Genomic DNA, 456286 nt, shown 5'->3' with positions numbered 1-456286 from the left:
TGTTCAAGCACGCCGTCGGCATGATCACGGACGTTATCCAGGCTGCCTTCGATGCCACTGGTTCGACCGTGGAGGATCTGGATTGGCTGGTGCCGCATCAGGCCAATCGCCGGATCATTGACGGCTCCGCCAAGAAGCTTGGAATTGCTCCCGAGAAGGTTGTGATCACCGTCGATCTTCATGGCAATACGTCCGCTGCCTCGATCCCCCTGGCGCTTTCGGTTGCTGCCGGAGATGGCCGAATCAAGAAGGGTGATCTGGTGATGCTGGAGGCGATGGGCGGCGGATTCACCTGGGGTGCAGTGCTGCTGCGCTGGTAGCGCGATATCTCCAAAAGCCGTTCCGAACAATAGCTTGACCGTTTGCCGCAAGGGCAATAGTCTCTCACGGCTTGAATAAGATTACCTATCAATATGGGCGGGGAGCTATGACGGGCAAGACAGTGACGCGCGCAGATTTGGCGGAGTCGGTATTCCGGAAAGTCGGCCTCTCGCGGACGGAGTCGGCGGAGCTCGTCGAGACGGTTATCGATGAAATTTGCAACGCCATCGTGCGTGGCGAAACCGTAAAACTCTCTTCATTTGCGACGTTTCAGGTGCGCGATAAAAATGAACGCGTCGGTCGCAATCCGAAGACCGGCGAGGAAGTGCCGATCTCTCCACGCCGTGTCATGACGTTCAAGGCATCGAACGTGTTGAAAACGCGCATTCTGAAGGCTCATGCAAGCCGCAAGGCGAAAGCCAGACCGGCAAATCCAGCCTCCTGATCCATCCGAAAGCTTGGTTTTGTTATGGGCCACATGCCTTGCGCTGTGGCCTTTAGCGTTCGGTTTCTGCGCGGCTTTTCAGCTTGCTTGTGCAGCAGTTGAACAGACCACTTGAATTTCCGCCGCCAAACCGTTGAAATATGGTGAGTCGTATCTTGAAGGATTCGGCATCGATATCCGGTTTTGCGCGATCCGGCCCGAATGGTGCCGCACTCACGCTGTGGGAGTATGATGATGGACAAGAGCCCGGATGCATTTCGCACGATCAGCGAAGTTGCGGAAGACCTTGATCTGCCGCAGCATGTCCTACGGTTCTGGGAGACGCGCTTTCCACAAATCAAGCCGATGAAGCGAGGCGGCGGTCGGCGCTATTACCGGCCTGAAGATGTCGATCTGCTGAATGGCATCCGGCATCTGCTCTATGATCATGGCTACACGATCAAGGGCGTTCAGAAGCTTCTGAAGACCAATGGCAACAAGTTCGTCATCGCCGTCGGTCATGGGGATCTCGCCAGTGTCGAAGCTCTGGCTGCTGCCACACAGGAGCCCGCACCCGTCGAGCCGCGCGTCAACTCGGCCAACCCCGATGAAGATCAGATTGTCGGCCGTGCCAAGGCACCGATAAGCCGCCGTTTCTTCAATTTCGTCAGCGGTGACGATGGTACGCCGGATGTTTCCATCGGCAAGTCCAGTGTCGGCAAGGAAGATCGAGCCCTGCTGCAGGAAACGCTTTATGATCTTTTGGAATGCAAGCGCCTGCTGGATCAAGTGCGATAAGGCGCATCTGTTTCGCGCTGTGGATGTATGCCCAGTGGCGTATGTACAATATGCGAAATACAAATTATGGTGGTTTGCGCGCTGATTAACATCCTAGGGATGCTGGCCGGACGCATATGTATAGGTATCGGCTGCGTTCGGTGACATTTTTGTCACATTGCCACTCTTCTGCGTTGTAGGAAATTAGTTCGGCAGCCTTATTAACTTGCCCGACCCCAACTCTGGGTTCAGTTTGGCGGCGAAGCTTCGTTGCTTCACCCTTCAAAGAAGGGGAACAGCCAGTCAGGCCATGGAGGGGCAAGAAATTGTCTGCCGGGAGACTCCGTCCCTGATGGATAGTCGAATGGAGACACCATGAACATCAAGAGCCTTCTTCTTGGCTCCGCCGCTGCAATCGCCGCAGCGAGCGGTGCGCATGCCGCCGATGCCATCGTTTCAGCAGAACCGGAACCGCTGGAATATGTCCGCATATGTGACGCCTACGGTACCGGCTATTTCTTTATTCCCGGCACTGAAACCTGCCTGAAAGTCGGCGGCAAGGTCCGTACCGAAGGTGAATGGTACGATGCCTATAATCCGCGCAGCAGGGTCGGCACTCTCTGGCATGAGCGCGTGGAGCTCAATGTCGATACTGCGACCGATACCGAATATGGAGCGCTGAAGACCAACACCATCTTCCGTTGGGAATGGAACGACGGAGGCGCGACATCCGCCAAGCTACTGTTCGCCAATATCAGCCTCGGTGGCTTCACGGTCGGTAAGCTCGACTCGCAGTACAACCTTTATGTGGGCTATGCCGGCGACGTCATCAACGACGATGCGATCTATGACGGCCCATACGAACTGAACCAGCTGACCTATAATTACGATGCAGGCAACGGTTTCACGGCCGTGATCTCGCTCGAAGACAGCAACTCCACGTCCGACGGCTCGGCATCTTACGGCGCCGGCTGGTGGACGGACGACAAGTCCGACCATTACGCGCCCGATGTTGTCGCTGGTTTCGGCTACAAGGTGGATAACTGGGGCTTCAAGATCGTCGGCGGTTACGACTCGATCGTCGAAGAGGGTGCCATCAAGGCACGCATCGATGCCAAGTTCGGCGCTGTCGAAGCCTTCCTGATGGGCGGCTGGAACACCGATGGCGACAAGCTCAACAAATATGCCGGCACGAACCAGGATATTTCCGCCTGCACGACGTCGAGCGGCACCGTCAACGCCGGCAAGTGCGGCTGGGGTGACTGGGCAGTCTGGGGCGGCGTTGGCGTTCCGATCAACGACAAGCTGAAGTGGAACCTGCAGCTGGCCTACACCGAGTCGAAGATGTTCGAGGCAACGACGAACCTCAAGATCTATCCCGTCAAGGATTTCCTGGTCGAGCCGGAACTGACCTATATGCACTACGACTTTATCAAGGATGATACTGTCGCCGGCATCCTCCGTTTCGAACGGAATTTCTGATCCGAGCAGGCTACCTGCCGCAGTCCCTAAATGGATCTGCCGGCAAAAGCCAGGCACCACAGGCCCCGCCGAAATGCGGGGCCTTTTCGTTCGCGGCCCCATCGGCTGTTAAGCATGCTACCATCTTTGCGCGCATCTCAAGGCAGTTTTGGCCCGATTCCGTGCATCGCATGATAAGGTTGGCTTGCTAAACATTACCTTTGGCTGTATTCGCTTCTTCGGGGTTGTCTTATAAATTGCCGGAGGGAACATGCGCATACGTGCCACCGTGGCGGCGAGTCTCGTCGCTATAACCACCATTCTATCGAGCTGTCAGACACCGCAGGAATCTGCGATGAATGCCGAAATGACCTGTCAGTCGCAGGGCTTCCGCCCAGGCACACAACGCTACAATCGCTGCGTCGGCGCGACCTATCAGGCAAACCGCGTTCAGGCGCAGCAGGCTGAAAATCAGGCTGCCGGACTTGCCGCTGCCGGCATCATCGGCGGTGTTCTGGTCGGCGCCGCAGTCAGCGACCATCATCACCGCGGCTACTACGGCCGGCCTTACTATCGTCGCTGCTATCGTTGCTGGTAGTCGGCACGCTGGCCCGCATATGAATTTTAAAACTCCGCTGGTTCGCTCCGGCGGAGTTTTTTGTTTTCGTCGCACGACGTTAAAACGGCGTGACAATCTCGCGGTTGACCAGCTTCAAGCTGCGATCCGGTTGCAGGATATAGGTCTCATAGACATCCTCTCCCCATTGATTGGTGAAGCGATGGTCAATGCGGGCTCCGATCGGCGATTGGGTCAGCTTCATGTGCGGCTGGCCGCCATAGGTGATGCTGCCGGGAATGGGTTGCAGCGATTGCGTCGTGTTGCATGCCGCGAGCAGCGGCGCACACAGCATGAGGACTATCAGAGGCTTCATCGCCGTAACTTTCCGTTGACTTCTCGTTTGCCGGAATTCGTCACGCAATTATGACGGAAGGGCATCTATGAGTATGGATCGAAATCACTATATACAGGTAGTATCGGCATGCTCGGCGACAAGGTTTCTCACGCAGATGTGCTTGGGCAGTGCTGCCGGATTTCGAAGGAGTCGCATATGTTTACGATTGCCAGATCGATAACTGCCGCCGGCTTTGGTTTGTTGCTGGCGGCCGGCGCCGCCATGCCAGCAGGCGCAATGACCATGCCAGCGCTATCTGTACCCGCGCCCGAGCAGACCGACGTCATCCAGGTTCGCGATCACGGACATGGCCATTGGCACAATCACAATCGCTGGGGTGGTGGTCATCATTGGCGCCATGGTTCCGATAGCTATTACGACGACGACTCGGACAGTGGCGTGCTCTTCAAATCCTTCGTGACAGGCACACTCTTCAACGGGCAGCGTGCTAGAGGCTATTACGACAGTCATACCCGCGCCTGCGCGAGCCGCTACCAGTCTTATCGGCCTTCGGATAACACCTATCAGCCGAGCAAGGGGCCTAGGCGAGCGTGCCGGTGAGCCGGAACTTTTTCTGAGCGGGCTATTACTTTTCGCTTGCGTCGGGAAACTCTAAACTCTAAACGAAACAAGCCGTTTCGGCAGGTCGGGGCGTAGCGCAGCCCGGTAGCGCACTTGACTGGGGGTCAAGGGGTCGCAGGTTCAAATCCTGTCGCCCCGACCATTTATCTCCTTGAGCTCCCAATCGAATTTTCAGTGAGTTAGCCGCACCAGGAAGGCGCCTGGCCGTTCCAGCGCCGTGCGAGGCCCTCGGAGACGAGCTGGTCGCCGATTGAGCGGCCGGCGCGCATGGCTATGCGCAGCTTGCCGCCATTCTGGTCGTCGCCACGGTTGCTGCCGGAAAGCACGAAGGTCCCATCATTGAGAATGGCCTGCAGGCGCAGTTTTGCGGCCACCGCCTTCTGCCTCTCGCTCGGGCAACGCGCGGCACCGACATCGGGCACATCGACATCGGCCAGCTGGATCCTGACGCCATCCTGCCAGAACGTATTGCCGTCCACCACGCAGTTCGTGCCGGAGCCGCCGCCGCAAAGCACGAACCGGCCGCCGCTTTGAGCCCGCGGAGCGGGGGAGGGTCTTTCGATCGGCGTCTTGCTCACCGGCATGGCCACGGGAATGGCTGCCGGCGGTACCGGCAGGGCGTTTGTCTCACGCGGCTCGGGAGTGATTGCTGCTGTTCTGGCCCTCGGCTTGCTTGCCGGTACCGGCGCTTCCTGTGCCACATGCGGCAGACCGGCAACGGCGCCTGCATGAGCAATCATCGACGGCATTTCCTTGCGATGCTGGTAGGCGTAGATGCCGGCCACGGCCGCCAGGCCGACGACACCCCACAGCCACATCGAACTGCCCGCGCTGGATTGCGGCTTGCGCCGCGTGCGTCGTTTCGCTTTTGCCATGGTAGAATCCCTCAATTGCGAGGGGATTATCGCCGCGATTTCTTACCGATCCGTTGGCTTTTCGTCACCTGGCGCCGAAGGCCGGGGATTCCTATTTCGTTGACGTGGTCGATGGCTTGAGCTTGACGGCCATCGTGACCTGGCCGCTCACCGAAAGTTTCGGCCCACGCCCATCGAAATTATTGATCGACGTATTGCTCGACATCGCGCTGATTTCGCAGCTGTCGGCGATGGTATCGAGCAGGGTGGCGCAGCTGCTTGCCGCGACCTTATAGAAGGATTTCAATGCCTTCTCCTGCTGCTCCTCATTGTCGCCATCGGGTAGCGAGTAGGAAAACGATATCCCGGATTGCACGGAGATATATCCATCCGGCAGTTGCCGAGGGGTACGCAGCGGCAGATTCTGGAGATTTTGCGCCAGGGCCGGCAAGGCCAGACCGGCGAGCAGCAATCCAAGAACAGCGGAAATAAAGGGTCTGGTCGTCGTCATCGTCAGGTCTCCGTTTTGTTCGCTTATCTCAGGTGCAGATGAAGGTCTGGTGATGGCGTAACTTAAAATTGTATCTTTCGCGAAGCTGTCGCATTGTGTGCGAATCAGAAATGCATCACGGCATGCGATTGCACCAAAAGCTTTCTTGCCAAGCCTAAGGCCAGAGCGCATAGTCTAGTCATATTGTCGGGCAAGAAGCGGATACTGGCGATATTGTTGCGTGCTTCCGCCCGAAAGACGAGGCAGCGCAATGTTGGAAACCCCACTACATCCACGGGATTTACCCCTGTTTTCGGACGATCTGGATCGTCTGGAGAAGGTATTGGACAGCGTCTGCCGGGATCGCGGCATGAACCCGCGCAGTCCGGAGGCCGAGCGGGTCGGGGCGTTGATCATCCAGCTTTATCGCCAGGGGGTGAAGGACGACGCTAAGCTCCTCGCGCTCGCCAGGGCTTATTTCTGACACAACTGCGTTTTTTTATGGCCTTGAATCTAATCGATTTAAGCTGATTTCACATAGCAGCAATGATGCATTGTGTCTGTTCGAAGCGACACTGCCATCCTATATATGCTGCATTGCACAAAGAGAATTGATTTCTCAATGTCACTGATTCTCCATTCAGGGACAGTGCGCGGCTGCCGCAGCGGAGGAAACACCGGGAGCGGCGGGCGTGGATAATGTGAAAGGCCCATGATGAATTTTAAAGTTCCGAGCCGGCTTCGCCGTTTGCTCGTCGATTCCGTCGAGCTTCCGCAGCTCAAGTTTCCGATGACACGGCCGCTCGCGCAGCCGTCGCGTCGCCGTATTTCCGCGCGGCCTACGCCGCAGCGTTTGACGGAAATCCTGTGGTTCGGCCGTAATCCAGGCGACCTGCGCATGCTCGAATATGTACCGCCGGGCGTCAAGGGCCCGATGCCGCTCGTCGTCGTCCTGCACGGCTGTCATCAGAATGCCGAGGATTTCGATCGCGCCAGCGGTTGGACCACTCTGGCTCGCCAGCACGGATTTGCGGTGCTTTATGCCGAGCAGAAGCTGTCGAACAATCCCAACCTGTGCTTCAACTGGTTTCGCCCGAGCATGGTGACACGCGACCGCGGCGAACTCGGCTCCATTCGCGAGATGATCGATTTCAGCCGGCGTGTGCATACGATCGACGATAGCAAGATTCTTGTCATGGGCCTGTCTGCCGGCGGCGCCATGGCTGCAGCACTCCTTGCAACCTATCCGGAACTGTTTGCCGCAGGCGCCGTCATCGGCGGCTTGCCTTTCGGCGCCGCCCGCGATGCCATGTCTGCTCTCGATGTGATGAACCGTGGCTCGACGCGCGCAGCTGAAAAATGGGGAGAACTCGTCCGCGAAGTTTCGCCCGATGCCGAGCGTTATCCCGTCGTCTCCATCTGGCATGGCGACGAGGATGAGGTCGTTTCGGTTGCCAATGCCGAAGCATCGATCGCCCAATGGCTGGACGTACGTGATCGTCCGCGGATCAAGGGTCGCCTGCGCCTCTTCGAGGGCGGCGAGCGGCGCGAATGGCGCGACGACTACGGCAACATCATCCTGGAACTTGTGACGTTGAATGGCTTTGGCCACGGTCTGCCGGTTGGTCCGGTCATCGAAGGCTGGGAGCCGGCAAACGATACCGAGCGCTACATCCTGCCTGCGGCCGTTTCCGCGCCGGAGCAGCTGGTCAAGGGCTGGGGATTGGCGGCCTAGATGTCTTTCGGGAGAGATGTAATCTAGCTCTCGGGCTTTGGAATAGATAGGATTGCGGAGCGGTCGTGCTAAGTCGCATGATCGCTCCGGCTATCAATCATCATTGGTGGCGTTCAGATTTTCCGGCCGAATGCCATCATCATCGGCGCTCCGATGTCTGAAGCGGATGCCAGCGCCGCCGGCTCCATCATTGCCGCTTGCAAGAAAAAGCACGCCGCGCGTTTCGAGGACAGATCGTACGGCGGCAAGTGCCTTCCCATCGGCGGAATTCACATCCGTTTCCAGCGCTTCAATGGTCGATACCGGAAGCTTGCTTTCGCCGGCGAGAGCTTCCGCTGTCAGTCCGAGCATGGCGCGCGCGCCGCGTAATTGTGCTGATGTGATCATCGTTTAAGTGTATCGCATAAGCTTGAAAATCGGAACCGTTTTCGGGTGAAAATCACCAGCCGGCTCAGAACGCGGCAATGCTTTTTGTCCGTCCTTCGGCAACGGTGCGCAGCCTGGCGTTTTCCGGTCTTTCCAGCGGGGCAGGGGCGGGATAGCCGAGAAGATCGTAGTAGATTTTCTCCGTGGCGTCGGCCATGCCTGCAAGCGTATAGCCATCCTTGCGACGGCGAGCCTCAGCGGCAAAGCTGGCAAGCAGTTTGGGATCAGCGAAGCGCGCCATCGCGGCGGCCAGCTCGCCTGGATCGTCGCTGTTAGGTACGATGTAGCCGTTCCTGCCGGGCTCCACCACCGTTCGCGCGCCGCCAACATCAGCCAGCAAGAGAGGCTTGCCCGCGGCCGCAGCCTCCAGCATCACATAGGACATCGCTTCGTAGCGGCTCGGCATGACCACGACGTCGAAAGCATCGATGGCGGTGACCCCCGGTATGCCGTCGTCAAGGCGAGCTCGATGCTCGAGGCCGGCCGCCTCGATCATGTCGGTAACGGCAGATGCCAGTTCACCGACGCCGATCATCAGCAAATAAGCCCGCGGCAGTTCCGCGGCTATGCGGGCAAAAGCCTCGACCAGCCGTTCCGGTGCCTTCTGCCGGGTCATGCGGCCAACGAAACCAAAAACCAGGGCGTCCTGAGGTATTCCATAACGCTTGCGGATGGTGCCTCGTTGGCTGCTTGGTGGGGCATTGACGCCGTTGACGACGATGCTGAGGTGCGCATCGGAAATGCCGAGCGACAGCGCGTGATTATATTCATCCCTGGAAACGCAGATCACGCGGTCTGTCAGGCGATTGCCGAGAAGGCGCTCGATGCCGCCATAAATCAGCCGGCCCTTGGAACCCAAAGTCGGATCCATGGTGCGAAAGGCGTGCGGTGTATAGAGCACCGGCGTATGTCTTCCGGGCAAGCGCAAGCGTGTCAATGCGCCGGCTTTCGAGCTGTGACCATGGATCAAATCAAAGGACCCGTGTCCGGCGGCAATCTTGCGGAGATGCCACCAGGCGGTGATATCCCACGGGCCTGGTGCGCGGCGCATGGCAAGCGGGATAACATGGTCGAGGCCGATGCCTTCCAGCTCAGAGACGAAAGCTGCCTCGGCGCGCACCGGCGAATAAACGGCGGTCACCGAATGGCCGCGATGCTGCATCGCCCGGCATAGATCGAGGAAATGCCGGCCGGAGCCGCCGCCGCTCGGTTCGAGAACCTGCAGCAGCGAGAGGCGCTTGATGCTGGTACGAATATTCACGGTGCTGCTTCCCTTCGCGTCAAGCTACGCTGGTACTTTTGCTCGAGGGCGCCGCAGCCCCAGACAATGCCGATCAACATGTAAAGATGGCGCCAGTGGTCGGTATCGATGACGTTGCCGATGCCGACATGGCCGAGGACGACGATCCAGGCGATCATCACGTAGGGCTGCCAGGGCCGCTCCTTCAGGAGATTGCGAAAGCCGATATAGATGGTCCAGCAGATCATGCTGACCCAGCAGAAGAAGCCGAGCCAGCCATAGGTGGTCAGCGTCTTCAGCCAGATATTGTGTTCGTCCTCGCGAAACATGGTGGAGAAGACCAGCGGTCCCAGGCCGAGCGGCCGCTCCATGGAGAGCATGAAACCGATGCGATGGCGCTCGAAGCGGCCAAGATGCCCGCCATCATAGTTCTGCACCAGTTGCGTGCGGGTGGAGAAGAGATCGTTGACCTGCGGAAATTGCAGGGCGACGACGAGCAGCACGACCATGAGGATGATCGCCGCCAGCGACATAACCAGAATACGCAGCCGAAACGTGTTGCTCCGGTGTTTCAGCAGCATGCAGAAGATCAGCATTGCTGCAGCAAAGGCAAACAGCGCCCACGCCGCGCGGGAGAAGGAGAGGAAGATGCCGAAGGCGAGAATAAACAGGCAGACGCCCTTGATCGGTGCCTTTTTCAGATCGCCGATCAGGATGCCGTGCATGAGGTAGATGGTCGGTGTCACCAGGAAGGGACCAAAGACGTTCGGGTCCTGGAAGGCGCCCATGGCGCGGTCGTAGCGGGTAAAGATGTCGAAGCCGGGAACGGCATGGAAATAGCCGAGGATGCCGAGGCTTGCCGTAATCAGCGCGGCGACGACCCAGGTATTGAAGATCAACTTCAGCCGCTTTTCACTGTCTTCGATGATGGCGGCATAGAAGACGGAGCTGAGCGCCAGGAAGGTGGAGACGGCGATATAGACCGGGCCGTCGAGGTGGTCGCTGGCGTTGAGATTGCGCATCTGCGTGATCGACAACATGCCGCCGATGTTGAACGCCAGAAACAGGGCCAGAAGCGGTGCGACGCTGCGGGATATCTTCAATCCGAGGATGAACCAGACGCCGATGAGAAAGGCGAGCCACAGCTCATAGGGCGCGGGTTCGGCGATCACGAAGCCGGACAGGAATACCCCGACGGCAACGCTGGCCGTTCCGATCAGCCGCAACGCGGCGAGCTGCGGCCGCGCGATGCGGGAGGAGGGGAGCTCGATCGTGGTCAATAGGCATTTTCCGTATTGAGCAGACGGAACGGCGTCAGGAACAGGATCTTCAGGTCGAACAGCAGCGACCAGTTCTCGATGTAGTAGAGATCGTAGGCCGTGCGGAACCTGATCTTGTCGTCGCTGTCGATCTCGCCGCGCCAGCCGTTGATCTGTGCCCAGCCGGTCACGCCCGGCTTGACGCGATGGCGGGCGAAATAACCTTCGACGACATCGGAATAGGTCCGGTTGTGGCTGGCGGCGAGCACGGCATGCGGTCGCGGGCCGACGAGCGAGAGACTGCCAAGAAGCACGTTGAAGAGCTGCGGCAGCTCGTCGATCGACGTCTTTCGGATGAAACGTCCGACAGGGGTGACACGCGGGTCGTTCTTGGTCACGGCATTGCGTGCGGTCGGGTCGCTCATTTCAGTAAACATCGAGCGGAACTTGAAGACGTTGATGATCTCGTTGTTGAAGCCGTGACGCTTCTGCATGAAGAGGACTGGCCCCTTCGATGTTGTCTTCACGGCGATCGCTGCTCCGAGCATGATCGGCCAGAGCAGGGCCAGCGCCACCACGCTGAAGAAGACATCGAAGATGCGCTTGGCGACGCCGTCCCAATCACGGATCGGCTTGTTGAAGATATCGAGCATCGGCACGGCGCCGACATGCGAATAGGCGCGGGGCCGGAAGCGCAGCTTGTTGGCATGCGCCGCCAGACGGATGTCGACGGGCAGCACCCAGAGCATCTTCAGTAGCTGCAGGATGCGGTCTTCGGCGCTGATCGGAAGCGCGATGATCAGCATGTCGACGCGCGTCAACCGGGCGAACTCGACCAGCTCGGCGACCGTACCCAGCTTCGGATAGCCGGCGACCATCACCGGCGAGCGCTTTTCGCCGCGGTCGTCGAAGATGCCGCAAATACGGATATCGTTGTCGGGCTGGTGTTCGAGGGCGCGGATCAGCTCCTTGGCCGGTTCGCCGCCGCCGATGATCACGGCGCGTCTTTCCATGATGCCGTTGCGGGCCCAGTTGCGAATGCCATAGGCGAATAGCAGCCGTGCGACGATAAGGAATCCTGCGCCCGTGGCCAGCCAGCCTCCGAGAAGGGGGATCGAATAGATGCTGTTGATGTCGAAGGGGATGAGGGCAATGGTTACTACTGCGAAAGCCGCGACCCACGGGCCGACGATGCGATGAAGGAAACGATGCGGTGAGCGCAGTATCGGTATCTGATAGGCGTCGGCCACCTGCAGGAACATGATGGCAAGGCCGCTGAGCGCAATGGTCACGGCCGCTTTCGACAGGAACGGATGCTCGCCCGGCGCTGTTTCGAAGAAGAAGAGCGCCAGCCCAACCGCGAGCAATGACAGGAATTCGAACAGCCTATATTGCCCGATGATGATCGCCGGCGTCTGGTTGGTTTCGCGAAATTGCTCGGCGATCTGCCGTGCATAGGCATTGATATCGCTGCTTGGACGATCGTCGCGAGGCTCTTCGGCGCCGCGGGTACGGATTTCCGAAACCTGCTTGCGAATGTTGTCCAAGTTAAATTGCTCGGACTTCTCACTAGTGTTCATGGCAATTCATCCGGTCGTTACCGGAAGAGAGCTAGCAGATATCAGCTAAGAAACACTTACAACACCTGCTTGTATTCTAACCTTCTCCACCCAGGCCAAGTATATTTTGATACAGGTGTAAAGTATCGCGGGCCATGACCGAGGCGGAAAAGTTCGCCCGGATCGTATCAATATTGGGCATGTTGCGCTGGCTCCATTCCGGCCCCGTGATGGCTTCGGCCATGACGCGCGACAGGTCGTCGGCATCATCGGGTTTGGCGAGTGCTGCGCTGTCTTCTCCGAGTGCCTCCGGAATGCCGCCGACCCGCGAAGCGATGACTGTCTTTCCAGCGGCCAACGCTTCCAGCACGATGTACGGCATAGCCTCGGCACGCGAGGGAACGACGACATTCTGGGAAACGGCAAAGGCTTCCTGCACGCGCATGGCCGGCAGCATGCCGATGCGGTGACCCAGGCCGCGCTCGATCATCATCCTGTGGTACTTGTCCCTGTCCGGCCCGTCGCCGATCATCAATGCCGAGAGCGGCCTGCCGATCCGTCGCTCTGTTTTCGCGAAGGCGTCGACAAACAGATCGGGGCCTTTGAGGTCTCGCAGCATGCCGATATAGACGAAATGCACGGAGTCCGATCGTGTCGGTATGCTGCGGAAATCGCGCTCGCTGATGCCATTGTAGATCAACACCGAGCGCGTGCGCGGCTTGCCAATCTTCTTCTCATAGGCGCGCCGTTCGAAATCGCAGATGAAGATCAGACCGTCAGTCAAGAATTCCAGTATTCGCTCAAGGCTGTGCACCAGCATGCCCTGGAGCGAGGCGCGCGGGAAATGCAGGCTGCCGCCATGTGCGGTGTAAAGGCGGGCCACGCGATATTTGTTCACCCGCAGGATCGAGCCGAGCACGCGTGCAATCAGGCCGCCCTTGGCGCCGTGCCCATGCAGTACATCCGGCCGTAAGCCTCTGATTTTCTTGCAACTGCTCCAAAGCGTCGAGGCATCGGAGAGGCTGATATGCCGCCGGATCGGCAACCGGATCACGCCGAGAGCGAGAAAGGGCGCAATGTCCTCGAACAGATGATCTTCGTGCTCGCCGCCGGTGAGGCTGTCGCAGAGGATGCCGACTTCATGTCCCGCCTTGCTCTGCTCCTCTGCCAGATCCCGGACGTGGCGGAAGACCCCGCCGACGGGCGATCTGAAACAATGGAGGATCCGGAGGGGTTTTGCCATGGGTGGGCGCGGTTAGAACAACCGCTCTCTGACGTAGATCGTGTCGCCCGCCAACACCGGATCGGAGATGCCGACACGGCCGGTCATGACATGACCGTTGATCTTGCGCGTAACGTCCGCATTGGATTGATTGGCGCGGCTGCTGAAGCCGCCGGCGACCGCGATGGCATTCTGGATCGTCATGCCGGGGACGTAGGAATACTGGCCCGGCTGGCCGACTTCGCCCATGATATAGACTGAACGGTAGCGATCGACATCGATCGAAACGTCGGGGTCGCGAATATAGCCCTGGCGCAGCTTCTGTGCGATCTGGCCGGAGAGCTGCTGCAAGGTTCGGCCGCGAGCGGTGACCTGGCCAATCAACGGAAATGCAATATAGCCGGCCTGATCGACAGTATAGGTATTGCTCAATCCGGGCTGATCGAACACCGTCACACGCAGCCGGTCACCACTATCTAGCGAATAAGGCTGGATCGTCGCCTCGTTGAAGGCCTTCGGCGCGGGCTGATAGGTATTGCAGGCAGCGAGCGCGGCGCTCATGGCTGCCATGCTGAGTGCAAGGGCAATCTTTGGCTTTGCGAAGGGCATTTCGCGCTCACAAGAATGGAGAATAACTGTCGTGGTTATCAGTCCGTTAGGGTTAATGATCGGTAAATAGTCAATAGGATTCCCGCTAAAATTTAGTTGCGTCGAAAATAATGCAAGCGAAATACTATTAACGCTTGAGTTACCATAGTCGTTTACGGTTAATTTCGGCTTTCTATTACGGAGTTCTTGCATATGTCCGGTGTCAACAACACCCAGCAGGATGTGGACATCGATCTCGCTCAGCTCTTTCGCGCCGTATGGCGGCGACGGTTGCGGGTCATCGCCATTACGCTGGCGGGTGCTTTTCTGGCGCTTGTCATCGCCAAGCTCGTTTCGCCCGAATATCGCAGCGAGACCCGTATCCTGATCGAGCAGCGCGCTCCGGCCTTTGCAACGACGACGACCAATAATGATTCCAGTGCCGCGCCGTTGCTGGACGAGCTGAATATTGCCAGCCAGGTTCAAATCCTGCAGTCCGCAGATCTCATCAAGCAGGTCATTACCAATCTCAAGCTTTACGAACATCCGGAATTCGCCGCGGCCAACAACAGCTCCGCGCTTTCCGATCTGCTGGTCAAATTGCACCTGAAGCGTGGCGCCGCCGACAAGGCACCGGAAGAGCGCATGCTGGACGCATTTACTGGCCGGCTGCAGGTCTACCAGATCAACAGTTCGCGTGTGATCGGCATCAGCTTCACGTCCCGCGACCCGGATCTCGCCGCCAGCGTGCCCAATGCCGTAGCGCAGGTCTATCTGTCCATGCAGAGCGGCGCCAAGCTCGATTCCAATAGCGAGGCGACGCGGTGGCTCGAGCCGGAGATCGCCAATCTGCGCGAGAAGGTCAGCGAAGCCGAAAAGAAGGTTGCCGATTATCGTTCGGCCAACGGGCTTCTTCAGACCAGCCAGAACGGCAACTTCGCCACACAGCAGCTTGCCGATATCTCCGGTCAGCTCGCACAGGTGCGCGGCAACAAGGCCAATGCCGAGGCGCGTGCTCAAGCTGTGCGCAACGCTCTGGCCAGCGGCCTCTCCACCGACACGCTTGCCGATGTTGCCGGGTCTCAGGCCATTCAGCGATTGAAGGCGACGGAATCGAGCCTGGAATCGCAGATATCGGATCTGTCGACGACGCTGATGGAAGGCCATCCGCGATTGAAGAGCCTGCGGGCTCAGCTTGCCGATATCCGCCAGCAGATCAACCGCGAGACCCAGCGGATCCTGACCAGCATCGAGAATGAAGCCAAGGTGGCGCAGCTGCGCGAGCAGCAGTTGCTGGGGCAATCAAACACGCTCAAGGCCGATAGCGCCAGGGCAGGGGAGGATGAGGTCGGTCTGAACGCGCTGGAGCGCGAAGCGGCGGCCGAGCGGCAATTGCTGGAAACCTATCTTGCCCGCTACCGTGAGGCAGCCTCCCGCGCCGACAAGAATTCGAGCCCGGCCGATGCACGCATCGTTTCCAAGGCCGTGGAGCCGGCCGATCCCGCCTTCCCGAAGGTGGGTCCCATCGTGGTGGTCGCGGCGGTCGCAAGCTTCCTGCTGACCTCGATTGTCATCATGCTGGCCGAATTGTTCAGCGGACGGGCGTTGCGACCCGTTGGTCCTTCGAGCCGCGAGGAACGGGCTGCGCCTGAAATCTCCTCTCGCCCTCAACCTGATATCCGCACTGAGGCCGCCGCCATCAAGCGTGCCGACGTCCCCGCAAGCATGCTCTCCGTCCCCGCCGACGAAGCTTTGGCGCAGGAAATGGAAGCAGCGGTCGATCCGGTGCATGAGCCGGAGGAGGTGGTTGAGGAAACCGAAGAGGAAGATTTCTCCATTCAGTCGGTTGCCGATTATTTGATAGATAGCGGCTCACGGCTGGCAATCGCCATATCACCGAGCGGTGATGGTGGTTCCACCGCAACGGTCATGCTTGCGCGCACAATCGCAGATGCCGGAAACCGCATCGTGCTGGTCGACATGACCGGAACCGGTTGTCCCTCCAGGCTCATGGCGGAACACGACGAGCTGCCAGGCGTGACGGACCTGCTTTGCGGCGAGACTGCCTTTGCCGACACTATTCATCCGGACCGGCTTTCCGATGCCCATCTTGTGCCGCAAGGCATGAGCGATCTCGGCCGTGCGATGCGGGGCGCCGATCGCCTGTCGCTGATCCTCGATGCGCTCGGCTCGGCCTATGACATCGTTCTGGTGGAATGCGGCGCAGCCGAGGTTTCCGGAGTGGCGCGCCTGACGCGCAGCAAGGAAACGGAAATCATCCTCTCCATGCCCGAGCCCGACGAAAATCAGTTCCTTGTGGCGATGACTGAGTTCCAGAAGGCCGGCTATGAGCACATCATCCTGATGTCCGGCTGGCGCGAGGAGCATGATCCGGACACGCGCCGCGACGCCGCCTGATCAATCTCCATCCCCGCCGCTGCCATCGTCTGCCGATGCAGCGTCGCCGTCACGTCGCGCCCGTATTTTCTGGATGAAGGCATAGAGCCGTCGATTGGACTTGATCGCCACCTTCGTGCGCGTAATGCCGCGTTGTGCCACCGCAGCCAGATGGCCCATCGTCGAAATCGGCAGGAACAGATCATACTGAACCGTTTCCATCGGGCACCATGAGCGTTTGTAGGTCTGGTTGCCGATGCCGAAATCGAAGAGGGCGGCGCCCTCGCGATGCAGCCGCTCGATCATCAGCCAGAACAGCAATTCGCCGGGGCTTGCCTCGGGGACGAGCGTCTCGTCGATGGAGGCAAACTGGCAGATGACATGGTCTCCCTTGCGCGAGAGGGCGGCGATTGCCGGAATATGGCCCTCATGCTCACCCTTCAGTCGCAGCGCGTGGATCTGCAGCGTCGCATCGAGGCCGCTATTTCCATGCCGGTGCAACATCGCACGCAGCGCAGTCTTGATGCGGGTGTCTTTGAAGGCATCCGGCAGGCCGGCGTCCTTGAAGCGGACCGCCTTCTGCCGGAAGAACAGGTCGAGAAGCGCGTCCTGCTGTTCGAAATCGGCAATGACGTGCTCGTAGCCGCCTTTGGCATCCAGGAGCCTGCTCTGATGCTTGAACTTCTTGCGCCGGCGCTTGGCGTTTACCTGCTTCAGGCTTGCCTCGAAACTGCCGAGGAAGGGAAGCTGAAAGGCGCGGTTCTGGTTTTCGATTGATGTCAGCGATGCGAGTGGGCTGCCGCGGCCACGCCATGTGAGGGGAACGTTGCGCAGGACGACGACATCGACCTTGCCACGCAGAGCCGCCGCGATCGCGTTTGCGTGAATGGAAGTCAGTTCGCCATTTGCCAGGAAGCTGGCCGAAAACAGGCCGGTATTGATATTGTTATGGTGACCCCCGATGAACTCGGCCCGTCGTATTCCGCGGCTGCGTATGATCTCGAGCGGCAGGATGAAGGCAATATGCTCGCCGATGGAGCCACGGACGATGGTCAGCGGACGTTGGAAGCTCTCCACCCAGGCCGCGCACCAGTCGTAGCTTTGGTGCAGCGAGCTTAGGTCATCTCGCTCCAGCGCGCGCCATTCCGCTTCGAGCGGCGCCATGCTGTCGAAGATGTCGACGCGCAGATGGGCGCCTGCGGCAGTCTGCGTCGGCACGGATGCTGTCTGCTCATCCGTTGCCTCGGCGGCGGCCATATCGGCGATATCTCGCGTCTGGGTCTGCATCCGATCCTCTCCGCGCTGGCGGCATTCGGGTACAACCCTACGGGGAGCGGTTTATTTTTGGCTTAATAGGGCACGATTTGCCTGAGTATCCCGTGGATCAGGGTTAGCCTTGCGTAAACGCTGCGCCTGCCGCGACTATTGCGGACGTGGCCCTGCCATCCATTTGATAATGCCCATGGCCGGAAGCACCCAGATGATACCGCTGAAAAGGAAGTAGAGGAAATGGACCCAGCCGGGTTGATCTCCGAGCGTACGCACTGCAACTATCATGGCAACGATCGCATAGATTACAACCAAAAGCACAAGCAGGATCATGCCGATGAATTTGCGCAGGCGAAGGGGCACGAGTGGGTTTCTCCTCTTACGACGACTTGCCGCGACGGCATGCCGCAAACTCCCGGGACTTGTTTTGCACGCCCCTATCGGGCAAATCAACAGCCTGATCGAAGGGAGACGACATGGCTGCCACTAATTTCACGTCGGAACAGGCTATAATGAAGGAAGTGGTCCGTCAGGACCGCAATCGCAGAGCCATCCGCCTCTGGCTTGCCTGCGTGCTGCTGGTTCTCTTCGGCCTCGTGCTGGTGGGTGGCGCGACGCGGCTGACCAATTCCGGCCTGTCGATCACCCAGTGGCAGCCGATCCACGGTGTCGTTCCGCCTCTGAACGCGCAGGAATGGCAGGAGGAGTTCGATCTCTACAAGCGCATCCCGCAATTTCAGCTCCTGAACAAGGACATGACGGTCGATGAGTTCAAGGGCATCTTCTGGTGGGAATGGGCGCACCGGCTGCTTGCGCGCGCCATCGGCATCATCTTCGGCGTGCCCTTGCTGTTCTTCGTGCTCACCGGCCGTGTCGAGCGGAAGCTCTGGCTGCCGCTTGCCGGCATCTTCGTGCTCGGCGGGTTGCAGGGCGCGATCGGCTGGTGGATGGTGTCGTCAGGTCTGGAGGCGCGCACGGACGTCAGCCAGTATCGCCTCGCCACTCATCTCGTCACGGCCTGTCTGATCTTTGCCGCCTGCATGTGGTTCATGCGGGCGCTGTCGCCGCACTCCAACGAGGCGCCGCCGACCCGCTATTCGGCGAAGCTGGCGGGCCTTATCGCCATCATGGCGCTGTTTCAGATCTATCTTGGCGCGCTCGTTGCCGGGCTGGATGCCGGCCTGAGTTACAACACATGGCCGCTCATGGATGGCGCCATAGTTCCGAACGGTCTGCTCGTGCAGTCGCCCGGCTGGATCAATTTCTTCGAAAACCCGAAGACGGTGCAATACGTGCATCGACTCGGCGCCTATGCGCTCTTCATCGTCGTGGCCATCAACATGATCATCTCGCTACGTGCGGCGGCGCAAACGACGCATGCGCGCCGTTCGGTCGTCCTGTTCGTGCTGGTTCTGATCCAGGCGATCCTCGGCATTTCGACGCTGCTGCTGCAAGTGCCGCTGCATCTGGCACTGGCGCATCAGGCCGGCGCTTTGATCGTCTTCGGCTTTGCCATTGCCAATTGGCGCGGGTTTTACGGGGAATTGCCGCGCCAGACATCAATTGTCGTGGGAGGTTGAGGCGCCACTGTGCGCCTCATTCTTTTCGCTTTGCAGGTTTCCGGACGGGAAACCTCTATATATTTTCCTTGGAAATGATCTAGCGTGAGGCGACGCTTGCCGCCGACGACATGCGCGATACGACTTTCAGGTGCTTGATTTCACCGCGCTTGAAGGCGGCGAGGAAGCGATTGTAGTCCTTGAAGACCACGCAGCCATTCGACTCTCCACGGCCTCCTCTGAGCATATAGGTATGAGCCAGCAGGCCGTCACGGCCATAGACGCGAGAGCCGCCTGTGGGTGTCAGCCGCAGCGCCTGTACGCCATGGAAGGGGCTTTCCCTGTAAGTCAGCTTATAAGTCTCGGGCGGCGTCGGGCCGGTGTTCTTGCGGTCGACATAACGCGGATTGTCACGCATGTAGCCGAGGCCTGAATGGGCTTCCAGACGCTCGCCGCTCGGCAGATAGACGGTCTTGGCTTCGATATCGTAGATCGCCGTACCTTCGCCCGGGCTGATGGCCGCAAACGGATTGAGCGAGGGCTTGGCCTTGCGCACGGAGCTGTCATCCGGATCCGCATAAGCCATCAGGCGCGCCGGCGGCTGCGCCGTGGCGGTATCCTTGACCGTTGCTCTCGCGATCGCGGCGGTGGCTGGCGTATTGGCACGCTGCACATCCGCGTCGCGGGCAGGGCGGGCCAGCGGCACTACGCTCAGCACAGCCTCGGCCATGGCGATATCGGCATCCTTGGCGGCAGTGGCGTCGCTTCGGCGATGGCCGGCAAGCCTGCGGGTGCTGCCGAGGCGACTGCCAGCGGCTGCAGCGCCGCCTTTGCAGGGCCTGCTGCCGGGATCGAGGCCGCGGCATATTTTACCTGCGCCAGCGATTGCACCGCCGTCGCGAAATTGATGGCGATCACCTTGCGCAGATGGTCGATCGTCTCCGGCGAGGCTGCTGCTATTTCCACGCGGCCGCTCTTGATGCTGGCGGATGCGCTTTGCGCCTGCTTGATATCAGATGCCTGCTGGGCGAGTGCAGTCGCCAGATGAAGGCGCAACGCATCCTTCGATTGAACCATGCCATCCTGGGCAGGCGCATAGGCAGCGCCGCCGACAGGAGCGTTGGCGGGCACGCCGGCGAAGCGGTTCCGGTCGTTCAGCGATGCGACCTGGCTGGAGAGACGCGCAGGGTGCGCCATCTGGCTTTGCGGCACGATGAAAGCCGATGCTCGCGGCGTGAGGAAATCATTGGCGGTGGTGGTCGCGCCCGGAAGGGACAGCACCATCGATTGCGTGGTGATCAGCGTGGCTGCGACCCAGGCGAAAGCCACCACGGCGACGCCGGTGGCCAATGTGCCGGGGCGGATATTGAAGGATTTTTTCCGTCGCGAGGCGTAGCCGGAACGCGAATTGAGGTTACCGAAGCTTTCGGTCACAAACGCCATGATACTCGTTATCCAAACTACACAGACACTATGCCGGCTCACAAATGCACACGTCGCCCTGACGCTGAACCTGCGCCTGACCACCACATTGCCGACTGTCTGGAAGCATGCCGAATTATGGTAACCAATTCCTTTACGCTGCTTCATTCTTGGATATTCATTTAAAAAAGGGATGCCTTTGACGACCAATTCACTCGGGCCCTGAAGCCGATAAAGAATGAATCCGGCCGACAATGGGTCGCGCCGCATCACGGTCGATCAATTTTCCGTGTAGCGCCTGCTAATTTAGCGGGAAGGCAAAATTGTGGCTGCCGACGTTAAAAGAGGCGTCGAACTGCGAGGCGCCAACTCGACACGAAAAAGCCCGGCCAACCGATCGCTCAGAGCGAACAATTGGCCAGGCGAATGGAGTGCCGGCTGGTAGGCTGACTTCGTCGCCTCAGGCGCTCAACATCAGATCCATATTCTGCACGGCTGCGCCCGAAGCACCCTTGCCGAGATTGTCGAGCAGAGCCACCAGATTGACCTGGCCAGTGCCCGGCGTGCCGAACACGAACAGCTTCATCGTATCCTTGCCGGCGAGCTCGACTGCGTTGACACGCGGCAAGGCGCGGCTCTCATCGAGCGAAACGACCTGAACGATATCCTGGCCGGCATAATGAGCCACCAGTGCGGCGTGAATGCTTTCCAGCGTCGCGCCCTCTGCCAGATCACCCAGGTGCAGCGGCACCTGCACGATCATGCCCTGCGCGAAGCGGCCGACGGATGGCGAAAAGATCGGCGCGCGATCGAGCAGGCCATGCGTCGTCATTTCAGGCACGTGCTTATGGGTCAGCGGCAGGCCGTAGAGGAAATGTGGCGCGTCGATCGCATCCGGATGATCCGCATTTTCCATCTGGGCAATCATCTGCTTGCCGCCGCCGGTATAGCCGGAAACGGCATTGACCGTGACGGGATAGTCGGCCGGAAGAATGCCGGCGGCACGCAGCGGCCGGATAAGGCCGATGGCACCCGTCGGGTAGCAGCCCGGGTTGGCGACGAAGCGGGCAGACTTGATCTTGTTGCCTTGATCGTTGTCCATTTCGGCAAAGCCATAGGCCCAGTCCGGATGGATGCGGAAGGCGGTGGATGTGTCGATGATGCGGACATTGTTGTTGGCCGCCACCATCTTCACCGCTTCCTTCGACGCATCGTCGGGCAGGCAGAGAATGGCGATATCGGCGTTGTTCAGCATGTCCTCGCGGATGGCGGCATTGCGCCGCTCGGCTTCCGGAATGGACAGAAGCTCGACATCGCGGCGGTCGGCCATGCGCGTGCGGATCTGCAAGCCCGTGGTTCCGTGTTCGCCATCGATGAAGATCTTCGGTGCCATGTTATATCTCACTTTTTCAACAGGTTGAGAGTATTTCCGGATTCAGTTTGCCATGCAGTTGATTCAAAATGATAACAGCTGGATTTGTCCGATCATGATCTTGTCCGAAAACCGTTTCACACTTTTCGGGATCATGCCTAACGCCCAGCCGCACGCCTTTCAGCGTGGAGACCGAGCATATACATCGCCACCGTTGCCCCTGCAATGGCGGTGATATCGGCATGATCATAGGCTGGTGACACTTCAACGACATCGGCGCCCCGGATATCCAGTTGATGCAGCCTTTGCAGCACCGAAAGGATCTTCGCGCTGGAGGGGCCGCCGGCTACCGGCGTTCCCGTACCCGGTGCATAGGCCGGATCCAGGCAATCGATATCGAAGGTAAGATAGGCGGGCGAGCCCTTGGTGTGGGAGATGATCATCGAGGCAATCTCGGCGGCACTCATTTCCTCGACCTGATGGCCATAGAGAATATGGATGCCGAAATCATCGGGCGCATGGGTGCGGATGCCGATCTGAAGGGAGCGGTCGGGATCGATCAGCCCTTCACGCACGGCGCGGGCGACGAAGGAGCCGTGATCGAGGCGCCGGCCGTCGTCGAACCAGGTGTCCTGATGCGCATCGAATTGCACCAAGGCGAGGGGGCCATGCTTGGCGGCATGCGCCTTCAGCAGTGGCCATGTGATGAAATGGTCGCCGCCGAGCGTCAGCATGAATGCGCCGCCGTCGAGGATCGCGGTTGCCTGTCGCTCGATTGCGGCGGGCGTTTCCTGATGATTGCCGTAATCGAGCAGGCAGTCGCCATAGTCGATGACGGATAGCTCGGCGAAGAGATCGCGATTGAAGGGATATTGCGGATCATTGTCGAAGATCGCCGAGGCGCGGCGGATTGCCTGCGGCCCGAATCTCGTTCCCGGCCGGTTGGAGGTCGCCGCATCGAAGGGGATGCCCCACACCACGGCATCGACGCCCTCAAGCGATTTGGTAAAGCGCCGGCGCATGAAGGAGAGCGCGCCGGCAAAGGTCGGGTCGCTGGCGGCCGAGGTCAGGCTGGTCGCGGTGAAGGCGTGGTCAATCGACGTGCTCGGCAAGGGCCTCTCCTTTGCTCGCATGGAAATCATAGGCCCGTTCTACCTTGGCTATGCGAACCTTATATTGCTCGTACCAGCGCTCACGGCCCAGTTTCTGCGCGCCCAGATGCGACACCACGTTCTTCCAGGCGAGAATGCTCTTCTCGTCCCGCCAGAAGGATATGGTGATGCCGAAGCCATCGGCGCCGCGCGCGCTCTCAAGCCCGAGACAGCCGTCCTGTGCCAGCGCCAGCGTTTCCATGCGTTCGCCCATGGCTCCATAGCCATTGTCTCCCTCGGTGCGGATGGAGGAGAAGGAAACGATGTAGTAGGGCGGCTCGGGTGTGTTTGCAAAATGCGATGATCTGTCTGTGCTCATGGCGTGCCTCTTCGGGCGAACGGGAATCGCGGGTTTGATGTGAATCGTAAGGGAATGGGCCTCGATGGATTATTTGCCCGATCTCGCGGTGCATTGATATTCCTTTTTCACGCAGGCGATCTGCGGCGTGGAGCATTGGGCCAAGCCGTCTGTGACAACACAGTAGGAACAGCTGTCGGTGAAAGCCTGGCAATCCGTGTTCGCCTGCAGAAAGTCCCGCATGCTCTGCATCTCCACCGCCTTCTCCGGAGGCGGTGGCACGGTATCGTCGCAAAGGGCCGGCGACATGCCGGCCATTACAAACAAGATGGGCAAAGCGAATCTGAGCATGTGCATCCCTCACTTAGAAGGCCCGAGCCTGCATCAAAAGCATGACTGTCTTCGACAGATATGCACTTTTGCCGTGCAAGTGTAAAAAGAAAAAGGCCGGGCAAACCCCGGCCTTTCCAAATCCGATCCCGGCTAATGACTTGGTGCCGGTTTTTGGGCGGTTCTAGCTTCTCCTCTGCAGGCGCGAAAGGGCAAACAGCGTCACAAGAGCCATGGCGCAGCAATAGCCGGCTAGCGGCCATGCCGTATCTCCTCGGAGGAAGACGACGAACAAGGTGCCGACAAGACTGACGATCAGGCTTTGCACACAGGAATAGAGCGCCACTGCTGTCCCCGCCGTATTGCCGAAGGCTTGAAGTGCGCCATTTGCCGTGACCGCTGTCGTAAAGACGATGCCGATGGCAATGATCCACATCGGCAGAACGAAGCTGACAAACGACGGAACCAGAAGCAGTTCTCCTGCCGCAAGCAGCAAAGCTCCGGCGAGCAGCAGCATCATCCCCCTGGCAAGACTGCCGGCCAAACCCCACCGTTTGACAAAGCCTCCGGCAAAACGCGCCGTGACGATCATCACCACCGCCGCGGTCGCGAAGGCAAGGCTGAAGGAGAGGCTGGAGAAACCGGCCCGGTCGATCAGCACGCGCGGCGCGGTCGAGAAGAAGACGAAGAAGGCGCCCATGGCCGCGCTGAAGCCGATCGTGTAGGTCCAGAAGGAAATGTCCTTCAGGATCGGGCGAAATGCCGTCCTTTGCTTCGACTCGACGATCGGCCGGGTTTCGGGCCATCGCAGGATGGCATGGAGGATAGCCAGTAGCGTCAGGATGCCGAGAAGCAGGAATATGACACGCCATCCGAAGTGATCCGCGATCAATGCGCCGAGGATCGGGCCGAGAGCCGGCACGAAAGAGAGCATGGCACCCAGCAGGCTGTAGATCACGGCGCTTTCCGGGCGTTCGGCATAGACATCCCGCACCGTTGCAAAGGTTGCAACCAGCGCCGCAGAGGCGCCCAACGCCTGCAGCAGGCGCAAGACGACGAAGAGGCTGGCAGAGGACGTTCCCGCGAGCAGGAAGGATGCAGCAGCAAACAGCAGCGCACCGCCGATGAGCACGGGCCGACGTCCGACAATGTCGGAAAGTGGCCCAAAGACGATCTGGCCCGCGCCGAGCATGAGCATGTAGAGGCTGAGGGTCAGCTGGATGACGGCCGGTGACGTATCGAGCGCACGCGGCATGATCGGAACGGCCGGGAGGTAGATATCCATTGCGAGGGACGCAAGAATATCGAAAGGCGCCATCAGCAGCAGCGCTGCCGGCAGGCGATAGTTCCACGTTTGGATTTTTGAAGGCATGAGTAGACACCCGCTCAAATAACTGGATTTGGCGGCAGCCTGTCTTTCATCATGGTCAGATTGGCTGTGACAGACGCCGCAACAACAAAAAAGCTGCTGCGGCCTATTTGTCTGCGGACTTGGTGCTTCCCATCGTCTGGTCCTGTCTGCGGCTTCGGCTATTGCGAGGCGTTGCGCTTATCTACCAGCAGCGTCCGAATGCGGCAATGCGCAAAAGAAAAAGGCCGGGTTTGCACCCGGCCTTTCCAAAATCCGATCTCGGATAAGCGATTAACGCTTCGAGAACTGGAACGAACGACGTGCCTTCGCACGGCCGTACTTCTTACGCTCGACGACGCGGCTGTCGCGGGTCAGGAAGCCACCCTTCTTCAGGACCGAGCGCAGGCCCGGTTCGAAGTAGGTGAGGGCCTTGGACAGGCCGTGACGAACGGCACCGGCCTGACCGGAAAGACCACCACCGGCAACGGTAGCGACGATATCGAACTGGCCATCACGGGCAGCAGCGAAGATCGGCTGACGCAGGATCATCTGCAGGACCGGACGGGCGAAATAGTCCGTGTAGTCCTTTTCATTGACGATGATCTTGCCGGAGCCGGCCTTGAGCCATACGCGGGCAACAGCATTCTTGCGCTTGCCGGTTGCGTAGGAACGGCCAAGCGAGTCGACCTTGCGGACGTGAACCGGAGCAGCAGCTTCCGATGCCGTGCCGAGATCCTTCAGGGAAGAGAGATCAGCCATTATCAGGCGCTCCTTACATTCTTCTTGTTCAGCTTGGCGACGTCGAGAACGACGGGCTGCTGGGCTTCATGGGGATGGTTCGAGCCGGCGTAGACGCGCAGGTTCTTCATCTGGCGACGGCCGAGCGGGCCGCGCGGAACCATGCGTTCGACAGCCTTTTCGACAACGCGCTCCGGGAAGCGGCCTTCGATGATCTGACGAGCGGTACGCTCCTTGATGCCGCCGGCATAACCGGTGTGCCAGTAGTAAACCTTGTCTTCGTACTTCTTGCCGGTAAGGACGACCTTGTCGGCATTGATGACGATGACATTGTCGCCGTCGTCGACGTGCGGCGTAAAGGTAGCCTTATGCTTGCCACGCAGACGCATTGCGATGATAGAAGCGAGACGACCAACAACGAGCCCTTCGGCGTCGATGAGGATCCACTTCTTCTCCACCTCTGCAGGCTTCTGGGAGAAGGTTGCCATGTTGCATACTCTCTTTATAGGACCCTTGGCCCGAAGGCGCTTGGGCGTTTCTTGTTGCTTGATTTGGCTTGCTTTATGCCGGCCAAAAAGAAAGCGGCCCGGAAAGGCTGCAATCTGCGGCGGCTTATAGAGTGAACCGATATCGGCGTCAATATAGCTGAATTTTGCAATCTCAAAAATTTGTCAATAAAATCAATGTGTTGTTTATATGGTATAATTATACCACACATTTAAACCGTCAACCCAGCCGCAAAACCAGGACGCCAGCGGCGATAATCGCGCCGGCAACGTAGCGCCAAATGCTCGATCGCTCCTTCAAGACGAGGACTGATATGACCAGCGCGAAGAGGATCGACGTCTCACGCAGGGCCGCGACCATGGCGACAGGCGCCTTGGTCATTGCCCATAAGGCCAGCCCGTAGGAGACGATCGAGCCGCCGCCGCCGATAAGCCCACGCCACCAATTATAGCGGATGTGAGCGGCTACGGCATTGATGCCACGCTGCGAGATCGCCCATATGAATAACAGAACCGGCGGCAGGAGCGACATCCACAGCGTATAGGAGATCGAGTTGCCGGATATCCGTGCGCCGATGCCGTCGACATAGGTATAGGTCGCGATGACAATGGCATTGGCAAGCGCCAGCAGGATAGCCCGGCGACTGCCTTTCCGGGCTTCGAAAGCAAGCGTCAAGATACCGGCGCAGATCGTCATCGTGCCGATCAGCGCGCCGCCCGACAGTGATTCCTTGAGGATGAAGCTGCTTGTGGAAACGATGATCAGGGGTGCCACACCGCGCATCAGCGGGTAGACGAGGCCGATGTCGCCCGCACGATAGGCGGCCGCGACGAGCTGGAAATAGGCAAATTGCAGAATGGCCGAGGCGCCGATAAACGGCCAGGCCGCGGAAGCCGGCATGGGCAGGAATGGCAGCAGGGGCAGGGCTGCAACAGCGCCTCCGGCCGAGACCAGTGCGGCATCGAGCGATTTGTCGGTGCCGGCCTTGATGATCGCATTCCATGTCGCATGCAGCAGGGCGCCGAAAAGGACAAGGGCGATGACGTCGAGTGACACGAAAACCTCGGAAATTGGCTAGGAGACACAAAAGCTTGGTAATTTGTGGGAGTTTGGCTTTCATATGCTCCGCAATCCATCAGAAAGCAACGAAATATGCTGTCTTATGAGACTTGTCCTGCAAGGGAATATTTGGGACACGGGCTTGAATGGAGGCGTTCGCTTTAGGTTCCGATCGCGCCTCCTGATATTATGTATTACTAATTTATTGGAGTATGAATCGCGAACAAACATCGCATGTGATGTGAACGCATGGGTAGAATTAACTCATTATGGTGCAGTTGGTACTGCCGTCCGATGCGGCCATAGAATAAAAACGCCTGCGAGAAGTTGTTGAGTTGAAATGATCCTCTATTTTCTCGTTATGATTGATTTTGAGTTAAATACAGTGGAAAATTTTGCAAATAATGTAAACTATTACAGATTACAGATTACCGATTATCGTTACGTCAATGCCGTGCACTAGCTTTTCGGTGACGGTTTTAAGTATAAAACTGAAATACACCTATAAAAATTGGTGTAAAGCGGCCTAAAACCAAAAAATATTCTGTGGGAAATTTGTGACTGTGCACATAAAGCTGCGTTCGCAATCGGTTCTCATTTCAGCCGCCATTTTATTAGTAATAACTAATTGGCATGCGAATGAATGGAGAACAAAGATTGCATTTCACGAGAACGCATTTGAGCCGCATCTGGGAAACCTATGAAAGCGCTTTGACAGCTACCCCGCGCCTAGGTCCACGACAACCTCTGCATGGTCGCTGCGTCGGCAGCGCTCCATGCCCAGAACAATCAGTGGTCGTAAGCGACTGTATGCGCCGCGCCCGAAGTAACACCTAGCGCATCACAATCACCGCCGGAAAATCAAATCATCGTCATCAAGGTCGGTTGTCGGCCGGCATATGTAGACGGGGCAGGAGGCCCGGTCTTTTGTGGGCAGATAATCCTGATCGGCATAATAGCCGATGTCGCACGCGCCGCTGTCTGCGACATAGCGGTCATAGAGTGTCATGTTGGGCGTTCTTTTGGACGGGTAGCGCATGATCACGGCCCGTTCGCGATTGATAGTCGCCTTGGCCTCGGCGCAGGTCATCGACATGGAGTTGTAACGGGAAATCGCCAGAGCCGGCGTCGCGGCTACCGTAATCAGTAGGCCCAGGAGAACGATCTTTTTCATGGGGTTAATCCTCCCTGAAGTTGTTATAATGCAATATATACGTAGAGGCTGCGGCTGCGGTTTCTATGTTTGCGGCAGAAACGCAAGTTCGATCGAGTAGGGAGGCTTCGTGATGAACCACGACACTTATGACGATTCCTATATTGCCGATATCCTTCTTTCAGTCAGGACCATCGCGGTCCTCGGCGCTTCACCCAATCCCGCGCGGCCAAGCAACGGCGTGATGGCCTATCTGCTCAACAAGGGCTATCGCGTCATTCCTGTTAATCCCGGCCAGGCCGGCAAGGAAATCCTCGGGCAATGGGTCTATGCGCATTTGGCCGATATTCCCGAGCCGGTGGATATGGTCGATGTCTTTCGTGCGCCCGAATATCTGCGGTCGGTCGTCGAGGAGACCATCATGGTCGATCCCCGTCCGCCGGTGATCTGGGGTCAGCTCGGCGTGCGTGACGATGCGGCGGCGGCAAGAGCCGAGGCTGCAGGCGTCAGGGTCATCATGGACCGTTGCCCGGCCATCGAATATCCGCGTCTGGTTGCCTGATCCGAGATGGCGCCGGCCGTGGACAATCGGCCGTTTATCGCGCGATCTCTCTGAAATATGGCAAGTTTTTTCCGCGAGCCGAAGAGCACGGCAAAGTTCGCGGTTAACTTTCATGTTCCGACCGCTATGATCTTGCCACGACAAAGACAATCTGGCGGGAGGAAAGATCATGCCGACGAACAACCCTGGTTTCGATACGCTGGCAATCCATGCGGGCGCGCAACCGGATCCCACCACCGGGGCCCGCGCGACGCCGATCTATCAGACGACATCCTTCGTTTTCCAGGATGCGGATCATGCTGCAGCACTCTTCGGACTGCAGCAGTTCGGCAATATCTATACCCGCATCATGAACCCGACCCAGGCTGTGCTTGAGGAGCGGGTGGCGACCCTTGAAGGAGGAACGGCAGCGCTTGCCGTAGCATCTGGTCATGCGGCCCAGCTGCTCGTCTTCCACACCATCATGCGGCCGGGCGATAATTTCGTCGCCGCCAAGCGACTTTATGGCGGCTCCGTCAATCAGTTCGGCCAATCCTTTAAGAACTTCGATTGGCGGGTCCGCTGGGCTGATTCGGCCGATCCGTCGAGCTTCGAAGCGCAGATCGACGATCGCACCCGTGGCATCTTCATCGAGAGCCTCGCCAACCCCGGCGGCACTTTTGTCGATATTGCAGCAATCGCTGCCGTTGCCCACAAGCACGGCCTGCCGCTGATCGTCGACAATACCCTGGCGAGCCCCTATCTGATCCGGCCGCTGGAGCACGGCGCCGATATTGTCGTGCACTCGCTGACGAAATTCCTCGGCGGCCACGGCAATTCCATGGGTGGCATCATCATCGATGGCGGTACATTTGATTGGTCGGCTTCGGGCAACTACCCCATGCTGTCAGAGCCAAGGCCGGAATATAATGGTGTCGTGCTGCACGCGACCTTTGGCAACTTCGCTTTCGCCATCGCCTGCCGCGTTCTCGGCCTGCGCGATCTGGGGCCGGCAATTTCACCGTTTAACGCTTTCCTGATCCTGACCGGCATCGAGACGTTGCCGCTACGCATACAGCGCCATTCCGACAATGCGATCGCCGTGGCGCGCTGGCTGAAGGGGCAAGAGAAAGTGGCGTGGGTCAACTATGCCGGCCTCGAAGATGACCCAAACCACGCATTGCAGCAGCGCTACTCCCCCAAGGGAGCAGGGTCGGTCTTCACCTTCGGGCTGAAAGGCGGCTACGAGGCGGGCAAGGGTCTGGTGGAGGGGCTGGAACTCTTCTCCCATCTCGCCAATATCGGTGACACCAAGTCCCTGGTCATCCATCCCGCATCGACGACGCACAAGCAGCTGACCGACGAGCAGAAGGTCGCTGCCGGTGCCGGGCCCGATGTGGTGCGCCTGTCCGTCGGCATCGAGGACGTCAAGGATATCATCGCCGATCTGGAGCAGGCGCTGGCGAAGGTGTGATGCGGCGGGTGGCAAAGCGTTAAAACCCGCCGCGTGTCGCCAAGTCAGATTGAATTCAGGGAAACTCGCTGCTCGAGTTTGGCGGCGGTTTCCCTTCGCTCGCTGTAGCGATCGGTGAGATATGACGAGGCGTCGCGGGTGATGATGGTGAACTTTACCAGCTCTTCACAGACGTCGACGACCCTATCGTAGAAAGCCGACGGCTTCATACGGCCGTCAGCATCGAATTCCTGATAGGCCTTGGCCACCGAGGACTGATTGGGGATGGTGATCATCCGCATCCAGCGGCCAAGCACACGCATCTGGTTCAGTGCGTTGAAGGACTGGCTGCCGCCCGACACCTCCATGACGGCCAGGGTCTTTCCCTGCGTTGGGCGGACGGAACCGATGGAGAGCGGAATCCAGTCGATCTGCGCTTTCATGATGCCCGTCATGGCTCCATGGCGCTCCGGACTGACCCATACCTGACCTTCGGACCATTCGGAAAGCTCGCGAAGTTCCTTCACCTTCGGATGGCTCGCCGGCGCCTCGTCGGGGAGGGGCAGGCCCTTGGGATCGAACATCCTGACCTCGCACCCAAGGCGTTCCAACAGGCGGCGGGCCTCATGGGCGAGTAGACGGCTATAGGAGACCTCGCGCAAGGAACCATAGAGGATTAGAATTCGCGGTCTATGCGTCGAGAATGCCGGTCGAAGGGCATCGAGATCCGGCTGATGCAGGTGCCGGGCGTCCAGGGCGGGGAATGTCTCAGACAATGCGCTTGCCTTTCTCATCGAGGACCTTCTCGCCGTCTTCCTTGATGAATTCACCCTTATGGGTGTCCGGAAGTATATCGAGTACGAGTTCGGATGGCCGGCTCAACCGTGTTCCGAGTGGACTAACCACGAAAGGGCGGTTGATGAGGATGGGGTCCTTGAGCATGGCATCGATCAATTGCTCGTCCGTCAGGGTCGGGTCGTCGAGGCCAAGTTCAGCATAGGGTGTTCCCTTCTCGCGGATCGTCTGGCGGACGGTAAGGCCTGCGTCGGAGATCAGTTTGGTCAGTTGTTCCCGCGATGGCGGCGTCTTCAGATACTCGATCACTGTGGGTTCGATCCCGGCGTTCCGGATCATCTCCAGTGTGTTTCGGGAGGTCCCGCAGGCGGGATTGTGGTAGATGGTGACGTTCATGATGACGTCCTTTCGCTGACTGTATTTTTGATGACTGCGGGGCTGGCCTCGTACCAGCCTTTGGAACGGTTCACGATCCAGACGACCGAGAGCATCACGGGAACCTCGATGAGGACGCCGACGACGGTCGCAAGCGCTGCGCCCGACTGAAAGCCGAACAAGCTGATCGCTGCCGCCACTGCGAGCTCGAAAAAGTTGCTGGCACCAATCAGGGCCGACGGACCGGCCACGCAGTGCTGCTCTCCGGACATGCGGTTCAGCAAATAGGCGAGCCCTGAATTGAAATAGACCTGGATCAGGATCGGAACGGCCAGTAGCGCGATGATCGTCGGTTGCGCGATAATCTGCTCTCCCTGGAAGCCGAACAGAAGAACGAGAGTTGCCAGCAATGCCAGGAGGGATAGCGGTTGCAGCTTTGCCAGGAGGGCGTCCAGCGCGCGAGTCGCCCCCTCGGTTGTCAGATATCTGCGGATAATCTGCGAGATCGCCACGGGAATGAGAATGTAGAGCGCCACCGAGATCATCAATGTATCCCAGGGAACGGTAATGGCGGATAGCCCAAGCAGCAATCCCACGATCGGCGCAAAGGCCACGATCATGATTGCGTCGTTCAGCGCCACTTGGGAAAGTGTGAAGTGAGGCTCGCCTCTGGTCAGATTGCTCCAGACGAAAACCATGGCCGTACAAGGTGCCGCGGCAAGGATGATCAGCCCCGCGACGTAGGAATCGATCTGATCTGCCGGGAGGAAGGGGTGGAATAGCCAGCCGACGAACAGCCAGCCCAGCAGAGCCATCGAAAACGGCTTGACGGCCCAGTTGATGAACAGCGTAACAGCGATCCCGCGCCAATAGCTTCCGACCTTTGCAAGTGAACCGAAATCGATCTTCAGCAACATCGGAATGACCATCAGCCAGATGAGGATGGCCACGGGAATATTGACCTTGGCAGCTTCGGCTGCGCCGATGGCATGGAATACACCGGGCACTAGGTGGCCAAGAGCGATGCCGGCAACAATGCACAAAAAGACCCAGACGGTCAGATATCTCTCGAAAGTGGACATCAGCCTGCCTTCTCGGATTTGACCGATGCACCTTCAAGGGCGCTGATCTGCCGAAGCTTGTGTTCCTGCGCTATGCGACTGCCGCCCGCCTTGCTCAGCATCGACCCGGCGAGAATAGAGCGTGCGGAATTGCCCGTGCACAAGAAGAGCGCGTTGTAGGTCCTGGCGGTCATGGTCATGTTCCGTGGTTAGGTCGGAGGTCGAATGGTCGCCGGCGGGCAGCATGGCGTGAGATCGGCGATCAAGGGCGCGCACAATTCCGCATTTCCCCCGCAGCAGTCCTTAAGAAGGAACAGCGTCAGTGCCCGAAAGCCTTCGAGATCAGCGCGGTATATAATGGAGCGGCTCCGGCGTTCGCTTCGCACGATGCCGGCTCGAGACAGGGTTCCCAGATGCGCGGACATCGTGTTCTGCGGGACATCAAGCATTCGGGCCAGTTCGCCCGCCGGGATTCCATCCGGCTCTGATTTGACCAGCAGGCGAAAGGTTTCGAGCCTTGTCGTCTGCGCCAGGGCGGCCAGCGCCGCAATTGCATCTGTTGATTCCATATATCCAGAATAATGGATATATAGATCTTGTCAACTGGAGAGCCGTGACTGCCTCCTGCATTTGATTATCTTCAAGACCGAAGCGGCCTGGCCGCGTCGCGGTATTCGTCTGGCTCACCTGTTTCGAGGCGCCGCAATCCGGCAAAGGGCTGAAAAAGCCGATGGGCTATCTTTGACGGCCTGTCGTTTCGTGCTTGTCTCGATCCGGCAGCTACGAGAAAAGCAATGCAGGCGAGCAATGAGGAGGCATTCATGACGACATATCTGCGACTGGATATCGATGGCGTCGAACCGGAAGCGGGAACGCCTGCCGCAGATCGGCTCGTTTCGGGGGCTCCCGCGTTTCGCACTTGGAACCTCGAAGAGGCCGATGGCGGTCTTTATGCAGGCATATGGGAGGCGACGCCGGGCAAATGGAAGATCATCTACGACGAGTGGGAATACTTCCATATCCTCTCGGGCTACTCAATCGTGACGGCAGACGACGGCGAGACTTTTCATCTGCGCACAGGCGACCGTCTCATCTTGAAGCCGGGCTTCAAGGGGACATGGGAAGTCATTGAAACGACTCGCAAGGATTATGTGATCCGACTTTGAAAAGTTTGTTGAATCAAAACATGAAGTTCGATGTTGCGAATTGCCCGAAGCGGCCCATTCCATGGGGTTCCGCATCGGCCGCGATGATTGCCGCAGGTTGTGTCACCGCCGCTTCATTAAACTGTCATCAAACTGAAACAATGCGGCATTAGAGCCATCACTGTCGCTAGGAGATTGAGGTGGGGTTCTTAACCGATGGGATACTCCGTGCTCAGCTCCTGCTTGCCATCCTTTCATCACTCTGGGAAGTGAGTTCAATCATGTTGAATCAGAAATTTCGTTCGCTCTGCCTGACTGCAGGCTTCATCGCGGCTATGTCCGTTTCGGCCTCGGCTGCCGACATCACGGGCGCCGGCTCGAGCTTCATTGCTCCGGTTCTGTCCAAGTGGGCCGAAGGCTACAAGGCTGCGACGAACAATGTCGTCAACTACCAGTCGGTCGGTTCGGGCGCTGGCATCAAGCAGCTCCTCGACAAGACCATCATCTTCGGCGCTTCCGACAAGCCGATGAGCGACGCTGACCTCGAGAAGAACGGCATTGCCCAGTTCCCGATGATCTCCGGCGGTATCGTCGTTTCCTATAACGTTGCTGGCGTAAAGCCGGGCGAACTCGTTCTCGACGGCAAGACGCTGGCTGACATCTTCCTCGGCAAGATCGCCAAGTGGGACGACGCGGCTATCAAGGCTCTCAACCCCGACGTGAAGCTGCCTTCCGCTCCGATCTCGGTCGTTTATCGCGCCGACAGCTCGGGCACGACCTTCAACTTCACCGACTACCTGGCCAAGGTTTCGCCGGAGTGGAAGGAAAAGGTTGGTTCGAACACGGCTGTTGAATGGCCGGTCGGCTTCGGTGCCAAGGGTTCTGAAGGCGTTTCCACCACAGTCAACCAGACGGCTGGTTCGATCTCCTACGTTGAATATTCCTACGTCGTCGCCAACCACATCGGTTTTGCGAAGATGAAGAATGCTGCCGGCAAGGTTATCGAGCCGAGCCTCGACACCTTTAAGGCTGCTGCTTCCAACGCTGATTGGGCCAAGGCCAAGAACTTCAACCTGATCATCACCAATCAGCCGGGCGAAAAGAGCTGGCCGATTGCAGCTTCGACCTGGGTTCTGCTCTACAAGAAGCCGGCTGATCCTGCTCTCAACGAAGAAGCGCTGAAGTTCTTCAAGTGGTCCTATGAGCATGGCCAGAAGGACGCAACCGCCCTGTCGTACCTCGCGATCCCGGAAAGCGTTGCTGCGATCGTCGAGAAGTCCTGGAAGACGGACTTCGGCACGAAGTAATCTGTGCTGAGTTAAAAGTTACGGCGGACAGGGCATGGCCCTGTCCGCCTTCGTGACAGGACAAGGGGAAATCGATGGCTGATGCGACTCAGACGGCTGGCTTCCAGGGACTGGATACCAGCGCCAGCACCAGGAAATTCCGGATACAAGACCGGATTTTCTACTTTATGACGCTTGGCTCGGCTGCTCTTGTCGTGCTTCTGCTGCTGGCAATCATCGTGGTTCTCATCATCGATGCCCTGCCGACCTTCCAGGCCTTCGGGTTTTCGTTTCTATGGGGCACGAAGTGGAGTGCTCCTGCCGATATCTATGGCGCCGTACCTGCCGTTGTCGGCACGCTGGTGAGCTCGCTCATCGCCATGCTGATTGCCGTCCCCTTGGGCATCGGCATCGCCATCTTCCTCACGGAACTTTGCCCTGGCAGCCTACGACGTCCGATCAGCACGGCCATCGAGCTTCTGGCTGGCGTTCCCTCCATTATCTACGGCATCGTCGGCTTGTTCATTCTCGTGCCGCTGATGCAGAACTATATTCTGCCGTTTCTTATCATGACGATCGGCGAAGTGCCGATTATCGGCCTGCTTTTCCAGCCGCCGGCACCGGGTGTCGGCCTGCTGACGGCAAGCCTCGTGTTGGCCGTCATGATCCTGCCGTTCATCACCGCGATCTCCCGTGACGTGTTCGGAACGGTGCCGCCGATGCTGCGTGAATCCGCCTACGGCATGGGCATGACGACATGGGAAGTGGCTCGCTACATCCTGATCCCCTACACACGACGCGGTCTCGTCGGCGGCATCATGCTCGGCCTCGGCCGCGCGCTTGGCGAAACCATGGCCGTCACCTTCGTCATTGGGTCGGTCAGCCGTCTGCAATCGTCGATCATCTCGCCGTCCACCACCATTTCCGCCCAGATCGCGAACAACTTCGGCGATGCCGACGGTCTGCAATTGTCGAGCCTTATTGCGCTCGGCCTGCTCCTGTTCGTCCTCTCCTTCTGCGTGCTTGCGGTGGCGAGATGGATGATCGGCCGCGGCGACGCGCTTTGAGGGAAAAAGCCATGGAAAATGCAATTCGTCAGAACATCGTGTCGCGGCGTTACGGAAAGAACCGGGTGATGATGGCCTTGTGCTTCATCGCGGCCGTCCTCGGCATATTCTTTCTCAGCGTGATCCTTGTCAGCCTGGTTTACCGCGGTGTATCGGCGCTGAGCCTTGACGTGTTCACCATGTCGATCCCGGCACAGGGCTCGCGCGGCCGGCCTGATCAACGCGATCTACGGCACCGTGCTGGTCACGGGCTGCGCCATCCTGATCGCCGCGCCGATCGGCATTCTCGCCGGCACCTATCTGGTCGAATATGCCAACGGCAGCAAGCTTGCCGAGGCCGCCAAGTTCCTCAACGACATCCTGCTGTCCGCGCCTTCGATCATCATCGGCGTGTTTGTCTATGGTGCGGTTGTCGTGCCCATGCGCGGCAACTCTGCCTTCGCCGGCATTCTCGCGCTGGCGCTGATCGCCCTTCCTGTGGTAAACCGTACCACACAGGACATGCTATTACTCGTGCCGAATGCGCTTCGGGAGGCGACTGCCGCGCTCGGCGCGCCGCGCTGGAAATCCATGGTGATGGTGATTTACCGTTCCGCCTGGACGGGCATTCTCACCGGTATCCTGCTGGCCGTCGCCCGCATCAGCGGCGAAACCGCACCGCTTCTCTTCACAGCCGGCTACAGCAAGTTTATGAATGCAGGCTTGACCGGTCCAATTGCCACGCTGCCGGTTGCGATCAATACGCTCGCCGCCGATGCAGGCGAGGATCTGAAACAACTGGCCTGGGCCGGCGCGCTGATCATCACCGTAGCCATCCTCGCCCTCAACATCCTTGCCCGTGTCTTGAGTGGGCGCCGCCAATGACGCAGCCGCCGAACGATAGGAATGAGACCATGAACATGAGCGACAGCAATTTCCAGAGCGTCAATGCACAGCCGGGGAAGGACGCCGCGTCCCAGTCGGATCTCGGTGCGCTCGCGAAACTCGAGGTGAAGAAACTCGATTTCACCTATCAGAACGGCCATCGCGTTCTGAAGGACGTGAATATGAACATCCGCAAAAATGCGGTCACCGCGTTCATCGGCCCTTCGGGTTGCGGCAAGTCCACGCTGCTGCGCACGTTCAACCGGATGTATGATCTTTATCCCGGCCAGACGGTTGCGGGCGAGATCCTGCTGGATGGCCGCAACATTCTCACCAAGGACGTCGATCTCAACGATCTGCGCGCCAAGGTCGGCATGGTGTTCCAGAAGCCCACGCCGTTCCCGATGACGATCTATGAAAACGTTGCCTTCGGCATCCGGCTCTATGAAAAGATCTCAAAGGCGGAGATGGACGTTCGCGTCGAAGCCGCGTTGACGGAAACGGCACTGTGGAGCGAAGTGAAGGAAAAGCTGCACCAGAGCGGACTTGGCCTTTCCGGCGGTCAGCAGCAGCGCCTCTGTATCGCCCGCGCCATTGCCCTTCGCCCGGAAGTCCTCCTGCTCGACGAACCGACCTCGGCTCTCGACCCGATCTCGACCGCCAAGGTCGAGGAACTGGTGTCGCAGTTGAAGGGCGAGTTCACGATCGTCATCGTGACGCACAATATGCAGCAGGCCAGCCGTATCTCCGACAGCACCGCCTTCATGTACCTTGGCGAGCTGATCGAATATGGCGCCACCGAGCAGATCTTCCAGGCACCGAAGGTCAAGCGCACGGAAGACTATATCACCGGTCGTTACGGCTGATACGACCTAGGCATCGCTTTCGTTGATTTGCAATGGCGCGCTGATCAAGCGCGCCATTTTGCATTTTCGCAGCGGGAATTCTGTTTTCCGATCACCGAGCCGCAACTCGTCCGTTAAGGAAGACGCGGCGGTTACATCCCCGCAAGCTTGCCCAGACGCCGTAATGCATGAATCTGGTCTTCGATCGTCGGCACCAGTTCACCGCCATCCGTATCGGGCGGCGTATCTGCCGCCTTTGCGGTTTCCGCTTCGTTGAAGACGATGGTGCAATTGCGCCCTGCGCGCTTGGCGGCGTAAAGCGCGCGGTCGGCCGACGAGACGAGCCGGTCCCAGCTGACGGTGTCGCGCGGCATCATCGCAAGGCCGACGCTAACTGTCGCCGACACCAGCGAAGGACCCGCGAGCAATGGAACACGGCAGAAATCGGCACGAATGGTTTCCGCCAGCGCTTCCGCCTGCGCCTGATCGTCTATCGGCACGAAGGCTACGAACTCCTCGCCGCCCATCCTGCCGAATGCGCCATTGCGCGGAACGAATTGGCGCGCAATACGGGCAAACTCCGTGAGGACCATGTCGCCGGTCTGGTGGCCGTGGCGATCGTTGATCGATTTGAAATGGTCGAGATCGAACAGCAATGCGGCAAGCTTCTGTGGCTGTCGCTGTTTGTCACTGACGAGAATATCGTAGCTCTCCTGAAGGCCGCGCCGGTTCAGGACACCCGTCAGCGTATCGGTGATGGAAATTGCCCGCCAGCGGCGTTCGGAGCGTTCCATCAGCAGCTTGCCGTTCAAGACGATGGCGACAATGACAATGAGTGCATAGCCGAGCGCGGCGTAGCCACGGTAGATCAGGGCCTCTTCCAGGGTTGGCCTCAGCAATGACATCCAAACACCGGAGAGGAAACAGAAGCAGGCAAGCGTCATGAAAACGACGCCGAGCTGTCCGCGCGCCGGCTCCCGGCGCCCTTCGCCCGGATGGACGGCAAAGGCAAGCAAAGTTGCGCCGGCGGCGCCGGCGAGATCGTAAAGAATGACGCGATTGACGAAGTTGTCGCTGACCCACGGCAGGCTGACGCCGACAAGCCAGATGGCTGGCGGCATCAATGCCGACCATTCAAGCCTGCGCTTGTCCATCCAGCGGAAACCGGCGATCCAGGCGCTTTCACCAAGTAGGGCGACGGCATTGCCGATCTGGATCGACCATATGTCAGGAATGATGCCGCGAGCCGCGACCATGGCAAAACCGATAGCGCTGACGCTAAAGCCCAGGGCCCACATCAGATAGGCGGGGGATTGGCGGTCATGGCGCCAGGCAAGCAGGAGCACGGTTGCCAGGGTGATGGCTTCGGAACACCAGATGGTCAGCCCTGTGGTCATGTTAAGCACGATCGGCATTTCTCCCGGCCAGGGTCTTCTCGTCTGCGCGAAAGGCGGGACGGTTCCTGTAATGAGCTTATCCTTACCGAATAAGATGGTAAGTTCCTTAAGTGTCTTGGTAAATTTTACTTGTGGCCGCGCGCTTGCCGCATGGCATGGTCCTTCACGTTTTCTTCATCCTGCTGCCGGGAAAAGCGGTGGGTTGTGCCTGGCGCCGTCCTTAGCCACTTGGCGTTACAAAAACGGCCATTAGAAATGCTTTGTCAACGCTTCCTGGGGCATTAGTGCTTTTTGAGGTTATGCTTTCATGCGTCTTGAAGTGCAGGGCAGGGACACTCTATGTAGGGATAAAGGAATTTTATTCGATTCCCGGTGTTTTTGTCGCCGGGGCAAGCTTGGTAAAGGACGCACATGAGAAATCCAGTTGATACAGCTATGGCTCTGGTGCCGATGGTTGTTGAGCAGACCAACCGTGGGGAACGGTCTTACGACATCTATTCCCGCCTGCTGAAAGAACGTATCATCTTCCTGACCGGCCCGGTCGAAGACCACATGGCAACATTGGTGTGCGCACAGCTTCTCTTCCTCGAGGCAGAAAACCCGAAGAAGGAAATCGCGCTCTACATCAATTCGCCGGGCGGCGTCGTGACCGCCGGCATGGCAATCTACGATACGATGCAATTCATCAAGCCTGCCGTTTCGACGCTCTGCATCGGGCAGGCCGCATCCATGGGCTCGCTGCTGCTTGCAGCCGGCGACAAGGACATGCGTTTCGCAACGCCGAATTCCCGTATTATGGTTCACCAGCCTTCGGGCGGTTTCCAGGGGCAGGCTTCGGATATCGAACGCCACGCGCGCGACATCATCAAGATGAAGCGCCGCCTGAACGAAGTTTACGTCAAGCATTGCGGCCGGACCTACGAAGAGGTCGAGCAGACGCTCGATCGTGACCATTTCATGTCCTCGGATGAGGCCAAGGAATGGGGTCTGATCGACAAGGTATTGACGTCGCGTACCGAAATGGAAGGTGAAACCGCCGCGTGATTATCCACGTGACGGTGCCTTCCATGCCACAGTTCTATCCCATTTGTGAACGAATAGGGGTTTAATGTGGAAGAGAACGCGGTAATAGTAGGCATTCATGCTATGTAGCGTTTTTGTGACATGGCATTCGGCATTCGAAGGGGAATCGTTGCCACGCAGTTCCGGTGAGCCGGGCCTGCGTTCAGTACCCCGAAGGGCGCCGCGATCTGCCAGTAACGAGGGGCAGGTCCGGCGGGCGCATTGAGTGGACCGCGATTTCAGCTTGGAAATTGGCGGCGTGCTGGAAGGAAAGTGATATGAGCAAAGTCAGCGGCAGCAACGGCGGCGACTCGAAGAACACGCTTTATTGTTCGTTCTGCGGTAAGAGCCAGCATGAAGTCCGCAAGTTGATTGCCGGACCGACCGTCTTCATCTGCGATGAGTGCGTTGAGCTATGCATGGACATCATCCGCGAGGAAAACAAATCCTCGATGGTGAAGTCGCGTGACGGGGTTCCGACACCGCAGGACATCATCAAGGTTCTCGACGAATACGTCATCGGCCAGCGCCAGGCGAAGAAGATCCTGTCGGTTGCCGTTCACAACCATTACAAGCGCCTCGCGCATGCGTCGAAGAACGGCGATGTCGAGTTGGCGAAGTCGAACATCATGCTCGTCGGCCCGACCGGCTGCGGCAAGACCTATCTGGCCCAGACGCTCGCCCGCATCATCGACGTGCCCTTCACCATGGCCGATGCCACGACATTGACCGAAGCCGGTTATGTCGGTGAAGACGTCGAAAACATCATCCTCAAGCTGCTGCAGGCTGCCGACTACAACGTCGAGCGCGCCCAGCGCGGCATCGTCTACATCGACGAAGTCGACAAGATTTCCCGCAAGTCGGATAATCCGTCGATCACGCGCGACGTGTCGGGCGAGGGCGTACAGCAAGCTCTGCTGAAGATCATGGAAGGGACCGTCGCTTCGGTTCCCCCGCAGGGCGGCCGCAAGCATCCGCAGCAGGAGTTCCTGCAGGTGGATACGACCAACATCCTCTTCATCTGCGGCGGCGCTTTTGCCGGCCTCGACAAGATCATCTCCGCCCGTGGCGAGAAGACCTCGATTGGCTTCGGCGCCACCGTCAAGGCGCAGGATGATCGTCGCGTCGGGGAAGTGCTGCGCGAACTGGAGCCGGAAGATCTGGTGAAGTTCGGCCTCATCCCGGAATTCATCGGCCGTCTGCCTGTTCTGGCGACGCTGGAAGACCTGGATGCGGATGCGCTGATCCAGATCCTGTCGGAGCCGAAGAACGCTCTCGTCAAGCAGTACCAGCGCCTGTTCGAGATGGAAGATGTCGAACTGACCTTCCACGAAGACGCGCTGCGTGAGATTGCCCGTAGGGCGATCGTCCGCAAGACGGGCGCTCGCGGCCTGCGCTCGATCATGGAAAAGATCCTCCTCGACACCATGTTCGACCTGCCGGCGCTGGAAGGCGTGCGCGAGGTTGTCATCTCCGAGGAAGTCGTCCGTGGCTCCGCTCGTCCGCTCTACATTTATGCCGATCGGCAGGAAGAAAAGGCCAACGCAACGGCCTGATGTCTTCATCGACGATCACGAATCAGGGGCTCGTCATGGACGGGCCCCTTTCTGTTTGAAAAATCGTACAGTTTGCTGATAAAGTCTTGGATAAGCTGATGGGAATGCCATCAAAGCTGGTTGTGAAGAGCGCCTGCTGCGGCCATCATGGCATGATTCTGGAGCATCCGGTGATTTGGGCATCAGCCCGGTATTTTCCTTCGGATTCCGCTTCGCCAGTGATTGTTTGAGTGGCTGGGCTTCGGTGTTTGTTGTTGCGTTCCTCCTCGTAAACAAGCGGGGCTGCCGTGTGACGGTGGCATGTCTCGCGTGACTTGAAATAGGTAATGTGAAGCTCCACTTGTTTATCAAGTGAGAGAGCCGGCTAATCCTCCCCCAGCTGGCAGAGAGCCCGGGAACGGGACGACGGAAAGGAAATAACATGACTAAGAAAACGTCTGCGGCACATGAGAGCATTGCCTATCCGGTATTGCCGTTGCGCGACATCGTGGTTTTTCCACACATGATCGTGCCGCTGTTCGTCGGACGGGAGAAATCCATTCGCGCGCTGGAAGAGGTCATGGGTTCCGACAAGCAGATCATGCTGGTCACCCAGATCAATGCCAGTGACGACGATCCCGCACCGGACGCGATCCACAAGGTGGGCACGGTTGCCAATGTTCTGCAGCTGCTGAAACTGCCCGACGGTACCGTCAAGGTGCTGGTCGAAGGCCGTGCGCGCGCAGAGATCGACGAATATACCAGCCGTGAAGACTTCTACGAAGCTCTCGGGCATACGCTCAACGAGCCGGAAGAGGATCAGGTCGAGCTTGAGGCGCTGAGTCGTTCGGTCGTTTCCGAATTCGAGAGCTACGTGAAGCTCAACAAGAAGATTTCGCCGGAAGTGGTTGGTGCTGCCAGCCAGATCGACGACTATTCGAAGCTGGCCGACACCGTCGCATCGCATCTGTCGATCAAGATCACCGAGAAGCAGGAGATGCTGGAAACCACCAGCGTCAAGGCTCGCCTCGAAAAGGCGCTCGGCTTCATGGAAGGCGAGATTTCGGTTCTGCAGGTCGAGAAGCGCATCCGCTCGCGCGTCAAGCGCCAGATGGAGAAGACCCAGCGCGAATACTACCTGAATGAGCAGATGAAGGCGATCCAGAAGGAGCTCGGCGACGGCGAGGAAGGCCGCGACGAGATGGCCGAACTGGAAGAGCGCATCTCCAAGACGAAGCTGTCGAAGGAAGCCAAGGAAAAGGCCGATGCCGAGCTGAAGAAGCTGCGGCAGATGAGCCCGATGTCGGCTGAAGCAACCGTCGTGCGCAACTATCTCGACTGGCTGCTGGGCATCCCCTGGCACAAGAAGTCGAAGGTGAAGGCTGATCTGAACAATGCCGAGAAGATCCTCGAAGCCGATCACTTCGGTCTCGACAAGGTCAAGGAGCGCATCGTCGAGTATCTGGCCGTCCAGGCGCGTGCGACCAAGATCAAGGGGCCGATCCTGTGCCTCGTCGGACCTCCGGGCGTCGGCAAGACCTCGCTCGCCCAGTCGATCGCCAAGGCGACCGGCCGTGAGTATGTCCGCATGGCGCTTGGCGGCGTTCGTGACGAAGCCGAGATCCGCGGTCACCGCCGCACCTATATCGGCTCGATGCCCGGCAAGGTCATCCAGTCGATGAAGAAGGCCAAGAAGTCCAATCCGCTGTTCTTGCTCGACGAAATCGACAAGCTCGGCCAGGACTATCGCGGCGATCCGTCTTCGGCTCTGCTTGAGGTGCTGGACCCGGCGCAGAACTCGACCTTCATGGATCACTACCTGGAAGTCGAATACGATCTGTCGGACGTGATGTTCATCACGACGGCGAATACTTTGAATATCCCTGCGCCCTTGATGGACCGCATGGAGATCATCCGTATCGCCGGCTACACCGAAGATGAAAAGCGCGAGATCGCCAAGCGGCACCTGCTGCCGAAGGCCATCAAGGAACATGCTTTGCAGCCGAGCGAATTCTCGGTCAGCGACGATGCCCTGATGGTCATCATCCAGCAGTACACCCGCGAAGCCGGCGTCCGTAACCTCGAGCGCGAATTGATGAAGCTCGCCCGCAAGGCGGTCACCGAGATCATCAAGGGCAAGACCAAGTCGGTTGCCGTTACGGGTGAGAACGTTCCGGACTATCTCGGCGTGCCGCGCTTCCGCCATGGCGAAGCCGAACGCGAAGATCAGGTCGGTGTTGTCACCGGTCTCGCATGGACCGAGGTTGGCGGCGAACTGCTGACGATCGAAGGCGTGCTGATGCCGGGCAAGGGTCGCATGACCGTGACCGGCAACCTGAAGGAAGTCATGAAGGAATCGATTTCCGCTGCGGCATCCTATGTCCGCTCGCGCGCCGTCGATTTCGGCATCGAGCCTCCGCGCTTCGACAAGAGCGACATCCACGTGCACGTGCCGGAAGGTGCGACGCCCAAGGATGGTCCGTCGGCCGGTGTTGCCATGGCAACCGCGATCGTCTCGATCATGACCGGCATCCCGGTTTCCAAGGATGTCGCCATGACCGGTGAAATCACGCTGCGCGGCCGCGTGCTGCCGATCGGCGGCCTGAAGGAAAAGCTGCTTGCGGCTCTGCGTGGCGGCATCAAGAAGGTGCTGATCCCGGAAGAAAACGCCAAGGATCTGGCGGAGATTCCGGACAACGTGAAGAACCGGATGGAGATCATTCCCGTGTCGCGCATGGGTGAGGTGATCAAGCATGCGCTTGTTCGCCGGCCCGAGCCGATCGAATGGGATGGCACGGTCGAAACGCCCGTGATTGCAACGGTCGAAGGCGTCGACGATGTAGGTGCGACGATCGCACATTGAGGCTCATCGCCTCAATTCTGTCGAATTGTCATAAATGACGAAAAGACCGGCATTTTTGCCGGTCTTTTTTTGTGAAAAGCGGCTGGTAACGCTTGCTTTTCCTTGATTTGCAGGGCTTTTGGGGTTGCGGCGGGTAAGAGCATTCGTACTTGCACCCCGCTTACCGATAAGTCGTTTCATACCAAAGAAAGGGGTGGAAACATGAACAAGAATGAGCTCGTGTCCGCAGTGGCCGAGAAGGCCGGTATCACGAAGGCTGACGCTGCTTCCGCTGTTGACGCTGTTTTCGAGACCGTCCAGGCTGAACTGAAGAAGGGCGGCGACATTCGCCTCGCTGGTTTCGGCAGCTTCACCGTTTCCCACCGTGCAGCCACGAAGGGCCGTAACCCATCCACCGGCGCTGAGGTCGATATTGCGGCCCGCAACGTGCCGAAGTTCACGCCCGGCAAGGGCCTGAAGGACTCGGTCAACAGCTGATTTCGTTTTCACCCGCTGCGAGGCGTTAGCCTTGCGGGTGAAAAACATTGAGGGTCCGCCTTAGCGGGCCCTTTTTTATTTTGAGATAGGGAACGGCTGGATTTCGTTCAGCAGCCGTGACCATCAAAATAAGGGATGTCCACGGCGTAGACGCTTGGTGCATTCTGTTGCGAAGGAAACGTCATGGGGTATTTTCGAACGCCCGACATTGACGTTTCAGTCAAACGACCATCAGGATGATCAAGAAATGACCGCATCGTCTTCCTTTCTCAGCCTTCCCAATCAAATAGCCGATGGCAGCCTGTGTCGCGCGATCATTTTCGGATCTGGCCACGGCAGCACCTATCCCGACAAAGACAGTAGCGGCTATATGTTGGCCGCCGACGCTATTCGCTCGGCAAGCCAGGCCGATGCTCCTCTGATCGAACATTGGGATTTCGATGTTGGCGGCCCGCTGTTTGACGGCAAGCCCCCGTGCTGCATCGACACCGGCGACATCCTAACGATCATGCACGACAATGCCGGAAACCGTGCTCGGATCGAGGCGAGGACCCGTGAGATACTGGCATCATCAGCCGTACCGATCCTGATCGGCGGCGATTGTTCCGTAACGATCCCTTTCCTCGCCGGGTATGCGGATCAAGGGCCGGTCTGGGTCCTGCAGATCGATGCTCATATCGATTGGCGCGACGAGTTGCACGGCGAGCGCTACGGCTATTCGAGCCCGATGCGTCGGGCGAGCGAGATGCAGCATGTTGCCGGCATGGTTCAGGTCGGTCTTCGTGGCGTCGGCAGCGCAGGTCTCACTGAGGTCGAAGACGCGAGGCGCTATGGCAGTCATTTCGTGACGGCTCGCAAGGTGCATGCCGAGGGCGTCGAAGCCGCTCTGCGGCATATTCCTGAAGGTGCGCGGGTTGTTGTCACCCTCGATTGCGACAGCATCGATCCATCGGTCATGCCTGGGGTAGCCGCGCGCACGCCCGGAGGTTTGACCTATACACAAGTCATCGAACTGATTGCGGGTCTGGGTCGGCGCGCGAAGATTGCTGGCTTCGACCTGGTCGAATTCTATCCACCTACTGACATTGACGGCTTATCGGCCGTCACCGCCGCCCGCATTCTTACCAACGTCATCGGAGCCATTGTCCGGCAAGCGTAAGTCCTGTTGGGATCGGGCTCTATTCCGGAATATTGGGGGAGGCTCTTGCCCGCGGGGGAGTTCAATCGCAAACAGTCATTTCAATGGCGATGAACGACAGCGAATTTGGATGAGATCATGACTGGTTTAAGCCGCCCGGACCTAAGCGACATCCAACTTGGCGATTGGGTGGATCGTCGGCTGCCGCCTTCTTGGCGGCCATATACGCGCCTGGCCCGGCTGGATCGGCCGGTAGGAATATGGCTGACGCTTTTCCCGTGCTGGGCAGCTCTGGTCCAGGCATCACAAGTTTTCCGGACCTTCGAGAGCTGGTTGTTTTCTCTCTCGGCGCCTTGCTGATGAGAAGTGCCGGCTCGACGGTTAACGATATTGCAGATCGGAAGTTTGACGGCCATGTCGAGCGAACCCGCTTTCGACCTTTGGCAAGCGGACAGATCGGCGCGCTGCAGGCTTCTGTCTTTCTGGCCGTCCAGCTTGCACTGGCGGCATCGCTTCTGTTCTTCCTGACACCCTATGCACGCCTTGTCGCCATATGCGTTCTGCCGCTGGTCTTCATCTATCCGCTCTGCAAGCGTTTCACTCATTGGCCCCAGGCTGTACTGGGCGCGGCGTTCAATTGGGGCATGCTGATGGCTTGGGCCGAGGTTGCCGGGCATATCCCGGCGGGCGCGGTCCTCATGTGGGCCGGCGCTATCGCATGGCAGATTGGCTACGACACCGTCTATGCCTATGTCGACGTAAAGGACGACACCCAACTTGGCCTGAAATCGACGGCAATCCTGTTTGGCCGGCACGGCAAGGCCTGTGTCGGTCTGTTCTACGCCCTGACGGTCTTGGCGTGGTCGGTCGGGGGCTGGTTGCTCGGCATGTCGCTGGCCTACGCCATGGGAATGCTTGTCATCGCCGCGCACCTGGGCTGGCAAACCTGGCGAATCGACCTTGACCGTCCCGAGGTGAATTTCCACTTGTTCCTGGCGAATATCCTGACCGGAGCGCTGCTGGCCTGCGCGGCATTCATCGGAACGTGGTGAGCCGCTCAATCAAGCTTTAGAGTATTTCCAGGAAAAGTGCGCAGCGGTTTTCCGTCCGGAGTTACGTAAAACAAAGCGCTCTACGATTTGAAGTTTGCCGCCTGAGCCGCGGTGCCGGCGTGCAGTCTTCTTTAAGTTGGGGCCGGGGTTCGTGCCCGGCCCCTCGTTTCCAGATAAGCTATTACCAGCGATGATGAACGTGCGGAGCGATCAGACGTTCGTAGATATCACGCGTCGCCGCCATGACATCAGCCGATAGCGGTGCAAGATCGGCGGCAGCCGCATTGGCCTTTGCCTGTTCGGCATTGCGCGCACCGGGGATGACGACCGTAACGGCGTCGCTCATCAGGATCCAGCGCAGCGCGAAGGCTGCCATGCTGGAGCCCGCGGGCACCAGCTTGCGCACTTCTTCCACCGCCTGAAGGCCGACTTCGAAGGGAACGCCGGCAAAGGTTTCGCCGACATCGAAAGCCTCGCCATGGCGATTGAAGTTGCGGTGATCGTCGCTGGCAAATTGCCTGTCGCGGGTGATCTTGCCGGAGAGCAGGCCGGAGGCCAGCGGCACGCGGGCGATGACCGCCACGTTCTTGCGCTTGGCTTCCTTGAAGAAGAGGTGGTCAGGCCGTTGGCGGAAGATGTTGTAGATGATCTGGATGCTGAGCACGCCCGGAAATTCGATGGCCTTCAGCGCCTCTTCGACCGTCGCGACACTGACGCCGTATCCCTTGATCTTGCCGGCCTTCTGTAGCTCATCAAGGCCTGCGAACACTTCCGGCCGATAGAGAACTTCGGTCGGCGGGCAGTGCAACTGAACAAGGTCCAGGCTTTCGACGTCGAGGTTCTTCAGGCTACGATCGATGAAGCCTTCGAGATTGGCCTTGGTATAGCCCTCCGCCACATGCGGGCTCAGCCGGCGGCCTGCCTTCGTCGCCACCATCGGGCGCTCGCCGCCCCGAGCCTTCAGCACATCGGCGATGATCTTTTCCGAGCGGCCGTCACCATAGACGTCGGCCGTGTCGATGAAGGTCATGCCGGCATCAAGCGCAGCGTTCAGCGCCGCGCGGCCATCGGCCTCGCTGACATCGCCCCATGCGCCGCCGATCTGCCAGGCGCCGAAGCCGACATCCGTGACGATGAAGGGTGTTCGTCCGAAAGCATGATGTCTCATGAAAGATCTCCTCTTGGTAATGAAATGCCAGCGAAGTAGCAGCCGACCGGACCTGCCGCAAGCGCGCAGGGGGCAATGCAGGATCGCAATCGCGTGACCCAGGAATATGATAGGTCCGACCCGCTTGCGAAACCGTTGGATGAAGCAAGTGGCGCAGTGTTCATTGCCTCTCCGCTTCCTTACAAGGGGAGACCGGATATCTGACGGTGATCGGAGCCAATGCCTTCTTTCAGTTTCATCCATGCCGCCGACCTGCATCTTGGCAGCCCCTTTCAGGGGCTGGCGCTGAAGGACGCCGCTGTCGCCGCCGTCTTCGTGGAAGCGAGCCGCAAGGCGTTCTCGACGCTGGTGGGACTGGCGATAGAACGGCAGGTCGATTTCTTCGTCATCGCCGGCGATGTCTATGACGGCGACTGGAAGGACAACAAGATCGGCCTGTTCTTCAATCGTGAGATGGCGCGGCTCGAGCGGGCCGGCATCCCGGTCTATCTGCTGCGCGGCAACCACGATGCGGCAAGCGTCATCACCAAGACCATCACGCTGCCAAGCAATGTCTACGAGTTCCCGACGAACAAGCCGGGCAGCGTCAAGTTGGACGCGCTACAGGTGGCGCTGCACGGGCAAGGCTTTGCCGAACGCTCGGCCAACGACAATCTGGCGATTTCCTATCCCGCACCGGTCACAGGCTGGTTCAACATCGGCATTCTCCACACATCGCTGACCGGCCGCGAGCCGCATGCGCCCTATGCGCCGTGTTCCATCGATGATCTGCGCTCGCGCGGCTATGATTACTGGGCGCTTGGGCATGTGCATGACTACGAAGTGGTGGCGCGAGATCCGCTTGTCATTTTCCCTGGCAATCTTCAAGGTCGCAACATCCGCGAGCGCGGCGCCAAGGGCGCGGTGCTGGTGACCGTCGAAGACGGTCGCATCGAGCATGAGCGGCTGATTGTTGACGAGGCGCGCTTCGCACAGATCGATATAGACATCGGCCTGGATGACGATCAGACAGCGATCCTGCGTCGCGTCGAACAGGCCGTGCAGCCGCTCGCCGACGATATGGCCGGGCGCATGACGGCGCTGCGCGTCAGGCTTTCGGGCATCACGCCGCTGCACGGCGCCTTTGCCGCCAACCGTCAGCAATGGCGCGATGAGGTCGAGGCCGCGTGCCATCGCGTGCATGAGGATATTTGGCTCGAAAAGCTGGAGTTGCGGCTGGAGCCGCCGCCGGCATCAGTCATCGAGACGGATGGCGCACTCGATCTCCGCCAATTGCTGGCCGAACATGCAGGCGACACCGATATCGTGACTGAGGCGGGCAGGTTGGTCGACGAGATTGCGATACGCCTGCCGGGCGCCTTGGCGCGGCGGCACAGCCGCTGGATGACAGCATGGAGACCCTCATCGAGGAAGCGCGGCAATTGCTGCTCGCGCGCGGGCAGGGGGCTGGCTGATGCGTTTCGACCGCCTCGATATTCTTCGCTATGGAGCACTGACCGACCGCACGCTCGATTTCCGCGCCGGTGCCAAGCTGCATGTCATCTATGGTCCGAACGAAGCGGGCAAGTCTTCGGCTCTAAGCGCGATTTCCGATCTGCTCTTTGGTTTTCCCGCCGCGGCTGAGCAGAGCTTTCTGCATGAGCCAGGCAGCTTGCGGATCGGCGCTTCGATCAGCGGGCGTGACGGCGCGAGGCTCGCTTTCCGCCGCCGCCGCGGACGCAAGAGCACACTTCTTGCCCCCGATGACAAGGAGACACCGCTTGCCGAGGATGCGCTTTCGCCGTTCATCGGCAGTTTGAGCCGCGATGTCTTCGAGCGCGCCTTTGGTCTGGATTCACAGAGGCTGCGGCAGGGAGCGACCGCCATGCTGCGCAGCGGCGGCGAGATCGGCAGCCTGCTGTTTTCGGCCGCCTCCGGACTCACCGGCCTGTCGCGGCTGCGCCAATCGCTGGAGGCGGAAGCCGACGGTATCTACGCGGCCAGACGCTCGAAGGACCGCGGTTTCTATCAGGCCCTCGACCGCTACGAGGATGCCCGGAAAGCCGAACGCGACAACGAACTCAAATCCGGGGATTGGAAGAAGCTACTGGCGGAGGCGGCCGAGCTTGAAGCCGAACTGGAGCGTTTGCAGGCGGAACGCCGCGAGACGCGGCATGCTCTGGACCGGCTCAAGAAGCTGAAGACCTTGCAGCCTCTGCTCGCGGAGATTGACGCCGAAACCATCGCGCTGGAGGGCTTGGCTGATATCGCCGCGATACCCGAAAGCCTGGGCGACAAGCTCGAACAGAGACTGCGGGACAAACAAGCCGCCGAGGAGGAGCTGCTCCGGGGACGGCAGGTGCTTGCTCGTGCCGAAGAAGACCTATCCCGCATCCATGTCGATGACGGGTTGCTGCAGATCTCGGGCGATATCACCCAGCTCTTTGCCGACACCGGCAACTATCGCGCCCAGCGTCACGACCTGCCGGGTGTGGATCGGGAGTTGGCTGACTTCGAAACGGAGCTCACGCAGCTTGCCCGTCGCCTCGGTATTGCCGAGGTCGAGCTGGAGAAGCGTCAACCGAGCGATATCGACCGTACGCGCCTGTCCGAGCTGGCGGAGCAGGGCAGGCAGCTTGTGCGACAAATCCAGTCCCTCGCGGAGCAGGTCGAGAGTGAGCGCGGACAGCTTGCGGCCCTGGAGAAGGATAGTCTTGCGGGGCGATTGATCGATCCGAGACCCTACATCGATCAGCTCGAGGCATTGGGCAACGATCTCTCTGCCCTGGCGCGTCTTGACGGGCTGCAAACGCAGATACGGCGCATCGAGACCGATCTCAAGGACGCTGCCGGGCAATTGCGGCCACCAGTCGGTGACATCGATGCGCTTTTCTCGGTACCCTTGCCGGAGCCGACGGAGATTACCGGGCATCGCGATGCCATCGATGCCGCGCGCACACGGATGCGCGAGGCTGCCGGCAAGCTGCAAAACTATGATGATCAGTTGGCGGAGATAGAGCGCACGCTCGCGGATGCCGAGCGTAACGGGCCGATCGTAACGCGCGAGCAGATCGTCGCTGCGCGTGAAGGTCGCGATGCACAGTGGATCGCGATTCAGCAGAGCCTGGCGGATGGTCCGGCTCCGGGAGCCAAGGTGCTTGCGACGCTGACCCAGAGCCTTGCCGAGGCCGATCGTCTGGCCGATGCGGCGTTGAGCGATGCGGACCGTGTCGCGCGCCATGCCGACTATCGCCTGCGTCAGGCGCGCCTGCTGCAGGAGCGCAAAGAGGCCTCCGAGCGGTTCGGAATCTGTGGGAAAGCCCTGAAGGATGCCCAGGCGACCTTCGCTATGCTTTTCGAGCCTTGCGGCATCGATGCACTCGATCCTTCGGCGATGCTGGAGTGGCGGCGTGGAGTTGAATTGCTGCGACGTGAGCGCAAGGCATTGCGCGATCTGCTTGACGAGCGGGATGAGTACGCTGCGGCTGAAGAACGCGTCTTACCCGCCTTGCAGGACATCGTGGAGGCGACCGGCTACAAGAGCGGCCGGCTGCCGCCGGTCGCAATCGCGGACGGGCTGCGAAAGCATCTGCGCCTGCTGTCAGAACGCTGGAGCGAAAGCCGGACGCGGGAGGGGGAGATTGGCGCGACGCGCGAGCGGCTCGCCCGGTTCGACGGCCAGCAACAGGTATTGGAGCGGCAGCATGCCGACTGGCACGAGGTTTTCGGCAAGGCCGCCGAACATCTCGGTCTGCCATCCGACACGACATTGGACATGGCGTCCGCAGCCCTGAAAGCCTGGGAAGAACTGCCGGATGCCTTGGCGGAGCGCGATAACCGCTTGCGGCGTGTGAGCGGCATGCGGCGCGACATGGCGGATTTCGAGCGCCGGCTCGCAACGCTTGCAGCCAGCGCCGGCTATGAGCTGGATCATCTGCCGCCGGAGGCCGCAGCCGAAGCGCTGCATAGCCGCGCCAATGCCATGCGCAGTGAGTTGAAGAAGCGCGACGGCCTGGAGGAGGATCGTCAGCGCGCGGAAGCGCTGCTTGTCCGTCACCAGGAGGCGCTTACCGCCATCATCGATGATCTCGATCATCTGACTGCGGATCTGCCGGGGTCTAAGGATTTGCCTGCGTTGCTGTCGCGGCTTCGCGAGCGCACGCGCTTGAGTGGCCGCTTGGTCGAAAGCCGCGATCGCTTCCGTCAGCAGGCTGATGGCAAGGCGGAGGAAGAGGTTCGGATCCAGCTTGGCGATTTCGAGCGGGTTGCCGCAGATCTTGAAATAGAGCGGCTGGCCGAAGAGGACCAGCGGCAGTTCACGGCGCATGGTGCACTTTCGGCACGGCTGGCGGAAAATGGCCGTCAGCGGCAGGAGCTTGAGACCGGTGTCAGCGCTGAATACGCGGTGTTCGAAAAGCTATCGGCCGAACAGGAGGCGAAGGATCTGGCGCGGCAATGGGTCGTCCTCAAGCTTGCCGTGCGGATGTTGGCAGGCTCGATGGAATCCTATCGCGAAAAGCAGGCGGATCCGGTCGTCAAGCGGGCAGGCGAGCTGTTTTCACAGCTGACCGGAGGCCGCTTCCTCCGCCTCGTCGAGGCGCATGACGAAAGCGATGCGCTGCAGTTGCTGGCGGAACGCGTGGGCGGTGAGCGTGTGCCATTGGATGGCCTGAGCGAGGGCACGGGTGACCAGCTCTATCTCGCCCTGCGATTGGCTTTCCTGGAGGATTATTCCGCCCGTAACGAGCCGGCACCGCTGATCGTCGACGATATCTTTCAGACCTTTGACGATGAGCGGGCAAGCGCGGGATTGAAAGTGCTTGCGACCACTGCCGAGCGTTTCCAGACGATCCTCTTCACGCATGAGATGAGCGTGGTCGAGATTGCCAAACGCGAGGTGGGTGAAGGCTTGGACTTGATCCAACTTTGAGATGGGGCCGGACGACCCCGTAATCCCTCAAGACATCGATGGAATGAATAGCTGCGTCGGCACCACGATCCGTGGATCCGACTTGTCGCGGCTATAGGCGGGATTGAGCGCCTTGTCTGCAAAGGTCTGTGTCGTGTGCAGCCGGCGCAGGTTGCCCTTCTCCTGCTCGAACCGTCTCTTGCGCTCGCCTGATTTGTCCGATCCCCGTGAAAGAGATTCATGATGGTAGAGACAGGCGAAAGGGGTCCAGACGATGCGAAAGCCCGACTTGTGCGCGCGCAGGCAATAGTCGACGTCATTATAGGCGACCGCGAAATTCTCCTCGTCGAACAGGCCGATCTCCCGAAGGCAATCGCCCGAGATCAGCATGACCGCGCCGGTGACGCAGCTCATGCTGTTGCGGACATGCAGCCGGTTCATCGGCCCGCCGAATTCCCTTGGCTTGTTCAGATACCAATGCCCGGCCAGTCCGCCGAAACCGACGATAACGCCCGCATGCTGCATCTTGTTGTTTGCGAAGAGCAGCTTGGCACCGACGATGCCGGTCCGGTCATAGGCAAGGCAGGACACCATCTCCTTCAGCCAGCCTGGCTCGATGACCTCGACGTCATTGTTGAGGATCAGAAAGTGCTCACCCGTAGCCGCCTTCAGACCGCGATTGACGGAGCGCGAGAAATTGAAGGCTTCGGGTGTGACGGCGGCTGAAAAATTCGGACGCGTTTGGCGATAGCGGTCGTAGAGATCAAGGACAGCCTGGTTGGTGGAACCGTTGTCGACGACCAGCACCTCGAAATTGGGGTAATCCGTCCTTTCGAACAGGTCATTCAGAACTCGGGAGATGAGGTCGAGATTGTCCTTGCTGGGAATGACGATCGAAACCTTCGGCCAGTCGCGAGGCGCTTCGAAGACGACCCGATGCAGCGTCTTGGTCAGCGTTCCCTCAACCTCGATCGCCCGCTGTTGCCGTTCGAATCTCTCGGTTAGCGCTCTGCGCGCATTTACCGTCGCGGCATCCATGAATTTGCGCGAATAGGTCCGGCCATTGCGGCGCCACCAATAGGCGGGGTAGGGCAGGTGCAGGATGCTTTGCTCCGGAACACCCTCCAGATAGCGCAGCAGCAGATCATAATCCTGCGAGCCATCGTAACCGGTTCGAAGGTAGCCGATCTCCCGCAGCCGGCTGTGGCGATAGATGGAGAAGTGGTTGATATAGTTGACGCCCGTCAGCAGCACGGGATCATAGGCAGGCTTCAGCATCACTCCGGTCGGCTTCAGCGTGTCGTCGACCACCAGTTCGTCGGTATAGAGGAAATTGGCGTCCGGATTTTGCTCCAGCGTGTGCCTGATCAGTTTGAAGGCATGCGGAGCGATCACATCGTCATGATCGAGAAAGGCGATCCACCGGCCGCTTGCGTGAGATAGGCCGGAATTGGTGGCCGCCGCGATCCCGCCGTTGCGCTCGTTCAGCACGAGGCGAATGTTATCTTTCGCATGCCGCGCCTCATACCATTGCCGCGTCTCCGGCGATGTCGAGCCGTCGTCGCTCAGAATAAGCTCCGTGCCCTGCTCCCCCTGGGCTTCGAAGGACTCGACGAGATCATCCAGATATCGCACCGGCGCGTTGTAGACGGGGACGACGACGCTCAGCCAGGTGCCAGTTGTTGCCGACGCCGGTGAGGCCACGAGATCGGCTGCAAGTCGGTAGTTTGCCTCGGCATATTGCGCCGTCAGATTGGCGGCCCGTTTGCCGAATTTCAGATTTGGTATCTTGGTCCAATGTTGCGGAAGTTTGCCGAGATCGATGCGCTCGGTCTTTTCCCCCGCCGCGTTCAAGTGTGCAATATAGGTCTCTGCCGACTTCGCTGATGCGAAAGCCTTGACCTCAAAACGAAATATAGTCGGGAAGCTGACCGGATCGGCGCGCAGCGCGCAAATCGTCCCAACCGACCCTATGTCTGCCGTGATGATGAAGCGGCGTGCCTCCGGCAGCGAGGCGGCATCCTTTTCGCGAAATCCGCGGCCGCGATTGATATAGAATTTCGGATCTATCGGTTCGTTGCCCGCGGCGATGTGAATGACGAGCAGCCGCTTTCTGACAGGCGAAAACCTGATTTCAAAAGCTGGATCGTCACCCAGGGATTTCCATAGATCGGAACTGGCGCCCACCGCGATTGCACGTTCCAGATCAGCGTTGGGTATAATTTTCAGTGCCATAAGCCTATTTATGTCCAGAGGCCCGCAACGAGCATTATTCTTAAAAAATCAGCCTTAAGCTGCACCACTGAGCGGTTCAAAATGTATGCCCGGAAATGCCGGTGTCGCGTGCTGTCGCATTTTCTCAATCGAATTTCGCGTGGCATCACGAGCTGTGAGATAACAATCTCGATCACTGATAAGTTGGTCAATTGCTGCCAGCCATTCTTCGGCGGTGTTGCCGATATGCAGTTCTCCGGGGACGGCACATCGCGCGAATGTCGGGCATTGTGAAAAGATCGCTGCAGCCTGCAAACGGCTGATGTCGATACGCTTGGTGTCGGCCCGGCTTGCATTTGTTTTTCCCGACAGCAAAGGGGCCAGCGCTATATCGGCATTGTGCTTCGTCGTCCTGGCAAGATAGGCCGGCCACGATAGCGGTGGGATGATCGTCATCCTGGCAGGATCGATCCCTTGGCGGGCCCAGCGACGGGCAACGGTACCGTTGGCAAAAACTTCGAAATGCAGATGGATATGCTTTTCCATCGCGGCTTTGACAATCGGCATCAGGAATTCATGTTCATGACGGTGAACGCCGGTTGCATGATAGACCATCTTGACGGGCGGTGCGTCGTCGCCTTCGGCGATGGAGGGTGCATCCGAGAGATTTGCCGGCATGGGCGCCAGGATATCGATCTTGTGGCCCGTCGTGGCAAGGGTACCCGCCAGGGCCTCGGTCGAGGTCCAGATATGCGTCAGCAATCGATTGATCCTCGGCAATGGACGAACGGCTAATTTGATCAGCCTGTATTTGTAGGGCAAGCTCGCTTCCTTGCCGGTGACGACGGCACGAATATCGTCATCGACGAAATAGGCTACTCCGGCGAGATCATCCCGTCTTTCTTCAAGCCAGCGCAACTGCGGGTGCTTGATGTAGCGGCAGATGATGACGAAGAGACCTTCGCTGTCGATCGCTTCGAGGGGATCGTCGAGGCCTTTCATGATGACCGGGATATCGCCAAGTGTCTTGGCGCGCTCATCGAGATAGTAGCTGAAGCTGGGGTTGGGATGGCGCGACAGGATTAAGAGCCGCTTTGCCGCACGACGAGAATCTCTCATTGCCGCTCCGAACGGCAGCGGCCTTGGAAGCATGTGATAGAGCATATCGCGCAGAATTTGCATGGGCCATCCGCGCAATTCTAAGCCAACCGATTTCGGATGTTCATCAGGACGGCCAGGGCCACTCCCCAAAGCAGCAGTGTGACAGCGAAAATCGCACCGATCCAGAGCAGCCGCTGTGGATATTCGGCTTCATCCGGCAAATCCGGTGCGAGGAACGTGTCGAGATAGAGAAGCTGCTGCTTGCTGACGAACCGAACCTGCTCCAGCGTTTTCATGCTGGTTGCGAACTGCTGTTCCGCCAAGCCCTGCTCCAGTTCGCGCTGAGACATATCGACTGAAACATCGGCAAGGTTCTGCTCGGATTTATTCTGCCCGGCAATTTGGCTGTTCAGCTGATCCAGTTGCGCTTGTTGGCTTTCGATTTCGCGTTTGAGAACGCGCATTTGCGGGGCGTTGGGTGACACAGCTCCGAGCTGGGCATCATATCGTTGCTGAAGGTCTATCCGCTGCTTCTGCACGGATGAGATCAGGTTGGTGATAACGGTCGACGATCCCTCGACACTGAGAACACCCGTTTGGTTGCGAGCAGCCAGAAGCCGGTCCCGTGCGCCCTGCAACTGGTTCTTGGCATTATCGAGATTTGCCTCTGCCGTCGCGATGACATCGCGCCAGATGCGGTTGTTGACGTCGTTCACCACGGTTTCGGAGGCCGCGACGACCTGCTGCAGCACTTTCTGCGCGTCTGCGGCCGAAAAAGCGCGAGCCTTGACCGTTACGATGCCACTATTAGCGTCGATTTTGACCGAGACCATATTTTCCCAATAATCGAGCAGCTTTTCCGAACTCACATCCGATTTGAGCCTCGCCAGCCGGTCGATGGACTGGTTCCCATAGATCTTCTGGAAGTCGACCTTGCCCTCGAGTGCTGCCACCATATCCTTGCTTTTGATGAAATTGGTGACGATCAACGTATCCTGGACGATTTGCGCAGCGGGCAGACCGGTGACTTTTGCCAGTTGATTTCCTCCAAGCGCCGGCGTGGAAGACCGCACGGTAAAACGGGTCTCCGATTGGTACTGATCGGATGCCATGAAGGTAAAATAGCAGATTGAAGCGATATTCGGGACGACGAGCAGCAGCAAAGTAGACACCAGGATCACCTTGCCGATGATCTGCTGCATCGGACGCGGGCGCAGGCCGACGGCCTTGAACAATTGGCTTCGTCTCGAGGTCGAGAAACGCAGCTTCCGCGCGGTCACGGATAGATTCGTGGCCACGCTGCGGCTATGTTCCGTTGCGCTGAGCTGAATCGTCTTGGGTGCGTTTTCGGTGTCGTGAGCCATATCGGACCTTGCCGGCAATTCCTCGTGTCTTATCGGTTCAGTCTATAATAGGCTTCGATAGCCTGCTCCACCTTATCGAAAACAATAAGCCTGCCGTCGACAAGTACCATGCCCTTGTCGCAATGCGTATTGATCATACTCATGCTATGAGAAACCATAATGATGTCGGAAGTCTTCCGTCTGTTTTCGAACGCGATGCGGCAGCGCTCCTGAAAACGAGCATCGCCAACGGCAAGAACCTCATCCACCAGGTAGCACTCGAATTCTATGGCCATCGAAAGGCCGAACGCCAGGCGAGCGCCCATGCCCGAGGAGTAGGTACGCACCGGAGCGTCTAGATAATCGCCCAGTTCTGCGAACTCCTCGACGAAGCGGGACACGCGCCTCACATCTTCGCCGTAGGCGCGGGCGACGAAATGAACATTGGCTCGTCCTGTCATCAGAGGATTGAAGCCACTGCTCAAACCCAAGGGCCAGGATACCCGTACGTTCTTGGAGATTCTGCCCGAATTGGGCAACATCGTTCCGGCAATCATCCGCACCGTGGTCGATTTGCCGGCGCCATTGACCCCCAGCAAACCGTAGGAATAGCCCGACTGGAACTCGCAACTCACGCGATCGAGGATGACTTTCTTGCCGGCCTGAGTCTTGAAGAACTTGGAGACATTGTTGAATCGGATCATAACACATCCCGTCTCATATCCGGTGATCCTCCACGGATGCCCAGATGAGAGAAAGCGTCGCCCATGTTACAATCAGGGCAAGCAGGATGATAAGGGGTGTGCTGACCCTGCGAGGGAAAATCGATTCCTCCGGCAGCACGGGTTTAACAAAGACAGCAAGATAGAGTGTTTTGCGAAGAGCCTCGGCAAGTACCGCGTCGTAATTCTTCTGCGAGCTCTCATACAGCTTCTCGGCGATCATGCGTTCGGTATCGAGTCTGGAATATTCCAGCAAGGCCTTCGCCAGGCTGGCATTTTCTGGCCCGGTCAATGCCGATTTCATCTTTTCGATCTGCGTGTCCAGACTGTCCTTGGCCAGGGTTAGCTGCTGATAGGTTGGAGAGTTCTCAGCGTTAGATTGCCGCATGACGAAAAGGCGTGTTTCAAATTCCATCTTCTGGGCCAGCAGGCCCGTGAGAAGCGTACCGCTGTCTTTTGCCTGCGTCTGTGGGCTGAGCAGTCCGGAGGCGTTTTGAAATTGATTAAGGGCAATGAGCGTGTCGCCGTAAGCCTTGCCGCTTTTCTCGACATCGGCCTTCATGCTTCGGACGATATCACTGCGTGCCCGCTCGGAGAGCTCGTTGATGAGCTTTTCGCTTTCATCGATGATGGCATCCGCGAGCTTTACGGAATCATCGGGTGCGAAAGTCCGGACCTTCAGCGTGATGATACCGGAGGTGACGTCGATATAAGCGGTGACGTGGTCGTTCCAGTATTTCAGGAATTCCTCGTCAGATTGGGAAGCGCGAAATCGCGTCAGGAAATCCGCATCCTGCTTTGTAAACATCGAGCGGTAGTCGAGTTTCGCGCCAATTCTTTTCAAGATTTCCGTGGAATGGATGAAGCTGGTTACAACATAGGCGTCCTGTGATGCCGAACGCATGTTGAGGGCATTGGTCGCTCCTCCGGCGCGGAGAGAATCGTCGCCGTCGCCGCTGGCTCCCGATACCGCTCGCACGGCAAAACGTGCTTCCGCTACATATTGGTCCGAGGCGATAAAGGCATAATAGAGCGAACTCGCCAAAAACGGCAGGATAACGAGCAGCAGGAAGCCCAGCAGCCTCAACGGCGGCTTGCCACCGGAGCGGGTTTCCGGTTTCGGTCCATCATGGACCGGCGTGTATTCGATTTCTTCAAGGTCGTTGCGCCCGCGTTGACTGGGCATCTTGCGTCGAAACAACGCCGGCAGGATGTACCGGCCGGGCTTAACCTGCGGAGAATCCTGAACTACCGCCTCTTCGATGACTGGTTTTGGCATGTCAGCTTGCAATCGTTTCCGGCAATTCAGACGTGGCTGGCTTCATCGCTTCACGCACGTAGTGATCGAAAATCAAATCTTCTTCAAGCATAAGCTCAGCAATATGCAATGAACGCAGCCGTGTCGCAATGTCTTCAAGTGCACTATGCCTTGGGGGCAAGGGGAAGTCATCGACCGAAATCCCGAGCAATTCGCCGACCGCATGCTGGAAATAAAGACTGTCAGTATCGCGCCCAACGATGGCAAAACGCGACAGCAGATCGATCGCTGTCGCTACATCGGCGCGCGTGACAGCCTGTTCAGGTATGGTCGTGGCAAGTTGACGGGTGACAGGCGAAACTATCACGTTTCTTACGTTTTGCGGTGCTTTCTTGAGAGCCATTTTGAGCGAGGTCTCGCTATCAAGAGTGACATCGGCAAAATGTTCCGCAGCGGGTGCGAGGATGATTTTGTCGCGATCGCCGAAGAAGGAGATTTGAGTTTTTGCCATTCGTTTCAGCAGGAATATTCGCAAGGCCAGTTCATAATATGGGTCCGTGAGCAGGACGATTGCCTTGAATCCCTTATCCAGAAACTCCTCGTAATTGCGCATGAGCAGGCGACCGCTGATGTAGATCGACTGGATGGCATTCAGATGAAAGGCTTGAAGCGTGGTCTCGTGGCCGAAACGCTCCACGGATGCGAGCTCATATTGGAAATGGCGGCCGCAGTGATAGTCGAACTTGACCATCGGCAGCAGCTGCGTTTCAAGCCGCACGACCTTCAGCGGAATTGTCGTCGACACCTGAGGTCGCCTATAGATCAATAGTCCGGATTTGGCGTCGTGGATCATCAGCGAACTACGTTCCACCAGATCGGGAATGATCGTCGTATCGAGCTTGAAACCGACGCGACCGTCTTCATGACGTCCTGAATCGATAACCGCCTGTTTGATCTGATCGCACGGCAGTATCATCAATTCACCGTCGGCATCCGACACCTTGATCTGCGGCTTATCGGAAAAGCCGTCGGGGATCAGGTAACCCTCGATCAAGTGCCCATGATCATATTCGAGGTTAAAGAGCACGGATATCCTCCGATGCCCCCATTCGGCATGGGCTGGGTCCCGATCGACGACCGAAATGCATCAAATTATCCACCGCGCCACTCAATGCATCGAGGCAGCTGTTGGCATCGTCTTTATCGAATTCCGGCATTCAGGCCTCATCACGCGATTTACGGGCCATCAGCGAAAAGCTTGGACCACCGGGATGGCTGAAATCCTCATCCCTGATGATGACGTCATCAAAGCCAAATTGGCGCAAGAGCATCAATATGTCGTCTCTGTGCATCCAAAAATGCCGGTCCTTCATGCCGCCACAGAAGGATGCATTCGCATTGGCATGATGGTAGCTGCGCTCGTAGTAGCGTACCGCAAGGCCTCCAACCATCCTTGTCTCAACCTTACCGCTGAACGGCAGCCAGCGCACGTCACCCTCAGGCATGGCTTCTTCGAGAACGAAATGGGTCCAGATGAAAACCGCTTTGGATCGCTTCGCCAGCAATCGAAGAAATTCGCCAGGATCCGCCATATGGTACAGGACGCCCGATGCTATGGTTAGGTCGTAAACACCATCCCGTTCCGCAAGCCATGACTGAATGTCGCCCAGCATAAACGCGGCATTGTTGATATTCAGAACCTGCCTGGTGACCAGGCAGCGGAGAAAGCAAAGACGATTTGCTTCGATCGCATCGATTTTCGCGGCGCCATGGCAATGCAGCATGTAGGTGTGCATACCCTCCAGAGGCCCAACCTCCAGAACGGTTTTGCCCTCGATCGAACCGAAAGTCTGCAACGCCCACGCAATGCGGTCATCCGCATAGAGAGGCAGATTTCCGGCGTTGAGGTTGAATTCGGGCGGGAAAGCGCAGTTCCAGCCCGGCAAGGCATCGATTGCGTTTTGCAGGCTTGGCATGCCTTGCTCGTATTGATCGAATATCTCCAGGGGGGTCTTCGACGGTTTCTTTTGCGAGCGTTTGGAAAAGCCGAGCATGGACGTAACCTTAATTCTCATCAGCCATTAGCCGATCTGAAGAAACTTGCGGGCCGAATTCAAACGGAAGCGCGGTTGCTTTCATCCGTTTTCAGCCTTGAACATAAATTCCGCAGTAAACTGGTGTATTTTGTGAACGTCCCCGACTCTTTGCCGAATGATCGGCGGCACTTTCCTGCAACAGCAGATCTGTTCCATCGGAGGCCGGGAAAGCTCCGTATACTCTGTTGTTGCCATTAACTGATTATCTCGCGGAAAGTCGATATTCGACAGCTTCTGATCGATGTGACCTGCCATCGCTGGCTAAAGTTCAGTTCGGGACGTGCAACCTTTATAGGCAATGGCGAGACGACGAAAGCCGGTTCGGCACGAATTGACGAAACATAAATTCGTTACTCGTGCAGACCGTTGTTAATGCTGTTATCCAGCGGTCATTTACCATAATTCTTAAAATTTTAATTAAAACCCTCAAGGAATACCCGCGTAAATTGCTTCGTTCGCATTTGATCCTTATACACGGGGAGGGTCGCGCGTTCATCCAACTCCCAAGTGTGTTAAGATGATCGCATGTGACTTTTTTGATTGTATTTGCAGTATTATGGGCTTGTTGTGAGACGTCCATTATGCTTTTCAAAGCATCGTTAGATTTAATATATACGATGTCGGTCCGAACCGTCGGGTAGTGCGGCAGCAAATGGGTTTGAGGTTGTTCAATTGATTCGTATTGGCGCCGTACTTTGTTGCCTTGTTTTGGCGGGGTGCAACTCCGTGTCGAGCGAGGGGCCGCTTGCTGGTGCGATAACCAAGGATGCGGGGCAATCCAGTGCCGAACTTGGCCGGCAGAATGCAGCGGTTTTCGATATTGTCGACATTGACAGCCGCAGCGCGCGGCTGGTTTCGGATTATGTTTCCTCCGCGTTCAATCGCCGGTTCGGCATCGGTGGTGGCGCCGCACCGGTCGTAATCGGCGTTGGCGACGCACTGAAGGTGACGATTTTCGAGGCCGGTGTTGATGGCCTCTTCTCCACGGCGCAATCTAAGCAAGTGTCGCTGGATATCGTCGTGCAGCCCGACGGAACTGCGGCCATCCCCTATGCTGGCTCCGTTCGATTCTCTGGAAAGACGCTCGATCAGGCCCGCAAGGCTATATTGGCGGCTTTGGCGACCAAGGCCGTCGAGCCTGATGTCATCGTGACGAGCATGGGAACGCCGTCGCGAACCGTCACCGTTTCGGGTTCGGTCGGCCGTCCTTCCATGGTTTCGCTGGACCTGACCAAGGAAAAGATTACCGAGGTGATCGCCAAGGCCGGCGGACCTTCGACGCAGCCTTACGAGACCTATGTCACGCTGGTTCGCGGCAACAGGACCGGGACGGCTTTGCTGAAGTCCATTATCGAGCATCCCTCCGAGGATATCTATGTCCAGCCGGGCGATCAGATTTTCCTCGTGCGTGATCCGAGAACCTTCACGCTGCTTGGTTCCGTGCGCGGAGACGGGCGCCTGGAATTTGGGGCTAACGATCTCAACCTTCTTGAGGCCGTTGCCCTGGGGCATGGCGCCATCGATGACTCGAGCAACGCCAAGGGCTTCTTCCTGTTCCGTTACGAGGAGCCGGATGTCGTCAGGAGCCTGCTTGGCCCGGTGCGATTCCAGGGGCTGTTGCGCAAGGGCATGGCGCCAGATTCCAAGGGGCGTTATCCGATCGTCTATCGTTTCGATATGTCCAATCCCGATAGCTTGATCGTTGGGCAGACTTTCCCGGTCAAGAGCCGTGACGTGATCTATGTGTCACGTCATCCCTCGGTTGATATTCGCAAGTTCCTGTCGATTGTCGGTGCGCCATTGGGTATCGCCGCCCAGGGAGCTGCGACAGCAACCATTCTGAGCCAATAATACCAACGGCAGAGGTTCCTTCGCCGGTAAACCTCTGTTTTCACCCGCATCGATGGATAGATGCCGACATCTGTATGGTCGTGACGGATCATGCCTTGTTGTTAAGATCGAATTGATCGCGAATTGATATGCGGGATGAAAGGGGAGCGCGACTTCCGCCTAAGGCGTTGGATATCATGGATTGCATCGGTTGCTGCGTTGCCGCATATTGACTGTACGCCCGGATTTTTTATCTATGACAACCAGAGATAATTATCGCGTGAACAGTTGATAGTGAAACTGGCCAGTTTGATACGACGCATTCTGTAGAAATATTGCCGAGAGATCATGACAGTTGAAATTATCGGACGCGCAAGCGTTGCACCTGGGGCCGGGTCGATCGAAGAGCTTCAGCTCGTCCTCAAGGAGGGGCGTTGTACTGTAAGCCGCATACCTGAGGGGCGCTGGGACTTGGCGCGCTTTTGGCATCCGGCTGTCGGCGTCCAGGGCAAGACCTATAGCTACGCCGCCGGCGTCATCGATAATATATATGGCTTCGATCCGGCGGTTTTCGGCCTTTCGCAGCGCGAAGCCATGCAGATGGATCCGCAGCAGCGGATTCTTCTAAATGTCGTTTGGCGCGCCTGGAAGATGCGAATTTGCCGATCGACGGCTTTGAGGGTCAGAAAGTCGGTGTCTATATCGGTGCTTCCTCTCTGGAGCACGGCAATCTGACACTCGAGGACCCAGCCTCCGGCAGCCCGTATTTTATGACGGGCAATACGCTGTCCATCGTTTCCAACCGTATCTCGCACATATTCGGGCTGCGCGGCCGAGCATGACGATTGATACCGCTTGCTCCTCGTCGCTGGTTGCTTTGGATCAGGCGGTGCGGTCGCTGGAATGTGGTGAGATCGATACGGCCATTGTCGGTGGTATCAACATTCTGCTCCACCCAATGTCCTTTGTCGGCTTTGCACAGGCACGCATGCTATCGCCCGAGGGGCTCTGCCGCGCTTATGACGATAACGGCCGCGGCTATGTCCGCGCGGAAGGCGGCGCGGCGATCGTGCTGCGGCGGACCGATGTCGCCCTGCGTGAAAAGGATCGCAGCTACGCCAGAATTCATGCCGTCGGCGTCAACTCGTCCGGGCGTACCAACGGCATTTCCATGCCGTCACGCGAGGCACAGGCCGCCCTGCTGCGTTCGATCTATGAAGGCCAGAATATAGACGTCAATCGTATCGCCTTCATCGAGGGTCACGGGACGGGAACAAAGGTCGGCGACCCTGCCGAGATCTGGGCGATCGGTGAAGTCATAGGGCGCAATCGCCGGGCGCCGGTGCCGGTAGGTTCGATCAAGACCAATATCGGCCATACCGAGCCGGCATCCGGTCTTTTCGGTCTGCTGAAGGCGATGATCTCGCTGGAGAACAATTTCCTGCCGGCGTCGCTGCATTTCGACAAGCCAAACGAAAATATCGACTTCGAAGGATTGAACGTCCGGGTCAACACCTCTGCGATCGAACTTCTCCCTGCAAAGCAGGCGCGCTTCGCCGGGGTCAATTCCTTCGGATTCGGTGGCACGAACGCTCATGTCGTCATCAGCGATCCCGATCCGATCGCGCCGCCCGAACCTCAAATTCGCGGCGAAGGGATGGTGTTTGCCGTCAGCGCCCAGACCGCTTCGGCACTTTCGGCGCTGCTTGAAGATTATAGAAGACGTCTTGAGAATGCCGAGCCAAAGGAAGCTCGACAGATCGTCGTGTCCGCCGCAGCCAACCGTGAACCGATGCGTCACCGCTTCGCCGCGCGCGCCAAGGACAGCGCGGCTGTGCTTGCCGCAATCGATGCGCATCTTGCCGGAAAGAATTCGGTCGGCGAAGCCGGCGAGGCGCCGGCACAGGCGGCCAAGATCGCCTTTGTCTTTTCCGGCAACGGCTCGCAATGGGCAGGCATGGGCGTCGGCGCCTATCAGGAAAATCGCCATTTCCGCCAGTGCTTTCAGTCTTTCAGCGCACTTTTTGAATATTATCTGGGCGAAAAGCTCACGGATCTTCTGGTTGCTCCGGATCTTTCCGCACGGCTGGCCGATACCAAGATTGCGCAACCCTTATTGTTCGCGGTCCAGGCTTCGCTTTCGGATTGCTTGTGGGCCTTGGGCGTAAGGCCCGATGCCGTCCTCGGTCATTCCGTGGGCGAAATCGCTGCTGCCTATGCCGCCAAGGCGCTGACGGCTGCCGAAGCTGTCGCCATCGTCGCCAAACGTTCGCTGCATCAGGATCTTCTCGCTGGTGAAGGCAAGATGGCGGCCGTTGTTCTCAACGAAGACGCGGCGCTTGCCTTCGCGCGATCCAATGGCCTCGACAGCATCTGCATTGCCGCGATCAATGCCCCGAATTCGGTGACGATTTCCGGTCCAGTCAGCGAGATAGAAGCATTCAGGGACGCTGCGCGCAAAGCCCATATCGTCGCGCATGTCCTCGACATCAATTATCCTTTTCACCATCCGATCATCGATCGCGCCAAGGATGCGTTCCTTGCAGATCTGCCCGATGTGGCGCCGGATGACGGGGCAGGGACCTTCATCTCCACGGTGACGGGCGAACTGCGCGACGGACGTTTGCTGGATGCGCAATATTGGTGGCGTAATGTGCGCGACCCCGTGCTGTTCAAGGCCGGCTGCCAGGCTGCGATGGCGATGGGGTGCAATCTCTTCATCGAGATGTCTCCACGCCCGATCCTGACCAATTACATAGCGGAAATTGCAAAGCAGGCCTCGATCCAGGTTATCGCCATACCGACTTTGCCGCGCGAGGCTGCGATCGCCGGTCACGATCCGGTTTCGCAATCATTTGCGCGCGCGGTTGCCAATGGCGCGCCGGCGCTGCGGGCAAGGGGCAGCGCCGCGCGCAACGCATTCGTCAATCTGCCGCCGCTGCCATTCGAGTTGGTCGAATTGCGCACCCAACCGACAAGTGACGAGATCGATATTTTCGGCCGCGATCGCAAAAGCGCATACAGCTTGCTCGGTTGGCGAACCGACCCCAATGGTTCGAGCTGGAAAAACCATCTCGATGCCCAGCTGTATACCGACCTTGCGGAGCATGTGGTCGATGGCAAGGCAATCATGCCGGGCAGCGGTTTCATCGAGATCGCCGTCACCGCCGCGCAACAATATTATGGCGCGGATGAGGTTGAAATCGGCAATATCGAGATCGTCCGGCCGCTTGAGCTGCGCCAGGACCGCATGGTGGAATTGTCGACGATCCTCTCGCCTGAGACCGGAGATCTGGAGATCCGGTCACGCGAACGTCTGAGCCATGATGACTGGACCATCCACGCCGTCGCGCGCTGCCGCAAACCGCTTGAGTCCGAGAGCTTTGGCAACGGTTTCGAACCATCGAGCAAGGCGCGCAAATCCGTCCTGACCTCCGAGATGGCCTATGAAACGGCGGAGCGTTTCGGACTGCATTATGGTCCGGGCTTCCAACTGCTGTCGAAGGCCGTTGCCTATGGTCATGACGCAATCGAAGTGGACCTGAAGCCGGCGGCTGCTCCTTCTAATCCCTTTGGGACCTATAACCTCAACCCCATGTCGGTCGATGCGGCGTTTCATGGGCTTGTTGCCCTCTTCGACCAGCTTTCCGGCGACGAAACCGGCGCGCCCTATATACCGGTTCACTTCGGCACGGTGCGGATTTTTGGTAAGGCAAGATCGATCGTCAAGGCTCTCATTGAGATCGATCGGTTCAGCGCGAATTCGATCAAGGCGCGTTTCAGCCTGTTCGATGCAGGCGGCGAGCGGATCGCAGCGCTGGACGATTGCCGCTTCCGCCGCACCCAGCTACGCCGCCGTGCAACGCTCGATTCCGTCGCGTTTCACTATGAAAGTATCCCGTCGAGCCTCTTCGCGCGCCGATCGAATGCGGATATGCGCCCGTCCGATGTCTCGGCCTTGCCAGGCGTGGGCGCGGACCATTCGCCCAACAATGCGACCCTGCTTCTTGACGCCGCGATTTACCGGGCATGCCATGATATCGCCCTCGCGGCTGCCGAGCGCCGCAGCACTGTTTCGTTTTCCGACCTCCCGGGTGATCCTGACTTCAGGCCTTTCCTGGTCAATTGCCTCTATATTCTCGAAGATGCCGGCATAGCCTCTGCAACGGGGAGCGAATGGAATATCCCGACGGAAGCGACGCTGCCGCCGGTTGCGGAACTGCTGCAGGAAATTTATCGCGAGGATGCCGGCCGGGTCGCCGAGGCCGTTCTCGTCAACAATGCGTATCATGAGACACTTGAGCGCTTGGCGGCCATGCGACCGCACGCCCTGGGACAAGAGCCATCGGTATCCAGCCCGAATCTGCCTGGGGGCGCGACGCTGGAACATGTGCTCGTTCAATCCCCGCTGAGCGAAAGACGGCTTGAGATCCTGGCGGAGGCTCTTGCGGCTTCCATCGAAGCCAATCCGGGCGTCATCCGGCATATTGTCGAGATTGGCTCGGTATCGACGGCTTTCAGCCGCAGACTGGCCGAAATTGCAACAGCGATAGGTTCCAGCCTCACTATTGCCGAGCCTCGCGAGCAGATGCGTCGTTCGCTCGAGATTGCTTTCGAACGCGACGCGAACGTCATCGTGACCGAGCCTGCCAAGCTGGCTGATCGCACCGTCGCGGATATTCTTGTTGCAACCGGCGACCAGAGCCGGCATCTGCTGCGGCATGATGATGGCACCCAGGCCATGGTCCGCGCCGTTGCGATCCGTGGCGGTCAGTTGCTGCTGGCCGATCGTGCGCCGAGCGCCTTCAATGATTTTGTTTTCGGCCTGTCGGAAGGATGGTTCGAGGATAGCCAGTCGCCGGAATTTCCGGTGGGACGGCTCGGTACGAAGCAACAGGTCGAGGATCTGCTTGCCGCACTGGGCTTTGCCAAAGTCCAGCTGCGCGAACTGGCGTTTCCGGAAGGTACGTTGATTGCTGGGTCGGCCATCGCTGAACCGCAGTCTGAAGCGACCGACCGGATGGAAATTGCGGAGCCGGTGCTGATCCTGTCCGAGCAGGGCAAGAAGGGCATGGGCGGCCTGAATGGACGAGCCGCCGTTGTCGACATCGGTTCATCGTCCGTCGATATCGCGGAAGTGTTAGAAGCATTCGACCGAAATTCGTGTGGGATCGTCTATATCGCCAATGCGAAGCGCGATCGCGACACGACCGAACTCTCGCTGTCTCGCCTTTCGATCTTCACCGAACTGGCAAATACACTATCGCGCAATAACAATGGTGCGAGGAGCAGGCTGGTTATCGTCGCGCCAGGTGGCTCGCCATTGTCCAGCGGACCCGTCGATGTCGCCAATGCCGGCCTCTGGGCTTTCGCGCGCGTCCTTCAAAACGAATACGACGCTTTCGATGTGCACCTGGCGGATGTCGATGCGGAGGACAAGCGGGCATTCGCTGTCGTCGAGACCATATTGGCCGCAGAGACCGACAATAGGGAATGGGCACTGGATCGCTCGACTGGAGAAATTCGGGAGATCCGGGCGGCTGCCGGCCCCTTCGTCGCCAGCGAGACGAACCGGCATGACTTTGCCGCCGCCACCATCCGCCAGCACGCAAGCGGTCGCCTCGACAGCATGGCCTGGGAGGAAACAAAGCTTCCGGTGCCCGAGGAGAGTGAGGTCGTTGTCGCCGTTGAAGCCACCGGCCTCAATTTTCGCGATGTCATGTGGGCGATGGGCCTTCTGCCGGAAGAGGCATTGGAGGACGGCTTTGCCGGTGCCACGATCGGTATGGAATTTGCCGGGCGGGTCCATGCCGTGGGAGATGCAGTCAGGGATCTGCAGCCCGGCGACAAGGTGATGGGTATCGGCCCTGCCGCCTTCTCCACGCATGTTCGCGTCCGCCGTGATGGCGTGACCAGGTTGCCGGAGAAGATGGAGACCACTGCAGCGGCCACGGTGCCGGTTGCTTTCCTGACGGCCTATTACGCCATGGTCGAGCTTGGCCGCATCCAGCCGGGTGAAACCATCCTGATCCATGGAGCGGCCGGCGGCGTCGGCCTCGCAGCGCTTCAGATCGCAAAGCTGAAGGGCGCCAGGGTCATTGCCACCGCAGGCACGGTCGAGAAGCGCCGCTTCCTCGAGACGCTCGGGGCGGACCATGTGCTTGATTCCCGCTCTCTGGATTTCGTCACCGGTGTTCGCCGTATAACGCGTGGCGAGGGTGTCGATCTCGTTCTCAACTCGCTCTTCTCCGAAGCGATGGAGCGCAGCATCGAACTGGTCAAGCCATTCGGGCGCTTCCTGGAGCTTGGCAAGCGCGACTATTATTCCGATCGCAAGATCGGCCTGCGGCCTTTCCGGCGCAATGTCAGCTATTTCGGCATCGATGCCGATCAGTTGCTGGTCAATGTGCCCGACCTGACGCGGCGGATCTTCGCGGAAATCGGTCAGCTCTTCGCGGACGAAAAACTGACGCCCCTGCCATATCGTGCCTTCGGCTATGATGAGATCGGCAACGCCTTCAGGCTGATGCAGAATGCTGGCCATATCGGCAAGATCGTCGTGCGGCCACCCGTTGCCGGAAGCGATAGCGTGCTGCCTGCGCCGGCGAAATCACTTCGATTTGATGCCAAGGGCACTTTCCTGGTCGTTGGCGGCATTGGCGGTTTCGGACTTGCCGCCGCCGATTGGCTTGTCTCCAAGGGTGTGCGCCGCATTGCGCTGTGCTCTCGCCGGGGTATAGCCGACGCTGAAACGAAGAAGGCGGTGGGCGAGTGGGCGAAGCGGGGCGTTGTGGCGACGCTGCATGCCTGTGATATCGCCGACGAAAAGGTAGCCGGAGCGCTGCTTGCCTCGCTTCGAGCCGAGGGCGGGCTGAAGGGCATCATTCACGCCGCCATGGTTCTGGACGATGCGCTCCTTGCCAATCTGACGCCGGAGCGCAATCGGCCCGTTCTCGAGGTCAAGATACGCGGTGCCGAGATCCTCGATCGCTTGACGCGACAGGATCAGCTGGAGCTCTTTTTGCTGTTCTCGTCGGCCACGACTATGCTCGGCAATCCCGGCCAGGCGAATTATGTCGTGGCAAACGGCTATCTGGAAGGCCTGGCGCGTGCGCGGCGCGCAGCCGGCAAACCTGCCCTGGCCGTCGGTTTTGGCGCGATTGCGGACAAGGGCTTCCTCGCCCGTCATGGCGAAATCAACGAATTGCTGTCCAAACGTATCGGCAAGACGGCTCTGAAAGCCCGCGATGCTTTGGAGCAGGTCGAGCGCTATATCCTGGCAGACAAGGGCAATGTCGACGCCGCAGCTGTCATGATTGGCGAAATCGATTGGAATGCGGTTCGTTTGTTGCCGATCGCAAGCCGGTCGCTGTTTGAGCCGCTGATGCGCCATGCCGGCAGCCACCAGTCGCTGAACGAAGGCGATACCATCGATCTCAGGGAACTGATCAAGGGCAAGTCGGAAGAAGAGGCGCAGGCAACACTTCACGCGCTCGTCGCATCCGAGATTGCTGCGATCCTACGCGTGACCGAAGACACGGTGACACCGGACAAGGTGTTGAAGGACATCGGCCTCGATAGCCTGATGGCCATGGAACTCGGCATGAGCTTTCAGCAGAAGACGGGCTTCGATATACCCTTGAGCGGCGTAGGTGAGGGCACTACCGTCAGTGACGTGGTGAGCCGCTTGCGTGACCGCGTCATGAATCGCGGTGGCGACGAAGCGGATGGCGCTTCGGCGAGCGAAGATCAGGTGGTCGAACGTCTGGCCCGCAGCCATACTGCGGAGCAGGAAAAAAGGGTCGCCAAGTAATGACGCAAGATGCCAATGATGGCAGCCCGGCGGAGCAGAAGAAAAGCAATCTGCTGGAACAGATGCGCCGCGTCGGCGAATCTTCCGGGCGCAATCGCGCCGAGCGCCTGAACAGGCAGTCTCTGCCTCAGCAACGTCAGGCGATCCGCTTTGAAGATCTGCCGGAATACAAGCGCGTTGCGACGCAACGGATAGCCGGCGAGATGCTGGGCGTCGCCAATCCCTTTTATCGTTCGCACGATATTGCCGCCGGCGCGACGACACGCATCGGCGGGCGCGACTTCGTCAACTTCGCTTCCTATGACTATCTGGGCACAAATACGGACCCGCATGTCGCGGCGAGCGCCAAGGAGGCCATCGATCGATTCGGAATTTCCGCCTCCGCCAGCCGCCTGGTTGCCGGCGAACGGCCTGGGCATGTGGAGCTGGAGCAGAAACTTGCCGGCATCTACGGGGTCGATGCCGCGGTTTGCTTCGTCAGCGGCTATCTGACCAATGTGGCGGCGATCGCCTGTCTCATGGGGCCGCAGGATCTGGTGATCCACGACGAGTTCATTCACAACAGCGCATTGGCTGGCATCAAGCTTTCAGGCGCCGTGCGTCGGCTGTTCAAACACAATGATGTCGAGAATCTCGAGAGCACCCTGAAGACGCTGTCATCGGATTTCCGGCGTATCCTTGTTATCGTCGAAGGCATATATTCGATGGATGGTGACGTGGCCGACTTGCCGGCTCTGCTGGAATTGAAGGCGCGTCATGGTTTCTGGCTGATGGTCGACGAAGCCCATGCGCTCGGCATCCTCGGGAAGACAGGCCGTGGAACCTTCGAACATTTCGGGCTCGATCCGCGCGACGTCGATATCTGGATGGGTACCCTGTCGAAGACGACTTCGAGCTGTGGCGGTTACATCGCCGGCAACAACGCGCTTGTCGATATCTTGAAGGCGGAAGCGGGCGGCTTTGTCTACAGCGTCGGTCTGTCACCCGTCCTTGCCGCCGCGGCAATTGCAGCGCTTGATATCCTTCAATCCGGGTCAGAACGAACCGAGCGCCTCAGGCGCAACGGCCACCTGTTTCTCGAATGCGCCAAGGCGGCGGGCCTCGATACCGGCCTCAGCGTCGGTCATTCGGTCGTGCCTGTCATTGTCGGCGATTCGCTTCGCGCGGCGCAGCTTTCGAACGATCTGTTGGCGGAAGGCATCAATGTGCTGCCCATCATCCATCCGGCCGTGCCGGAGGGCATGGCACGCCTCCGCTTCTTCATCACCTGCGATCACACGGAGGAGCAGATCCGCCGTGCGGTTGCGTTGACCGCGGCGAAGCTCAAGAGTTTGCAGGACAGGAATTTCGGCCTGGCATCGCTTGATATGGATAAGATGATGCAGTTGCTGCCGACAATCCAGACATCGAGCGGCAGGCCGTAACATCCGGGTGGGGGTTCATGCACGTTATCGTCACCGGAGGCTCCAGCGGAATTGGTTTGGCGATCGCGACGCTTTATGCGAGTCGTGGCGATCATGTATCTCTTCTTGCCCGTCATCCAGGACGATTGGAGCAGGCGCAAGCCCAGATCGACGCGCTCCCGGGAATCGATAGCTCCCGCATTCAAATCGCATCGGTCGACGTGGCCTCCGCCGCACAGGTCTCGTCAGCGATCGAGAGCTGTGAAGCATCGTTCGGGCCATGCGATATTCTGATCGCGTCCGCCGGCATTGTCGAACCCCGGACATTCGACGCCATGCCGGCATCTGTCTTCGATGAACAGATTTCGATCAATCTGCTTGGAACTGCAAATGTGGTGCGCGCGGTCTACAAGGGTATGAAGAGCCGCCGTGACGGCAAGATCATGATGATCTCGTCCGGTGCCGCCTTGATCGGTATTTTCGGTTATACCGCCTATTGTGCGTCCAAATCCGCATTGGGCGGCTTCGCAGAGGCGTTGAGCGCCGAGGCAGCGGCTTACGGCATCCGCGTTTCAGTCTGCTTCCCGCCCGATACGCAGACGCCGCAATATCGGCGCGAACTCTTGATGCGGCCGCCTGAAGCAGCGGCGCTCATGGGCTCGGTCAAGCCGTGGAGTGCGGAGGCGGTGGCGGCAAAGATCGTTGGCGGGATCGATCGGGGCAGGGCGAAGATCCACTTTGGGTTTTCGTTGACCATGCTCGCTTATTTGGGGCCTCTGATAAAGCCATCACTGATATGGTGGGTCTCGCGAAAAACGCGAAAAAACATTGGGAAAGAGACAAGCGAAAGTCTTGCCGAAAGTTCGGATCGACGATTTGATCATGGTAAGTAATACAAAGCAGTTGTCGCTGTTGCGCTTCCTGCGAAACATCGGCAGGAGAAGGTGAGTCAGGGAGTTGGCTGCCCGTTCCCGGCGGGCGAAGAAAACGCTGTCACGGACAGCGAATAATGGGTGGCGTAGTTTTGAAGCTTCATGATTTTCCGGTTCTCTTGACGCTTGCAGGCTTCGCGTTTTCCTGCGTCGTGGTGTTCCTGACCGATACCTTCGCGATGCCGGCAGCCATCAATGCGCAGAATCGTATAGAGAGAAGCTGGTGGCGCACAATTTGCGACTGGGCAGTCAGAATCCCTGTGATCCTGCTGATCTATGCCGCCTTCTTCGCAATTTCCTGGCGCCCCATCTACAGCACGCAGGCCGTCATCAGCTTCTTTGTCATCTTCACCGGCATCTCGCGCGCCAAGTTTGAATTCATCCGAGAGCCCCTGGTGTTCTCTGACATCGCTCTCGTTGTCGACGTCTTCAAGTACAAGGAAATTTTCTACGCGACCTCGCTGAATATCGTCTTCTGGGTGATCGCCTTCGCTTATGTGTTCGGCCTAAGCGGCCTCTACATGTATTGGGAACCATCTGTTCTGCCGGCGCACAATGATTTCTTTTGGGTGCTGGTGATGTTGGCCGTCGCCTTCGCGCCGTGGCTTGCTCTGTTCAGCAGGATTGTCAGCGAACCGGTTTGCCGGTTCACGCAGAGGTATCTCGGCAAGGTCGACGTCAAAGTGGATACGGTGCGATTCGGCACCTTCGCCTCGGTGGTCTTTCATTTCGTCATCTGGGTTGGCGTCAGACGCGAGGCGATCGTCGCGGAGCTGTCGGGGCGTTTTATCTCGGCATTGCAGGAGCTTTGGGAGCAGGGCGACGACGAGCCGCTCATCGTCATCTGGCAATCCGAGTCCTTCATCGATCTCCGGCATTTCGGCGTCGAGAACGTCAAGCTCCCCAATCTCGACCGGCTGCGCGATCAGGCCGCTCAGTGGGGCCGGATGACCAGCGTTTTCGAAGGGGGCTACACGCTGCGCACCGAATTTGCGGTGCTGAGCGGGCTGTTACCCGAAAATGTGCATATCGATGCGAGCTATCCCTATTTGCGCGCCAGCCATTACAAGGATGTCGTCTGGCCGGCGCGGCTCAAGAAGGCGGGATGGAAGACGCAGTTCATTCACCCCTATGACAAGACCTTCTTCCTGCGCCACAAGGCTTTGCCCCAGCTCGGCTTCGACCGGATGATGATGCTGGATGAATTCGATCACAATCCAGAGCGGGATGGTCCCTATGTCAGCGACCTCACGCTGACGAAAAGCGTGATTCGCGCGATCGACGAAGATGGTCCGAACAAGAATTTCGTCTTTGTCGCCTCCATGGCGAATCACGGCCCGTGGGAGCACGGTCGCTGCGGCGATCTGGTCAATCCGGTGGATATTTACGGTGAGCTCTTGATGCGCGCCGATCATGCGCTCGGCAATCTCGCCCATCATCTCGACAGGCTGGATCGCCCGGTCTGGCTCTTGTTTTACGGCGATCATGCGCCGTTGCTCAAGGCCTTCGCCGATCCGTTCCCCGATCCGCGCACCGATTATGTCATCGTGCCGCTGGGGAGGGCTCGCGCCCATTCGCAAAAGCCGACGCCGCAGCAGGAAGAGGCGCCCTGGAATCTCATCGGCACCATGCTGCGTTATGCGGGGTTGAGCACCGAGGTTTCGGAGTGATGACAGAGGGGAAGGGGGAGGGAGACGGAGACGGTTCTCCCCGCGTGTTCCTCTTCCTTCAGGGACCATCCTCGTCCTTGTTCCTAGATACCGCCAGAGCGCTGCGGGCAGCTGACGGCCGATGCCTCCGCATCAACCTGAATGCCGGAGACTGGATCTCCTGGCGGACAGATGGTGTTCTCAATTATCGGGGCAATTTCACCGATTGGCGCGACTACATCAGGCAGCGAATCGAGACAGAGAACGTCACGGACTTGATTCTGCATGGCGAGGAGCGTCCCTATCATCGCGTTGCCATCGAAGAGGCGCACCGGCTGGGCGTCTGTGTCAGCGTCGTGGAGATGGGATATTTGCGGCCGGACTGGGTGACGCTCGAGCGTGATGGGCTGTCTTCCAACTCACATTTTCCGGCGGATCCGGCCTATATCATCCAGGCGGCCGCGAATCTGCCGGAGCCGGACTGGACGCGGCGCTTCAGCCAGACGTTCCTCGCCGAAGCGCTCTATGACCTGCTCTATTATCTGCCGACGGTTTTTCTTTGGTTTCTCTATCCCGGCTACCGGCGGCATGGGCTTTATCATCCGCTGATGGAATATGCCGGTTGGCTTCGCAAACTTCCCTTTGGCGGGAGGCGGGCACACGAGGCGGCGGGGGTGATCGAGAGGATGATCGGCGATGGGCGGCGATTCTTTGTCTACCCCTTGCAGCTCCAGACGGATTATCAGCTGCGTTCGCACTCCCCCTTTCATCGACAAGAGGATGCCATAAGGCTGATTCTGCGATCCCTAGCGGGGAATGCAGCACCCGAGACGCATCTCGTCGTCAAATTGCATCCGCTCGATTGTGGGCTCGTCGATTGGAGGGCCTATATTGCCCGCCTCAGTGCCTCCCTGGGCCTGCCAGACCGTGTTCATGTCATCGATGGCGGAAGCCTGGATAGATTGATTGCTGCAAGCCGGGGGATGGTGACGGTCAATTCCACCGCGGCACTTTCGGCTCTACAGGCCGGCAAGCCGGTGAAAACTCTGGGCGTCGCGGTCTATGATGTAGAAGGGCTTACCGACCAGCAGCCCTTGGATCGATTCTGGCAGGACCCGGTGCTGCCGTCAGCCGAGCTTCGCGGCGCATTTTTGCGGCTGCTTGCCTCGAGCGTGCAGCTACGCGGCAATTTCTGCTCTAGAGCAGGTGCAGACGCCGCGGCCAAGCAGATTGCCGAAAGATTGCTGTCACGAACGGTCAACCTGCCCGGCGCCTTCATCGATCCCCTGCCTCGGCAAAAGCCGGCAAAGATCGATGTTCCATAGCCGCCCGATACGACGCATCTCGATATGAGCGCTGCAAAGGGAATCAGCGGCTCATTTTTGGGAGTGTCAGGCAAGCCGATGACCGTGAAATTGACATTGCGGCTGCATATATGTGGAATTGTACCGAACCTGATGCGCCGATTCGACGTTGGGATAGACAACACATCACTGTTTGCGGGGAGCAAACGTCATGGATGGCGGTAAGATGGAAAGATTTATGCTGAAAGAGCTGCTGATGATCATAGCGGCTCTCGTGCTCGTTTCCGTGGTGCTGCTGGGGATCGTCATCACCGGTAACTATTGAGCGGCCGCCGCAATCGCAGGCGTCTTCCACATCCAGCGCTAAACCGGTGTTGATCAGCAAATATTCTCAATCAGGATGGTTTTGAGAATGGTGGGCGATGAGAGACTCGAACTCCCGACATCCTCGGTGTAAACGAGGCGCTCTACCAACTGAGCTAATCGCCCTTCTGCAAACCGGGATATTCGCCCGCCGCATTCGGTGGCCGTGATCTATGCGGAACGACGAAAAACCGCAAGAGTGTTTGTGAAGTTTTTTTGATTTTTTTGATCTTTGAACAGTTTCGGCCGCCACTATCCCCATGCGCAGATCCGAGGGCAGGGCGATTTTCACAGCGCATGTAAGGCTCTGATGAAATGCGCAAGGCGGGACGCTGCTATGTCAAATCGGAAGGGCGGAAATTGGGCTCGAGCTTGTCCAAAACAATTTTCGCTCTGTCATCGATTTGTATTCAAACCTGCTTGACACCCAAACGCGAACCCCGTAGTTAGCCGCTCATCGAACGGCGAGGCCGCTTTGATGGGTGCGGAAGCGTCCAGAATGCTTGAAATGAAATGCGGGTGTAGCTCAGTTGGTTAGAGTGCCGGCCTGTCACGCCGGAGGTCGCGGGTTCGAGCCCCGTCACTCGCGCCATTTCAAGGCAAATCTGGACTTTGTACTCGGCTGAAAGGCCAAACAATGCGCGGGTGTAGCTCAGTCGGTTAGAGTGCCGGCCTGTCACGCCGGAGGTCGCGGGTTCGAGCCCCGTCACTCGCGCCATTCTTTCCCAAGCCATTACAATCAATCATCAATTTATTGCGATTGCGAAAGGCCCTTTTCGCGTTTGCGCCGATTTGTCGCGATGCCGTCGCAACATATTGATATCTACCGCTCGACAGTACTCCAAACGACCGATTCAAAAGGCTTGCGCCCGCGCTCCGGCTGCGCTAACCACGGCTTTGTTGCAACACTCTTTCGCTTGCTTGGGCATTTGCTCAGATGCGCCGCCCCGGCGCTGATCGCAGGCAGGGATGGACATGATGACTGGACTGCTCAGTTCCTATATTCCGATAGCGATTTTCATTGGTATTGCCTTGGTGATTGGCCTGGCGTTGTTGATCACGCCGTTTGCCGTCGCTTTCAAGGCGCCTGATTCCGAAAAGCTCTCGGCCTATGAATGCGGCTTCAACGCATTCGATGACGCCCGCATGAAGTTCGATATCCGCTTCTACCTGGTATCGATTCTCTTCATCATCTTCGACCTGGAAGTCGCCTTCCTCTTCCCCTGGGCCGTATCCTTCGGTGCGATCGGCTGGTTCGGGTTCTGGTCGATGATGGTGTTCCTCGCGGTGCTGACCATCGGCTTTATCTATGAATGGAAGAAGGGAGCCCTGGAATGGGAGTAGCCCCAAGCAACACGCCGCTCGTGGCGCCGCAGCCGAAGGGGATCATCGATCCTGCAACCGGTCGGCCCGTTGGCAGCAACGATCCGTTCTTCGGCGAGATCAACAATGAGCTCGCCGACAAGGGCTTTCTGGTCACCTCGACCGACGAGCTGATCAACTGGGCCCGTACCGGCTCGTTGATGTGGATGACTTTCGGTCTCGCATGCTGCGCCGTCGAGATGATGCAGGTTTCGATGCCGCGTTACGACGTCGAGCGTTTCGGCTTTGCGCCCCGCGCTTCGCCGCGTCAGTCCGACGTTATGATCGTCGCCGGTACGCTGACCAACAAGATGGCTCCCGCGCTCCGCAAGGTCTACGACCAGATGCCTGAGCCGCGTTATGTCATCTCGATGGGATCCTGCGCCAACGGCGGCGGCTACTACCATTATTCCTATTCGGTTGTGCGTGGATGCGATCGCATCGTGCCGATCGATATTTACATACCGGGCTGTCCTCCCACGGCAGAAGCGCTGCTTTACGGCGTGCTCCTGCTGCAGAAGAAGATCCGGCGCACCGGCACGATCGAACGGTAAGGCAGGGGACAAGGCATTATGAGTGAAGCCCTGAACGAACTCGCCGCTTACCTCACGGAAGTTCGCAGCGCCCTGATCTCCTCGAGCGAGATCAAGTACGGCGAACTGAACGTGACGACGACGGCCGAAAACGTTATCGGACTGCTGACCTTCCTGCGTGACGATGCCAAGTGCGGCTTCGTCAACATGACGGATATCTGCGGTGTCGACTGGCCGCAGCGTGCTGACCGTTTCGATGTTGTCTATCATCTGCTGTCGCCGAAGAAGAACCTGCGCATTCGCGTCAAGGTTCCCGTCGGCGAGGATCAGCCTGTGCCGTCGGCCTGTGGCATCTATCCCGGCGCTGATTGGTTCGAGCGCGAAACCTGGGACATGTACGGTGTTCTCTTCACCGGCCATCCGGATCTGCGCCGCATCCTGACCGACTACGGTTTCGAAGGCCATCCGCTGCGCAAGGATTTCCCGACCACCGGTTTCGTGGAAGTTCGCTATGACGACGCTGCCAAGCGCGTTGTCTACGAGCCTGTGGAACTGAAGCAGGAATTCCGCAACTTCGACTTTCTGTCTCCCTGGGAAGGCACGGACTACGTGCTGCCGGGTGACGAAAAGGCGAAGGCATAATTTGAAGGTGTGTGGTGGGCTTCGGCTTGCCATTCTCTGAATATCTGACAACGCGAGCATCGCCGCCATGACAGAACATAACGTTCGCAACTTCAACATCAATTTCGGCCCGCAGCATCCGGCCGCGCACGGCGTTTTGCGTCTTGTCCTCGAATTGGACGGCGAAATTGTGGAGCGCGTCGATCCGCATATCGGCCTGCTGCATCGCGGCACGGAAAAGCTGATCGAGACCAAGACCTATCTGCAGGCAGTTCCTTATTTCGATCGCCTCGACTACGTCGCGCCGATGAACCAGGAGCATGCCTATGCGCTGGCCGTCGAGAAGCTGCTCGGCATCGATATCCCGATCCGCGGCCAGTTGATCCGTGTGCTCTATTCGGAAATCGGCCGTATCCTGTCGCATCTCCTGAACGTCACCACGCAGGCCATGGACGTCGGCGCGCTGACACCGCCGCTCTGGGGCTTCGAAGAGCGCGAAAAGCTGATGGTGTTCTATGAGCGTGCCTCCGGCTCGCGCATGCATGCCGCTTACGTGCGTCCAGGCGGCGTTCACCAGGATCTTCCGGAAAAGCTCGTGCAGGATATCGGCGATTGGTGCGATCCCTTCCTGAAGGCGCTCGACGATATCGACGATCTTTTGACCGGCAACCGTATTTTCAAGCAGCGTAACGTCGATATCGGCGTGGTCTCGCTCGAAGACTGTTGGGCCTGGGGCTTCTCCGGCGTCATGGTTCGTGGCTCGGGTGCCGCATGGGACCTGCGCAAGTCGCAGCCCTACGAATGCTATTCCGATCTCGAGTTCGACATTCCGATCGGCAAGAACGGCGACTGCTACGACCGTTACCTCATCCGTATGATTGAAATGCGTGAGTCCGTCCGCATCATGAAGCAGTGCGTCAACCGCCTGCTCGGCGATGCGAAGACCGGACCGGTCTCGTCGCTGGACGGTAAGGTCGTACCGCCGAAGCGTGGTGAAATGAAGCGCTCGATGGAAGCCTTGATCCACCATTTCAAGCTTTACACCGAAGGCTATCACGTGCCGGCGGGCGAAGTTTACGCAGCCGTCGAAGCGCCGAAGGGCGAATTCGGCGTCTACCTTGTCTCCGACGGCTCCAACAAGCCTTACCGCTGCAAGATCCGTGCGCCGGGCTATGCGCATTTGCAGGCCATGGATTTCATGTGCCGCGGCCATCAGCTTGCCGACGTTGCCGCAGTTCTCGGTTCGCTCGACATCGTGTTCGGTGAGGTGGATCGTTGATGCGAACCTGGCAGGTCGTCATTCCCGCCCTTTTGCTCGCTTGCAGTGCTTCGGCACAGCAGGCGAGCAGCGCCCAGAGCTTACCCAACATGAATATGCAGGGTTCGAAAGCAACGGGTGGAAACACTGCAAAAAGCGGAAATGCCGTCTCGCCAAGCGCAAATTCCACCATGGCTGAGCTGCTCTCAAGCGGTTATCAAATCAAGGCCGCTGTGCCGAATGGCGGTAAGTTTGTTGTATTTATGCAGAAAGACCAGTCGGCTTACGCCTGCGAATTTTCGTCTCTGACGGATACGCGGTGTGGGTCCTTAAACTGAGATAGGCGTGAAAGATGTCCGTTCGTCGACTAGCTGAAGATCAATTCCAACCAGCCGCCTTCGCCTTCAACAAGGAGAATTCGGTTTGGGCGGAAAAGACGATCAAGAAATACCCCGAGGGCCGCCAGCAGTCCGCCATCATTCCGTTGATGATGCGCGCGCAGGAGCAGGATGGCTGGGTCACCAGGGCGGCTATCGAAACGATAGCCGACATGCTGGATATGGCCCATATCCGCGCGCTCGAAGTCGCGACCTTCTACACGCAGTTCCAGCTGCATCCTGTCGGCACGCGCGCCCATGTTCAGGTTTGCGGCACGACGCCCTGCATGCTGCGCGGCGCGGAAGGGCTGATCAAGGTCTGCAAGAGCAAGATCAATGCACACGCCTTCGATCGCAATGCCGACGGCACGCTGTCCTGGGAAGAAGTTGAATGTCAGGGCGCCTGCGTCAACGCACCGATGGTGGTGATCGGCAAGGATACCTACGAGGATCTGACGCCGGCACGTCTCGAAGAGATCATCGACGCGTTCGCGGCAGGCAAGGGCGGAGAAGTTCCGACAGGCCCGCAGATCGATCGCGTGTTCTCCGCGCCGGAAGGCGGATTGACGTCGTTGACATCAGAAGAGCCGAAGGCAAAGAGCACGCCGGCCAAGGCCAAAGCCGACGCCGCTGCTGTTTCGGTCCCGCCGTCCGAAGCGGCGCGCGTGAAGAGCACGGATGCCGAAACCAACCAGAGCCTGAAGACGCCTGCGACCGCGCCGGCCGAAGCGGCGAAGAATGCCAAATCTGCGGAAGCGCAGCCGGCGGCAGGGGAGAAGGCCGAGGCGACGCAAAAGCCGTCACTGACGGACAAGAACCGTCCTGCCGGCATCGAGAAGCCCGCGCAGCCGGACGATATCCAGCTCATTTCCGGCGTTGGCCCGAAGATCGAGTCAATCCTGCACGAGTTGGGCATCTTCACCTTCGCGCAGATTGCGAGCTGGAAGAAGGCCGAGCGCGAATGGGTCGATGGCTACCTGAATTTCAAAGGTCGGATCGAACGCGACGATTGGATCAAGCAGGCCAAGGCACTCGCTAAGGGTGGCGAAGCAGAATATATCAAGGTCTTCGGCAAGAAGCCGCGGTAAGAGGTGAAGCATGTTACAAGATCAAGATCGCATCTTTACCAATATCTACGGCCTCAAGGATAAGTCCCTGAAAGGCGCGATGTCGCGCGGCCATTGGGACGGCACCAAGCAGATCCTCGAAAAGGGTCGTGACTGGATCATCAACGAGATGAAGGCTTCCGGCCTTCGCGGTCGCGGCGGCGCAGGCTTCCCGACCGGCCTCAAGTGGTCCTTCATGCCGAAGGAAAGCGACGGGCGTCCGCATTATCTCGTGGTCAATGCCGACGAGTCCGAGCCGGGCACCTGCAAAGACCGCGATATCATGCGCCACGATCCACACACGCTGATCGAAGGCTGCGTCATCGCCGGTTTCGCCATGGGCGCAAACACCGCTTATATCTACGTTCGCGGCGAATATATGCGCGAACGTGAAGCCCTGCAGGCGGCAATCGACGAATGCTACGATGCCGGACTCCTCGGCAAAAACAACAAGTTGGGCTGGGATTATGATGTTTACGTTCATCATGGCGCCGGTGCTTACATCTGCGGCGAGGAAACCGCGCTGCTCGAAAGCCTGGAAGGCAAGAAGGGCCAGCCGCGCCTGAAGCCGCCATTCCCGGCCAACATGGGTCTCTACGGCTGCCCGACGACCGTCAACAACGTCGAGTCGATCGCCGTTGCTCCGACGATCTTGCGTCGCGGTGCCGGCTGGTTCTCCTCCTTCGGCCGTCCGAACAATGTCGGCACCAAGCTGTTCATGCTCTCCGGTCACGTCAACCGTCCCTGCACGGTCGAGGAAACCATGGGCATTACCTTCCGTGAACTGGTTGACAAGCACGCCGGCGGCATTCGCGGCGGCTGGGATAACCTGCTTGCCGTCATTCCCGGCGGTGCGTCGTGCCCGATCGTACCGGCGGCTGACATTATCGACTGCCCGATGGATTTCGACGGTCTGCGTGAAGTCAAGTCGTCCTTCGGCACCGCCGCTGCCATTGTCATGGACAAGTCGACCGACGTTATCAAGGCGATCGCCCGCATCTCGGCCTTCTTCAAGCACGAGAGTTGCGGTCAGTGTACGCCGTGCCGCGAAGGAACGGGCTGGATGTGGCGCGTTCTGGAGCGTATGGCACGCGGCAATGCGCAGAAGCGCGAGATCGACATGCTCTTCCAGGTGACGAAGCAGATCGAAGGTCACACCATCTGTGCGCTCGGTGACGCAGCCGCATGGCCGGTGCAAGGTCTGATCCGCAACTTCCGCCCGGAGATCGAAAAGCGTATCGATCAGTATACGGCCAACGCGACGAGCCACGGTGCAGTGCTGGAAGCAGCGGAGTAAGGATTGTCATGGCGAAGACCAGGGATATCAAGCAGGACAGCGGAGCGGCCGATAATGCATCGGCTGATCTCGGCCGCGTCGCTGCCGATATGCTGCGGAACGCGCCGACAATGCCGATCCATCCGCTGATGGCTCATCCGGCGGCGGCGTTTGCCGCTGCGGCCGCAATAGGCTTCGGCGTCACGTCGCAGATTGCCGGTGCATTCTTCGGTGCGCTCCAGGGGGCCGTCGAGGCCGCCAACCAGCGCGCTGTCGTGCCGACCGCAAAGACTGCCGCCGTGGCTGACGAAAAGCCGGCGGCAAAGAAGGACGGGGCAGGGGAGGCAAAGCCTGTAAAGGCATCGCCCGCTGCCAAGCCTGTTGTATCGAAGCCCGCGGCTGCCGAGGCAAGGCCTGCGGTCGCAAAGAAGGCCGAACCGAAGCCGTCGCGGCTGCCGCGACCGTGACGGCACCTGCCAAGAGCAAGGCCAAAGTCGAAGTGGCGGCACCGGTTGCAGCCAAGCCGGCTCCCGCGCGTAGCCGCAAGGTTGCCGTGAAGGCCGATGATCTGAAGCGAATTTCGGGCGTCGGTCCGAAGCTGGAGCAGGTGCTTAACGGACGCGGGATCCAGCGCTTTGCTGATATCGCGGCCTGGAGCGACGCGGATATCGTGCGGATCGATGCCGAGCTCGGCTTTGACGGCCGCATCAGGCGCGACGATTGGGTCGGCCAGGCAAAGGCACTCCTGCCGAAGGGCCGGAGCTGAGATTTTTTCCCCGAAAGCCTCAGGCGATCGGGGAAAGTGAATGAAGGCGGTGGAAACGTTGCGGGTATGACCCCCAATGTTTGACCGGCGCCGGTCTTGCGGGGACAAGATTGGGCAAAGCTTATGACAAGCAAACTGGCGCCACGCGGTTTCGTGCCGTGCCGGTGGCAAGCTGGTCTTGCGATTATGAAATTGTCTGCGGCCAGGTTCGGCTGCAGACGTGACATAGGACTGAGTGGACGATGGCTAAACTGAAGATTGACGGTAAAGAGATCGAAGTTCCGGATCACTACACGCTTATCCAGGCGTGCGAGGAAGCCGGCGCCGAAGTTCCGCGCTTCTGCTTCCATGAACGACTGTCGGTGGCCGGCAATTGCCGCATGTGCCTTGTCGAGGTGAAGGGTGGCCCGCCGAAGCCACAGGCTTCCTGCGCCATGGGCGTGCGCGACATCCGCGGCGGCCCGAACGGGGAACTTCCGGAAGTCTTCACCAACACGCCGATGGTCAAGAAGGCCCGCGAAGGCGTGATGGAATTCCTGCTGATCAACCATCCGCTGGATTGCCCGATCTGCGACCAGGGCGGCGAGTGCGACCTGCAGGACCAGGCTATGGCCTTCGGTATCGACAGTTCGCGCTATCAGGAAGACAAGCGTGCCGTCGAAGACAAGTATATTGGCCCGCTCGTCAAGACCGTGATGAACCGCTGCATTCACTGCACGCGCTGCGTCCGCTTCACGACCGAGGTCGCCGGCATTTCCGAGCTGGGCCTGATCGGCCGTGGTGAAGATGCCGAGATCACCACCTATCTCGAACAGGCGATGACCTCGGAGTTGCAGGGCAACGTTGTCGACCTTTGCCCGGTCGGTGCGCTCACCTCCAAGCCTTTTGCCTTCACCGCCCGCCCGTGGGAGCTGAACAAGACCGAATCGATCGACGTCATGGACGCGCTTGGCTCGGCCATCCGCGTCGACACGCGTGGCCGCGAAGTCATGCGCGTGCTGCCGCGCGTGAACGAGCAGATCAACGAAGAGTGGATCTCCGACAAGACCCGCTTCATCTGGGATGGCCTGAAGACGCAGCGCCTCGACAAGCCTTACGTCCGCAAGGACGGTCGTCTGCAGGCGGCGACATGGAGCGATGCCTTCGCCGCCATCAAGTCGGCTGTTTCGGCCACCAGCGGCGACAAGATCGGCGCCATCGCCGGCGACCTCGCTTCGGTCGAAGAAATGTACGCCCTGTCCGAACTGCTGAAATCGCTCGGCTCGGAAAATCTCGACTGTCGCCAGGACGGGACGGCGCTTGATCCGTCGCTTGGCCGTGCAAGCTACATCTTCAACCCGACCATCGAAGGCATTGAAGCCGCCGATGCGTTGCTGATCGTCGGCGCCAACCCGCGCTTCGAAGCAGCCGTGATGAATTCGCGCATCCGTAAGCGCTGGCGTCGGGGCAAGTTCCCGATCGGCGTAATCGGCGAACATTCTGATCTGCGCTACTCCTACGACTATCTCGGCGCCAGGCCCGGATACGCTTGCTGACCTCGTTAGCGGCTCGCACAAGTTCGCCGACGTTCTGAAGAACGCTCAGAAGCCGATGATCATCATCGGCCAGGGTGCGCTGATCCGCGAAGACGGCGCGCAGGTGCTGGCAAACGCCGCCAAGCTCGCCGCTGCTGTCGGCGTCGTCAAGGACGGCTGGAACGGCTTTGCGGTGCTGCATACGGCAGCGTCGCAGCGTCGGCGGCCTCGATCTCGGCTTTGTACCCGGTGCAAAGGGCGTCGATGCGGCAGCCATGCTGTCGTCGATGGATGTGCTCTTCCTGCTCGGTGCCGATGAGCTCGATTTCAGCCGCAAGGGCGCGAAGTTCACCGTTTATATCGGCTCGCATGGCGACAACGGCGCTCAGAGTGCCGACGTCATCCTGCCGGCTGCGGCCTACACCGAAAAGTCGGGCACCTGGGTCAACACCGAGGGCCGCGTTCAGATGGGCAACCGTGCCGGTTTCGCACCGGGTGATGCCCGCGAGGACTGGGCCGTCATCCGCGCCCTTTCCGATGTGCTCGGCAACAAGCTTCCCTTTGATTCGCTGAGAGAATTGCGCGCGAAGCTCTATGCTGCTTTCCCGCATTTCGCCGCCATTGATGAGATCGCCGAAGGCGATAGCGCTCAAATTGTCGCACTTGCGAAAAAAGCCGGCGCGATGGGCAAATCCGCGTTTGCTTCGCCGATCAAAGACTTCTATTTGACGAACCCGATAACGCGTGCCTCGGCTGTCATGGCGGAGTGCTCGGCGTTGGCCCGCAACAATTTCCAGGCTGCGGCAGAGTAAAGGCAGAGGACTATGGATTCATTCGTTTCGACCTATCTTTGGCCGGCGCTGATTATCATCGGTCAGTCCCTGCTGCTCCTGGTCTGCCTGCTGATCTTCATCGCCTATATCCTTCTTGCCGACCGCAAGATCTGGGCGGCGGTTCAGCTGCGTCGCGGCCCGAACATTGTCGGTCCGTTCGGCCTGTTCCAGTCCTTCGCCGACCTTCTGAAGTTCATGGTCAAGGAGCCGATCATCCCGGCCGGCGCCAACAAGACCGTGTTCCTGCTCGCGCCGCTGGTTTCCGTGGTGCTGGCGCTGTCCACCTGGGCCGTCGTGCCGGTGGCTCAGAACTGGGTCGTGGCCGATATCAATGTCGGCATTCTCTACATTCTGGCGATCTCGTCGCTCGAAGTTTACGGCATCATCATGGGTGGTTGGGCTTCGAACTCGAAGTATCCGTTCCTTGGCGCGCTGCGCTCCGCCGCGCAGATGGTGTCCTACGAAGTCTCGATCGGCCTTGTCATCGTCACCGTTCTGCTCTGCGTAGGTTCACTGAACCTTACGGACATCGTGCTGTCGCAGCAGACTGGTCTCGGCACCAAGCTCGGCTTGCCGGCATCCTTCCTCGACTGGCACTGGCTGTCGCTGTTCCCGATGTTCATCGTGTTCTTCATCTCGGCGCTGGCTGAAACCAACCGTCCGCCCTTCGACCTTCCGGAAGCGGAATCGGAGCTGGTTGCCGGCTTCATGGTCGAATACGGCTCTTCTCCGTACATGATGTTCATGCTCGGCGAATATGCTGCCGTCGTCCTGATGTGCTCGCTGACCACGATCCTCTTCCTTGGCGGCTGGCTGCCCCCGGTCGATATCTGGATCCTGAACTGGGTTCCGGGCATCATCTGGTTCCTTTTGAAGTCGTGCCTTGTTTTCTTCATGTTCGCGATGGTGAAGGCTTTCGTGCCCCGCTACCGCTATGACCAGCTCATGCGTCTCGGCTGGAAGGTTTTCCTGCCGCTGTCCCTCGCCATGGTCGTTATCGTTGCATTCGTGCTGAAGCTGACGGGATGGGCATGATCATGTCGATCCTCGCTTCAAGCAGATTTGGAGGTTGAAGATGGCCGGAATTTCCAACGCCGTCAGCTCGCTGTTCCTCAAGGAATTTGTCGGCGCATTCTTTTTGTCGATGCGTTACTTCTTCAAGCAGAAGGCAACGATCAACTACCCCTTTGAAAAGGGACCGGTTAGCCCACGTTTTCGTGGCGAACACGCACTGCGCCGTTATCCCAACGGCGAAGAGCGCTGCATCGCATGCAAGCTCTGCGAAGCCATCTGTCCTGCCCAGGCCATCACCATCGAGGCCGGGCCGCGCCGCAACGACGGCACCCGCCGTACGGTGCGTTACGACATCGACATGGTGAAGTGCATCTATTGTGGCTTCTGCCAGGAAGCCTGCCCGGTCGACGCCATCGTCGAAGGGCCGAATTTCGAATTCGCCACCGAAACCCGCGAAGAACTCTATTTCGACAAGGCGCGGCTTTTGGACAATGGCGACCGCTGGGAACGCGAAATCGCGCACAACATCGCGCTGGATTCGCCGTACCGCTAAGCGGAGTTTTGAATATGCCGTGACAGGCGGCGCGATTGTCGCCGTCGCGGTTAAATCTAGACCGGAGCTTTGCTGGACCAAGGTCTGACTGAGCTCCATCGGGCAGGGGACCTCCCAGCTGCCCGGGGGAAGACGAAAAAGGCACCAACATGGGTCTGCAGGCTCTTTTTTTCTATATCTTCGCCTTTGTCGCTGTGGCGTCGGCGTTCATGGTCATCTCGGCGCGGAATCCGGTCCATTCGGTCCTGTTCCTCATCCTGGTTTTCTTCAACGCGGCCGGCCTCTTCCTGTTGATGGGGGCTGAGTTCCTGGCGATGATCCTGCTGGTCGTTTATGTCGGCGCCGTGGCGGTTCTCTTCCTCTTCGTCGTCATGATGCTCGACATCGACTTCTCCGAGCTCAGGTCCGGCATTCTTGAATATGCACCGATCGGCGCCTTGATCGGCATCATTCTTGCCGCGGAACTGATCGTCGTCATTGGTGGCAGCGTGATTTCGCCGACCATTGCCAAGTCGATCGCCATGCCGATCCCCGCGATTGCGGACCGCACGAACACCGCCGCCCTCGGCGACGTCCTCTACACCAACTACGTCTATTTCTTCGAGATCGCCGGCCTCGTGCTGCTGGTGGCGATGATCGGCGCGATCGTGCTGACATTGAAGCATCGCACGCACATCAAGCGCCAGAATATTTCCCAACAGGTCGCCCGCACGCCCGCGACCGCCGTCGAGGTGGTCAAGGTCAAGCCGGGGCAGGGCGTCTGAGGCGAGGCACGAGGATCAAAGGAACAACATCATGGTCATCGGACTTTCCCACTACCTCACGGTCAGCGCCATCCTCTTCGTGCTCGGCGTCTTCGGTATTTTCCTGAACCGCAAGAATGTCATCATTATCCTGATGTCGATCGAGCTCATATTGCTCGCGGTCAACATCAACATGGTCGCCTTCTCGTCGTTCCTCAACGATATCGTCGGCCAGGTCTTCGCTCTGTTCATTTTGACTGTCGCCGCCGCCGAGGCTGCGATCGGTCTTGCAATTCTCGTCGTCTTCTATCGTAACCGCGGCTCTATCGCGGTCGAAGACGTCAACGTGATGAAGGGCTGATACAGCTATGTTCTTATATAAGGCTATCGTCTTTCTTCCCTTGATCGGTGCGATCATCGCCGGCCTTTTCGGTCGCGCGATCGGCGCCAAGGCTTCGGAATATGTCACCAGCGGCCTGATGATCATCGCCGCAGTGCTGTCATGGATCGTCTTCTTCACGGTGGCGCTCGGCCACCCGGATGGAGCGATCAAGGTCGAGGTGCTGCGCTGGATCCAGTCCGGCGGCATCGACGTCTCCTGGTCGCTGCGTGTCGACACGCTGACCTCTGTCATGCTGATCGTCGTGAACTCGGTCTCGACGCTGGTTCACATCTATTCGATCGGGTACATGCACCACGATCCGCATCGTCCGCGCTTCTTCGCTTATCTCTCGCTCTTCACCTTCGCCATGCTCATGCTGGTGACCTCCGATAATCTCGCCCAGATGTTCTTCGGCTGGGAAGGCGTCGGTCTGGCCTCCTATCTGCTGATCGGCTTCTGGTTCAAGAAGCCGTCGGCATCGGCGGCCGCAATGAAGGCCTTCATCGTCAACCGCGTCGGCGACTTCGGCTTCGTGCTCGGCATTGCAGGCGTCTTCGTTCTCTTCGGGTCGATCAACTTCGACGTGATCTTCGGCAATGCTCAGAGCTTCGCTTCGGGGCAGGGCGGTCAGCCGACCGATATCGTGCTGAACCTCTTCGGCCTGCATCTTGATCGTGCCCAGGCACTGACCGGCGTCTGCCTGCTGCTCTTCATGGGCGCGATGGGCAAGTCGGCACAGTTCCTGCTGCACACCTGGCTGCCGGACGCCATGGAAGGCCCGACCCCGGTCTCGGCACTCATTCATGCCGCAACCATGGTCACCGCGGGTGTCTTCCTCGTCGCCCGTATGTCGCCGATCTTCGAACTTTCGCCTGACGCGCTGACTTTCGTCACCATCATCGGCGCGATCACCGCCTTCTTCGCGGCAACCGTCGGCCTCGTGCAGAACGATATCAAGCGCGTCATCGCCTACTCGACCTGTTCGCAGCTGGGCTACATGTTCGTCGCCCTCGGCGTCGGCGCTTACGGCGCGGCCATCTTCCACCTGTTCACGCATGCCTTCTTCAAGGCTCTTCTGTTCCTTTGCGCCGGCTCGGTCATCCATGCCGTCGATGGCGAGCAGGATATGCGTCACATGGGTGGTCTTCGCACGCACATCAAGAAGACCTACTGGATGATGATGATCGGCACGCTGGCGATCACCGGCGTCGGCATTCCGTTCTCGCCGATCGGCTTTGCCGGCTTCTTCTCCAAGGACGCGATCATCGAGGCTGCGTACACCTCGCACAATCCGGCGTCAGGCTTTGCTTTCACGCTGCTGGTCATCGCCGCTCTGTTCACCAGCTTCTATTCGTGGCGCCTGATTTTCATGACCTTCTACGGCAAGCCCCGCGCTTCGCACGAGGTCATGCATCACGTCCATGAATCGCCGAATGTCATGCTGATCCCGCTTTATCTGCTGGCGATCGGCGCCGTATTCGCCGGCTGGTATTTCCATGAGTACTTCGTAGGTCATGACTATGAGGAATTCTGGAAGCACGCGCTCTTCACGCTGCCTGATAACAAGATCCTCGAAGAGATGGAGCATGCTCCACACTGGGTCGAGCTCAGCCCGTTCATCGCGATGGTCGTTGGCTTCGTGGTTGCCTGGTACATGTACATCAAGTCGCCGGAGACGCCGCGCAGGCTCGCTCAGCAACAGCGTCCGCTCTACGAGTTCCTGTTGAACAAGTGGTACTTCGATGAACTCTACGACTTCATCTTCGTTCGTTCCGCCAAGGCGATCGGACGCTTCCTCTGGAAGAAGGGTGATGTCGGTGTCATCGATACCTACGGCCCGAACGGCATTGCCGCCCGCGTCGTCGACGTCACCAACCGCGTCGTGCGCCTGCAGACCGGTTACCTCTATCACTATGCCTTTGCGATGCTGCTCGGCATTGCAGCCCTCGTTACCTGGATGATGCTCGGGAGTGCCCTTTGATGACCGATTGGCCTATTCTCTCAACGGTCACGTTCCTGCCGCTGGTGGGCGTCCTTCTCCTGCTGTTTACGCGGGATGACGGACCCAACGGCCGCCGCAACATCCTGAATATTTCGCTGGCGACGACGGTCTTCACCTTCATCGTGTCGCTGTTCATCTGGATCTGGTTCGACAACGCCAATCCGGGCTTCCAGATGATCGAGAAGCATGACTGGCTGACCACCGGCATCAGCTATCACATGGGCGTCGACGGCATCTCCATGCTGTTCGTCATCCTGTCGACCTTCCTGATGCCCTTCTGCGTGCTGGCAAGCTGGCTCTCGGTGGAAAAGCGCCTGAAGGACTACATGATCGCCTTCCTCGTCCTTGAGACGATGATGATCGGCGTCTTCGTGTCGCTCGATATCGTGCTGTTCTACGTCTTCTTCGAAGCCGGCCTGATCCCGATGTTCCTGATCATCGGCGTCTGGGGCGGCAAGGATCGCGTCTACGCCAGCTACAAGTTCTTCCTGTACACGCTGCTCGGCTCGGTGCTGATGCTGCTCGCCATCATGGCCATGTACTGGCAGTCCGGCACGACCGACATCCCGTCGCTGCTGGCCTACAAGTTCCCGCCACAGATGCAGACGTGGTTATGGCTGGCCTTCTTCGCCTCCTTTGCGGTGAAGATGCCGATGTGGCCGGTCCACACCTGGCTGCCCGATGCCCACGTTCAGGCGCCGACGGCTGGCTCCGTCATCCTGGCAGGCGTCCTCCTGAAGCTCGGCGGCTACGGCCTTATCCGCTTCTCGCTCGGCATGTTCCCGAATGCGTCGGAATATTTCGCGCCGTTCGTCTTCGCGCTGTCGGTCATCGCCATCATCTACACCTCGCTGGTGGCGCTGATGCAGGAAGACATCAAGAAGCTGATCGCTTACTCCTCGGTCGCCCACATGGGCTACGTGACGATGGGCATCTTCGCTGCCAACCAGCAGGGCGTCCAGGGCGCGATCTTCCAGATGCTGTCGCACGGCATCGTCTCGGGCGCACTCTTCCTCTGCGTCGGCGTGATCTACGACCGGACCCATACCCGCGAAATCGCGGCCTATGGCGGCCTGGTCAACAACATGCCGAAATACGCGGTCGCGATGATGGTCTTTACGATGGCCAATGTCGGTCTGCCCGGCACCTCCGGCTTCATCGGTGAATTCCTCACGCTGATCGGCGTCTTCCGTGTCAACACATGGGTCGCACTGTTTGCCGCCACCGGCGTCATCCTGTCGGCTGCCTATGCGCTGTGGCTCTACCGCCGCGTCATTTTCGGCGTGCTGGAAAAGGAAAACCTGAAGAAGCTGCTGGATCTGTCGCCACGTGAACAGTTGATCCTTTATCCGCTGATCGCACTGACGATCCTCTTCGGTGTCTATCCGGCTCCGATCTTTGATGCCACGGCCGCTTCGGTGGACCTTCTGGTAAACAATTACACCGCTGCCCTGCACGCTGCGCAGAATGTTGCGCTGTCGATGAATTGATGACGGGACCTATTCGACATGACTGCTGACACAATTCTTGCAAGCCTGCATCTTTCCATTCCGGAGCTCATCCTCGCGGTCGGTGCGCTTGTGCTGCTCATGATCGGCGTCTTCTCAGGCGAGCGGTCCGGACCCATGGTCACCGGTCTTGCCATCGCACTTCTTGCGGTGGCCGGTCTCTGGATCATCTTTGTGCCGGGCGAAGGCCTGGCCTATGGCGGCGCCTATCTCGCCGACGGCTTCTCGCGCTTCATGAAGGTCGTTGCGCTGGTCGGCTCCATCGTTGCCATGTTCCTCAGCATGGGGCAGGCGCGAGAGCAGCAGCTCGATCGCTTCGAGTTTCCGGTGCTCCTGCTGCTGGCGACCCTCGGCATCCTGCTGATGATCTCGGCGCATGACCTGATTTCGCTCTACCTGTCGCTGGAACTGCAGTCGCTGGCGCTCTACGTCGTCGCCGCCATCAACCGCGACAGCCTGAAGTCGACCGAAGCCGGCCTGAAGTATTTCGTCCTTGGCGCTCTGTCTTCCGGCATGCTGCTCTATGGCATGTCGCTGGTCTACGGCTTCACCGGTCATACGAGCTTCGATGCCATCGCAACGGCGCTGAGCGCCGAGACGCGCTCGCTCGGTCTCGTCTTCGGTCTGGTTTTCGTTCTCGCCGGCCTGGCCTTCAAGATCTCGGCCGTGCCGTTCCACATGTGGACGCCGGACGTTTATGAAGGCGCCCCGACCCCGGTTACTGCCTTCTTCGCCGCCGCGCCTAAGGTTGCCGCCATGGCAATCCTGACCCGTATCGTCGTGACCGCCTTCCAGCCGGTGCTTGCCGACTGGCAGCAGATCATCGTGTTCATCTCGATCGCCTCGATGCTGCTCGGCTCCTTCGCCGCTATCGGACAGCGCAACTTCAAGCGACTGATGGCCTATTCCTCGATCGGTCACATGGGCTATGCGCTGGTCGGGCTTGCCGCCGGCACCAAGACCGGCGTCTCCGGCGTCATGCTCTACATGGTCATCTACATGGTCATGACCCTCGGCTCCTTCGCCATCATCATGGCGATGCGCCGCAAGGATGGACGTCAGGTCGAAAGCATCGACGATCTCGCCGGCCTTTCCACGACGAACCCGTTCATGGCGGTAGTGCTGACCGCGCTGATGTTCTCGCTGGCTGGCATTCCGCCGCTAGCAGGCTTCTTCGGAAAGTATTTCGTCTTCGTCGCAGCCATCCAGGCTCATCTCTATGCGCTCGCCATCATCGGCGTTCTCTCATCGGTCGTTGGCGCCTACTACTACCTGCGCGTCATCAAGGTGATGTGGTTTGACGAAGCCAAGGATGAATTTGCCCGCACGGCCGGTTCGCTGCGTCTGGTCTTCGGTTTGTCTGGCCTCTTCGTCATCGCTTACGTCTTCTTCGGCGGCGCAATCGGCGGTGCTGCCGATCTGGCGGCCGCGACGCTGTTTTGATGGCGTCTGACACGAATAGCCGGAAGTCGCCTGCCGACTTCCGGCATGATGCCCTTCTTGAGACTTCCTCGACAAACAATGTGTGCCTGGAAAGGGCGCGCTCCGGTGACCCAGGCAATCTATGGGTGACCGCCGAGCGTCAGACCGGCGGCCGCGGCCGCCGTGGCCGCCCTTGGGTCTCGGAACCCGGCAATCTCTACGCATCTCTCCTGTTGATCGATCCTGCTCCGATGGAGCGCCTTGGTTCCTTGCCGCTTGCGGTCGCGGTTGCCGTGCATCAGGCTGTGCGCAGCGTGTTGCCGCTGGCTGCCGAACCGGCCGAGATCAAGTGGCCAAACGATATATTGGTCGGCCGCAAGAAGATCTGCGGGATCCTCATCGAGGGGGAAGCTCTTCCCGACGGACGCTACGCGATTGTCATCGGCATCGGCATCAATGTCGTCGCCATGCCCGATAATCCCATGTATCCGGTGACCTGCCTGCGCCAGCAGGGCTCCATGGTCTCGGCGGAAGAGCTGTTTGCGCATCTCTACGCAGCAATGGCCGAAGCGCTTGTCGTTTGGAACAGCGGCAAGGGTATTCGGGAGATCACGGCTCGCTGGCGGGATGTGGCGTGCGGCATCGGTGAAAAGATCACCGTGAATTTGCCGGACAGGTCGATTTTAGGCCATTTCGTCGGAATCGATGATAATGGCTTGTTGATGCTCGAAACCGAGGACGGCAGGACCATGCCGATCGCAGCGGGCGATGTTTTTCTTAGGTAATGATTGAGGACGAAATGGCGAAACAAGACGAACTGGTGTTTCTGCCACTCGGCGGCGTCGGTGAGATCGGGATGAATCTCGCGCTGTACGGCTACGGCACGCCGGAGCATCGTCAATGGATCATGGTCGATTGCGGCGTCACCTTCCCGGGGCCGGACCTGCCTGGCGTCGATCTGGTATTGCCGGACATCCGCTTCCTCGCCAAGGAACGCAAGAACCTCAAGGGCATCATCATCACTCACGCCCATGAGGATCATTACGGCGCGCTGAATGATCTCTGGCCTGGCTTGAACGTTCCCGTCTATGCCTCCGGCTTTACCGCCGGTCTGCTGGAAGCCAAGCGCGACTACGAAAAGACGATGGGCGAGATTCCGATCACCCCTTTCAAGGCCGGTGATCGTATCAATGTCGGTCCCTTCAGCATCGAAGGTGTTGCCGTCAACCACTCGATCCCGGAGCCGATGTCGCTGATGATCCGCACGCCGGTCGGCAACGTCATTCATACCGGCGACTGGAAGATTGATCACGAGCCTTCGCTCGGGCCGCTCACCGACGAGACCCGTTTCCGGCAGTTGGGCGATGAAGGCGTGCTGGCGCTGATGTGCGACTCCACCAATGCTCTTCGCGATGGCGTATCGCCTTCCGAAAAGGACGTTTCGGCGAGCCTGCGCAAGATCATTGAGAATGCCGAGGGCCGGGTAGCCATCACCACCTTCTCCTCCAATGTCGGCCGCATCCGTACTGTCGCCGAGGCAGCCGAAGCCGCCGGTCGCGAGGTGCTTCTGTTGGGCAGTTCGCTGAAGCGTGTCGTCGATGTCGCCCGCGACGTCGGCCTCATGGAAGGCGTCAAGCCGTTCATCGCTGAAGACGAGTATGGCTATATCCCACGCGACAAGGTCGTGGTCATTCTCACAGGCAGCCAGGGCGAGCCGCGTGCGGCGCTTGCCAAGCTGTCGAGGGATGAGATGCGCAACGTCGCGCTCGCGTCTGGCGATATCGTCGTCTTCTCGTCGCGCGCCATTCCGGGCAATGAAAAGGCCATTCAGGATATCAAGAACGGTCTGATCGAGCAGGGCATCCATATTGTCACGGATGCCGAAGCGCTCGTTCACGTGTCGGGCCATCCCCGCCGCAACGAATTGCAGAAGATGTATGAATGGACGCGGCCGAAGATCGTGGTGCCCGTGCATGGCGAGCCGACGCATCTGACCGCGCACAAGGAACTGGCCGAACAGAGCGGCATCTCCATCGTTCCGCGCGTGCGCAACGGTGACATATTGCGCCTCGCGCCAGGCCCGGTCGAGGTGATCGGCGAGGCGCCGCATGGGCGTATCTTCAAGGATGGCACCCTGATCGGCGATTTCGACGAGATGGGCATCGGCGAGCGCAAGAAGCTGTCCTATGTCGGTCATGTCGCCGTCAACGTCGTGCTCGATGCTCGTTATGACATCGTCGGCGATCCGGACCTCGTTGCGATCGGCCTCCCGGCCTATGATGACGAAGGCGAGGACATGGAAGATACGCTTTTCGACGCCATCGTCAGTGCCATCGAGAGCATTCCGCGCGCCCGCCGCAAGGATTTGAACATGCTGCAGGAGGCCGCTCGCCGCGCCGTGCGTGCGGCTGCCAACCAGGGTTGGGGGAAGAAGCCGCTTGTCACCGTGTTCGTCACGCGTACCGGCGGCTGAAGCCCGCGATCCGAACGGGGAGGAGAGATCCGTGCTTGGACGCATTAATCACGTTGCGCTCGCTGTCCCGGATATAGCGGCGGCCGCGAAGGCTTATCGCGAGACACTGGGCGCGGTCGTGTCTGCACCGCAGGTGCTGCCCGAGCATGGGGTGACCGTCGTTTTCGTCGGATTGCCGAACAGCAAGGTGGAGTTGCTGGAGCCGCTGGGCGAAGCTTCGCCGATTGCCGCCTTCCTGGCCAAGAACCCGGATGGCGGCATGCATCACATCTGCTACGAGGTTGCCGATATTCTTGCCGCACGGGATCACCTGGTCGCCACGGGCGCTCGGGTGCTTGGCGGCGGAGAGCCGAAAATCGGCGCTCATGGCAAGCCAGTGCTTTTCCTGCACCCCAAGGACTTCTTCGGTACGCTGATCGAGCTCGAGCAAGTGTGACATTAAGGCGCTGAAAGACGCTTTGAAACGCGGCGGCGTTAATCCTATAAACAACTGGGAAGAGGAAGAGGCGAGCAGGCTCGTCTTAAGGGAGCAGAATGGTCCAGCAGATTTTATCGAGCTTGGCGGTATATTTCGTCGTCTGGTGGATTACGCTTTTTGCAGTCCTTCCATTCGGCCTGCGCACTCAGGCCGAGGATAAGCATGTGATCCTTGGCACCGTCGAAAGCGCCCCCACGAAATTCCAGGCATGGAGAGTGGTGCTCACCACGACGCTGGTCTCGGCTCTGGTCTATGGCACCTGGTATGTCGCCTCGCATTATCTGGGGCTGACCGTAGACTCGCTTCCACAGATCGTTCCGAACTTCGATAAATAGCCGATCGGAACCGAGGCGAGAGCGGCACGAACAGCCATCGCCTCGCAATCACCTTCAATTCGTCACACGCCTGTCATGTCAGTAAAGCAAAGACTTTACGGAAAGACGGTGGCGATATGTTGGGTGAAGAGCCTTCTGATGCTTGCTTGGGGCCGGTCGACACAGAGCAACGAAGGCGAGAAAGCAAAAAAAAACAAGGCTATAAGCCTTGTTTTAAAGTATCGCGTGATCCTTATCCGTTACCGGGGCAGCGAGTGAACGCGCCTAAGATCTGATCCTCCCAAGACTTGACCGCGAAACGGCAAGAATTTAGCCTTCTTGCCTCTTTTGTGAGCTAAAATTAGCTCAAACATTGAGCTTTGTCATCTGTTTTTTTGCTTTTTTACTACAGTCGCGCAGAATTTTTCTATTGACAGATTTTCGTCGTAAATCCTTATAAACGCCCATTTTTTCGAAATCGTGAAAATGTGCTGCATCGCCTGCATTCTCGGGCGTTTGCCAAATTCCCCTCCTATAGAATGCGGGTTTCCTTCCTGCGCCGAAGCAGTTATGAACTGCCTTCAGTACACAATTTGCTAACGATTCCGCAAAGAGCGGACCGTCAAACCATCTGGAACAAGCGTCATGCGTCTGTCTCGTTACTTCATGCCCATTCTGAAGGAAAATCCTAAAGAGGCTGAAATCGTTTCTCATCGCCTCATGCTGCGCAGCGGCATGGTTCGCCAGCAGTCGCAGGGCATTTATTCCTGGCTGCCGTTGGGTAAGCGCGTGCTTGACAAGGTCAACAAGATCATTCGCGAAGAGCAGAACCGTTCCGGTGCCATCGAGCTTTTGATGCCGACGCTGCAGTCGGCCGAGCTCTGGCAGGAAAGCGGCCGCTACGAAGCCTATGGCAAGGAGATGCTGCGCATCAAGGACCGGCAGGACCGGCCCATGCTCTATGGCCCGACCAATGAGGAGATGATCACCGACATCTTCCGGTCCTACGTCAAGTCCTACAAGGACCTGCCGCTGAACCTCTATCACATCCAGCTGAAGTTCCGTGACGAGATCCGTCCTCGCTTCGGCACCATGCGCTCGCGCGAGTTCATGATGAAGGATGCCTATTCCTTTGATCTGACGCAGGAAGCCGCCGTCCATTCCTACAACAAGATGTTCGCGGCCTATCTCCGCACCTTCAATCGTCTCGGCTTGAGAGCGATCCCCATGCGGGCCGATACCGGTCCGATCGGCGCAATCTCAGCCACGAATTCATCATCCTTGCCGACACCGGCGAGTCGGAGGTCTTCTGCCACAAGGATTTCGTCAATTTCGATATCCCCGGCGAAGATACGAATTTCGATGATGTCGCCGGCTTGAAGAGCATCTTCGATCAGTGGACTTCGGTCTATGCCGCGACCTCGGAAATGCATGATGAGGCTGCCTTCAATGCTATTCCCGAAGGCGAACGCCTGTCGGCGCGCGGTATTGAAGTCGGCCATATCTTCTATTTCGGCACGAAATATTCCGAGCCGATGGGTGCGAAAGTGCAGGGTCCGGACGGCAAGGAACATGCTGTCCACATGGGATCTTACGGTATCGGCCCGACACGCCTTGTTCCCGCCATCATCGAAGCATCGCATGACGAGAACGGAATCATCTGGCCTGCTTCGGTTGCGCCGTTTGATGTCGTGGTGATCAACATGAAGACCGGCGACCAGGCATGTGACGATGCTTGCGAGAAGATCTACGCCGCTCTCTCGAAGGCCGGCAAGGATGTCCTCTTCGACGATCGTGACGATCGCGCCGGAACGAAGTTCGCAACGGCTGATCTGATCGGTGTGCCCGTGCAGATCATCGTTGGGCCGCGTTCTATCGCGGGCGGTGAAGTCGAAGTGAAGGATCGCAAGACCGGCGATCGTGAGACGATGACAGTCGAAGCGGCAATCAAGCGGCTGGCAGGCTGATAGACGATAGATAGGATGGAAGGCGAATGGCGGTGAATGTGGCAGTGGAACAGCAGGTGAATTCGTCCAAGGCCAGCCCGTCTTCTCGTCCGTTTTCCGGCTTCGAACGGCTTGTCGCCTGGCGCTATCTCCGCTCCCGGCGCAAGGAAGCGTCGATTTCGGTCATTGCCGGCTTCTCGCTGGTCGGCATCATGCTGGGTGTCGCCGCGCTGATCATCGTCATGGCCGTGATGAACGGCTTCCGCGCCGAACTCTTCAAGCAGATCCTCGGCTTCAACGGCCATGTCGTGGTGCAGCCGATCGATTCGCCGCTGACTGATTATGCTGAGCTGGCAAAGAAGTTTGCCGCGGTTCCCGGCGTCACCATGGCTCTGCCCTTGGTCGAAGGCGAAACGCTCGCCTCCGGCCGCGGCGGCTCAGGTACTGGTGCGCTGGTGCGCGGCATCCGCGCCGAAGACATGACCAAGCTCAAGACCGTTTCAGATCATGTCGTCTCCGGCGACATGGTCGGCTTTGCCTCGGGGCAGGGCGTTCTGGTGGGCACGCGGCTTGCGCGGCAGTTGGGGTTGACAGTCGGTGACCAGATCACGCTGACAGCTCCGGATGGCGACGTGACGCCGTTCGGCGTCAATCCACGCGTCAAGGCCTATACGATTTCCGGCCTCTTCGAAGTCGGCATGTCCGAATATGATTCCTCCGTCGTCTTCATGCCGTTGGAGGAGGCACAGCTCTTTTTCAACGCCCAGGGCATTGTCGAGAAGATTGAGCTCTTTGTCAGCAATCCGGATGATGTCGACGAGTTGAGGCCGAAGATCGAGGCCGCGGCAGGTCGGCAGGTGTTCCTCACCGACTGGCGGCAGGTCAACGAGACCTTCTTTTCGGCGCTTCAGGTCGAACGCAATACGATGTTCATGATCCTGACTCTGATCGTGCTCGTGGCGGCCCTGAATATTATTTCCGGCCTGATTATGCTGGTGAAGGACAAGGGAAGCGACATCGCCATCCTGCGTACCATGGGTGCGACCTCAGGCGCGATCATGCGCATCTTCTTCATGACAGGTGCCGCCATCGGTTTGGTCGGCACGCTCGCCGGCGTTCTTCTCGGTGTGCTGGTCTGCCTGAATATCGAATCCATCCGCCAGTTCTTCTCCTGGATTTCGGGCACGGTGATCTTCAATCCCGAGGTCTATTTCCTCAGCAAGCTCCCGGCCCAGATGAATATGAGCGAGACCATCTCCGTCGTCGTGATGGCTCTGACGCTTTCTTTCCTTGCCACGATCTTTCCGGCCTGGCGTGCCTCGCGGCTCGATCCGGTGCAGGCGTTGCGCTACGAATAAGGAATCCGCATTTGATGAAAGGCAACGTCGTTCTCCAGCTCTCCGACGTAGAGCGCCATTACGGGCAAGGCGATACCCAGCTATCGATCCTGAAGGGAGCCGACTTCGCTCTGCGCAGTGGCGAGATCGTCGCGCTCGTCGCCCCCTCGGGCACGGGCAAGTCGACGCTTTTGCATGTAGCCGGCCTGCTTGAGCATCCGGATAGCGGCGAAGTCTTGATCAACGGCCAGGCATGCGAAAATCTCTCTGACGACAGGCGCACTGCTGTGCGCCGCAGCGAGATCGGCTTCGTCTATCAGTTCCATCATCTGCTGCCGGAATTTTCCGCGCTCGAAAATATCATGATGCCGCAGCTGATCTCCGGCCTCTCACGCAAGGATGCCAGCGAGCGGGCTGCCCAGCTTCTCGACTATATGCGCATCGGCCACCGCGCCCATCATCGCCCCGCCGAACTGTCGGGCGGCGAACAGCAGCGCGTCGCCATCGCCCGCGCGGTCGCAAATGCGCCGCTGGTGTTGCTTGCCGATGAGCCGACTGGCAATCTCGATCCGGCAACCGCGCATTATGTGTTCGATGCGCTGGAAGCCCTGGTGCGCCAATCGGGCCTCGCAGCGCTGATCGCCACGCACAATCACGAACTCGCGGTTCGCATGGACCGTCGTGTTACGCTGAGCGAAGGCAAGGTGGTCGAGGTTTGATCGCTCGTTACGGAACGACCAGGCCGCCGCGATAGTCCAGCTCATAGGCTCTGCGGTCAGCGACCATGATGACTTCCTGGCCGATGAAATGGGCGCAATCGCCGCTGCTTTGATCGACATAGCGGCCGAACGCGTGCTCGAACTCATAGCCGCCGAGAAAGCGCTTCTCATCGAGATAAAGTCGCAGCAGGGCAGACTTGATGACCATGCCGGCACGATGTCCGTCGATCAGATCCGGCTCGACGATATGGCCGAAATAATTCATCGCCCATACCGGTTCGCCATCATGCCAGACGAGCTCCTGTCCGGCAAAATCCGTGCCGCCGAAATAGCTGTCGAGATAGCGCCAGCGGCCGCTGGCATAGCCGATATCATGCGAGCCGCTTCGGCAGGACGGCAGCCTCTCGCCATCGCCGACATAGGTTTCGGACTTGGCGGTGACAATGAAATCATTCAACTCGGCAAGATCCGGCATGACCCTCTCCAATTTTGATGAGGGCTCACAATGGCATTTGCCTCGTGAATTGTAAAGAACAAATAGTGAACATATGCGCTGTCACTCGCCGTTTCCACAAACCTTCTGGCCGAAATCATCCTGCCAGTCCTGGATGCTAACGGTCCTGGCTTCGGCCTTCAGATCCTTGCCGCTCTTCGTCGCCTTGCCGGTGAGCACATTGTAGTCGCAGCTGTAACTGGAGTCGGGCTCGAGCGTATCTCGGTAGGTATAAGTGTAACCGGCGACGATGAAACTGTTGTTGCGATAGGCGAGCGTCAGCGTCTGCTGCCAACGGTCGCGCCCGACGCTGTCGTTCTGCGAGGTGACGGCGATGGATCCATTCGGGAGGGCCGCGATCGACGGCTCCTGGCCGACCATGCCGTCAGGTCCGACGGTGCCCCAGACTTTGTGCGGCGCGCTTGCCGCCAGCGTCAGAAGCGAGTGCTCGCCGCCGCGCAGGTAGATATAGATGCCGATCGGGTTATCGGCGTCGTCGCCCGGAGCGGATGCGACCAGCAAGGCGAGATCGGGCTTGCCGTCCTTGTTCCAATCGCCGATCGCCGCATTGATGATACGGTCTGGCGCAATGGCGTCTTCGGCCTGAGCCGTGGTTGCGAGCAAGGCTAGAGTGAAGGCAGCATAAGCCAGTGATTTCATGGTGATCTCCCCTTCATTCCTGCATAGCCTCGGCTTGTCCGCGCGTCCATTGGCAAGGCAAAAAGTCAGGCAATGAAATTTATTGATGTATCTATTGACTCTCGAACAAAAATAGAACAAAAAAGAAACATAACGAGTAAGGAGCGCGTAAATGACCGATATCATTCGAGACGTTGCAGCATTCACCTCCATCGTGATGTTTGTCGCCAGCTTTTCCCTCATCATGATGGCGATGTGAGTTTTATCTCTGTATGCACATGTTGCTCCCCGGTTTGATGGGAGCAACTTCTGGACTTTGTCGTCCGCAATGCCGAAGATATCACCGATTCATTTAGGCATGCGGAAGGGTACAAGATGGCGGATATTGGCGACAGCGGCGCATCGGCGGCGTCGGTCGGTGAGGCAGCGGAATTCGTACACCTGCGGGTCCATTCCGCCTATTCCCTGCTTGAGGGCGCGTTGCCGCTCAAGAAGATACTGGCCAAGGCCGCCGGCGACAATCAGCCCGCGATCGCCATCACCGATACCAACAATCTCTTCGTCGCTCTCGAGTTCGCTCAGAAGGCGATGGACGAGGGGTTGCAGCCGATCATCGGCTGCCAGGTCTCGATCGACATGGAAGATGGCGGCGAGGGCGAGAAGCGCGGGCCGCAGCAATCGCTTGCCAAGCTTCCGTCCATCGTCCTTCTCGCCGCGACGGGAGAAGGCTATGAGCGCCTCGTCGATCTCATCAGCCGCGCCTACCTCGGCGGAGAAGGCAATCAGGCCGTTCACATTACCACTTCGTGGTTGGAGGAAATCGGCACCGAGGGCATGATTGCGCTTACCGGTTCGCTGGGCGGCCCGGTCGATATGGCTCTGAAAGAGGGCCATGCGCCACAGGCGTTATCGAGGCTTCTGACACTGAAGCGGTTGTTCGGCGACAGGCTCTATGTCGAGCTCCAGCGCCATGGCACCTATGATCGCCGTCATGAACGCAAGATGCTGACGCTTGCCTATGAGCACGAGCTCCCGCTGGTTGCCACCAACGAAGCATTCTTCCCGACGCGCGACGACTACGATGCCCATGATGCGCTGATGGCGGTCGCCCACAATGCCATCGTCTCGGACGATACGCGCTTCCGTCTGACGCCGGACCATTATCTGAAAAGCCGGGCCGACATGGCCAAGCTCTTCGCTAACTTGCCCGAGGCGCTGGAGAATACCGTCGAGATCGCCCGGCGCTGCTCCTTCGTGCTGCAAACGCGCAAACCCATCCTGCCGCGCTTCACGGGTGCACCGCCGACGAGGACGAGGCCGATCGTGCCGAATCCGCAGAGTTGCGCGCCCAGGCGGTCGAAGGCCTCGACCAGCGTCTGGCCTCGCTCGGCATGGCGCCGGGTTATGAGGAGAAGGATTATCGCGAGCGGCTGGAATTCGAGCTCAGCGTTATCGAGGGCATGAAGTTCCCCGGTTACTTCCTGATCGTTGCCGACTTCATCAAATGGGCCAAGCGGCATGATATTCCGGTTGGGCCGGGCCGCGGTTCCGGTGCGGGCTCGCTGGTCGCCTATGCGCTGACGATCACCGACGTCGATCCGCTGCGCTTCTCCTTGCTGTTCGAGCGCTTCCTCAACCCGTCACGCGTATCCATGCCCGACTTCGACATCGACTTCTGCCAGGATCGGCGCGAAGAGGTGATCCGTTACGTGCAGGCCAAGTATGGCCGCGAGCAGGTGGCGCAGATCATCACCTTCGGTTCGCTGCAGGCGCGCGCCGCGCTTCGCGATGTCGGCCGTGTGCTGGAAATGCCTTACGGCCAGGTCGACAAGATCTGCAAGCTGGTGCCGAATAACCCCGCCAATCCGACGCCATTGAGCAAGGCGATTGAGGAAGAGCCGCGTCTGCAGGAAGAGGCGGACAAGGAGCCAGTCGTCGCGCGCCTGCTCGATATCGCCCAGAAGATCGAGGGCCTCTACCGCCATGCCTCGACGCATGCCGCCGGTATCGTCATCGGCGATCGTCCGCTGTCGAAGCTCGTGCCGATGTATCGCGATCCGCGCTCCGACATGCCGGTCACCCAGTTCAACATGAAATGGGTGGAGCAGGCCGGCCTGGTGAAGTTCGACTTTCTCGGCCTGAAGACGCTGACAGTGCTGAAGACGGCAGTCGATTTCGTCGCCAAGCGCGGTATTTCGATCGATCTCGCCAGCATCCCGCTTGAGGACAAGCCGACCTACGACATGCTCTCGCGCGGCGAGACGGTTGGCGTGTTCCAGGTGGAAAGTGCCGGCATGCGCAAGGCCCTCATCGGCATGCGTCCGGACTGCATCGAGGACATCATCGCACTGGTGGCGCTCTATCGCCCCGGTCCGATGGAGAATATCCCGGTCTACAACGCCCGCAAGCATGGCGAGGAAGAGATCGAATCGATCCATCCGAAGATCGACTATCTCTTAAAGGAGACGCAGGGCGTCATCGTCTACCAGGAGCAGGTGATGCAGGTCGCCCAGGTTCTGTCGGGCTATTCGCTCGGCGAAGCCGACCTTCTGCGCCGCGCCATGGGTAAGAAGATCAAGGCGGAGATGGACCAGCAGCGCGAGCGTTTCGTCGATGGCGCCGTCAAGAACGAAGTGTCCAAGGGCCAGGCCGACGTCATTTTCGATCTGCTCGCCAAGTTCGCCAACTACGGCTTCAACAAGTCGCACGCCGCCGCGTACGCCATCGTCTCCTACCAGACGGCCTTTATGAAGGCGCATTATCCGGTGGAGTTCCTGGCGGCGTCGATGACGCTCGATATGGCCAACACCGAAAAGGTCAATGACTTCCGTCAGGATGCTAAGCGCCTGGGCATCGAGGTCATCGCGCCATCGGTCCAGACGTCCTTTCGCCATTTCGAGACCGGTGAAAACCGCATCTATTATGCGCTGGCGGCCATCAAGGGTGTCGGCGAATCGGCGGTGGAACACATTGTCGAAGTGCGCGGCGATCAACCCTTTGCCGGCATCGAGGATTTCTGCCTGCGCATCGATCCGAAGCAGATCAACCGCCGTGTTCTCGAAAGCCTGATTTCCGCCGGCGCCTTCGATTGTTTCGACATCGACCGCGCACAGTTGATCGGCGGGCTGGACCGGATCATGGGCTATGCCCAGGTGGCGCAGGAAAACAAGCGCAGCGGTCAGCACGACATGTTCGGAAGTGCTGCGTCCGGGCCGGAGAAAATCACCTTTCCATCCTATACGCCATGGCTAGCTTCGGAGCGCTTGCTGCGCGAGTTCCAGGTGCTCGGCTTCTATCTGACGGCCCATCCGCTCGATACCTACAAGACCGTGCTCGACAAGATGCGCGTGCAGAACTTTGCCGATTTTTCCGCTGCGGTGAAGCAGGGGGCCGGCAACGGTCGCCTCGCCGGCACGGTCATCTCGAAGCAGGAACGCAAGACGCGCACCGGCAACAAGATGGGCATCTTCGTGTTCTCCGATGCCTCGGGTCAGTTCGAAACGGTGCTTTTTTCGGAAACACTCAACCAGTACCGCGATGTCCTCGAAGTCGGAAAATCCTTCGTCATCACCGCGCAGGCGGATGAGCGACCCGAAGGCATCAGCCTGCGCCTGCAGACGGCACAGTCGTTGGAGGAGAAGTCGCTGCAGATGCAGAAGGCGCTGCGCGTCTATGTTCGCGATTCCGGGCCGCTGAAAGCGGTAGCGGCCCATCTGAATACCAAGGGAGATGGCCTCGTCTCCTTCATCGTGATCAAGGATGAGGGCTCGCGCGAGGTCGAGGTGGCGCTGCCGGAGAAATACCGCATCACGCCCGAGATTGCCGCCGCATTGCGCACGGCGCCCGGCGTTATCGATGTCGAGCTGGTCTAAAGCGCGTCGTGATCTTTCAGGATCGCTCGCCGCGCCTTAGTACCTGATGCTCAGCCTTTTTTGCCGAGCGCGCCGTTATTGGTGATGGTGATGAAATCGGTCTCGTTGCCGGTTTCCGGTCCTATGCCCGTGTCGGAGATCGTCAGCGACGAACCCTGCGTCAGCAGATCCTCGATGCGATGGCGTGCCTCGTCGGGAATGCTGATACGGCCGAGCGCCTGTCCGGCTGCATCGAGCGATTGCGACTGGGCCTCGCTGGTAATCCCCAACCGTTTCTTGGTCTGCTTGCTGAGGTCTTCTTCCAGCGTCATGCCGAACCAGTCAGCCTTGCCGCTGATGCGATCGATCGCATTGGCGGTGAAGAAATGCACGCCCAGCGCTTCCTCCGGCTCGGCGATATTAGCCGGCGCCTCGAAGAGCGGCTTGAAATTCTGGCGGACCATGATCGCGCCGTTCGGCGGTTCGCCCTTGCCGGCGGCGGCATAGACCGCCTTCATCAAGGCCGGGCTCACAAGCCCGCCTACCGTCTTGATATCATGCGCCTTCTTGAAATCTTCGATTGCCTGCACCGTCGCCGGACCGAGCATGCCGTCCGGCGTGCCGACCATGAAGCCCATGCCGTTCAACAGGCCCTGGAGATCGCGGACATTCTCGCGCAATCCCCGTCGGGTGATCAGAATGCTGAGTGGCGCCTGCTCCGCGGGTGGCTCAACAACCGCCTGCGCCTTCGGAATCGGGATCGAGGTGACATCGTTCGTCGCGACCTGCAGCGGTTGCGCCTGGGGCAGGAAGCTTGCCGTCATCGGGCGCAATTCGATGCCGGAAAATAGAGCGGGGGGAGGTGCCGCCTGCGGTTGGAACAGCATGGAGTTCTGAAAGGGCTGAGGCACCAGCGGCTGGTCGGCGATGACGACGTGTACGCCGCGCTCCGTCATCTGGTAAAGCGCCTTGGCAAATGCCTTGGGCATGCGCACGCAGCCATGAGACGCTGGATAATTCGGAACCGAGTTGGATTCATGCAGCGCGATGCCCGACCAGGTCAGCCTTTGCATGAAGGGCATGGGCGCGGCCGAATAGAGATTGGACTCGTGATAGACCTTCTTCTCCAGGATTGAGAAGATGCCGCTCGGCGTCGTGTGCCCACGCTTGCCGGTCGAAACCTTCGAGGTCGCCACCACCTGGTCGCCATCATAGACGGCAAGCGATTGCCTGTCCTTCGACACCACGATCTGCAGGGTACGGGCATCCGATGCGGCAAGGCTAGAGCATCGTTCACAAAACGTGAATCGTTGGGTGTTTGATTTTGGTGAATTTCATGATTCCCTTCCAAGCGGAGGTGTTTCATGGGCAAATCGCATTCACTTGATATCCGCGAACGCGTTGTGGCAATGGTTGAGGCAGGGCATTCCTGCCGCGCGGCCGCGCGTCGTTTCGCCATCGGCGACAGCACGGCAATCCGCCTCATGCAGCGCCGCCGGACGACAGGAGCGGTATCGCCTCCGCGTCAGGGCCGTCCGTCCGGCAGCGGCAAGCTTGCGGCCTATCGGTCGTTCCTGATTGCGCAGGTCGAAGCCAGACCCGATATCACCATGCCGGAACTGGCCGACAGGCTCGATGAGGCGCACGGTGTTCGTGTTCCACCTTCGTCGCTGTCACGGGTGCTGGTGGCGGAAGGGTTCACATATAAAAAAAGCCCTTATGGCGTCGGAACGCGCACGCGCGACGGTGCGCCACGATCGTGACACCTGGATCGCAAAGCGTCAGCCACGCATGCGGCTGGAACCGCATCGTCTTGTCTTTATTGACGAAACATCCGTGAATACCAAGATGGTTCGGCTGCGTGGACGCTGCCCGCGCGGCGAGCGGTTGCGCATGGATGCGCCGTTCGGACATTGGGGAACGCAGACCTTCATCGCCGGGCTTCGATGCTTCGGACTGACCGCGCCATGGATCATAAACCGCCCCATGAACCGCGCTGCTTTCGACACCTATATCGAGACCCAGCTCGTCCCCACACTGTCACGCGGCGATGTCGTCATCCTTGACAACCTGGCCGTCCACAAAAGCAAAAGAGCCACAGAGATCTTGCGGGATCATGGCGCATGGTTCCTCTTCCTGCCGCCCTACAGCCCAGACCTCAATCCCATCGAAATGGCATTCTCCAAGATCAAAGCGCATCTCAGGACCGCAGCCGCCAGAACCTTCGACACCCTCACAAAGGTCCTCGGCTCAATCTGTAACCTCTTCAATCGAACCGAATGCTGGAACTTCTTCAACGCAGCAGGATATGCGCCATGTTAATCGTACGACGCTCTAGGATGGGAAAGGGCGGTAGCTGAAAGCAGCCCAAGCCCTAGCAGGAAAAACGGCTTCATGGACACAACCAAAACGCAATACTCGTAGCGGCGAAGGTTAGACTTCGAAGTTTAAGGAAGACTTGCCGAAAGTGAATGCTTCTATCAGCACGTCGAAAATCAATCCTTCTGGATGCGAGAGGCAGTTGCAGAAATGCAAAAGCAGGGTGGTGATCCCTGCTTTTGCGGTAACCTATCGATAGAAAATGGAGGTATCAGCGTACGCTGGACGCCACCCAGTTATGCCATTCTTCCGCGCTGCCATGGAAGGCATTGAGGTCGATCCTGCCATCGACGCCATGCGAGACGCCGGAGCCGGAATATTGCCAGAATAGCCAGTTCCGGCCCGGATAGACCTTGGAAGGATGAGCGGCGACGGAGCGTAGCCAGAAGGGATAGTTGAGCAATTCACCGCGCAGGTTGTCGCGATAGAAATCCGGAGCGGTGTAGACAATGGGGCGCTGGCCGTAATGTCTTTCCAGCTTGTCCATGAAGACCTGCATCTTCGCCAGAACCTGTTCGCGCGACGGCCGCCGCTTGCAGCTGGATTCGCCGTTCCATTCAACGTCGATCACCGGCGGCAGGGCGCCAGCCTCCCGTGGAACGTTGCGGATGAACCAATCGGCTTGCTCGCCGGCGGTCCGGCACCAATAGAAGAAATGATAGGCACCATGCTTCAGGCCGGCTTGCTGGGCAGCACGCCAGTTCTTCTTGAACATCGGATCGAGATGATCGCCGCCATCGGTCGCCTTGATGTAAACGAAATTGGCACCCTGGGTGCGCAGCGTGTTCCAGTCGATGTCACCCTGCCAGCGGGAAACGTCGACGCCATGCACGGCCAGCTTCCTTGGCGAAGTCGTGCCGAAGTTGATCGGCTTGGCATCGCGGAACTGGTGGGAATAGATCTGCATCGGCTGCTGCCGCATGGCGCGGGGCATCGGGTTTGCCGGCGAAAGCATGGCGAGCGGCCGTTGCAGCGGCATGGGAACGTCATCTCGACCCTGGTCGGATGGCAGGAATCCCTCTGGTCGGGGATCGGCAGGCAGCGAGGTCGCCAACGCCTGCTGCCGCTCGACGCGCGAGACGGTTTCTCCGATTTCGACCGTCGGCACCGGGGTGCCGCTCTTTGCTATGGAGCTGGTCATTTCCTTGGAAGGCGCGCTTGACTGCGCGGCTTCGCGCTCGCCTCTGGCGGCGCAGCCCGATATCGTCAGGCAGGCAAGAAGGATGGTCGATACAGCCGATAGACGCATAGGAACCCGTACGCAAAACACAATCGACAGCCCAACAGAGCTGCCCGGAAGTTACAGAGATCGAGTCCTAATAGAAATTTACCAAGAAAGATTGAATCCGAGCTATTCGCGACGAAGAATCGCACACGCGAGGCAATTATTTGTCATGGCCCACAATATCACCGATTGGTGACTATTTGGCAAGCAATTGTTATTTATCGCGTTTTCCGCCGAAGGTGTAACCGGTCTCGACGGTCTTGTTGCCGAATTTTTCTCGAAGCTTGTCCATGGCCGCCTCGGCTGCGGCGCGGCGTGTAGCCTGCTGGTCGATCAAATCGGGAGGATCGGCGCGTCCGGCATCGCCAAGATCGGTGACACCGATGCCGATGAGACGGAACTTCGTACCGTCCGTCTCCGGCTCGAGCAGGCGCAAGCCGGTGCGGAAGATTCGGTCGGCGAGCTGCGTCGGGTCTTCCAGGCGGCGGTTGCGCGTCCGGCTCTTGAAATCTGATGTTTTCAGCTTCAGCACGACGGTCTGGCCGGCGATGCCGCTGCGCTTCAGACGGCGCGAAACCTTCTCCGACAGATCGCGAAGGATGGGCACCAGGTCATCGTAGCGGGATATGTCTTCGAAGAATGTGGTTTCGGCCGACACGCTTTTCGCGGCCTCGTTCGGATGCACCGTGCGGTCATCGATGCCGCGCGACAGGCGGGAAAGCCGTTGGCCGATGACCCCGTAGCGGCGCATGAGGTCGCTTTCGTCCATGCCCTGCAATTGGCCGATGGTGCGAATGCCGTCGCTTTCCAGCGTCGCCGCGAAGGCCTTGCCGACGCCCCAGATGGTCGTCACCGGGCGGGGCTCCAGAAACGAAACGGCCTCCTCACGGCCGATGACGGAGAAGCCGCGGGGCTTCTGCAGGTCAGAGGCGACCTTGGCGAGGAACTTGCAGTAGGAGAGGCCGATGGAGATGGTGATGCCGATCTCCTGCTCCACGCGCCGCGCGAATTTCGCCAGGATACGGGCCGGCGGATCATGATGAAGCCGCTGCGTGCCGTCGAGTTCCAGAAAGGCCTCGTCGATCGAAAGCGGCTGCACCAAGGGCGTCAGATCCTGCATCATGGTGCGGATCTCCCGGCCGACTCGCACGTACTTCTCCATGTTCGGACGGATCACCACCGCCTGCGGACACGCTTCCAAGGCCTTGAACATCGGCATCGCGGAGCGAACGCCGTGAATGCGGGCGATATAGCAGGCGGTGGAGACGACGCCGCGCTTGCCGCCGCCAACGATTAGCGGCTTGTCGGCCAATTCCGGATTATCCCGTTTTTCGATCGAGGCATAGAAGGCGTCGCAATCGATATGCGCCAGCGTCAGCCCATAGAGCTCGCGATGATAGACGAGGCGAGGGCTGCCGCAGGCCCGGCAACGCGTACGCACGGCAGATTGCTCGCTCAAGCAATCGCGACAGAAACCGGAAATCTTGTCGGGCGCAGTGGTCATCTAATGAGAACAAAAATTGAACATCGCCACTTTATGTTTTAAGTTTGCGAGTCTCAAGCGGGAAAACAGGGAGGTGATGGAGTGGAAAATTTACGCGTGCAGCCTCTGACGTGGGATCGCTGGGACGATTTCGAGGTGTTGTTCGGGCCGACCGGCGCCTGCTATGGCTGCTGGTGCACCCATTTCCGCATTCCGACATCGCAGCGCAAGACGATGGACGGAGACGCCAAGAAGCGCTTCATTCAGGACCGCGTCGCGGCGGGACCGCCACCCGGCCTTCTTGGCTATGTCGATGAGCGCCCGGTTGCCTGGGTGCAGGTCGGACCCCGCCTGGAGCTGCCGCAATGGAATTCACCGAAGACGGTCTCGCGTCCGCTCGATCCGGCCGATGCCGAGGATAGTTCGGTCTGGGCGGTGAGCTGTTTCTTCATGAATTCGCGTGATCGCGGCAAGGGATACAGCCATCGCATGCTGTCGGAGGCCATAAATTTCGCCAAGGCTTCAGGTGCGCGTCTGCTGGAGGGCTGTCCGATCGAGCGCACGAAGCAGTCGAAATCCGTGGGCCTCTATGTCGGCTCGCAGCGCATATTCGAGGCGGCGGGATTTTCTGAGGTCGCCAAACGCAAGGACGGGCGCCCCCTGATGCGCCTCGTCCTTTGATATCGGGTCGATGGTTTCAGCCACCGATGTAAGCCCTGAGCAATGGCGCCGCCTGGCTCCATTCACTCGTTTCGGGAATGCCTGCCGGCGCTGCCGGCGCCATGCGGTGGACGACAGAATCAGGCTTCAGATTGATCAGGAGGCAGTCCGGAACATGTTCGCCAACCGAATGCAGATTATGCGCCATGTCGTCGACGAAAACGACCGGCAATGCGCGCCTTGCATGCAGCGACCGGACGATCGGCCCTTTCGGCTGCAGCGATGCAAGCAATGGATAGGCAAGGCCGAGCCGATCGAGAAGGCGGCGCCGCTGAGCCCAGTATTGCGGCGGCATGGCCGTCAGGAAAACGATATCGGCATCCTTGGAAAAGTCGCCAAGCGTATCGACGACAAGATCAAGGGGCGTCTGCCATTGCTCCTGCGCCTCGAAGAAGGCCTCTATCAGCCGGTGGACGTCCTTTTCCTCCAGCGCCGTTCCGTTGGCCCTGGAGATGATGTTGCCGGTCAGCCGGAAGGATCGCGGCAGGAACTCATGGCCTTCACCGTCGAGGAAGGTCAGGAAAGGTGCGAAGAAATGCAAGACGACATCGTCGACATCACAGACGATCAGCGGCCGATCCTGGAGGCGGATGTGCGATGTATCGAATTCGAGCGGTGCATCCATGATCAATATTCTCCGGAGGCCAGGCCGGGCGGCGAGAAATACGCCGATGCAGCGGCGACGGCATCCGGCGGAATGCCGCTGGCTTCGCAAAAGGCCAGCAATGTCGGTTCGTGGTTCATCAGGAAGTCCAGCATGCCCGCGAGAAAAGCGGGCTCGTTGATGGCGTTGCGCACCTGCGCCGGTTCAACTCCGGTTAGGGCCAGAAAGCGGCTGAACATATCCGGTTCGTTCGCCAGCCAGCCGAGTACGGCAATGGCTGTCTCTTGCGGCGCGGCCGCATTCTTCTTCGGGTTCTTGAAGTTACTTTGCATTTTGAAGGGTGAGTTACCTATTTTTCAACCAAATCCCGGTAGTATGCGATTCAAGTATTTGTGGAATCGGTTCCTCGCGACCCTATATTTCGAGAGAATGGATGCAATACCGGATGCAGGGACATCTCTCCATGCCTAAACAGGTAATGATTGTAGAAGACAATGAGCTGAATATGAAGCTCTTTCGCGATCTGATCGAGGCGTCCGGTTATACGACGATCCAGACCCGAAACGGTATGGAAGCGCTTGATCTTGCTCGTAAACACCGCCCAGATCTCATTCTGATGGACATCCAGCTTCCGGAAGTTTCCGGGCTGGAGGTGACAAAATGGCTGAAGGAGGATGATGATCTGCATGTCATTCCCGTCATCGCAGTCACGGCCTTTGCCATGAAGGGCGATGAGGAGCGCATTCGCCAGGGCGGATGCGAAGCCTATGTCTCGAAGCCGATTTCCGTGCCGAAATTCATCGAGACCATTAAAACTTATCTGGGCGACGCCTGAGCGTAGGAAGAACGAATGACCGCCCGCATCCTGGTAGTCGACGATATCCCGGCAAATGTGAAGCTTCTGGAAGCGCGGTTGCTGGCTGAATATTTTGAGGTGCTGACCGCCGAAGATGGTTTGCAGGCGCTCGCCATCTGCGCGCGCGCCCAGGTCGATCTTATCCTCCTCGACATCATGATGCCCGGCATGGATGGATTCGAGGTGTGCGAGCGCCTGAAGTCCGATCCCCGTACCGCTCATATTCCCGTGGTCATGGTCACCGCGCTCGATCAGCCGACCGACCGGGTGCGTGGCCTGAAGGCCGGCGCGGATGATTTCCTGACCAAGCCGGTCAACGATCTGCAGCTCATTTCTCGCGTCAAGAGCCTGCTGCGCCTGAAGACGTTGAGCGATGAATTGTCCATGCGAAACGAAACGGCGCGCAATTTCGGCATCGATGATCTGCTGCGTGCCGGCGATGGCCGCGCCGAAGAAACCGGGCAAGTGCTCCTGGTTGACGGCCGCGCCAACTCGCAGGAACGCATCATCCGCACGCTCAAGCCGATCGCGGAAGTCGTCGCCATGTCCGATCCGCAGGCGGCCTTGTTCGAGGCTGCAGAACGGCCGTTCGAACTGGTCATCGTCAATTCGAATTTCGACGATTACGATCCGCTGCGGCTCTGCTCGCAGCTTCGCTCGCTGGAGCGTACGCGCTTCCTGCCGGTGCTATTGGTGACGGAGCAGGGGGCAGATGACATGATCGTCCGTGCCCTCGATCTCGGCGTCAATGATTATATCGTTCGGCCTGTCGATCCAAACGAGCTGGTGGCCCGCTGCCTGACGCAGATACGCCGGAAGCGCTATAATGATCGCCTCCGCGCCAGCGTACAGCAGACCATCGAACTTGCCGTCACCGACGCACTCACCGGCCTGAACAACAGGCGGTACCTGGACAATCACCTGAAGATCCTTTTCGATCGGTCGTTGGCCCGGGCCCGTCCGCTCTCCGTTCTGATCGCCGATATCGATCGCTTCAAACTAGTCAACGATACCTACGGTCACGATGCCGGCGACGAAGTGCTCAAGGAGTTCGCTTCCCGTATCCGCTCGACGGTGCGCGGTGCCGATCTGGCCTGCCGTTATGGCGGCGAGGAATTCGTTGTCGTCATGCCGGATACGACCGCGGACATTGCCGCCGCCGTCGCAGAGCGTCTGCGCGCTGCGGTAGAAAATATGCCAGTCAAGCTGCGGGATGCCGGTGCCACGCTTAACATCACGGCCTCCTTCGGCATCTCGTGCCGTTTGGAGACAATCGAGACACCGGAACAGTTGATGAAGCAGGCCGATCTTGCTCTTTATGAAGCGAAAAGGGCCGGGCGCAACAGGGTTGTCGCTTCGGCCGCCTGACTGAAAATCGGCCATAATAGGGTTGGTTTTCCCATGAATATTGGGGGACTTGCCGGGGTGTTGAGTGAAGATTAATTATTTTTAATCTTCTGATGAGGTCCGCTGGAGCACAGATCTTGCTGGACGTTGAGCGTCGTATTTTTATTTCGGAATTGAAAGAGAACCTGCATTTTCTGCGCGTTTTGTGACGAAGTCAGTTCGGTTGTTATATAGTTATGATTTCCTGCCTATTTTCCTCGGAAGACGCAGAAAGGAGACTAGACATCATTTGAAAAGCATTATCGTGCTTGGGTATTCTTAGTCGGCTGTATTTAGAGTTTGTCATAAATACGAGAGTTGTTGATTTTTTCTTGAAGAATATTCAATTTTGATTTGTTAATTCTACGGGAGATTTCTGTCAGTGGTGACGTGAATTTTAACCATCCCAGCAGACGGGTATTTTTCATCATTAAGAATTTGTTGATTTTCTTTTGATTTCGCGCGAATTTAGTCCCGTACAGAGACAGCCCATAAGGGTTTCCAGATACCCCATGATGCTCAGGTCCGCCGCATCTCCTGGGTCGTGGGGTCGGTCGGCTGGCAGGCAAATTACAACGGTTCCTCGTGCCGTTTTGCAGGCTAGCCGGCCCCCGAATTCAGAACGCCGCTCTTCGATTTTCGAAGGCGGCGTTTTTCTTTTTGGACGCGCTGGCAGTCCTTTTTCAGGTCATCTGGAGCGGTAAAACCCGATCGGATTTTACGGGTGCGAAGCCCTGAAAACGAAAAAAGGCGCAAGCCCGGAGGCTGCGCCTTTTGTAACCTGAAGTTTAGGAAACTTACTTGATCTTCGTTTCCTTGAACTCGACATGCTTCTTAGCAACCGGGTCGTACTTCGTCTTCGTCATCTTGTCCGTCATCGTACGGCTGTTCTTCGTCGTGACGTAGAAAAAACCAGTGTCGGCCGTCGACAGCAGCTTGATCTTGATTGTGGTAGCCTTGGCCATAGTCGTCCTGCCTTTAATAAAAATGAACGCCGTGGACGGCCAGTGCGGTGGTCCACGGCGAATTCTGGCGCGAAAATACAAATCGCGCCCGAAAAGTCAACCTCTGTTGCCCATGAAAAGCAGTCGTATCCCCGAAAGCAGGACATAAAGGCCGAAGAAAAAGGCTACAGCCCAGGCAAAGCCGCTGGGATTGACCAAATCCATCGCGGTACCGATCGTCGGCGGCCCGAGAACCATGCCGATCGCATAGCAGAAAACGAAGGCCGCATTGGCGGCCACAAGGTCTGCGCCGGTCAGCCGTGTACCCAGGTGGCTGAGGCCAACCGTGTACATGCCGGAAACGCAGCCGCCCCAGAAGAGCAGGATGACGGCGAGGATAATCCAGTTCGACGACAGGGATGGCAGCAACAGCGCGCCAACCAGGCCGATGGTGGCCATGATCGACAACAATGGCCGCTTGTCGCGCATGCGGTCGGCCAGAAGCCCAAGGGGGATCTGAAACACGAAATTGCCGATGCCCATGACGGTCAACAGCAATGCGGCCTGCGATTCGTTGAAGCCTAGGCGGGTGGCATAGCTGGTAAACAGCGACCCGCCGCCAACGGTCACGGCGCCGAACACGAACACGGCCGCAGTGGCCGTCGGCACCAGGAAGATATAGCGGACGAAATGCAGCTCGGGCTTCTCGTCGACCACGGGACTTTCGTTACGGGCGATGAAGATCGGGATCGCCGCCGCCAGAATGATGCAGGCGCCAATCAGAAACGGCATGAGGCCCTCGCTGCCGACAAGCGAGAAGAGCAGGGGGCCGGCCGCAAAGCCAAGCGAGAACACCGTGGAATATAGGCCGAGTACGAAACCTCGCTTGGACGGTGGCGAAGCCGCATTGATCCAGAATTCCGACAGAATGAAGAGGGTGGTCGTCGAGCCGTGGAACAGGATGCGCAGGGGGAACCACAGAAGCAGGTTTTCTGCATAATAGAAGCCCAGCGAGCTCAGCGCGGACAGTATCACGGCCCAGATCATCGTCTGCACGACGCCGAAGCGATGCGCGAGCTTGGTGGTGATGATAGCCGCGAGCATGGCCGCTATGCCCATCATCGCCGTGTTGAGGCCGATCAGGCTTGAGGAGACGCCGCGCTTCTCCAGAATGATGCTGAGAAGCGGCAGGCCCAGGCCAATGGCAATGCCCACGGCGGATACGGACGCGATGGCGGCGACGAGCGAAGGCCAGTGAATTTCTTCGACATGGCCGGCCTTGCCGTTCGTCGGTTCAAGCATAAACTGATCCCTGGAGCATGAGGCAGGCGAATCGATCACGATACGCAACATAGAAAGGCACGGCTCGGCCAAATTCAGGTGACGGGTCGGCTTTCATGAGATCGGTCATATCCCCCAGAATGATCCTTTCGATGCCCGGCATGTTCAGACAAGAAAAGCCGCTCGTGTCAAGCCGTTGCCGCCGAAGCAGCGTGTGCGAATCACGAATATCCGGGAAATCGATCATGGTTCCCGCTGGGGGAGAGCGATAATGCGAAACAACCGCGGTCTCCCGAGCAGACCGATGTGACAGGCTTGCGGGCATGGTCACGACCGCCCGTTTCCCTGATCCCATTCGTCCGGGCTGTCGTCGTGGCCGCCGAAACCATGCATGCGCAGCGCCCATTGCAGGCCGATCACGCCACCCTTGATGGGTTGTATGATCGCGAGGGCCGCTATGACCGTGATCGGCGCCCAGATGGCGAGATGGACCCACATGGGCAGATTGAAGGCCATGTCCGTCATCATGTAGCCGCCGACGATGATGTGGCCGAGAACGAAGATCACCAGGTAAGGCGGCAGATCATCGGCTCGTTGATGGAAGATCTCCTCGCCGCAAACAGGACAATTGTCGACTGGCTTCAGGAAGGCGCGAAAGAGTTTGCCCGTCCCGCAGCGCGGGCAGCGGTTGAGCATGCCGCGGGAAATCGACCGGGCGACCGGGCGCTCGCTTTCGTCGGTGCCGCCGTAGCGGATGGGGGAATCGGATGGGCTGCCCGTCATGAATGCTCTTCCTTACTGCCGGCAGCCATCTTTTACCGGCGGCCGCGCGGTGGTCTCGTGCCCGGCGTCTTGCGTGCCTGGCTTTGATTGCGACGGGTCGCCTTGTGGAAAGAGCGTACCGCCGTCGGCAACGACCGTCCGTCACTCAGCATCTCGAAGCGCAGGGCGCCTGCAAGCGGTACGGCTTCCACCAGCCGCACGGTCACCTCGTCGCCAAGGCGATAGCCGAGCCCGGTCTTTTCGCCCGTCAGCGCCTGATGCGCCTCATCGTAGATGAAGTAGTCGCTGCCGAGCGTAGATATAGGGATGAAACCGTCGGCTCCGTAGTCGGGCAGGGTGACAAAAAGTCCCGACTTGGTGACACCGCCGACGCGCGCCTCGAATTCCGCGCCGACCTTGCCCGCCAGATGATGGGCTATGAGTCGATCGACCGTCTCGCGTTCGGCGGCCATGGCGCGGCGCTCGAAGGTTGAGATCTCGGCGGCGATGTCATCGAGCACAGCTTCCTCATCCGGCGTGATGCCGCCTTCACCGAAGCCGAGCGAGCCGACGAGCGCACGATGCACGATCAGATCCGCGTAGCGGCGGATCGGTGAGGTGAAATGGGCGTACTTCATCAGGTTCAGGCCGAAGTGCCCGATATTGTCGGGGCTGTAGATTGCCTGACTCTGTGAGCGCAGCACCATCTCGTTGACCATGGTTTGATGCGGCGTACCCTCGGCCTTCGCCAGAATGCCGTTGAAGCTGTTGGCCCGGACATTGCCACCCTTGGCGAGCGTTATGTCGAGGGTCTTGAGGAATTCGCGCAACACTTCCTGCTTGGCGAGCGTCGGACCGTCATGGATGCGGTAGATGAGTGCCTGCTTCTTCTTTTCCAGCGTCTCGGCGGCGGCGACGTTCGCCTGGATCATCATTTCTTCGATCAGCTTGTGTGCATCGAGGCGCGGCGGCACGAAGACGCGGTCGACTGTGCCATCCTCCTTCAAAAGGATCTTGCGCTCGGGCATGTCGAGTTCCAGCGGCTGACGCCGCTCGCGGCCCTTCTTCATGATCTCATAGGCATGCCACAGCGGCTTCAGGATCGGCTCCAGCATCGGCCCGGTCTTGTCGTCGGGTTGGCCGTCGATGGCCGCCTGCGCCTGCTGGTAGGAAAGCTTGGCGGCACTCTTCATCATGATGCGATGGAAGGTGTGGCCCGCCTTGCGGCCTTCCTTGGAAAAGATCATCCGGACGGCGAGGGCAGGGCGATCGACACCCTCCTTCAGCGAGCAAAGATCGTTGGAGATGCGCTCAGGCAGCATCGGGACGACCCGGTCGGGGAAATAGACGGAGTTGCCGCGCTTCAGCGCCTCGCGGTCGAGCGGCGAATGGGGGCGCACGTACCAAGAGACGTCGGCAATGGCGACAGTGACAACAATGCCGTCGGGATTGTCGGGCGACGGGTCCATCTCGGCATAGACGGCATCGTCATGGTCCTTGGCGTCCGCCGGATCGATGGTGATCAGCGGCAGGCTGCGCCAGTCCTCGCGATGCGCCATCGTCGCGGGCTTGGCCGCATCGGCTTCGGCGATCACGGCGGCCGGGAAGACATGCGGAATGCCATGGGCATGAATGGCGATCATCGAGATCGCCTTTTCGGAAGCGACGGAGCCAACGACCGAGAGAACCTTGGCGCGCGGCAGGCCGAAACGGCCAAGACGGGCGACTTCGACCTCGACGAGATCGCCATCCTTGGCGTCGCCGGTATAGTCCGGATCGATCACCATTTCTTCGCCGCGCCGCTCGATCGGCATCAGCCGACCGCCGCCGCCCGGCGTCTCGCGGAAGACGCCCATGCTGGCGCCCTTGCGCTTGTCGATAACCTTGATGATGCGTGCCGTATAGGCCGGACCGCCACGATCCACCGCGGCAAATATCTTTGCGAGGACGCGGTCGCCCATGCCGGCGACCGGCGCCTTGCCCTTGCTATTGCGGCCGGCGGGTGAGGAGGACTGCTTGATCATCACGGCCGGTGCCACGCCGTTCTCATCCGCCCAATCGGCCGGGCGGCCGATCAGTCCGCCATCCTTGTCTCGGGTCGTGATATCGAGAACGGTGATCGGCGGCAGCGCACCCGGGCGGATGAGCGACTTGCGGCTCTTCTGCACCATCCCGTCTTCTTCGAGCTCTCGCAGCAGGCTCTTCAGCGCGATGCGGCTTTCACCCTTCAGGCCAAAGGCCTTTGCAAGCTCACGCTTGGAAGCCTGCTCGGGATGTTCTGCGATGAAACGAAGAATGACTTCGCGCGGCGGCAGGGTGCCGTGCACGATCGCCATCATCGGCTCGGCGTCGCCGCTGGCCTTACCGGCGCGGCCGGGCTTGCCGGAACGACGTTCCGACGATGGATTCCTGCCGCGCGGTTCTCTGCTCACTCTGCACTCTTCTTTTTCGTTGCCGTCTTGGCCGCGGGCTTCTTTGCAGCAGCCTTCGGCTTGGCGGTCGTCTTGGTCGCTTTGGCACCGGCGGCCGCAGTCTTAGCCTTGGCGGGCGCCTTTTTCGCCGTTGTGCCGCTCTTACCGGCTTTCGCAACGATCAAGGCCAGGGCTTCCTCGACGGTGATCGCCTGCGGGTCGGCGCCCTTCGGCAGGGTGGCGTTGACTTTGCCCCAATTGACATAGGGGCCGTATTTCCCGTCACGAACGGTGATCGAGCCGCCGCCATCCGGATGCGCGCCAAGATCCTTCAATGCTGCCGGCGTACCGCCACGAGCCCCGCCACCCTTGCTCTGCTTTTCGGCAAGCACGGTAACAGCCCGGTTCAGGCCGACGGTGAACACATCTTCGACAGTCTCGAGGTTGGCATAGCTGCCGTCATGCAGCAGGAAAGGACCGTAGCGTCCGATGCCGGACGAGATCATCTTGCCGCTTTCCGGATGCTTGCCGATATCGCGGGGCAGCGAGATCAACGCCATCGCCTTCTCGTAGTCGATATCCTCAGGCTTCCAGCCCTTCGGCAGCGACGAGCGCTTGGCCTCTTTGCCATCGCCACGCTGGATATAAGGTCCGAATCGGCCCGAACGCAGGGTCAGCTCTTCGCCGGTAACCGGATCCTGGCCGAGTGCCTTCGGTTCATTCAGCCCTGTGGATTCTGCTTCCGCACCGCCTTCCGAAGAGAGCTGGCGCGTATAGTTGCATTCCGGATAGTTTGAGCAGCCGACGAAGGCGCCGTATTTGCCGAGCTTCAGCGACAGGTTGCCCGTGCCGCAGACCTGGCAGATGCGTGGATCGCTGCCGTCTTCGCGCTTCGGGAAGACCAGCGGCGCCAGCGCCTCGTTCAGCGCGTCGAGCACATTGGTGACGCGCAGTTCCTTGGTATCCTCGATCTGGGCGAAGAAATCGCGCCAGAAATCGCGCAGAACGTCCTTCCAGTTCAGCTCGCCGGCGGAAATGCGGTCGAGCTTTTCTTCGAGATCGGCGGTGAAGTCGTATTCGACGTATTTGGTGAAGAAGCTTTCCAGGAAAGCGGTCACCAGCCGGCCCTTGGCTTGCGGCACCAGCTTGCGCTTGTCGATCGTGACATAGTCGCGGTCGCGCAGCGTCGCCAGCGTCGCCGCATAGGTCGACGGGCGGCCGATGCCGAGCTCTTCCATCTTCTTGATCAGCGATGCTTCGGAATAGCGCGGCGGCGGTTCGGTGAAGTGCTGGGTCGAATTGATCTTCTGCTTGGCGAGGTTTTCGCGGGCATTGATCTCCGGCAGACGGCCATCTTCGTCGTCGGCATCGTCGCTTTGCTCGCCGTCTTCCTTCTGGTCGGTATAGGCGGCGATGAAGCCGTCGAAGCGGATCACCGAGCCGACGGCACGCAGCCCAGCCTTCTCGCCAGCCTTATCAGCCAGAATCTCGACGGTGGTGCGTTCGATCTCTGCCGAGGCCATCTGGCTGGCAATGCCGCGCTTCCAGATCAGGTCATACAATCTCAGCTGGTCTGCATCGAGGTATTTGCGGACGTGGTCGGGTGTGCGATCGAAGCCGGTCGGGCGGATCGCTTCGTGTGCTTCCTGGGCGTTCTTCGCCTTGGTCGAATAGAAGCGTGCCTTTTCCGGCAGGTAGCGGTTGCCGAACTGATCGGCGATCGCGACGCGAGCCGCGTCGATCGCTTCCGGCGCCATCTGCACGCCGTCGGTACGCATATAGGTGATGAGACCGACCGTCTCGCCGCCGATGTCGACGCCTTCATAAAGCTTCTGCGCTACCTGCATGGTGCGCGAAGCGGAGAAGCCGAGCTTGGAGGAGGCGGCCTGCTGCAAGGTGGAGGTGGTGAAAGGCGGGCTCGGATTGCGCCTGACCGGCTTTGCCTCGACGGTGTCGACGACGTAGCTCGCGCCTTCCAGCAACGCCTTCAGCTTGCCGGCCTCTTCGCCGTTGCCAATTGCGCGTGGCTGCAGACGCTTGCCTCCGGCGGATACGAGACGAGCTTCGAATTCGTCGCCGCGCGGCGTCTTCAGGATCGCCGAAAGGTTCCAGTATTCTTCCGAAATGAAGCGCTCGATCTCGGATTCACGATCGCAGACGAGGCGAAGCGCGACGGACTGAACACGGCCGGCCGAGCGGGCGCCAGGCAGCTTGCGCCACAGCACCGGCGACAGATTGAAGCCGACGAGATAATCAAGCGCACGGCGGGCGAGGTAAGCGTCGACCAGCGGCACGTCAATGTCGCGCGGGTCGGCCATTGCATCGAGCACGGCCTTCTTGGTGATCGCGTTGAAGACGACGCGCTTGACGGGCTTGCCGTTGATGACACGCTTCTTGTTGAGCAGGTCGAGCACATGCCAGGAAATCGCTTCACCTTCGCGATCCGGGTCGGTCGCGAGAAACAGGGCGTCGGAGGATTTCACCGCATCGGCGATGTCCTTCATGCGCTTTTGCGAAGCGCCATCGACTTCCCAGAGCATTTCGAAATCCTGATCCGGCAGTACCGAACCGTCTTTGGCGGGCAGGTCACGCACATGGCCGAAGGAGGCAAGAACCTTATATCCGGGTCCCAGATATTTGTTGATTGTCTTAGCCTTGGCAGGCGATTCCACCACTACAACGTTCATCATTAAGTCTCTGAATACGAGGTCGTGCCGAAACAAGGCACTGGAGAAGCCGGGCTTTTCCGTCTTCCCGGCCTTCCGACATGGACAGGGAATTCGTCGCGGTCAAGAGGCGAAGTCGATTTTTGCCATCGACGCGGCGATGCGAAGCTTAGAATTGGTATGCGTGTCACAGTTTTCAATCCAGCATGGAGATCGACACCAGCCCGCCGGGGTGGCGATGCAGCCGTCCGGCCATGTCCAGCTCAAGAAGGACAGAGTGAACAGCGGATACCGGTAGGCCGGTATGCCTGACGATATCGTCAATCTCGACCGGTGTCGGCCCGAGTGCGTCGACGATGTAGTCACGCTCTGCATCGTCGGGCGGCACGGAGAGCGGCTTGCTCCGTTCGATCGGAGCTTCGACAGGGCGCGGGCGGAAGAGATCCGGCTCGGCCAGCGGCCGCAAGGCGTCGACTATATCGCCCGGCGTGGTCACGATCATCGCGCCGTCCTTCAGCAGGCCGTTGGTGCCCTCGCAACGGGGATCGAGCGGCGAACCCGGAACGGCGAAGACCAGCCGGCCAAATTCGCCGGCAAGACGCGCGGTGATCAGCGAGCCGGAGCGGGTCGCGGCCTCGACGATGACGACGCCGAGCGAAATGCCCGATATCAGCCGGTTGCGGCGCGGAAAGTCGCGTGCCCGCGGTTCCCATCCGAACGGCATCTCGCTGACGGCAAGCCCGTTTCCATTCCATATGTCGTTGAGCAGGCCGATATTCTCCGGCGGGTAGGGCTGATCAAGACCGCCGGCCATTGCGGCGACGGTCCCCGTTTCGAGGCTGGCGCGATGGGCGGCGGTATCGATGCCACGCGCAAGCCCGGAGACGACGGCATAACCGGCCTCGCCGCAGGTTCGGGCAATCATCGCGGTGAACTTCGCCCCGCTGATCGAGGCATTGCGCGAGCCGACGATACCGATGGCCGGGCGGGTTGCTGTCGGTACATTGCCCTTGACCGTCAGAAGAGGCGGCGCCCCATCGATCTCCCGTAGCGCCGACGGATAATCCGGCTCGCCGATACCCACGAAGCGTGCACCGAAGCGATGCACCGCCTCTAGTTCCCGCAGAGCGTCGCGCTCGTCGGCAATGCGGATCGCTCGCGTCGAGCCGCCGCGCTGCGAAAGTTCCGGCAGCATCGCAAGTGCTGCTTCTGCCGAGCCATAGTGATTGATGAGATCGCGAAAGGTGGATGGTCCGACATTGTCGGAGCGGATCAGCCTGAGCCAGGCAATCCTTTGTTTTTCGGTCAGCGCAACTCCGGTCCGTCTTGCGCTGCCTGCGTCCATTATCCCTTTGCTCCGATCTTGCCTTCCGTTCCGGCGGTCAACCGGGCGATGTTGGCCCTGTGCTTGTACCAGGAGATGACGGTCATCAGCGCCATGACGGCGGCAATCTTGTCGACGCCCAATATCCACAATACAACCGGGATGACAAGGGTTGCAACCAATGCGGAGAGCGAGGAATAACGGGTCGTGAAGGCAATGACCAGCCAGATGATGGCGAAAATCAAGGCCATCAGCGGCGCCAGGCCGAGGAGGATGCCGAGATAGGTCGCGACGCCCTTGCCGCCCTTGAAGCCGATCCAGACCGGGAAGATGTGGCCGATGAAGGCCGCGAAGCCGGCAAGCACACCGGCATCCTCACCAAAGAAATGGGCTGTTATCAGAACGGCGGCTGTGCCCTTGAAGGCATCGAGCAGCAGTGTCGCGGCCGCAAGCCACTTGTTACCCGTGCGAAGGACGTTTGTCGCGCCGATATTGCCCGAGCCGATATTGCGGACGTCGCCAAGTCCGGCCATGCGCGTCAGCAACAGGCCGAAGGGGATGGAGCCGAGCAGGTAGCCGATGACGATGGCTGCCAGCAATGTCTGCGGGGTGAGCTGCCAAGTCCAGAAATCCGCCATCACGTCTTATTCTCCGTAAACCCGGGCTTGCCCTAGAGGCTGTGAATCAGCTTGCCGGCGACATAGGTCGCGACTGCCCGGCCGCTCATTCTCGCATCTTCGAAAGGTGTATTTTTCGAGCGCGACAAAAGCATGTCTTTTGCGACAAGCCAAGGCTCGTCGAGATCGATCAGGGCGATATCTGCCTTGGCACCTGGCTTCAGCGTACCGGCATCGAGACCGAAAATCTGGGCCGGCCGCGTCGACAGCGCATCGATGAGTCGCATCAGGCTGACCTGGCCGCTATGATAAAGCCGAAGGGCGGCGGCAAGCAGCGTTTCCAGGCCGACGGCGCCGTCTTCAGCTTCGCCGAAGGGCAGGCGCTTGGTATCCACATCCTGCGGGTCGTGCGAGGAGACGATGATGTCGATCGTGCCGTCCGCCAACGCTTCGATCATACCCGTGCGATCGTCCTCGGAGCGAAGCGGCGGGTAGACTTTAAAGAACGTCCGGTATTCGCCGATGTCATTCTCGTTCAGCGCGAGGTTGTTGATCGAGATGCCGCAGGTGACCTTGGCGCCGCGCGAGCGGGCGAGGCGAATGGCCTCAGCCGATTCAGGCACGGAGATCATGGCTGCGTGGTAATGGCTGCGCGTCAGTGCCGCGATACGCAGATCGCGCTCCAGCGGGATAAGCTCGGCTTCCTTAGGGATGCCCGATAGCCCGAGCCAGCTCGCCAGCAATCCTTCATGCATGACGCCGTTGGCGCCGAGATATTTGTCGCGGGTCTCGCAGGAAATGACCGCGCCAAATTCGCGGGCATAGGTCATCAACCGCCGCAGGACCTGCGTGTCATAGACGGCGGAATGCGCATCGGTGAAGGCGACGGCCCCAGCTGCCCGAAGCAAGCCTATTTCCGTCATCTCTTCACCGGCGAGACCCTTTGTGAGGGCTGCTGCCGGATAGACATTGACGACGGCCGTATCCCGCGCCGTCTTCTTGACGAATTCGACCAGGGCGATGTCGTCGATGACGGGATGGGTATCCGGCATCATGATGAAGGAGGTAACTCCGCCGGCCGCTGCCGCACGGCTTGCAGAGGCGATCGTTTCGCGATGTTCGCCGCCGGGCTCGCCGACATGGACGCGGGCATCGACCAGACCGGGCACAGCGACAAGGCCGGTGCAGTCCCGTACCGTCGCGCCCTTGGGTGTCGCATGGCCTTTCAAGCCCTTGCCGGCGAAAATGATGATGCCATCCTCGACGACAATCGCGCCGACCTCATCGAGATTGCGGGAGGGGTCAATGATGCGGACATTCTGCAGGACGATCGAGTTGCTCATGCGCCTGCTCCCTCGCTGCGAGGCCCCTGGTTCTGGGAGATGAGCAGCGTCTCCATGACCGCCATGCGCACGGCGACGCCCATTTCCACCTGTTCGGCAATGACGCTCTGCGGACCGTCAGCGACTTCGGAGGCGATCTCGACCCCGCGGTTCATCGGGCCAGGATGCATGACAAGCGCATCCTCCTTGGCGGCTTTCAGCGTTTCCGCATCGAGGCCGTAGAAATGATAGTATTCACGCACCGACGGCACGAAGGCGCCGGACATGCGCTCTCGTTGCAACCGCAGCATCATGACAACATCGGCGTCCTTCAGGCCTTCCTTCATCGAATGGAAGACTTCGGCGCCCATGTCGGCAATGCCGGTGGGCAGAAGCGTGGCAGGAGCGACGACGCGGACGCGGGCGCCCATGGCGTTTAGAAGCAGGATGTTGGAACGGGCAACGCGCGAATGCAGCACGTCACCGCAGATGGCGTCGATGATGCGCGAAAGCTTGCCCTTGGCGCGGCGGATCGTCAGCGCATCGAGGAGCGCCTGGGTCGGATGCTCGTGCTGGCCGTCGCCGGCATTGACCACCGAGCAGGAGACCTTCTGGGCCAGCAACGCGGCAGCACCGGCGCTCGAATGGCGAATGACCAATACGTCCGGTCGCATGGCATTCAGGGTCATCGCCGTATCGATCAGCGTTTCACCTTTTTTCACCGAGGAATTGCCGACCGACATGTTCATCACATCGGCGCCAAGCCGTTTGCCGGCCAGCTCGAAGGAGGATTGCGTGCGGGTCGAGGCTTCGAAGAAGAGGTTGATTTGGGTGAGACCGCGAAGCGTCGACGTCTTCTTCTCACGCTGGCGGCTTATCTTGACGGCTTCGTCGGCCTTGTCGAGAAGATAGGTAATATCCTGCTCGGTAAGACCCTTGATGCCGATGAGGTGGCGGTGGGGAAAGAAGACCATGGACCTGCCCTCTGAATGTCGTCAGGGGGTCTATAGAGAGGGAGCGCCAAAGGGGCAAGCGCGCGTATGCGATGAGCCTGCTTGTTCCCCATGCAATTTCGCCCGAATGCCGTTACAGCAGCTATGCTGTTGGGAGACAAAACTTCCGGTTTCCTTTTGCAACCCTCTTGCTCTAAAAAGCGATTCATGACCCAACAGACCCGGACCGACGACCCATTTGCCGACTTGAACCAGCCGAGCCTCTGGTCCGGCATCAATGCCTATCGTTCCGATCCGCTCATCGTTGATCTGACCTCCGGTCTGCCACGCTCGATCCGCGAAGATCTGGAGCAGCTCGGCCGCTTTGTCACCTCTCACGAGGCGCAGGAGCTGGCGCGTATGGCAAACCAGGGCACGCCACAGCTGCGCACCCATGGTCCGCGCGGCGAGCGTCTCGATGTCGTCGAATTCCATCCGGCCTGGCACGCGCTGATGCGCCGCTCCATGGCGTCAGGTCTGCATTCCTCGATCTGGGATGCACAGGCGGATCCCGAAGCGAAGGGACAGTCGCACAAGGTGCGCGCCGCGCGCTTCTATCTGACGGCACAGCTCGAATGCGGCCATCTCTGCCCGCTGACGATGACCAGCGCCTCCGTGGCCGCCATGATGGCGTCGCCAGCCGTCCAGAAGGACTGGGCGCCAAAAATCCTGTCGCGCAAATATGATTCCTCCAACAAGCCCGCCATGCAGAAGACCGCCGTCACCATCGGCATGGGCATGACGGAGAAGCAGGGTGGCACCGATGTGCGCGCCAACAAGACCAGTGCGGAAAAGGTGAGCGACGGCATCTACCGGCTTTCGGGCCACAAATGGTTCATGTCGGCGCCGATGAGCGATGCCTTTATCATGCTCGCCCAGACCAAGGAGGGCCTTGGCTGCTTCCTCGTGCCGAGGCTGCTCGAGGATGGCTCGGCCAACGGCCTGCAGTTCCAGCGGCTGAAGGACAAGCTCGGCAATCGCTCGAACGCGTCTTCCGAAGTCGAGTTCCACGACACATTCGGCTTCCTGCTCGGAACGCCCGATGCCGGCATACGCACGATCCTCGACATGGTGACGCTGACGCGGCTTGACTGCGCATTGGCCTCGGCCGGTATAATGCGGGCTTCGCTGGCCGAGGCGGTGCATCATGCGCGCGGCCGCAGCGTGTTCGGCAAGATGCTGGTCAACCAGCCGATCATGACACGCGTGCTCGCCGACATGGCTCTCGACGTCGCGGCGGCAACGGCACTCGCCTTCCGCCTGGCCGAGGCCTTCGATAAGGCAAGCGGCAGCAGCGAGGACGCGGCTTACGCCCGCGTGATGACGCCGGTTGCCAAATACTGGTGCTGCAAGATCGCTCCGGCTCTGATCTATGAAGCCATGGAGTGCATTGGCGGCAGCGGCTATATCGAGGAGCGTCCGATCGCCCGCCACTACCGCGAAGCACCGGTCAATGCGATCTGGGAAGGCTCCGGCAATGTCATGGCGCTCGACGTTCTACGCGTGTTAAACCGTGGCAAGGACCTGTTCGAAACCGTGTTCGCCGGCCTTGCCCGCGATCTCGGACCTGCCGGCAAGAAGACCATTGAGGTGCTGCGCGCAGCCATGGCGCTTTGCGAGCAGGATGAGGGCGCTGCCCGCCTGCTGGTCGAGCAGTTAGCGCTTGCGGCCGGAGCGGCCGAGCTCTATCGCCTTGGCGCCGGCAAGATCGCCGATGCCTTCATCGAAACCCGCCTTGCCGGCGGCTGGCGCTCCACCTATGGCATGCTCGATGCGCGGTTCGATGCCGGCTACATCGTCGATCTTCTCTATCCGCCCGCTACGTAGCATGGTTTCGATCCGACCCGTCCAACCCGACGATATTGGCCAGCTCTATGCGATTTCGCTGAAGACGGGCGATGCCGGCAAGGATGCGACGCCCCTTCACCGCGACGGACGCTTGATCGGGCATATTTATTCGGCGCCCTATGCGAAGCTTCTTCCCGAACTGGTCTTCGTCGCCGAGGATGGCGAAGGTGTCTTTGGCTATATTTCCGGCGCCTTCGATACGGTCGCTTTCGAAGACCGGCTTGAGCGCGAATGGTGGCCGGGTTTGCGCCGGCAATATGCCGCTTCGTCGGGAGATCCGACGCTTTGGGATGCCGACCAGCGGCGTATATCCGCAATCCATCGTCCGAACCGAGTGCCCACCTTCCTCACAGATCGCTTTCCCGCACATATTCATATGAACCTGTTGCCGAGGGCTCAGGGGAAGGGCATCGGCACGGCTTTGCTCGGTCGCTGGATTGAGAATGCCCGCGCCAAAGGTGTCAAGGGCATTCATCTCGGTGCCAATTCCGGCAATCACGGCGCGATCCGCTTCTGGTCGTCGCGGGGTTTCGTGCCGGTGGAACTGCCCGCGGGTCTCGCGTCGGAAACGACCGTATGGTTTGGCCAATCGCTCTAAATCTGTGGATTTGCGGGCTTAGATGATATCGCTGCCCACAGCTTTGTTGTTCGCGTCGATGCGGCTTGCTACTCACCGCTCGGTGACAGAGTGGAGCTGAGTCGATGGCCGTTGCAAACGCAGCCGTTAAAATACCGTTGGAAACGCCCGTTGCGGAAAAGCGGGTGCGCAACCGCGCCGCGACCGAGCAGGCGATCCTCGATGCTGCCAAGCGGCTTCTGGCGGAGGAGGGGTTCCAGAATTTCGGCATCAATGCGGTGGCGCGCGGTGCCGGCTGCGACAAGCAGCTGATCTACCGCTATTATGGCGGCCTCAACGGCCTTGTGGAAGCGATCGGCACGGATCTCGGAGACTGGGTGAAGGACCGCATTCCCGACGACACCGGCGGCATGTTCCTTCTGACCTATGGCGATCTGATGGAGCGCCTTGCTCTGCTATTTCTCGACGCCCTGCGCGCCGACCCGTTGATGCGCCGCATTGTCGCCTGGGAAGTCTCGGAAAACAGCGAGCAGGTCCGCCGATTGTCCGAGGCCCGTTCCAAGGCGCTGGCGGGCTGGATCGAGCGCATGCGCGGCTCGCTGACACCGCCGAAAGGGGTCGATGCGCAGGCGGTCAACGCCATGATCTTCGCGGCCATCCAGCATCTTGTCCTGTCGGCAGCGGTCAGCGATCAATGCGCCGGTCTTCCTTTGAAAAACGCCAAGGATTGGGAGAAGGCGGCAGCCTCCTTGAAGCGGATCGTACGCGGCGTTTACGGCTGATGCCGGCGCCCGTTCGAGAGATATCCACAAGCCCGCGGCGCTGTTAACCTTAACAAATGGTTTACGTTGCGCCGCACCGGTTAACTCGTCACTGTGAAGAGACCGATTGTTAACCATCAAGCGTGCAGCCATGGGGTTGAGACCCGCAAAATTAGTGTTTCTTGTCGTGGCGATGATGTTCTTCGCCGTGCTCGCACTAGATATAAACTGGCCCGCGGTGGTTTTGAGCGCCATGGCGCTGTCGAACTGGTTCGTCCTTTCGGCTGGCACGACGCAATTTCAGCGTCGAAGGGGTACCGCATGAAGTGGTTGTTGATTTGCTGGGCTGGGCCCGTCTCGTTTCTCGGGGCTTGGTATTATCTGTCGTACTACGACATGAGCTTCGGCATCTTCATGCTGACGCGCCAGATGCATGACCTGGTGTTCGATATCTACGGCAAGATCCTCGGCATTCCGCCGGAAACCATTCCGCCGCTGGTCGCCCGCGCCATCGCCTTCGACAGTCTGCTTGTCTTTGCGATCTTCGGCTTTCGCCGCCGCGCCGCCATCATTGCCTGGTGGAAGCGCCGTCAGGCGTCAAGATCCGGCAGGGTAGTCCTGCCGAGCGCCGACAGCCTGTCCAAGGCTCCCTGAAGAATAAAGCTCGCCGCCGCCGAGTCGATGCGCTCGGCTCGCTTGGCGCGCGAGACGTCCATTTCCAGAAGTGCCCGTTCGGCCGCGACGGTCGAAAGCCGCTCGTCCCAGAAGACGAAGGGCAGGGCGGTCTTGTCGGCCATGCTGCGCACGAAGGCGCGGGTGGCCTGGACGCGCGGCCCCGAAGAGCCATCCATATTGACAGGCAGGCCGATGATGAAGGCGGCGACCTTCTCCTTCTCTGCGAAGGCGAGCAGGGTCTGGGCGTCCTGGGTGAACTTGACCCGCTTGATCACCGGGCGCGGCGTGGCGAAACGCCGGCCGAGATCGGACATGGCCAGCCCGATCGTCTTGGTGCCGAGATCGAGGCCGGCGACTGCCTGGCCGGGCAGAAGCATCACGGCCAGATCTTCGATAGTCAGCGTCGTCATCGGGCTTTCGCTCCTGTCAAAACAAATTGAAGTCAAAGCCGCTTTTCTTTGTCGCGGTTTGAGATATCTCCTAGACACCAGCCTTCCATTGCAAATCAAGTCATAAGGATAAACCCAATGAAGATCATTTGGCTCGGCCATGCCGCTTTTCGTATCGAAACGGCGAAGGCGAAAATACTGATCGATCCTTTCCTGACCTATAATCCTTCCTTTGCCGCCGCCGGCCTCAACATCAAGGATGCCGCCGAAGGCGTGACCCATATCCTTTTGACGCACGGCCATGCCGACCACGTCGGCGATACGGTTCAGATCGCCAAGGACACCGGCGCTGTCGTTCTCGCCAATGCCGATCTCGCCTCCTGGCTCGGCACGAAGGGCGTCGAGAAGCTGGAAATGGGCAATACCGGCGGCACCGTCAGCCTCGGCGGCTTCTCGGCCACCTTTACCAATGCGCTGCACTCTTCCGCCCAGATCACCGAAGATGGCGTTTCCCACGCACTCGGCAACCCGAACGGCCTGATGCTGCATTTTGACGATGAAGCATCGCTCTTCCACATGGGCGATACCGACATCTTCTCGGATATGGCCCTGATCAACGAACTGCATCAACCCGATATCGGCATCCTGCCGATTGGCGACCGCTTTACCATGGGCGGTGCCGTGGCCGCACTCGCCTGCCAGCGCTTCTTCAACTTCAAGACCGCCATCCCCTGCCACTATGGCAGCTTCCCCTTCATCGACCAGACCGCGGAAAAGTTCGTTGTCGGCATGGAAGGTTCGAAGACGGCGGTTGCCGCGCCGAAGGTGGGCGAGAGCGTTTCTGCCTGACGATACCCGTTGCGTATGGCGGGCATGGTCTTTATAGCGAGTGAGAAAAATCCTATCCGGAGAATGCCATGTCCGTCGATCTCGCCACTGTCAAACGCGTCGCCCATCTTGCCCGCATCGCCGTCAATGAAGACGAAGCGCAGCGGATGATGGGCGAGCTGAACGGCATTCTGGGCTTCGTCGAGCAGCTCTCCGAAGTGAATGTCGATGGCGTCGAGGCCATGACCTCGGTCACGCCGATGGCAATGAAGAAGCGCACCGACGAAGTCACAGACGGCAACAAGGCCGCCGACATCGTTGCGAACGCGCCGAATACCGATCAGAATTTCTTCCTGGTGCCCAAAGTCGTCGAATAACGGTTCCCTTCGAGCCTTTCCGACCCGTTGCCCAATTCCAGATCTGAAGCGAAACAAAATGAGCGAACTGACCAGCCTGACCATTGCCGAAGCCCGCGACAAGCTGCGCGCCAAGCAGATTACCGCCACCGAACTGACCGAAGCCTATATCTCGGCGATCGATGCGGCCAACGGTCAGATCAATGCCTATATCAAGGTGACGCCGGAAAAGGCGCTAGACATGGCCAAGGCTTCGGACGCACGCCTCGCAGCCGGCAAGGCCGGCGCGCTTGAAGGCATTCCGCTCGGGATCAAGGACCTGTTCGGCACCGAAGGCATCCACACCCAGGCCTGCAGCCACATCCTCGACGGTTTCCAGCCGCGCTACGAATCGACCGTGACGCAGAACCTCTGGAACGTCGGCGCCGTCATGCTCGGCAAGCTCAACATGGATGAGTTCGCCATGGGCTCGTCCAACGAGAGCTCCTATTACGGCCCGGTCATCAACCCATGGCGCGCCGAAGGTACCAACCAGCAACTCGTTCCGGGCGGCTCGTCCGGCGGTTCGGCCGCTGCCGTTGCCGCGCATCTTTGCGCCGGCGCCACCGCCACGGATACCGGCGGCTCCATCCGCCAGCCGGCCGCCTTCACCGGCACCGTCGGCATCAAGCCGACCTATGGCCGCTGCTCGCGCTGGGGCATCGTCGCCTTCGCCTCGTCGCTCGATCAGGCCGGCCCGATCGCCCGCGACGTGCGCGACGCCGCCATCCTCCTGAAGTCGATGGCAAGCGTCGATGCGAAGGACACGACCTCCGTCGACTTGGCCGTGCCGGACTATGAAGCCTCGCTCGGCCAGTCGCTGAAGGGCATGAAGATCGGTATTCCGAACGAATACCGCGTCGATGGCATGCCGGAAGAGATCGAAAAGCTCTGGCAGCAAGGCATTGCCTGGCTGAAGGACGCCGGCGCCGAGATCGTCAACATCTCGCTGCCGCACACCAAATATGCGCTGCCGGCCTATTACATCGTCGCGCCCGCCGAGGCCTCCTCGAACCTTGCCCGCTACGACGGCGTCCGCTACGGCCTGCGCGTCGACGGCAAGGATATCGTCGACATGTACGAGAAGACGCGTGCTGCCGGTTTCGGCCAGGAAGTGAAGCGCCGCATCATGATCGGCACCTATGTTCTGTCGGCCGGCTATTACGACGCCTATTACCTGCGCGCCCAGAAGGTCCGTACACTGATCAAGCGCGATTTCGAGCTTGCCTTCAACGCCGGCGTGGACGCCATCCTCACGCCCGCCACGCCGTCCTCGGCCTTCGGCATCGCCGACGAGGACCTCGCTTCCGATCCGGTGAAGATGTACCTCAACGATATCTTCACGGTGACGGTCAACATGGCTGGCCTCCCCGGCATCGCCGTCCCCGCCGGCCTCGACCCGAAGGGCCTGCCGCTCGGCCTGCAGCTTATCGGCAAGCCGTTCGACGAAGAAACCCTCTTCAAGACGGCCCACGTCATCGAGCAGGCCGCCGGCAAGTTCACGCCGGCGAAGTGGTGGTAAGCACCGCTTTTTTATGACCACCGCCGATCAAGTGATCGGCGTGGTCTTTCTAGAGCAAACTGCACATCAATAAGTCGTGTTATAATTGCAACAACACGTGCGCATAAGCGTGTACGCTCATTTCTCTACCTTGAAACGATTCTAAACTGGAGCTATACGCGCACTCCCGGTCGTCGTGCCGATGCGAGCGTTGATGGTTGGAGCTCCAAAACTCCTCCCGTGCAGGCGGTTTGCCGTTCTGTATACGAATGCCGTGTCGGGAGACGGGAAGGCTTTTGGAGTATAGCTCAGTTAGGTAGAGCACCGGATGTTCGTCCGGAGGTCGTGGGTTCGAATCCCGCTGCACCAGCCAAATGGATAGCTCAGCTTGGTAGAGCATCAGACTTATAATCTGATTGTCAAAGGTTCGAATCCTTTTCCAACCGCCGGTCGAAAGGCCGGCACCAGCCCGCGAAGCTGTTTACCAATGACGGTCCGGGGACCGGAATGCGCAAGTTCGGATATCCGCGTAATCTCCAGGGATTGCCGGATAGATGGACGAGCGCCGGGATTATGGGCTTGATTGGTGATGAAGATTTCGCCGTGCCCCGGCCAGCAAGGAGGAAGCGCTCCAAAGCCGTCGGGATACTGCGCAACCCGCTCTTCGCAAATCCGCCCGTCGTCACTGCCACCGGTCTCCGGATCTCGATGATCGGCACATGAAACGAAACACGAAAGGAACATCGGTCTATGACGTAGCGCATACCGAAGGAGTAGGAACAATGATGACATTTCTCGATAAGATCTTGGGACGCAAGCGCGTCCTCGTTAAGGAAAACGAACGTCTGGTCGCCCTGTACAAGGGGACGATTCTTGGCATTTTCGGGCCGGGTCAGCATGTATTGCCGAACCGACACAACAACCTTGATGTTTTCCGCTACGATCTGACCAATCCGGTTTTTGCATCGGTCTACGAGAAGGCGTTGTTCGAAAAGCTCCCGGAGGTTGCCGAGTATCATCTGGCCGTATTCCGTACCGATGTTGGCCAGGTTGCCGTCATCGAGCGCGATGGCGCAATTTACGCCACACTTGGTCCGAGCCAGAAGCTTGTTGTCTGGAAGGAAGCAGGCCCGTGGAAGGAAATACGCGTCGATACCGCAGACGAACTATCCGTCGACCGGGTCCTCGCGCGTCGCCTTGGGCTGGCACGGAAGCATGAGTTCGTCGGCAGCTACGCCGTGCTCGAAGGGCAGGTGGGTCTGCTGTTCGTCGACGGCATCTACCTGCGGACGCTCGATCCGGGCATGCATACCTTCTGGAATGTCGGCAAGGCGCTACAGGTCAAGATCGTCGATCTGAAGCGTCAGTCGCTTGATGTTGCGGGGCAGGAACTCCTGACCAAGGATCGCGTGACGATCCGTGTCAACATCTCCGCGGATTACCGCGTGGTCGATCCGGTCAAGGCCGTCGGCTCCGTCAAGGATTTCGCGGATGCGCTCTATCGTGCTCTGCAACTGGCTTTCCGCCGGACGCTCGGCACGATGACGCTGGACCAGATCCTGGAGCGCCGCGTCTCCATCAACGCCGAAGCGGCCGAAAAGGTGCGCGAGGACATGATAGTGATCGGTGTGGAAATCTCGGATATCGAACTGAAGGATGTGATCCTGCCGGGCGATATGCGTGAGATCCTGAACCAGGTGGTTGCCGCCGAGAAGCAGGCGGAAGCCAACGTCATCCGCCGCCGTGAGGAAACGAACGCCACCCGTTCGTTGCTGAACACGGCGAAGGTGATGGCGGAGCATCCGGTCATGCTGCGCCTGAAGGAGCTCGAGGCTCTGGAAGCTATCGCCGGCAAGGTGGATAAGCTGACGATCCACAACGGCACGAGCGGCTTGATGAACGATCTCGTCAAGCTTCGCGATATCTGATGCCACTGACAGGAAGGGCCGCCCGAAAATCCGAGCGGCCCTTTTTGCGTGTGCCAATATTCCGCCCACGCGCCATCACACTTTGGACCGAAATACGATCATAAATTGCAGCGAGCCGCTTGGTCTCGTCCACTGCAACCGAATCGGAAGGTCTCTTCATGCTCAAGCAAGTCACGGCGATCCTGCTCCTCAGCGTGTCATCTCCAGCGATCGTGCTGGCGGCCGACAATGGGGCCATTCGATCCATCACCTTGTCCTCGGGCGGTCTGGCCCAGGTTTCGCGAGCGGCCGATATCAATAGCGACGGCGTGATCCGGATCGAGGTGCCGCTCGATCAGGTTGACGATATCCTGAAGAGCCTTGTGGTCAACGGGTCCGCGGGTTCGGTGGCCGGCATGTCGCTGGCAGGGCCACAGCCCTTGCAAGAGACATTCAAGGGCCTGCCATTCAGTCTGGAAGCACTCTCCTCCGTGCCGTCGCTTCTGACATCGATGCAGGGCGCCAAGGTGGCGGTTACCAGCGGTGGCAAGACCGTTGAAGGAAGCATCCTCGGCATAGAGGCCAGGAAGGCCGACGAGAAGACATCGACTTATCTGCTGACCGTCATCGACAAGGATGGCGCGGTGGAGACGCTGGCGCTCGGCCAGGATGCGTCCGTCCGCTTTGACGATCCCGATACGAGGGCAAAGCTCGCCAAGGCGACGGCAGCCATTGCCCGCGGCAAGAACGATCGCACCCGCGCCATCGATATCAAGGTGAATGGCGTGAAGAACAGCGGTGATATCGGTCTCACCTATGTCGTTCCGTCACCGATCTGGAAAACGGCCTACAAGGTCGTCATCGATGGAAATAACAAGGCGCGCCTGCAGGCGTGGACGGTGCTGGAAAATGCCAGCGGCGAGGATTGGAAGGGCATCAAGCTGACGCTGACCTCCGCCGAACCGGTGACGCTGAAGCAGGGCCTGCACCAGCTTTATTGGAGAGAGCGGCAGGAAGTGCCTGTCAACACGACGTCGAACAATGTCCCCGATCCGGACAGCGGCGATCTTTCCAACAGGCGGCGGCTGGCATCCAGCGCCGCGGCGCCCGCACCCGCCGGGGCCATGCATTATGAGGCCAAAAGAATGGCGGATGCGCAGGCCTATGCGACCGACGAGTTGGCGCGGCCGGCAGAACCGATGCAAGTTGCCGCCGGAAATCCAACAGCGGCAACCGAAAGCGATATTTCCGCCACCTTCGAGCTTCCGGGAACCTACGATCTGGCCAATGGCGATACCTTGTCGGTGCCGATCAAGGATGCGGATGTGGAGGCCGACATGGTGGACATGTATCGGGCCGGCAGCGCCTTTCGCAATCCTATCGCCGCCGTGATGCTGAAGAACACCACCGGGGTCAGCTTGCCGGCGGGAATTCTGACCCTCTACGATAGCAAAACCGGCTATATCGGCGATTCCCAGCTGTCGGCGCTGCCCAAGGATGACACGCGCCTCGCCAGCTTTGCCACCGATCGCAAGGTATCGATCAGCGAACAGCAGACGCCAACGGAGGAAATCGCCGCCCTCAAGGTTTCCGATGGCGTGATGAATGCCACCGTTAGATATCGCCAGACCACGACATACACCGTGTCCGGTGCGCTTGATGGCGAGCGGACCGTTATTATCGAGCATCCGATCCGGGACGGCTGGTCGTTCTCTTCGGCTGAGAGTTTCGGCAAGACTGCAACGCATCAACGGCTCAAGGTGGTCGTGCCGGCTGGTACGGAAAAGACGCTGACGGCAGTCGACGAGCAGCTTCAGAGCAATAGCTATGCCCTGGTCGATGTTGAACCGGACATGCTGCTCGGGTGGTCGGCCTCGACACAGGACAAGGCACTCACGGACAAGCTCGCAAATCTGGCTGACGCGCGCAAAAGGCAGGTCGCGATCCAGAACGAACTGGCGAGCCTCGACAGCGAAATCGAGAAAACCATCAACGATCAGGAACGGATAAGGCGCAATCTCGGCGCCGTGCCCGACAATAGCGATCTGAAAAAGCGCTATTTGAAGGCTCTGGCGGATAGCGAGGACCAGATTGCCTCGATGAACGAAAGGCGCGATACGGTGCAGCAAGAAAGCGATCGCCGCGGCGACAAGGTGACTGACATCATCAGAACATTCTGATCGCCACGTCGGTAGCGCCTATTGGAGAGAGCCGCCTCATCGGGCGGCTCTCGTCCTTGCTCTATCGATTGTCTAGCTGCGCCCTCACCAGCTTCAGCCCCTTTTCCGTGATCCGGTAGGGTTGACCGTCGGTGGACCGGATGGCCTTCAGCCGTCTGAGCCTGCGAAAGAGTTCAATCCCGAAATCGGGATAGAGCCAGCCGTCGCGCGTGTAGCAACTGGCGGTCTCGATTTTCTTCTTTTCGGTGCGTTCGAGTTCGATGCGCCCGCCCTGAGCGAGCAGGTGGAGAATGCGCTGTTCCGCGCGAGAAATATCCATTGGAGTCAGAATCCGTAATGCGCCATAGGGCGCAACAAAACGATCCGAAGCTTCCCTGGAGGGAAGTCGGGGCTTCGTTTTTCAGGCCTGGCACGCAAGCGAACTTGCGAGCGAGGCCTTTACCGGGTCTGACAAAAGGTGGACATAAAAACTCCGTCGAGGCGCCGTGTTTAAAACAGGTTGCGCCCGGCAGTCAAGCGCAACCGTATCTGCGGTATAAAATGCGATGTGCAACCGCGAATCTCGCCGCTGGAAAAAGCCACGCTCCGGTGCTTTACTACCGGAAATGGCGGGGGCTTGATGATCCATATTCGCAATGCCCATGAGGGTGAAACCGAGGTATTGGCGAGTATAGGCGTGCGCTCCTGGCAGAAGGCCATGGGCGCGATCGGAGGCTCGGGTGAGCTTCTGGAGAGCGCCAGCGACGCCTTTGCCAATTTCACCCGCAATATGTGGCTGACGATCACGATCATCGAACTGAATGCGGAAGTTGTCGGCTGGGCGGCGCGTGAGGCGCTCGATGAGACCATCTCCGATTTCTGGATCGACCCCGGTTTCCTTCGTCAGGGACTGGGCTCGGCGCTGCTGGCACGCATCGAGCAGGATGTGCGCGAGCAGGGACTGGAAAAGATCTCCCTTCACACGCACGCCGGCAATGCCGACGCGATCGGCTTCTTCAAGGCGCACGGCTACGAGATCCGCTGGTTGTCGATCGTCTATTCGCCGAAGCTCGATAGCGACGTTCCGACGATTGGACTTTCGAAAGCGCTGGTCGAGGACGGCGACGGCGCCTATGGTCCCGGCATATAGCGCGCCGGCAGTGCCGAAAGCCTTGCGCCATCTCGCCAATTGCTCTACCTCACAAAGTTCAGAAGAACAGCATTTCAAGAGCTTCCCATGACCCTTGTCGACGTCCGCACGCCAGATCCGAAACGCTTCATTCCCGGTGCCACCGGCGATTGGGAAATCGTTATCGGCATGGAAGTCCATGCCCAGGTGTTGAGCAATTCCAAGCTCTTCTCCGGTGCCTCGACCGAGTTCGGCAAGCCGCAGAATTCCAACGTCTCGCTGGTCGATGCCGCCATGCCCGGCATGTTGCCCGTCATCAACGAGGAATGCGTCGCGCAGGCCGTGCGCACGGGCCTTGGCCTGAAGGCGCAGATCAACAATCGTTCGATCTTCGACCGCAAGAACTATTTCTATCCCGACCTGCCGCAAGGCTATCAGATCTCGCAGTTCAAGGACCCGATCGTCGGCGAGGGCAAGATCGTCATCTCGCTCGGCCCGGACCGTCAGGGCCAGTTCGAAGATATCGAGATCGGTATCGAACGTCTGCATCTGGAGCAGGATGCCGGCAAGTCGCTGCACGACCAGCACGCCACCATGTCTTATGTGGATCTCAACCGCTCCGGCGTCGCGCTGATGGAAATCGTCTCCAAGCCGGATATCCGCTCGTCGGACGAGGCGAAGGCCTATATGACGAAGCTGCGCTCGATCGTGCGTTATCTCGGCACCTGCGACGGCAACATGGACGAGGGCTCCATGCGCGCCGACGTCAACGTTTCGGTCCGCCGCCCGGGCGGCGAATTCGGCACGCGCTGTGAAATCAAGAACGTCAACTCCATCCGCTTCATCGGTCAGGCGATCGAATACGAAGCGCGCCGGCAGATCGGCATTCTGGAGGATGGCGGCAAGATCGATCAGGAAACCCGCCTGTTCGATCCGAACAAGGGCGAAACGCGTTCGCTGCGCACCAAGGAAGATGCGCATGACTACCGCTATTTCCCCGATCCGGATCTGCTGCCGCTCGAGTTCGACGACGCCTTCGTTGCAGAGCTAGCCAGGCATCTGCCTGAGCTGCCCGACGACAAGAAGGAGCGCTTCGTTCGCGAACTCGGCCTTTCGATCTACGACGCATCCGTGCTCGTCTCGGAAAAGGCGATCGCCGACTATTTCGAAGCGGTCGCTGCCGGCCGTGACGGCAAGATGGCGGCCAACTGGGTCATCAACGACCTGCTGGGTGCTCTGAACAGAATCGGCAAAGACATTGAAGAGACTCCGGTTTCGCCCGCCCAGCTCGGCGCGATCATCGACCTCATCAAGGCCGAAACCATTTCGGGCAAGATCGCCAAGGATCTGTTCGAGATCATCCTCACCGAGGGTGGCGATCCCGCTGAGATCGTTGAGGCGCGCGGCATGAAGCAGGTGACCGACACCGGCGCCATCGAAAAGGCCGTCGACGAGATCATTGCCGCCAACCCGGATCAGGTTGCCAAGGTCAAGGCAAAGCCGACCCTTGCCGGCTGGTTCGTCGGCCAGGTGATGAAGTCCACGGGTGGCAAGGCAAACCCGCAGGCCGTGCAGGCGCTGGTCAAGGCCAAGCTCGGCATCGAAGAGGAATAGCAGGTGTTTTTCGTCCGCACCGCCGGCGAGCAGGATCTGGAAAAGGTCCGTGCTCTGTTGCGCGAAACCTGGCATGCGACCTACGACCATATTTATGGGGCCGACAAGGTCAGCGAATTGCATGCCTCCTGGCACTCGCTGGCGTCGCTGAGGGCACGGCTGACGAAAAAGAATGCCGAATTTCTTGTTGCCGACGATGGCAGGGCAATTGGCGGCATGGGCTATGCCGCCATGTCCACGGAAATGACCAAGACGGTCATGCTGCACATGCTCTATGTCGGCCCGCGCTATCAGCGGCAGGGTGTCGGCCGCGACATCTTCGCCGAGCTGGAAACCTGCTTTCCGGACGCAGAAATCATGCGGCTCGAAGTCGATCCGCAAAACGAACCGGCGATCGCCTTCTACAAGGCGCATGGTTTTGTCGAAGTTGGCCGCACTGACAATAACGGGCCGGGGCAATCGGGCATACCGACGCTGGTGTTTGAGAAGCCGTTGGTGAACAATTAGGGCGGCGAGCAAGATCTAAGATGGAAAATACCCGCCTTGTTATCCGCGAAGCGCTGGAATCCGATCTCCCTGCCTTGATAGCGCTTTTTGCCGCCGATGCGGTGGGCGGGCACGGCGATACCGCTGATCCTTCCGCCTATGACGACTACCTGCGAGCCTTTCGCGCTGTCGCCTCATCTTCGGACCAGACGCTCTATGCCGCCGAACTTGCCGGCGAGATCGTCGGCACCTTCCAGACGATCGTCGTCACTTCGTTGCATGCTCGGGGATCGTCCGCGATGATTATCGAGTCGGTCCAGACGCGTTCGGATATGCGCGGGCAGGGGATAGGTGCTGCGATGATCAATTTCTGCATCGACGAGGCAAAAAGCCGCGGCATGCGGCTGGTGCAGCTAACCTCGAATGCTCAGCGCAAGGATGCCCACCGTTTCTATGAGAGACTGGGCTTCAAGCCGAGTCATCTCGGTTTCAAGATGGCATTGAAATGACCGTGTTTCCTGCCGGAATCACTGGACAAGCCGATCTCGTGGCGGCATAAGCAAGCTATCGAATTCTGGTATCGCTCGCCCCTCAGCGGGTATCGAGGAAAAGACATGTGGAATTTCATCGTACAAACCTTCACCTGGTGGAATGGTCAGACAATGGGTACGCGGTTCGCGACCTGGCGTTTCGGCAAGCGCGTTGGCGAGGATGAATTCGGCAATGTCTATTACGAAGGCGGCATGTCCTCCTATGGTCTCCAGAAGCGCTGGGTAATCTACAAGGGTTACGCGGAAGCTTCGGCGATTCCTCCGGGCTGGCACGGCTGGATGCATCACCGCACCGACGTTCCCCCGACCAAGGAAAACTACGTCGCCAAGGAATGGCAGAAAGAGCACCGCGCCAACCAGACCGGCACTCCGCAAGCCTATCGTCCGCCGGGTTCGCTGGCCGTTGCCGGCGAGCGTCCGCGCGTGACGGGCGACTACGACGCCTGGACCCCGGGCAACTGAGCATAGCGAGCCGGCTCGTCCTTTGGCCACAATTGGCCGTTAGGCGCGAGATATGCCGGCTCTTGCTCGGCGCTTTGACCGAGACCAAGCGGAGAGTGGCGGATATGACGTTTTTCACGCGGAGCACTTCTTTGCGTGCGATATCGGGAGCGGCCCTTGCTCTCCTCGCCGGTATCCTGTCCGCTCCATCAGCAGAGGCGGCGCGCATTGCCAATCCTGTCGCCGTTTTTTCCGGCCTCGACAAGATCACCGGCCGCATCACCACCTTTGACGTCTACATCAACGAAACGGTGCAGTTCGGCGCGTTGCAGGTAACGCCGCGTGCCTGCTACTCGCGCGATGATACCGAGCAGCAGAAGGTGGATGGTTTCGTCGAGGTCGATGAGATCACGCTTGATCGCCGTATCCGCCGCATCTTCACCGGCTGGATGTTTGCCGACAGCCCGGGCCTCAACGCTGTGGAGCATCCGATCTACGACGTCTGGCTGAAAGAGTGCAAACAGAAGTCCGACGTGCCGGCGCCGGATACTGCCGGCGCGAAATAATCAATCCGCTGAGAATTCGTGGCCACGATGGTTAACCCGCAGGAGCATGGCTCCCGCGGGCATTTTGTTATTCAGCCTGCGGATTTGCGGCCGCTTCAGCGATCGCGTCACGATCCCCGTCATCGGATAGATCGATGACAATGCGCATGCCGGCCTTGATACGATGACGCAGGGCGTTGTCGCGCCCCGATGCACCTTCAGTTTGCCGTCCTCATGCAGGGTCTGAAGCCTCCGTCGTGAGATAGTAAACTCGGATGCTAGCAACCGGTCGAGGCGAAGGCTTGCGGCGCACTCGGCCGCAAGCTCGATCTCAAGCGTGGTCCAACCGTCCAGGCGCCGGATCATCTCTTTCCGAACAACGGCATCGGGCGACCAGTCGATACGCTGTGCGTATCGCTTCAGTCCATCGACATCGAACTCCTGAAGCCGCACCCAGTCCGGATCGCTGTTCTGCAAGGCGGCCAGTGTCGATTGACTTAGGTCACGCACGTTCCGCCGCTCGAAGAGCGTTCGGTTCCAGGTCTTGTCGCAATCGGTGCATTTGTAGATGAGCCAGGCATCAAGCTTTCTGCCATTGGCATTGAGCCTGATCCTGCCGCTCGATCGGAAGGGTTTCAAACATCCGCAACCGCTGCAGGCGATCCATGGTTGGGGCGCGGTCTGGGGAGAAATGGTCCATCGAACCCGAAGAATATTGCACATACCGTCTTGGTCTTCCGTCTGGAAGTTCACCAAGCTGGCGGCAGGACAAGCCCTTTACGGGCACGGTGTGGCGATGTTGCGGGGACGGCTGAAGAGCTGAGACAGCAATGGCTGCGCTAGGCGCGTTTTGACAATGCCAAACCGGTCTCAGGCCACCACCCGATGGACATGATCGTGCATAGGCAGCGCTGGGCTACCCATGCATAGGGTGAAACTGGATGAGACCGGTATTTACGACGGCAAAGCGGAACCTCTGTGCACCAACGCTCTTCGCGTTGAGCGATAGCAAATAACAACCGTAGTTTGAAGCCCCGAAAGCTTCAGGCCGGGATTGTCTCAGGCGTCGGTGTTTCTCTTGCGACGAAACATGCCGAGAACCTTGCGGCCAGCGGCAACCACACCCGCCAAGACGACGATCAATCCTTTCTTGAGGGCGAGAAGGGCGACGCCAAAACTCTTGAAGAAACCCAGAACGATGGCAAGGAAGCCGAGCTTTGCCGCAATCTTCACGCCGGCGCCCGCCGCGATCATCCCTGCCATGCTGTAGGCGGCGATCTTGTCGCCATTGACGAAATCGGCATAACGCTTGCCGCTGTCATACTGCACGGTGTTGATGACGCTTGGAATGGCGGTGTTGATTTCCTGCAACTGATCGAGCCCGGCAATGAAATCGAGTTCCGTCACGCCCTCGCGCCCGAGAACGCGGACGGAGTAGTTGAGCGTATGCTCCCCGTTCTGATCCTTGCCGAAGATCAGATCGCGCGCCCAGTGCAGGGCGTGCGTTGCCTTGTCGTAATGCGGCGGCTCCGCCCAGCCGACAAGCGTGATCGGATCATAGCCCTGCTGCTCGCGTTCCGGGTTTGCCTCTTTGATCGCGTCCTGAATCTGCTTCAGCACTTCATTATAGTCAGTTGATGCGGCATCATCGTCGGAGACGTGACCACTCTTATCATAGTCGATGACCGCACCCCATGAGTGCGGATCGGTCGGCGGATATTTTGCCGGAAAGATCATGCCGAGCGTGGTGCTGGCGGCACTCTCCGGATTGCCCCAGAGTTGCACCAGTACCTTCCTCGTATCGTCCGGATTGAGATAGTAGAACTGATCCGAAATGTTCAGCGTCGCATCTGCTGCTGAGAGCTTGATCGCGCCTTGCTGAAAGTTCAGCTGTTTCAGCACTGTGGCTGCAGGCCCTGTCGGAGGCTCGGCGCCGAACATGTCGTGGAAGGATTTGGCATCGGCCTGCGTTGCGGCTGCCAAAGCGGCGAGAACGGCGATTGCAAGATAATTTTTCAATGTACTACCCCCGGCTGTCGAGGCCAACTTAGGGCATTCTTGATTAGAATCAATTCATTGACGGAAAAATTCAGTCGTTTGCAAAACTTAAGTTGGGCGATTCCATCGCCTTCTCGAGCATCTTTGAGTAGTCGTCCTTCGGCACATCGATCGCGCCGAATGTCTTCAAATGCTCGGTGGTGAACTGGGTGTCGAGCAGGGTGAAGCCGCGTTGCCGCAAGCGCTCGACCAGATAGACAAGGCAGATCTTGGAAGCATCCGTGCGGCGGGAGAACATGCTCTCGCCGAAGAACGCCGAGCCGAGCGAGACACCGTAAAGGCCGCCGACCAGCTTGTCGCCCTCCCAGGCCTCGACAGAATGCGCATGGCCGATGTGGTGCAGTGTCATATAGAGGGAACGGATCGTCTGGTTGATCCAGGTGCTGGGCCGGCCGCTGGTCTGCTCGGCACAGGCTAGGATGACGCCGCCGAAGTCCGTGTTGAAGCGGATGTCGAAAGGCTGCTGGCGGATCGTCTTGGCAAGGCTTTTGGAGACATGAAAGCCATCGAGCGGCAAGACGCCGCGAACTTCCGGCTCGACCCAGAATATCTCCGGGTCGTCAGCCGATTCCGCCATGGGGAAGAGCCCGATGGAGTAGGTGCGCAGTAAAATCTCCGGGGTAACGCCGGGATGTCTGCTGCGCGTACCAGGCACGGCTTAGGCCGATGTCTTGGCCAGGTAGTCTTCCAGCCAGTGGATATCATAGTCGCCATTGGCGATATCCTGGTTGGAAACCAGATCCTGGAACAGCGGCAGGGTGGTCTTGATGCCGTCGACGACGAATTCGTCGAGCGCGCGGCGCAGGCGCATCATGCATTCGACGCGTGTGCGGCCATGCACGATCAGCTTGCCGATCAGGCTGTCGTAGTAGGGCGGGATCTTGTAGCCCTGATAAGCGCCCGAATCGATACGCACGCCAAGCCCACCCGGCGCATGGAAATGCGTGATGGTGCCGGGGGAGGGAACGAAGGTGCGCGCGTCTTCCGCATTGATGCGGCATTCGATGGCGTGGCCATGGAAATGCACTTCATCCTGCGTCACCGAAAGGCCGCCGCCGGAGGCGACGCGGATCTGTTCGTGCACGAGATCGATGCCGGTGATGGCTTCCGTGACCGGATGCTCGACCTGCAGGCGGGTGTTCATTTCGATGAAATAGAACTCGCCGTTCTCGTAGAGGAACTCGATCGTGCCGGCGCCGCGATACTTCAGCTTCTTCATGGCGTCGGCGCAGATCTGGCCGATTTTCATGCGCTGTTCGACGTTGAGCGCCGGAGAGTTGGCTTCTTCCCAGACCTTCTGGTGACGGCGCTGCAGCGAGCAGTCGCGTTCGCCCAGATGGACGGCATTGCCTTCGCCATCGCCGAACACCTGAACTTCAATGTGGCGCGGCTTGCCGAGGTATTTTTCCATGTAGACGGAATCATTGCCGAAGGCGGCGCTGGCTTCGGTGCGTGCCGTCGACCATGCTTCGACCAGGTCCGCTTCCGTGCGCGCCACCTTCATGCCGCGGCCGCCGCCGCCAGCCGTTGCCTTGATGAGCACGGGATAGCCGATCTCGCGCGCCGTCTTCAGCGCGTCGGCCTCGGTTTTCACTTCGCCGTCTGAACCGGGAACGACCGGGATGCCGAGCTGCAATGCAGTGGTCTTGGCGGTGATCTTGTCGCCCATGATGCGGATATGATCCGCCGTCGGGCCGATGAAGGTGATGCCATGCGCATCGAGAATATCGGCGAACTTGGCATTTTCCGAAAGGAAACCATAGCCGGGATGCACGGCGTCAGCGCCTGTGATCTCACAGGCGGCAACGATCTGGTGGATGTTGAGATAGCTTTCGCGAGACGGCGGCGGGCCGATGCAAACGCTCTCATCCGCAAGCCGTACATGCATCGCATCGGCGTCGGCGGTGGAATGCACCGCGACGCTGGCAATGCCGAGTTCCTTGCAGGCGCGCAGCACCCGCAGGGCGATCTCTCCGCGATTGGCTATGAGAATCTTCGAAATCATTGGCATGGGCTTACTCGATGACGACAAGAGGTTCGCCGTATTCGACCGGGCGTCCGTCCTGAACGACGATCTCGGTCACCGTGCCGGACTTGGGCGCAGGGATCTGGTTCATCGTCTTCATGGCTCGATCATCAGCAGCGTCTGGCCTTCCTTGACCACGGAGCCGACCTGGATGAAGGCGGCCGAGCCCGGTGCCGGCGCCAGGTAGGCGGTGCCGACCATGGGCGCGCTGACGAGGTTGTCGGGATTGCGCGTCTTGCCTGCAGGTGCGGCTGCGGCAGCCGGTGCAGCGGCGGCAGGAGCGGCAAACGCCGCAGGTGTCCCGACGGGCGCCTGAACATATTGCACGTTGCCGGCGCGGGACACGCGGATGCGCAGATCTTCCTGCTCGACTTCGATCTCGGTGAGATCCGTGTCATTGAGAATATTGGCGAGATCGCGGATCAGCGCCTGGTCGATACCCGATTTCTTTTCAGCCATTGGATTTCTTGCCCTGTATTTTTGTTATTGGGTGATGGATTTCAGCGCATGAAGCGCCAGGATGTAACTATAAGGTCCGAAACCGCAGATCATGCCCTTGGCAGCGGGCGCGATCATCGATTTGTGCCGGAATTCTTCGCGGGCGTGGATATTGGAGATATGCACCTCCACCACGGGAACCGAAATAGCGCGGATTGCATCATGCAGCGCGATCGACGTGTGACCGTAGGCGCCGGGATTGATCGCAACGCCGGCGGCAGTATCACCTGCCTCATGCATCCAGTCGACCAGCACGCCTTCGTGATTGCTTTGGCGGAAATCGATGGTGAAGCCCAGGCTTTCGCCGGCGGACTTACAGTCTGCCTCGATATCCTTCAGCGTCTTGCCGCCATAGATGCCCGGCTCGCGCTTGCCGAGAGCGTTCAAATTGGGTCCGTTGAGGACAAAAATAGTTTGCGCCATCAGTGGTTCCGTCTAAGTGCAGCGCAACCTATAGACTCCCGAGGCCTTATAGGAAAGCCCCGCAGCGAAGGTTGCGCGTCTCTAGATGTGGAAACGCCGCGATTTTGGCGATTTTGAGCCCCATCGAAATCGGTGCGGTTTCGATGAGGCCTCAAAAGCAGTACGCGACGCGGGGATACGGTTCTCAGCAGCTGGTCTTGCCGCAGCTGCGGACGTTGGCAATCTTCTGCTGAATGGCTTCGAGCCCGATCGCACCCGAAATCGTTTCATTGCCAATGACATAGGCCGGCGTACCCGTGACGTTCAGATCGGTCGCGAGCTGGTAGGTCGCCTTGATCATGTCGTTGTTCGGGCTCTTGGCCATTTCCGCGCGAATGGCCGCTTCGCTGACGCCGAGGGAGGTGGCAACCTCGATGGCACTATCTTCCGACGCACGGCCATCGCTTCCCAGAAGCGCATGGTGGAACTGGGCGTATTTTTCAGGTGCGAGCTTGCGGAAGGCATCGGAAACCCGCGATGCGGCGACCGAATCCGCCCCGAGGATCGGGAACTCCTTCAGGACGAAACGCACGTCCTTGTCCTGCTTCAGCAAGGTGTCCATATCCCCCAGCGCATGCCGGCAATAGGTGCAATTGTAATCGAAGAATTCGACTACCGTGATGCTGCCCTTTGGATTGCCGATGGCGACGTCATCCTTCGAGTTGAAGATAGCATCCTTGTTCTGGGCAATTAGCTGGGCCGACTGAGTGAGGCGGGCCTCGTCCTGCTTCTTCTCAAGTGCCGCCTGCGCATCCAGCAGGACTTCCGGATGTTCGACGAGGTATTCCTTGATGAACTCCCCGATTTCCTTCTTCTGCTGATCGTCCAGTGCGGCAGCGGGCTGGATTGCGGCGAAGGATGCTGTAAGGGCAATCGCCGAAACCGTCAGCAGGCTTTTGAAAGAAAAGGTCATTGGGTCCTCGTTTGGATCTATGCGGAGACTTCATTTTCAGATGCGGCATAGCACCGTCGGGTTAACATCCGCAAATATGCATGGGCAATTTACGGCGCATGCTTATTTCCAGAAACAGGAATTTTCGCGGCAAAGCCGCAATCGCAGGATTGTGAACGGCCGGATATTGCGGCAAATGTCGCATGGCAATCCGATCCGAGAGAGAATTGATCTTGTTTTCCCTATCCAAGCGTAGCGACGTCGAACCTTTCCATGCCATGGATGTGCTGGCCGAGGCGACGCTGCGGCGTCAGGCCGGGCATCCCGTCATCTCCATGGCAGTCGGCCAGCCGTCTCATCCAACGCCCCAGGCGGCGCTTGAAGCGGCGCGCGCAGCGCTTGGTCACGGCCGCATCGGCTATACGGATTCGCTCGGCACGCTGGCGCTGAGGCAGGCGCTCTCCGCTCACTACAAGACGCGTCACGGCCTGTCGGTCGACCCCAAGCGCATCGCAATCACCACAGGCTCGTCGGCGGGTTTCAATCTCGCCTTCCTCACCTTGTTCGATGCCGGCGATAGCGTCGCCATCGCCCGTCCGGGATACCCCGCCTATCGCAATATCCTAGCCGCATTGGGGCTCGATGTTGTAGAAGTTCCGGTGAGCGAGGAAACGCAATTCACCCTGACGCCGGAAAGCCTTGAGGCTGCGCAGATCGCCAGCGGCAAGCGGCTGAAGGGCGTGTTGCTCGCCAGCCCCGCCAATCCCACAGGGACGGTGACGGGCAGGGCGGCGCTGAAGGCACTCGCCGATTATTGCGCGGATCGTTCCATAGCCTTCATCTCCGACGAGATCTATCACGGGCTCACCTTTGTCGGCGAAGAGACAAGCGCCCTGGAGCTGACCGACGAAGCGATCATCATCAACTCCTTTTCGAAATATTACTGCATGACCGGCTGGCGCATCGGCTGGATGGTGTTGCCGGAGCGACTGGTGCGCCCCATCGAACGTGTCGCCCAAAGCCTCTACATCTCTGCGCCGGAACTTTCCCAGATCGCCGCCGAAGCAGCCCTTGGCGCGGGGGAGGAGCTGGACAGCTATCGCGACAGCTATGGTCGCAACCGCGATTTCCTGATGCGTCGCCTGCCGGAGATCGGCTTTCGAATTGCCTCGCCAATGGATGGCGCTTTCTACGCCTATGCCGATGTCAGCCGCTTCACCAATGACAGCATGGCCTTCGCCCGCAAGATGCTGGCGGAAATCAATGTTGCCGCCACGCCGGGTCTTGATTTCGACCCGCTCGAAGGGCATCGCGCCATACGCTTCTCCTATGCCGGCTCGAATGCCGAGATCGAGGAAGCGACCGAACGCATGGCGGCTTGGCTGAAATAGAATCCGCGATCAAAGACTTGTGGCGGCTTTTGAAGATCCGCTGGTAAGAACTTGAATCAAACTGCGAGGTAATGGGCTTACCTCTTTGGGCCATAGGCCGACCACACTCTTCAGGATGGGGTGTGGCGGGTATTGTCGCCGAGCTTGGAAGATTAGCGCCGCTCTTATTGTTCTTCAAAACAGAAAAACCGGCCGTGTCGCCACGGCCGGTTTTTATTTATTCGTTCCGAACAACAATGTTCAGAAGAAACCGCGGCGCTGCCACCAGCCGGCCTTCTTCGGCTTGGTCGGATCGCTGTCGCCATCGCCGCCCTCATTGGTGCGGGTGGATTTGACCACCGGCTCGGAGGACGAGACGTTGGACTCGCGGTTGGCGCGCGCGGCTTGGCTTGTTCCTCGACAGCGGCCGGTTCCGCGGCGCTATCAAGGGCTTCGGTGATCTCGGCAACCGTCTCGGTTTCGATGTCGGCCGCAGGAGCTTCCTCCACGATCGGTGTCTCGACAGGCGATGCTTCGACGGCTTTGGGCTTGCGGCGGCTGCGGCCCTTCGCAGGCTTCACATCCTCGGTAACGCTGGCGGCCGTCTCGACGGCTGCCATGGCCGGCTGAGCTTCGACAGCAGCTTCGGCTTCGGAGACGGCGATTTCAGCGACCGTTACAGTCGTTTCGTTCTCGTCATCACCCTTGGCTTCAAGCGCTTCGGCCGAGCCGGATTCGCCATTTGCACCCTGTTCGCCACCCTCGTTTTCACGGTTGCGGCGACCGCCGCGCTTGCCGCGACGACGGCGCTTGCGCTTCTGCTGTGCATCGTCATCATCGGAGGATGCGGCGGCGTCAGCATTGACGTCATCTTCATCCTCGTCACCTTCTTCTCCGTCCTCGGCAGCATCGCTCGCGGAGGTATCGTCGGAGCCGGAGGCAGTTTGGGTGTCATTGCCGCGTCCGCGACGGCGGCGACGACGCTTGCGCTTGCGGCCATTCTCATTGCTTTCGGAGCGGGCCGCCGGCTGCTGTTCGGTCGCTGCAGCCTTTTCTTCCAGCTCTTCGTCTTCTTCCTCGTCGGCCTCGATGACGATATCGTCGTCATCGTCCTCGGGAATTGCGGCGAAGTTGAACAGGCTTTCGATCTTGACCGGATTGGCCACCGGCTCGCCGCGGTCGATCGCGAAGTGCTGCGTGCCAACGGAATTATCGGCACCGATGATGATGGCGACGCCGAAGCGGGTTTCGTAATCGACGATCGTCTGGCGCTTGTGGTTCAGCAGGTACAGCGCAATGTCCGGCGTCGTGCGCACGGTGATGTCGTGCGTCGTGTTCTTGAGGAGATATTCCTCGATGCCGCGCAGGACGTGCAGCGCGACGGACGACTGCGAGCGCACATGGCCGGTTCCGCCGCAATGCGAGCAGATCTGCGTGGTGCTTTCGAGAACCGATGCGCGGATGCGCTGGCGCGACATTTCCAGCAAGCCGAAATGCGAGATGCGGCCGACCTGGATGCGGGCGCGATCGTTCTTCAGGCATTCCTTCAGCTTCTTCTCGACGGCGCGATTGTTGCGCTTTTCTTCCATGTCGATGAAGTCGATGACGATCAGGCCGGCAAGGTCGCGCAGGCGAAGCTGGCGGGCCACTTCATCGGCGGCTTCAAGGTTCGTCTGGAGCGCGGTGTCCTCGATCGAATGCTCGCGGGTCGAGCGGCCGGAGTTCACGTCGATCGAAACCAGCGCTTCCGTCTGGTTCATGATCAGGTAGCCGCCGGATTTCAGCGTCACCTGTGGCTGCAGCATGCGGTCGAGCTGCGCTTCGATGCCGGAGCGCGAGAAGATCGGATGGATGTCGCGATAGGGCTGAACCACCTTGGCGTGGCTCGGCATCAGCATCTTCATGAAGTCTTTCGCTTCACGATAGCCTTCCTCGCCGGAGACGATGACTTCGCCGATGTCCTTGTTGTAGAGGTCGCGGATCGAGCGCTTGATCAGGCTGCCTTCTTCATAGACGAGGCAGGGAGCGGTCGACGCCAGCGTCAGCGTGCGGACGTTTTCCCACAGGCGCATCAGATATTCAAAGTCGCGCTTGACCTCGACCTTGGTGCGGTTGGCACCGGCGGTGCGCAAGATTACGCCCATGCCCTGCGGCACTTCGAGCAGCTTGGCGATTTCCTTCAGGCGCTTGCGGTCCTGCGGATTGGTGATCTTGCGGGAAATGCCGCCGCCGCGCGCTGTGTTCGGCATCAGAACCGAGTAGCGGCCTGCGAGCGAGAGATAGGTCGTCAGCGCCGCACCCTTGTTGCCGCGCTCTTCCTTGGCCACCTGCACCAGCAGGATCTGCCGGCGCTTGATGACTTCCTGAATACGATACTGCTTGCGCGGCTTGCGCTGCACGCGGTCCGGAACCTCTTCCATCGCGTCTTCGGCGCCGACCGACTCGATCACTTCCTCTTCATGGTCGTGATCATCGTCGTCGTCGTCATGGCGACGCTTGGAAAGGTCGACATCTTCGGAAATCGAATCGGTTTCGACCATCGCGGCCATCTCGCCGGAAGGACCTTCCTCCTCGTCGCCGGGTGCGTCGACCTTGGCCTCGGCAGGGGGCGCTTCTTCGGCGGCGACTACCTTCTTGCGGCTGCGGCGCGGCTTCGCTGCCTTCTTGGCCGGAGCCTCATCGACGGGAGCGGCTGCTTCTGGGGCAGGCGCCTCTTCTGCGATCGCCGCAGACACGGCAGCCTCTTCGCTCTCCTTGGCATGGATGCCGATATCCGGCTGTTCCTGCTGCGAAAGATCGAGCGCGGTTTCCACATGCTCGACATCGTCGTCGCGGCGATGTTCCTCGGCTTCGGCTCTCAGCAGCGCCTGCCGGTCGGCGAGGGGGATTTGATAATAGTCGGGGTGAATTTCCGCAAAGGCCAGAAAGCCATGCCGATTGCCGCCGTAATCAACGAAAGCGGCCTGCAGCGAGGGTTCGACCCTGGTTACTTTTGCGAGATAGATGTTGCCGCGTATCTGCTTCTTGTGCTGGGACTCGAAGTCAAATTCTTCTATGCGGTTCCCGCGAACGACAACGACGCGCGTCTCTTCCTCGTGAGACGCATCGATAAGCATTTTGTCTGCCATGAAAGCTGTGCTCCTCGGCGCCGGCAACCGGAAGGGAGCCTGCCTGTCACATGGACAAGCCGGATATGTTCCACCGTTGCTGCACCGGATAATGAAAGTCGCGATTGGTTATTCGGCGGTGACAGCATCCAGACGGCAACCGGGGCGTTACTTCCCTGGGGTCTGTTGACTTTGTGAAAAAGCTGCTGCGGTAACATCCGTAACCAAGCGAGATCGACTATGCCTTAGACCCACAAGCGGGGTCCGATGAATGTGCTCTCTAAAGAGCGTTTGGTGACTCTCCACCGATGAATTTCCCGTCTGAAACCGGAAATCCAGATATCCACTATTTCGAATAGAAGCACTGCAGACGTCGGATGAATGCCGCTTATGGCGCCTGGTACTCGAGGCGGCTGCCGTTGCGACGACTCTATCCCGTCAACACTTCTACCCTAATGTGCGTTGTATGTTTTATCTGTCACAATAGCAAGGGAAAAGCCAAGTATGCCATAATATTGATGGATTCGTCGGATGATGAGAGCACAGGAGAGCGTCTGTCGATTCTCTTCGAAGCACATCGTCAGATGGCATCCATCACGTAACCTGGTTCCCGTTATTGGGGCTTCAAAAACAACGTCGGAACCGATATGGGGCGCGTTGGATAATTGTTAAAGGGATTGCGGCATGTGGCGGAGATCGGTGTGAAGGCTTTGCGACTTGCGACGGCGGCCTTTACCCTTGTGGCGCTGGCGATGTTTGCGCCACTCGCGCCTTCGATGGCTGCCGACGGCTCCCTGCTCGCCTACGGTGCCCGCATAGCAGGTGACGATGCCCGCACGCGCATCGTCATAGACATGGATCGCGAGCGACCTTCACCGTGCATTATCTCGACAATCCGGTCCGCGTCGTGGTCGATCTTCCGGCAACGGCTTTCGGCTTTCCGGCCGCCGATCTCAAGCCGACCGGTCTCTTCAAGGATATTCGCTACGGTACGATGGACGCCGATAGCGCCCGCATCGTGCTGACGGCGAAGAAGCCCGTGAAGCTGGTCATGGCCAAGGCGCAGGCTGACGAGAACGGCAAGGGACATCGTCTCGTGCTCGATGCCGAAATGCTGCCGGCGGACCAATTTGCGGAATTAGTCAAGCAACAGAGCTGGACGAGCGACGATACGGCCAAGGATGTCGGTCCAGTCGAGCCAGCGCAGAAGGCCGACCCGAACACGTTCCTCGTGGCCGTCGACGCCGGGCATGGCGGTATCGACGCTGGCGCGACCGGCACGGATGGCGTGACGCAGGAAAAGGACATCACGCTGGCCTTCGCCAAGATGTTTGCCGACAAGCTGAATGCTCAACCGGGCATCAAGGCCTTCCTGACTCGCGACAAGGACCAGTATCTGTCGCTTTCGGAGCGCGTGACGATCGCCCGGCAGAACAGAGCCTCGCTCTTTATTTCCTTGCATGCCGATACGCTCAAGCAGAAGGATATTCGCGGCGCGACGGTCTATACGATCTCCGACAAGGCGTCCGACCGGCTTGCCGGCGAAGTGGCCGATCGCGAAAACAATTCCGATCAGATCGCGGGTACCGAGACCAAGACGCAGCCGGCTGCCGTTACCGACATTCTGATGGATCTTACCCGTCGCGAGACGCAGGCCTTCTCCATTTCGTTGGCACAGGACGTGTTGTCCTCGTTTACCGGCCAGATCTCCATGATCAATAATCCGCATCGCCACGCAGGCTTCCAGGTCCTGACGGCGCCGGATGTGCCCTCGATCTTGCTCGAGCTGGGTTTCCTCTCCAACAAGGAGGATGAAAAGCTTCTGCTCAACGAGGATTGGCGCCAGAAGGTCGCCGACCGGCTGACGGAGGCCGTCAAGCAGTATCGGGTATCGATCATCGCAAACGGCGGTTAAGGAGCTTCAAGCCAAGCGTCAGCCGTGGCTTCCATGTAACAGCGGTGAACTTTAGAATTGGATGAAATTGGGAATAGAGGAGGCAAGCCCTATTTTGCTCACATTCCCGCCGTTACAGCAAAGTATCATTCACGCGCGGATGGTGCACGGCTTTGTCTCGCTGCCGTCTTGCATTAACGCCGTGAGCGTGCAAAACGCCCGTGGTTATGCGATGATCTCGCAGTCGTGCCGCATGAAGAACAAGCACCGGTAGTATCATAATGATCAGACTGATTGGATATTTCTTTGGGCTAGGCTGCCTCCTTTTTCTGGGCGCGGCAGCTGCGGCGGCGATCTATTTGAGCGTCGTCTCCAAGGAGCTTCCCGACTACGAGGTGCTTGCGAAATATGCGCCGCCCGTGACGACTCGCATTCACGCCGGCAACGGCGCGTTGATGAAGGAATATTCTCGCGAAAACCGGCTTTTCGTACCGATCCAGGCCATTCCTGATCGCGTCAAGGCAGCTTTCCTTTCGGCTGAAGACAAGAATTTCTACAATCATCCGGGTGTCGACGTTAACGGCCTGCTGCGCGCCGTCGTCGTCAACCTGCAGAACATCGGTTCGGGCCGCCGCTTCGTCGGCGCATCCACGATCACGCAGCAGGTTGCCAAGAACTTCCTGCTTTCTGCCGATCAGACGTTCGACCGAAAGATCAAGGAAGCGATTCTGTCTTTCCGCATCGAGCAGGCCTACAGCAAGGACAAGATCCTCGAGCTCTATCTCAACGAGATCTATTTCGGGCTGAATTCCTATGGCATTGCCGGCGCCTCGCTTACCTATTTCGGCAAGTCGGTCAACGAGCTCAGCATCGCCGAATCGGCCTATCTCGCATCGCTCCCGAAAGGACCTGCCAATTACAACCCGTTTCGTCGCGCCGAGGCCGCGCTCACCCGCCGCAATTGGGTGATCGACCGTATGGTCGAGAATGGTTATGTGAGCCAGAGCGATGGCGAAGATGCCAAGAAGCAGCCCCTCGGCGTCGTGCCGCCGAAGAGTGGCCCATCGTTGTTTGCCTCGGACTATTTCGCCGAGGAAGTTCGCCGGCAGCTGATCGACCAGTATGGCGAAAAGACCCTTTACGAAGGCGGTCTCTCGGTTCGTACCTCGCTTGATCCGCAGATGCAGCTGGAAGCGCGCAAGGCTCTGCAGGATGGTCTGGTCGATTATGACGAGCGCCGCGGCTATCGTGGCCCCATTAAGCAGATCACGACCTCGCAGGATTGGGGGGTCGAGCTCGCCAAGGTCCCGAGCTTGAGCGATGTGCCGGAATGGCAGGTAGCCGTCGTGCTGTCCGTATCCGATCAGGCTGTCGACATTGGCTTGCAGCCGAGCGTCGATGCGAGCGGCAAGGTTTCGACCGACCGCAAGCGCGGTACCATCGCCGCAGCCGACATGCGCTGGGCCTTCCGCTCGGCCGGCGGTAAAGCGGTGAAATCACCCAGCGGCGTGCTGAGCCCAGGCGATGTCATTTTCGCGCAGAAGACCGGCAGCGCCGATTCCAGCAGCTATCGCTTGCGCCAGCCGCCGAAAGTGCAGGGCGGCCTGGTGGTTATGGACCCGCATACCGGGCGCGTGCTCGCCATGGTCGGCGGTTTCTCTTATGCGCAATCCGAGTTCAACCGCGCGACCCAGGCAAAGCGCCAGCCGGGTTCGTCCTTCAAGCCCTTCGTCTACGCAGCCGCGATGGACAACGGCTATACGCCTGCCTCCGTCATTCTGGACGATCCCTTGCAGATCACGCTCAGCAATGGCGATGTCTGGAAACCGACGAACTACGAAGGCGAGGGCGGAGGTGTGCACACGCTGCGCTTCGCCATCGAACATTCGCGCAACCTGATGACGGTTCGCCTCGCCGCCGACATGGGCATGCCCCTGGTCGCCGAATATGCCGAGCGCTTCGGGATCTACGACCGCATGAACCCGGTTCTCGCCATGTCGCTCGGTGCCGGCGAAACGACGGTGCTGCGCATGGTTTCGGCCTATTCGGTCATCGCCAATGGTGGCAAGCAGATCAAGCCGACGCTGATCGACCGCATTCAGGACCGCTACGGCAAGACCATCTTCAAGCATGAGGAGCGTGTCTGCGACAGCTGCAACGTCAGTGCCTGGCAGAATCAGGATGAACCCGTGATCGCCGACAATCGCGAGCAAGTGCTCGATCCGATGACGGCCTATCAGGTCACCTCGATGATGCAGGGCGTCGTCATCCGCGGCACGGCCGCCGGCAAGATCAAGCTCAACACCGATGTCGCCGGCAAGACCGGCACGACCAACGATGAAAAGGATTCCTGGTTCGTCGGCTTCACGCCGAGCCTCGTCGCCGGTCTCTACATCGGCTACGACACCCCGGCCACGCTTGGTAGAGGCGGCACGGGCGGTGCTCTTGCGGCTCCGATCTTCAACGAATTTATGCAGGCTGCGACGAAGGACGAGGCGCCGGAGAAATTCCAGGTGCCGCCGGGAATGACGATGATGGCAGTCAACCGCGCCACGGGCATGGCGGCAGAACCGGGCGATCCGAGCGCCATCATGGAAGCCTTCAAGCCCGGCACCGGCCCTGCCACGACCTTGACGGTCATCGGCGGCGGAGAGGCGGCACAGGTCGCTCCAGAGGAAATTCTGCGGACGTCGCCACAGGCGAACCAGGCTGTTACCTCGGGAGCCGGCGGCCTGTTTTGATGCCATCCTATTTGTCCGATCACGATGCCGCGGGGCTTTACAGCTGCGGCATGTGTATCTATGTCACCAGCACTCTTTGAATTGGATTGCCGCTCGTCACGAACGGCGAAATGAAGAAGCAGGAACATGAGAGCCGAAATCGAGAAAATAGTCGACGAAACCAAGCAGGCTATCACCCTGCTGAGGAGGCATCTTTGACTGGGATCAGGCGGTAAGACGACTGGACTGGTTGAATAACAAGTCAGAGGATCCGACCCTCTGGAACGATGCTGCCGAAGCGCAGAAACTGATGCGCGAGCGCCAGCAGCTTGATGATGGCATCAGTGGCGTGCGTGCCCTCGAACAGCAGCTTACTGATAATGTCGAGCTGATCGAACTGGGCGAAGAAGAGGGCGATGCCGATGTCGTTCGCGACGCGGAAGAGGCTCTCAAGGGCCTGAAGACCGAAGCGGCGCGCCGGCAGGTGGAAGCCATGCTCTCGGGCGAGGCCGATTCCAACGACACCTATGTCGAAGTCCATTCGGGCGCAGGCGGCACCGAGAGCCAGGACTGGGCGAACATGCTGTTGCGCATGTATACCCGCTGGGCCGAACGCCAGCGCTTCAAGGTTGAGCTGCTCGAAGTCCATGACGGGGAAGAAGCCGGCATCAAGTCCGCGACGCTGCTCGTCAAGGGACACAATGCCTATGGCTGGCTGAAGACCGAATCGGGCGTGCACCGTCTCGTGCGCATTTCGCCCTATGACAGCAACGCGCGCCGTCACACGTCCTTCTCGTCGATCTGGGTCTACCCGGTCGTTGATGATTCGATCCAGATCGATATCAACGAAAGCGACTGCCGTATCGATACCTATCGTTCTTCCGGCGCCGGCGGGCAGCACGTCAACACCACCGACTCGGCCGTTCGCATCACGCATATCCCGACGGGCATCGTCGTGCAGTGCCAGCAGGAACGTTCGCAGCACAAGAACCGGGCCAAGGCCTGGGACATGTTGCGCGCCCGCATGTACGAGGCGGAGCTGATGAAGCGCGAAGAGGCAGCCAATGCCGAAGCCGCTTCCAAGACGGATATCGGTTGGGGTCACCAGATCCGTTCCTACGTCCTGCAGCCCTATCAGCTCGTCAAGGATTTGCGCACCGGCGTTGCCAGCACGGCGCCCGGCGATGTGCTCGATGGCGATCTCAATGAATTCATGGAAGCTGCACTTGCGCATCGCATCAGCGGTGCGGCGGATGCCGTTGTCGACGACGTCGATTGAGTTCAGATAGATTCGAACAAGCAAAAGCCCCGGTAACGGGGCTTTTTTCATGCCGGCATTCGGCAGCATTCAATCGGAGAATTGTTCCGCCAGTATCCTCTCGGACCAGGAGCGATCCGGATCGGAAAGAATGCGCGCGGTCGTGTCCTCGGTCTGGGCGATCCGGACGCTGAGGACCGATTTGACCTCGGCATTGTCGGCGACGGCGTTCACCGGCCGCTTCTCCGGTTCCAGCACGGTGATCTCGATCGAAACCTTGTTCGGCAATAGGGCGCCGCGCCAGCGGCGAGGGCGAAACGCACTCACGGGCGTCATGGCCAGCAATGGCGCTTCCAGCGGCAGAATGGGACCGTGGGCGGAGAGATTGTAGGCAGTGGAGCCAGCGGGCGTCGTGACCATCAACCCATCGCAGATCAGTTCCGGCAGGCGTACGTGTCCATCGATCTCGACCTTGAGCTTTGCTGCCTGGTAGGACTGGCGAAACAGCGAGACTTCGTTGATGGCGAGCGCGACCGAGGTGGTGCCGTCATCATTGCGCGTGCTCATCTGCAGCGGATGAAAAGCATTTTCGACAGCTGCATCAATGCGTTCCGCCAGGCAATCGGTGCGGTAGTCGTTCATCAGGAAGCCGATGGAGCCGCGATTCATGCCATAGACGCGCTTGCCGGAATTCATCGTCTTGTGCAGCGTCTGGAGCATGAAGCCGTCGCCGCCAAGCGCCACGACGATATCGGCCTCCTGCTGCGGCGTCTGGCCATAGAGACGAATCAGTTCTGCCTGAGCCTCCTGGGCTTCCGGAGCAGGTGAGGCGAGAAAACAAACAGACTGAAAATGACGCGACATGCAATGTCCCTTTAATCATCGTACTAGGTAGTCATATTCCCCCTATGCGACAAGACGTTTTGCAAAGACTGGTAAATCTGCGATCGCCACGGTGAACCGGAACCTGAGGAAAACAACCGATTTTCCCTTTACAGGATTTCAAAATCTGTTAGTTGGCATGCCGATGTGCCCTTGTAGCTCAGTTGGTAGAGCACCTGATTTGTAATCAGGGGGTCGCGGGTTCGAACCTGCCGGGGGCACCATCATCATTCCGCGATTGTTGCGGTTCCTCCATTCCAATTTGCAGATCATTGGTGTCCGCGTTCACGCGAACCGCAATGAGTGTCCGATTTTTTCAGGAATATGCTGGCGATGTTAATGTCGGTATGGAAAACCGGCGTCATCAGCCTAATATGTCTGTGCAGACGCCTTCAGGCCGTTTGCGACGATCTTCAACATAATATCGCTCCTTGGAAAGACATGACCATCAAGCCGAAGAAGCCCAAACTCGAACATTCCGAGCTCTCAGGTGAATTTACCGATGACGATGTCACCGTTCTGGTCGATATCTTTCGCGCCGCCGGCACTAATGACGACTGGCGGATGGAAGTCATCACGCCGGAGGAAGATCTGATCGAGTGGGAAGAGCCCTTCGCTACCGACCGCGAAGCCTTCGACGAATTCCTGGCGACGATTGCGCGCGATGGCATCAGGTCGTTCTTTGACGAAGCGGATCCCGCAGTTCACTGAGCCTCTTTCGGCTTTTCCGTCGATTTCATCGTCACGGCGCGGCTCGGTTTGCCGTCGGCATGTCGGCCGACCGCAGCCGAAAGTGTCGCTTCATTTACAAGGCGCAAAATGGGCATACACTTCTCCGGCCAATGGCGGGCGAGGATATGATCATGCACAGGATATCGAGGCATGTCGTCTTGGGATTGCCGCTTGTTGTGATCGCGGTGATTGTGAGCGTGTCGGCTTTGGCCGGCGAGAACTGCTACTGCAAGAATACGGATGGAAAGCAGCATGCGGTCGGCGAGGTCGCTTGCATGACCGTGGGCGGCAAGAGCTATCTCGCGCAATGCGAGATGAACCTCAATGTCACCTCCTGGTCGAAGCTGCAGGAAGGATGCCCGGTCACGCGGAGCGGGTTCAAGCAGCAATCGATTTGGCACCCTCAGTTGATCGCGATACGCTGACCATTGCTGGCTATTGGCCGTGGCAGGTGCGTTCCGAACGGCTCTCATGACGGACGGGTCGCTCTACCTTGTCTTTCAACAGAAAATAGGAATGGGCGAAATAGATGCCTATTTCCGCGGCGCAGCCTTCGAGATTATTCCGCTTTGCCGTTCCAGAATTGAAAGGCAAACAATGGCGTCCGGTGGATCGATATATCCCTCCACGCTGGGTGGATCGTGAAAAATGAACTTTCGGATATTCGACAGTACCACGCGCACAGTGACACTTTGCGCCGCGCGACAATCATCAGTGGCCGTTGAACCGGCTCCAACAAAGATGTCGCGTTTCCGAGGCATTAACCGGATGCGCCGCTCCGATGCTCAGCCGCCCTGTTTGCGCACCAGCAAGAGCGGCTCGCCTTCCTCTTCGTCGGACTTCTGAAAGTTGCCGTCCGGCTTCATGTCGAAGGAGAGGGAGGAGCCGTCATTGCCCAGCATCACCAGGCCGAAGCCCTCCGTCGCCCAGAGCGAAAGCTTGAGGTCGCCGACTTCGCTGGGGCAGTCTCCGGCCGGTGACATTTTCGCGGTTCCGTCCGGATCCTTGTCGATGGTCAATGTGACATCGCAGACGGGTTTTCCATCCGGCCGTTGGATATGCCAGGCTCCGGCGAGGCTTGCAACGGTCGGCACATGGTCGACGTCGCCAAGCGCCGGCAGCAGCCAGGTAGGCTCGCCGGCGTCGCTCTCCCAGGGAGAGCCTTCTTCCTGCTGGAACCGGATAAGCGTTTTCGCCGAGGCATCGACGATGGTGAGCGACCCGTCATCGGCGAAATTCCATGCGCTCGCCTTGGCGAGTGCGGGCAGGGGTGTTGCACAGGCGTCCGCCCCGGTGATGCCATAGCCGCCGCCGGTGACCGGGTTGGTATCGAAGGTTAGCCGGCATCCCTTGGCACCGCTTTCAGGTGCCAATAGCCATGCGCCCGCCTGCGCTTTGACAAGCTCGTCATCGGCAGCGCGTGCCGGTTGACCCATAGCGAGAGCAAGGGCGACGGAAGCCGCCGCTAGACCAAGAACACGGATCAAGGCAAATTCCCCCAGCTGGTCGCGGCAGCTTCGGTGCCGCTAGATTTTCAGATAGGATCGCGCCGCATAAAGCGCGATCGCCGCTGCATTCGAGACATTGAGCGATTTGATGGCGCCCGGCATGTCGAGGCGCGCCAGTGCGTTCACGGTTTCCCGCGTCTTCTGGCGCAATCCCTTGCCCTCGGAGCCGAGAACGAGGGCGACCTTGCCGCCGCTGAAGGTGCCTTCGAGCGGTGCCGGCCCTTCCGAATCAAGGCCGATGGTCGTGAAACCCAGCTGGTGCAGTTCGCCGAGCGCATCGGCGAGATTGGTGATCTGTATATAAGGTATGAGTTCGAGCGCGCCCGAGGCCGATTTTGCCAGCACGCCTGATTCGGTCGGGCTGTGGCGCTGCGTGGTGATCACGGCGCCTGCATCGAAGGCCACGGCCGAGCGCATGATCGCGCCGACATTGTGCGGATCCGTCACCTGATCGAGAACGAGCAGCAGCGGGCTGTCCTTCAGCGCTTCGAGGCGGCGAACGGGCAGGGGCCGCGTTTCCAGCATCACGCCCTGGTGGATCGCCTCAGGTCCCAGCACCTTGTCGATATCCTGCGGTGATACGATCTCCACAGGAATGCCGATGCTATCGACCGGGCCGATCTCCAGCCGCACCAGCGCATTCTGTGTCGTGGACAGCTTGATGTTCCGGCGCTCGGGATTGGCAAGAGCGGCGCGAACGGTATGCAATCCATAGAGAAGGACCTGGTCCGGCGCGAGCGCCGGCGGCTTCCAATCATCCGCGCCCGCCCGCTTGCGCTTCTGCGGCGCCGGCGTCGGGATTTCGCCGCGCTCGCGCTTGGCGTCGCGATGGGCGCGCCGCAGGGTGGCATAATGCATGTCCTTGGCCGACTTGTCGTCGGCGGTGTTGTCTGGGCCGGAGCGGCCGGAAATTTTATCTTTGCTCATGCGGCTTTATAACCAGCGCCTTCCCGGGCGCATAGCCTCTTTTGGCGGCAAGCTTTTCCCACAGGCTGAAATCTTTTCGTCATTTTTGGTAATTCCCTGTGTTGACAGACGGAAATCGTCCGGTCATATACGCGGCGCAGATGACGGCGGTGACGCCAACATCGAGCAACTTGGTCGCAAGATCCAGTCGGAATACTGGAGGGATGCCCGAGTGGTTAAAGGGGACGGACTGTAAATCCGTTGGCTCAGCCTACGTTGGTTCAAATCCAACTCCCTCCACCATTCCGGACCGGATCTTGACCACCCGCGCGGGTATAGCTCAATGGTAGAGCAGCAGCCTTCCAAGCTGAATACGCGGGTTCGATTCCCGCTACCCGCTCCAAAGTTTTCAAAATGCTGCTTTAACTCGTGCGTGGGTCTGGTCATGCGGTGGCTTGGCTTTTTGAGCGTCCTTTAGCTCGAATTCCTTTATCTGATTGCTTCCTGTTCAAACGATCAGAGTGGGTTTAGCGATTTCCATCACATCACGACTCGGATGTTCCGCATCCATTCGAATATGGCGAGTCTCTTCAAGGGTTTTTCAACTCCTACTTGCTAGTCTTCGTGCAGGGGGCATTGTCAGACTAGTCAGTCGACGAATTTTGGGAAAACTCCGGCAAGAGCTGCGTCATTTTCAAATCCGCCCTGTTGGCTGTTCATGCGCTTGTGTCCGAACCAGATAGATCAAACTAGCAGGCGATAATGATGTCTCTGACCATATCTGTTCTCGTTATTTTAGCAGGCGGTGTCCTTCTATCTCTCCTCTCTCCCGTTTTTTACATGATGCTCGCCGTCGTCATCATTTTGGCATGGAGAGAAAAAAGGGCCGTGTATGCGATAGCCTTGGCAGTGCTGTTCGGCATGATCGCATATGCGCTTCAATGGGCAGAGTTTAGAGCTCTTGGGGTCATGATTGGTTGGCTCGAGCCTCTCGCCAAGGGTCTGGGAATGGCAATCAGTCTGCTATTCTTCGCAGGCATCACCCGCGTTATGCGTTGCTTGTATATAAAAAGACGATCTCTCGCGTAGATCCCATGGCGCTTGAATGACTTTGCCCAATTCAGCGGCCTCGAAGCCAACGATCCAGCGTCGTGACTTGCCTGCCCCATCTTTGCATATTTGACATGAAGGGTTGCTTATATCAGCGCGAGCGATAGATATTGCTCAGGCAACCGAAACGGGAGAGCGCAAATGGGTATCTTCGACAAGATCAAGGGTGCAATCTGGGGACAGGCAAAGGCTGCCGAGGCTGCTCCTGCACCGACCACCACCGCTGCAACTGCCAATCCGGCGCCTGCGCCGACGCCGGCTCCTTCGTCTACCACGGCGGCGACATCGCCTGCGACCAGCGCGCCGTCAGCTCCTGTGGATATCGCCTCGATCCTCGATGCGGCGGTAAAGAAGAGCGGCCAGAAGCTGGACTGGAAGCATTCGATCGTCGATCTGATGAAGGCGCTTGGCATGGATGCCAGCCTTTCCGAGCGCAAGGAACTGGCGCAGGAACTGGGCTACACCGGCGATGCCGGCGATTCCGCCAAGATGAATATTTTCCTTCACAAGGCACTTCTGCAGAAGCTTGCCGACAATGGCGGCAAGGTGCCGGCCGATCTTCTGGACTGATAGCGTCAAGCATCGGTGAACGGCATCTGCCGGCCTCAACCGGTAAAGCGTCGCGAATGGATGACGATGCATAGCCGTTTAATTATTTTGCGCCCTTTCCCAGCGGGAGAGGGCGCTTTGTTTTGACGGCTATTCCATTTGCAAGGATGCTCTCATCCCGCATCCGCCACTGGAATTCCATATGGCGCTTCCCTATCTAAGCGTCTGAACCGGCAAATGCTTTTTTGTCTTTCCGGATCGGCCGGCGAACCTTACGCGGCGAATGAAAGTCTAAGGCTGCGGATCATGCGCCATCGGCTGGGCTTCGCTTGAAATAGGCCCTGCAATTAAGTCTTGCGCAAACGCGACGAAAGCCTTAAACGGCGGCACTAAACCGGTTCGCCGGGGTCACTCATTACGTTCATAGGAAGCATTCAAATGGCAAAGAGTAAGTTTGAGCGCAATAAGCCTCACGTTAACATTGGTACGATTGGGCACGTTGACCACGGCAAGACGTCGCTGACAGCAGCGATCACGAAGTACTTCGGCGAGTTCAAGGCGTACGACCAGATCGACGCTGCTCCGGAAGAGAAGGCTCGTGGTATCACGATCTCGACGGCCCACGTTGAGTATGAGACGCCTGCTCGTCACTACGCTCACGTCGACTGCCCCGGCCACGCTGACTATGTCAAGAACATGATCACCGGCGCGGCCCAGATGGACGGCGCGATCCTGGTTTGCTCGGCAGCCGACGGCCCGATGCCGCAGACCCGCGAGCACATCCTGCTTGCTCGTCAGGTTGGCGTTCCGGCAATCGTTGTGTTCCTGAACAAGGTCGACCAGGTTGACGACGCCGAGCTTCTCGAACTCGTCGAGCTCGAAGTTCGCGAACTTCTGTCGTCCTACGACTTCCCGGGCGACGATATCCCGGTTGTCAAGGGTTCGGCACTTGCTGCTCTTGAAGACTCTGACAAGAAGATCGGTGAAGACGCGATCCGCGAGCTGATGGCTCAGGTTGACGCCTACATCCCGACGCCTGAGCGTCCGATCGACCAGCCGTTCCTGATGCCGATCGAAGACGTGTTCTCGATCTCCGGCCGTGGTACGGTTGTGACGGGTCGCGTTGAGCGCGGTATCGTCAAGGTTGGTGAAGAAGTCGAAATCGTCGGCATTCGTGCGACGTCGAAGACGACGGTTACCGGCGTTGAAATGTTCCGTAAGCTGCTCGATCAGGGCCAGGCAGGCGACAACATCGGCGCACTGGTTCGCGGTGTTAACCGTGACGGCGTCGAGCGTGGTCAGATCCTGTGCAAGCCGGGCTCTGTCAAGCCGCACAAGAAGTTCATGGCTGAAGCCTACATCCTGACGAAGGAAGAAGGCGGCCGTCATACGCCGTTCTTCACGAACTACCGTCCGCAGTTCTACTTCCGTACGACGGACGTGACCGGCATCGTGACGCTTCCGGAAGGCACGGAAATGGTTATGCCCGGCGACAACGTCACCGTTGCCGTTGAGCTGATCGTTCCGATCGCGATGGAAGAAAAGCTTCGCTTCGCTATCCGCGAAGGCGGCCGTACCGTCGGCGCAGGCATCGTTGCCTCCATCGTCGAGTAATCCCAGGATTATTCCTTTATAAAGAGGCCCCGCTGGAAACAGCGGGGCCTTTTCATTTGCTTTATGGTTGGCGAGCCTCCGCCAGAGCCTTGCTGACGATGTCTGCAACGAAATCGCTCTTGCCGCCGGTATAGTGATCCCAATCGCCATCCGCTTCGATTGCAAGCTTCCTCTTCAACGTCGCATAGGTCTCGGCAGCTTCGGGATGAACGCGAAGATAGTCGCGAAAGAGGACCCGTTCCTGATGGGCAGGATTGTCCGGCAGGCAGAGATAGAGGCGCGTCCCGTAGAGCTTCTCGTCCTTGGTGAATGTCCACCTGTCGGCGCCATGTGGGTCACCGTGAAAGACGTATCCATCATGCTTCAGCCGTTCGGTTGCCTCGATCCTTGCTTCATTGGATAGAAGTACTGCATCGATATCGAGCTTCGGCTTGGCGCAAAGTCCTGGGATGGATGTGCTGCCAATATGCTGGATATCCGTCGGATGGCCGAGCAGGGCCGTGATCGCCTCGCGCCGGCTGCGGAAGAGGGCGGGCCAAGCAGGGTCGTAGTCGACAAGTTTGATTGCGTCCATTCCGTACCCGCCTTCCGCGCGATTCCCTCAGCCGTCGTGGATCTTTCTCCCAATCTCTCCCTGAGACAATCCGACCACGCCATATGCCTTGCGAAACGCCGGAAAGGGTCTATCTATCGCCCGGTTTTCCCAGGAGGAGATTTTCATGAAGAAGCGCATATTGTTCACCGGCGGCAGCGGCAAGGCCGGGCGTCACACTGTTCCCTGGCTCGTCGAAGCCGGCTATGAAGTTCACAATATCGATCTCGTGCCGCTCAATAGTCCCGGCGTTACCAATCTGCAGGCCGATATCACCGATGCGGGACAAGTCTATAATGTCCTGAGCATGCATCGGGATTTTCCCGATCTCGAAGAGGGCAAGGGCGTGCAGCCCTTCGATGCCGTCGTGCATTTCGCCGCCGTGCCGCGCATCCTGATAAAGCCGGATAACGAGACCTTCCGCATCAATACGATGGGGACTTACAATGTCATCGAAGCGGCCGCCAAGCTCGGCGTCAAGAAGATCATCGTCGCGTCAAGCGAAACGACCTATGGCGTCTGTTTTGCAGAGGGGCATCGTGATTTCCATCAATTCCCGCTGGACGAAGATTATGATGTCAATCCGATGGATTCCTATGGCTTGTCGAAGGTCCTGAACGAGAAGACGGCCCGCGCCTTCGCCGAGCGTTTCGGCATCGATATCTACGCGCTACGCATCGGCAACGTCATCGAGCCCCATGAATATGAGCGTTTCCCGGAATATTTCGCCAATAGCGAGATGCGCAAGCGAATCGCCTGGAGCTATATCGACGCCCGCGACCTCGGCCAGATCGTTCATCTCTGCATCGAGAAGAGCGGCCTTGGCTACCAGGTTTTCAACGCCGCTAACGACACGGTCTCGGCCAACACGCCGTCTCGCGAACTCGCAGCGAAGCATTATCCGAACGTGCCCTTCACCCGCGAGATCGGCGAGTATGAGGGCCTGCTTTCCAACCGCAAGATCCGCGAGGTTCTGGGCTTCAAGGAGGAACACGACTGGCGTAAATATGTGAAGGTTTGAGCTTCAGCGGCCTTTAGCACACCCGGCTGGTGTTTTCCTCTGCCCGCCATCGATATCGAGCCGGGCAGGGTTCTCTCCATTTGTTACGCTGCATAACCAAAAATGCTTCCGCAAACACTCGACAAATATCGTCATTTATCTAAGTAGAGTTGTGTTCGCAGGGTGCCCCCTGGAGATTGCAGCTCTCGGTAGGCCGTATTCAGGTCCCTGTTTCGAGCAAGCACCGCTTGGACAAGAGTGCCCGGGCGGGGTTGAAATGGACGCGGCCAGCGCCGCGACGCAGGATAATTTGCCGGGTGATTTTAGAGCAGCCGGCCGCTTCGGAGGTATTATGAAGGATAGTGTTGCACGTATATTTGTCGGCTTTGATTCAAAGGAGGTCGTAGCCTATCACGTCCTCGCCCAGAGCATCATCGAGCATTCTTCGATCCCGGTGGCGTTCTCGCCGATCGTGCTCGGCAATCTCGGCGGCATTTTCACGCGTGAGCGCAATGCGCTGCAATCGACCGAGTTTTCCTTCTCGCGCTTCCTCGTGCCTTATTTGAGCAACTATGAGGGCTGGAGCATCTTCATGGATTGCGACATGCTCGCCCGAACCGATATCGCCGAGCTCTGGGCGCTGCGTGACGACCGTTATGCGGCCATGTGCGTCAAGCATGACTACCAGCCGAAAGTCGAAACCAAATTCCTGGGCCAGACGCAGACCAAGTACGAAAAGAAGAACTGGTCGAGCATGATCCTCTTCAACAATGCCAAGTGCAAGGCGCTGACGAAGGATTTCGTCAATACAGCGACCGGCCTCCAGCTCCACCAGTTCAAGTGGCTGGAGAGCGACGATCAGATCGGGGAGATCCCGGTCACCTGGAATTACCTCGTCAATGAATATGACCGCCGCGAGGATGCCAAGCTGGTGCACTTCACCGACGGCGGTCCGTATTTCGACGAATATCGCAATGACGATTATGCCGAAGAATGGTTCGCCATGCGCGACCGGATACTGCACGTTCAGCAGAAGTAAGCGCATTGGATCAGGAGGAAACAGATCCTATCGGCAAAGGCATTCCGGCGGCAGGTTCTGCGGCCGGACTGGGCAGCGCCGCGGAGTGGCGCGCGGTACTGGCGGCATTCTCGCATATCGTGCTGGTCGCCAACAGCGATGCGGTCGATATAGCGAGCCTGCAGGCGCAGTTTCCGCCCACGGCGCTCTTTGTCTTCTTCAATAAGGTCTACAAGGTTCTGGATCGGCCGTTCCACGGACATTCACTGCTGATCTCGCGTGGCCAGCCGCGCGGTGCCAATATCGTCTACCGTGGGGAGGTGGGCGAGGTCGTCAAATTCTTTCCAAAGGAATACTTCCTCGGCATCTTGAATATCCGCCTCGGCGCGGAAGAGAAACTCAATCCGGCGGCGGACTTCCAGGGCGCACCCACCGGCCATCTCGATCTGGTCGGCCTCTGTTCCGATTTCTATACCGAGGGCAAGACGCCGACGAGCGGCTTTGCCCTGGCGCTCTGGTTGAGCGATCTGAAGCTGCCCGGTGCTATCGTCCTTGCTGGTTTTTCGGCAAGGCGCAGTCAGAAGTGGCGGGTGGTCTCCGTGCATGATTGGAGCTTCGAGCAGACCTTCCTGCGGCTCTTTGCACGGCTGGGAAAGATCACCATTCACGGCGGCGTATCGCTCAATCCCTATATCAGGCTCGCCGAACGATTTACCGACATACCGCCAGCCGAGATTTCGCTTGCGGCTGCAGAGGTATTGTCCGAGCGACTCGGCAACACCGATGCGGAGGTAGACAGGCTGATTTCCTTGACGAATGTGATTCGCTCCACGGATAATTTCCTGCGCCAGCTCAGGCCGAAATTTCTCAAACGCAAGCCGAAGGCTCCATCCGGAGAGCAATAGGCCAAAACAGGCTGCTTTGCCGCCTTTCTTCTTGGCCTTGCGGCAGCACATATCAGACGTGTTGCGGCGGAGTGAAGTGAGGAGCGACTGTCTTGATTGGGAAAAAGCGAAAAACGCTCTTGCCAATCGTTTCGTCCCGCCTTAAAGGGAGCGCCATGTCTTCGAACTGCACGGGCGGTCCACCGCTCGATGTAATTCTCGAAGAAAGAAGGGGTATAGCTCAGTTGGTAGAGCGGCGGTCTCCAAAACCGCAGGTCGTAGGTTCGAGCCCTGCTGCCCCTGCCATTTTCCTTGGTCTGACTGGCGCGCTGATATCGCTGCTTCTCGGGTTTGGGATTATGCCGGTTTGGCGGCAAATTTTCGAAAACACTGGATTACCTCTTGTTAAAACGGGAATCGGTGTTTATGTAGGGGTTCAACAGACACGCGGTGCGTGGGGCTGATTTGTTCAGCTTTACGCGCCGTAATTGCGTGGGCAGTCAATGGCATCCAAAACGAATCCACTAGCGTTTCTGCAGCAGGTACGCTCCGAGACGTCGAAAGTTACTTGGCCCTCGCGCCGCGAGACGATGATCTCGACGGTGATGGTATTGGTCATGGTTGTTTTCGCCTCGCTGTTTTTCTTTGCTGCCGACCAGCTCATCGGCTGGGTTCTCAGCTATGTGCTGAATACCGGCAACTGATAACGGGTGGAGATGAACATGGCGGCACGTTGGTACATCGTCCACGCTTATTCTAATTTTGAAAAGAAGGTGGCTGAATCCATCGAGGAGAAGGCTAGGCAGAAGGGTCTCGATCATTTGTTCGAGAAGATCCTCGTGCCGACTGAAAAGGTTGTCGAAGTGCGTCGCGGTCGTAAGGTCGATAGCGAGCGCAAGTTTTTCCCGGGTTACGTGATGGTTCGCGCCAACCTGACGGATGAAGCTTACCACCTGATCAAGAATACGCCGAAGGTTACTGGCTTCCTGGGTTCAGACAATAAACCAGTTCCGATTCCGGATTATGAAGCCGAGCGCATTCTCGGTCAGGTCCAGGAAGGTGTCGAGCGGCCGAAGGCCTCCGTGTCCTTCGAGATCGGCGAGCAGGTCCGCGTTTCCGATGGTCCGTTCGCTTCGTTCAACGGCACGGTTCAGGATGTGGACGAAGAGCGTTCGCGCCTTAAGGTCGAAGTATCGATCTTCGGCCGCGCTACGCCGGTCGAGCTTGAATACAGTCAGGTCGAGAAGGTCTGATTATCGTCATTGCGAAAGGTCGGTGTCATCGCTGGCCTTTCTTTTGGGCTTGGATATAAGTAAACGCTTACTTATGTCTCGCGGCGCAGCCGCAATCCGCGTGGAAGGGTAGGGTCTTAGCCGGACCTGGTGATCCGCACCACGCAACCGCAGCCGCCGGAGCGATCCGGCATAATGGGCCGGGCAACCGGTCATTTGGAAAGGCAGAGAGAAATGGCTAAGAAAGTAGCGGGCCAGCTCAAGCTGCAGGTCAAGGCCGGCTCGGCGAATCCGTCGCCGCCGATCGGTCCTGCGCTTGGTCAGCGTGGCATTAACATCATGGAATTCTGCAAGGCGTTCAACGCGTCTACGCAGGAAATGGAAAAGGGTATGCCGATCCCGGTCGTCATCACCTACTACCAGGACAAGTCCTTCACCTTCATCATGAAGCAGCCGCCGGTCAGCTACTTCCTGAAGAAGGAAGCAAAGATCCAGTCCGGCTCGAAGACGCCGGGCAAGGGTGGCAAGGCTGGAAGCCTCACCAAGGCTCAGATCAAGTCGATCGCCGAAGCCAAGATGAAGGATCTGAACGCCGCCGATATCGAAGGCGCAATGGCCATGATCGAGGGCTCTGCCCGCGCCATGGGCCTGGAAGTGGTGGGTTGAGATCATGGTAGCAAAGCGTATTCAGAAGACTCGTGAAGGCGTTGATCCGACAAAGCTCTATGCTCTGGATCTGGCCATCAACATGGTCAAGGAACGTGCCGTTGCAAAGTTCGACGAAACCGTCGAAATCGCGATGAACCTCGGTGTTGACCCGCGTCACGCCGACCAGATGGTTCGCGGCGTTGTCAACCTGCCGAACGGCACGGGCCGTACGGTTCGCGTGGCCGTTTTTGCTCGTGGCGCCAAGGCCGACGAAGCCAAGGCTGCCGGTGCTGACATTGTCGGCGCGGAAGACCTGGTTGAAATCGTTCAGGGCGGCAAGATCGATTTCGATCGCTGCATCGCAACCCCGGACATGATGCCGCTCGTCGGTCGCCTCGGTAAGGTTCTCGGCCCGCGTGGCATGATGCCGAACCCGAAGGTTGGCACCGTTACGATGGACGTCAAGTCTGCCGTTGAAGCTTCCAAGGGCGGCGCTGTCGAGTTCCGTGTCGAGAAGGCTGGTATCATCCACGCCGGCATCGGCAAGGCCTCCTTCGAAGCCAAGGCTCTCGAAGAAAACATCCGCGCTTTCGCGGACGCCGTCATCAAGGCAAAGCCGGCTGGCGCCAAGGGTAACTACCTGAAGCGCGTAGCGATCTCCTCGACCATGGGTCCGGGCGTCAAGATCGAGCTGTCGACGGTTACGGCGCCTAGCGCCTGATAATCATATCGGACCTCGTGTCCGGTGTTTAAGAATTCCCGGCCTTTCGAGGCCGGGATTTCCGGAGAAATCCGGAATTCCTGTCCGAGATTGCAGGTGGTTATCCCTTAATCACTTAAGCCTGCATGAGACGGGTAAGACCCGAATTTTGAAGAAGCATCGCTTCGATGAACTCGGTTCGAGCCTTGGATGCCTTGTGCCTTTGAGCCGTCAGGCTTGAGCGCGAGGGGACAGGATCCTCAAGCGTCGCTTGGGATCTCTCTTGATCCCAGGAGGCAAAAGGCAACCCGGCAGGTCCGTTAACCCGGTCCTGTCAACTGGAGAAAAGCAGTGGAAAGAGCGGAAAAACGCGAATTCGTCACGGAACTGAACGAAGTCTTCAAGGCTTCGGGCTCAGTTGTCGTGGCCCACTATGCTGGTGCTACAGTCGCTCAGATGAACGATTTTCGTTCGAAGATGCGCGCTGCTGGCGGCACTATCAAAGTCGCGAAGAACCGCCTGGCCAAAATTGCTCTTCAGGGCACCGAAGCGGAAGGGATTTCCAATCTCTTCACCGGTCAGACGCTGATCGCATACAGCACTGATCCGATTACCGCTCCGAAGGTCGTCGTGGATTTCGCCAAGGGCAACGACAAGATCGTTGTCTTGGGCGGCGCCATGGGAACAACAACGCTCAACGCCGAAGGTGTGAAGTCGCTCGCGACCCTGCCTTCGCTGGACGAGCTGCGCGCGAAGCTGCTGGGCATGATCCAGACTCCGGCTACCCGCATCGCAGGTGTTGTTGCAGCGCCGGCAAGTCAGCTTGCTCGCGTGTTCTCGGCCTACGCCAAGAAGGACGAAGCCGCGTAAGGCGGTTTTTCGCTGTTCATAATCAACCAGTTCGAACCGAACAAAAGGAACTAAAAAATGGCTGATCTCGCAAAGATCGTAGACGACCTCTCCTCGCTGACCGTTCTCGAAGCCGCAGAACTGTCCAAGCTTCTCGAAGAAAAGTGGGGCGTATCCGCCGCTGCTCCGGTAGCTGTTGCTGCCGCTGGCGGTGCTGCTGTTGCCGCTGCCGTTGAAGAAGAAAAGACCGAGTTCGACGTCGTCCTCACGGATGCCGGCGCTAACAAGATCAACGTCATCAAGGAAGTCCGCGCTATCACCGGCCTGGGCCTCAAGGAAGCTAAGGACCTCGTCGAAGCTGCTCCGAAGGCTGTCAAGGAAGCTGTCTCCAAGGCAGAAGCCGCTGACATCAAGAAGAAGCTCGAAGACGCCGGCGCTAAGGTCGACGTTAAGTAAGCTTGAAACTGCTTTGGGAGATGGCTTTTTGCCGTCTCCCATTTGCCGTTTTTCTGAACAAATTACCCAAAAGCCGCAGGCAAAACGGCTTTTGGGTAATGGGTTCTTCAAGAGGATGGTCTCAAATCGAACCGCGACGCAATCCGTGCCGAGCGGTTTTCGATTAGTTAGACGAGATTGAACTACTCATTGATTGATGGGGTCGCCTGGCCAGCGTTTCCCATCCGTTGCAGGCCCGGGTGCAGGATTTTAAAGGAGCGACGATGGCTCAGACCCTTTCGTTCAATGGGCGCAGGCGCGTACGCAAGTTTTTTGGTAAGATTCCCGAAGTCGCAGAGATGCCGAACCTCATCGAGGTTCAGAAGGCATCCTACGATCAGTTTCTCATGGTCGAAGAACCCAAGGGCGGCCGCCCGGACGAAGGTCTTCAGGCTGTTTTCAAGTCGGTTTTCCCGATCACCGACTTCTCCGGCGCTTCCATGCTGGAGTTCGTATCCTATGAATTCGAACCGCCGAAGTTCGACGTCGATGAGTGCCGCCAGCGCGACCTGACCTACGCCGCGCCGCTGAAGGTCACTCTCCGTCTGATCGTGTTCGATATCGACGAGGATACCGGCGCGAAGTCCATCAAGGACATCAAGGAACAGAGCGTTTACATGGGCGACATGCCGCTCATGACGAACAACGGTACGTTCATCGTCAACGGCACCGAGCGTGTTATCGTATCGCAGATGCACCGTTCGCCGGGCGTCTTCTTCGATCATGACAAGGGCAAGAGCCATTCTTCCGGCAAGCTGCTCTTTGCCGCTCGCGTCATTCCGTATCGCGGTTCCTGGCTCGACATCGAATTCGACGCCAAGGATATCGTCTACGCCCGTATCGACCGTCGCCGCAAGATTCCGGTGACGTCGCTGCTGATGGCGCTCGGCATGGATGGCGAAGAAATCCTGTCGACCTTCTACACGAAGTCGCTCTACCAGCGCTCCGGCGATGGCTGGCGCATCCCCTTCAAGGCGGAAACGCTGAAGGGCGCCAAGACGGTTACCGACATGATCGACGCCGACACCGGCGAAGTCGTTGTCGAAGGCGGCAAGAAGCTGACGCCGCGCCTGCTGCGCCAGCTTCAGGACAAGGGCCTGAAGGCCTTGAAGGCCACCGACGAAGAGCTTTATGGCCTGTTCCTGGCCGAAGATATCGTCAACTTCCAGACCGGTGAGATCTATCTCGAAGCCGGCGATGAAATCGACGAGAAGACCCTGCCTGTCATCCTCAAGGCTGGTTTCGACGAAATCCCGGTTCTCGGCATCGACCACATCAACGTCGGCGCCTACATCCGTAACACGCTGTCCGCGGACAAGAACGAGAACCGTCAGGACGCTCTGTTCGACATCTACCGCGTCATGCGTCCGGGTGAACCGCCGACCATGGAGTCGGGCGAAGCCATGTTCAACTCGCTGTTCTTCGATGCGGAGCGTTACGACCTCTCCGCCGTCGGCCGCGTTAAGATGAACATGCGTCTCGACCTTGATGTCGAAGACACCGTTCGGATCCTGCGCAAGGACGACATCCTGGCTGTGGTCAAGATGCTTGTCGAACTGCGCGACGGCAAGGGCGAGATCGACGACATCGACAACCTCGGCAACCGCCGTGTTCGTTCTGTCGGCGAGCTGATGGAGAACCAGTATCGTCTGGGTCTGTTGCGCATGGAACGTGCGATCAAGGAACGCATGTCCTCGATCGAAATCGACACGGTTATGCCGCAGGATCTGATCAACGCCAAGCCGGCTGCCGCCGCCGTTCGCGAATTCTTCGGCTCCTCGCAGCTGTCGCAGTTCATGGACCAGGTGAACCCGCTTTCGGAAATCACCCACAAGCGCCGTCTTTCGGCTCTCGGCCCGGGTGGTCTGACCCGCGAGCGCGCCGGCTTCGAAGTCCGCGACGTTCATCCGACGCACTACGGTCGTATTTGCCCGATCGAAACGCCGGAAGGCCCGAACATCGGTCTCATCAACTCGCTGGCGACGTTTGCCCGCGTCAACAAGTACGGCTTCATCGAAAGCCCTTATCGCCGCATCATCGACGGTAAGGTGACCAACGATGTGCTCTACCTCTCCGCTATGGAAGAGGCGAAGTACTATGTTGCACAGGCTAATGCCGAGCTCGACGCCGAAGGTTCGTTCATCGAAGAATTCGTCGTCTGCCGTCATGCCGGCGAAGTCATGCTCGCTCCGCGCGACAACATCAACCTGATGGACGTCTCGCCGAAGCAGCTGGTTTCGGTCGCAGCCGCGCTGATCCCGTTCCTGGAAAACGACGACGCCAACCGCGCTCTCATGGGCTCGAACATGCAGCGTCAGGCCGTGCCGCTTCTGCGTGCCGAAGCTCCGTTCGTCGGTACCGGCATGGAGCCGGTCGTCGCACGTGACTCCGGCGCTGCCATCGGCGCCCGCCGCGGCGGCGTGGTCGACCAGGTCGACGCGACGCGTATCGTTATCCGCGCCACCGAAGACCTCGATCCGTCGAAGTCCGGCGTCGATATCTACCGCCTGATGAAGTTCCAGCGTTCGAACCAGAACACCTGCGTCAACCAGCGTCCGCTTGTTACCGTCGGTGACGTGGTCAACCGGGGTGACATTCTGGCCGACGGTCCGTCCACCGACCTCGGCGATCTGGCCCTCGGCCGCAACGTGCTTGTCGCGTTCATGCCGTGGAACGGCTACAACTACGAAGACTCGATCCTGCTCTCCGAGCGTATCGTTGCCGACGACGTGTTCACCTCCATCCACATCGAAGAATTCGAAGTGATGGCGCGTGACACCAAGCTTGGTCCGGAAGAAATCACCCGCGACATTCCGAACGTTTCGGAAGAAGCGCTGAAGAACCTGGACGAAGCCGGTATCGTTTACATCGGTGCTGAAGTTCAGCCGGGCGATATCCTCGTCGGCAAGATCACGCCGAAGGGCGAAAGCCCGATGACGCCGGAAGAAAAGCTTCTGCGCGCCATCTTCGGTGAAAAGGCGTCCGACGTTCGCGACACCTCCATGCGCATGCCGCCCGGCACCTACGGTACGGTCGTCGAAGTTCGCGTTTTCAACCGCCACGGCGTTGAGAAGGACGAACGCGCCATGGCGATCGAGCGCGAAGAGATCGAGCGTCTCGCGAAGGACCGCGACGACGAGCAGGCGATCCTGGACCGTAACGTCTACGGCCGTCTGGTCGAAATGCTGCGTGGTCAGGTCGCTCTTGCAGGTCCGAAGGGCTTCAAGAAGGGCACGGAACTGTCGAACGCCATCGTTTCGGAGTATCCGCGTTCGCAGTGGTGGATGTTCGCCGTCGAAGACGAGAAGATCCAGAGCGAGCTCGAAGCCCTGCGTGGCCAGTACGACGAATCCAAGTCGCGCCTTGAACAGCGCTTCATGGACAAGGTCGAGAAGGTCCAGCGCGGCGATGAAATGCCTCCGGGCGTCATGAAGATGGTCAAGGTCTTCGTCGCTGTTAAGCGCAAGATCCAGCCAGGCGACAAGATGGCTGGCCGTCACGGCAACAAGGGTGTCGTATCGCGCATCGTGCCGGTTGAAGACATGCCGTTCCTCGAAGACGGTACGCATGTCGACATCGTGCTGAACCCGCTCGGCGTTCCCTCGCGTATGAACGTTGGTCAGATTCTCGAAACGCACCTCGGCTGGGCTTGCGCCGGCATGGGTCGTCAGATCGGTGAACTGATCGATGCTTACAAGGCGAGCGGCAACATCGAACCTCTGCGCAAGACGATCGACATGGTCGTCGGCGACGGTCCGAAGAGCGACGACGTGCACGCATATGACGATGCATCGGTCCTGCGTCTGGCCGACCAGTGGAAGCGTGGCGTGTCCATCGCGACCCCGGTCTCGACGGCGCCGGCGAAGCCGATGTCAACGAGATGCTGGCAATGGCAGGTCTCAAGGAGACCGGTCAGTCGACGCTGTACGACGGTCGTACCGGCGAGCAGTTCGACCGTCAGGTCACGGTTGGCTACATCTACATGCTGAAGCTGAACCACCTTGTCGACGACAAGATCCACGCCCGTTCGATCGGTCCATACTCGCTCGTCACCCAGCAGCCGCTGGGCGGTAAGGCGCAGTTCGGCGGTCAGCGCTTCGGCGAAATGGAAGTCTGGGCGCTCGAAGCTTACGGTGCAGCCTACACGCTGCAGGAAATGCTCACGGTCAAGTCGGACGACGTGGCCGGCCGCACCAAGGTCTACGAAGCCATCGTTCGTGGCGACGACACCTTCGAAGCGGGCATTCCGGAAAGCTTCAACGTTCTCGTTAAGGAAATGCGTTCGCTGGGTCTCAGCGTCGAATTGGAAAACTCCAAGATCGACGATCTGCAGACCGCGACCCAGCTTCCGGACGCAGCCGAGTAACAGCTGATAGGGTGCGCGCTGTCCGTCAGCGCGCACCGTTCCAGCCGGCGCCCGATTTCCGGTGGCGCCAGGCGGGGACGGTTTCGCCGCATTTTGCGGTTATTGTCGTTTTAGCGCGTCAGTCCGGTTCCCGGGAATTTGCCGGCACTGATTGCAGTTCGAGGGCGCTTCGCCCCAAAAGGAGACAGGCATGAACCAAGAGGTCATGAATCTTTTCAATCCGCAGGTGCCTGCACAGAACTTCGATTCCATCCGGATATCGATCGCATCGCCGGAGAAGATTCTTTCCTGGTCTTATGGCGAGATCAAGAAGCCGGAAACGATCAACTATCGTACGTTCAAGCCGGAACGCGATGGTCTTTTCTGCGCGCGAATCTTCGGGCCGATCAAGGATTACGAGTGCCTGTGCGGCAAGTACAAGCGCATGAAGTACAAGGGCATCATCTGCGAAAAGTGCGGCGTCGAAGTCACGCTGTCGCGCGTTCGCCGTGAGCGCATGGGCCATATCGAGCTCGCCGCTCCCGTTGCCCACATCTGGTTCCTGAAGTCGCTGCCTTCTCGCATTTCGACGCTGCTCGACATGACGCTGAAGGATGTCGAGCGCGTTCTGTACTTCGAGAACTACATCGTCACCGAGCCGGGCCTGACTGCTCTTAAGGAGCATCAGCTTCTGTCGGAAGAAGAGTACATGCTCGCCATCGACGAGTATGGCGAAGACCAGTTCACCGCCATGATCGGTGCTGAAGCGATCTACGAGATGCTTGCCAGCATGCAGCTCGAAAAGATCGCCGGCGATCTGCGCTCCGAGCTTGCCGACACCACGTCGGATCTCAAGCAGAAGAAGCTGATGAAGCGCCTGAAGATCGTCGAGAACTTCATGGAATCGGGCAACCGTCCGGAATGGATGATCATGAAGGTCGTCCCGGTCATCCCGCCGGACCTGCGTCCGCTGGTTCCGCTCGATGGCGGTCGCTTCGCGACGTCGGATCTGAACGATCTGTATCGCCGCGTCATCAACCGTAACAACCGTCTGAAGCGCCTCATCGAATTGCGCGCTCCGGGCATCATCATCCGTAACGAAAAGCGCATGCTGCAGGAATCTGTCGATGCGCTGTTCGACAACGGCCGCCGTGGCCGCGTCATCACCGGCGCCAACAAGCGTCCGCTGAAGTCGCTGTCCGACATGCTCAAGGGCAAGCAGGGCCGCTTCCGTCAGAACCTGCTCGGCAAGCGCGTCGACTATTCCGGCCGTTCGGTCATCGTGACCGGTCCGGAACTGAAGCTGCACCAGTGCGGCCTGCCGAAGAAGATGGCGCTCGAGCTGTTTAAGCCGTTCATCTACGCCCGCCTCGACGCCAAGGGTTACTCCTCGACCGTCAAGCAGGCCAAGAAGCTGGTCGAAAAGGAAAAGCCGGAAGTCTGGGATATCCTCGACGAGGTCATCCGCGAGCATCCGGTTCTCCTGAACCGCGCACCGACGCTGCACCGCCTGGGCATCCAGGCCTTCGAACCCATGCTGGTCGAAGGCAAGGCCATCCAGCTGCACCCGCTCGTCTGCACGGCCTTCAACGCCGACTTCGACGGCGACCAGATGGCTGTTCACGTACCGCTGTCGCTTGAAGCCCAGCTTGAAGCACGCGTGCTGATGATGTCGACCAACAACATCCTGCATCCGGCAAACGGCGCACCGATCATCGTTCCCTCGCAGGACATGGTTCTCGGTCTCTACTATCTGTCGATCCTGAACCAGAACGAGCCGGGCGAAGGCATGGCCTTCTCCGACCTCGGCGAGCTGCACCATGCACTCGAAAACAAGGTCGTCACGCTGCATTCGAAGATCCGCGGCCGCTTCAAGTCGGTCGACGAAGAGGGCAAGCCCTATTCGAAGATCTACGAAACGACGCCTGGCCGCCTGCTGATCGGCGAACTTCTGCCGAAGCACGGCAAGGTGACCTTCGATATCTGCAACCAGGAAATGACCAAGAAGAACATCTCCAAGATGATCGACACGGTCTACCGCCATTGCGGCCAGAAGGACACGGTCATTTTCTGCGACCGCATCATGCAGCTCGGCTTCTCCCATGCTTGCCGCGCCGGCATTTCGTTCGGCAAGGACGACATGGTCATTCCGGATACCAAGGTTAAGATCGTTGGCGACACCGAAGCCTTGGTCAAGGAATACGAACAGCAGTACAATGACGGTCTGATCACCCAGGGCGAAAAGTACAACAAGGTTGTCGACGCTTGGGGCAAGGCTACCGAAAAGGTCGCCGAAGAAATGATGGCCCGCATTAAGGCCGTCGAATTCGACGAAAAGACCGGTCGTCAGAAGCCGATGAACTCGATCTACATGATGAGCCATTCGGGCGCTCGTGGTTCACCGAACCAGATGCGTCAGTTGGGCGGCATGCGCGGCCTCATGGCCAAGCCGTCGGGCGAAATCATCGAGACGCCGATCATCTCGAACTTCAAGGAAGGCCTGACCGTTAACGAGTACTTCAACTCGACGCACGGTGCCCGTAAGGGTCTTGCAGACACCGCCTTGAAGACCGCGAACTCGGGCTACCTGACCCGCCGTCTCGTCGACGTCGCTCAGGATTGCATCGTCACGCACGTGGATTGCGGCACCGACAAGGGCCTCACCATGACCGCCATCGTCGATGCCGGTCAGGTCGTTGCTTCGCTCGGCGCCCGCATCCTCGGCCGTACGGCACTGGACGATATCGATCATCCGGTCACGGGTGAGCGCATCGTCGATGCCGGCACCATGATCCTGGAACCGGATGTCATCGAGATCGAGAAGGCTGGTATCCAGTCGATCCGTATCCGTTCGGCACTGACCTGCGAAATCCAGACGGGCGTATGCTCGGTCTGCTACGGCCGCGACCTGGCTCGCGGTACGCCTGTCAACCTCGGTGAAGCTGTCGGCGTTATCGCCGCACAGTCGATCGGTGAGCCGGGCACGCAGCTGACCATGCGTACCTTCCACTTGGGCGGCACGGCGACCGTGGTCGACCAGTCGTTCCTGGAAGCTTCGTATGAAGGCACGGTGCAGATCAAGAACCGCAACATGCTGCGCAACTCCGATGGTAACCTGGTTGCCATGGGCCGCAACATGGCGGTTCAGATCCTGGACGAACGTGGCGTCGAGCGCTCCTCGCAGCGCGTTGCTTACGGCTCCAAGATCTATGTCGACGAGGGCGACAAGGTGAAGCGCGGCCAGCGTCTGGCGGAATGGGACCCGTATACCCGTCCGATGATGACGGAATTGGCCGGTACGGTTCAGTTCGAAGACGTCATCGACGGTCTTTCGGTTCTCGAAGCGACCGACGAATCCACCGGCATCACCAAGCGTCAGGTTATCGACTGGCGTTCGACGCCGCGCGGTTCGGACCTGAAGCCGGCGATCGTCATCAAGGACGCCAGCGGCAATGTTGCCAAGCTGTCGCGTGGCGGTGAAGCCCGCTTCCTGCTCTCGGTCGACGCGATCCTGTCCGTCGAGCCGGGCCAGAAGGTGTCGCAGGGCGACGTTCTTGCCCGTTCGCCGCTGGAAAGCGCCAAGACCAAGGACATCACCGGTGGTCTGCCGCGTGTTGCCGAACTGTTCGAAGCTCGTCGTCCGAAGGACCACGCCATCATCGCAGAGATCGATGGTACGATCCGCCTCGGCCGCGACTACAAGAACAAGCGCCGTGTCATCATCGAGCCGGCGGAAGACGGTGTCGAGCCGGTCGAATACCTGATCCCGAAGGGCAAGCCCTTCCACCTTCAGGAAGGCGACTACATCGAAAAGGGTGATTACATCCTCGACGGTAACCCGGCTCCGCACGACATCCTGGCGATCAAGGGCGTGGAGGCTCTGGCTTCCTACCTGGTCAACGAAATCCAGGAAGTCTACCGCTTGCAGGGCGTTGTCATCAACGACAAGCACATCGAAGTGATTGTCCGTCAGATGCTGCAGAAGGTGGAAATCACCGATGCAGGCGACAGCCAGTACATCGTCGGCGACAACGTCGACCGTATCGAGCTGGACGACAACAACGACCGCCTGATCGAAGAAGGCAAGAAGCCTGCTTACGGTGATCCGGTTCTGCTCGGGATCACCAAGGCATCGCTGCAGACGCCGTCCTTCATCTCCGCCGCTTCCTTCCAGGAAACAACGAAGGTGCTGACCGAAGCTGCGATTGCCGGCAAGACCGACGGTCTGCAGGGTCTGAAGGAAAACGTCATCGTCGGCCGCCTCATCCCGGCCGGTACCGGCGGCACCATGACCCAGATCCGCCGTATCGCTACGGCTCGCGACGAGCTCATTCTCGAAGAGCGTCGCAAGGGGACGGGCGCAGCTGTCGCAACGCCGATGCTGCAGGATATGGCTGGCGAGAATGCCCCGGCCGCTGAATAAGCGAGACCGCGACCATAGAAAATAAGAAACCGCCCGGAGCGATCCGGGCGGTTTCTTTTTGTCTCGTGATAAGGGGAGGGAGGGGCGCCTGCCTCGGGGAGGCGCGGCCCGTCAGCGGAACCGGATAATCGCGACTTCGCCCTCGAGCGCGCCCTGATAGGCCGATGCGTGCGGTTCTTCGTCCGGAACATCCGTCAGCATGCCGATCTGGTCGAGATCCGCCTCGATGAAGCCTTCCTCGGCGAGCGCGTTGAGAGCCTCGCGTACGGCCGTGTCGTCGTCCGGCGCCCGCAGCATGACATGCAGGTCGATGCCTTCTCCGCCATCGGTCTCGTAGCCCTTGCCGATGATGATGAAGACCATGGGGCCGTCGGAATTGTTGTCGTTGTCTGGCGCAGTAATCATGAGTCTTCCTTCGGGAGTATCGAATCGACCCGGCGATTCCTCGTGGTTGCCTGGGGTCATCGGGTGGAATTGGCTTTCGGTGATTCCTTATAGGGATTTTGGCGAAATACCAAAGTCCATCTTGCCGAAGAGCCGCCATTTCCGTATTCAAAGCGTCAAATGGCCGGTTTTCCCGGGCTTCCGGGCCTTTGTGACAAAGATAATTTCTTAACCGGCCTTGACGAAACGGCGGGAAACCAGTAGTACCGCCGCCATCGGGACCCATGTGAGGCATGGCTGTTCGGAGCGACGCGCTCTGGAGTTCACCTCAAACAAGGTTCTAAACGCACGTTGAAGACAAGAATGCTGCACGCAAGACGCCATCTTGGTGTCCTCTGCTTTTCTGTGGTCCATCTGCGAAAGCGGATCGGGCCACGTTTTGCGCATTGAGACGATCGTGTGTCGTTGCCGGTGACGGCGATAGTCATGCCCGCAAGGGTGTCGAGATAGATTTACAAGGGATGGTTGAATGCCTACCGTAAACCAGCTGATCCGCAAGCCTCGCCAGGCGCAGGTAAAGCGCAATAAGGTTCCTGCTCTCCAGGAAAACCCGCAGAAGCGTGGCGTTTGCACCCGCGTTTACACGACCACGCCGAAGAAGCCGAACTCGGCTCTGCGTAAGGTCGCAAAGATCCGTCTGACCAACGGCTTCGAAGTCATTGGTTACATTCCCGGTGAAGGTCACAACCTTCAGGAACACTCTGTCGTCATGATCCGTGGCGGCCGCGTAAAGGACCTTCCGGGCGTTCGTTACCACATCATCCGCGGCGTTCTCGATACCCAGGGTGTCAAGAACCGCAAGCAGCGCCGTTCCAAGTACGGTGCGAAGCGTCCGAAGTAATTCGGTTTCAGATAATCCGGTGCTGCGCGAGGTTCTCCGCGTGGTGAAGCGCCGCTAACAGTTGAGAGACGAGAAGTACATGTCCAGACGTCATAGAGCAGAAAAGCGCGAGATCAATCCGGACCCGAAGTTCGGCGATCTGGTCGTTACGAAGTTCATGAATGCCATCATGCTCGACGGCAAGAAGTCCGTAGCTGAAAACATCGTATACGGCGCATTCGACGCCGTGCAGGGCAAGGCAAAGCAGGAACCGCTCGGCGTGTTCCATCAGGCTTTGGATAACATCGCTCCGCACGTTGAAGTTCGTTCGCGTCGTGTTGGTGGTGCTACCTACCAGGTTCCGGTCGACGTTCGTCCGGAGCGCCGTCAGGCTCTGGCCATTCGCTGGCTGATCACTGCTGCTCGCAAGCGCAACGAAACCACCATGGTTGACCGCCTGAGCGGCGAACTTCTCGATGCCTCCAACAACCGCGGCGCTGCCGTCAAGAAGCGCGAAGACACGCACAAGATGGCTGATGCCAACCGTGCGTTCTCGCATTATCGCTGGTAATCCCGAACGGTTTCGGAAAGGCAGTCCATTATGGCTCGCGAATATAAAATCGAAGACTACCGCAATTTCGGTATCATGGCGCACATCGACGCCGGCAAGACCACGACCACCGAGCGTATTCTTTATTACACCGGTAAGTCGCACAAGATCGGTGAAGTGCACGACGGCGCAGCCACCATGGACTGGATGGAGCAGGAGCAGGAGCGTGGCATCACGATCACCTCTGCTGCTACCACGACCTACTGGAAGGGCCGTGACGGCAAGACCCGCCGTTTCAACATCATCGACACCCCCGGCCACGTCGACTTCACCATCGAAGTCGAGCGTTCGCTGCGCGTTCTCGACGGTGCCATCGCTCTGCTCGACGCCAACGCCGGCGTTGAGCCGCAGACGGAAACCGTCTGGCGTCAGGCTGAGAAGTATCATGTTCCGCGCATGATCTTCTGCAACAAGATGGACAAGACCGGCGCTGACTTCTATCGCTCGGTTGAGATGATCAAGACCCGTCTCGGTGCGACCGCTGTTGTCATGCAGCTGCCGATCGGTGCCGAAACCGAGTTCAAGGGCGTTATCGACCTGATCGAGATGAATGCTCTCATCTGGCGCGACGAATCGCTCGGCGCTCAGTGGGACGTCGTCGAAATCCCGGAAGACATGAAGGCCAAGGCTGCTGAATATCGCGAAAAGCTGATCGAGACCGTTGTCGAGATCGACGAAGCCGCGACCGAAGCCTACCTCGAAGGCAACCTGCCTGACAACGATCAGATCCGCGCGCTCGTCCGTCGCGGCACGATCGACGTCAAGTTCCATCCGATGTTCTGCGGCACCGCCTTCAAGAACAAGGGCGTTCAGCCGCTGCTCGACGCCGTTGTCGATTACCTGCCGTCGCCGCTCGACATTCCGGCGATCAAGGGTATCGACTTCAAGACGGAAGCCGAAATCGAACGTCATGCTGACGACAGCGAGCCGTTGTCCATGCTGGCATTCAAGATCATGAACGACCCCTTCGTCGGTTCGCTGACCTTCGCCCGCGTTTACTCCGGCAAGCTCGAAAAGGGCGCATCGGTCATGAACACGGTCAAGGACAAGCGCGAGCGCGTCGGCCGTATGCTGCAGATGCACTCGAACTCGCGTGAAGACATCGAAGAAGCCTTCGCTGGCGACATCGTTGCTCTGGCCGGCCTCAAGGAAACCACCACTGGCGATACGCTCTGCGATCCGCTGAAGCCGGTTATCCTCGAGCGCATGGAATTCCCCGAGCCGGTCATCCAGATCGCGATCGAGCCGAAGACCAAGGGCGACCAGGAAAAGATGGGCCTCGCGCTCAACCGCCTGGCTGCCGAAGATCCGTCCTTCCGCGTGAAGACGGACCAGGAATCGGGTCAGACGATCATCGCCGGCATGGGTGAACTTCACCTCGACATCATCGTCGACCGCATGCGTCGTGAATTCAAGGTTGAAGCTACCGTCGGCGCGCCGCAGGTTGCTTACCGCGAAACCATCACGCGTCAGACGGAAAAGGACTACACCCACAAGAAGCAGTCGGGTGGTACTGGTCAGTTCGCTCGCGTCAAGATCGTGTTCGAACCGAACCCGGATGGCGAAGACTTCAAGTTCGAGTCGAAGATCGTCGGCGGTTCTGTTCCGAAGGAATACATCCCGGGCGTTCAGAAGGGTATCGAAAGCGTTCTGTCTTCGGGCCCGCTGGCTGGCTTCCCGATGCTCGGCGTCAAGGCGACGCTCATCGATGGCGCCTTCCACGACGTCGACTCGTCGGTTCTGGCCTTCGAAATCGCCTCGCGCGCTTGCTTCCGTGAAGCAGCCCGTGAAGCTGGTGCCCAGCTCCTCGAGCCGATGATGAAGGTCGAAGTCGTGACGCCGGAAGATTACGTCGGTGACGTTATCGGCGATCTGAACTCGCGTCGTGGCCAGATCCAGGGCCAGGAAAGCCGCGGTATCGCGGTTGTCATCAACGCGAACGTCCCGCTGGCGAACATGTTCAAGTACGTCGATAACCTGCGCTCCATGTCCCAGGGTCGTGCACAGTACACGATGACCTTCGACCATTACGCGCCGGTTCCGTCGAACGTCGCACAGGAAATCCAGGCAAAGTATTCCGGTCAGAAGTGACCGGAATACCAATTGACCGATAACAAGAATTGATCCCCTCGGGGACAGGAAAAACGGAGAGCCGAAAATGGCAAAGAGTAAGTTTGAGCGCAATAAGCCTCACGTTAACATTGGTACGATTGGGCACGTTGACCACGGCAAGACGTCGCTGACAGCAGCGATCACGAAGTACTTCGGCGAGTTCAAGGCGTACGACCAGATCGACGCTGCTCCGGAAGAGAAGGCTCGTGGTATCACGATCTCGACGGCCCACGTTGAGTATGAGACGCCTGCTCGTCACTACGCTCACGTCGACTGCCCCGGCCACGCTGACTATGTCAAGAACATGATCACCGGCGCGGCCCAGATGGACGGCGCGATCCTGGTTTGCTCGGCAGCCGACGGCCCGATGCCGCAGACCCGCGAGCACATCCTGCTTGCTCGTCAGGTTGGCGTTCCGGCAATCGTTGTGTTCCTGAACAAGGTCGACCAGGTTGACGACGCCGAGCTTCTCGAACTCGTCGAGCTCGAAGTTCGCGAACTTCTGTCGTCCTACGACTTCCCGGGCGACGATATCCCGGTTGTCAAGGGTTCGGCACTTGCTGCTCTTGAAGACTCTGACAAGAAGATCGGTGAAGACGCGATCCGCGAGCTGATGGCTCAGGTTGACGCCTACATCCCGACGCCTGAGCGTCCGATCGACCAGCCGTTCCTGATGCCGATCGAAGACGTGTTCTCGATCTCCGGCCGTGGTACGGTTGTGACGGGTCGCGTTGAGCGCGGTATCGTCAAGGTTGGTGAAGAAGTCGAAATCGTCGGCATTCGTGCGACGTCGAAGACGACGGTTACCGGCGTTGAAATGTTCCGTAAGCTGCTCGATCAGGGCCAGGCAGGCGACAACATCGGCGCACTGGTTCGCGGTGTTAACCGTGACGGCGTCGAGCGTGGTCAGATCCTGTGCAAGCCGGGCTCTGTCAAGCCGCACAAGAAGTTCATGGCTGAAGCCTACATCCTGACGAAGGAAGAAGGCGGCCGTCATACGCCGTTCTTCACGAACTACCGTCCGCAGTTCTACTTCCGTACGACGGACGTGACCGGCATCGTGACGCTTCCGGAAGGCACGGAAATGGTTATGCCCGGCGACAACGTCACCGTTGCCGTTGAGCTGATCGTTCCGATCGCGATGGAAGAAAAGCTTCGCTTCGCTATCCGCGAAGGCGGCCGTACCGTCGGCGCAGGCATCGTTGCCTCCATCGTCGAGTAATAAGCAGGCGGCTGGCCAAGGCCCGCAAATGAGTGATGGGGACGCCGATAAATTCGGTGTCCCTCTCGATCTTTGAAACCGGTGGCCCGCCTAAGGTAACTAAAGGTAAAGACGTGTCTCTTAGAGAGACGCGCGGATAACAAACACAAGGATAAAGTCGAATGAACGGCCAGAATATCCGCATCCGCCTTAAGGCGTTCGATCATCGGATTCTCGACGCTTCCACGCGCGAGATCGTGTCGACGGCTAAGCGCACCGGTGCTAGCGTCCGGGCCCGTTCCGCTTCCGACCCGTATCGAGAAGTTCACGGTGAACCGGTCCCCGCACATCGACAAGAAGAGCCGCGAGCAGTTCGAGATGCGCACGCATAAGCGCCTTCTCGACATCGTTGACCCGACCCCGCAGACGGTAGACGCGCTGATGAAGCTCGATCTCGCCGCCGGTGTCGATGTTGAGATCAAGCTCTGAGACCTGGTCTCGAGCTGAGTGAGAAGGATTGAACCGATGCGTTCAGGTGTGATTGCACAGAAGGTGGGAATGACCCGCGTCTATAACGACGCCGGCGAGCATGTCCCGGTAACCGTATTGCGTTTGGAAGGCTGCCAGGTCGTGGCCCAGCGCACAGTAGAGAAGAATGGCTACACCGCAGTACAGCTCGGTGCCGGCCAGGCAAAAGTTAAGAACACGACGAAGGCCCTGCGCGGTCATTTCGCCGTCGCCAGCGTAGAGCCGAAGGCCAAGCTCGTTGAATTCCGTGTCACGGACGACAACCTGCTTGAAGTCGGTACCGAGATCAAGGCAGCTCACTTTGCAGCGGGCCAGCTCGTTGACGTGACCGGCACGACGATCGGTAAGGGCTTTGCCGGCGCTATCAAGCGTCACGGCTTCGGCGGTCTGCGTGCCACGCACGGTGTGTCGGTTTCGCACCGCTCGCACGGTTCGACCGGCTCGCGCCAGGATCCGGGCAAGGTGTTCAAGAACAAGAAGATGGCTGGTCACATGGGCCAGACGCGCGTGACGACGCAGAACCTTGAAGTGGTATCGACCGACGAAGATCGCGGTCTGATCCTTATCAAGGGTGCGGTTCCTGGCTCCAAGGGTGCCTGGATCATCGTGCGCGACGCCGTCAAGTCGGCATCGAAGTAAGGGAGCCAAACCAATGGAATTGAACGTCAAGACCCTCGAGGGCAAAGACGCTGGGAAGGTTTCCCTTTCTGATGCGATTTTCGGCCTTGAGCCGCGTGAAGATATCATCGCACGCGTCATTCGCTGGCAGCTCGCCAAGAAGCGCCAGGGCACGCACAAGGCTAAGGGCCGCGCAGAAATTGCGCGCACCGGCGCCAAGATGTACAAGCAGAAGGGTACGGGCCGCGCTCGTCACCATTCGGCTCGCGCTCCGCAGTTCCGCGGCGGTGGTAAGGCTCACGGCCCGGTCGTGCGCAGCCATGAGCATGACCTTCCCAAGAAGGTTCGCGCCCTCGGCCTGCGTCTCGCGCTCTCCGCTAAGTTCAAGGCTGAGGACGTTATCGTTCTCGACAGCCTGGTCGCAGCTGATGCGAAGACCAAGGCTCTGGCCGGTGCTTTCGAGACGCTGGGCCTGACCAACGCGCTCTTCATCGGTGGTGCAGAGCTCGACAGCAACTTCAAGCTCGCAGCCGCGAACATCCCGAATATCGATGTTCTGCCGGTTCAGGGCATCAACGTTTACGACATCCTGCGCCGCGGCAAGCTTGTGCTGTCCAAGGCTGCAGTTGAGGCTCTAGAGGAGCGATTCAAGTGACGGATCTTCGCCATTACGATGTGATCGTTTCTCCTGCGATCACCGAAAAGTCCACCCTGCTTTCGGACAACAATCAGGTTGTTTTCAACGTTGCCAAGACCGCGACGAAGCCTGAAATCAAGGCTGCCGTCGAAGCGCTGTTCGGCGTCAAGGTAACGGCCGTCAACACCCTGCTGCGCCTGGGCAAGACCAAGCGGTTCAAAGGTCTCGTCGGCAAGCAGAAGGACGTGAAGAAGGCTATCGTGACGCTCGCCGAAGGCCAGTCGATCGACGTCTCCACCGGTCTCTGAGGAATAAGAAAATGGCATTGAAAACATTCAATCCGACGACCCCGAGCCAGCGTCAGCTGGTCATCGTCGACCGCTCTTCGCTCTACAAGGGCAAGCCGGTCAAGGCGCTGACGGAAGGCCTGACCTCCAAGGGCGGCCGTAACAACACCGGCCGTATCACCGTTCGTTTCCAGGGCGGTGGTCACAAGCGCACCTATCGTCTGGTCGACTTCAAGCGTCGCAAGTTCGACGTTGAGGGCACCGTCGAGCGTATCGAATACGATCCGAACCGTACCGCTTACATCGCTCTGGTGAAGTACACGGACGGCGAACTGGCCTACATCCTCGCTCCGCAGCGTCTGACTGCCGGCGACAAGGTCATCGCTTCGGAAAAGGCCGTGGACGTGAAGCCGGGCAACACCATGCCGCTTCAGTTCATCCCGGTCGGCTCCATCATCCACAATGTGGAAATGAAGCCGGGCAAGGGTGGTCAGATCGGTCGCTCTGCTGGTTCCTACGCCCAGCTCGTTGGTCGTGACCAGGGTATGGCGATCCTTCGCCTGAACTCCGGCGAACAGCGCCTCGTGCACGGCAGCTGCCTTGCAACGATCGGTGCCGTTTCCAACCCGGATCACGCCAACATCAACGACGGTAAGGCCGGTCGTTCGCGTTGGCGCGGCAAGAAGCCGCATAACCGCGGCGTCGTCATGAACCCGGTCGACCATCCGCACGGCGGTGGTGAAGGCCGCACCTCTGGTGGTCGCCATCCGGTGACCCCGTGGGGCAAGCCGACCAAGGGCAAGCGTACGCGGTCGAACAAGTCGACCGACAAGATGATCATGCGCTCGCGCCATCAGCGCAAGAAGTAAGAGAGGAAGTCTCAAGTGGCTCGTTCAGTATGGAAAGGTCCGTTTGTTGACGGCTATCTTCTCAAGAAGGCTGAGAAGGTGCGTGAAGGCGGACGTAACGAAGTGATCAAGATGTGGAGCCGTCGCTCCACCATCATGCCGCAGTTCGTTGGTCTCACCTTTGGTGTTTACAACGGCAGCAAGCATATTCCGGTCAGCGTCAATGAAGACATGGTCGGACACAAGTTCGGCGAGTTCGCCCCGACCCGTACCTATTATGGTCACGGTGCGGACAAGAAGGCGAAGAGGAAGTAACAATGGGCAAGGCAAAAACCGAACGCCGGCTGAAGGATAATGAGGCGCAGGCAGTTGCGCGCACGCTCCGTGTCAGCCCGCAGAAGCTCAACCTGGTCGCGGCTTCTATCCGCGGCAAGAAGGTTGATCGCGCGCTCGCAGAGCTGGAATTCTCGCGCAAGCGTATCGCAGGCGCCGTCAAGAAGACGCTCGAATCCGCGATCGCCAATGCAGAGAACAACCATGATCTCGACGTTGACTCGCTGGTCGTGGCTGAAGCCTACGTCGGCAAGTCGATCGTCATGAAGCGTTTCCACGCTCGTGGCCGCGGTCGTGCATCGCGCATCGAACGTCCGTTCGCGCATCTGACGATCGTCGTTCGTGAAGTGGAAGCTCAAGAGGAGGCCGCATAATGGGTCAGAAAATCAATCCAATCGGTTTTCGTCTTGGCATCAACCGTACCTGGGATAGCCGCTGGTTTGCGGACAATGCCGAGTATGGCCAGCTTCTTCACGAAGACCTGAAGATGCGCAAGTTCGTCATGAACGAACTGAAGCAGGCTGGTATCTCCAAGGTGGTCATCGAGCGTCCGCACAAGAAGTGCCGCGTCACGATCCACTCGGCTCGTCCGGGCCTGATCATCGGCAAGAAGGGCGCTGACATCGACAAGCTCCGCAAGAAGCTGTCGGACATGACGAATTCCGAAACGCACCTCAACATCGTTGAAGTTCGCAAGCCGGAAATCGACGCAACGCTCGTTGCCCAGTCGATCGCTCAGCAGCTCGAACGCCGCGTTGCTTTCCGTCGTGCCATGAAGCGCGCCGTTCAGTCCGCGATGCGTCTTGGCGCCGAAGGCATCAAGATCACCTGCGCAGGCCGTCTTGGCGGTGCTGAAATCGCTCGTACGGAATGGTACCGCGAAGGTCGCGTGCCGTTGCATACGCTGCGCGCCGACATCGACTACGGTACGGCTGAAGCAGAAACCGCTTTCGGCATCTGCGGCATCAAGGTTTGGATCTTCAAGGGCGAAATCCTTGAGCATGATCCGATGGCCTCCGAACGCCGCGCGCTCGAGGGCGACGCCCAGGGTCCGGCTAGCCGCGATCGCGATAGAGACCGCCGCCGCGACAACGCTTGATAGCGTACGTGGCAGATAAGTTCGGAGAATAAGAAAATGTTGCAGCCAAAGCGTACGAAGTACCGTAAGCAGTTCAAAGGTCGCATCAAGGGCGTCGCCAAGGGCGGCTCTGACCTTGCGTTCGGTGAATTCGGTCTGAAGGCGCAGGAACCAAACCGTGTCAACGCTCGCGAGATCGAAGCGGCCCGCCGCGCGATCACGCGCTACATGAAGCGTGCCGGCCGTGTATGGATCCGCGTGTTTCCGGATGTTCCGGTCACCAAGAAGCCGACCGAAGTCCGTATGGGTAAAGGTAAGGGCTCCGTCGAATACTGGGCATGCAAGGTCAAGCCCGGCCGCATGATGTTCGAGATCGATGGCGTAAGCGAAGAAATCGCTCGTGAGGCTCTGCGCCTCGGGTCCGCCAAGCTCTCAGTCAAGACGCGCTTCGTGCAGCGCATCGCAGAGTAAGGAAGAAGCTCATGAAAGCCGCAGATGTTCGCGCCCTGAGCGCCGACCAACTCAAGGACGAGCTTGCCAAGCTGAAGAAGGAGCAGTTCAACCTGCGCTTTCAGAAGGCGACCGGCCAGCTTGAGAAGTCCTCGCGCATCAACGAAGTCCGTAAGGACATCGCCCGCGTGAAAACCATTGCCCGCCAGAAGGCGGCAGAAGCAAAGGCCTAAAGGAAAAATAACATGCCGAAGCGCATTCTGCAGGGCGTCGTGGTCAGCGACAAGAACGAGAAGACGGTAGTTGTCCGCGTAGAGCGTCGTTTCGCTCACCCGCTGCTCCAGAAGACCGTTCGTCGTTCCAAGAAGTACAAGGCTCACGACGAGAACAATCAGTACAAAATCGGCGACGTCGTTTCCATCGAGGAATGCGCGCCGATCTCCAAGGACAAGACCTGGACGGTCGTTTCCGCCCAGTCCAAGTAACAGAATTTCGCTCAGGCCCTTGCGCTTGGGCGAAATATCTGTATGAAGCACGAGCTTGGAAGCAGGACGCTCGAGAACGGGCGTTCTTTTGCTTTGTTGATGGCTGGTGAAGGTGACCGAAGCGGTCCTGGAACCCGGCAAAATCAGACAAGACACTAGTCCATAAGCCGGGGTAGGGGGTCGGTTGACCCAACCATTCCGGTAACAACAAGAAGGCGACCTGACATGATTCAGATGCAAACAAACCTCGACGTGGCGGATAATTCCGGCGCACGTCGTGTCATGTGCATCAAGGTGCTGGGCGGCTCCAAGCGTAAGTATGCCTCGATCGGCGACGTCATCGTTGTTTCGATCAAGGAGGCTATTCCGCGCGGCCGTGTGAAGAAAGGTGACGTGATGAAGGCGGTTGTCGTTCGTACCGCCAAGGACATCCGTCGTCCGGATGGCAGCGTCATCCGCTTCGATACCAACGCAGCAGTCCTCATCGACAACAAAAAAGAGCCGATCGGCACCCGTATCTTCGGACCGGTTCCGCGCGAACTTCGCGCCAAGAACCACATGAAGATCATCTCGCTGGCTCCAGAAGTACTGTAAGGGAGCGGAGCGATGCAGAAGATCCGTAAAGGCGACAAGGTCGTCGTATTGACCGGTAAGGACAAGGGCCGTACCGGCGAAGTCGTTCAAGTGCTGCCGAAGGAAGACCGCGCGGTCGTTCGTGGCGTCAATGTTGTCAAGCGCCACCAGCGCCAGACGCAGAGCCAGGAAGCCGGCATCATCAGCAAGGAAGCCCCGCTTCACCTGTCCAACATTGCAATCGTCGACAAGGACGGTAAGCCGACCCGCGTCGGTTTCAAGGTTGTGGATGGCAAGAAGGTCCGTGTGGCCAAGACCTCTGGAGAAGTGATCGATGGCTGAGGCAAAGTACGAGCCGCGGCTCAAGAAGGAATACAACGCTCGCATTCGCGCGGCTATGCAGGAGGCTTTCTCCTACGCCAACGAAATGCAGATCCCGAAGCTTGAAAAGATCGTGATCAACATGGGCGTAGGCGAAGCAACGGCTGATTCGAAGAAGCCGACTGTTGCTGCTGCCGACCTCGCAGCGATTGCCGGCCAGAAGCCGGTCATCACACGCGCACGCAACTCCATCGCAGGCTTCAAGGTCCGCGAAAATATGCCGATCGGCGCCAAGGTTACCCTGCGCGGCGCTCGCATGTATGAGTTCCTGGATCGTCTGGTCAACATCGCGCTTCCGCGCGTTCGCGACTTCCGCGGCCTGAACCCGAAGAGCTTTGACGGTCGTGGCAATTTTGCCATGGGCATCAAGGAGCACATTGTGTTCCCAGAGATCAACTACGACAAGGTTGATCAGATGTGGGGCATGGACATCATCGTTTGCACGACGGCGAACACGGACGACGAAGCCCGGACTCTTCTGAAAGAGTTCAACTTCCCGTTCCGTCAATAACCGTAACGACGAGCGTAGAAAAGGAACCCTGATATGGCGAAGACAAGCGCAGTTGAAAAGAACAAGCGCCGCCGCAATACGGTTGCCACTCAATCCGCAAAGCGGGCTGCTCTGAAGGCAATCATCATGAACCAGTCTCTTTCGATCGAAGACCGGTTCAAGGCCACTCTGAAGTTGGCATCGCTCCCGCGCGATGGATCGAAGACCCGTATTCGCAATCGTTGCGAAGTTTCCGGCCGTCCGCGCGCCTACTACCGCAAACTGCGCATGTCGCGTATCGCGCTGCGTGAACTCGGCAATCTCGGCAAGGTGCCGGGCATTGTCAAGTCGAGCTGGTAAGGAGCAGATTAGATGACTATGACTGATCCTTTGGGCGATATGCTCACCCGCATCCGCAACGGCGCTTCGCGTCGCAAGTCGTCGGTTTCGACGCCTGCTTCCAAGCTCCGTGCGCGCGTTCTCGATGTTCTCCAGGCTGAAGGCTACATCCGTGGCTACTCCGTCGTCGATTTCGGCAACGGCAAGTCTGAGCTCAGCATCGAGCTGAAGTACTATGAAGGCACGTCGGTGATCCGTGAGATCGGCCGCGTGTCCAAGCCGGGCCGCCGAGTTTATGTCTCGGTTAAGTCCATTCCGCAGGTCGCGAACGGTCTCGGCATCACTATCCTTTCGACTCCGAAGGGTGTGATGGCTGATCACCAGGCTCGTGAACAGAATGTTGGTGGTGAGGTTCTCTGCTCGGTCTTCTAAGATCGAACAGGGATCTCCTTCGAAACAGACAGGTTTGAAAAAATGTCTCGTATCGGTAAGAAGCCCGTTCAGGTGCCTGCAGGGATCACGGCCTCGGTTGATGGCCAAAAAGTGACTGCCAAGGGCCCTAAGGGCGAGCTGTTTTTCATCGCTAACGATGAAATCGGTCTCAAGCTTGAAAACAATGCAATCGTCGTAACGCCGCTTAACGACTCCAAGGACGCTCGCTCAAAGTGGGGCATGTCCCGCACGATGGTCGAGAACATCCTGAAGGGTGTTAAGGAAGGCTACGAGCGCAAGCTCGAAATCAACGGCGTCGGCTACCGTGCCGCCTTGCAGGGCAAGAACCTGCAGCTCGCGCTCGGCTTCAGCCACGACGTGATTTACGTGCCGCCGGAAGGCATCACGATTGCTGTGCCGAAGCCGACGGAAATCGTCGTCACCGGCATCAACAAGCAGCAGGTCGGCCAGGTTGCCGCTGAAATCCGCGAATATCGCGGTCCTGAGCCCTACAAGGGCAAGGGCGTTAAGTATGCCGGCGAGCGGATCGTCCGCAAAGAAGGCAAGAAGAAGTAAGGATCACGCGAAATGGCTAGCAGGAAAGAAGCACTTGCACGTCGTGCCAACCGCGTGCGTCGTCAAATCAAGGCGGTGGCCAATGGCCGTCCGCGCCTGTCGGTTCATCGCTCGTCGAAGAACATCTACGTTCAGGTCATCGATGATGTGGCCGGCAAGACGCTTGCGTCTGCCTCCACCCTCGATAAGGATCTGCGCGGTTCTCTGAAGACTGGTGCCGATACCGCCGCCGCAGCCCTCGTTGGCAAGCTCGTAGCCGAGCGTGCCTCCAAGGCAGGCGTCAAGGAAGTCGTGTTCGATCGCGGCGCCTTCATCTACCACGGCCGCATCAAGGCCCTGGCTGAAGCAGCCCGCGAAGGCGGTCTGTCCTTCTGATCAAGTTTCCGGTCGGCAGCTTTCAAGCGCCGGCCGGATGTTCACCGGACCGCACGTTTCCCCTCAAGGGGAGGGCATGCGGTCTTTGTTGTTTGCCGATTGCACCCGGAAAAGAAAAAGGAAGAGGACAATGGCACAGGAAAAGAGGGGCTCGCGGGATGACCGTCAGAGCCGTGAAGAGCGCGATAGCGAATTCGTCGACAAGCTGGTCGCGATTAACCGCGTCGCCAAGGTCGTAAAGGGTGGCCGCCGTTTCGGTTTCGCCGCTCTCGTCGTCGTCGGTGACCAGAAGGGCCGCGTTGGCTTCGGTCACGGCAAGGCACGCGAAGTGCCGGAAGCGATCCGCAAGGCTACCGAAAGCGCCAAGCGCGACATGATCTTCGTACCGCTGCGCGACGGCCGTACGCTTCACCATGACGTTCATGGCCGTCACGGCGCCGGCAAGGTTCTGCTGCGCTCGGCCAAGGTCGGTACCGGTATCATCGCCGGCGGCCCGATGCGCGCCGTTTTCGAAACGCTCGGCGTTCATGACGTTGTCGCCAAGTCGACCGGTTCGTCGAACCCGTACAACATGGTTCGCGCCACGTTCGACGCCCTGAAGCACCAGGTTCACCCGAAGGACATCGCAGCTCAGCGCGGCATCAAGTATGCCACCCTGCAGGCTCGTCGTACCGCTTCGGGCAACGCCACCGAAGAATAAGGGAGTTTGACCTATGGCCAAGACGACCAAGAAGGCTGAAGCCAAGACCGTTACGGTCGAACAGGTTGGCAGCCCGATCCGCCGTCCGGATGTTCAGCAGAAGACGCTGATCGGTCTCGGACTGAACAAGATGCACCGTCGCCGCACGCTGGAAGATACCCCGGCTGTTCGTGGCATGATCCGTGCTGTCCAGCATCTCGTTCGCGTTGTCGACGAGAAGTGAGCCGGAGGTAAATTGCTATGAAACTGAATGACATCAAGGATAACGAAGGCTCTACCCACAGCCGCAAGCGCCTCGGCCGCGGCATCGGCTCCGGCTCCGGCAAGACCGGTGGTCGTGGTGTAAAGGGTCAGAAGTCCCGCTCGGGTGTTGCGATCAACGGCTTCGAAGGTGGTCAGATGCCCATCTATCGTCGCCTGCCGAAGCGCGGCTTCAACAACATCTTCGCCGCCGATTACGTTGTCGTATCGCTGGCTCGCATCCAGGCTGCCGTCGATGCCGGCAAGCTCGATGCGAAGAAGACCGTTGATGCAGCAGCTCTCAAGGCTGCCGGCGTCATCCGCCGCGTCAAGGACGGCGTTCGTGTTCTGTCGGACGGCGAACTGAAGGCAAAGATCACGCTTGAAGTTGCAGGCGCTTCCAAGCCGGCGGTCGAAAAGATCGAAAAGGCTGGCGGCTCCATCAAGCTGCTGGCTTCGGCCGCAGAAGCTTCTGCCGCAGAATAATCTTATCAATAATCGCCCGGGGTGCTTCACTTCGGGCGATTTTGCTCCCATATGTGAGCCTCACGAATCTGAACGATGCGGCAGTGTCTTTCCGGTTGATAACGGGAACCAAGGGTGAGGCGTCCGATTGCACCGCAATCCGTCCAAGCCCGGCTTTTGAACAATTTACATACTGATTCCGGACCCGGCCGATTATGCCGGAATTGGTAGTGCGGAGATTTGCATGGCTTCTGCAGCGGAACAACTGGCGTCCAATCTCAATTTCTCGACCTTCGCCAAGGCTGAGGATCTCAAGAAGCGCTTGTGGTTTACGCTCGGCGCACTTCTCGTTTACCGGCTCGGCACTCACATTCCGCTTCCTGGCCTCAATCCTGCTGCCTATGCGCAGGCATTCCAGAATCAGTCTGGCGGTATTCTCGGCCTCTTCAACATGTTCTCGGGCGGCGCCGTACAGCGCATGGCGATTTTCGCGCTCGGCATCATGCCCTATATTTCCGCCTCGATCATCGTTCAGCTCATGACCTCGGTCGTGCCTTCGCTTGAGAATCTCAAGAAGGAAGGCGAGCAGGGCCGCAAGATCATCAACCAATACACTCGCTACGGCACGGTGCTGCTCGGCGCATTGCAGGCTTATGGCATTGCGATCGGCCTTGAGCATGGCAATGGTGTCGTGATCGATCCAGGCTGGTTCTTCCGCATTTCCACGGTCATAACGTTGCTCGGCGGCACAATGTTCCTGATGTGGCTCGGCGAACAGGTAACTTCGCGCGGTATCGGTAACGGTATCTCGCTGATCATCTTCGCCGGCATCGCTGCTGGTCTGCCGACGGCACTTGCCGGCACGCTCGAGCTGGGCCGTACAGGTGCTCTGTCCACAGGTCTCATTCTGGCTGTTCTGGTCGTCGCTGTGCTGGTCATCGCGCTCATCGTTTTCGTCGAACGTGCCCAGCGTCGCCTGTTGATCCAGTATCCGAAGCGCCAGGTCGGTACCCGCATGTTCCAGGGCGATACATCGCACCTGCCGTTGAAGCTCAACACTTCGGGCGTCATTCCGGCGATCTTCGCATCCTCGCTGCTGCTGCTGCCGGCAACCGTTGCGGGCCTCGGCAACAACACGGCGCTTCCGGGTTGGGTGACGTCGATCGTCGCGGCACTTGGTCACGGCCAGCCTGTCTATATGGTGCTTTACGGTGCGCTGATTGCCTTCTTCGCTTTCTTCTACACGGCGCTGGTCTTCAATCCGAAGGACACGGCAGACAATCTGAAGAAGCATGGCGGCTTTATTCCGGGTATTCGTCCGGGCGAACGCACCGCCGAGTATATCGACTACGTGCTGACCCGGATCACGGTCATCGGCGCGATCTACCTCGTCTTCGTCTGCATCCTGCCCGAAATTCTCGTGTCCCAGACCGGTATTCCGCTGTCGCTGGGTGGCACTTCTCTTCTGATCGTGGTTAGCGTAACGCTGGATACGGTGGCACAGATTCAGGGTCACTTGATCGCGCAGCAATATGAAGGCCTGATCAAGAAATCGAAGTTGCGTGGAGGAAAGAGGGGGCGATGAGACTCATACTTTTAGGGCCGCCGGGAGCAGGTAAGGGGACCCAGGCCCAGCGTATCGTGGAAAAGCACGGCATTCCGCAGCTTTCCACCGGCGATATGCTGAGAGCTGCGGTGGCGGCCGAGACTGAGGTTGGCAAGCGCGCCAAGGCTGTCATGGACGCCGGCAAGCTTGTTTCGGATGAGATCGTCAACGCCATTGTTTCGGAGCGAATCGACCAGCCGGATTGCGCCAAGGGTTTCATCCTTGACGGTTTCCCACGCACCCTGGTGCAGGCCGATGCGACCGAGCAGATGCTGAAGGCCAAGGGCCTGGAGCTTTCCGTCGTCATCGAGCTGAAGGTCGATGACGCGGAACTGATTCGTCGCGTCTCGGGGCGTTACTCCTGTTCGAACTGCGGTAGCGTCTATCACGATACCGATAAGGTTCCGGCAACGGCTGGTGTCTGCGACAAGTGCGGCTCGACCCACTTCAAGCGCCGCCCGGATGACAATGCCGAAACGATGGCGACGCGCCTCCAGGTCTACTACAAGGAGACCTCGCCGCTGATCGGTTACTACTATGCCAAGGGCAAGTTGCAGAGCATCGACGGCATGGCCGATATCGAGCATGTGACGGATAGCATCGAAGGTATCCTGGCTAAGCTTGGATAGCCTAAAATAAACTTGCCGAAGCGGTTGCTTTTTTGCGCTGATTCCGCTAAACACCGCGCCAACTCGCGACATGCTATGCGATCGGCGCGGATTTCCAACGGGGAGTCCGGGTACGGTCGTTTTGACATGTTGCGGACTCACAACGAACAAGCAGCTCCCGGGCTGCATAACAAGGCCCTTTGCTTAGGCAAAAGGAATGCAAGGAGAACAGGCGTGGCTCGTATCGCTGGCGTCAACATCCCGACTGCAAAGCGCGTAGTTATTGCGCTTCGTTACATTCACGGGATCGGACCGAAGTTTGCACAGGAAATCTGCGAGAAGGTCGGTATTCCGGCTGAGCGTCGCGTCAACCAGTTGACCGATGCTGAAGTTCTGCAGATCCGCGAAACCATCGACCGTGACTATCAGGTCGAAGGTGATCTGCGTCGCGATACCGCGATGAACATCAAGCGTCTGATGGACCTGGGCAGCTACCGCGGCCTGCGTCATCGTCGCGGCCTGCCGGTTCGCGGCCAGCGCACCCACACCAATGCTCGTACCCGCAAGGGCCCGGCAAAGGCGATCGCTGGTAAGAAGAAGTAATTTCCGGGCAACCGGATTTGGGAGGCTGGCGGTCCGCCGGCCTCTTTTGAGTTTGAAGCGGTGCCCTCCGGGTATCGCTTCGGTGTAGCCGCTGGCATTACGGCGGTGCAGAGATCCAAGAAAGGACTAACATGGCCAAGGAAGCCGTACGCGTTCGTCGTCGCGAGCGTAAAAATATCACGTCGGGCGTCGCACACGTCAACTCGACCTTCAACAACACGATGATCACCATCACCGACGCACAGGGCAACGCTATTGCCTGGTCGTCCGCTGGTGCCAAGGGCTTCAAGGGTTCGCGCAAGTCGACCCCGTTCGCTGCTCAGATTGCTGCTGAAGACTGCGCCAAGAAGGCTCAGGAACACGGCATGAAGTCGCTGGAAGTTGAAGTTTGCGGTCCGGGCTCCGGTCGTGAATCTGCTCTGCGCGCGCTCCAGGCTGCCGGTTTCATGATCACGTCCATCCGCGACGTGACCCCGATCCCGCACAATGGTTGCCGCCCGCGCAAGAAGCGTCGCGTCTGATCATCGCCACTCTCGACACTGGCCGGGGTAGATGCGCCCGGCTTGGTGTTTCTCAAGCTCGGTTGCCACGATTGGATGGTGGCAACGAACGGAAGGCAAAAACATGATTCAGAAAAACTGGCAGGAACTGATCAAGCCCAACAAGGTCGAGTTCACCTCGAGCGGCCGTACCAAGGCAACGCTCGTGGCCGAACCGCTGGAGCGTGGCTTCGGTCTCACCCTCGGCAACGCGCTGCGTCGCGTTCTGCTGTCTTCTCTGCGTGGCGCCGCTGTGACGGCCGTGCAGATCGACGGCGTGCTGCATGAGTTCTCCTCTATCCCGGGCGTCCGGGAAGACGTGACGGACATCGTGCTGAACATCAAGGAAATCGCCATCAAGATGGATGGCGATGATGCCAAGCGCATGGTCGTCCGTAAGCAGGGCCCAGGCGTAGTAACGGCTGGCGATATTCAGACGGTCGGCGATATCGAAATCCTCAACCCCGAGCATGTGATCTGCACGCTCGACGAGGGCGCCGAAATCCGTATGGAATTCACCGTCAACAACGGCAAGGGCTATGTCCCGGCCGAGCGTAATCGTGCGGAAGATGCTCCGATCGGTCTCATCCCGGTCGACAGCCTCTATTCGCCGGTCAAGAAGGTGTCCTACAAGGTTGAAAATACCCGTGAAGGACAGGTTCTCGACTACGACAAGCTGAGCATGTCGCTGGAAACCGATGGTTCTATCAGCGGTGAAGATGCAGTCGCTTTCGCGGCACGCATCCTGCAGGATCAGCTTGGCGTGTTCGTCAACTTCGACGAGCCGCAGAAGGAAACCGAAGAGGAAGCAGTTACCGAACTCGCTTTCAACCCGGCTCTCCTCAAGAAGGTGGACGAACTGGAACTGTCTGTTCGCTCGGCAAACTGCCTGAAGAACGACAACATCGTCTACATCGGCGACCTCATTCAGAAGACCGAAGCAGAAATGCTCCGCACGCCGAATTTTGGTCGCAAGTCGCTGAACGAAATCAAGGAAGTTCTCGCTTCCATGGGCCTGCACCTCGGCATGGAAGTGCCGGCATGGCCGCCTGAGAACATCGAAGATCTCGCCAAGCGTTACGAAGACCAATACTAACGTTTCAAACGGCAGGCGAACGATGCCTGCAAGTGAAGGAGAATAGCAATGCGCCACGGTAAAGCCGGCCGCAAGCTGAACAGAACCGCTAGCCACCGTAAGGCGATGTTCGCCAACATGGCAGCTTCGCTCATTACCCATGAGCAGATCGTCACCACGCTCCCGAAGGCGAAGGAAATTCGTCCGATCGTCGAGAAGCTGGTTACCCTCGGCAAGCGCGGCGACCTGCACGCTCGTCGTCAGGCCATCTCGCAGATTCGCGACGCCGTTGTCGTTGCCAAGCTGTTCGATGCGATCGCAACGCGTTACGCCACCCGCAACGGCGGCTACCTGCGTATCATGAAGGCTGGCTTCCGCCAGGGCGACAATGCCGCTCTCGCAGTCGTCGAATTCGTGGATCGCGACACCTCTGCCAAGGGCGCAGCCGACAAGGCTCGCGTTGCTGCCGAGGAAGAAGCTGCAGCCGCTTAAGGCTAGCTTCGACTAAAGGATCCAGGGCCGGATGAGCGATCATCCGGCCTTTTGGCGTTTGAAGGTTTGTCCGGCGGCTGCCTTGGTTTTCTGGCACCGCCATGGACCACGAATATGCTGGCTGAGTTGCCTGGCGGCTCATGCTCTTGAGCTATAGGAACGACCATTGGACACGCAGCGGCAATTCATACGCAGAAGGGCGATGCTACTTCTGGCCCTGTTCTTGACCATAGCCTGCGGTCTTGCGCTCCGGCGATTTGGTTATGCCGCCGATCTTCCCTTCGCCGTGGTCAAATATGGTGGTTCGATCTTATGGGGCGCGATGGTCTATTGGCTTCTGGCGACGCTATTCGTCGCCGTTAAGCCTTTCAAAATTGCTTTCGGCGCGCTGATCCTGGCGACGGCCGTCGAATTCTTCAGGCTTTGGCATGCACCTGCACTGGATGCGTTTCGATTGACCACCGCCGGCGCCTTGTTGCTCGGAAGAGTGTTCTCGCTGTGGAACATTGTGGCCTATGCCGTTGGCATAGCGGCGGCTTTGGCGCTGGATCGCATTCTGTTGGCAGTAAAACGCGCAAACTGAGATCGCGCTATAGCAGGGCGATCGGATCGCCGTATCATGAAGGTCGGATGAGAGATCATCCGGCCTTCAGTCGTTTGCCTATGTGGGTAGCGACGCCAAGCACGGGGCTATTCGGCTGCCACGGCGTGCCGGCGCGAAGGCTCTGTTCTGTGAAGATAAACGGCGAAAGTATCCCACGGCGGCGTGATCGAGAGCTGTGCCAGCAGGCGGCCAATCTCGCCCCGGTGATATCCTCCATGCGTGACGACATGGAGGAGCATCTCCTGCCGCGACATGCAGCCCCTGTCGCCGTCGGTGAAGACGAACGGCAGAGCTTCGGACAAGAGGTCAGGGGTCAGCGTTTCAAGATATCTGAGATACCATTGATCCGACGCGATCAGCGCGGTGCGGAGCTCCGCCAGTGATGGCGTGTCCGGTGTGTTGTCGGCAGTGAAGCCATGGTCCTGCCCGGTAAGGTGGGCGGCAAATATCCGGCCGACGACCAGGGAATGGTTCATCAGGCGGATGGATGCATGACGCTCCTTTGCATGCCGCACGGCATCGAGGTCGCCTATGCCGTCAAGCAGATCCTTGTTTGCCCAGGCCTGATAGCTGAAAAGCGTGTGCAGCAACGACTGTTCGCTCATGAGAAATCCCTTTTTGTTATCCCGTAAAATGCGAGTAATGTGTTCACATTTTCGAGGAGCAGGAAGCGTATGTCTACTCGCATTGGAAAGTCCGGCGCCCCGATGCGAAAGGAGCCTAGCCAGGCGCGTTCGCGGGCGACGGTCGATGCCATTCTCGAGGCGGGTGCTCGCATTTTGGGAGATCGCGGATGGGCCGGATTTACGACGAATGCCGTCGCGGCGGTTGCCGGCATCAGCATTGGGTCGCTCTATCAATATTTTCCCGACAAGCTTTCCCTGGTTGAGGCCATCCGGCGGCGTCACTTCGATGACGTTCTGGCGGTCATGCGGAAGGCGATGGCCGGAGATTTGCCGTTGCAGCAGCGCGCGGAGGCTCTCGTTGAGGGCATGATCGATGCCCATAACATCAATCCGGAGCTGCACAGGGTGCTTCTGGACGAAGCGCCCGGGTATGATGGCTCCAGATTGGCGCATGATGCATTTCTTGCCGAGTATCAAGGCCACTACAGAGATTTTGTGGCCGCGCATCGCAGCGGTCGCAAAGGTCCCGGCGATGACGTTCTCGCGCAGCTGCTATCGGGTGCTGTCGAGGGTGTGATCCACAGTGCAGCCCGAAAGCGTACGCTCGGTTCGCCGGAGCTGAAACAGGAACTGGCAAGGATGATCTGTTCTTATCTGCGAAACGCTGATTAGCCCTTCGCGATCGACCCGGCACTGTTTCGACCATCGTTGAATGCATGGCTGCATTTCGCTTTTCGGATGGTAATTTGAGTTCATATAGTTTGAATCCTAATTAGTTTAGTGCTAATAGATAATTATGGAATCGCTCAACACTCTTCAACGCATTTTCACCGCCAATCTGCTGACCACTGGCCGCCAATGGCGCCGGGTCGTCGATCTCGCACTGAGCTCCTACGGCATCTCGGAGGCCGCGGCAGCACCACTGCTCTGGATCGGCCGTCTGGGCGGAGGTGTCCGACAGGTGGCGATCGCCACCTATGTCGGCATCGAAGGTCCGTCGCTGGTTCGGCTGATCGATCAGCTGGAAAGCATGGATCTCGTCATCCGCAAGGATGATCCGACGGATCGCCGCGCGAAGGGTCTTTGGCTGACGCCGGAGGGCGAGAAGCTCGCGTCCCGCATGGAAGACGCGCTCGACGAGCTGCGCGGCAAGATCCTTGCCGATGTCGACAAGGCGGATATCGAAGCTGCTATCCGCGTCCTGAAGGCCTTCGAGGAGTTCGAGACCGTGAAGACGACCGAAACGGAGCCGGAGAAGGAGAGCGTTTCATGAGCATTCCATCCTGGCGGGACTGGCTGTTTTCGGTCAAAGCCTTCATTGCAGCCATCATGGCGCTGTTCATTGCGCTGTCGCTGGACTTGCCGCGTCCGTACTGGGCGATGGCGGCCGTCTATGTGGTTGCCAATCCGCTTGCGGGCGCAACGAGCTCAAAGGCGCTCTATCGTACGCTCGGCACGCTGATCGGCGCCTGTGCCTCGGTGATCTTCGTTCCGCTCTTCGTCAATGCGCCGGAATTGCTTTCGGTCGTCGTGGCGCTCTGGACCGGAACCCTGCTGTTCATCTCGATGCTCGACCGCACCTCGCGCAGTTATGTCTTCATGCTCGCCGGCTATTCATTGCCGCTGATCGCGCTGCCGACGGTCGGCGCGCCCGAAACCGTATTCGACGTCGCGCTTGCCCGCTCCGAAGAGATCATCATCGGCATCGTTTGCGCCAGCGTCGTCAGCTCCATCATCTTTCCGAGCAGCGTCGGCACCGTGCTCGGCCAGCGCATCGGCTCCTGGCTCGATGATGCCGGCACGTGGGCCGATGAAATCCTGCGAGGCGAGGGTGCTTCACCCGCAACGCCGCTGAAGCGTCAGAAGCTTGCCGCCGACGTCTCCGGCCTCGACCTTGTCATCAGCCAGCTCAAATATGATGCGGGCAGTCGCGATATCGTCAGGCATTCCCGGGAGCTGCGCGGCCGTCTCTTGATGCTGCTGCCGCTCTTCTCGTCGCTGGCCGACCGCTTGCATGCGTTGAAGGCCGGCGAGAAGCCGCTGCCTCCGGAGCTTGTCTCGGTTCTGAACGAGGTTGCTGATTGGCTCGGTCAGGGTGGTCGCGGCAAGGCTGATACCACTGCGGATGCCTTGTCAAAAAAGATCGAGGAGCTGCAGCAGAATGACCTTGATCTCGGTTGGGATGACCTCGTTCGGTCGAGCGCTCTGGCGCGCCTGAAGGAAATTGTCGATCTCTGGCAGGATTGCCTGACATTGCGCGACCAGATTGTCTCCGGGCAACAGGTCGGCACTTGGCGACCCGCCTTCCGGCACCGCAATGTCGTCGGCCAAAGCAGGCACTATGATTATGCCTTGCTTGCCTTCTCGGCCGGCTCGGTCGTCGTCGGCATTGCGGCTGCCTGCTTCTTCTGGATCTATTCCGGATGGGAGGACGGTGCGGGCTTCGTCACCATGGCGGCTGTTGCCTGTTCGTTTTTCGCCGCGCTCGATCGCCCTGCGCCGTTCATCACCTCGATGTTCATCTGGAGCGCAATGAGCCTGGTGATTGCCTGCGTCTATATCTTCGGCATCCTGCCTTCTATTTCCGGCTTCGAAATGCTGGTGCTGGTCTTTGCGCCGCCCTTCCTGGTGATGGGCCTGTTGATCCCGCGGCCACAGACCAACCTGCTCGCCATGCTGCTGGCGGTGAACGGCGCCACCTTCATTGCGCTGCAGGATCGCTACACTGCCGATTTCGCCAGTTTCGCGAATAGCGCGATCGCCGCCTTGGCAGGCATCGGCTTCGCACTCGTCTGGACCTTGATGACCCGTCCGTTCGGCTCTGAACTTGCCGCCTGGCGGTTGGTGCGCGCCGGCTGGACCGACCTTGCCGAAACGGCAGCCGGCATCCGCCGCGCCGATCACGAGCGCCTCTCCGGCCGCATTCTTGATCGTCTCGGACAGCTTGTGCCGCGTCTTGCCGGCATCGAGGACCGTGAGCTGAAGAAGGTCGACGGCTATGCCGATGTCCGCCTCGGCTTCAACGTGCTGATGCTGCAGAAGGAGCGGGGCCAGCTGAATTCCGCCGCTGCCGCCTCCGTCAGCGAGGTTCTGATCGGCGTGTCCGATTTCTATCGTTCGCGGCTGAAGGCCAAGCGCGCCATCGATCCCTCCGACGAGTTGCGCCTATCGATCGATCGTGGCCTCGAAGCGGTGGCGCAGAACAGGCGCGAGCCCGGTCGAGCCAGCCTCGATGCCCTGGTGGGGCTCCGCCGCGCGCTCTTCCCACATGCCGAACCACCGGCGAGCTGGCAGCCGCCGGTATCGAACACGTCTCAACCTCTTCCCATTGCCGCCGAGTAACATCATGCCCGCAGAATTCGATCTTTATGGCGTCTACATGCCACGCCTTCTGGTTCTCATGCTCGTGACGCTGTTTGTCGTCATCATCCTTCGACGCCTGCTCGCATGGGCTGGAGCTTACACTCTGGTCTGGCATCGCGGCCTTTTCGATCTGGCGCTCTACGTTCTGTTGCTCGGCGCCGTCTCCTCTGTCTCCCGTTGGTACTTCACATGAACACGTTAAAACTCATCGGCCGTGTCGCCGTCACCCTCATCTTCGTCATCGCTGCCGTCTATGTCGGCCGCCAGCTCTGGGGCCATTACATGGACGAGCCCTGGACCCGCGACGCGCGCTTGCGCGCCGATGTCGTCGGCATTGCGCCTGACGTTTCGGGCCTCGTGAGCGACGTCCTGGTCAAGGACAACCAGATCGTCAAGAAGGGCGACCTTCTTTTCCGTGTGGATCGCGATCGCTTCGCCATCGCCCTCGAACAGGCGGACGCCGCGCTCGCAAGCAGCAATGCCGCTCTCGAACAGGCTCAGCGCGAAAGCGCCCGGCAGGCGCGCCTCGGTGATGCTGCTTCCTTGCAGCAGAAGGAGCAGGCGCTGACCGCTGTGCAGCAGGACGAAGCCGCTGTCCGTCAGGCGACAGCCAACCGCGAGCTTGCCCAGCTGAACCTCGATCGCTCGGAAGTCCGTGCCACCGTCAACGGTACGATCTCGAACCTCAGCCTGCGTCCGGGCGATTATGTCTCGGCCGGTACGGCGAAAGTGGCGCTGATCGACAGCGATTCCCTGCGCGTTGAAGGCTATTTCGAGGAAACCAAGCTGCCGCGCATCCATGTCGGCGACGAAGTCTACATCCATCTGATGGGGCAGGCCGAAAAGCTGACCGGCCATGTCGAAAGCATCGCCTATGGCATCGAGGATCGCGAACGGACCTCGGGCAGCCTGCTTGCCAATATCACCCCGACTTTCAGCTGGGTACGTTTGGCGCAGCGTGTGCCGGTGCGCATCTCACTCGACAAGGTGCCTGATGGCACGAAGCTGATTGCCGGCCTGACGGCGACCGTCGAGGTGCAGGAGCAGGGTCAGGCCAAGATCGCCAGCGCTGCGGAATGACCATCTCGTGAATGGGCAGAGCGGCCGAGTTCAGGCCGCTCTGGAATTGGAAGCCGCAACCGGCCGGCGCGCCGCCCGGCGTCGCTCCATCATGATCGGCCTGTAGGATCTGTAGAGGATCATGGCGATCAGCAGGCCGATATAGATAAACTGCTCCAGCGACAGGATCTTGGTCGACAGCGCGAAGTGCAGCGCGCCGCAGGCTGCGACGATATAGACGAGGCGGTGCAGCCAGATCCATTTCTTGCCGAGACGCTTGATCGAAAAATTGTTCGAGGTCACGGCCAGCGCCAGCAGCATGACGAGGCCTGCCATGCCGAACATGATGAAAGGCCGCTTCAGCACGTCATCGATGACGGCCCGCACATCCAGCGCCTGATCGAGGACCATGTAGACGGTCAGATGCATCAGCGCGTAGTAGAAACAGAGCAGACCGAGCGCGCGGCGATAGCGCAGATAGTTCCAACCGAAGAGATCCCGAAGCGGCGTGACCGCAAGCGTCAGCAGCAGGAAGCGGATCGCCCAAAGCCCCAGGAAAAGCTCGAAGGTCTTGACGGCGTCGGCGCCAAGCTGGTCCGTAGCGCCGAGATAGAATTCCCAGGCAGCCGGCAGCAACCCCACGATATAGAGCGCCCAGACGGAGGCCGGTTGCCAGCGCTTGGGCAGGGCGAGGGAAAAAGCCATCAGAAATTCACCCGAAGGTCCATGCCGCTATAGAGGCTGGCGACTTGATCGGCATAGCCGTTGAAGGGCAGGGTGGGGTGACGATTGGAGCTGAAGAAGCCGCCTTCGCCGATACGCCGCTCCGTCGCCTGGCTCCAGCGCGGATGATCGACGGCCGGATTGACGTTGGCATAGAAGCCGTATTCCTGGCTGTTGGTCACCTGCCATGTGTTCAGCGGCTGCTTGTCGGTGAGCGTGATGCGCACGATCGACTTGATGCCCTTGAAGCCGTATTTCCACGGTACGACGAGGCGGATCGCGCGCCGTTCTGGTTCGGCAGCGTCTCGCCATAGAGGCCGACGGCAAGCAGCGTCAGAGGATTGCGCGCTTCGTCCAGCCGCAAGCCCTCGACATAGGGCCAATCCAGGGACTGCAGGAGACCCGATTGCCCCGGCATTTCCGAAGGCCGGACGACTGTTTCGAAGGCAACGAACTTGGCGCTTCCCTGCGGCTCCACCTTGTCGAGGAGTGCCGCGAGCGGAAAGCCATCCCAGGGGATGACCATCGACCATGCCTCGACGCAACGCATGCGATAGACGCGCTCCTCCGGCGGGAACTCCTTGATCAGCGCGTCGATATCGAACGTGCCGGGCTTATTGACCATGCCGTCGACCTTGACGGTCCATGGCCGTGGCTTGAACTTGCCGGAAAGATTGGCCGGGTCGGCCTTGTCGAGGCCGAATTCGTAGAAATTATTGTAGGTGGTGACATCCTTGATCGGCGTCAGCTTCTCGTCGACGGTATAGTTGCTTTTCGTCACGGTCAGTGCGTCAGCGAGCGCGGCCTTGCCGCCAATGGCAGCCATGCCGATGCCGGCCGCTGCTGCGGTCAGGAATTCGCGCCGCCTGAGATAGGCCGAACGCGGTGTGATCTCGGAAGACGCAATTTTCGGCGGACGATAAGAAGGCATGACAGTTCCTTTATGCGATCGCAGCTTCGATATGAGCTATACGCAGCAGAGGCATATTTTGTTACACTCTTAGGCCGGCAATTCTTTGCAAGGGAAACCAACTTTTTGTGTGTACTTGTGATCGGGCGGCTTCGTTCCCAATTCTGATCACAGGTTCGTCGCGCCGAAGCATATCATAGTTGCCAATCCGCTCTTGCCCTTGTGGCGTACCGGATTCGCTTGAGTTGATAGTGACAGTACCGCACGATTGGATTAGGACAATTCCAAAAAGCAGGAATGTCGGCGCTCCCTTGGGCGCAAAGCTCGGGCCGGCCGACGCCGCACAAATTCCAGGATGACGAGGAAGACACCATGCCAGCTTATCGTTCCAGAACCACGACCCACGGCCGCAACATGGCCGGCGCACGCGGCCTTTGGCGCGCGACGGGTATGAAGGACAGCGATTTCGGCAAGCCGATCATTGCGGTGGTCAACTCCTTCACCCAGTTCGTGCCCGGTCACGTTCACCTCAAGGATCTCGGCCAGCTCGTGGCACGTGAGATCGAGGCGGCTGGCGGCGTCGCCAAGGAATTCAACACCATCGCCGTCGATGACGGCATCGCCATGGGCCATGACGGCATGCTCTATTCGCTGCCGTCGCGCGAACTCATCGCCGACAGCGTCGAGTACATGGTCAACGCCCACTGCGCCGACGCCATGGTCTGTATCTCCAACTGCGACAAGATCACCCCCGGCATGCTGATGGCCTCGCTGCGCCTGAACATCCCCACGGTCTTCGTTTCCGGTGGTCCGATGGAGGCCGGCAAGGTCATCCTGCATGGCAAGAAGGTCGCGCTCGACCTCGTCGACGCCATGGTTGCCGCTGCCGACGATAAGATCAGCGACGAGGACGTCGCCACCATCGAACGCTCGGCTTGCCCAACCTGCGGTTCCTGCTCGGGCATGTTCACGGCCAACTCGATGAACTGTCTGACCGAGGCCCTCGGCCTGTCCCTGCCGGGTAACGGTTCGACGCTTGCCACCCATTCGGACCGCAAGGAACTCTTTCTCGAAGCCGGCCGCCGTGTCGTTGCTCTGGCGAAGCGCTATTATGAGCAGGACGACGTGACGGCACTGCCGCGGACGATTGCCAGCAAGGGCGCGTTCGAAAACGCCATGGCACTTGATATCGCCATGGGCGGCTCGACCAATACCGTGCTGCATATTCTTGCAGCAGCCCATGAGGGCGAGATCGACTTCACGATGGATGATATCGATCGCCTGTCACGCCGTGTTCCCTGCCTTTCCAAGGTGGCGCCTGCCAAGGCCGACGTTCATATGGAAGACGTCCACCGTGCCGGCGGCATCATGGCCATCCTCGGCGAGTTGAACCGTGCCGGACTGATAAATGCCGACCTGCCGACCGTCCACGCCCCGACGCTGGGCGAGGCGCTGGCACAGTGGGATATTGCCGTTACCGACAACAAGGCTGCCCTGGAGCTCTTCAGCGCCGCTCCTGGCGGTGTCCCGACGCAGGTTGCCTTCAGCCAGAGCGCGCGCTGGGAAGAGCTTGATCTCGATCGCGAAAAGGGTGTCATCCGCGATGCCCAGCATCCGTTCTCCAAGGATGGCGGTCTTGCCGTCCTCAAGGGGAATCTGGCGCTCGACGGCTGCATCGTGAAGACGGCTGGCGTCGATGAATCGATCCTGAAATTCTCCGGCCCGGCCAAGGTCTTCGAAAGCCAGGACGCGGCGGTCAAGGGCATCCTCAGCAACGAGGTCGTTGCAGGCGATGTCGTCGTCATCCGCTACGAAGGCCCGAAGGGCGGCCCCGGCATGCAGGAAATGCTCTACCCGACGAGCTATCTGAAGTCGAAGGGCCTCGGCAAGGCTTGCGCACTGATCACCGACGGCCGCTTCTCGGGCGGCACTTCGGGCCTGTCGATCGGCCACGCCTCGCCGGAAGCCGCAAACGGCGGCACGATCGGCCTGGTGCGCGAAGGCGACATGATCGACATCGACATCCCGAACCGCACGATCAGCCTGCGCGTCGACGATGCCGAGCTTGCCGCTCGCCGCGAAGCCCAGAATGCCAAAGGTTGGCAGCCGGCGGAACCGCGCAAGCGCAACGTGACCACGGCGTTGAAGGCCTATGCTGCTTTCGCGACCAGTGCCGACCGCGGCGCCGTCCGCGATCTGGGCGGGAAGTAACCAGGCTCCTTCGCCCCGTGAAACGGGGAGAAGGTGGACTCGAACGGTCGAGCATAGCTCGGCCGCGAGAGGACTGATGAGGGGCCTTTCGAGCTTTATCGCAACGGCGGATTTTGCCGAACCTGCGGTAGCCCCTCACCCTAGCCCTCTCCCGCAGGCGGGGAGAGGGGACTTATCCGGCAAAGGCCTCATGTCTCCGCACAATGCGACCCTTAAAGCGGCCGATTGATCTGCTTGTACGTGTCGTTGAGCACTTTCAGGCGCTCCTCATAGGATGTGGTCAGGCAGGCGACATCGGCTTCGCAGGCCTGCCGCTTCTTCAGCCATTCCGTCTGTTGATCCTGCATCGTGCCGCGTGCGCCCATGGCGAGCAGGCCGGAAAGCAGGTCGAAGGTCGTCACCATCTTTACATCGGCGTCGTTAAGCGCCCTGACGTCGCATATTTTCTTCTCATCGGGCTTCAGGGTCTGCGCCTCGCAATCGAAGCTGGCGGCATGCGAAGTGCCGGCAGCGCCGAGAGAGAGGAGAAGGACGGTGGCGGCTAGATGGTTCAATCGCATGTTTGGCTCCCTATGACGATTCCCAACGCGAAATGCATGACAGCATGTTTTTGTTCACCGAACCTGTTTTTTATCGCTGAAAACTTCCATTTATGCTTCATGCTTCCGCCCTCTTTCCTTTCTAGCGTCGGGCGCTACAACGTTGTTTAAAGAGAATTAAAAAGGGAAATTTCCATGCATGTCCTCCTGAAGCGCACTGCCGTTTCGATGATTGCCCTCGCAATGGTGATGCCGCTTTCCGCTGAAGCACAGACGGCGAAGTCGGTGCCGCAAAATCAGGTGCAGATGCAGCTTTCCTTTGCGCCGCTGGTCAAGCAGACAGCCGGTGCCGTGGTGAACGTCTATGCGGAGCGCCAGGTGCAGCGGCAGTCGCCCTTTGCCGGCGATCCCTTCTTCGAGCAGTTCTTCGGCCAGCGCATGCCGAATCGCACCGAGAAGCAGTCCTCGCTGGGCTCCGGCGTCATCGTCGAGGCCAACGGCACTGTCATCACCAACAATCACGTCATCGATGGTGCCGACGATATCAAGATCGCGCTGTCGGATGGCCGCGAATTTCCCTGCAAGGTCATACTGAAGGATGACAGGGTCGATCTCGCGGTCCTGAAGATCCAGTCAAAGAACGAGACCTTCCCGATCCTGCCCATCGCCAATTCCGATGCGGTCGAGGTCGGCGATCTCGTGCTGGCGATCGGTAATCCCTTCGGCGTCGGACAGACGGTGACGAGTGGTATCGTATCGGCGCTCGCCCGCAACCAGGTAAAGAACGAGGTCGGCTTCTTCATTCAGACGGATGCCTCGATCAATCCCGGCAATTCCGGCGGCGCGCTGGTGAACATGAATGGCGAGCTGATCGCGCTCAACACGGCCATCTTCTCGCAAGGCGGCGGCTCCAACGGCATCGGCTTTGCCATCCCTGCCAATCTGGTCAAGGTCTTCCTGGCCGCCTCCGACCGTGGCGACAAGTCTTTCGAGCGGCCCTATATCGGCGCATCCTTCGAGCCTGTGACGTCTGACGTTGCCGAAGCGCTTGGCCTCGACAAGGTGCGCGGCGCACTGGTGACCAAGGTTGTCGACGGTGGCCCCGCCGCCAAGGCTGGCCTGAAGCCCGGCGAGGTGATCACCGCACTCAACAGTATCCCGGTCGAGCATCCCGATGCGCTGGGTTATCGCCTGACCACGGCAGGGCTTGGCGCCACCGTATCGTTGACCGTGCTCGACAATGGCAAGGAGCATGAGGCCAGCATGACGCTTGCCGCGGCGCCTGAATCGACGCCGCGCGACGAGAGGCAGATCCAGGGCAACAATCCCTTCTCGGGCGCAACGGTTGCCAATCTTTCGCCGCGCGTCGCCGATGAACTGCATCTGCCGCCTGATTCCACCGGTGTCGTCATCGAGAGCCTGAAGTCGGATTCGCCAGCTGCGCGTCTCGGTTTCGCGCCGCGTGACATCGTCGTCTCGATCAACGGTGTCAATGTCAACTCAACCGAGATATTGCAGCGGACCGTCGGCTCCAATCCGAGCTTCTGGCGCGTGGAAATCGAGCGTGACGGCCAGCGCATCCGGCAGTTCTTCCGATGAGCAATGACCTGTTTGCACCGCGGATACCGGAGGAGGTCGCCAACAAGCGGCCTCTGGCCGATCGCCTGCGGCCGCAAACGCTGGCCGAGGTCACCGGCCAATCGCATTTGACTGGTGAAGACGGTGTCTTGCGCCGGATGATCGAAGCCGGCTCCCTCGGCTCCATGATCTTCTGGGGGCCGCCCGGCACCGGCAAGACGACGGTCGCAAGGCTGCTTTCGGGCGAGGCGGGTCTTGCCTTCGAACAGATATCGGCGATCTTTTCAGGCGTCGCCGATCTGAAGAAGGTATTCGAGGCAGCGCGCCTGCGCCGCATGGATGGTCGCCAGACCCTTCTTTTCGTCGATGAGATCCATCGCTTCAATCGTGCCCAGCAGGATAGCTTCCTGCCCGTCATGGAGGACGGCACGGTGATCCTGGTCGGTGCGACGACGGAGAACCCGTCCTTCGAACTCAACGCCGCTCTTCTGTCCCGTGCCCGTGTCCTCACATTCCAGTCGCATGATGAGGAAAGCCTGGAGGAGCTGCTGCGACGCGCCGAGGCGGTGGAGGGCAAGCCGCTGCCGTTGACCGAAAATGCGCGCACCAGCCTGATCGGCATGGCCGACGGCGACGGGCGCTCGGTGCTGACGCTCGCGGAAGAGGTCTGGCGTGCCGCGCGCAAGGACGAGCTTTTCGACCCCGACATGCTGATCAAGATCGTCCAGCGTCGAGCCCCGGTCTACGACAAGGCGCAGGATGGGCACTACAATCTGATCTCGGCCTTGCACAAATCCGTTCGCGGCTCCGATCCCGATGCAGCACTTTACTATCTCGCCCGCATGTTCGACGCCGGTGAAGACCCGCTTTATCTCGGACGGCGGCTGGTGCGCATGGCAGTCGAGGATATCGGCCTTGCCGATCCGCAAGCGCTGGTGATCTGCAACGCGGCCAAGGACGCCTATGAATACCTGGGGTCGCCGGAGGGTGAATTGGCGCTGGCGCAGGCCTGTGTTTACCTCGCTACCGCCCCAAAATCGAATGCCGTTTACAACGCCTTCAAGGCGGCGACGCAGGCCGCGAAGCAGAACGGTTCGCTACTGCCGCCCAAGCATATCCTCAACGCACCGACGAAACTGATGCGCACCGAGGGATATGGCGACGGCTATCGCTACGATCATGACGAGCCGGATGCCTTTTCGGGCCAGAATTACTTTCCGGAGAAGATGGGTCGCCAGACCTTCTACGATCCGCCCGAGCGCGGTTTCGAGCGCGAAATCCGCAAGCGACTGGACTGGTGGTCGAAGCTGCGCAAGGAGCGCGGCGAGCGCTAATCAGCAAATCACCTGCTGGTGACTGCTTTCCGCTATGCTTTTTGCATACGCGGAACGGTTACCCTGTCCACCATCTTGACGCTCGATTCCGCCAGGCTCTTGTGACCTTCCATATCGACAACCAGATGCCAATGACCGGCCTCCGGAATGACCAGCCGTATCGGGGATTTCTTGGCGACGCCGCCAAGGAATTGATGCTTGAGGGTTTCCGTGAAGCGCTCGAAATTAGAGCTGTTCATCAGCCTGACATTGGCGACAGCCGAGAGCGTAATCTCGATCACCGTACCGGCGTGCTGTTCTTTGAGATCGTAATGGCTGTAGCGGAAAGCAGGCTTCGACATCTTGTTTCTATTCTCTGGGACACCCGTGCCAAAAACCTACTCAAGGCGGGTTAAGGAAGCGTTTGGTCGGGTTGCAGCTGTCGAAGCCTGCCCTGGAGCGGTTGAGCGTTTCTCAGAACCGCTCAACCGCTCTAAACTATTGTTCTTACGCAATTTTAGATGGAGAACCGCTGCGCAAGTTTTACTCGGGTTGATCTGGGTCTAGTGCAGATTGGACGAGGTGGATACGAAACCATCCAGGTCGAGGACTGCGCCTTCCGGCGCGTGGCAGATGTCGGCCGGGTTATGGTTGCATTCTTCAGCCGCAAAGTGCAGGGCAGCGGCCTCGTTGCGGAACAGGCCGCCGACGAGCCCCTGACGGTCCTGGACGATCCAGCTGCCGCCGGCGATCGCGGCCGATGACGAAGCGGGCCGGTGCCGGCGAAAAAGAGCCGTGAGCCGAGCGGCGCTGGATATGCTGTGCGTTTGTCATTTTTTCTTCCTCTTGGATCTCTTCGTTCAGGTTCAATGTCCGGCCCAATGCAGCAGCATCTGAAGGACGCCGGCGATGAGGAAGACAAGCCCGAGGCGCGGAGCGATGGAGCGAAGGCCATGCAGCAGCGCGTCTGAAGAGAGATGCCGTTCGTCCCCGGCAAGGGCCACGGCGCGAGGGCGTTGGAGGGGATCGGCGGTTAGGCCGGCATGCGTATAGCGTGACATCATAGTTCCTTTCCAGTGTCACCGGCACCTGAGGTCCGCTGGACCATGGGCGCCACGCTCTTGAATCTATGGGTGAGTTGCTAGGATTTCCATTTGCCTCGAATGGCAAAAATATAAAAATCTCATAGGGATGACGTGATCTTACAATCCCAGCCGGAAGGTTCGGCGGGAGGCAAAGCGGCCGCTTCCGTCGGCTTGAAACTGTGCGAGGGCAGCCTGGATCGCCGTCGCGGTTTCATTGGCTACGCCGACCAACGGCAGGCGCACATCGGCTGCGATATACCGCACCAGCGACAGGGCATGCTTGATGGTCGCCGGCTCGCTTTCACGCGCTAGCGCATTGAATAGCGGCTGCAGGCGTTCGTCGATGGATTGGGCTGCGCTGATATGGCCACAGGCCGCCGAATGCTGCATGGACTGGAATAATCGCGGCACGATATTCGCCGCGCTGGAAAAGCAGCCACGGCCGCCTGCGACAGTGAAGGCAAACGCACTGGCATCGTTAGACGTATAGAGCCCGAATCGCTCGGGCAGCTGGGATCGCCAGCGATCGATGCGCGAGACATCGCTGCTGTCATCACAAATCCCGACAATCCCTGGAATCTCCGCCAGTCGCATGACGGTCGCCGGAGCGAGATCGATTGCGGTATGCGATGGCTGATTGTGGACGATGAGCGGCAGCTCGGTATGGGCGGCAAGCTGTTCGAAGTGATGAAGCACGCCCTTCTGGGTCGGCTTTGAATAGTAGGGCACCGTCACAAGGGCGGCGTCGGCGCCAAGTCGTTGCGCCTGTAGCGTTTCCGCGATGGTCGTTGCCGTGTCGTTGGTGCCCGATGCGACGATGACGGGCACCTGGCCCTCGCAAAGTTCGACACAGATTTCGATGGCGCGAAGCCGTTCCGCCTCCGTCAGCGTCGGGCCTTCGCCGGTCAGGGAACAGACGAGGAGCCCGTCAACGCCGCTCAGCAATTGCCATTCCACATGCGCCATCATATCGACACTGTCGAAAACGCCGTCATGAAACGGGGTGACAAGGGCGGTGATCGCGCCGCCGATGCGTCTTTGAAAGCTTGGCCTTTTCATCTCGGCTGCGCCTCAAAGATAATGCAGCACGATGAAGAGCTCGAGGCCGCCAAGCAGCAGCCCGAAGGCGAACATCGCTTGAAATGTACGTTTCTCGCGTATTTGCCGATCGCGGGGCTGGCGCCTCGGTCGGGCCTTCGCCGTTGGAACCGATGCGGTCGTGCGATGGTGTCTCTCATCGCTATTGTGGACGAGGACGCGGATGGATTCCGTCAGGTTTGGTGCGTGTGTATCGAGCATGGCATCTGCCTCCGTATTTCAACGGAAGCGTAGTGCCGGGCAACATAGGAAATCCATTCGCGGCCGGAGGCGAAGAAGTAAGTGCGATATAAACGAACCGCGCAGCGCTATCCCGCCACTTGCAGGTTTTTCCGATCGAGCTGCGTTACCAGCGCCAGGATCGTTGCCGAGACCGGTGTTGCAACGCCGGTCAGCTTGCCGAGCGAAACGACGACGCCGACGAGAGGCGTTATCTCCAGCGCCTTGCCGGCAAGCAGATCCTGCAGCATCGAGGTGCGTACCGGCCCGATCTGGCGCGAGCGCTCCAGACGCTCTTCGACCGACATCGGCACTTGCGCGCCCAAAGCCTCGGCGACCGCTTTCACCTCGCTCATGACCTGGCCGACCATCACCGAAAGAGCGGGGTCGTTCATGATGTCGGACATCAATCCGCGCGTCAGAGCACTGATCGGATTGAAGGCGGCATTGCCCATCAGCTTGCTCCAGATATCGTCGCGAATGCGCGCGGAAATGGAGACGGTGACGCCGGCCTTCTGCAGCAGTGCTGCGATGGCCTCTATGTCGGACGTTGTCTCGCCGGACGGCTCACCCAGGATGAAATGGCCCTTGTTGCTGAGCCTGATCTCGCCGGGATTGGCGACCTCCGCTCCCTGATAGGCAACGCAACCGATGACGCGCTCGGGACCGATCAGTCGCCAGAGATCGCCATTCACGTCCAGTTCTTCCATCTGGTGCTCGGCATGGCCGCTCTGCCGATCCCGGTGAAAATACCACCACGGTACGCCGTTGAGGATCATCACGACGCGGGTGCCGGCATGCAGCAGCTTGGCGATGCCGGGCACGGCCGCCGCCAGCTGATGACCCTTGAGGCCGGTGATAACGAGATCCTGTGGTGGCAACTCGCCGGCATCGTCCGTTGCCGTCACTTGTGCCACGAGCGCGCTGCTGGCCTCTGCTTCCCAAAGATGGATGCCGCCGGAGCGAATGGCTTCCAGATGCGCCCCGCGCGCGACGACAGAGACCTTCGCCCGATCGCCGGAGGAAGCCAGCTTTGCGGCAATCGCGCCACCGAGTGCGCCCGCGCCGTAGATACAGATATTCTCGAAGGGGGAAGACGTCATGGCTTGGTGCTCCAGTCAGATCGCATGCGCTGAAAATTATGTCACGTCGGTGATGTGGCGGATGGTTCATTAGGTCGGCGGCAATTGGAATTGAAAATCGCCAAGCCTTGCTTCACATTATCGGCATATGGAAATTTCGCCATGCTCGTTCGAGCTCAAATAGAATCAATCCGGCAAGAAAAATAGTATCGGCTTGTGCCGCCGGCATGGGTCGGTGCGGATTTCGTGAACAAGATCATGTTTTCACTGCATACGTTTGGTGGTTTGAAGCTTCTGGATGGCGATGGCCGAAAGGTCGCGTTTCCCGAAAAGGGCCTGTTGATACTCGCCTATCTCATGACGGAGCCGACATCACGCGCGCCGCGCAGCGCGATCGCCCAGCTCTTGTGGGGGCTGGATGACAATGGCAGTGCGCAAGTCAATCTGCGCAAACTGGTTTCGAGGATAAGGAGCCGTCAGGGCGAGCTGGGCAGCTCGTTTCTTCGTTTCAGCGAGACCACGGTCGAGCTTGAGCCGCATCTGCTGGCCTCCGATATCTCTGCTCTCGACGCCGCTGCTGACGACCAGGTTTTCGCAAGGCTGCAGTTGCTAACGAAGACGCTCCCGGCGGAGTTCCTGCCTGATGTCGATTGCGAGAGCCCGGTTTTCTTTGGATGGCGTGCAGGGCAGACGCGTCACCATATCCGGATGCTGAAGGAGACGATCAAGGCTGCTGCCGAGGCTACCACAGCGGACGATTCCGGTCTGGTGAGGGAGGCGGTCTTCCTGTTCCTGAGCCTTGACCCGCAGGACCGGGATATCCATCCAGTTTTGCTGCAGATATTCGATGCGTCCGGGGAGGCAGAGCATTTTCGGCAGCTCTCCGGGCGGCGCAATGCGCTTTTGGCCGCATGGTGGGCGCGCAAGTCTGGATCGCCGCATCTCCGCGACGAGAAGGGCATCTCGCTGCTGGCAGATTTGGCGGCCGTACCTCAAGAGATCCGGATGCCATTCCTGGTCCTGTCTCCAGCGGAGGGGCCGGCCGGTGGATATGACGCATCATCCCTTGTCGAGGATGTCACCATTGGTTTCTGTGCGCTGAACAGCCTTGAGGCGAAGGAGGGCCGCCGGGCGATCCAGATCGGTTGGCGCAACGCGGCTCCAGCCGGGACGTCGGATCGGCAGGAGCGGTCATATGCGCTGGAGATGCGGTTCAGCGGCCACGATAACGAAACCCTGTTGTTCTCGCAGCTTGTCGACGCAGCGAGCGATGAGATCGTCTGGGCGGACCGGCTAAAGATTGCACCATGCGCACATGGGCAGCAGAGGCAGGAGATTTCCCGCCACCTCGTCCTGTCTCTGGCTGGGCAGATCGAGCGATGCGAGATGACAAGATCCCATTTCGAGGGAAATCCGGCTGGTCATCAACGCTATCTCGCTGGCCGCCGCTATCTGGACCGTCTCTCCGTATCGAACCTGCAGAAAGCGCGGACAGAGCTGAAGGCTGCGCTGCAGAGTGGCGGGCCCTTCGCTCCCGCCTTGGGCTCCATTGCCCGTACCTATTCGAAGCAATGGTTGTTGACCGCGGGAGACGATGCGGCTCTTTTGCAGGAGGCGGAAGCCTATGCCCTGCAGGCTATTGCCGCGCGGCGTGACATCGCGGACGGCTACCGCGAGCTTGGTGTCGCAAAAAGCTTCCAGGGCGCAAACGACGAGAGCATCGAGGCTCTGGAGCTTGCCGATGCCCTCAATCCGAACCATGCCGGTATTATCGCCGATCACGCCGAAGCCCTGGTCTATGCATCCAAGCCTGATCTGGGTCTGCAGAAGATCGAACATGCGCTTGCGCTCAATCCGCTCAGTCCCGATTCCTATTTATGGATTGCATCGGCGGCCAGCTACATGCTCGGCTCTTTTGACGCGGCCCTCGGCTATATCGCTCGGATGGCGGATACCAGCTTGGCAGACAGGATTTCTGCTGCCAGCTGGGCGATGCTTGGCGACGAGGAGAGGGCAGGGTTCTTTGTTCGACGCGTGCATCAGGCCAATCCCGGCTTCGACGTCGACAAGTGGCTTTCCGTCATACCGTTCAAGGAGCAATGGCAGCACGAGATTTATCGAGACGGGCTGCGCCGGGCCGGCTTCTGGAAGAGCGCCCCCAATTCGGGCGAAGCATAGTCGGCACTCGCATCATCACAGCAGGTTTTGACGGGATCAAAACAGGCGTTTTCCAATCGACATCCGTTCGGGCTAGTCTTTACCACAATCGCATCCTAACCTCGGCTATATCGCTCTGGACCGGGAACAACCGGTGCGGTATCGATCTATCGTTTTGTCCTTTCTAAGTTGATGAATTTGCCGGGGAAGATCGTTGCGTTTCGAAGCCTTAAACCGCCTCTGGGAAAGCGTTCGGGAGACCAGCCATGATTTCCGGGCCTCGACGGATGTCTTTCCCGTCATCGACATCGAGAAGCTCGGATCGACCCTCGATCTGAAGGAGAAAGGTGCTGCAGCGGGAAGGCTGAACCGGCCGGCCACGGGCGCCCAATCATTCGACGAGACGGAACAGCGTATCGTCGCCTGGGTCGAGGCGGAGAAGAAGAGCTCCTATCAACTCCTCGAAGATCAATTCCAAACCTTCGACAGTCGCCTGCGCAACCTCGATTTCGAAGGCCAGTTCGGGCTGATCCGTCAGGCGAACGCCTCCAGCCTGTCGGATTTTCGTGCCGAGGTGGCAAGCGGCGTCGACGAACTGCATGGCCTTCGGCGCAATCTGAAGACCGCCGAAGATGAAATGGTGGATTTCAAGGCCCGGCACAGATTGCAGCGCGCCGCGAAAGTCTCGAGCAAAGCGGCATGGGGCTTCAAGGTCTCCCTCATCGTCTTTCTCATCCTCATCGAAATGGTGATGAATGGCAGCTTCCTTGCCAAGGGGAGTGAGCAGGGTGTCGTTGGCGGTGTGACGGAGGCGGCGGCCTTCGCCTTCCTGAACATCGGCACCGCGCTGATGTTTTCCTTCTTCTGCGTCCGCTTTCTCGTACATCGCTCCTATGCGCTGAAACTGCTCGGCCTGCTTGGGCTCGTCGCCTATATCGCTGTAGCTCTCGGGATCAACATCGCGCTGGCGCATTATCGCGAGGTATCGGCCACCATTTTGAGCGGCGCCGGTGCCGAGGTGATCCAGCGCTTGAAGACAGCGCCGCTCGGACTGCAGGAGCTTAATTCCTGGATGCTCTTTGCCGTCGGCCTTATGTTCTCGCTCTTTGCCTTCATTGACGGCTGCTATCTGACCGATCCCTATCCAGGTTTCGCCGGAGTGCAGAAGCGTCTTGATGCGGCGAGGGACAATTATATCGACCGCAAACTCGATCTGATCGATGACCTGCGCGAGATTCGTGACGAGCACAACAGCCAGATAGAGGCAATCATCCGCGATCTCTCGCTTCGCCGGCAGGAGACATCAGCCATTATCGCCCATCGTGGCCGGACGGCGGGGCTATTTGCCGAACATCAGAACCATCTGGAGCGTGCAGCCAATGTGCTGCTCACCTCTTACCGCGATGCCAATAGATCGGCCCGCGCCGAGCCGGAGCCGCCCTATTTCCTGTCCGCCTACAAGATGGAGCGATTGACACCGGTGATGCGCACCGACGAGGAATTGGACGACAAGGTGCTCGGCGCTCGTGTCCAGAGCGCGCAGGGCGAGCTATCCGAGCAGATCAAGCAGATCGGCGACGAATTCGAACGGGCTATCGACAAGTATCACAAGCTCGACAATCTTTTCCCGGAGAGCATCCTTGGCGCGACGCAAGCGGCGTAGCCGGCACGGCGGTTCCGCCGGCCTCATCATCGCAACGGTTTGCCTCGCCGTCCTGTCCCTGGGGATCGTCGGCGCCTATGGCTGGCTGCGCTACAAGGCGGGCGGCAATGTCGCCGTCGACCAGGCGTCGCTTTGCCCGGTGGATGGCCCGAAGGCGGAAACGGCGATCCTGCTCGATGTCACCGATCCGATCTCGGATACGACCGCGCTCGATCTGCGCAACCAGTTCCAGAAGATCGTGGCGGACGTGCCGATCGGCGGCGCGATCGATATCTATGCGCTGACGGAGAAGGAAGGCGAGCTCATCCAGACGTTTCATGGCTGCAATCCGGGAAGCGGCGCAAATGTCGACGAATGGACCAGCAATCCGCGTTTGGCCCAAGCCCGCTGGGAAAAGGGCTTCCAGAAGCCGCTCGCCGATATCGCCGGCAAGCTGACCGAGGGAGAGTCCGGCCGGCAATCGCCGATCATGGCGGCCATTCAGAAGATCAATCTGGAGGTTTTTTCCGGTGCGGCGGGTGGCATGCCGAAGCGGCTCTACGTTGCTTCCGACATGATCGAGCATACAGCTGCCTTCTCGAATTATCGCGATGGCGCTTCCTACCAGAAGTACCAGCATAGCCCGGCAAACGACCGTTTCCGCACGTCACTGGATGGTGTCTCAGTCAGGATACTTGCCTTCCAAAGGCCGAATATGAAGTTCAGCATGGAAGATCTCGCCAACTTCTGGGCGCAATGGATCAAGAGCAACAACGGCCATTTCGACGGATTCGTGCGATTGGAGGGGATACGCTGATGGCCGGAACCGAGGCGCGATACGTCATTCGAGACTACGGCCCGATGGTTCTTTTTGCGTCCGCTACCATCGGCGGCATGATCTTCATCTGGTCGTCGAAACTCCTGGGCTGGTCGTTGCCGATCGTGACGGGCGTGCCGCTGCTGCTGATGGGGATTTACTTTGTGGCTTCGCTGGCCTTCGCGGGATTTCGCCTGCACAACGAGCAGACCGGCGACAACCTCTATTACATGGGTTTTCTCTTCACCCTGTCGAGCCTGGGCGTTTCGCTTTATCTCTTTGCCGGCGAAACATCGATCGAGACCATCGTCCGCAATTTCGGTATCGCCGTCACCTCGACCATCGCCGGCGTAACGCTCCGCATCCTCTTCAATCAGATGCGGCGCGACCCGATCGATATCGAGCGCAGTGTGCGCCATGAGCTTGCGGAGATGACGCGGCGGGTGCGCACCGAGCTCGATTCCTCGTCACGCGAGTTCTCGCACTATCGGCGGGTCAGCAATCAGATGTTGTCGGAGGGGTTCGAAGAGATCGCGCACCAGGCCGAGCGCAATGGCGAGGAGATCAACAAGATCCTGGAGACGCTGGCAAAACAAGCGGTGACCCCGATCAACGACGCAGCGGCGCAGCTGACGGCGACGACGTCGCAGCTATCGGAGATCATCGGCAAGTTCGGCACCGCCGTCGAAAGCGTCGGCCGGAAGCTGGAAGAGATCCGTTCGCCCGAGGACGTCGTCCGCTCCGAGCTGGCCCCGGCGATCGTCGCCATCAAGGAGATGTCGGAGGCGCAATTACAGCCGCTGCGCAACATCGAAGAGGCGCTCGGCCGCATGGCGGAAGCCATGGGGCAAACGCCGTTGCCGAAGCGGAAAGCCGAAGGGGATAACGCAGCGGATGATGAAGCGGTGCCGCGAAAACGCTGGTGGCATCTATGGTAACGGGGACGCCGGACGGCGCGCCAAGATTGGAGCATAAAGGCTATAATCGTGGCCTTATTCTCGGTCTGACGATGGCCGAATCCATGCTGCTCCTCGTCTTCTGCCTACTGCTGGTCGCTGCGGCCATGATTTCGGCGGAGAGAAATCGCCGCTATGAAGTCGAGCGCAAACTCGAGAAAGCCGAACAGCAGGTCACCTCGCTTGAGAAGAGGCGGGCAGAGCAGACGGCCGAGATCGTGCTGCTGCAGTCCAAGGTCGTTTCCGGCGATCTCTCTGCCGCCGATAAGGCCGTGGTGGGCAAGCAATGGCGGGAGCTGGTGCTGGCGAAGGAGACGCTCGACAGCATAGTGGACGAAGGCGCGACGCCGGCCGATCTGCAGTCGCTTTCGAAGGTTGCTGCGGTGCTGAAAGAGCATAACATCGCGCTGGCGGCCGCGCCTGACGAGGTCAACAAGCTGCTGGCTGGCAACGGCGGCGGCAACGGTGCGCATGACTGGCCGCCGATCATCAATCTCGATGACGCCAAGAAGAACTATTTCCAGTCGGGCAGTGCCGAGCTCACCGGCACCTTCGCTCAGTTACTGACCACGACGATCACAGACGAGATCGCCAGCAATCTAAGCCTTTATGGCGCCAATATCGTCGAAGTGATCGGCCATACGGATGAGCAGCCGGTGGCGCGAGAGAAGTCCAACCTCGACGATACGATTATCAATGCGATGGATGGCAAGCTGCCGGTATCCTCCCTGCAGCCCGCCGACAATGCCGGTCTTGGGCTTGCCCGCGCCATCGCTGTTGCCAACGTGCTCAAGGCCAGTCCCAAGCTGAAGGATGCCACCATCCTGCCGATGTCGGCCGCCCAGCTGATCCTGCCCGGCGATACCGTTACCTCGGGCCAGCGCGGCGCCGTGGAGTCACGCCGCCGTATCGAGATCCGCGTGCGCGGCAGAACCGCGCCGGTTGCCGTCATCAATGCCGGAACCACATTGCCCGCCGACGTGCACTGACGGCGGCGGACAAGAGCGTCAGCCATGCAGGCCTGGCGCCTCGTGGCCGGTACGTGCCACATATTCGGTATAGCCGCCGGCATATTGATGGATGCCTTCGGGCGTCAGCTCCAGAACACGATTGGAGAGTGCCGCAAGGAAATGCCGGTCGTGCGAGACGAACAGCATGGTGCCCTCATATTGCGACAGAGCCTTGATAAGCATTTCCTTCGTGTCGAGATCGAGATGGTTCGTCGGCTCGTCGAGCACGAGGAGGTTCGGCGGGTTGAAGAGCATGATCGCCATGACCAGCCGCGCCTTTTCGCCACCGGACAGTACCCGGCATCTCTTCTCGACATCATCGCCGGAAAAGCCGAAGCAGCCGGCAAGTGCCCGCAGCGAGCCTTGGCCCGCCTGCGGAAAATCATGTTCGAGCTGCTGAAACACGGTGCGCTCGCCGTCGAGAAGATCCATGGCGTGCTGGGCGAAATAACCCATCTTGACGCTGGCACCCAAGGCTACGCTGCCTTCGTCCGGCTGCGCCGAGCCTGCCACCAGCTTCAGCAAGGTGGACTTACCGGCACCGTTGATGCCCATGATGCACCAGCGCTCGCGGCGACGCACCACGAAATCAAGCCCTTCATAGATGATGCGGCTGCCGTATTTCTTATGGACGTTTTTCAGGTTGACCACGTCTTCACCCGAGCGTGGCGCCGGCTGGAATTCGAAGGCGACCGTCTGACGACGCTTCGGCGGCTCGACCCGATCAATCTTTTCCAGCTTCTTCACGCGGCTCTGCACCTGCGATGCATGCGAGGCGCGCGCCTTGAAGCGCTCGATGAACTTAATTTCCTTTGCGAGCATGGCCTGCTGGCGTTCGAACTGTGCCTGCTGCTGCTTCTCGTTCTGGGCGCGCTGCTGCTCATAGAACTCATAGTCGCCCGAATAGCTGGTCAGGTTGCCGCCGTCGATTTCGATGATCTTGGTGACGATGCGGTTCATGAACTCGCGGTCGTGCGAAGTCATCAACAACGCGCCCTCGTAACCCTTCAGGAAGGACTCCAGCCAGATCAGGCTTTCGAGATCCAGATGGTTGCTCGGCTCGTCAAGCAGCATGACATCGGGGCGCATGAGCAGGATGCGGGCGAGCGCCACGCGCATCTTCCAGCCGCCGGATAGCGCGCCGACATCGCCGTCCATCATTTCCTGGCTGAAGCTCAGGCCGTCCAGCACCTCGCGGGCGCGTCCCTCGAGAGCATAGCCATCCAGCTCCTCGTATCGCGCCTGCACTTCGCCGTAGCGCTCGATGATCTCATCCATCCTGTCGGCCTGGTCCGGATCGATCATGGCTGCTTCCAGCTCACGCAATTCGGCAGCGACGATGCTGACAGGGCCGGCGCCTTCCATCACTTCGGCAACGGCACTGCGCCCGGCCATTTCACCGACATCCTGGTTGAAGTAGCCGATGGTCACGCCCTTATCGGCTGAGACCTGGCCCTCGTCGGGCTGCTCCTGCCCGGTGATCATCCGGAAAAGCGTGGTCTTGCCGGCACCATTGGGGCCGACGAGCCCGACACTCTCGCCCCTGTTGAGCGCGGCGGATGCCTCGATGAAGAGGATGCGATGACTGTTCTGCTTGCTGATGTTTTCGATACGGATCATGTCTATGCGAGGCCCACAAATAAGTTTTCGGGGGCCTTATGCCACGGGTTGTCGGTTCTGTCGCAGGTTTTTGACGATATGATCGGGAGCCAGGGACGCCGTGGCTAGATAAATGAATTCCTATCCATGCCGGTCGGCCGGAGTTTCCGGCATCTCAATCGTAGAATCACGCAACGGCGACATCAATCATCGTATTCTTACAGACTATACGTTCCCAAAACGGGCGATAGAAAGCTTTGACTGGTAATTCTGTCACAATAACCGAATTTCCGGAAAATATTATCGGTATGCCCGAATACGTACAAGCCAGACGGTTTCTGGCTGGCATCAAGTGAATATTGCCTTCTAGCTTGCGGGCGTGGTCGACGCTTGGCCGATTTGATTACATGGGCTCTCTCTTGGAAAATGCGGGTTCCAAGACGAGAGATTTCACCGGGTAATTGAAAATCGCCTTGAACAGACATCGGAGCTTTTGGCAATCGGAGCGCACACCCGACGGGTTTCGCTCATTCTTTAACTCGATGATAATAGGGGGCGAAAAATGCAGATGGCTGCGGTGTCAGGTGATGTCGATGTCCTGGATGTAACTCTGAGAAAAGCTTGGAGTGAAGTTCATGGATGGGTTGGCGACAGAATTCCGCATATCCTGAAATTTGTTCGTGAATTGCATACTGCCGACAATGTCACCGGCGATATCCTGGAGATCGGCGTTCATCATGGCAAGCTGTTCTTCCTGCTTGCGGCAGCATCGAGAGACGATGAACACTGTGTGGCTGTCGATCTTTTCGAGGATCAGCAGAAGAATTTGGATCACAGCGGGAAGGGATCGCTGAGCATATTCAGCCAGCACCTGGAGAAGCTTTTTCCCGAATATGCATCGAGGGTCACCGCCATTTCCGCTGACAGCATGTCTTTGACGCCGGTCACGGCGAGGGACAAGCTTGGTGTGACGGGAGTGCGGTTGATGTCGGTCGACGGAGGGCACACGATCGCTCACGTCGTCAACGATATGCACATTGCTCAAGAACTCCTTGTTCCGGGAGGCGTCGTGCTTCTCGACGACTTTATGGGCGTGCATTGGCCGACGGTGACGGAAGGATTCTACAGATACATGCAGGTTGCCAATCGGCGGCTTGCTCCCTTCCTGATTTTCCAGAACAAGCTATTCCTGACGACCTTTTCGGAACAGCCTGCTACCTTGACAAAATTGCGTAGCTATCTGGATCGAACTCTGCCCACCGAGATCCATTCCGGGCGCTGGCGCTACACTACGGTCGGCGAGCACACAGTCCTTTCATTCGCATAGTTCCCTGGACCGCCGGCGTTAAAGCCGGAGCGAATACCCGCGCTCAAGAGCACTTCAAATCAAAAGGCCCCGCGACTTTCGTCCGGGGCCTTTCCAAGTGATCAGTCAAATTCCAGCGCTCAGCTGCAGCCGCTCGTTGCGCCGCAAGTGTCGCATTTTTCGCAGGTGCCATTGCGAACCATCGTGAAGTTCTGGCATTCCGTGCACATGTTGCCGGTGTAGCCCTGCATGATAGAGCGGGCGCGGCGTTCGGATTCCAGCTTCTTGGCGTCCGTCTTGGCGGATGCGGCGTCGCTGGCGGCCTTGTCGGTGAAGAGGCCGGTGGAGGATTCGGCGGTTTCGCTCACCAGTTCCTCTGCGATCTCTTCGGCCAGTTCCTTCGCGCGCTCTTCATAGTCGCGCTTGAAGGCGACGACTTCGGAGGTGGAGATGGCACTGGTCGGCTCCAGCTTGCGCACCGTGTTACCGGCAAAGGCCGTCACGCTTGCGAGCGAAGCGGCGCGTGCCGGAGCGGCTGTGGCTGCCCCCTTGACCTGCTCGCCGCTGGTGGGAACCAGCGTTGGCTTGTAGCCGCGGGTCAGGCCCTTCGAGACGACATCGGCCTTGCCTTCCGATACGCCACGGCCAAGCGCCGTGTTGTTGAAGTCGGAGGTGTCGACATGGGCAAGGTCGTGGCGGCCAAGATAGGAGATGGCCAGTTCACGGAACACGTAGTCGAGGATCGATGTCGCGTTCTTGATGGCGTCGTTGCCGGTGACGATGCCTGCCGGCTCGAACTTGGTGAAGGTGAAGGCGTCGACATATTCCTCGAGCGGCACGCCATATTGCAGGCCGAGCGAGACCGAGATCGCGAAGTTGTTGATGAAGGCGCGCAATGCCGAGCCTTCCTTGTTCATGTCAAGGAAGATTTCGCCGAGGCGGCCGTCATCATATTCGCCGGTGCGCAGGAAGATCGTGTGTCCGCCGATCTTTGCCTTCTGGGTATAGCCCTTGCGGCGGCCCGGCAGCTTCTCCTGCGTGCGGATGACCTTTTCGATCACGCGCTCGACGATCTTCTCGGTGATGGTGACAGCCTGGGCAGCAGCCGGAGCCTGCAGGAATTCTTCCAGCGCATCTTCGTCATTGTCGTCTTCGATCAGCGACGAGTTGAGCGGCTGGCTGAGCTTGGAGCCGTCGCGATAGAGCGCGTTGGCCTTGAGGCCGAGCTTCCAGGAGAGCATGTAGGCGTTCTTGCAATCTTCGACGGTTGCTTCGTTCGCCATGTTGATCGTCTTGGAGATCGCGCCGGAGATGAACGGCTGGGCAGCCGCCATCATGCGGATGTGGCTTTCAACCGAGAGATAACGCTTGCCGATCTTGCCGCAGGGGTTGGCGCAATCGAAGACGGCGAGGTGCTCGTTCTTCAGGAACGGAGCGCCTTCCAGCGTCATCGCACCGCAGACGTGGATGTTTGCGGCCTCGATGTCCTTCTTGGAGAAGCCGAGATGGTCGAGCAGGTTGAAGCCGATATCGGCCATCTGTTCGTCGGAAACCTTCAGCGTTCCCTTCAGGAAGTCGGCACCAAGCGTCCACTGGTTGAAAACGAACTTGATGTCGAAGGCGCTTTTCAGTGCGGCGTTTACCGCTTCGACCTTCTCGTCCGTGAAGCCCTTGGCCTTCAGCGTCGAGGGGTTGATGGCCGGAGCCTGGTTCAGATTGCCATGGCCGACGGCATAGGCCTCGATTTCGGCGATCTGGCTTTCGGAATAGCCGAGTGCACGCAGCGCCTCCGGAACGGCGCGGTTGATGATCTTGAAGTAGCCGCCGCCGGCGAGCTTCTTGAACTTCACGAGAGCGAAGTCGGGCTCGATACCGGTCGTGTCGCAATCCATGACGAGGCCGATCGTGCCGGTCGGCGCGATAACGGTGGCCTGGGCGTTGCGGTAGCCGTGCTTTTCACCGAGGTCCAGGGCCTTGTCCCAGGCAGCCTTGGCATGGGCGACGAGATCCTGATCCGGATTTTCGGAGTGGATCAGCGCCACCGGATTGACCGACAGGCCTTCATAGCCCGAGGTCTCGCCATAGGCGGCGCGGCGATGATTGCGGATGACGCGCAGCATATTCTCGCGGTTCGGCTGGAACATCGGGAATGTCCCGAGCTCGGAAGCCATTTCCGCCGAGGTTGCGTAGGAAATGCCGGTCATGATGGCGGTCAGCGAGCCGGCGATGGCGCGGGCTTCGTCGCTGTCATAGGGAATGCCCGAGGACATCAGCAAGCCGCCGATATTGGCGTAGCCGAGGCCGAGCGTGCGGTATTCGTAGGAAAGCTCGGCAATGCGGCGCGACGGGAACTGCGCCATCATCACGGAGACTTCGAGAACGACGGTCCAGAGGCGGACGGCATGTTCGTAATCGGCGATGTTGATCCGCTTCGTCGCCGCGTCCTTGAAGGTCATCAGGTTCAGCGAAGCGAGGTTGCAGGCCGTGTCGTCGAGGAACATGTATTCCGAGCACGGATTGGATGCGCGGATCGGGCCGGCCGCCGGGCTGGTGTGCCAGTCGTTCATCGTCGTGTTGAAATGCAGGCCCGGATCGGCCGATGCCCAGGCGGCGTAGGAAATGGATTCCCAGAGGTCGCGTGCCTTCAGCGTCTTGATGACCTTGCCATCCTTGCGGGCGGTTAGGTTCCAGTCGCCATCGGCCTCGACGGCGCGCAGGAAGTCATCCTTGATGGAGACCGAATTGTTGGAATTCTGGCCCGATACGGTGAGATAGGCTTCCGAATCCCAGTCGGTGTCGTAGGTCTTGAATTCCAGATCCTTGTAGCCCTGGCGAGCAAATTGGATCACGCGCTGAACGTAGTTTTCCGGAACCTGGTCCTTCTTTGCCGCGCGGATCTCGCGCTTCAGGGCAGGGTTCTTGGCCGGGTCGAAGCAATCGTCATTGTCACCCTCGCAATTGACGGTGGCCTTCATGATCGCCTTCAGGTGCTTGGCGACGATCTTCGAACCGGTAACGAGGGCAGCAACCTTCTGCTCTTCCTTGACCTTCCAGTTGATGTAGTCCTCGATATCCGGATGGTCGATGTCGACGACAACCATCTTGGCGGCGCGGCGCGTCGTGCCGCCCGACTTGATGGCGCCGGCAGCGCGGTCGCCGATCTTGAGGAAGCTCATCAGGCCGGACGAACGGCCGCCGCCGGAGAGCTTTTCGCCTTCGCCGCGCAGCAGCGAGAAGTTGGAGCCGGTGCCGGAGCCATACTTGAACAGGCGGGCTTCGCGAACCCAGAGATCCATGATGCCGCCCTCGTTGACGAGGTCGTCTTCGACGGACTGGATAAAGCAGGCATGCGGCTGCGGATGCTCATAGGCCGACTTGGACTTGGTGAGCTTGCCGGTGAAGGGGTCGACGTAATAGTGGCCCTGACCGGGGCCATCGATGCCGTAGGCCCAGTGCATGCCGGTGTTGAACCACTGCGGCGAATTCGGCGCGACGCGCTGGGTGGCGAGCATATAGGCAAGTTCGTCACGGAAGGCGGAGGCGTCTTCTTCCGACGAGAAATAGCCGCCTTTCCAGCCCCAGTAGGTCCAGGTGCCGGCCAGGCGATCGAAGACCTGTCGTGCATCGATTTCCGAGCCGGTCTGCTGCTCCTTGGGAAGAACCTTCAGCGCCGCATCGTCAGGCACGGAGCGCCAGAGGAAGGAAGGAACGTCGTTTTCCTCAACCTTCTTGAGCTTGGCGGGAACGCCGGCCTTGCGGAAATATTTCTGTGCCAGGATATCGGCGGCGACCTGCGAGAACTGCGCGGGCACGTCGATATTTTCGAGGCGGAAGACGATCGACCCATCGGGGTTCTTGATCTCGCTGGTCGCCTTGCGGAATTCGATATCCGCGTAAGCTGACTGGCCGGCCTTCGTAAAGCGACGTTCGATGCGCATGGTCCCAATCCTCATTCGTTGGCGCGCCCGTGAGGGGAAAGGGCGCAAAAATCCCTATCCGGCCTCGCGATTTCAACGCGCAGCCAGTCTTCAATCCGCTTTCTGACAGGAGGTGTCACCCGGAGATGGCTTCCTGTATCTTGTGGTGATGGTGGCTGCAAACACTAAATATAGTATTAACAGCTTATTGCCGCCAGTCCCCGCATGTGTTTTTTCGGCAGCATCGGCATCGGCACAAAAAACCCCATGGCGGCCACTACCAAGAGTGTATCGCCCTGAATCCAAATCCGATTTCGAATTGAGAACCAGCCCTCATAAAATCGCCTGGTCCAGTCGCCGCCGCAACGTCGTCCATTAACTTTGAAAGACATGAGTCCGTCAAGGGGTGGTTTGAGATGGATTGTTAACCACAATATCTTGTGGGCTCATCTGTGGAAATTGGGGAAACGTCAGGAGGGTAGAAGATTCAAGAACTTGAGGGGAGATGCTCGTGCTTGCTGCGATGATGAATAGGGCGAATGTCATCACTGCCGGAGTCAAAAGCGACAAAATTGTGACCGTGACCCTCAAGCCATTGGCAGCGAGGCAAAAGCATGCCGTGGCGTATTATGATTCGTTCGGAACGCCTTGAATCTCACACGTTCTCGTCAGATGGCATCCACTAAATATAGTGGGCGCCGCAGCGCCCACCTCTATTATGACAGTCCCGGCTCGCTTTGACGCCTTGCGCCGAATCAATGCTGATTCGCGCAACGGCCATTCAGCTTCAGCCGCGATGACCCTTGGCAATCGGCTCCTGATAGGTGAAGCCCATGTCCCAGGGAAAGTAGATCCAGGTGTCCTGGCTGACCTCGGTGATGAAGGTATCGATTGTGGGAACGCCGGTCGGCTTGGCGTAGACACAGGCGAAATGCGCCTTCGGCAGCAGGGCGCGGACTTCGAGGGCCGTCTTACCGGTATCCGTCAGATCGTCGACGACGAGAACGCCTTCGCCGCCATTGACGGAAAGTTCGGGTGCGATGCCCTTGAGCAGGTTCATTTCACCCTGGCTGGAATAGTCGTGATAGGAGGCGACGCAGACCGTCTCAATCAGGCGGATGTTGAGCTCTCGCGAGATGATGGCGGCAGGCACGAGGCCGCCACGGGTGATACAGACGATCGCCTTGAATTCGCGGTTAAGGCCTGCAAGCCGCCAGGCAAGCGCGCGGGCATCGCGATGGAACTGATCCCAGGATACGGGAAAGGCTTTATCGGGCAGGGACATGGCAACAGGCTCCGGGGCATGGAATAACGACGCACCGGCGCGCCGGCGACCCTGAGCAGACCCCGCGGCGGGCGCGGACCATGAACCAAATCCGGAACGCGGTTCGCTGCTATCTGCTTGAACAGGATCTCATCGGGGAAAGAACTGTGTGTCTTTCGGGATCATGTTCCATCGACCGCGCGAACGGTTCCCTGGCGGGAATTCTGTCATCGGTCGCTGCTTTCTGCTGGATTTACCGTCAAAAGGCAATAGCAGCAAAGCAACGGACTAGTGCACATCCCCGCCGGAAACCTTCGCTTCCGGCATTCTTGCCGATTACCGGGCGAGAAGCGTCATCGCCGTCATGGATTGCAGCAATGTGCGCGTCGTGCCGCCGAAGATCATCTGCCAGAGCCAGGAATGGGTATAGGCGCCCATGACGAGCAGATCGATGCTGTTGTCGGCAAGGCGATTTTCGATGACCTGCGAGGGCGTTGACTTGCCAGAGCAGGCGGCTGTTTCGAACTTGGCCCGAACGCCGTGGCGCGTCAGAGCCGCCGCAATCTGAACGCCGCTTTCCTTGGAGGGATGGGTTTCCTTTTCCGAGGTGCTGACCGAGAGAATTTCGACTGAATCGGCAGCTTTCAGGAAGGGCAGCGCATCGAAGGTGGCGCGTGCCACTTCCTTGGAGCCATTCCATGCGATCAGCACGCGACGAACGCGCTTCGGTTCCTTCAGGATATAGGGGATCAGCAGGACCGGGCGGCCGCTATCGAACAGGAAGGTTTCGACATCGACCTGGGTGTCGGCATATTTGGACGGGTCGGGCTGCACGGCAACCAGCAGGTCGGCGCTGCGGGCGCTTTCTATCAGCGGCTCGGTGCCGTAGCCGACGGTGCTGGTGAAGCTGTGCCAGTCATAATCGAGGCCCGCACCTTCCATTTTCGTGCGGAACAGACGCTCGACTTCGATCGCCTGGTTATGGGCGACATCCTGAAGCGCCTGAACGGCGACAGGGTCCGGGATTTCCATCGGCGCCACCAGCGGCACTGTGGAGACGACTTCCGCATGCAGGCCGACAATGTGGGCGCCATGCTCCTTGGCAAAGGCCGCCGCAAAATCGGCGGCGACGCGCGTGTTGTCGGGATTGTCGAGGACGGTCACTATGGTTTTATAGGACATGACGTGATCTCCCATGCGGAAGGGTTGGATCGTTTCATTATATCAGCATTCCGCTTCAGAATAATGCGCCGAGATCGTTCCGGTTCCACAACAAAATGCACGCCGCCGTTGAAGGTTACGCTTCAGCGGACTGATTTTCCTTGGCTTTCGACTGCCGGATCGTTTCGATCATCGCCCGCACTTCGCCAGCGACGCTTTCAACAAGCTCGGCGGAGCGGCCTCTTACGACGATTTCTGTCGAGAAGAATTGGCCGACATAGCGCGGATATGAGCCGATGCTGGTATCCGGATGTGCCTTTTGGATGAGGCCGAGCGGCGTGCCGATTTCGCCTTCGCCATAAGGGCAGGAAATCGCCGTCGACAGCATGCGCACGCCGGTTCGAAGCGTCGGGATGACATTGTCGAGCATCGCCTGGAAAACCTGCGGCACGCCGGCCATCACATAGACGTTGCCGATGTTGAAGCCGGGAGCGGTCGAGACTGGATTGGGGATATGCTTCGATCCCACGGGCATGCGCGCCATGCGCTGGCGGGCTTCGGTGAATTCCATATCGCGCCTTGCATACATTTCACCCATCAGCCGCATGGCTTCGGCATCATGTTCGCAAGCCACGCCGAACGCCTTGGCGATGGCATCGGCGGTAATGTCGTCATGCGTCGGGCCGATGCCGCCTGACGTGAAGATATAGTCGTACTGGCTGCGCAGCGCGTTCAGCGCCGAGACGATGGCATCCTCATCGTCGGCGACGATCCGGACTTCCTTCAGATCGATTCCGGCGAGCAGCAGCACATCGGCGAGATGGCCGATATTCTTGTCCTTGGTGCGGCCGGAGAGCAGTTCGTCGCCGATAGCCAGCATGGCGGCGGTGACAATGGTATCGTTGGTCATGAAAACATCCGTGGAGTTGCGCAGCAGCGCGTTCGCAAAAGCTTTGAAATAGGTAACGCCGTTTTCTGCGAATGCAAACCATGGTTTTCGCGTCGCCGTCGGTCACTGCAGAGCGCCACAAATGAATTTTCGTCTACAGGGGATGAACAGTGCGTTCTGGGCATGGGGGCTGCGCTGCTATCGCATCGCTGCTAGAACTTCCCTCGACACTCAACGCGTCCAAAAAACAGGAGACGTTCATGGCTAAGGTTCTGGTTCTCTACTATTCGGCTTACGGTCACATCGAGAAGATGGCCTATGCCGTCGCAGAAGGCGCAAAGTCCGCTGGCGCCGAAGTCACCGTGAAGCGCGTGCCCGAACTCGTGCCGGAAGAGGTCGCAAAGGCCTCCTATTTCAAGCTCGATCAGGAAGCACCTGTTGCAACGCCTGACGAACTGGCCGAGTACGATGCCATCATCGTCGGCGCCGGCACCCGCTTCGGTACGGTCGCCTCGCAGATGCGCAATTTCTGGGATCAGACCGGCGGTCTCTGGTTCGGCGGCAAGCTGGTCGGCAAGGTCGGCTCGGTCTTCACATCCTCTGCCACCCAGCACGGCGGCCAGGAATCGACCATCCTCGGCTTCATCCCCACCCTGCTGCACCACGGCATGGCTGTCGTAGGCCTTCCCTATGCATTCCAGGGCCAGATGGGCACCGAGGAAGTCAAGGGCGGCTCGCCCTACGGCGCTTCCACCATCACCAACGGCGACGGCTCGCGCCAACCTTCCGAAATCGAGCTGGAAGCAGCAAAGTTCCAGGGGGCCCATGTCGCTAAGATCGCGGCCAAGCTGACCGCCTAATTCGAGCTTTGCATATTGAGGAAAAGGCGCGGCTGAAGCTGCGCCTTTTTCGTTTGGGCATGAAGGATTTCGTGTTTGGTGCGGACGACGGGGGTCGAACCCGTACGGATCACTCCGAGGGATTTTAAGTCCCTTGCGTCTACCAGTTTCGCCACGTCCGCGTGCCTTTCCCCTTCAAGCACTTGAGCGATTCAGTCAAGGAAATGTTTTGACGAAAGCGAGCCAGCTGGCCTTGGCGCGCCGCGCTACAAGAAGTATCCCGTGCGATAAGCTCAGCGTCCTTTGAGGACTGCGATGAGTGCCGGGGTTACCTTCTTCTGCTGGAAGAGGGCTTTGAAATCCGCATAGCTTATTTTTCCGAAAGCGAGGCCGTTCGTCAGCCGTTGGCAGAAAAGCCGCTTCGCGTCGCTTTTCTGCGATTTTACATAAAAGGCTATCTCATCCAGCGTTTCGGAAGGCAGGTGCTGCGACATGCACTTTTCGACGACCAGCGCACGGGCGCTCGGGCTTTCCTTCATGATCGGGATCGCCTTCTCGAAGCTTTCCTTCTGCGGTGTGCAGGAGGCCAGAATGGCGAGAGTGAAGACGAATGACGCGGATCGGATCAAGCGCATGATGATGGTCTCCCTAGAATAATATCGGGATAAACACCTTTCGCGCGATTCTCAATCGAAAGCGCAATTATGAAGTTAACTCTTGCGCTGTCGCTGGTAGGCGAAGCCCGCCTGAGCCGACGGGTCGGTTCTTGGACGGGCCTCTAACCATCATCATGATGGCTGTCCCGTATTGGAGAGAGGCAGGTCCGTGCTGTCAATTCGCAGATTTCGGGGGGATTTCGAGGATGGAAGGCATCTATCCTCGATCCGGACGATTCATCATGAACAATATCGATCCTGCAGGTCGGAAAGGATGCTAAACAGGCTTTCTTTGGTCATCTTTCCTGTGCCATAGCGGGAATGGATTGAAAAAGGACGAATAACCGTGGACAAACAAACTGTTCTCGAAGCCACCGAGGCCATGCGTGGTCTCTTTCCCGCAACGCCGCTGCAGCTGAACGAGCATCTTTCGGCGCGCTACGGCGCCGAGATTTGGCTGAAGCGCGAAGATCTGACGCCGGTCCGTTCCTACAAGATTCGCGGCGCCTTCAATTTCTTCCGCAAGGTGATTGCCCAGGGTGGTACGGAGAAGACCTTCGTCTGCGCGTCCGCCGGCAATCACGCCCAGGGCTTCGCCTTCGTCTGCCGGCATTTCGGCGTGCCGGGCGTGGTCTACATGCCGGTAACGACGCCGCAGCAGAAGATCGACAAGACGCGCATCTTCGGCGGTGAATTCATCACCATCAAGCTCTTCGGCGATTTCTTTGACCAGTGCTATCAAGCGGCGCGCGACCACGTCGAGAAGATCGACGGCGTCATGGTGCCTCCCTTCGATCATGTCGACATCATCGAGGGGCAGGCAACCGTTGCCGCCGAAATCGCCGAGCAACTGCCTGAAGGTGTCATGCCTGACCGTATCCTTCTGCCTGTGGGCGGCGGCGGTCTGGCGGCCGGCATCACCAGCTATTTTGCCGATCGGCTTGGCCGCGACGCCTTCGTTTTCGCCGAGCCGGCCGGCGCGCCGAGCCTCAGGCGCAGCATCGAGGCGGGGCAGGTGGTCACGCTGACCAAGGTCGACAACTTCGTCGATGGCGCCGCCGTCGGACGCATTGGCGATCTGAACTTTGCAGCGCTGAAGGGATTTGCCGCCGAGCAGGTCCAGCTCATCGACGAAAATGCCATCTGCGTCACCATCACCGACATGTTGAACGTCGAAGGTGTGGTGCTGGAGCCTGCCGGCGCTCTGGCGATCACAGCGCTCGAGACCCTGGATCGTGACAGCATCCGCGGCAAGACCATCGTCGCCGTCGTCTCCGGCGGCAATTTCGACTTCGAGCGCCTGCCCGACGTCAAGGAACGGGCCATGCGTTACGCCGGGCTGAAGAAATACTTCATCCTGCGTCTCGCGCAGCGCCCCGGCGCCCTGAGGGACTTCCTCAACATGCTCGGGCCGGAGGATGACATCGCCCGTTTCGAATATCTGAAGAAGAGCGCCCGCAATTTCGGCTCGATCCTGATCGGCATCGAGACGAAGAATCCGGACAACTTCAAGGAGCTCATTGCCCAGTTCGAAAAGTCGGGCATGGGGTATGAGGACATCACCGAAAACGACATCCTGGCAAACCTGATCATTTGACTTTGCGAGCCTGCAACCTTCGTGCTAAAGGCGATCCATGGCTTCGTTCTTTTCAAATATCATCTCGATCTTCACAGGTGGCGCGTCGCAGGCGGGCTCCGAAAAGTCCGGCGGCTCGACTGTCAGTGCCGAGCCGCAGATGCATGCCGGTTGCACGATCCATGCGACGCCGCAGCGCGAAGGTAATCAGTTCCGCCTCATGGGCCGGATCGAGAAGGACGTGAACGGCGAAATCCTGGTGCGCAACTTCATTCGCGCCGATGTTTTCAGCTCGTCGGACGATGCCGTGGAATCGACCTTCCGCAAGGCGCAGCAGATCATCGATCAGAATGGCCCTTCGCTGTTCGGCGACGGTGAGAAGGTCCGCCAGGTCTGATATTTAGCGGATTTGAACAGTCGTCGCTGCAAAGGATTTTGTTTTCTACTGCTGTGTGGTCTTTAAGTTTTCAACACTGGTGCACATTACCAACGTCGCGGTCTCCACGCTGTTTATAAGCTCGGTCTTCTCACGGCCGGTTTCTGTAAAGCCGTGTTTTCTATAGAAATTGATAGCCGCTGGGCTTGAAACAAGAACCCTGACTTCGACCTTTTCGGCAGTTTCGATTTCTCCTGCTACCCCATGCAGCAACCGCGAACCAAGTCCTCGCCGCTGTTGGCTCGGATGAACGTACATTCCCCACAAATAGGCGACGCCGTCGCGTTCCGCGAAGATTGCACTTCCATCGATCTCGTGATCTGACGCAATGCAGTAGCCGCGCTCTCCCGAACCCGGCAACATCGATGCCGTCCCGTTATGCTCCAGATCCTTCAGCATCGCTGACAATGCACTTTGGCCCAGGCTTGAGCCATAGGTAGCGGTCCAAGTGTCTCGCCATAACCTTAGCAAATCGGCCGCGTCGTCTGGAGTTGTCGCCCGGAAGTTTGGGGGCATTTCTTCATCCAATGGGTTTCAAGACAGGTTGAGGGATTTTCCCAAAAGAGACGCGGTCGATATGCCCTCCTGTTCCAGCGAACAATGGCTGCGGAATCCCATGAAGACAGGGCTGTTCTCATCCGGTTCCGGAGCATCGCAAAACCCATACATCGCGGCAATTGGAATTTGGAGAGGCGCGATATCATATTCCTGCAAGGGAAAGGCCGCCATTTGCGGGCGGCCTCTTTTGGGCGTTCATCATACCGGCCCGTAGCGTGACAGGTGCTCGTCAGGTTTTCAGGCTTACGCCGTGCGGAATATCTTGGCACCCGAGGGCGCGTTAATAGCTCCGCCGTCGACCGTAATTTCGATCGCCGTGACGTTTACGGAATCGTCCGATGCGAGATAGAGGGCGGCCCTGGCAAGCTCATCGGCCTCGCTCATGCGGCCAAGCGGGCTCAAGCTGCCAAGATAGGTTTCGAGCGCATCCTTGGCGTCAGGCGTTGCCGATCGTGAATCCCAGATGGGGGTTCTGGTAGCACCCGGTGTCACCTGATTGACGCGGATGCCGCGTGGCGCAAGTTCTGAAGCCAAATTGCGGACCATGGCGCGCACGGCGCCCTTTGTGCCCGCATAGGCCGAATAGCCGGGAATACCGAGTACGGCATGTACGGAGCCATTCAGAATCACCGAGGCGCCATCGTTCAGATAGGGCAGAGCGGCCTGAACGGTGAAGAAGACACCGGTGAAATTGATGCGCACGATGGTTTCAAACTGCTCGAGCGTCGTTCCGCCCAAGGCGGTTTCGCCCGCGATACCGGCGTTTGCGAAAACCACGTCGAATTTTCCGAATTTTTCCGCGGCTTCGGCGAAAGCTTTTTCCATTGCCGGAATGTCTGTTGTGTCGGCCTGCAAGGCCAGCACGTTGTCACCCAGTTCCCTTGCGACCGCTGCAAGCGTCTGCGGGTTGCGGCCGGTGATCACGACCTTCGCACCCTCTGCGAGGAAGAGGCGGGCTGTAGCGAGGCCGATGCCGCTGTTTCCGCCCGTGATGACGGCGACCTTGTTCTTGAGACGCATGTTCGTAGCTCCTGTTGGCTTTTCTCACGATCTGGATTATGATCGTTCTCCATAAGGATTATGTTCGTAATCCATTTTGTCAAGGCTGAGCGGAAAGGAATCTCGATGGGCCGTTCACAATTGGAAAAACAGAAGACGCATGAACGCATTGTCGAGCTTGCCGCGAGACGCCTGCGAGAAGAGGGCCTGGACGGGATCGGGGTCGCGGATCTGATGAAGGAGGCCGGGCTAACTGTCGGCGGCTTCTACAAGCATTTTGCCTCCCGCGACGAACTGGTGGCGGAAGCGGTGCAATCGGCTGTCGAATCCTGGCGGAAGCAGCAGGAAGAGAAAGGCATCGATCCCGCACACATACCGCTGGATGAGTACGTCGAGATCTATCTCAGCGAAAATCACCGGGATCATTGCGGTGAGGGCTGTGCCTACGCCGCATTGACGGCAGACATGGCCCGTAGCAGCGAGGCGGTTCGCACCATAGCAACCGAAGGCCTGCGAAAGAATTTCGATGTCATGACGGCGCGTATGCCGCAGCCGGAAACGGCTGATGCCAGGCAGAAGGCGATTATCGCATCCTGCCTGATGACCGGCGCTGTGGGGCTGGCGCGCGTGGCGAATGACGGAGCGCTCTCCAGTGAAATTCTGGAAACGGTGAAGCAGTTCGTGAAGAGTTTGGCAAAGACCGAGTGAAAATGGAAAGGCGGCCGGCATAAGCCGACCGCCTCGAATATCTGCAAGCGACCTTGGATTAGGCAGCGAGCGCCAGTTCGGATGCACGGGCCTGAGCGGCACCGATTGCCTTCTCGACTGCTTCCGGACCGAAGGCAATGCCTTCGACATAGACGGTCTCGACTTCGGTGATGCCGATGAAGGCTAGAACCGACTTCAGATAGGGAACGGCGTGGTTCAACGGAGCGGCCGGGCCTTCGGAATAAACGCCGCCGGATGCGAGAACGATATAGGCCTTCTTGCCGGTAGCCAGGCCCTTTGGACCGGTTTCGGTGTAGGTGAAGGTACGGCCGGCGCGGGCGATGTTATCGATCCAGGTCTTCAGCGACGAATAGATGTTGAAGTTGATGAGGCCGGTGCCGATGACCACTGTGTCGGCAGCGAGCAGTTCGTCGACGAGTGCGTCGGAAACCTTCACCAGTTCGTTCTGTTCAGGTGTGCGAGCGTCGACGGGCGTACGGATCGCGGCCGTGAAAGGGCCGTCGATATGCGGCAGCGCGTCGGCGGCGAGGTCGCGGTGAACGATGGTCTTGCCCGGGTTGTTTGCCTTGATCTTCTCGGCAAGTTCGGTGGCGATCTTGGTGGAGAGCGAGTCAGTGCGCGGGCTGGATGTCAGAAGCAGAATGGAGGACATGTCGTTATTCCTTTTCAATGAGTTGCGAAATCGGGCGGGAGAACCCGATGACCTTCCCCCAAAGAGATAAGTCCTCAGTGCCATCGAGAAAAACTGTGATAATATGGATCATAGTTATCGATAGAATGGATGGCAGATGCTCCCCAATCCCACCCTCGACCAATTGCAGGTCTTTCTGACCGTCGCTGAATCAGGCAGTTTTTCGGCTGCCTCGCGCGTGCTCAACCGTGCTCAGTCGGTCATTAGCTATACGATCGCCAATCTGGAAGCGCAGCTTGAAATGCCGCTGTTCGAGCGCTCGGGCTCGCGCCAGCCGAGATTGACGGATGCGGGCAGGGTGATGCTGGAGGATGCGCGGCGCATCCTGTCGGACCTTCAGGTGATGCGCGCCAGGGTGAAGGGCTTGAAGACCGGGCTTGAGGCGGAAGTGTCCGTTGCCATCAGCGTCATGGTGCCGGTCCATGCCACCGTCGACGTGCTGCGGGAATTCCGTGACCGCTTCCCCTTTGTGTCGCTGCGTCTCGATACCGGTGAGCTTGGTTCGATGCTGGAGCTGGTTACCAGTGGCAAATCGACGATCGGTATTGGCGGCTCGATATTGAAGCAGGATGATGCATTGGTCATCGAACGCATCGGCCATTCCTTCATGTTGCCGGTCGCCGCGCCCACGCACCCGCTCGCTCGTCTGGGGCGGCCGCTGGCGCTTGCCGATGTGCGCGAGGAAGTGCAGCTGGTCGTCACCGATGCCTCAAGCCTCACGAACGGCAAGGATTTCAATGTCCTGTCCTACAAGATCTGGCATGTCAGCGATATCGCCACCAAGCATCAGTTGATCCGCGGCGGGCTTGGTTGGGGTGGGTTACCGGCCTCGTTCATCATGGAGGATTTGCAGAAGGGGCGTCTGGTGCCGCTGGCGCTGGATGCCTACGACCAGAGCGAATATCCGATCTATGCGGTTCGCAAGCTCGATAATCCTCCCGGTCCGGCTGCGGCCTGGATGATCGAAGCCTTCAGCTCACGCCTTTCCCGCTGCCCGAACCAGGCGGATTTCAAGGCGGCGGTCGAGATGTTTCATCCGGAAGAGACGCAGCTGGCAGCCGAATGAGGACCCTCTCCCCGAGCCGGGGAGAGGGCCATATTCTGACGGCTTACAGCACCAGCCGGTAATTCCGGAAGCCGTCGGCACCTTCGCCGGCATCTTCGATCTTCACGCTCTTCACTTGATCCAGGAAATCCTTGGCCTTTGGCGAGCTCTGGAACACTGCTGTCGTGCCCGGCAGTGGCTTGAAGGTCCAGTTGCCGTCGGCGGTCGGATTGATCGTGCCCTGATCGTGGACATAGCGCACGATGACGTCGCGGTTGGTATCCGGTGCCTGGTAGACGACCTTGTCGGCGCCGATTTCCGGGAAATTGCCGCCGCCGCCGGCGCGATAGTTGTTGCTGACCACGACGAATTTCTGCGTGGGATCGATCGGCTTGCCATCGAACTGCAGGTTCTGGATGCGGTTCGAATCGGCATTCAGAACCTTGCCGTCATCGCCGAAGCGGCGCGGCTGCGACACGTCGATCTGGTAGGTGACGCCGTCGATCACGTCGAAATTGTAAGACGGGAAGGCGTTGTTGATAAGATCGGCATCCTTGGCGCCGGGCTTGACCTGGTTGAACATCGCAGCCGACATTTCCAGCCAGTTCTTGACCTGCGCGCCGTTGATGACGACGGCCTGCACCGTGTTGGGATAGAGGTAGAGGTCGGCGACGTTCTTGATGGCGATATTGCCGGCCGGAACGTCCGTATAGTAGTCGGCGCCGTTGCGGCCGCCGCATTTGAAGGGAGCTGCGGCTGAAAGAACCGGCAGGTCCTTGTACTGCGTCTCCTTCAGCATGTCCTTGATGTACCAGACCTGCGCCTGGCTGACGATCTGGACGGATGGATCGTCGGCGACCAGCGCGAAGTAGGAATAGAGCGGCGCGGAGGTCTTGCCGACCGGCGTGCGGACATAGGTCAGCGTCGCTTCATGCTCGGCCTTGGCCGCTTCCACGACTTCCTTCTTGTCGGCAACATCGGCGATGACCTTCTTCTTGTCGTCGCGATGGTAGATCGGCCGTGCCTCGGAGGTGAAATCAACGATCTTCCAGCTCTTGCCGTCCTTTTCGAGCAGTAGATCGATGAGGCCGAGATGCGAGCCCCAAAAGCCGGCCATGACGGCAGGCTTGCCATGCAGCGTGCCCTTGACCGGATCGGCATCCTTGATGCCGTCCCAGGTCTTCGGGCCAGGGAAGACGAGATGCTGGTGGCCGGTGAAGACGGCATCGATGCCATCGACGGCTGCAACATAGAGCGAGGCGTTTTCCATCTTGTCGCTCGGGCCGCTACCGTCGATACCGGAATGCGAGAGAGCGATGATGATATCGGCACCCTCGGCCTTCATGACCGGCACCCAAGCCTTGGCGGCTTCGACGATATCCCGCGTCTGTGCCTTGCCTTCGAGGTTCTTGATGTCCCAAAGCATGATCTGCGGCGGCACAAAGCCGATGAAGCCGATCTTGATCGGGCTTTCATTGCCGGCGCCGTCCTTGATCTTCTTTTCCTGGATCAGATAGGGCTTGAAGAACAGGTCGTCCTTCGTCGGATCGGAGGCAAGCTGGCCCTTGGTCAGGTTGGCGCAGACGAACGGGAAGTTCGCGCCGGCCAGCACCTTGAACATGAAATCGAGGCCGTAATTGAATTCGTGATTGCCGAGCGTTCCCACGGAATAGCCGAGCGTGTTCATCGCCTTGATGACCGGATGGACGTCGCCGTCCTTCATGCCGTGCTGATAGGCCATGTAGTCGCCCATCGGATTGCCCTGCAGCACGTCGCCATTGTCGATCAGGAGCGAGTTGGTGGCTTCCGCACGGATGTTGTCGATGATCGTTGCGGTACGCGTCAGACCCATCGTGTCATTCGGCTTGTCGGCATAATAGTCGTAAGGGAAGACGTTGACGTGAATGTCAGTGGTTTCCATGAGACGCAAATGCGCCTGGTTGCCGGCCGCGCGAGCTGCAAAGGGATGCAGCATGATCAATGCCGCAGTGGCGCTGAGGCCCTGCAACAGGGAACGGCGCGACATACTGGGCAAATCCAGAATGGAAGACATGAAACACTCCTTCTACAATGGGGCTATGGTCCCGCGATCATCTCTCGGGTGAGGGAGATTAGGACGATTTGCGAAGGTGTGCACCAGTAATGTGACAGGCTTATTGTGGACGGCGATCGGCAGCCTTCCGCAAGCGCTTAACGTTTCAGAACCGGCTTTATGTCCTTGTGGAAAAAGCGGAAATAGGAAGCGACCTTTGCCGATGCATTGGACGAGCGGTCGAACTCGATGCCGATACGGCCGTTGTGGGCCCAACGGACGAAACCATCCAGCAGGCCGATATCATCGCATTCGACACGAACCTTGCTGCCTGCAGCTGCATAGAGCGGTCCCTGTAGATCGAGAGCAATCCCACTGGTGGAAATGTTGACGACACGGCCTGCAACAAGCTTGGTGAAATACCGCACGTGGCCGGTTAGTCGGGCATGTTGGCGCGGCGAACCTCGCGACTTGATCTTCAGATTATCTTGAACGAGAGATTTCGAAGAGGACTGCATAATGTTATCCCGGCTCGCACATCTTTTTTCAGGTTTTGGATAGCATGCGTGCATTGAAAAATTCTTAGGGTAACCGCTAAAATTGTAAGCGAACGTCTCGAATCGGCACCAGTCTCAGACGATCAGCTGGGAAGTTTCATCGAGGGCCAGCAGGTTTCCTGTCGTTGGGCGGAGGTCGATTGGCACGCAGATATGGAAAAGGGGAAGGACGTTGCGCATCGTTTCTTTGAATGCATGGGGCGGCCAGTTGCATGAGCCGCTCATGCCTTATCTCATCGATGTGGATGCGGATGTCCTGTGCCTGCAGGAAGTTGTGCGTACACTCGATTCGAAGTCCGATTGGCTTGTTTATCGCGATCACGGCGTGGAGCTTCAGCAACGGGCAAATCTCTTCGAAGAGCTGAAGGCCGCCCTACCGGGTCATGATGCATTCTTCCTGCCAGTTGCGCGGGGTGATCTCTTCGACGGCGACCGACAGCTCTTTTCGGAATTTGGCTTGGCCACCTTCGTCCGTAAGTCCTATCCGGTCATCGGTCAGGCCGGCGGGTTCGTGCACGGCGAATTTTCGGCCAACGGCTGGGGTGTGCATCCAAGGTCGCGCAATGCCCACTGCATCCGCCTTTTCGACTATGAACACGATTACCCGATCACCATTGCCCATATGCACGGCCTTCGCGATACGGCGGGCAAGGGAGATACGCCCGCCCGGCGTCATCAGGCGGATGCGCTGGTCGAGATTATCCGTCAGGTGCGGCAAGGCGACGAGCGGCTGGTCGTCTGCGGCGATTTCAATGTGTTGCCGGATAGCGTTACATTCGAAGCTCTCGGCAGCCTTGGTCTTGTCGATCTCGTCACCTCACGGGGACATGACGATACCCGCACGTCTCACTACAAAAAGCAGCCTCGTTTTGCCGATTACATGCTGGTGACGCCAGATGTTGAGGTGATCAAATTCGATCCCGTGGCCGAGCCCGAGGTATCGGATCACCGCGCGTTGCTGCTGGACCTGCGATGATAGAGTTCAAAGGCCGACATTCGGCCGGTCGATGATCTCGCGCAGGGCGAAGCTGGAATTGATCTTCACGACATGCGGCAGCGCCGAAAGCCAGTCGCGATGGATGCGCTCATAGTCTTCCAGATCGCGTGTGGCGACGCGTAATATGTAGTCGTATTCCCCCGACATGAGGTAGCAGGAGAGCACGTTCGGACAGCGCTTCACGGCCGTTTCGAACTCTGAAAGCGTCTTAGCGAACTGGCCGGACAGCGAGATATGCACGAAGGCGATCATCTTGTAGTCCAGCGCCTTGTGCGACAGATGCGCATGATAGCCGTCGATGACGCCGTTCTTTTCCAAGATATCGAGCCGGCGCGAGCAGGCCGATGGCGACAGGCCGACCTTCTCGGCGAGATCCGCATTGGTCATCCGCGCGTTCTGCTGCAGCATCCGCAGAATCGAATGATCGATAGCGTCGAGGTCAGACATTCGAAGATCCTTCGAAAAAACTCTTGTTGGCGCAATAATTCACGAAAAATGATGGTAGCGCAAATCGTCTTTGCAAGGACATTGCAGAGCGGAGGTGGTCTGATTTCCCTCGGAGAGATTGCAGACGCAAAACCATTCGAGGAGGAATGAAATGCGCGTTGGTTGCCCCAAGGAAATCAAGAACCACGAATATCGCGTCGGCCTGACGCCGGCATCCGTTCGTGAATATGTCGCCCATGGCCACGAGGTCTGGGTCGAGACGAAGGCCGGTGCCGGCATCGGTGCCGACGATCATGCCTATATCGCCGCCGGCGCCAAGATCGCCGCCAGCGCCAAGGATATTTTCGACAAGTGCGACATGATCGTGAAGGTCAAGGAGCCGCAGCCTTCCGAATGGGCGCAGCTTCGTGAGGGCCAGCTTCTCTACACCTATCTGCATCTGGCACCCGATCCGGAGCAGACCAAGGGACTGCTCGCTTCGGGCGTGACCGCCATTGCCTATGAGACCGTCACCGACGAGCGTGGCGGCCTGCCACTGCTGGCGCCGATGTCCGAGGTCGCTGGCCGTCTATCGATCCAGGCGGGTGCCACGGCCCTGCAGAAGGCCAATGGCGGCCTCGGTATCCTGCTCGGCGGCGTGCCGGGCGTTCTGCCGGCCAAGGTCACCATCATCGGCGGTGGTGTCGTCGGCCTGCATGCGGCCAAGATGGCGGCCGGCCTCGGTGCCGACGTCAGCATCCTCGACCGCTCGTTGCCGCGCCTGCGCCAGCTGGACGATATCTTCAACGGCCGCGTCCACACCCGCTATTCCAGCATTCAGGCGCTGGAAGAGGAAGTCTTCTCCGCCGACCTGGTCATCGGCGCAGTTCTGATCCCCGGTGCCGCTGCGCCGAAACTCGTCACGCATGAGATGCTGTCCGGCATGAAGAAGGGCTCGGTCATTGTCGACGTCGCCATCGATCAGGGCGGCTGCTTCGAAACCTCGCATGCGACGACCCATTCCGACCCGACTTACGTGGTCGAGGGCGTCGTGCACTATTGTGTCGCCAACATGCCGGGCGCTGTTCCGGTCACGTCGGCGCACGCGCTGAATAACGCCACCATCTATCACGGTCTGGCCTTGGCCGATCGCGGCCTGCGCGCATCGCGGAAGACAAGCACCTCCGCAATGGCCTTAACGTGCACAAGGGCCGCGTCACCAACAAGCCGGTGGCTGAAGCCTTGGGTTACGAGGCCGTAGCGCCGGAAAGCATTCTGAACGTCGCGTAAAGCCCATCGCGCGTATGTCAGATGGAAACGCCGGCATCCGTGTATGCCGGCGTTTCGGTTTTATCGATCCGGCACTGATAGCAGTTGTTGCGCGCCGAGCGGACATGGACATAGGCGATGTCAGGACGTTCGAGCAGCGAGGCGGCATAGGCAGGAATATCCCCCGTCGGCGTTACAGCGCCGGTTCCATAGACGATGCGGTTGTTCTTCCCATAACCACGCACGATGAAGTCGCGGCTGGTCGCCAGCACGGGCGGCAGGACTTCTGCCGCTTCGTAGCGCTTGCACGGCGTCTTGTGCAGGAAGATTGGGCCGGTTTCCGCATAGGGCTGCAATTCCGGGAAGGGCCGATAGGCAAAGACGAACAGTTCTTCGCTCGCATCGATATTGCGCAGGCAATGGCGGCAGGGGTGGCCAGGGCCATCGGAAATCATGGTCTCCGGCTGGTGACCATAGGCGTCGGCACCACCGTTCCAGAGAATTTCGGCATCGGATGTGGGCATGGCTGCAAAGGTGACGGAAGGCATGGCAAAGCTCCTTTCGAGGTTTACCATGTGATGCTCCGGACCAGCGCGGGAAGCCACCCGATTCCTGCCGTCGCAAATGCGCTAGCCCTTCTTGGAAAGCTCCAGCAATTCCTTGTCGCTCAGTGGGCGGACGATGCCTTCGCCGGTTGACGTCGGCGAGAAGCCGAACATCTGGTAGAGCTGCAGGGCTCGCGGATGATCGAGATTGTTCGTCGTCGTCACGATGCGTTGCGGGTTCAGCGCCCAGATCGCGTAGAGCGACTGGAGCAGGAACCATTTGCCGATGCCGAGGCCGAGCGCATTTTCGATGAGGCCGAAATGGCTGAGCTCGATCGTCTCTTCATCCTGACGGAAATATTCGAAGAAGCCGCCCGGTGCGCCGTTGACGTAGAGCACGCTGATGTCATTGCGCGGGTCGTGGAGGGCCGACGCCAATTCCTCGTCGGAGAGGCGAAGCCGGTCGACCCAATGCCAGCGAGCGCCGACCTGGCGATAGAGATAACGATAGAACGGCAGCGGAATGCCCGGAGAACGCATGATGGCCGTCTGGATGTTGACCGGCACCGCCAGACTGGTCTTGGGCGGCGCCGTCATTTCCAGACGGGTGATATGGACCTTGATCGATGAAGGGGTTTTCACGACCGCGCTGCTCAATCTTGACCGGTAACGATGGGCGTATCCGGGCGGCTGCCCCATTCCGACCAGGAGCCGTCATAGAGCTTGTTGTCGCCATGGCCGAGCGATTCGAGCGCCAGCGTGATGATTGCTGCGGTAATGCCCGAGCCGCAGGTGGTGACGACAGGCTTGTCGAGATCGATGCCGGCCTTCTCGATCGTCTCGCGCAGTTCCGGCAAGGACTTGAACTTGCCGTTCGTGGCAAACACACCCGATGGCAGGTTACGAGCTCCCGGCATATGGCCCGAGCGCATGCCTTCGCGCGGCTCCGGCTCTGCGGCTGCAAAGCGGCCGGCGCTACGTGCGTCTGCGATCTGCAGGGCGTGGCTGTCGACGATGCCACGCATCTCTTCAAGGGAAACGACACGGCTGCCGTTGAACTTCGGCTTGAAGGTCGCCGCTTCGAAGGCGGGCAGTGCTGTTTCCAGCGGACGTCCCTCGGCCTTCCAGCCATCCAGGCCACCGTCGAGCACGAAAACGTTCTGAGCACCCATGACGATGTGGAATAGCCACCAGACGCGCGGTGAGGCAAACAGGCCCGGGCCGTCATAGATGACGATGCGGTCTGTCTCGCTGATGCCGAGCTTGCCGACTTCCGCGGCAAAGAATTCGAGCGAGGGGACCATATGCGGCAGGTTGGTCGAATGATCCGATATCTTGTCCTGATCGAAGCGGATGGCGCCCGGAATATGGCCGCTGGCATATTCGGCGTCGGCATTGCGCTTCTGCGCCGGCAGATAGAAGGACGCGTCGAGGATGCGCAGGCCCTTGGCACCCAACTCGCTCTGCAGCCAGTCGGCGGATACGACGAAACGGCTCTTGTCCGCTGCCATGATGATCTCTCCCTGCTATGATTTATCGGCTTGGATATGGGGATATGGATATGGGCGCTGGCCCGGTCAATTCTCGTCGGTCGATGCCCCGAACCGAATGCGGAAGCGGCGGTTTTCCTTGCCCTTCTTTTCGATCTTGGCGATGTGGATCGCCCCGACTTCCTGTGTCTCGGACACATGTGTGCCGCCGCAGGGCTGGCTGTCAACGGCGGAATCTTCGCCGATGCAGACAAGGCTGACGCGGCCGAGCCCCATCGGCGGCCGCACATTCTTGGATTTGACGATGCCGGGATTGGCGGCCAGCTCCTCGTCGGTGATCCACTGGAGGAACACGGGATGGTTCTCATTGATGAGGGCCATCATTCTGGCGGTCACCTCGTCCTTGTCGATCGTCTCGCTCATGTCGAAATCGACCCGGCTTTCTTCCTCGCCGACAGCCGCGCCCGTGATCGGGTAGGGGCAGACCACCGAGAGCAGGTGACAGGCCGTATGCATGCGCATCAGCTTGTAGCGGCGCGGCCAGTCGATATGCAGCACCAGCTTTTCGCCGAGAATGGGCAGAGGTTCGCCTTCGAGCGGCACATGGATGATGATGTCCTTGATCGGACCATGCTTCGTCTGCCCAAGCATGATCCTGGAACCGTCACCGCGTTCCAGGAAGCCGGTATCACCAGGCTGTCCGCCCGAGGTTGCGTAAAAGCAGGTCTGGTCGAGCTCAATGCCCCCGTCTTCATGGATTGCGGTTACCACCGCCTCTGCGGTCGAGAGGTAGAAATCGTCACGATAGAGGGCATTCACGGTCATGAGTTCACGCTACTGTTTCATATGGGACGGAAATATCCGTCCGCTTTGCAAGATAGGATGGCAGCGGCAGGCCCTTCGACTTCAGGAAGTCCGGATTGAAGAGCTTGGACTGATAGCGATTGCCGTAATCGCACAGGATGGTCACGATCGTATGTCCCGGGCCAAGATCCCTCGCCAGGCGTACGGCGCCGGCAATGTTGATGGCCGTCGAGCCACCGAGGCACAGGCCTTCATATTCGACCAGATCGAAAAGATAGGGCAGGGCTTCTGCATCGGTGACCTGATAGGCGAAATCAGGCGTAAAACCTTCCAGATTGGCCGTTATCCGGCCCTGGCCGATGCCCTCGGTGATCGAGGAGCCTTGGGATTTCAGCTCGCCGTTCTTGTAGAACTCATAAAGCGCGGCGCCTTCCGGGTCGGCGATGCCGATCTTGATGTCCTTGTTGAAGCCATGCAGGCCCATGGCGACGCCCGCCAATGTGCCACCGGAGCCGACCGAGCAGATGAAGCCGTCGATCTTGCCATTGGTGTCAGTCCAGATTTCCTTGGCGGTCGTCTCGATATGCGCCTGACGGTTGGCGACGTTGTCGAACTGGTTCGCCCAGATCGCGCCGTTCGGCTCCGTCTTTGCCAGTTGCTCGGCCAGCCGGCCCGAGACCTTCACATAATTGTTCGGGTTCTTGTAGGGAACGGCGGGAACCTCGACCAATTCAGCGCCGAGCAGCTTCAGCGCATCCTTCTTTTCCTGGCTCTGGGTTTCCGGAATGACGATAACAGTGCGATAGCCGAGCGCCTTGGCGACAAGCGTCAGGCCGATGCCGGTATTGCCGGCCGTGCCCTCGACGATAACGCCGCCGGGCCTGAGCAGTCCCTTCTTCTCGGCATCGCGAATGATATAGAGCGCGGCGCGATCCTTGACCGACTGACCGGGGTTGAGGAACTCGGCCTTGCCAAGGATGGTCGAGCCCGTCGCCTCGGAGGCGCCCTTGAGCTTGATCAGCGGCGTATTGCCAATTGCTTCGAGGACGGACGGATGGACGGTCATGGAATCTGCCTTCTGTTCGCAACTACTGTAAGAACGGTCTTTTCCCTTCACAAGGCGATATAGGCAAGAAATTCTGTTCCTCGCTCTTTGTTCGGCCCGCAAAATTCGTCTTGGGCGACGTTCTTTGGGGTAGCGCCGGCTCTCTCGCTGGTCTCCGATAAGTGACATCGATTTCCGCGCCGAACCAATAAACTGGCCGAAAGCGGCCACAATGATGCGCTATTTCTAAAATGCCACGGACGGCCGCGATTGAGCGTTTGATGTAGGCAGCCGCCAGCCAAGGAGAAGAGCCATGAGCCCGTTCATCGCACGCCCTGAACACGGAGTTGTCTGGATCACCGGCGCAAGTTCCGGCATCGGCCGTGCACTGGCGCTGAAATTGGCGGAAGAAGGCTACAAGGTGGCCGTTACGGCCCGTAGCCACGACAAGCTTCTGACCTTGCAGGCCGAGGCAAGCAGCCTTCCCGGCAGCATCGTCGTGGTGGATGGCGACGTGACGAATGCCGAAGATATGGAGCACACCATAGCGGCTATCGAATATCAGCACGGCCCGGTTGCGCTGGCTGTGCTCAATGCTGGTATCTATCTGCCGGCGCGCGGCGAGGATCTGAACCATGAGGTTTTTGACCGCAGTTTCGCGGTCAACCTCCATGGCGTGGTCAATTGCCTCATTCCGGCAGTGCGGCACATGCGGGCCAGGGGATATGGCCAGGTTGCGCTTGTGTCGTCACTTGCGGGCTATGCTGGCCTTCCCGGTTGCGCCGCCTACGGCGCCACCAAGGCCGCCCTCATCAACATGGCGGAAAGCCTGAACTTCGAACTTGATCGCATGGGCATCCATATCCAGCTCATAACTCCCGGCTATGTCGAAACGCCGCTGACGGCGAACAACAAATTCGCCATGCCGGGTATCCTGTCCGCCAAGGAAGCGGCCGACACGATCGCTGCCGGATTGAAGTCACCGGCTTTCGACATCAGTTTCCCGAAGAGCATGGTCTATCGAGCAAAGCTTTTGAAGCTGCTGCCCTATGGCCTCTATTTCCGCATGGTCCGATATTTTCTCGGAGGCGGCGGCAAGCGGCAGTCCGTCGGCACACGGGCAACGCCGCACCCGGCGGAGTAGCGCTTATCATTCAGTCTTCAGCGACGCATGCACTTCAAGCGCGCGTCGCCGCGCAACGGCATGATCGACGATCGGTCGTGGATAGTGCTGGCCAAGTATTATGCCCGAGCGCCTGAGCACATCATCAGGTGCCTCGAATGGCCGATGGATATATTTGCCGTCAAGATTGGCCAATTCGGGCACGAAGGTCCTGATATAACCGCCGTCCGCATCAAATTTTTCGCCCTGCAGCACCGGATTGAAGATGCGGAAGAAGGGTGAGGCATCGGCGCCGGACCCCGCCACCCATTGCCAGTTTGCGGCGTTGGCCGCCGGGTCGGCATCAACAAGCGTGTCGCGGAACCAGCTTTCTCCCTCGCGCCAGTCGATCAATAGATCCTTGATCAGGAAGGAGGCGACGATCATGCGGACGCGATTGTGCATCCAGCCATGGCGCCAGAGCTGTCGCATGCCGGCATCGACGATCGGATATCCCGTTTGCCCACGCCGCCAGCTGTCGAACAGCTTCGCATCCGAGCGCCATGGGAAATCGTCATAGCGATCGTTCCAGTTGGCTGAATTGAGTTTGGGGAAATGGAAGAGCTGATGATAGCAGAATTCCCGCCACGCCAGTTCCTTGCGAAAGCGAACGATATTGTCCGTCGGGATATGTTTGGGAAGACCGCGCGTAGAGTGCCAGACCCGCGCTGGCGAGATCTCACCGAGCGCCAGATGTGGCGAAAGCAGCGATGTTGCCGGCTTGTCGGGAAAATCGCGATCGATGGCGTAGCTGTCGAGTGAGGCCTCGATGAAATCGGTGAGCTTCGCGCGTGCCGCGGCCTCGCCTGGTGTCCACATATCCTGGAAATCGGAGGCCCAGTTCGGCTTGGTCGGCAGCAGCCCCCACGAGCCGAGCGAATCCGATTGGGGCCAGTGGCTGGGTGCCTCCATTTTTCCCGGGGCATCGATCGGGAAGGGTGGCTCGCCGGATTGCTCCAGTGCCCGCCAGAACGGCGTATAGGTCTTGTAGGGATTGCCCGTGCCGGTGCGCACGCGGGACGGTTCGTGCAGCAGCTGACCGGCAAAGCTGTTTGCCTCGAAACCTGCATCCCGCAAGCTCTTCTTGACGTGCATATCCACAGCCATGCCTGCCGGATCATAGCGGCGGTTCCAGACGATTGCTTCTGCTCCGGTTTCCTCGACGAGCTTTTGGATGACCGAGAGGGCATCACCCGTTCGCAGAACAAGCTTGCTGCCGAGCGAGAGAAGACTTTCGTCCAAGGCGGCGAGGGAATGATGCAGCCACCATCGTTGCGCCGCCCCGAGCGGCCCACAGCCTTTCACTTCCGGCTCCTGGATATAGATGGGAACGACAGGCTGCCCTGAGGCCGCCGCCGCCTGCAGGGCGTGATTGTCGTCGAGACGGAGATCCTTGCGAAACCACAGGAGGATAGGCTTCGGCTCGCTGTTGGATGATGTCATGGTTCTCGTCGGTCGCCTGTACGGTTTTCAGATGTTGTGTTGCCGCCGAACCAGTATACGACGCGGGTAGAGGAATGGTTCCACCACCGCCCGTTTCATAAGAGAATTCTACACGCAACTCTCGTGAAGGAATCTGGACACTGCCTGTGATATAAGGGTCTTTGTCACTGTTCTGTAATGCAAATTCGCTAGCAGTCCAGCCGATTGACGGCCCAGAATTGACAGGCGGGGAAAATTGATATGGCGGAAATTCGGATCGAACAAGTTCGCAAGGCCTATGGACGCAATGAGGTCGTTCATGGCGTCGACCTGAATTTCCGATCGGGCGAGTTCGTCGTCATTCTCGGGCCTTCCGGCTGCGGCAAGTCCACGTTGCTGCGCATGATTGCCGGCCTTGAGGATATTTCGTCCGGCGAGATCATCATCGACGGCAAGGTTGTCAACCAGCTTGAGCCGCGCGAGCGCGGCTGCGCCATGGTCTTCCAGAACTACGCGCTCTACCCGCACATGAATGTCGCCGCCAATATGGGCTATGCATTGAAGGTGGCCGGCGTGCCGCGCGAGGAGCGTGACCGACGCATCAAGGAAACCGCCAAGATCGTCGGCCTGGAAGATTTCCTCGCCCGCAAGCCGGCCGAGCTTTCCGGCGGTCAGCGCCAGCGCGTCGCCATGGGTCGCGCTATCATCCGCGAGCCGAAGGTCTTCCTCTTCGACGAACCGCTGTCCAACCTCGATGCCAAACTGCGCGTACAGATGCGCGTCGAAATCCGCCGCCTGCACAAGCGCCTGTCGGCCACTTCGGTTTTCGTGACCCATGACCAGGTCGAGGCCATGACACTCGCCGACAAACTGGTGGTCATGTACAAGGGCAATGTCGAGCAGGTCGGCACGCCGCTTGAAATCTACAACACGCCGCGCACCCGCTTCGTCGGCTCCTTCATCGGCTCGCCGGCCATGAACTTCCTGGAAGGCACATTTTCGGCCAACGGCGAGCAGTTCATCTTCGATGGCCTGCCGATCGGCATTGATGCCAATATCGGCAAGCGTCATGCCGGCCAGCCTGTCGCCCTCGGTATCCGCCCGGAACATGCCCGTCTCGTGCCGGCAGGCACGCTTGGCGCCATTCCGGCGACGGTGGATTTCGTTGAAGAACTCGGTGCCGGCCGTGTCATCCATTGCGATATCAACGGATCGAGCTTTGCCGTCGCCGTATCGGACCACACGACCGGTCAGACCGGCCAGTCCGTTGGTCTCGAACTGCCGCCGCAGCATACGCATCTCTTCGCACAGGATACCGGCCTGCGGCTCGACGCCGTTGCCTCCGTCACGCCGCTTAAGGTGATGGCGCACTAATTTCAGACATCAATTTTTAGCAGGAGTGCCCGGAAGTCGTTACGACTTCCGGGTTTTTTTATGCCGAGCTGCCGTCGATTGCGGCAGCGCTCCGGGCTCTAGGCTTGCCGGCGGATCATTTGGCGCATTCGAAACTCTCCGCCTTGTTCGGATCGGTCGCCCCGGCCTTGTACTTCGGATAAGAGGGGTATTCGCACATGGGCCGCGTGCGGCCGGCGCCATCCTTGCCGGCGTCGCCGACGATCAGATTTTCGGGGGCTTTTCCTTTTTCGGCCCAATTCTCCAATGCCGTCAGAGGATCCCAGGCGGCGATGAACTTGCCGCTGCCATGGCCGAATCCGGGCACGAGGTAGAAGCGCATGAAGCCATGGACGTCGTCCGCCCCCATCGTTTTGGCCACGCGCTCATAATAGGAAACCGTATTGTAAGGCGAGATCGCGAAATCGATGGTGCCGTGCATCAGCAGCATCTTGCCACCGCGCTTTTCGAATGCGGACAGGTCGGCGCTGTTCGCATCTATCAGCTTGGAAACCTCCCCTATACGCTTTGCATATTTCGCAGGGTCGAAAGTGATGGTGTTGAACTTCGGATCGCGCACGATCGCGTAGCGGATCAGTGGATCTGCCAGGACGGCAAGGCCGAAATTGGCGACAGGAGTCGGCGGATTTGCCAGATCCGGCGATAGGCCGAAACCCCAGAGACCATAGAGATCGCCACCTTGAAAGATCGGCCAGCGCGGGAAGCCTTCGACACCGTCCGGCAGCTTGACCGGAGACTTATAGGGCGTGTTGATCGTCTTCAGTACCGCGATCTGGGCGTCTGAAAGGCATGTGTCGCCTTCATCCTTTCCGCTTGTGCAGCGAAGGTCCTCGACCTTGAAGGTTGCGTCGCAGGCTGTCGTATTCGAGATGAGGCCGTCTTCAACGCCGTCGAGCTTGTCGCATGCCCTGGTGACGGCAGAATTGAGCAGTTCGACTTTGGCGGGGCTCAGATAGCCGCCCTTCCGATAGAAAGCCTTCGCGAGATGATTGCCGGAAAGCTGCAGGGCCGAGAATGGGTTCGCCGGATGAGTGACGATGGCGCCATCGTAATCGGTCGGCCAGCGCTGGATGGCAATCAGGGATTCGTGCCCGCCCTGCGAATTGCCTTGAATATAGGTCTTCTGCGGCTTCCTGCCGTAATAGTCGGAGACCACGGCCATTGTGACATCGTGGGTCTTCTTGATTTGCAGACCGCCGAAATTGGCAAGGGCCTCATCGTTCAGGAGAAATTTACCGTCGAGCACCGATGGCGACTGGTGGCCGCTGTCGCTGCCGAAGGTAACATAGCCGCGCTGCAGAGGCGTCCGGACGGCATCCGAGCCAAAAGAGACGTTCTTGACCGCCTCGATCAGGGTTCCGTCATAGCCTCCGCCGCCATACTGGATGATCTTGTCGTTCCAGGTCAGCGGCAGATTGATTTGGAAATTGATGTTCGGTGCCTTGGGATCAACGGGCTCGATCCCACCGAGCACCTTGCAGAAGCCACCGCCGGCAGCTTGGTCGCCTTCAAGGAGGTCAGCGGAATAGATGACTGCGCGACGAGCCGGCTCGCCGATCTTGTCCGGGGAAATCAACATTCCGCGCAAGGCCATGCAATGCGCTTCTTCGGGTGTTGGCATGTCTTGAGCGGCGCTGACGCCCGCGTTCAAGAAAAGCACGGCATTCGCCAAGATAAATTGCCAAATTTTCATTGCGTCCTCCTCCTTGCAATTTTGTTGCGTTTGCATGGTTGGATTTGTCGCTCGGCCAATTTCGATGTTCCCGTCGGGAACCGCGCGCATGCACCATCTTTTCGCGACGAAGCCCCACCGCGCTGATAGCGCAGGTGGCGAGATCATGGCGAAAAGCATGTAATTGGCTGAAACTTGACGAATCCCCCAATCAGGCCCTCCAGCCGATTGAGTCACTGAAAAATGCAGGCAACGAAGGAGCGTCACAATGCATTTTTCGGGCAATAAATTGCATTAATCGAACATCGCCACAGACGCGCGTGGGGCGGCGTGCGCAGCCATGCAGCGACAAAAGCGCGGAGGCGGGAGGGGATTTAATGTCTTTGGCGCCGGCGGCGCGGGCACTGCCGCGCCCGATAATGAGGCGCGGCAGGCTACTTATCACTTCTCGGTCGAGATTAGCCCGCGAACGAACCAGCGCTGCATCAGCACGACGACGGCAAGCGGTGGCAGCATGACGATGAGTGTGCCTGCCATGGCGATATGCCATTCCGGAAGGCCACCAATGTTCGGGATGAGCGACTTGAGTTCGTGTACGGCCGTGACATGCGCAGGATCAGTGGTAACCAGCAGTGGCCACAGATACTGGTTCCAGGCCCATAGGAACATGATGGTACCGAGTGCGGCCATGTTCGTGCGCGACAGCGGCAGCAGTATGTCGATGAAGAAGCGCAACGAGCCGGCGCCATCCATGCGAGCAGCCTCAGTCAGTTCGTCCGGGATCGTCAAGAAGAACTGGCGGTAGAGGAAGGTACCCGTCGCCGTCGCGATCAGAGGCAGGATCAAGCCGATCGAGGAGTTAAGCAGTCCGAAATTCAGTGCAATCTCAACGCCCGTAAGCCTCTCGATAAGCCAGGTGATACCGGTAATGTCGAGAATCCCCTGGAATGGCGACAGGACGTTTGCCGCGACCGCATAGGTCGGCACGATACGTACTTCGAGCGGCAGCATCAGCGTTATGAAGATCAGCCAGAAAATGAAGTGACGACCCGGATAGCGGAAATAGACCAGCGAGAAGGCGGTGATCGCCGAAATGAGCACCTTGCCTATCGCCACGCCACTGGCAAAGATCAGGCTATTCAGCAGCTTGGGGCCAAGATTGGCGGTTGTCCAGGCCGTCTGCAGATTGACCCAAAAGTCGGAGCCGGGGATCAGCGACATCGGCACCTTATTGACGTCGGCGATATTATGGGACGCGGCGATGGCAACGATGGTTATCGGTCCCACTGCTACCACGAAACCGAGGAATAGGATCAGGTGGGTGAAGAAATTGAGAATGGGTGTGCGCTCGACCATGTCAGCCTCAACGGTAATGTACGCGCTTCTCGATGAAGCGGAACTGGAAGACGGTCAGCACGATGATCAGCAACATCAGAACGATGCTTTGTGCCGCCGCGCCGGAAAAATCGAGTCCTTTGAAGCCATCGGAATAGATTTTGTAGACCATGAGATTGGTCGAGTTGTGCGGGCCGCCTGATGTCATGATATCGACGATGCCGAACGAATCCTGGAAGCTCTCGGTGATGTTGATGACGAGCAGGAAGAAGATGGTCGGCGTGACAAGTGGGAACTGGACATCCCAGAACCGCCGCAGCACGCTGGAGCCGTCCATAGCGGCCGCTTCGATCAGCGAGCGCGGAATGCCTTGGAAAGCAGCCAAGAAAAATATAAAGCTGTAGGCTATATATTTCCACGAGAAGGCGGCGATTATGCAGGCCAAAGCGGCGTTTCCGTCGAGGCCCGGATCCCAGATGCCCGGCCACCACTGATTGACCACGGCGATGAGGCCAGCTTCTGGCGCGAGGATGAAGCGGAAGGCCATCGCCGACGCGGGCGCTGCGATGCCGTAGGGCCAGATCAGGACGATGCGGTAGAGTTTCGAGCCGCGTAGCTGCCGATCGGTCAAGGCTGCGAGGACAAGCCCGCCCACCATGGAAATGCTGGTGCTGATAGCGGCGAAAATGATGCTGATCGTGACCGAGTTCCAGTAATCGGAACTGGCGAGGATGGCTTTGAAGTTGTCTAGCCCAACCCAGATATTGCCGCCGCCCCAAGGCTGCTGCAGCGTCAGCGACCAGAAGACCGCCTGACCGGCTGGCCAATAGAAAAAGGTAAAGATAAGGAGCAGTTGCGGCACTGCAAACAGGATGCCGACACTCCATTTGTTGAAAGTTATGCGCTTTTCCATTGTCTCTTCCGGCTTGGAGTCCAGATGCCACGCTTGCTCTCATAGCGAACGTCCGCCGGGAAACCTCGGCGGACGCTGTTTGCCACGAGTTATGCAGCTTACGGCAGCTGCTTGCCCTTGTAGGTGGCTTCGAAACGATCCAGGACGGCGTCGCCGTTCTTAACAAGGTTGTCGATGCCTTCCTGAACGCTGACCTTGTTGGCGAAGATGGCCTGCATCTGGTTGCCGAATTCAGCGCGGATCTGCGTGAAGCTGCCGAGGCGGACGCCACGGGTGATCGGGGTCGGCTCGGAAGCGGTCAAGCTGGCGATCGCCACTTCGCGACCCTTATAGGGAGCCTTGTCGTAGAAGCCGGACGACTTCATAAAATCGAATCCGGATTTCTTGACTGGGATATAGCCGGTGTTGGTCGACCAGAAGAGCGCGGTTTCCGGCTTGCCGATGAAGTCGAGGAACGCGGCAGCGCCCTTGTATTCGGGAGCCGACTTGCCGGAGAGAACCCAGAGCGATGCGCCGCCGACGAGCGAGTTCTTGCGCTCGGTGCCAGCGTATACTGGGAGTTCTGCCACATCCCAGTTCATCCCAGCCTTCTGGGTCTTGGTGATCGAGCCGTGGTCACCAACGGAGGTCATGATCATCTGGCAGTCGCCGGAGGCGAAGGCCTGAACCATGTCCTGGCCGAGGTCCTTAGATTTGATCTTGACGAGGCCCTGATCGTACCAGCTCTTGAGGTCGGTCACATACTTGACGAACTTGGTCTTGTTGACCGTCAGACGAGCGTCGAGGCCGTCATAACCGTTGTTCTTCGTTGCGACCGGCTGGTCGTGGATAGCAGAGAACTGCTCCATCAGCTGCCAGCTTTCGTTGCCGGAGATATTGATGGCCATCGGGCAATCATAACCAGCGCCCTTCAGTGCCTTCATGTCGGCAGCGGCATCTTCCCAGGTCTTCGGAGCTTCGGTCTTGCCGATCTTGGCGAAAGCGTCCTTGTTCCAATAGAGCAGAGCGGTCGAGGAGTTGAACGGGAAGGACAGCAGTTCGCCCTTCGACGTTGCGTAGTAACGGGCGATACCCGGGAAATAGTCGTTCCAGTCGACCTTGTAGCCGTTCTCAGCCATCAACTTGTTGACTGGGTAATAGGCGCCCGAAAGCATCATCGTCGCGGTGCCGACGTCATAGACCTGAACGATCGTCGGCTGCTTGCCGGCGCGGAAGGCGGCAATGGTGTTCTGCAGAGCGGCGTCGTAGTTGCCCTGGCTGACGCAGGAGACTTCATAATCCTTCTGCGAGTCATTGAAGTTCTTGCACATCGTCTGAACGACGCGTTCCAGGTCGCCCGACAGGCCGAACCAGAAATCGAACTTGGCGGGAGCGGCAGCAGCAGGCAGGGCCAGCGCTAAGCTCATGACGCCGGCGGCGGCAGCCGAAATGCAGTTTTTAAGTTTCGACATAATCCCTATTTCCTTTTTGAAAGCTCGGAACCGGTGGTCTTGCGCAAGTCCGCGGTAGCGGCGTTATAGACAAGCTGTGTGACAGTTTGTTGAGGGCGAGAATCCCGTGTTGCCGGGCATTTTCAGTCGAAGTGAGGGGGTGCGGGGGCGCGCTCTTCAATCGATTATACATTTGAGAAAATGCTAATCAAGGCGTGCAATATTCAATGGTTCGCGCTCGGCTTGTCGCCTGTTCGCAAGTGGCCGATTACGTTGCTTGCTGACGGCCCGAACGGTGATGCATGATCACCCACGGCGAATCCTGAAAGCATTGGGGGAAGGGATCGATGGATCTGAGTGAGAAGCAGAAGATGGCGGCGGGCGAATGGTATTGTTGCTTCGATCCAGAACTCGATAGCCTGCGTTGGCGCGCGCGCGATGCTGTGCATCAGCACAATACCATGCTGCCGTCCCAGCGCGGCAATATGGGGCCTGCTTTATCTGCGCTCTTTGCCGATGCCGGGGAGAGCGCTTTCATCGAGGCTCCGTTCCACTGCTCCTACGGCATGAACATTTCGCTGGGGAGCCGGGTCTATCTGAATGCCGGCTGCACCATTCTCGATAGCGGCAGCGTGCGCATCGGCGACGGCAGCATGCTCGGGCCGGGCGTCCATATATATTGTGCCGAACATCACAAGGATGCGGCGCTGCGCGGGCAGGGCATGGAAATTGCGCGGCCGGTCGCGATAGGCCGGAGCGTGTGGATTGGTGGTGGCGCGATCCTCGTCGGTGGCGTGACGATCGGCGACGGCGCAATCATCGGCGCGGGCGCTGTGGTGACCAGGGATGTCGCGCCGGGCGCGACCGTTGTGGGCAATCCCGCTCGTCCGGTCGGCGTAAGATAAAGCGGGGCTAGTTTGCCGGGCGGCGCTTTCGCGTCCACCACACGGCAAATCGCCGGCGCCAGCGGCGCACGGTGGGCATATCATGCGATAGCACGATGAAGCCCAATGGCAGCATCCAGAAGCCAAGCACCGGCAGGAAGCCAAGCAGGCCGCCAAAAATGAGAGCGATGCCGACGCCGAGGCGCGCAAGCCGCGATCGGGGTAGGGGAATTCTCACAGAGCCGAAAACAAGCTCGCGAGTTGAGGGATCAATGCCGAAACGGCGGGTTTTCCGGCCATTTCGATCGGCATTTGCTGTCGTTCCGCTTTGATCAGTCATCCACAGGAAATGGTGAGGCGGCGAAATAATGCAAGAGAATTCGATTTTTTTGAAAAAACCGCTTGGCAAATCGGGAAAGCATTTGTAGAAGCCCACTCACACCGCGCCAAGCGCATTCCCTGGTAGCTCAGCGGTAGAGCATTCGACTGTTAATCGACAGGTCGCCGGTTCGAATCCGGCCCGGGGAGCCACTCTTTCTGAAAGAGCTGGTCTTGGCTATATCCAAAAGAACATGGATGTTGCTTCTCTAACCACCTTTGAAACTCCCATCTGGGATGATATGCGCACGACGATCAAATCGCCAGCGGCGTGTCGCCATGTGGTGCTGTCCTGGAGATGGTGGCGCTTGCGCGATCGATAGGGATTCCACGGAAGTCTTTTCAGTTGCGAAGCTGGGCCATTTGCGCTTGTGTCGGCGAAAAGCATGAATCTGAGGAATTGCTAGAGATGATGCGTGGATTGATGACTTTGGCGTTGTGTCTATCGATGAGCGCCGGGCACGCCTTAGCTGAACCCGAAGCCGTCACGAATGCGAAAACGCTTTGCCGCGCAGTCGACACGACAATCTCGCTGTCTCCCTGCACCTACTCCGAGGAAGCGAAAACGGTCACCGTCTCAGTTGCGACCGCAGGCGGAGACGCTCGGGAGCTTTGCCAGACCATCGTGAGTTCGCTTGTCGAAAAGCAGATATATTTCGGTGCCGCTCCCTGGAAGCTCAATCTGAAGTCGCCCGCCAGCGGCGACAGCACGATCGCATCTTGCGATTTGCCGCAAACTCCTCACTGAAGGGTAACGCCGGCCGGAGAGCGGTGGATGAAACGAGAGCTGGTGAGATGTCGAAAGTCAATGATCTGATAGCGTCGGCAAAGAGCGTGTGGGACCGATACGATAAGGGGCGCATGGAGAGGGAAACCGTCCGTGAATGGGTCTTGCGCCTCGGAGCCTATCCGCCGCCGCATGGCGACCGCGTGCGGGAAGCAGTGGAGTGGTTCAAGGCCCATTCGGAGGCCGAAGTGGCGGCCGATATCCGAAATGTCGATCTGGACAGATTGAGGGCAATCTTTTCGTAGCGAGCCGATCGCACTTGATTGTCCTTACCAATGCGATAGAGACCAGAGAAGAACGCGACTGCCGTTAATCTAGAACGGGGTCGGGCGGCCGATTGACGTCACGCTGCTGCTGCGAGATCACGCAGCCGTTCTCTTGTCACAAGCTTGAAGAGTGCTGGGGCTGCATCGACGCAGCTGTGCGATGCCATTCGAGACATCTGACTTAGCGTCGATTTTCCTTCTCGATGCCGCTTGTGGCGTAGTTGACCTGTCTTTCCCACCCATGCCAGATTGCCGCCGTTCTTCCGACTGCTGATGGGGCGTACGGGGAACATGGGCCGCGTTCGGCATGTTGGGGATACAATGGTTGAGGAAACGAGCTCTCGCACGGGAGCGTTGGTTGGTTGGGTTGTTAGCGCAATCGTGATTCTCATATTGGCGGCCGATGCTGCCGTAGATCTTTTTTCACCCTCGCTGATCAGTGCCGAGATGGAGGCATCGGGCTTCCCGACCAGCCAGGCAACATTGCTCGGCCTGATCATCCTCGTCTGCGCGGTTCTCTATGCGATTCCACGTACCGCGGTTCTGGGAGCCATCCTGACGACGGGCTTCTTTGGTGGCGCGATCTGCACTCATTTCCGCCTCGGAGAAGTGGGGTCTCCGCCACAACTTATCAGTTTGGTTTTGGGTATCATGGCCTGGGGTGGTCTCTATCTTCGCGACAAGCGGATTCGCGAGCTTCTGCCCTTTCGCGTCGCGGCTGGCTGAAAAACGAACTTCACACCACCAGGGCTTTTTTGTGTTGCAACAACAGTATGTTGCACCTGCTCTGATTCATCACTCGCTAACCACGGCTCCCGCACCGGCAGGAATTGGACCACTGCGACAAGTGGTAAATTCACACGCCGTTATCGACAGTTTTCGTGCAGATGTATGTGGTATTTCGACGAAATTTGGTTCAAGGTATGGTTGCTCTCGTGAATGTGAGAAAATGTTCATGTGGCGTTAATATGAACCGGCGCATGAACGTAGTGCGCGATACGCGCAGCATAGTCCCCCAATGCTTAGAGGTTCGACATGAAAAACCTGATTCTTGCTTCTGCACTTGCTTTGGCATCGGTCGTTGCCGTCAGCGCATCGGCCGAGGCAGCTCCGATGCATCATCGTCACCATCAACATTGCCACATTAAGAAGGTGAAGCATAAGGTTCATGGCCACTGGGTCGTACGCAAGGTACGCGTCTGCCGTTAATCGGTAGAAGCTTCGAACTATCGGATATTCCCTTTTTGACAGCAAGTCGCGCTACCGGTGATTTCGGTAGCGGCCGTTAGCTTTTTAAACGTCAGGGCCCCAGGCATTGCGTCACTGGCCTGTTGCGGGTGGCTATGAGCCAATTGATTGATCTTTACCCGAAGATCCGCCAGTCAGGGGCGTATTTCAAATATAACGCCACTATGGTGGCGGTGACGGTAGCGCCTGTCGTCGGACCAGTAACGATCCCTGTCGCGACGATCCCAGCCGCGGTCGCCACGCCAATGGCGGCGATCACGATCGCGCCAATGACGGCGATCGTCATACGAGTCCGGGTGCCAGCGTGTGCCATGGTCCTGGACCAGAATGATGTTAGAGCTATTCGGCGCCGATGGGCTGCCGAAAGGCGCTGCCGAGGCGGGCAGGGCAACAGATAATAAGGACCCCACGGCCAAAGCGGCGGTCAAGGCGATTGAAGCAAGATGTTTCAAGTCGGTAACTCCTTCTTAGGCACGTCCCTTTCACCGTAAACGCTGCGGGTGCGACAAGGTTCCCCTTTCTGGTTGATCGGGATTCGTCACGACACGCGGTGATGGATGGTCATGCTTGCGATTTCAGGAGTTTAACGCATAAAAAAGGGGGCCGGCAGGGAAAGCCGGCCCCCTTCCTTCTCTGATCGGAGGTCAAATCTGATCAGGTTAGAAGTTGCGTTCGAAACGCAGGATGCCCGAAACGGTGTCGTCGTGGGCGTAGTCGTAGTGAACGTAGGTCAGTTCCGGCTCGACGAGGAGGTTCTTAACCGGGTTGAACTTCAGGTTCGTGGTGGCTTCGAACATCTTCGAGTCGGTGTAAGCGAGCTGGAGGTTCCACTTCAGCTTTTCATTGACCGGAACGCCAACGCCGCCCCAAACTGCCCAGTCACCCCAGCCGCACTTCGATGCGTTGACGGTGCCGTTCGGCGCCGTGCAGGCCGAAACGTCCTGGTTGGTGCCGGCATACTTGTTGAGCTTGTCGCCGTCGGTGTTGTAGCCGCCCATCAAGAAGGCCGTGAATGCGCCGAAGTCAGCGTCTACGCGAGCCTTGATGGCGCCTTCCTTGACGATCGAGTCATAACCGCCAACGACCTTGAAGCCCCATGCACCGGACTTGAAGCCGAGACCGCCAACAACGTCAGGAGCGTAGTGGTTGGTCTTGTCGTCCGTCCAGAAGCTGGCGCCGTAAGATGCCGAGCCGGTCGTAGCAGAGTTGGAATCTTCGAGCGAGATCACAGCCGAGAAGCCGTTGCCGCCGTCATATTCATAGGTCAACTGGTTGAGTTCGTACGGACCGTCATAGATCACGTCGTCGTTGATGACGTCGCCGGCATAACCCATGTACAGGTTGTACTGCGAGTCTTTCTTACCAACCGTGAAGCCGCCGAGGCTGATGTAGGACCACAGCAGGTTGGTGCTGGTGGAGCCGCCGTCATTCCAGTCCCAACGAACGATGGTTTCGGTCTTCAGCGGGCCGTATTCGGTGTCGGTCGCGGTGTCGACGTTCAGCTCAGCACGAGTGTGCCACAGCGTGCCCTGATGGCTGTCACGGTTATAGGCGTTGTACCATTCACCTTCCGTACGAACCTTGCCGCCGATCTTGAGGCAGGTTTCCGTACCCGGGATGAAGAAGTAGCCTGCACCGTAGGCGTCGCAGATGCGAACGTATTCCAGCGGCTCCGGCTCAGCAGCAACGATAGCGTCAGCTGCATGAGCACCGGATACTGCTGCCAGGGCAGCAGCGGAGCCGAGAAGAAGGCTCTTGATGTTCATAATAACTCCAATCTTTCTTGATTGGGCCTGAGATTTCGCGCCGCCGAAGCGGCGTGCCCAACCCCATCCCGTTCATGTTCCCTATCAGTAGGTGCGAAGTAATAAGCCCCGCGAACTATTTCCTGAACCTGCTTCACTGATTTGGCAAGATACTAAGACTGGCGAACTATATGTGCGCTATCCGAAAAAAAAGTTTGTTGCAAAAATGACGCAATTCGCCGACTGAGCCGACTATGTGGCCATTTTGCGCCCAATTGGCGACACCGAAAACAAGGGCTGTCTTTGGGCTGAAGGTCCTGAACGGCGTCGCCGGAACGATGCCGGGGAGGGCGAGTCGGAGATGCGCAGCAATCGCATTGTGTCGTTTGCGTTCCGGATCGATCCGGCATGTGTTCAGGAGTGTTTATATCAGCGGCAACGAGAATGATGGAGCTGCTCTGATCTGCGCATCCGCATATCCGGCGCGAAACGATAGCAGTGCGCCCGATGAGACTACTGGGGGCGTAGTCTCATCGGGCGCGGGACTGTCCGGTTCAGGGGTGGCATCCAAACCGGTAGCAATGAAGCTAACATCTACCGTAGGTGTGTATAACCTACCTGAATGGGCTGGCACGAACGCGGCTCCGTTACGAAACGGAGCTGCGCAATGGATACCGTTTCAAAATGGTTCGAAACGAGTTCGAATCCGTGTCTCACCGGATTGACTCACCACAAGGGAATGACGGCGGCAGTTAACGATGGCTTCCGACGAACGGTCTATCCCCGAACCGCGCGACGCAACGACTTAGGTGGTCACTGCGCTTTCCCATCGCATATGGAGGATCGGGAAGGGACGGCCCTGGTCGTCAAGCTCCGAACGGCCCGTCACCTTGAACCCCAACCTTTCGTAAAAGCCCACCGCCGTCGGATTCTGCTCGTTGACATCGACGGTAACGACGTCTTTTCCTGTTCGGAAACTGTCGAGAAGAAGACGTCCTAAGCCTGCGCCTCTGCTTTCCGCATGAACGAAAAGCGCGTCGATATGGTTTCCGGAAGTTCCCAGGAAGGCGTGGGATGTATCCTCACCATCGACGGCCACTGTGAATTCGGCATTCGGCAGGTAATCCTCCAGCACCATCTTCCCGATCGCCTCCAGATCCAAGTCGCTGAGAAAATGATGGGTGGCTTCGACGGCCGTCCGCCATACCTCATAGTTACGCTCTATGTCGGCCGGTTTGGCTTGCCGCAACTTGAACATGTCAGCCTCTCTCATGTCTTTTTATGACTCTCAGGTGCTCGTTTAGGATCTCCGCCGGAATGCGTAAAGACTGCTTGCGCGTGTGGTTCGTGTCACCGGGCCTTCATAAGGAGCCGCTAGACGGCAACTCATGACCCACGTTTCCGACAAGACCCAGCCCAAAATCGCCAAGTCGATCGTTGACCCTACTGCAAGGATCAGAGACTCGATCATAGGTGATCGTTGCGAGGTTCTCGTAGATACCTCTCTGCATTCTACACAACTCGGCGATTTCTCTTATCTCGGGCCTCGTTGCACGGTTGCCGATGCCGAGATAGGGCGCTTCTGCGCCATTGCCGCCGAGGTGAGAATCGGTGCGCCCAATCATCCGATCGATCGTCCCTCAATGCATCGTTTCACCTATTGCCCGGAATACTATTCGGCAGACGCGACGCGCGATCTCGCTTTCTTTGAAAAACGCCATGCCGACCGTGTGACTATCGGCCACGATGTTTGGATAGGGCATGGCGTGATCGTTCTGCCCGGTGTCACAGTTGGGAATGGAGCGGTACTGGCGGCCGGAGCCGTCGTTACCAAGGACGTCTCGCCCTATACGATCGTTGGAGGCGTCCCGGCTCGCTTGATCCGTGAGCGATTCAGTGCGTCCGTCGCGGCGAAGCTGAATGATATTGCGTGGTGGGATTGGCCGTTCGAAACCATAATGGAGCGTCTTGAAGACTTCCAATCCACCAACATCGAATCCTTCTGCGATCGCTGGTCGAAAATCGGCTGATCACCGAGATTGCGATCATGATTTCAAGATCTTTCGGAAGCCGTCGGCTCCAGCGACAAATCGGCCGCTATGTTAGATGCCCCCAAGTCGAGCGACATTCTCCGAATGTATAGAGCGAACAAATTGGCAAGTCTGAAAATACCGAGAAAATTCACTTACTTACGCAAGTATAGAGGGAGAGGAGAATCGGAGAAATCGCCAAAAGTGGTGGGAGACGAATGGAGGCTTCACTACTACGGACGAATTCATCGTAGTTCGCCGGCACAAAAAATGAGTAGATCAAGCAGATCCGCAAGGTCGTCTCTGTCGTCAAAATCGAGGCGTGCCTAGGTGCGATCATGCGTAATGCAGTCTCTAAACTGAAACAGCCGGCCACGCCAAAGTATTTGGAGGTAACGGAATGGGTCGTAGGTGGAATTTCGTAACGCACAACCATCCGATGGGATGTATAGCCAGGTACTGACTATATCACCATGGCGAGAAGCGGGTTATTCGCGCGCGCCGCGACCACATTATTATTCGGCAAACAGGCGGAAGCCGAATGCGTGGGCAAGTTCGTCCTTCTGGTTAGGCAATTCGTCAATGGAGCCGGATAGCGGAGAGCTTGTCGGCGCTATATAAAATACCGGCAACAATCCGCCCTATTGGACAACGACATGCAAAACGGAAGCTTCGAAGAGCTCTGCGACATACTGGTGAGATGACATGGCGGTCGGGCAAAAGGCTAAGTTGAGGGCGAGCATCGTAGCCTACGCAAACAAGCGATCCTATTTCGCGCCGGCCACATCGAGGGTCGAAAACACTCAAATATGAAACTCGAGCGCTCCGGTCCGTGTTTCGTGGCACTTATCCAGCTCAAATCGAGCTAACTGGGCGCAGTCGACGTTGGCGCAATGCTCTTGCTCCATCTCGACCCGAACGTTGATCGAGACCACCAACCGCAGGCCCTGTCGAACCGCTTCCGCAGAGACTTGGCTCAGGGTAGGAATTCCACCCAAACATTTGTCCATCATCTCCTCGACAAGCCGCTCGAACGCCATGTCACCTTTCACTTCCAAATTGCTGTTCCTCGTCTTTAGTTTCGGCAGAAAATTCGGATTGCGAATTGCTATAGCCAATCCGACGGCATGGAGACCGAAGGACCGCGTCACCCAGTACTACCCCGACAGCGCTTTTGCCAAGGCTGTAATGTGGCAACGCCTCGGCTTTTTGCTTCGCCGACAGGCAACGAGATCTGGGATCGTGGTGTGTTACCCGCAAAAGGATAGCTGCGTAGGCTTTTGCGAACCATTTAAATCAGATCGGGAAGCGGTGACACCTATCCGTTGGCGTTACTACGTCGTTTCTCGATATTCTTTCGTTTCAAGAAGAACACGATGGCGGCGTATGTGCACAAGGCAGTAAGACAAACATGAGTCGGGCGCCAAATTAACCTGCAACGCAATTGAGAATTGGCGATGCAACAAGCCGATACATCAAACAAACTCGACACTTTTGGAACTTCAAGACGGCCTGTCGTCGGAATTTCGCCCACGTCGCCCAAAGGGTCAATCGTTGCTGGATCGCTTCAAAGTTTTCGAGACCACCACGAACCGGTTGATATTCTTATGGCAGCAGTATCGGGTGACTACGTCGCCAAGAGGAACAAGACCGGCACCCTTGCTATCGGCTCGGCGGGTCTGGGCAGATGCAGTATCTCTAATGTTTAGCTTTGTTCATGCGGACTTAGAAAAGCAAGCGCAGAAAGGTTGCGATTGCAGCTGCTTTGATCAACTGTTGGCCGGGCCGCTATACAGTCCGGCCCTCTCAATGAGGCTTTATCAGGCGGCAAAAGCACCATGCCGGCGCCTATATGTTCATTTGATATCAGTAAGCTTCTATCAGCTAAAAGATTGTCAATCTCAGATGAGAATATAGCCTATTCACTGCTTCAGTAGCTGAGGTTTTGCCTGCATCAAGCACTATGTCTGGACAATCCGGTATTTCGAATGCGCTATCTATACCTGTGAAGTTTTTGATCTCGCCGGCACGCGCCCGGTCGTAAAGGCCCTTCGCGTCACGCGCTTCGCAGATTTCTAGCGATGTACTTACATAGGTCTCGATAAAAATCACGTCACCTGCGATTTCTCGTGCTAATCTCCGCTCCTTTTGGAAAGGGGAAATCAAGGCCACGATTACAATGAGTCCGGCTTCAGCCATGAGGCGTGCCACCTCCGCGACCCTCCTCACATTCTCTGCACGTGATTCATCAGAAAAGTCTAAATCCTTGTTAAGGCCGTGTCGGACGTTGTCTCCGTCCAAAATAAAAACATGCTTGCCCTCAGCAATAAGGCGCTTTTCAAGCCGATTGGCGATGGTGGACTTGCCCGCGCCCGAGAGCCCGGTGAGCCATATAATAGCGGGCTTTTGCCCTTTCATTTTCGCGCGAGTTTCTCTTGAAACTTCAAAGTCTTGATATGTAACGATTCTCGTCTCACAATTTCTATTAGTTTCAGCTTCAATTTCAAGCATTGTGTCGGAAATTCGATTCATAGATGCAGATCTTCCAGGATCTCAATACATTTTCATTTATGCACCAAAACATTCTTTTCTGAAAAAAACGAAATGGCTAACACTCAATTCCAGTGCTGAGTAACACTGCAGAGTTGCAAGGGTGAGTGATTTTATCTCTCACGTAGCGATGAGATTTTTCATGCGGCACTCTCAATTTTATTAAGACGCAATCTTAGCCCCATCCAACTCGGAGATGCAAATGCTTTATAGGCACTCAATCATCGCGATCGGCCGTTTGGCTGTAGCGCCTGATAAATTGCTTCATTGGTCTTAATCCAATGAAATCACCTGTCCGATTGAGCGCAAATGAGTCTTTGGTTCGGACCGCCATCACATGCGTTGTTTGCCGATATCTTTTCCGTGAACTCGATCGTCAGTCCAATTATTTTCCGAAGATCGTCTCCAAACTCTGCAAAGATCCTAAAGTCATGTGAGTCGCGTAGAAAATTTCCTCGCGGGCGATGAATGTTAGTGAATTGCTTTTGGTAGTGATGTAGAGGATTTATCTACCACCATTGCATGCACTAGGATGAAACGAAAAATTCAACATTTCAAATATCGCGAACCCGTTTACTAATTTTAGCTCCCGTCTCAGAGGTTAGCCGTCCTCACTTTGGTGACTATGGGGTAGCCTACCTCTCGGTGGCAAATTTTTGATGATACGTCCGCCGGATATCGGGCAGTTAATCTGGAGTGAGATGATTGGCAACAATTAGCAAAATGATCCAACGCAACATGACGGCCCTTAGAGCTCGTGAAGCAGAAGTAAGTGAGCTTGTTGACGTTGAATGGTATTTCAATCGTTATCCTGACGTCCGAGCGTCAAAAATGGATCCGCGATATCATTATCTTCGATACGGTGGATTTGAGGGGCGCGATCCCCATCCCCTTTTTTCAACTTCCTTCTATGCAACGCGATATCCAGCGGTACCTAGTTCGGGAATGAATCCGCTAGTTCATTATCTTCGCATTGGTGCCGCATCAGGCTATGATCCGCATCCACTATTTTCGAGCATCTATGTCGCAACGCGGTTGGGCACCCGCAAGAATCCATTAATCTCATTCTTGGAAGGCAGTCGTAATGGGGTTTTGGTATCGCCTCATCCACTTTTCGACTCAGAGTGGTATGCGCAGCGGTATGGGGCCGAGATCCCAAACGGCATGGATCCGTTGATTCACTTTATATATTTTGGGGCTAGACTCGGATTCGACCCGCATCTCCTTTTCTCAACATCCTATTATCGGGCGCGTTACAGTGACATAGGGCCCGAGGTTAACCCGCTATCTCATTTTATTGCACAAGGCGCGTTGGAAGGACGGGACCCACATCCGGGTTTTGATACCAACTGGTACCGAGCCCGGTATATGGGCGGATTACCTGCTACCGATAATCCCTTAGTACATTTTATTTCGGTGGGCAGTCTCGTTGATGCTGTTCCACATGTGCTCTTCCCCACCGAGCAATATCGGCGCGAGATGGGTGAATCGATGCCAAAAGATGTGCATCCTCTGATGTATGCGCTTCAGCAAAAGCATTTGAAATTTGAAGTTCCAAAGCTCATCGTTGATGAAGAGACGACCATTTCCACGCGTCGCGCTGAGGTCGCCAATTACCATCAGATTGATGCATTCCTAACGTTCAATGTTGATGCCATCTCAGGTGGAATCTTCTCAATTTTCTCCATTGTAGAGGAATTGAGGCGGTTGGGGAGAGAGACGGTGCTCTTTTCCTTGCCTGGCGGCGACCCTATAGTTCGATATAAACGGTTCAATAATCACGAGATCATCTTGCCTTTCGGAGATCTGATTTCAGCTATACGGCTGAAACGCATACAAACGATCCATGTCCCAGAGGTTGTTCTGCCTATTTTGATTGATCACCTTACGGATGCGTTTGATAATCCAGAGCTAAGAGATATAAAACTTAATATACTCAACCAAAACGGCGAATTAATGCCAGAAAAGCATGTCTATCAGCGGTTTGTTCATCAATTTCGTGAAGCAACTATGACGACCGCGCATGAACGCTATTCAACAAGCCTCCATGCCGAGCGTTGGGGCGTTCCAATAAAGCACATATCCACATATATGTCGTTCGATGACTATAAAGTACGAAATTTCACGTCGAAGAAAAATATTATCTTGCTGTCTCCCGATCGAATGATTGGTGATGAGGTTGTCTTAGATCAACTACAATCGAGTTTTGGCGGATATTATATATATAGAGTTGCTGGGCTTCATTATGAATTCTATAAATTCTGCATAGGCTGGTGTAAGTTCTGTATTACGTTTGGGGAGGGGTTAGATAATTATTTCATCGAAACTACGTTCACAGGAGGAATAGCATTTGCCGTCTACAATCCGGTCTTCATGCCATCCTCGATGAAAGCACTTCCGAACGTGTTTGGAAATTTGATTGAAATGAAAGAGAAACTCCCCAGTTTGATGCGAGATCTCGAACTCGACGAAAAATATCGCGAAGAAGTTTTCTTGATGAATTTCAGCCTTCTAAAAAAACTATATGACAAAAGCATATACCGCCAAAAATTGAAGGACTTTTCCTTGGGCCGTTTCGATTGGGAGCCGGGAGCCGCGCAATGAGAGGTCGGGTTCTTGTGGTGCCGGCTGGTACGGAAATAGGTCACGAGGTCTACGAAAGCCTACGCTATTCGAAGCACTGGGAATTGGTCGGTGCGAACGCTGTTAAAGATCACAGCGAAGTCACCTTTCCTGAGGCCTATTTCGATCTACCCTATGTCGATGATGATGGCTTTGTTTTTGAGGTTCAGCGCCTGGTTGCGGAGAAGAGGATAGACTATGTCATTCCTGCACATGACGAGGCTTTATTTCAGCTCTCAGGAAAGTCAATGACCGCGGTTTTGGTGGGTCCCTCAACCGAACTGTCTGATATCCTCAGATTTAAATCCAAGGTTTTGATGAAGCTTCGAGGTCACATTCCGGTCCCAGAAGCTATTGGTAACTCACCGTTATTTCCATTTTTTAGCAAACCAGACCGGGGTCAAGGATCGAGAGGTGCGCGAATCGTCAGAAATGAGAGAGAGCTTGAACTCCTAAACGAAGCGCGGGAACCAATGCTATTCCAGGAGTTGCTGCCTGGAGATGAACTGACAGTTGATTGCTTCTCGCTGCCGGATCACGAGATTGCCTATTGTGCTGCACGACGGCGAGAACGGGTCTCATCTGGCATTGCGACTAGAATGCAGATGGTCGACGAGCCTCTCATGTTAAAACATGCTTCGGTCATTTCGAGGGAGCTGAAGATTTCGGGTGCTTGGTTCTTTCAGATGAAGCAAGACATCCACGGGACATACAAGCTTCTTGAAGTTGCAAATCGGATTGCCGGTTCCTCGGGGTTTCAGAGGGCAATGGGAATTAACCTGATGGATGCGTGGCTGCATCAACTTGCTGGAAAGGAGGTCTCTTTTATTAAGCCGTTTGTCGGCGGGCTCATATATGATCGGGCGCTTTACGCTCGTATTAAGCTCCATCGAATCGTGAAAAATATATACGTCGATTTTGATGACACCTTGATTTTTAATCAAGGAAAACAGGTGCACCATCGACTAATCGGACTCCTGTATGCTTTTAAGATAACAAAGGGCGTTCCGCTTACATTACTAACGAGACATGGCGGCGAAATTGATGCATTACTTCGCCGAATGGGCTTGATCGAGCTTTTTGATAGTATAATTCACTTGAAGAATGGTGAGAAAAAGTCGCTATACATCAATCCAGATGGGGCTATATTCATAGATGACGCCTTCAGTGAGAGAAAAGAAGTAAATTCTTTGGGCGGAGTAATTTGTCTTCCGCCCGAGTCAATCGATGTATTAGAAGCTATACTGTGATATCAACCCGAAGGCATTTGCTATGCATACCTCGCGACGCGCCCCATTATATGTCACTCGCCCTATTACACCAGCTCTCGATCTGGTAAGTCGTTGCAATGCGGCAATATTCGAAAGTGGAATGTACTCAAACTTCGGTCCGATGGAACAGAGCCTGACTTCGCAATTTCGCGAGAGGTTTGACTGTGACAAGGTATTACTGTTCAACAACGGGACAATAGCCTTGCTTACGGCTCTTCTATCGCTACCTCGTAAGGGAGGCACGTTTCTCACAAGTCCGTTTACATTTCCTGCAAGTGTTCACTGCATCAAGTTGGCGGGATACGACGTGCGCTTCGTGGATGTGGACGAGAAGACGTTGAATATTGATCCTCAAAAAATTGAGGACGCTTGTGACGATGATACCGTGGGCATTTTGGCTGTCCACGTCTACGGAAATCCATGTGACATTTCTGCGATCCATGATTTGTGCCGGCGCAAAGCTTTGTACGAAATCTATGACGCCGCGCACTGCTTTGATGTGTTTGATGACGGCCAGGCAGTCTACAAAAGTGGTCTAATGAGCATTGCGAGCTTGCACGCAACAAAATTGATGCATACTGGCGAAGGCGGCGCGCTGTTTGTCTCGGATGGCGGTATCTTCGAACGAGCACGTTCGTGCATGAATTTTGGCATTCAAGGAGAGGATATAATTCACGGAATTGGCCTCAACGGCAAGTTAAGTGAAATCAATGCTGCGATTGGACTCGCAGTGCTTCCACAGGTCACCATGGAAATCTCCAAGCGAAAGGTGATTGCTGATCGCTACACCCGCCTTTTGAGTGGACTAAAGGGCGTCGACTTCCCCTATTTTAAGGACACGACCACCAGGAATTACCAATATTTTCCGGTCATATTTGACCGTAGCAGTGGCTTAGATCGCGATTCGATATGGTCTGCTTTGAGGGCTCGAAATATCTTTGCCCGTAAATATTTCTATCCTCTGTTATCTGATTGCTTTCCGTATAACGCTGGCGGAAACGAGAGGTACTATCCGATAGCGGTTAAGGCAGCGCAAAATGTGTTGTGCTTGCCGATGCATTCCGGTGTCAGCGAAGGCGACGTTGATGAAATCGTGGATATTATTTTGCAAACGCTGGAGGGAGGTAAGCCGTGGCTATCAGCCTGATTTTGCCTGTTCATAATGCGGAAAATTTTCTTGTCGAAACGCTTTACTCAATTAACGAAGCCCTTGGAACTGGCGATCAGCTAGTCATAATTTTCGACAACTGCACAGACGGTTCTGTTGCAGTATTTGAGACATGGCGTAAGTTAAATGCCTCGGCCATTGAATATGAAATAACGATTTCAGTGGAGACGCTGGGAGGAGTGGCGGAGGCTCGCAATCGAGGAATAGATTTGGCTGATCGACCATGGATCAGCTTTGTTGACCACGATGATGTCGTCTCGGCTTCGATTTATAGGGATCTTTTGGCTGCCACATCGCGAACAGGTGCCGATGTGGCGCGCTGCGGTTACGCGAAACGTTCCAAAGATAATGTGGAGGTTTTCTATCCTGATTTTTCTCCAGACTATTATGCCTTTTTCGGAATATTCATATGGAATTCGCTGTTCGACGCCGAGCTAATAAGAGGAAATGCGATCCGTTTCGTTCCTGGATATGGCGAGGATTATGAATTCAACCTTCGAATTGCACAGCATTCCAAAAGTCAGACGTTTGTGAAGGGACCTTTGTATTACTGGAGAATTCATGGATTAAATCATCACCTTGCGCGCAGGCCCGAGGATTTCGTGGAGCGCGTTTTGGGGATGTTTTATCGAAACCAGACTTACCTATCGCGTGCGCCAAATGCAGGGGCCGCTTTTAGCAAATGGGTGCATGACTATCTAGTACATTTGCGGAACCAGTTTGGCTCAGCAGCCGTCGACGCAGCGATTGAGAAATCCGGTTTGGGCCCATCACTTTCGAGAATATGGTTACTTTCACTGAATTGACCGGGCAATTTAAAAAATGCCACCAAGAATATCCTTGATTCGAGTCTAATCTATCGGGAACGGAATAATGAAGAAGTAAAGAGCTCTCGGCAAGGGAGGTTGAGCCAATGGTGAACTGCTAGGCAATGGCATCGCAGATATCGTTGCATATCGCCGCCACCAGTCATGCAGGTAGGGCGGGCGGCGGGCTTTTTAACTTTGCTTTTCTAAGTTCTCTGCGGCAAGCTGCAACCGCGGTTCCGCGTCCATGTTGTGTTCGCCACTCCGATCAATGATCGCCTACCATGGATAAGCAACATGAGTTTTTTTATGGAAAGCCCGATCACAGACCAGGGCGGGCAAGGTAAGTTGAGAGCGGCAGACCGGTTACGGTGAAGCATGTCACCGCATTCAGGCACGCTGTCTTCGACCGCAAATCCGAGAAGACCGATCTCGCATAACTCGACCTCGCGCTGGAGGGCATAGAAACGGGTCCATGTCGACGACGAAGCGGATAGCTTTTCAGGGAAAGCCGCAGCCCAAACAACGCGCAGCCAATCGCTGCGCTTTTACCGCCCATCTTCCGCGCATTGAAGAAAACATCGAACCGGAAAACTTGTTCTGCTCTTATGGCGGAGGCTTGCACTACATCGGCGAGGACCTACCGCCACACAGCTCTGCGTCATCATCATTCACCGCCCAAAAATATGCCTGCCAACCCTGTATGGATTGCGTTGCTCAGGCTCGAGCGCTTCACTATTGATCTAGGTCGGATTTTCGGTAGTGACCACCATCACCTATATGCTGATGGCCAAATACGCCGACCATCTCTTGCTTTAACGGCAGGCTCAGATCAAGGGGCGCTAGGGCATTGATCTTGACCGCTCTGCACTTACTGATTGGATCGGTCAGGCAGCATCCGAATTGTGACCTGTCTTCGATGTCTTGATTGCCGACCTGAAGCGCTCGACCGAACTCTTCATGAACGAGATGCGTGCGCGCCGGTACTCGATCCGGCTCCCGTAAAAGTAAGCCCCAATACTCTGAGCACTTGCTCGTAACGACTACCTGTGAGGTGGCGGTGCTCCACTAGGCGCGACCTTCATCTATGCCCTAGGTCGCGCCGTGTAGCGCGCCGAATGGATATTGGAAAGATTCACGGGCGTCGTTTAGGTCGAGGGATATGCTGGACATATCGCTCTTCGGTGACGCGAGCCAGTTCCTTCTTCAGCCGCCTGATCTCCTCGGCCTCGTCGTTGCCCGTGGCATTCGGCGCAGCAAACTTCTTCTTCCATTCGTAGAGCGAATGCTGGCTCACCCCGAGACGCTGCGAAACCTCCGCAACCGGATAGCCTCGCTCCGTGATCTGGCGCACCGCGTCACGCTTAAACTCTTCGCAGAAATTCGATTTGCTCATGATGCTCTTCTTGCCCCAAAATTAGGAAAGAAGGTGTCTACAAATCTGGGGGCTATTCACTGTTGACCTTGTTGAACGTCAAACAATTAGATCAATCAGGCGTGCGAGGTGGAGAAACAACGGTGCTTATGTTAAACTATCGATCGTAAATTCATCTCACTTGTGGTGAAAGGGCGGATAACGCGTCCAATCTCCATGCAGCGGTTATAGCCAATCTACTGTCGAATACAATCTCAAGAATCCATAACTACCGATACTTAAAAAGGTATTGGCCATTCGTATTCCTGGCTGTATTCAACCGTCAGTCGTAGCATTCAGAGCCTTGTAGCCGGCGGAACTGATCAAAGAGATTGCTGATTGCAAAGCTTCTCCCGAAGGTACAACACTGCAGAGTGCCGCAAATTCGCTGACAAAAACGCCTGGGCTTGCAAGAATCTTCTCATATTCGCAGACTGCGAATGCACCTTTGACGATCCCGATATCGCGGAAACAATCTGCGTACATTGCGATCGCATGGGAGTAACCGTTAAAATAATCTAGCATGCTATTACCGTACGTTTCATCGCGGTTGACTAGGCTGCATGCAACGCTAAATGGGTTTCTCACCACAATAACATAAAGTGGATTTGGAAGTGTTTTTTCAAATGCATGGAGCATTGTCAGCGCTGCCGGCAGCTTAAGACTCCAGCCTTCGTATTTTGAAACTTTGTGTTCAATCAAGCTATGCCAGCGGTCGTAATCTGTGATGCTGTTGTTAAGGAGATCTACAAAGTCGAAGTCTTCGTGGGTGGTCGGATGGAGATTATCTCCCATATTAAGGTTAACCGCCCGCATGACTGCCGCTACCGCTGAAGTCCCGCCCCGGCTGGAGCCTGCGGTTATAACATTGAACGGCCTCTTAAATTGCCGGTCTAGTCTATCTGCGCCGAAAACTGTTAGTGTCTTTTTCTGCTCAATTTGCATGCGCATGCCTCGTTAATAAAGTCGGGACATTTCTGCCAAAGTGCCGCAGGTCGTCAAGCCAACATCCAATAACAACGTGGTTCGCGCAATTATTTTTGTGGAGCAGTTGGTTTTGTTTGGCCGCCCGTCATGGAGTTAACGAGGAATATTTGTATGAAAGATATTATATTGAAAACCGGAGCATTTCTGGTTGCACTGCCGATAGCGCTATCGGCCGCGGCTGAGCAATATCCTTCCCCAGCCTATGGCGATCTTAAGCTCATAAGTCCGCGAGGTCAGTCTGGACAGTTTGTCATCGCGCCAACTGGACGGGTTGTGTTGTCTGCGGTGTTTGACGTCTCGGCATATGGCGCCGTGGGCGATGGCACTACTGATAATGCCACTGCATATAGTAAAATAATCTCGGCTGTCGCGACGGGCGCTCAGGGTGGCCGGATTGATTTTCCCTGCGGCAAGTTCAAATCGTCGCTGCCGCTATCTTTGTCGGTCCCCAACGGCAAGCACATTTCAATCAACGGTCAGGGATGCACAGAGCTCTTTTTCCCTGCCTCTGATGGTATCAAGTTGATCTATGGAAACAATGCCTCCTATGCATCGATCGCCGATCTGAAGGTCACCACTGGGAGTAGTTCGTCTCGCTACACGGCGATTTGGCTCACTTCGGCTGTGGTCAACACGCCGCAGAATGCATCCCCATCCTACATTGATCATGTTTCAGTCAATGGCAGCGACGGACTTGGCCTCATGAACTACTGGGGCAAAGGGATCTTTCAGGACAAGGTATCTTTCCTAAATGTCGATGACTTCAATTTTAACGGGTCCAGCACGCTGCAGGGCACGGGCATGCTATTGCAAGGCGACACGGCGAATGCAGAGTTCAGCGTCGTCACCAACGTCAGCCATTCGAATTTTGCTTTTTGCGCTGTTGGCGTTGAATACGGCGAATACTATCAAGGGCTGAATTTCACCGAAAATAATATTACTGGTTGCAATCGAGGTATTTACTCACCTCCGGGCAGTACTCTAAATTTGCAAGCGTCGATTACCGCAAATCAGTTCAACAACGCAACCTCGAGTATCGAGTTTGCATCGGAAATGCCTGGTGCCCAAATCGTTGGCAATACGTTTTTGTTACATGGCTACGGCATCAAGACGGTCGGTCTGATCAACAGCACCATAATTGGGAATTCATTCTCGGCTGCTGCGAAGCCGGGCGACGGCAATGCCATTAACATCGGTTCGTCCAACAATTCGGCTGAATCTGTAATCATCGATGGAAACGCGTGTCTGAGCATCAATTCGTGCATCACTGTTGCAAGCGGTGCCAAGGGACGAGCATCCGGCAACATTTGGTGGAACGTGGCGACGCCCTATACAAATGCCTCCAGCAATTTTTTCCAGGGTGGGAATATTGCCAATGGCGCACAATTTGCGTCGCAGGCTGGTAGCCTATCCGGAGTGACATTTAGCGACATTGTTACAGTCAATAATCTGTTAGCGTCGAAAACTGCTCCTACAATTTCCTCCGGCTTTTGCACCTCTCCAAGCATAGTTGTTCCGAACGGAACATGGACATTCCGGATTTCGGTGGGGTCATCATGCTCGACTTCCTCCGGCGTCATTACCATGCCGACGGCTGCTAATGGCTGGGATTGTAAGGCTACGAGTGGGACCGCCGTGGCGTCGAGCGTTCCCGTCCAAGATCTTACCGGATCAACAGCGACAAGTATCACCATAAGGAATTACTCTCGCACAACCGGCGCCGCAGCTAACTTTACTAGTGGAGATGTGCTGTTGGTTTCGTGCGTTGGTCAATAATTATAGAGCCATCAATGAAGCGCCGAGGAAAGGACGTACGCGGTTCATCTGCGGGCTGCCGTCCTTCCAACGTCTTGCACACAAACCATTACCGTCATTTAGGGCGATCATGCATTTAATGCGATAGAGTTCGTCAAAGTCTTTGGTTGTGACGAACAGCTTGTTGTCGCTGAATGCAATAGGCCGTAGGTTTGAGCCTTCGGACGCCATGTAGCGGAAAACGCCCTCTGATACGGCTGCGCTTGTTGGTGAGAAAAAGTCATCGAGCGCCATGATGCCACCGGGTGAAAGAACGGACTCGACAAGCTTCATGTCGTGGAAGACGCCGTCTGCGCTATGGTCGCCATCGATGCTTGCAAAGCAAATTGAGGTAATGCCCGCGGATGCAAGATGCGCCTTAAACGCTTCTTCCGTCAGTGATTGGGAATTTGACTGTATCAGAGTTACGGTTGAGGTAGATGCATGATCTCTGACAACCCGCTCCACATTATTTTTGGCTGTCTCTTGTTGGCCCAAGAAAAACACATCCATCCCGGCCCATTTGATATCAGTCGAGGCCGCCATGAAAGAAAGATACGCGCCCTCAAACACGCCGATTTCCAATCCGTCTCCTGGAATGTTCATCGTTTTCTGTGCGGCAAGCAACATTTCCGTAACTTCAACTGCGCCAGGGTAGAGCCATCCCTTGATCGTATCTTTGACCTCGGACAAATATTTTTCGGCTGAAATCGGCATGAAAATCTCCCAACAAATCCAACTCGCCGATCAGTAAAGTCTTCCGATCGAAAATTGAAGCGGAGATTTGCAACGTCTGCTTGTTTTATCGAGGATTGTTCAACAACACGATCATGTAGTGACAACAGACGAACTTACAATGAATCCATTAAGAGGCGCCTGCAGCATCTCTCCGTGGCGAGCCCTATAAATAGAGTGCCTATTCCGAATGCAAGTAGATATTCTTTGTTCACCAGCTTGTCGCTATAGTTTTCAAAATAAGCTGATCGCATCCACTCGACGCATTGCAAAACTGGATTGTAAGCGAGGAGGTTTGTCGCTGTGTCCGGTAAATCGATGGTGACGAAAACGCAGCCTGATGCCAGATAGAATATGATACCTGCAAGAGCCCACGCGGTGGCAATCATCGGTATGAAAGCGCAAGTTACGCCAACGATTGTGCCAAACCCGAGAGCCAGCAAAACCGTAGCCATATAGGCAAGAACGGCTTGGGCAGGATCGTCTGGAAATGGGGGAATCCCCATAGCCGTGAAAATAATCCACACTAGGACGATTGTTATAAATCCGGCGATTATCTCAAGAAAAGCCCGACCAAATAAAATATCAGTAATGTGGATTGTTTGAAACAACAACATATTCTTGTTCATAATGACGGATAAGCACATGAACCGCGAAATATAGATGAAGGTCAGGGTCGGAATGACGCCGGCACCGAAATAAATAAATGGACTTTGCCCATAGGGTGCGGCACGTCCAAACAGGGCGTTGAGAGTGATAATGACTACCATGTGAACCAATGGCCATAAAGACTGAACGATAAAGCCGGCTCCATGATTGAAAAACCTAGTTCGCATATCGCGAAGAATCACAGCACCCATTGCGTTTCTCTTTGTTTTAAACGCTTTGATTATTGGCGATCGATGGAGGAGCCTAAATTCTTGCATCATAAATCTCGAGACGTACACCGATAAGTCGTAACTGAGCTGTCTTAACACGATTATGATTGTACCTAAGATGGCGTTTGCACCTGTTATTACAAAATTCAGATCGTTGAACGATGGAAATCTCTCTAGGAAGTTTTCAATTCTCCTTGCTAATTTCTCATCGCCAACCGTTGTGATCAGCCATCTAGATCCACATGGTAATACGCTTTGTTCATTTAGCTTTGGCAAGCGCATCTCAGCAATGCAAGCGCTTTTTATCGTGGCTTACAACAAGCTACGCGAAGTTATCTGCGACGATGAACACGTCTATTTCTCACGGCATTCCATGAAACCGAAACTCGTCCCGAACGCGGGCCGGTTGCTTAAGTTTTAGCTTGTCTGCGGATGATCAAGGCGTTTGTCGCGATCACGTTGCTCGACTTGGCGGTGTCGCCGGGTACCTCCCTTCAAATCGGCGTGGCTCTTCTGCGCAACATCCATTTGTGGATCACTTGCGTGAGCATTCTGGTTCGTCTTTCAACTCAAGATCTCAGGAGATTGCGATTCCAATCAATAACCGCGGTCCAACACCGCGGTGAGGGCATTTATATTTTTCATCGTGGCAGTTACGGTCATCGGGTGGTATGCCGTCGCAATCTTTCACAACAGCCAAAGGTTTATGACGCAGTTGCGCCTGCCATCAAAACAGCAAACGGCGCCAGCTCGACAGTATAGCAAAGCACTCAGCCTTCGGTTTTCCCCTGTTGGGCGATCCGAGGCTAATGTTAGTGCGTGCTCGGTTTGGCCTCTACTACCGGAGTTCAGGAGGGACCGTTTTCGCGTGGTCAGACGAAGCTCGCGGGCGCGGGTGGCTTAGAGTTTAAGGGTGAGTAAGGAGGCACGGTGTTATAGTGTTGCTCCCCACGTTCCGATGATGAACTCGCCTCTTTGGGCGTGTAGGAGATTTCCATGTTGAGTAGTTCGTTTATGTGCTTCGAGTTGAAGCTTTCGCAGTAGTCGTTCTCCCAGTGTTACCGGGTTTAGTTTAGCCGTCTTTGCACCGGCTAGTGCAACCCACTCTAGCGTAAACTTGTCGATTACGTCAGCGCAAATGCAAGGCATTTGTCGCGAGCATGCGAGTTTTCTTGCGGTTTTGCATACGATCCTCGACAAAGTCATAGGACAGGACATGATTAGGATATTCCGGCCGAAGCCGGATGCGCGGAGCTGTCGTTCAGCCAAAGTCGACCAGATTAGTACGGTTACGCCCCGATAGCTATATCGGCCATGATGTCGGCGCTCAATGCCACTTCACTATCTGGTGTCACTGCGACCTGGCTGGATGAAGCGATAGTGGCCGAGAACCTGTCAAGCCGCGTCGTTCGCACACGTTCGGCTTATCAAGACATAATCCATACAAGCTCGACGATGGGCAGAGCTTCGAAGCTTGTCTTGACGGCTCGGTCAGATCAACTTCTCGAGATTCAGACCGCTAGCGTTGTTATGTAGCCTCCGTCTCGCTTATCGGCCGAATCGCTTCCATTGTTGATTTTTCCTGCACATCCGCCACGTCAACCTGACGAAGCTTCGTCACTATCTCTTCGACTCTGTGTCGTTCTGCTGCAATTTCAATCTTCTTCTTCGGCGCTCAGCCATACTTGAAGGAAAATCACTCCCCAGAAGGTGGACCCATTCAAGCCTGAATTGCTAAGCCTTGAAGATCTACATTTGATTTCGAACGACTATAACGATGATGACAGGGATAAAGCGGTCTAGCTCAAGATGGAAAGATATATTTGGAGGCCTCGCCCGGAATCGAACCGGGATGCAAGGATTTGCAGTCCTCTGCGTAACCACTCCGCCACGAGGCCATCCGATTTATAAAGGCGAGTGATGCCGGGCGTTTAGAACGAATCTTGAATCGGCGCAAGAGCCTCGATCTGAATATCGCTCTTTTTTCAACATTGCCGGCAATTCATGGGCGGTGAGAACCCTTCATAGGGTCTGCGCAGGATGTCTATTCTTCCAGGCAGGGAAAGGCGAACTTGAAGGAACGTGCGATCAGTGAACTTGCAGGCCGCTCGAGCTGCCAGGAATGTTCCGCCATCCACTTGCATGCGATAGCCGTCGCCTTCGTGTTGTTGAGATCGGGCGGAAGACAGAATGCCCCCACGAACTGCTGAAGGTAATGCGTATAGCGCGATGAGTTTTTCGGCGTCTGCTTCGTGGCACGGATGGTCAGGTTCTTCGTGCGCTGCGCTTCGTCGAGAATCCCCTGCACATAGACCGAGGCCAGCGTCCGGTCCTCTTCACACCATTCATCAAGCTGTTTGCCGGTGACGACATGTCCGATGATCGGTGCCGCGGCTTCCGGCGCTTCATCGCTCAAGGCGATCTGGGGTATGAGAAGGACGGATACTACGACAGAGAGCGGAAGCCGCATTCGAAGGGCCTACATCATTGAGGACAGACTGGCGGCCAGAAAAACCACCAGCGGCAACGAGGTTGCTACAAAAAGAACGAGAGAGATAGACATCCCAGTCACCTTCTATTCAATTTTAATCTTAACCCGAATGATTTCGGGCCGGAAGGTTGATTGGTCACCACGTTCAGGCGGTCCAATATCGGCAAGCGTGTTCCCGGGAAGTTAACATTTGACTAACGAATGTGCCGCTTTGAGCCAACCTCCTTCCGTTTGCCCTCGAGATTGTCGCTCGGTGTCGACGGAAAGAACCTGCTGCAGGGCCTTCAGTCTCTATAGCTACGTGGAGCAGGCATCGTTTTGATTGTTGTTCTCCGGCGACGCATTGCCAGGAATCTGGATGCCGCGTGCAGCGATGCCTTGAAAGCGTAGCAACAGGCGATTAAGACACGGATAGCAGTGAAGCAAAGCCGGCCTCAAAAGGCGCAAGAGGATATGATGGATTTCGAAGCAGCACGCGTGAAGATGGTCGAGAACCAGATCCGCACGACGGATGTCACCTCCCATTCCGTGTTGAATGCATTTTTTGCAGTACCGCGCGAAAATTTCGTGCCGGAGAAGTCGAAGCTCCTGGCCTATGTCGACAATGACATCGAGATTGCCCCGGCAGCCTCAGGCAAGCCAGCCCGGTTCCTGATGGAAGCTTCCCCCTTGGCGAAGCTGCTGCAGCTCGGTGTCATCACCAAGGACGACAAGGTCCTCGATGTCGGCTGTGGCACGGGTTATGTATCGGCCGTCCTGTCGCTTATCGCCGGTCAGGTGGTTGCCCTGGAATCAGACGAAGAGCTTGCCGGTCAGGCCAAAACCAATCTCGCGGCACTCGGCTATGGAAATGTCACCGTTGTCACCGGCGATCTGGAAAAGGGTCACGCGGGCAATGGCCCTTATGATGTCATTTTCCTCAATGGCTCGATCGAGCAGCTGCCGCAGGCGCTGCTGGAGCAGCTTGGCGAAGATGGACGCCTGATCACGGTGCTTGGCTATGGCCACGCCGCACGCGCCACGGTTTTCATGAAGGAGCGCGGCGCTTTCTCAGAAAACGTTTTCTTCAACGCGTCTATCAAGCCGCTGCCTGGTTTTGCCAAGGCCAAAGAATTCGTATTTTGATCGTTTGAGCGATCAGTGACGTGTTTGTGACAGGCGCCTTCAGGCGCCTGTTTTTTTATGCGCCCGCATGTGTCAGAATCGGAGGTAGCAGGGCGATTCGCTGTGATCGTAACAAAACTGTGCATCACCGGGTTTAGTGCTTTCCAGGTGATTTTTTTCCTGAGGACAGTCATCTAGGGTGGCCCTGATTCGGGTGCCGCGTTGGCGAGTTTCCGGTCATCGGATATGGGAAAACGGGGATGAATATGGCTCAGCCAAGTGTAGTGCGTGAACCGTCCATGGAAGAGATCCTGGCATCGATCCGCCGGATCATCGAAAGCAATGAGCCCGTCACCGGAAAGCCGATGTCATCGACACATTTTGGCGCTTCCAACGGTCGTGACGATGACATTCAATTGACTGTTGACGAGGAGTTCGCAGCTGCCGATCGCGCCCGTGCCGCCGATCAGGAGCCTCGCTTCGTTGCCGCAAATTCGCAGATGCCCGTTACAGAGCCTGAGAATGCCAATCGCGGCCTGTCGCTTGCCGATGTCGCTGCTCGCGTTCGCGCAGCCTCCGAACGCAACGCCGCAATGCTGAGCGCCGGACGCGAATTGCCGCTGCCGCGCGAACTGCCGCCGGCCATGGCGGCGCGCCTTGCCGAAGCTCATGTCGAGCCGGTCAGCAATTTCCCGCTGCGCAATACCGTTGTCGAGGTGCCAGCGCCGGCGGTCCAGCCCGTGGCGGAAGTATTATCGGTGAGCGAAGCGGAATCCGCGATAGAGGAAGCGATGGCGCAAGAGGCGGCTCCGGCTCCGCAGATGTCTGCGCCGGTCGAAACGCCGATTTTTCACGCGCCGGAAGCACATCGGCCTGTCGCAAACGAAACCGAGCCGTCCCTGTCTCTGGCTGCGCCCACACCATCTTCCCCATTGATGTCCGAAGCTGCGGGCGCGCAGGTCTCCCGTTCGTTTGAAGAGCTTGCGGCCATGGTTGATGGCGGCCCGCGCCGCTCCCTCGATGAATTGGCTCAGGAAATGCTGCGGCCGATGCTGCAGGAATGGCTCGACGACAATTTGCCGACCTTGGTCGAGCGTCTCGTGCGCGAAGAAATCGAACGAGTGGCGCGCGGCCCGCGCCGCTGATAAGCCTCGAGCTTCGGGTAACCGATCCGCCGCTCCGGGCTCCGGGGCGGCTTTTTTATTGACTTGCCCACAGCCATCCTATTTACAACCCGCATCACCCAGTCCTCTAGATCCGGTCAGAAAATGCTCGACAAAACATATGATTCCGCCACCGTCGAACCGAAGATCGCCCAAAAATGGGATGAAGCCGACGCTTTTCGCGCCGGTGCGAACGCCAAGCCAGGCGCCGAAACCTTTACGATCGTCATCCCGCCGCCGAACGTGACCGGTTCGCTGCACATGGGTCATGCGCTGAACAACACGCTGCAGGACATCATGGTGCGGTTCGAGCGCATGCGCGGCAAGGACGTTCTCTGGCAGCCGGGCATGGATCATGCCGGTATCGCCACGCAGATGGTTGTCGAACGCCGGCTGGCCGAACGCCAACAGCCGGATCGCCGCAAGATGGGCCGCGAAGCTTTCATCGAGAAGATCTGGGAATGGAAGGCTGAATCGGGCGGCCTGATCTTCAATCAGCTGAAGCGCCTCGGCGCGTCCTGCGATTGGTCGCGCGAGCGCTTCACGATGGATGAGGGCCTGTCCAAGGCCGTTCTCGAAGTCTTCGTTACGCTCTACAAGGAAGGCCTGATCTACAAGGACAAGCGCCTCGTCAATTGGGACCCGAAGCTGCTCACGGCAATCTCCGATATGGAGGTCGAGCAGCATGAGCTGAAGGGTAATCTCTGGCATCTGCGCTATCCGCTGGAGCCGGGCGTTACCTATGAATATCCGATCGCCTTCGATGAGGAAGGCAAGCCGACCGAATTCGAGACGCGTGATTATATCGTCGTTGCGACGACACGTCCGGAAACGATGCTCGGCGATACCGGCATCGCGGTAAATCCGGAAGACGAGCGTTATCGTGGCATCGTCGGCAAGCATGTTATCCTGCCGATCGTCGGTCGCCGCATCCCGATCGTTGCCGATTCCTATGCCGATCCGACAGCCGGCACCGGCGCGGTGAAGATCACCCCCGCACATGACTTCAACGACTTCGAGGTCGGAAAGCGGGCAGGGCTGCGCTCGATCAATGTGATGAACGTTGATGCCTCCATCACCATCAAGGAAAACGAGGATTTCCTCGAAGGTCTCGATAATCCCGCGGCGCTGCATGGTGCTTGGGACGAGCTGGAGGGCAAGGATCGCTTCGAGGCACGCAAGATCATCGTCCGCATCTTCGAAGAGGCAGGTCTGCTCGACAAGATCGAGCCGCATACACATGCTGTGCCGCATGGCGATCGTGGCGGTGTGCCGATCGAGCCGCGCCTGACCGAGCAGTGGTTCGTCGACAACAAGACGTTGGGGCAGCCTGCGCTGGAATCCGTCCGCGAGGGAAGAACCAAGTTCGTCCCCAGGAACTGGGAAAACACCTATTTCAACTGGCTTGAGAATATCGAGCCCTGGTGCATTTCCCGCCAACTTTGGTGGGGTCATCAGATTCCGGCATGGTACGGACCGGATGGCCAGGTCTTCGTCGAGAAGACTGAGGAAGAGGCACTTCAGGCCGCGATCCAGCATTATCTCTCGCATGAAGGCCCGATGAAGGCCTATGTCGAGGACCTGCTGGAGAACTTCAAGCCGGGCGAAATCCTGACGCGTGACGAAGACGTGCTCGACACCTGGTTCTCGTCCGCTCTCTGGCCGTTCTCGACGCTCGGCTGGCCGGATGAGACGCCGGAACTGGCACGTTATTATCCGACGAACGTCCTCGTGACCGGCTTCGATATCATTCCGTTCTGGGTCGTTCGCATGATGCAGATGGGTCTGCATTTCATGAAGGATGAGAACGGCAATCCCGTCGAGCCGTTCAGCACGGTCTATATTCACGCACTTGTGCGCGACAAGAACGGGCAGAAGATGTCGAAGTCCAAGGGCAACGTCATCGATCCGCTTGAACTGATCGATCAGTACGGCGCCGATTCGCTGCGTTTCACGCTGGCGATCATGGCGGCGCAGGGCCGCGACGTGAAGCTCGATCCGGCCCGCATCGCCGGCTACCGCAATTTCGGTACCAAGCTCTGGAACGCCACGCGCTTCGCCGAGATGAACGGCGCCAAGAGCGATCCGCATTTCGTGCCGGAAGCTGCCGAACTCACCGTCAACCGCTGGATCCTCACGGAACTTGCCCGCGCGGAACGTGACGTCACCGAAGCGCTGGAAAGCTTCCGCTTCAACGATGCGGCGAGCGCGCTCTATCGCTTTACCTGGAATCAGTTTTGCGACTGGTATCTCGAGCTGCTGAAGCCGATCTTCATCGGCGAAGACGAGGGCGCAAAGGCGGAAGCCCAGTCCTGCGCGGCTTACGTGCTCGAGGAGACCTACAAGCTGCTGCACCCGTTCATGCCGTTCATGACCGAGGAGCTTTGGGCGCATACGGCAGGCGAGGGACAGGAGCGTGAAGGCTTGATCTGCCACGCCGACTGGCCGGCCCCATCTTATGCGGACAATGTCGCCGCTGACGAAATCAATTGGCTGATCGACCTCGTCACCGGCCTTCGCTCGGTTCGCTCGGAGATGAACGTACCGCCGGCGGCCACTGCGCCGCTGGTCGTTGTCGGGGCGAACAGCTTGACGCGCGAACGCCTGTTCCGCCATGACGCTGCCATCAAGCGGCTGGCACGCGTCGAAGCGATTTCGCTTGCCGATACCGCGCCGAAGGGGGCCGCGCAGATCGTCGTCGGTGAGGCGACGGTATGCCTGCCGCTGGGCAGCCTTATCGACCTGTCCGTCGAAAAGGCCCGCCTTGAAAAGGCGATCGCCAAGAACGACCAGGAGATGGCACGCATCGTCGGCAAGCTCTCGAATGAAAAGTTCGTCGCCAACGCCAATCCGGATGTTGTCACCGCTGAGCGCGAACGTCTAAGCGAACTTGAGGGGCAGCAGACCAGTCTCAAGGTGGCCTTGGCCCGCGTCAGCGAAGCGGGCTGAACAGGAAAGCAAAATCGTTTCAAGTAGTTGAAGGGCACGCGACATAGGTCGCGTGCCCTTTTTGTTTGTCCGGTCGATTCGGGATCGATTGATTGGATGGGAGGAATTCGCTCGCCGCCAGTTTCGCGCAGGCGAAGCGGAATACACTCAAAATTAGTAGTTATTCTCGAAAAGCGCGACTGTTGTCAGATTGTAACAGAATTGTTGCTATGAAGAATGAAAATCTACGCGGGGATGAAAATGTTTTTTAAAAAGCAAAAACTATCTAAAATTGTAGATTTTCGGAGGCCGAGCTCACATCCTTACGTAAATCAATCACTATCTCCCACGGTTGCAACTGTGCCGGGGCACATTGCTAATTCAATCGATCATGACAACAATCGAAGAAATGAATGCACCAGTGGGGGAGACACAATGGCATTTTCCGTTGCGCTGAGGGGCGCACTTGCAGTCGTCATCGGTTCATCTTTCGCGAGCGCCGCCTTTGCTGGCGGCCTTGATCGCGGCGGTTACGATATCGACCTGCTCTTCGACAAGGGACGTTATGTTTTCGAGTCCGGCGTTACCTATGTCATGCCCGACCGCAAGCTGAAGAATGCGAAGGACACCGATCCGACCGACGGCAATCTCAATGGCCGCAGCCATTCGACGGATGCGTCGGAGAATTATGCGATACCCTATGGCGCCTTCAAGATTGGCATCACCGACGATCTCGACTGCATGGCCGACTATTCGCAGCCGTTCGGTGGGCATCTGAACGAGGGCCAGAATTGGGCCGGTGCCAACAATGAAATCGAGGTCAAGGTACGCACCAACAATTATGGCGCAACCTGCTCGTACAAGTTCGATGTAGGTCCTGGCGAATTCCGCGTCATTGGCGGCGGCTTCTATCAGGAAGTCAGCGGTTATAAGTCGCGTCTCGTCTCTGCCATTCCTGCTCCGCTTTCCTCCATCTACGACGGCGTCGGTTCGCTGGATGTGGACGGTCACGGCTGGGGCTGGCGCGCCGGTCTCGCCTACGAAATTCCGGAATATGCCTTCCGCACCAGCCTCCTCTACAACAGCCGGGTCAAGTACGACAACCTCAAGGGTACCGTCGATTTGACCGAACTGCCGCCGATCCGGCCGTTCTTTGGCAAGGTGACCTCGGTGTTCGGTTCGGCCGATGCCCCCGATTCGCTGGAATGGAAAGTGCAGAGCGGCATCGCGCCTGATTGGCTTGCCTTCGGCTCGGTGAAGTGGACGAACTGGAGCATCCTGCAGAGCATCGCGCTTTGCCCGACCTCCACACGCGGTGTTTCCTGCAAGACCGGGAGCCCGACGGAATTGACCTCACTGGATCTTCTGTACCGCGATGGCTGGACCATCACCGGCGGTGTTGGACATAAGTTCAATGACAAATGGAGCGGTGCTGTCAGCCTGACTTGGGACCGCGGCACGAGCGATGGCTACGGCATGAATTCCGACACCTGGACGCTCGGCGCCGGTGTAGCCTACAAGGCGACGGAACATGTCCAGTTCAACTTTGGTGGCGCGCTTGGCCTGATGACATCAGGCAAATCCGGACAGATCACCCGCGGTGGCATCGTCTACGGTAACGATGCCAGCTACAGCTTCGGCAACGATTTGGTCGCCGCTCTTCAAACTTCGGTCAAAGTAAGCTTCTGACCATAACCCATTGAGATGAAGGGGTTATCGACTGCCCCTTCATTTATCTTCCGACGCCGCGGCGCTTCCGAGCCTCGCGGCGTTTCTTTGCCGCATGGGTGCTTGCGTCGGCGCAAAAGCGTGAGATTTGCCGCGTTCATGGTTAAGGAAATCTCAAGGTCGGTAAAATTTTTGTGACGAATTAGCAACACTCTATTTCAACGTATTGCAGGCCCGTGATCAGATTACAATTTGTCCATTTCCCGCCACAAATGGGGAGCAGCGATTATACGGGCACAGGGGCAAGCCTTGTAGAAAGTGCGTAAGCGGTCGATGGGTGAACTTCCACTTTGGCATAAACAAGAAATCCGGATCGGAGCGGCAGCGCTTCCGATGCAGCGAAAAAGTCTTTGTCTCTCAGGGGAAGTCGCCGGCCTGGTGATGTTCGATTTCAATTATCGAAAAGCAGATATGGGCGCCGTCTTGGTAAAGCCATGTGCTGATAACCGCACAAATGCTGGTTTGGACATAATTGCAAGCTATGCTCGCAATTGTGGCAAACAGCCTTCGTTGAATGCCGCAGGGACCTTCTTTTGGGAGGGTCATCCAGTCTTGTGTGCCATCAGGGAAAACATTCGCAAATCTGATGGCGTGTATGCGAACGCCGCGGCAAATGCGGATGGAGCGAAAGAAATCGACTGTTATGTTTAGGTCCGAGTTCATATCAGCGAGAGTCATGATGCTCAGCCTGTGTCTGGCCACTGCGGTGGCGCTGGCAGGCCAAGCCCGCGCATTCGATATCAATGCCGGTGTCAGCAAGGAATCAGGTCCGTTCGATCTCTTCAAATTCGGCTTCCGGGCCTACAAGAACGGACAGAAGGAAGAGGCGGTCGAAGCGTATCGCTATGCCGCCGAAAAGGGTCATACCGGTTCGCGCTGGGCTCTCGCCAACATGTATGCCGATGGCGACGGCGTGGCTCAGAATGATTTCGAAGCCTTCAAGATCTACAGCGAGATCGCGCAGCAGGGTGTCGAGCCGGGCTCCGAGGACACAGGCTTTTTCATCAATGCGCTGCTTGCCCTTGCCAGCTATTATAAGACCGGCATTGCCAACAGTCCGGTGAAAGTCGATCTCAGTCAGGCACGCCAGCTCTATTTCCAAGTTGCCTCGACTTTCGGCGTGCCGGAGGCGCAGTTCCAGCTTGCGCAGATGATGCTGTCCGGCGAGGGCGGTTCGGCCAATGTGCAGCAGGCCAAGAAGTGGCTCAATCAGGCACGCAAGAGCGGCCATCCGGGCGCCATGGCCGTTTTCGGCAATCTCCTGTTTCAGGAAGGCCAGTCCATTCGCGGCCTGGCATTCATGACCGCGGCGCTCGACAAGTGCAAGCCGCAGGATTGCGGCTGGATGGAAGACATTCAGGAACAGGCTTTCTCGCTGGCCAACGAGAATGATCGCCGTGTCGCGGTCTCAATGGCACATCAGCTCGACGTTGCAGGCTCCGATTGATCGGCGCCTCCCTGCCAAAGATGGCAGGGCAGTTCGGGCCAATCAGGATGGAAGCCTAGTGGCTGAAATCGAGATGCGCTATGACCGGGACGTGGTCCGAAGGTTTTTCCCAGGCGCGCACATGCTTTTCAATTGCAGTCGACGTCAGGCGATCGGCAGCTTCCGGCGACAGCATCAGGTGATCGATGCGGATGCCGTTATTCTTCTGCCAGGCGCCGGCCTGATAATCCCAGAATGAATAGAGCTTGACCGCATCCGTGGTGGCACGAACAGCGTCGGTGAAGCCCAGATGTTCGAGCTGGCGGAAAGCTCGCCGCGTCTGCGGCAGGAACAGGGCGTCGTTTTCCCATACCTTCGGGTCGAAGCAATCATGCGGTTCGGGAATGACGTTGTAGTCGCCGGCAAGGACGATCGGCTCTTCCAGCGCCAGACGATCTCCGGCGAACTTCCGCAGACGTTCCATCCAGGCAAGCTTGTACGGATATTTTTCCGTATCGACCGGATTGCCGTTCGGCAGATAGAGGCAGCAGACCCGCAACGCGCCGTGTCCTTCGATGGAAAACACCGCCTCCATGAAGCGGGATTGTTCATCGCTGTCGTCACCGGGCAGGCCGCGCGTCACTTCGTCCGGCTTGGTCCTAGAGAGAATCGCAACGCCGTTGAAGCCCTTTTGCCCGTGTGTCTCGACATGATAGCCGAGCGCTTCGATCTCCAGGCGCGGAAAGCCTTCGTCGACCGTCTTGATCTCCTGAAGGCAAACGATGTCCGGGCTCGAATCCTTCAGCCATTGGCAGAGGTTCTCGATGCGCGCTTTGACGCCGTTGATATTCCAGGTGGCGATTTTCATGGACAGCTCATTCCGTTGCTTCGTCCTTTTGTATCCGCAGCGGAACGACTTGACTACAGCCCATGTGAAAACCGGCCCGGAGCAAAGGCTCCGAGCCGGTGATCAAGCTGTGGAAAAGAGGAGGGGTCAGATCGCGAAACTGGTGCCGCAGCCGCAGCTTGCGACAGCGTTCGGATTCTTGATCTGAAAAGATTGCCCGAGCAGGTTGTCGACGAAATCGATCTCGGAACCGGCCATATAGATCAACGACATCTGATCGATCAGCACCTTGGCATCGCCTTTTTCGACAACGATATCATCGTCCTCGGGGCCTTCGGCGAGATCGAATTTATAAGAAAATCCGGAACAGCCACCGCCTTCAACGGCAACGCGAAGTGCCTGTTTGCCGGATTCCGCGCCGACGATCGCAGCGATTCGCTTTGCTGCGGCATCCGATAGGGTTACGCCTGTCTCAGTCATGTCTTCCTCCTGCCGGGGTCAAGATCCGGAGAGAACCAATTGGCCGTCGAACTTTCAAACGGCTGATATCCATAGCCTTTATCATGAAAGTCAGGCCGGTTACAGCTCTGGTTTCGCGGTTGAGCCGCGCGCCATTTTGCTGTTTTCTTGTCTATAGGTATGAAGGCTGTAAAGCGGCGTCAATGGGTGGGCTCCTCCATGTTGGAAGGAAAGCCATTGATGGGTGAAATGAAGCGACCGTCGTGCGCCTGGATGCACGGGGCGAAATGCTGAAATGGATTGATGATGACGATCGATACGCATGCATTGGGTTTCGGGTATGGTGAGAAGGCAGTTTATGCGACCAATCCATGGGCATCGCGGGGGCGGCTTTACGATGAGGGTTCGAGCCCGACGCGCTCCGAATTCCAGCGCGACCGCGATAGAATTGTTCACACGACCGCTTTCCGAAGGCTCAAGCACAAGACGCAGGTCTTCATTGCCCAGGATGGCGATCACTATCGTACCCGCCTGACGCATACGATCGAAGTCGCGCAGATCGCGCGTGCCTTGGCGCGCGCGCTGAAGCTGGATGAAGATCTGGCGGAGGGCGTGGCGCTGGTTCACGATTTCGGCCACACACCTTTCGGGCATACTGGCGAGGATGCGCTGCACGAGATGCTGCAGCCCTATGGCGGCTTCGATCACAATGCGCAGTCGCTGCGCATCGTGACGAAGCTCGAGCGGCGTTATGCCGATTTCGACGGGCTCAATCTCACCTGGGAGACGCTTGAGGGTCTGGTCAAGCACAACGGTCCGCTGATGACGCCGGATGGCAAGGGCACCCGCGGCCCGGTGCCGCAGCCGATCCTGGACTATTGCGAAATCCACGACCTCGAAATTGCCTCCTACGCCAGCCTGGAGGCACAGGTTGCGGCGATCGCCGACGATATCGCCTATAATACGCATGACATCGATGACGGTCTTCGCTCCGGCTATCTGACTTTCGAGATGCTGGAGGAAGTGCCGTTTCTCTCCGGGCTCATGGCAGAGGTGAGGGCGCGCTATCCGCATCTCGAGCCGAGCCGCTTCACCCATGAAATCATGCGCCGGCAGATCACCCACATGGTCGAGGACGTGATTGCGGTATCGCAGCGCGCACTTGCCGAAATCAGGCCTGGCAGCGTTGCCGATATCCGCGGCGCCGGCCGCGTGGTCGCGACTTTCTCGCCCGAAATGGCCGAAACCGACAAGCAGATCAAGCAGATGCTGTTCAAACGCATCTATCGGCACCCCGATATTATGCGCATCCGCACCGGGGCAGCGCAGATCGTCACAGATCTGTTCCGCGCCTATATGGACAATCCTAAGGAGATGCAGAGCCACTATTGGGTCGATCATATCGCAGGCCTTGCCGTTGCCGCCAAGGCGCGTCATGTCGGCGACTATCTGGCCGGCATGACGGACACCTATGCCATCAGCGCCCATAAGCGCCTGTTTGACCAGACTCCCGATTTGCGCTAGGCAGCGGCGGCGTCGGGCCGATAGCGGCTCGCCCAAGCTACGTGTGGACGATATCATGAACCTTTTCACCGACTTCGAAGTAAGAATTAAGAACGCTCTCGAGCAAATTGATATTGTGCGAGAAAAGCGATCTGAGCTCGACTTCAGTCGTGTCGGTGTGGAGCCGCCGCGAGACGCCAGTCATGGCGATGTCGCCACCAATGCGGCCATGGTGTTGTCGAAGGCGCTGGGTACAAATCCGCGCGCGCTGGCCGAGATTATCGTTGCCAAGCTGAAGGAAGATGCCGACGTCGCCGAGGTTTCGGTCGCCGGGCCGGGCTTCATCAATATCCGCCTTTCCGTCGGCTACTGGCAGCGCCTGCTGTCGACGATGATCTCTGAAGCACGTCAATTTGGCCGTTCGACGCTTGGCTTGGGCCAGAAGGTCAATGTCGAATATGTCTCCGCCAACCCGACGGGGCCGATGCATGTCGGCCATTGCCGTGGCGCGGTCGTGGGCGATGCGCTTGCCAACCTGCTGGGCTTTGCCGGCTATGAGGTCACCAAGGAATATTACATCAACGATGCCGGCTCGCAGATCGACGTGCTGGCGCGGTCCGTCTTCATTCGGTATCGCGAGGCGCTTGGCGAACAGGTCGGCGAAATCCCGGCCGGTCTCTATCCGGGCGACTATCTGGTTCCGGTCGGCGAGGCGCTTGCCAAGGAATTCGGCACCAAGCTGCGCGGCATGCCGGAGGATCAATGGCTCCCCATCGTCAAGGATCGGGCTATCGATGCGATGATGGTGATGATCCGCGAGGATCTTGAAGCCTTGAACGTCCATCATGACGTTTTCTTTTCCGAGCGCACGCTGCACGCCAATGGCGCAGCCCTGATCCGTACGGCGATCAACGACTTGACCTTCAAGGGCTATGTCTACAAGGGCGCGCTGCCGCCGCCGAAGGGACAATTGCCTGAAGATTGGGAAGATCGCGAACAGACGCTCTTCCGCTCCACGGAAGTGGGCGACGATATCGATCGTCCGCTGATCAAGTCAGACGGCTCCTATACGTATTTTGCAGCCGACGTCGCCTACTTCAAGAACAAGTACGACCGTGGCTTCAACGAGATGATCTATATTCTCGGCGCCGATCATGGCGGCTACGTCAAGCGGCTTGAAGCCGTGGCGCGCGGGGTTTCGGAGGGTAAGGCGAAGCTGACGGTGCTTCTGTGCCAGCTCGTCAAACTGTTCCGCAATGGCGAACCGGTAAAGATGTCGAAGCGGTCGGGCGATTTCGTCACACTGCGGGAAGTCGTCGACGAAGTCGGTCGCGATTCCGTGCGTTTCATGATGCTCTATCGGAAGAGCTCCGAGCCGCTGGATTTCGATTTCGCCAAGGTCACGGAGCAGTCCAAGGACAATCCGGTCTTCTACGTGCAGTATGCGCACGCCCGCTGCATGTCGGTCTTCCGGCAGGCCAAGGAGGCCTTCCCGGATCTCGATATCGCCTCGCTCGATCTGGCCAAGTCCGTCGTCGGTGCGATCTCCGATCCGGCCGAACTGCAGCTGATCGCCAAGATTGCGGAATTTCCGCGAATCGTTGAAGCTGCGGCACAGTCGCAGGAGCCCCATCGCATCGCGTTTTACCTTTACGATCTAGCAAGTTCCTTCCATGGACACTGGAATAAAGGTAAAGATTTACCTGAATTACGATTTGTTAACGATAAGAACCGAGAATTGAGCATTGCCAGACTTGGGCTGGTGTACGCTGTCGCGTCGGTTTTGAAGTCGGGTCTTGGTATAACCGGGACCGCCGCACCGGATGAAATGCGATAAACGTCACCATTTACCCACATTGCGCTGGCATTTAACTGTAGCGTTTGCGAGTGGAACGGGTGATGGCAGAAAAACAGTTGGCGTATCGCGCAAGCGGAAACGACGAGCTCTTTGCGGATGATGATCCGCTCGCTGAACTCGCCCGCATCGTAGGTTTTGAGCCGCGCCCCGCTGCTCAGGCCGCTCCTCCAGCTCAACGGCAAGAGCCCGCCTTCAATCTTGAGGACGAGCTCCTTCGCGAATTCGAGCGCTACGATACGCCTCGTATGAATCCGGCAAATGACACTGTTGCTCCGACCGAGCAGGTGTCTCCCGTCGAGCAGGTTCAGGCCTCGCTCCCTACCGCAGAACCGGTGCGGGTCGAGCCTGAATTTGAAGAGCCGCCACAGCCTGTGGCTCCGGTCAAGCCGAGCCTGGGTGCTCGCGATCTGATCGAAGAGCTGGAAATGTCGATAGCGCCGGCTATGCAGGCGGTTATCGCATCGCCTCCGCCAGCCGTGCCGGCGGCGCCTCTGGTCGCCAAGATACCGCAATCTGCCGCCGCCACCGTGCGGTTGCCGCTTGCCAATTTCACGCTGGCATCTGCGTCCGCCCAGCGCGAGCAGTCTCCGCCAGCCGTCGCCCGTCCTATTGCTCCTCCGGTGGCGACAGCTGCTCCCGTGGAAGCAATGTTCGATGAGATGGCCATCGATTTTGCGCCGGCCAAGGCGGCCGAGCCGGTCTACCAGCCGCAGCCTGCCGTCGCGCCGCAACCTGCTCCTGTGGTCGACAGGGCGCCCGAGCCGCTGAAGGCTCCGAATGTCGATGCGGCCGCGCTTTCTGCCGAGATAGATGCTCTGCTCGCGGACGTGGATCGCTATCCCGTGCCGCCGAGAGCGAATGTGCCGGCAGCGAATGTCGAGCCTGTTTTCGGGGATTTCCATCCGTCGTTCGATGAACAGCCGGTTGCGCCTGCCGCAGCCGCTGCTCCGCAGCATGAAGAGCCTGCGTCGATCACCTTCGGTGCCGAAGACCCGTTTGCGGGTCAGGACTTCGAGTTCGATCTTGCCGATATCGAGATGGAGCTTGCAGAGCTCGATTTCGCCGAAGCAAACAAGGCTCCTGTCGCTTCGGCTCCCGAGCCGATCGTTTCTCGTGCTACGCCGGTCATGCCGGCTCCTGCTGCTCCTGTCGCCGCCGCTGTGGCGCCGCAGCCGCTGCAGGCCGCACCGGTTGCTGCCGCACGCAGCGCTGTACCTGCATTCGATGCTGATCAGGCGTTACCCTTCGACCCGACGGAAATCTCCGATACGGAAGAGCGCGTCGAAACCTTCGAAGATTCGCACGTTCCGCACCTGCCGGCGATCGAGCACGAAGAGCCGATCGTTGTTCCGCCGGAATATGATTTCGACATCGATTCCGAAATGGCGAACTTTCTCGGTACACCGAAGGAAGCAGCACAGGAGCCGTTCAAGCCCTCTGCCGCCGCTGCATTCGGTGGCGCCGCCGCCGCTGCATCCTGGTCGAAGAATGCCGCCGCCCAGCCGGCAGCAACGACTGCCAAGCAGCCGATCGAAGAATTCGACGAGTTCGAGCGTGCGCTTGAGGAGGATTTCCGCCGCAGCTATCGCGAGGCGTCCGCCCCGGTTGAAAACGTTGCTCGGATGACGCTGAACCCGGCGGCTGGCAGCCGTCGCCCGGTGCGCTCGGTGCGCGGCATGGCAACCGCTGCTGCTGTCATCGTGGTGCTCGGTGTAGGCGCTTACGGTGCTTACAGCTGGGTCCGCCATGGGGCGCCGATCTCCAGCTTCTCCGGCGAGCCGCGTGTTATCACGGCCGATGCCGATCCGGTGAAGGTCGCCCCGGAAAATCCGGGCGGCACCGTTGTGCCGAATCAGGACAAGGCCGTTTATGACCGCGTGGCGGGCGACAGCACCGCTGCACCAAAGCAGAAGGAATTGGTCTCCTCCAACGAGCAGCCAGTCGATGTCGTCCAGAAGACGCTGATCCCCGAATCCATATCTCCGGATGATGGCAGCGCTGATCAGGTGACGCCGACCCCGGCCGGCGATACCCAGGATCCGCGCTTGCTGCCAAACCAGAATGGCGGCAATACCAACGTAGCGTCCAATGACGACGGTCAGGTGCCTGCCGTGTCGCCGCGCAAGGTGCGCACGATGATCGTCAAGCCCGACGGTTCGCTGGTTCCGCGTGACGAGCCGGCTCCCGCTGCCGTCGACAAGACAACGACTGCTGCAGCCAAGCCCGCAGCGAATAATCAGGTGGCATTGGCCGACCCGACTCCGTCCAATGCAAATGCCCAGCCGGCGGCAACGCAGCCTGCGAACGACGATGCGGCAAGTGCCGAAAGCACGCCGATCCGCGTCGTCAAGACGACCCCGCTGCCGACCGCGCGTCCGGAGCCTTCCAAGGCGGCGAACACCGCGGCTGCACCTCGCGAGGCACCGGCCAAGGCTCAGCCGCAGCAGGTTGCCTCGGCTAGCCCGGCGACGAGCCAGGCCGCTCCGGCAGCTTCCGCTGGCAGCAGCGGCGCCTACGGTGTCCAGATCGCCTCGCTCCCGACTGAAGCCGACGCGCAGAAGTCGCAGGCTAACCTGAAGGTGAAGTTCGCCAGCGTCATCGGCAATCATCCGCTGGAGATCCGCAAGGCCGATATCGCCGGTAAGGGCACCTACTATCGTGTCCGCGTCGTCGCCGGCTCGAAGGATGAAGCTGCAGCCATTTGCGAACGGTACCGCACCGCTGGTGGCACCTGCCTGATTTCGAAATAAGCATCAGGCGCTGAACTCTCTGAAAACGGCGGGTATAAACCCGCCGTTTTCATTTGAGGTACCTTGTTCCTGTGTATCTCGGCTTGACCTCACTCGCGTTTCGCGGCGTCAGTCTCTATGATTCGGATATGACCGAATCGAAATCCATGATCCTTGGCTGCAGCGGCCATGCCATCACGCCCGAAGAGCGTTCCTTCTATCAGGGGGAACAGCCATGGGGCTTCATTCTGTTTGGACGCAATATTTCCGAGCCGGCGCAGATCGCCGATCTGGTTGCGTCCCTGCGTGAGAGTGTCGGACGCGCCGCGCCGGTGTTTATCGACCAGGAAGGGGGCAGGGTGCAGCGCATTCGCCCGCCGATCCTGCAGCATTATCCCTCGGGACAGGCTCTGGGCGACCTTTATCGGCAGGATCGCGAGCGTGGTCTGCGCGCTGCATGGCTGATGTCACGGCTTCATGCCTTCGATTTGCTGAAGTTCGGCATCAATGTCGATTGCCTGCCAGTACTGGATGTTCCGGTGGAGGGATCGAGCAATGTCATCGGCAATCGCGCCTATGGCGGCGATCCGGTGACGGTAACGGAAATGGGGCGTGCTGCGGCGGAGGGCCTGAAGGCCGGCGGCGTCCTGCCCGTGATGAAGCATATGCCCGGTCATGGCCGCGGCTTTGCGGATTCGCATCACGAATTGCCTGTAGTCTCCGTTCCGCGTGCGGAACTGGAGGCGCATGATTTTGTGCCTTTCGTGGCGCTGAAGGCTGAGCTGATGGCGATGACGTGCCACGTCGTCTTCACCGATATCGATCCGACCAACCCTGCAACGACCTCTCGCAAGGTGATCGAAGAGATCATACGCGGCCATATCGGCTTCCAGGGCCTGCTTTTGTCGGATGATACATCGATGAACGCGCTGAAGGGTACGATCGGCGAGCGTGCGGCAAATATTATTGCCGGCGGATGCGATATCGTGCTGCATTGCAATGGCGTTATGAACGAGATGCTGGAGGTCGTGCGTAACGTTCCGCCTTTGGCCGGTGCGGCGCTTGCGCGGGTCAAGGCAGTAGAAGCAGCATTCGGCCATGCTGACAACGCGGACGAGGCGGCGATTCGCGCCGAATTCGATGCGACGTTTGCGGTGGCCTAACCGAACTCCGAGGATCTGACGAGTGAACAAGGTGAGCGGCACGGAAAAGCTTCAGCAGGCGGCAACGCCAATGGATAAGATCTGGCAGGAAGGCGAGGGAGAGCGCGGCTCGCACGAGCCGGCTCTGGTCGTCGATATCGCCGGCTTCGAAGGACCGCTCGATCTTTTGCTGCATCTGGCTCGTACACAGAAGGTCGATCTCTCGCGCATTTCCGTCGTGGCGCTTGTCGAGCAATATCTGCAGTTCATCGAGACTGCCCGGCGCATCCGCATCGAGCTTGCGGCCGATTATCTCGTCATGGCCGCGTGGCTGGCCTATCTCAAATCCAAGTTGCTCATTCCGCAGCAGAGCAAGGAAGACGGTCCGACGGGTGAGGAGATGGCGGCAACGCTTGCCTTCCGTCTGAAGCGCCTTGAAGCCATGCGCGACGCGGCATCCAACCTTGTCAACCGCAATCGCCTCGGCCGCGATATCTTTGCTCGCGGCGCGCCCGAACATATTCCCGATCGGCGTCAATCCGCCTTCGATGCCAGCCTTTACGACCTCCTGACGGCATATGCCGGCCTGCGCCAGCGGCAGGCCGTCACGCAGGTGACGATCGAAAAGCGCAGCGTCTGGTCGCTTGCCGATGCCCGGGTGATCCTGGACCGGATGATCGGAGAAATCACCGATTGGACCGCTTTGGAGCACTATCTGCTGCGCTATATGGTCAGCGCCAGCGACCGTGTAACGGCCATCGCCAGCGCCTTTGCGGCTTCGCTTGAGCTTGTGCGCGAAGGGCGGCTGGAAATACGCCAGGAAGGCGCCTTTCAGCCATTATATATGCGGCGCGGGCCGAAGCATGGTTCGCTCGAAGCGGCGGAATAGGGTAGGATGCAAGCGTGACCGAGCCGCAGGACGATCAGCAGAGCATGGAATACGAGACGACCACGCCCGAGGTCGACGATCGTCGCGTCGGCGAGGCGGAGCGCATTGCCGAAGCGCTGGTTTTTGCTTCGGCTCAACCGGTCTCCGAAACGTTCATTGCTGAGCGTGTTGGCGATGGCATTGATGTTGCTGCCGTGATGCAGAAACTCAAGACAGATTATGCGATGCGCGGCGTCAATCTCGTGCAGGTGGATGGTGCCTGGGCTTTCCGGACGGCGGCCGATCTCTCATTTGTGATCCGGCGCGATGAAAGCGAGGTACGCAAGCTCTCCCGTGCCGCCCTGGAAGTGCTTGCCATCATCGCCTATCACCAGCCGGTGACGCGCGCTGAGATCGAAGATATCAGAGGCGTGCAGACGTCGAAGGGCACGCTCGACGTTTTGATGGAATCGGGCTGGGTTCGCTTCCGTGGCCGCCGACGCACCCCCGGCCGGCCGGTCACACTCGGCACCACGCGCGATTTTCTCGATCATTTCGGCCTAGAGGAGCTGCGCGATCTGCCCGGTCTCGAAGAGTTGAAGGGCGCAGGGCTCCTGTCTGGCCGCATCCCCGCCAATTTCAATATCCCATCCCCCTTGATGAGCGACGAACTCACCGAGGATGAAGATCCGATCACGCATCTGGATCTGGAGGAGCTCGGTCTTCTGCCGCCCAATGGAGCGATTTCGGGCGATTGACGCTGATTTCGGCGCCTCCGGCGGTTGATCGCGCCGGGTTTGGTTCCAGCGAATTTCTTTCAGGAACCGGTAGCCGGTCTCTCTTTCGCCATCAGCAGATGCGAATATGGAAATCATCCCCTTGAGTTGGAGACGTTTGGTCGCCGCTATCGGCGTTCCACATCCTGATATACGTGGATGTACCGAATTTTGTTGTTTGAAAAACATCAATAAACGTCTTACATCGGGATGACATTGAAATCGGGAGTTATCGCAATGGGTTCTCTAAGCATATGGCACTGGCTCATCGTCCTGGCCATCGCGCTGTTGTTGTTCGGTCGTGGAAAGATCCCGGAACTGATGGGTGACGTCGCCAAGGGTATCAAGAGCTTCAAAAAAGGCATGAACGACGACGAGGATACTTCGGCGCAGCCGCAGCCGACCTCGGCGACGACGACGTCCCGCACGGTCGAGCACAAGGCTGACGAAACGAAGTAAACATGTCGGGCAGGCGGAGGCCGAAAGGCTTGCCGTTGGCCCAGGAGCCTTTGCATGTTCGATATAGGCTGGTCCGAGCTGGTAATTATTGCCGTCGTGGCCCTGGTGGTCATTGGTCCAAAGGAGCTTCCGGCAACCTTGCGGACCATCGGCAAGATGACGGCGAGAGCCCGGAAGGTTGCGGGCGATTTTCGTGCGCAGTTCGACGAGGCCATGCGTGAGGCGGAGCTGGACGATGTGCGCCAGACGATCTCGGATGCCCAGAAGCTCAATCCGGTCAATTCATTGCGTGAAGCCATGAATCCGCTGCGCGAAATGGGCAACGAGATAAAGGCTGATCTGCAGCGTTCGGCGACGCCGGATAAACCGGCCGTTGCTGCCACACCCTTGCCGGACGAGCCGGTGCCTGGTGTATCGACAGGCTTGCCCGAAGCGCTTTCCGCGGCCTCCGCGCCGAGCAATCCGTCGCCGGTGGTTGCTCCCACGCCGCAACCGGTCGCCGTTGCGAGCGAGACTGCTGTAAAGCCGAGGAAGCCGCGCGCCAAGCCGGCTGCAAAGGTCGATGATGTCGCCGCCGCAGCAGTCCAGACACCCGTCGTTACCGAAAAACCCAAGCGCGCGCCACGCAAGGTCGCCGTCGCTGCCGTAGAGAAAGCGCCTGCAGCTCCCAGCAAGCGCGCTACAGCAAGCAAGACAACGCCGAAAAAGAAGGACCAGGCATGACGGGTGAAATCAACGATAAGCCGCAGCCGCTTATCGAACACCTCATGGAACTGCGTTCGCGACTGATCTGGTCGCTGGTGGCGTTCTTCATCGCCTTTATCGGCTGCTTTGCCGTGGCGAAGCATCTGTTCAACTATCTGGTCTATCCCTACAAATGGGCTGTGGTCTGGGCCGGGCTCGATCTCAGCAAGGCCGAGTTGATCTATACCGCGCCGCAGGAATTCTTCTTCACCCAGGTGAAGGTCGCCATGTTCGGCGCGCTGGTCATCGCTTTCCCGATCATCGCCGCCCAGATCTACAAGTTCGTGGCGCCTGGCCTCTACAAGAACGAGCGCGCGGCATTCCTGCCGTTTCTCATCGCCTCGCCGGTGCTGTTTCTCATGGGCGCGGCGCTCGTCTATTTCTTCTTCTGCCCCATGGTCATGTGGTTCTTCCTGAAGATGCAGCAGGCGCCGGCCGATGGCCAGGTGGGCATCGCGTTGCTGCCGAAGGTCTCGGAATATCTGAGCCTGATCATGACGCTGGTCCTTTCCTTCGGCCTCGTCTTTCAGCTGCCCGTCATCACGACGCTGCTGGCCCGTGTCGGCCTGGTGAGCTCGGCCTGGCTTGCGCAGAAGCGCAAATTCGCGATCGTCTTCGCCTTCATCGTCGCCGCCGTGCTGACGCCGCCGGATCCGATGTCTCAGATCGGCCTTGCAGTGCCGACGATCCTTCTCTACGAGATTTCCATCTACGCGGCGCGACTCGTGGAACGCCAGCGTGCCCGGCAGACGCTTGAAGAGAATGACGAGACGTCCGATGTCGCCAAGACGGATAATGTCTGAGCGACGGATCATGATCGTTCTTCCATAGAGGTTGCCGGATCGATCTCCGACCGATATTTCGGTCGGAGCTATAGTCATGTGTAACGACCTGGAACGACGATGCTTGATATCAAATGGATTCGTGAGAATGCCGAGGCCCTCGATGCAGCGCTTGCCAAGCGCAGTGCGGAGCCTCTGTCGCAAGGCCTCATCGCGCTCGACGAGAAGCGCCGCTCCGTTGTTCAGTCCGTCCAGGATATGCAGTCCCGCCGCAACGCCGCCTCGAAGGAGATCGGCGCGGCCATGGCGCAAAAGAACACCGAGCTTGCCGAAAGACTGAAGGCAGAAGTCGCCGACATCAAGACTTCGCTGCCTGCCGCGGAAGAGCAGGAGCGCGTGCTGACGGCCGAGCTTAACGACGCGCTGTCACGCATTCCGAACATCCCGCTTGACGATGTGCCTGTCGGCAAGGACGAGCACGACAATGTCGTCAAGCATGCCTGGGGCGCCAAGCCGACCTGGAACCATCCGCCGAAAGAGCATTTCGACATCGGCGAAGAGCTCGGCTACATGGATTTCGAGCGCGCCGCGAAGCTTTCCGGTTCGCGCTTCACGGTGCTGACCTCGCAGCTGGCGCGCCTTGAGCGGGCGCTCGGCCAGTTCATGCTCGATCTCCATACCAGCGAGCATGGGTATACCGAAGTCAGCGCGCCGTTGCTGGTGCGTGACGAAGCCCTGTTCGGTACGAACCAGTTGCCGAAATTCGCCGAGGATCTTTTCAAGACCACGGACGGGCGCTGGCTGATCCCGACAGCCGAAGTGACCCTCACCAATCTGGTCTCCGGCGAAATTCTCGATCAGGAGAAGCTGCCGCTTCGCTTCACGGCGCTGACGCCGTCCTTCCGCTCGGAAGCGGGCTCCGCCGGCCGCGATACGCGCGGCATGCTGCGCCAGCATCAGTTCTGGAAGTGCGAGCTGGTGTCGATCACCGACGCCGAAAGCTCCATTGCCGAGCACGAGCGCATGACGGCCTGTGCCGAGGAGGTGCTGAAACGCCTTGGTCTGCATTACCGCGTCATGACGTTGTCGACGGGCGATATGGGCTTTGGCGCCCGCAAGACCTATGACCTCGAAGTCTGGCTGCCGGGGCAGGATACCTATCGCGAAATCTCGTCCTGCTCGGTCTGCGGTGATTTTCAGGCCCGGCGCATGAATGCGCGCTATCGCGGCAAGGACGACAAGGGCACGAAGTTCGTTCACACGCTGAACGGCTCCGGCACGGCCGTCGGTCGCTGCCTGATCGCGGTCCTTGAGAATTATCTGAACGCCGATGGCTCCGTCACTGTCCCGGACGCACTGCTGCCATATATGGGTGGTGTGAAGAGGATCGAGAAAGCGGCATAAATAACAAGGCGGTGGGGCGATGCGCATACTTCTGACCAATGACGATGGCATTCACGCCGAAGGGCTGGCCGCATTGGAACGTATCGCCCGCACGCTGTCTGACGACGTCTGGGTCGTGGCACCCGAGACCGATCAGAGCGGTCTTGCTCATTCGCTCAGCCTTTCCGAGCCGCTGCGCATGCGCAAGGTTTCCGACAAGCATTTCGCGCTGCGCGGTACCCCGACAGATTGCGTCATCATGGCTATTCGCCAGGTTCTGGACAGGAAACCGGATATCATTCTCTCGGGTGTCAATTCCGGCTCGAACGTCGCCGATGATGTCACCTATTCCGGAACCATCGCCGGCGCGATCGAAGGCACGCTGCAGGGTGTTCGTTCCTTTGCACTGAGCCAGGCTTATGTCTACGAAAACGGCGCCCGCATCGTCCCTTGGGACGTGGCCGAAGCCCATGCACCGGCGCTGCTCGGCAAATTGTTGAATGTGGATCTGCCTGACGGCACGTTCCTGAACCTGAATTTCCCGAATTGCCGCCCGGATGATGTCGCCGGGACGGAAGTGACGGCACAAGGCAACCTTGCCTTCAACGTTCAGGTGGAAGAGCGCGCCGACGGTCGTGGCTTTCCATATTATTGGCTGAAATTCGGCGAACGCAGCGGTATCTTCCGGCCGGGAACCGATATCCAGGCGTTGAAACAAAATCGGATTTCGGTAACGCCTTTGAAACTCGATCTGACGGATTATTCGGCGCAGGACCGCGTGGCGCGGGCGCTTGGTATGGAGTAGCGCATTGACACCTCGTTTGGTGGAAAAGGAAGGCTTTGCAGCCGTGGTTCTGCGGCTGCGGGCGGAAGGCATATTGGATATCGATCTGATGACGGCGGTCGAGCAGACGCCGCGCCTGCCTTTCGTGCCCGCGCAGTTCGTCGACGATGCCTATTCCAGCCGGACCATTCCCATCGAATGCGGTGCCTTCATGGAAGGTATGGATCTGGTCGTTCGCATTCTTCACAGCCTCAAGATCAAGCCGGGCCACAGGGTTCTTGAAATCGGAACCGGCAGTGGTTTTACCGCTGCAGTCATGGGACGGATCGTCGAGCGGGTGCTGACGGTCGACCGCTACAAGACGCTGACGACGGCGGCGCAGCAGCGCATGGATGCGCTTGGGCTGCGCAATGTCATCATTCGCCAGGCCGACGGCAGCGCTGGGCTGCAGGGTGAGGGCACCTTCGACCGCATCCTGGTAACTGCCGCTTTCACGACCATGCCGCGCTTCTATGCCGAGCAGCTGGTGTCGGGCGGATCCATGATTGCACCACTCATCATGTCCGACGATGTTTGCCGTCTGGTGCGTCTGACGAAGACCGGCAGCCGATTCGAGCGCGAGGAACTGTTCGACGTTCCCTACCAACCGATCGTGCCGCTGCTCGCCTCCTATCTTTGAAACTCAAGCCAGCTTGATGCCGATGAAACGGCCGCAAGAGAGGCCGTCTCGTTTCTATGGTTAGCAATTCCTCAAAAATACACATGCCGCACCAGTGCTTTAACCGCATGGTAAGATTAACGCGCTTTAATCGACCCATAAACGGTTGCGTCTTAAGTGGGTCGAGTCATGGGTTTCAGTCTTTCTTCAAACTTCGGTAAATCGGCAGGGAAAGTCCTAGTGGCAATTCTTCTGGCGAGCACTGCAACGGCTTGTAGTTCAGACACAACCCGCTTCAGCGGGCTCTTCTCCAAAAATACGGATAATGTGACGACCGGTTCCATCAACCGGCGCAGTCTGAACGGTCCGGATGGCGATCCGGTGCCGAGGGCCGATGTTGCTCAGGCTGGCGGTTATGGTCAGCAGGATTATTCGCAGCAGAGCGCACCGGTAACGCAACCCTACCCGAATTCGCCGGCTCGCTATAATCCGTCCTACTCCAGCGCTAGGGCATCGACCGCGCCTGTCGCAATCCAGCGTTCCGATCTTGCGCCTCCCGGCGCATCGGCCGACGCCGGCCGCCCGCGCAATGGCTCCAGGGCCGAAAATGAAGCGATGGCCCAGCCATTCCCCGCTTCGCACAACAACAATGGTTCCCGCAATGCTCCGGCTCTTGCGCCTGACACATTGTCGACGGGTACGATCAAGACCGCCGCTGCGCCGCAAATGTCTCCGGGCTGGACCACGGTCAACGCTCCGAGCGTGACGCTGCATCAGGGCGAAAACATCGCGCTGCTGTCGCGCCGCTATGGTGTGCCGGAAAAGGAAATCCTGCGTGCAAACGGCTTGCGCAACGGCGCTGGCGCACAGCCAGGCCAGCAGATCGTCATCCCCACCATGAACGGTGCGGGCGCCTCCAGCCCGGCCAAGATGGCTTCGGAAGCCACCGATCTTTCCAAGGACGGCAAGATGCCCGGCCCGGGCAAGGCTCCGCAGCAGGATGCGCTTGCGCTGCCGTCCAGCGGTCAGATGCGCGGCAAGTCCCAGGCTGGTCTTGCTGACCCGAACAAGCTTGCTGCCGGTAACGGCAAAGGTCCGGCACCGAAGGGTACCTATGTCGTCAAGCCGGGTGATTCTCTTGCCAGGATTGCTAAGGAAAGCGGCGTAACGGTTGCCGAATTGAAGCGGGCCAATAATATGAAGGCTGGCGATAGCGTTCGCATCGGTCAGGCCTTGGCATTGCCGCATGGTGGCGTCGCTGCTGCCGATCCGGTCAAGACGGCTTCCATCGAGCCGCAGAAGATTTCCGCCAAGCCAACTGCAGAGCCGGTTGCAAAGCAAGCGCCCAAGGTCGTCGCTCATGCAGATGCGCCGGCCGATACCTCCAAGCCGCAGGTGGTCGCTTCTGCTTCTCCGAGCCAGTCGATCAATGACGCGGCCAAATCCGATGCGCAGGCAGATGCGCCTGAGGCAACCGGTATCGGCAAATATCGCTGGCCGGTTCGTGGTGCGGTCATCGCCGGCTACGGTGCCAACGTCAACGGCAGCCGCAATGACGGTATCGACATCTCCGTTCCCGAGGGCACGCCGGTCAAGGCTGCCGAAAACGGCGTCGTCATCTATGCAGGCAACGGCCTGAAGGAGCTTGGCAATACGGTTCTCGTCCGTCACGACGACGGCACCGTCACGGTCTACGGCCACGCCGATGCGCTCAGCGTCACCCGCGGCCAGAAGGTTCAGCGCGGCCAGACGCTCGCGACCTCTGGCATGAGCGGCAATGTCAGCCAGCCGCAGCTACACTTCGAAGTCCGAAAGAATTCGGCTCCGATCAACCCAATGACGTTCCTTGAATAGGTAGTGCATCTCAAGGACTCTGCAAAAAGCCCGGCAATCGCCGGGCTTTTTGTCGTTTGAGGCTTGGAGAGCTGAGATCAGTCCCGATCAAGCACGATGCGCAGCCGTCCGGCCAGATCCTGGATATATTGCCAGGCGACGCGGCCAGATCGGGCGCCGCGCGTGGTCGCCCATTCCAGTGCCTCGTGGTGCATCCGCACCCGATCGAGATCCAGCTTGAAATGATCGGCATAGGCATCGATCATCACCAGATAGTCTTCCTGGCTGCACTTGTGGAAACCGAGCCAAAGGCCGAAGCGATCGGAAAGAGAGACCTTCTCCTCCACGGCCTCGGACGGATTAATCGCCGTCGATTGCTCGTTTTCCATCATATGCCGCGGCAGCAGATGCCGACGGTTGGACGTCGCGTAGAACAACACATTGTCCGGCCGCCCCTCGACACCACCGTCCAGCGCTGCCTTCAGCGATTTGTATGCAGTATCGTCGTGATCGAAGGACAGGTCATCGCAGAAGATGATGATGCGGTGCGGCGCAGCCTTCAATATGTCGAGCAGCACCGGCAGCGACGAGATATCTTCGCGATGCACCTCGATCAATTTGAGCGAGATGCCCGTGGCGCGGCGCACATCCTCGTGCACCGCCTTGACGAGCGAGGATTTGCCCATGCCGCGCGCGCCCCAGAGCAGGACGTTGTTGGCGGCAAAGCCGTCGGCAAAGCGCAGCGTGTTCTCGTGCAGAATATCGCGGACGTGATCGACACCGCGAATGAGCGTGAGCGCCACCCGGTTTGGCCGCGGTACTGGTTGCAAATGGAGCCGGGCAGGCGCCCAGACGAAGCAGTCGGCAGCGTTCCAATCGTTGACAGCCGGAGCAGGGCCGGCCAGACGTTCAACCGCGTCGGCGAGGCGGCGGACTTCGGCAAGGATCAGGGCGTTTTGGTCTTCAGTCACCGTTTTCCTCCTGAATAATGATCAAGAAAGTCGTAGAATGCGCGCGCTGTCTTGCCGGGTATCATGCTCCATCCGGAGCTGAAAGGCTAAGAGACCGGGAAAACGGTACGGTTGGCGGCTGTTTTTGTTGCAATCGCCATGCGCGTAACTATATTCCGGCCACCTGACGCGGGGCCCGTTCCCGCTAGGAGTTCAAGGGAGTTCTCGATGTTTATTACCAACGCATATGCGCAGAGCGCGACAGATTCGGCAGCCGGTGTCTTCGGTGGTTCCGGTTTCGAAATGATCATCCTGTTTGTGCCGCTGATGGTCGTTTGGTATTTCCTTCTCATCCGTCCGCAGCGTGCGCAGGCAAAGAAGCGTGACGAGATCTTGAAGAACATTCGCCGCGGCGATCAGATCGTCACCAGCGGCATCGTCGGCAAGGTCACGAAGGTCATCGACGACAAGGAACTCGAAGTCGAGATTGCCGACGGCGTGCGCATCCGCGTCGTCCGCAGTGCGATTTCGGAAGTTCGCGTCAAGGGTGAGCCTGTCAAGGCTGACGCAGCGTAAGCTTCTCTCGTGCAGGCAGCTCGCCTGGCCTGTGCATGTCCTCGAAAATCGGAATCGACTTTCTTGATGGATTATGCACAAATTCAAGGTGTTACTGCGCCCGTCGCATTTCCTGCTAAAAGCGGGGCGCAGTAGAGAAGCCCAAACTCGAGAGAATGATGCTGCACGTCTCCTGGTGGAAGACCACCCTGATCTGGTTCGTCGTTCTCTTGAGCGTGCTACTTGCCGCTCCCAACCTGCTTGGCGAGCGCTATCTTTCCTCTCTTCCGACATGGTGGGCGCACAGAAAGATCGAGCTCGGGCTCGATCTTCGCGGCGGCTCGCATCTCCTCCTCAAGATCGAACGGGATGATGTCGAGAAAGACCGCCTGGAAGCCATCGTTGGCGATATCGGAACGCGATTGCGCATCGTCAATGTCGCCTATTCCGGCCTGACCGGAACCGGCCGGAAAATTCAGCTTCGCATCAACGATCCCGCGCAGGTTCAGGCGGCGGTAACCGCATTGCGGCCGCTCACCACCGGCTCGGACAAGCCGGCCATCACGCTTTCCCAGGGTGACGCCGGCGCATTGACACTCGATATCACCGATGCGGATATCGACAGTCACGTGTCCGCGGCGGTTGCCCGGTCGATCCGGGTCATTCGCAACCGAATTGCACAGCTTGGGGTGGGCGAGCCTCTGATCCGAAGCCAGGGGCGGGATCGCATCATCGTGCAGGTGCCTGATCTCGCAGATCCGCAGCGGTTGAAGAACCTGCTCGGTCAGCCGGCACAGCTCAGCTTCCGCCTCGTCGATCAATCGATGACGGTCCAGAATGCCATGGATGGCCAGCCGCCGGCCGGCACCGACGTCATGTTTTCCGAAGATGACCCACCGGTCGGCTATCTCGTGCAGCGCCAGCCCATCCTCTCCAATGTGGATTTTGCCGACGCCGTTGCCGTGGTCAACAGCCAGAACAATGGTGGCACGACCTCCGTGAAGCTGACGCAGGAAGCGGCCCACCGGTTCGCGCAAGCAACCGCAAGCAATCTCGGCAGGGTCATCGTCGTCGTGCTTGATGATCAGGTTATCTCTGCTGCCGCACTGAAGACCGTGATCGCAACGGGCGAGGTTGATGTTCCAGGAGATTTTACGGCTCAAGGAGCCCAGGATCTGGCTGTGATGATCAAGAGCGGGCCTTTGCCCGCGACGTTGACAACGGTTGAGGAGCGGACCATCCAGCCGGGTCTCGGCGGTGAAACCGCGCGTTACGGCATCATAGCCTGCATCGCCGCCGCGGTTTTCGTCGCCGCCTTGATGATCGGCTTCTATCGTCTGCTCGGCATTGCAGCGACCATCGCGCTGATCATCAACATCATCATGGTGTTGGCGATCATGGGGTTGCTTGGCATAGCGCTGACGCTGCCGGGAGTCGCCGCTATCGTCCTGATCATCGGTATCGGGCTGGATGCCCTGGTGCTGATCTATGAGCGCGTGCGTGAGGAAGAAAAGAAGACGCATCTCCTCGTTGACGCGCTGCGCCATGGTTTCAACCGGGCGGCCGCGACCGTGGCCGATGCCAATCTGACCGTGCTTATCGTTGCGGCCATTCTTTTCTATGCCAGCAGCGGCTCGGTGCGTGGTTTCGCCGCGACCCTTATCATCGGCGTTTTCACCACTTTTTTCACCTCCTGCTTCGTGACGCGTTCGCTCATCGATATGTGGATATCGCACCGCAAGCCGCGCACCCTCCTGGTCGGTGTGCGCAGCGGCATTTTCGACAATGCCAACATCCGCTTCATGGGCATCCGGCGTTATACGTTCACGGTTTCCGCCGCCCTGTCGGTTGCAACACTTGTTGCCTTCGCGACGATCGGCATGCATCTCGGCATCGATTTCGCCGGCGGTTCCATCATCGAAGTTCGCGCCAAACAGGGCCTCGCGGACCCGGCAAATATCCAGTCACGTCTTCAGGATATCGTCCCGGGGGATGTGCGGGTCGAGCGGATCGCCGATCGCCTCGGCGCGGTCATCCGAGTGCATGCCCAGGAGGGTGGCGAAAATGCCGAGCAATCGGCCGTAACCCTCGTGCGCGAGGAATTGGGCAAGGATTACGATTTCTCCCGCGTTGAAGTGGTTGGTCCCGCTGTTTCCGGTGAAATCACCACGACGGCTTCGCTTGCCGTGCTGGCAGCCTTGATTGCAATTCTCGTTTACATATGGCTGCGCTTCGAGTGGCAGTTCGCAGTCGGCGCGATCATCGCGACGTTGCACGACGTCATCCTGACGCTCGGCCTCTTCGTTCTGACCGGCATGGAATTCAACATGACGAGTATCGCCGCGATCCTGACCATTGTCGGTTATTCGCTGAACGATACCGTTGTCGTCTATGACCGCATGCGCGAGAATCTCAGGCGCTATTCGCAGATGCCTTTGCCGATCCTGATCGACGCCTCCATCAATCAGACACTATCGCGGACCATTCTCACATCGGCGACGACGCTTCTGGCGCTGCTCGCGCTCTACATCTTCGGTGGCGAAGTGATCCGTGCCTTCACCTTCGTGCTGCTTTTCGGTGTCGCGGTCGGCACTTTTTCGTCGATTTATATTGCGGCGCCCGTGCTGATCCTGTTCAAGCTGCGGCCGGACAAGTTCCAAACCGGTGGTGAAAGCTCAGGCCCCGCCGCCGGCGACATTCAGTCAGGCAAACCAGCGGTGTGATACATTGGCAAAAGGTATAGAAATCCGGAAAGCGCATTTCCCCGGGCGCGCACCGATCGACGCTTACGGCAATGGCGGTTTCCGCTTCGCCGACATGTCGCATCGCGGCTCTCTGCTCTGCCTGCCTTCGGGCATTTACGGCTGGGACATGCTGTTGGGCGACGCGCTGACACCGGATCGCTTCCAGAAGGTGCTCGACGAGGCCGCACAGATCGAAGTCCTGCTTGTCGGCACCGGCATGGAACTGCGACCTCTGCCGGCTGATCTGAAGGCGGCCCTACGCGCCCGGCAGATTTCCTCCGACCCGATGAGCACCGGAGCGGCTGTTCGCACGTTCAATATCATGCTGTCCGAGTCGCGTGCCGTCGCTGCTGCGCTGATTGCAGTTTGACCTCCGGATCACGCGACATGACGACATCAGCTACGCCGCGGACCAATCGGGACATCTGCCTCGCCACGCTTCGGGATACCGATCGCGATCGTTATCTTGCCTGCCTGTTGGCGCCGGAGGAAAAGCGCCCGGCGCTTGCCGCGCTCTACGCCTTCAATGCCGAATTGGCCCGCGTGCGCGACCTCGTGCATGAGCCATTGCCCGGCGAAGTGCGAATGCAATACTGGCGCGATCTCCTCGAAGGGCAGGCCCATGGCTCGAGCGAAGCCAATCCCATTGCCGCCGAACTTCTGACGGCGATTGAACAATACCGCCTGCCGCGCCAGACGTTGATCGACATGATCGACGCGCGCATCTTCGATCTCTACGACGATCCGATGGAGACGCGTGGCAATTTGGAGGGTTATGCCGGGGAAACGGCGTCAGCCCTCATTCAGCTTGCGAGCCTGGTCCTGTCACCGGACGAGGCGAAGCGTTCCGCTGATATTGCCGGCCATGCCGGTGTCGCGCAGGCGATCGGCGGCTTGCTGCTGTTGATGCCGCTCCAGCGCCATCGCGGCCAACTCTACCTGCCGCTCGAGATTCTCGCAGCAACAGGCCTTGATCGGGATAGTTTCCTGGTCGGTGAGGACAAGGTACGCATTTCAGCCGCGATCGAGGCATTCGCCGGTCTTGGCCGTGAGCATCTGGCCAAGGCGAGGGCGGCAGGCACGATACCGCCTGCGGTGTTTCCAGCCTTCTTGCCCGTCACCCTTGCAGAGCCTGTCTTGAAAAAAGCGCAGAGATTGGGAGCCGGTCTCTTCGACCATCCACTGGCGCTGCCGCAATGGCGGCGGCAGATGCGCATGGCGCTGGCCTCTATTACAAAGAAAATCTAAAATAACATCACGCTCGCGCAAGTCTCGGCGTTTATGGAGATGGGCGGGCACTTGATTTATTTTTCAGGGGGAGCTGCCGTGGGCATTATCGTCTGGTGCGTACTTTTCGCGATTGTCGTCTTCTTTGCTTTCTTCGCGACGCGCATGGCTTCGCAGAACAAGGAAGACGGTCTGCACGATACCGGACTTGCGATCATCGAGTTCGGCCGCGCTTTCCCAACCGAGGCGATCAGGCAACTGCAGACGACAGCCAACGGGCAGGCGGTCTTTGTACGCCTGCATGACGACAAGGCTGGCTTCATGCGCAGCCTGCGAAATCATTTCAGCGTCCATCTGATCGAACCCGGCCGGGCGCATGCCAGGGATTCGGGCACTGGTCGTGGTCTGGCGGTCGAGTTTCTCGATGCCCCCCATCACAATGGAACGTTCGAATTCTCAACTCCGGCAGAAGCGGCGGAAGTCTCTCTTTGGCTGCTCGGCAATTATGTGGCTGGCGACAATGCCAAGCCGGCGGAACTGATGCCGCCGGCCAAGGCCTGAGAGATCTCAGGCGCTTTCAGCAAGGGCAGGAGCCGGCAGGCCGAGCCATTGAGCGCAATCGCCAAGCGCGCGCTTGGCGATGAGCTGACGCTTCATGATGGTCTTGTCCTTGCCGCGAAAGCGCTTGATGCCTTCCGGTCTGACGATCGACCCTGGCTCCAGCTCCGGGAAAAGCCCGAAATTGATGTTCATCGGCTGGAACGAACGCTTGCCTGGCTCCTCGTCGGAGACGATATGGCCGCCGGTGATGTGGTTAAGCAATGAGCCGAGCGCCGTCGTAGCCGGCGGGAGCGATGGTGTTTCGCCCTTGCGTTCCGCAGCGGCAAAGCGTCCGGCAAGCAGCCCGATGCTGGCGCTTTCGACATAGCCTTCACAGCCGGTGATCTGACCGGCGAATCGCAGGCCCGGTCGCGACTTCAGCATCAGCGAGCGGTCGAGCAGCGTCGGGGAGTTGATGTAGGTGTTGCGATGCAGCCCGCCGAGCCGCGCGAATTCGGCATTCTCAAGGCCGGGAATCAGGCGAAAGATCTCTGCCTGCGCGCCATATTTCAACTTCGTCTGGAAGCCGACCATGTTGTAGAGCGTGCCGAGCGCATTGTCCTGGCGCAGTTGCACCACGGCATAGGCCTTGACTGTGGGGTTATGCGAGTTGGTGAGGCCCATCGGCTTCATCGGACCGTGGCGCAGCGTTTCGCGTCCGCGCTCGGCCATGACTTCGATCGGCAGGCAACCGTCGAAATAGGGCGTGCCTTCCCATTCCTTGAAGCCCACGGCGTCACCGGCAATCAGGGCATCGAGGAAGGCATTGTACTGGGCCTGGTCCATCGGGCAGTTGATATAGTCCTTGCCCGTGCCGCCCGGCCCGACCTTGTCGTAGCGGGACTGATACCAGCAGATGTCCATATTGATGCTGTCGCGATAGACAATCGGCGCAATGGCGTCGAAAAAGGCAAGCGCGTCGGCGCCCGTTTCAGCCTGGATGGCGCTGGCAAGACCGGGCGCGGTCAGCGGGCCGGTGGCGATGATCGCCTGGTCCCATTCTTCGGGCGGCAATCCCTGGATTTCCTCGCGGACAACGGTGATCAACGGATGGTTCGCGATCGCCTGGGTTACGGCTGCGGAAAAACCGTCGCGATCGACAGCAAGGGCTCCACCGGCCGGCACCTGATGTCGATCCGCGCACGCCATGATCAGCGAACCGGCCATGCGCATCTCTGCATGGATGACGCCGACCGCGTTGCTTGTGGCGTCGTCTGAGCGGAACGAGTTGGAGCACACCAGCTCGGCAAGATCGTCGGTCTTGTGTGCCTCCGTGCCGCGCACGCCACGCATCTCGTGCAGGATGACGGGCACGCCGGCGCTGGCGATCTGCCAAGCCGCTTCGGAGCCTGCGAGGCCGCCGCCGATGATATGAATAGGGGAGTGAGAGCTGGTCTGTGTCATGCGCGCGTCATTATCACGGGCAACGCGGCGATCCAATTGCTTTGCGCAATGACTGGAGCCGAAAATAACGCTGGAATCAAAAACGGCGCCGAAAGGCGCGTCTTGAGGCAGTCTGCAGTTCAGTACCGATTAACGGAAAGAACGTGCAGCGATGTTGCGGATTTCGTAGCGGCTAACGCCGATGTCCGACAGGGTCTGGCTGGAAAGGTTGCCGAGTTCGTTCAGAGTGCGGCGGTAGCTGATCCAGTTCTTGGCAATGCGAAGCGGGTTCATGATCTTGTCCTCAGTATCTTGTTTGCGAGCGGTACGATTACCGCCTCAGCGCTTGCACTCTATATAGGCGTGAGAACGTGCTTTGTGCAGTGCAAAGAAAAGGCGTCTGCTATGCATTTGTGCAATATGGCGCCCAAAAAGCCATCAATGCCTAAAATTTACATGCCTTGCGTGTCGCGAATAGCTCGGACTAGGTCGCATTATGCTGCAATTGCACAATGGACAAAAAAGAACGCCCGTCGCGGCGGTCCGCAACGGGCGTTGAGAAGGCTTTCGCTATTGGGCGAAGCCTATCCGGCGATTAGCGGCCGGTGGCTTCGCGAGCAACGCGATGGATGTCAGCGCGGTCGATACCGAGGTCGTGCAGTTCACGCGAGCTCATGCGGCCGAGTTCGTTGACGGTCTGACGATACTTGCGCCAGTTGTTGAAAGAGCGGGTCAGGTTCATTTTAGTCCCTTTCGAGGATTTGAAGATCTCGCGGCCCAGTGATTGGTTCCGTCGTCGATCTGATGCCTTCTTATATATGCTGCGCTGCAAGAACTAAAAAGCGCGAATGCTTCATGTCACCTATGCGTAAAGTGCAATCCTTGTAGGCGATCTGCCCAAGAAGATGGCTGCTTTATGTGCATATCGCGGCTGAACGAAGAATGCCCCGAAGAGCTCGTTCTCCGGCAAACCTCAGCTTTTCAAGGGCGGTTCTCCCGTTTGCCTGCATCCGGCCATGTTTTCGCCAGCCTTGCTATTTTCGGGTAGGTCTAATTGCTGAGGCGCGCCTTGCCGGCGATTTCTGATCGGCATGCTTTGGGCTCGATAGGTTTCGCGCCCGCACGACGCTTGCTGGCGTCTGAGGGTGTGTCGAGTGGCATATAAACGATTGAAACGGGCAAAAAATAACGCCCACCGCGGGAGGAGGTGCGGCGGGCGTCATTTGTGGTGATTGACGACTGGGAGGAGGAGTGTCGTCAATCCATCGGAGCGCACTGGGAGGAGGAGTGTGCAGCTCCGAATTCTCTGTCAGGATTTACATCCTCAGGCTTGCTCCGATTTGCATCGGCCCGGCGCGCCATCGCCGTGTTTTGTTGGCTCATTAATAGTATGACTTTTTGATTTTGTGCAGCGCAATAATTTCATGGGAGATATGTCGTCTGCGCATGTCTTGCATGGGTATCTCGATACCGGTCCTTAGGATACTGAATGATCGCTTAATACTGTATTAACGAGAGACATATTCGTGTGGAAGGTGCTGGCGGCGCATACGCGCAAGCTCGGATCGATCGCCTGCCGTTTTGTGGTAATTCTTCTCTATGCGGAGAGTCGCATGGGTAGGGGGCCGGGATGTATAGAGGCAGGCTGGAGCGGGATCTGAAGATCTGGGTCGACAAGGGACTTGTCGATGCGACGGCGGCGCAGGCTGTGCTGCGCGAATATGACGGACGCCAGACAAGCTTCAGTGCGGGGAGGGTGCTGACCATCCTGGCGGCCGTGCTTCTCGGCCTGGCGCTATTGCTGTTCATCTCCGCGAACTGGGAAGAGATCCCGAGGCTTGCACGCCTTCTCGCTCTCTTTGCCATGATATGGGGCTTCTATCTCGGCGCCGCGAAGTTGCTGACTGCCGGGCGCTCTATATTGGCGGCAGCCTTGCTGATTCTCGGGACATTGAGTTTCGGCGGTGCTATGGCGCTCGTCGGTCAGATGTACAACATGTCCGGCGATGAGCTGAGAATGATAATCGTCTGGTTCGCGGCGGCCTGCATTGTCGCTGCGCTGTTTCGCTCGAGCGCGCAGGTCGCACTGGCTGGCTTCCTTGCCTGGGCGTTTTGCGGTGCCTATCTCTGGGATCATTTTGATCGCTGGCAGGGTGTCATGCCGTGGGTGCCGCTTCTGATGGCCGCGGTCCTGATTGCGCTCGTCAGATATGTCGACGCGCCGAGAGCGAGACACTTCGCCTATCTGATCATCGTCGGGTGGCTGACCTGGCTTTTCGGCCTGCACGAGAGCCTGAATGCGGCAATCCTGTTCGCCGCCCTCGGAATGGCCGCCTTCCTTGCAGTCAGCATCCCGGCCTCGCCACTGATGCCTCTTGCGCGGACGGCGGGTGCGGCACCAGCCTTTTACGCCTTTCTTGTCGCCGCGATCGGTCTCTTTCTGGTCCATGCCGAAATCAGCAACGAGACCTTTACGAATGATCTTTGGGAGAAAGATGCGCTTGCCCTCATCATTGTCGCCGTTGCGACGCTTGCAAGCTCTGTCATCGCAATCGCCCTTAGCGGTCGTGACAATGGTGCGGTACGCTTTCTCGCCTATTTCGTCTTCGCCTGCGAGATCCTCTATCTCGCCAGCGAAACGATCGGCTCGATCATCGGTACGGCGGGCTTCTTCCTGATTGCCGGTTTGTTGGTGGCGTTTGCCGCCTGGGTGGTCATCCGGTTGGAACGGCGCTTTTCCGGCAGTCGCGAGCAGGGGGCACAGGCATGAGTGATCTGGCTGAGAAGAATGCTGTTCTGAGTGGCCCGCACCGCTTCTGGATTGCCGCCATCATCGTTGCTGCCCTGCAGACGGCCGTGCTCGGCTATATGGTCGGCGAGCGGGCCTGGGGCCTGCGAAGCGGTGTCGAGGTTATCCTGAAGACAGCGCCGGTCGATCCGCGCGATCTTCTGCGCGGCGATTACGTGACCTTGAACTACGATATTTCACGGGTTCCGGTCTCGACGCTGGTCGGCGGTGCGCCGAAGCAAAGTCTGACCGCCCAGATCCTGTCCGTTCGCCTGAAGAAACAGGATGACGGCTACTGGGGTATTGTCGAATCATCCTTTGGACCGCTCGATCCCAAGCCCGATACGGTCGTGCTCAAAAGCCTGCCCGTCGACTATTTCTTTTATGCGGAGCAGACCGACGCGTCGCAGTCATTGATCTCGGTCGACTATGGCATTGAGCGCTATTATGTGCCCGAAGGTCAGGGGCACGACATCGAGAGTGCGCGCAACGAGAGCCGTGTCGCCATTGCGGCCCGCATCTCTTCCGATGGTGCTGCCCACATCAGAGCACTGCTTCTTGACGGCAAACCGGTATACGAGGAACCGCTTTATTGAAGATGTTTGTCCGTCAAAACCGGATAAGCTTGTCCATGGTCGTGGAACCGTCATTTTTCCTTTGCGTGGTTTGAAACGGGTGATATAGAGACGCCGCGCTCCGGAAGGCCCCATGGGCAGGCATCGCCATGCGGTTTTGGGAACGCGGGTATGGTGAAATTGGTAGACACGCCAGATTTAGGTTCTGGTGCCGCAAGGCGTGGGAGTTCAAGTCTCTCTACCCGCACCAAGACGTCTTATGGACGGGGGAGGCTGAACAAGCTTGTCTTCCTACATGCCGCAGGACGCGCCATTTTGCCTAGGCATCCCGCTTTCGGATAGGGAGTGGATCAGATGCTTCGACTCGTAACGAGATAGGGCTGCCTCTTGCGCGTTCATTCGAAGGCGCGGCGCTCTTGGCAAAGTGACAGGGAATTGCATCCAAGCCACGCTCGGGATTTTCCGGCGTCGTGCTCATCGAAACGAACGGCTGTCTGGGCACGGCCGCCATGAATGAAGGTAGGACAATGCAGGTTATCGAAACGCTCGCTGAAGGGCTGAAGCGCGAAATCAAGGTGGTCATCCCCGCCAAGGACATGGAAGTTCGCATGAACGAACGCCTGGCCGAGGTCAAGGACAAGGTCCGCATCAACGGTTTCCGTCCGGGCAAGGTACCGGTTGCGCATCTGAAGAAGGTCTATGGCAAGTCCATCATGGCCGACCTCGTCAACGAGATCGTTCGCGACCAGCCGCCGGCAATCCTGACCGAGCGCGGCGAAAAGTCGGCAACCCAGCCGGAAATCGCCATGACCGAGGACAAGGACGAGGCAGAAAAGATCCTCGCTGCCGAGGCCGATTTCGAATTCACGCTTTCCTACGAAGTTATCCCGGCGATCGAACTGAAGTCCGTCAAGGGCATCAAGATCACCCGCGAAGTTGCTGAGATCGCCGAAGACGAAGTCACCGAGCAGATCCTTAAGATTGCCGAAAGCGCCCGCACCTACGAGACCAAGAAGGGCAAGGCCGCTGACGGCGACCGCGTCACCATCGATTACCTCGGCAAGGTCGACGGCGAAGCCTTCGACGGCGGCAAGGACGAAGACGCACAGCTCGTTCTCGGCTCCAACCGCTTCATCCCGGGCTTCGAAGAACAGCTCGTCGGCCTCAAGGCCGGCGATGAGAAGGTCATCACCGTAACCTTCCCGGCCGACTATCCGGCCAAGAACCTCGCAGGCAAGGAAGCCACCTTCGACATCAACGTCAAGGAAGTCGCAGCTGCCGGCGAAATCGAGATCAACGACGAACTCGCCACCAAGCTCGGCCTCGAATCGGCTGATCGCCTGAAGGAAATCGTCCGCGGCCAGATCGAAAGCCAGTACGGCTCGGTTACGCGCCAGAAGGTCAAGCGTCAGATCCTCGACCAGCTCGACGAAATGTACCAGTTCGACACCCCGCAGAAGCTCGTCGAAGCCGAATTCGCCAGCATCTGGCGCCAGATCCAGACGGATCTTGCTGAATCGGGCAAGACCTTCGAAGATGAAGACACCACGGAAGAAAAGGCTCGCGAAGAGTACCGCAAGCTTGCTGAGCGCCGCGTTCGCCTCGGCCTCGTTCTCTCTGAAATCGGCGAAAAGGCCGGCGTCGAAGTCAGCGAAGACGAACTGCAGCGTGCGCTTTACTCGCAGCTCCAGCAGTTCCCGGGCCAGGAAAAGGAAATCCTGGAATTCTTCCGCAACACGCCTGGCGCCTCGGCCAACCTGCGCGCGCCGATCTTCGAAGAGAAGGTCATCGATCACCTGCTGACCGAAGTCGACGTCACGGACAAGACCGTTTCCAAGGAAGCGCTGCTGGCCGACGACGAAGCCGAAGACAAGCCGGCTGCCAAGAAGGCTGCTCCGAAGAAGAAGGCCGCTGCCAAGGCTGACGCGACCGAAGCTGCCGCTGAAGGCGAAGAAGCCGCTCCGAAGAAGAAGGCTGCTCCGAAGAAGAAGGCTGCTGAAGACAGCGCCGAATAATCGGTTTTTCTTTCTGATTGAAATGAAGCCCTGCCGCTCGCGGCGGGGCTTTTTTGTTGCAGAGAGGGAAGGCCGTCATTGCGCCTTCTAGGCGCCAGCCGCTTGGACAAATTCAGGCCCTCCGCTGCTCAGGGTGGGGACGGTTCATCGCGTGGAACGAAGCCTAGTCGATGTGCGTCTTGCCCAGAAGCTTAGTTCTTATAGTGAGGTGTGTAGGGTGGTTAGGCCAGAGCCCCGAACCACGAGGGCGAGTGGTGAATAGGTCACGCGATTCCGGACATCTGCACGAGCCGCCGTCGATTGCGATGGACATTTTTCACCTCCGTCATACGCTCCAACTGGAAAAGCAGCTCGGTGCGATAACCCAGGATGCAGGACGTGATTGAAGCGGTGATGTTTGACCTTGATGAAACCCTCATCGATCGGAGAGCGGCGCTGAGGGCGTTTCTGCCGGATCAATTCAAGCGGTTCGGGGATCAACTGCAGGGCGTGCCATTGCGGGCGTTCGAGGCAACTTTCTTTACATTGGAGAAGGAAGGCCTGGTCGACAAGCAAAAACTCTACCCGAGCTTGGCAGCAGCTCTGGATGTGGACAGTCATTGCGGAGCTCGCCTGTTTTCCGATTTTCAAACGCATTATCCGCATTTCGCCAGGCTATCGATTGGCGCTCTTGAAACGCTGGTAGCGTTGCGGACGCGTGGTTTGAAGACGGCCATCATCAGCAACGGTCATGCCAAAGTTCAATCCGCAAAAATTGAGATCACCGGGCTCAAAGATGTCGTCGACCTCGTTGTCATTTCGGAGGATGTCGGGCTGCGGAAGCCGGACCCGCATATTTTTCGACTCGCCGCCGAACGGCTGGGCGTGGCGCCGGCACAGTGCATCTTCATAGGCGATAATCCGGAGGCGGATGTCGTGGGTGCAGAAGCATCTGGGATGACAGGCGTATTCTATGGTGACGGTGCGACCTGGCCAGACACACTGCCATTCCCGAAATACGGCATAGATACTCTCGACGAGGTTCTCCCCCTGATCGAAGCTGTTGCACGAGATCTGCCACGGTCGCCTTACGTCAGTTGGTAGCGGCTCAAATCTCCGACTTGATATCACCCATGCGGTTCCAGGCATCCAGACCAGCGATCTTGTAGGCTTCGGCGAGCGTCGGATAGTTGAAGGTGTTCTCGACGAAATATTCGACGGTGCCCTTGAGGTTCAGCACCGCCTGGCCGATGTGGACGAGTTCGGTCGCGCCTTCGCCGACGATGTGGACGCCGAGCAGGCGGCGTGTCTTCAGCGAGAAGATCATTTTCAAGAGACCGGTGTCGAGGCCCATAATGTGGCCGCGCGAGGTCTCGCGGAAGCGGGCGATACCGCATTCATAGGCGATGTGTCGTTCCTTGACCTCTTCCTCGGTGAGGCCACAGGTGGAAATCTCAGGCACTGCGTAGATGCCGTAGGGGAAGTATTTCGGCGGCTCCTTGGCGATCGCACCGACGGCCACGCGGGCAGCGATGCGGCCCTGTTCCATTGAGGTAGAGGCAAGGCTCGGGAAGCCGACGACGTCGCCCGCGGCAAAGATATGCGGAACCTTGGTGGCGAAGGTTTCCGGATTGACGCTCAGACGGCCGCGCGCATCGGCCTCGAGGCCGGCGGCGGGGAGATTGAGCGTATCGGTCGCGCCCATGCGACCGGCGGCAAACAGCACCATATCGGTGGTGAGGCGGCGGCCATTGTCGAGTGTCAGTTCGACCTTGCCGTTCTGATGGGTAACCTTCTCCGCCTTCTGGCCGAGGAACAGCTTCATGTTGCGGTCGCGCAGCTGATAGGTGAAATCCTCGACAATCTCCTTGTCGATGAAGTCGAGCATGGTCGACTTCGGATCAATCAGCGTCACCTGCGTGTCGAGCGCACTGAAGATTGTAGCGTATTCGATGCCGATGACGCCGGCGCCGATCACGACCATCGAGCGCGGCAGCTCCTCAATTTCCAACAGCTCGTCGCTATCGAGAACCGTCTTGCCATCGAAGGGCATGTAATCGGGACGGAACGGCTTGGTGCCGACCGCGAGCAGGATGCTGGCGGCGGAAACGGTGACAACCTCGCCGTCATCCTTGACGACCTGCATGGTCTGGGGATCGACGAAGCTTGCCTTGCCGCGCATATGCTGAACGCGATTGCGCGCGAACTGGTGTTCCAGCACTTCGACTTCATGATCCAGGGTGATCAGCAGGCGGCGGCGCAGATCCTCTGCGCTGATTTCCTGCTTGACGCGATAGGCGCGCCCATAGAAGCCGCGTTCGCGCCAGCCTGACAGGTTCAGCGCGGTTTCACGCAGCGTCTTGGAGGGGATTGTGCCGGTGTGGACCGAAACGCCGCCGACGCGCTTGCCTTGCTCGATGACGAGCACCTTCTTGCCGAGCTTTGCAGCCTGAATGGCACCTCTGCGGCCGGCAGGGCCACTACCCACGACTAGAAGATCGAATTGGTCCATCGGGAAGCCTCGGATGATTGGATAGGGAATCAATGTCGCAACGCAACATGCTGTCCGTCAACCGGTAGCTGCTCAATGTTACAGATTATCTAACAGGAAGCGCCGTTCCTCAGGAGGCCGGCGGGTTGAGCCAGGGTTGGAGCTTTTCGAAAGTCCGATCCATGGCATAGGCACGCATAAAAGGAAGAGAGACGTGTCCATAGACGATCGACATCTGGTTGCCTGCAATCGCCTGACTGGTCTTGGCGATGGCGGCAAGATAAAGCGCGGATGCAAGCCCGGTGCGGTCAGCTCCGGCCTGGCAATGAATGAGGATCGGTTTTGGCGCATCACGCATGATCTCGACCAACTGCGCCGCCTGCGCCTCCGTCAATTCCTTGTTCGAAGACATGCGGAAATCGATATGATTGATGTCTAGCTGCTTCGCTTCGGCGACTTCCTTATCGTACCAATGACGGCCGCTATTGTTGCCTCGCAGATTGATGATGGTCTTGATGCCATATTGCTTCTGGAAATCCGCGATCGTCGCTGCCGATGGCTGAGAGGAACGATAGAGCTCACCGGCGATGACCGGATGGAAATTCGTTGTCCAAAGCATATGGGCATAGAAGCCGCCCGCGACTGCCGTAAATGCCACCAAAGCGACAATTGCCCCGCCACCGATGCGGCGGAGGTAACGAGCAAGTGTCGGCGATATCTTCTGCATGCGATCTCCGGGCTGGCATAGCGCTCAAGCGAATAGGTCAAATTAAAACAACACCATATGCCAACAGACTTGCCGTTTTGGGTGCGGCGATCCTTTTGACAGGTCATCATGATGCTGAACTGAAAAATGGAAACAGGGATCAAGAGAGTAAGATCGCAAGATTTTACGTAGGCCTACGAAGCGTATGAATATAAAAATATATAGAATTTAACATTATATTAAAAATCACTAATATTTTACTTTAGCGTAATTGAGGCGATTTCAGATCAGCCGCAATGCTCTGAAGCTGACATGGCCGTTCTTGCCGATGATAATATGATCGTGAACGGTAATACCCAGAGGCTTGGCCGTATCGATGATCGTCTTGGTCATCTCGATATCGGCGCGCGACGGCGTCGGATCTCCTGACGGATGATTGTGGACGAGGATCACAGCTGTGGAAGAGAGTTCCAGTGCACGCTTGACCACCTCGCGCGGATAAACGGGCGTGTGGTCGACGGTGCCAAGGCCCTGGATTTCGTCGGCAATCAAGGCGTTGCGCTTATCGAGGAACAGTAGCCGGAATTGTTCGCGCGCCTCGTGCGCCATGGCCGTGTGGCAATAATCGATCAGCGCCTTCCAGGAGGATAGAACCGGCTTGCCCGTCAGTTCGCTCTTCAGCATGCGCTGCGCCACGCTTGCGACAAGCTTCAGATCAAGCGCCACTGCATCGCCGACGCCGCTGATCTCCGTCAGCAGGCCCACCGGCGCACCGAAGACGCCGCCGAGCGTTCCGAAGCGGGCGAGCAGGGCCTTGGCGATCGGTTTCGTGTCGCGGCGCGGAATGAGCCTGAACAGCAGCAATTCGAGAATTTCATAGTCGGCGAGCGCCGTGTCGCCACCGTCGCGATAGCGGTTGCGTAGCCGCTCGCGATGGCCATGGTAATCGGCTTCCACTTTGGCAGGAGCCGATTTGGCGGAAGCGGGTGGCGATTTCGCGGATTGCGCAGGAAAAAACATCCGCTCGTCGAAAAGCTGGGCTTCTTCCGATGCCTCCGCCGTCCCGCCGCCGTCAAGGGGCATGTCGCCATGTCCGGAAGAGCGAGCGGGGCGTTTCGCCATCAGTTATCCCTGCAGCGGCGGCAGGCCGGGGCGATCGAGACCGCCGGGCGATAGGGTAAAGATCTCGCAGCCCGTGGCAGTAACCCCGACGGTGTGCTCGTATTGAGCCGAGAGCGAGCGATCTCGCGTCACGGCAGTCCAGCCGTCGCCGAGCACCTTCACATGTGGCTTGCCGAGATTGATCATGGGCTCGATGGTAAAGATCATGCCCTCGCGCAATTCCGGTCCGTCGCTGGCGCGGCCGTAATGCAGGATATTCGGCGAGTCGTGGAAGAGGCTGCCGACGCCATGGCCGCAGAAGTCGCGAACGACCGAGCAGCGCTCCGCCTCGGCATAGGTCTGGATCGCCTCGCCGATGGCGCCGGTGCGGGCGCCCGGGCGCACGGCAGCGATGCCGCGCATCAGGGATTCATAGGTGACTTCCAGAAGCCGTTCCGCCGAGCGCTTGATTTCGCCGACAGGATACATGCGGCTGGAATCGCCATGCCATCCGTCGAGCACATAGGTCACGTCGATGTTGACGACGTCTCCGTCGCGCAGCGGCTTTTCGTTGGGAATGCCGTGGCAGACGACATGGTTGATCGAGGTACAGGAGGATTTCATATAGCCGCGATAATTCAGCGTCGCCGGAAAGGCACCGTGATCCATGCCGAATTCGAAAACGAAGCGATCAATGACGTCGGTCGCGACGCCCGGCTCGACGATGGCGGCCAGTTCATCGAGGCAGCGGGCGGTTAGCTGGCACGCCTTGCGCATGCCGGCAAACGCATCCTGCCCGTAGAGGCGGATAGCGCCCGTATTCTTCGCCGGCGCCGTTGCCGCTTCGATGTAGTTCACCATGGTTAGCCTTCAGCCGAAATCTTTATACTGGTATCTAATGCAGCTATGCCGGGTTCGTCTATCGGGATCAACCCGGCAGGGGTGATTTCCGTCGGTGAAAACCTGCATTTCAGAGCATATACTTCGACGCCGCGCCTCAAAGCCCGCTCGAAGGCCTTGAGGTAAATGGGATCGAGATCGCCGCAGATCCGAAAGCGATGGCAATCATTCCGCTGGATCACGAATAGCATCACGGCGCGAAAGCCTGCCTGCACCATGTCACCAAGCTCTTCCAGATGCTTGGCGCCGCGCGCGGTCGCCGTATCGGGAAATTCCGCCAGACGTGGCTGTCGCATGAAGTGGACGTTCTTGACCTCGACATAGGTGGTTGTCTTCAACGGGTCGGTCAAGAGCAGGTCGATGCGGGAGTTGCGGCCGTAATTCTGCTCGCGCTTGACCGTGGTGTAGTCGCCGAGATCGGAGACCTGGCCGAGCGCGATGGCTTCCGCCGCGATGCGGTTTGGCATGCCGGTATTGACGCCAACCGTCGTGCCGTCGGCCTCGATTAGTTCGAAGACATGGCGATATTTCCGTTTGGTGCCCTCATGCTCTGAGAGCCAAATGCGGGAACCGGGCGCCGTCAGCCCCAGCATGGAGCCGGTATTCGGGCAGGAGCCTGTGATAAGCGTCCCGTCTTCCAGCTCGGCATCGAAAAGGAAGCGCTTGTATCGCGCGATCAGCCGGGCAGGGACGAGAGGCGGATTGAAGAGCATGAATGAATTGATCGCCTAGGCCCGTTCCAGCACGAAGCTGCCGGGCGCCTCTTCAAGGGCGTTGAGAGCCTGGCCGCCGGGCTGGCGCGCAGGCGCCATGCGATGGTCCTGGGACAGGATCCATGCATGCCAATGCGTCCACCAGGAGCCGGGCGTCTCCTTCGCGTCCTCCAGCCAATGCTCGTAGTCGCCCTTCACCGGGCCACCGGTCCAGAACTGGTATTTGCGCTTGTCCGGCGGGTTGACGACGCCCGCGATGTGGCCGGAACCGGTCAACACGAACTCTACCGGCCCGCCAAAATACTGGCTGCCGACGAAAACGGACTTCGCAGGGGCGATATGATCTTCGCGCGTCGCCAGATTATAAACGGGGATGCGTACATCCTTCAGCGACAATGTCTTGCCGTCGAGGACCATCTTGCCCTGGCTCAGCGTATTGTTGAGGTAGCAATTGCGCAGATAGAAGGAGTGGTTGGCCGCCGCCATACGCGTCGAATCGGCATTCCAGAACAGAAGATCGAAGGGCAGGGGTTCCTGACCCTTCAGGTAGCTGTTGACGAAGTATGGCCAGATCAATTCGGAGGCGCGAAGCATATTGAAGGCCGCGGCCATCTTCGATCCCTCAAGATAGCCGACGACATTCATCTGCTGCTCGAGCGACGCGATTTGTTCCTCGTCAACGAAAACCTTGAGATCGCCCGCAAAGGTGAAATCGACCTGTGTCGTCAGGAAGGTCACGGTGCGGATGCGCTTGTTCTTTTCCTTGGCGTGGAGGGCGAGCGTTGCCGCGAGCAGCGTACCGCCGACGCAATAGCCGACGGCATTGACCTCTTGTTCGCCGGTCGCCTTTTCGACGGCTTCCAGCGCGAAATCGATACCTTCGCGCGCATAGGAGGTCCAGTCCTTCAGCGCGTGGCGTTGATCGGGGTTCACCCAGGAAATGACGAAGACTGTGTGTCCCTGTTCCACGCACCATTTGATGAATGATTTCTGCGGGTTGAGATCGAGAATATAGAATTTGTTGATCCAGGGCGGGCAGATGAGCAGCGGCCGCTTCAGCACCTTCTCTGTTGCCGGCTCATAGTGGATGATCTGGCAGACATCGCTTTGTGCGATCACCTTGCCGGGCGTCAGCGCCATATCGCGACCGACAGCAAATTTCGTCATGTCGGTCTGCCGCAGCCGCAATTCGCCACGGCCCAGATTGATGTCTTCGGCAAGCATCTTCATGCCGCGCACCAGATTCTCCGCATTGGAGGCGACCGTTTCGCGATAGAGCTGCGGATTCGTCGCAATGAAATTGCTCGGCGAAAAAGCGGCCGTGATCTGCTTCGTATAGAAAGCGGCCTTGTGGCGGGTATGGTCGTCTAGGCCTTCAGCGTCGCCAACGAGCTTTTCCGCCCAGCCGGCGGTCAGAAGATAGGTCTGCTTCAGAAAGTCGAAGAAGGGGTTCTTCTGCCAGTCCTCATCCGCGAAGCGCTTGTCCTTGACCGGTTCGGCCTCGGTCTCGGCGGACGAATCGCCGTTGAGGCGCTGCAGCGTTTTCGTCCATAGGCCAAAATAACCAGACAGCAGATAGGTTTGCGCCTCCAGCGTCCGGCGCGGGTCGGAAAGCCAGTATTCGCCGACTCTGGACAGCGTTTTGACCATATCGGTGATCGGATCGGCGACGGTGTCAACCTTCTCGCCGCGTTCGCGTGGCGCCAGCCACTCGGATGCCGCCTTGCCGAGATTTTCCAGCGCACGGGCGAAGTTGACGGCCATCGCTTCGGGATCCCTGACGATGTAAGGCTCGACTGACTTCGGGTCGAAGCCGGCAAAGCCGCCATTTCCTTCATTGTTGTCCCGCTTGCTGTCGGTCACGCATCATCCTCCCGGCGGCAATTGTCTCTTGTTTTCCATTTGTACATCTTGCGGGAAAAGGAATACAAGTCGAATGAAACGCAACCCTGCTCTTGCTTTGCTGCTGCGACAAATTTAACAGTCGCAACCCACAGCAAGGAATAGCGCAGGAAGACAATTATGGGCGGCGGCATGGTGGCAAGACTGAACCGGTATTCCGTACTCTGCGGTGCGATGTGCGGAATTCTCGCATTGACGCTCGCGGGCTGCTCGACTCCTGAGGAAAAAGCGGCCTTTGCCAAGCGCAAGCAGCCGCCGGCTGCTGTCATCGTCAAACCTGCCAAAGGCAGTCAGGTCGATCTCAGTAACACGCAGCAATACTACAAGGACGGCTACCCGTCTTTCAACGCGCCGCCGACGGCCGCGAACGTTCAGATCAACGATCAGCAGGCCGGAGATCTGGTCAAGCAGCTGACCGCACTCGGATCGCAGCGCAAGGCCGGCACCATCTCGGAAGCCGAGTACCAGAAGCGCGTCGCCGACATGCGCAAGCTCGCCGCCGAACACGGCCAGGATACGTTGCAGGAAATTCAGAAAGAGAGCAGCGCTCAGCCGAGCCAGACGCAGAATTAACCTTGCGTTTCAGGCAATTTCGACGCAAAGCGTTCGGATAGGCCGAATTTGGATGTGTCTTTATCGGTTAAGTGCAGTTTGCCTGCGCAACCGCCCAAGATTCACCTTATCTTTCGAGTCAGCTAGTTGCGGCGCCGCGATTCCAAGTTCGTATCGCGGCTCACCGGAAGATCGACGAACTTCATCGCGGTTGTGAGGGCCGCTGTCCCTGGGGAAATAAATGGAAGAGTTTCATAAAGTCCGGCGTTTGCCGCCCTACGTTTTCGAACAGGTCAACCGTTTGAAAGCAAGCGCGCGAGCGGGCGGGGCGGACATTATCGACCTCGGCATGGGCAATCCCGACCTTCCGACCCCGAAGGCGATCGTCGACAAGCTGTGCGAAGTGGTCCAGGACCCGCGCACGCATCGCTATTCCTCATCCAAGGGAATTCCTGGCCTGCGCCGGGCGCAGGCCGCTTATTACGCTCGTCGTTTCGGCGTCAAGCTCAATCCGGATACGCAGGTGGTCGCCACGCTGGGCTCCAAGGAAGGCTTCGCCAACATGGCGCAGGCGATCACGGCGCCGGGCGATGTTATCCTCTGCCCGAACCCGACCTATCCGATCCACGCCTTCGGCTTCCTGATGGCCGGCGGCGTCATCCGTTCGATGTCGGTCGAGCCGGACGATAGCTTCTTCCCGCCGCTGGAGCGGGCCGTGCGCCATTCGATCCCGAAGCCGCTGGCCCTGATCCTCAACTACCCGTCGAACCCGACGGCCTATGTTGCGACACTGGATTTCTACAAGGAAGTCATCGCCTTCGCCAAGAAGCACGACATCATCGTGCTCTCGGATCTCGCCTATTCGGAAATCTACTTCGACGACGCGCCGCCGCCGTCGGTGCTGGAAGTCCCTGGCGCCATGGACGTGACGGTCGAGTTCACCTCGATGTCGAAAACCTTCTCCATGCCCGGCTGGCGCATGGGATTTGCCGTCGGCAACGAGCGGCTGATTGCTGCATTGACGCGGGTGAAGTCTTACCTCGATTACGGCGCCTTCACGCCGATCCAGGTGGCCGCGACCCATGCACTCAACGGCGACGGTTCCGACATCGCCGAAGTGCGCAGCATCTACAAGCGTCGCCGCGACGTTCTGGTCGATAGCTTCGGCAAGGCCGGCTTCGAAGTGCCGCCGCCGGCAGCGACTATGTTCGCCTGGGCGAAGATCCCTGAGAAGTTCCGTCATCTTGGCTCGCTGGAGTTTTCCAAGCTCCTCGTCGAGAAGGCCGACATCGCGGTTGCGCCTGGCATCGGCTTCGGCGAGCAGGGCGACGATTATGTCCGCATCGCGCTTGTGGAAAATGAGCATCGCATCCGGCAGGCAGCGCGTAATCTGAAGCGCTTCCTCTCCACCGCCGATGAAACAATGCATAATGTGATTTCGCTGAACGCACATCGTTGATATCGCACGGCAGCCGTTCCCGCGGCTGCGTCCCAAGATACTGATCAGGAATTTTTCATGGCAGATGCCCTCAAAATCGGCATTGCGGGCTTGGGCACCGTTGGTGCCTCGCTCGTCCGCATCATCCAGAGCCGCGCCAACGAGCTTGCCGTCACCTGCGGCCGTCCCATCAAGATCGTCGCCGTCACCGCGCGTGATCGCACCAAGGATCGCGGCATCGACCTCACGGATGTCGAATGGTTCGGCGGCCCGGTCGATCTGGCTCAGAAGGCCGATATCGATGTTTTCGTCGAGTTGATCGGCGGCTCCGAGGGCGCTGCCAACGCTGCCGTGCGGGCCGCTCTTGCCCGTGGCCTGCATGTCGTCACCGCCAACAAGGCGCTTCTTGCCTATCATGGTGTCGAGCTCGCGCAGATCGCGGAAGAGAAGGGCGCTCTGCTCAATTTCGAAGCGGCGGTCGCCGGCGGGATTCCGGTCATCAAGGCCCTGCGCGAATCCCTGACGGGCAACACGATTTCGCGCGTCTACGGTATCATGAACGGCACCTGCAACTACATCCTGACCCGGATGGAGAAGGAAGGCCTGTCCTTTGCCGATTGCCTGAAGGAAGCCCAGCGGCTCGGCTATGCCGAAGCCGATCCGGCCTTCGACATTGAGGGCAATGACACCGCGCACAAGCTGGCCATCTTGACGACGCTTGCCTTCGGCAACCGCATCGCAGCCGATGACATCTATCTCGAAGGCATCACCAACGTCTCCATCGAGGATATCCGTGCTGCCGCCGATCTCGGCTATCGCATCAAGCTGCTCGGCGTTGCCCAGCGCACCGAAAGCGGGATCGAACAGCGCGTGCACCCGACCATGGTGCCGCTCGATTCGGTCATCGCCCAGGTCGATGGCGTCACCAATGCCGTGGCGATCGAATCGGACATTCTCGGCGAATTGCTGATGGTCGGTCCCGGCGCCGGAGGCAACGCCACGGCGTCCTCCGTACTCGGCGACATCGCTGATATCGCCAAGAGCCAGCCGGGCGCACAGCGCGTGCCGGTGCTTGGCCACCCTGCCAAGTCGCTGGAGCCTTATCGCAAGGCGCAGATGCAGAGCCACGAAGGCGGTTATTTCATCCGCCTGACCGTTCTCGACCGTACTGGCGTCTTCGCAAGCGTCGCGACCCGCATGGCGGAGAACCACATCTCGCTCGAATCGATCGTCCAGCGCTCGACACAGCACCTGTCGCCCTCGGCGCATCAGACGATCATTCTCGTGACCCACGCGACCACAGAGGATTCGGTGCGCAAGGCTGTCGCTGCCATAAAGACCGAAGGCTACCTCGTCGGCGAGCCACAGGTCATCCGCATCGAGCGGCCGAAGGAATAGGCTGACGGCGGCGGCGCTTCAAAGGGCGCCGCCATCCTCAAATTTTGGGAGAGATGGTGGAGCAACCGGTCGATCCAGTTCAGCGAGCCTTTCTGGGCGTGGAGCGCTCGGTATCCGGCAATCGCTGGGTCTCCCGGCTCGACCAGGCCGGACAGAACAGAGCACTCGCCATCGCGCAGGTGCATGGTCTGCCGGAGCTGATCGCCCGCGTGCTTGCCGGTCGTGGTGTCGGCATCGATGAGGCCATGGCCTTCCTCGATCCGACGATCCGCAGCCTGATGCCCGATCCCTATCTGCTGACTGACTGCGAAAAGGCGGCACAGCGCCTTCTGCGTGCGATCAAAACAGGCGAAACCGTTGCGATCTTCGGCGACTACGATGTCGATGGAGCCTCCTCGTCGGCGCTGCTCTATCGCTTCCTGACCCATTTCGGCGTTCCCGCCAGCATCTATATCCCCGATCGTATCTTCGAAGGCTACGGCCCCAATCCTAACGCCATCAACCAGCTCATCGACAATGGCGCGACACTGATCGTCACGGTCGATTGCGGCTCCACCAGCTTCGAGGCGCTGGAGGCGGCAAGGACGCGTAATATCGACGTCGTCGTCATCGATCATCACCAGGTGGCGCACGAGCTGCCGCCATGCCACGCGTTGGTCAATCCGAACCGTGAGGACGATCTCTCAGGGCAGGGGCATCTCTGCGCTGCCGGCGTCGTCTTCCTCGTTCTCGTTGCTGCCCTGAAGCAATTGCGTGAAGTCGGTGACGCCCGTGTGCGCTCGCTGGACCTGCTCGCCTGGCTCGATATCGTCGCGCTCGCGACGGTTTGCGATGTCGTGCCGCTCAAGGGCCTAAACCGCGCCTATGTGGTGAAGGGTCTGATTGCCGCCCGTCACCAGGGCAATCCCGGACTTGCCGCTCTGTTTCGCAAGGCAGGGCTTGGCGGCCCGGTGACGCCCTATCATTTCGGTTTCCTGATCGGCCCGCGCATCAATGCCGGCGGCCGCATCGGCGATGCGGCACTCGGCGCGCGCCTTCTGACCCTCGACGATACCAGCGAAGCCGAGACGATTGCTGCCAAGCTCGATGAGCTCAACCGTGACCGCCAGCTCATGGAGGCCGCCATGCTGCAGGAGGCCGAGGGTGAAGCGCTGGCGGAATATGGCAATGGCGACGGCGCCTCGGTCATCATCACGGCGCGGGAGAACTGGCATCCCGGCATCGTCGGCCTGATCGCTTCGCGCCTCAAAGACAAGTTTCGCCGCCCTGCCTTTGCAATTGCCTTTGATTCGTCGGGCAAGGGTACCGGCTCCGGCCGCTCGATCAACGGCTTCGACATGGGCCGCATGGTCCGCGCCGCCGTCGATGCCGGTTTGCTGGTCAAGGGCGGCGGTCACGCGATGGCGGCTGGCCTGACGGTGGAGCGGAGCAATCTCGGAAAATTGCGCGCCTTCTTCACCGAGAAGGCGGAAAAGCAGGTTGCCGGCCTCGTGGCCAACGAAACACTCAAGATCGACGGTGCACTCGGCGCCAGCGGCGCGACCGTGGAACTGATAGACCGCCTCGAAACGGCCGGCCCTTACGGCTCAGGTCATCCACAGCCCATCTTCGCCCTGCCGAGCCACCGGCTGCGCGATTCCCGTCTCGTCGGCCAGTCACATATCAAGGTGACACTGGAAGCGCAGGATGGCGGCCGGGTCGATGGCATAGCCTTCCGCGCCGCCGAAACGCCCCTGGGCGAATTGCTGATGTCCTCCCGCGGCGCGCAGCTCCATGTGGCGGGAACACTCGGCGCCGATCATTGGCAGGGAAGCCGTCGCGTGCAGCTGCGCGTCATGGATGCGGTCAAAGCGCCCTAATCATTCCACCGATCACATGGGCGCTAAGCACCAGCGGTAGCAATGAATTTATCAACTCATGGCATCCGGCAGGTGCGTCTATTTATTGCCACTTCTCAAGAGATATTGGTCAGATTGTGAAGCGCTGTTGCTGGCGACTTTGGATGGTATCGATGTCTTTTAGAGTTAAGTTTTCTATTGCTATTTTCATCCTGATTTTTGTGGTGATGGCAGGCGCAGCCGGTTGGCTATGGGAGCGCAACGGAGCTTATGGGTTCAACACGTTGCTCCGGCGTGGCGGCACCTATTGGATTTCGATCAAGGCTGACGATCCGCGCTTGTCGCCGTCTATGCGACTGGCCTTAAGCGATCCACAGCCAGTGGCGCAACCGGGACCACTGGTTTGGCAGGAGCCCGAGAAAGGTTTTGAAGTTGCCGAGCTGCCTGTCATGGTCGATGGCCGCGAGGTCGACCGTATCCTGCTGAACCGTATTGATCCGACACTTTACCGCTTTGTGGCAAGAAATGCGCCGAGCGGTGACAAAGGGATCGATGAATGGGAGCGAGCGTTGTCAAACGCAGTCCTCATCGTCAATGGCAGCTATTACGATCTAAAGGGCAGGCCTGACACGCCGATCATAAGCGAGGGTGCCGCTGCCGGACCGGCAATCTATGATGCGAAGGCAGGCGCCTTTGTCGCCGGCGAGGGTTTCGCGGATATCAAGGATCTATCGCATCAGGATTGGCAAACAGCGCTCGCAGGTGCGGCAAATGCCATGGTTTCCTATCCTCTGTTGATCGGCGCGGATGGACAGACCCACGTCACGACAAAGAGCCGCTGGCTCGCAAATCGCACCTTTGTCGGCAAGGATGGCGCGGGCCGCATTATCGTTGGCACGACGAAGGACGCTTTCTTTCCACTCGGCCCGCTGGCAGAGTTTCTGAAAAGGTCCCCTCTGGATTTGAAAATGGCCCTCAATTTCGACGGTGGACCGATTGCTTGCCAAAGCGTCCGGCTACCGGGATTTCAGAGGAAACTTTATGCGCTCTGGGAAGCGCAGGTCTATGGCAGCGAGGTCAGGCTTTTGAGATGGCCGCTATCGAGCGCCACCTGGGCGATGCCAATGGTTTTGACGATCGAGCGAAAATAACGACGCGAATTCAAAGATTTCGAGGGAGAGACAGTGGCACGCCCTAGGGGAGTCGAACCCCTCTTTACAGAATGAAAATCTGTCGTCCTAACCGATAGACGAAGGGCGCGTGCTGTGGCGCCCTTATAGTCAGCACCTTTTGTTCCCGCAAGCGGAAAATCGAGAAAAATCCCAGAAAAATCCATGACTAGGCGCAGATTTTTCGAGGCAATTGTGGAAAACCCAGCAACACCATGATTTGGTACGCCCTAGGGGAGTCGAACCCCTCTTTACAGAATGAGAATCTGTCGTCCTAACCGATAGACGAAGGGCGCAAGCCACACCGCACAGATAGGAATGGTGCACGGCGTCCGCAAGCGGAAGCTTAATGAATTCACGATGGGGAGGAAGAACAACAGTGGCACGCCCTAGGGGAGTCGAACCCCTCTTTACAGAATGAAAATCTGTCGTCCTAACCGATAGACGAAGGGCGCGTACAGCTGTTGTGTGGCGCGCTTATAGCGGGGTGATTTCATTCCTGCAAGCGGCAATTTCGCTTTTTTGTGGAAAAAATGACAGGTGGATGAAAGTGCTGCCGGTCCGGAATAAGCAAGACTTAACAGGGTGTTGCCGGCAGGATTGCAGATTCCCCGCTAGCGGCCGCCTTATCGGCCGGTTCCGTTTTGTATCGGCTCCACCAGCAGCTTGCCGTCCTTGCCCTGGTTCTTCGATGCGATGAAGTTTGCCAGCATCGCCGCTTCCTTGCTGTCCAGTTTGCGGACATTGGAGCCTGGCAGCGGCATGATTTTCGAAGGCGTCGCATCGGCCGTCGGCTTCATCGGGGTAGCGGCGGTTTGAGCGGAAACATTGCGGACGACGGGTGGAGGCAGAAAGTCTTCCGAGGTCCGTGTTGCCGGCGAGCCGGCCATGCCGGTTTGCGGTGCAACAGCCTGCATCGCGCTTGGCGGCATGCTGTAGACGCTGCGTATGCCCGGCGTGATTCCCTGCGTGCCTGCGTCAGGCTGCGCCTTGGCGAGCGTCCCGTCTGGATTGACCGCAATCGGCGGCGGCGCCGAAAAAATGCTGCTCCTGTTTGCATTGACGCCAGTCGGCTGCGTCACGAGACCGGCAATGCTGGCGGGTGCATCGGAAGGTGCAGCTGTCGGTGCGCCGGGGTAAAGGGCCTGGTTCTGCTCTGTGACCAACCGCTGCTGCGTGCCGTTGACGCTATGGACCCGCGGGTCACGATAGGCGGCATCACCTTTCTGTCGCCTGGCCTCAGCCTTGTCGTTCAGGTTTGCCGCAAGCTGTTCGGCTTCGCTCAGCTGCGGAGCCGCCTCGGTCGTCTCCTGCGGCTTTGTACTGGTGGTCGCGCAACCGGCGATCATCACAAATGAGGCGATGACGGCAATAGTGCTTGCGAGCTTCTTCTTACCGTATAAAATCTGTCGATCGCACAAAGGACGTTCCTCGCAAAAAAAGGTTTGCATCGAACGGCCTCCTGCGAGGGACGATGATATGGCGCGCGCCGACTGGGAGCGAGAACCGCGCGATATCCGATGCATGATGCTTCGAGTCGTCCAAGCATGCCGGAGGATGGGCATGGGCGGCAAGCGCGAAACGGATGGCTCCGCGCGTGCCGTAAGCCTCGCGAAAGCTTGCGTTTTACCAGGCGCCGGTATTGGGAAGGGAAGCCCAAGGCTCGGCGGACGGAAGATTGTCGCCCTTCTGCAGGATCTCGATGGAAATGCCGTCCGGAGACCTTACGAACGCCATGTGGCCATCACGCGGCGGGCGATTGATGATGATGCCATTGTCCATGAGCTTCTGGCAGGTCGCGTAGATGTCGTCGACCTCATAGGCAAGATGACCGAAATTGCGTCCGCCTGTATAGACTTCCGGGTCCCAGTTATAGGTCAATTCCAGGCTGGGCGCGCCATTGCTTCGGGACGATTCGGCATCTTCGGCCGCGGCAAGGAATACGAGCGTAAAGCGACCCTTCTCGTTTTCGTAGCGGCGGGTTTCGGTGAGGCCGAATAGGGTGCTATAAAAATGCAACGAGGCGTCGAGATCGGTGACGCGGACCATTGTGTGGAGATAACGCATTCTATTTCCTCTCTTAATATTGAGCTGGTGCGATCTTGGATCGCGACGCCAGCTTCGCGCAAGTGTTGGAGCGGTAATCTTAGGGTGCGGATAAACAAAAACTAGGACTTGCGCTTTTCCGTTACCAAGATGTTAATCTTGATATCAGGGAATCAGTTAACCGTAACAGTGTGACGCGTAATCGAGGGCTGGCTAGGATGGGTGACAGAATTTCATCGAAGGGAGTTGAAGACTTCGAGGAGATGTCCGGCGATACCGTCGAGCTCATCGAAATCTCCGGCGTCGTCAAGTGGTTCGATGTTGCCAAGGGTTTTGGTTTCATCGTGCCCGACAACGGCATGCAGGACGTTTTGCTGCATGTGACATGCCTGCGTCGCGACGGTTATCAGACCATTCTCGAGGGAACGCGCATCGTAGCGCTGATCCAGCGCCGGGAGCGCGGCTATCAGGCCTTCAAGATTCTCTCCATGGATCAGTCGACCGCCACGCATCCATCGCAGATGCCGCCGGTGCGCACCCATGTGCAGGTAACGGCGACCAGTGGTCTGGAGCGTGCCTTGGTCAAGTGGTTCAACCGCACCAAGGGTTTTGGCTTCCTGACGCGCGGTGAGGGCACAGAGGATATCTTCGTGCACATGGAAACGTTGCGCCGCTTCGGCCTGGCGGAGCTGCGGCCGGGGCAGGTGGTGCTCGTTCGCTTCGGACCTGGCGAAAAGGGCCTGATGGCGGCGGAAATCCATCCGGACGCGCCGAGCGCAGCAACACGGCCGCACTGAAATCGTCGCGAATTTGTGTCTCAGGGTTTCGAAGAGCTTCGCTTGGACGCTTCATTGGACCGTGAGATCGCCCAATGTTTCTCGATCCAATTGCCATATGCAGGGGCTGAAGCGGCGCTTCGTCGGCATTCGCGATAATCAAGATCATCCGCTCAAGGTCACCGCAACTGGCGCTAACCTCGAATTTGCAATGCATCGATCAGCCGATGCACCTTTTCGGTTGCATAGACAATGTCCTCCCGGGGCAAATGCACCGTGATTTCGATCTCCTGCCATCGCCCGCCATGATCTTTGGCGTAGCTGACCGCGGCCCTTAGAGATTTGAATTCAACTGCGGGAGCATCGGTAATCCAGAACTGTACGGTGCAGTCCGCCTCAGCATAGTCTGTTAGAGCTTTGATTGGGTCTAGGGCCATGATGAGAGCATTATACCGTTGCCAGCTCTTTGGCTATCGGACCTATGTCTGAAATCCGCCACTATGCCGGCCACCCGGCAACGCCTCTAGTTCGGCAAGCCTCTTTCCATCACGCTTGAGCCTCCGGCCGGTGATCTCTTCAATTGGCATCCCAGCGCTTTTTGCTGATCGACAGACGTGGCCATTGCGGCCATAATATCTCCAAAGGCAACCTGTCTGAGTATGGTCTAATTTATGGCGTGGAACACAAAATATAATAAAAACATGATGTTAGGCGCACTAAAAAGCGCCATCGTGGCGCTTTTTCTCGTTGGGGCCGCGGCTCCGACTTCGGTTGCCGCGCAGGCAACGAGCCAGCAGTCGATGGCCTTCGAATCGGAGCCGCTGTCGATCATTTCGCCCAAGGGCGTGACGCACAAGTTCAGCGTCGAACTGGCCCTGACGCCACCGCAGCTGGAATTCGGCTTGATGTATCGCGACAAGATGGCCGCCGATCATGGCATGCTGTTCGATTTCGGCACGTCACGCCCCGTCATGATGTGGATGAAGAACACCAAGCTGTCGCTCGACATGCTATTTCTGGATCAAACAGGTATCGTCACCCATATCCAGGAAAATGCCGTGCCTTATTCCGAGGCGATTATCAGCTCAGGCGGCCCGGTCGCTTACGTCATCGAGCTGAACGCCGGAATTGTCAAAAAACTCGGCCTTGCTGTCGGCGATAAGGTGACGAGCGCCACCATCTCAAAGAAATCAGGCAAGTAGATTTCTCCGGGGAAGAGTTGTCCAGCATGATTTTACCTGTTGCAGCCGACAGGTGAACCGTGTATCTCCCCATTCGTTCCGCAGGGCAGGTGTTCGGCGGTACAGGATACAGGCACGATCTCGTTTGCTTAGATGCATTGTTTCGAGGATCGTGCTGACGGTACGGAGTGTAGCGCAGTCTGGTAGCGCATCTGGTTTGGGACCAGAGGGTCGGGAGTTCGAATCTCTCCACTCCGACCATCGTTTTCGCCTGAAAACGCTGGAAATGCTGATTTAGTTGGGGTTCCGCACAGTCATCTGTTACAAACCATGTAACAAAAGAGACTGGCATGACAGACAAATACCTCCTAAATCGCGACGGACGATATTTCGCCCGGATCGTCATTCCGAAAGACCTTCGGCCCTTCCTCGACAATAAGACCGAACTCCGCACGCCGCTTGGGCCTGACAAGCGGGCAGCGAAAGCGCGCCTTCATACAGCCGTTGCGGACATACAGGCGCAAATCGCGGTTGCGGAGCGGCGCGCCATGGTCGCCAAGGGCGAAGCCATCACGCCCGGTCGCTATCCTCTCCCGGTCGAACAGATCGCTCTTCGAAACTACAATCAACGAATCGCCTTCGACACCGAATTGCGGAACATGGACAATCGCCATGCGATGGGCCTTGTGGACGACAGGCTTGTGGAACTCTTGCGGGAGGGTGTCGCGGGCGGTCTTTCCGACGATAGCCTCGAAACGCTTGTCGGGCGTCAAATCGAGCGCTTCCGACGCCTTGGCAACACGACGGTAGTCAAAGGCTCGTCGGAATGGCGAACGCTCGCCCGCGCCTTGTGTGTCTCAGAGCTTGAAGCGCTTGCCCGCGTTGCCGAACGCGACGAGGGCGATTTCACCGGGAAGCCGGAAGACCCCATGCTAGCTGCTGCCGTTGATGCCGACGAAATCGCCCAAGAGGTGGATGCTTCGGATTTCAACAATCTGACGTTCGAAATGGTCATTGCGGAGAAGGAGCGCCTGACCGGCATGGGATTGGGCGGCAAGGTGAAGTCCGCAACCACGCTAGAAAAGTATCGCGGCGTTGTGCATGACTTCGAACACCATCGCCGCAGCAAGCGCGTTGCGACCGTCACCCTTGAGGAAGGGGAGGCATGGCGCAACGCCATGCTTGATGCTGGCAAACTCTCCCGAAAGACGATCAAAGATAAGCTAGCGACGATCCGGGCAATTCTCGGATGGGGACAAGAACAATGCCGTGGAAGGCTCTTCCCGGCTGCGCCGAAGGGCACTCCCTTCGACTACCTAGAAATGCCCGTTGGTGAAGAGAAGGACAGCGCCGAACGAACCTATACCCTCAAGGATGCGCGTCACCTATTGGTGACAGCGCGCACCGCAGCCCGGTCGAGCTTCCGCTGGATACCTTGGATTATCGCCCATACCGGCGCGCGTGTGAACGAAATAACAGTTTTAGAGAAGAGCGATATATTCGAGCTTGAGGGCCATTGGTTCATTCATATTCGTGTTGGCAATGGTCGCACGACGAAGACCGGCAAGGCCCGCAAGGTGCCGGTGCATCGCGCGCTGGTCTGCGAAGGCTTCATTGATTTCGTTAAAGCTCAGCCAGACGGCAAGCTCTTTCCGGGTGGCATGAATGAGGACCAGCGTATTCGGGAATGGATTCATGAGAAGGTCTTTCCTAACCGGAAGGACATGCCACCTCCGAACCACGGATTCCGCCACCTATTTGAAGACGCTTTGTATGCTGGCGTCAGTCAGAAGGCCGCGCTCTACATTACAGGCCGTGCTTCCGGTTCGTCCGCAGATGATTACGGCGGGAGCGATCTCCGTCTAATCTCGATTGCGGAACAAATGGACATGGTGCGGGACATTGTTGCGGCAGATAAGAGTGAGACGGCTCCTAATCAAAATGTGAATTAAATCCTATAAAATAGGAAAATAATCACACAAAGGGATTCACAAGAGAGTCCTGATATGAGATTCTGCCCTCAAGTTAATTGAGGACGGAACGCATGAATCTGCCGAATATTGTTTCAAGTGCGAAGAAGGCGCTCGGCTTCTCGACAGAACAGAAGGCGTATTCCCTCACTGATCCCGCAATCAATGAAATCTTCGGCCTGATTCCTACTGCTTCCGGGATTGTCGTTACTGGCAATTCTGCGATGCACGTCCCGGCAGTTCTTCAGGCCGTGCGGTTGATCTCTGAAACCATCGGCTCGCTTCCTTGCAAGCTCTACCGCGAGACTGACGACAGCAAGGAAGCGGCCAAGGATCATCCCGGCCATAAGATCACCCATAGCCGGGCGAACGACTGGACCAGCGCCGGACAGCTTCGCATCGACCTGACGATTGACGCCCTGCTTCACGGCGCTGGCTATGCGCAGGTAGTTCGCGCGTCCGATGATCGCCCGCTTGAGCTTCACCGGCTGGACCCGTCGAAGGTGCAGCGCAATTGCGAGGACGATGGCGAACCCTTCTATCTCGTATCGACCGAACGCGGACAGGTCCGGCATTTCTACCGCGACGTTCTCTATATCCCGGCCTTCGCTGGCGTCTCGCCGGTCAAGCTTGGCCGCGAGGCCATCGGCATCGGCCTCACCCTCGAAAAGCATACGTCCAATCTCTTCAGCGACGGCGCGCGCCCCAGCGGCATGTTCTGGACCGAGAACACGGTTCCCGACACTGACGCCGGGACGAAGACCATCGCCAATATCCTGAAAGACTATCGTTCGGCCTTCAGCGGCGGGAAGCAGTCGCGCCCGCTCATCGTGCCGAACGGCTTCCGCTATCAGCAGATGGCTCTTGCCAGCACCGACGCGCAATTCATTGAAAACCGCCTTGAACAGATCAACGAAGTCGCCCGCATCTTTGGCGTTCCCCCTCACATGCTCTATCAGCTTGAGCGCGCGACGTGGAGCAATGCCGAACAGATGGCCGCGAGCTTCCTTCAGCTTTGCCTTCGCCCGTGGCTCGACAAGTGGCAGGACGCCTATGCGACCGTGCTTCTCACCGACGAAGAGCGCGACACCCTCTATTTCGAATTCGTCATTGATGACCTTCAGCGCGCCGACGCGGCAGGCAGGGCCGAAATCTTCAGCAAGCTCATCGCCGCTCGCGTGATGACGCCGAACGAAGCCCGCGCAGCCATGAACTATCCGTCGCTTCCGGGCGGTGACGAACTCGCCAATCCCTACACCACGACGACCACGACCGGCCCGGCAGAGCGCCAGCAGCCGAAGGAATCACAGTAATGCAGCACACCGCCTTTTTCGGTGACGGCGAAAAGACCTTCGCCCTCACGACCGAAATGATTCATGAGCTAGAGCGCACGACCGGCAGCGGCATCATGGCACTTCATGCCCGGTTCCGTTCGATGGCAGCGCACTTCTTTGACCTGACCGAAGTCATCCGCACCGGCCTTATCGGTGGTGGAATGTCCCCGGAACAAGCCCTGAAGCTCACCGGCATTTACAGCCGTTCGATGCTTATTTCGGACCTCTACATTCTCGCATTCGACATTCTGGACGCCCGTTGGAGCGGCAAGCCTGAAAACGATACAGCCGCGACCGGCGATATGGGCGCAGCCATCAATGAAGGTCTTCGCGAGGTTGCGGAATGATCGCTCAGAACCTCGAAATCAAGGCTGAAGTCTCGATTGACGAAGCTGGCACCGTCACCGGCATGGCTTGGCCTTTCGACGCGCCCGATAGCGTCGGCGACATAATTGAAAAGGGCACCATCGCCTTCGCGAACAGTGTGCCGATGGTCATGGAACATGACCAGCATAAGGTTGTCGGTGTTTGGGAGACCTACACCGAAACCGACAGGGGGCTTGAAGTTAAGGGCCGCTTGTTCGTGGAAGGCATCGGACCCGCCCGCGATGCTCACCGGCAGTTGAAGGCCGGTAAGATCGGCGGCTTGTCCATCGGCTTCCGTCACACCGGCTTTGACCCGCGCCCGGCAGGCGGTCGCGTCTTCAAGTCCATCACCATCAACGAAATCAGCCTTTGCCGTCGCCCGGTTCATCCCGGCGCACACGTCACCGTCGTTAAGTCCCAGATTGAGGAAATTATGGAAAACGAAATCGAGAATGCACCGGAAGTTAAGTCTGACCCGGTTGTTTCCCCTGAAGAACTGAAGGCCATCAAGGCCCGCATGGACAAGCTGGAAGCCAAGGCGAACCGCCCCCTTGCAGCCAATAACAATCACCCGAATGCCGTCAATGACAACAGCGAGAAGAAGGCATTCGCCGATTTCGTTCGCTCCGGCGATGCCAATGAAGTGAAGTCGCTTGGCTATGCTACCCCTTCGACGGGCGGCATCCTGGCACCGGAAGCGGTCTCGACTTCGATCCTCGAAAAGGTCGCCGAGTTCTCGCCGGTTCGCGGCCTTGCCCAGACCATCAGCATGTCCGGCCCGCTGCTTCAGCTTCCCCGCCTTGTCGATGAGGTTGCAGTCGGTGAAGTTGCGGAAACCGCGCCGCGCCCGGAAAGCGAACCGTCGTTCGATCAGATCGACCTGAAGCCGTTCGAAATGGCCGTCATCGTTCCGGTCACCCGCATCCTGCTTGAGGACGCCCAGATCGATCTTGCGTCCTATCTCGGCAACCACATTGCACGCCGGTTCGGCCAGAAGGAGGCCGGTTGGTTCGTCAACGGCAACGGCAGCACTCAGGCCGAAGGCATTCTTACGTCCGACGACGTGCAGGAATTTGAAGGCGAGATTGCCGCCGACGATCTCATTGACCTGTTCTACAGCATCAAGACTGCCTATTCGGCAAACGGCTCTTGGCTCATGAACCGCAAGACGATGGCCGCTGTTCGCAAGCTGAAGGACACCGACGGGGCTTATCTGTGGGAGCGCTCGATTGCGGCCGGCCAGCCGCCGCTTCTGCTTGGTCGCCCGGTCTACGAAGCCGTGGACATGCCGGACGTTGCAGCCGATGCCACGCCGATTGTCTTCGGCGATTTCGCAACGGGCTATGCCGTTGCTGACCGCGTGGGCTTCAATATCCTTCGCGATGAACTGACCGGCGCGGCGAATGGCATCATCAAGCTTCATGCTCGCCGTCGTGTAGGTGGTCGCATCGTCATGGGCGAAGCCCTTACGAAGCTGAAGGTTGCGGCTTAATCCATGATCTACCAGCGGCCCGCCTATGAAGAAGTAAGGATCTCGCACAGTGGAAGCACCGTGACGCTTCGCCCTACCTTGCAGGCCGCAGTTACCCTCGCATCGCGTTTCAGCTTTCAGGCAATGTATCGGGCCTTAGCTGACGGCAATTTCACTTTCATTTCCGAAATCATCCTGACGACGGCCAATAATCGGCAGGATGCGGCGGGGTTCCTGTCCATCTGTAAGGGAACCCCGCTTTCGGATTTCATCGGCCCGGCTCGTATGCCGCTCGCCGAACTTGTTTCCATGCTCATGCCCGCGCCGAACCCGGACAGGGATAATGGGGCTGCACCGGCACCTAGCGGCAAGTCGCTCGCATGGCCGGAATTCTATGCTCATCAGTTCGAACAGGCGACCGGCTGGCTCGGCTGGACGCCCGAACAGGCATGGAACGCCACGCCGACCGAAATCGACCGCGCATATTCGGCCCATATCGCAAAGCTGAAGGCCATCCACGGTAGCAGCGAGGACGATAAGCAGCCTCCGGCGAAGGCATTCGACCCCGAACAGGCCGCGCGTAATGTCGCTGCTGGCCTCGATCCTGAATTTGACCGTTCCGGCCTTCACTCACTCAAGATGAAGATCGCGAGCGGATCATGAGCAAGCCGCCCCGCATTTGTTCTTGTAGTCGCGTCGTGGAATACGGCGTTATCTGCGAATGCCAGCGCGCGCTAACCCGCGAACGCAACGCCCGGCATGATGCTCGCCGTCCTTCGGCCCGTGTCCGTGGCTATAACCACGAGTGGCGCAAGGCCCGCACCGAATACCTCACTATGCACCCGCACTGCCGGGAGTGCAGCACCCACGGCATCACGCGCATCGCCAGCGTGGTCGATCACAATGTTCCCCATCGAGGCGACAAGCGCCTGTTCTGGCACCGCGCGAACTGGCAGCCGCTTTGCGCACCCTGTCACAACTCCATCAAGCAGCGGCAGGAGCGCGCGCTATGAAGACTGTTTTATACACCTACCTTGGACAGCGTTGGCTTCTTTCTGAACTCGCCGACATCACTGGTGTCCCGCGTTTCACCTTGCGCGCTCGATTAGCTGATGGCTGGACGATGGAGCAGGCACTCGGCACCCCAACCCCTAAGCAGCGCCGGGCGGGGGTGGTCTCCAATTTGTCTGCCTTTGAGGGGACCGGCGCGGGGAGCACTTCACAAGAGAGCGCCAATATAACTTTTTCAGGGAATGAAGCATGACCGTAGTATCGCTTGACCTCGCCAAGCAGCACATGAAGATCGATGGAAACGCCGAAGATGAGCTTATTTCGCTCTACATCGACGGTGCCGAAGCATGGATTGCCAATTACATCGGCAAGCCGCTCGCCGACTTCGATCCACTTCCGGCAGACGTGAAAATCGCAATTCTGAAGCTCGTTTCCTTCCATTATGAGGTTCGCAGTCTCGCGAGCTACGGCATTTCCGTGGACTCTGTGCCGCTCGGCGTAACGTCGTTGCTTTCCAGCTATCGCGAAAAGTGGTTCGGCGATGGCGAATAAGAGCGACAACGGCCTCGCCGAAACCCTCGCAGCCTTCGACAGGATCGCCCGCGCGCCGCGTGAGGCCGTGCTTCCGGCCTTGAGGAAGTCCGGCAACGAGCTTGCCGATGCCCAGAAGGCCCTTGCCGAAACGTCCCGCGATACCGGCGCGCTCATCGACAGCATTGCTGTGACCATGCCCGGCCACGCCACGCCCGCATATTCGCAGCCGGGCGGCAGTCGCGTTGCCGGTGAAACGGAAGTGATCGTCACGGCCGGAAACACCGATGTTCGCTACGCGCACCTTGTCGAATACGGCACGTCGAACGCCGAAGCGCAGCCATTTTTCTGGCCCGCCCTTCGGCTTCTCCGCAAGCGCCTTCAGAACCGTATCAACCGCGCCGCAAAGAAGGCCGTGAAAGACGCATGGAATGATTGAACCGACCCTTGCCCTTCAGACTGCTATCCGCGCCCGCCTCATCGGGAAGCAGGAAGTCACCGACCTTGTTCCGGCAGAGGATATCCGTTCGGGCAGCACCCGGCCCGATAACAAGCCCTGCATTATAATGAGCGACGGCAACACCGCGCTTCACGGCCATGATTATAGCAGCCAGCGGACGGCGTGGGTGTATCTGGACCTTCATATCTGGACGCTGGACGCCGGGCAGGATGCGGCGAAGGAGATTGCGGGCGCTGTTACCGCAGCCCTCGACAAGCGCAATCTGGCTATCGAAGGCGGCTATTGCGACCATTTTCGTGTCACCGCATCCCGGTTCCCGCGTGATCCTAACCCCGCATATGGTCATGGCGTCCTGTCCGTCGAAGCCCTCATTCGGTGGATTGTCTGATGCTCAATATCGGTAACATGGATCGCCGCATCACTATCGAACGCGAGACGGAAGGCACCAAGCCTTCCGGCGACGTGGTGAAGGCGTGGACGCCCGTCGCAACGGTATGGGCCGAAGTCCTTCAGCAGTCGGCGAGCGAATTCTTCACCGGATACGGCGAGGCCGAAACCGGCACCGTGATTTTCCGTGTCCGTTTTCGTCCTGGCATCACGACTGCCGACCGCGTGACCTATGACGGCATCGCCTACGGCCTGAAGGAAATCAAGGAAATCGGCAGGCGCGATGCGCTGGAACTTCTCGGCGAGGCCCTGAAGTGACCCACCTTCGCGGCGTGAAGCCGCCCGTCGAACGCGATAGCAACGCCCTGATGAAGGCACCTTCGGCACCGAAGCACCTTTCGGCCTATGCCCGCGCCGAGTGGAAGCGGATCATGCCCGGCCTCATCGAACGCGGCATTATCACCCGTGGCGATCTCGGCGGCATCGAAGATTTGTGCATGGCGCGCGGTTTCGCCCGTGAGGTTGAGGACGCCCGTCGTGCGGCCCCGATGGATAAGGTTCTGTTCGGGATGCAGAACCGCGCTTTGCAGACGGCCCGGCAGCTTGCAGCCGAATACGGGTTGTCGCCGACCAGCCGCGCCCGTGTCGGCAGCGTGGCGATGGACGATGACGACGAAGACAGCATTCTCTCGATTGGCAGGAACCGCACCCATGCCTAAGAGCGCGTTCCCGCACTGGATTTACGATGGCAGCACTATCGACGACCCGTTCGGCTATGGACAGGATGCCGTTGACTTCATCCGGGCGCTGAAGCACCCGAAAAGCAGTGCGCCGAAGAATGCCTTCCAGCTTTTCGACCCGTTCGAGCGCATCACGCGCCGCATCTATGGCCCGCGTCATCCTGACGGTCGCCGTATCATCAAGACCGTGTTTCTCATGCTTGGCCGTGGCAATCGCAAGACCAGCCACGCGGCAGCATGGTCTTCGCTTCACGTCTACGGCCCCGAAGCCGTGCCATCCGGGCAGGTGATTTTCGCCGCGTGTGATCGCGAACAGGCTAATATCGGCTTTAGCGAGGTGGCGAGCATCGTAGAACGGACGCGCCCGCTGAAGGCAATTTCGAGGATAAATAACGCCTTTGGAGGAATGAAGCGGATTTTGAACACCCGCAACGGCGCGACCCTCAAAGCGGTTTCGAGCGACGGCAAGGCCCAGCACGGCACCACCCCGAACTTCATCCTTGTGGACGAAATTCACAAGTGGCAGGGCCGAGACCTTTGGGAAGCTCTATCTTCCGGCATGGTTAAGACCAGCGAACCGCTGATGATCGTTTGCACGACGGCAGGGCGCGGGCAGGATAATGTTGGCTTCGAACTCTATGATTACGCTTACAAGGTCGCGACGGGCGAACATGAAGACCCGACCTTTTTGCCGATCCTGTTTCAGGCCGAACCCGGCGACGATTGGGAAGATGAAGCAACGTGGCCGAAGGCGAACCCCGGCCTGCCTTATGGTTTCCCCGACCTTGAAGGGATGCGCGATTGGGTTCGCAAGGCCAAGGTCAGCCCGCCGACGCGGTATGAGTTTCAGCAGCTTGGCTTGAACATTTGGCAGGCCGCTTCTCGTGATCCGCTCTTCGACATGGCCGTGTATGACGCGGGCCGTGATCCGAACTTCGATCTCGCCGAACTTGAGGGCCTGCCGTGCTGGCTTGGCGTGGACTTGTCCCGCTCCGGTGACTTGACCGCTATCGTGGCCGCGTTCCGGCACGGCGATGGCCGCATTTCAGTTCATCCGTGGTTCTTCCTGCCGTCCGAAGGGCTTGAGGAAAAGGCCAAGGTCGAACAGGTTCCCTATACCCGGTGGCGCGATGATGGCCTGTTGACCGTGATCGACGGCCCGGTGATCGAACCCGCCGTGATCGCCGACAAGATTGTTGACCTTTGCGGCACCTTCGACGTGCGCGAAGTTATCTTCGACCCGTCGCTTGCCGGGCCGATCATGGGCAAGCTCGTAGACCACGGCATCAACGTGCTTCAGCTTCCGCAGACGGCGAAGCACATGCACGGCCCGATTTGCGACCTTGAGCGCGTCGTAAATGGCCGTCGCATCCGCCACGGCGCGCACCCGATCCTTCGCAATCACTTCGAAAGCGTCGTGGTGAAGCGCGCCACGAACGCGGGTGAATTGACGACCATGCACAAGGGCACGCGCCATTCGAACCATATCGACGGCGCGATTGCGTCAGCCCTGTCTGTCTTCCGGGCAGCGGCGAACGATAATCAGCCCGCCCTTCATGAACTCCCGCCCGAAGAATACGCCGCCCGCATGGATGCCATGTGGGATGAAGCAGCATAAGGAATTTTAGCAATGGATGATACGCAGCGTCTTGTCGTCAGCCTTGAAGCCCGCCTTACTAAGTATGAGCGGGACATGGCACGCGCCCGCAACGCCACGAATGACAACTTCAAGCGCATGGAGGGCCGCGCCCGGCAGTCTGCCGAGAACATGGAAAAGACCATGGGCAAGGCTTCGGCATCCATCGGCGAGAAGCTTGAGGGCATGTTCGCCCCGATCACGAAGGGCGGCGTTGCTGTGGCCGCAGTCGGTGGCCTCGCGATGGCATTCAAAGAAATCGCCGATAGCGTTGCCGAAGCAGATCGCGAGTCCCGCAAGGCTGGCGTGTCTTCGAAGGTATGGCAGCAGTGGTCCTATGTCGCCACTGCGACCGGCATGAGCATCGACGGCGTGACCGATGCCCTCAAGGAATTGAACATCCGCGGTGATGAATTCGCCCGCACTGGCAAGGGTAGCGGACAGGAATGGTTCGAACGGCTCGGCTATTCTGCCGAAGAGGTAGGCAGGAAGCTGAAGGAGCCGAATGCCTTCCTTGATGAGTTGATCGGCAAGATTCAGCAGCTTGACCGGGCCGGACAGACCCGCGCACTTGATGAGCTTTTCGGTGGCACGGGTGCGGAACAGCTTGCCAAGGTTCTCGGCATGTCTGTTTCCGAAATCCAGAAGATGCGCAACGAGGCCGCGACCTTCACCGACGAACAGATTGAAGCCGCAAAGAAGATCGACCGCGAGTTTTCGACTATGTGGCGCAATTTCATGGTCTATGCCAAGCAGGCGGCGATTGAAGGCGTCAACGTCGCTTCCAGCGTTATCGGCTTCATCAATGATCCGGGCGGGCTGATCTCGGCTTCGCGTGCCGCAGGCCAGCGCAAGATTGACGCCTACAATAGCCCGGAACAGCAGCTTGCGCGCCTTCAGGCCCAACGCGACCGGCTTGTGAAGCAGATCGCCGACACGGAAGCGAACCCGTTCAATGCCCTGAAGGAATATGACCTTCGGATGCTCCGCATGAACCTGTCCGCGATCGATGACCAGATTATCGCGCTCGGCGGTGGTAGCGATGAGCTTAAGCAGGCCCTTAAGGAACTGTCCGACATCACCCAGAATGTCGGCAAGGGCTTTCAGGCCAGCCAGACGGCAGCGGCGAACTTCAAGAATGCCCTTGCGGACCTGAAGAAGCTCGTGCCGGAACTGAAGGCCGAACTGGACACCCTCGCGACGACGGACAGCATCGACGCGGTCTATAACAAGGCCGTGCAGAACGCCCGCACGATGGGCGAAGTCATGAACGCGACCGATCTTGCGAACCGGGCGAAGAGCATCGCCAAGTTCGGCAAGCACGATAATATTCTCGATCTCATCGCCAGCGTGGAAAGCGGTGGGGATTATAATGCCACCCTCGACAATGGCCGGTGGACGGGCGGCGCTCAGAACCTCACCGGCATGACGTTGAATCAGGTCCGCGACCTTCAGCGCAAGATGCTCGCCGACCCGGCGAACCGCGCCCTTTATGGTGACGGCAAGGGTTCGTCCGCGCTTGGCCGCTACCAGATCACGGGCGCGACCCTTGAGGGCCTGATGAAGGAACTCGGCCTGTCCGGTGATCGCCTTTACGATCAGGCCACCCAGGACGAGCTTGCCCGCGCCCTTCTTCGCCGTCGTGGTAGTGATCCGGCATCCCTTCGGCAGGAATGGACCGGCCTGAAGCGTGTAGACGACGGCACCATTCGCGCGGCCTACGGCGCGACGCCGACCGCAGCCCAGCCGCTTGCCCCGACCGATAGCGAGAAGCAGCGGACGGAATTGCTGAAGCAGCAGAATGAGGCACGTAAGAGCTTGAACCAGTCGGTCCAGGAAGGTCTTGACCTTGCCCGCTTCGAACAGTCGATTTCCGGCTTGTCGGTATCGCAGCAGCGCATTGAGCTTGCCGTCTATCAGGCGCAGCAGGAAGCGAAGCGGGCGGGCATCACGCTCACGGACGCCGAACTTCAGAAGATTCGCGAAAAGATCACCCTGACGCAGCAGCTTGACGGCAAGAACAAGCAGGTTGCGGCATCCAGCGAAGGCTTGAGGACCGCGCAGGAATATTTCGCGCAGTCCTTCACGTCGTCCCTGTCCGGCCTTCTCACCGGCACCACCACCTTGAACGACGCGCTCAAGAACCTGTTGAACAGCCTCATCGACGCGACCCTTCAGGCCGCGCTTCTCGGCAAGGGACCGCTTTCCGGTCTTCTCGGCGGGACTGGCACTGGCATTCTCGGCGCTATCTTCGGATGGGCAGACGGTGGCTATACCGGCGATGGCGGGAAGTATGAACCGGCTGGCGTCGTCCACAAGGGCGAATACGTCATGTCGAAGGCGGCAACCGCCCGGATTGGCGTCGGCAACCTCGAAGCCCTTCACCGTGGCGCGCTCGGCGGCTTTGCCGAAGGCGGTTATGTCGGCACCGCGCCCGTGATCCGCAAGCCGGACCTGAAGGCCGCGAACGGGAATGCCCCGGCACCGTCGCAGACCATCAACGTGTCGTCGAACATCACTGTGAACGGCAGCGCCGGGACGCCCGAACAGAACAACGATCTCGCAAAGCGTATGGCCCGTGAATACGAAACTTCCGTCCGCAGTGTCGTTGCCGATGAACTCCGCAAGCAGTCACGGCCCGGTAACTACCTCTATCAGACGAGGCGCTAACCACGCATCGCTGGAACGGCTCCGTTCGATTGTGAAAAGAAGCGATTCACTTGATCACGATCTTCGGCTATAGTGAACGCATCAGGAACATCGCGCTTGCCTCGACGTTCCGCTATAAACGAAAAATGCCCGGCGTGTGCTTTTCGCCGGGCATTTGAGAATAAACCAGCCGCTAACTGGTTGAGCACAAACGTAGAACAAAACCTCTACGTAGTCAATCCGTCTATGCGGCTATCAATGAGCGTCCCTATCGCTCAGATCGATTGAACTGGCCGCGCAATGCACTCTATGGATGAAACGATCGCATCTCTCGACCGAGCCTTAACGGAGGCTGGCGTGAACAATTTTGCGACAAAAACGAATGCCCCCTCACTTGCTGGAGCCTCTGTTTCGCAGGGTGAAGGATGCGAAAACGTCAGGCCGCAGCCAGTAGCTATTAAGCCCTCTATCCCTCACACCCCTTACCCTACCAGCGCCACGCTCTCACACCCTCTCCAGAGCAATCAGCTTAGGGAAGCCGTAGCCGCGTCCGTCCAGACCCTCAAGCAGCCGTGGCGCAAGTTGTGGCCGCACCAGAAGCTCGCGCTCGCCTTCATCGCCGCAGAACAGGCGCGCGGCATCTCGTTCACGCTTAACCTGTCCTCTCGTCTTCAGGACACGCTCTCGAATGATCCCGACCCGGCGCGGCTTCTCTCGCACTACATCAACCGGGAACTGAAGAAGGTCGCTTGTGACGGCTTGCCCTATGCGTTCGCCTTTGAAGTCTCGCCCAGCGGGCAGCTTCATATTCATGGGGTGGTAGTCCCGGCCTCTCTTGATGAGGATCATGTCTCGGCGATTGATCGGGCATTGGGCAAGGCAGGTGGCAAGCTGAAGGCTGCGAACATCGTCCGGCGCGCTCAGTCCTATCTCGGTCCCCTCTATGACGGTCACGGGTGGTTCGCCTATCTTCAGAAGACCGGCGACGACGCGGCGCACTTCCTCGGCACGGCAAAGGTGACATTCATTTCGAACAGCCTGAAGAAGCTTTGCACCGCCGATGATTGATCGGCCTGCAATCCCAGCAAGGACATAAGTAAGCACTTACTTAGTTGATTTTATTGAGTTATTTTTACCTCGACCTCTTGCAAATCTCCTCGAAAGGACTCACATAGCGGATGCCCAATTCCGGGCGGGGACATTCACCACCATGCAAGAATCATCCGCATACGTCCATTCGGACGCCTATTTTCATGCCGTCGATTCCTTGGAGAACATTGCCCGCAACTTCGATCCGGCAGACCCGAACGACCTCCGCACAAAGATCATCGAAGCTCTCGGCGATCTCGGCGTCTGGCCTATGAGCGTCTTCAACGGGCAAGATGAGGTAGGCGCTATCGTCGTCGCCTAGCACTGTAATATTTCGTGATCGGCGAATTGCGCATCGCCAACGAGCCAGCGCTATAGAGTGATCGGTTACGCTCAAATTGAAGGAAACAGCAATGCCGAACACGAACAACAGGTTCATGGAACTTGTGGACAGGGAAATGCGCGCTGCCGGTGATCAGTGGATGATCTTCACGCTCACTCGCACGGCTGATGCGTGGCGGGCATACGTCGCGGCCAATCGCCGGGCGCGTATCGTCGCCGTGAGCCTCGGCATCGATTTCCCTATGCCGAAGCCCATCCTGCGGGTGCAGGCCCATCGGGAGGCCGCGTAATGCCGAAGATGACCTTTGTAAAGACTATGAAGCGTCACGTTTACGGTGGCGACTTCTACTTCCATGTCTATGAAGACGCCCGCATGCTTCATGTGATCGGCAACGGTGACAAGGAATCCACCGGCAAGCCGCATCACGGCAGCGAGTTGGACATGATCGCTAACGGCTTGATCGCTACGCTGCTTGATCGTGGGCGGTGCCCGGCAGGCGAATTCCCGAAGCCTTATTGACCTCGCTATTCATCATGATGGAAACCGCCGATACCCTCGGCGGTTTTTCCTTACTGCCCCGGCGGGTCGAGCGGACAAGGATCTCTATCACGGCGACCTATCGCAGACGAACGAGCCGGTCTTCGACGGCCTGCATGTCATAAATGAAGCCTTGCCATCCCGCGCGCCTCGCATTTTCTGACAGCGGCTTTCTCGGCTTAAACATCTCCTCTGTCTGGAGATCAGCCGATAGGTAGTAGATAGAATATTGCTCAAGCGGATCGACTAATACCACGTAAAGCGGGAAGTAGATCGCAGCTCCCATCCTTGCGGATTGCGGTCCCCACGCTGCTCCGAGGATCGCCTTCGGCATCCGGTCTATGCGCTTCGTGCTTGATGTTTTTACCTGCGCAAGATACCCGCAGAAGTCACAAATGACGTCTGCACACTTGAAGTTTGGAGGCAGGCGAACGAGCGTCTTAACTCGTTTGCATTTCGGGCATCGGCACTCCTGAACAACGCGCTGCTCCCCGAACGTGCCGAGTGCCTGTCTAACTGTGACCATAAAATCCTGACCAATTGACCGAGCTAGTTCGTAATTTCTGCAAACCTTGCATGCAAGAACTGGTCAATCCGCCACCGCGAGTTGTTTCGAACGAAGTTGAGCATTTCGATAAGGTCAGCGTCTTCGAAAACCAGCATAAATCCTCTGCCATCGTTGGCTGTGTCCTTGCATCCGGCAACAATCCTCTCGCGGTTATCCATCGACCGGCACAGAAGCAGCCCAACGAACCCTCGGTGATGGCTGAATCTACCTGCCAACTGATCGAGCTCTGGATTTCGCATTTCCTTGATATAGTTCTTACACTCGACAGGAATGCTAAGCGCTCTGCCCTGTGGCGACACCATCATCGCATGGAAAAAGCCGCTATCAGCGGCGTTGGTGAAGCGAATATCGAGACGCTTTCTGCCTTCGTGTAACTCTGCTTCCTTCACGGGCGTGATTAGCTGCGGATGAAAGAGGAAAGTGCAAATTGCCATAGCATGCTGATGATAGCGCGAGGCATCCGCGTTGCCTCCGGGGATTTCCTGCAATCCCTGAATCAGCGCTTCTGCGAATGCCCCCTCATCGAAAAACATTTCCAGCATGTCTGGAGGAATAGGGCCAGATGCACCTTTGATCCGCTTATAAGTATCAAGGACGTCGGGGTGGTCCAGCACGAAACGAGCTAGATCGTCCTTGACGAACGGGTGTCGTTCTTTCACGGACTTTTTAGTGACGTATCTCTCGCCTGTTCCTTTGAGAACTTGGACCAAGGCCGACCGTGAATTCAGGTATTCCTGCCTCAAGAATTCAACCATGTAGTGGTTGTAGAACTCCTGGCTATCGAGCGAAAGTTTGAAACGCACGCTGAACTTGGGAACTAGCAGGATGGGCTTCCCCCCGTGGACCGGAAGTTCAATTTCCGAAGCCGTCCAGTCCGCGCGTTCCGCAGACCAGATCGGACCCAAGCTCCTGACCATACGGGTGGGGATGCCGAGCAGATGGCATTGATCCTTCGTATATTGTGCAAGGTGGCCCCGAAGCACATTGGTCGTAAGATCGGATATCATGTCCGGCCCAACGCCATAGATGAACAGTTCAGCTTCAGATATGTCCCCAATGACGCCGGTCTGGAACGCGCGGCTTCTCCGCAATGCGTCCGCAAACCTTGCAGCTTTATCCGAGCCTACGCCCCGCCCACTTGGGCGACCGATCGATTGACCAAGAAAGGTTTCGTTCGGCTCGCCGAGGCGGCTCATAAGGTGGTCAACCCTTCCTTCGTTTTCTGCCCGAAGCGCGTTAAGCACCTCAGTAAAGAACGAGCGGATTGCGTCTCCGCATTTGGCCGACCATTCATCATCACGGATCTGGATGGCGTATGGGTCGATATAAAGTGGGGTGTCCGTCGCAAGATCGATATCAACGAAATCGAGTGTTGCCTGCGTATTAGACAATCCAAATGCTACACTAAAACGTGCCATGCGAATCCCCCATTCAGGGAAACTATCGAATATACTGCGTAATAGTTGCAAGACGTAATTTTTTCAGACCGCTACGCCATCGTTGACAACTCTCAAAATAAGAACAAAATAAGAACAATAGTTATTCTCAGGAGTTCCATCCATGCCCGCCGAAACTGATTTGATAGACGCAGGATCGAACCTAGACGACCGCGCCCGCGTCATCCTTGATGACCACGCGGGCGATGCACTCGCTGCGCTGCGCACAGTTATTGCCGATGCGGAATTCCTATTCGATCAACTCGAAACCGCTTTAATGCTTATAAGCCCCGGCCTCGTGCGCGGATGGAAGCCTAAATTCCAGCGAGAAGATGGACCCCGATCAAGATAATTCGAATGTAGGCGCAAGGGGCAACACATGATTGTGGATTCGAACCAATGTCAGCAATTGTATCTCAACAAGCGAAGCATTTGCTGGTTGAATACAACCCAACGAATCGGAATATCAAGAAGTGGTTGGCTGGAACATCATATGGTTGCGAAGAAGAACGAGGAAGTTAGCGCGAGTTTTCACTATCTTCTGCGCTTGAAGAAAGCAGACAAAGTATCGATCATCCCTTTCACGACGGCGGACTTCGCTGCCTTATTTGCGAGGATGAAAGCTCAAAAGCCTTTTGATATCAAAAATGAAGCCGATATCGATAGACTTAGGTTTCGCCTTGAGGCGCCACTGGAAAACCTTGAACTCCTGAACGATAGGACGATAACCGGCACTTTCCGCGCGTCATACTGGGGGCACGCATTCGACAATACCCATAAGGGCAGAATTCCCTCTGAAAGCGTAAATCTTCGGCCGTTTCACTTCGTCCTATACCTAGCAGAATCCGGTCGAATTTACATTGGCTCGCAGTATCTCGGGCAATATGGTGGCTACGAGACCTTGAGGAAGACAATCGTAGATATGCTTCCGCAGAGCAAAGAAGTGACCTCCACTTCAATTAGGCTTGGAGCCTCTTACTACAGAAACGCCGAGCCTCGAGAAATACGTGTCAATATTGCTAGCAAGGCGACCTCAATAGCGGGCCGAAGCAGCTTGGGTGGCAAGGTTATGATTGCATTCACGAGGGCAAGCAAAGACGATCCACTCGTCGATAAGGTGAAAAAACAGGTTATTCCGTTCTTTGGTCGCAAACAAAGTGAGATCAAGCAAGCGGTCGCAGGTTTGATGAACCAAAGTGATGTTGTCGAGATCAACGACGATGACATCATTGATTGCACGGTTCTCGCAGATATGAATGGCAAGACCGCGACAATTCATATGTTTGAGAATGCATTTCGCGCCACGCGGGTGACTCTCGACGTTGAAGTTGACGAAGAAGGGCATCCCGCAAACGCGGAAACATGCAACGAAATACTTGTTACACTGAATGAGCACGTCATAAAAGTTACCGAGAATGGCTAGCATCCGCTCCATCATCGCGAACAATAACGCTACGTTTTATAATTATAGAACGGGTTCGCGTATTCGCGTGTGGCCTCGAATGTTGTTATTTGCAGCGGTATCGCCGCCGTTAGCCTTCCTTTTGACGGATAAACTGACGGATTTCATCAATTCTATAAACACTGTCGCCTCGATCCTGTTGGGTTTCGGCTTCAGCGTGCTTTTTTACATCGCTAGTAGCAGGGAGGACCAAAGTCCGTCGACGGCTTCTCTAGAGCAAAAGAATCGCGCTCATCGCGTTAACGAACTGTCTCGGGAGCTTTTTCACAACGTTTCTTATTTCGTTATGACCGCGTCTGCGGGTCTGGCTTTTGCAATGATAGTGATTGCACCTGAAGCGCAAGGCGACTGGTTTACGAAGCAGGCGTTACCCTATCTCGAAAAATTAACATCCCGTGCCCCCGACTATCTCTGGTGGTTGAGCCTAGTTATCAGGAGCCTCTTTTTCTTTTTGATTATTGAGGCCGCATACACTTTTGCTCGGATTGTCGGCAGGGTGAACTTTTTGTTCGAAGAGAAGCTGACGGATGGCGGCGACAAAAGGCAGTAAAGCTTTTCGCGAAAGCGTGCGGTTGGCTTCCCTGGCCGGAACGAATTTAAAAATTTAAGTTGATCCGTGACGTGATTTAAGGCAGAACGAGCACGAACAGATGGAACAAAGTGTAGTCCGCCCTAGCGTTACAAAGAGTGGGAATTGCCGTTGAAAATCAATGGCAACTCAAATTTCGAATCTCTCCACTCCGACCACTTTAAACCCCTTTATCGATATCGCTTAATTCGCGTTGGTTGCGACTGCCTTTTCGCTTGAAAGCAAAGGGATTCGCGGCTAAGCAAAAGTCGTGTTCGCGTGGCCGGCAAGGCTTCGCGCCAAGGCAAGAGAAGCAAGAAAGCGGACCGTTCCCGCTTGATTCGGAGGCTGCAGCAATGCCTGCCAAGATTTATCGTCCCGCAAAGACCGCCATGCAATCTGGCAAGGCCAAGACCAATGTGTGGGTTCTGGAGTTCGATCAGGAGACCCCGCGCAAGATCGATCCGATCATGGGCTATACCTCCTCCGCCGATACGCGCCAGCAGCTGAAGCTGACATTCGATACGCAGGAGCAGGCTGAAGCCTATGCCAAGCGCGAAGGCATCGAATATCGCGTCATCGCCCCCAAGGATGCCAATCGGCAGGTTGTTTCCTACACCGATAACTTCCGCTTCAGCCGCATCCAGCCCTGGACTCACTGAAACAGGCACTTATTGAAGCCGCCGCCCATTGAGTTTGCTGGCGGTTTCAGGCATGAGTTGCCCGCCGCAACCAAATTGCGGCTCGGCTTTAGGCCCCTTAGCTCAGCTGGATAGAGCACCTGCCTTCTAAGCAGGTGGTCGCAGGTTCGAATCCTGCAGGGGTCGCCAAGCTTCCAACTATTTCATCCGGCCGACGTGAGATTGTGTTCTCTATCGCTCCGTCCGGATTGGGCTGTACTCTCCACCGTTCTCAATTCGCCGCTGCCATCCAACCGCCGGCATTTGTTGGTCTCGTGGCATCGACTGCCATCTGGATAAGGTCGTAGCCGAACATGGCGCCGGCCAGTTTGATGACGATGATGGCCACGCCCAGGAGTGCGAGCCCGCCGATGATTCTGTCGCTTTTTTTCACGGCCCCGCTTCCCCCGACGTCTCGTGAATGCCGCATTATTCGCGGTGGCAAATAATATATCGCGTTTTCCGTGAAGCGCTATACGGCTCTTTCAGGTCGCCAATCGCGCGGCGGCGACCAACAGGAGGCAGCCTGCAATGCCTTCGCTCCAGCGGCGGCGGCGATCGCTGAAGCTCGCGTGCGAGCCGATCGCTGCAAGGGTGAGGCTGAGGAAAGTGTAAAATACTCCGCATAGGCCGATGAAGATGGCCGAGAGCAGTGACGCCTGCAGCGCTATGCTTTGATCATGGCTGATGAACTGCGGCAGGATGGCGAAATAGATCATCATGCCCTTGGGATTGAGAATGGCCGTCAGGAAGCCACGTCGGAGGCTGTCTGATGCGTTCGACGATGCCGGCACGAACTTGCCGGCCTTCATCGAGGAGCCGATCAAGCGGGCTGCTAGGTAGGCGAGATAACCGATGCCGAGCCAGCGCAACAGCATGAACAGGGCAGGAGAGGCGGCGACGATGGCTGCCACGCCGAGGGCAGCGAGTGAGGAATGGATGACATAGCCAAGGCAGACCCCGGCTGTTGAGCGTAGCCCGGCGGCCGCGCCTCCGGACATTGTCTGCGATGCCACGAACAGCATATCCGGCCCCGGCGTGCAGATGAGGGGCAGGACGGTGGCGGCAAAGAGAAGAAGACTGGTGTTTTCCATGAATGGAAGCCTAGCTGTTTGCGAGCGCAATCGGCTTGCTTAGATGCTAGTTTTGGGCAAATAATTAGCATTAGAATTCAAAATAGGCGTTCTATTGGTGGAGGATGCCAATGCGGCTCGATGAGATCGACAAGCGCATCTTGCGCGTGCTGCAGCGCGACGGACGCATTCAGAATATCGAACTGGCCAAGGAGGTCGGCCTGTCTCCATCGCCATGCCTGCGGCGCGTGAAGCTCCTTGAGGATGCCGGCATCATCGATCGCTATGTAGCAGTGCTCAATCCGGTCAAGGCGGGTCTGCCGCTGTCGCTGTTCGCCCGTGTCTGGCTTACCGCCCAGGATGCCGAGACGATCGATCACTTCATCGCGGCCATGAAGAAACTGCCGCAGGTGATGGAGTGCTACATCATGCTTGGCGAAAGCGATGCGCTGCTGCGTGTCGCCGTGTCCGACCTCGATGACTACCGGCAGTTCCAGTCGACGCATCTGACGAAGATCAACGGCATCCAGAACGTCAAGACTGATGTGCCGAGTGAGGTCGTCAAGCAGAGCTATGCGCTGCCCTTACGCTGAAGCGCGCAGCGCCACTGCCAACTCTGTTGTGGTGCGGAGCGGGCATGAAAAAACCGCCGGCTGGGATGCAGCCGGCGGTTTTTTCGTGGATAAAGATGTCAGTCTCAGTGCAGGATCTGGCTGAGGAAGAGCTTGGTGCGCTCATGCTGCGGATTGTCGAAGAATTCCTTCGGGGAATTCTGTTCGACGATCTGGCCCTGGTCCATGAAGATGACGCGGTTGGCGACCTGGCGGGCAAAGCCCATTTCGTGGGTCACGCACAGCATCGTCATGCCTTCTTCGGCAAGACCCACCATGGTGTCGAGCACCTCCTTGATCATTTCCGGATCGAGCGCCGAGGTCGGCTCGTCGAACAGCATGATCTTCGGGTTCATGCACAGAGAGCGCGCGATCGCCACGCGCTGCTGCTGGCCGCCCGAGAGCTGGCCTGGATACTTCTTGGCCTGCTCCGGGATCTTGACGCGGGTGAGGAAGTGCATGGCGATTTCTTCCGCCTGCTTCTTCGGCATCTTGCGCACCCAGATCGGCGCCAGCGTGCAGTTTTCCAGAATGGTCAGATGCGGGAAGAGGTTGAAGTGCTGGAACACCATGCCGACTTCGCGGCGCACTTCATCGATCTTCTTCAGATCGTTGGTGAGTTCCACGCCGTCGACGATGATCTGGCCCTTCTGGTGCTCTTCCAGGCGGTTGATGCAGCGGATCATCGTCGATTTGCCCGAGCCGGATGGGCCGGCAATGACGATGCGCTCGCCGCGCATGACCTTGAGATTGATGTCGCGAAGTACGTGAAAATCGCCGTACCACTTGTTGAGGTTGATCATGTCAACCGCGACTTCTGTCTCGGAGATGGTGAGTTTTTTCGGTTGGGCGTCAGCCATATTGTTATTTCCCTCAATTCTTATCGTTTGTGGCCGGTGTCGAGATGGCGTTCCATGAAACCTGAATAACGCGACATGCCGAAGCAGAACAACCAAAAAACAAAACCGGCGAAAATGAGACCGGTAACGGGTGTGACTGCACTTGCCCAGTTCGCGTCAGAAAAATTCTGACGGACGATGCCAAGCAGATCGAACATGCCGACGATAGCCACCAGCGACGTATCCTTGAACATGCTGATATAGGAGTTGACGATGCTCGGGATGACCAGCTTGATGGCCTGCGGCAGCACGATCAACCGCATTTTCTGCCAGTAGCCAAGGCCGAGCGAGTCGGCGCCTTCGAACTGTCCTTTCGGCACGGCCTGAAGACCACCGCGGAAGACTTCGGCCATATAGGCCGAGGTGAAGATCGCAACCCCGACTACGGCACGCAACAGCTTATCCACCGTCCAGCCCTGTGGCATGAACAGCGGCAGCATGTAGCTGGCCATGAAGAGCACCGTGATCAACGGCACGCCGCGGATGACTTCGATGAAGATCACGCACAGCATGCGAAGGACGGGCAACTTCGAGCGGCGTCCGAGCGCAAGTACGATACCGAATGGAAAGGACACCGCGATCGCCACGAAGGAAATCACCAGCGTCACCAACAGGCCGCCCCATCTTTCCGTTTCCACGACTTCGAGGCCAAATCCACCATGAAGCAGGAAAAACGACACAACCGGCAGCGCAACGAATGCCAGGAGCAGGTTCAACCCCTTCCTGGGAGCCGACGGTATCATCAGCGGTACAAAGGTGATGACCGTGAGAATGAGCACCAGTACAGGTCGCCAACGTTCGTCCGGTGGAAAGAGGCCGAACATGAAGATGACAAACTTCGAGCGGACGAAAGCCCAGCACGCGCCGCTCCAGCCGTCGGGCTGGGTACCGCCCTGAACGGTCGTGGCGCAGAATGTGCGATCGGTTCCGCTCCAGGCCGCTTTTACGAACAGCCAGTCGACCAGCTGCGGGATCGCCCAGACGAGAAACAGGATGGCAAGAACCGTCAGAACGATGTCCTTCGGCGTGGCAAAGAGGTTCTTCCTCATCCAGTGCCATGCGCCTCTTTCGCCGGGCGGTGCAGGCTGCTGCATCAAAAGGGTCTTGCTGACAAAGCCTTGATTTTGATCCGACATCTTATCTCTCCACCAAAGCCATCTTGGCATTGAACCAGTTCATGAACAGCGATGTCACGATGCTCAAGGCGAGATAGATGATCATCCATATGATGACGACTTCGACGGCGCGGCCGGACTGATTGAGGATCACGCCGCCGACGGCAACGAGATCGGCGTAGCCGATGGCGATAGCGAGCGAGGAGTTCTTGATCAGGTTGAGATACTGGCTCGTCAACGGTGGAATGATGATGCGCATTGCCTGCGGAATAACAACAAGTCTGGTTATGGCAGAAGCGCGAAGTCCGAGCGCGCCTGCCGCCTCCGATTGGCCCTTTGCCACACCGCGAATACCGGCCCTGACGATTTCGGCGATATAGGTGGCGGTGTAAAGCGACAAGGCGAGGAGAAGTGCCAGGAACTCCGGCCCTACGACAAGCCCGCCCGTCAGATTAAATTTGCCGGCAACCGGATAATCGAAGGAGAGTGGTCGGCCGACCACGAGGAAGGTCAAGAGCGGCAGAACGATCAATATGCCGATTGCCGCCCAGATCGTGTGGAACTGCTGGCCGGTCGCCGCCTGGCGCTTATGGGCCCAGCGGGCCACGAAAAACACCACGGCAATTGCGACGAGGAAGGCAACGCCAACGGCCCACATACCCTCACCGAAAATCGGGCTGGGGAAGGCCAGGCCGCGATTGCTCAGATAGCTCGAGAATGGAAGATGCACGGCATCTCGGGCCTGGGGTAGAAGCACCAGAACCCCGCTGTACCAGAAGAAGATGACGAGCAGAGGCGGGATGTTGCGGAAAATCTCGACATAGGTCTGAGACAGCTTCGCGATCAGCCAGTTGCCTGAGAGTCTGCCGATGCCAATTATGAAGCCAACGATCGTTGCGCAGACAATGCCAACCACCGAAATGAGAAGCGTGTTGAGCAGACCGACAAGAAGCGCTTGGGTATTGGTGGAATCGCTGGAATAGGGAATCAGTGCCTGTCCGAGATTGAAGCCGGAGCGGCCTTCGAGAAAGCTGAACCCGAAAGAACGGTTCAAATCGCTGAGATTGCGGGCGGTATTGTGGATCAGGAACCAACCGAGAGCCACGAGAATGATAATGGTAACGGCCTGATAAAAAACACCTCTAACTTGCGGGTTGTTTATCGCCGATACGGATGATCGCTCGCCTTCAGGCGAATTTGTAGTAATTGCCATACAGAAATTTTCCCCAATGTGCCTGTTTCAGGCTTGTTTTCTTGAGGGGAGAAAGGCGGATGCCGCCTTTCTCTATAAGTTTGTGCCGTTTGCGGCTTAGCGGACCGGCGGTGCGTACTGGATGCCGCCCTTGTTCCACAGAGCGTTGATGCCGCGAGCGATCTTCAGCGGGCTGCCTGCACCGATGTTGCGGTCGAAGACTTCGCCGTAATTGCCGACGCCCTTGATGACGTTGTAGGCCCAGTCGTTGGTCAGGCCGAGGTCTGTGCCGATGGTGGAACCCTGTTCAGCGCCGAGGAAACGCTTGATATCCGGGTTTGCCGAAGCCTTCATCTCGTCGACGTTCTTCTGCGTGATGCCGAATTCCTCGGCGTTCACAAGCGCATAGGCCGTCCAGCTGACAATGTTGAACCACTGGTCGTCGCCCTGGCGAACGGCCGGGCCGAGCGGCTCCTTGGAGATGATCTCGGGCAGAACGACGTTGTCGTCTGGGTTCTTCAGCGTCAGGCGCAGAGCGTAGAGACCGGACTGGTCGGTGGTGTAGACGTCGCAGCGGCCGGAGTCATAGGCTGTGTTGACTTCTTCGAGCTTGTCGAAGACCACCGGGTTGTACTGAAGGTTGTTGGTCTTGAAGTAGTCTGCGAGGTTCAGTTCGGTCGTTGTGCCGGACTGGACGCAGACGGCGGCGCCGGAGAGCTCGAGAGCCGACTTGACGTTCAGTTCCTTGCGAACCATGAAGCCCTGGCCGTCATAATAGGTGACGGGGCGGAACTTGAGGCCAAGCGCGGTGTCGCGGTTGATGGTCCAGGTCGTGTTGCGGGAAAGCACATCGATTTCGCCCGATTGCAGGGCCGTGAAACGGTCCTTGGCGCTGAGGGGTGTGTACTTTACCTTGGTCGCATCACCGAAGACGGCCGAAGCGACAGCTTTGCAGAAGTCGACGTCGAAACCGGCCCAGTTACCGGAAGCGTCTGGCTGTGCGAAGCCAAGAAGGCCCGTATTCACGCCGCATTGGACGAAGCCCTTGGCCTTGACGTCGCTCAGCGTCGAAGCCGACGCGCCGGAGACGGTGCAAGCCAATGCTGCGGCTCCGAGAAATGCGGAGAGAGCAAACTTTTTCATCTTTCCCTACCTTTGTGTATTGTTTTATATTTAAAATTTATCGCGCCCGATGCGGGTTCTTGGGAGAACCACGTTCCCTCACTCTTCTGGCGCGAGTGGTCCTATCACAGTCGTAAATGGATTGGCGGTCAAGAGATCCGCCCCATTATTGCGGTTTTATTCGGCGTTTTCGCCTTGTGCGGTCGAAAAATGGGCATTTGGCATCAAAATAAGCACCGTTTTGCCAAAAAACTGCACGAAAATGGGGTTTATCGCACTGTTTTGTTATTTTAGCCTTCTAATAATATGGCGGGTCGATAGGGTTGGGGTTGACCCAACTGGACTTGGTCGCCACAAATCCAGCATCATACAGCGCCAAGGGCATATCCGGACATGAAAGACAAAGACACATTCCTGCAAAACGCCGGCATCAACACGCGTTTATCCCACATCGGCAATTCGCCATTCGACTTCCATGGCTTCGTCAATCCGCCCGTCGTGCATGCGTCCACGGTGCTGTTTCCCAATGCGCGGACCATGGAGACGCACGACCAGAAATATACCTATGGCACGCGCGGTACGCCGACGACGGATGCGCTGTGTGAGGCGATGGATGCACTGGAAGGATCGGCCGGAACGATCATCGTTCCCTCTGGCCTTGCCGCGGTAACGGTGCCGTTTCTGGCTTATTTGTCCGCTGGCGATCACGCCCTGATCGTTGATTCGGTCTACGGCCCCACACGCTTCTTCTGCGATACGATGCTGAAGCGCCTCGGTATTGAGATCGACTACTACGATCCGCTGATCGGGGCCGGGATCGAGCAATTGATCAAGCCGAACACCAAACTGGTTCATACCGAGGCGCCGGGTTCCAATACCTTCGAAATGCAGGATATCCCGGCGATTTCGGCGGCAGCGCACCGGCATGGCTGCGTCGTGACCATGGACAATACCTGGGCAACGCCGCTCTATTTCAAACCGCTCGACCATGGTGTCGACGTCTCGATCCATGCGGTGACGAAATATCCGGCCGGTCATTCCGATATTGTGATGGGAACCGTTTCCGCCAATGAGGCGCACTGGAAGCAGCTGCTGGACGCTCATGGCCAACTCGGCATCTGCGGCGCCCCGGATGACGCCTATCAGGTGCTGCGCGGCTTGCGCACCATGGGCGTACGGCTGGAGCGTCACCAGGAAAGTGCGCTGGCGATCGCGCAGTGGCTGGAGAGCAGGGAAGACGTTGCGCGGGTGCTGCATCCTGCGCTGCCGAGCTTCCCAAGCCACGAGATCTGGAAGCGTGACTTCAAGGGTGCGAGCGGCATCTTCTCTTTCGTCCTGGCTGTCGACAGTCCCGAGAAATTCAAGGTCAAGGCGCACGCTTTCCTTGATGCGCTGAAGTTTTTTGGCCTTGGCTATTCCTGGGGTGGCTTCGAAAGCCTCGCCTTGCACGTCAACCTCAACGACCGCCGCGTCACCAAGGCTCCGACGGAAGGACCGGTGCTTCGCCTGCAGATCGGTCTGGAAGATGTCGCCGACCTCAAGGCGGATATCGAAAAGGGCTTTGCCGCAGCCAAGGAGGCTTGATCAGCCGATGGCGCGATAGCCGTAGATCCAATCCATGTCCGCCGCAAGACTTTGCGGCGGGCGGAGTGAGAGAACAAGATCACGCGCCATGCGGATTGGGCCACGAGCATGATAAGCGAATTGATTGAAGGCGGCGCGCTGGCGCAGGCGGGCAATGCGCGGTGCGCGATGCTTCTCATAGAGATCGAAGGCTTCCCGCAGCGGGCGCGTTGCCAGCATGCCGGCCAGCTCGAAAGCATCCTCGATGGCCATGGCCGCACCCTGCGCGGCAAAGGGCATCATCGCGTGCGCCGCGTCGCCGATCAGGATCGTGTCACTGCCATTATGCCAGCGCCCCACGCCCATTTCATAAAGCGGCCAGAAGCTCGCTTGCTCCTGAGCTTCCAGCAATCGCAGGATTGCGTCGTTCCAGCCGGAGAAGCCGCGAAGCATATTGTCTCTTTGCGCTTTGCTGCCCGTTGCGTTCCAATCCTGGCTGGTGCTGCTGCCTGAAACGATGGCAACGATGTTGAAGGCCGCATTTTCCCGGATGGGATAGCAAACGAGATGGCTTGAGGGGCCGAGAAATGCCGTGACGCTGGTCCTGTTCAGGATGGCCGGCGCCGACGCCTCGGCAACCGTGAAACGCCAGGCGATATTGCCGGAAAAGAGCGGTGAGGGCGCGTCGGGCACGAGGGCACGCGTCTTTGACCAGACACCGTCAGCCCCGATGACGAGATCGAACTCTCCGCCAGCGATCCCATCCGGCATTTGTCGGTCTTTTACATCGATGCGTTGACCGAGCCGCAGCGTGCAGAGCGCATTGGCTGCCACCGCATCGAGAAGTGCTTTCTGCAGCGTGGCGCGATGCGCGGTGCCATAGGGAGATCCCCAGCGGTGCTTGGCAAAGTTCCCGCAAGGCACCGAAGCGACCTGCCGCAATGAAGAACCGGATACCAGCCGCACTTCTTCCGGCTCCAGCCAGACAGGCAGAAGAGCATCGAGCACGCCGAGCGTATCGAGGATGCGGGAAGCATTCGGAGAAATCTGCAGGCCAGCGCCGACTTCGGTCAGCGCTTCGGCCTGTTCGAAAATATGAGAACGGATACCGTGCCTCGCCAGCGCCAGCGCCGCCGTCAATCCGGCAATTCCGGCGCCGATGATTGCGGCTGATTTGACCGGCATCAGGCTATGTCCGATCGGAATCTATCGGCTCAAGCAGCCTTGAAGTGGAAAACGCTGCCCGGCGGGATGGTCTGGTCGGCGTTCAGCGATGCGTTGTAGCGATACAGCGTCGAGCAGTAGGAGCAGACCTTCTCGTTCTCGTCGCCCATATCGATGAAGATATGTGGGTGATCGTAGGGAACCGAGGCGCCGGTGCACATGAATTCCTTCACGCCGATCTCGATAACGCGGTGTCCGCCGTCGTTCTGGAAATGGGGAATATTGTGACCGGCCATGATGATCTCCAAATGCGTCTTGCCTTGAGCGGCATGAATGTTGCGCCAGACTTGGTAGCCCCTCTTTATAATCCTTCTTATCGATTGTGTAGTGCGAAAGTCCGGCTCGACGCAGAGATTTTTGCCCATGCGGGGTTCACCTGATATCACCGATAAAATATGGTCCGGCGCCAAGAAGACCCCAGTTTGCGAAGACATTGCCATGAATTTGAACGTTCCCGCCTTTTCCCATTTCGTCAGAGACGGCCTGAAGCTTGCCTATTTCGACGAGGGTGATCCGAACGGCACGCCTGTCCTGCTGATTCACGGCTTTGCCTCGACGGCCGTTGCCAATTGGGTCAATCCGGGTTGGCTGAAGGTGCTGGGCGAGGCGGGTTACCGCGTGATTGCCATCGACAATCGCGGTCACGGCACGAGCGACAAGCCCTATGATTCCGATGTCTATCATCCCTGGATCATGGCAGAGGACGCGGTTGCGCTTCTGGATCACCTGGGCATCCCCGAAGCGCATGTCATGGGCTATTCGATGGGCGCGCGCGTTTCGACCTTCATGGCGATCGCGCATCCCGATCGCGTCCGCTCATTGGTTCTCGGCGCTTGGCATCGGCATGGTCGAGGGCGTCGGTGATTGGGATCCGATAGCGGACGCTCTGCTTGCGCCGTCGCTCGACGATGTCACGCATCAGCGCGGCCGCATGTTCCGCGCCTTCGCCGAACAGACAAAGAGCGATCGGCAGGCGCTGGCCGCCTGCATTCAGGGCTCGCGTGATCTGGCCATAAAAGAAGATGTCGCCAAGATCGAAGCGCCGACCTTGATTGCGGTCGGCACCAAGGATGATATCGCCGGTTCGGCGCAGGAGCTCGCCGACCTGATGCAGCATGCAGAGGTCGTCGATATTCCCGATCGTGATCACATGCTCGCCGTCGGCGACAAGGTGTTCAAGTCAGCGGTGCTGGACTTCTACAAGCGACTGGAAAGCCGTTAGATCAAGTCACTTGCCGGTGAATTTCGGCTTCCGGCGTGCGGCAAAGGCGGCGCGCCCTTCGGCATAGTCGGCGCTGTCGAAGGTCTCGGCGCCGATGACTTCCGCCTCGCGCAGCAGATCGCCGTCCTGTTCGATGACGGCGCGGATCGCGAGTTTGGAGGCATGTAGCGCGATCGGCGCGTTGGCGGCGATCGCATGGGCGAGGGCGGATACCTCACCGTCGAAAGCGCTGGCCTCGACCTCTTCCAGCAGAAATCCGGCCACGACCATCTTCTCGCTCGACATCGGTGCGCCGGTAAACAGTGCAACCTTGGCCATCTGCGATCCGAGCGCGTTGACGATGTCCTGCACGGCATCGGCGGGGTAGGCGATGCCGAGACGCACGGCAGGGACGCAGAAGCGCGCGCCTTGCTCAGCGATGCGCAGATCGCAAGCGGCCGCCAGCCCGAAGCCGCCGCCATAACAGATGCCGCGGATTGCGGCGATGGTCGGCACGCGGCAATGGCGGATTGCAGTAAAGGCTTCGCTGTTTGATGCCTCATAAACAACGGCCGTCTCGGCATCCTTACGCAGGCGGTCGAATTCACGGATGTCGGCGCCAGCGGAAAAATCGGTGCCCACGCCGCGAAGAACGAGTACATGCGCATGTGCCTCATCGGTCAGAAAACGCACGGCCTGGGGAATTGCGCGCCACATGGCGGCGGTTACCGCATTCTTCCTATCGGGATTTTTGATCGTGATCGTGCCTATGGCATCGCTGCTGGTTGCACGAAGGAGACCGCCGGCAAAATCACGTTCGAAATTCATGCGCGCTCGACCCATTTGTCTTGTGTGGCATTTATTCTATATAATGCACGCCAGACAGAAAATCGGGAGGCCGCCAATGGTCGCAGTAACGGACATTCGCCCCTTGGAGGGCCTGGGCACGGTCAAGGTCGTGGATCCCATCTGGGATAGCATGCGCGAGGAAGCTCGCACCGCCGCCGAGCGGGACCCGCTTCTGGCAGCCTTTCTCTATTCGACGATCATCAATCATCGTTCGCTGGAAGAATGCGTCATCTATCGCATCTGCGAGCGTCTCGATCATCCGGACATGCAGGCCATCCTGCTGCGGCAGACATTCGAAGAAATGCTGGCCGATTGGCCGGAATGGGGTTCGATCCTGCGCGTCGACATCCAGGCCATCTATGATCGCGATCCCGCCTGCCTGCGTTTCCTCGAAGCGGTTCTCTACTTCAAGGGTTTTCATGCCCTGCAGACGCACCGCCTCGCTCACTGGCTGTACAATCGCGGCCGGCGTGATTTCGCGCTTTACCTGCAAAGCCGCTCCTCGAGCATCTTCCAGACCGATATCAATCCGGCGGCGCGCATCGGCAAGGGCATTTTCCTCGATCACGCGACTGGCCTGGTGGTGGGCGAAACGGCTGTTATCGGCGACAACGTATCGATCCTGCATGGCGTCACCCTTGGCGGCACCGGCAAGGAAGGCAGCGACCGTCATCCGAAGATTGCCCATGGCGTCTTGATCGGCGCCGGCGCCAAGATCCTGGGCAATATCCAGATCGGCCACTGCTCGCGTATCGCCGCCGGCTCGGTGGTCCTCAAGGAAGTGCCGCCGAAGACGACTGTTGCCGGTGTTCCGGCCAAGGTCGTCGGTGAAGCCGGCTGTTCCGAACCCTCGCGTTCCATGGATCAATTGCTCGCCGAACGCATGGTCGTGGACCAGATCATGGGTGCTGGAATCTAAGGAAGGTCCAGCCTGATTTCCGAGATCGAGCGGCGTCGCCAAAGGTGTATTGGCGCCGTTCCGGTCTTTACACTGCCGCTTTTCCTATGCAAGAAGCGGCCAACCAGAGATCCTCACGGAGATGCATTGTGAAGCCTGACGAAATCAAGAAACTCGACGCCTATTTCAAGCGCACGCTTAACCCCCAGATCGTGGTGAAGGCCCGGCCGCGCAAGAATGATTCGGCAGAAGTTTATCTTGGGGAAGAATTCCTCGGCGTCGTCTATATCGACGATGAAGATGGCGATCGTTCCTACAATTTCTCGATGGCTATCCTGGACGTCGATCTCTAGGCCTTTTCGGCGATCCATATCGCAATCGAATTTTCGAGCCGTATTTCTTCGAAATGCGGCTCTTTTCTATGGCCGCTGCCGGAACTGCCATAATCGTCCAGGCAGAATTCCAACTGAGCCGGCTGCCACCCGGCTATGATTTTCGCGAAGAGCGGCAATATTTTTCTCAAAGCCTCCGGTTGCAGGGTGAATGATATATATTAGGAAAATCAGAATGATGCAGTGCAACCAGTGCCGTTGACATCGACCTGTTACCGGAAGTACAACCTGGAGAGGATATTGCGACGCACAAGACTACTTGACTAATGGTGCATCGCATTTAACTTTGAGGCTGTAAACCGGCCGTCGGCTGGTCAACAAAAGGGACGGAGACGCATGTTCAATTTTGAAGAAGCCAATAAGAAGGGCAAGGAAGCTGTAGACACGGCGCTGAAGAGCTATTCCGATGTCAACAAGGGTTTCCAGGCGATTGCCGCCGAGACTGCTGAATATTCCAAGAAGTCTTTCCAGGACGGCGTTGCGCATTTTGAAACGCTCGCTGGCGTCAAGAGCTTTGAAGCTGCCTTCGAACTGCAGAGCAGCTTTGTGAAGTCCGCCTACGAAAACTTTGTCGCTGAAGCCACCAAGCTCGGCGAAATGTATGCCGATCTCGCCAAGACCGCCTACAAGCCCTACGAAGCGCCCATCGCTGCTGCGACGAAGGCTGCTGGCAAGGCAACCGCGACGGCCCCCGCCGCTTAAGAATCGCCCGAAGCGATAAAATTTGGAAAGACCGGCTGCGCGATGCGTGGCCGGTCTTTTGCGTTTTCATAAACTTGGGCCAGCCCGGGCCATATGCAGCGACTTTTTTGGCCAGAGCCCGTTTTGTCAGCGAATTGTGATTGCAGTGTCCAGTAAGGGGCTTAAAATCGCGCCAATATGAACTACCTTAGGGGTTCGGACATTCGGCCCGACCGAGTCAATAAACCAACCCACTTGCCAAGTCGGAATGCGATAGCTTCTGCCGGATGATTTGAGGAAAGAACGAAATGATCGCTGAGCCGATCCGGATGCAAAACAATGGCGAAAGGAATGGGGAAAACGCAAACCGCGGGACCTCGGTGATTACACGCACCAAGCCCAAGACCAAAAAGCCCAACCTCTACCGCGTGCTGCTTCTGAATGACGACTATACGCCCATGGATTTCGTGATCCACATCCTGGAGCGTTTCTTTCAAAAGGATCTTGAGAGTGCCACTCGCATCATGCTTCATGTCCACAACCAAGGCGTGGGCGAATGCGGGATATATACATATGAAGTAGCCGAAACGAAGGTGAGCCAGGTGATGGATTTTGCCCGGCAGCACCAGCATCCGCTGCAATGTGTTATGGAAAAGAAGTGAGGATCTGAACGTGCCAACATTTTCGCCTAGTCTTGAGAAGGCGCTGCACCAGGCACTGACTTACGCGAACGAGCGGCATCACGAGTATGCCACGCTGGAACATCTGCTTTTGGCGTTGGTTGACGACGCCGACGCCGCAGCTGTCATGGGCGCGTGCAATGTTGATCTCGACGCGCTCCGTAAGACTCTGACTGAATACGTCGATAATGAACTGTCCAACCTGATTACGGGCTATGATGAGGACTCGAAGCCGACTTCCGGCTTCCAGCGCGTCATCCAGCGTGCCGTGATCCATGTCCAGTCGTCCGGTCGCGAAGAAGTGACGGGCGCCAACGTTCTCGTCGCGATTTTTGCGGAACGGGAAAGCCATGCTGCATTCTTCCTGCAGGAGCAGGAAATGACCCGCTACGACGCGGTAAACTACATATCTCACGGCATCGGCAAGCGTCCGGGCTCCTCCCAGGCCCGCGCGCCGCGTGGCGCCGAGGAAAGCGAATCCGAAAGCAAGCCGACCTCCCGCGGCGAGCAGGAGGAAGGCAATGGCAAGAAGCAGCAGGATGCGCTGAAGGCCTATTGCGTCAACCTCAACGAGAAGGCCAAGAACGGCAAGATCGATCCGCTGATCGGTCGCCATTCGGAAGTCAGCCGTACCATCCAGGTGCTGTGCCGCCGCTCGAAGAACAATCCGCTCTATGTCGGCGACCCGGGCGTGGGTAAGACGGCGATTGCCGAAGGCCTTGCCAAGCGCATCGTCGAAGGCAAGGTTCCGGAAGCTCTGGCCGATGCCACGATCTTTTCGCTCGATATGGGCACGCTGCTGGCCGGCACCCGTTATCGCGGCGATTTCGAAGAACGCCTGAAGCAGGTCGTCAAGGAGCTCGAGGAATATCCGGGCGCCGTGCTGTTCATCGATGAAATCCACACTGTCATCGGCGCTGGCGCCACCTCGGGCGGTGCGATGGATGCATCGAACCTGCTGAAGCCGGCTCTCTCCTCGGGTGCGATCCGTTGCATCGGTTCGACCACCTACAAGGAATACCGTCAGTTCTTCGAGAAGGACCGGGCACTTGTCCGCCGCTTCCAGAAGATCGACGTCAACGAGCCGAGCATCGAGGATGCCATCGAAATCATGAAGGGCCTGAAGCCCTATTTCGAAGAGTATCATCACCTGCGCTACTCGAACGACGCCATCAAGTCGGCTGTCGAGCTGTCGGCGCGCTACATTTCCGACCGCAAGCTGCCGGACAAGGCGATCGACGTCATCGACGAAACGGGTGCTGCGCAAATGCTGCTGCCGCCGTCCAAGCGTCGCAAGCTGATCACCGAGAAGGAGATCGAGGTCACTATCGCCACCATGGCCCGTATTCCCCCGAAGACGGTGTCCAAGGATGACGAGATGGTTCTCGCCAACCTCGAACAGGAACTGCGTTCGGTCGTCTATGGCCAGGACACGGCGATCGAGGCTCTGTCGACGGCGATCAAGCTGGCTCGTGCTGGCTTGCGCGAACCGAACAAGCCGATCGGCTGCTACATCTTCTCCGGCCCCACGGGCGTCGGTAAGACTGAGGTCGCCAAGCAGCTTGCTTCGTCACTGGGCGTCGAACTGCTGCGCTTCGACATGTCGGAATATATGGAGCGTCACACGGTTTCCCGTCTGCTCGGCGCACCTCCCGGCTATGTCGGCTTCGATCAGGGCGGCCTGCTGACCGATGGTGTCGACCAGCATCCGCATAGCGTTGTGCTGCTCGACGAAATCGAGAAGGCGCATCCGGATATCTTCAATATCCTGCTGCAGGTCATGGACCATGGTTCGCTGACCGACCACAACGGCAAGAAGATCGACTTCCGCAACGTCATCCTGATCATGACGACCAACGCGGGCGCATCGGAAATGGCCAAGGCCGCTATCGGCTTCGGCTCCGCCAAGCGTACCGGCGAGGACGAAGAGGCTCTCAACCGGCTCTTCACCCCGGAATTCCGCAACCGTCTGGATGCGACCATTCCGTTCGCGCCGCTGCCGACCGTCGTTATCCACAAGGTCGTGCAGAAGTTCATCATGCAGCTGGAGGCTCAGCTTTCCGAAAGGAATGTGACCTTTGATCTGCATGAGGACGCGATCGCTTGGCTGTCTGAAAAGGGCTACGACGAAAAGATGGGCGCCCGTCCGCTGGCGCGTGTCATTCAGGAAAACATCAAGAAGCCGCTGGCGAACGAAATCCTCTTCGGCAAGTTGAAGAAGGGTGGCGTCGTAACGGTCACGGTCGGCAAGAAGGAAGACGGCACCACGGGCATCGTGCTCGAATCCGTCTCCGAGACCGCGCCGATCCGGCCGAAGCCGGAAGCTGAAGTTGGCGATGTGCCGGTCGAGGCGGAGCACGATGATGGTGACACCACGGTCAAGGCCAGAAGCCGTGTCGGCAAGGCCGGTGCAGCCGCGGATGCCCGTCGCTCGGCCAAGGCCGCTGCGGCCAGCGACAACGTGGAGCCGGAAGGCAAGTCGTCCCGCAAGGGTGGCACGGTGCCGAAGGTTCCGCGCAAGTAACCGGCGAGTGATCGCTTGAAAACAGAAAGGCTGCATTGGCAACAATGCAGCCTTTTCATTTTATTATGCGTGATATCTAATGCAAGAGATGAAGAGGTTTCTCCGCCTCCCGCTCAGCGCAAGGCCTCGATGATCTTTTTGGCGTTGTCTGCCAGAACGTCGCCATCTTCCATCTTGCCCGAATGCGGCTTCAGCGCCACGCCTTCGTGACGCGGGATGACGTGGAAGTGGAGGTGGAACACGGTCTGGCCCGCGGCCGGCTCGTTGAACTGGGCGATATAGACGCCATCGGCGTCAAAGGCTTCCTGGACCGCGACAGCGACTTTCTGGACCACGGTGATCGCGTGCTGAAGCGCTGCCGGATCGGCGTCGAGCATGTTGCGCGACGGAGATTTCGGCAAAACCAGCGTATGGCCCGGCGATTGCGGCATGACGTCCATGAAGGCGACCGTGTGTTCATCCTCGTAGACACGATAGGAAGGGATCTCGCCTTTCAGGATCTTCGCGAAGATGTTGTTGCTGTCGTAGGCCGCGTTGGTCATCCAGGGTCTCCTCGTCTTCCGTTTGTGATTGTCGTGGACGGCTAGATATCCTGCCGTTCGCCTTTGCGGAAGGGGCTGTGTTCGCTCAGAACTTCGCTCATCTCTTCCACCTGCTCCCGTTCATGCTGCAGATAGTCGGCGACCGCACGGCGCAGGCCTTGATGGCCGATATAATGCGCCGAATGCGTGATGACGGGAAGGTAACCTCGGGCAAGCTTGTGCTCGCCCTGTGCGCCTGCCTCCACGCGCTTCAATCCCTTGCTCAGCGCAAAATCGATCGCCTGATGATAGCAGACCTCGAAATGCAGAAAGGGATGATCCTCGATGCAGCCCCAATGCCGGCCGTAAAGCGTTTCTCCACCGATGAAGTTGATGGCGCCGGCAATGTAGCGGCCCTCGCGTTTTGCCATGACCAGCAGGACATCGTCAGCCATGCGCTCGCCGATCAGCGAGTAGAACTTCCGGGTGAGATAGGGCCGGCCCCATTTGCGGCTGCCCGTATCCATGTAGAAGGCGAAGAATTGATCCCAGATACCTTCGGTGAGGTCACTGCCGGTCAGCCAGTCGATGGTGATCCCGTGCTCCAGCGCGGCGCGGCGCTCCTTCTTCAGCGCCTTGCGCTTGCGGGAGGCCAGCGTTTCGAGGAAGGCATCGTGATCCGAATAGCCCTCATTGATGAAATGGAACTGCTGATCGGTGCGATGCAGATAGCCATCCGTTTCGAAGACGGAAACCTCGTCTTGCGGCAGGAAAGTAATATGCGCCGAGGAAACGCCGAGCTGCCGAGTCACTTCCTTCAGGCTCTCGGCAAGCGCCGGCTGGATGGCCTCCCGATCCTGGTCTTCGGCAACCAGCAGCCGCGGTCCCGTGGCAGGTGTGAAGGGAATGGAGCATTGCAGCTTCGGATAGTAACGGCCACCGGCGCGCTCAAAGGCATCGGCCCAGCCATGGTCAAAGACATATTCGCCCTGGCTGTGGCTTTTCAGGTAACCGACGACAGCGCCGATCAATTCACCGCTATCGGTTTCGAGCAGCAAATGGTTGCCGAGCCATCCCGTCTTGTCGGTTGCCGAGCCGGATTCCTCGATCGAGGACAGAAAGGCGTGCGAGACAAACGGATTGTAGGGCAACACGCTGCTCGTCTTGGACGCCCCGGCCAACCTAGACCAGCTTTCCGGAGCGATGTTCTTGAAGGATCGTTCGACTCGAATGGATAATTCGTCTGTCATCAAATTCTTGGCGCTAGGAAGAAAGGGCGGGGCTCTCAACCACTGCGCCACGCTGGACGCGGTGGAAACTCAAGTTTGCGCATCGCCTTCCTTCGATCGAAGCCGATTTACGAGGCGATGCGCGGATCAAAACCTTCAAAGGTCATCTGGTCTGCATTGGCAAATGTATGTTTGCGGGCCGCTTCGTCGCGCACGGTCCAGGTGATGACCGGAATGCCGCGCTGGCGCTGCGCCGTGATGAAGGGGTTCGGCAGATGGCCATAGAAGTACGATATGAAGTCTAGCCCAAGCTGCATGGCTTCGTCATGCTGAAAAAATGTCTCAGGCTTGTTTCCTTCGGCCGTAAGCCCGACCGGGTAGGATGCTTCCAGTGACTTGAGGTCCTTCAGCAGCCAATGGTCGAAACTCATCAGCGCCACATGGCCCTTATAGCCCTCCAGCACCTCGAGCACGGATTCGGCAAAGCCTTCATCGTCGCCTTCGCGGCCCTTGAGCTCCAGCACCAGCGGAACCTTGCCGTTGCAGAGCTGCAGAAGCTGCTTCAAGGTTGGGATCTTGTCCTTGGTGCCGCCGATGGAGAGCAGGCCGAGTTCGGCCGAAGTGCGATCGCGCAGCTGGCCGGGAAGATTGCAGACGCGCTGCAGATCGTCATCATGGAAAACGACGGGCACGCTGTCGGAGGCATAATGCAGGTCGCATTCGATGGCAAAGCCGGCATCGATGGCGCGGCTGAAGGCCGAGAGCGTGTTCTCCCAGACTTCCTTGTTCATGTCGTGATAGCCGCGATGGGCGACGGGACGTTCGGTCAGCCAGGCAAGCTTGCTCATCAGGCGATTTCCAGAATGGCATCGATTTCGACGGCGGCATTGAGCGGCAAGGCAGCCATGCCGACGGCGGCGCGGGCATGCTTGCCGGCTTCGCCCAATATATTTGCCAGAAGATTGGAGGCACCGTTGATCACAAGGTGTTGTTCGACGAAATCCGGTGTCGAGGCGACGAAGCCATTCAGCTTGATCAGGCGCTTGATGCGGCCGAGATCGCCGCCGAGGGCGGCCTTCGCCTGTGCGAGAATGTTGATGGCGCAAAGCTCGGCAGCGCGCTGGCCGCCGGCAACATCGACGTCCTTGCCGAGATGGCCTGTCACGCTGACCTTGCCGTTCTCGATGGGCAATTGCCCCGACAGATAGAGAAGATTGCCGCTGATGACATAGGGAACGTAGTTGGCGGCCGGTGCAGCGGCCTGCGGCAGAACAATCCCGAGTTCCTTCAAACGACCCTCTATAGCGTCGGACATTTTCATCTCCCGTTTTGTTGTAAAACCTTCAAAAATCCGGCATCAAGGCTAAGTTCCGCCAATTCGGACTGGCAGCCTCGTTTTAGCCGAAAGCGTTCTTATAACATCGCGTGCGAGTACAACAGGAGATAATGAATGTTCCGCTCGAGTATTGCTGCCACCGTCGTTTCGGGGCTGGGCATTCTTTCACTGGGGACGCCGTCCGCCCAGGCCGCAGGTCCAAGCGGGCTTATCGCGCATCGCGCCGTCTACGATCTGGAACTGAAGGACGCCACCGACCGCTCCGGCATCGCCGGAATGTTCGGTCGCATGGTCTATGAATTCGAAGGCTCCGATTGCGCCGGATTCACCACGAATTTCCGTTTCGTCACACAGATCGACACGGGCGATTCCACCCGTGTCAGCGACCAGCAGACGACGACCTTCGAGGACCTGGCCAAGCGGGTATTCCGCTTTGAAACCAAATCCTATACCGACAGCCAGCTCGACAAGGATGTGCGTGGCGCCGCAACCGACGATCAGAAGGGCATCAAGGTCGATCTGACCCAGCCGCACAGCAAGCAGGTCGAACTGATCCAGAGCCGGTTCCCGACGGAACACATGCTCGACATCATTCAGAATGCCAAGATCGGTAAGAAATTCTTTGAAGCTCAGGTTTTTGACGGTTCCGACGATGGCGACAAGCCGTTGATCGCGACCACCGTCGTCGGCAAGCAGGAGACGCCCGCCAAGGATGACCCCGATGCCGACAAGGCCGGCGCCTTTGCCAAGACGGCTTTCTGGCCGGTGACGGTCGCCTATTTCAATGAGAAATCCACGGGCGACGCCATGCCGGTTTATCGCATGTCGTTCAAGCTCTACGAGAATGGCATCACGCGCGATCTCACCATGGATTATGGCGACTTCGTCCTGACTGGCAAGCTGACCAAGCTCGAAGTTCTCGATAATAAGGCATGCCAATAGCTGCCGGGCGATGGCGCGCGAGCTGTAAGATCTCCGTCATAAAACTGTGATCCAAGTTTCACTATTGTGTGAAACGATCGGCACGCTTGGGTGAGTCTAACCGCTTCCCATAACGATCTGGAATTGTGGTGGGGCGCGCGGGGAAATGATCGTCTTGGGGACGATTGATGGTTTTTGCGGTCGGCTCCGTTTTTATGGACGAGAAAGCCCGACCTATGAGCAATACCGATATCGCCGCCGGTTCCAATGAGACCCTGCCTGTGGTCGCCGCCGATCCGGCTGAAATCGCCCGCATCGGCGATGCCATCGACATCACCGACCGTGCCGGCATTTCCGTCTATGGCGACCGTGCCCAGCAATCCGTGTCCGATTATTCGGACCGGATTCTGCGCGAAGTCCGAAACCGCGATCTCGGTGAAGTCGGCAAGCTGCTCACCGATATCATCGTCAAATCGAAGAAACTCGATCCGGCGTCCCTGAAGGACGAGGGTTTTCTTTCGCGGATGTTCTCGTCGTTCCGGGCGAGGGTTGAGCGTTTCAAGGAACAGTTCGAGGATGTGGCGGGCCAGATCGATCGCATCGGGCTGGAGCTTGATCGCCACAAGGATATTCTGCGCCGTGACATCGCCCTTCTCGATGATCTGCACGAGGAGACAAAGCAGTCGATCCTGCAGCTCGATGCCTATGTGCAGGCCGGTAAGAATTTCACCGAGCGCTTTCGCGTAACGGAACTCCCGAGGCTCAAGAGCGCTGCCGATGCGGCTTCGGCCAATCCCGGTGGCGGCATGCTTGAGGCGCAGGTCTATCAGGACAGCGTGCAGGCTCTGGATCGCTTGGAAAAGCGGGTTTTCTACCTGCAGCAGGCCCGCCAGCTCGGCATCCAGCAACTGCCGCAGATCCGTATCGTCCAGGCGGGTGACGAGACGCTGATCGAGAATTTGCAGGCGACCTCGGCGCTGACGGTGCCGGCCTGGAAGCAGAAGATGGTGATTCTGCTCGGCCTGACCCAGCAGAAATCTGCGCTCGAATTGCAGAAGACGGTGACGGACGCCACCAACGACATGATCCGCGAAGCTTCGAAAATGATGAAAGATCAGGCCATTGCCATAGAGCAGCAATCGCAGCGCGGTATCGTTGACATCGATACGCTTGCCGCTGCCAACCGCGACCTGATCGATACGATCGGTGGCGTGCTGAAGGTGCAGGAGGATGGCCGCGCCAAGCGGGCCGAAGCTGAGCAGCGGATGCAGAAAATGACCATTGAGCTCAAGAAAGCAATGATCGAGGCGCGGTAATTCGCATGATAAACCGCACATTCGTCACCGGCCTGGTACTGGCTGCGGCTCTCGCGCTCAACGGCTGCAATGTCGGCGGGGAGGGGCCGAAATTCTCGATCGTTTCCGGCTCGGAAAACACCGTCATCCAACCAATCGTCGAGGAATTCTGCAAGGAGAAGAGAGCGGCCTGCAGCTTCTCCTATGAGGGCACGCTGGATATCGGGCTTGCTCTTCAGAGTGAGCAGGGTGTCGAGCAGGACGCTGTCTGGCCGGCATCGAGCGTTTGGGTCGATATGTTCGACGTCAAGCGCCGGGTGAAGTCGTTGACCTCGGTGGCGCAGATGCCTGTCATTCTCGGCGTGCGCAAATCCAAGGCCGAGGCGCTCGGCTGGGTTGGCAAGCCGGTCTACATGAAGGACATACTGGCGGCGGTAAAGAGCGGTTCGCTGAAGTTTCTCATGACATCGGCGACGCAATCCAATTCCGGCGCCAGCGCCTATCTCGGCATGTTGTCGACGGCGCTTGGCAACAAGCCCGTCATCGAGCCTGGTGATCTCGACAAGCCGGATGTGCAGGATGCGGTCCGCTCCCTGCTTGCCGGCGTCGAGCGCTCTTCCGGTTCGTCCGGCTGGCTTGCCGATCTCTATACGGATCAGGCCTCGAAGGGCACGCTCTACGACGCCATGTGGAACTACGAAGCTGTCCTCAAGGAAACCAACGACAAGCTCGCGGGCATGGGCAAGGAGCCGCTTTATGCGATCTATCCGGCCGATGGCGTCGTAGTCGCCGATTCGCCGATCGGCTTCGTCGATCACGGACGCGGACAGGAGGTCGAGACCTTCTTCAACCAGCTTGTCGAGTATCTTCGGTCCGCGCCGGTGCAGAAGCGCATCGCCGATACCGGACGCCGCATACCCCTCGCTGATGTTACGGCCAGGCCGGACCCGTCATGGAATTTCGATCCGACACGGCTGGTGACGGCTATACGCATGCCGGAGCCCGCTGTGATCCGCCAGGCGCTTGATCTCTATCAGGTGGCTTTGCGAAAGCCTTCGTTGACGGCTCTTTGCCTCGATTTCTCAGGCTCGATGGAGGGGCAGGGCGAAAATCAGCTCCAGGCGGCCATGCGATTCCTGTTCAATCCGGATGAGACCGGCAAGGTATTGGCGCAATGGACCCCGGCCGATCGCATCATGGTCATTCCCTTCGACGCCAATGTGCGCGGCACCTTCGAGGGCACGGGAAATCCCGCCCAGCAGAGGAACCTTGTCGACAAGGTATCGCGCCAGCGCGCCGGCGGCGGTACGGATATGTATGCCTGCGCGAGCAGGGCGCTTGACTGGATGAAGAGTACGCGAGACCTGTCGTCTTACCTGCCGGCGATCGTCATCATGACCGATGGAAAATCCGACGATGCCAATCGCGATTTCATGAGCCGATGGGCATCGGTCAACCCGCATGTCCCGGTGTTCGGCATCACCTTCGGCGATGCGGACAAGCGGCAATTGGATGCCCTGGCGCAGGAAACCTCGGCACGCGTCTTCGATGGTCGCGGCGATCTGGTCAGCGCGTTCCGGGCAGTGCGCGGCTATAATTAGGACGAGAATGCGCAATTGGTTCGGCAATGACTGGAATTGGATCGTGGCGGGCCTTGCCGCCGCGATCGTCATTCCTGTGCTGAGCTTCTTTGCCGGCATGCCTATATGGATCGCGGCCGCCATTGGGCTGCTCGTCTTTGTCGGCCTCATCTTCGTGCTGGCCCCACGCGGCCTTTTCGAAGGGTTGGATGCCAGGGTCATCGGCCGGGGACGGCTTGAATTCGCCCGTGATCTGCTGAACTCGGCGGCACCGGCCGCGCGCAGGCTGGAAGCTTCGGCGGCCGGGATTACCAGCAAGGATACGGCAAGGCGGGTGCGGCATCTGGCGGAGATTGCGCCGACGTCTTTGCCAAGGTGGAGGCCAATCCGGAAAGCGCCGCCACTGTGAGGCGGTTCTTGAGTTATTACCTGCCGCGCGCCGCCGAAGTGGCGGAAGGCTTCGCCGTGATCGAGGCGAAGCGCCAGCCTGATGCGGCGCGCTTGCGGGAGATCGGCCTGGTCCTGACCAAGCTGGAGGATGCCTTCGTCCACTATTCGGACAGCCTGGTCGATGACAGGCTCGATACGCTTGATACGGAGCTGCGGCTGATACAAGCCTCGCTCAAAGAGGATATAGGACGCTGATGGCCATTTCCCGCCGCGCATTTGGAGTAGGGCTTCTCGCTGCCGGGGTTGCAGGCACTGGCGGCTATTTCGCCGTCAAGGACCGGCCGGAGCTGCAGGGGTTGCTCGGCAACAGCACAAAGCTCTTCGGTTTTATCGGCGGCGAAAAGGAAGCATTCCTGGCCGATACCGATGTGATCGGCGCGCTGCACAGCCATGGGCTTGAGATCAACAGCCGCGTCGCGGGCTCCGTCGAGATGGTGCGCGAACAGGCTCTGCTGTCGCAGAACCCGGCATTTCTCTGGCCGTCCTCCTCGATCATGGTCGATATTGCCCGGCAAAACGGCATCAAGATCCGTAATGACCGCGTCATCCTCAACACGCCTGTCGTCGTCTATTCCTGGCAGCCTGTCGTCGATGGGTTGATTAAGGCCGGGCTTGTCACCACGACATCGGAAGGCCAGCATCAGCTCGATCTGAAGGCGCTGCTCGATGCCGTGCTTGCGGGAACGACGTGGTCCAAGCTCGGCGTCAGCTCGCTCTATGGACAGTCACGGATCGTGTCCACCGATCCGAACCGATCCAATTCCGGCTTCATGTTCGCCGGCCTGGTGCTCAGCCTGCTGAGCGGCAACGTCGCGAATGCTGACAACCTCTCGCAGTTCGGTGACAAGGCACACGCGATTTTCCGCAACATGGGCTTCAAGTCCTCGTCATCCGGCAAGCTGTTCGAGCAGTATCTTGCCGGCGGCATTGGCGGCGAACCGATGATCGTCGGCTATGAGAATCAGCTGGTGGAATGGATCCTCGCCGACCCGCAGCGTTGGAAAAGGGTCCAGGCCAGCAACGGCGCAAAGCCCGTGGTGCTCTATCCGCATCCGACCGTCTATTCCGCGCATCCCCTTATCGCCATCGACGAACAGGCCGATCGCGTGATCGAGGCGCTGATCAGCCCGCGATTGCAGGAACTCGCCTGGACAAAGCATGGGTTTCGCGGGCCGCTGGGTACGGCGACCGGCGATGCCGACAGCGCCATTGCTGGCCTGCTGCCGGCGGAAATCGATGCCGTCTTGCCTATGCCGGATGCCAATGTCATGCTGGCCCTGCTCGATAAACTGGCCGCCTGAGGGCAGGCTGGGGCTCTTTTTTAGACGAAAGCCTTGCATTCCCGGCAAATCGAATGTATGGGCAGCCGCATTCCACACGTAAGGCATGGGATTGTCCGGGAGAAATCCGGATTGTTCCGCCCGGTGGCATTCTCGAAGAGGATGCTGTTCGCCTTGCGGAGGTTCAACCGGAAAAGGATACAAAGGCATGGCATTGCCCGATTTTTCTATGCGCCAGCTTCTCGAAGCAGGTGTTCACTTCGGCCACCAGACGCACCGCTGGAACCCGAAGATGAAGCCGTACATTTTCGGCGATCGTAACAACATCCACATCATCGACCTCGCACAGACGGTTCCGTTGCTGAGCCGCGCTCTGCAGGTTGTCAGCGACACCGTTGCTCGTGGCGGCCGCGTTCTGTTCGTCGGCACGAAGCGTCAGGCGTCTGAACTGATTGCCGACAGCGCAAAGCGCTCGGCTCAGTACTACGTCAACGCCCGCTGGCTTGGCGGCATGATGACCAACTGGAAGACGATCTCCAACTCGATCCAGCGTCTGCGCAAGCTCGACGAAATCCTCTCCGGCGACGCCCAGGGCTTCACCAAGAAGGAACGTCTGAACCTTGAGCGCGAGCGCGAAAAGCTCGATAAGGCCCTCGGTGGTATCAAGGACATGGGCGGCACGCCGGACCTGATGTTCATCATCGACACCAACAAGGAAAAGATCGCGATCGACGAAGCCAAGCGCCTCGGCATCCCGGTTGTCGCCATCATCGACTCGAACTGCGATCCGGACCTGATCGACTACCCGATCCCGGGCAACGACGACGCTTCGCGCGCCATCGCTCTTTACTGCGATCTGATCGCGCGCGCTGCCATCGACGGCATTGCTCGCCAACAGAGCGCATCGGGCCGTGACCTCGGTGCTGCCGAGGAAACTCCGGTCGAGCCGACCCTGGCGGACGGCGCCGAAGCCTGATCGCGCCGCGAGGCGGGCAGTAAATCGCCCGCCCAAGCGCATTGACATCCGGGATAAGGCCGTTTGCGACTTCAAGAAGTTCGAGCGGCCTTATCGCGTTTTAGGTAACGCCTCGCCTGGGCGGAAAAATCCAGGCATGTTCCAATTACGAATTCCACAGTATGACGCAGCTTCATAACGCTGTCATACTTACGGGTACATTTCGTCCCTCAAATCGGTGCCGCTTCGGATCGAAACCGCATGCCGCACCGTATGAACCGACAAGAGGAAGCTTATGACCGAGATTACGGCTGCACTGGTGAAGGAACTGCGCGAAAAGTCTGGCGCAGGCATGATGGACTGCAAGAAGGCGCTGACCGAAACCAACGGCGATATCGAAGCAGCGATCGACTGGCTGCGCGCCAAGGGCATCTCCAAGGCCGACAAGAAGTCTGGCCGCACCGCCGCTGAAGGCCTGGTTGCCATCGCCGGCGCCGGCCACAAGGCTGTTGTCGTCGAGCTCAACTCCGAAACCGACTTCGTTGCCCGTAACGATGCCTTCCAGGATCTCGCTCGCGGTATCGCCGAAGTTGCGCTGTCCACCGACGGCACGGTTGAAGCCATTTCGGCTGCCACCTATCCGGCATCCGGCAAGCCGGTCGCCGACACCATCAAGGACGCGATCGCCACCATCGGCGAAAACATGACCCTTCGTCGTTCGGCCAAGCTGGAAGTCGAGCACGGCGTCGTGGCGACCTACATCCACAACGCTGCCGGCGACGGCATCGGCAAGCTCGGCGTTCTGGTCGCCCTGAAGTCGGTCGGCGACAAGGCCGTTCTGACCTCGATCGGCCGTCAGGTTGCCATGCACATTGCTGCCACCAACCCGCTGGCTATCCGCGCAGAAGAAGTCGATGCAGCAGTCGCCGAGCGCGAACGCAACGTCTTCATCGAGCAGTCCCGCGAATCCGGCAAGCCGGAAGCCATCATCGAAAAGATGGTCGAAGGCCGCATGCGCAAGTTCTTCGAGGAAGTCGCTCTTCTCTCGCAGGCTTTCGTCATCAATCCGGACCTGACGGTTGGCGCTGCCATCAAGGAAGCTGAAAAGACCGCTGGCGCCGCGATCGAAGTCGTCGGCATGGCCCGTCTGCTGCTCGGCGAAGGCGTCGAGAAGGAAGAAACCGACTTCGCTGCCGAAGTCGCAGCTGTCGCCAAGGGCTGATTTTAAGCATTTCCAGGAAAAGTGCGTAGCGGTTTTCCGTCCGGAATGCGTAAGGAAACAAAACGATAGGGTTTTTCCGCAATTCGAAGAAGTGCGGAAAAGCACGATCGAAAGAAATCATATCCCGGTTTGGTGAAACCATATCAGGGAAAACCTCAGGGCATCGCGTGACAACGCGGTGCCCTTCGTGTATCCGGCTTTCACAATCATCCCCCGCGATCACCTCAAGGAGCCACGATGTCTCAGCCGATCTACAAGCGCGTACTGCTAAAGGCCTCCGGCGAAGCCCTTATGGGCAGCCAAGGCTTCGGTATCGACGTTACCGTCTCCGACCGGATTGCATCCGATATCGCAGAAGCGCGCGCAATGGGCGTTGAAGTCGGCGTCGTCGTCGGCGGCGGCAATATCTTCCGCGGCGTTGCCGTTGCCTCCAAGGGCGGCGACCGCGTCACCGGCGACCATATGGGCATGCTGGGAACCGTTATAAACGCGCTGGCGCTGGCGACTTCGCTACGCAAGCTCGACATCGAGACCGTGGTGCTGTCTGCCATTTCCATGCCGGAAATCTGCGAGAGCTTCTCGCAGCGCGCTACGCTCTATCATCTCTCCCTTGGCCGCGTGGTGATCTTCGCCGGCGGCACCGGCAATCCGTTCTTTACCACTGATTCTGCGGCCGCCCTGCGCGCTGCCGAAATGGGCGCACAGGCGATCTTCAAGGGCACACAGGTGGACGGCATCTACTCCGCCGATCCGAAGAAGTTCCCCGATGCCGAGCGTTTCGATCACCTGACCCACAGCCAGGTGCTGGAAAAGGGATTGGCAGTCATGGATGTGGCAGCCGTGGCGCTCGCGCGGGAAAACTCCATTCCGATCATTGTTTTCTCTATTCATGAGAAGGGCGGCTTCGGGGAAATCTTGACCGGCGGCGGCCGCAAGACCATCGTATCAGACAATTGACGTTCCTGTGGCGCCGGGTCGCCCTGGCGTCGCCTTATTACAGGGGAGTATAGACATGAGTGACGGCACAGACCTCAAGGAATTGAAGCGGCGCATGGATGGCGCCATCGCAGCATTCAAGAGCGATATCGCCTCGCTGCGCACCGGCCGTGCATCCGCAAACATTCTGGACCCGGTCACGATCGAAGCCTACGGCTCCCGCATGCCGCTGAATCAGGTGTCGAATATCAGCGTGCCGGAAGCCCGTATGCTGATGGTATCGGTATGGGACAAGTCGATGGTCGGCGCCGTCGAGCGTGCCATTCGCGAATCCAATCTCGGCCTCAATCCGATCATCGATGGACAGAATCTGCGCATTCCGCTGCCGGAACTCAACGAAGAGCGCCGCCGGTCGCTGGTCAAGGTTGCGCACGAATATGCCGAAAAGGCGAAGGTCGCGATTCGCCACGTCCGCCGTGATGGCATGGATGGTCTCAAAAAGGCCGAAAAGGACGGGGTAATCGGTCAGGACGAGAGCCGATCGCTCTCCGAGCGTGTGCAGAAGATGACTGATGAGACGATTTCGGATGTCGACCGCTTGCTAGCCGACAAAGAAAAGGAAATCATGCAGGTCTGATCGCACGCTGGGGACGTCGCGCTTTCGATTTGGAAACATTGAAAGCCGTGATTGTGCCCTAGATTACGAGGCCAGGGCATCTTCTGCCGAACGAAACCGGATCCATATGTCAGCTCCTACGTTCTCTGTCGTACCCGAACACGTCGCCATCATCATGGATGGCAACGGGCGTTGGGCCAACGCGCGCGGCCTGCCGCGCACCATGGGCCACCGCAAGGGCGTGGAGGCCGTTCGGGAAACGGTACGGGCGGCCGGCGATATCGGCATAAAATATCTGACGCTCTTTGCGTTCTCCTCCGAGAATTGGCGCCGCCCAGAGACGGAGGTCAGCGACCTCCTCGGTCTTCTCAAGGCGTTCATCCGGCGAGATCTTGCCGAGCTTCACCGACAGAACGTGCGGATCCGCGTCATCGGCGATCGCAGCAACCTGCGTGGCGATATTCTGCCCCTGCTGATCGAGGCCGAGGAGACCACCAGGAACAACACGGCCCTGACGCTGGTCATTGCATTCAATTACGGCTCGCGCGACGAGATTGTGCGGGCTTTTGCGAGCCTGGCCAGGGATGTGGAGGCGGGACGCCTGCGTCCGCAGGACATCAGTCCGGATTTGGTCGGCGCCCGCCTGGATACAGCAGGCATTCCCGATCCCGACCTCATCATCCGCACGAGCGGCGAGGAGCGGCTGTCGAACTTCCTGCTTTGGCAGGCAGCCTATTCCGAATTCATGTTCATGCCCGAATACTGGCCCGACTTTAGCCGCGACCTCTTCTTTGCAGCGCTGGAGAAATATGCCGCACGCGACCGGCGATTTGGCGGTCTTTCCGCCAAGCCGGCGGCGGCTGTGGGGTCTTGATGAGCCGCGAACTCAGGCTGCGTATCATCTCCGGCATCATCCTTGCCGTCATCGTTCTTGCCGCTACCTGGTATGGCGGCCTGGGCTTTCGCTTTCTGGCAGCGGCTATAGGCTTGCTCGTTTATTATGAGTGGTCGACGATAACTGATCTGCATGGCACCGATCCGCAGGGAAATGCGCTCGGTTGGCTCGGCCTTGTTTTGATTGCCGGTGCAACTCTGGTGGGCGAATCGGTCTACTCCGTCGAGGTTCTGGCTGCTTTTGTCGCCGCGACTGCCGTCATGGCCGGTGTCCGGCGAAAAAGCTGGTGGCTGCCCGGAGGTGTTTTCTATTCCGGATTGACCGTAATTGCCCTTGCTGAGATTCGCGATGACGATCTGCGCGGTTTCGTGTTGATGCTGTTCATCTTCGCCACCGTCTGGGCAACTGATATCTTTGCCTATTTCGTCGGCCGTGCGATCGGCGGTGCGAAGCTCGCGCCGAGCATCTCGCCGGGCAAGACCTGGTCAGGGGCGATCGGCGGTGCCATTGCCGCCGTTGTAGCGGGAACCGCTGTCGTCTGGAGCTATTTTTCCGCCAATGATTTGAGGGTGCCGATCCTGGCGCTGGTGCTGTCCATATGCAGCCAGATTGGCGATTTATTCGAGTCTTTCATCAAGCGCCGTTTCGGCGTGAAGGATTCAAGCCATCTGATTCCCGGCCATGGCGGCGTCATGGATCGGGTCGATGGACTAATTTTTGCTTGTTTTGCGGCGTTTTTGTTGGCTATCGTAATATCGCTGACAATGAGCGGCGAGACCTTGTCATTGGGCGGCGTTCTGCTCGGTGTCTGAAACTAACACGAACAGGATCGTTGCATGGGTGCCGCTGCTGGCTTCATCGGGTTTTTAACGAACAACGTCATCACGTTTGTTTTTGTCCTGTCTCTGCTCGTTTTTGTCCATGAGATGGGCCACTATCTGGTCGGCCGTTGGTCCGGTATCCGCATCATGGCCTTCTCGATCGGTTTCGGCCCGGAGATTGCCGGCTTTACCGATCGTCATGGCACACGCTGGAAACTCTCGCTTATTCCGCTTGGCGGCTATGTGCGCTTCTTCGGCGACGAGGATGCTTCGAGCAAGACCGATGTCGATCAACTGTCGGCAATGACGGAGGAGGAGCGGGCCCAATCCTTCGCCGGCGCCAAGCTCTGGAAGCGGGCCGCGACGGTTGCAGCCGGCCCGATTGCAAATTTCATTCTCGCCATTGCTATCTTCGCCGTGCTTTTCAGCATTTACGGTCGCACCGCGGCCGATCCAGTGGTTGCAATGGTGACGCGCGACGGCGCCGCCGCCGAGGCCGGTATCGAGCCTGGCGACCGGCTGGTTGCCATCGACGGTGTCAAGATCACCACTTTCGACGAGGTGCAGCGCTATGTCGGGCTGCGCCCGAGCCGCACGATCGTGCTGAGCGTCGAACGTGACGGTCAGAAGCGCGACTTCCAGATTATCCCGAAACTGGTTGAGGACACCGATCAGTTCGGCAACAAGATGGAGATGGGCCGCATCGGCATCGCATTGGTCGATCCGCTCGTTACGGCTATCGAGCCTGCCGGTCCGGCAGCAAAGGCCGGGATATTGGCTGGAGACCGGCTGGTCGCCATCGACGGCAACAATGTCGCCACCTATTACGATATCGGTCGTTACGTCAGTGATCGCCCCGGCAAGAGCATTGTCCTGACTGTGCAGCGCAATGGCCAGATGCGCGATTTTCCGGTGGTTCCGGAGAGGCTGACCGACACCGACGCCTCCGGTAACAAAAAGGATGTCGGCAGCATCGGCATAGCTCCGATCGATCCGCTGGTCGGGTCGATTGCTCCCGATAGCCCTGCCGAAGCGGCGGGCCTGGAGCTTGGCGATCGCATTCTTTCTGTGGATGGACGTGCAATCGGCTCTATCGGTGAAGTGCAGCGTTATGCCGCCGCACATGCCGACAAGCCTGTGACCTTGTCGGTAGAACGCAACGGCCAGACGCGCGACCTGTCGGTGACGCCGAAGAAGTCGGAGGAGGCGGATGCCTTTGGCACACAGACGGAGATCGCCACCATTGGCATCACGGATGGTCAGAAGCCGATTAAGCTGCGCTACGAGGCTTATGGGCCGCTGCAGGCAGTGGGCGAGGGCGTCAAGCAGACTGGGAGCATCATCTCGGGGACCTTCGAATATATCGCCAACGTCATTGGCGGATACATGAAGGCTGATCAGCTGGGTGGCCCCATCAGGGTTGCGCAACTTTCGGGTCAAATGGCAACCTTAGGTTTTGCTGCGGTGCTTCAGTTCGCCGCCATACTTTCTGTTTCAATAGGGTTATTAAATTTGATGCCGGTGCCGGTACTTGATGGCGGGCATCTGATGTTCTATGCGATTGAAGCCGTAAGGGGAAAACCGTTGGGTGCACGGGCACAGGATATCGCTTTCCGGATTGGATTTGCGATGGTGTTGTCACTCATGGTGTTTGCGACATGGAACGATATTAGTTCCAGATTAGGCTAGCGGAGCGAGACGAGAGGAAATTACGATTTATTTACGATGTTTCAAAGCTGTAGTGGCGAATGGGTCACGCTTTGAAATGAAGTAAACGGAAATTAACTTGCTCCCTTGCTTGTATGTCAAAAGCGGGTAAAACGACACACGTGGCCGGAATCGGGTTCGCTCGGGGCTGGGGACGACTGAAAAAAAGGTAAGAAGTGAAAATGAAGGCTGGTTCAAGATTATTGAACGCAGTGTCGGCGGTAGCGCTGTCTGCTGGTGTTGTTGCGTCGGGCGCTGGTGTTATCACCCTTGCCTCTGCCTCAGTTGCGGAAGCCGCTGTTATTCAGCGGGTCGATGTCCAGGGTGCCGAGCGCATCGGGGCAACGGCTGTTCGTGATAATATCACGATCAAGCCCGGCAAGAGCTTCTCTCCCGCCGATATCGATTCATCGGTGAAGCAGCTTTATGCGACCGGATACTTCTCCGATGTGCATATCAGCGTTTCGGGCAGCGCCCTTATCGTCTCCGTCAAGGAAAACCAGCTGATCAACGCTGTGGTTTTCAACGGCAACCACAAGATCAAGGACGACAAGCTTCAGGGCATCGTGCAGACGCATGCTGCCGGTCCTTACAACGAAGCCAGCGTTCAGGCCGATATCAAGACCATCAAGGACGCCTACGCCTCGATTGGCCGTAACGACGTCCAGGTGACGACGCAGACCGCGCAGGTCGCGCAGGGCCGCCTCAACGTAGCCTTCGTCATCAATGAAGGTGACCGCACCAAGATCGACAAGATCAACTTCTCTGGCAACCAGGCTTACGGCAGCGGCCGTCTCGCGTCGGTCATCAGCACGAAGAAGACGAACTTCCTGTCCTTCCTGACGCGTAAGGACGTGTATAGCCCGGAACGCCAGCAGGCCGACCAGGATACGCTGCGTCAGTTCTATTACAATCACGGCTATGCCGACTTCCGCATCGTCAGCGCTGACGCGACGATGAACGAGCAGAGCAACGAATACACGCTGAACTTCAATGTCGACGAAGGTCCGCGCTATAATTACGGTGACATCAACGTCGTCTCGACGGTCGATGGCGTCAATGCCGACGAACTGAAGGGTCTCGTTATCACGCACAAGGGCGATGTTTACAGCGCCAAGGATATCCAGACTTCGATCGAAAATATTTCCAAGCGCGTCGCTTCTGCAGGCTATCCGTTTGCTCGCATCACGCCGCGCGGCAACCGCGATCTGACTGGCCACACGATTGGTATCGAATACCTCGTTGACCAGGGCGAGCGCGCTTATGTCGAGCGTATCGAAATCCGCGGCAACACCCGCACGCGCGATTACGTCATCCGCCGCGAGTTCGATCTCAACGAAGGCGATGCGTTCAATCAGGAAATGATCACGCGTGCCAAGCGCCGCCTTGATGCCCTTGGTTACTTCACCAAGGTTGACATCACCACGGCGCAGGGCAGTGCCGCTGACCGTGTCGTCGTCATCGTCAACGTCGAAGATCAGCCGACCGGCTCGTTTGGTATCGGTGCTGGTTACGCCGTCGGCAACAACGGCGGTCTCCTGCTGGAAGCGTCTGTCGAAGAAAAGAACTTCCTCGGCCGTGGTCAGTATATCCGCATCGCAGCGGGTGCCGGCACGGAAGGCAATCGTACCTATAACGTGTCGTTCACCGAGCCTTACTTCCTCGGTTATCGCCTGGCTGCCGGTTTCGATATCTTCAAGAACCAGACGTCGAGCGCCGACTACTACGATTATTCGGAAGAAGGTTTCTCGCTGCGCGTCACCGCGCCGATCACCGAGAACCTGGCGACGACGCTGCGTTATAACTACAAGAAGCTGACATACGACGGCACGAACGATTGGCAGGACAATCTTTCGCGCGCATATGTCAATCTCATTGAAAACGGTCCCTGGACCCAGTCAACGATTTCGCAGACCTTCACCTACAATACGCTGGACGACCAGAATCTGCCGCGTGAAGGTTTCATCGCCAAGTTTACGCATGAATTTGCGGGCCTCGGCGGCGACTCGAACTTCTACAAGCTGAGCGGCAAGGCTCGTTACTACCAGATGATCAGCGACGAAGCTGATATCATCGGCTCGTTGACGGTCGGTGCCGGTTACGTGATGCCGACGGATGGCAGCAAGCTGAACGTGTTCGATCAGTTCACGCTCGGTGGCCGTGAAGTCCGCGGCTTCCAGAATGCTGGTATCGGTCCTCGCGTAGGCAATAACGATAACAACCCGCTCGGTGGCACGACTTACTTCACCGCTTCGGCTGAAGCGAGCATGCCGATGCCGGGTGTACCGCAGGACATTGGTCTGCGTCTCGCAGCATTCGCTGACGCGGGTACGCTCTACGGTAACAAGGCCAATTCCTTCGGCGATTCGGTTTACAACGATAGTTCGATCCGAGCTTCGCTCGGTGCAGGCCTGATCTGGTCGTCGCCGTTCGGTGTCATCCGCGTTGACTATGCTGTTCCGGTTCTCAAGCAGGATTACGACCAGGTTGAGAATTTCCGGTTTGGCATCGCCAACCAGTTCTGATATCGGCAGTCCAGAACTGCGGGCTTGAACACCGTTCTGGAGCTGGTGCTTATGGAACATACAGGTTTTTTCCCGCTCCACGGTGGAGTCAGCTTAGCTAAGCTGGCTCTCCATCTTGGGGCGGAACTGGCTGATGCGGCCTCTTCGGAGGTCGTCATCAGGTCTATTGCTCCCGTCTACCGGGCGGGCGAAGGCGATATTTGCTATATTCTTTCCCGGAAAAATCGTAGCGAGCTGGAGACCTGCAAGGCTTCGGCGATTATTTGCCTGCCGGCACTGCGATCCTTTGTGCCTGCGCATATTCCGATACTTCTGTCCAAGAAGCCGCATACGGATTTCGCACTTGTGGGTGGATTGCTGCATCCGGAAGCGCTGCAGCCGGTTGCGTTCACGTCGAGCCCGGGGACTATTTCACCCGGTGCCTTTATCGATGCGACGGCCAAGCTGGAAGCCAATATTGGCGTGGAGCCGGGAGCTGTCATCGGGCCAGGTGCCGAGATCGGCGAGGGAACCCGCATAGGTGCCAACGCGCTGATCGGACCTGGCGTCAAGATCGGGCGAAATTGCAATATCGGCGGCGGAGCGAGCGTGCTCTGCGCCTATATCGGTAACGGTGTCATTATCCACAACGGCACGCGCATCGGCCAGGACGGCTTCGGTTATGCACCTGGGCCGCGTGGCATGGTGAAAATCGTGCAGATCGGCCGCGTGATCATTCAGGACAATGTCGAGATCGGCGCCAATACCACGATCGACCGCGGCACGATGGACGACACCGTGATCGGCGAAGGCACCAAGATCGACAATCAAGTTCAGATCGGACATAACGTTCGCATCGGCCGCCACTGCGCGATCGTCAGCCAGGTCGGCATCGCCGGCAGCACGGTGATTGGTGACGGTGTGCAGATCGGTGGTCAGGCGGGGTTGAACGGCCATATTCACATCGGCGACGGTGTACAGATCGGCGCCAAAAGCGGCGTGATGAACAGCATTCCGGCGGGCGAGCGTTATGCTGGTCTTCCAGCGCGACCCCTGTGGGATTTTCTAAGGGAATCGGCGGAGATCGCAAAGCGGTCAGGAGCCAGAGAAAAGAAGGACGGGAGTGCGGAGCATGACTGAGGAAGCCAAGGCGTCGTTGTCGTCGGCCGACGTTCTGGAAATTATGAAGCTTTTGCCGCATCGCTATCCTTTCTTGATGGTCGACAAGATCATCGAGATCGACAGCGATAATTCCGCGATCGGCATCAAGAACGTGACGGCGAACGAGCCGCAATTCACCGGGCATTTTCCGGGCTCCCCGATTATGCCGGGCGTGCTGCTCATCGAAGGCATGGCGCAGACTGCAGGCGCAATCTGCGCCCGCAAGGACGGTATCGGCGGCAATCTCGTCTACTTCATGACGATCGACAATGCCCGTTTCCGCAGACCGGTCGTTCCGGGTGATCGCGTCGAGTTTCATGTCGTCAAGCAAAAGCAGCGTGGCACGATCTGGAAATTCCATTGCGACGCCAAGGTCGATGGCTCGCTGGTTGCCGAGGCCGATATCGGCGCGATGATTGTGAGGAAGGATCAAGACCAGGCATGAGCAGCATCGCAAAAAGCGCGAGCATTCATAAGTTCGCGGTCGTTGAGGATGGTGCCATCGTCGGCGAGAACGTCGTGGTCGGCCCTTTCTGCCATGTCGGCCCCAAGGTCGTGCTTCATGACAACGTCCAACTGCTGACGCATGCTGTGGTCACCGGACGTACGACGATCGGCAAGGCAACGAAGATATTTCCGATGGCCATCGTCGGTGGCGATCCGCAGAGCGTTCATCACGGCGGCGAAGAAACGACGCTGGATGTTGGCGAGAACTGCACCATCCGCGAAGGCGTGACGATCAACACCGGTACAGCCGATTACGGCGGCAAGACGATCGTCGGCAACAATAATTTGTTCCTCGCCAATTCGCATGTGGCGCATGATTGCCGCATCGGTAACAACGTTATCATGTCAAATAACGTCATGCTGGCAGGGCATGTGACCGTGGAAGATCGGGCCATTCTCGGTGGCGGTTGCGCTGTCCATCAGTTCACGCGCATCGGCCGGCAGGCCTTCATCGGCGGCCTTTCGGCTGCGAGTTATGATGTCATTCCCTACGGCATGCTGAACGGCAATCCTGGTGTGCTTTCCGGCCTCAATATTGTCGGCATGTCTCGTGCGGGTATCGACCGTGCGGTCATTCACAGGGTTCGACGCGCCTATAAGAGCATCTTCGAAGGCGGCGGTTCGATCCGTGACAACGCCACTGCGATCCGCGAGGAATATGCCGATTGCAAGGAAGTGATTGAAATCCTCGATTTCATCGCAGCCGATAGCGATCGCGCACTGTCGTCGCCTAATCGCGGCAAGAGCTGACGTGGTTTCGGCCGGCCTCAAGGGCGAGGGCAGGTTGGCGATCATCGCAGGCAGTGGCTTCTTGCCCGCCTATGTCGCCGACGCCGCCCGGCAGGCCGGTGAAAATCCCGTTGTTATCGCCTTGACGATGAAGCGGACGAGATTGGTCCGCTTTCGATCACGCCAATCTCGGCGTTGGCAATTTTGCCGGCCTGGAAGCAACTTTTCGCCGCTATGGCGTTGACCGGGTCGTGATGTCCGGCGGCGTTGCCCGCCGTCCGCCCTGGCGCGAGATCCACCCGACTTGGCGGGTGATCAAGGAATTGCCCCTAACCATTCGCACACTTCTTTCTGGTGGCGACAATGCCGTGCTGCAAATGGTCATCCGTTTGATCGAGGCCGGTGGCGTCCGCGTCGTCGGCGCGCACGAAATCGCGCCCGATCTGTTGGCAACTACCGGGCCGCTCGGCCGTCACACACCATCCGCGGAGGATCTGCGCGATATCGTCCAGGGCGCCAAGGCTGCCGATGCGCTGGGGTTGCTGGATGTCGGCCAGGGCGCGGTCAGTGTCGGCGGCCGTGTCGTTGCGCTGGAAGGTGCCGAGGGCACGGACAGAATGATCGAGCGTGTGGCGGCTTGCGCGCTGAAGGGCGTATATCGCAGCGCCGTCGCGGCGTGCTGGTCAAGCTCTGCAAACCGCAGCAGGATGTGCGTGCCGATCTGCCGTCCATCGGCGTTTCCACCGTGCTGAATGCCAAAAAGGCAGGGCTTGCCGGCGTCGCAGTGGAGGCGGGCAGGGCGCTGGTTCTCGAGCGTGAAGCGGTGATTGCAGCGGCGGACGAGGCAGGCATTTTCGTTTGCGGTATCGACCGCGGATTAAGCGCGGAGGGCTTCATGTGAGCGGTGTGACACCACTGAAGCTCGCCGTCGTCGCCGGCGAAGTCTCTGGCGATCTGTTGGGCGGCGATCTCGTTGCGGCGTTGAAGCGGCGCTGTGAAGGCCCCGTGGAATTGGTTGGCGTCGGCGGCGAGGCGCTGGAAGCTCAGGGGCTGCATTCGCTGTTCGATTATTCCGAGCTCTCGATCATGGGTTTCATCCAGGTGATCAAGCAACTGCCGAAGTTGCTCGCTCGCATTCGCCAGACGGCCGATGCCATTATCGCCGCCAAGCCCGACGTGCTTCTTATCATCGACAGCCCGGATTTCACGCATCGCGTCGCCAAGAGGGTGCGCAAGGCATTGCCCACCGTTCCGATTGTCAACTACGTCTGCCCCAGCGTCTGGGCGTGGAAGGAGTATCGGGCGCAAAAGATGCTTGCCTATGTCGATCATGTGCTGGCGGTTCTGCCATTCGAGCCGGAAGCGATGCAGCGCCTCGGCGGTCCGGCGACCACCTATGTTGGCCATCGCCTGACCGTGGATGCCAACCTGCTGGAGACGCGCCAACAGCGTGCTTTGCGCAGTGCCGTCGCCGCCGACGCCCCGATGACTGTTCTCCTTCTCCCGGGGTCGCGCGGTTCCGAAATCCGCCAGCTCCTTCCAGTCTTTGAGCGGGCTACCGAAGAACTTAGTCGGCGAAATAATGCGGTTCGCTTCCTACTTCCGACAGTCCCGAAGCAGGAAGCTCTCGTGCGCTCGCTCCTGGAAAGCTGGACCGTCAAACCGGAAATCCTTGTCGGTCAGCGTGCAAAATGGCAGGCCTTCGCGCAGGCGGATGCCGCCATGGCCGCATCGGGCACGGTGATTCTGGAACTGGGCCTGGCCAGCGTTCCGGTGGTTTCGACCTACAAGACGGAGTGGCTGGCGAGATTCGTGATGTCGCGCATCAAGGTGTGGTCGGCCGCCCTGCCGAACCTGATTGCCGACTACGCAGTCGTGCCGGAACTTATCAACGACGTCCTGCGTCCCGGCCTTTTGGCGCGGTACATGGAGCGCCTGTCGAATGATACGCGCGAGCGCGCGGCGATGCTCGCGGGCTACGATCTGGTCTGGCAACGGATGCAGACAGAGGAGCCGCCGGGCGACAAGGCTGCGGCGATCATTCTGGACGTTTTGTCCCATAAAAAAACCGGTCATTTCTGACCGGTTTTTTGTTTTCAATGCCGAAGCTTAGCGCTTGGAGACCGGAACATATTCGCGCAGCGGTGCGCCGGTGTAGAGCTGGCGCGGACGGCCGATACGCTGATGCGGATCCTCGATCATCTCGTTCCACTGAGCGATCCAGCCGACGGTACGGGCGAGAGCGAACAGCACGGTGAACATGGTCGTGGGGAAGCCCAGAGCCTTCAGCGTAATGCCGGAATAGAAGTCGACGTTCGGATAGAGCTTCTTCTCGATGAAATATTCATCGGTAAGCGCGATGCGCTCCAGCTCGATCGCGATATCCAGCAGCGGATCGTCCTTGATGCCGAGTTCGCCGAGAACTTCGTGCGCCGTCTTCTGCATGATCTTGGCGCGCGGGTCGTAGTTCTTGTAGACGCGATGGCCGAAGCCCATCAGGCGGAACGGATCGTTCTTGTCCTTGGCGCGGGCAATGTATTCCGGAATACGATCAACGGAGCCGATTTCGCTGAGCATGTTGAGCGCTGCTTCGTTGGCGCCGCCATGAGCTGGGCCCCAGAGGCAGGCAATGCCGGCAGCGATACAGGCAAACGGATTGGCACCTGAAGAGCCGGCGAGACGGACCGTCGAGGTCGACGCATTCTGCTCATGGTCCGCATGCAGGATGAAGATGCGGTCCATGGCGCGTGCGAGCACCGGATTGACCACATATTCTTCGCAGGGAACCGCGAAACACATGCGCAGAAAGTTCGATGCGTAGTCGAGATCGTTCTTCGGATAAACGAAGGGCTGGCCGATATGATACTTGTAGGCCATTGCGGCAAGCGTCGGCATCTTCGCGATCATGCGAAGACTCGCGACCATGCGCTGATGCGGATCGGTGATGTCGGTCGAGTCGTGATAGAAGGCCGACAGCGCGCCAACGCAGCCGCACATGACGGCCATCGGATGCGCATCGCGGCGGAAGCCGGTGAAGAAGCGCGACATCTGCTCATGCACCATGGTGTGGTGCACGACGCGATGGTCGAAGTCCTTCTTCTGTGCTGCCGTCGGCAATTCGCCGTAAAGAAGCAGATAGCAAACTTCGAGAAAATCGCCGTGTTCGGCCAGCTGATCGATCGGATAGCCGCGGTGCAGCAGAACGCCTTCGTCGCCATCAATATAGGTGATGCTCGACTCGCAAGACGCCGTCGAGGTGAAGCCGGGATCGTAGGTGAAAGTGGAGGTGTTCTTATAAAGGGCACCAATATCAATGACACTCGGGCCGATGGTTCCGGTTTTGACCGGCAGATCCACCGTCTTCTCACCCCAAGTTAGTTTCGCGCTTTGTTCCGTCATGCTGATCCTCCAAGATTTGGCGGGATTGACGCCATAAAAAGCGCCAAAAGGTTAAGCGACTAACGACTAGCTATATGATCCAGAGCCTAATGCCAAGTTATCCTAATGCCGAATTGTGCATTGCAGTATCAACTTTTGGGCACTGCGGTAGCCTGTTTGATCGCGCCGTTCCGGTAAATAGCGCAAATCGGTGACAGATTTGTCGATTTCGGTTGAAATCACCTGATGGTGACGGCAAAAATCGCGCGAAAGCTGTAGTTTTGCGTGGGGCAGGCGCTCAATGCCTAATTTAGAGGCACCGGAACAGCAGGAAGATGGCCGGGACCTTGTTCTGCCTTCGCAGCATCGCCACGCTATTGCCTCATTCGCCCCTCGTGCGAAGACTGGACGACGTCAACGAACGCAAGATCAGGCGCGCCTGTTCGCACAGCTCTACCTGGCCCTCGGTCATGGCCGAGCTGCCATAGGAAGGCTGATCGAAGAGGAAGCGGCGCATGGTCGCGCCATCCTGTTCGCACCAATCTATATGGGGCTGGGCTCGATATTTTGGTTCAAGGTCGATAGCGATCCGCCTTCGCAAGCGGTCCTGGTGGCACTGCTGCTTTTGACGGGCGCCTTTCTGTTTAAGCGTGATGCGGGCCGTCTGTTCCGACATGTCCTCTTTGCCGGCATGCTGGCGAGTCTGGGCGTGGCTCTGGCGCAATGGGAAAGCTGGCGGGCATCGACAGTGATGCTCGATTCGGCAGTGACGACAACCGTTACTGGTCGGGTCGAAAGGCGTGAATCCTATGACAACGGCCGTTGGAGATATGTCGTCAAAGTCGATGGAACGGAAAAGCCGGCCATTCGAAGAGCGCCGGAACGCGTCACTATCTTCGTCCGAAAACAGGCAGAGCCATTCAACCTGGGTGATCGGATTCAGGGCAGGGCGCGGCTAACGCCGCCGGCAGGCCCGGCCTTGCCGCGCCTCAACGATTTCGCATTCAGCTCCTATTTCAATGGAATTGGCGCGAACGGCTTCGCCTACGGCACCCCGGAATTATTGTCTCCAGATGGTGATGTCACAAAAGAGTCGTTGCTCGATCAGGCGGATATCTGGCTCGCCGGCCTGCGTAACAGCATAGGTGACAGGATCAGGAGAACCTTGCCAGGCGACACCGGTGCGTTTGCAGCCGCACTTGTCACCGATGAGAGACGAGCGATTTCAGATGAAACGACCGAGGCGCTGCGAACCGCAGGCCTGACGCATATCATCGCCATTTCAGGCTTGAACATGGCGCTATCGGCGGGCATCTTCTATATCGGCCTGCGTTATCTCTTCAGCCTGTTTCCAGGTGTCGCGCAGGCTTGGCCAACCAAGAAAGTGGCTGCGTTCGGTGCGCTGCTCACCGTGACAGCCTATTACCTCATTTCCGGTTTCGGCGTGTCTGCAGAGCGCGCCTTCATCATGATGGCGATCATGCTGGTTGCCGTGCTCTTCGACCGGCCATCGATCAGCCTGCGAAATGTAGCGCTTTCGGCAATCGTGATCCTCATTCTGTCTCCATCGCAAGTGCTGGGGCCGAGCTTCCAGATGTCCTATGCCGCGACGCTGGCGCTGGTGTCGGGCTACACGCTCTGGAAGCGGCGGCAGCATCGCGAAAGCATATTTTCGCGCTCCAGGTTCCTCAGCCCGCTGCTCTTCGTCTCTCGTTTTTTCGGCGGCGTGTTGTCAACATCCTTCGTCGGCGGTGCTTCGACGGCGATTTTCTCGATCGAGCATTTTCACCGACTGGCGACATACGGGCTTGCTGCAAATCTCGCCGCCATGCCGATCGTCTCGTTCATTGTCATGCCGTTCGGCATGATGGCCATGTTGCTGATGCCGCTTGGCCTTGATGCGCCATTCTGGAAAGTCACCGGTGAGGGACTGGAACTGGTCATCCTGATCGCGAAGACCGTGGCGGGCTGGGGAGGCGATATCACCTTTGGCCGTCAAGCGGGCTGGCTCATGCCAACTTTCATAGCCGGCTTCCTTATCATGACCATGCTGCGGACCCGCCTGCGCCATGTCGGGCTGCTGTTGTTGCTCTCAGCGATCGGTGCAGCAACATTCAATTCCGGCGTGCCGAAGCCGGATCTGATGATTTCCGAAGATGGCGCTCTGGTCGCGTTGCGACAGGACGACATCTTGGCAACGAACCGCGAAAGACCGCAGGCTTTTATCTTCGAGCAATGGCAGAAGGCGCTGGTGGCAGCAGAACACCAACCGCCAACCGTTCTTCCGACCGACAGCCGGCTCCCTCATGTCAGCAAAGCAGATCGCCGCCGGCGGTTAAGCACGGAGGAACAAAACGCAGTGCGCAAGGCAATGGAGGAAGCGCTCGATCAGACGATGCAGGGAAGCTTTGCATGCCAGAAGGGTGCATGGTGTGTCGCAATGCTTGAAAACGGCGCGATGCTTGTCACCATCGAGGACGCAGCCTATCTACCGCCTGCTTGCGATACCGCAAATATCGTCATCACGCCGATAAAACTGCGCCTCGATCGCTGCCGCTCCGGAGCAATGCTTTTCACCGGCGCTACATTGAGGCGAACCGGCTCGGTCGAAATGAATTTCGACTCGGACACGCCTATCATCTCCACAGCGTTCGACAATCCGCAGCGCCCATGGATGCGGCACCGAACCTATGATTGGCGCACCGGAACCTATGGTGTGCCAATCCGTTCTGCGTCACCAGTCAATGATAGCGGCGAATGAGGCCGACAAGCTTGCCCTGGACCTTGACGCGATCCGGCCCGAATATGCGTGTTTCATATGCCGGATTGGCGGCTTCTAGAGCGATGGAAGCGCCCTTGCGGCGAAACCGCTTCAACGTTGCTTCTTCGTCATCCACAAGGGCGACAACAATGTCACCGGGATTGGCAGTCGTTGAATTGCGGATGATGACGGTATCGCCGTCAAAAATGCCGGCATCGATCATCGAATCGCCCCGCACTTCCAAGGCATAATGTTCGCCCGAGCCGAGCATATCGGCGGGAACGGTTATTTCATGGGTATTGTTCTGAATGGCCGAAATCGGAACGCCGGCTGCGATGCGGCCCATGACGGGCACCGACACCGAACTGTTCTGGTCGTCATTGGCCACCTTTGGGGGAGCAGGCGGCGCGACCGGCTGTGGCTTGCCAAGACTGCCTTCGATGACGCTCGGTGAAAAGCCGCGGCGCGGCTGCAGGCTGGGATTGTAGGCATCCGGCAGCTTGATGACTTCGAGCGCTCTCGCCCGATTCGGCAGGCGACGGATGAAGCCTCGCTCTTCCAAAGCCGTGATCAAACGGTGAATGCCGGACTTGGATGCAAGATCCAATGCGTCCTTCATTTCATCGAAAGATGGTGGAACGCCGGACTCCTTCATCCGTTCGTGAATGAAGAGAAGCAGTTCCTGCTGCTTGCGCGTCAACATCGTCTTGGAACCCCAGAATCAAGAGAAACGTCGTGAAACAAATCCAGAACGGACACTATATGTTCCATATGTGTTCCGCAAGTACTTAAATTTCGGTAAAGCCTTGCCCTGTCAGTTAGATATTTAAAATTATCGAATGGATCGTGGCGCGACGGCGAGTGGTTATATCGGTGCTAACATAACGATAAATATGGGAAAACGCCGCTGGATGCGCAGACGGAGTGGTTTTAAGTTTAAGTCACCTATCTGAAGCATGGCTGAAATCTAGCTTGTACCGAGAAGGTTCGGCTGCTGTCGAGAATCAGTCATTGTCCAGTATCATCGCTATGCTGCTTCGGCCTTGAATTGGACCGTGGATCGGCGCAAACCTGCCGCAGCAGAAAATCGGAGACGCCATGACTTCGTTGCCGCATCCGCTGGATCATCTTGTGCTGCCGACGGTCAATATCGCATCGGCGCGTGAACGCCTTGGCAGGCTTGGCTTTACGGTGGCTCCGGATGCGCGCCATCCCTTTGGCACCGAGAACGCATGCGTCTTCTTTGCCGACAAGACCTATCTGGAGCCCCTCGGGGTCACATCTCTGGAGCAGTGTGAAAAGAGCATCGAGGACGGCAATGTCTTCGTCGCTCGTGATCAGGCCTATCGGTTTCGGATAGGTGAAGACGGGTTCTCCGGCGTGGTTTTCGGCACGGATGACGCTGTCGCTGATGACGAACGTTTCAAGGCCGGCATGATCTCCGCCGGACGGATGCTGGATTTTTCGCGGCCGATGAGGATGCCGGATGGCACGGAAACCCAGGCGGGCTTTCGTCTTGCCTTTGCCGCCGATCTGCGTGCGCCCGATTTCCTGGCCTTCTGCTGCCAGCGCATCAATCCGTTGCCCGCCGATCGCAGCGTGCTGGAGCGCCATGAAAATGCTGTCACCGGCATTGCGCGGGTGGCGATATCGACGACCAAACCCGCCGCGTACCGCTCGTTTTTCGAGGAGATCATAGGTGACCCCAGGATATCCGAGCATTCCTTCGGACTGACAATCCGGGCTGCCAATGCCGACATCGATCTCCTGACGCCGGAAGGCATGGAGGCGTTTTACGATTTGCGGGTCGGCAAGGACGATCCGGGGCTTCGAGCCCGCGCAATCCTTTTCAAAACACGCGATCTTTCCGTGACATCGTCGCATTTCGCTGCTAACGGCGTCACCTACACGCGTAAGAACAACCGTATATTGGCAAGGCTGGCGCCCGCAGCGGGCGCTCTTTTCGCCTTTGAGGAGATAGCATGAGCACGAATTCGGAAGTGATCGTCGGCGAGGGAGCGTCCAAGGTTCTGTTTTCCAACACTGCCAAGCTGTCGCTGATCGCCGGCCCCTGCCAGATGGAGAGCCGCGAGCATGCCTTCATGGTGGCCGGCGTGCTGAAGGAACTCTGCGACAAGCTCGGCATCGGCCTTGTCTATAAATCCTCCTATGACAAGGCGAACCGCACCTCGCTCTCCGGCAAGCGCGGTATCGGCATCGAGAAGGGATTGGAAATTTTTGCCGATCTCAAGAAGGAATATGGCTTTCCGGTGCTGACCGATATTCACACCGAGGAACAATGCGCCGTTGTCGCCAAGACGGTTGATATCCTGCAGATCCCGGCCTTCCTTTCGCGCCAGACCGACCTGCTGGTCGCCGCCGCCAAGACCGGCCGCGTCGTCAACGTCAAGAAGGGCCAGTTCTTGGCGCCCTGGGACATGAAGAACGTCCTTGCCAAGCTGAATGAAAGCGGCAACCCGAATATCCTCCTCTGCGAGCGTGGCGCCTCCTTCGGTTACAACACGCTGGTCTCGGACATGCGCTCGCTGCCCATCATGGCGGCGATGGGTGCGCCCGTCATTTTCGATGCGACCCACTCCGTGCAGCAGCCGGGTGGGCAGGGCGGCTCGACTGGCGGCGATCGCCGATTCGTAGAGACGCTGGCGCGCGCCGCAGTTGCCGTTGGCGTTGCCGGCGTCTTCGTCGAGACGCACGAAGATCCGGACAATGCGCCCTCGGACGGCCCGAATATGGTCTATCTGAAGGATATGCCGCGGCTTCTGGAGAAGCTTCTGGCCTTCGACGCCATCACCAAGGCCTGAGAAATCACAGGCATTCAACAGGCTGACATGATTTTGCGTTACGGGGCCTGAAGGAGTGTCAAATCGGGAGGCGGAGCGGCATTGTAATTTCCGCGTCTTCGATTAAGACCATTTCAATCGATTTATAAACCAGCGAGCAGGAAGCTATCATGACCGCAATCACCGACATTATCGCCCGCGAGATTCTCGACAGCCGTGGCAATCCCACCGTCGAAGTCGATGTCTACCTCGAAGACGGCAGCATGGGCCGCGCGGCGGTTCCGTCGGGTGCGTCTACCGGTGCGCACGAAGCCGTCGAGCTTCGCGATGGCGGCACGCGCTACCATGGCAAGGGTGTTGAGAAGGCTGTCGAGGCCGTCAATTCGGAAATCTTCGACGCGATCGGCGGCATGGACGCTGAAAACCAGATCCAGCTCGACGACATCATGATCGAGCTTGACGGTACGCCGAACAAGTCCCGCATTGGCGCCAACGCCATCCTCGGCGTATCGCTCGCCGTCGCCAAGGCCGCAGCCCAGAGCGCCAACCTGCCGCTCTACCGTTATGTCGGCGGCGCTCATGCCCGCTTGCTGCCGGTTCCGATGATGAACATCATCAACGGCGGCGCTCATGCCGACAACCCGATCGATTTCCAGGAATTCATGATCCTGCCAATCGGCGCCGAAACGTTCCGCGATGCCGTGCGCATGGGCTCGGAAGTTTTCCACGTCCTCAAGAAGGAACTGGCCTCCCAGGGCCACAACACCAATGTCGGTGACGAAGGCGGCTTTGCACCGGGCCTGTCGAGCGCTCCTGCTGCCCTCGATTTCATCATGAAGTCGATCGAAAAGGCTGGCTACAAGCCTGGCGAAGAAATTGCGCTTGGCCTCGATTGCGCCTCGACCGAGTTCTTCAAGGACGGCAAGTACGTGCTGGAAGGCGAAGGCCGCACGCTGGAATCCGGCGCGATGGCTGAATACCTCGCAGAACTCGCCGCCAAGTACCCGATCGTCTCGATCGAAGACGGCATGGCTGAAGACGACTGGGAAGGCTGGAAGACGCTCACCGACCTGATCGGCAAGAAGACGCAGCTCGTCGGCGACGACCTGTTCGTCACCAACTCCGCTCGCCTGCGCGATGGCATCCGCATGGGCGTCGCCAACTCGATCCTCGTCAAGGTCAACCAGATCGGTTCGTTGACCGAAACCCTCGACGCCGTCGAAACTGCGCACAAGGCCAACTACACAGCCGTCATGTCGCACCGCTCTGGCGAAACCGAAGACTCCACGATTGCCGATCTCGCGGTTGCCACCAACTGCGGTCAGATCAAGACCGGCTCGCTGTCGCGCTCCGACCGTCTTGCCAAGTACAACCAGCTGATCCGCATCGAAGAAGGTCTCGGCCCACAGGCAAAATATGCCGGCCGCTCCATTCTTCGCGCCTGATACTGGGGCAGCGTGATCCCCGGGGATCTACGCCTTCGTCATCCAGGAGATCGAACCGCGCCTTCGGGCGCGGTTTTTTGTTGCGGGGGCAGTTAGAGTCAACGGACGGTTAATCTCTCGCGGCTAGAGTCGCTCTAGGTGTTTGATTTGACGTGATCTTATCCGCAGCCACAGTGCTATCGTCGCATGGGTCTGAGGCTAGAGATCTCCAGCGATAGAGCGTTTCGAGCGAGTATGTGGACAAAGTATCATAAGAAGAGAAAGTTCGGCCGTTTCGTTCTTCCCGCTGTTACTGTGGCCTTCGTCAGCTATTTCGGCTATCATTGTGTCCATGGTGACTACGGCCTGAAGGCCACGGAGGTTTTCGAGCAGCGCCGTATCGATCGCAGCAAGGAACTCGCTGATCTCGTCGCCAAGCGTGAGCACCTTGAAAAGGAAGTCGCTCTGCTGAGCGATGGCTCCCTGGACAAGGATATGCTGGACCAATATGCGCGCTATCAGCTGACCTATTCCAAGGCGAACGAGATCGTCATCTTCAATAAATAGCCACAATTAACCGAATTTCGGTTAATTGCGTTTTTGCAAATAATATCAGTTACTTGCAAAGAATATGAGCCATGCAATTATAGCATTGCTGTGGCGAACAATCTTGCCTATGTTACGCCTCACCACAAAACGAGGCTACTCACACAGGGAGGGTTGAATGGCGCCGCGAAAGAACGCGACCGTTTCCAGCCGTAAAACAGCATCCAGGCCTGCCAAGGAAACCAATGGCGGTCCGATCGCGGAATTCGACCGCGATGCGGAGCTCAAGGCTTATCGTGAGATGCTTTTGATCCGCCGCTTTGAAGAGAAGGCCGGCCAGCTTTACGGCATGGGCTTCATCGGCGGCTTCTGTCACCTCTACATTGGCCAGGAAGCTGTCGTCGTCGGCATGCAGATGGTTTTGAAGGATGGCGACCAGGTCATCACCGGTTATCGCGATCACGGGCACATGCTGGCAACCGGCATGGAAGCACGCGGCGTCATGGCCGAGCTTACCGGACGTCAGGGCGGCTATTCCCGAGGGAAGGGCGGCTCCATGCACATGTTCTCCAAGGAAAAGAATTTCTACGGCGGCCACGGCATCGTTGGCGCCCAGGTCTCGCTCGGCACCGGCCTTGCCTTTGCCAACCGCTATCGCGGCAATGACAATGTCAGCGTCGCCTATTTCGGCGATGGTGCTGCCAACCAGGGCCAGGTCTACGAAAGCTTCAACATGGCGCAGCTCTGGAAGCTGCCCGTTATCTTCGTGATCGAGAACAACCGTTACGCCATGGGCACTTCGACTGCCCGCGCCACCGCGCAGGCTGATTTCTCCAAGCGCGGCGCCTCGTTCGGCATCCCCGGCATCCAGGTCGACGGCATGGACGTTCGCGCCGTCAAGGCAGCGGCCGATGAGGCCATAGCTTACTGCCGCTCCGGCAAGGGCCCGATCATCCTGGAAATGCTGACCTACCGTTACCGCGGTCACTCCATGTCGGACCCGGCGAAGTATCGCTCCAAGGACGAAGTGCAGAAGATGCGCTCCGAGCATGATCCGATCGAGCAGGTTCGCGTTCGCCTTCTCGAAAAGGGCTGGGCGACCGAGGATGATCTGAAGGATATCGACAAGGATGTCCGCGAAATCGTCGCCGATAGCGCCGATTTTGCCCAGAGCAATCCGGAGCCGGACGCATCCGAGCTCTACACCGACATTCTGCTGTAAATCGGGGAGGGACGATCAATGCCCATCGATATTCTTATGCCCGCCCTTTCTCCGACGATGGAAGAAGGCACTCTTTCGAAATGGCTCAAGAAGGAAGGCGACAAAGTCACTTCCGGTGACGTCATTGCCGAAATCGAAACCGACAAGGCCACCATGGAAGTGGAAGCCGTCGACGAAGGCGTCATCGGCAAGCTGCTGGTTGAAGCCGGCACCGAAGGCGTGAAGGTCAACGCCAAGATCGCCATCCTGCTGCAGGACGGCGAATCTGCTGCCGACATTTCGTCCGCCAAGGCTGCACCCGCTGCCGAACCGGCCAAGGCCGAAGCACCTGCCGCCGCTGCTCCCGCTGCCGCGCCGGCACCCGTTCCGGCCCAGCCGAAGGCCGCGGCTCCTGTCGATCCGGAAATTCCGGCCGGCACCGAGATGGTCTCGACGACCGTGCGCGAAGCGTTGCGCGATGCGATGGCCGAAGAAATGCGCGCCAATCCCGACGTTTTCGTCATGGGCGAAGAAGTCGCCGAATACCAGGGTGCTTACAAGGTCACTCAGGGTCTGCTGCAGGAGTTTGGTGCACGCCGCGTCGTCGACACCCCGATCACCGAGCATGGTTTTGCCGGTATCGGCGTCGGTGCCGCCATGGCTGGCCTCCGTCCGATCGTCGAGTTCATGACCTTCAACTTCGCCATGCAGGCGATCGACCAGATCATCAACTCCGCTGCCAAGACGCTCTATATGTCTGGCGGCCAGATGGGTGCTCCGATCGTCTTCCGCGGTCCGAATGGCGCTGCTGCCCGCGTCGGCGCTCAGCACAGCCAGGATTACGCCGCCTGGTACAGCCAGATCCCCGGCCTCAAGGTCGTCATGCCCTACACGGCAGCCGACGCCAAGGGTCTGCTGAAGTCGGCTATCCGCGATCCGAACCCGGTCATCTTCCTCGAAAACGAAATCCTCTACGGCCAGCACTTCGACGTGCCGAAGCTGGATGATTTCACTGTGCCGATCGGCAAGGCCCGCATCCATCGTCCGGGCAAGGACGCAACGGTCGTCTCCTTCGGCATCGGCATGACCTATGCCACCAAGGCAGTCGCCGAACTGGAAGCCCAGGGCATCGATGTCGAACTCATCGACCTGCGCACCATCCGTCCTATGGATCTCCCGGCAATCATCGAATCGGTCAAGAAGACCGGCCGCCTGGTGACCGTCGAAGAGGGTTATCCGCAGTCGTCCGTCGGCACCGAAATTGCTACCCGCGTCATGCAGCAGGCTTTCGACTATCTCGATGCGCCGATCCTGACGATTGCTGGCAAGGACGTACCCATGCCTTACGCCGCCAACCTCGAAAAGCTGGCGCTTCCAAGCGTCGCCGAAGTGGTCGATGCGGTGAAGGCCGTTTGCTACAAATAAGGGGAGGGCCCATCGATGCCTATCAACATCACCATGCCTGCCCTCTCGCCGACCATGGAAGAGGGCAACCTCGCCAAGTGGCTGGTCAAGGAAGGCGACAAGATCAAGTCCGGCGATGTCATCGCCGAGATTGAGACCGACAAGGCAACGATGGAAGTCGAAGCTGTCGATGAAGGCACCGTTGCCAAGATCGTCGTTCCGGCCGCACCGAAGGCGTCAAGGTCAATGCCTTGATCGCCGTGCTCGCCGCCGATGGCGAGGATGTTGCGGCTGCTGCTTCCGGTGCTGGCGGCGGCGCTGCCCCGGCTCCCAAGGAAGCACCGAAGGCGGAAGCTGCTCCTGCAGCCGCTCCGGCTGCAGCGCCTGCTCCGGCAAGCGTTGCGGCTCCCGTTGCATCCGCTCCGGCTCCGGCCGCAGCTACGGTCATCGTACCTTCGGCTTCGCCGCTCGCACGTCGTCTTGCCAAGGAAGCCGGCGTCGATGTCGCTGCAGTTGCCGGCTCCGGCCCGCACGGCCGCGTCGTCAAGAAAGATATCGAATCTGCCATAGCAGGCGGTACAGGCAAAGCTGCTCCCGCAGCAGCACCGTCTGCACAGCCGGCCGCTGCTGCCACCGCTCCGGCAGCACCGAAGGGCATGTCCGACGATGCCGTCCTCAAGCTGTTCGAGCAGGGTTCCTACGAGCTCGTGCCGCATGACGGCATGCGTAAGACGATTGCCAAGCGCCTGCAGGAATCCAAGCAGACGATCCCGCACTTCTACGTCTCGGTCGATTGCGAACTCGACGCGCTGCTGGCTCTCCGCACTCAGCTCAACGATTCCGCTCCGAAGTCGAAGGACGGCGTTCCGGCCTACAAGCTCTCGGTCAACGACATGGTCATCAAGGCCCTGGCTCTCGCACTGCGCGATGTGCCGGATGCCAACGTGTCCTGGACCGACAGCAACATGGTCAAGCACAAGCACGCCGATGTCGGCGTTGCCGTCTCCATTCCGGGCGGACTGATCACGCCGATCATCCGCAGCGCCGAACAGAAGACGCTCTCCACCATCTCCAACGAGATGAAGGACTACGGCAAGCGCGCCAAGGAGCGCAAGCTGAAGCCCGAGGAGTATCAGGGCGGGACGACCGCTGTGTCGAACATGGGCATGATGGGCGTCAAGAACTTCGCCGCCGTCGTTAACCCGCCGCATGCGACCATTCTGGCCGTCGGCGCGGGCGAGCAGCGCGTCATCGTCAAGAAGGGCGAAATGGTGATTGCCAACGTGATGACCGTCACGCTGTCGACCGACCATCGCGCCGTCGACGGTGCGCTCGGTGCCGAGCTTCTGGCAGCCTTCAAGGGCTACATCGAAAATCCGATGGGGATGCTCGTCTGAGCCTTGTTCTGACACGGAGGCATGAATGACCAAAACTGTTCTGTGTTACGGCGACTCGCTGACATGGGGCTACAGCGCCGAGACGATCGGCCGTCATGCCTATGAAGATCGGTGGCCGAGCGTGCTGCAAAAGGCGCTCGGCGATCAGGTCCGCGTCATCCCGGAGGGATTGAACGGCCGCACCACCGCTTTCGACGATCATCTGGCCGATTGCGATCGCAACGGCGCGCGGATTTTGCCGACGATCCTGCAGACTCATAATCCGCTGGATCTTGTCATCATCATGCTGGGCACCAATGACATGAAGCCGGTTGTGGCCGGTTCGGCCTTTGCTGCTCTTCAGGGCATCAGCCGGTTGGTGCAGCTGGTTCGCAATCACGCCTGGGGGTTCGACTACGAGGTGCCTGACATCCTCATCGTCGCCCCGCCGGCGATTACCGAGACGGCGAATGCGGCGTTTGCGGCAAGCTTTCTTGGCGCGATCCACGAATCGAACAAGCTGCCGACGCTCTATAGCGATCTGGCCGACGAACTGGGCTGTGGTTTCTTCGATGCGAATACGGCCGCCGTCACTACGCCGCTCGATGGCGTGCATCTCGATGCGGAAAATACCCGGGCGCTCGGTCGCGGCCTCGAGCCGATCGTGCGGATGATGCTCGGTCTCTGATAAATTCAAGGCGCCAGCTTGCGATGCGCCGCCACCAATAAGGCAGGAAACACATGGCTGAGAATTACGACGTCATCATCATCGGCTCCGGTCCGGGCGGTTATGTCGCCGCTGTGCGCGCCGGCCAGCTTGGCCTGAAGACCGCAATCGTTGAGCGCGAGCATCTGGGCGGCATCTGCCTCAACTGGGGCTGCATTCCCACCAAGGCGCTGCTCCGTTCGGCTGAAATTCTCGATCATTCCAACCATCTGAAGGATTACGGCCTTGTTCTCGAAGGCAAGGTAAGCGCCGATGTGAAGGCAGTTGTCGCCCGCTCGCGCGGCGTTTCCGCCCGCTTGAACACCGGCGTCGGCTTCCTGATGAAGAAGAACAAAGTCGACGTCATCTGGGGCGAAGCCAAGATCACCAAGGCTTCGACAGGCGCTCAGCCGGGCGAAATCGTAGTCGGCAAGTCGACCAAGCCGGCCGTCGAGCCGCAGCATCCGCTGCCGAAGAACGTCAAGGGCGAGGGCACCTACACCGCCAAGCACATCATCGTCGCGACAGGCGCCCGTCCGCGCGCTCTTCCGGGCATCGAGCCTGACGGTAAGCTGATCTGGACCTATTTCGAAGCGCTGAAGCCGGACTTCCTGCCGAAGTCGCTGCTCGTCATGGGCTCGGGCGCCATCGGCATCGAATTCGCAAGCTTCTATCGCTCGATGGGCGTCGATGTCACCGTCGTTGAAGTCATGCCGACCATCATGCCAGTCGAGGATGCCGAAATCTCCGGTATCGCCCGCAAGCAGCTCGAAAAGCGCGGCATGAAGATCCTGACCAAGGCGAAGGTCACGAAGGTCGAAAAGGCAGCCAACAGCATTACCGCTCATGTCGAGACGGAGGACGGCAAGGTGCAGCAGATTGTCGCCGACCGCATGATCTCCGCTGTCGGCGTGCAGGGCAACATCGAAAATCTCGGGCTTGAAGCGCTCGGCGTGAAGACCGACCGCGGCTGCATCGTCATCGACGGCTACGGCAAGACCAATGTGGCGGGCATCTACGCGATCGGCGATGTCGCTGGTCCTCCGATGCTGGCTCACAAAGCTGAGCATGAAGGCGTTGTCTGCATCGAGAAGATAGCCGGCCTGCCGAATGTTCATCCGACCGATAAGGGCAAGGTTCCTGGCTGCACCTATTGCCAGCCGCAGGTTGCTTCCGTCGGCCTGACCGAAGCCAAGGCCAAGGAACTCGGCCGCGATATCCGCGTCGGCCGCTTCTCCTTCGCATATAACGGCAAGGCCATCGCGCTTGGCGAGGATCAGGGCCTCTGCAAGGTCATCTTCGACAAGAAGACCGGCGAGCTGCTCGGCGCGCACATGGTCGGCGCCGAAGTGACCGAACTGATCCAGGGCTTCGTCGTTGCGATGAACCTGGAGACGACCGAAGAAGAGTTGATGCACACGATCTTCCCGCATCCCACAGTTTCGGAATCGATGAAGGAAGCGGTGCTCGACGCCTACGGCCGGGTGCTGAACGCTTGATAAATTCCTGCCTCGCCCTTTATCCAGGGGGTGGAAAACAGGAAAGGAAATCAACATGTCTATAGCTGCGCAAGGTTGGGTCGTCTTTCTTCTCATCGGGCTGGTTGCGGGTTTTCTCGCAAGCTTGATCGTCGGAGGCGGTGGGCTCATCGGTTGCTTGGTGAGCGGCGTGATCGGCGCTTTCGTGGGCGGTTTCCTGTTTCATTATTTCGGGATATCGCTCGGGATTGAAAATGCGCTTGTGGTGGAGATCATCCATGCCACCGTCGGCGCAATCATCGTGGTGCTGCTGGCGAGACTGATCGTCTAGGGCATCCTGGCTATAGGTCTGGAACGAGGGTTTGATGGAAAGCGTGGGTTGGCTGGGTCTGATCATCATCGGCGGTCTTGCGGGTTGGCTCGCGGGTAAGCTGATGGATGCGCGCTATGGGGTCATCCTCAACATCATCCTCGGTATTGCCGGCTCTGTCGTAGCTGCAGCGCTGTTGGTGGCGCTGCATGTCGGTGTGCCCGGCGGCCGACTCGGCTTTTTCGTCACCGGTTTCATTGGTGCATGCATTCTGATATTCCTCGCCAAATTCGCGCGGCGATGAAGGGCCGCAGGTAGCGGCGGAAAGTAGACGTTTCATGGTCACGATTCTCGACACGATCAACCCGGATGCAAAGCGCGTTCGACACCCGGAGAAGGCGCATCGGCCCGATACGGAAGTGTTGCGCAAGCCGGATTGGATCCGCGTTAAGGCGCCGACATCGAAGGGCTATGCCGAAACACGCTTGATCGTGAAGGAGCACAAGCTCGTCACGGTCTGCGAGGAAGCCGGTTGCCCGAACATCGGCGAATGTTGGGACAAGAAGCACGCGACCTTCATGATCATGGGCGAGATCTGCACGCGCGCATGTGCGTTCTGCAATGTCGCCACGGGCAAGCCGAATGCGCTCGACATGGCCGAGCCGGAAAACGTCGCCAAGGCCGTCAAGCAGATGGGCCTCAGCCACGTCGTCATCACCTCGGTCGATCGTGACGACCTGGCGGATGGTGGCGCCGAGCATTTCGAAAAGGTGATCTGGGCAATCCGCGCCGCCTCGCCGAACACCACCATCGAGATCCTGACGCCGGACTTCCTGAAGAAGCCGGGCGCTCTCGAGCGTGTCGTTGCTGCCAAACCCGACGTTTTCAACCACAACATGGAAACGGTGCCCGGCAACTACCTCAAGGTTCGCCCCGGTGCTCGCTACTTCCACTCCGTTCGCCTGCTGCAGCGGGTCAAGGAACTTGATCCCACCATGTTCACCAAGTCGGGGATCATGGTCGGCCTCGGCGAGGAGCGGAACGAAGTCCTGCAGCTGATGGACGACCTGCGCACCGCCGATGTCGACTTCCTGACGATCGGCCAGTATCTTCAGCCGACGCGCAAGCATCATCAGGTCATGAGCTTCGTCACGCCCGAAGAGTTCAAGTCCTACGAGACGGTCGCCTATACCAAAGGCTTCCTGATGGTCGCCTCCAGCCCGCTCACCCGCTCGTCGCATCACGCCGGCGACGATTTCGAGCGCCTGCGCGCTGCTCGCGAAAAGAAGCTGCTGCTGGCAGCCGAATAAACCCGGCAAAATTCAGTATTGCCTTTTGAGCGAACCGCGGCGAACTTGCCGCGGTTTTTGTTTGCGCCGTCATTTGCCTGTCATCTGAACGGCCTAGGGAACGCGCCGCCGTTTGTGACCGGTATCGGCGCTTTAGATTCGACTATGGAGCTGGACCGTGGAGCAGATTGTCGCGCCGCTGGCGCTGCCGCATGCCGTCGATATCGACGAGGCAGCCTCTATCCTGCAAAAGGCAGACCGGATCCTTGTCATAGGTTGCTCCGGCACCGGCAAGAGCACACTGGCGCAGGCGATCGCCTCGTTGCGCGGGCTGACTTACGTGTCCATGGACCGCGATATCTTCTGGCTGCCAGGTTGGAAGCCCCGCCCGCGCGCCGAGGCGATCTCACGGATAGAACAGGCCGTTGCCGGCCCGCGTTGGATCATGGATGGCAATAGCCCCGGCACCTTGCCATTAAGGCTGCCGCGTGCCGAGATCGTCATATGGCTCCGACCTCCGCGGCGCGTGGCATTGCGCGGCGTCTTTTCACGCTGGTTGCGTTACAGGGGCAGATCGCGGCCCGAGATGGCGGAAGGTTGCCCCGAGCGGTTGGACTGGAAATTCCTGCACTACATCTGGACGTTCGAGCGCAACGAAGTGCCGCAGTTTCAGGAAATGCTGGTGCAGCATGGCCCGCATGTCCCTGTTTTGACGCTGAAATCCCATCGCGATGGCGCGGAACTGCTGGCTCGCCTGCAAGCCAGTGTTTGAAACGGAGCTACCATGGATCAGATGACGATGCCTGCGCTGCGCCGGGAAATACACGATCTCGCCGAGGCAGCCGACCATATCCGCCGGGCGGACCGTATCCTGGTCATGGGCTGCTCCGGCGGCGGAAAGTCGACGCTGTCGCTTAAAATCGCCAACCGCTTCGGCCTTGACTATGTTTCGATCGACCGCGACATCTTGTGGCTGCCGGGCTGGAAGGAACGCGGCAAGGAAGAGCAACGGGCCATCATCGTCTCGAAGGTGCAGGGCGAGCGCTGGATCATGGATGGCACGAACCCTTCCACCTTCGACATACGTCTGCCGCGAACCGATCTCGTCATCTGGGTGCGGATGCCGCGATTGCTTTGCATCTGGGGTGCCGTCTCGCGCTGGGTCAAGTGGATCGGCCGCACACGTCCGGAAATGGCGCCAGGCTGCAAGGAGAAAATTGACTGGGAATTCCTGCGCTTCATATGGACATTCGAAGAGAAATTTAGCCCGCGTGTCGTCGCCGGCCTTGTCGAACATGGCTCCGAGGTGCCGGTCTTCCAACTGACCAGCCGTCGGCAGATGCGCGAGTTGCTTGATCTGCTTGCAGTGCCGGACTGATCGCGAACCGGACTTCATAATAATGCGGCCGGGCGTTTCCAAGAGGTGAAACATGAAGGAATTGAAGCCCATAGATGAGGGAGCCACCCGCCTTAAAATCGCGGATCGTATTCTCATCATGGGTTGTTCCGGCGGTGGGAAGTCAACATTGGCACAGCAAATCGTCGCTCGCACGGACCTGCCTTACATCTCGATGGATCGTGAGTTTTTCTGGTTGCCGGGATGGGTGAAGAGAGACAGGGCCGAAGAACGCGCTCTTATCGCGGCCAAGGTAGCCGAGGACCGCTGGCTGATTGACGGAACCGGACCATCGAGCTTTGACCTGCGATTGCCACGCACACAGCTTGTCCTTTGGGTACGCATGCCGCGCTGGCTATGCGTGTGGGGAGCCCTGTCGAGAGCGCTGCGCTGGGTTGGACGGTCTCGCCCGGATATGGCGCCGGGTTGTCCAGAGCGTATCGACTGGGAGTTCCTGCGCTACATTTGGGATTGGGAGCGGAAATTGGCACCCAAAGTGCTTGCAGGCCTTGCCCAGCATGGCGCCGATGTGCCTGTTTTGCAGTTAAAATCCCGCGGCGAAATGCGTCAGCTTCTTGATCTTCTGGGCCGTCCTGCTTAATTGCGGCTCATGCCTCAGTTCGAAACTCATCGCCCCGTTCCGCATTCGCCTGACCAGATGTTCGACCTCGTCGCCGACGTCGAACGCTATCCGGAATTCCTGCCGCTTTGTGACGGTCTTGTCGTTCGCAGCCGCAAGGAGCGCGACGGCAAGGTGTTGCTGGTCGCCGACATGACCGTTGGCTACAAGGCAATCCGCGAAACTTTCACCACGCAGGTACTACTCCACAAGGCCGAGCGCGCCATCGATGTCAAATATATCGACGGTCCTTTCAAATATCTCGATAATCGCTGGCGTTTTGCGCCGCTGGAAAATGGCGGCTGTAGCGTCGATTTCTTCATCGACTACGAGTTCAAGAGCCGCATTCTCGGCGCCCTGATGGGGTCGATGTTCGATCGGGCGTTCCGCATGTTCACGGATGCCTTCGAGACGCGCGCGAACAAGATCTACGCTTGAGCCAGACTTACTTGGCCAGGGCGATCAGCATTTCCAGCGCCGTCTTCACGGTGGCAAGCCGAACCTTATCGCGGCCAATATCACCATAGCGCATTTCATGATGGATGAGCTCGCCGTTGCGCGTCTTGGCGGCCAAGTGGACGAGGCCAACAGGCTTTTCCACGGAGCCACCACCGGGACCGGCCACCCCTGTGACCGCGACTGAGAGATCGGCATGGGAGCGGAAGAGGGCGCCATGCACCATCTGCAGGGCCGTTTCCTTGGAAACGGCGCCGAATTGCGCAAGCGTCCGTTCCTGAACGCCCAGCATCTCCATCTTCGCCAAATTCGTATAGGTCACGAAGCCACGGTCGACCACGGCCGACGAGCCGGGGATTTCCGTCAGCGCGCCGGCGATCAGCCCGCCGGTGCAGGATTCCGCCGTCGAGACCATCAGGCCCTTTGCGGTGAAGTCCGTCACAATGGTTTGCGCGAGTGCCAGAATTTCATCCGGGAAATGCATCAGGCCCTTCCTCCGCGATAGACGACGGTTGCGGTCGCGATAGCGGCAATACCTTCGCGCCGCCCGACAAAGCCGATCTGCTCGTTAGTCGTTGCCTTCACGGAGCAACGATCGAGGCTGATGTTCAGAAATTCCGAGAGCCTAGCGCGCATGACGTCGCGATGAGGCCCGATCTTCGGTGCTTCCGCAATCAAGGACACGTCCGCATTCATGATGGTGCCGCCGCGCTCGCGCACGATCTTGGCCGCATGTTCGATGAAGATGCGCGAAGGCGCACCTTTCCATTGCGGATCGGAAGGTGGGAAGTGATCGCCGATATCGCCAGCGCCGCAGGTGGCGAGCAGGGCATCCGTCAAAGCGTGCAGCGCAACGTCGGCGTCGGAATGCCCCTTCAGCTTCTGATCGTGCGGGATGAACACGCCGCAAAGCGTGACGCCGTCACCCGGCTCCAGCTGGTGCACGTCATAGCCATTGCCGGTGCGCACATCGGGCAAAAGGCCGGCGGTCAGTTTTTCGTCGGCCATGGTAATATCCCTTTTGATGGTCAGCTTGAGGTTGTCGGCACTGCCGGTCACCAAGGTCACCGGCAGGTGACTCCATTCCGCGATGGCGGCATCGTCGGTGAAATCCGTCCTGCCGTCGGTGGCTGCTTTCTCATGCGCCGCCAGAATATCGGCAAGGCGGAAGGATTGCGGTGTCTGCGCGGCATGAAGCCCGGCGCGGGGCACAGTTTCCATCACCAGCCCGTTGTCGTCGCCCCGCTTCAGCGTATCGGTGACAGGCATGGCCGGAAGCACGGCCGGCGCGCCCGTTGCAAGGGCTGCCGCGATGCGATCCAGCAGGTCGTGATCGAAGAAGGGGCGTACGGCGTCATGGATCATCACATGCGTTGCTTCGCTTTTAGCCAATTGCCGGAGCCCGGCCAGTACGGATTGCTGGCGCGTTGCGCCGCCAAAGGCAATCTCGATATCCGGAAGCCCCGCGACCTGCGTCAGTGCCGAGCGGAGGAGGGCTTCATCGTCGCGATGGATGACGATGACGATCTTCGCGGTTTGCGGCCATGTCACGAATCTTTCAAGCGTATGCGCAATAACCGGTCTGCCGCCGATCGCGCGATACTGTTTTGGGCCTTCTTTCGGCGATCCCGCCCGTTCGCCGCGCCCGGCGGCAACGATCACGATTCCCACTGACAGCGGTTGCGTTGAATGCATTTGCGTCATAAACCCCCGAAGAATAAAAGGCTCCGTCTCCGGCATGGCTTTGAAAAGCGCAGAGCTTTCTTTTGAACAAGCACATGCTAAATAGATCGCCAGAACGGGATCCCGCTCCAGCAGGGTCTATCGCCTCAACTGAGTATTTTCCAGCATTTGCCCAAAAAATATCGGGGTTCTTCGAAACCTCTTGGCAAACTTCTCAAGCGTGTCTAAAAATAGTGCAGATGTATGGTGTGCCCGAAAGATAATCACTTGCTTTCCTCCGAGCTTGCAGCCTCGTTTTCCATTGGTCCGGTATCTATCCGCAATCGCGTCATCCTGGCGCCGATGTCGGGCGTGACCGATTTGCCGTTTCGGCAGCTGGCATTGCGTCATGGTGCCGGTCTGGTCGTCACCGAAATGGTGGCAAGCCGCGAGCTTGTACAGGATACCGCTGAATCCTGGGCGCGCCTGAAGAGTGCCGGGCTGAAGCCGCATATGGTGCAGCTCGCCGGCCGCGAGGCATATTGGATGGCCGAGGCGGCCAAGATCGCAGCCGACAATGGCGCCGATATCATCGATATCAACATGGGCTGCCCGGCCAAGAAGGTCATCGGCGGCTATTCCGGTTCGGCGCTGATGCGTGATCCGGATCACGCATTGAGCCTGATCGAGGCGACGGTTGGCGCGGTCGATATTCCGGTAACGCTGAAGATGCGGCTCGGCTGGGATGAAAACTCCATCAACGCGCCGGATATTGCGCGCCGCGCCGAGGAGACCGGCATTCAGCTCGTCACGATCCATGGCCGTACGCGCATGCAGTTTTACGAGGGCAGGGCGGATTGGGATGCCATCCGTGCTGTGCGCGATGTCGTTTCCATTCCGCTGGTCGCCAACGGCGATGTCGAGACACCGGATGATGCACGCGAAATCCTGCGCCGCTCCGGCGCCGATGCCGTGATGATCGGCCGCGGTTGCCAGGGCCGCCCCTGGCATGCCGGCGTTCTTGCCGGTCATCGCCAACCGGAGCGTGAGGAAATCGTCGAGATCGCCGTCGGGCATTATCTCTCCATGCTGGAATTCTATGGCGAGGCCGTCGGCATTCGCCATGCCCGCAAGCATCTCGCCTGGTATCTGGATCGCCATGCGCCGGCGACGACGGGTGCTAATAAGGCCAAAATCATGACTTCGAAAGATAGCCGCGAGGTGACTGCAGCGTTTCAGGCGGCGCTACAGGCCGGCGCCGATCTCCCCCAACGCGTCCAGGAGGCGGCATGACTTCAAAATCCAACTCCGGAGCCGGAGACAATGCCGGCAATTCGGTGGCGATGGCTGTTCTCAACGCGATCCAGAATCCGGTTGTCATGGTCGACGAGGCCGGTCTCATCGCCTTCGCCAATTGGGAGGCCGAAGCTTTTTTCGGCGCCAGCGCCTCGCATCTGTCGCGCTACAAGATTTCCACCTTCATCCCGTTCGGCAGCCCCCTGCTGGCGCTGATCGATCAGGTGCGCGAGCGCCGCGCGCCGGTCAACGAATATCGCGTCGATCTCAGCTCGCCGCGTCTTGGTCAGGACAAGCTGGTGGACCTCTACGTCGCGCCGATTTCCAGCGAGCCAGGCTCCGTGGTCGTCGTGTTCCAGGAACGCTCGATGGCGGACAAGATCGACCGGCAGCTGACCCATCGCGCCGCCGCCCGCTCCGTCACCGGCCTTGCCTCGATGCTGGCACATGAGATCAAGAACCCGCTATCGGGCATTCGCGGCGCGGCGCAGCTGCTCGAACAGTCCGTCGAGGACGACGATCGTGCGCTGACGCGGCTTATCTGCGACGAGACCGACCGTATCGTATCGCTGGTCGACCGTATGGAAGTGTTCTCCGATGAGCGGCCGGTCGACCGCGTTCCGGTCAACATCCACTCGGTCCTCGATCATGTGAAGGCGGTCGCCCGGGCCGGCTTTGCCCGCAACATCAAACTATCCGAGAATTACGACCCGTCACTCCCGGCTGTTTTTGCCAACAGGGACCAGCTCGTACAGGTCTTCCTCAATCTGGTGAAGAATGCCGCTGAAGCAGTGGGCGACCGGCCGGATGGCGAGATCATGCTGACGACGGCCTATCGTCCCGGCATTCGCCTTTCGGTCGCCGGTACGCGTGAGAAGATCTCGCTGCCGCTCGAATTCTGCGTGATCGACAATGGTCCCGGTGTTCCATCAGACCTCGTACCGCATCTTTTCGACCCGTTCATCACGACGAAGACGAACGGAACCGGTCTCGGCCTGGCGCTCGTCGCCAAGATCATTGGTGATCACGGTGGTATCGTCGAATGCGACAGCCAGAACCACCGCACCACTTTCCGCGTTTTGATGCCGGCTTCCAAGGGCATCACGCTTGAAGACGCCCCCTTTCCAAACTCTACAGGGACTACTCGATGACAGCCACGATCCTTGTCGCCGATGACGATGCGGCCATCCGTACCGTGCTCAATCAGGCTTTGAGCCGCGCGGGCTACGACGTACGCATCACGTCCAACGCCGCCACGCTCTGGCGTTGGGTTTCTGCCGGCGAAGGCGACCTCGTAGTAACCGATGTCGTTATGCCCGACGAAAACGCGTTCGATCTGCTACCGCGCATCAAGAAGGCGAGACCGGATCTGCCTGTCCTGGTCATGAGCGCGCAGAACACCTTCATGACGGCGATCAAGGCGTCGGAGAAAGGCGCCTACGACTATCTGCCGAAGCCTTTCGATCTGACGGAACTGATCGCGATCGTCGGCCGTGCCCTATCGGAGCCGAAGCGCAAGCCGGCGAAGCTCGAAGATGACATGCAGGACGGTATGCCGCTCGTCGGTCGTTCCGCTGCCATGCAGGAAATCTATCGCGTGCTGGCGCGCCTGATGCAGACCGACCTGACGCTGATGATTACCGGCGAATCCGGTACCGGCAAGGAACTGGTGGCTCGCGCCCTGCACGACTACGGCAAGCGCCGCAACGGCCCCTTCGTCGCCATCAACATGGCGGCGATCCCGCGCGATCTGATCGAGTCGGAATTGTTCGGCCATGAGAAGGGCGCCTTCACGGGTGCGCAGACCCGCTCCACTGGCCGTTTCGAGCAGGCCGAGGGCGGCACGCTGTTCCTCGATGAAATCGGCGACATGCCGATGGATGCGCAGACGCGCCTGTTGCGCGTGCTGCAGCAGGGCGAATATACGACAGTCGGCGGCCGCACGCCGATCCGCACCGATGTCCGTATCGTTGCCGCCACCAACAAGGACCTGAAGCAGGCGATCAATCAGGGCCTGTTCCGCGAGGACCTCTATTATCGCCTCAACGTCGTGCCGCTTCGCCTGCCGCCGCTGCGCGACCGCGCCGAGGACATTCCCGATCTCGTCCGCCATTTCATCACCCAGGCTGAAAAAGAAGGGCTTGGCTCCAAGCGGTTCGATCAGGAAGCGCTCGAGCTGATGAAGGCCTATCCTTGGCCGGGCAACGTCCGTGAGCTGGAAAACCTCATTCGCCGGCTGATGGCGCTCTATCCGCAAGACGTCATTACCCGCGAGATCATCGATGCCGAACTGCGGGCCGATGTTCCCGATAGCCCGATCGAGAAGGGACCTGTCCGCACCGGCACCATGACCATCGCCCAGGCTGTCGAGGAAAACATGCGGACCTATTTCTCGAGCTTTGGCGAAAACCTTCCGCCCCCCGGTCTCTACGACCGTGTTTTGACGGAAATGGAGTATCCGCTGATCCTGGCTGCTTTGACGGCCACGCGCGGCAATCAGATCAAGGCGGCCGATCTTTTGGGCCTCAACCGCAATACCTTGCGCAAAAAGATCAGGGAGCTGGGAGTTTCCGTCTACAGAAGTTCCCGTACCGCTTGACAACGCAATCGGATGCGTTGCATTTTCGCCACAATGCGTTGCTTAAAGGTCACGCAGGAGATTCGTCGTTTTTGCGATGGCGATTCGTCTGACGTATTTCCGTTGAGATGGAATTTCGTCCGATTTTTCAGTCAATTGTAAAAATGATTTAAAATAAAGGTTTCGCTTCTGGCGAAATCGAACGACAGTTCCCGCCTTTGCCTGTCGCTCGTGCTGATGCCGAAATAGTGGCAGCACGATTTGATCAGGGGGCCGACCGTCGCTCGGGCGTGGAGATGATGGGAATGATACAGGACGCGGTGTCGCCGGCGGCGAGCGACGAGGCGGTTGTTGTCAAAGTGACGGACCGTCGTGCTTCCTTCGCCTTGCCTGGTCTCATTCTGGCCGGCGGAGCGCTATTGTGCGCTATCGCGACCCTTTTGATGCTTCTTGGCCTGACGCCCGTAGGCCCCACAACTTCGGTTGTCTTTACATCGGCCGTCATCAACGGCTTGTTTGTGCTGGGATTGATTGCGCTGATTGTGCGGGAAGTTGCGAGGCTGATGAAGGCGCGCAGCCGAGGCCGTGCAGCCGCGCGTCTCCACATTCGCATCGTCGCCCTGTTTTCGATCGTAGCGATCACGCCGGCAATTCTCGTTGCGATCGTTGCGAGCCTGACGCTCAATGTCGGCCTCGACCGCTGGTTTGGCGTGCGCACGCAGCAGATTATCAGTTCCTCGCAGAATGTTGCGCAAGCCTATCTGATGGAGAATGCGAGCTATCTGCAAGGGCAGACGGTTTCGATGGCGAACGACCTGGAGCGCAATCGCTCGCTCTATAGCCTCGATCGCACCGGTTTTGCCGATCTGATGACCCGCCAGGCTCGGGGACGCGGTCTGTTGGGTGCTTTCATTGTACGGCGTGATGGCAGCGCAATCGTGCAGGCCGATATCAAAACCGAGCGTCCGTTGCCGGCGATCCCGAAAGGTGCGCTCGAAGCATCGGCCAATGGCGAGCCGTCGCTTATCCCGCCCGGAGTGACCAACCTTGTCGGTGCAGTCATCAAGCTGGATGAAATACCCGGCTCGTTCCTTTACACCGTACGGGCTGTCGATCCGCGTGTCATGAATGCGATGCGAATGGTCGAGGACAACACGCTGGAATACAAGGCGATGGAAGAGGGGCGCATGACCCTCCAGATCGCGTTCGCGGTTATCTATATCGGCTTCGCTCTGATCGTGCTCTTAGCGGCAATCTGGACCGCGATCGCAGTCGCCGACCGTATCGTGCGGCCGATCCGTCTTCTCATCAGCGCCGCAGACAATGTCGCTTCAGGCAATATGAACGTGCTGGTGCCGGTACGCTCGGCCGACGGCGACGTCGGCAGCCTGTCGCGCACCTTCAACAAGATGATTTCGGAAATCCGCACCCAACGCGACGAGATCCTCGAGGCGAAGGACGAGGTGGATGATCGCCGCCGCTTCATCGAGGCCGTTTTGTCGGGCGTGACGGCCGCCGTCATCGGCGTCGAGCATGACCGTCGCATCGCTATCGTCAATACCTCGGCCGAAGAGCTGCTGACGCTGACGAGCGACGAACTCGTTGGCAGGAGCCTGGTGGAAATCGCCCCTGAGGTCGATCAGGTGGTGACCGAGGCAACGACGCGTCATCGCAATGATTTCCGCAAACAGATCAGCCTCGTGCGCGGCGGCACGGTGCGCACGCTGAGCGTTCAGGTGACGCGAGAGGAATCGCGCGATGCCAATGAATCCTATGTCATCACGCTCGACGACATCACCGATCTGGTCATAGCGCAGCGCTCGACGGCCTGGGCCGATGTCGCACGCCGCATCGCCCATGAAATCAAGAACCCGCTGACGCCGATCCAGCTTTCAGCAGAGCGCATTCGCCGTCGTTTCGGCAAGAACATCGCCGATGTCGATCGTCCGGTATTCGATCAGTGCACGGATACGATCATCCGGCAGGTTGGCGATATCGGCCGTATGGTCGACGAATTCTCTTCTTTTGCCCGCATGCCCAAGCCGACCATGGAGCCGAGCGATCTGCGCGACATCCTGCGCGACTCGGTGTTTCTGCGCGAAATGGGCAATAACCACGTCAAATTCGAGCGAGACCTGGGCGATGAACGGCTGGAAGGCATGTTCGATGCGCGAATGCTGGGCCAAGCCTTCGGCAATCTCATCAAGAATGCCGTGGAATCGATCGAAGGAGTGCCGAGCGAGGAGGCACGCGAGCAGCCGAAGGTCCTGGTGCGCGCTTCGCTCGATCAGGACCGTGATCGCTTTACCGTTGATGTCATCGACAACGGCCGCGGCCTGCCGGTGGAGAACCGGCACAGCATTCTCGAGCCTTACATGACGATGCGCGAGAAGGGCACGGGCCTGGGCCTCGCGATCGTCAAGAAGATCATTGAAGACCATGGTGGGCAGATCGAACTTCACGACGCTCCCGCCGATTTCGACCAGGGTAAGGGGGCCATGATCCGCGTGCATCTGCCGCGCCGTGAGCAGGCCACTGTCGCCCATACAGAAAGTGACAAGGAAAGCGTTTATGGCCTCTGATATTCTCGTAGTCGACGACGAGGAAGACATTCGCGAAATCGTTTCGGGAATTCTTTCGGATGAAGGACACGAAACCCGCACGGCGCATGACAGCGACAGTGCGCTGGCCGCGATTTCCGATCGCGCGCCGCGACTGATCTTTCTCGATATCTGGATGCAGGGCAGCAAGCTCGACGGCCTCGCATTGCTGGACGAAATCAAGGCACGGCATCCGGAATTGCCTGTGGTCATGATCTCCGGTCACGGCAATATCGAGACGGCCGTGTCGGCCATCAAGCGCGGCGCCTTCGACTTCATCGAAAAGCCGTTCAAGGCTGATCGTCTGATCCTGATCGCCGAACGCGCCCTGGAAAACTCCAAGCTGAAAAGAGAAGTGTCGGAGCTGAAGCGCCGGACCGGTGATGCTGTCGAACTCATCGGTACGTCGGTCGCAGTCTCTCAGCTTCGCCAGACCATCGACAAGGTCTCGCCGACCAATAGCCGCGTGATGATCTTCGGCCCTTCCGGTTCCGGCAAGGAGCTTGTGGCGCGGATGATGCACAAGAAGTCGACGCGCGGCACAGGCCCCTTTGTGGCGCTGAACGCCGCGACGATCACGCCCGAGCGCATGGAAATCGCTCTCTTCGGCACCGAAGGCTCTCCGGGGCAGGCGCGCAAGATCGGCGCATTGGAAGAAGCGCATCGCGGCATTCTTTACCTCGATGAAGTTGGCGAAATGCCCCGCGAGACGCAGAACAAGATCCTGCGCGTGCTGGTCGATCAGCAGTTCGAGCGTGTTGGCGGTTCGAAGCGGGTCAAGGTGGACGTTCGCATCATCTCGTCCACGGCTTACAATCTCGAAAGCAGGATCGCCGAGGGTCTGTTCCGCGAAGATCTCTATCACCGTCTGGCCGTTGTGCCCGTGCGCGTGCCGGCACTGGCCGAACGGCGTGAGGACATACCTTTCCTCGTCGACCAGTTGATGCGGCAGATTTCTGAGCAGGCGGGCATTCGGCCGCGCCGGATCGGCGACGATGCCATGGCGGTGCTGCAGGCGCATGATTGGCCGGGCAATATCCGCCAGCTGCGCAACAATATCGAGCGTCTGATGATTTTGGCGCGCACCGATGGGGCCGATACGCCGATCACGGCCGAAATGCTGCCGACCGATCTCGGCGACATGCTGCCGAAGGTTTCCGCCAAGAATGATTATCACATCATGACGCTGCCGCTGCGCGAGGCTCGCGAGATGTTCGAGCGTGACTATCTGATCGCTCAGATCAATCGCTTCGGCGGCAATATCTCGCGAACGGCGGAATTCGTCGGCATGGAGCGCTCGGCCTTGCATCGCAAGCTGAAATCGCTGGGTGTCTGATCCGTCTTGCAATGCACTGACATTTGAGAATTTTGATCAGGGGCTTTCATGCCGAGAATAGCTTATGTGAACGGTCGTTATGTCCAACACGGCGATGCCATGGTGCATATCGAGGACCGCGGCTATCAGCTTGCTGACGGCGTCTATGAGGTTTGCGAGGTGCGTCACGGGGTGATCGTCGATCTGACACGCCATCTCGATCGTCTCAATCGCTCGCTGGGCGAGCTTCGCATCGCTTGGCCGATGGCGCGCGCGGCACTGGTTGTGGTGATTCGGGAGACGCTGCGCCGCAACCACGTCCGCAATGGCATGTTCTATCTGCAGGTCACGCGTGGTGTTGCCCGTCGTGATCATGTCTTTCCGGCCGATGGCACGCCGTCTTCGATCGTCGTCACTGCCAAGAGCACCGATCAGTCTCTGATTGCCAGGAAGAATGCCAACGGCATCAAGGCGATCACCGTGCGTGACAATCGCTGGGACCGGGTCGACATCAAGTCTGTGGGCCTGTTGCCGAATGTGATGGCCCGCCAGCAGGCGAAGGAAGCCGGTGCGCAGGAAGCGATCTATATCGATCACAATGGCATGGTGAAGGAAGGTGCCGCCACCAACGTCTGGATCGTCGACCATGACGGGAATCTCGTCACGCGTCCGGCTGAGCACGGCATTCTGCGCGGTATCACGCGCACGACGCTGATGGATGTGGCAGCCAAGCTCGGTGTGACGATCGTCGAGCGCTACTTCTCGGTGGAGGAGATGATGGCAGCCCGCGAGGTGTTCATCACGGCGGCGACAAGCATCTGTTTTCCGGTCGTTTCCATCGATGGGGAAACGATTGCCAACGGTCATCCGGGCAGCATGTCACAGAAAATTCGTGAAGCCTTTTTCGACGTTGCGGAAAAGACCGTGATTTGATACCAACATTCGCTGGGGGGAGAGAATGAGGGTATCTCCCGTCCGGGACCTCTGTATATCATGATATTTCACCGACTTAGGTCGGCAAAAAAGAAAGAAGCGGCGCGATGGCGGAACGTTCTCAAAACTTGCAGGACTTGTTTCTCAATACTGTTCGCAAGCAAAAGATTTCACTGACAATTTTCTTGATCAACGGCGTAAAGCTCACGGGTGTCGTAACATCGTTCGACAACTTCTGCGTTCTGCTTCGCCGCGATGGCCATTCGCAGCTCGTTTACAAGCACGCAATCTCGACGATCATGCCGGGTCAGCCGATGCAGATGTTCGAGAGCGAAGAAGCCGCATCCTAACTGGGATTTGCCACTATCACGACACGCGATACGAAAAACGATTCCCTCATTCCGGAGTCCATAAAGCACCGGGATGACATGCGCGCTGTCGTGGTTGTTCCTGTTCTGAAACAGGGACGCACGTCGCGCTCCGCCCAGGCCGAGAGTGCCATTTCCGTGTCGCGCCTGCCTGAAAGCAGGTTGGAAGAGGCCAAGGGTCTCGCTCTGGCGATCGATCTCGAAGTGGTCAGCGGTTCCGTCGTTCCGATCAATGATCCGAGGCCCGCGACCCTGCTTGGCACCGGCAAGATCGAGGAAATCCTCGCCCTGCTGGATGAGTTCAACGCCGGACTTGTGATCGTCGATCATCCGTTGACGCCGGTGCAGCAGCGCAATCTCGAGAAGGCATGGAACGCCAAGGTCATCGACCGTACCGGCCTCATCCTCGAAATCTTCGGCCGCCGCGCCTCCACCAAGGAAGGCACGCTGCAGGTCGAGCTTGCACATCTGAACTATCAGAAGGGCCGGTTGGTTCGAAGCTGGACCCACCTTGAACGCCAGCGCGGTGGCGCCGGTTTCATGGGCGGTCCCGGCGAAACCCAGATCGAAGCGGACCGTCGCCAATTGCAGGAACGGATCATCCGGCTCGAGCGCGAGTTGGAGCAGGTGGTGCGCACCCGCCAGCTTCATCGCGCCAAGCGCCGCAAGGTGCCGCATCCGATCGTCGCATTGGTCGGCTACACCAATGCCGGCAAGTCGACGCTGTTCAATCGCATTACCGGTGCTGGCGTGCTGGCCGAAGACATGCTGTTCGCGACGCTAGATCCGACGCTGCGCCGCATGAAGCTGCCGCACGGCCGTACCGTCATTCTCTCCGATACCGTCGGCTTCATCTCGGACCTGCCGACTCACCTTGTGGCAGCTTTCCGCGCCACGCTGGAAGAGGTGCTGGAAGCCGATCTGATTCTGCATGTGCGCGATCTCTCGGATGACGACAATCAGGTCCAGAGCGCCGATGTCATGCGCATTCTCGGTGATCTCGGTATCGGCGAAGCCGAAGGCGCCGAGCGCATCGTTGAAGTCTGGAACAAGATCGATCGGCTGCAGCCGGAGGCGCATGACGCTATCGTGCAGAAGGCGTCGACCACCGAAAATGTTATCGCCGTCTCCGCAAGAAACGGCGAGGGCGTCGATCGACTGATGGATGAAATCAGCCGGCGTCTTTCCGGTGTGCTGACGGAAACCACGATCACGCTTCCGGTCGAAAAGCTGACGCTGCTGCCTTGGCTCTACAATCATGCCATCGTCGACAACCGCGAGGACAATGAGGACGGCACGGTGACGCTCGATATCCGGCTGACTGAGACCGAGGCAGTGGAACTGGAACGGCGCATGGGCAATGGCCCGAAGGCGCCGCGTGAGGATTGGGAATAGGCGGCTTCTAGGCGGTCTTTACGTCGTCAAGCTGACGTTCGATCGCCTTTGCCGCTTGCCAGATTTCTTCCATTCGCTCCAGCGAGGCACCGTCCAGCGTCTCGCCTTCCGCCTCTAGCGTCGTCTCGATGTGGTGGAAGCGGCGGCGGAACTTCGTGTTCGTCCCGCGAAGAGCCTGTTCCGGATCGGTTTTCACATGCCGGCCGATGTTGACGACAGCAAAGATCAGGTCGCCAAGCTCGTCGCTCACCTTCGCTTTGTCGCCGCTCGCCAGCGCCACTCGCAACTCGGCGATCTCTTCCTCGATTTTGTCGAGGATGGGCTCAGGGGCAGACCAGTCGAAGCCAACCTTGGCCGCCTGCTCCTGTAATTTCAATGCTTCCGTCAGGGCAGGGAAGGACCGCTGCACCGAGCCGAGGAAACCTGCCTTGAAATCCTCGGTCACGCCGCTGCGGGCACGGCGCTCTGCGCGTTCGCGCTTCTCCTCGGCCTTGATCCGATCCCATTGCAGCGTCACCGCGTCCTCGGTCTTGGCGTCCGAGACGGCAAAAACATGCGGATGGCGGCGGATCATCTTGCGGGTGATGGCATGCACCACGTCGCCAAAGGAAAAGGCGCCGCTTTCCTCGGCGATCCGCGCATGGAAGACGACCTGCAGCAGCAGGTCACCGAGCTCGTCGCAAAGATCGTCCGTGTCCTTTCGCTCGATCGCGTCAGCCACTTCATAGGCCTCTTCGATCGTGTAGGGCTTGATGGTCTCAAAGGTCTGGACAATGTCCCAAGGGCAACCGGTTTCAGGGTTTCGCAGCGCCGCCATGATGTCGATCAGGCCGGAAATGTCTCGCGATGCTTCCATCATTGCCTCGGGTCTTGCTTTGTCAATTCAAAGGGATCTCGTTGCTACCCTTCGACGCCTGGTAGTTGTCGGAGAGACCAGCATAGGCCTGCTTAATACGCGCGGTCTGTTCCTTCAACTCACCTTTGCGCGGATCTTCTTCTGTTTCCACGAGATCGGAGATGGCAAAGCTCTTCCAGAATGCGTTTTGGCGACGATAGCCGCCCGGCTCCAGGCCGAAGACCTCCTTCAGAATCTTCAGATCATGCGGGATAGCGAAGGCATCCCGGGAATCCTCATGGCTGAAGAAATAATAATAATTGTCGAAGCCGGCCCAGGTAATCGCCGACATGCACATGGTGCAGGGTTCATGGGTCGAGAGGAAAATCAGATCTTTGGTGACCGGTTTCTCGCCCAGCTCGTAGAAGCGCTTGAGCGCATGAACCTCGCCGTGCCAGAGCGGGTTCTCCAACTCGTTGTTGGTTTCCGCGACGACGAGCGAAAGGTCGGATTTCCGCAGGATGGCGGCGCCGAAGACCTTGTTGCCGGTGGCGACGCCCTTGCGGGTCAAGGGCAGGATGTCGTGCTCGACGACGTTGAGAAGGCGTGCAGCGATGCTATTGTCAGACAAGGGTTTCCTCCAACGGTTTTCGCTGCAGTCTATCGGGATTGGAAATGCGGCGGTATGTGCAAATAAGTTAAAGACTATGTTCGCCACAGGCAATAAAGCAATCCGCCGATACCATTGAATCGTAAAAATCTATAGATTTTATGCATTTATTGCAATCTGTTTGCCTAGTGAGTTTTGCTCAAATCTTTGGTATGTCGAGCATAGGAATACGGACTTGCCGGGGCATTAGAATTTCTGTTTCTTCAATCTCTTGGCCGCAAAGGCGATATTCGGCACATCTCGAATTGGAATGACGATGCCTCCAAGGACTGAACAGCTTTCGGTGTTTCCCGCCTTCTTCCGTGTGGACGGAAGGACTGCGGCGTCTTCGGCAATGGCGACGAAGCTTTTGCCAAGGTGCGACTGCTGATGAACACCCAGGCGAAGATCGTCGCCTATACGCAGTCACCTGAGGCCGACTATCATTCCTTCCTGATTGCCAATCGGATCGCGACCGCGCGCGGCGAGTTTTCGGCCGAGCAGGTCAACGGCGCCACGCTGGTCTTCGCTGCGACGGGTGATGCGGAGGCCGATCGGGCCATCGTCGACGCCGCCCGCGCCGAAAAAATCCCCGCAAACGCTGTCGATCAGCCGGATTATTGCGATTTCTATACGCCGGCGCTGGTCAATCGCGCTCCTGTGGCCGTTGCCATCGGAACGGAAGGTGCTGGTCCGGTGCTGGCGCAGATGATCCGGGCACAGATCGATCAGATGCTGTCGCCCTCGCTCGGCAAGCTGGCGGAACTGGCGACGCGTTACCGCAAGCCGGTCGATCGCCTTGTGCCGCGCGGTGTCGCGCGCCGCGTGTTCTGGCGCCGCTTCTTCTCCGGCCCCGTTGCCGATGCCGTCAACGCCGGCCACCTGCTGCAGGCCGAACAGGCTGCGGATGAACTGCTGCAGTCCTCGCGAGAAGTCGAGGGTCGCGTATGGCTGGTTGGTGCCGGTCCCGGTGCGGAAGACCTGCTGACGCTGCGTGCCCAGCGGGTGATGATGGAAGCCGATGTCATCGTCTATGACGCTCTCGTGCCGCAGGCGATCGTCGATATGGGCCGCCGCGATGCCGAGCGACTGTCCGTCGGCAAGCGCAAGGGCTGCCATACAAAGTCGCAGGAAGAGATCAACGATCTGCTGGTGCAGCTTGGCCGTGATGGCAAGCGCGTCGTGCGGTTGAAATCCGGCGATCCGCTGGTTTATGGCCGTGCTGGCGAGGAAATGGCCGCGCTGCGTGCCGCCGGAATCGGCTACGAGATCGTCCCCGGCATCACCTCCGCCTTTGCGGCGGCCGCCGATTTCGAACTGCCCCTGACATTGCGCGGTGTCGCGTCGTCGCTGGTCTTTACAACAGGCCATGATCTGACGGGCGATGTTCTGCCCGATTGGGCAAGTCTCGCCGTCTCAGGCGCAACCATTGCCGTCTATATGGGCCGCACGGTCGCGGCCTCCGTCGCAGGCCGTTTGATGGAAGCCGGGCTTCCACCGGAAACCACCGTCGCCGTCATCGAGAATGCGAGCCGCCGCGATCGTCGCCTGATGCACGGCATTTTGCGGGATCTGCCTGACCTCGAGTATCGCGACGAGTTGAGCGGGCCGGTGATGGTCATTATCGGCGAAGCTGTCGCCGGTGCGAATTTCGAACAATCCGAGCCGCTGGTCCGCCGCGAGACCGTTGCTCAAGACTATGCAAGGAGCTGACCTATGGTCGACAAGGTTCTGACCGCAAACCGGCTCACCGATGGCGTCGCCGTTTGGCTGAATGCCAATGGCGAGTGGGTAACATCGCTGCAGGAATCGCTGGTCGCGCGCCATGCCGAGGCGGAAGCCGCACTGGAAGCTGTCGGCAAGCAGGCCTATGCCGACAACAAGGTTGTCGACGTCAACCTGATCGATGTTCAGGAAACCGGCGGCAAGCTCTGGCCGCTGCGCTTGCGCGAGCGCATTCGTGCCGAAGGCCCCACCATGGAATACGCGCCCGGATATGCCGCGGCCGATCCGGAATTCATTGCAGTCTGAGGAAGTCCCGAGGAAATCATGTATCGTTACGACGAATTTGACCACGCCTTTGTTGCGGAACGCGTTGCACAGTTCCGCGATCAGGTGGAGCGGCGCCTCGCAGGCGAACTCTCGGAAGATGCCTTCAAGCCGCTGCGCCTGATGAATGGCGTCTATCTGCAGTTGCATGCCTACATGCTGCGCATCGCCATTCCCTACGGTACGCTGAGTTCGCGCCAGATGCGCATGCTGGCCCATATCGGCCGCACCTATGACCGCGGCTACGGCCACTTCACGACACGGCAGAACCTTCAGTTCAACTGGCCGAAGCTGTCCGACATGCCCGACGTGCTGGCCGAACTGGCCTCCGTCGAGATGCATGCCATCCAGACCTCAGGCAACTGCATCCGCAATGTCACGGCGGATCACTTTGCTGGCGCTGCCGCCGACGAAGTCGCCGACCCGCGCCCTTACGCCGAAATCCTGCGTCAGTGGTCGTCCGTACATCCGGAATTTTCCTTCCTGCCGCGCAAGTTCAAGATCGCTGTCACCGGCGCCGAACGCGACCGCGCCGCGATCCAGGTGCATGACATCGGCCTGCATCTGAAGAAGAACGACAAGGGCGAGATCGGCTTTGCCGTCTATGTCGGCGGCGGGCAGGGTCGCACGCCGATGGTTGCCAAGCTGATCCGCGATTTCCTGCCGGAAGAGGATCTTCTGTCCTACACGACCGCCGTCATGCGCGTTTACAATCTGCACGGACGCCGCGACAACAAGTACAAGGCCCGCATCAAGATTCTCGTCCATGAAACCGGCGCTGAAGAACTGGCGCGTCAGGTCGAGGTCGAGTTCGACAAGCTTAGGGATACCGAGCTAAAGCTCCCGGAAGCCGACGTTCAGGCAATTTCCGCCTATTTCGCACCACCGGCCCTGCCGCAACGCGCCGAGGGCTGGGAAAGCCTCGCTCGCTGGAAGAAGGCCGATCCGGACTTTGCCCGTTGGGTGCAGCAGAATGTGCAGCCGCACAAGAACCCCGACTATGGCATGGTGACGGTCTCGCTGAAGCCGATCGGCGGTATTCCGGGCGATGCTTCGGATGCGCAGATGGATGCGGTGGCTGATATTGCCGAGGAATATGCTTTCGACGAAATCCGTGTCAGCCATGAGCAGAACCTCATCCTGCCGCATGTAGCATTGGCCGATCTTGAAGCCGTTTATCGCGGTCTGGTCGCTGTTGGCCTGGAAACGGCGAACGCAGGCCTGATCACTGACATCATTGCCTGTCCCGGCCTCGACTATTGCGCGCTCGCCAATGCCCGCTCTATCCCGGTTGCGCAGGAGATTTCGACTCGTTTCGGCTCGGCGGAACGCCAGGCTGAGATCGGCGAGCTGAAGATCAAGATTTCCGGCTGCATCAACGCTTGCGGCCATCACCATGTCGGTCACATCGGCCTGCTCGGTGTCGAGAAGAAGGGTGCGGAATTGTATCAGATCACGCTCGGCGGCTCCGGCGACGAACACACCTCGATCGGCGAGATCATCGGTCGCGGCTTTGAGCCCGAAAAGGTCACCGACGCTATCGAGACCATCGTCGATACCTATATCGGCCTGCGTCTCGATCCCTCCGAGATTTTCCTCGACGCCTATCGACGCGTTGGACCGCAGCCCTTCAAGGATGCGCTCTATGGCTCGTCTTCATCAGCCGAAGCGGCGTAAGGGGATATGGCCATGACGAAGATTTGGCGGGAAACGGGTTTTGTGGAAAGTGACGCGTGGGTCATCGAGACCGATGAGGTCAAGGCGACTGAGGGACAGAAGCCGCTGCTCGCTCTCGATGCGTTGATTGCCAGAGCAGAGGAAAGCAACGAAGTTGGCCTTGGCGTGGTGATCAAGCCGGCCGACGACGTGACGAAGCTGCAGCCCTATCTTGATCGCCTCGCCATTGTCGCAGTCGCCTTTCCGGCCTTCAATGACGGCCGCGCGTTCAGCCATGCCGCGCTGCTTCGCGAGCGCCTCGGCTATACCAACGAACTGCGCGCGGTCGGCGATGTGCTGATTGACCAGATTCCGCTGATGCTGCGCGTCGGCATCGACAGTTTCGCAGTCAGCAACGAAACCGCATTAAAGCGGCTGTCGGAAGATCGGCTGCCGGGTATCCCGCATTATTATCAGCCGACCGCTCGTCCCGCCGAAGCCGGGCAGGCCTATAGCTGGCGGCGGTTGCCGGCAAAGTCGGCCTGACTATCGCGGGGCTGGAGAGGGCGGCGATTTGACAGCGTCGAGTTGCCGCATTCATGCCGATCATTATGTGTATCGTCGGCCCTATGAAATCTTGACTGAAATGCACATATTTCAGTCCTGTGGCTCCGGATGGAATGGAAAGCCTTTCAATCCGGGCTATATTATAATATCAGCCTTCCGCAATGAGCCTGCCAGGAATGACGTTTAAGACGAATACGGGATCAGAGACAGAATGAACGCCCCCGCCAAGACAGATGATTTTGCTTCCGCAGTACCAGCCGGCGTTTTCGCCGAGAAGGTGCTGAGCGTTACGCATTATACCGACCGGCTCTTTCGCTTTACGATGACGCGGCCGCAAGGCTTCCGTTTCCGCTCCGGCGAGTTTGCGATGATCGGCCTGATGGTCGACGGCAAACCGCTCTACCGCGCCTATTCGATCGCGAGCCCGGCCTGGGCCGACGAGCTCGAATTCTTTTCGATCAAGGTGCCTGAGGGGCCGCTGACATCGCACCTGCAGAATATCAAGCCAGGCGACGAAGTGCTGATGCGCAAGAAGCCGACAGGCACGCTGGTTCTCGATGCGCTGACGCCGGGCAGGCGGCTTTACATGTTCTCGACCGGCACCGGCATTGCACCTTTCGCAAGCCTGATCCGCGATCCCGAGACCTATGAGAAGTTCGAGGAAGTCATCCTCACCCATACGACGCGCGATGTCGCCGAGCTGAAATACGGCTTCGATCTGGTCGAGGAAATCCGCAACGACGAGCTCTTGAGCGAAGTCGTCGGCGAAAAGCTGCGTCACTACGCGACCGTTACCCGTGAGGAATTCCCCTTTACCGGCCGCATCACCGACCTCATCAAGAGTGGCAAGCTTTTCCGCGATCTGGGCGTGCCAGCCTTCGATATCGGCATTGACCGCGGCATGATCTGCGGCTCGTCGGCAATGCTGAAGGATACGAAGGATTTGCTGGAGCAGGCCGGTCTTACCGAAGGCGCCAACAACAAGCCCGCCGAGTTCGTTATCGAACGCGCCTTCGTCGGCTAGACGAAGTTTCTCCGGATGAATGAGAGGCGGTTTCGGCGACGGAGCCGCCTTTTTTCATGGGTTGGTGAGATAATCGATCAGCGCCGCCATAGCGGTTCGCGCATTCTCCGCATCGCCGCTAAGGATCGCCTTGATAGCCTGAATATGCATCGCGATTGCGCGATCCATACGACCGGGTGAGCCGGTCGAGTACCAGAGCCGGCGCGCATGCGTTTGCACCGGTCCCAGGGCCGCGATGATGAACCTGTTTGGGCAGGCCTCCTCGAGGATCTCATCGAATGTCTTGTCGGCCGCGAAGAAGCCGGGAAGATCCCTCGTCAAGGCGCATTCCGTCATCAAGCGTGCGCACTCGTCCAGCTGATCGCGTTGTTGCCTGTCGGCATGCACGGCGGCAAGCGCGGCCGCGATCGGCTCCAGCTCGCGCCTGACCTGCATGACATCACGATGGTCCTCCGGACCGATCTCGGCGATCTGCAGGCCGACGCGCGGCCGCACATGGATCAATCCCTGCCAAGCAAGCTTCTGAATTGCCTCGCGCACCGGCGTCCGGCCGTGCCCGGCCATTTCGATCAACTGCTTCTCGGTGACGAGAGCGCCGGGTTTCAGCTCAAGCGTAACGATCAGATACTCGAGCGCGAGATAGGCGAGGTGGCTAAGCGAATTCTGCATTCTGGCAATGTCCGACCGAGCTTGGAGAGCACACAGTGTCACCTGGCATCATCGGAGGCAACGGGTCGTGATATATCAATACGGCTAGGCGGCCGCCATAGCTGTCTGCGTTACCTGGCAATTGCACCGTGATCTCAAGATGTCGTAACGCATCCGCGGCGTGTGCGCCGTATCAGTGGCCGATAATCGAAGAAAGCGTTGATTGCTTCCGTTTCGCAGCCATCAGCAAGTCAAGTTCCGTCGATGACGGGCCGAACTTGTAGAAGATGCGCTTCGCTTCAGTCTCGTCGAGACGATACTTTCGCGCGAACTCGGCAATACTATATGGCCGGCCGCGCATGACCTTGCGAGCTGGTGTCCGATTGGTGTTTTCCGTCATGTTGCATCCTTTCGGTTCCATTTTCGTACATAGCGCCGCAAAGGTGGTTGGAAAGGCCTGTGCTTGCATTATGCCGTATGAATGCAACAAAAAAGGGAAGGCGAGATGTCCCGTCTTCCCTTTCTCCTCTTCCCGATTGGGGCGTCTCCCGCCCCGCGGTATCGCTATCGCCTGATCAAACGACCAATGAAGATCAGGATGCAGGCGCCGATAAAGCCCGTAATCAGGTAGTTCAGCCATGCATGGAAGGGCAGCGCAATATGGAGTGCGCCAAACAACCAGCTAGCGACGAGCGCGCCAACGATGCCGAGCACGATGTTCATGATAATGCCAGTGTTGCTTTTCATGATCATCTCGGCGAACCAGCCCGCTAGGCCGCCAATGATAATTGCTGCGATCCAACCGACGTGTGCATCTTCCATAAAAGAACCTCCTGAGGACCCGACGGGTTGTTAACATTAACTGATATACACCAAAAACGATTCGTACCCCAATATTTGCGGGGCAACACAATGAAGCCGTGCATTGCAACCCTGATTATTGAGGGAAATTGTTACGATTGTTTCGGGGAGTGGGAACCGGAATGCCGTTGCGCGCAGCTTTTTCCACGGCTGCAGTTCTCCAGCCTTGGCCATGTATTCTGCCGATCCAGACGCTGAGCCTGCCGATTTCATCGCCAACAGGTGAGGAAAACGATCCAGAGACAGGTATAACCTCGATTTTATGGGTTGACCGCAATAGGGCGTCTGCATATGTTCCGCGCACTTCCAGCCGGGGCGAAAACGCCTGCGGAAAGGGAGAGCGTAGCTCAGCTGGTAGAGCAACTGACTTTTAATCAGTAGGTCATGGGTTCGAGCCCCATCGCTCTCACCAAAAAAATCAAATACTTAGGTTGGTTTTGTTGGTGAAAATCATGCGCCATGGCGTTGCCGAAAATTCCCTTGATTTACAGGCTTTTCCTGACGTTGTCGGCAGTTCCGTGGAACATGAATGGCGCATGGAACTCGTCAGCTTGACGACCCAGTCAGATTCGCGACTTCTGCCGCAAATTGCTGCTTTTGCCCGGTCGAAGAGGTAGGCAAAGTTTCGCATCTTGGTTCATCTCTGCACCCTTGGTAGCGAATCTGCGAACTTCTCTTGGAATGATACCGGTTTCGCACGTGCGCCGGCCAGACAAATAGCAAAACGAACACGTTAGTCAGTTGCCCAGCTCGCATTATCAAGGATTGGCAGCAATTGGCCATTCATTCGCTAGGGCGCTGCATCACTCTGATGCAGCCGAAAACAGAAATGTTTGCCTGTGCGGTCTGAATACGGGATGATCAAGTCGCTTTCTACTTATCCCGATCGTCGATGGCTTTCAGCTTGTCGACTGGAAGTTTTGCATATACGTCATCAATATGCTTAGGTTCTGAGATCATCTTTTCCACAATCAAATTGAAGAAATGGAAGAGACTGTCAGCTGTATCGACGTCATCTCTAAGATCTATAGTCCCTGGATGCACAGCTTCATTTCCCACTACCCGCAGGACATCCAGCGCTTTTTGGATTTTTGGATCGAGACCTTTTTTTACTAGTGACGCAATGTCTGCGTTGATGTTTTTTCCGGACTCACCCAGCTCTTTGCAGAGCTTCTGGATTGCCAAGCGGAGCAAAGCGGCAGCTCCCCGCGGCGATCGCTGGAGTATGTCTCTGGCTTCATTGTAGTCTGGTAGGATTTCCGGTGGAGTATCTTCGTTCGCTAAAGGCGCAGCGCTGGAAGTTGGATAGATCATTTTACTGCCAAGCCACAAATGCAGTCCGTTGCAGTTATGGCACTGCGAACAAAAAACATTGTTGAGCGCGTAGGTGTGCCCCTGATGCGACTGGATAAGTAACGGCTTTCCTGAGTACTCGCCGGAAAGCGGTTTAGGGAAGTCATTTGCTGGCATTCGCGTCGCGGAAACGGCGTGCCATTCCTGTTTTGCATACGCTGCGCAGTGTGGACAATTGAAAGCTGATATTTTGATGGATGGCGGTCTATATGTCATCGGAGATTTTTACCACTTCGTCGTTGCTTTGCAACCTAAACTCGCTTCAGAAATGCAACCACGACATCGTCCACCATCTGCGCAAGGTGGCGGATCGAGAGGCAACCGTCGAAGACGCTCGAGGCGCGGTGTCTCTGATCGGCGCGGCGCGCTCGGTGCGCGTTCTCAATCGCATGTCGCAAGAGCAGGCCGATCAAGCCGGGCTGTCATCAGAAGAGCGGTTCGGCCATTTCTCGGTGACCTATGGCAAGTCGAACTTGACGCCGCTGTCGAGCAAGCTTGATTGGCGACACCTTGTCAGCGTGCCGCTCGGCAACGCTCGCGGCCTGACAAAGCCGCAGGACTTTGCGCCAGTCGTGGCGGAATGGAAGTGGCCAAGCTCCGAAGAGATCGCACAGGACATCACGGAGGAGCAACGGGAGGCAATCCGTGTGGCGGTCACCAATAGCGACTACAAGCCATCTGCGCGGGCCAAGAATTGGGCCGGGCTGGCGGTTGCCTATGCGATGGTCCTTGACGCCGAAGACGATGCGCAGCGCAAGCGTGCGGGCACTGTGCTGCGGGCGCTGCTGAAGGAAGGCGTTCTCGTAGAGGTGGAGGATCGTGACCCCGTCCGGCGAGAGGTGGCGAAGTTCGTTCGTGCAGCGTGAAAGCGTGCAGCGTGATTGAGGCGGCCTATTGGCCGCCTTTTTTTTTCGCTCTGGTCCAGATTGGCTTTGCGCACGACTTCAGCGACGTTCAGAGGCATGAAGCCCCTACCAAGCGTGCTTTCGGCCGCCAGCATCACCAGTGCCCAATAGGCGGCGTTCATGTGGATCAGACGCACAGGCGTCGTTCCTGCTTCCAGGTTCTCATAGGTCCGCAGTGGCACACCCATGGCTCTGGCGAACTCCGGCTTGGTGAGGTTCGCTCCGGTTCGAAGATCCTTCAGATTGTCTATCATTGAATGAGCCTCGCCAGTTTGCTATATCTTGGAAACCGGAGAGCGTTGCGAGCGCTCCCCGGCCTCCAGTTATCGGCCGATGGAGACTGTGAATCTCCACTTGCCTAACCGGACTTGGAGTGTGAGCTTGAAGCCCATGGGTTACTCCTTGTCCTATCGAAGCGGGATTGCTTTGATGAATTATGTGTACCACCAAAATGGTGGTACTGCAAGCGGAAACCACCAAAATGGTGGCATTATTTTTAAGCCGTTCTGTTGCGAGCAGGACGGCTTTTTGCTTGCTGAGATACAACCGTGTTTTCGTGAATACAACTTTTGATACTGCACGGATGCACGTCTAATTATCCGTGCATTATACGTGCGCTTCCGTGCGGAGACACCTGCACAGCGCTGCCCGGTTAGTGCACGGTAGAGGGAGGTATATGTAATATACCCCCCATCCGTGCAACCGTGCAGGGCGGTGTGCTGCGCGGTGCCGCCCGCCCAAATAAGATTTTACTATTCGTGCACCGTGCAATCGAGCGGCCTATGCCACAACCTGCAACCTGAACCGGCCAGCGCATGCTGGGATTTCTCAGTTATGGGGGCAGCACCATATCGCAATGGGTCACCTTGGGCTTGAAAATGCTGATCGTGCTATCAACGAAGCGAAGTCGATCTCGTCACGCGGGCTGCAGGACTGGTGCGGGCGCGGATGCTTGCGGGGATTTTAATTGTCCGGCTTAGTTCTCAGATCATTCTCGATGTTTCTTGAAGCATCCCGAAGTTGCCTTTCAAGCTTCTCGTTTGGTATGCTTGGGTGCGAATTTATTTCTCTGACCTGCTTTTCGTACCCTTCTTTGGCCACTGGATCGATTGTTGGCTTGTCATGAACTTCTTTCTCAATCCGCTGCATTTTATCAACGTCTACCTGTCCAGGATCTTGTGCTAGAGCGGGGAGGGTGGGCAATGAGACAAGGGTAAACAAAAATATGCCGCGCAATAGGTAAATCATTCTGACCTCCACAAGTTGTGCTGACATCATCTCATGAAATCAACCTAAGGCCGAAGGATAAAATTCGCCGTATTTGACTAATTTGTATGTTTACAGCACAGTTTCTTAAGTCGAACGCGCTCAAGGGCGTTGGCTGAACCGGGACCAGCAAGAGCCGGTTCGTAATATGAGATAAAACAGCAGCGACTTGCTGCCGGCAGCGTCTCCGAGTGGCGCGGCGCAACAGCGTCGGACAACGTCTAGCCTGGCAAGTAGCCGGATCTTCCCGAAAAAATCAAACGATTCATTTCGCGCTTGGACCCCATGCGCAACAGAGGAGGCACTGTGTCCAAAACAAATCCTGCTAATGATAACCAAGGCGATCTCTTGCTGGGGGCGCCAGCGATTGCCAATTTTCTCGGTGTAACCCAACGCCAAGTCTATCGGCTTGTCGCCGACAGACTGATACCGAGCTTTAAGTTGGGCAGCACCATCTCCGCTCGCCGATCCTCACTGACTGCGTGGATGGATGGGGCAGAGCTACGGGTAGCCGTTTGATAGCTACGCATCTCCCGCGGCTCGCATTCGGCGACATAGGTGCCGCGGCAAGCGGGCCTTTTCAAGACTTTACAGTTGACGCTGCCACCTTAGTGGAGCGTTGGAAGCTGATCTGTTGACAGGAGGGGCGTTGTGAAGGAACTCATCACTCATGAGCGGCTAATGCAGCGACTGCGTTTCGACGCGGCAATTGGCGCGCTGGTTTGGCTTCCATGCCAAGACGTAGGCGACGAGTTTAACAAGACGATGCCTGGTCGGCGCGCAGGATCGATCGACAAGGACGGGCACTACCGCATCACTATCGACGGTCGAGGATACAACGGTCCGGAACTCCTGTGGTTCTTCTTCAATGGAGAATGGCCGAAGGCGAGGCGTGCGCGTCATTCTTTCCGCAAGGCGAGTTAATCACCTTGCGCCAACTTCAATCAAAGCGAGGTTAGTTTGATCAGAACACGCATCCAGAATATAGGCGGCCCATTTCCAGGCAAGGGCGCAGCACCAAGCATGCTGCATGACAAGACCCTGCCTCGCGGCCAGCGAGCATCGTTCGAAGCTCTTAACGACGCCGCATCCATGCGACCGGCAATCAGCGACGCAGGCTCGCTTGTGGCGGCCAACGACAACAGATCGGCGAAGAAGGAGAATGCGGCTTGAGCAGGACCACCGAAGAACATCGTGCAGCAGTTGAGGCTTGGCGGGCCACGGCTCCTGCGCATGATCATCAAATTTTCGGCCGTAAGCTGAAGGCAGAGAAGCCCCGCCATCGCGATCTATCCGAATTGTCCGCATTGCTTGCCATGCGTGCCCGGCCGATTGGTGTTGCTGAGGGCGTCGGCGTGACCGTGGAGCCGATACCACCCATTTCCACGAATTGGCGCCTCGCTCCGGCAAACGACAATGAACCACCACATGAAGATGCCGACGTAGAGCGCGTCATCGAAATAGTCCCGAGCGTTGATATGATCATGCGCGAGGTCGGGCAGGGCGATATCGAGTACGGGCTTTCTATCGACGAGAACGGAAAGCGCCACAAGGTCATCACTCACATCGGAAGTTTGCGATTCAGCGACGGCAGCCAGATGGAAAAGGGGCAGAAGCTGGTTCTTGATAAGGTTGTGGACGCTGACATCAGAATGCCGGTCGGTGCGATGCTTGATTGCCGCGAAAAATCAGCGCGAGACAAAGGCGCTGAAACTGATGCCGCCGGAAGCAATTCTCACTATCGATGGCTGCTGAAAGCCGGACGCGTTGCCACGCCACCAAAACTTACCCCGAAAAAGGTGGAGCGCGTGACGATCTCAAAAGCTGAGGCGCGCAAGATGCTCGCGGATGCCTATGCAAATACGTCAGTCTTACCAATGACCAAGATTTGCCCCGACGGCCTCCCATACGGGCCGAGCAACCTTCGCCAACTTTTCATCGGAGGACGAAAGGGCAAGAATGGCGAGACCGGCTCGCAAGCTTGGCAAGATATTTACACCGAAAAGGAAAATCGCGAGACATTCAATCGCGGGCTAGATGCGATGCAGGACGAGCATGTGCGAGTGCTCACCGAAACCACGACGGCGAAGAGCCTCAGTGAGCTAGGAGAGGCGCGCGGTTATCACGGTCGGCACGCCATTGATGCTGGTCGACGCCTGTTGCGAGCTGCCAATGACAACTTTCAGGCGGCGATGAGCCTCGCTGAATATGCCGCTGAGGTGCGAAGGGAAGTTTCTTGCAGCTCAAAACCCTAAGAAGGTGAAGGGGATGATCCCCCACGCCTCTCCGTGCGCTGTGCGACGGGCGCTGACACATGCTGCAGTTGGTTGCAGCCGCTGAGGTTGGCGTAACTATTGGCAGGGTCAGGACACAAAGCGAGCCGCGCTGCGAAAGCAGTGTCCATCCTACTGAGACGCGGGTTAACTCAGTACAGCCAGCCTATAGCCATATCCACCCATGATCCTCTAGCCACATCGGCTAAGCCTAGCCCCTGAATTGACAGGGCGGCGCTGCGGACGCGCTTCGTTGGTGGACTTCATTGCCTGGCGCTGCCTCCTCCAGCGACGGGCGATCGTGCGGCGGGCTCCCTAATGGTTGAGCTCGCCGCTTTTCATCTTATCAGGCCGCGATACGACGTGCGGCTTTATCTGAGGCTTTGCGATCTGAGCCGTGCGCGGCAATGATCTTTTCGGCCTCTTTAAGGTCGATGCGATGCTTCTTGGCAAGCGTCTTGGCGTCATAGGCTTGCACGGACGCGGAAGCGTCTTCTCGTTTAGTCATGACATTTCTCCGTTTGATTGATCGGCGAGGACTGAGTGCCATATCGGCGCGTCTAGGCCGTCGCCCCAATATATGGGGACTTTCGCAGGGAGACACAACCTAGTTGCACTGGGTGGACCAGGTTCTTTTGGCTTTTGAAGACACCAGCAAAATGTCAACAATTGCTGTTCCGCTCGAATCCTTGAATTCGCCAAAGAAATATACGACCTGAATCCTTGAATTGAGGGATGATTTTTGGATTATTTCCTGAAATCAAAGTACCCATTTATGGTCTTGATTTCCTTGTCGTATTGCAAGAAATTGCGTAAAATCAATGTGTAAGCAGGGCTGTTGAAGTCAACTAAATGTTGACATGTTGCGAAAAGCGCAACATATAAGAAGGACTTCTATGGTCGAGCAAAGACCTTCAACGACGGCATTTAATGGAAAAGTTCACTGGCTTGACTAACCAGTGAACTTCTTCGTTTAATTGGACAGGCAGCCGCTACGGGTGACGGCCTGCCCAGCGTTGTTTATCGCTTAAAGCGATCGATGATCTGGAATACTGCCAGAACCGTTACCGGAATTGACAGCACCAGCAGTGCTACTTCTATGCCCAATCAAGAACTCCTTTCTCTTGGCCAGGTTGGATTGCTCGTTGACTAGACGAGCCCCACAACCATCGGGACGACTGCCGTAGCCCGAGATACGGCGAACCGCCTCACTCTCCTTTGGTTGCTGCCGCGATAAGATATCTCATGCTCGCGCCATGGCTGCAAACACGAAATCCAGTATTTCCAGCTTATTGCCGCCAGTCCACGTTGTTCCACTTATCAACAGGCTATCCACATTCTAAATAGTTTTCCACTTGCAACGGCTGGACACCGGCGAATCGGAGTGTTCGGCGGTGTAGAGCGGCAGCTTATGAGTTTTTAGTAAAGGCGATCATATATATAGATTACTGCCGATATCGCTGAAGGTATAGCCAAGATCAGCATTGCAATTTCAAATCCCATAATTTCTCCCTTTTACTATACTGAAGTGTAACTTCACAAAACATATATTGCGTTCTCGATATGCTAATCAATTGAGCAGCACGATTAAAAGTCTGGGATGCATGCTTGGCGCATAGAGCGCTATCTTTTCCATTTACCAGTTCAATGCGGGATAGAGCAGCATGGTAGCTCGCTTGGCTCATAACCAAGAGGTCGTTGGTTCAAATCCAACTCCCGCAACCAAACCGGACCAGCGCAGCGCCGAGGCGCGGCAGCACAGACGCCTATACAATGGCAAGCGCTGGCAAGTCTTGCGCGACAGGCAGTTGAGCATTGAGCCGCTATGCCGGTTCTGCCTCATCTCCGAGGAAGTCACGGCCGCCACGGTCGTCGACCATATCCGCAAGCACAATGGCGATCTGGATCTATTCTTCGATCCATCAAACCTGCAATCGCTATGCAAGCACCATCACGACAGCGCGAAGCAGATGATTGATCACGGGCACAAAGTTGTGACCTACGGCGTCGATGGATATCCGATTGAGTTGATGTAGTGCATGAAGATAAATCGATAAATCAATGATTTCATTTCAAATAACTGTTGACCAACAGATGAAAGTGCGATATGATGGAAGGTTTTGCCTGGGAGGGGTGGGTCAAATCTTCGATAGGGTGCTACCGACGTACCGGCGGCCCCAACGACAATTAGTGCTAATACAGTTTTTTCCATGAGGATGGGCAATGGCCAAACGCAGAGCGCGCATCGACAGCGCGACCGAAGCCGTGCGCGTCATGGCCAAGGCCACCGCTGAAATCTCGCCACCGGCAAACGTGCCGCTTGACGCCGAGGATCTTCCTTTCTTCCGAAATGTGATCGCCGAATACGCACGATCCGAATGGTCAGCCCACCAGTTGGAGCTTGCGGCAATGCTCGCGCGCACCATGACTGACCTGACGCGTGAGCAGCAGCTACTGCGTGAAGAGGGCGGCGTGTCTAAGTCGCAAAATGGTACGCCTCTGGCGAACCCGCGCAAGACAATCGTTCAGATGCACGCTGCAGCGATCCTGTCGTTCAGGCGATCATTGTCACTTCACGCTCGTGCGCAGGGCGGCGAGGCGAGAGACGTAGGTAAGAGGCGCGGTGCCGCAAAGGCAATCGAGGGCGACAACCCCCTAGAGGATGATTTGCTGGCGCGACCAGACTAGCTGACGCGCGCGATCACGCACAGCGCGCGCACGCGAAGGTTAAATCTCGAAAATGGCCAAGAAGCAGAGGACACGAGGCGAACGCGTCATTGCGTTCATTGAGAAATACTGCCTTGTGCCAGAGGGCACGTTGCTCGGCAAGCCGGTTCGGCTGCTCCCATTCCAGCGCCGCTTTATCCTAGACGTATACGACAATCCGGCCGGCACATCTCGTGCCTATCTGTCGATCGCCCGTAAGAACGGCAAGACTGGTTTGATCGCCTGTCTGCTGCTGGCCCATATTGTCGGGCCGGAGGCATATCAGAACGGCCGCATCGTTTCCGGTGCTCGTTCACGCAAGCAGGCCGCCGAGGTGTTCAACTACGCCTCGAAGATGATCATGATGTCTCCGGAGCTGACCAGGCTCGCGCGCATCGTGCCGTCTAGCAAGATGATCATCGGGCTTGCCAAGAACGTCGAGTATCAGGCGAGCTCGGCAGAGGCGAAGAGCGCGCACGGCGGCTCGCCTATCCTGGCAATCTTGGACGAAGTCGGCCAGATCAAGGGACCGACAGACGACTTTGTCGAGGCCATCGAAACATCGCAGGGTGCCTATGAAGGCCGCGCGATGCTTTTTGCGATCTCGACGCAAGCCGCGACCGACAATGACCTATTCTCGCGATGGATCGACGACGCTGAGACGTCGAAAGACCCTCGCATCGTCAGTCACATCTACACGGCGCCGGCTGATTGCGAGCTTGACGATCGTGATGCATGGGCCGCCGCTAACCCGGCGCTCGGCATCTTCAGGTCGATCAAGGACGTTGAAGACTTCTCGCTTCTCGCCAGCCGCATGCCCACGAAGGAAGCCAGCTTCCGCTGGTTGTTCCTCAATCAGCGCATCGACGCCTCGGCGCCGTTCGTTTCGCCGGCAGTCTGGCGCGCGTGTGATGCTCCGGTCGTCGATTTTGCTGGCCTACCTGTGTTTGGCGGGCTCGATCTTTCTGAGGTGTCGGACTTGACGGCACTGGTGCTGATGGCGCCGAAAGACGACATCTGGCACGTAAAGCCAACTTTCTGGCTGCCGGGTGATGCGTTGCGCGAAAAGGCGAAGGCCGACCGCGTGCCGTATGACATCTGGGAAAGCCAAGGTGTGCTTGAGGCGACGCCGGGACCGACGGTTGACTATGAGTTTGTCGCTGCGCATTTGCGTGGCCTGTTTGATACGCTGGATATCCGCAAGATCGCGTTCGACCGCTGGAATTGGCGCCACCTGAAACCGTGGCTGCTGAAGGCCGGCTTCACCGAAGAGCAACTTGACGGCGATTCCGCCGTGTTCGAGCCGTTCGGACAGGGCTATGCGTCGATGTCGCCGTCTCTGCGCGATCTTGAGAGCATTCTGCTGAACAAGAGGCTAGCTCACGGCGCCCACCCGGTTCTCACCATGTGCATGATGAATGCGACGGTGCGGCCAGATCCATCAGGCAATCGCAAGCTCGACAAACAGCGCTCACGCGGCCGCATTGACGGCGCCGTTGCGCTCACCATGGCGACGGCAATGGCCGGCACCTACGAAGGTGCGGCAGACACTGCGTCCCCATGGGATGACCCTGAATTCAGTATAGCGGCGGGATAATGGCTATTAAAGACTGGTTTACCCGCCACAATGGGTCACAATCGACAGAAACGTCTAGCGATGCGATGGAAACTCGCCAAACCATAGAAAATCCAACGGTGCCGGTGAGTGCGGAGAATTTCTTCGCTTATTTCGGCCTGAATAATGTGACGCTCCCACACGTTACGGTCGACAACGCTCTTCGCGTGCCGGCCGTATGGGCGGCGGTCGCATTTATGTCGCGGACATTGGCGGCGCTTCCGCTGCACGCCTATCGCGACAGCAAGAAAGGCCCGCAGAAAATATCCGGCAAACTTGAGGCTGTCATTCACGATAGCCCAAATGACGAAATGGATAGTTTCAAGTTCAGACAATGGTTCTGGCAGCAGGTTTTCACTGGTGGCCGTGGACTGGCTTGGATCGAACGTACGCCGCAGGGGATCGAGGCGCTGTGGCCAATGGATCCGACAAAGACGACACTGAAGCGTGTCGGCATGAAGGTCGTATATCAGTTTGACGGAAAGGAATATCCTTCCGCTGACGTCATTGATGTTCCCTTCATGTTGCGGCCGTGTGGTCTTCGCCACTACGGTCCGATCTCGATGGCGTCCAAGGCTATCCAACTCGCCCTTGCGATGAATGATTATGGCTCGAATTTTTTTGCTGGTGGCGGTGTTCCGCCGTTGGCATTGGAGGGACCGTTGCCGGCCGGTCCGGAAGCGATGGCCAGAGCCAAGGCTGATATCAAGCGATCCGTCGATGCCGCCAAGGAAAAGAACGAACCTGTCTTTCCGATTCCGGCCGGCTACAAACTGACGCCTGTTGGCCTCGATCCGGCCAAGGGCCAGATGATCGAGGCTCGTCGCTTCCAAGTTGAAGAGATTGCCAGGACGTATCAGCTTCCTCCTGTTTTCATGCAGGATCTGACGCGCGCGACGTTCTCAAACGTTGAGCAGCAGGACTTGCATTTCGTCAAGCACCTCATTGGTCAATGGGCTGAGGCGCTAGAGGGCGAGATGAATTTGAAGCTGTTTGGTCGCGGTAATTCCGGCCGATATGTCGAGCACAATCTTGATGGCCTTCTTCGTGGGGACTTCATGTCTCGCATGACTGGTTACGCCACAGCTATCCAGAATGCGATCAGGACACCGGACGAGGTTCGGTCTCTTGAGAACTTGCCGGCACAAGGCGGCGAGGCTGAGAAGTTGCATATCCAAGGCGCCACTGTGCCGCTTGGCATGCAGAACACCACCGCGAAGCCGGTACCGGCCAATGACAACAAGCAAGATAATGGGACTCAGGCCGCATGACGACAGAAATCGAAAAGCGCAGTCATATCGGCGCGGTCGAGCATCGCGCCGATGACGGCAAACGCACTCTCGTTGGCTATGCCGCCGTATTTGAACGGCTGGCAGACATCGGCGGCTATTTCCAAGAGCGGATTGCGCCGGGCGCCTTCGCTGACGCTATCAGCGGCGACATTCGCGCGCTCGTTGACCATGACACTGGCCGAGTAATTGGCCGAACTAAGTCCGGCACGCTGCGCCTTTCGGAGGATGGCACCGGTCTACGCGTTGAGATCGACGTGCCTGATACCACCGATGGCAACGACCTATGGGTGCTTGTCGAACGCGGCGATATCAGCGGTATGAGTTTCGGCTTTCGCGTAACCAAGGAAACCTGGGACGAGACTGGCGATGTGCCTATTCGCACTATCCAGGCGCTGACATTGATCGAGGTTTCCGCAGTCGCTTTCCCTGCCTACGATGACACCACGATCGGCATGCGTTCGCTTGAGGCGGCCAGGGGCGAAGGCGAGGCGCATCGAGAAGCCGAACGCCGCAAGGCTGAAAATGCCGTGGCTGCTAAGCGACGCATCGCCGAGCGCGAAGCGCGCCAGGAACAGAGAATTCGGGGTATCCGGCAGGACGCTTCGTAGTCACCCGGCAAGTAAGCCGGAGGGCCGGACAAGACGTCCTGCCACTTAAAAACCCACCAAAATTGGAGACACACATGGCAACTCTCACTGAGCTGCAGGAAAAGCGCGGCCGTCTTGTAACGGAAGCTCGCGCTGCTCTTGAGGAAATCAAGAAGAACACCGACGAGGCGCGCGCAGCCGAGCTTGAAGCTCGCCACGACACCATCATGGCCGAATTCGATCGCGTTGAGAAGAACATCAAGCGCGAAGAAGATCAGGCTGCAATCGAGGCTCGCTTCGAGGATCGTCAGCGAGAAGAGCGCGCCAAGAAGCGGCCGATTTCAGACGGCGAAGGCCGCGGCTCCGATGACGGCGAAAAGCTGACCTATCGGTCTGTCTTCTACAAGTTCATCGCGTCAGGCGCCGATTTGGCCGCTCTCGAACCGGAAGAACGTGCCGTTCTCAAGGCCGGCGTTGAAGTCGTCGACGAAAAGCGCTCTCTGACCAGCACAACCGGCAGCGCCGGCGGTTACACGGTCCCGACCGAGCTCGCCGATCAGCTTATCCGGTCGATGAAGGCTTGGGGTCCGATGTATGACCCTGGCGTGACCAGCGAACTCAATACCGCGTCCGGTGCTGTCATTCAGCTTCCGACGATTGATGACACGTCCGGCACAGGCTATGCCCATACGCAGGGCGCAGATCTCGTCGACGACGGCTCTGCTGATCCGGCTTTCGGACAGAAGCAGCTTGAAGCTTATGTCTTCGATACGAAGTTCATTCGCTTCTCGATGGAGCTCGCGCAGGACAGCATCTTCAATCTGGAATCGCTGTTGGCTGATCTGCTCGGTGAGCGACTCGGCCGTCTTGCGAATTCGCAGCTGACTGTCGGTACCGGCACCGGTGCCCCGAATGGTGTGGCTACTGCCGCGACAGTTGGCAAGACGGCTGCTTCGGCGACGGCCATCGCATCTGACGAACTCATTGATCTGGTCCATTCTGTCGATCCGGCTTACCGATCGGCACCAAAGGTTGGCTTCCAGTTCAATGACCTGACGCTGGCCGCTATCCGCAAGCTAAAGGACGGCCAGGGCAACTACCTCTGGCAGATGGGCGACGTCACGAAGGGCTCCCCTGGTACGCTGCTGAGCTATCGCTACACCATCAACCAGGCAATCGCGCAGATCGCAACCGCCAACAAGACCGTGCTGTTTGGTGACTTCGGCAAGTATTGGGTCCGTAAGGTCGGTTCGCCGGTCATCGGTGTGATGCGCGAACGTTTCTGGCCTAACCTCGGTATCGCCGGCTATATCCGTTTCGACGGTGAACTGGCTGACACCGCGGCCATCAAGGCTCTGAAGCAGGCATAATAGCTCTGCGGGCCGGCTTCGGCCGGCCCAATTTCCCAGAAGGAGGCTTCATGCTTTTGAAGATGTTAGTCGGGCTCTCAGGGCCGCTTTTCAACCTAGCCCCCGGCGATGAGTACGATTTTGACGACGACGAGGCTATTCGCCTGAAGGACGCCGGCTTCGCAGTCGACGCCGCAGCGCCAGCAAGCACCAAGAAGGGCAAAGCCGATGTGGTATCCGGCCAAGGTGACGGCACCGGCGACGCAGGAACCGGTAACGCTTGACGAAGCAAAGCGTCAGTTGCATGTCGATTTCGATGACGAAGACGATTACATTGATCTCCTGATCAAGGCGGCTCGCAATCATGTCGAGAAATACTGCAATATTCGTCTCGGCACTCAATCTGTCGATTTGAAATGCGATGCTTGGTGCGACTTCGCGCGCCTGCCAGTGGCGCCGGTGCAGTCGATAGACGTGATCAGCTATATCGCATCCGATGGCACGAGCGCCACTTTGGCAAGTTCGGAATATGAGCTTCGATCTGAGGACTTAGAAGGCGAGATCGTCCGCGCCTACGGCAAGCAGTGGCCGGTCATCCAGCCAGGTTCGCGTATCACCGTTTCCGCCATTGCCGGCTATGACGATGTTCCCACAGCGGTGAAACTCGCCATGCTTTTGCTGATAGGCCATTGGTTCGACAATCGAGAAGCCGTCACTACCGATCAAAAGGGGCTAGCCGACACGCCAATGGCAGTAGACGCATTGCTCTCCAATCACAGGCGCGGCGAGTAGCCGCTAGGAGCCACTCATGGCAGATCTTACAATCACCCCGGCCAACGTTGTTGCCGGCACCAATGCGGTGCGCGACATCGGTACGGCTGGCGAGACAATTACGGCCGGCAAGGTCGTCTATTTCGACGCTGCCACGAACAAGTGGAAGCTTTCCGACAACAACGCCACCGGCACGCGCACGGTTCACGGCATCGCGCTCAATGGCGCCTCGCTCAATCAGCCGGTTTCGGTTGCCAAGCACGGTGACATCACGATCGGTGCCACGCTTGTTGCTGGAACCGCTTACTACCTGTCGGCGACTGCAGGTGGCATTTGCCCTGTGGCAGATTTGGCCACTGGCATGGATTCAATCCTGATCGGCCTCGCCAAGAGCACGACTGTTCTCGCGATCGACGTTCAGGATTCTGGCGTAACCCTCTAAGATGTGGGTGCGCTTTAAAGAGCGCTTCTCTTGGCATGTGTCGCCGGCCGTCACTATCGTTTTCAAGCCAGACGGCGGCCCGCTAAAGGATGGCCGCTATTTGGTGACGCGCGCGTGTGCGTCGGCTGCTGGCGACAAGGTAGATCGTTGCTCAAGGGCGCACGAATTGCAGGAGAGCGACGATGGCAACGAAACCGAGATCGGGATTGCTTCGCCAGAAGCTGAACTTTCAGCGCCGCGAGACGATTGACGACGGCTACGGCAACGAGCAGTCAGGCGAATTCACCACCATGTTTGCCGCTGCGGCTGAACTCATTCCCCTGAAGGGGAGCGAGCCAGTGCTTGCGGCACGCCTGACTGGTGTTCAGCCATTCATCATCCGCATTCGAAGCTGCGTCGCAGCTCGTGAGGTTGATATGGCCTGGCGCATCGTCGACGCGCGCAATCCGGCTCGTATTTTCAACATCACCGCCGCCGTCGATCCCGACAACAAGAATGCCTGGATCGAAATCATGGCGACGCAGGGAGTGGCGACATGAGCTCGATGCAAACTTCCATCGGCTTTCGCCGATGGGCCAATGCCGTCGTTTTCGTCGGGTGGCTGATCTACTATTCGCTGCCTTTTTCGGCATGGCGGAACGCTTTTGCCGATTGGTATGGCGCTTCGATGCGCGAAACTCGAGCAAAATAATGGCGTTCAAGGTTCGTGTTCAGGGCCGCGCCAAGCTTACGAGAGATCTGCAGGCCATTGTGCCCAATGCGTTGAAGTACGCTGCTGAAGCAAACCTTCAGATCGTCGAGCAAGCGGCAGAGAAGATCAGCGCGGTGGCGCCGCGGGGCGCAACGTTGGAGTATGCCGAGAGCATCGAAGGCAACTTTCTCCGAAACAAGCCAAATGCGAAGAGCTTCAACGACAATCCAACGAAAGATCCGGATGCGGCCGGCGTGTTCGCGCCATTTATCTGGCGATGGCTGGAATTTGGCACGGCGCCACACAATACCGCACCGGGCGGTGGCACCTTGAAAGGCCGAACTGACAGCTTGCTTGGGAGAGGCCACATGCATCCTGGCACGGCCGCACAGCCGCACATTTGGCCGACATGGCGCGCCTTCCAGGCGACAGCGAACAGAATGAAGCGCAACGCCATCAACAAGGCATTCCGAGAAGCCTTCAAGTAGGTGATCAATGGCAAGCGCCGAATTTGAATTGCAGGGCGCGATCGAAATGCGCCTGAAGGCTGAC

General features: G+C 58.4%; 423 protein-coding genes, 20 tRNA genes and 28 pseudogenes (2 of these 471 running past the window's edge). 310 read left to right on the top strand and 161 right to left on the bottom strand.

Translation table 11 applies throughout. From position 1 onward, the window contains the following. The 5 genes from BSK43_RS23885 to BSK43_RS23865 form a co-directional block, all read left to right on the top strand. On the top strand, positions 1–320 hold the 3' portion of the coding sequence (locus BSK43_RS23885; protein WP_077470074.1) for a beta-ketoacyl-ACP synthase III. Its footprint begins 652 nt before the window's first position; the window shows 320 of its 972 coding nt (coding positions 653–972); its start codon lies off the left edge, out of view; it ends in the stop codon at positions 318–320. Between the two features lie 107 nt (positions 321–427). Beyond that, entirely contained in the window at positions 428–766 is a 339-nt protein-coding gene (locus BSK43_RS23880) for an integration host factor subunit alpha (RefSeq protein WP_068385791.1), read from the top strand. Between the two features lie 228 nt (positions 767–994). Next, on the top strand, positions 995–1543 hold the full coding sequence (locus tag BSK43_RS23875; protein ID WP_077470075.1) for a MerR family transcriptional regulator: 549 nt from the start codon (positions 995–997) through the stop codon (positions 1541–1543). A gap of 354 nt (positions 1544–1897) precedes the next feature. Beyond that, positions 1898–3004, top strand: coding sequence for a porin (locus BSK43_RS23870; protein WP_077470076.1), 1107 nt, complete (start codon positions 1898–1900; stop codon positions 3002–3004). Positions 3005–3254: 250 nt separating this feature from the next. Further along, on the top strand, positions 3255–3581 hold the full coding sequence (locus tag BSK43_RS23865) for a hypothetical protein (protein WP_068385796.1): 327 nt from the start codon (positions 3255–3257) through the stop codon (positions 3579–3581). 79 nt (positions 3582–3660) lie between these two features. Here BSK43_RS23865 and BSK43_RS23860 read toward each other — a convergent pair whose 3' ends face one another. Then, the gene (locus tag BSK43_RS23860; protein ID WP_068385798.1) at positions 3661–3915 is read right to left on the bottom strand and encodes a hypothetical protein; all 255 of its coding nucleotides are present in this window, start codon (positions 3913–3915) and stop codon (positions 3661–3663) included. Between the two features lie 177 nt (positions 3916–4092). Here BSK43_RS23860 and BSK43_RS23855 point away from each other — a divergent pair, with 177 nt between their 5' ends. After that, a complete protein-coding gene (locus BSK43_RS23855) occupies positions 4093–4497 on the top strand; it encodes a BA14K family protein (RefSeq protein WP_077470077.1) in 405 nt (134 codons plus the stop codon). Positions 4498–4583: 86 nt separating this feature from the next. Next, positions 4584–4660: transfer RNA gene (locus BSK43_RS23850), tRNA-Pro, on the top strand. 37 nt (positions 4661–4697) lie between these two features. Here the strand turns inward: BSK43_RS23850 and BSK43_RS23845 are convergent. Both BSK43_RS23845 and BSK43_RS23840 read right to left on the bottom strand, forming a co-directional pair. Continuing rightward, on the bottom strand, positions 4698–5393 hold the full coding sequence (locus BSK43_RS23845) for a hypothetical protein (protein WP_077470078.1): 696 nt from the start codon (positions 5391–5393) through the stop codon (positions 4698–4700). A gap of 91 nt (positions 5394–5484) precedes the next feature. Further along, positions 5485–5883, bottom strand: coding sequence for a hypothetical protein (locus BSK43_RS23840; RefSeq protein ID WP_077470079.1), 399 nt, complete (start codon positions 5881–5883; stop codon positions 5485–5487). Between the two features lie 250 nt (positions 5884–6133). On the opposite strand from BSK43_RS23840, the gene BSK43_RS23835 reads away from it, so the two are divergent. Beyond that, on the top strand, positions 6134–6346 hold the full coding sequence (locus BSK43_RS23835) for a hypothetical protein (RefSeq protein ID WP_077470080.1): 213 nt from the start codon (positions 6134–6136) through the stop codon (positions 6344–6346). A 228-nt stretch (positions 6347–6574) separates the two neighbouring features. Next, entirely contained in the window at positions 6575–7597 is a 1023-nt protein-coding gene (locus tag BSK43_RS23830) for a PHB depolymerase family esterase (protein ID WP_246662662.1), read from the top strand. 93 nt (positions 7598–7690) lie between these two features. Here BSK43_RS23830 and BSK43_RS23825 read toward each other — a convergent pair whose 3' ends face one another. The 6 genes from BSK43_RS23825 to BSK43_RS23800 all read right to left on the bottom strand — a co-directional run bounded on the left by BSK43_RS23825 (position 7691) and on the right by BSK43_RS23800 (position 13912). Beyond that, positions 7691–7984 carry a helix-turn-helix domain-containing protein gene (locus BSK43_RS23825; RefSeq protein ID WP_077470081.1) on the bottom strand — a complete coding sequence of 98 codons (294 nt, stop codon included), beginning with the start codon at positions 7982–7984 and terminating at the stop codon, positions 7691–7693. Between the two features lie 64 nt (positions 7985–8048). Further along, complete coding sequence (locus BSK43_RS23820) at positions 8049–9284, bottom strand: glycosyltransferase (RefSeq protein WP_077470082.1); 1236 nt, start codon at positions 9282–9284, stop codon at positions 8049–8051. Next, entirely contained in the window at positions 9281–10543 is a 1263-nt protein-coding gene (locus BSK43_RS23815) for an O-antigen ligase family protein (protein WP_077470083.1), read from the bottom strand. Before BSK43_RS23815 ends, BSK43_RS23820 begins: the two co-directional genes overlap by 4 nt. After that, entirely contained in the window at positions 10540–12102 is a 1563-nt protein-coding gene (locus BSK43_RS23810) for an undecaprenyl-phosphate glucose phosphotransferase (protein ID WP_077470084.1), read from the bottom strand. Before BSK43_RS23810 ends, BSK43_RS23815 begins: the two co-directional genes overlap by 4 nt. Before the next feature lie 76 nt (positions 12103–12178). After that, positions 12179–13324, bottom strand: a complete 1146-nt coding sequence (locus BSK43_RS23805) for a glycosyltransferase family 4 protein (RefSeq protein ID WP_077470085.1) — start codon at positions 13322–13324, stop codon at positions 12179–12181. 12 nt (positions 13325–13336) lie between these two features. Continuing rightward, a complete protein-coding gene (locus BSK43_RS23800) occupies positions 13337–13912 on the bottom strand; it encodes a polysaccharide biosynthesis/export family protein (RefSeq protein ID WP_068385814.1) in 576 nt (191 codons plus the stop codon). Between the two features lie 192 nt (positions 13913–14104). Here BSK43_RS23800 and BSK43_RS23795 point away from each other — a divergent pair, with 192 nt between their 5' ends. Beyond that, a complete protein-coding gene (locus BSK43_RS23795) occupies positions 14105–16309 on the top strand; it encodes a Wzz/FepE/Etk N-terminal domain-containing protein (protein WP_077470086.1) in 2205 nt (734 codons plus the stop codon). Here the strand turns inward: BSK43_RS23795 and BSK43_RS23790 are convergent, their stop codons facing one another. Next, positions 16310–17575: a GNAT family N-acetyltransferase gene (locus BSK43_RS23790; protein ID WP_077470087.1), complete on the bottom strand. Its 1266-nt coding sequence runs from the start codon at positions 17573–17575 to the stop codon at positions 16310–16312. Positions 17576–17710: 135 nt separating this feature from the next. Continuing rightward, positions 17711–17920: a DUF2842 domain-containing protein gene (locus tag BSK43_RS23785; RefSeq protein WP_028755205.1), complete on the bottom strand. Its 210-nt coding sequence runs from the start codon at positions 17918–17920 to the stop codon at positions 17711–17713. A gap of 113 nt (positions 17921–18033) precedes the next feature. Here BSK43_RS23785 and BSK43_RS23780 point away from each other — a divergent pair, with 113 nt between their 5' ends. Next, positions 18034–19137, top strand: a complete 1104-nt coding sequence (locus tag BSK43_RS23780; protein WP_077470088.1) for a COX15/CtaA family protein — start codon at positions 18034–18036, stop codon at positions 19135–19137. Positions 19138–19216: 79 nt separating this feature from the next. On the opposite strand, the pseudogene BSK43_RS35805 reads toward BSK43_RS23780, so the two are convergent. From BSK43_RS35805 to BSK43_RS23725, 10 genes and pseudogenes are all read right to left on the bottom strand, one after another. Beyond that, a pseudogene (locus BSK43_RS35805) lies at positions 19217–19618 on the bottom strand (DUF2778 domain-containing protein); the annotation flags it as partial. Between the two features lie 209 nt (positions 19619–19827). Continuing rightward, the gene (locus BSK43_RS23770) at positions 19828–20559 is read right to left on the bottom strand and encodes a hypothetical protein (RefSeq protein WP_136687210.1); all 732 of its coding nucleotides are present in this window, start codon (positions 20557–20559) and stop codon (positions 19828–19830) included. Between the two features lie 439 nt (positions 20560–20998). Next, entirely contained in the window at positions 20999–21931 is a 933-nt protein-coding gene (gene argC, locus BSK43_RS23765) for an N-acetyl-gamma-glutamyl-phosphate reductase (RefSeq protein ID WP_077470090.1), read from the bottom strand. A 137-nt stretch (positions 21932–22068) separates the two neighbouring features. After that, positions 22069–23022: an agmatinase gene (speB, locus tag BSK43_RS23760; protein WP_077470091.1), complete on the bottom strand. Its 954-nt coding sequence runs from the start codon at positions 23020–23022 to the stop codon at positions 22069–22071. Then, entirely contained in the window at positions 23003–23380 is a 378-nt protein-coding gene (locus BSK43_RS23755; protein WP_077470092.1) for an antibiotic biosynthesis monooxygenase, read from the bottom strand. Before BSK43_RS23755 ends, speB begins: the two co-directional genes overlap by 20 nt. A 493-nt stretch (positions 23381–23873) precedes the next feature. Next, entirely contained in the window at positions 23874–25061 is a 1188-nt protein-coding gene (gene cml, locus BSK43_RS23745; protein ID WP_077470094.1) for a CmlA/FloR family chloramphenicol efflux MFS transporter, read from the bottom strand. Between the two features lie 270 nt (positions 25062–25331). Further along, positions 25332–25799 (bottom strand): 30S ribosomal protein S9, encoded by a 468-nt coding sequence (rpsI, locus tag BSK43_RS23740; RefSeq protein ID WP_068385833.1) that lies wholly within the window; start codon positions 25797–25799, stop codon positions 25332–25334. A 2-nt stretch (positions 25800–25801) separates the two neighbouring features. Then, a complete protein-coding gene (gene rplM / locus BSK43_RS23735) occupies positions 25802–26266 on the bottom strand; it encodes a 50S ribosomal protein L13 (protein ID WP_068385834.1) in 465 nt (154 codons plus the stop codon). 238 nt (positions 26267–26504) lie between these two features. After that, positions 26505–27341 carry an EamA family transporter gene (locus BSK43_RS23730; protein ID WP_077470095.1) on the bottom strand — a complete coding sequence of 279 codons (837 nt, stop codon included), beginning with the start codon at positions 27339–27341 and terminating at the stop codon, positions 26505–26507. Positions 27342–28191: 850 nt separating this feature from the next. Then, complete coding sequence (locus tag BSK43_RS23725) at positions 28192–28518, bottom strand: hypothetical protein (RefSeq protein WP_077470096.1); 327 nt, start codon at positions 28516–28518, stop codon at positions 28192–28194. A 112-nt stretch (positions 28519–28630) separates the two neighbouring features. Here BSK43_RS23725 and BSK43_RS23720 point away from each other — a divergent pair, with 112 nt between their 5' ends. Further along, on the top strand, positions 28631–29059 hold the full coding sequence (locus BSK43_RS23720; protein WP_077470097.1) for a CoA-binding protein: 429 nt from the start codon (positions 28631–28633) through the stop codon (positions 29057–29059). Positions 29060–29228: 169 nt separating this feature from the next. Further along, entirely contained in the window at positions 29229–30512 is a 1284-nt protein-coding gene (locus tag BSK43_RS23715) for an O-acetylhomoserine aminocarboxypropyltransferase (protein ID WP_077470098.1), read from the top strand. Positions 30513–30556: 44 nt separating this feature from the next. On the opposite strand, the gene arsH is transcribed toward BSK43_RS23715, so the two are convergent. From arsH to BSK43_RS23690, 5 genes and pseudogenes are all read right to left on the bottom strand, one after another. Beyond that, the gene (arsH, locus tag BSK43_RS23710) at positions 30557–31285 is read right to left on the bottom strand and encodes an arsenical resistance protein ArsH (protein WP_077470099.1); all 729 of its coding nucleotides are present in this window, start codon (positions 31283–31285) and stop codon (positions 30557–30559) included. Further along, positions 31260–31682 (bottom strand): arsenate reductase (glutaredoxin), encoded by a 423-nt coding sequence (gene arsC, locus BSK43_RS23705; protein WP_077470100.1) that lies wholly within the window; start codon positions 31680–31682, stop codon positions 31260–31262. Before arsC ends, arsH begins: the two co-directional genes overlap by 26 nt. After that, entirely contained in the window at positions 31679–32743 is a 1065-nt protein-coding gene (arsB, locus tag BSK43_RS23700) for an ACR3 family arsenite efflux transporter (protein WP_077470101.1), read from the bottom strand. The genes arsC and arsB overlap by 4 nt, the downstream gene beginning before the upstream one ends. Positions 32744–32817: 74 nt before the next feature. After that, positions 32818–32916, bottom strand: a pseudogene (locus BSK43_RS23695) (arsenate reductase ArsC); the annotation flags it as partial. Positions 32917–32931: 15 nt separating this feature from the next. Next, a complete protein-coding gene (locus BSK43_RS23690) occupies positions 32932–33291 on the bottom strand; it encodes a metalloregulator ArsR/SmtB family transcription factor (RefSeq protein WP_077470102.1) in 360 nt (119 codons plus the stop codon). Positions 33292–33543: 252 nt separating this feature from the next. On the opposite strand from BSK43_RS23690, the gene BSK43_RS23685 reads away from it, so the two are divergent. The 5 genes and pseudogenes from BSK43_RS23685 to pstB all read left to right on the top strand — a co-directional run bounded on the left by BSK43_RS23685 (position 33544) and on the right by pstB (position 37950). Next, positions 33544–33888, top strand: coding sequence for a cupin domain-containing protein (locus BSK43_RS23685; RefSeq protein WP_077470149.1), 345 nt, complete (start codon positions 33544–33546; stop codon positions 33886–33888). A gap of 314 nt (positions 33889–34202) precedes the next feature. After that, on the top strand, positions 34203–35174 hold the full coding sequence (gene pstS, locus BSK43_RS23680) for a phosphate ABC transporter substrate-binding protein PstS (protein WP_246662689.1): 972 nt from the start codon (positions 34203–34205) through the stop codon (positions 35172–35174). A gap of 74 nt (positions 35175–35248) precedes the next feature. After that, positions 35249–36220: a phosphate ABC transporter permease subunit PstC gene (gene pstC / locus BSK43_RS23675; RefSeq protein ID WP_077470104.1), complete on the top strand. Its 972-nt coding sequence runs from the start codon at positions 35249–35251 to the stop codon at positions 36218–36220. An 11-nt stretch (positions 36221–36231) separates the two neighbouring features. Next, positions 36232–37084: pseudogene (gene pstA, locus BSK43_RS23670) on the top strand (phosphate ABC transporter permease PstA). A 29-nt stretch (positions 37085–37113) separates the two neighbouring features. After that, a complete protein-coding gene (pstB, locus tag BSK43_RS23665) occupies positions 37114–37950 on the top strand; it encodes a phosphate ABC transporter ATP-binding protein PstB (RefSeq protein WP_077470150.1) in 837 nt (278 codons plus the stop codon). A gap of 131 nt (positions 37951–38081) precedes the next feature. On the opposite strand, the gene BSK43_RS23660 is transcribed toward pstB, so the two are convergent. Next, positions 38082–39344: a GGDEF domain-containing protein gene (locus tag BSK43_RS23660; RefSeq protein ID WP_246662661.1), complete on the bottom strand. Its 1263-nt coding sequence runs from the start codon at positions 39342–39344 to the stop codon at positions 38082–38084. A gap of 393 nt (positions 39345–39737) precedes the next feature. Here BSK43_RS23660 and clpP point away from each other — a divergent pair, with 393 nt between their 5' ends. The 6 genes and pseudogenes from clpP (at position 39738) to ubiA (ending at position 47453) form a co-directional block, all read left to right on the top strand. Next, positions 39738–40370 carry an ATP-dependent Clp endopeptidase proteolytic subunit ClpP gene (clpP, locus tag BSK43_RS23655; protein WP_068385855.1) on the top strand — a complete coding sequence of 211 codons (633 nt, stop codon included), beginning with the start codon at positions 39738–39740 and terminating at the stop codon, positions 40368–40370. A 296-nt stretch (positions 40371–40666) separates the two neighbouring features. Beyond that, positions 40667–41944: an ATP-dependent Clp protease ATP-binding subunit ClpX gene (gene clpX / locus BSK43_RS23650; RefSeq protein WP_068385857.1), complete on the top strand. Its 1278-nt coding sequence runs from the start codon at positions 40667–40669 to the stop codon at positions 41942–41944. A gap of 421 nt (positions 41945–42365) precedes the next feature. Continuing rightward, entirely contained in the window at positions 42366–44786 is a 2421-nt protein-coding gene (gene lon / locus BSK43_RS23645; RefSeq protein ID WP_068385859.1) for an endopeptidase La, read from the top strand. Between the two features lie 201 nt (positions 44787–44987). Next, positions 44988–45263, top strand: coding sequence for a DNA-binding protein HupB (gene hupB / locus BSK43_RS23640; protein ID WP_034487026.1), 276 nt, complete (start codon positions 44988–44990; stop codon positions 45261–45263). 247 nt (positions 45264–45510) lie between these two features. Then, positions 45511–46422, top strand: a complete 912-nt coding sequence (locus tag BSK43_RS23635) for an agmatinase (RefSeq protein WP_077470151.1) — start codon at positions 45511–45513, stop codon at positions 46420–46422. A gap of 117 nt (positions 46423–46539) precedes the next feature. Further along, positions 46540–47453, top strand: a pseudogene (gene ubiA / locus BSK43_RS23630) (4-hydroxybenzoate octaprenyltransferase). Positions 47454–47634: 181 nt separating this feature from the next. Here ubiA and BSK43_RS23625 read toward each other — a convergent pair. After that, positions 47635–48621: an aldo/keto reductase gene (locus tag BSK43_RS23625; protein ID WP_077470107.1), complete on the bottom strand. Its 987-nt coding sequence runs from the start codon at positions 48619–48621 to the stop codon at positions 47635–47637. A gap of 219 nt (positions 48622–48840) precedes the next feature. On the opposite strand from BSK43_RS23625, the pseudogene BSK43_RS23620 reads away from it, so the two are divergent. Next, positions 48841–50075: pseudogene (locus BSK43_RS23620) on the top strand (DNA repair exonuclease). Beyond that, positions 50075–53530, top strand: a complete 3456-nt coding sequence (locus BSK43_RS23615) for a YhaN family protein (protein ID WP_077470108.1) — start codon at positions 50075–50077, stop codon at positions 53528–53530. The pseudogene BSK43_RS23620 and the gene BSK43_RS23615 overlap by 1 nt, the downstream one beginning before the upstream one ends. Before the next feature lie 27 nt (positions 53531–53557). On the opposite strand, the gene BSK43_RS23610 is transcribed toward BSK43_RS23615, so the two are convergent. The 7 genes from BSK43_RS23610 to BSK43_RS23580 all read right to left on the bottom strand — a co-directional run bounded on the left by BSK43_RS23610 (position 53558) and on the right by BSK43_RS23580 (position 62201). Further along, the gene (locus BSK43_RS23610) at positions 53558–55744 is read right to left on the bottom strand and encodes a glycosyltransferase family 2 protein (protein ID WP_077470109.1); all 2187 of its coding nucleotides are present in this window, start codon (positions 55742–55744) and stop codon (positions 53558–53560) included. Between the two features lie 54 nt (positions 55745–55798). Then, positions 55799–56842 carry a hypothetical protein gene (locus tag BSK43_RS23605; protein ID WP_246662660.1) on the bottom strand — a complete coding sequence of 348 codons (1044 nt, stop codon included), beginning with the start codon at positions 56840–56842 and terminating at the stop codon, positions 55799–55801. An 80-nt stretch (positions 56843–56922) separates the two neighbouring features. Further along, positions 56923–58104, bottom strand: a complete 1182-nt coding sequence (locus BSK43_RS23600; RefSeq protein ID WP_246662659.1) for a capsule biosynthesis protein — start codon at positions 58102–58104, stop codon at positions 56923–56925. A 113-nt stretch (positions 58105–58217) separates the two neighbouring features. Further along, positions 58218–58871 (bottom strand): ABC transporter ATP-binding protein, encoded by a 654-nt coding sequence (locus tag BSK43_RS23595; RefSeq protein ID WP_077470112.1) that lies wholly within the window; start codon positions 58869–58871, stop codon positions 58218–58220. 13 nt (positions 58872–58884) lie between these two features. Next, positions 58885–60180, bottom strand: a complete 1296-nt coding sequence (locus BSK43_RS23590) for a capsule biosynthesis protein (RefSeq protein ID WP_246662658.1) — start codon at positions 60178–60180, stop codon at positions 58885–58887. Then, positions 60170–61147 (bottom strand): hypothetical protein, encoded by a 978-nt coding sequence (locus BSK43_RS23585; RefSeq protein ID WP_246662657.1) that lies wholly within the window; start codon positions 61145–61147, stop codon positions 60170–60172. The genes BSK43_RS23590 and BSK43_RS23585 overlap by 11 nt, the downstream gene beginning before the upstream one ends. A gap of 217 nt (positions 61148–61364) precedes the next feature. After that, positions 61365–62201 (bottom strand): class I SAM-dependent methyltransferase, encoded by an 837-nt coding sequence (locus BSK43_RS23580; RefSeq protein WP_077470115.1) that lies wholly within the window; start codon positions 62199–62201, stop codon positions 61365–61367. A gap of 714 nt (positions 62202–62915) precedes the next feature. Here BSK43_RS23580 and BSK43_RS23575 point away from each other — a divergent pair. The 6 genes and pseudogenes from BSK43_RS23575 (at position 62916) to BSK43_RS23550 (ending at position 77195) form a co-directional block, all read left to right on the top strand. Beyond that, complete coding sequence (locus BSK43_RS23575) at positions 62916–64094, top strand: polysaccharide biosynthesis/export family protein (protein WP_077470117.1); 1179 nt, start codon at positions 62916–62918, stop codon at positions 64092–64094. 327 nt (positions 64095–64421) lie between these two features. Then, a pseudogene (locus tag BSK43_RS23570) lies at positions 64422–71886 on the top strand (beta-ketoacyl synthase N-terminal-like domain-containing protein). Continuing rightward, positions 71886–73310, top strand: coding sequence for an aminotransferase class I/II-fold pyridoxal phosphate-dependent enzyme (locus tag BSK43_RS23565; protein WP_077470118.1), 1425 nt, complete (start codon positions 71886–71888; stop codon positions 73308–73310). The pseudogene BSK43_RS23570 and the gene BSK43_RS23565 overlap by 1 nt, the downstream one beginning before the upstream one ends. Positions 73311–73327: 17 nt before the next feature. After that, positions 73328–74182, top strand: a complete 855-nt coding sequence (locus BSK43_RS23560; RefSeq protein WP_077470119.1) for an SDR family oxidoreductase — start codon at positions 73328–73330, stop codon at positions 74180–74182. Between the two features lie 116 nt (positions 74183–74298). Beyond that, a complete protein-coding gene (locus BSK43_RS23555) occupies positions 74299–75891 on the top strand; it encodes a sulfatase-like hydrolase/transferase (protein WP_077470120.1) in 1593 nt (530 codons plus the stop codon). Further along, positions 75891–77195: a capsular biosynthesis protein gene (locus BSK43_RS23550; RefSeq protein WP_077470121.1), complete on the top strand. Its 1305-nt coding sequence runs from the start codon at positions 75891–75893 to the stop codon at positions 77193–77195. Before BSK43_RS23555 ends, BSK43_RS23550 begins: the two co-directional genes overlap by 1 nt. A 392-nt stretch (positions 77196–77587) precedes the next feature. Here the strand turns inward: BSK43_RS23550 and BSK43_RS23545 are convergent. Further along, positions 77588–77663, bottom strand: a tRNA-Val gene (locus tag BSK43_RS23545). Between the two features lie 389 nt (positions 77664–78052). On the opposite strand from BSK43_RS23545, the gene BSK43_RS23540 reads away from it, so the two are divergent. The 26 genes and pseudogenes from BSK43_RS23540 (at position 78053) to BSK43_RS23420 (ending at position 102074) form a co-directional block, all read left to right on the top strand. Next, positions 78053–78129 (top strand) — tRNA-Asp (locus BSK43_RS23540). A gap of 49 nt (positions 78130–78178) precedes the next feature. Next, positions 78179–78255: transfer RNA gene (locus BSK43_RS23535), tRNA-Asp, on the top strand. A 260-nt stretch (positions 78256–78515) separates the two neighbouring features. Then, on the top strand, positions 78516–78881 hold the full coding sequence (locus BSK43_RS23530; RefSeq protein WP_034489570.1) for an NADH-quinone oxidoreductase subunit A: 366 nt from the start codon (positions 78516–78518) through the stop codon (positions 78879–78881). After that, a complete protein-coding gene (locus tag BSK43_RS23525; RefSeq protein ID WP_077470122.1) occupies positions 78872–79453 on the top strand; it encodes an NADH-quinone oxidoreductase subunit B in 582 nt (193 codons plus the stop codon). The genes BSK43_RS23530 and BSK43_RS23525 overlap by 10 nt, the downstream gene beginning before the upstream one ends. Before the next feature lie 18 nt (positions 79454–79471). Next, entirely contained in the window at positions 79472–80074 is a 603-nt protein-coding gene (locus BSK43_RS23520) for an NADH-quinone oxidoreductase subunit C (protein ID WP_077470123.1), read from the top strand. Between the two features lie 67 nt (positions 80075–80141). Next, positions 80142–81332, top strand: a complete 1191-nt coding sequence (locus BSK43_RS23515) for an NADH-quinone oxidoreductase subunit D (RefSeq protein WP_068385901.1) — start codon at positions 80142–80144, stop codon at positions 81330–81332. Positions 81333–81427: 95 nt separating this feature from the next. Next, positions 81428–81649 carry a hypothetical protein gene (locus tag BSK43_RS23510; RefSeq protein WP_077470152.1) on the top strand — a complete coding sequence of 74 codons (222 nt, stop codon included), beginning with the start codon at positions 81428–81430 and terminating at the stop codon, positions 81647–81649. A 14-nt stretch (positions 81650–81663) separates the two neighbouring features. Continuing rightward, on the top strand, positions 81664–82776 hold the full coding sequence (locus BSK43_RS23505) for an NADH-quinone oxidoreductase subunit E (RefSeq protein WP_077470124.1): 1113 nt from the start codon (positions 81664–81666) through the stop codon (positions 82774–82776). Positions 82777–82786: 10 nt separating this feature from the next. Then, positions 82787–84091, top strand: a complete 1305-nt coding sequence (gene nuoF, locus BSK43_RS23500; RefSeq protein WP_068385907.1) for an NADH-quinone oxidoreductase subunit NuoF — start codon at positions 82787–82789, stop codon at positions 84089–84091. 8 nt (positions 84092–84099) lie between these two features. Next, positions 84100–84318: pseudogene (locus BSK43_RS35800) on the top strand (5' DNA nuclease); the annotation flags it as partial. Positions 84319–84533: 215 nt separating this feature from the next. Then, the gene (locus BSK43_RS35795; protein ID WP_246662656.1) at positions 84534–84836 is read left to right on the top strand and encodes a hypothetical protein; all 303 of its coding nucleotides are present in this window, start codon (positions 84534–84536) and stop codon (positions 84834–84836) included. A gap of 242 nt (positions 84837–85078) precedes the next feature. After that, a pseudogene (nuoG, locus tag BSK43_RS23490) lies at positions 85079–87162 on the top strand (NADH-quinone oxidoreductase subunit NuoG). A 12-nt stretch (positions 87163–87174) separates the two neighbouring features. After that, complete coding sequence (gene nuoH, locus BSK43_RS23485) at positions 87175–88218, top strand: NADH-quinone oxidoreductase subunit NuoH (RefSeq protein WP_068385911.1); 1044 nt, start codon at positions 87175–87177, stop codon at positions 88216–88218. A gap of 40 nt (positions 88219–88258) precedes the next feature. After that, positions 88259–88750 (top strand): NADH-quinone oxidoreductase subunit NuoI, encoded by a 492-nt coding sequence (gene nuoI, locus BSK43_RS23480; RefSeq protein WP_068385913.1) that lies wholly within the window; start codon positions 88259–88261, stop codon positions 88748–88750. A gap of 149 nt (positions 88751–88899) precedes the next feature. Next, on the top strand, positions 88900–89514 hold the full coding sequence (locus BSK43_RS23475) for an NADH-quinone oxidoreductase subunit J (protein WP_077470126.1): 615 nt from the start codon (positions 88900–88902) through the stop codon (positions 89512–89514). A gap of 31 nt (positions 89515–89545) precedes the next feature. Continuing rightward, complete coding sequence (nuoK, locus tag BSK43_RS23470; protein ID WP_004122490.1) at positions 89546–89854, top strand: NADH-quinone oxidoreductase subunit NuoK; 309 nt, start codon at positions 89546–89548, stop codon at positions 89852–89854. Positions 89855–89861: 7 nt separating this feature from the next. After that, complete coding sequence (gene nuoL / locus BSK43_RS23465) at positions 89862–91856, top strand: NADH-quinone oxidoreductase subunit L (RefSeq protein ID WP_068385917.1); 1995 nt, start codon at positions 89862–89864, stop codon at positions 91854–91856. After that, on the top strand, positions 91856–93367 hold the full coding sequence (locus BSK43_RS23460) for an NADH-quinone oxidoreductase subunit M (RefSeq protein WP_068385919.1): 1512 nt from the start codon (positions 91856–91858) through the stop codon (positions 93365–93367). The genes nuoL and BSK43_RS23460 overlap by 1 nt, the downstream gene beginning before the upstream one ends. Positions 93368–93385: 18 nt before the next feature. Further along, positions 93386–94828 carry an NADH-quinone oxidoreductase subunit NuoN gene (gene nuoN, locus BSK43_RS23455; protein WP_077470127.1) on the top strand — a complete coding sequence of 481 codons (1443 nt, stop codon included), beginning with the start codon at positions 93386–93388 and terminating at the stop codon, positions 94826–94828. Next, positions 94828–95592, top strand: coding sequence for a biotin--[acetyl-CoA-carboxylase] ligase (locus BSK43_RS23450; RefSeq protein WP_077470128.1), 765 nt, complete (start codon positions 94828–94830; stop codon positions 95590–95592). Before nuoN ends, BSK43_RS23450 begins: the two co-directional genes overlap by 1 nt. A gap of 14 nt (positions 95593–95606) precedes the next feature. Then, on the top strand, positions 95607–97280 hold the full coding sequence (locus BSK43_RS23445) for a ribonuclease J (RefSeq protein ID WP_068387766.1): 1674 nt from the start codon (positions 95607–95609) through the stop codon (positions 97278–97280). Between the two features lie 31 nt (positions 97281–97311). Beyond that, positions 97312–97716 (top strand): methylmalonyl-CoA epimerase, encoded by a 405-nt coding sequence (gene mce, locus BSK43_RS23440; protein ID WP_077470129.1) that lies wholly within the window; start codon positions 97312–97314, stop codon positions 97714–97716. A 98-nt stretch (positions 97717–97814) separates the two neighbouring features. After that, positions 97815–98093 carry a DUF1467 family protein gene (locus BSK43_RS23435; RefSeq protein ID WP_068385927.1) on the top strand — a complete coding sequence of 93 codons (279 nt, stop codon included), beginning with the start codon at positions 97815–97817 and terminating at the stop codon, positions 98091–98093. Between the two features lie 624 nt (positions 98094–98717). Beyond that, positions 98718–100039 (top strand): annotated as a pseudogene (gene proS / locus BSK43_RS23430) (proline--tRNA ligase). Positions 100040–100065: 26 nt separating this feature from the next. Continuing rightward, complete coding sequence (locus BSK43_RS23425) at positions 100066–101376, top strand: lipoprotein-releasing ABC transporter permease subunit (protein WP_077470130.1); 1311 nt, start codon at positions 100066–100068, stop codon at positions 101374–101376. Between the two features lie 14 nt (positions 101377–101390). Beyond that, on the top strand, positions 101391–102074 hold the full coding sequence (locus BSK43_RS23420) for an ABC transporter ATP-binding protein (protein WP_068385933.1): 684 nt from the start codon (positions 101391–101393) through the stop codon (positions 102072–102074). Positions 102075–102081: 7 nt separating this feature from the next. Here the strand turns inward: BSK43_RS23420 and BSK43_RS23415 are convergent, their stop codons facing one another. Continuing rightward, positions 102082–102549, bottom strand: a complete 468-nt coding sequence (locus tag BSK43_RS23415) for a DUF5680 domain-containing protein (RefSeq protein ID WP_077470131.1) — start codon at positions 102547–102549, stop codon at positions 102082–102084. Between the two features lie 81 nt (positions 102550–102630). After that, positions 102631–103227: a hypothetical protein gene (locus BSK43_RS23410; RefSeq protein WP_077470132.1), complete on the bottom strand. Its 597-nt coding sequence runs from the start codon at positions 103225–103227 to the stop codon at positions 102631–102633. 354 nt (positions 103228–103581) lie between these two features. Here BSK43_RS23410 and dnaE point away from each other — a divergent pair. Next, positions 103582–107078, top strand: a pseudogene (gene dnaE / locus BSK43_RS23405) (DNA polymerase III subunit alpha). Between the two features lie 50 nt (positions 107079–107128). Here dnaE and BSK43_RS23400 read toward each other — a convergent pair. After that, positions 107129–108331, bottom strand: a pseudogene (locus tag BSK43_RS23400) (L,D-transpeptidase family protein); the annotation flags it as partial. 90 nt (positions 108332–108421) lie between these two features. Between BSK43_RS23400 and BSK43_RS23395 the strand changes: the two are divergent. Then, a protein-coding gene (locus tag BSK43_RS23395; RefSeq protein ID WP_281406631.1) for an IS630 family transposase occupies positions 108422–109379 on the top strand; the annotation gives its coding sequence in 2 pieces (ribosomal slippage) (positions 108422–108772 and positions 108774–109379; 957 coding nt in all). Between the two features lie 268 nt (positions 109380–109647). Here the strand turns inward: BSK43_RS23395 and BSK43_RS23390 are convergent. Both BSK43_RS23390 and BSK43_RS23385 read right to left on the bottom strand, forming a co-directional pair. Then, entirely contained in the window at positions 109648–110685 is a 1038-nt protein-coding gene (locus tag BSK43_RS23390) for a GH25 family lysozyme (protein ID WP_068385943.1), read from the bottom strand. Positions 110686–110875: 190 nt separating this feature from the next. Further along, the gene (locus BSK43_RS23385; RefSeq protein ID WP_077472784.1) at positions 110876–112165 is read right to left on the bottom strand and encodes a DNA polymerase IV; all 1290 of its coding nucleotides are present in this window, start codon (positions 112163–112165) and stop codon (positions 110876–110878) included. An 81-nt stretch (positions 112166–112246) separates the two neighbouring features. On the opposite strand from BSK43_RS23385, the gene BSK43_RS23380 reads away from it, so the two are divergent. Next, entirely contained in the window at positions 112247–112825 is a 579-nt protein-coding gene (locus tag BSK43_RS23380; protein WP_077472783.1) for a GNAT family N-acetyltransferase, read from the top strand. Positions 112826–112841: 16 nt separating this feature from the next. Here BSK43_RS23380 and BSK43_RS23375 read toward each other — a convergent pair whose 3' ends face one another. Then, the gene (locus tag BSK43_RS23375) at positions 112842–113489 is read right to left on the bottom strand and encodes a hypothetical protein (protein WP_077472782.1); all 648 of its coding nucleotides are present in this window, start codon (positions 113487–113489) and stop codon (positions 112842–112844) included. Positions 113490–113491: 2 nt separating this feature from the next. After that, positions 113492–113800: a DUF3572 domain-containing protein gene (locus tag BSK43_RS23370; protein ID WP_077472781.1), complete on the bottom strand. Its 309-nt coding sequence runs from the start codon at positions 113798–113800 to the stop codon at positions 113492–113494. 131 nt (positions 113801–113931) lie between these two features. On the opposite strand from BSK43_RS23370, the gene BSK43_RS23365 reads away from it, so the two are divergent. Together BSK43_RS23365 and BSK43_RS23360 are read left to right on the top strand one after the other, a co-directional pair. Next, the gene (locus BSK43_RS23365; protein WP_028754034.1) at positions 113932–114303 is read left to right on the top strand and encodes a response regulator; all 372 of its coding nucleotides are present in this window, start codon (positions 113932–113934) and stop codon (positions 114301–114303) included. 15 nt (positions 114304–114318) lie between these two features. After that, complete coding sequence (locus tag BSK43_RS23360; RefSeq protein WP_077472780.1) at positions 114319–115692, top strand: PleD family two-component system response regulator; 1374 nt, start codon at positions 114319–114321, stop codon at positions 115690–115692. Between the two features lie 815 nt (positions 115693–116507). Here the strand turns inward: BSK43_RS23360 and rpmG are convergent. The 10 genes from rpmG to BSK43_RS23310 all read right to left on the bottom strand — a co-directional run bounded on the left by rpmG (position 116508) and on the right by BSK43_RS23310 (position 128011). After that, positions 116508–116675: a 50S ribosomal protein L33 gene (rpmG, locus tag BSK43_RS23355; RefSeq protein WP_003547442.1), complete on the bottom strand. Its 168-nt coding sequence runs from the start codon at positions 116673–116675 to the stop codon at positions 116508–116510. 96 nt (positions 116676–116771) lie between these two features. After that, on the bottom strand, positions 116772–117956 hold the full coding sequence (locus tag BSK43_RS23350) for an MFS transporter (RefSeq protein ID WP_077472779.1): 1185 nt from the start codon (positions 117954–117956) through the stop codon (positions 116772–116774). Then, on the bottom strand, positions 117949–118182 hold the full coding sequence (locus BSK43_RS23345) for a hypothetical protein (protein WP_077472778.1): 234 nt from the start codon (positions 118180–118182) through the stop codon (positions 117949–117951). Before BSK43_RS23345 ends, BSK43_RS23350 begins: the two co-directional genes overlap by 8 nt. 80 nt (positions 118183–118262) lie before the next feature. Then, complete coding sequence (locus BSK43_RS23340; RefSeq protein WP_077472777.1) at positions 118263–118718, bottom strand: DUF983 domain-containing protein; 456 nt, start codon at positions 118716–118718, stop codon at positions 118263–118265. A 32-nt stretch (positions 118719–118750) separates the two neighbouring features. Continuing rightward, a complete protein-coding gene (gene rnr, locus BSK43_RS23335) occupies positions 118751–121129 on the bottom strand; it encodes a ribonuclease R (RefSeq protein WP_077472776.1) in 2379 nt (792 codons plus the stop codon). Then, positions 121126–123795 carry a type I DNA topoisomerase gene (gene topA, locus BSK43_RS23330; RefSeq protein WP_077472789.1) on the bottom strand — a complete coding sequence of 890 codons (2670 nt, stop codon included), beginning with the start codon at positions 123793–123795 and terminating at the stop codon, positions 121126–121128. The genes rnr and topA overlap by 4 nt, the downstream gene beginning before the upstream one ends. Before the next feature lie 175 nt (positions 123796–123970). Continuing rightward, entirely contained in the window at positions 123971–125119 is a 1149-nt protein-coding gene (dprA, locus tag BSK43_RS23325) for a DNA-processing protein DprA (RefSeq protein ID WP_077472775.1), read from the bottom strand. Beyond that, positions 125119–125739 (bottom strand): glycerol-3-phosphate 1-O-acyltransferase PlsY, encoded by a 621-nt coding sequence (plsY, locus tag BSK43_RS23320; RefSeq protein ID WP_205910649.1) that lies wholly within the window; start codon positions 125737–125739, stop codon positions 125119–125121. The genes dprA and plsY overlap by 1 nt, the downstream gene beginning before the upstream one ends. Positions 125740–125768: 29 nt before the next feature. Then, complete coding sequence (locus BSK43_RS23315; RefSeq protein WP_077472773.1) at positions 125769–127058, bottom strand: dihydroorotase; 1290 nt, start codon at positions 127056–127058, stop codon at positions 125769–125771. After that, positions 127055–128011 (bottom strand): aspartate carbamoyltransferase catalytic subunit, encoded by a 957-nt coding sequence (locus tag BSK43_RS23310; RefSeq protein WP_136687206.1) that lies wholly within the window; start codon positions 128009–128011, stop codon positions 127055–127057. The genes BSK43_RS23315 and BSK43_RS23310 overlap by 4 nt, the downstream gene beginning before the upstream one ends. Positions 128012–128197: 186 nt before the next feature. On the opposite strand from BSK43_RS23310, the gene BSK43_RS23305 reads away from it, so the two are divergent. The 4 genes from BSK43_RS23305 to BSK43_RS23285 all read left to right on the top strand — a co-directional run bounded on the left by BSK43_RS23305 (position 128198) and on the right by BSK43_RS23285 (position 131869). Next, the gene (locus BSK43_RS23305) at positions 128198–129856 is read left to right on the top strand and encodes an acyl-CoA dehydrogenase family protein (RefSeq protein WP_077472771.1); all 1659 of its coding nucleotides are present in this window, start codon (positions 128198–128200) and stop codon (positions 129854–129856) included. Position 129857: 1 nt separating this feature from the next. Then, entirely contained in the window at positions 129858–130475 is a 618-nt protein-coding gene (locus BSK43_RS23300) for a GNAT family N-acetyltransferase (RefSeq protein WP_077472770.1), read from the top strand. 104 nt (positions 130476–130579) lie between these two features. After that, positions 130580–131236, top strand: a complete 657-nt coding sequence (locus BSK43_RS23295) for a TetR/AcrR family transcriptional regulator (RefSeq protein WP_068385978.1) — start codon at positions 130580–130582, stop codon at positions 131234–131236. A gap of 300 nt (positions 131237–131536) precedes the next feature. Beyond that, positions 131537–131869, top strand: a complete 333-nt coding sequence (locus tag BSK43_RS23285; RefSeq protein WP_077472768.1) for a DUF6105 family protein — start codon at positions 131537–131539, stop codon at positions 131867–131869. Here the strand turns inward: BSK43_RS23285 and ruvX are convergent. Next, positions 131806–132300 (bottom strand): Holliday junction resolvase RuvX, encoded by a 495-nt coding sequence (gene ruvX, locus BSK43_RS23280; RefSeq protein WP_077472767.1) that lies wholly within the window; start codon positions 132298–132300, stop codon positions 131806–131808. The genes BSK43_RS23285 and ruvX overlap by 64 nt on opposite strands. A 117-nt stretch (positions 132301–132417) precedes the next feature. Between ruvX and BSK43_RS23275 the strand changes: the two genes are divergently transcribed. The 7 genes from BSK43_RS23275 (at position 132418) to BSK43_RS23240 (ending at position 139090) form a co-directional block, all read left to right on the top strand. Continuing rightward, a complete protein-coding gene (locus BSK43_RS23275; protein WP_077472766.1) occupies positions 132418–133128 on the top strand; it encodes a metal-dependent hydrolase in 711 nt (236 codons plus the stop codon). A 68-nt stretch (positions 133129–133196) separates the two neighbouring features. After that, positions 133197–133484 carry an Asp-tRNA(Asn)/Glu-tRNA(Gln) amidotransferase subunit GatC gene (gene gatC / locus BSK43_RS23270; RefSeq protein WP_015339557.1) on the top strand — a complete coding sequence of 96 codons (288 nt, stop codon included), beginning with the start codon at positions 133197–133199 and terminating at the stop codon, positions 133482–133484. Positions 133485–133542: 58 nt separating this feature from the next. Further along, positions 133543–135024: an Asp-tRNA(Asn)/Glu-tRNA(Gln) amidotransferase subunit GatA gene (gatA, locus tag BSK43_RS23265; RefSeq protein ID WP_136687205.1), complete on the top strand. Its 1482-nt coding sequence runs from the start codon at positions 133543–133545 to the stop codon at positions 135022–135024. Between the two features lie 354 nt (positions 135025–135378). Continuing rightward, a tRNA-Ile gene (locus BSK43_RS23255) sits at positions 135379–135446 on the top strand. Positions 135447–135510: 64 nt separating this feature from the next. After that, the gene (locus tag BSK43_RS23250) at positions 135511–135726 is read left to right on the top strand and encodes a hypothetical protein (RefSeq protein ID WP_136687203.1); all 216 of its coding nucleotides are present in this window, start codon (positions 135511–135513) and stop codon (positions 135724–135726) included. A gap of 59 nt (positions 135727–135785) precedes the next feature. Continuing rightward, positions 135786–136931 carry a slipin family protein gene (locus BSK43_RS23245; RefSeq protein ID WP_348641762.1) on the top strand — a complete coding sequence of 382 codons (1146 nt, stop codon included), beginning with the start codon at positions 135786–135788 and terminating at the stop codon, positions 136929–136931. Positions 136932–137089: 158 nt separating this feature from the next. Further along, positions 137090–139090, top strand: a complete 2001-nt coding sequence (locus tag BSK43_RS23240; protein WP_077472764.1) for a DUF4139 domain-containing protein — start codon at positions 137090–137092, stop codon at positions 139088–139090. Between the two features lie 61 nt (positions 139091–139151). Here the strand turns inward: BSK43_RS23240 and BSK43_RS23235 are convergent, their stop codons facing one another. Further along, the gene (locus BSK43_RS23235; protein ID WP_077472763.1) at positions 139152–139409 is read right to left on the bottom strand and encodes a YjhX family toxin; all 258 of its coding nucleotides are present in this window, start codon (positions 139407–139409) and stop codon (positions 139152–139154) included. Positions 139410–139709: 300 nt separating this feature from the next. Between BSK43_RS23235 and BSK43_RS23230 the strand changes: the two genes are divergently transcribed. From BSK43_RS23230 to BSK43_RS23205, 6 genes are all read left to right on the top strand, one after another. After that, a complete protein-coding gene (locus tag BSK43_RS23230) occupies positions 139710–140219 on the top strand; it encodes a GNAT family N-acetyltransferase (RefSeq protein WP_077472762.1) in 510 nt (169 codons plus the stop codon). Between the two features lie 87 nt (positions 140220–140306). Beyond that, positions 140307–141812: an Asp-tRNA(Asn)/Glu-tRNA(Gln) amidotransferase subunit GatB gene (gatB, locus tag BSK43_RS23225; protein ID WP_077472761.1), complete on the top strand. Its 1506-nt coding sequence runs from the start codon at positions 140307–140309 to the stop codon at positions 141810–141812. A 3-nt stretch (positions 141813–141815) separates the two neighbouring features. After that, a complete protein-coding gene (locus BSK43_RS23220; protein ID WP_077472760.1) occupies positions 141816–142319 on the top strand; it encodes a GNAT family N-acetyltransferase in 504 nt (167 codons plus the stop codon). Between the two features lie 20 nt (positions 142320–142339). Next, the gene (locus BSK43_RS23215) at positions 142340–142807 is read left to right on the top strand and encodes a GNAT family N-acetyltransferase (RefSeq protein WP_077472759.1); all 468 of its coding nucleotides are present in this window, start codon (positions 142340–142342) and stop codon (positions 142805–142807) included. A 105-nt stretch (positions 142808–142912) separates the two neighbouring features. Next, on the top strand, positions 142913–143311 hold the full coding sequence (locus tag BSK43_RS23210) for an NADH:ubiquinone oxidoreductase subunit NDUFA12 (protein ID WP_068386003.1): 399 nt from the start codon (positions 142913–142915) through the stop codon (positions 143309–143311). 104 nt (positions 143312–143415) lie between these two features. Continuing rightward, positions 143416–143856: a DUF2155 domain-containing protein gene (locus tag BSK43_RS23205; protein ID WP_077472758.1), complete on the top strand. Its 441-nt coding sequence runs from the start codon at positions 143416–143418 to the stop codon at positions 143854–143856. Here the strand turns inward: BSK43_RS23205 and BSK43_RS23200 are convergent, their stop codons facing one another. After that, positions 143857–144474 carry a DUF1062 domain-containing protein gene (locus BSK43_RS23200; protein ID WP_246662655.1) on the bottom strand — a complete coding sequence of 206 codons (618 nt, stop codon included), beginning with the start codon at positions 144472–144474 and terminating at the stop codon, positions 143857–143859. On the opposite strand from BSK43_RS23200, the gene BSK43_RS35790 reads away from it, so the two are divergent. Next, positions 144404–144658 (top strand): hypothetical protein, encoded by a 255-nt coding sequence (locus BSK43_RS35790; RefSeq protein ID WP_246662695.1) that lies wholly within the window; start codon positions 144404–144406, stop codon positions 144656–144658. The two genes, BSK43_RS23200 and BSK43_RS35790, sit on opposite strands and share 71 nt — an antisense overlap. 236 nt (positions 144659–144894) lie before the next feature. On the opposite strand, the gene BSK43_RS23195 is transcribed toward BSK43_RS35790, so the two are convergent. From BSK43_RS23195 to BSK43_RS23170, 6 genes and pseudogenes are all read right to left on the bottom strand, one after another. Next, a complete protein-coding gene (locus BSK43_RS23195; protein ID WP_077472757.1) occupies positions 144895–145854 on the bottom strand; it encodes a DUF2167 domain-containing protein in 960 nt (319 codons plus the stop codon). A gap of 70 nt (positions 145855–145924) precedes the next feature. Then, complete coding sequence (gene aat, locus BSK43_RS23190) at positions 145925–146548, bottom strand: leucyl/phenylalanyl-tRNA--protein transferase (RefSeq protein WP_077472756.1); 624 nt, start codon at positions 146546–146548, stop codon at positions 145925–145927. Positions 146549–146551: 3 nt separating this feature from the next. Then, on the bottom strand, positions 146552–147904 hold the full coding sequence (gene accC / locus BSK43_RS23185) for an acetyl-CoA carboxylase biotin carboxylase subunit (RefSeq protein ID WP_205910648.1): 1353 nt from the start codon (positions 147902–147904) through the stop codon (positions 146552–146554). 4 nt (positions 147905–147908) lie between these two features. Then, positions 147909–148378, bottom strand: a pseudogene (gene accB, locus BSK43_RS23180) (acetyl-CoA carboxylase biotin carboxyl carrier protein). A gap of 24 nt (positions 148379–148402) precedes the next feature. Further along, positions 148403–148840 carry a type II 3-dehydroquinate dehydratase gene (gene aroQ / locus BSK43_RS23175; RefSeq protein WP_077472753.1) on the bottom strand — a complete coding sequence of 146 codons (438 nt, stop codon included), beginning with the start codon at positions 148838–148840 and terminating at the stop codon, positions 148403–148405. A gap of 184 nt (positions 148841–149024) precedes the next feature. After that, complete coding sequence (locus tag BSK43_RS23170) at positions 149025–149792, bottom strand: DsbA family protein (RefSeq protein WP_077472752.1); 768 nt, start codon at positions 149790–149792, stop codon at positions 149025–149027. Between the two features lie 212 nt (positions 149793–150004). Here BSK43_RS23170 and BSK43_RS23165 point away from each other — a divergent pair, with 212 nt between their 5' ends. Next, positions 150005–151162, top strand: coding sequence for an aminotransferase class I/II-fold pyridoxal phosphate-dependent enzyme (locus BSK43_RS23165; RefSeq protein WP_077472787.1), 1158 nt, complete (start codon positions 150005–150007; stop codon positions 151160–151162). 240 nt (positions 151163–151402) lie between these two features. Here BSK43_RS23165 and BSK43_RS23160 read toward each other — a convergent pair. Beyond that, positions 151403–154269: pseudogene (locus tag BSK43_RS23160) on the bottom strand (Rne/Rng family ribonuclease). Positions 154270–155000: 731 nt separating this feature from the next. On the opposite strand from BSK43_RS23160, the pseudogene BSK43_RS23155 reads away from it, so the two are divergent. The 3 genes and pseudogenes from BSK43_RS23155 to prfB all read left to right on the top strand — a co-directional run bounded on the left by BSK43_RS23155 (position 155001) and on the right by prfB (position 160141). Further along, positions 155001–156163, top strand: a pseudogene (locus tag BSK43_RS23155) (N-acetylmuramoyl-L-alanine amidase). A gap of 260 nt (positions 156164–156423) precedes the next feature. Continuing rightward, positions 156424–158883, top strand: coding sequence for a penicillin-binding protein 1A (locus BSK43_RS23150; protein ID WP_077472750.1), 2460 nt, complete (start codon positions 156424–156426; stop codon positions 158881–158883). A gap of 126 nt (positions 158884–159009) precedes the next feature. Beyond that, a protein-coding gene (prfB, locus tag BSK43_RS23145; protein ID WP_136687201.1) for a peptide chain release factor 2 occupies positions 159010–160141 on the top strand; the annotation gives its coding sequence in 2 pieces (ribosomal slippage) (positions 159010–159078 and positions 159080–160141; 1131 coding nt in all). Between the two features lie 69 nt (positions 160142–160210). On the opposite strand, the gene BSK43_RS23140 is transcribed toward prfB, so the two are convergent. Continuing rightward, a complete protein-coding gene (locus BSK43_RS23140; RefSeq protein ID WP_068386024.1) occupies positions 160211–160984 on the bottom strand; it encodes an NAD kinase in 774 nt (257 codons plus the stop codon). A gap of 167 nt (positions 160985–161151) precedes the next feature. On the opposite strand from BSK43_RS23140, the gene BSK43_RS23135 reads away from it, so the two are divergent. Together BSK43_RS23135 and BSK43_RS23130 are read left to right on the top strand one after the other, a co-directional pair. Then, positions 161152–161226: transfer RNA gene (locus BSK43_RS23135), tRNA-Thr, on the top strand. 217 nt (positions 161227–161443) lie between these two features. Then, positions 161444–161713: a hypothetical protein gene (locus tag BSK43_RS23130; RefSeq protein ID WP_068386025.1), complete on the top strand. Its 270-nt coding sequence runs from the start codon at positions 161444–161446 to the stop codon at positions 161711–161713. Here the strand turns inward: BSK43_RS23130 and BSK43_RS36025 are convergent. Next, positions 161707–161829, bottom strand: coding sequence for a hypothetical protein (locus BSK43_RS36025; protein ID WP_281406649.1), 123 nt, complete (start codon positions 161827–161829; stop codon positions 161707–161709). The genes BSK43_RS23130 and BSK43_RS36025 overlap by 7 nt on opposite strands. 36 nt (positions 161830–161865) lie before the next feature. Here BSK43_RS36025 and BSK43_RS23125 point away from each other — a divergent pair, with 36 nt between their 5' ends. Beyond that, positions 161866–162159 carry a hypothetical protein gene (locus tag BSK43_RS23125; RefSeq protein WP_077472785.1) on the top strand — a complete coding sequence of 98 codons (294 nt, stop codon included), beginning with the start codon at positions 161866–161868 and terminating at the stop codon, positions 162157–162159. Positions 162160–162519: 360 nt separating this feature from the next. Here the strand turns inward: BSK43_RS23125 and BSK43_RS23115 are convergent, their stop codons facing one another. Both BSK43_RS23115 and rlmB read right to left on the bottom strand, forming a co-directional pair. After that, entirely contained in the window at positions 162520–163221 is a 702-nt protein-coding gene (locus tag BSK43_RS23115; RefSeq protein WP_077472748.1) for an AprI/Inh family metalloprotease inhibitor, read from the bottom strand. 39 nt (positions 163222–163260) lie between these two features. Further along, positions 163261–164169 carry a 23S rRNA (guanosine(2251)-2'-O)-methyltransferase RlmB gene (gene rlmB / locus BSK43_RS23110; protein ID WP_077472747.1) on the bottom strand — a complete coding sequence of 303 codons (909 nt, stop codon included), beginning with the start codon at positions 164167–164169 and terminating at the stop codon, positions 163261–163263. A gap of 197 nt (positions 164170–164366) precedes the next feature. On the opposite strand from rlmB, the gene BSK43_RS23105 reads away from it, so the two are divergent. From BSK43_RS23105 to tuf (BSK43_RS23085), 5 genes are all read left to right on the top strand, one after another. Beyond that, positions 164367–164451: transfer RNA gene (locus BSK43_RS23105), tRNA-Tyr, on the top strand. 26 nt (positions 164452–164477) lie between these two features. Then, positions 164478–164551 (top strand) — tRNA-Gly (locus BSK43_RS23100). Between the two features lie 359 nt (positions 164552–164910). Next, positions 164911–165237, top strand: a complete 327-nt coding sequence (locus tag BSK43_RS23095; RefSeq protein ID WP_136687199.1) for a hypothetical protein — start codon at positions 164911–164913, stop codon at positions 165235–165237. A gap of 162 nt (positions 165238–165399) precedes the next feature. Next, positions 165400–165828: a DUF3597 domain-containing protein gene (locus BSK43_RS23090; protein ID WP_077472744.1), complete on the top strand. Its 429-nt coding sequence runs from the start codon at positions 165400–165402 to the stop codon at positions 165826–165828. A gap of 417 nt (positions 165829–166245) precedes the next feature. Next, positions 166246–167421, top strand: coding sequence for an elongation factor Tu (gene tuf, locus BSK43_RS23085; protein ID WP_077473019.1), 1176 nt, complete (start codon positions 166246–166248; stop codon positions 167419–167421). Positions 167422–167482: 61 nt separating this feature from the next. On the opposite strand, the gene BSK43_RS23080 is transcribed toward tuf (BSK43_RS23085), so the two are convergent. Further along, positions 167483–167995, bottom strand: a complete 513-nt coding sequence (locus BSK43_RS23080; RefSeq protein WP_077472947.1) for a GrpB family protein — start codon at positions 167993–167995, stop codon at positions 167483–167485. 145 nt (positions 167996–168140) lie between these two features. On the opposite strand from BSK43_RS23080, the gene BSK43_RS23075 reads away from it, so the two are divergent. The 12 genes and pseudogenes from BSK43_RS23075 (at position 168141) to rpoC (ending at position 183607) form a co-directional block, all read left to right on the top strand. Then, positions 168141–169034, top strand: a complete 894-nt coding sequence (locus BSK43_RS23075) for an NAD(P)-dependent oxidoreductase (RefSeq protein WP_077472948.1) — start codon at positions 168141–168143, stop codon at positions 169032–169034. A 331-nt stretch (positions 169035–169365) separates the two neighbouring features. Then, entirely contained in the window at positions 169366–170052 is a 687-nt protein-coding gene (locus tag BSK43_RS23070) for a glycosyltransferase (protein ID WP_077472950.1), read from the top strand. Positions 170053–170057: 5 nt separating this feature from the next. After that, the gene (locus BSK43_RS23065) at positions 170058–170936 is read left to right on the top strand and encodes a 3-deoxy-manno-octulosonate cytidylyltransferase (protein WP_205910647.1); all 879 of its coding nucleotides are present in this window, start codon (positions 170058–170060) and stop codon (positions 170934–170936) included. Between the two features lie 209 nt (positions 170937–171145). Continuing rightward, positions 171146–171221: transfer RNA gene (locus BSK43_RS23060), tRNA-Trp, on the top strand. Positions 171222–171418: 197 nt separating this feature from the next. Beyond that, a complete protein-coding gene (secE, locus tag BSK43_RS23055; protein ID WP_068386049.1) occupies positions 171419–171619 on the top strand; it encodes a preprotein translocase subunit SecE in 201 nt (66 codons plus the stop codon). Between the two features lie 18 nt (positions 171620–171637). Continuing rightward, positions 171638–172168 (top strand): transcription termination/antitermination protein NusG, encoded by a 531-nt coding sequence (gene nusG, locus BSK43_RS23050; RefSeq protein WP_068386050.1) that lies wholly within the window; start codon positions 171638–171640, stop codon positions 172166–172168. Positions 172169–172381: 213 nt separating this feature from the next. Next, the gene (gene rplK, locus BSK43_RS23045) at positions 172382–172813 is read left to right on the top strand and encodes a 50S ribosomal protein L11 (RefSeq protein ID WP_068386051.1); all 432 of its coding nucleotides are present in this window, start codon (positions 172382–172384) and stop codon (positions 172811–172813) included. Between the two features lie 4 nt (positions 172814–172817). Then, positions 172818–173516, top strand: a complete 699-nt coding sequence (gene rplA / locus BSK43_RS23040; RefSeq protein WP_068386052.1) for a 50S ribosomal protein L1 — start codon at positions 172818–172820, stop codon at positions 173514–173516. Between the two features lie 330 nt (positions 173517–173846). Continuing rightward, on the top strand, positions 173847–174365 hold the full coding sequence (rplJ, locus tag BSK43_RS23035; protein WP_077472949.1) for a 50S ribosomal protein L10: 519 nt from the start codon (positions 173847–173849) through the stop codon (positions 174363–174365). Between the two features lie 57 nt (positions 174366–174422). After that, the gene (rplL, locus tag BSK43_RS23030) at positions 174423–174800 is read left to right on the top strand and encodes a 50S ribosomal protein L7/L12 (RefSeq protein ID WP_068386061.1); all 378 of its coding nucleotides are present in this window, start codon (positions 174423–174425) and stop codon (positions 174798–174800) included. Positions 174801–175063: 263 nt separating this feature from the next. Beyond that, positions 175064–179205: pseudogene (gene rpoB, locus BSK43_RS23025) on the top strand (DNA-directed RNA polymerase subunit beta). Positions 179206–179395: 190 nt separating this feature from the next. Next, a complete protein-coding gene (gene rpoC / locus BSK43_RS23020) occupies positions 179396–183607 on the top strand; it encodes a DNA-directed RNA polymerase subunit beta' (protein ID WP_068387800.1) in 4212 nt (1403 codons plus the stop codon). A gap of 111 nt (positions 183608–183718) precedes the next feature. Here the strand turns inward: rpoC and BSK43_RS23015 are convergent, their stop codons facing one another. Further along, on the bottom strand, positions 183719–184012 hold the full coding sequence (locus BSK43_RS23015; RefSeq protein WP_068386063.1) for a transcriptional regulator: 294 nt from the start codon (positions 184010–184012) through the stop codon (positions 183719–183721). 508 nt (positions 184013–184520) lie between these two features. Between BSK43_RS23015 and rpsL the strand changes: the two genes are divergently transcribed. The 32 genes and pseudogenes from rpsL to BSK43_RS22855 all read left to right on the top strand — a co-directional run bounded on the left by rpsL (position 184521) and on the right by BSK43_RS22855 (position 204135). After that, positions 184521–184892: a 30S ribosomal protein S12 gene (gene rpsL, locus BSK43_RS23010; protein ID WP_003507760.1), complete on the top strand. Its 372-nt coding sequence runs from the start codon at positions 184521–184523 to the stop codon at positions 184890–184892. Between the two features lie 79 nt (positions 184893–184971). Next, the gene (gene rpsG, locus BSK43_RS23005) at positions 184972–185442 is read left to right on the top strand and encodes a 30S ribosomal protein S7 (RefSeq protein WP_034486676.1); all 471 of its coding nucleotides are present in this window, start codon (positions 184972–184974) and stop codon (positions 185440–185442) included. 30 nt (positions 185443–185472) lie between these two features. Continuing rightward, complete coding sequence (fusA, locus tag BSK43_RS23000; protein ID WP_068386065.1) at positions 185473–187572, top strand: elongation factor G; 2100 nt, start codon at positions 185473–185475, stop codon at positions 187570–187572. A 67-nt stretch (positions 187573–187639) separates the two neighbouring features. Next, positions 187640–188815: an elongation factor Tu gene (gene tuf / locus BSK43_RS22995; RefSeq protein WP_077473019.1), complete on the top strand. Its 1176-nt coding sequence runs from the start codon at positions 187640–187642 to the stop codon at positions 188813–188815. Positions 188816–188976: 161 nt separating this feature from the next. After that, positions 188977–189283: pseudogene (rpsJ, locus tag BSK43_RS22990) on the top strand (30S ribosomal protein S10). Between the two features lie 36 nt (positions 189284–189319). Then, complete coding sequence (gene rplC / locus BSK43_RS22985; RefSeq protein WP_068386068.1) at positions 189320–189961, top strand: 50S ribosomal protein L3; 642 nt, start codon at positions 189320–189322, stop codon at positions 189959–189961. A 13-nt stretch (positions 189962–189974) separates the two neighbouring features. After that, positions 189975–190595, top strand: a complete 621-nt coding sequence (gene rplD, locus BSK43_RS22980) for a 50S ribosomal protein L4 (RefSeq protein WP_077469709.1) — start codon at positions 189975–189977, stop codon at positions 190593–190595. Next, positions 190592–190885: a 50S ribosomal protein L23 gene (locus tag BSK43_RS22975; RefSeq protein WP_007690755.1), complete on the top strand. Its 294-nt coding sequence runs from the start codon at positions 190592–190594 to the stop codon at positions 190883–190885. The genes rplD and BSK43_RS22975 overlap by 4 nt, the downstream gene beginning before the upstream one ends. An 11-nt stretch (positions 190886–190896) precedes the next feature. Then, positions 190897–191733: a 50S ribosomal protein L2 gene (gene rplB, locus BSK43_RS22970; RefSeq protein ID WP_068386070.1), complete on the top strand. Its 837-nt coding sequence runs from the start codon at positions 190897–190899 to the stop codon at positions 191731–191733. 15 nt (positions 191734–191748) lie between these two features. Then, on the top strand, positions 191749–192027 hold the full coding sequence (gene rpsS / locus BSK43_RS22965; protein ID WP_037199970.1) for a 30S ribosomal protein S19: 279 nt from the start codon (positions 191749–191751) through the stop codon (positions 192025–192027). 2 nt (positions 192028–192029) lie between these two features. Continuing rightward, positions 192030–192419 carry a 50S ribosomal protein L22 gene (gene rplV / locus BSK43_RS22960; protein ID WP_015339603.1) on the top strand — a complete coding sequence of 130 codons (390 nt, stop codon included), beginning with the start codon at positions 192030–192032 and terminating at the stop codon, positions 192417–192419. Continuing rightward, positions 192419–193144 (top strand): 30S ribosomal protein S3, encoded by a 726-nt coding sequence (gene rpsC / locus BSK43_RS22955; RefSeq protein WP_004118393.1) that lies wholly within the window; start codon positions 192419–192421, stop codon positions 193142–193144. The genes rplV and rpsC overlap by 1 nt, the downstream gene beginning before the upstream one ends. 36 nt (positions 193145–193180) lie before the next feature. Next, the gene (gene rplP, locus BSK43_RS22950; protein ID WP_003547555.1) at positions 193181–193594 is read left to right on the top strand and encodes a 50S ribosomal protein L16; all 414 of its coding nucleotides are present in this window, start codon (positions 193181–193183) and stop codon (positions 193592–193594) included. Between the two features lie 11 nt (positions 193595–193605). Further along, positions 193606–193806, top strand: a complete 201-nt coding sequence (rpmC, locus tag BSK43_RS22945) for a 50S ribosomal protein L29 (protein WP_007690763.1) — start codon at positions 193606–193608, stop codon at positions 193804–193806. A 12-nt stretch (positions 193807–193818) separates the two neighbouring features. Next, positions 193819–194058, top strand: coding sequence for a 30S ribosomal protein S17 (rpsQ, locus tag BSK43_RS22940; RefSeq protein ID WP_068386071.1), 240 nt, complete (start codon positions 193819–193821; stop codon positions 194056–194058). A gap of 225 nt (positions 194059–194283) precedes the next feature. Then, complete coding sequence (rplN, locus tag BSK43_RS22935) at positions 194284–194652, top strand: 50S ribosomal protein L14 (RefSeq protein WP_003573790.1); 369 nt, start codon at positions 194284–194286, stop codon at positions 194650–194652. Positions 194653–194664: 12 nt separating this feature from the next. Continuing rightward, complete coding sequence (gene rplX, locus BSK43_RS22930; protein ID WP_004118401.1) at positions 194665–194973, top strand: 50S ribosomal protein L24; 309 nt, start codon at positions 194665–194667, stop codon at positions 194971–194973. Further along, on the top strand, positions 194966–195523 hold the full coding sequence (gene rplE / locus BSK43_RS22925) for a 50S ribosomal protein L5 (RefSeq protein ID WP_068386073.1): 558 nt from the start codon (positions 194966–194968) through the stop codon (positions 195521–195523). The genes rplX and rplE overlap by 8 nt, the downstream gene beginning before the upstream one ends. A gap of 33 nt (positions 195524–195556) precedes the next feature. After that, complete coding sequence (gene rpsN, locus BSK43_RS22920) at positions 195557–195862, top strand: 30S ribosomal protein S14 (RefSeq protein WP_068386075.1); 306 nt, start codon at positions 195557–195559, stop codon at positions 195860–195862. A 12-nt stretch (positions 195863–195874) separates the two neighbouring features. Beyond that, positions 195875–196273, top strand: coding sequence for a 30S ribosomal protein S8 (gene rpsH / locus BSK43_RS22915; protein WP_034507380.1), 399 nt, complete (start codon positions 195875–195877; stop codon positions 196271–196273). 42 nt (positions 196274–196315) lie between these two features. Further along, positions 196316–196849, top strand: a complete 534-nt coding sequence (gene rplF / locus BSK43_RS22910) for a 50S ribosomal protein L6 (RefSeq protein WP_068386076.1) — start codon at positions 196316–196318, stop codon at positions 196847–196849. Between the two features lie 12 nt (positions 196850–196861). Next, entirely contained in the window at positions 196862–197224 is a 363-nt protein-coding gene (rplR, locus tag BSK43_RS22905; protein ID WP_068386079.1) for a 50S ribosomal protein L18, read from the top strand. Between the two features lie 130 nt (positions 197225–197354). Further along, positions 197355–197924, top strand: coding sequence for a 30S ribosomal protein S5 (gene rpsE / locus BSK43_RS22900; protein ID WP_068386081.1), 570 nt, complete (start codon positions 197355–197357; stop codon positions 197922–197924). Positions 197925–197937: 13 nt separating this feature from the next. After that, complete coding sequence (gene rpmD / locus BSK43_RS22895; RefSeq protein ID WP_034507370.1) at positions 197938–198147, top strand: 50S ribosomal protein L30; 210 nt, start codon at positions 197938–197940, stop codon at positions 198145–198147. A gap of 17 nt (positions 198148–198164) precedes the next feature. Beyond that, a complete protein-coding gene (gene rplO, locus BSK43_RS22890; RefSeq protein WP_077469710.1) occupies positions 198165–198650 on the top strand; it encodes a 50S ribosomal protein L15 in 486 nt (161 codons plus the stop codon). Positions 198651–198873: 223 nt separating this feature from the next. Then, positions 198874–200214: a preprotein translocase subunit SecY gene (gene secY, locus BSK43_RS22885; RefSeq protein WP_077469712.1), complete on the top strand. Its 1341-nt coding sequence runs from the start codon at positions 198874–198876 to the stop codon at positions 200212–200214. Next, positions 200211–200864 (top strand): adenylate kinase, encoded by a 654-nt coding sequence (locus BSK43_RS22880; RefSeq protein WP_077469713.1) that lies wholly within the window; start codon positions 200211–200213, stop codon positions 200862–200864. The genes secY and BSK43_RS22880 overlap by 4 nt, the downstream gene beginning before the upstream one ends. Positions 200865–201077: 213 nt before the next feature. Beyond that, complete coding sequence (gene rpsM, locus BSK43_RS22875; RefSeq protein WP_015339612.1) at positions 201078–201446, top strand: 30S ribosomal protein S13; 369 nt, start codon at positions 201078–201080, stop codon at positions 201444–201446. Positions 201447–201577: 131 nt separating this feature from the next. Then, positions 201578–201967, top strand: a complete 390-nt coding sequence (gene rpsK, locus BSK43_RS22870; RefSeq protein ID WP_004118426.1) for a 30S ribosomal protein S11 — start codon at positions 201578–201580, stop codon at positions 201965–201967. Positions 201968–202070: 103 nt separating this feature from the next. Beyond that, entirely contained in the window at positions 202071–203081 is a 1011-nt protein-coding gene (locus BSK43_RS22865; protein WP_034507362.1) for a DNA-directed RNA polymerase subunit alpha, read from the top strand. Between the two features lie 48 nt (positions 203082–203129). Then, positions 203130–203552: a 50S ribosomal protein L17 gene (gene rplQ, locus BSK43_RS22860; protein WP_007690793.1), complete on the top strand. Its 423-nt coding sequence runs from the start codon at positions 203130–203132 to the stop codon at positions 203550–203552. Between the two features lie 202 nt (positions 203553–203754). Continuing rightward, positions 203755–204135, top strand: a complete 381-nt coding sequence (locus BSK43_RS22855; protein ID WP_077469714.1) for a DUF2809 domain-containing protein — start codon at positions 203755–203757, stop codon at positions 204133–204135. 107 nt (positions 204136–204242) lie between these two features. Here the strand turns inward: BSK43_RS22855 and BSK43_RS22850 are convergent, their stop codons facing one another. After that, positions 204243–204761, bottom strand: a complete 519-nt coding sequence (locus BSK43_RS22850) for a DinB family protein (RefSeq protein ID WP_077469716.1) — start codon at positions 204759–204761, stop codon at positions 204243–204245. A 69-nt stretch (positions 204762–204830) separates the two neighbouring features. Between BSK43_RS22850 and BSK43_RS22845 the strand changes: the two genes are divergently transcribed. The 5 genes from BSK43_RS22845 (at position 204831) to BSK43_RS22825 (ending at position 209225) form a co-directional block, all read left to right on the top strand. Further along, a complete protein-coding gene (locus BSK43_RS22845; RefSeq protein WP_077469718.1) occupies positions 204831–205454 on the top strand; it encodes a TetR/AcrR family transcriptional regulator in 624 nt (207 codons plus the stop codon). Between the two features lie 124 nt (positions 205455–205578). Next, positions 205579–206055 (top strand): MarR family transcriptional regulator, encoded by a 477-nt coding sequence (locus BSK43_RS22840; protein WP_077469719.1) that lies wholly within the window; start codon positions 205579–205581, stop codon positions 206053–206055. Continuing rightward, a complete protein-coding gene (locus tag BSK43_RS22835; RefSeq protein ID WP_077469720.1) occupies positions 206052–208124 on the top strand; it encodes an FUSC family protein in 2073 nt (690 codons plus the stop codon). Before BSK43_RS22840 ends, BSK43_RS22835 begins: the two co-directional genes overlap by 4 nt. A gap of 4 nt (positions 208125–208128) precedes the next feature. Further along, positions 208129–208338 (top strand): DUF1656 domain-containing protein, encoded by a 210-nt coding sequence (locus BSK43_RS22830; RefSeq protein WP_034507353.1) that lies wholly within the window; start codon positions 208129–208131, stop codon positions 208336–208338. Further along, entirely contained in the window at positions 208335–209225 is an 891-nt protein-coding gene (locus tag BSK43_RS22825; RefSeq protein ID WP_077469721.1) for an HlyD family secretion protein, read from the top strand. Before BSK43_RS22830 ends, BSK43_RS22825 begins: the two co-directional genes overlap by 4 nt. A 30-nt stretch (positions 209226–209255) precedes the next feature. On the opposite strand, the gene msrQ is transcribed toward BSK43_RS22825, so the two are convergent. Both msrQ and msrP read right to left on the bottom strand, forming a co-directional pair. After that, positions 209256–209912: a protein-methionine-sulfoxide reductase heme-binding subunit MsrQ gene (msrQ, locus tag BSK43_RS22820; RefSeq protein WP_136687198.1), complete on the bottom strand. Its 657-nt coding sequence runs from the start codon at positions 209910–209912 to the stop codon at positions 209256–209258. After that, positions 209909–210858 (bottom strand): annotated as a pseudogene (gene msrP, locus BSK43_RS22815) (protein-methionine-sulfoxide reductase catalytic subunit MsrP). Before msrP ends, msrQ begins: the two are co-directional and overlap by 4 nt. Before the next feature lie 351 nt (positions 210859–211209). Between msrP and ilvD the strand changes: the two are divergent. Continuing rightward, positions 211210–213048, top strand: coding sequence for a dihydroxy-acid dehydratase (ilvD, locus tag BSK43_RS22810; RefSeq protein ID WP_077469918.1), 1839 nt, complete (start codon positions 211210–211212; stop codon positions 213046–213048). 212 nt (positions 213049–213260) lie between these two features. Here the strand turns inward: ilvD and BSK43_RS22805 are convergent, their stop codons facing one another. Continuing rightward, positions 213261–213608, bottom strand: a complete 348-nt coding sequence (locus BSK43_RS22805; protein WP_077469723.1) for a hypothetical protein — start codon at positions 213606–213608, stop codon at positions 213261–213263. 174 nt (positions 213609–213782) lie between these two features. Here BSK43_RS22805 and BSK43_RS22800 point away from each other — a divergent pair, with 174 nt between their 5' ends. Next, positions 213783–215186, top strand: coding sequence for a DegQ family serine endoprotease (locus BSK43_RS22800; protein WP_068386109.1), 1404 nt, complete (start codon positions 213783–213785; stop codon positions 215184–215186). Further along, positions 215183–216499, top strand: a complete 1317-nt coding sequence (locus tag BSK43_RS22795; RefSeq protein WP_077469724.1) for a replication-associated recombination protein A — start codon at positions 215183–215185, stop codon at positions 216497–216499. Before BSK43_RS22800 ends, BSK43_RS22795 begins: the two co-directional genes overlap by 4 nt. A 32-nt stretch (positions 216500–216531) precedes the next feature. Here BSK43_RS22795 and BSK43_RS22790 read toward each other — a convergent pair whose 3' ends face one another. From BSK43_RS22790 to BSK43_RS22765, 6 genes and pseudogenes are all read right to left on the bottom strand, one after another. After that, on the bottom strand, positions 216532–216840 hold the full coding sequence (locus BSK43_RS22790; RefSeq protein ID WP_068386113.1) for a DUF1883 domain-containing protein: 309 nt from the start codon (positions 216838–216840) through the stop codon (positions 216532–216534). Positions 216841–217041: 201 nt separating this feature from the next. After that, a pseudogene (locus BSK43_RS35785) lies at positions 217042–217312 on the bottom strand (hypothetical protein). A 32-nt stretch (positions 217313–217344) separates the two neighbouring features. Beyond that, a complete protein-coding gene (locus BSK43_RS22780) occupies positions 217345–217542 on the bottom strand; it encodes a hypothetical protein (RefSeq protein ID WP_077469726.1) in 198 nt (65 codons plus the stop codon). 138 nt (positions 217543–217680) lie between these two features. Then, positions 217681–218622 carry a 4-hydroxy-tetrahydrodipicolinate synthase gene (gene dapA / locus BSK43_RS22775; protein ID WP_077469727.1) on the bottom strand — a complete coding sequence of 314 codons (942 nt, stop codon included), beginning with the start codon at positions 218620–218622 and terminating at the stop codon, positions 217681–217683. Positions 218623–218634: 12 nt separating this feature from the next. Beyond that, complete coding sequence (locus tag BSK43_RS22770; protein WP_077469728.1) at positions 218635–218862, bottom strand: hypothetical protein; 228 nt, start codon at positions 218860–218862, stop codon at positions 218635–218637. Between the two features lie 107 nt (positions 218863–218969). Next, positions 218970–219983 carry a 2-dehydropantoate 2-reductase gene (locus BSK43_RS22765; protein ID WP_077469729.1) on the bottom strand — a complete coding sequence of 338 codons (1014 nt, stop codon included), beginning with the start codon at positions 219981–219983 and terminating at the stop codon, positions 218970–218972. Between the two features lie 237 nt (positions 219984–220220). Here BSK43_RS22765 and BSK43_RS22760 point away from each other — a divergent pair, with 237 nt between their 5' ends. From BSK43_RS22760 to BSK43_RS22740, 5 genes are all read left to right on the top strand, one after another. Next, positions 220221–222140 (top strand): hypothetical protein, encoded by a 1920-nt coding sequence (locus BSK43_RS22760; protein ID WP_136687196.1) that lies wholly within the window; start codon positions 220221–220223, stop codon positions 222138–222140. Between the two features lie 193 nt (positions 222141–222333). Further along, positions 222334–223782, top strand: coding sequence for a hypothetical protein (locus tag BSK43_RS22755; RefSeq protein WP_077469731.1), 1449 nt, complete (start codon positions 222334–222336; stop codon positions 223780–223782). Then, on the top strand, positions 223760–224578 hold the full coding sequence (locus tag BSK43_RS22750) for a hypothetical protein (protein ID WP_077469732.1): 819 nt from the start codon (positions 223760–223762) through the stop codon (positions 224576–224578). The genes BSK43_RS22755 and BSK43_RS22750 overlap by 23 nt, the downstream gene beginning before the upstream one ends. After that, the gene (locus BSK43_RS22745; RefSeq protein WP_077469733.1) at positions 224578–225516 is read left to right on the top strand and encodes a hypothetical protein; all 939 of its coding nucleotides are present in this window, start codon (positions 224578–224580) and stop codon (positions 225514–225516) included. Before BSK43_RS22750 ends, BSK43_RS22745 begins: the two co-directional genes overlap by 1 nt. Continuing rightward, positions 225510–226523, top strand: coding sequence for an OmpA family protein (locus BSK43_RS22740; RefSeq protein ID WP_136687261.1), 1014 nt, complete (start codon positions 225510–225512; stop codon positions 226521–226523). Before BSK43_RS22745 ends, BSK43_RS22740 begins: the two co-directional genes overlap by 7 nt. Before the next feature lie 18 nt (positions 226524–226541). Here the strand turns inward: BSK43_RS22740 and BSK43_RS22735 are convergent, their stop codons facing one another. Further along, positions 226542–228164: an ABC-F family ATP-binding cassette domain-containing protein gene (locus BSK43_RS22735; RefSeq protein WP_077469735.1), complete on the bottom strand. Its 1623-nt coding sequence runs from the start codon at positions 228162–228164 to the stop codon at positions 226542–226544. Between the two features lie 541 nt (positions 228165–228705). Between BSK43_RS22735 and BSK43_RS22730 the strand changes: the two genes are divergently transcribed. After that, positions 228706–229470, top strand: coding sequence for a class I SAM-dependent methyltransferase (locus tag BSK43_RS22730; protein WP_077469736.1), 765 nt, complete (start codon positions 228706–228708; stop codon positions 229468–229470). 119 nt (positions 229471–229589) lie between these two features. On the opposite strand, the gene BSK43_RS22725 is transcribed toward BSK43_RS22730, so the two are convergent. The 4 genes from BSK43_RS22725 to BSK43_RS22705 form a co-directional block, all read right to left on the bottom strand. Continuing rightward, on the bottom strand, positions 229590–233387 hold the full coding sequence (locus BSK43_RS22725; protein ID WP_083747979.1) for a vitamin B12-dependent ribonucleotide reductase: 3798 nt from the start codon (positions 233385–233387) through the stop codon (positions 229590–229592). A 766-nt stretch (positions 233388–234153) separates the two neighbouring features. Beyond that, complete coding sequence (gene gpt / locus BSK43_RS22715; protein WP_068386133.1) at positions 234154–234651, bottom strand: xanthine phosphoribosyltransferase; 498 nt, start codon at positions 234649–234651, stop codon at positions 234154–234156. Between the two features lie 315 nt (positions 234652–234966). Continuing rightward, positions 234967–235812: a universal stress protein gene (locus BSK43_RS22710; protein WP_077469739.1), complete on the bottom strand. Its 846-nt coding sequence runs from the start codon at positions 235810–235812 to the stop codon at positions 234967–234969. Positions 235813–235927: 115 nt separating this feature from the next. Next, the gene (locus BSK43_RS22705) at positions 235928–236701 is read right to left on the bottom strand and encodes a competence/damage-inducible protein A (protein WP_077469740.1); all 774 of its coding nucleotides are present in this window, start codon (positions 236699–236701) and stop codon (positions 235928–235930) included. A gap of 239 nt (positions 236702–236940) precedes the next feature. Here BSK43_RS22705 and wrbA point away from each other — a divergent pair, with 239 nt between their 5' ends. Next, positions 236941–237540, top strand: coding sequence for an NAD(P)H:quinone oxidoreductase type IV (wrbA, locus tag BSK43_RS22700; protein ID WP_068386138.1), 600 nt, complete (start codon positions 236941–236943; stop codon positions 237538–237540). 76 nt (positions 237541–237616) lie between these two features. Here wrbA and BSK43_RS22695 read toward each other — a convergent pair. Then, positions 237617–237701, bottom strand: a tRNA-Leu gene (locus tag BSK43_RS22695). Between the two features lie 111 nt (positions 237702–237812). Then, positions 237813–238154 carry a hypothetical protein gene (locus BSK43_RS22690; protein ID WP_068386139.1) on the bottom strand — a complete coding sequence of 114 codons (342 nt, stop codon included), beginning with the start codon at positions 238152–238154 and terminating at the stop codon, positions 237813–237815. 403 nt (positions 238155–238557) lie between these two features. On the opposite strand from BSK43_RS22690, the gene ilvA reads away from it, so the two are divergent. Then, a complete protein-coding gene (ilvA, locus tag BSK43_RS22685) occupies positions 238558–239772 on the top strand; it encodes a threonine ammonia-lyase (protein ID WP_246662688.1) in 1215 nt (404 codons plus the stop codon). A gap of 37 nt (positions 239773–239809) precedes the next feature. After that, complete coding sequence (locus BSK43_RS22680; protein WP_077469742.1) at positions 239810–240148, top strand: HlyU family transcriptional regulator; 339 nt, start codon at positions 239810–239812, stop codon at positions 240146–240148. A 45-nt stretch (positions 240149–240193) separates the two neighbouring features. Here the strand turns inward: BSK43_RS22680 and BSK43_RS22675 are convergent, their stop codons facing one another. From BSK43_RS22675 to BSK43_RS22665, 3 genes are all read right to left on the bottom strand, one after another. After that, positions 240194–240703, bottom strand: coding sequence for a GNAT family N-acetyltransferase (locus tag BSK43_RS22675; protein WP_077469743.1), 510 nt, complete (start codon positions 240701–240703; stop codon positions 240194–240196). Positions 240704–240721: 18 nt separating this feature from the next. Beyond that, positions 240722–240916 carry a hypothetical protein gene (locus tag BSK43_RS22670; protein WP_077469744.1) on the bottom strand — a complete coding sequence of 65 codons (195 nt, stop codon included), beginning with the start codon at positions 240914–240916 and terminating at the stop codon, positions 240722–240724. Between the two features lie 72 nt (positions 240917–240988). After that, positions 240989–241765, bottom strand: a complete 777-nt coding sequence (locus BSK43_RS22665; protein WP_077469745.1) for an SDR family oxidoreductase — start codon at positions 241763–241765, stop codon at positions 240989–240991. Between the two features lie 105 nt (positions 241766–241870). On the opposite strand from BSK43_RS22665, the gene BSK43_RS22660 reads away from it, so the two are divergent. Next, entirely contained in the window at positions 241871–242452 is a 582-nt protein-coding gene (locus BSK43_RS22660) for a TetR/AcrR family transcriptional regulator (protein WP_077469746.1), read from the top strand. 58 nt (positions 242453–242510) lie between these two features. On the opposite strand, the gene BSK43_RS22655 is transcribed toward BSK43_RS22660, so the two are convergent. After that, the gene (locus tag BSK43_RS22655; protein ID WP_068386142.1) at positions 242511–243125 is read right to left on the bottom strand and encodes an FMN-dependent NADH-azoreductase; all 615 of its coding nucleotides are present in this window, start codon (positions 243123–243125) and stop codon (positions 242511–242513) included. Between the two features lie 136 nt (positions 243126–243261). Between BSK43_RS22655 and BSK43_RS22650 the strand changes: the two genes are divergently transcribed. Next, positions 243262–244230: a LysR family transcriptional regulator gene (locus tag BSK43_RS22650; protein WP_077469747.1), complete on the top strand. Its 969-nt coding sequence runs from the start codon at positions 243262–243264 to the stop codon at positions 244228–244230. A gap of 43 nt (positions 244231–244273) precedes the next feature. On the opposite strand, the gene BSK43_RS22645 is transcribed toward BSK43_RS22650, so the two are convergent. Beyond that, on the bottom strand, positions 244274–246262 hold the full coding sequence (locus BSK43_RS22645; protein WP_077469748.1) for a bifunctional 2',3'-cyclic-nucleotide 2'-phosphodiesterase/3'-nucleotidase: 1989 nt from the start codon (positions 246260–246262) through the stop codon (positions 244274–244276). 137 nt (positions 246263–246399) lie between these two features. Beyond that, on the bottom strand, positions 246400–246759 hold the full coding sequence (locus BSK43_RS22640) for a PilZ domain-containing protein (protein WP_077469749.1): 360 nt from the start codon (positions 246757–246759) through the stop codon (positions 246400–246402). 211 nt (positions 246760–246970) lie between these two features. Between BSK43_RS22640 and BSK43_RS22635 the strand changes: the two genes are divergently transcribed. Then, a complete protein-coding gene (locus BSK43_RS22635) occupies positions 246971–247774 on the top strand; it encodes an endonuclease/exonuclease/phosphatase family protein (RefSeq protein WP_077469750.1) in 804 nt (267 codons plus the stop codon). Positions 247775–247780: 6 nt separating this feature from the next. Here the strand turns inward: BSK43_RS22635 and BSK43_RS22630 are convergent, their stop codons facing one another. Then, a complete protein-coding gene (locus BSK43_RS22630) occupies positions 247781–248242 on the bottom strand; it encodes an Lrp/AsnC family transcriptional regulator (protein WP_077469751.1) in 462 nt (153 codons plus the stop codon). 151 nt (positions 248243–248393) lie between these two features. Between BSK43_RS22630 and ald the strand changes: the two are divergent. Next, positions 248394–249511: pseudogene (gene ald / locus BSK43_RS22625) on the top strand (alanine dehydrogenase). Between the two features lie 17 nt (positions 249512–249528). Here ald and BSK43_RS22620 read toward each other — a convergent pair. From BSK43_RS22620 to BSK43_RS22600, 5 genes are all read right to left on the bottom strand, one after another. Then, a complete protein-coding gene (locus BSK43_RS22620; protein ID WP_077469919.1) occupies positions 249529–250038 on the bottom strand; it encodes a DUF1203 domain-containing protein in 510 nt (169 codons plus the stop codon). 81 nt (positions 250039–250119) lie between these two features. Next, positions 250120–250734 (bottom strand): GNAT family N-acetyltransferase, encoded by a 615-nt coding sequence (locus tag BSK43_RS22615; RefSeq protein WP_077469752.1) that lies wholly within the window; start codon positions 250732–250734, stop codon positions 250120–250122. Then, a complete protein-coding gene (sseA, locus tag BSK43_RS22610) occupies positions 250689–251546 on the bottom strand; it encodes a 3-mercaptopyruvate sulfurtransferase (RefSeq protein ID WP_077469753.1) in 858 nt (285 codons plus the stop codon). Before sseA ends, BSK43_RS22615 begins: the two co-directional genes overlap by 46 nt. Positions 251547–251612: 66 nt before the next feature. Next, positions 251613–252350: an alanyl-tRNA editing protein gene (locus BSK43_RS22605; protein ID WP_077469754.1), complete on the bottom strand. Its 738-nt coding sequence runs from the start codon at positions 252348–252350 to the stop codon at positions 251613–251615. A 4-nt stretch (positions 252351–252354) separates the two neighbouring features. Continuing rightward, on the bottom strand, positions 252355–253395 hold the full coding sequence (locus BSK43_RS22600; RefSeq protein ID WP_077469755.1) for a cysteine synthase A: 1041 nt from the start codon (positions 253393–253395) through the stop codon (positions 252355–252357). 292 nt (positions 253396–253687) lie between these two features. Between BSK43_RS22600 and BSK43_RS22595 the strand changes: the two genes are divergently transcribed. Next, positions 253688–254518, top strand: a complete 831-nt coding sequence (locus tag BSK43_RS22595; RefSeq protein ID WP_077469756.1) for an SDR family NAD(P)-dependent oxidoreductase — start codon at positions 253688–253690, stop codon at positions 254516–254518. 6 nt (positions 254519–254524) lie between these two features. Here BSK43_RS22595 and BSK43_RS22590 read toward each other — a convergent pair whose 3' ends face one another. Continuing rightward, the gene (locus BSK43_RS22590; protein WP_077469757.1) at positions 254525–255979 is read right to left on the bottom strand and encodes a deoxyribodipyrimidine photo-lyase; all 1455 of its coding nucleotides are present in this window, start codon (positions 255977–255979) and stop codon (positions 254525–254527) included. A gap of 240 nt (positions 255980–256219) precedes the next feature. On the opposite strand from BSK43_RS22590, the gene BSK43_RS22585 reads away from it, so the two are divergent. Next, positions 256220–257332, top strand: a complete 1113-nt coding sequence (locus BSK43_RS22585) for a sn-glycerol-3-phosphate import ATP-binding protein UgpC (RefSeq protein ID WP_077469758.1) — start codon at positions 256220–256222, stop codon at positions 257330–257332. A 115-nt stretch (positions 257333–257447) separates the two neighbouring features. On the opposite strand, the gene BSK43_RS22580 is transcribed toward BSK43_RS22585, so the two are convergent. From BSK43_RS22580 to BSK43_RS22565, 4 genes are all read right to left on the bottom strand, one after another. After that, the gene (locus BSK43_RS22580) at positions 257448–259064 is read right to left on the bottom strand and encodes a tannase/feruloyl esterase family alpha/beta hydrolase (protein WP_077469920.1); all 1617 of its coding nucleotides are present in this window, start codon (positions 259062–259064) and stop codon (positions 257448–257450) included. A gap of 420 nt (positions 259065–259484) precedes the next feature. Beyond that, complete coding sequence (locus BSK43_RS22575) at positions 259485–260399, bottom strand: ABC transporter permease subunit (RefSeq protein ID WP_077469759.1); 915 nt, start codon at positions 260397–260399, stop codon at positions 259485–259487. Between the two features lie 7 nt (positions 260400–260406). Next, positions 260407–261291: an ABC transporter permease subunit gene (locus BSK43_RS22570; RefSeq protein WP_077469760.1), complete on the bottom strand. Its 885-nt coding sequence runs from the start codon at positions 261289–261291 to the stop codon at positions 260407–260409. Positions 261292–261389: 98 nt separating this feature from the next. Continuing rightward, entirely contained in the window at positions 261390–262742 is a 1353-nt protein-coding gene (locus BSK43_RS22565; RefSeq protein WP_077469761.1) for an extracellular solute-binding protein, read from the bottom strand. A gap of 326 nt (positions 262743–263068) precedes the next feature. Between BSK43_RS22565 and BSK43_RS22560 the strand changes: the two genes are divergently transcribed. Continuing rightward, positions 263069–263626, top strand: coding sequence for a sugar O-acetyltransferase (locus BSK43_RS22560; RefSeq protein ID WP_077469762.1), 558 nt, complete (start codon positions 263069–263071; stop codon positions 263624–263626). A gap of 7 nt (positions 263627–263633) precedes the next feature. Here BSK43_RS22560 and BSK43_RS22555 read toward each other — a convergent pair whose 3' ends face one another. Further along, positions 263634–263945 carry a hypothetical protein gene (locus BSK43_RS22555; protein WP_077469921.1) on the bottom strand — a complete coding sequence of 104 codons (312 nt, stop codon included), beginning with the start codon at positions 263943–263945 and terminating at the stop codon, positions 263634–263636. A 116-nt stretch (positions 263946–264061) separates the two neighbouring features. Here BSK43_RS22555 and BSK43_RS22550 point away from each other — a divergent pair. The 5 genes from BSK43_RS22550 to BSK43_RS35190 all read left to right on the top strand — a co-directional run bounded on the left by BSK43_RS22550 (position 264062) and on the right by BSK43_RS35190 (position 266245). Then, positions 264062–264136, top strand: a tRNA-Asn gene (locus tag BSK43_RS22550). Positions 264137–264281: 145 nt separating this feature from the next. Next, positions 264282–264731 (top strand): hypothetical protein, encoded by a 450-nt coding sequence (locus BSK43_RS22545; RefSeq protein WP_136687194.1) that lies wholly within the window; start codon positions 264282–264284, stop codon positions 264729–264731. A 47-nt stretch (positions 264732–264778) separates the two neighbouring features. Then, positions 264779–265015, top strand: coding sequence for a hypothetical protein (locus BSK43_RS22540; RefSeq protein ID WP_077469764.1), 237 nt, complete (start codon positions 264779–264781; stop codon positions 265013–265015). A 294-nt stretch (positions 265016–265309) separates the two neighbouring features. Further along, on the top strand, positions 265310–265762 hold the full coding sequence (locus tag BSK43_RS22535) for a DoxX family protein (protein WP_348641763.1): 453 nt from the start codon (positions 265310–265312) through the stop codon (positions 265760–265762). Positions 265763–266071: 309 nt separating this feature from the next. After that, the gene (locus tag BSK43_RS35190; protein ID WP_169055449.1) at positions 266072–266245 is read left to right on the top strand and encodes a hypothetical protein; all 174 of its coding nucleotides are present in this window, start codon (positions 266072–266074) and stop codon (positions 266243–266245) included. A gap of 154 nt (positions 266246–266399) precedes the next feature. Here the strand turns inward: BSK43_RS35190 and BSK43_RS35185 are convergent, their stop codons facing one another. From BSK43_RS35185 to BSK43_RS22520, 3 genes are all read right to left on the bottom strand, one after another. After that, complete coding sequence (locus BSK43_RS35185; protein ID WP_169055448.1) at positions 266400–266570, bottom strand: hypothetical protein; 171 nt, start codon at positions 266568–266570, stop codon at positions 266400–266402. A 373-nt stretch (positions 266571–266943) separates the two neighbouring features. Beyond that, on the bottom strand, positions 266944–268050 hold the full coding sequence (locus tag BSK43_RS22525; protein WP_077469767.1) for a porin: 1107 nt from the start codon (positions 268048–268050) through the stop codon (positions 266944–266946). 784 nt (positions 268051–268834) lie between these two features. Beyond that, entirely contained in the window at positions 268835–269287 is a 453-nt protein-coding gene (locus BSK43_RS22520) for an acetyltransferase (RefSeq protein ID WP_077469768.1), read from the bottom strand. 130 nt (positions 269288–269417) lie between these two features. Here BSK43_RS22520 and BSK43_RS22515 point away from each other — a divergent pair, with 130 nt between their 5' ends. Beyond that, entirely contained in the window at positions 269418–270059 is a 642-nt protein-coding gene (locus BSK43_RS22515; RefSeq protein ID WP_077469769.1) for a DapH/DapD/GlmU-related protein, read from the top strand. A gap of 803 nt (positions 270060–270862) precedes the next feature. Here BSK43_RS22515 and BSK43_RS22510 read toward each other — a convergent pair. After that, the gene (locus tag BSK43_RS22510) at positions 270863–271117 is read right to left on the bottom strand and encodes a hypothetical protein (RefSeq protein ID WP_077469770.1); all 255 of its coding nucleotides are present in this window, start codon (positions 271115–271117) and stop codon (positions 270863–270865) included. An 826-nt stretch (positions 271118–271943) separates the two neighbouring features. Beyond that, positions 271944–272522: pseudogene (gene cysC, locus BSK43_RS22505) on the bottom strand (adenylyl-sulfate kinase); the annotation flags it as partial. A gap of 792 nt (positions 272523–273314) precedes the next feature. Here cysC and BSK43_RS22500 point away from each other — a divergent pair. The 5 genes from BSK43_RS22500 (at position 273315) to BSK43_RS22480 (ending at position 279218) form a co-directional block, all read left to right on the top strand. After that, positions 273315–275213, top strand: coding sequence for a hypothetical protein (locus BSK43_RS22500; protein ID WP_136687192.1), 1899 nt, complete (start codon positions 273315–273317; stop codon positions 275211–275213). Beyond that, entirely contained in the window at positions 275210–276481 is a 1272-nt protein-coding gene (locus tag BSK43_RS22495; protein ID WP_077469773.1) for an ATP-grasp domain-containing protein, read from the top strand. Before BSK43_RS22500 ends, BSK43_RS22495 begins: the two co-directional genes overlap by 4 nt. A 22-nt stretch (positions 276482–276503) precedes the next feature. After that, positions 276504–277649 carry a DegT/DnrJ/EryC1/StrS family aminotransferase gene (locus BSK43_RS22490; protein ID WP_077469774.1) on the top strand — a complete coding sequence of 382 codons (1146 nt, stop codon included), beginning with the start codon at positions 276504–276506 and terminating at the stop codon, positions 277647–277649. Beyond that, entirely contained in the window at positions 277634–278476 is an 843-nt protein-coding gene (locus BSK43_RS22485) for a glycosyltransferase (protein WP_077469775.1), read from the top strand. Before BSK43_RS22490 ends, BSK43_RS22485 begins: the two co-directional genes overlap by 16 nt. 475 nt (positions 278477–278951) lie before the next feature. After that, entirely contained in the window at positions 278952–279218 is a 267-nt protein-coding gene (locus BSK43_RS22480; protein ID WP_136687191.1) for a hypothetical protein, read from the top strand. Positions 279219–279650: 432 nt separating this feature from the next. On the opposite strand, the pseudogene BSK43_RS22475 reads toward BSK43_RS22480, so the two are convergent. Beyond that, positions 279651–279872 (bottom strand): annotated as a pseudogene (locus BSK43_RS22475) (transposase); the annotation flags it as partial. Positions 279873–280166: 294 nt separating this feature from the next. Continuing rightward, positions 280167–280835 (bottom strand): hypothetical protein, encoded by a 669-nt coding sequence (locus tag BSK43_RS22470; RefSeq protein ID WP_077469776.1) that lies wholly within the window; start codon positions 280833–280835, stop codon positions 280167–280169. 153 nt (positions 280836–280988) lie between these two features. Between BSK43_RS22470 and BSK43_RS22465 the strand changes: the two genes are divergently transcribed. Further along, on the top strand, positions 280989–282653 hold the full coding sequence (locus BSK43_RS22465) for a glycosyl hydrolase family 28-related protein (RefSeq protein ID WP_169055446.1): 1665 nt from the start codon (positions 280989–280991) through the stop codon (positions 282651–282653). Here BSK43_RS22465 and BSK43_RS22460 read toward each other — a convergent pair whose 3' ends face one another. The 5 genes and pseudogenes from BSK43_RS22460 to BSK43_RS22440 form a co-directional block, all read right to left on the bottom strand. Then, positions 282654–283388 (bottom strand): class I SAM-dependent methyltransferase, encoded by a 735-nt coding sequence (locus tag BSK43_RS22460; RefSeq protein ID WP_077469778.1) that lies wholly within the window; start codon positions 283386–283388, stop codon positions 282654–282656. 134 nt (positions 283389–283522) lie between these two features. Next, positions 283523–284266, bottom strand: coding sequence for an ABC transporter permease (locus tag BSK43_RS22455; RefSeq protein ID WP_136687187.1), 744 nt, complete (start codon positions 284264–284266; stop codon positions 283523–283525). Positions 284267–285440: 1174 nt separating this feature from the next. Next, a pseudogene (locus tag BSK43_RS35780) lies at positions 285441–285561 on the bottom strand (IS3 family transposase); the annotation flags it as partial. Between the two features lie 547 nt (positions 285562–286108). Then, a tRNA-Cys gene (locus BSK43_RS22445) sits at positions 286109–286182 on the bottom strand. Between the two features lie 146 nt (positions 286183–286328). Continuing rightward, positions 286329–286754, bottom strand: coding sequence for a Rap1a/Tai family immunity protein (locus BSK43_RS22440; RefSeq protein WP_077469781.1), 426 nt, complete (start codon positions 286752–286754; stop codon positions 286329–286331). A gap of 474 nt (positions 286755–287228) precedes the next feature. Here BSK43_RS22440 and BSK43_RS22435 point away from each other — a divergent pair, with 474 nt between their 5' ends. The 6 genes from BSK43_RS22435 to exoR all read left to right on the top strand — a co-directional run bounded on the left by BSK43_RS22435 (position 287229) and on the right by exoR (position 295145). Next, entirely contained in the window at positions 287229–287900 is a 672-nt protein-coding gene (locus BSK43_RS22435; RefSeq protein WP_205910645.1) for a protein-L-isoaspartate O-methyltransferase, read from the top strand. A 245-nt stretch (positions 287901–288145) separates the two neighbouring features. Next, positions 288146–289024 carry a DUF2497 domain-containing protein gene (locus tag BSK43_RS22430; RefSeq protein WP_169055445.1) on the top strand — a complete coding sequence of 293 codons (879 nt, stop codon included), beginning with the start codon at positions 288146–288148 and terminating at the stop codon, positions 289022–289024. Between the two features lie 123 nt (positions 289025–289147). Further along, the gene (locus tag BSK43_RS22425; RefSeq protein ID WP_077469784.1) at positions 289148–291991 is read left to right on the top strand and encodes a valine--tRNA ligase; all 2844 of its coding nucleotides are present in this window, start codon (positions 289148–289150) and stop codon (positions 291989–291991) included. A 414-nt stretch (positions 291992–292405) separates the two neighbouring features. Continuing rightward, on the top strand, positions 292406–293659 hold the full coding sequence (locus BSK43_RS22420; RefSeq protein ID WP_077469785.1) for an OmpP1/FadL family transporter: 1254 nt from the start codon (positions 292406–292408) through the stop codon (positions 293657–293659). A gap of 312 nt (positions 293660–293971) precedes the next feature. Next, a complete protein-coding gene (locus tag BSK43_RS22415) occupies positions 293972–294349 on the top strand; it encodes a hypothetical protein (RefSeq protein ID WP_136687185.1) in 378 nt (125 codons plus the stop codon). After that, entirely contained in the window at positions 294342–295145 is an 804-nt protein-coding gene (gene exoR, locus BSK43_RS22410) for an exopolysaccharide production regulator ExoR (RefSeq protein WP_077469922.1), read from the top strand. The genes BSK43_RS22415 and exoR overlap by 8 nt, the downstream gene beginning before the upstream one ends. A gap of 55 nt (positions 295146–295200) precedes the next feature. Here the strand turns inward: exoR and xth are convergent, their stop codons facing one another. Together xth and erpA are read right to left on the bottom strand one after the other, a co-directional pair. Further along, positions 295201–295992 carry an exodeoxyribonuclease III gene (gene xth, locus BSK43_RS22405; RefSeq protein ID WP_077469786.1) on the bottom strand — a complete coding sequence of 264 codons (792 nt, stop codon included), beginning with the start codon at positions 295990–295992 and terminating at the stop codon, positions 295201–295203. 126 nt (positions 295993–296118) lie between these two features. After that, on the bottom strand, positions 296119–296451 hold the full coding sequence (erpA, locus tag BSK43_RS22400; RefSeq protein WP_068386214.1) for an iron-sulfur cluster insertion protein ErpA: 333 nt from the start codon (positions 296449–296451) through the stop codon (positions 296119–296121). A 285-nt stretch (positions 296452–296736) separates the two neighbouring features. Here erpA and BSK43_RS22395 point away from each other — a divergent pair, with 285 nt between their 5' ends. From BSK43_RS22395 to BSK43_RS22335, 13 genes are all read left to right on the top strand, one after another. Further along, entirely contained in the window at positions 296737–297954 is a 1218-nt protein-coding gene (locus tag BSK43_RS22395) for a deoxyguanosinetriphosphate triphosphohydrolase (RefSeq protein WP_077469923.1), read from the top strand. A gap of 55 nt (positions 297955–298009) precedes the next feature. Further along, entirely contained in the window at positions 298010–299770 is a 1761-nt protein-coding gene (gene argS / locus BSK43_RS22390) for an arginine--tRNA ligase (protein ID WP_077469924.1), read from the top strand. Positions 299771–299832: 62 nt separating this feature from the next. Next, positions 299833–302541 carry an SPOR domain-containing protein gene (locus tag BSK43_RS22385; RefSeq protein ID WP_077469787.1) on the top strand — a complete coding sequence of 903 codons (2709 nt, stop codon included), beginning with the start codon at positions 299833–299835 and terminating at the stop codon, positions 302539–302541. Between the two features lie 128 nt (positions 302542–302669). Beyond that, positions 302670–303683 carry a beta-N-acetylhexosaminidase gene (nagZ, locus tag BSK43_RS22380; RefSeq protein ID WP_077469925.1) on the top strand — a complete coding sequence of 338 codons (1014 nt, stop codon included), beginning with the start codon at positions 302670–302672 and terminating at the stop codon, positions 303681–303683. Between the two features lie 22 nt (positions 303684–303705). Beyond that, entirely contained in the window at positions 303706–304551 is an 846-nt protein-coding gene (locus BSK43_RS22375) for a ScpA family protein (RefSeq protein WP_077469788.1), read from the top strand. 44 nt (positions 304552–304595) lie between these two features. Further along, entirely contained in the window at positions 304596–305288 is a 693-nt protein-coding gene (gene scpB, locus BSK43_RS22370; RefSeq protein ID WP_246662684.1) for an SMC-Scp complex subunit ScpB, read from the top strand. 255 nt (positions 305289–305543) lie between these two features. Beyond that, the gene (locus BSK43_RS22365; RefSeq protein WP_068386228.1) at positions 305544–305765 is read left to right on the top strand and encodes a twin-arginine translocase TatA/TatE family subunit; all 222 of its coding nucleotides are present in this window, start codon (positions 305544–305546) and stop codon (positions 305763–305765) included. Positions 305766–305819: 54 nt separating this feature from the next. Next, positions 305820–306488 carry a Sec-independent protein translocase protein TatB gene (tatB, locus tag BSK43_RS22360; RefSeq protein WP_077469790.1) on the top strand — a complete coding sequence of 223 codons (669 nt, stop codon included), beginning with the start codon at positions 305820–305822 and terminating at the stop codon, positions 306486–306488. Further along, a complete protein-coding gene (tatC, locus tag BSK43_RS22355) occupies positions 306485–307312 on the top strand; it encodes a twin-arginine translocase subunit TatC (RefSeq protein WP_068386234.1) in 828 nt (275 codons plus the stop codon). Before tatB ends, tatC begins: the two co-directional genes overlap by 4 nt. 99 nt (positions 307313–307411) lie before the next feature. Next, entirely contained in the window at positions 307412–308695 is a 1284-nt protein-coding gene (gene serS, locus BSK43_RS22350; protein ID WP_077469791.1) for a serine--tRNA ligase, read from the top strand. A gap of 19 nt (positions 308696–308714) precedes the next feature. Next, entirely contained in the window at positions 308715–309479 is a 765-nt protein-coding gene (gene surE, locus BSK43_RS22345; RefSeq protein WP_077469792.1) for a 5'/3'-nucleotidase SurE, read from the top strand. 4 nt (positions 309480–309483) lie between these two features. Continuing rightward, positions 309484–310137 carry a protein-L-isoaspartate(D-aspartate) O-methyltransferase gene (locus tag BSK43_RS22340; RefSeq protein WP_077469793.1) on the top strand — a complete coding sequence of 218 codons (654 nt, stop codon included), beginning with the start codon at positions 309484–309486 and terminating at the stop codon, positions 310135–310137. Positions 310138–310305: 168 nt separating this feature from the next. Further along, entirely contained in the window at positions 310306–311970 is a 1665-nt protein-coding gene (locus tag BSK43_RS22335) for a LysM peptidoglycan-binding domain-containing M23 family metallopeptidase (RefSeq protein WP_077469794.1), read from the top strand. A 77-nt stretch (positions 311971–312047) separates the two neighbouring features. Here BSK43_RS22335 and BSK43_RS22330 read toward each other — a convergent pair whose 3' ends face one another. Continuing rightward, complete coding sequence (locus BSK43_RS22330; protein WP_077469795.1) at positions 312048–312920, bottom strand: ATP-binding protein; 873 nt, start codon at positions 312918–312920, stop codon at positions 312048–312050. A gap of 207 nt (positions 312921–313127) precedes the next feature. Between BSK43_RS22330 and yajC the strand changes: the two genes are divergently transcribed. The 5 genes from yajC (at position 313128) to BSK43_RS22305 (ending at position 317986) form a co-directional block, all read left to right on the top strand. Then, entirely contained in the window at positions 313128–313475 is a 348-nt protein-coding gene (yajC, locus tag BSK43_RS22325; RefSeq protein WP_068386251.1) for a preprotein translocase subunit YajC, read from the top strand. Positions 313476–313630: 155 nt separating this feature from the next. Next, positions 313631–316177 (top strand): protein translocase subunit SecDF, encoded by a 2547-nt coding sequence (gene secDF, locus BSK43_RS22320; protein ID WP_246662653.1) that lies wholly within the window; start codon positions 313631–313633, stop codon positions 316175–316177. A 4-nt stretch (positions 316178–316181) separates the two neighbouring features. Continuing rightward, entirely contained in the window at positions 316182–316568 is a 387-nt protein-coding gene (locus BSK43_RS22315; protein ID WP_068386255.1) for an Mth938-like domain-containing protein, read from the top strand. 17 nt (positions 316569–316585) lie between these two features. Then, positions 316586–317446, top strand: a complete 861-nt coding sequence (locus BSK43_RS22310; RefSeq protein ID WP_077469797.1) for a phytoene/squalene synthase family protein — start codon at positions 316586–316588, stop codon at positions 317444–317446. A 78-nt stretch (positions 317447–317524) separates the two neighbouring features. Then, positions 317525–317986 (top strand): hypothetical protein, encoded by a 462-nt coding sequence (locus BSK43_RS22305; protein ID WP_077469926.1) that lies wholly within the window; start codon positions 317525–317527, stop codon positions 317984–317986. 6 nt (positions 317987–317992) lie between these two features. Here BSK43_RS22305 and trmFO read toward each other — a convergent pair whose 3' ends face one another. The 3 genes from trmFO to BSK43_RS22290 form a co-directional block, all read right to left on the bottom strand. Then, complete coding sequence (trmFO, locus tag BSK43_RS22300) at positions 317993–319429, bottom strand: methylenetetrahydrofolate--tRNA-(uracil(54)-C(5))-methyltransferase (FADH(2)-oxidizing) TrmFO (RefSeq protein ID WP_077469927.1); 1437 nt, start codon at positions 319427–319429, stop codon at positions 317993–317995. 129 nt (positions 319430–319558) lie between these two features. After that, a complete protein-coding gene (locus BSK43_RS22295) occupies positions 319559–319702 on the bottom strand; it encodes a DUF1127 domain-containing protein (protein WP_015339701.1) in 144 nt (47 codons plus the stop codon). A gap of 301 nt (positions 319703–320003) precedes the next feature. Next, entirely contained in the window at positions 320004–320150 is a 147-nt protein-coding gene (locus tag BSK43_RS22290; protein WP_015339702.1) for a DUF1127 domain-containing protein, read from the bottom strand. Positions 320151–321038: 888 nt separating this feature from the next. Here BSK43_RS22290 and BSK43_RS22285 point away from each other — a divergent pair. From BSK43_RS22285 to BSK43_RS22265, 5 genes are all read left to right on the top strand, one after another. Further along, positions 321039–322178, top strand: coding sequence for a DUF2157 domain-containing protein (locus tag BSK43_RS22285; protein ID WP_077469798.1), 1140 nt, complete (start codon positions 321039–321041; stop codon positions 322176–322178). Beyond that, positions 322175–322792 (top strand): GDYXXLXY domain-containing protein, encoded by a 618-nt coding sequence (locus BSK43_RS22280; RefSeq protein ID WP_077469799.1) that lies wholly within the window; start codon positions 322175–322177, stop codon positions 322790–322792. The genes BSK43_RS22285 and BSK43_RS22280 overlap by 4 nt, the downstream gene beginning before the upstream one ends. Positions 322793–322936: 144 nt before the next feature. Next, a tRNA-Leu gene (locus BSK43_RS22275) sits at positions 322937–323021 on the top strand. Between the two features lie 277 nt (positions 323022–323298). Further along, positions 323299–324786, top strand: a complete 1488-nt coding sequence (gene tig, locus BSK43_RS22270) for a trigger factor (protein WP_077469928.1) — start codon at positions 323299–323301, stop codon at positions 324784–324786. Between the two features lie 369 nt (positions 324787–325155). Next, entirely contained in the window at positions 325156–325869 is a 714-nt protein-coding gene (locus BSK43_RS22265) for an HAD family hydrolase (RefSeq protein WP_077469800.1), read from the top strand. 4 nt (positions 325870–325873) lie between these two features. Here the strand turns inward: BSK43_RS22265 and sthA are convergent, their stop codons facing one another. The 6 genes from sthA to phaC form a co-directional block, all read right to left on the bottom strand. Then, positions 325874–327277: a Si-specific NAD(P)(+) transhydrogenase gene (sthA, locus tag BSK43_RS22260; protein ID WP_077469801.1), complete on the bottom strand. Its 1404-nt coding sequence runs from the start codon at positions 327275–327277 to the stop codon at positions 325874–325876. A gap of 109 nt (positions 327278–327386) precedes the next feature. Further along, positions 327387–327983: a dual specificity protein phosphatase family protein gene (locus tag BSK43_RS22255; protein ID WP_077469802.1), complete on the bottom strand. Its 597-nt coding sequence runs from the start codon at positions 327981–327983 to the stop codon at positions 327387–327389. A gap of 261 nt (positions 327984–328244) precedes the next feature. Further along, positions 328245–329045, bottom strand: coding sequence for a DNA repair protein RadC (gene radC, locus BSK43_RS22250; RefSeq protein ID WP_136687259.1), 801 nt, complete (start codon positions 329043–329045; stop codon positions 328245–328247). Positions 329046–329087: 42 nt separating this feature from the next. Then, a complete protein-coding gene (map, locus tag BSK43_RS22245; RefSeq protein WP_077469804.1) occupies positions 329088–329924 on the bottom strand; it encodes a type I methionyl aminopeptidase in 837 nt (278 codons plus the stop codon). 2 nt (positions 329925–329926) lie between these two features. Then, positions 329927–330676, bottom strand: coding sequence for a DNA/RNA nuclease SfsA (gene sfsA, locus BSK43_RS22240; RefSeq protein WP_077469805.1), 750 nt, complete (start codon positions 330674–330676; stop codon positions 329927–329929). 15 nt (positions 330677–330691) lie between these two features. Beyond that, a complete protein-coding gene (gene phaC / locus BSK43_RS22235) occupies positions 330692–332539 on the bottom strand; it encodes a class I poly(R)-hydroxyalkanoic acid synthase (RefSeq protein ID WP_077469806.1) in 1848 nt (615 codons plus the stop codon). Positions 332540–332698: 159 nt separating this feature from the next. On the opposite strand from phaC, the gene BSK43_RS22230 reads away from it, so the two are divergent. The 5 genes from BSK43_RS22230 to BSK43_RS22210 all read left to right on the top strand — a co-directional run bounded on the left by BSK43_RS22230 (position 332699) and on the right by BSK43_RS22210 (position 338955). Next, positions 332699–333151, top strand: a complete 453-nt coding sequence (locus BSK43_RS22230) for a hypothetical protein (protein WP_077469807.1) — start codon at positions 332699–332701, stop codon at positions 333149–333151. A 220-nt stretch (positions 333152–333371) separates the two neighbouring features. Further along, complete coding sequence (locus BSK43_RS22225) at positions 333372–334589, top strand: LL-diaminopimelate aminotransferase (protein WP_068386290.1); 1218 nt, start codon at positions 333372–333374, stop codon at positions 334587–334589. Between the two features lie 57 nt (positions 334590–334646). Beyond that, complete coding sequence (locus tag BSK43_RS22220) at positions 334647–335966, top strand: homoserine dehydrogenase (protein WP_068386293.1); 1320 nt, start codon at positions 334647–334649, stop codon at positions 335964–335966. 56 nt (positions 335967–336022) lie between these two features. Further along, on the top strand, positions 336023–337825 hold the full coding sequence (recJ, locus tag BSK43_RS22215; protein WP_136687257.1) for a single-stranded-DNA-specific exonuclease RecJ: 1803 nt from the start codon (positions 336023–336025) through the stop codon (positions 337823–337825). Further along, the gene (locus BSK43_RS22210; RefSeq protein WP_246662652.1) at positions 337768–338955 is read left to right on the top strand and encodes a phosphodiester glycosidase family protein; all 1188 of its coding nucleotides are present in this window, start codon (positions 337768–337770) and stop codon (positions 338953–338955) included. Before recJ ends, BSK43_RS22210 begins: the two co-directional genes overlap by 58 nt. A gap of 34 nt (positions 338956–338989) precedes the next feature. Here BSK43_RS22210 and BSK43_RS22205 read toward each other — a convergent pair. From BSK43_RS22205 to BSK43_RS22185, 5 genes are all read right to left on the bottom strand, one after another. Continuing rightward, positions 338990–339064, bottom strand: a tRNA-Glu gene (locus BSK43_RS22205). Positions 339065–339194: 130 nt separating this feature from the next. Continuing rightward, positions 339195–339269 (bottom strand) — tRNA-Glu (locus tag BSK43_RS22200). 84 nt (positions 339270–339353) lie between these two features. Then, a tRNA-Glu gene (locus BSK43_RS22195) sits at positions 339354–339428 on the bottom strand. Positions 339429–339599: 171 nt separating this feature from the next. Then, positions 339600–340424, bottom strand: coding sequence for a hypothetical protein (locus BSK43_RS22190; protein WP_246662651.1), 825 nt, complete (start codon positions 340422–340424; stop codon positions 339600–339602). Between the two features lie 175 nt (positions 340425–340599). Continuing rightward, positions 340600–341040: a VOC family protein gene (locus BSK43_RS22185; RefSeq protein ID WP_068386302.1), complete on the bottom strand. Its 441-nt coding sequence runs from the start codon at positions 341038–341040 to the stop codon at positions 340600–340602. A 197-nt stretch (positions 341041–341237) separates the two neighbouring features. Between BSK43_RS22185 and BSK43_RS22180 the strand changes: the two genes are divergently transcribed. Beyond that, positions 341238–341816, top strand: coding sequence for a cold-shock protein (locus BSK43_RS22180; protein ID WP_077469809.1), 579 nt, complete (start codon positions 341238–341240; stop codon positions 341814–341816). Between the two features lie 173 nt (positions 341817–341989). On the opposite strand, the gene BSK43_RS22175 is transcribed toward BSK43_RS22180, so the two are convergent. After that, entirely contained in the window at positions 341990–342232 is a 243-nt protein-coding gene (locus tag BSK43_RS22175) for a hypothetical protein (protein ID WP_077469810.1), read from the bottom strand. A gap of 264 nt (positions 342233–342496) precedes the next feature. On the opposite strand from BSK43_RS22175, the gene BSK43_RS22170 reads away from it, so the two are divergent. The 21 genes and pseudogenes from BSK43_RS22170 (at position 342497) to BSK43_RS22075 (ending at position 357482) form a co-directional block, all read left to right on the top strand. Then, positions 342497–342997, top strand: coding sequence for a DUF192 domain-containing protein (locus BSK43_RS22170; protein ID WP_136687183.1), 501 nt, complete (start codon positions 342497–342499; stop codon positions 342995–342997). Between the two features lie 163 nt (positions 342998–343160). Further along, a tRNA-Pro gene (locus BSK43_RS22165) sits at positions 343161–343237 on the top strand. A gap of 89 nt (positions 343238–343326) precedes the next feature. Beyond that, positions 343327–343497: pseudogene (locus BSK43_RS36155) on the top strand (DUF6538 domain-containing protein); the annotation flags it as partial. A 27-nt stretch (positions 343498–343524) separates the two neighbouring features. Further along, a complete protein-coding gene (locus BSK43_RS35430) occupies positions 343525–344928 on the top strand; it encodes a hypothetical protein (protein ID WP_205910644.1) in 1404 nt (467 codons plus the stop codon). Positions 344929–345020: 92 nt separating this feature from the next. After that, positions 345021–346259, top strand: a complete 1239-nt coding sequence (locus BSK43_RS22155; RefSeq protein ID WP_077469811.1) for a phage portal protein — start codon at positions 345021–345023, stop codon at positions 346257–346259. Beyond that, on the top strand, positions 346259–346627 hold the full coding sequence (locus tag BSK43_RS22150; RefSeq protein ID WP_077469812.1) for a gene transfer agent family protein: 369 nt from the start codon (positions 346259–346261) through the stop codon (positions 346625–346627). The genes BSK43_RS22155 and BSK43_RS22150 overlap by 1 nt, the downstream gene beginning before the upstream one ends. Continuing rightward, positions 346624–348138: a phage major capsid protein gene (locus tag BSK43_RS22145; RefSeq protein ID WP_136687178.1), complete on the top strand. Its 1515-nt coding sequence runs from the start codon at positions 346624–346626 to the stop codon at positions 348136–348138. Before BSK43_RS22150 ends, BSK43_RS22145 begins: the two co-directional genes overlap by 4 nt. Positions 348139–348198: 60 nt before the next feature. Next, positions 348199–348780 carry a hypothetical protein gene (locus BSK43_RS22140; protein ID WP_246662650.1) on the top strand — a complete coding sequence of 194 codons (582 nt, stop codon included), beginning with the start codon at positions 348199–348201 and terminating at the stop codon, positions 348778–348780. Then, complete coding sequence (locus BSK43_RS22135; RefSeq protein WP_077469814.1) at positions 348777–349130, top strand: HNH endonuclease; 354 nt, start codon at positions 348777–348779, stop codon at positions 349128–349130. The genes BSK43_RS22140 and BSK43_RS22135 overlap by 4 nt, the downstream gene beginning before the upstream one ends. Further along, positions 349127–349381 carry a hypothetical protein gene (locus BSK43_RS22130; RefSeq protein ID WP_077469815.1) on the top strand — a complete coding sequence of 85 codons (255 nt, stop codon included), beginning with the start codon at positions 349127–349129 and terminating at the stop codon, positions 349379–349381. The genes BSK43_RS22135 and BSK43_RS22130 overlap by 4 nt, the downstream gene beginning before the upstream one ends. After that, positions 349378–349680, top strand: a complete 303-nt coding sequence (locus BSK43_RS22125) for a head-tail connector protein (RefSeq protein ID WP_077469816.1) — start codon at positions 349378–349380, stop codon at positions 349678–349680. The genes BSK43_RS22130 and BSK43_RS22125 overlap by 4 nt, the downstream gene beginning before the upstream one ends. After that, positions 349670–350098, top strand: a complete 429-nt coding sequence (locus BSK43_RS22120) for an HK97-gp10 family putative phage morphogenesis protein (protein WP_136687176.1) — start codon at positions 349670–349672, stop codon at positions 350096–350098. Before BSK43_RS22125 ends, BSK43_RS22120 begins: the two co-directional genes overlap by 11 nt. Further along, complete coding sequence (locus BSK43_RS22115) at positions 350091–350507, top strand: DUF3168 domain-containing protein (protein ID WP_077469817.1); 417 nt, start codon at positions 350091–350093, stop codon at positions 350505–350507. The genes BSK43_RS22120 and BSK43_RS22115 overlap by 8 nt, the downstream gene beginning before the upstream one ends. Continuing rightward, positions 350507–350824 carry a phage head closure protein gene (locus BSK43_RS22110; RefSeq protein ID WP_077469818.1) on the top strand — a complete coding sequence of 106 codons (318 nt, stop codon included), beginning with the start codon at positions 350507–350509 and terminating at the stop codon, positions 350822–350824. Before BSK43_RS22115 ends, BSK43_RS22110 begins: the two co-directional genes overlap by 1 nt. Continuing rightward, entirely contained in the window at positions 350821–351225 is a 405-nt protein-coding gene (locus BSK43_RS22105) for a P27 family phage terminase small subunit (protein WP_077469819.1), read from the top strand. Before BSK43_RS22110 ends, BSK43_RS22105 begins: the two co-directional genes overlap by 4 nt. After that, on the top strand, positions 351218–352864 hold the full coding sequence (locus BSK43_RS22100; protein ID WP_077469820.1) for a terminase TerL endonuclease subunit: 1647 nt from the start codon (positions 351218–351220) through the stop codon (positions 352862–352864). Before BSK43_RS22105 ends, BSK43_RS22100 begins: the two co-directional genes overlap by 8 nt. A gap of 12 nt (positions 352865–352876) precedes the next feature. Beyond that, positions 352877–355552: a phage tail tape measure protein gene (locus BSK43_RS22095; RefSeq protein ID WP_077469821.1), complete on the top strand. Its 2676-nt coding sequence runs from the start codon at positions 352877–352879 to the stop codon at positions 355550–355552. 336 nt (positions 355553–355888) lie between these two features. Further along, positions 355889–356599: a hypothetical protein gene (locus BSK43_RS22090; RefSeq protein ID WP_136687175.1), complete on the top strand. Its 711-nt coding sequence runs from the start codon at positions 355889–355891 to the stop codon at positions 356597–356599. Positions 356600–356741: 142 nt separating this feature from the next. Next, positions 356742–356942 carry a hypothetical protein gene (locus BSK43_RS22085; protein WP_077469823.1) on the top strand — a complete coding sequence of 67 codons (201 nt, stop codon included), beginning with the start codon at positions 356742–356744 and terminating at the stop codon, positions 356940–356942. A 91-nt stretch (positions 356943–357033) separates the two neighbouring features. After that, positions 357034–357252 carry a hypothetical protein gene (locus tag BSK43_RS22080; RefSeq protein ID WP_077469824.1) on the top strand — a complete coding sequence of 73 codons (219 nt, stop codon included), beginning with the start codon at positions 357034–357036 and terminating at the stop codon, positions 357250–357252. Beyond that, positions 357252–357482 carry a hypothetical protein gene (locus BSK43_RS22075; protein ID WP_077469825.1) on the top strand — a complete coding sequence of 77 codons (231 nt, stop codon included), beginning with the start codon at positions 357252–357254 and terminating at the stop codon, positions 357480–357482. Before BSK43_RS22080 ends, BSK43_RS22075 begins: the two co-directional genes overlap by 1 nt. A gap of 97 nt (positions 357483–357579) precedes the next feature. Here the strand turns inward: BSK43_RS22075 and BSK43_RS22070 are convergent, their stop codons facing one another. Together BSK43_RS22070 and BSK43_RS22065 are read right to left on the bottom strand one after the other, a co-directional pair. After that, on the bottom strand, positions 357580–358026 hold the full coding sequence (locus BSK43_RS22070; protein WP_077469826.1) for a DpnI domain-containing protein: 447 nt from the start codon (positions 358024–358026) through the stop codon (positions 357580–357582). 23 nt (positions 358027–358049) lie between these two features. Continuing rightward, positions 358050–359486, bottom strand: a complete 1437-nt coding sequence (locus tag BSK43_RS22065) for a hypothetical protein (protein ID WP_077469827.1) — start codon at positions 359484–359486, stop codon at positions 358050–358052. Between the two features lie 142 nt (positions 359487–359628). On the opposite strand from BSK43_RS22065, the gene BSK43_RS22060 reads away from it, so the two are divergent. The 5 genes from BSK43_RS22060 to BSK43_RS22040 all read left to right on the top strand — a co-directional run bounded on the left by BSK43_RS22060 (position 359629) and on the right by BSK43_RS22040 (position 362364). Next, complete coding sequence (locus tag BSK43_RS22060; protein ID WP_077469828.1) at positions 359629–359856, top strand: hypothetical protein; 228 nt, start codon at positions 359629–359631, stop codon at positions 359854–359856. A gap of 141 nt (positions 359857–359997) precedes the next feature. Further along, the gene (locus BSK43_RS22055; protein ID WP_077469829.1) at positions 359998–360927 is read left to right on the top strand and encodes a hypothetical protein; all 930 of its coding nucleotides are present in this window, start codon (positions 359998–360000) and stop codon (positions 360925–360927) included. Then, positions 360920–361516, top strand: a complete 597-nt coding sequence (locus tag BSK43_RS22050) for a hypothetical protein (protein WP_077469830.1) — start codon at positions 360920–360922, stop codon at positions 361514–361516. Before BSK43_RS22055 ends, BSK43_RS22050 begins: the two co-directional genes overlap by 8 nt. Positions 361517–361890: 374 nt before the next feature. Continuing rightward, on the top strand, positions 361891–362196 hold the full coding sequence (locus BSK43_RS22045; RefSeq protein ID WP_077469831.1) for an ETC complex I subunit: 306 nt from the start codon (positions 361891–361893) through the stop codon (positions 362194–362196). Positions 362197–362287: 91 nt separating this feature from the next. Continuing rightward, positions 362288–362364 (top strand) — tRNA-Arg (locus BSK43_RS22040). Positions 362365–362446: 82 nt separating this feature from the next. On the opposite strand, the gene BSK43_RS35175 is transcribed toward BSK43_RS22040, so the two are convergent. Both BSK43_RS35175 and BSK43_RS22035 read right to left on the bottom strand, forming a co-directional pair. Then, positions 362447–362608, bottom strand: coding sequence for a hypothetical protein (locus BSK43_RS35175; RefSeq protein WP_169055444.1), 162 nt, complete (start codon positions 362606–362608; stop codon positions 362447–362449). Between the two features lie 91 nt (positions 362609–362699). Further along, complete coding sequence (locus BSK43_RS22035) at positions 362700–363308, bottom strand: LysE family translocator (RefSeq protein ID WP_077469832.1); 609 nt, start codon at positions 363306–363308, stop codon at positions 362700–362702. A 104-nt stretch (positions 363309–363412) separates the two neighbouring features. On the opposite strand from BSK43_RS22035, the gene BSK43_RS22030 reads away from it, so the two are divergent. Continuing rightward, complete coding sequence (locus tag BSK43_RS22030; protein WP_205910643.1) at positions 363413–363880, top strand: Lrp/AsnC family transcriptional regulator; 468 nt, start codon at positions 363413–363415, stop codon at positions 363878–363880. 104 nt (positions 363881–363984) lie between these two features. Here BSK43_RS22030 and BSK43_RS22025 read toward each other — a convergent pair whose 3' ends face one another. From BSK43_RS22025 to BSK43_RS22010, 4 genes are all read right to left on the bottom strand, one after another. Then, positions 363985–364758, bottom strand: a complete 774-nt coding sequence (locus tag BSK43_RS22025; RefSeq protein WP_068386317.1) for an amino acid ABC transporter ATP-binding protein — start codon at positions 364756–364758, stop codon at positions 363985–363987. Positions 364759–364778: 20 nt separating this feature from the next. After that, positions 364779–365933, bottom strand: coding sequence for an amino acid ABC transporter permease (locus BSK43_RS22020; RefSeq protein ID WP_077469834.1), 1155 nt, complete (start codon positions 365931–365933; stop codon positions 364779–364781). 1 nt (position 365934) lies between these two features. Further along, the gene (locus BSK43_RS22015) at positions 365935–367125 is read right to left on the bottom strand and encodes an amino acid ABC transporter permease (protein WP_136687173.1); all 1191 of its coding nucleotides are present in this window, start codon (positions 367123–367125) and stop codon (positions 365935–365937) included. Positions 367126–367221: 96 nt separating this feature from the next. After that, positions 367222–368247 carry an amino acid ABC transporter substrate-binding protein gene (locus BSK43_RS22010; protein WP_077469835.1) on the bottom strand — a complete coding sequence of 342 codons (1026 nt, stop codon included), beginning with the start codon at positions 368245–368247 and terminating at the stop codon, positions 367222–367224. 372 nt (positions 368248–368619) lie between these two features. Here BSK43_RS22010 and BSK43_RS22005 point away from each other — a divergent pair, with 372 nt between their 5' ends. Then, entirely contained in the window at positions 368620–369810 is a 1191-nt protein-coding gene (locus BSK43_RS22005; protein ID WP_077469836.1) for a cystathionine beta-lyase, read from the top strand. Here BSK43_RS22005 and BSK43_RS22000 read toward each other — a convergent pair whose 3' ends face one another. Together BSK43_RS22000 and BSK43_RS21995 are read right to left on the bottom strand one after the other, a co-directional pair. Further along, positions 369811–370974 (bottom strand): FAD-dependent monooxygenase, encoded by a 1164-nt coding sequence (locus BSK43_RS22000; RefSeq protein ID WP_077469837.1) that lies wholly within the window; start codon positions 370972–370974, stop codon positions 369811–369813. Positions 370975–371003: 29 nt separating this feature from the next. Further along, entirely contained in the window at positions 371004–371249 is a 246-nt protein-coding gene (locus BSK43_RS21995) for a zinc-finger domain-containing protein (RefSeq protein ID WP_077469932.1), read from the bottom strand. 202 nt (positions 371250–371451) lie between these two features. On the opposite strand from BSK43_RS21995, the pseudogene BSK43_RS21990 reads away from it, so the two are divergent. Beyond that, positions 371452–372235 (top strand): annotated as a pseudogene (locus BSK43_RS21990) (alpha/beta hydrolase). Between the two features lie 6 nt (positions 372236–372241). Here BSK43_RS21990 and BSK43_RS21985 read toward each other — a convergent pair. Beyond that, positions 372242–373042, bottom strand: coding sequence for an enoyl-CoA hydratase-related protein (locus tag BSK43_RS21985; RefSeq protein ID WP_077469838.1), 801 nt, complete (start codon positions 373040–373042; stop codon positions 372242–372244). 76 nt (positions 373043–373118) lie between these two features. Between BSK43_RS21985 and cysE the strand changes: the two genes are divergently transcribed. The 5 genes from cysE to clpA all read left to right on the top strand — a co-directional run bounded on the left by cysE (position 373119) and on the right by clpA (position 378238). After that, complete coding sequence (gene cysE / locus BSK43_RS21980; RefSeq protein ID WP_068386335.1) at positions 373119–373982, top strand: serine O-acetyltransferase; 864 nt, start codon at positions 373119–373121, stop codon at positions 373980–373982. A 128-nt stretch (positions 373983–374110) separates the two neighbouring features. Further along, a complete protein-coding gene (locus BSK43_RS21975) occupies positions 374111–374314 on the top strand; it encodes a DUF3126 family protein (protein ID WP_068386338.1) in 204 nt (67 codons plus the stop codon). Positions 374315–374689: 375 nt separating this feature from the next. Next, positions 374690–375055, top strand: a complete 366-nt coding sequence (locus BSK43_RS21970) for a phasin family protein (RefSeq protein WP_077469839.1) — start codon at positions 374690–374692, stop codon at positions 375053–375055. Between the two features lie 287 nt (positions 375056–375342). After that, the gene (clpS, locus tag BSK43_RS21965; RefSeq protein WP_068386344.1) at positions 375343–375696 is read left to right on the top strand and encodes an ATP-dependent Clp protease adapter ClpS; all 354 of its coding nucleotides are present in this window, start codon (positions 375343–375345) and stop codon (positions 375694–375696) included. A 10-nt stretch (positions 375697–375706) separates the two neighbouring features. Beyond that, positions 375707–378238 (top strand): ATP-dependent Clp protease ATP-binding subunit ClpA, encoded by a 2532-nt coding sequence (gene clpA / locus BSK43_RS21960; RefSeq protein ID WP_077469840.1) that lies wholly within the window; start codon positions 375707–375709, stop codon positions 378236–378238. A gap of 113 nt (positions 378239–378351) precedes the next feature. On the opposite strand, the gene BSK43_RS21955 is transcribed toward clpA, so the two are convergent. The 4 genes from BSK43_RS21955 to BSK43_RS21940 all read right to left on the bottom strand — a co-directional run bounded on the left by BSK43_RS21955 (position 378352) and on the right by BSK43_RS21940 (position 381303). Next, a complete protein-coding gene (locus tag BSK43_RS21955) occupies positions 378352–378780 on the bottom strand; it encodes an HIT family protein (protein WP_077469841.1) in 429 nt (142 codons plus the stop codon). Positions 378781–378821: 41 nt separating this feature from the next. Then, entirely contained in the window at positions 378822–380009 is a 1188-nt protein-coding gene (locus BSK43_RS21950) for a GNAT family N-acetyltransferase (protein WP_077469842.1), read from the bottom strand. 107 nt (positions 380010–380116) lie between these two features. Beyond that, complete coding sequence (locus tag BSK43_RS21945; protein ID WP_077469843.1) at positions 380117–380836, bottom strand: glycerophosphodiester phosphodiesterase; 720 nt, start codon at positions 380834–380836, stop codon at positions 380117–380119. Then, positions 380836–381303 (bottom strand): RidA family protein, encoded by a 468-nt coding sequence (locus BSK43_RS21940; protein WP_077469844.1) that lies wholly within the window; start codon positions 381301–381303, stop codon positions 380836–380838. Before BSK43_RS21940 ends, BSK43_RS21945 begins: the two co-directional genes overlap by 1 nt. A gap of 135 nt (positions 381304–381438) precedes the next feature. Here BSK43_RS21940 and BSK43_RS21935 point away from each other — a divergent pair, with 135 nt between their 5' ends. The 18 genes and pseudogenes from BSK43_RS21935 (at position 381439) to lpxB (ending at position 400985) form a co-directional block, all read left to right on the top strand. Further along, positions 381439–382266 (top strand): cell envelope integrity EipB family protein, encoded by an 828-nt coding sequence (locus tag BSK43_RS21935; protein WP_077469845.1) that lies wholly within the window; start codon positions 381439–381441, stop codon positions 382264–382266. A gap of 215 nt (positions 382267–382481) precedes the next feature. Continuing rightward, positions 382482–383561, top strand: a complete 1080-nt coding sequence (locus tag BSK43_RS21930) for a toxic anion resistance protein (protein ID WP_077469933.1) — start codon at positions 382482–382484, stop codon at positions 383559–383561. A 5-nt stretch (positions 383562–383566) separates the two neighbouring features. Next, complete coding sequence (locus BSK43_RS21925) at positions 383567–385141, top strand: VWA domain-containing protein (RefSeq protein WP_077469846.1); 1575 nt, start codon at positions 383567–383569, stop codon at positions 385139–385141. Positions 385142–385148: 7 nt separating this feature from the next. Beyond that, positions 385149–385765 (top strand): annotated as a pseudogene (locus tag BSK43_RS36150) (5-bromo-4-chloroindolyl phosphate hydrolysis family protein). Then, complete coding sequence (locus BSK43_RS21915) at positions 385765–386871, top strand: substrate-binding domain-containing protein (protein WP_077469847.1); 1107 nt, start codon at positions 385765–385767, stop codon at positions 386869–386871. Before BSK43_RS36150 ends, BSK43_RS21915 begins: the two are co-directional and overlap by 1 nt. 187 nt (positions 386872–387058) lie before the next feature. Then, complete coding sequence (gene rpsB, locus BSK43_RS21910) at positions 387059–387826, top strand: 30S ribosomal protein S2 (protein ID WP_068386374.1); 768 nt, start codon at positions 387059–387061, stop codon at positions 387824–387826. Positions 387827–388100: 274 nt separating this feature from the next. Continuing rightward, positions 388101–389027, top strand: a complete 927-nt coding sequence (gene tsf, locus BSK43_RS21905) for a translation elongation factor Ts (protein WP_068386377.1) — start codon at positions 388101–388103, stop codon at positions 389025–389027. Between the two features lie 237 nt (positions 389028–389264). Next, positions 389265–389984 (top strand): UMP kinase, encoded by a 720-nt coding sequence (gene pyrH / locus BSK43_RS21900; RefSeq protein ID WP_068386380.1) that lies wholly within the window; start codon positions 389265–389267, stop codon positions 389982–389984. Positions 389985–390039: 55 nt separating this feature from the next. Then, positions 390040–390600 carry a ribosome recycling factor gene (frr, locus tag BSK43_RS21895; RefSeq protein WP_068386384.1) on the top strand — a complete coding sequence of 187 codons (561 nt, stop codon included), beginning with the start codon at positions 390040–390042 and terminating at the stop codon, positions 390598–390600. A 106-nt stretch (positions 390601–390706) separates the two neighbouring features. Beyond that, a complete protein-coding gene (locus BSK43_RS21890; protein WP_068386386.1) occupies positions 390707–391453 on the top strand; it encodes an isoprenyl transferase in 747 nt (248 codons plus the stop codon). Then, complete coding sequence (locus BSK43_RS21885; protein WP_077469848.1) at positions 391453–392286, top strand: phosphatidate cytidylyltransferase; 834 nt, start codon at positions 391453–391455, stop codon at positions 392284–392286. The genes BSK43_RS21890 and BSK43_RS21885 overlap by 1 nt, the downstream gene beginning before the upstream one ends. Before the next feature lie 24 nt (positions 392287–392310). Next, complete coding sequence (gene rseP, locus BSK43_RS21880; protein ID WP_077469849.1) at positions 392311–393984, top strand: RIP metalloprotease RseP; 1674 nt, start codon at positions 392311–392313, stop codon at positions 393982–393984. Positions 393985–394184: 200 nt separating this feature from the next. Beyond that, entirely contained in the window at positions 394185–396527 is a 2343-nt protein-coding gene (gene bamA / locus BSK43_RS21875; RefSeq protein WP_077469850.1) for an outer membrane protein assembly factor BamA, read from the top strand. Positions 396528–396578: 51 nt separating this feature from the next. Beyond that, positions 396579–397646, top strand: a complete 1068-nt coding sequence (gene lpxD / locus BSK43_RS21870; protein WP_077469851.1) for a UDP-3-O-(3-hydroxymyristoyl)glucosamine N-acyltransferase — start codon at positions 396579–396581, stop codon at positions 397644–397646. Continuing rightward, positions 397639–398112 (top strand): 3-hydroxyacyl-ACP dehydratase FabZ, encoded by a 474-nt coding sequence (gene fabZ, locus BSK43_RS21865; RefSeq protein WP_077469852.1) that lies wholly within the window; start codon positions 397639–397641, stop codon positions 398110–398112. The genes lpxD and fabZ overlap by 8 nt, the downstream gene beginning before the upstream one ends. Beyond that, a complete protein-coding gene (lpxA, locus tag BSK43_RS21860; protein WP_077469853.1) occupies positions 398109–398924 on the top strand; it encodes an acyl-ACP--UDP-N-acetylglucosamine O-acyltransferase in 816 nt (271 codons plus the stop codon). Before fabZ ends, lpxA begins: the two co-directional genes overlap by 4 nt. Before the next feature lies 1 nt (position 398925). After that, a pseudogene (locus tag BSK43_RS21855) lies at positions 398926–399804 on the top strand (LpxI family protein). Further along, entirely contained in the window at positions 399801–400985 is a 1185-nt protein-coding gene (lpxB, locus tag BSK43_RS21850) for a lipid-A-disaccharide synthase (RefSeq protein ID WP_077469855.1), read from the top strand. The pseudogene BSK43_RS21855 and the gene lpxB overlap by 4 nt, the downstream one beginning before the upstream one ends. Positions 400986–401012: 27 nt before the next feature. On the opposite strand, the gene gltA is transcribed toward lpxB, so the two are convergent. Beyond that, the gene (gene gltA / locus BSK43_RS21845) at positions 401013–402302 is read right to left on the bottom strand and encodes a citrate synthase (RefSeq protein WP_077469856.1); all 1290 of its coding nucleotides are present in this window, start codon (positions 402300–402302) and stop codon (positions 401013–401015) included. Between the two features lie 280 nt (positions 402303–402582). On the opposite strand from gltA, the gene BSK43_RS21840 reads away from it, so the two are divergent. Beyond that, positions 402583–405042, top strand: coding sequence for a ComEC/Rec2 family competence protein (locus BSK43_RS21840; protein ID WP_077469857.1), 2460 nt, complete (start codon positions 402583–402585; stop codon positions 405040–405042). Here BSK43_RS21840 and lexA read toward each other — a convergent pair. Then, complete coding sequence (gene lexA, locus BSK43_RS21835) at positions 405023–405745, bottom strand: transcriptional repressor LexA (RefSeq protein WP_068386422.1); 723 nt, start codon at positions 405743–405745, stop codon at positions 405023–405025. The genes BSK43_RS21840 and lexA overlap by 20 nt on opposite strands. Positions 405746–406140: 395 nt before the next feature. Here lexA and BSK43_RS21830 point away from each other — a divergent pair, with 395 nt between their 5' ends. From BSK43_RS21830 to BSK43_RS21755, 16 genes and pseudogenes are all read left to right on the top strand, one after another. Next, positions 406141–407028 (top strand): VOC family protein, encoded by an 888-nt coding sequence (locus tag BSK43_RS21830; RefSeq protein WP_077469858.1) that lies wholly within the window; start codon positions 406141–406143, stop codon positions 407026–407028. After that, the gene (kdsA, locus tag BSK43_RS21825) at positions 407025–407864 is read left to right on the top strand and encodes a 3-deoxy-8-phosphooctulonate synthase (RefSeq protein WP_077469859.1); all 840 of its coding nucleotides are present in this window, start codon (positions 407025–407027) and stop codon (positions 407862–407864) included. Before BSK43_RS21830 ends, kdsA begins: the two co-directional genes overlap by 4 nt. A 149-nt stretch (positions 407865–408013) precedes the next feature. Then, positions 408014–409288 carry a phosphopyruvate hydratase gene (gene eno, locus BSK43_RS21820; protein WP_077469860.1) on the top strand — a complete coding sequence of 425 codons (1275 nt, stop codon included), beginning with the start codon at positions 408014–408016 and terminating at the stop codon, positions 409286–409288. A 234-nt stretch (positions 409289–409522) separates the two neighbouring features. Further along, entirely contained in the window at positions 409523–409834 is a 312-nt protein-coding gene (locus BSK43_RS21815; protein WP_068386432.1) for a septum formation initiator family protein, read from the top strand. Between the two features lie 157 nt (positions 409835–409991). Continuing rightward, the gene (gene pdhA, locus BSK43_RS21810) at positions 409992–411035 is read left to right on the top strand and encodes a pyruvate dehydrogenase (acetyl-transferring) E1 component subunit alpha (protein ID WP_068386436.1); all 1044 of its coding nucleotides are present in this window, start codon (positions 409992–409994) and stop codon (positions 411033–411035) included. An 18-nt stretch (positions 411036–411053) separates the two neighbouring features. Next, complete coding sequence (locus tag BSK43_RS21805) at positions 411054–412439, top strand: pyruvate dehydrogenase complex E1 component subunit beta (protein ID WP_077469861.1); 1386 nt, start codon at positions 411054–411056, stop codon at positions 412437–412439. A gap of 15 nt (positions 412440–412454) precedes the next feature. Next, positions 412455–413815: pseudogene (locus tag BSK43_RS21800) on the top strand (pyruvate dehydrogenase complex dihydrolipoamide acetyltransferase). Between the two features lie 25 nt (positions 413816–413840). Beyond that, positions 413841–414482 (top strand): SGNH/GDSL hydrolase family protein, encoded by a 642-nt coding sequence (locus tag BSK43_RS21795; RefSeq protein ID WP_077469862.1) that lies wholly within the window; start codon positions 413841–413843, stop codon positions 414480–414482. 53 nt (positions 414483–414535) lie between these two features. Then, complete coding sequence (gene lpdA / locus BSK43_RS21790; RefSeq protein ID WP_077469863.1) at positions 414536–415999, top strand: dihydrolipoyl dehydrogenase; 1464 nt, start codon at positions 414536–414538, stop codon at positions 415997–415999. A 55-nt stretch (positions 416000–416054) separates the two neighbouring features. Beyond that, complete coding sequence (locus BSK43_RS21785) at positions 416055–416309, top strand: GlsB/YeaQ/YmgE family stress response membrane protein (protein WP_068386450.1); 255 nt, start codon at positions 416055–416057, stop codon at positions 416307–416309. Positions 416310–416343: 34 nt separating this feature from the next. Continuing rightward, positions 416344–416592: a GlsB/YeaQ/YmgE family stress response membrane protein gene (locus BSK43_RS21780; protein WP_068386452.1), complete on the top strand. Its 249-nt coding sequence runs from the start codon at positions 416344–416346 to the stop codon at positions 416590–416592. A 34-nt stretch (positions 416593–416626) separates the two neighbouring features. After that, positions 416627–417598 (top strand): lipoyl synthase, encoded by a 972-nt coding sequence (gene lipA, locus BSK43_RS21775; protein ID WP_077469864.1) that lies wholly within the window; start codon positions 416627–416629, stop codon positions 417596–417598. A 157-nt stretch (positions 417599–417755) separates the two neighbouring features. After that, entirely contained in the window at positions 417756–418349 is a 594-nt protein-coding gene (locus BSK43_RS21770; RefSeq protein WP_077469865.1) for an AAA family ATPase, read from the top strand. A gap of 12 nt (positions 418350–418361) precedes the next feature. Beyond that, positions 418362–418955, top strand: coding sequence for an AAA family ATPase (locus BSK43_RS21765; protein WP_077469866.1), 594 nt, complete (start codon positions 418362–418364; stop codon positions 418953–418955). Between the two features lie 52 nt (positions 418956–419007). Continuing rightward, positions 419008–419574, top strand: a complete 567-nt coding sequence (locus BSK43_RS21760; protein WP_077469867.1) for an AAA family ATPase — start codon at positions 419008–419010, stop codon at positions 419572–419574. A gap of 9 nt (positions 419575–419583) precedes the next feature. Further along, positions 419584–420030, top strand: coding sequence for a type II toxin-antitoxin system RatA family toxin (locus BSK43_RS21755; RefSeq protein WP_068387880.1), 447 nt, complete (start codon positions 419584–419586; stop codon positions 420028–420030). 7 nt (positions 420031–420037) lie between these two features. On the opposite strand, the gene BSK43_RS21750 is transcribed toward BSK43_RS21755, so the two are convergent. Beyond that, positions 420038–420532, bottom strand: a complete 495-nt coding sequence (locus BSK43_RS21750) for a CinA family protein (protein WP_205910642.1) — start codon at positions 420530–420532, stop codon at positions 420038–420040. Then, complete coding sequence (locus BSK43_RS21745) at positions 420532–421752, bottom strand: bifunctional 2-C-methyl-D-erythritol 4-phosphate cytidylyltransferase/2-C-methyl-D-erythritol 2,4-cyclodiphosphate synthase (protein WP_077469869.1); 1221 nt, start codon at positions 421750–421752, stop codon at positions 420532–420534. The genes BSK43_RS21750 and BSK43_RS21745 overlap by 1 nt, the downstream gene beginning before the upstream one ends. 222 nt (positions 421753–421974) lie before the next feature. Between BSK43_RS21745 and dusB the strand changes: the two genes are divergently transcribed. From dusB to hflX, 8 genes are all read left to right on the top strand, one after another. Further along, positions 421975–423003: a tRNA dihydrouridine synthase DusB gene (dusB, locus tag BSK43_RS21740; RefSeq protein WP_077469870.1), complete on the top strand. Its 1029-nt coding sequence runs from the start codon at positions 421975–421977 to the stop codon at positions 423001–423003. Next, entirely contained in the window at positions 423000–424157 is a 1158-nt protein-coding gene (locus BSK43_RS21735; RefSeq protein WP_068386475.1) for a nitrogen regulation protein NR(II), read from the top strand. Before dusB ends, BSK43_RS21735 begins: the two co-directional genes overlap by 4 nt. Continuing rightward, positions 424154–425605: a nitrogen regulation protein NR(I) gene (gene ntrC / locus BSK43_RS21730; protein WP_068386478.1), complete on the top strand. Its 1452-nt coding sequence runs from the start codon at positions 424154–424156 to the stop codon at positions 425603–425605. The genes BSK43_RS21735 and ntrC overlap by 4 nt, the downstream gene beginning before the upstream one ends. A 284-nt stretch (positions 425606–425889) precedes the next feature. Beyond that, positions 425890–428166 (top strand): PAS domain-containing sensor histidine kinase, encoded by a 2277-nt coding sequence (locus BSK43_RS21725; RefSeq protein ID WP_077469871.1) that lies wholly within the window; start codon positions 425890–425892, stop codon positions 428164–428166. Then, positions 428156–429520 (top strand): sigma-54 dependent transcriptional regulator, encoded by a 1365-nt coding sequence (locus tag BSK43_RS21720; RefSeq protein WP_068386481.1) that lies wholly within the window; start codon positions 428156–428158, stop codon positions 429518–429520. The genes BSK43_RS21725 and BSK43_RS21720 overlap by 11 nt, the downstream gene beginning before the upstream one ends. A 48-nt stretch (positions 429521–429568) precedes the next feature. After that, complete coding sequence (locus tag BSK43_RS21715) at positions 429569–430432, top strand: D-amino-acid transaminase (protein ID WP_077469872.1); 864 nt, start codon at positions 429569–429571, stop codon at positions 430430–430432. 107 nt (positions 430433–430539) lie between these two features. Then, positions 430540–430782 (top strand): RNA chaperone Hfq, encoded by a 243-nt coding sequence (gene hfq / locus BSK43_RS21710; RefSeq protein WP_003539403.1) that lies wholly within the window; start codon positions 430540–430542, stop codon positions 430780–430782. Positions 430783–430860: 78 nt separating this feature from the next. After that, a complete protein-coding gene (hflX, locus tag BSK43_RS21705) occupies positions 430861–432195 on the top strand; it encodes a GTPase HflX (protein ID WP_077469873.1) in 1335 nt (444 codons plus the stop codon). Between the two features lie 7 nt (positions 432196–432202). On the opposite strand, the gene mazG is transcribed toward hflX, so the two are convergent. Next, positions 432203–433051, bottom strand: coding sequence for a nucleoside triphosphate pyrophosphohydrolase (gene mazG, locus BSK43_RS21700; protein WP_077469934.1), 849 nt, complete (start codon positions 433049–433051; stop codon positions 432203–432205). A gap of 22 nt (positions 433052–433073) precedes the next feature. After that, the gene (locus tag BSK43_RS21695; protein WP_077469874.1) at positions 433074–433661 is read right to left on the bottom strand and encodes a nucleoside deaminase; all 588 of its coding nucleotides are present in this window, start codon (positions 433659–433661) and stop codon (positions 433074–433076) included. Between the two features lie 295 nt (positions 433662–433956). Here BSK43_RS21695 and cysG point away from each other — a divergent pair. The 5 genes and pseudogenes from cysG (at position 433957) to BSK43_RS21670 (ending at position 438975) form a co-directional block, all read left to right on the top strand. Further along, positions 433957–435392, top strand: a pseudogene (cysG, locus tag BSK43_RS21690) (siroheme synthase CysG). Between the two features lie 3 nt (positions 435393–435395). Next, complete coding sequence (locus BSK43_RS21685; RefSeq protein ID WP_068386493.1) at positions 435396–435710, top strand: DUF2849 domain-containing protein; 315 nt, start codon at positions 435396–435398, stop codon at positions 435708–435710. A gap of 18 nt (positions 435711–435728) precedes the next feature. Continuing rightward, on the top strand, positions 435729–437405 hold the full coding sequence (locus tag BSK43_RS21680; RefSeq protein ID WP_077469875.1) for a nitrite/sulfite reductase: 1677 nt from the start codon (positions 435729–435731) through the stop codon (positions 437403–437405). A gap of 12 nt (positions 437406–437417) precedes the next feature. Further along, on the top strand, positions 437418–437930 hold the full coding sequence (locus tag BSK43_RS21675; protein WP_077469876.1) for a DUF934 domain-containing protein: 513 nt from the start codon (positions 437418–437420) through the stop codon (positions 437928–437930). A gap of 232 nt (positions 437931–438162) precedes the next feature. Beyond that, on the top strand, positions 438163–438975 hold the full coding sequence (locus BSK43_RS21670) for a ferredoxin--NADP reductase (RefSeq protein ID WP_077469877.1): 813 nt from the start codon (positions 438163–438165) through the stop codon (positions 438973–438975). A gap of 54 nt (positions 438976–439029) precedes the next feature. Here BSK43_RS21670 and BSK43_RS21665 read toward each other — a convergent pair whose 3' ends face one another. The 3 genes from BSK43_RS21665 to BSK43_RS21655 all read right to left on the bottom strand — a co-directional run bounded on the left by BSK43_RS21665 (position 439030) and on the right by BSK43_RS21655 (position 440445). Beyond that, positions 439030–439644 carry a GntR family transcriptional regulator gene (locus BSK43_RS21665; protein ID WP_077469878.1) on the bottom strand — a complete coding sequence of 205 codons (615 nt, stop codon included), beginning with the start codon at positions 439642–439644 and terminating at the stop codon, positions 439030–439032. A 172-nt stretch (positions 439645–439816) separates the two neighbouring features. Next, positions 439817–440023 carry a hypothetical protein gene (locus tag BSK43_RS21660; RefSeq protein ID WP_068387894.1) on the bottom strand — a complete coding sequence of 69 codons (207 nt, stop codon included), beginning with the start codon at positions 440021–440023 and terminating at the stop codon, positions 439817–439819. Between the two features lie 164 nt (positions 440024–440187). Beyond that, positions 440188–440445, bottom strand: a complete 258-nt coding sequence (locus tag BSK43_RS21655) for a GlsB/YeaQ/YmgE family stress response membrane protein (protein ID WP_077469879.1) — start codon at positions 440443–440445, stop codon at positions 440188–440190. A gap of 375 nt (positions 440446–440820) precedes the next feature. Here BSK43_RS21655 and BSK43_RS21650 point away from each other — a divergent pair. Next, positions 440821–440896, top strand: a tRNA-Lys gene (locus BSK43_RS21650). A 461-nt stretch (positions 440897–441357) separates the two neighbouring features. Here the strand turns inward: BSK43_RS21650 and BSK43_RS21645 are convergent. Next, complete coding sequence (locus tag BSK43_RS21645; protein WP_205910641.1) at positions 441358–441954, bottom strand: DUF4145 domain-containing protein; 597 nt, start codon at positions 441952–441954, stop codon at positions 441358–441360. Positions 441955–442046: 92 nt separating this feature from the next. On the opposite strand from BSK43_RS21645, the gene BSK43_RS21640 reads away from it, so the two are divergent. Next, complete coding sequence (locus tag BSK43_RS21640) at positions 442047–442703, top strand: helicase RepA family protein (RefSeq protein ID WP_246662649.1); 657 nt, start codon at positions 442047–442049, stop codon at positions 442701–442703. Positions 442704–443705: 1002 nt separating this feature from the next. Here BSK43_RS21640 and BSK43_RS21630 read toward each other — a convergent pair. Continuing rightward, entirely contained in the window at positions 443706–443990 is a 285-nt protein-coding gene (locus tag BSK43_RS21630; protein WP_077469881.1) for a hypothetical protein, read from the bottom strand. A 303-nt stretch (positions 443991–444293) separates the two neighbouring features. On the opposite strand from BSK43_RS21630, the gene BSK43_RS36145 reads away from it, so the two are divergent. The 4 genes from BSK43_RS36145 to BSK43_RS21610 all read left to right on the top strand — a co-directional run bounded on the left by BSK43_RS36145 (position 444294) and on the right by BSK43_RS21610 (position 446263). Beyond that, entirely contained in the window at positions 444294–444527 is a 234-nt protein-coding gene (locus tag BSK43_RS36145; RefSeq protein WP_077469882.1) for a helix-turn-helix domain-containing protein, read from the top strand. 132 nt (positions 444528–444659) lie between these two features. Next, the gene (locus BSK43_RS21620) at positions 444660–444932 is read left to right on the top strand and encodes a hypothetical protein (RefSeq protein WP_077469883.1); all 273 of its coding nucleotides are present in this window, start codon (positions 444660–444662) and stop codon (positions 444930–444932) included. A gap of 36 nt (positions 444933–444968) precedes the next feature. Then, positions 444969–445181 carry a hypothetical protein gene (locus BSK43_RS21615; protein WP_077469884.1) on the top strand — a complete coding sequence of 71 codons (213 nt, stop codon included), beginning with the start codon at positions 444969–444971 and terminating at the stop codon, positions 445179–445181. Continuing rightward, positions 445178–446263 carry a hypothetical protein gene (locus tag BSK43_RS21610; RefSeq protein ID WP_077469885.1) on the top strand — a complete coding sequence of 362 codons (1086 nt, stop codon included), beginning with the start codon at positions 445178–445180 and terminating at the stop codon, positions 446261–446263. Before BSK43_RS21615 ends, BSK43_RS21610 begins: the two co-directional genes overlap by 4 nt. A 364-nt stretch (positions 446264–446627) precedes the next feature. Here the strand turns inward: BSK43_RS21610 and BSK43_RS35170 are convergent, their stop codons facing one another. After that, positions 446628–446789 carry a hypothetical protein gene (locus BSK43_RS35170; protein ID WP_169055443.1) on the bottom strand — a complete coding sequence of 54 codons (162 nt, stop codon included), beginning with the start codon at positions 446787–446789 and terminating at the stop codon, positions 446628–446630. Positions 446790–447929: 1140 nt separating this feature from the next. On the opposite strand from BSK43_RS35170, the gene BSK43_RS21605 reads away from it, so the two are divergent. The 14 genes from BSK43_RS21605 to BSK43_RS21545 form a co-directional block, all read left to right on the top strand. Beyond that, positions 447930–448006, top strand: a tRNA-Met gene (locus tag BSK43_RS21605). 83 nt (positions 448007–448089) lie between these two features. Further along, positions 448090–448317, top strand: coding sequence for an HNH endonuclease (locus BSK43_RS21600; RefSeq protein ID WP_136687171.1), 228 nt, complete (start codon positions 448090–448092; stop codon positions 448315–448317). 187 nt (positions 448318–448504) lie between these two features. Further along, complete coding sequence (locus tag BSK43_RS21595; RefSeq protein WP_077469887.1) at positions 448505–448969, top strand: terminase small subunit; 465 nt, start codon at positions 448505–448507, stop codon at positions 448967–448969. Positions 448970–449021: 52 nt separating this feature from the next. Then, positions 449022–450584, top strand: a complete 1563-nt coding sequence (locus BSK43_RS21590; RefSeq protein WP_136687169.1) for a terminase TerL endonuclease subunit — start codon at positions 449022–449024, stop codon at positions 450582–450584. After that, positions 450584–451873 (top strand): phage portal protein, encoded by a 1290-nt coding sequence (locus tag BSK43_RS21585; protein WP_077469889.1) that lies wholly within the window; start codon positions 450584–450586, stop codon positions 451871–451873. Before BSK43_RS21590 ends, BSK43_RS21585 begins: the two co-directional genes overlap by 1 nt. Next, complete coding sequence (locus BSK43_RS21580) at positions 451870–452502, top strand: HK97 family phage prohead protease (RefSeq protein ID WP_077469890.1); 633 nt, start codon at positions 451870–451872, stop codon at positions 452500–452502. Before BSK43_RS21585 ends, BSK43_RS21580 begins: the two co-directional genes overlap by 4 nt. A gap of 74 nt (positions 452503–452576) precedes the next feature. After that, complete coding sequence (locus BSK43_RS21575) at positions 452577–453851, top strand: phage major capsid protein (RefSeq protein ID WP_077469891.1); 1275 nt, start codon at positions 452577–452579, stop codon at positions 453849–453851. 50 nt (positions 453852–453901) lie between these two features. Further along, positions 453902–454114, top strand: a complete 213-nt coding sequence (locus BSK43_RS21570; protein WP_077469892.1) for a hypothetical protein — start codon at positions 453902–453904, stop codon at positions 454112–454114. Then, entirely contained in the window at positions 454059–454622 is a 564-nt protein-coding gene (locus BSK43_RS21565; RefSeq protein WP_077469893.1) for a head-tail connector protein, read from the top strand. Before BSK43_RS21570 ends, BSK43_RS21565 begins: the two co-directional genes overlap by 56 nt. A gap of 16 nt (positions 454623–454638) precedes the next feature. Continuing rightward, positions 454639–455043 (top strand): hypothetical protein, encoded by a 405-nt coding sequence (locus BSK43_RS21560; RefSeq protein WP_077469894.1) that lies wholly within the window; start codon positions 454639–454641, stop codon positions 455041–455043. A 182-nt stretch (positions 455044–455225) separates the two neighbouring features. Beyond that, positions 455226–455582, top strand: coding sequence for a head-tail adaptor protein (locus tag BSK43_RS21555; RefSeq protein WP_077469895.1), 357 nt, complete (start codon positions 455226–455228; stop codon positions 455580–455582). Next, the gene (locus BSK43_RS35165; RefSeq protein ID WP_169055442.1) at positions 455579–455734 is read left to right on the top strand and encodes a hypothetical protein; all 156 of its coding nucleotides are present in this window, start codon (positions 455579–455581) and stop codon (positions 455732–455734) included. The genes BSK43_RS21555 and BSK43_RS35165 overlap by 4 nt, the downstream gene beginning before the upstream one ends. Next, the gene (locus BSK43_RS21550) at positions 455734–456222 is read left to right on the top strand and encodes a hypothetical protein (RefSeq protein ID WP_077469896.1); all 489 of its coding nucleotides are present in this window, start codon (positions 455734–455736) and stop codon (positions 456220–456222) included. Before BSK43_RS35165 ends, BSK43_RS21550 begins: the two co-directional genes overlap by 1 nt. A 7-nt stretch (positions 456223–456229) precedes the next feature. Then, positions 456230–456286, top strand: the start of a protein-coding gene (locus tag BSK43_RS21545; protein WP_077469897.1) for a DUF3168 domain-containing protein. 363 nt of this gene lie beyond the right edge of the window; the window shows 57 of its 420 coding nt (coding positions 1–57); the start codon lies at positions 456230–456232; its stop codon lies beyond the right edge, outside the window.

It is taken from the genome of Rhizobium sp. P44RR-XXIV (assembly GCF_001999485.2).
Classification (GTDB): Bacteria; Pseudomonadota; Alphaproteobacteria; order Rhizobiales; family Rhizobiaceae; genus Rhizobium.
Note: the sequence above shows the minus strand (reverse complement) of the source record. Positions and strands in the feature narration are given on the sequence as shown.

What these genes read in the sequence shown, in the direction of transcription:
- BSK43_RS23880 (WP_068385791.1), top strand. Translation starts at nt 428, where the DNA reads ATGACGGGCAAGACAGTGACGCGCGCAGATTTGGCGGAGTCGGTATTC.
- BSK43_RS23875 (WP_077470075.1), top strand. Translation starts at nt 995, where the DNA reads ATGATGATGGACAAGAGCCCGGATGCATTTCGCACGATCAGCGAAGTT.
- BSK43_RS23870 (WP_077470076.1), top strand. Translation starts at nt 1,898, where the DNA reads ATGAACATCAAGAGCCTTCTTCTTGGCTCCGCCGCTGCAATCGCCGCA.
- BSK43_RS23865 (WP_068385796.1), top strand. Translation starts at nt 3,255, where the DNA reads ATGCGCATACGTGCCACCGTGGCGGCGAGTCTCGTCGCTATAACCACC.
- BSK43_RS23860 (WP_068385798.1), bottom strand. Translation starts at nt 3,915, where the DNA reads ATGAAGCCTCTGATAGTCCTCATGCTGTGTGCGCCGCTGCTCGCGGCA.
- BSK43_RS23855 (WP_077470077.1), top strand. Translation starts at nt 4,093, where the DNA reads ATGTTTACGATTGCCAGATCGATAACTGCCGCCGGCTTTGGTTTGTTG.
- BSK43_RS23845 (WP_077470078.1), bottom strand. Translation starts at nt 5,393, where the DNA reads ATGGCAAAAGCGAAACGACGCACGCGGCGCAAGCCGCAATCCAGCGCG.
- BSK43_RS23840 (WP_077470079.1), bottom strand. Translation starts at nt 5,883, where the DNA reads ATGACGACGACCAGACCCTTTATTTCCGCTGTTCTTGGATTGCTGCTC.
- BSK43_RS23835 (WP_077470080.1), top strand. Translation starts at nt 6,134, where the DNA reads ATGTTGGAAACCCCACTACATCCACGGGATTTACCCCTGTTTTCGGAC.
- BSK43_RS23830 (WP_246662662.1), top strand. Translation starts at nt 6,575, where the DNA reads ATGATGAATTTTAAAGTTCCGAGCCGGCTTCGCCGTTTGCTCGTCGAT.
- BSK43_RS23825 (WP_077470081.1), bottom strand. Translation starts at nt 7,984, where the DNA reads ATGATCACATCAGCACAATTACGCGGCGCGCGCGCCATGCTCGGACTG.
- BSK43_RS23810 (WP_077470084.1), bottom strand. Translation starts at nt 12,102, where the DNA reads ATGAACACTAGTGAGAAGTCCGAGCAATTTAACTTGGACAACATTCGC.
- BSK43_RS23805 (WP_077470085.1), bottom strand. Translation starts at nt 13,324, where the DNA reads ATGGCAAAACCCCTCCGGATCCTCCATTGTTTCAGATCGCCCGTCGGC.
- BSK43_RS23800 (WP_068385814.1), bottom strand. Translation starts at nt 13,912, where the DNA reads ATGCCCTTCGCAAAGCCAAAGATTGCCCTTGCACTCAGCATGGCAGCC.
- BSK43_RS23795 (WP_077470086.1), top strand. Translation starts at nt 14,105, where the DNA reads ATGTCCGGTGTCAACAACACCCAGCAGGATGTGGACATCGATCTCGCT.
- BSK43_RS23790 (WP_077470087.1), bottom strand. Translation starts at nt 17,575, where the DNA reads ATGCAGACCCAGACGCGAGATATCGCCGATATGGCCGCCGCCGAGGCA.
- BSK43_RS23780 (WP_077470088.1), top strand. Translation starts at nt 18,034, where the DNA reads ATGGCTGCCACTAATTTCACGTCGGAACAGGCTATAATGAAGGAAGTG.
- BSK43_RS23770 (WP_136687210.1), bottom strand. Translation starts at nt 20,559, where the DNA reads ATGGCGTTTGTGACCGAAAGCTTCGGTAACCTCAATTCGCGTTCCGGC.
- argC (WP_077470090.1), bottom strand. Translation starts at nt 21,931, where the DNA reads ATGGCACCGAAGATCTTCATCGATGGCGAACACGGAACCACGGGCTTG.
- BSK43_RS23755 (WP_077470092.1), bottom strand. Translation starts at nt 23,380, where the DNA reads ATGAGCACAGACAGATCATCGCATTTTGCAAACACACCCGAGCCGCCC.
- cml (WP_077470094.1), bottom strand. Translation starts at nt 25,061, where the DNA reads ATGCCTTCAAAAATCCAAACGTGGAACTATCGCCTGCCGGCAGCGCTG.
- rpsI (WP_068385833.1), bottom strand. Translation starts at nt 25,799, where the DNA reads ATGGCTGATCTCTCTTCCCTGAAGGATCTCGGCACGGCATCGGAAGCT.
- rplM (WP_068385834.1), bottom strand. Translation starts at nt 26,266, where the DNA reads ATGGCAACCTTCTCCCAGAAGCCTGCAGAGGTGGAGAAGAAGTGGATC.
- BSK43_RS23725 (WP_077470096.1), bottom strand. Translation starts at nt 28,518, where the DNA reads ATGAAAAAGATCGTTCTCCTGGGCCTACTGATTACGGTAGCCGCGACG.
- BSK43_RS23720 (WP_077470097.1), top strand. Translation starts at nt 28,631, where the DNA reads ATGAACCACGACACTTATGACGATTCCTATATTGCCGATATCCTTCTT.
- BSK43_RS23715 (WP_077470098.1), top strand. Translation starts at nt 29,229, where the DNA reads ATGCCGACGAACAACCCTGGTTTCGATACGCTGGCAATCCATGCGGGC.
- arsH (WP_077470099.1), bottom strand. Translation starts at nt 31,285, where the DNA reads ATGAGAAAGGCAAGCGCATTGTCTGAGACATTCCCCGCCCTGGACGCC.
- arsC (WP_077470100.1), bottom strand. Translation starts at nt 31,682, where the DNA reads ATGAACGTCACCATCTACCACAATCCCGCCTGCGGGACCTCCCGAAAC.
- arsB (WP_077470101.1), bottom strand. Translation starts at nt 32,743, where the DNA reads ATGTCCACTTTCGAGAGATATCTGACCGTCTGGGTCTTTTTGTGCATT.
- BSK43_RS23690 (WP_077470102.1), bottom strand. Translation starts at nt 33,291, where the DNA reads ATGGAATCAACAGATGCAATTGCGGCGCTGGCCGCCCTGGCGCAGACG.
- BSK43_RS23685 (WP_077470149.1), top strand. Translation starts at nt 33,544, where the DNA reads ATGACGACATATCTGCGACTGGATATCGATGGCGTCGAACCGGAAGCG.
- pstS (WP_246662689.1), top strand. Translation starts at nt 34,203, where the DNA reads ATGTCCGTTTCGGCCTCGGCTGCCGACATCACGGGCGCCGGCTCGAGC.
- pstC (WP_077470104.1), top strand. Translation starts at nt 35,249, where the DNA reads ATGGCTGATGCGACTCAGACGGCTGGCTTCCAGGGACTGGATACCAGC.
- pstB (WP_077470150.1), top strand. Translation starts at nt 37,114, where the DNA reads ATGAACATGAGCGACAGCAATTTCCAGAGCGTCAATGCACAGCCGGGG.
- BSK43_RS23660 (WP_246662661.1), bottom strand. Translation starts at nt 39,344, where the DNA reads ATGCCGATCGTGCTTAACATGACCACAGGGCTGACCATCTGGTGTTCC.
- clpP (WP_068385855.1), top strand. Translation starts at nt 39,738, where the DNA reads ATGAGAAATCCAGTTGATACAGCTATGGCTCTGGTGCCGATGGTTGTT.
- clpX (WP_068385857.1), top strand. Translation starts at nt 40,667, where the DNA reads ATGAGCAAAGTCAGCGGCAGCAACGGCGGCGACTCGAAGAACACGCTT.
- lon (WP_068385859.1), top strand. Translation starts at nt 42,366, where the DNA reads ATGACTAAGAAAACGTCTGCGGCACATGAGAGCATTGCCTATCCGGTA.
- hupB (WP_034487026.1), top strand. Translation starts at nt 44,988, where the DNA reads ATGAACAAGAATGAGCTCGTGTCCGCAGTGGCCGAGAAGGCCGGTATC.
- BSK43_RS23635 (WP_077470151.1), top strand. Translation starts at nt 45,511, where the DNA reads ATGACCGCATCGTCTTCCTTTCTCAGCCTTCCCAATCAAATAGCCGAT.
- BSK43_RS23625 (WP_077470107.1), bottom strand. Translation starts at nt 48,621, where the DNA reads ATGAGACATCATGCTTTCGGACGAACACCCTTCATCGTCACGGATGTC.
- BSK43_RS23615 (WP_077470108.1), top strand. Translation starts at nt 50,075, where the DNA reads ATGCGTTTCGACCGCCTCGATATTCTTCGCTATGGAGCACTGACCGAC.
- BSK43_RS23610 (WP_077470109.1), bottom strand. Translation starts at nt 55,744, where the DNA reads ATGGCACTGAAAATTATACCCAACGCTGATCTGGAACGTGCAATCGCG.
- BSK43_RS23605 (WP_246662660.1), bottom strand. Translation starts at nt 56,842, where the DNA reads ATGAGAGATTCTCGTCGTGCGGCAAAGCGGCTCTTAATCCTGTCGCGC.
- BSK43_RS23595 (WP_077470112.1), bottom strand. Translation starts at nt 58,871, where the DNA reads ATGATCCGATTCAACAATGTCTCCAAGTTCTTCAAGACTCAGGCCGGC.
- BSK43_RS23580 (WP_077470115.1), bottom strand. Translation starts at nt 62,201, where the DNA reads ATGCTCGGCTTTTCCAAACGCTCGCAAAAGAAACCGTCGAAGACCCCC.
- BSK43_RS23565 (WP_077470118.1), top strand. Translation starts at nt 71,886, where the DNA reads ATGACGCAAGATGCCAATGATGGCAGCCCGGCGGAGCAGAAGAAAAGC.
- BSK43_RS23560 (WP_077470119.1), top strand. Translation starts at nt 73,328, where the DNA reads ATGCACGTTATCGTCACCGGAGGCTCCAGCGGAATTGGTTTGGCGATC.
- BSK43_RS23555 (WP_077470120.1), top strand. Translation starts at nt 74,299, where the DNA reads ATGGGTGGCGTAGTTTTGAAGCTTCATGATTTTCCGGTTCTCTTGACG.
- BSK43_RS23550 (WP_077470121.1), top strand. Translation starts at nt 75,891, where the DNA reads ATGACAGAGGGGAAGGGGGAGGGAGACGGAGACGGTTCTCCCCGCGTG.
- BSK43_RS23530 (WP_034489570.1), top strand. Translation starts at nt 78,516, where the DNA reads ATGACTGGACTGCTCAGTTCCTATATTCCGATAGCGATTTTCATTGGT.
- BSK43_RS23525 (WP_077470122.1), top strand. Translation starts at nt 78,872, where the DNA reads ATGGGAGTAGCCCCAAGCAACACGCCGCTCGTGGCGCCGCAGCCGAAG.
- BSK43_RS23520 (WP_077470123.1), top strand. Translation starts at nt 79,472, where the DNA reads ATGAGTGAAGCCCTGAACGAACTCGCCGCTTACCTCACGGAAGTTCGC.
- BSK43_RS23515 (WP_068385901.1), top strand. Translation starts at nt 80,142, where the DNA reads ATGACAGAACATAACGTTCGCAACTTCAACATCAATTTCGGCCCGCAG.
- BSK43_RS23510 (WP_077470152.1), top strand. Translation starts at nt 81,428, where the DNA reads ATGCAGGGTTCGAAAGCAACGGGTGGAAACACTGCAAAAAGCGGAAAT.
- BSK43_RS23505 (WP_077470124.1), top strand. Translation starts at nt 81,664, where the DNA reads ATGTCCGTTCGTCGACTAGCTGAAGATCAATTCCAACCAGCCGCCTTC.
- nuoF (WP_068385907.1), top strand. Translation starts at nt 82,787, where the DNA reads ATGTTACAAGATCAAGATCGCATCTTTACCAATATCTACGGCCTCAAG.
- nuoH (WP_068385911.1), top strand. Translation starts at nt 87,175, where the DNA reads ATGGATTCATTCGTTTCGACCTATCTTTGGCCGGCGCTGATTATCATC.
- nuoI (WP_068385913.1), top strand. Translation starts at nt 88,259, where the DNA reads ATGGCCGGAATTTCCAACGCCGTCAGCTCGCTGTTCCTCAAGGAATTT.
- BSK43_RS23475 (WP_077470126.1), top strand. Translation starts at nt 88,900, where the DNA reads ATGGGTCTGCAGGCTCTTTTTTTCTATATCTTCGCCTTTGTCGCTGTG.
- nuoK (WP_004122490.1), top strand. Translation starts at nt 89,546, where the DNA reads ATGGTCATCGGACTTTCCCACTACCTCACGGTCAGCGCCATCCTCTTC.
- nuoL (WP_068385917.1), top strand. Translation starts at nt 89,862, where the DNA reads ATGTTCTTATATAAGGCTATCGTCTTTCTTCCCTTGATCGGTGCGATC.
- BSK43_RS23460 (WP_068385919.1), top strand. Translation starts at nt 91,856, where the DNA reads ATGACCGATTGGCCTATTCTCTCAACGGTCACGTTCCTGCCGCTGGTG.
- nuoN (WP_077470127.1), top strand. Translation starts at nt 93,386, where the DNA reads ATGACTGCTGACACAATTCTTGCAAGCCTGCATCTTTCCATTCCGGAG.
- BSK43_RS23450 (WP_077470128.1), top strand. Translation starts at nt 94,828, where the DNA reads ATGGCGTCTGACACGAATAGCCGGAAGTCGCCTGCCGACTTCCGGCAT.
- BSK43_RS23445 (WP_068387766.1), top strand. Translation starts at nt 95,607, where the DNA reads ATGGCGAAACAAGACGAACTGGTGTTTCTGCCACTCGGCGGCGTCGGT.
- BSK43_RS23435 (WP_068385927.1), top strand. Translation starts at nt 97,815, where the DNA reads ATGGTCCAGCAGATTTTATCGAGCTTGGCGGTATATTTCGTCGTCTGG.
- BSK43_RS23425 (WP_077470130.1), top strand. Translation starts at nt 100,066, where the DNA reads ATGGCGGTGAATGTGGCAGTGGAACAGCAGGTGAATTCGTCCAAGGCC.
- BSK43_RS23420 (WP_068385933.1), top strand. Translation starts at nt 101,391, where the DNA reads ATGAAAGGCAACGTCGTTCTCCAGCTCTCCGACGTAGAGCGCCATTAC.
- BSK43_RS23415 (WP_077470131.1), bottom strand. Translation starts at nt 102,549, where the DNA reads ATGCCGGATCTTGCCGAGTTGAATGATTTCATTGTCACCGCCAAGTCC.
- BSK43_RS23410 (WP_077470132.1), bottom strand. Translation starts at nt 103,227, where the DNA reads ATGAAATCACTGGCTTATGCTGCCTTCACTCTAGCCTTGCTCGCAACC.
- BSK43_RS23390 (WP_068385943.1), bottom strand. Translation starts at nt 110,685, where the DNA reads ATGCGTCTATCGGCTGTATCGACCATCCTTCTTGCCTGCCTGACGATA.
- BSK43_RS23385 (WP_077472784.1), bottom strand. Translation starts at nt 112,165, where the DNA reads ATGACCACTGCGCCCGACAAGATTTCCGGTTTCTGTCGCGATTGCTTG.
- BSK43_RS23375 (WP_077472782.1), bottom strand. Translation starts at nt 113,489, where the DNA reads ATGGATGCACCGCTCGAATTCGATACATCGCACATCCGCCTCCAGGAT.
- BSK43_RS23370 (WP_077472781.1), bottom strand. Translation starts at nt 113,800, where the DNA reads ATGCAAAGTAACTTCAAGAACCCGAAGAAGAATGCGGCCGCGCCGCAA.
- BSK43_RS23365 (WP_028754034.1), top strand. Translation starts at nt 113,932, where the DNA reads ATGCCTAAACAGGTAATGATTGTAGAAGACAATGAGCTGAATATGAAG.
- BSK43_RS23360 (WP_077472780.1), top strand. Translation starts at nt 114,319, where the DNA reads ATGACCGCCCGCATCCTGGTAGTCGACGATATCCCGGCAAATGTGAAG.
- rpmG (WP_003547442.1), bottom strand. Translation starts at nt 116,675, where the DNA reads ATGGCCAAGGCTACCACAATCAAGATCAAGCTGCTGTCGACGGCCGAC.
- BSK43_RS23350 (WP_077472779.1), bottom strand. Translation starts at nt 117,956, where the DNA reads ATGCTTGAACCGACGAACGGCAAGGCCGGCCATGTCGAAGAAATTCAC.
- BSK43_RS23345 (WP_077472778.1), bottom strand. Translation starts at nt 118,182, where the DNA reads ATGATCGATTTCCCGGATATTCGTGATTCGCACACGCTGCTTCGGCGG.
- BSK43_RS23340 (WP_077472777.1), bottom strand. Translation starts at nt 118,718, where the DNA reads ATGACGGGCAGCCCATCCGATTCCCCCATCCGCTACGGCGGCACCGAC.
- topA (WP_077472789.1), bottom strand. Translation starts at nt 123,795, where the DNA reads ATGAACGTTGTAGTGGTGGAATCGCCTGCCAAGGCTAAGACAATCAAC.
- dprA (WP_077472775.1), bottom strand. Translation starts at nt 125,119, where the DNA reads ATGGACGCAGGCAGCGCAAGACGGACCGGAGTTGCGCTGACCGAAAAA.
- BSK43_RS23315 (WP_077472773.1), bottom strand. Translation starts at nt 127,058, where the DNA reads ATGAGCAACTCGATCGTCCTGCAGAATGTCCGCATCATTGACCCCTCC.
- BSK43_RS23310 (WP_136687206.1), bottom strand. Translation starts at nt 128,011, where the DNA reads ATGGTCTTCTTTCCCCACCGCCACCTCATCGGCATCAAGGGTCTTACC.
- BSK43_RS23305 (WP_077472771.1), top strand. Translation starts at nt 128,198, where the DNA reads ATGACCCAACAGACCCGGACCGACGACCCATTTGCCGACTTGAACCAG.
- BSK43_RS23300 (WP_077472770.1), top strand. Translation starts at nt 129,858, where the DNA reads ATGGTTTCGATCCGACCCGTCCAACCCGACGATATTGGCCAGCTCTAT.
- BSK43_RS23295 (WP_068385978.1), top strand. Translation starts at nt 130,580, where the DNA reads ATGGCCGTTGCAAACGCAGCCGTTAAAATACCGTTGGAAACGCCCGTT.
- BSK43_RS23285 (WP_077472768.1), top strand. Translation starts at nt 131,537, where the DNA reads ATGAAGTGGTTGTTGATTTGCTGGGCTGGGCCCGTCTCGTTTCTCGGG.
- ruvX (WP_077472767.1), bottom strand. Translation starts at nt 132,300, where the DNA reads ATGACGACGCTGACTATCGAAGATCTGGCCGTGATGCTTCTGCCCGGC.
- BSK43_RS23275 (WP_077472766.1), top strand. Translation starts at nt 132,418, where the DNA reads ATGAAGATCATTTGGCTCGGCCATGCCGCTTTTCGTATCGAAACGGCG.
- gatC (WP_015339557.1), top strand. Translation starts at nt 133,197, where the DNA reads ATGTCCGTCGATCTCGCCACTGTCAAACGCGTCGCCCATCTTGCCCGC.
- gatA (WP_136687205.1), top strand. Translation starts at nt 133,543, where the DNA reads ATGAGCGAACTGACCAGCCTGACCATTGCCGAAGCCCGCGACAAGCTG.
- BSK43_RS23250 (WP_136687203.1), top strand. Translation starts at nt 135,511, where the DNA reads ATGCGCAAGTTCGGATATCCGCGTAATCTCCAGGGATTGCCGGATAGA.
- BSK43_RS23245 (WP_348641762.1), top strand. Translation starts at nt 135,786, where the DNA reads ATGATGACATTTCTCGATAAGATCTTGGGACGCAAGCGCGTCCTCGTT.
- BSK43_RS23240 (WP_077472764.1), top strand. Translation starts at nt 137,090, where the DNA reads ATGCTCAAGCAAGTCACGGCGATCCTGCTCCTCAGCGTGTCATCTCCA.
- BSK43_RS23235 (WP_077472763.1), bottom strand. Translation starts at nt 139,409, where the DNA reads ATGGATATTTCTCGCGCGGAACAGCGCATTCTCCACCTGCTCGCTCAG.
- BSK43_RS23230 (WP_077472762.1), top strand. Translation starts at nt 139,710, where the DNA reads ATGATCCATATTCGCAATGCCCATGAGGGTGAAACCGAGGTATTGGCG.
- gatB (WP_077472761.1), top strand. Translation starts at nt 140,307, where the DNA reads ATGACCCTTGTCGACGTCCGCACGCCAGATCCGAAACGCTTCATTCCC.
- BSK43_RS23215 (WP_077472759.1), top strand. Translation starts at nt 142,340, where the DNA reads ATGGAAAATACCCGCCTTGTTATCCGCGAAGCGCTGGAATCCGATCTC.
- BSK43_RS23210 (WP_068386003.1), top strand. Translation starts at nt 142,913, where the DNA reads ATGTGGAATTTCATCGTACAAACCTTCACCTGGTGGAATGGTCAGACA.
- BSK43_RS23205 (WP_077472758.1), top strand. Translation starts at nt 143,416, where the DNA reads ATGACGTTTTTCACGCGGAGCACTTCTTTGCGTGCGATATCGGGAGCG.
- BSK43_RS35790 (WP_246662695.1), top strand. Translation starts at nt 144,404, where the DNA reads ATGAGCCAGGCATCAAGCTTTCTGCCATTGGCATTGAGCCTGATCCTG.
- accC (WP_205910648.1), bottom strand. Translation starts at nt 147,904, where the DNA reads ATGCCAATGATTTCGAAGATTCTCATAGCCAATCGCGGAGAGATCGCC.
- aroQ (WP_077472753.1), bottom strand. Translation starts at nt 148,840, where the DNA reads ATGGCGCAAACTATTTTTGTCCTCAACGGACCCAATTTGAACGCTCTC.
- BSK43_RS23170 (WP_077472752.1), bottom strand. Translation starts at nt 149,792, where the DNA reads ATGACCTTTTCTTTCAAAAGCCTGCTGACGGTTTCGGCGATTGCCCTT.
- BSK43_RS23150 (WP_077472750.1), top strand. Translation starts at nt 156,424, where the DNA reads ATGATCAGACTGATTGGATATTTCTTTGGGCTAGGCTGCCTCCTTTTT.
- BSK43_RS23140 (WP_068386024.1), bottom strand. Translation starts at nt 160,984, where the DNA reads ATGTCGCGTCATTTTCAGTCTGTTTGTTTTCTCGCCTCACCTGCTCCG.
- BSK43_RS23130 (WP_068386025.1), top strand. Translation starts at nt 161,444, where the DNA reads ATGACCATCAAGCCGAAGAAGCCCAAACTCGAACATTCCGAGCTCTCA.
- BSK43_RS36025 (WP_281406649.1), bottom strand. Translation starts at nt 161,829, where the DNA reads ATGCCCATTTTGCGCCTTGTAAATGAAGCGACACTTTCGGCTGCGGTC.
- BSK43_RS23125 (WP_077472785.1), top strand. Translation starts at nt 161,866, where the DNA reads ATGCACAGGATATCGAGGCATGTCGTCTTGGGATTGCCGCTTGTTGTG.
- rlmB (WP_077472747.1), bottom strand. Translation starts at nt 164,169, where the DNA reads ATGAGCAAAGATAAAATTTCCGGCCGCTCCGGCCCAGACAACACCGCC.
- BSK43_RS23095 (WP_136687199.1), top strand. Translation starts at nt 164,911, where the DNA reads ATGATGTCTCTGACCATATCTGTTCTCGTTATTTTAGCAGGCGGTGTC.
- BSK43_RS23090 (WP_077472744.1), top strand. Translation starts at nt 165,400, where the DNA reads ATGGGTATCTTCGACAAGATCAAGGGTGCAATCTGGGGACAGGCAAAG.
- tuf (WP_077473019.1), top strand. Translation starts at nt 166,246, where the DNA reads ATGGCAAAGAGTAAGTTTGAGCGCAATAAGCCTCACGTTAACATTGGT.
- BSK43_RS23080 (WP_077472947.1), bottom strand. Translation starts at nt 167,995, where the DNA reads ATGGACGCAATCAAACTTGTCGACTACGACCCTGCTTGGCCCGCCCTC.
- BSK43_RS23075 (WP_077472948.1), top strand. Translation starts at nt 168,141, where the DNA reads ATGAAGAAGCGCATATTGTTCACCGGCGGCAGCGGCAAGGCCGGGCGT.
- BSK43_RS23070 (WP_077472950.1), top strand. Translation starts at nt 169,366, where the DNA reads ATGAAGGATAGTGTTGCACGTATATTTGTCGGCTTTGATTCAAAGGAG.
- secE (WP_068386049.1), top strand. Translation starts at nt 171,419, where the DNA reads ATGGCATCCAAAACGAATCCACTAGCGTTTCTGCAGCAGGTACGCTCC.
- nusG (WP_068386050.1), top strand. Translation starts at nt 171,638, where the DNA reads ATGGCGGCACGTTGGTACATCGTCCACGCTTATTCTAATTTTGAAAAG.
- rplK (WP_068386051.1), top strand. Translation starts at nt 172,382, where the DNA reads ATGGCTAAGAAAGTAGCGGGCCAGCTCAAGCTGCAGGTCAAGGCCGGC.
- rplA (WP_068386052.1), top strand. Translation starts at nt 172,818, where the DNA reads ATGGTAGCAAAGCGTATTCAGAAGACTCGTGAAGGCGTTGATCCGACA.
- rplL (WP_068386061.1), top strand. Translation starts at nt 174,423, where the DNA reads ATGGCTGATCTCGCAAAGATCGTAGACGACCTCTCCTCGCTGACCGTT.
- rpoC (WP_068387800.1), top strand. Translation starts at nt 179,396, where the DNA reads ATGAACCAAGAGGTCATGAATCTTTTCAATCCGCAGGTGCCTGCACAG.
- BSK43_RS23015 (WP_068386063.1), bottom strand. Translation starts at nt 184,012, where the DNA reads ATGATTACTGCGCCAGACAACGACAACAATTCCGACGGCCCCATGGTC.
- rpsL (WP_003507760.1), top strand. Translation starts at nt 184,521, where the DNA reads ATGCCTACCGTAAACCAGCTGATCCGCAAGCCTCGCCAGGCGCAGGTA.
- rpsG (WP_034486676.1), top strand. Translation starts at nt 184,972, where the DNA reads ATGTCCAGACGTCATAGAGCAGAAAAGCGCGAGATCAATCCGGACCCG.
- fusA (WP_068386065.1), top strand. Translation starts at nt 185,473, where the DNA reads ATGGCTCGCGAATATAAAATCGAAGACTACCGCAATTTCGGTATCATG.
- tuf (WP_077473019.1), top strand. Translation starts at nt 187,640, where the DNA reads ATGGCAAAGAGTAAGTTTGAGCGCAATAAGCCTCACGTTAACATTGGT.
- rplC (WP_068386068.1), top strand. Translation starts at nt 189,320, where the DNA reads ATGCGTTCAGGTGTGATTGCACAGAAGGTGGGAATGACCCGCGTCTAT.
- rplD (WP_077469709.1), top strand. Translation starts at nt 189,975, where the DNA reads ATGGAATTGAACGTCAAGACCCTCGAGGGCAAAGACGCTGGGAAGGTT.
- rplB (WP_068386070.1), top strand. Translation starts at nt 190,897, where the DNA reads ATGGCATTGAAAACATTCAATCCGACGACCCCGAGCCAGCGTCAGCTG.
- rplV (WP_015339603.1), top strand. Translation starts at nt 192,030, where the DNA reads ATGGGCAAGGCAAAAACCGAACGCCGGCTGAAGGATAATGAGGCGCAG.
- rpsC (WP_004118393.1), top strand. Translation starts at nt 192,419, where the DNA reads ATGGGTCAGAAAATCAATCCAATCGGTTTTCGTCTTGGCATCAACCGT.
- rplP (WP_003547555.1), top strand. Translation starts at nt 193,181, where the DNA reads ATGTTGCAGCCAAAGCGTACGAAGTACCGTAAGCAGTTCAAAGGTCGC.
- rpmC (WP_007690763.1), top strand. Translation starts at nt 193,606, where the DNA reads ATGAAAGCCGCAGATGTTCGCGCCCTGAGCGCCGACCAACTCAAGGAC.
- rpsQ (WP_068386071.1), top strand. Translation starts at nt 193,819, where the DNA reads ATGCCGAAGCGCATTCTGCAGGGCGTCGTGGTCAGCGACAAGAACGAG.
- rplN (WP_003573790.1), top strand. Translation starts at nt 194,284, where the DNA reads ATGATTCAGATGCAAACAAACCTCGACGTGGCGGATAATTCCGGCGCA.
- rplX (WP_004118401.1), top strand. Translation starts at nt 194,665, where the DNA reads ATGCAGAAGATCCGTAAAGGCGACAAGGTCGTCGTATTGACCGGTAAG.
- rplE (WP_068386073.1), top strand. Translation starts at nt 194,966, where the DNA reads ATGGCTGAGGCAAAGTACGAGCCGCGGCTCAAGAAGGAATACAACGCT.
- rpsN (WP_068386075.1), top strand. Translation starts at nt 195,557, where the DNA reads ATGGCGAAGACAAGCGCAGTTGAAAAGAACAAGCGCCGCCGCAATACG.
- rpsH (WP_034507380.1), top strand. Translation starts at nt 195,875, where the DNA reads ATGACTATGACTGATCCTTTGGGCGATATGCTCACCCGCATCCGCAAC.
- rplF (WP_068386076.1), top strand. Translation starts at nt 196,316, where the DNA reads ATGTCTCGTATCGGTAAGAAGCCCGTTCAGGTGCCTGCAGGGATCACG.
- rplR (WP_068386079.1), top strand. Translation starts at nt 196,862, where the DNA reads ATGGCTAGCAGGAAAGAAGCACTTGCACGTCGTGCCAACCGCGTGCGT.
- rpsE (WP_068386081.1), top strand. Translation starts at nt 197,355, where the DNA reads ATGGCACAGGAAAAGAGGGGCTCGCGGGATGACCGTCAGAGCCGTGAA.
- rpmD (WP_034507370.1), top strand. Translation starts at nt 197,938, where the DNA reads ATGGCCAAGACGACCAAGAAGGCTGAAGCCAAGACCGTTACGGTCGAA.
- rplO (WP_077469710.1), top strand. Translation starts at nt 198,165, where the DNA reads ATGAAACTGAATGACATCAAGGATAACGAAGGCTCTACCCACAGCCGC.
- secY (WP_077469712.1), top strand. Translation starts at nt 198,874, where the DNA reads ATGGCTTCTGCAGCGGAACAACTGGCGTCCAATCTCAATTTCTCGACC.
- BSK43_RS22880 (WP_077469713.1), top strand. Translation starts at nt 200,211, where the DNA reads ATGAGACTCATACTTTTAGGGCCGCCGGGAGCAGGTAAGGGGACCCAG.
- rpsK (WP_004118426.1), top strand. Translation starts at nt 201,578, where the DNA reads ATGGCCAAGGAAGCCGTACGCGTTCGTCGTCGCGAGCGTAAAAATATC.
- BSK43_RS22865 (WP_034507362.1), top strand. Translation starts at nt 202,071, where the DNA reads ATGATTCAGAAAAACTGGCAGGAACTGATCAAGCCCAACAAGGTCGAG.
- rplQ (WP_007690793.1), top strand. Translation starts at nt 203,130, where the DNA reads ATGCGCCACGGTAAAGCCGGCCGCAAGCTGAACAGAACCGCTAGCCAC.
- BSK43_RS22855 (WP_077469714.1), top strand. Translation starts at nt 203,755, where the DNA reads ATGCTACTTCTGGCCCTGTTCTTGACCATAGCCTGCGGTCTTGCGCTC.
- BSK43_RS22850 (WP_077469716.1), bottom strand. Translation starts at nt 204,761, where the DNA reads ATGAGCGAACAGTCGTTGCTGCACACGCTTTTCAGCTATCAGGCCTGG.
- BSK43_RS22845 (WP_077469718.1), top strand. Translation starts at nt 204,831, where the DNA reads ATGTCTACTCGCATTGGAAAGTCCGGCGCCCCGATGCGAAAGGAGCCT.
- BSK43_RS22840 (WP_077469719.1), top strand. Translation starts at nt 205,579, where the DNA reads ATGGAATCGCTCAACACTCTTCAACGCATTTTCACCGCCAATCTGCTG.
- BSK43_RS22835 (WP_077469720.1), top strand. Translation starts at nt 206,052, where the DNA reads ATGAGCATTCCATCCTGGCGGGACTGGCTGTTTTCGGTCAAAGCCTTC.
- BSK43_RS22830 (WP_034507353.1), top strand. Translation starts at nt 208,129, where the DNA reads ATGCCCGCAGAATTCGATCTTTATGGCGTCTACATGCCACGCCTTCTG.
- BSK43_RS22825 (WP_077469721.1), top strand. Translation starts at nt 208,335, where the DNA reads ATGAACACGTTAAAACTCATCGGCCGTGTCGCCGTCACCCTCATCTTC.
- ilvD (WP_077469918.1), top strand. Translation starts at nt 211,210, where the DNA reads ATGCCAGCTTATCGTTCCAGAACCACGACCCACGGCCGCAACATGGCC.
- BSK43_RS22805 (WP_077469723.1), bottom strand. Translation starts at nt 213,608, where the DNA reads ATGCGATTGAACCATCTAGCCGCCACCGTCCTTCTCCTCTCTCTCGGC.
- BSK43_RS22800 (WP_068386109.1), top strand. Translation starts at nt 213,783, where the DNA reads ATGCATGTCCTCCTGAAGCGCACTGCCGTTTCGATGATTGCCCTCGCA.
- BSK43_RS22795 (WP_077469724.1), top strand. Translation starts at nt 215,183, where the DNA reads ATGAGCAATGACCTGTTTGCACCGCGGATACCGGAGGAGGTCGCCAAC.
- BSK43_RS22790 (WP_068386113.1), bottom strand. Translation starts at nt 216,840, where the DNA reads ATGTCGAAGCCTGCTTTCCGCTACAGCCATTACGATCTCAAAGAACAG.
- BSK43_RS22780 (WP_077469726.1), bottom strand. Translation starts at nt 217,542, where the DNA reads ATGATGTCACGCTATACGCATGCCGGCCTAACCGCCGATCCCCTCCAA.
- dapA (WP_077469727.1), bottom strand. Translation starts at nt 218,622, where the DNA reads ATGAAAAGGCCAAGCTTTCAAAGACGCATCGGCGGCGCGATCACCGCC.
- BSK43_RS22770 (WP_077469728.1), bottom strand. Translation starts at nt 218,862, where the DNA reads ATGCTCGATACACACGCACCAAACCTGACGGAATCCATCCGCGTCCTC.
- BSK43_RS22765 (WP_077469729.1), bottom strand. Translation starts at nt 219,983, where the DNA reads ATGACGTCTTCCCCCTTCGAGAATATCTGTATCTACGGCGCGGGCGCA.
- BSK43_RS22760 (WP_136687196.1), top strand. Translation starts at nt 220,221, where the DNA reads ATGTTTTCACTGCATACGTTTGGTGGTTTGAAGCTTCTGGATGGCGAT.
- BSK43_RS22745 (WP_077469733.1), top strand. Translation starts at nt 224,578, where the DNA reads ATGGCCGGAACCGAGGCGCGATACGTCATTCGAGACTACGGCCCGATG.
- BSK43_RS22740 (WP_136687261.1), top strand. Translation starts at nt 225,510, where the DNA reads ATGGTAACGGGGACGCCGGACGGCGCGCCAAGATTGGAGCATAAAGGC.
- BSK43_RS22735 (WP_077469735.1), bottom strand. Translation starts at nt 228,164, where the DNA reads ATGATCCGTATCGAAAACATCAGCAAGCAGAACAGTCATCGCATCCTC.
- BSK43_RS22730 (WP_077469736.1), top strand. Translation starts at nt 228,706, where the DNA reads ATGCAGATGGCTGCGGTGTCAGGTGATGTCGATGTCCTGGATGTAACT.
- BSK43_RS22725 (WP_083747979.1), bottom strand. Translation starts at nt 233,387, where the DNA reads ATGCGCATCGAACGTCGCTTTACGAAGGCCGGCCAGTCAGCTTACGCG.
- gpt (WP_068386133.1), bottom strand. Translation starts at nt 234,651, where the DNA reads ATGTCCCTGCCCGATAAAGCCTTTCCCGTATCCTGGGATCAGTTCCAT.
- BSK43_RS22710 (WP_077469739.1), bottom strand. Translation starts at nt 235,812, where the DNA reads ATGTCCTATAAAACCATAGTGACCGTCCTCGACAATCCCGACAACACG.
- BSK43_RS22705 (WP_077469740.1), bottom strand. Translation starts at nt 236,701, where the DNA reads ATGACCAACGATACCATTGTCACCGCCGCCATGCTGGCTATCGGCGAC.
- wrbA (WP_068386138.1), top strand. Translation starts at nt 236,941, where the DNA reads ATGGCTAAGGTTCTGGTTCTCTACTATTCGGCTTACGGTCACATCGAG.
- BSK43_RS22690 (WP_068386139.1), bottom strand. Translation starts at nt 238,154, where the DNA reads ATGCGCTTGATCCGATCCGCGTCATTCGTCTTCACTCTCGCCATTCTG.
- ilvA (WP_246662688.1), top strand. Translation starts at nt 238,558, where the DNA reads ATGCGTGGTCTCTTTCCCGCAACGCCGCTGCAGCTGAACGAGCATCTT.
- BSK43_RS22680 (WP_077469742.1), top strand. Translation starts at nt 239,810, where the DNA reads ATGGCTTCGTTCTTTTCAAATATCATCTCGATCTTCACAGGTGGCGCG.
- BSK43_RS22675 (WP_077469743.1), bottom strand. Translation starts at nt 240,703, where the DNA reads ATGCCCCCAAACTTCCGGGCGACAACTCCAGACGACGCGGCCGATTTG.
- BSK43_RS22670 (WP_077469744.1), bottom strand. Translation starts at nt 240,916, where the DNA reads ATGGCGGCCTTTCCCTTGCAGGAATATGATATCGCGCCTCTCCAAATT.
- BSK43_RS22665 (WP_077469745.1), bottom strand. Translation starts at nt 241,765, where the DNA reads ATGCGTCTCAAGAACAAGGTCGCCGTCATCACGGGCGGAAACAGCGGC.
- BSK43_RS22660 (WP_077469746.1), top strand. Translation starts at nt 241,871, where the DNA reads ATGGGCCGTTCACAATTGGAAAAACAGAAGACGCATGAACGCATTGTC.
- BSK43_RS22655 (WP_068386142.1), bottom strand. Translation starts at nt 243,125, where the DNA reads ATGTCCTCCATTCTGCTTCTGACATCCAGCCCGCGCACTGACTCGCTC.
- BSK43_RS22650 (WP_077469747.1), top strand. Translation starts at nt 243,262, where the DNA reads ATGCTCCCCAATCCCACCCTCGACCAATTGCAGGTCTTTCTGACCGTC.
- BSK43_RS22645 (WP_077469748.1), bottom strand. Translation starts at nt 246,262, where the DNA reads ATGTCTTCCATTCTGGATTTGCCCAGTATGTCGCGCCGTTCCCTGTTG.
- BSK43_RS22640 (WP_077469749.1), bottom strand. Translation starts at nt 246,759, where the DNA reads ATGCAGTCCTCTTCGAAATCTCTCGTTCAAGATAATCTGAAGATCAAG.
- BSK43_RS22630 (WP_077469751.1), bottom strand. Translation starts at nt 248,242, where the DNA reads ATGTCTGACCTCGACGCTATCGATCATTCGATTCTGCGGATGCTGCAG.
- BSK43_RS22620 (WP_077469919.1), bottom strand. Translation starts at nt 250,038, where the DNA reads ATGCCTTCCGTCACCTTTGCAGCCATGCCCACATCCGATGCCGAAATT.
- BSK43_RS22615 (WP_077469752.1), bottom strand. Translation starts at nt 250,734, where the DNA reads ATGGGGCAGCCGCCCGGATACGCCCATCGTTACCGGTCAAGATTGAGC.
- sseA (WP_077469753.1), bottom strand. Translation starts at nt 251,546, where the DNA reads ATGGCAGCGGACAAGAGCCGTTTCGTCGTATCCGCCGACTGGCTGCAG.
- BSK43_RS22605 (WP_077469754.1), bottom strand. Translation starts at nt 252,350, where the DNA reads ATGACCGTGAATGCCCTCTATCGTGACGATTTCTACCTCTCGACCGCA.
- BSK43_RS22600 (WP_077469755.1), bottom strand. Translation starts at nt 253,395, where the DNA reads ATGACCGTCCATCCGTCCGTCCTCGAAGCAATTGGCAATACGCCGCTG.
- BSK43_RS22595 (WP_077469756.1), top strand. Translation starts at nt 253,688, where the DNA reads ATGAGCCCGTTCATCGCACGCCCTGAACACGGAGTTGTCTGGATCACC.
- BSK43_RS22590 (WP_077469757.1), bottom strand. Translation starts at nt 255,979, where the DNA reads ATGACATCATCCAACAGCGAGCCGAAGCCTATCCTCCTGTGGTTTCGC.
- BSK43_RS22585 (WP_077469758.1), top strand. Translation starts at nt 256,220, where the DNA reads ATGGCGGAAATTCGGATCGAACAAGTTCGCAAGGCCTATGGACGCAAT.
- BSK43_RS22580 (WP_077469920.1), bottom strand. Translation starts at nt 259,064, where the DNA reads ATGAAAATTTGGCAATTTATCTTGGCGAATGCCGTGCTTTTCTTGAAC.
- BSK43_RS22575 (WP_077469759.1), bottom strand. Translation starts at nt 260,399, where the DNA reads ATGGTCGAGCGCACACCCATTCTCAATTTCTTCACCCACCTGATCCTA.
- BSK43_RS22570 (WP_077469760.1), bottom strand. Translation starts at nt 261,291, where the DNA reads ATGGAAAAGCGCATAACTTTCAACAAATGGAGTGTCGGCATCCTGTTT.
- BSK43_RS22565 (WP_077469761.1), bottom strand. Translation starts at nt 262,742, where the DNA reads ATGTCGAAACTTAAAAACTGCATTTCGGCTGCCGCCGCCGGCGTCATG.
- BSK43_RS22560 (WP_077469762.1), top strand. Translation starts at nt 263,069, where the DNA reads ATGGATCTGAGTGAGAAGCAGAAGATGGCGGCGGGCGAATGGTATTGT.
- BSK43_RS22555 (WP_077469921.1), bottom strand. Translation starts at nt 263,945, where the DNA reads ATGACTGATCAAAGCGGAACGACAGCAAATGCCGATCGAAATGGCCGG.
- BSK43_RS22545 (WP_136687194.1), top strand. Translation starts at nt 264,282, where the DNA reads ATGGTGGCGCTTGCGCGATCGATAGGGATTCCACGGAAGTCTTTTCAG.
- BSK43_RS22540 (WP_077469764.1), top strand. Translation starts at nt 264,779, where the DNA reads ATGTCGAAAGTCAATGATCTGATAGCGTCGGCAAAGAGCGTGTGGGAC.
- BSK43_RS22535 (WP_348641763.1), top strand. Translation starts at nt 265,310, where the DNA reads ATGGGGCGTACGGGGAACATGGGCCGCGTTCGGCATGTTGGGGATACA.
- BSK43_RS35190 (WP_169055449.1), top strand. Translation starts at nt 266,072, where the DNA reads ATGAAAAACCTGATTCTTGCTTCTGCACTTGCTTTGGCATCGGTCGTT.
- BSK43_RS35185 (WP_169055448.1), bottom strand. Translation starts at nt 266,570, where the DNA reads ATGACGATCGCCGTCATTGGCGCGATCGTGATCGCCGCCATTGGCGTG.
- BSK43_RS22525 (WP_077469767.1), bottom strand. Translation starts at nt 268,050, where the DNA reads ATGAACATCAAGAGCCTTCTTCTCGGCTCCGCTGCTGCCCTGGCAGCA.
- BSK43_RS22520 (WP_077469768.1), bottom strand. Translation starts at nt 269,287, where the DNA reads ATGTTCAAGTTGCGGCAAGCCAAACCGGCCGACATAGAGCGTAACTAT.
- BSK43_RS22515 (WP_077469769.1), top strand. Translation starts at nt 269,418, where the DNA reads ATGACCCACGTTTCCGACAAGACCCAGCCCAAAATCGCCAAGTCGATC.
- BSK43_RS22495 (WP_077469773.1), top strand. Translation starts at nt 275,210, where the DNA reads ATGAGAGGTCGGGTTCTTGTGGTGCCGGCTGGTACGGAAATAGGTCAC.
- BSK43_RS22490 (WP_077469774.1), top strand. Translation starts at nt 276,504, where the DNA reads ATGCATACCTCGCGACGCGCCCCATTATATGTCACTCGCCCTATTACA.
- BSK43_RS22480 (WP_136687191.1), top strand. Translation starts at nt 278,952, where the DNA reads ATGTCGACGACGAAGCGGATAGCTTTTCAGGGAAAGCCGCAGCCCAAA.
- BSK43_RS22470 (WP_077469776.1), bottom strand. Translation starts at nt 280,835, where the DNA reads ATGCAAATTGAGCAGAAAAAGACACTAACAGTTTTCGGCGCAGATAGA.
- BSK43_RS22465 (WP_169055446.1), top strand. Translation starts at nt 280,989, where the DNA reads ATGAAAGATATTATATTGAAAACCGGAGCATTTCTGGTTGCACTGCCG.
- BSK43_RS22460 (WP_077469778.1), bottom strand. Translation starts at nt 283,388, where the DNA reads ATGCCGATTTCAGCCGAAAAATATTTGTCCGAGGTCAAAGATACGATC.
- BSK43_RS22455 (WP_136687187.1), bottom strand. Translation starts at nt 284,266, where the DNA reads ATGGGTGCTGTGATTCTTCGCGATATGCGAACTAGGTTTTTCAATCAT.
- BSK43_RS22440 (WP_077469781.1), bottom strand. Translation starts at nt 286,754, where the DNA reads ATGCGGCTTCCGCTCTCTGTCGTAGTATCCGTCCTTCTCATACCCCAG.
- BSK43_RS22435 (WP_205910645.1), top strand. Translation starts at nt 287,229, where the DNA reads ATGATGGATTTCGAAGCAGCACGCGTGAAGATGGTCGAGAACCAGATC.
- BSK43_RS22430 (WP_169055445.1), top strand. Translation starts at nt 288,146, where the DNA reads ATGGCTCAGCCAAGTGTAGTGCGTGAACCGTCCATGGAAGAGATCCTG.
- BSK43_RS22425 (WP_077469784.1), top strand. Translation starts at nt 289,148, where the DNA reads ATGCTCGACAAAACATATGATTCCGCCACCGTCGAACCGAAGATCGCC.
- BSK43_RS22420 (WP_077469785.1), top strand. Translation starts at nt 292,406, where the DNA reads ATGGCATTTTCCGTTGCGCTGAGGGGCGCACTTGCAGTCGTCATCGGT.
- BSK43_RS22415 (WP_136687185.1), top strand. Translation starts at nt 293,972, where the DNA reads ATGGGTGAACTTCCACTTTGGCATAAACAAGAAATCCGGATCGGAGCG.
- exoR (WP_077469922.1), top strand. Translation starts at nt 294,342, where the DNA reads ATGTTTAGGTCCGAGTTCATATCAGCGAGAGTCATGATGCTCAGCCTG.
- xth (WP_077469786.1), bottom strand. Translation starts at nt 295,992, where the DNA reads ATGAAAATCGCCACCTGGAATATCAACGGCGTCAAAGCGCGCATCGAG.
- erpA (WP_068386214.1), bottom strand. Translation starts at nt 296,451, where the DNA reads ATGACTGAGACAGGCGTAACCCTATCGGATGCCGCAGCAAAGCGAATC.
- BSK43_RS22395 (WP_077469923.1), top strand. Translation starts at nt 296,737, where the DNA reads ATGACGATCGATACGCATGCATTGGGTTTCGGGTATGGTGAGAAGGCA.
- argS (WP_077469924.1), top strand. Translation starts at nt 298,010, where the DNA reads ATGAACCTTTTCACCGACTTCGAAGTAAGAATTAAGAACGCTCTCGAG.
- BSK43_RS22385 (WP_077469787.1), top strand. Translation starts at nt 299,833, where the DNA reads ATGGCAGAAAAACAGTTGGCGTATCGCGCAAGCGGAAACGACGAGCTC.
- nagZ (WP_077469925.1), top strand. Translation starts at nt 302,670, where the DNA reads ATGACCGAATCGAAATCCATGATCCTTGGCTGCAGCGGCCATGCCATC.
- scpB (WP_246662684.1), top strand. Translation starts at nt 304,596, where the DNA reads ATGGAATACGAGACGACCACGCCCGAGGTCGACGATCGTCGCGTCGGC.
- BSK43_RS22365 (WP_068386228.1), top strand. Translation starts at nt 305,544, where the DNA reads ATGGGTTCTCTAAGCATATGGCACTGGCTCATCGTCCTGGCCATCGCG.
- tatB (WP_077469790.1), top strand. Translation starts at nt 305,820, where the DNA reads ATGTTCGATATAGGCTGGTCCGAGCTGGTAATTATTGCCGTCGTGGCC.
- tatC (WP_068386234.1), top strand. Translation starts at nt 306,485, where the DNA reads ATGACGGGTGAAATCAACGATAAGCCGCAGCCGCTTATCGAACACCTC.
- serS (WP_077469791.1), top strand. Translation starts at nt 307,412, where the DNA reads ATGCTTGATATCAAATGGATTCGTGAGAATGCCGAGGCCCTCGATGCA.
- surE (WP_077469792.1), top strand. Translation starts at nt 308,715, where the DNA reads ATGCGCATACTTCTGACCAATGACGATGGCATTCACGCCGAAGGGCTG.
- BSK43_RS22335 (WP_077469794.1), top strand. Translation starts at nt 310,306, where the DNA reads ATGGGTTTCAGTCTTTCTTCAAACTTCGGTAAATCGGCAGGGAAAGTC.
- yajC (WP_068386251.1), top strand. Translation starts at nt 313,128, where the DNA reads ATGTTTATTACCAACGCATATGCGCAGAGCGCGACAGATTCGGCAGCC.
- secDF (WP_246662653.1), top strand. Translation starts at nt 313,631, where the DNA reads ATGATGCTGCACGTCTCCTGGTGGAAGACCACCCTGATCTGGTTCGTC.
- BSK43_RS22310 (WP_077469797.1), top strand. Translation starts at nt 316,586, where the DNA reads ATGACGACATCAGCTACGCCGCGGACCAATCGGGACATCTGCCTCGCC.
- trmFO (WP_077469927.1), bottom strand. Translation starts at nt 319,429, where the DNA reads ATGACACAGACCAGCTCTCACTCCCCTATTCATATCATCGGCGGCGGC.
- BSK43_RS22295 (WP_015339701.1), bottom strand. Translation starts at nt 319,702, where the DNA reads ATGAACCCGCTTCGCATTGCCAAGAACTGGATCAGCTACCGCCGCACT.
- BSK43_RS22290 (WP_015339702.1), bottom strand. Translation starts at nt 320,150, where the DNA reads ATGAACCTGACCCGCTCTTTCAACAACTGGCGCAAGTATCGTCAGACC.
- BSK43_RS22285 (WP_077469798.1), top strand. Translation starts at nt 321,039, where the DNA reads ATGTATAGAGGCAGGCTGGAGCGGGATCTGAAGATCTGGGTCGACAAG.
- BSK43_RS22280 (WP_077469799.1), top strand. Translation starts at nt 322,175, where the DNA reads ATGAGTGATCTGGCTGAGAAGAATGCTGTTCTGAGTGGCCCGCACCGC.
- tig (WP_077469928.1), top strand. Translation starts at nt 323,299, where the DNA reads ATGCAGGTTATCGAAACGCTCGCTGAAGGGCTGAAGCGCGAAATCAAG.
- BSK43_RS22265 (WP_077469800.1), top strand. Translation starts at nt 325,156, where the DNA reads ATGCAGGACGTGATTGAAGCGGTGATGTTTGACCTTGATGAAACCCTC.
- sthA (WP_077469801.1), bottom strand. Translation starts at nt 327,277, where the DNA reads ATGGACCAATTCGATCTTCTAGTCGTGGGTAGTGGCCCTGCCGGCCGC.
- BSK43_RS22255 (WP_077469802.1), bottom strand. Translation starts at nt 327,983, where the DNA reads ATGCAGAAGATATCGCCGACACTTGCTCGTTACCTCCGCCGCATCGGT.
- radC (WP_136687259.1), bottom strand. Translation starts at nt 329,045, where the DNA reads ATGCCCCTTGACGGCGGCGGGACGGCGGAGGCATCGGAAGAAGCCCAG.
- map (WP_077469804.1), bottom strand. Translation starts at nt 329,924, where the DNA reads ATGGTGAACTACATCGAAGCGGCAACGGCGCCGGCGAAGAATACGGGC.
- sfsA (WP_077469805.1), bottom strand. Translation starts at nt 330,676, where the DNA reads ATGCTCTTCAATCCGCCTCTCGTCCCTGCCCGGCTGATCGCGCGATAC.
- BSK43_RS22230 (WP_077469807.1), top strand. Translation starts at nt 332,699, where the DNA reads ATGGGCGGCGGCATGGTGGCAAGACTGAACCGGTATTCCGTACTCTGC.
- BSK43_RS22225 (WP_068386290.1), top strand. Translation starts at nt 333,372, where the DNA reads ATGGAAGAGTTTCATAAAGTCCGGCGTTTGCCGCCCTACGTTTTCGAA.
- BSK43_RS22220 (WP_068386293.1), top strand. Translation starts at nt 334,647, where the DNA reads ATGGCAGATGCCCTCAAAATCGGCATTGCGGGCTTGGGCACCGTTGGT.
- BSK43_RS22190 (WP_246662651.1), bottom strand. Translation starts at nt 340,424, where the DNA reads ATGCAAACCTTTTTTTGCGAGGAACGTCCTTTGTGCGATCGACAGATT.
- BSK43_RS22185 (WP_068386302.1), bottom strand. Translation starts at nt 341,040, where the DNA reads ATGCGTTATCTCCACACAATGGTCCGCGTCACCGATCTCGACGCCTCG.
- BSK43_RS22180 (WP_077469809.1), top strand. Translation starts at nt 341,238, where the DNA reads ATGGGTGACAGAATTTCATCGAAGGGAGTTGAAGACTTCGAGGAGATG.
- BSK43_RS22175 (WP_077469810.1), bottom strand. Translation starts at nt 342,232, where the DNA reads ATGGCCCTAGACCCAATCAAAGCTCTAACAGACTATGCTGAGGCGGAC.
- BSK43_RS22170 (WP_136687183.1), top strand. Translation starts at nt 342,497, where the DNA reads ATGATGTTAGGCGCACTAAAAAGCGCCATCGTGGCGCTTTTTCTCGTT.
- BSK43_RS35430 (WP_205910644.1), top strand. Translation starts at nt 343,525, where the DNA reads ATGGTCGCCAAGGGCGAAGCCATCACGCCCGGTCGCTATCCTCTCCCG.
- BSK43_RS22155 (WP_077469811.1), top strand. Translation starts at nt 345,021, where the DNA reads ATGAATCTGCCGAATATTGTTTCAAGTGCGAAGAAGGCGCTCGGCTTC.
- BSK43_RS22150 (WP_077469812.1), top strand. Translation starts at nt 346,259, where the DNA reads ATGCAGCACACCGCCTTTTTCGGTGACGGCGAAAAGACCTTCGCCCTC.
- BSK43_RS22145 (WP_136687178.1), top strand. Translation starts at nt 346,624, where the DNA reads ATGATCGCTCAGAACCTCGAAATCAAGGCTGAAGTCTCGATTGACGAA.
- BSK43_RS22135 (WP_077469814.1), top strand. Translation starts at nt 348,777, where the DNA reads ATGAGCAAGCCGCCCCGCATTTGTTCTTGTAGTCGCGTCGTGGAATAC.
- BSK43_RS22130 (WP_077469815.1), top strand. Translation starts at nt 349,127, where the DNA reads ATGAAGACTGTTTTATACACCTACCTTGGACAGCGTTGGCTTCTTTCT.
- BSK43_RS22125 (WP_077469816.1), top strand. Translation starts at nt 349,378, where the DNA reads ATGACCGTAGTATCGCTTGACCTCGCCAAGCAGCACATGAAGATCGAT.
- BSK43_RS22120 (WP_136687176.1), top strand. Translation starts at nt 349,670, where the DNA reads ATGGCGAATAAGAGCGACAACGGCCTCGCCGAAACCCTCGCAGCCTTC.
- BSK43_RS22115 (WP_077469817.1), top strand. Translation starts at nt 350,091, where the DNA reads ATGATTGAACCGACCCTTGCCCTTCAGACTGCTATCCGCGCCCGCCTC.
- BSK43_RS22110 (WP_077469818.1), top strand. Translation starts at nt 350,507, where the DNA reads ATGCTCAATATCGGTAACATGGATCGCCGCATCACTATCGAACGCGAG.
- BSK43_RS22100 (WP_077469820.1), top strand. Translation starts at nt 351,218, where the DNA reads ATGCCTAAGAGCGCGTTCCCGCACTGGATTTACGATGGCAGCACTATC.
- BSK43_RS22095 (WP_077469821.1), top strand. Translation starts at nt 352,877, where the DNA reads ATGGATGATACGCAGCGTCTTGTCGTCAGCCTTGAAGCCCGCCTTACT.
- BSK43_RS22085 (WP_077469823.1), top strand. Translation starts at nt 356,742, where the DNA reads ATGCAAGAATCATCCGCATACGTCCATTCGGACGCCTATTTTCATGCC.
- BSK43_RS22080 (WP_077469824.1), top strand. Translation starts at nt 357,034, where the DNA reads ATGCCGAACACGAACAACAGGTTCATGGAACTTGTGGACAGGGAAATG.
- BSK43_RS22075 (WP_077469825.1), top strand. Translation starts at nt 357,252, where the DNA reads ATGCCGAAGATGACCTTTGTAAAGACTATGAAGCGTCACGTTTACGGT.
- BSK43_RS22070 (WP_077469826.1), bottom strand. Translation starts at nt 358,026, where the DNA reads ATGGTCACAGTTAGACAGGCACTCGGCACGTTCGGGGAGCAGCGCGTT.
- BSK43_RS22065 (WP_077469827.1), bottom strand. Translation starts at nt 359,486, where the DNA reads ATGGCACGTTTTAGTGTAGCATTTGGATTGTCTAATACGCAGGCAACA.
- BSK43_RS22060 (WP_077469828.1), top strand. Translation starts at nt 359,629, where the DNA reads ATGCCCGCCGAAACTGATTTGATAGACGCAGGATCGAACCTAGACGAC.
- BSK43_RS22055 (WP_077469829.1), top strand. Translation starts at nt 359,998, where the DNA reads ATGGTTGCGAAGAAGAACGAGGAAGTTAGCGCGAGTTTTCACTATCTT.
- BSK43_RS22050 (WP_077469830.1), top strand. Translation starts at nt 360,920, where the DNA reads ATGGCTAGCATCCGCTCCATCATCGCGAACAATAACGCTACGTTTTAT.
- BSK43_RS22045 (WP_077469831.1), top strand. Translation starts at nt 361,891, where the DNA reads ATGCCTGCCAAGATTTATCGTCCCGCAAAGACCGCCATGCAATCTGGC.
- BSK43_RS22035 (WP_077469832.1), bottom strand. Translation starts at nt 363,308, where the DNA reads ATGGAAAACACCAGTCTTCTTCTCTTTGCCGCCACCGTCCTGCCCCTC.
- BSK43_RS22030 (WP_205910643.1), top strand. Translation starts at nt 363,413, where the DNA reads ATGCCAATGCGGCTCGATGAGATCGACAAGCGCATCTTGCGCGTGCTG.
- BSK43_RS22025 (WP_068386317.1), bottom strand. Translation starts at nt 364,758, where the DNA reads ATGGCTGACGCCCAACCGAAAAAACTCACCATCTCCGAGACAGAAGTC.
- BSK43_RS22020 (WP_077469834.1), bottom strand. Translation starts at nt 365,933, where the DNA reads ATGTCGGATCAAAATCAAGGCTTTGTCAGCAAGACCCTTTTGATGCAG.
- BSK43_RS22015 (WP_136687173.1), bottom strand. Translation starts at nt 367,125, where the DNA reads ATGGCAATTACTACAAATTCGCCTGAAGGCGAGCGATCATCCGTATCG.
- BSK43_RS22010 (WP_077469835.1), bottom strand. Translation starts at nt 368,247, where the DNA reads ATGAAAAAGTTTGCTCTCTCCGCATTTCTCGGAGCCGCAGCATTGGCT.
- BSK43_RS22005 (WP_077469836.1), top strand. Translation starts at nt 368,620, where the DNA reads ATGAAAGACAAAGACACATTCCTGCAAAACGCCGGCATCAACACGCGT.
- BSK43_RS22000 (WP_077469837.1), bottom strand. Translation starts at nt 370,974, where the DNA reads ATGCCGGTCAAATCAGCCGCAATCATCGGCGCCGGAATTGCCGGATTG.
- BSK43_RS21995 (WP_077469932.1), bottom strand. Translation starts at nt 371,249, where the DNA reads ATGGCCGGTCACAATATTCCCCATTTCCAGAACGACGGCGGACACCGC.
- BSK43_RS21985 (WP_077469838.1), bottom strand. Translation starts at nt 373,042, where the DNA reads ATGAATTTCGAACGTGATTTTGCCGGCGGTCTCCTTCGTGCAACCAGC.
- cysE (WP_068386335.1), top strand. Translation starts at nt 373,119, where the DNA reads ATGGTCGCAGTAACGGACATTCGCCCCTTGGAGGGCCTGGGCACGGTC.
- BSK43_RS21970 (WP_077469839.1), top strand. Translation starts at nt 374,690, where the DNA reads ATGTTCAATTTTGAAGAAGCCAATAAGAAGGGCAAGGAAGCTGTAGAC.
- clpS (WP_068386344.1), top strand. Translation starts at nt 375,343, where the DNA reads ATGATCGCTGAGCCGATCCGGATGCAAAACAATGGCGAAAGGAATGGG.
- BSK43_RS21955 (WP_077469841.1), bottom strand. Translation starts at nt 378,780, where the DNA reads ATGACCAACGCGGCCTACGACAGCAACAACATCTTCGCGAAGATCCTG.
- BSK43_RS21950 (WP_077469842.1), bottom strand. Translation starts at nt 380,009, where the DNA reads ATGACAGACGAATTATCCATTCGAGTCGAACGATCCTTCAAGAACATC.
- BSK43_RS21945 (WP_077469843.1), bottom strand. Translation starts at nt 380,836, where the DNA reads ATGAGCAAGCTTGCCTGGCTGACCGAACGTCCCGTCGCCCATCGCGGC.
- BSK43_RS21940 (WP_077469844.1), bottom strand. Translation starts at nt 381,303, where the DNA reads ATGTCCGACGCTATAGAGGGTCGTTTGAAGGAACTCGGGATTGTTCTG.
- BSK43_RS21935 (WP_077469845.1), top strand. Translation starts at nt 381,439, where the DNA reads ATGTTCCGCTCGAGTATTGCTGCCACCGTCGTTTCGGGGCTGGGCATT.
- BSK43_RS21930 (WP_077469933.1), top strand. Translation starts at nt 382,482, where the DNA reads ATGAGCAATACCGATATCGCCGCCGGTTCCAATGAGACCCTGCCTGTG.
- BSK43_RS21925 (WP_077469846.1), top strand. Translation starts at nt 383,567, where the DNA reads ATGATAAACCGCACATTCGTCACCGGCCTGGTACTGGCTGCGGCTCTC.
- BSK43_RS21915 (WP_077469847.1), top strand. Translation starts at nt 385,765, where the DNA reads ATGGCCATTTCCCGCCGCGCATTTGGAGTAGGGCTTCTCGCTGCCGGG.
- rpsB (WP_068386374.1), top strand. Translation starts at nt 387,059, where the DNA reads ATGGCATTGCCCGATTTTTCTATGCGCCAGCTTCTCGAAGCAGGTGTT.
- tsf (WP_068386377.1), top strand. Translation starts at nt 388,101, where the DNA reads ATGACCGAGATTACGGCTGCACTGGTGAAGGAACTGCGCGAAAAGTCT.
- pyrH (WP_068386380.1), top strand. Translation starts at nt 389,265, where the DNA reads ATGTCTCAGCCGATCTACAAGCGCGTACTGCTAAAGGCCTCCGGCGAA.
- frr (WP_068386384.1), top strand. Translation starts at nt 390,040, where the DNA reads ATGAGTGACGGCACAGACCTCAAGGAATTGAAGCGGCGCATGGATGGC.
- BSK43_RS21890 (WP_068386386.1), top strand. Translation starts at nt 390,707, where the DNA reads ATGTCAGCTCCTACGTTCTCTGTCGTACCCGAACACGTCGCCATCATC.
- BSK43_RS21885 (WP_077469848.1), top strand. Translation starts at nt 391,453, where the DNA reads ATGAGCCGCGAACTCAGGCTGCGTATCATCTCCGGCATCATCCTTGCC.
- rseP (WP_077469849.1), top strand. Translation starts at nt 392,311, where the DNA reads ATGGGTGCCGCTGCTGGCTTCATCGGGTTTTTAACGAACAACGTCATC.
- bamA (WP_077469850.1), top strand. Translation starts at nt 394,185, where the DNA reads ATGAAGGCTGGTTCAAGATTATTGAACGCAGTGTCGGCGGTAGCGCTG.
- lpxD (WP_077469851.1), top strand. Translation starts at nt 396,579, where the DNA reads ATGGAACATACAGGTTTTTTCCCGCTCCACGGTGGAGTCAGCTTAGCT.
- fabZ (WP_077469852.1), top strand. Translation starts at nt 397,639, where the DNA reads ATGACTGAGGAAGCCAAGGCGTCGTTGTCGTCGGCCGACGTTCTGGAA.
- lpxA (WP_077469853.1), top strand. Translation starts at nt 398,109, where the DNA reads ATGAGCAGCATCGCAAAAAGCGCGAGCATTCATAAGTTCGCGGTCGTT.
- gltA (WP_077469856.1), bottom strand. Translation starts at nt 402,302, where the DNA reads ATGACGGAACAAAGCGCGAAACTAACTTGGGGTGAGAAGACGGTGGAT.
- BSK43_RS21840 (WP_077469857.1), top strand. Translation starts at nt 402,583, where the DNA reads ATGCCTAATTTAGAGGCACCGGAACAGCAGGAAGATGGCCGGGACCTT.
- lexA (WP_068386422.1), bottom strand. Translation starts at nt 405,745, where the DNA reads ATGTTGACGCGCAAGCAGCAGGAACTGCTTCTCTTCATTCACGAACGG.
- BSK43_RS21830 (WP_077469858.1), top strand. Translation starts at nt 406,141, where the DNA reads ATGACTTCGTTGCCGCATCCGCTGGATCATCTTGTGCTGCCGACGGTC.
- kdsA (WP_077469859.1), top strand. Translation starts at nt 407,025, where the DNA reads ATGAGCACGAATTCGGAAGTGATCGTCGGCGAGGGAGCGTCCAAGGTT.
- eno (WP_077469860.1), top strand. Translation starts at nt 408,014, where the DNA reads ATGACCGCAATCACCGACATTATCGCCCGCGAGATTCTCGACAGCCGT.
- BSK43_RS21815 (WP_068386432.1), top strand. Translation starts at nt 409,523, where the DNA reads ATGTGGACAAAGTATCATAAGAAGAGAAAGTTCGGCCGTTTCGTTCTT.
- pdhA (WP_068386436.1), top strand. Translation starts at nt 409,992, where the DNA reads ATGGCGCCGCGAAAGAACGCGACCGTTTCCAGCCGTAAAACAGCATCC.
- BSK43_RS21805 (WP_077469861.1), top strand. Translation starts at nt 411,054, where the DNA reads ATGCCCATCGATATTCTTATGCCCGCCCTTTCTCCGACGATGGAAGAA.
- BSK43_RS21795 (WP_077469862.1), top strand. Translation starts at nt 413,841, where the DNA reads ATGACCAAAACTGTTCTGTGTTACGGCGACTCGCTGACATGGGGCTAC.
- lpdA (WP_077469863.1), top strand. Translation starts at nt 414,536, where the DNA reads ATGGCTGAGAATTACGACGTCATCATCATCGGCTCCGGTCCGGGCGGT.
- BSK43_RS21785 (WP_068386450.1), top strand. Translation starts at nt 416,055, where the DNA reads ATGTCTATAGCTGCGCAAGGTTGGGTCGTCTTTCTTCTCATCGGGCTG.
- BSK43_RS21780 (WP_068386452.1), top strand. Translation starts at nt 416,344, where the DNA reads ATGGAAAGCGTGGGTTGGCTGGGTCTGATCATCATCGGCGGTCTTGCG.
- lipA (WP_077469864.1), top strand. Translation starts at nt 416,627, where the DNA reads ATGGTCACGATTCTCGACACGATCAACCCGGATGCAAAGCGCGTTCGA.
- BSK43_RS21765 (WP_077469866.1), top strand. Translation starts at nt 418,362, where the DNA reads ATGGATCAGATGACGATGCCTGCGCTGCGCCGGGAAATACACGATCTC.
- BSK43_RS21760 (WP_077469867.1), top strand. Translation starts at nt 419,008, where the DNA reads ATGAAGGAATTGAAGCCCATAGATGAGGGAGCCACCCGCCTTAAAATC.
- BSK43_RS21755 (WP_068387880.1), top strand. Translation starts at nt 419,584, where the DNA reads ATGCCTCAGTTCGAAACTCATCGCCCCGTTCCGCATTCGCCTGACCAG.
- BSK43_RS21750 (WP_205910642.1), bottom strand. Translation starts at nt 420,532, where the DNA reads ATGCATTTCCCGGATGAAATTCTGGCACTCGCGCAAACCATTGTGACG.
- BSK43_RS21745 (WP_077469869.1), bottom strand. Translation starts at nt 421,752, where the DNA reads ATGACGCAAATGCATTCAACGCAACCGCTGTCAGTGGGAATCGTGATC.
- dusB (WP_077469870.1), top strand. Translation starts at nt 421,975, where the DNA reads ATGGTGTGCCCGAAAGATAATCACTTGCTTTCCTCCGAGCTTGCAGCC.
- BSK43_RS21735 (WP_068386475.1), top strand. Translation starts at nt 423,000, where the DNA reads ATGACTTCAAAATCCAACTCCGGAGCCGGAGACAATGCCGGCAATTCG.
- ntrC (WP_068386478.1), top strand. Translation starts at nt 424,154, where the DNA reads ATGACAGCCACGATCCTTGTCGCCGATGACGATGCGGCCATCCGTACC.
- BSK43_RS21725 (WP_077469871.1), top strand. Translation starts at nt 425,890, where the DNA reads ATGATACAGGACGCGGTGTCGCCGGCGGCGAGCGACGAGGCGGTTGTT.
- BSK43_RS21720 (WP_068386481.1), top strand. Translation starts at nt 428,156, where the DNA reads ATGGCCTCTGATATTCTCGTAGTCGACGACGAGGAAGACATTCGCGAA.
- BSK43_RS21715 (WP_077469872.1), top strand. Translation starts at nt 429,569, where the DNA reads ATGCCGAGAATAGCTTATGTGAACGGTCGTTATGTCCAACACGGCGAT.
- hfq (WP_003539403.1), top strand. Translation starts at nt 430,540, where the DNA reads ATGGCGGAACGTTCTCAAAACTTGCAGGACTTGTTTCTCAATACTGTT.
- hflX (WP_077469873.1), top strand. Translation starts at nt 430,861, where the DNA reads ATGCGCGCTGTCGTGGTTGTTCCTGTTCTGAAACAGGGACGCACGTCG.
- mazG (WP_077469934.1), bottom strand. Translation starts at nt 433,051, where the DNA reads ATGGAAGCATCGCGAGACATTTCCGGCCTGATCGACATCATGGCGGCG.
- BSK43_RS21685 (WP_068386493.1), top strand. Translation starts at nt 435,396, where the DNA reads ATGGTCGACAAGGTTCTGACCGCAAACCGGCTCACCGATGGCGTCGCC.
- BSK43_RS21680 (WP_077469875.1), top strand. Translation starts at nt 435,729, where the DNA reads ATGTATCGTTACGACGAATTTGACCACGCCTTTGTTGCGGAACGCGTT.
- BSK43_RS21675 (WP_077469876.1), top strand. Translation starts at nt 437,418, where the DNA reads ATGACGAAGATTTGGCGGGAAACGGGTTTTGTGGAAAGTGACGCGTGG.
- BSK43_RS21670 (WP_077469877.1), top strand. Translation starts at nt 438,163, where the DNA reads ATGAACGCCCCCGCCAAGACAGATGATTTTGCTTCCGCAGTACCAGCC.
- BSK43_RS21665 (WP_077469878.1), bottom strand. Translation starts at nt 439,644, where the DNA reads ATGCAGAATTCGCTTAGCCACCTCGCCTATCTCGCGCTCGAGTATCTG.
- BSK43_RS21660 (WP_068387894.1), bottom strand. Translation starts at nt 440,023, where the DNA reads ATGACGGAAAACACCAATCGGACACCAGCTCGCAAGGTCATGCGCGGC.
- BSK43_RS21655 (WP_077469879.1), bottom strand. Translation starts at nt 440,445, where the DNA reads ATGGAAGATGCACACGTCGGTTGGATCGCAGCAATTATCATTGGCGGC.
- BSK43_RS21645 (WP_205910641.1), bottom strand. Translation starts at nt 441,954, where the DNA reads ATGCCAGCAAATGACTTCCCTAAACCGCTTTCCGGCGAGTACTCAGGA.
- BSK43_RS21640 (WP_246662649.1), top strand. Translation starts at nt 442,047, where the DNA reads ATGTCATCGGAGATTTTTACCACTTCGTCGTTGCTTTGCAACCTAAAC.
- BSK43_RS21630 (WP_077469881.1), bottom strand. Translation starts at nt 443,990, where the DNA reads ATGATTTACCTATTGCGCGGCATATTTTTGTTTACCCTTGTCTCATTG.
- BSK43_RS36145 (WP_077469882.1), top strand. Translation starts at nt 444,294, where the DNA reads ATGCGCAACAGAGGAGGCACTGTGTCCAAAACAAATCCTGCTAATGAT.
- BSK43_RS35170 (WP_169055443.1), bottom strand. Translation starts at nt 446,789, where the DNA reads ATGACTAAACGAGAAGACGCTTCCGCGTCCGTGCAAGCCTATGACGCC.
- BSK43_RS21595 (WP_077469887.1), top strand. Translation starts at nt 448,505, where the DNA reads ATGGCCAAACGCAGAGCGCGCATCGACAGCGCGACCGAAGCCGTGCGC.
- BSK43_RS21590 (WP_136687169.1), top strand. Translation starts at nt 449,022, where the DNA reads ATGGCCAAGAAGCAGAGGACACGAGGCGAACGCGTCATTGCGTTCATT.
- BSK43_RS21585 (WP_077469889.1), top strand. Translation starts at nt 450,584, where the DNA reads ATGGCTATTAAAGACTGGTTTACCCGCCACAATGGGTCACAATCGACA.
- BSK43_RS21580 (WP_077469890.1), top strand. Translation starts at nt 451,870, where the DNA reads ATGACGACAGAAATCGAAAAGCGCAGTCATATCGGCGCGGTCGAGCAT.
- BSK43_RS21575 (WP_077469891.1), top strand. Translation starts at nt 452,577, where the DNA reads ATGGCAACTCTCACTGAGCTGCAGGAAAAGCGCGGCCGTCTTGTAACG.
- BSK43_RS21570 (WP_077469892.1), top strand. Translation starts at nt 453,902, where the DNA reads ATGCTTTTGAAGATGTTAGTCGGGCTCTCAGGGCCGCTTTTCAACCTA.
- BSK43_RS21565 (WP_077469893.1), top strand. Translation starts at nt 454,059, where the DNA reads ATGTGGTATCCGGCCAAGGTGACGGCACCGGCGACGCAGGAACCGGTA.
- BSK43_RS21560 (WP_077469894.1), top strand. Translation starts at nt 454,639, where the DNA reads ATGGCAGATCTTACAATCACCCCGGCCAACGTTGTTGCCGGCACCAAT.
- BSK43_RS21555 (WP_077469895.1), top strand. Translation starts at nt 455,226, where the DNA reads ATGGCAACGAAACCGAGATCGGGATTGCTTCGCCAGAAGCTGAACTTT.
- BSK43_RS35165 (WP_169055442.1), top strand. Translation starts at nt 455,579, where the DNA reads ATGAGCTCGATGCAAACTTCCATCGGCTTTCGCCGATGGGCCAATGCC.
- BSK43_RS21550 (WP_077469896.1), top strand. Translation starts at nt 455,734, where the DNA reads ATGGCGTTCAAGGTTCGTGTTCAGGGCCGCGCCAAGCTTACGAGAGAT.